Here is a 458,479-nt window from a genome sequence, read left to right as displayed (position 1 = left end):
TTGTCCAGCCGAGCACCGTGCCAGATGACTTGACGCGACAGGTCGCCACAGATGGCGTTGAGCATCTTCAGCTGCGCCTTGGTAACGCCCTCGTGCAAGTTCACAGGTGCGCTCCCGGCTCCAGTGCAGCACCAACCACAAACGCGACGATTAGCACCACGCAAGTGAACAGAGTTGCGCCGAAGACGACCGCAGGCGTCGGCCAGATCACCATCGCTGCAAGGCTGCCAACCAACGCATAGGCGGCTGACATCGCGGCACAGTCCTTCCACGTCCAAGTTTGGAATTGGGTGCTCACTTCGCACCCCCGACGCGGGCGAGGGCGGCGCGGGCGCGCTCCGTTGCATGCATCTGCGCCATCGGCTGCTGTGCCTCGACACAGTCCTGCAGCGCCTCGATCAGCTCGGCCACAACAACAATGGTCGCGTCCAGGCGCCTGATCGCCGGATGGCGCTCGATCTCGTCGTAGGTGACGCTGTCGTCTTTGAGCGCAGCGCACAACTCCACGCGTGTCGCCTGAAGCTGCTTGAGCACATCCACAGTGGGCTCAGTCATGGCGGCGAGCCTCCGCGATAGCAGCGCGCAGGCCGTCTGCGACTGTCTGCGCGACGACTAGGCTGTGCGGCGCACCGTTTACGCGGTGGCGCTCGCGCTCGGCCGCCGCAGCGGCATCGACGTAATCGAGCGCCGACTCTGCGAAAGCGAGAAGATCGGCGAAGTGCTCGGGCAGCACATCCACGGCCCCGGCTTACTTACTGGCCCGATGGGGCGCTGCAGGGGAATATCCCCGTCAATGCATCTCTGCAGGCCCTCGCCGCGCTTGGCCAGGCGGTGGTGGAGCAGGCGTTGAACACCCCGCCCACCACTACGACCGTCGACGTCGGCAAAATGTGGTTGATCGGCACCACGCCGACCGGCATCTGGACCGGTCGGGCGAATCAGCTTGCGTTGTGCACCAGCGCCAATGTCTGGTTCTACTTCATTCCCGGCACTAACGCCTGGCTCATCTGGGACAAGAACGCGACCCAGATGAAGCGCTGGAACGGCACGGCCTGGATCGTGTTCACGTCCACCAGCGGCTCCACCTCAAAGGGGCACATCGACGGCATGCGGCCGAGCTACGTCGGCGCGGCCAGCATCTCCGTGTCCAGCGGCGAGTGCTATGTCGAGGGTCAGGCCGGCGTGGTCGCGTACGCGGCCGCGGTGACCAAGAGCTCGCTCACCCTCAGCGCCAGCACGTGGTATCACGTGTACGCCTACCTCAACGGCTCGACTCCGGACATTGAGGTGGTGATTACGGCCCCGGCTGCGCCTTACAGCGGCTCGGCGCGCAGCAAGACCGGCGACACCTCGCGGCGATACCTCTTCAGCTTCAAGACCAATGCATCGAGCCAGATTCTGCCGTTCCAGTACGACACCCTGGGCACCTTCTGGTACAGCGTGCAGCCGTCGACCAACGGGCTGCGGCCGATCTCGAACGGGAAGGCGACCACGCGAACCAGCATCTCGCTCAGCGCCGGCCTTCCGGTGACGGCGACGTTCGCGGTCCTGCAGGTGGTCAACAGCGACACGACGGTGTTCGTCAACCTGGGCAACCCCTCGCAGCCCTCGGGCGGCGTGATCGGCATTGCACCGGGCGGTCCCAATTCCGGCCAGGTGGTCGTGTTCCCGTCGGACACGAACCAGGCCATCGACTACTACTACGCCGTCGCGCCGGCCAATGGCGTCTACGTCGACATTTACGGCTATGCGATAGCCCGCTGAGAGGACAACCGCCCATGTACGCCATCACCGACAGCAGCTACCGAGCCATCAACCGCCCCGACGAGGTCGGGCCCGGCGAGACCTTCGCGCTTGAGATCCCGCCGCCGCTGCTCGACACCCTGCGCAGCATCGAGGCGCGCCGCATGCGCTCGGCGCGCCTGCGCGACTCGGATTGGACCCAGATGCCGGACTCGCCGCTCTCCGCGGCCGAGCGCCTGGCCTGGGCCGGCTACCGAACCCAACTGCGCAACCTGCCGGACCTGCCTGGCTTCCCAGACGTCGAGTGGCCGCAGCCGCCGGTGCTTGGCGAGGGAGCGGCGGCCGCAAGAGCGCCCTGAAGCGTTCAGCCTCGGCCGACGGCTGGTCTCAACTTCTGCGACGCACGCGCGCAGAATGCGTGCCGATGGTCACGCAACTACCACCCCTCGGAATCCGCGGCTGGTCGCCTGCCGACCTAGATGGCTTGCCGGCTCTGCCGGAATCGCTGGTCTGGGGCGGTCCTTTGTACGACTACCAGAGGACCGCGAATCAGGCTGGTATCTGGTATCAGAGCCAGCGCGTGGCCCTGGTGTCGCCGCTTGTCACCGGAACCGGCTGGGTGGCCCATATTGGCACCCACCGGGAGGGCATCGAGCGTAGGCACCATATCTGGACCAAGACCTTCGATCGCAGCGTGGACTATGTCGTTGGCTGGGTGCGCAAGTACGCCCCGGCCATCAGGGATGAGGTAGACGCCTATCAGCGTGAGCGTCGAGCCAACAACCCCTATCGAGTGAGCCCATGACCGGAACTGCCTACGACGCCATTGCGCTGCGCTTGGCGGAGGTTCGTCACCGCCTGCCTGAGCTGCAAGAGCGGCACCCCGGTGAGTCGTTCTGGTGTGCCTACGCGGAGATCGTCGACCCGATCCTAGATGACGCTGGCCGGATCTCGGACGAGGCCTACGACAACGCCTTCCTGTTCCAGAACGCCATCCTGTCCGAGGCCGGCCTGATCACTGGCGACGAGATCCAAACTTAGGCCGCGGCCGCGATCTCGTGCTCGTAGTAGGGCCGCTCGCGATCGTCCAGGATGGCGTAGCTGGCTGCGAGGTCCTTCGCATTCGGCTGCAGCCAGGCGTCGATGTTCTCCCGCTTGATCGGGATGATGCAGCGGTCGTGGCCGGCCTCGGCGACCTCCGGCGGCGGCTCGTCCGTGATGGCCGCGAAGGAGAGTAGGTCAGGGCGCCCGGGGACCGGCGACGAGTTCCAGAGGCAGGCGACGGCCATCGTGCCGATCCCGCGGGGCTTGAACTCCAGCACCACGTCCTCCTCGGCCTCGCCGGCGCCGAGCGGCCGCTGCTCAAGGTTGTGGCGGAGCACGTGCTCGTAGAAAGCGTCGGCCAGGATGATCCCGTGCCGGTAGCCGAACAGCTTCGCCCAGGACGATTCGAGCTTGTCCCGACGGGCGTTGTAGGTGCCCGGAAACTTGCGCTCGATGGCCTCGGTCCACCCAGGCAGCCGGCACTGGTAGCGCATGAAGCGGATCACGCGCCGGCCGTCCTCCCACACGATCACCGGCACTAGGGTGCCCGGGTAGATCCGCGCGTCCCGCGGCTTCAGCTCCGAGCGTTTCAGGTCGTCGAGCTTCGTCTTGAACTGGCCGATCTTGTTGGTCGAGATGCGCAGGTCCTCCTGCGCCTTCTTCGTGGTCTTGGTCTGAAGCGCGCGCTCGGCATCGGCCTTGCGCTTCACCTGGGCGAACAGATCCTGTTCGGTCTTGGCGATCGTGCGCCCCTTCCAGGCCGTTATCGCCTCCCGAAGCTCCGCCTGCTCTGGCGTCTCAGGGGTGTCGAACCAAGCTCGGATGGCCTGAGGGAGCTTGGGAATCCACTCGTCACCGAACTGCTCCCAGTACTCCCGGACGTACTCGTCCAGGGTCAGAACTGCCCCGAACTCTTTGACGTACGCACGGTACTCCGCGCGGACCTTTGCTGAGTAGCACATGGCTTGGCCCCGGCTGAAGTTGCAATCCTAACGCTGGAGGCCCTTGAGTTAGGGCTGTCACGCTCAGCCTCTGGCTGATGCGCCATTCGAAATCAGTCAACTCGTTCAGGTTCCGAGCCTTTTGCCTGCCTCGAACGACCGTTCACGAGGTTGCCGTTTAGGCGCTCTTAGGCTATGAGACGCTGGAGGATCATACTTTCGAACTGTAAGGCACTGAATCTTAAGTGGAAAATCTTGAAGAGGAGGGCTTGACCGCTTCGAAGCCAAGGTTCGTTTTATAGACATAGGCCACTTGTATATACGCCGCCGCTGTATATACACTGCGCTCCACGTCGAAACGCATGGATTGCGATGTTCAAGATCTCGCCGGGAGTCGCTGAGAAGCTCCGGACTCGCCACAGCGTGACGAGCGATGAGATCGCCGAATGTTTCGCCAATCGAACCGGGAAGTTCTTCGAAGACACGAGGGCGGGCAACATCACCAACCCGCCAACCTATTGGTTCGTGGCCGACACCGATACCGGGCGGAAGCTTAAGGTGGTTTTCGTCCGTCATGTCGATTATTTCGCAATCAAAACCGCGTACGAGCCAACGGATGGCTCGGACACTCTGTACCTTGAGCTCTGCGAAAGACACGCGGGCTAACAATGGTGCTTAAGTCCTAAGGAGCATGATCATGTCCACCTCCAAAAAGAGCCTCGAATGCCAGTGGGAAGACGGAACGCTTGGCCTTTCCGCTGACCATGCCGTGCCTGCGCCCGCGAGTTTGGATCGCGAAGTAGACGACGCTCTTGCCCTTCAGATGATCTCGATTCGTCTGCCCCGCGGGCTGCTCGACGATCTCAAGCTGATTGCGGAGAAGGAAGGGCTGGGATATCAACCTCTGATTCGTCGGGTGCTCATGCGCTTTGCGAATGCGGAGTTCCGCAGCATGGTGCGCTCTAAATTGACATCCACGCTGAGTGAGCTGAATGCCGAGCAGGAACACTGCGAGGAAGTGGAAGAGCCTCAACTCAAGCGCGCATGACGATTTGAGATTGTCGAACGAAGAGCCCCGCATTGCGGGGCTTTTTGTTGGTCACGTCGGCCACACCAGCCGCTTGAGCGTGGGCGACTCTTCGGCGATCAGCGCGCCAAGCATCTCGTAGTGCTTCCGCGTCCCGCGCGGCGCCTGTGCGACCAGGTCGTCCCAGCGCTTCTTGAAGTTGAACGCCCGCTCGGTGTCGGAGGCGTCCCACGTCTCGCCGATCTCCAGGGCGTCGCGGAGCTCGGCTGCACGGGCCTTTGCGCGGCGAATTGAGAGGGGCATAGCACGGCGTCCAAGTGGCTCAGGCTGATCGTAGCGCTAAGTGTCTCAGCCTGTGCGACTGCCCAGCGCGACGCTATGGCTCTGAATTCGACGATGCCCGGCCATGCCTCGCTACCGAACCATTTCATGTGATCACTGTGGCTACATGCAACTGAAGCGCGACACGCACTGCGAGCGCTGCGGCAGGATGACGCGACGCGAGCGCAACCGCTGGATTGCTAGGGCGGCGCAGTTCGGCGTTATCTTGCTCGGGGGCTTGTTTGTGTACGCCAAGGTCAAAGGGCTAGCCCCGCAATAGTTCGTGAGCCTGCTATGCTGATCTGCCACTCCCGCTACCCCTGCCGACTCCGGTCCACCGCCACGCCTGGTGTCTACGAGCCCGGCGAGGCCGTGGCCGTCATCGAGGAAGAGCGCGAGGCTGACGAATGGGGCAATCCTGGCCGGCTGGTGCGCCGCCGCCTGCTGCACGTTGAGGGGCCAATGGGCGGCTCGTGGGCGGCTCGGCATCGTTCGAAGGGATCGATCTGGCGGCTGGAACTGGGGCCGCGGATTGGTGGGTTGGCTTGGGCTTCAGGCTTTGGCGGCCACGATGGATGAATTGCGTTGGATCGCAAGGGACGAATGCGGGTCAGTCGCGTCCTAAGCGACAGACAGTCCTGCCACTCCCCGGCATGGACCCGTCGCTGCGCCACCCCCTGCCAGATCGCTTTACCTGGGCCAACAGTGCCCACACTGACCTTAAGTCGGCTCACATCATCGTGATCGACAAGGAGGTCTGGGTGGCCCTGGCCATGCCACGGAAGGGTGGAGGGTGGGAGGCCTGTACTGGCGCCTACCGGGAGTACTTCAAGGTCAGCCGCTGGACGGCCTTTGAACGTGAGGAGGAGGCCGTTCGCTGGATTGCTGGGTGGGTGGCCAAGTACGCTGCCAGGATCGCCGCAGAAGTGCCCCAGCGCCGCCACAGGCCGGTTCTGCCCAGGCGCACGCGGGAACAGATTCGGTGGGGTGGTCGCTGATAGTATTTCGGCCGGATCGAGTCAGGAGACCGTCCTATTTGAGCCTGTGCTAGACGTGCTAATCAGAACTCAACTTGTGCAACATTGCCGCGCACAGCGACATCCAAGTCATTGATTGTATTGGGTGAATATCCCTGTGAATCCCCTTAGGAGGGGGATGCTCTATCCAGCTGAGCTACGGGGCCGGCTTTGAAATCAATGGCTTATGCGGGTTCTCCGGGGCCGGACGGTTCCGGGGGCGGTCCCGTCCGTGCCGGGAGGCGACGCCGCGGCATCCGCCTATTGTAGCCACGGGGCGAATCGCGGTCAGCCGCGGCGGCGGTTGCCGCCACGACGGGGCGGGAGGCGCCGGCTTTCGCGCCAGGACCTGCGCAATCCGATCCCGTACGTCTAAATGGCCCAAATTAGTGACCTGAATCGCACTCGTTTCCCGTAACAGGGGGAAATGCGTCTGGATTTCCAGGCGGCAAGACGTCCGGACGACCGAGCCGAAGGGGACGGTTGTGGACGGTAGCAGGCCGGGCGGTCGCGCCCGGCATGCATACGGGGCGCGTCGCACTTCGGCGTCGTCAGGGGTTACGGGATAGTCGCGGTGCCTTGGGGGCGCTGTGTCGGGGGCAAACATGATCGGTTCGATGAGAAGGGCGGTGCGCTCGGGCGCGCTGGTGCCCGCGGGTGCGGGCTTGCGCGGGCGCGGGGACCGCCGCGGTGCGGCGTGGTGGGCGGCCTGGTTGCTGTTGCCGGGCCTCGGGCTGGCCGGCGCGGCGCAGGCGCAAAGCTGCGCGATCGGCGAGACGCCGGCGGCGTTCGGCTTCACCGGCGGCGAGCAGACCTTGACGGTCCCGGCCGGCGTGCACTCGCTGACCGTCTACCTCAGCGGCGCCCAGGGCGGCGCCGGGCGCAGCGGCGCCGGCACCATCGGCGGCAGTCCCAATTCGCCCGGCGGCATCGGCGGCCTCGGCGGCCGGGTGCGCGGCACCCTGGCGGTGACGCCCGGCGCGGCCTTGTCGATCTGGGTCGGCGGACAGGCCTCGCAGGCGGTCAATCCCGGCGGCATCGGCCAGGGCGTGGACGGCATCGGCGGCGGCGCCACCGACCTGCGCCTCAACGGCAACGCCATCGGCAACCGCGTGGCCGTCGCCGGCGGCGGCGGTGGCGGCGGCAACGCCGGCTGGAGCACCACCAGCGTGATCGCCGGCGGCAACGGCGGCGTCGGCGGCGGCGGCACCGGCGGCACGGGCGCGACCGTGCCCGGCGGTCCCGGCCCGTTCGGCGGCGGTGGCGGCGCGGTCGGCACCGGCGGTGCCGGCGGCGCCGGATGCGGCGGCTTCCCGGCCACGGCCGGCAACGCCGCCAACGGCAACGGCGGCGACTCGTTCAACTTCTCCGGCTCCTTCAGCGGCGCCGGTTTCGGCGGCGGCGGCGGCGGCGGCGCCACGGTCGGCGCGGGCGGCGGCGGTGCCGGCGTCGGCACCACCGCGTGCCAGCAGAACTGGAACGGCGGCGGCGGCGGCGGCGCGGGCGGCAGCTCGTCCGCGACCGCGCTGACCGGCGTGGTCTTCAACAACGGCGTGCAGACCGGCAACGGCGCGGCGCTGATCTGTTTCGCGGCGCCGACCTTCTCGGTCGGCGGCACTGCGGCCGGCCAGACCGGCCCGGTCACCCTGCAACTGGCGTCGACCAATCCGGCCGGCAGTCAGCAAGTCGTCGTGGCCCAGGCCGCGACCAGTTTCGTCTTCCCCACACGCTTGCCGCAGGGCGCCAACTGGAACGTCAGCGTGCTCGGCTCGCCGGCCGGACAGATATGTACGGCGACCCCGGCCAGCGGTGCGGCGATCGCCGCGGACGTCACCAACATCGCGCTCGCCTGCACCACCGTGACGGTCACGGTGGCGCCGCCGACCTTGCCGAACGGCGCGCTCAACACGGCGTATTCGCAAACCCTCACCGCCAGCAGCGGCAACGGCGGCGTCGCGCCGTACAACTTCGCGGTCAGCGCCGGCGCCTTGCCTCCGGGCCTGTCCTTGTCGACCGGCGGCGCGCTGTCGGGCACGCCGACCGCGGCGGGCTCGTTCAACTTCACCGTGCAGGCGACTTCCAGCAACAGCTTCAGCGGCACCCGCGCCTACACCTTGGCGATCGCCCAGGGCGCCCAGGCGATCTCCGCCTTCGCCGCCAACCCGGCCACGCCGACGTATGCGCCGGGCGGCACGTTCACCGTCTCCGCGACCGGCGGCGCCTCCGGCAATCCGGTCGTGTTCGCCAGCGCCAGCCCGGCGGTGTGCACCGTCGCCGGCAGCACGGTCACCACCGTCGCCGCGGGCGTGTGCTCGCTGACCGCCGACCAGGCCGGCAACGCCAACTACAGCGCCGCGCCGCAGGCTTCGCTGGCCGTCACCATCGGCCAGGCCGCGCAGGCCATCGGCGGCTTCGCCGCGAATCCGGCCGCGCCGGTATACGCCCCGGGCGGTACCTTCACCGTGTCCGCGACCGGCGGCGCGTCCGGCAATCCGGTCACCTTCGCCAGCACCAGCACCGGCGTGTGCACGATCAGCGGCAACACCGCGACGATCGTGTCGGCCGGCACCTGCGCGCTGAACGCCGATCAGGCCGGCAACGCCAACTACGCCGCCGCGCCGCAAGCGAGCTTCACCGTGAGCATCGGCGCGGCGACGCAGGCGATCAGCAACTTCGCGGCCAACCCCGGCACGCCGGTGTACGCGCCGGGCGGCACGTTCGCCGTGTCGGCGACGCCGGGCCTGTCGACCAGCCCGGTGGTGTTCGCCAGCGCCTCGCCGGCGGTGTGCAGCGTCGCCGGCAGCGCGGTCACCACGCTCGCCGCGGGCACCTGTTCGCTGACCGCGAACCAGGCCGGCGACGCCAACTACAGCGCTTCGCCGCAGGTGACGCTGGACGTGACCATCGCCCTGGCCGCGCAAGCCATCACCGGTTTCGCCGCGAATCCGGCCGCGCCGGTGTTCGCCGCCGGCGGCAGCTTCAGCGTGTCGGCCACGCCGGGCGCTTCGACCAGCCCGGTGGTGTTCGCCAGCACCACGGCCGCGGTGTGCACGGTCAGCGGCAGCACCGTGACCATGCTCAGCGCCGGCCAGTGTTCGCTGACCGCGAACCAGGCCGCCGACGCCAACTACAGCGCGGCGCCGCAAGTAACGCTGGACGTGACCATCGGCGCCGCGGCGCAGGCCATCACCGACTTCGCCGCCAACCCGGCCGCGCCGGTGTACACGCCGGGCGGCAGCTTCAGCGTGTCGGCGGACGGCGGCCCCTCGGGCAATCCGGTGGTGTTCGCCAGCGCTTCGCCGGCGGTGTGCACGGTCGGCGGCAGCACGGTGACCATGCTCGCCGCGGGCACCTGCGCGCTGACCGCCGACCAGGCCGGCAACGCCAACTACACCGCCGCGCCGCAAGTCGCGCTGCAGGTGTTGATCGGCGGCGCCACCCCGCAGCTGAGCTGGATCGGCGACATCGCCAAGACCTACGGCGAAGCGGCGTTCGACCTGCCGAACCCGAGCAGCAACAGCGCCGGCGCCTTCACCTTCGCCAGCGACAACACCGCGGTGGCCACCGTCAGCGGCCGCCGCGTGACCATCGTCGGCGCCGGCGTGGCCACGCTGACCGCGACCCAGGCGGCTACCCCCAACTATCTGCAGGGCAGCGTCAGCCTGGTGTTGACCGTGTCCGGCCGGCCCGACCCGACCCGCGATCCCAGCGTGGTCGGCGGCCTGCAGGCGCAGACCGACGCCGCGGTGCGTTTCGCCACCGCGCAGCAGTCCAACATCAACGACCGTCTGCGCCAGCAGCGCTACGCCGGCGCCAACCGCACCAGCAACGGCATCGCGCTGAGCTACAACACCCGCGCCGGCGGCGGCCTGTCGCTGAGCGGCGAGCAGATCGCGCAGATCGACGGCTCGCGCCTGCCGCAGGGCTGGGGCCTGTGGACGGCCGGCACCATCAGCAACGGCCAGCGCGACCGCAACGCGCGCAGCGACGGCTTCGACTTCCAGAGCGACGGCCTCACCGTCGGCGCCGACTGGCGCATCGGCGAGCGCTTCCTGCTCGGCGTGGCCGGCGGCTACGGCTGGAACGACGCCGATCTCGACGACGGTCGCTCCAAGATCGAAGCGCGACAGCGCGCGCTGTCGCTGTACGGCCTGTGGCGTCCGAGCGAGCGCTGGTTCGTCGACGGCACCCTCGGCTGGGGCCGGCTGGACTACGACATCCGCCGCTACAGCGCCACCGCCGGGGCCATCGCCACGGCCGATCGCGAAGGCGACCAGGTGTTCGGTTCGCTGACCGCCGGCTACGAGCACGGCAGCGCCAGCGGCCTGCTGCTGACCGGTTACGGCCGCCTCGACGGCAGCCGCACCAAGCTCGACGGCTACCGCGAAACCGGGCTCGGCATCTACGACCTGAATTACGGTTCGCAGACCGTGGAAAACAGCGGCGCCGCGCTGGGCCTGGAAGGCAGCTTCCCGATCCTGACCGCGCGCGGCAACGTGTTCCGCCCGTTCTGGACGATCGAGTACCGGCAAGCGCTGGAGGATCGCAGCGACGTGCGCCTGAACTACGTGATCCTGCCGGCCGCCAACGACTACCTGCTGCGGCTGCGCAGCTACGGCGACAACGCGCTGAGCTACGGCGCCGGCATGGACATGGAGCTGGCGCAGCGCTGGCGCCTGTCGCTGCTGCTGCGTCGCCAGCACGCCAGCGGCCTGGACGCCGGCACCAGCTTCGGCCTGTTGCTGTCGTACTCGCCGGGCAGCGCGCGCGTCGGCGCGGCCGCGGCGGTGGACGGCGAAGCACCGGTTGCGCAGGCCGCGGCGCAGTCGACCGGAAGCAACGACGCCGGCCGCTGAGCGGCGCGCCCGCAGGCCGGGCCCGCCGCATCGGCATCCGTGCGGCGCGACGACTATGGCGGGAGGAGCGAATGCTCCTCCCGCTTTTTTTTGCGACGCGGACGCTCGCCACGGCGCGACGTCGGCGACCGTCGCCGATACCCGCGGCGAACGCGCGCTGCGTGCCTGGACGATGCCGGCCCCGCTCCCGGCTAACTTCGTCCTCACATTCCCCGCAGACGCATTGGCTATCCTGCCGGCGGCCCATCGCGGCGCGGATCGGATCCGCGCCGGGCCATGCCCCGCGGGCATCCCCCGATGCCCCTCGCAGTCGCCGAACAAGGAGTTTCGCCATGTCGAGCTTTGCCACGTCGCGCCCCGCTTCGCCCCGTCCCGCTTCGCGCCGCCTCGCTTCACGCCGCCTGTCGCTTCCGCTCGCCGCCGCGCTGTTGCTCGGCGCCGGCGCCGCCCACGCGCAGAGCGACAACGAAGTCTACGAATCGGCCATCGCCAAGGCCTCGCGCCTGTGCCCCGGCCATTCCAAGGAGCGCACCACGCCGGGCGTGCGCGCGGTCCCGGTCGGCGCGCTGCGGGTGCTGGCCCAGCGCAACTACACGATGTGCCCCGACCGCCGCCTCGATGCCGCCACGCCGGCGGTGTGGTACGGCCAGGTGGGCGTGTTCGCCTGGAACCCCGAGGTCCAGGGCGCCGCGCAGTTGATCGCCAAGCAGGTCGATGCGATGACGCGCAAGGAAGAATTCCCGGCCGAGACGCTGGTGTGGAAGGCCGACGGCAGCGCGGCGACCGGGACGGTCGTGCCGATGTTCGAGCCGCGGCCGCGGCCGGTGGGTTCGTACTGAGCGCAGTCCGCCCGCGATGACGGGCGTGTCGTGCGGACGCGGCGCTTGCCGCGTCCGCGGTTTCTTCGCGATCGGCGAGGCCATCACCGGCCTTTGCGCGCCGCCCGACCCGGGCGCGGCCGATGTTGCCGGGCCGGGCCGTTGCGCGAAACGGCGCTGACAGCGGCGCCGCGGCGGGCGTATCGTCGGCGCACTCCGCCGCGCGCCTCCGCCGAGTCCCTCGCATGCTGCAACAAGCCGACTTGCTGATCGCGTTGCTGACCCGGGTCCGGCTGGAGGCGCGCTTCGTCTGCGATACCGGCCGGCCGCAACGTTGGCGCGAGGGTGGCGCGGATTCGGCCAACGCCTTGTTCGTGTACGCCGCCCACGGTCGCGTCGAACTCGACGACCGTGGCCGCGCGCTGGTGCTGCAGGAGGGCGATCTCGCGTTGTTGCCGCACAGCGTGGCCGAACGCATGGGCGGCGCGGCGGCCGACGCCGAACTGCCGGCCGCGTTGCTGCGCGGCGAAGCGGCCGACGCGCACGGCGACGCGGCGCCGCGCGTGCTCTGCGCCGGCCTGCATTACGACGCGACCAGCGCGATGCCGCTGTGCCGGCTGTTCGCGCCGGTGATGATCGCGCCGGCCGCGGCGATCGCCGGCGAACCGATGCTGAGCCACGCGCTGCACGGCCTCAGCCGCGAGCTCGAACGCGCCGCCGCGTTGCGCAACCCGGTGCTGCTGCGCGCGCTGGAACTGATTTACGCGTTGGCCCTGGAACTGGCCGTCGCCGGCGCCGTGCGCGCGGGCGAGGAGCAGGCCGACACGGCCTTGCGCGACCCGCGCATCGCGCGCTGCCTGTACTACATGTACACCCACTTCGGCGAGAAATGCTCGCTGGAGGAACTGGCCGCGCACGCCGGCCTGTCGAAGTCGGCGCTGTCGGCGCGCTTCAACGCGCTGGTCGGCGAGCCGCCCGCGCGGCACCTGGCGCGCATCCGCGTCGCCGAGGCGCGGCGCCTGCTGCGTACGACCGACCTGCCGCAGGAGGCGGTCGCGCAACAGGTCGGCTACGCGAGCGTGGTCGGCATGCACCTGGCGTTCCGTTCCATTGCCGGCGAGCCGCCGGGCGCGGCGCGAAGGCGCGAGGGGTGAGGCGAGGTGAAGCGTCGCGGCGCGGGCCGGCGCGACGCGTCGCGGCAGCGCCGCCGTGGACGATCGTTTAAGCGTCCAGCATTCGGCTTAATTGCCGCCCCGCGGCGCCGCGCCTAGAGTTCGCTCCAGCCGCCGCGGCCGCCATCGAGCGCATGCGGACGACGACCGCAACGCCCCCTTGTCGCGAACAACCGACGGCCCATCGCCGCCGGACGGGCGCGGCTTGCCCATCGCCCACCACGGAATCCGTCATGAACCATCCCACCATCCGCACCATCGCCGGCGCCGCCGCGCCGCAATCGCTGCCCGCCGGCAAGACCGCGCTGCTGGTCATCGATTTCCAGAACGAATACTTCAGCGGCCGCATGCCGGTCCCCGACGGCGCGCAGGCGCTGGCCAACGCGCGTCGCCTGATCGACCGCGCCGATGCCAACGGCATCGTCGTCTATCACGTCCAGCACGTAACCCCGCCGGGCACGCCGATCTTCGCCGAGGACAGCGACAGCGTGCGTTTCCACGCCGACCTGCAACCCGCGGCGCATCACCGCGTCGTGCGCAAGAGCTCGGTCAGCGTGTTCCCGACCACCGACCTGCATCGGCAACTGCAGCGCGACGGCATCCAGAGCCTGCTGATCGCCGGCCTGATGACCCACGCTTGCGTTGCCGGCGCAGCGCGCGACGCGGTGCCGTTGGGTTACGAAGTGATCGTCGCAAGCGATGCCTGCGCCACCCGCGACCTCGACACCGGCGAAGGCCGCGTGCTGCCGCACACGGACCTGCACCGCGCCGCGCTGGCGAGCATCGACGACACCTTCGGCGCGATTCTCAGCACCGACGAAGTGCTCGCATTGCCGATGGCCTGAAACGAAAACGGCGGCGGGCCGACTGCGCCGCCGCCGTTCGATGTGCACGCACGCCGCAGGCAGCGCGCGCAACGCGGCACATGCACGGGGCGCGACGAAGGCCGTCTCCCGCGCGTCGCGCCTCAACCGCCGGCGTCGCCCGCGCGCGCGGCGACCAGCTTGTCGACGATGGCGTTGTACAACGACGCGACGAACTCGGCGTCGCCGCCGGTGTCCTCGCTCATGGCGTACTGGCCGCTGGCCAGCATCCCCGCGGCGAGATGCGCCGCGACCTGTTCGGCTTTTTCGCGATTCATATCCATCTCCACTCCATGATCCTGCGCGGGATCGCCGCGCCGCGCCGACGGCGCGTGCATTGAGCCTACGCCCGCGCGGCGTTGCGCGGGCTGGCGGAAATGGGACGGTTCGGGCCAGCGGTGTCGTTTGGGCAGGGTGGGCAAGACGGCCTCGCCAGAGTCGGCAAGCTCTGGCGCGTTCGGCGGCGTGCGGTGTAAAACTGCGGACGTGCAGGCCGTCGGGTCATCGGGAAACGGATGGGCAACGCGAAGAAAATCAGGTCCGCCCTGATCGTGGTCGCCGCGGTCGCGGGCACCGCGGCGGCGTTGGCCTTGCTTGCCTACGCGTTTGCCTTGGGCAAGGCCTATGTAGCCGAGCACATCGCTATCGACAGGTGCGCAGATGCCGGTGGCGCGTGGGATCGCCTGCACGGAACATGCCGACGTTGAGCCGCTTAGGACGCAACCAAACTGCGCTCGATCTGGCGCGCCCACAAACGGAACACGTGCGCGAGCGCACGGCGACGGGATTGCTCGGGCTTGCGAACTCCGGGCGAGTGCGGGGTGGGATCGATGGTGTCGGCGATGCCGACCAACTCATCGTGGAACTTCTGCAGTTCCAGATACGCATCCAGAGGCAGCACAACGCTGTCCGCGCAGAAAGCGGACGGGGGCTTGCGTGGCATAAGCGGCGCTCCATTCCATGAGGCATGCAGCCGCCTGCGCGGATTCGCAGGCGGGAAGTCGGGAGGCTAGAAACCGTGTACAAACGGCGGGCGTATTCCCCTCGCGGGTGTTGTATTAGCCGCCCTCCCGACGCATGACGCATACGCCGAGCGCACCTGCGAAATCGCAGGCGCAAAAAAACCACCAAATCTTTCGGGGGTGGATTCCGTTGTACAAGGAGTTTCTAGGCTCCACGCGCAGATTGCTTCCGCGCATAAGTCGCTGTCAATAGGACAGCGTCGCATTCAGCCGATAGCGGAGCGCTACGCCTTCTTGGCGACCAAGAACCAGATCGCCGGCATCAGATAAAACGGCAGCATGTGCCCGCTGAATCCACGGACTTGCCTCACCACCGCTTCGCGATACTGCTGCGCGGTGATCTCGCGGATCACACGTCCGTGTTCCTGCAACACATACCTGCCGTCGGAAACTTCGGGCGAGCCGTTGGATACGACACTCACAAGAAAGTTGAGCCCCGCATACACGAATACTGCGATGAGCACGGCGATCGCCCACCAGGGCAGTTCGCCGGGCAGGCCGACGATGTTGCGTTGCTCCGGCGGGGTGCGGTAGGTCTGGAGCACCAACGGTGCGAATACCACCGGCAGGGCCAGCGGCAGCAGATGTACGCCGCCGGGCAGGTCCAGGGTGTAACCCCAGAACGTTCGCAGGTGCACGATCAGGCTCGCTGCGAAGCCACACAAGGCCAGCGCACCGAAAAAAGCGTCCAGATGCTTTCTCACGCGTTGGCCTCCCCGGCGATCGATACGAGATGCGAAGCTAGCGCTGCGGCATTGCGCCGAGCAGCTCGCGGCTGGGCCGGCGTGCCGGACCGGCCGCGCACTGACGCGGCCTTACTCGACCGCCAACCCTTCCACCTTCTGCCACCCGCGCGGCAACAACCCACCGCGAGTCGCCCGCGCCCCCAGATACGTATCGAGGTCCTTGAACGACAAACTCATCGTCCGAGCGCCCGACTTCACGCTCAGGGTCTGCCCCGGCGCCACCACCGCCACCGCGACCACGCGCTCGGTGCCGAGCTTGGCCTTGGGGATGTCGATGATCTTGTTGCCCTTGCCCTTGTCGAGTTCCGGCAGCTCCGCGACCGGGAACGCGAGCAGGTGGCCGACGTTGGTCACCGCGACCACGCGGTCTTGCTCGACGTCGCCGATCTGCGCCGGTTGCAGGACCTTGGCGTTCGGCGTCAGCGACAGCATCGCCTTGCCGGCCTTGTTGCGGCCGGTGAGGTTCTCGAAGCGGGTGACGAAGCCGTAGCCATGAGAACTGCCCAGAACGAAGCGCATGTCGTTGTCACCGGCCGCCAGCGCCTGGAACGACGCGCCCGCGGCAGGCGAGAACCGCCCGGTCAGCGGTTCGCCGTTGCCGCGCGCCGACGGCAGGCCGTGGATCAGGGTCGAGTAAGCGCGGCCGGTCGAATCCAGGAACGCGACCTGCTGGGTGCTGCGCCCGCGCACCGCCGCGAGCAGGCTGTCGCCGTCGCGGTAGCTCAGCGTGGACGCGTCGATCTCGTGGCCCTTGGCCGCGCGCACCCAGCCCTTTTCGCTGACCACCACGGTCATCGGTTCGCTGGCGACCAGTTCGGTTTCCGACAGCGCCTGCGCGGCGTTGCGCGAGACCAGCGGCGAGCGGCGGGCGTCGCCGAACTTCTTGGCGTCGGCCAGCAGTTCGTCCTTGATCAGCTTCTTGAGCTTGGCCTTGCTGGCGAGGGTGGCGATCAGTTGCTCGCGTTCCTTCTCCAGCTCGGCCTGCTCGCCGCGGATCTTCATCTCTTCCAGCCGCGCCAGTTGGCGCAGGCGGGTTTCCAGGATGTAGTCGGTCTGCTCTTCGGTGAGGTCGAAGCGCTTCATCAGCACCGGGCGCGGTTCGTCCTCGCTGCGGATGATGCGGATGACTTCGTCGAGGTTGAGGAACGCGACCAGCAAGCCCTGCAACAGGTGCAGGCGGCGCTCGACCTTCTCCAGCCGGTGGTTCAGGCGGCGGGTGACGGTGTCAGCGCGGAAGCTCAGCCATTCGCTCAGGAACGCCTTGAGGCCCTTGACCTGCGGGCGGCCGTCCAGGCCGATGACGTTGAAGTTGACGCGGAAGCTGCGTTCCAAGTCGGTGGTCGCGAACAGGTGGCCCATCAGCTGGTCGGCGTCGACGCGGTTGGAGCGCGGCACCAGCACGATCCGGGTCGGATTGGCGTGGTCGGACTCGTCGCGGATGTCTTCCAGCCACGGCAGCTTCTTGGCCCGCATCTGGGTGGCGATCTGCTCGATCACCTTGCCCGGCGAGGTCTGGTAGGGCAGGGCGGTGATCACCAGGTTGCTGCCGTCCTTCTCGAACACGGCGCGGGCGCGCACGCTGCCCAGGCCGGTTTCGTACATCTGCACCAGGTCGGCGCGCGGGGTGATGATCTCGGCGGTGGTCGGATAGTCCGGGCCGAGCACGTGCTCGCACAGGTCGCGGGTGGTCGCGTCCGGGTCGTCGAGCAGGCGCACGCAGGCGCTGACGACTTCGTTCAAGTTGTGCGGCGGCACGTCGGTGGCCATGCCCACGGCGATGCCGGTGGTGCCGTTCAGCAGCAGGTGCGGCAGCCGCGCCGGCATCCAGGTCGGTTCTTCCAGGGTGCCGTCGAAGTTCGGGTCCCAGTCCACCGTGCCCTGGCCGAGCTCGCCCAGCAGCACTTCGGCCAGCGGGGTCAGCTTGGACTCGGTGTAGCGCATCGCCGCGAACGACTTGGGATCGTCGGTCGAGCCGAAGTTGCCCTGGCCTTCGACCAGCGGATAGCGGTAGGAGAACGGCTGCGCCATCAACACCATCGCCTCGTAGCAGGCGCTGTCGCCGTGCGGATGGTATTTGCCGATCACGTCGCCGACGGTGCGGGCCGACTTCTTCGGCTTGGACTGGGCGTTCAGGCCCAGCTCGCTCATGGCGTAGATGATGCGGCGCTGGACCGGCTTGAGGCCGTCGCCCAGGAACGGCAGGGCGCGATCCAGGACCACGTACATCGAGTAGTCCAGGTAGGCGCGTTCGGCGTATTCGCGCAGCGGGATCTGTTCGAAGCCGTGGAACGCCGTACGTACGGAATCTGTCATTTGAAGCTGGCAACCGGGTGGGGCAGAGCCCCGGATTCTACCCGGGGACAGGTCGCAGGAGGTGCGACGGGGGTGAAGGGAGCGGCGGCCCGGGGCTCGTGTGGGAGGGGCTTCAGCCCCGACGCTCTGGTGCCGGATCGCCGCGACCTTAGCGCAAGGCGTCGGGGCTGAAGCCCCTCCCACAACAGCCCGCCCATGCCAACCGGCGGCCTGCACAGGCGCTATCCTCAGCGCCTGACCACCGGAACCCGCCCATGCCCCAGCGCCGTCCGTCCCCGCGTCCGCTCGCCGTCGCCGCGTTCAGCGCCGTCCTCGCCGCCGCCTGCGCGCCGAGCCCGGCCGCGCCGCGCACCGACGCGCCGGTCTATTCCTACAAGGTGGTCGCGCGCTACCCGCACGACTCGCTGGCCTTCACCCAGGGGTTGATCTGGAAGGACGGGCACTTGTACGAGAGCACCGGCCTCAACGGCCGCTCCTCGCTGCGCAAGGTCAAGCTGGAGAACGGCCAGGTGCTGCAGCGCCGCGACCTGCCGGCCGAGGTGTTCGGCGAGGGCCTGACCGACCGCGGCGAGCAGTTGCTGATGCTGACCTGGACCAACGGCAGCGGCTACGTGTTCAACCGCGGCGACTTCTCGCCCGCGGGCACCTTCGCCTATGCCGGCGAGGGCTGGGGCCTGACCCGCTCGGCCGACACCGTCTACATGAGCGACGGCAGCGCGCAGCTGCGCCTGCTCGACCCGGCCACGCTGCGCGAGCGCTCGCGCATCCGGGTCACCGACAACGGCCGCGCGGTCGACCAGCTCAACGAGCTGGAGTGGGTCAAGGGCGAGATCTACGCCAACGTCTGGCAGACCGACCTGATCGCCCGCATCGACCCCAAGACCGGCCACGTGCGCGGCTGGATCGACCTGTCCGGCCTGCTGCAAGGGCACGGCACCAGCGTGCGCGGGTCCGACGTGCTCAACGGCATCGCCTACGACGCCAAGGGCGACCGCCTGTTCGTGACCGGCAAGCTGTGGCCGAACCTGTTCCAGATCGAGCTGGTGCCGCCGGCGAAACCCGCGCCCAGGCGCTGACGCCGCCGGCGCTCGCGCCTCAGCCGCGCAGGCGGTCGCCTTCGCGCACGTAGACCGAGCCGGCGAAGCGCGGATGCGCGGCTTGCACGTCCTGCAACAGCCGGTATTCGATGCCGAAGAAGCGCAGCATCGAATTCCACGGCTGCGCCAGCAGCTCGATCCGGCCGTCGCGGAAGAAGCACAACTCGTCCGCGCACAGTTCCGGATCGGTGGAATGCCAGTGGTTGAAGCCGGTGCGGCCGAGCAGATACGCGGTGTAGGCGGTGAATTCGCATACCTGCAGATCGTAGGCCTCGCCGTCGATCTGCGTCGCGGGCATCGCCTGCGCCGCTTCCAGTTCCAGGGTGCGGGCGATGCCGCTGCGCAGGAAATCCTCGCTGCCGGCGCCGACCCGGATGCCGAAACCGAAGCCGAAACCGATCCGGTCGTAGCGTCCGGCCAGCACCGGCGCGAGCGCGCGCCAGGTGGCGTCGGGCAGGCGCGCCCAGGCGCGCAGGCGGCCGCCGCCGTCGAACGCCGGGTCGACCACCAAGGTGGCGTCGACCTGCCAGGGCGCACGCTGGGAAGCGCCGGCGGCTTCGCTCATGCGCATGCCGGCGCGCGTGTTGCGCGCAGCGGCCGCCGCCGCGGCGGTGCGGGCCGGTCGAACGAGGCGGAAGGCGATGGTGGGCGCATGCCCGGATGCTAACCCAGCCCGGCGCGGCGAACGGCGACGGCGACCCGGCGCGATGCGCAGCCGCTACCCGCGTCGCAAAGATCGCGCCCGCATCGGCGCCTGCATCGGCGCCGGCAACGGCCGGCAGCTGACGAATTTGTCAGCGCGGCGACAGCGTGGCGTAGGCGCCGGGCGCCTACAGTCCGTGCATGGTCCGCGTTCTCCCCTCGCGGGCCATGGGCGGCGTTTCTCTCCAAGGACGCCGCCTTCCTTCTTCGCTTTCCGGGCCGCCTGCCGTCTTGCCGGGGCCCGCCCGGACGGCGCCGGACGCGAGCCGGCCCGGACGGGGTTAGGATGCCCGCAGGTCCCCGTCCACCGCCATCGCCCATGAAGCCGCACCGTCCATGAAGTTGCTGATCGTCGAGGACGAAGCCAAGACCGCCGACTACCTGCGCGACGGACTGGCCGAACAGGGCTGGAGCGTGGACGTGGCCCGCGACGGCAACAGCGGCCTGCACCTGGCGCGCGAGTTCGACTACGACGTGATCGTGCTCGACGTGATGCTGCCGGGCCTGGACGGCTTCAGCGTGCTGCGCGAACTGCGCCTGCGCAAGCAGACCCCGGTGATCATGCTGACCGCGCGCGACCGCATCGACGACCGCGTGCACGGCCTCGGCGCCGGCGCCGACGACTATCTGGTGAAACCCTTTTCCTTCATCGAACTGCTGGCGCGGCTGCAGGCGCTGGTGCGTCGCGGGCGCCAGCAGGAATCCACCGAACTCAACATCGGCGACCTGCAGATCAACCTGCTCGCGCGCCGCGCCTTCCGCGACGGCAACCGCCTGGACCTGACCGGCAAGGAGTTCGCGTTGTTGGCGCTGTTGGCCCAGCGCCGCGGCCAGATCCTGTCCAAGACGGTGATCGCCGCGCAGGTGTGGGACATCAACTTCGACAGCAACACCAACGTGGTGGAAGTGGCGATCAAGCGCTTGCGGGCGAAGATCGACGGACCGTTCCGCAACAAGCTGCTGCATACCGTGCGCGGCATGGGCTACGTGCTGGAGACGCGCGAGGACGAGGACGCCGCGGCCAACGCGAGGCCGCCGGCGTGACGCCCTGGCGCGAACTGCCGATCGCCCGGCGCCTGGCGGCGATGTTCGCCGGCGCCGCGCTGCTGGTGTTCGCCCTGGTCGGCATCGCCCTGTACCAGGTGCTGCAGACCCAGATCGTGCGTTACCAGCACGCGGAGCTGGAAACCAAGCTGCGCTACGTCGCCGGCAGCGTCAACGCGTGCGAGTTGCGCGAACGCTGGCACAAGGTCGAGGACAAGGTCGACAGCCTGGTGTCGAGCGATCGCAGCACCAAGGTGTGGGCCTGGAGCGACAGCGCCCTGTTCCGGATCGGCGCGGGCGCGCCGCCGGTCGAGGCGGCGCGCGGCGCGGCCGACCGCGGCATGGGCCGCTTGTGGCTGGCCGACAGCGACGCGCCGTACCGGGTGTTGGCGCAGACGATCCCGGCCAAGGGCGAACGGCCGCCGGTGCGGATCTGGGTGGCGATCGACTCGCAGCCCTACCGCGCCGCGCTGCGCAGCTTCGCCTTCGCCCTGGTCGCGCTGGGCCTAGGCGGCGCCGCGCTGGTGGCGCTGCTCGGCCACTGGATCGCCCAGGTCGGCCTGCGCCCGCTGCAGCGCCTGTCGTCGGACGCGCAACGGCTGAGCCCGAGCAACCTGTCGCAGCGCCTGCAGCCGACCGACCTGCCGCCGGAACTCGGCCGCGTGGCGGGCGCGTTCAACGGCGCGCTCGACCGACTGGAGGCGGCCTACACCCGGTTGGAGGCCTTCAACGCCGACGTCGCCCACGAATTGCGCACCCCGCTGACCAACCTGATGGGCCAGACCCAGGTCGCGCTGCAGCGCCCGCGCGAGGCGCAACGGCTGACCGAGGTGCTGACCTCGAACCTCGAAGAACTCGAACGCATGCGCGGCATCGTCAACGACATGCTGTTCCTGTCGCGTGCCGGGCAGGGCGACATCGCCCTGGACCGGGTGTGCGTGCCGCTGGCGGCGGAAGTGGCCAAGACCGGCGAGTTCCTCGAATACCTGTTGGAAGAAGCGGGCATGCGCCTGCGCATCGACGGCGCCGCCGACGCCTGGATCGACACCTCGCTGTTCCGCCGGGCGATGACCAACCTGCTGCACAACGCCGTACAGCACGCCACTCCGGGCTCGGAAATCGTGGTGGAAGTGCGCTGCGGCGAGGCCGTCCCCGGCGACTGCGGCAGCGGCGCCAGCGTGGCGGTGCGCAACGAGGGCAAGTGCGTGGAACCGCAGCACCTGGTGCGGATGTTCGACCGCTTCTACCGCGTCGACGAAGCGCGCGAACACCGCGGCGAACGCCATCACGGCCTGGGCCTGTCGATCGTCAAGGCGATCGCCTCGCTGCATGGCGGCAACGTGTTCGCCAACAGCGGCGAGGGCCGCACGACGGTGGGCTTCAGCCTCGCGGCGCCGTAGCCGCGTTCGAATCCGCAAGATTTCGCAAGAGCCCGACGGAACACCCATCCGATCATTCCGGCGAAAGCCGGAATCCATTTTGATTTTCCGTTTCCGTTTCCGTTTCCGTTTCCGTTTCCGTTTCCGTTGCCGTTGCAACAGCCGTTGCTCGTGCTCGCCCCCGAGCCCGATGCAGTCGTCCCGCAGCCCCGGAGGGCGTGCGCATGGATGCGCACGCGCGCCATGGGACAGGATGTCCCTTATGGCGCGGCCCCGCGCCTCTTTCGAGCCATAGTGGCTCTTGATCCGAAAAAACAAGGCCTTTTCTTTGGTTACTTTCTTTGTGGCTTCAGACAAAGAAAGTGACCCGGCCGCTTGCGGACGGAAGCTTTGGATCTTCGCTTGTCGTCACGCGTAAACACACGCAAACGTAGAGCCCACCGCGGCACGCCCCCTGTAGGAGCGGCGCAAGCCGCGACCGCGCCACCGTGGCAATTGCAAAAGTTTCGTCGTAGTTGCGTTGTCGCGGTCGCGGCTCGCGCCGCTCCTACAGTCGGATACGCGACCCCACGTCCGTCATTCCGGCGAAAGCCGGAACCCATGTTGACGTTGCTACTGCTTTCGCCGTTACCGATGTGTCGCGCGACGACAAGCGAACATCAAAAGCTTTCGTCCGCAAGCGGCCGAGCTACTTTCTTTTGTCAGCGCGACAAAAGAAAGTAGCCAAAGAAAAACGCTTGTTTAAGGTCACAAGCCACTAGTTCCAGCACCTTTCGCGGGGATGCGCCGTAAGGGGCATCCATGCCCCTACGGCGCACGCGCGCATCCATGCGCGCGCCCTCCGGGTCTGCGGAACGTGGGCCTCGGGTGGGGTTGCGTCCAAGCAAAGAGCAACGGCAAACGCAACGGCAAAATGGATTCCGGCTTTCGCCGGAATGACGGGGCGGGAGGAGGCGGGAGAAGGGGTGGAACCAGGGGCGGAACCAGGCAGCGGAACCGCATCGCGTCGATCGGATCGCGGCGCGCGCGATCCGCAAACCGCCGCCCCACGCCTCAGCGATGCAGATCGCCCGACGCTTCCGGCTGATAGCGCAGCCCCAACACGCGCAAGGACGCGGTCCGGCCGCCCGGCAACGGCCAATCGATCCGCGCGCCCACGCGCAGGCCGAGCAGGGCGGTGCCCACCGGGGCCAGGATCGAGATGCGTCCCGCGCCGCCGTCGGCGTCGCGCGGATAGACCAGCGCGGCTTCGTGTTCCTCGCCGCTGGCCTCGTCGATGAAGCGGATCACCGAGTTCATGGTGATCACGTCGTCCGGCATCTGCGCCGGTTCGCGCAGTTGCGCGCGTTCGAGTTCGCGGCGCAGGCCGCTGGTGTCCAGGCCGGCGGCCTGCGGGGTGTCCAACAGTTCTTCCAGTCGCTCGCAATCCAGGCGCGAGACGATCAGCGGCGGCGGCAGGCCGGAGGGGTGGGGCAGGTGGCGGTCGTTCATCGCAGGCTCCAAAGCAAGAGCGGGCGGCGCACGCGCGCCGCCCGCGAAGGGTGTGGCCGGACCATAGCTCGCGGCCGCGCGCGCTTCAAGCCGCGCGGGTCGCGGCCGCGGCGCTGCATCCGCGGGCCGCGCCGGGCCGTATCGATCTGCAACCCCGGCCGCGCTCGCCGCTCGACTCCGCCATGCCCCTTGTGCCCGCCGCCTGCCGCCCGTTGCCGAGTCCGCGCCCGTTCGCGGCCGGCTTCGGCGCGGCCGCGGCGGCGCCGGACGGTCGTGCGGATTTGCCGAATCCGCTGGCAAGCTGGCTAGAATCCCCGCATTCGCGCGCCGTTGCGGCGCGCATCACCGAGGCGCAGATGACCGAATCCACGGCCACGCAGTCCGGACTACCCGCTGCCGGCGACGACGCGGCCGCGCAATTGCTCGGCGCGATCGCGCGCGGCGACCGCGCCGCGTTCGAGCGGCTCTACCGCGACACCTCCGCGCGCCTGTTCGGCGTGTGCCTGCGCCTGCTGCCCGAGCGTGCCGAGGCCGAGGACGTGCTGCAGGAGGTCTACGCCACGGTCTGGCGCAAGGCCGGCCAGTTCGACGCCGGCCGCGCCAGCGCCGCGGTGTGGCTGGCGATGATCGCGCGCAACAAGGCCATCGACCGCCTGCGCGCGATGCCGGCGCTGCGGCGCGCGCCGCTGGAACTGTCGGAGGAACTCGCCGACGCCGCGCCCACGCCCGCGGCGCAGGCCGAGCGCCTGGACGAACGCGAACGCCTGCGGCGTTGCCTGGACGAGCTCGACGCGCGCCGCCGCGATCTGATCCGCACCGCATTCTTCGAAGGCTGCACCTACGAGGAACTGGCCCAGCGCAGCGGCTCGCCGCTGGGCAGCGTCAAGAGCTGGATCCGGCGCGGCCTGATCCAGCTGCGCGCCTGCCTGGAGCGCTGAGCCATGGACATCCGCGAACACGATATCGACCGCGAGCCGCCCGGCGCCGATGTGCAGGCCGGCGAGTATGTGCTGGGCGTTTTGGACGAGCGCGAACGCCGGCTGGCGGAATTGCGCGTGGAAACCGATCCGGCGTTCGCCCGCCTGGTCGGCGACTGGCAGCGCCGCCTGGCCGCGTTGATCGAGGAGATCGAACCGGTCGCCGCGCCCGCGCAGCTGTGGCCGCGCCTGCGCGTGCGCCTGGGCTGGTCGCCGGTGCAGGGCGAACGGCCGCGCGGGCTGTGGCACAGCGCCGGTTTCTGGCGCGGCGCCGCCGCGGCGGCCGCGGCGCTGGCGGTGGTGGCGTGGTGGAGCGGTCGCGCCCCGACGCCGGCGCCGGTCGCGCCGCCGCTGGCCGACAAGCCGCCGCTGATGATCGAGCACCAGCCGGCGTTCCCGGTGACCCGCCTGGCCCGCGACGACGGCAGCGCCGGCTGGCTGGCCTCGATCGACCTGCGCCACGCCAAGGTCATGACCATGGCGGTGCCGACGCCGGAAGACCCGCAGGGCCGCGTCGCCGAGCTGTGGCTGATTCCGAAGGGCGAGGCGCCGCGTTCGCTGGGCCTGATCTCGACCGAGTGGGCCGATTCGCTGAAGGTCTCGCCGGAGGCGCTGTCCAAGCTCGCCGCCGGCGCGACCCTGGCGATCACCCTGGAGCCGCCGGGCGGCGCGCCGCACGGGGTGCCGACCGGGCCGATCGTGGCCAAGGGCAACATCGCGTTGTGATGCGCGCGGGCGCCCGGGCCCGCGCGCGCGAGCGGCCCGCGAAGGGCGGCGCGACGGCGGTCCGGGGATGCGATGGCGTGCGCGGCGGGCTGCAAAAAAAATTTCAAATAACCGTTGACAGTCGAGTCGCCGCAACGCAACATACGCCTCCTCGCAGCGGCGCCGGTTCATCGGCAACGACGCGGAAGGCCCAGGTGGCGGAATTGGTAGACGCACTAGTTTCAGGTACTAGCGGGTAAAACCGTGGAGGTTCGAGTCCTCTCCTGGGCACCACTACATAGCTTCGACGCATCGCGACGAAGCGCAACGAGAACCCCGCGAAAGCGGGGTTTTTCGTTTCCGCCGCCCGGCGGGTCCGACGCCGCGGGCCCAGCCTGAACGAGGCGGGCGCAACCAGTCAGGTCTCCGACTTCCGGCTGAAGCGGCGGCGCCGGCGAGCGGGTCAACTGTCGACGGGCGGGCAATACTTGACCGCTTAGCGCGCGCTCCGGCCCCGGCCCGACCCGGTCCGGCCCCAGGGGCCGCAGCGCGAGGCGCGCCCGCGACGCGGGCGCGTCCGGACTCCCAGCTCCGTGGTTATGACCGACATCCTGCTCATCGAAGACGACGAACGCCTCGGCTCGCTGGTGGCCCATTACCTGGGCAAGCACGGCTACGACGTCGCCCTGGAAACCGACGGCGCGCGCGCGGTCGCCGCGATCCTGGAACTGCAACCGGCAGTGGTGCTGCTGGACGTGTCGCTGCCCGGCCAGGACGGGTTCGAGATCTGCCGGGCGGTGCGTTCGCGCTACACCGGGGTGATCTGCATGCTCACCGCGCGCACCGACGATATCGACCAGGTGCTGGGGCTGGAACTGGGCGCGGACGACTACATCGGCAAGCCGATCGAACCGCGCGTGTTGTTGGCGCGGCTGCGCGCGCACCTGCGCCGCGACCACGCCGCGCGCCACGGCGGCAAGGTGATGCGCTTCGGCCAGTTGCGCATCGATTGCGAGACCCGCGAGGCGACCCTGCGCGAGAGCCGCATCGACCTGACCACGGCCGAGTTCGACTTGTTGGTGTTGCTGGCCGGCCGCGCCGGCCAGATCCTCAGCCGCGACGATCTGCTGCAGACCTTGCGCGGCATCCAGTTCGACGGCCTGGACCGCTCCATCGATGCGCGCATCTCGCGCCTGCGGCGCAAGCTCGGCGATCTCGCCGAGGAACCCGAGCGGATCAAGACCGTGCGCGGCAAGGGCTACCTGTTCAACCGGGCCGCGTGGGAATGATCGCTCCGGGCTGGACCGCCTCACTGGCGCGGCGGTGGTGGCCGCGCCGGCCGGCGCCGGCGCGGCACGGCCACTTCGGCCTGTTCGTGCGCTATTACCTGATCGTGGTGCTGATCTACGCGGTGGTCGTGGTCGGCGGCATCTCGGCGTGGCTGTGCATCACCGACGAGAACAGCCGCGCCTACGGCGAGGCGCAACTACGCGGCACCCATTACCTGATCGAACAGCGCTACCTGGAGACGCCGCGCGAGGACTGGCCGGCGCTGGGGCGCGAGCTCAGCGAACGCTTCGCCTACCCGGTGCGGCTGGCGTCGCTGGCGGAACTGCGCGAGAGCCTGACCGCGCGCGAATGGCAGCGCCTGCAGCGCGGCGACGTGGTGATGGAGAGCGAGGACGAGGCCTACACCTACCAGCGCCTGCCCGGCACCGACCAGGCCGTGGCGCTGGGCGATTTCGACGATGTGATGGTGCAGGGCGTGCCGTGGAGCGAACTGGACCTGATCGATTCGATCGTGATCCTGGCGATGTATTTCCTCGCCATCGCGCTGCCGCTGTATTTCCTGGTCTATCGCTTCTGGCGCGACCTGCGCCGCCTGCGCACCACCGCCGAGGCGTTGAGCGCGGGCGAACTGGACGCGCGCGCGCCGGAGGTGACCACGCAGTTGGTCAACCCGCTGGGCCACGCGCTCAACCACATGGCCGGGCAGGTGCAGCAGGTGCTGGAGAGCCAGCGCATCCTGGCCCAGGCGGTGGCGCACGAGATCCGCACGCCGCTGGCGCGCATGCGCTTCGGCCTGGAGATGCTGGAACAGGCCGGCGGCGACGACGAACGCGCGCACCTGCGCGAGGGCCTGGAGACCGACATCCAGCGCCTGGAGCACCTGGCCGCGCACAGCGTGGCCTATGCGCGGATCGGGCGCATGGTCGGGATCGAACGCGAGCCGGTGCCGGTGGCCGCGTTGCTGGCCGACCTGGCCGATGTGTTCGAACCCGAGCCGCCGCTGATGCTGAGTTTCGACGGCGGCGGCGTGGACTGCCTGCCGGCCAACCGCGAAGCGTTGGAACTGGCCTTGCGCAATCTCATCGCCAACGCCCTGCGCCATGCGCGCATGCGCGTGGCGGTGAGCGTGGCGCGCGCCGGCGACGGCTACGCGCTGCAGGTCGACGACGACGGCGAGGGCGTGCCCGAAGCCGATCGCGAGCGCGTGTTCCAACCCTTCGCCCAGTTGCGCAAGCACCCGGAGGGCTTCGGCCTGGGGCTGGCGCTGGTGCGGGTGATCGCGGAAAAGCACGGCGGCCGCGCCAGCGTCGCCGATTCGGCGCTGGGCGGCGCGAGTTTCCGCATCGATCTGCCGGCGCAGTAAGCGCAGCGGAATGTTTCGACGGCATCCTGCGCTGCGCTGGCGAGTAGCGCCGGCGGGCTGCGGGCTGCGCGAGAACGCACGGATTCGGATAGTCTGGTCGCGCACGGGCTCGGCGTCGGCTTCGCGCCAGCGCGTCCGGGCCAGAGCCGTACGACCCGCGCGCGACTTCGATTGCGCCGTCGGTCGATCCTCGCTGCGGGCGTTCGCGCTTGCGGCTCCGATCCTCGATCGCCGCCGCCCCACGGTCCGGTAACACTCCGTTACCGAGCGTCGCCGGTGGTCACGCGCGCACCCAGATACTGCAACTGACGTCGCGCTTGCCTGCGCCGAACATGGCTCCGTCCCCCACACGACGGAGTTCCACCCGCATGCAACGTACGCTGTCCGCGCTCGCCGCCGCCGCGATCGCCTTCACCCTGTCCACCGCCGCGCACGCCCAGGGCGCCGGCGAACGCGAGGGCTTCTACGCCTACGGCGGCGTCGGCGCCGCGACCACCCAATGGGACGCCAAGCGTTCCGCGCTGCCGGCCGGGCAGAAGCGCAGCCAGGACAAGGGCAGCACCAGCTTCGTGCTCGGCGGCGGCTATCGCTTCAACCGCTACTTCGCCGTGGAAGGCTCCTACCACGACCTGTTCGGCGAGGTCAGCCGCCGCGGCCTGGGCGACTACGACACCCGTTCGCTGCAGCTCAGCGCGCTCGGCATCCTGCCGATCGGCGAGCGTTTCGAGATCTTCGGCAAGGCCTCCGTCGGCCGCGCGCGCAACGAGTTCACCCCGGTGCGCGGCGCCGTCGGCCTGGGCAAGGCCAGCGAAACCGTCAACATCGCCGCGCTCGGCGTCGGCGCGAACTACCACTTCACCGATCAGTTCGCCCTGCGCCTGGACGTGACCGGGCTGAGCAAGGCCGACAGCGCGTTCCGCCGCAAGGCCGGCGCCGACGACATCAAGACCGGCGAAGCCACCTTGAGCGTGATGTACCGCTTCTGACCCGCCCCGTCGGCGCGAGCGGGCCGCCGCCGCTCGCGCCGCGACCGACCCTGCCGAGCCCACGACCATGACCACGACGCCGTCGATGCCGTTTCGCACTCGCGCCCGCCGCCTCGCGGGCAGGCCCGCATGAGCGGCCTGGCCGGACTCTGGCGCGCGCAGCCGGATTGGGAGGACGATCGCCTGCGCTATTGCATGCGCTCGATGATCCACGCGCTGCATCACCGCGGCCCGCGCGCGCATGCGCTGTGGAGCGACTGCGCCGCCGGCGTCGCCCTGGCCCACTGCCGCGAGCGCGACGGCCTGGCCCAGCCGGTGGCCAGCGCCGACGGCCGCTACCTGCTGAGCCTGGACGGCGCGCTGTACGCGCGCGAGGCGCTGCACCGCGAGTTGGTCGCGTTGGACGCGGTCGACGCGCAGGCCGGCGACGCCGAACTGATGCTCGCCGCGATCGTGCGCTGGGGCCTGCGCCGCGCGCTGAGCCGCTGCGACGGCGCGTTCGCGCTGAGCCTGTGGGACCGGCAGGAACGCCAGCTGTGGCTGGCCCGCGACCGGATCGGCGAGCGGCCGCTGTACTACGGCTGGATCGACGGCGACTTCGCCTACGGCTCCGAACTCAAGGCGTTGCACCGCCATCCCGGCTTCGACGCGCCGGTCGACCGCGATGCGCTGAGCCTGCTGCTGCGTTACGACTACATTCCCGCGCCGTTCTCGATCCATCGCGGCGTGTTCAAGCTCGCTCCCGGCGGGGTGCTGCGCATGACCGCGCAGGCGCTGCGCGCCGGCGCCGGCGCGCACCGGCCCGCGCACGACGTCCAGACCTACTGGTGCGCGCGCCAGCGCATGGCCGAGGCGGTCGAACTGCGCGGCGACATCGGCGCCGACGAGGCCGTGGACCAACTGGAAATCCTGCTGCAACAGGCGGTGTCGGCGCGCATGCGCGCGCCGGCCGCGGTCGGCGCGTTCCTGTCCGGCGGCACCGATTCCTCGCTGGTGACGGCGATGATGCAGGCGCAGTCGTCCGCGCCGGTGGACAGCTACGCGATCGGCTTCGACGACGACCGCCACGACGAGAGCGACTGGGCGCGCGCGGTGGCGCGCGCGCTGGGCACCCGCCACACCGAGCACCGCGTCGGCGGCCGCGAGGCGCTGGAGGCGATCGACCGGTTGCCGCAGGTGTGGTGCGAGCCGTTCGCCGATTCCTCGCAGGTGCCGACCCTGATCGCCAGCGAGCTGGTCGCGCGGCGCACGCCGGTGGCGTTGACCGGCGACGGCGGCGACGAACTGTTCTTCGGCCACTCGGCCTATTGCCGCGCGGTGCGCAATGCGCGCTGGAACCAGCGCCTGCCGGCGTCGCTGCGGCGGCTGGCGCCGCGCCGCGGCGGCGGTGAGGCCGAGCGCGCGCGCCTGGGCGGGTTCGGCGCGCTGTGGGCGGAGCTGCGCGCGCAGACGGTAGAGGACCACTACCTGCAGCGCGTTTCGCGTTGGCGCGACCCCGCCGCGGTGGTGCCGGGCGCGTGCGAGCCGGCGACGGCGTTCCTCGATCCGCAGGCCTACCTGCCGGTCGGCGACGCAGCCGACCGGGTGCAGTTCCTGGATTTCCGCATGGACCTGCCCAACGGCATCCTGACCAAGATCGACCGCGCCGGCAGCGCCTGCGGCCTGGAGACGCGCTCGCCGCTGCTGGGCCGCAGCGTGATCGAGTTCGCCTGGTCGCTGCCGACCGCGCTCAAGCACCATCGCGGCGAGCAGAAGTACGTGCTCAAGCGCCTGCTCGAACGCTATCTGCCGCACAAGCTGATCTACCGGCCCAAGACCGGTTTCGGCGCGCCGGTCGCGCGCTGGCTGCGCGGGCCGCTGCGCGAGTGGGCCGAGGGCCTGCTGGACGAATCGCGCCTGCGCCGCGAAGGCCATTTCGACCCGCGCGCGATCCGCGCGGTGTGGACCGGGTTCCAGTCCGGCGAGCGCAAGTGGCACACCCATCTGTGGAACGTGCTGATGTTCCAGGCTTGGCTGGAGCGGCACCGCTTCGCCGCCGAGCCGATGCCGGCGGCGATCGCGCTCGATGCGGTGGTCGAACCGGTCGCGCCGGCGCGGGCGCGGGCGCGGCTCGCGGCGCTGGAGAGCGCCGCCGGCTGAGGCGGCGTTCTGCGCGGTGGCCGCGCGCTGTGGCCGCGCGCGGCGACGGCGCGATGATGGCCGATCGCGCTGGCGACGAGGGTCGTATCGGCGTGCCGATGATCTATGCGTGCCGTCGGTTCTCACTGAGCGTGCCGATTCGGTGAGGATCGTTCGCACCCACTGATGTTCGAATCCGCATGCGCGCATCGCGCGCTTGTCGCGGCGATTTTTCCGATGCTAGCGTTCGGGCGAAACCTCGCCGGACAGGCTGTGTTCGATCCCGGCGAGCGCGAAGGCGGGGCTCGCTTGGGGAGTCGGACATGAAGCAAATCCGCTGCGCCGCGTGGGCGCTGATGCTGCTGTTCGCGGCGGGCGCGCATGCGCAGGACTGCGCGGCCCCTCGCGCGGCGAACGACCCTGGCTGCGCGCGCGCTTCCGCCGCGCGCGCCGCGCACTGGGAAAGCCGCTGGGGCGCGTTCGCGCTCGACGAAACGGCCGGGCTGGGCGCGGCGAGCGGCGAACGCAGCAAGCCGTCGGCCGAACGCGCGGCGCTGGCGGCGTGCAAGCGCAAGGGCGGCCGCAAGTGCGCGCTGATGCTGACCTTCGCCGACCAGTGCGGGGCGCTGATCGCGGCCGACCGGGGATCGAGCGTGGCGGTTTCGCCGACGGCGCAGGCGGCGACCGAACTGGGACTGTCGATCTGCAGGCGCGGCGGGCTCAGCGGCTGCCGGCCCTATCACGCGCAATGCAGCCCGGCGCAGTGGGTGGAGTGAGCGCGCCGGCGCCGCCCGCGCAGCGGCGGCGACGCGCGCGCGATCGCGCCGCCCGGCTGGCCGCGCCGGCCCGCCGGCGGCATCATGGCCGGCCCTCATCGCACGACCGCCGCCGCATGGACTCCCTCGCCCTGATGCGCAGTTTCCGCCGGGTGGTCGAACTCGGCAGCTTCGCCCGTGCCGCCGACGATCTGGCGCTGTCGGCGGCCGGCCTGAGCAAGCAGGTGCGGCAACTGGAGGCGCGCCTGGGCACGGTGCTGCTGCAGCGGACCACCCGGCGCATGAGCCTGACCGACGGCGGCCGGCTGTATTACGCCGAATGCTGCCGCCTGCTCGACGAGATCGACGCGCTGGAACAGCGCATGCGTGCAGGCTCCGAACGCGTGGACGGCCTGCTGCGGATCAACGCGCCGCTGTCGTTCGGGCTGTGCGTGCTGTCGCCGCTGCTGAGCCGGTTCCTGGCCGCGCATCCGCACCTGCGCCTGGATCTGGCGCTGGACGACCGCGTCGTCGATCTGGTCGGCGAGGGCTTCGACGTGGCGGTGCGCTTGCGTTCGGAGCTGGAGGATTCCAGCCTGGTCGCGCGCCGCCTGGGCCAGGTCGAACAACTGCTGTGCGCGGCGCCGTCCTACCTGCAGCGCCACGGCGAGCCGCGCACGCCGCAGGAACTGTGCGGGCACGCGCTGCTGGGCTACAGCCTGTCGCAGTCGCCGCGCGCGTGGCAGCTGCAGGGCGCCGATGGCGCCAGCGAATTCACCCTGCCGGCGCCGCGGGTGGCGGCCAACAACAGCCTGTTGCTGCGCGACCTGCTGGTCGACGGTCACGGCGTGGGCAGCCTGCCGGCGTTCGTGGCCGCGCCGGCGATCGCCGCCGGCCGCCTGCGCGAACTGTTGCCGCGCCATCGCCAGCCGCCGCGTCACGTGCACGCGGTCTACGCCACCGGCCGCCTGCTGCCGGCCAAGGTGCGCGCCTTCGTCGATTTCCTCGGCGACGAACTGCCGGCCGCGCTGGCCGCGGATTGCTGAGCGCCAGCGAACAGTCCCTGCACCCGGCGCGGCTGTTTCGCCCGCGCCGCGGCGCCCATGCTGTTTGCACGCGGCCAAGGCGCCGCCCGATCCGCGCCGCACCGGCGCGAACGCATGGAGATTCCCGATGAACGTCCCCCGCAGCCTCGCCGCCGTCGCGCTGGCGCTGGCCCTGTCCCCGCTCGCGTCCGCCTCCGCCGCCGAAGTCGGCCGCAGCCCCTGGGGCGCCGACGACCAGATCGGCCGGCTCAACCTGATCACCGAACAATCGCGCGCGGCCGTGCTCGGCCGCCTGCGCGGCGGCAAGGTCTACGATCTGGCCACCGAGTACTTCATCGGCATGCCGAGCTGGCAAGCGGCCGGCGATCCGCACTACCAGTTCTGGATGACCCATACCCCGCGCGGCACCCAGGTCGACGATCCGATGCAGGTCGGCGCAGCGATGAACGCCCACACCAGCTACACCGGCACCGCGTTCTCGATGTACAGCCACACCGGCACCCATATCGACGCGCTCAACCACTTCGGCATCGGCGGGCGGATCTGGAACGGTTTCGAAGCCGACCGGCACCTCGGCGACCGCGGCTGGAACAAGGCCGGGATCGAGAAATTCCCGCCGCTGGTCGCGCGCGGGGTGATGCTCGACATCGCCGCGGCCAAGGGCGTGGAGATGCTGCCCGACCAGTACCGCATCACCCGCCAGGACCTGCGCGAAGCGCTGGACAAGCAGAAGACCCAGTTGCAGCGCGGCGACATCGTGCTGATCCGCACCGGCCGGATGAAGCTGTTCGAGCGAGCCGACGCCTATATCGCCCAGCCGCCGGGCCTGGGCATCGACGCGGCGCGCTATCTGGTCGAAGAAGCCGGGGCGATGGTGCTCGGTGCCGACAATCTGAGCCTGGAGACCTTCCCGTCGGAAGTGCAGGGCGAGTACGTGCCGCTGCACACCTACCTGCTGGCGCAGCACGGCGTGCCGATCATCGAGCTGATCGCGCTGGACGAACTCTCGCGCGACCGCGTCTACGAGTTCGCCTTCATCGGTGGGCCGCTGAAGATCCGCGGCGGCGACGCCGCGCCGTTGCGGCCGATCGCGATCCCGCTGCGTTGAGCTCCGGCGGCGCGGCGCGACATCGCGGGGCCGCCGTGGGCCCCGCGATGTCGTGTCCGCGCGAACGCTTACTGCGGGCAGGATTCCTGCAGCTCGTAGTACTGCAGTTCCGACGGCGCCACGCCCCAGCCGCTGCCCTGGACCAGGCCGGCGGCATCGGCGTACGACAGGTTGATGCTCACGCCGGGAAAGTCGCCGACGCTGAGGGTGGCGGAGAGGCTCTTGGCGCCGGCGGTGGCGTTGTAGGCGTCCACCGCGGTCTTGAACCGTGACAGCGCCACCGAGTTGCTGGTGAAGGTGCGCAGCGAGCTCAGATCCAACGCGAACACGTACTGCACGTTGGTCGGGCCGTAGCGGTTGACCGCGCTCGGCACGACGATGGGCTTGCTGCTCCAGTAGTGGTTGATCACGCGCAGGTTGCAGGTGCCGGCCTGGGGGAACCCGGTCGGCGCGTTGAGCCGGCCGAGCGAGGTCCAGCCGGAGGCGAGGGCGCCGTGGCTGGCCAGGGCCAGCGCGCAGAACAGGGCGAAACGCTTGAGGTTCATGAGACTCCTTGTCGGAACTGGGGAAGGGCGCGCCGTGTCGCCGGCGACGCCCGCCGCGGTCGCGCAGCGATCCGTCGGCGCGCCCATTAACGCTTGCGCGCGTCTTGCAGGGTCGGACGCGATCGGAGTGCGGCGCGCCGGCGATCGGGCCGGGCGCGGCGTCCGTCGGCGCCGGCCAGGGCGGCGGCATCGGCGCTTGTGCGAAGCGAGCCTGGCCGCGGCGGCCAGCGGACATTGCAGAATCGGCGATGCGGGCGTCCGCCGCACGACCGCGCCGCGACAGGCGGCCGCGGCATGGCGACGGTCGTCGCGATAACGCGCGCGGCCCCGCGTTTTCTGCGCCTGTCAGACCCGCGCGCGTCTCGCTCCCGACACGTCCCGGTAACGCCGGCGGCGCCATGATGGCCCGCAGCAATGGCGCCCGCATTCGCGATGCGCCGGCACCCAACACGAGCCGGGATCGCGCCTGGGCCCGGCCGGGAGACGAAGATGCGCAGCGCACGGCGTTCCCAATCGCAACTGATCGCCATCGGCCAGCACGCGCCGTGGGTGATCGCCAGCCGGCTCGGCGCGATCTCGCGCGCGGCGTCGGCACCGAGCGCGCGCGATGTGCGCGAACTGCAGCGCATGGTCGACGAAAAATGGCTGGCGCTCGGCGACGCCTGGTGGCAGATGTCGATGCAGTGGTGGCAGTGGCAGGCCGGCTGGTGGTTGCGCCCGCAACCCTGGCTGGGTCCGGCCGGCGACGATCCGCTGCGCTGGTGGCGCGAGGCGGCGCGCGCCGGCGACGCGGTGCTGGCCAGCGGATTGCGGCCGGTCGCGCGAACGGTCGCACACAACCGACGGCGGCTGGCGGCGCGGTCCTGACGCGGCTGCGCCGCGCGGATCGCGCCCGGCGCCGCGGCTTCACACTTCGACACGATTCGCTTGCCGTCGCGGCAACGCCGGCGGCGCTACCCTGCAGCTTCCGCGACCGCGGGTCGCGACGAAGCCGAGGCCGCGCCATGCCCGTCCAGGTCTGCCCGTTCCTGATGTTCGCCGGCCGATGCGAGGCCGCGATGAACCTCTATGTCTCGCTGATCCCCGACAGCCGCATTCTCGAGGTGCGCCGCTACGGCCCGGGCGAGCACGGGCCCGAGGGCTCGGTGATGGTCGCCAGTTTCGCCCTCGGCGACCTGACCGTGATGTGCAGCGACAGCCCAGTCGAGCACGCCTTCGACTTCACTCCGTCGAGCTCGCTGTTCGTGACCTGCGAGTCGCGCGAACAGCTCGACGTCCTGGCGCAGGCGCTGGGCGAGGGCGGCAAGGTGCTGATGCCGCTGGACAATTACGGCTTCAGCCAGCGATTCGCCTGGGTACAGGACCGCTTTGGAGTGTCGTGGCAGCTCAACCTGGACTGATGCGCCCAGGCCAGTGCGGGTGCACGCGCGTGGCCGCCTGCGCGGCCGCGCGGCGCGGTCGGGCCTCAGAACTGGAAGTAGATGAACGGGTTGAACCCGCTTTCCACCACCGAGATGCAGGCCAGGAAGTACAACACCGCGCAGTAGACCGGCATCAGCGCCGGCGTCTTGAAGCTGAAGCTGCGCAGCTTGTCGAAGGTCGGGCGGCCGATCAGGCAGATCAACGCGGCCAGGGCCAGCAGGAACAGGATCTTGGGATTGGCCAGCATCCGGTTGGCCTCGACCCACAACGGCACCGACGGTTCCAGCCCGAACATGGCCTTGAGCAGCTTGCCGGTGGTGGCCAGGTCCTTGGAGCGGAACGGCACCCACAACAGGGTCACCAGCGCGAACACCCACAGGTTCGCCGCCGGCAGGTTCTGCAGGCGCAGCAGCTTGGCGCGCTCCAGCACCAGCAGCAGGCCGTGGCCCAGGCCCCAGACCAGGAAGGTGTAGGCCGCGCCGTGCCACAGGCCGCACAGCACGAAGATCACCAGCAGGTTGAAGTAGGTGCGCTGGGCGCTGCCGCGGTTGCCGCCGAGCGGGATGTAGAGGTAGTCGCGGAACCAGCGCGACAGGGTCATGTGCCAGCGCCGCCAGAACTCGGTCACGCTGTGCGAGGTGTAGGGGCGGTCGAAGTTCTGCGGGAAGCGGAAGCCCATCATCCGCGCCATGCCGATCGCCATGTCGGTGTAGCCGGAGAAGTCGAAGTAGATCTGGAAGGAGTAGCACAGCGCGGCCAGCCACGCCGAATAGGTCGACAGGTGCAGGTCGCCGGAGTGGACCACGTCGACCACCGAGCCCAGCGGGTCGGCGATCAGGATCTTCTTGGCCAGGCCGACGATGAAGATCAGCAGGCCCCAATACACGTCGCGGCCGACCAGGCCGCGGCGCTCGATGCCCAGCTGCGACTTGATCTCGGCGAAGCGCACGATCGGCCCGGCGACCAGGTGCGGGAACAGGAAGATGTAGATCGCGAACTTGGCGACGCTGCGTTCGGCCGGGATGTGGCGCTGGTAGACGTCGACCAGGTAGGAAATGAAGTGGAAGCTGTAGAACGAGATGCCCAGCGGCAGGATCCAGCCCAGCTTGGCCGGATCGAACGCGGCCATCGGGCCGAGGAAGTCGGCGGCGATCTGGGCGAAGAACACCAGGTACTTGAACAGCAGCAGCGGGATCAGGTTCATCGCCACGCCCAGCCACAGCGCCAGCCGGTCGGCCGGCAGCGCGCCGATGCGGCGATCGCGCAAGCGCTCGATCAGGTGGCTCAGCGCCCAGTTGGCGGCGACCAGGCCCAGCGGCAGCAGCGTGAACGGGCCCGCGCCCAGCGCGTAGAACAGCACGCTCGACAGCAGGATCCAGGCGTTGCGCAGCGCGCGCGGCAACAGGAAATACAAGCCGAAGAACAGCGGGAAGAAAACGAACAGGAAAGCGGGAGACGAGAAGACCATCGGCGTTCGGCGGCTGGAAGACGGAAGAAGTGGCGGGTTACGAAGCGAACACCGACCACGCCGGGGAGATGTCGAGCAGCTGGATGATCAGGTACTTGCAGCCGCGCGCGCGGGCGGTTTCCGGCGCCTGCAGCACCGAGCCGTTGCGGTCGAAACGGGTGAAGGATTCGAAGTGGTCGCCCAGGCCGACCCGGACCATGCCGTCGGAGAAGCTGTTGCCGAACAGGCAGGTGTTGGGCAGCAGCCCCTTGCCCGGCAGGCTGTCGGTGTCGAACTCCAGCCCGGTCTCGGCGGTGCTGCGCGCGTTGTAGACGTGGAAGTCGGCCCAGTTCTTCTTGACCCCGGGCTCCACCAGCGGCTTGGCGTGCAGCAGCGCGGCGAAGCGCATGTCGCTGCCGACGTACGGCGTTTCCTCGACTTCCAGCGGGTAGGCCCATTGCTTGGGCGAACCCTCCAGCTTGGCGATGCGCGCGACCACGTCCATCGCCACCAGCCGCGCGCTCAGGTCGGTCCAGTGGAAGTCCTGGCGGAAGAACAGCGGGAAGTTGGACTGCTCGGCGCGCATCAGCGCGTAGAGATCGACGAACTGCAGCTGCGGCGTCTGCTTGAGCCGGTTGTAGAACGCGAAGAAGCGCGAGGGCTGCGGCAGGCGCGGGGCGAAGAACGGCAGCCGGCTCTGGTCGAAGTGCGCGCGCTGCAGCGGCGCGATCCAGATCACGGTGACGCCCTGGGCGCGCGCGCGCTGGTCGAAGGCGGCCACGCCGTTGCGGGTCTTCTCGATCGCCTCGTCGGTGGCGAACAGGCGCTCGGCCGCCGGCAGCTCGTTGTCGAGCAGGTTGCGGCCGTAGATTTCGCGGCGCTTGCCGAAGTAGACCCGGCTGGAGGAGCGGAACAGCGAGTAATCGAGCTGGTTCTTCAGCCGGATCATCAGGCTGCGGTAGGCGAGGTTGTCGTTGAACCAGCGGTCGACGGCGACATAGTTCTTGTCGACCGCGAGCGCGCCGCCTTCCCAGGCGCTCGGGAACTCGGCGAGCTTGCGCAGTTCCTGCACCTTCTCCACATCCGGCGGCTGCTTGCGCAGGGTCAGCACGGCCGGGACCAGGCTGGCGGCGAAGATCGCCGCGCAGAACGCGAACTGCAGCGCCGTGCGAAGCTTGAGGCGGGAGGCCGAACGCAGCGGGCCGGCGGTTTCGGCGTTGTACGACATCGCCTTCCTAATGCATGGGGGAGCGCGCCGGGGCGCGGTGCTCCGTAGGTCCGTAAAGAGTGTTTTGCAGTCACACCCCGTGCGCCTGCGGTGCGCATCATAGCGCAGGGGCGGACCGGTCTAGGCGCGAGCCGGCCGAGCCGGCCGCGGCCGGCGGCCCGGGGCGGGTATGCGATCCATGGGACAGGGCGTCGCCGGCGTTTCGCGGCGCTTTCGCTACCCCGGTCTCAGTTCCGTCCCGGGGCTATGCAGGCGCGACCGCGCGCGATGCCCGGCTGCGGCGCCGCGCGGGACGCGCGCAAACAAAAAGGCCGACGATCGCTCGTCGGCCTTTTCGTGAATCGAGTGGTGGAGCCAGGGAGGATCGAACTCCCGACCTCGTCATTGCGAACGACGCGCTCTCCCAGCTGAGCTATGGCCCCACATGAATCTGAGGCGGCAAGTTTAGCGGGCCTGCGGCGGGCGCGCTAGCCCCGAGGCGAAAATTCGCGCTGGCGCCCGGCTCGCCGCAACGGCCTCGCGGCTCAGGCGGCGCCGCCCGGCGCGGCCAGCAGCGGCGCCAGCGCCGGTTCCAGCGCGGCGCGGCGCCAGCCGGACAGGGCCTCGGGCCATTCGCCGTGGTCGAGCAACGCCTCCAGCCAGCGGCGCGAGGCCAGCACGCCGTCGGGCAGGCCGAGCGCGGCGCTGCGGCCGGCCACGGCCTCCTGCAGCTGGCGCAGGCGCTGTTTGTCGCGGGTCTCGGCGACGCCGGCGTCGGGCGCCTGCGCTTCGTCGGCCAGCGGCGTGGACAGCGCGGTCCAGATCGCCTCGACCAGCTTGCGCGGGGCCTTGGGGTGGCTCTCGATCTGGCGCTGCAGCGCGTCGCGATCGGCCGGCGCCTGGCGGGCGATGGCCACGGCCAGTTCGTTGTCGAGGATCCAGCTGCGCGGCTTGTCGCTGTCGCGGGCGTAGCCGTCGCGCCAGCGCAGCAGCCGCAGCAGGCGCCGCTGCGCGGCCGCGTCGAGGAACTGGGCGCTGCGCATCGACAGGTGCGGCCAGCGCTCGGGCGCCTCGTTCTCGGCGTTGACCACGGTGCGCGCGGCGTCCTCGGCCAGCCACTGCTGCCGGCCGAGCTGGGCGAGCAGACCGTCGAGCGCGTCGTGCATGGCGAACAGGTGGCGCACGTCGTCGGCGGCGTAGTCCAGCTGCGACGGCGACAGCGGCCGGCGCATCCAGTCCGAGCGGGTCTCGCCCTTGGGCAGGGCCACGCCGGTGAGCTGTTCGACCAGTTTCTGGTAGCCCAGGCCACCGCCGATGCCGGCCAGCGCCGCGGCCTGCTGGGTGTCGAACAAGGGCTTGGGCACCACGCCGCAGGCGTGCTTGAACGCGACCAGATCCTCGCTCGGGCTGTGCACCAGCTTGAGGATGGCGGTGTCGGCCAGGATCGGCGCCAGCGCCTGGGTCATGCCGGGGCGCAGCGGATCGACCAGCAGGATCGTCGGCTCGTCCTCGCCTTCGCGCTCGATCGCGATCTGCACCAGGGCCAGCTGCGGCCAGTAGGTGCGTTCGCGGATGAACTCGGTGTCGAGCCCGATGCGCGCGGGCCGGGTGTCGAAATGCGCTTGCAGCGCGGCGGGGGTGTTGATCCAGACGGGCATGGGCGGCGAGCGGGAAGCGGAGTCGGCCGGGTCGGGGCCCGGGCGGGCGACAATAGCTCAAATCGCGTGGGGAAGCCGGAACGGCCGGGAAAAAACCGCAAATCGCCTGCGAAATCGCGCGTCGCGGGCTTTGCCGATCCGGTCGCGGCCGCGCCCGCGGCCGGCCGCGAGCGCCGTCGATTCCCGGCGGCGGCCGCTGAGACGATATGCTGCGCGGGTCTTCGCATCCCCCGCAGAGGCCGCAGGTTTGCGCGCAACTCACTGGACCCGCACGCTGATCCTGGGCCTGGCCTGTGCCGGGCTGCTGGCCGGCTGCGGCGAGCGCGAGCGCCGCGCCGACGCGCAAACCGCGCCGCGCCAGCCGATCGTGACGGTCAGCGCCGACCAGGCGGTCTCGCCGGTGCCGCCGTGGCGGCCGCCGGCGGTGGCGGTCGACGAGGACAATCAAGCCGCGCTGCGCAAGCGCGCCGACGCCGCGCTCAAGGCCGGCGACCTCTACGCCAGCGCCGATTCGGCGATCCCGCTGTACCTGGCCCTGCGCGCCTTCGCCCCCGCCGACCGCGCCATCGCCATCGGCCTGGACCGGGCGGTGGCGCTGCTGCTGGCCGAGGGCGACGGCGCGCTCAAGCGCATCGACGAGGAACCGCTGGCGCTGCGCGACGCGCACCGGGCCGCGGCGGTGGCGCGCGCGGTGGCGCCGGAGCACCGCAAGGTCGAGGCGTTCCTGGAACGGCTCGACGCCGCCGACCAGGCCCAGGAGGCCGACCGCCTCGGCGAGGAAGCGCTCAACGCCGGCAACATCGGCGAGGACGGCCAGGGCGGCGGCGCGCTCGCGCATTTCCGCGCGGCGCTGGAGTCGCGCCCGCGCGATGCGCGCGCGCAGCAGGGCATCGCCGCGGCCGAGAGCGCCTTGATCCGCCGCGCCGAACTGGCCGCCGACCGCGACGACTACGCCGGCGCCGAGCGCTGGCTGGCCAAGGCCGCGCTGGTGCGGCCGAAGATGCAGACCGCCTCCGACGCCCAGGGCCGCATCGCCGAGCAGCGCCAGCAGCGCATCCGCCGCCTGCGCGACGAGGGCATCGCCCTGCTGCCCAAGCTGCGCGGCATCGACGACGCGCGCGGCGTGCTGGCGACCCTGCTGCGGATCGCGCCGCCCGGCGACCCGGCCGCGGCCGAGCTGCGCGAGCGGATCGAACTGGCCACCCACTACGGCCTGTTCCGCCCCGGCCAGGTGTTCACCGACGCCACCGACCAGGGCGGGCGCGGCCCGCAGATGGTGGTGATCCCGCACGGCGCGTTCCGCATGGGCGCCGAAGCGGGCGAGGCCGATTCCAGCGACGCCGAGCGGCCGCTGCGCAATATCCGCTTCGAGCGCGGCCTGGCGGTGTCGCGCTACGAGATCACCGTCGGCGAGTTCCGCCGTTTCATGAACGCCAGCAAGCACCGCGCCCGCGCCAGCCGCCGCGGCTATTCCATCGCCTACGACGAGCGCAGCGGCAACCTGGTGCGGCGCGGCGGCGTGGACTGGAGTTCGGACTACGCCGGCAAGCCCGCCGCCGACAACCTGCCGGTGGTCCACGTCAGCGCCAAGGACGCCACCGCCTACGCCGAGTGGCTGTCGGCCACCACCGGCCAGCGTTACCGCCTGCCCAGCGAGGCCGAGTACGAATTCGCGCTGCGCGCCGGCACCCAGGGCCGCTATCCCTGGGGCGACGGCGCGCCGCCGGCCAAGGCCGGCAACCTCACCGGCGCGCTCGACGTCTCGCCCAGCGGACGGCGCTGGCGCAACGCCTTCCCCGGCTACGGCGACGGCGCCTGGGGACCGGCGCCGGTCGGCAGCTACGCGGCCAATGCATTCGGCCTTCACGACATGGGCGGCAATGTCAGCGAGTGGGTGGCCGACTGCTGGCACGACAACTACCGGCGCGCGCCGCGCGACGGCGCGGCGTGGTTCAACCCCGGCTGCCGCACGCGGGTGTTCCGCGGCGGCGCCTGGTCGAGTTCGCCGGCGCAGTCGCGCGCGGCGTGGCGGCAGGGCAGCAGCGCCGACACCACCAACGGGCGCCTGGGCTTCCGCGTGGTGCGCGATATCTGATCTGATGTCCGCGCGCGCGGCGTAGCGGACAAAGCGGAAGCGGCGAAAGCGGAAGCGGCAGGGGCGGCGAGGCGCGGGCGGGCAGAGGCGGCACAATGTTGGTGAACGGCCACGGCGCGCGCCGGGGGCGGATTTCAGGCGACGGATCGAGGCGGCGACGCCCGGCATTTTCGGGAGCAGGCGGATGAGAGTGGACCCTTACGGCAACCAGGCCCGGGGCGGGCGGCGCGGGTTCGGCGGATTCCGCTGGTGGATCCTGTTGCTGTTCGGCCTGTACGCGGCGTGGTCGTGGTTCGGCAGCGCCAAGACCGATCCCTACACCGGCGAGACCGCGCACTACGGCACCAGCGCCGACGAGGAAGTGCAGCTCGGCGAGCAGGCCTTCGTGCAGGTGCTCAACGACGCCAACTCGCAGCGCGCGCTGCTGCCGTCGAGCGCGCCGCAGAGCCAGGCGGTCAGCCAGATCGCCCAGCGCCTGATCGACAAGGTGCCGCAGGTGACACAGGCGCTGGCGAAACAGAACAACCAGGAAGCGCCGACCGACTACCGCAGCTTCAAGTGGAGCGTGGCGGTGATCAACTCGCAGGAGGCCAACGCCTTCTGCCTGCCCGGCGGCAAGATGGCGGTCTACACCGGCCTGTTCCCGGTGACCCAGAACGACGACGCGCTGGCGGTGGTGATGGGCCACGAGATCGCCCACGCGCTGTTGCGCCACGGTTCGCAGCGCATGGCCCAGCAGAAGCTGGTGCAGCTCGGCCAGGTCGCCGCGGGCGCCGCGGTCGGCGGGATGGACCCGCAACAGCAGCAGATGATCATGGGCGCGCTCGGCGCCGGCGCGCAGTACGGGCTGGTGTTGCCGTACGGGCGCAACCACGAGACCCAGGCCGACAAGGTCGGGCTGATGCTGGCCGCGGCCGCGTGCTACGACCCGCGCCAGGCGGTGCCGCTGTGGCAGCGCATGTCCCAGCTCGGCGGCGGGCAGCGGCCGGCGGAATTCGCTTCGACCCATCCGGACCCGGCCAACCGCATCCAGGCGCTGCAGCAGCTGATGCCGGCGGCGCTGGAGTTCTATCAGGCCAATTGCGCGAACAAGCCGCTGGCTGCGCGCTGAGGCGGGGCGTCGCCGCGACGGCCGCCACAAGCACCAACGAGACAACCATCGCCGTCATTCCGGCGAAAGCCGGAACCCATTTTGATCTTGCGGTTGTTTTTGCTTGCCGCGATGGAGCCTGAAGCAACAGCAAAGTCAAAATGGGTTCCGGCTTTCGCCGGAATGACGGCAATGAGGCAACGGTGCGGTGAGGCAACGGTGCGGTGAGGCAACGGTGCAAGGACGCGACGACGCAGGCGGCGGACGAGGCGAGTGAACGCGGCCGCGTCGAAGCGACTTCGCGACGGCGCCCGAATCCGGCCGCTCAAAAACTCATGAACAAGCCGCCGTTGACCGGAATGTTCGCGCCGGTGATGAAGCCGGCGTCGTCCGCGGTCAGGAACTCCACCGTGCGCGCGATCTCGCTCGGCTTGCCCAGCCGCCCGACCGGTACCGACTCGACGATCTTGCTGCGGATCTCTTCCGGCACTGCCGCCACCATCGCCGTCTCGCAATAGCCCGGCGAGACCGAATTCACCGTCACGCCCTTGCGCGCGACCTCGCGCGCCAGCGCCATGGTGAAGCCGTGCATGCCGGCCTTGGCCGCGCAGTAGTTGGTCTGGCCGAACTGGCCGGTCTGGCCGTTGACCGAGCTGATGTTGACGATGCGGCCGAAGCCGCGCCCGGCCATCGCGTCCACGGTGTGCCGGCACAGGTTGAACACGCCGTCGAGATTGACGTTGAGCACCTCGTCCCAGGCGCGCTTGTCCATCTTGCGCAGGCTGCCGTCGCGGGTGATGCCGGCGGCGTTGACCAGGATGTCGATGCCGCCGTCGCGCCCGGCGATGCGTTCCACCGCCGCGCCGCAGTCGTCGAAGTCGCCGACGTCGGCGGCTTCGAAGCGGATGTCGTGGCCTTGGGTCAGCTGCGCGAATTCGGCGATGCGCTGCGCGCGCGCGCCCAGGTCCAGCGCGATCACGCGGCGGCCGGCGCGAGCCAGGGCCAGGCAGATCTCGCTGCCGAGCCCGCCGATGCCGCCGCTGACCACGGCGATGCGTTTTTCCATGCGATTACCCCAAGCGAAGGCGCGCCCGCGATGAAGGCGCTTAGCGGTCGGACGATGCCGTCAGGGCCGGCGATGCGGCGACGGCGCGCGGGCGCGGGTCTGCGCGAGCGCTGGCGAGTGGTGGAGCGCCGCTGCGCGCGTGGCGCGGCGGCAGCGGCGTCCTCCCCAGGACGCCGGCCCGCGCGCGCCCCGGCGCACGCGGACGCAGGCGCGGCTCAACGCTCGCGCTTGCCGGGTTCGGTGCCGCCGGGGCCGGGGCCGGGCTTGGGCTTGGGCGTGACCGGCTGGCCGACGCTGCCCGACAGGTTCTGCTGGAATTCCTTCCACATGTTGAGGTTGCGCTCGGTGAGCTGGTTCATCATCGCCCACGGCGTCTGCCCGAGCATGCCGCCCATCTGGTTGCGGAACTGCTGCTGCTGGTCGAGGAACAGCTGCATCGAGCGCTCCAGGTAGTTGCCCATGAAGCCCTGCAGCGAATCGCCGTAGAAACGGATGATCTGGCTCAGCAACTGGGTCGACAGCACCGGGTCGCCGTCCTGTTCGTGCTCGGCGATGATCTGCAGCAACACCTGCCGGGTCAGGTCGTCGCCGGAGCGGGCGTCGCGGACTTCGAACTCCTCGCCATCCACGATCAGCTGGCGCACGTCTTCGATGGTGATGTAGCTGGAGATCTCGGTGTCGTAGAGACGACGGTTCGGATACTTCTTGATGACGCGAGTCGAGGCCATTGAGCTTTGGCTCTAAAAACGTGGTGCCTTGCAGCATGGCGCAGGGCGGCGGGCCTTGCAACAGTTGGCGGGAACGGCGCCCGGCGGGCATCGCGGCGGCTCAGCCGGCGCTCGCGCGCGGGTCGGCGGAATTCCCTGAAAAACGCGGAAAATGGCCGTGCGGCACGGTCGTGCGGACGCGCGCGCGGCGGACGGGAGCGGGGATGTACGGTTCACGATGGCGGCCGTTGCGCGGCCTTCGCCGCGTCGGTTGCGCGGACTGCCGCTTGCGGCGCAAGACCTGAACGGGGCTGCGGCGCGGGCGGCCGAAGCGGGCGTGCGCTGCGCGCGCCTGGGATCGAAGTTCGCCGGAGCGAGTTACACGGCTCGGCGCCTGCGATCGAAGCGTGTCGCAGGCAGCGCGTGTCGCAGCGGGAGCGAGCGACCGGCCGCGGCGAGCGCGGCCGGTCCGCAGCGACGGCGGCCCGTCACCAACCCATGTACTGGCCGCCGTTGGCCGAGAGGTTGGCGCCGGTGATCCAGCCGGCTTCGTCGGGGATGAAGAAGCCCACCGCGTAGGCGATCTCTTCCGGCGTGCCGAGGCGGCCGGTCGGGATCTGGGCGATGATCTTGTTGCGCACGTCCTCGGGCACCGCCATGACCATGTCGGTGCCGATGTAGCCCGGCGACACCGTATTCACGGTGATGCCGAACTTGGCGTTTTCCTGCGCCAGCGAAATGGTGAAGCCGTGCATGCCGGCCTTGGCCGCGGCGTAGTTGGCCTGGCCGTACTGGCCTTTCTGGCCGTTGATCGAGCTGATCTGCACGATCCGGCCCCACTTGCGCTCGCGCATGCCCTCGATCACCGGACGGGTGACGTTGAAGCAGGAGTTGAGGTTGGTGTCGATGACCTCGGTCCACTGCTGCGGCGTCATCCGGTGGAAGGTGGTGTCGCGGGTGATGCCGGCGTTGTTGACCAGGATGTCGACCGGGCCGAGTTGGCGTTCGACCTCGCGCACCAGCGCTTCGGCGTGCTCGGGCGAGGCCACGTCGCCGTGGGCGATGGCGACGTCGAAACCCTGTTCCTTCATCTGCGCCTGCCAGGCGCGCCCCTTGGCCTCGTCTCGATAGTTGGTCGCGACCTTGTGCCCCAACTTGGCGAGGCGCTGGACGATCGAGGTGCCGATGCCACCGGTACCGCCGGTGACGAGTGCAACGCGTGACTGCATATGCTGAGCTCTCCATGGCCGCAAAAGGGCGGTCGCGTACCGATTCTAGACAGCATTGGCGTCGGGATCGTTGTGCATCGCGGCGAGACCTGAAGCGGTCTGCGGAATCTGTGCCGGATTGAACGAATCGCGCGCCGCGCGCAGCAGTTGCGTGACAGTTTCCACCGCAACCAGCGCCCGCGCGTCCTGCCCGAGCGCGGCCCAGGCGGCGCGCAGCGCCGGCAGCGGATCGGCCGGGTCCAGCGGATGGGCGGCCTCGGACTTCGACAGCTTGCGGCCGTGCGCGTCGAGCAGCAGCGGCAGGTGGGCGTAGCGCGGCGTCGGTAGGCGCAGCGCGCGTTGCAGCAGGATCTGGCGCGCGGTGGAATCGAGCAGGTCGGCGCCGCGCACCACATCGGTGACGCCTTGTTCGGCGTCGTCGACCACCACCGCCAACTGGTAGGCCCAATGGCCGTCGGCGCGGCGCAGGACGAAGTCGCCGACCTCGCGCGCCACGTCCTGGCGCTGGCGGCCGAGCAGCAGGTCGTCGAATTCGACGACCGCGCCGTCGGCGACGCGCAGGCGCACCGCCGGCTGCGGCGCGGCGTGGCCGGGGCGCGGGCCGTGGGCCACGCAGCGCCGGTGCACGCCGCCGCTGGCGGCCAGGTCGCTGCGGCTGCAGTGGCAGGCGAAGGCCAGATCCTGCGCGAGCAGGCGATCCAGCGCGGCCTGGTATTGCGCATGGCGCCGGCTCTGGCGCAGCACCGGCAGGTCGCTGTCGAGGCCGAACGCGGCCAGCGCGTCGAGTTGGCGCTGCGCGGCGCCGGGAACTTCGCGCGGCGGGTCGAGGTCTTCGATACGCACCAGCCATTCGCCGCCGGCGCGCCGCGCCAGCAACCAACTGGCGAACGCGGCCAGCAGCGAACCGGCGTGCAGGTCGCCGGTGGGCGAGGGCGCGAAGCGGCCACGATACGCGCGCGCTGCGGCGTCGCTGTCGCCGTTGTCGCCGCCGCCGATGGAATGTTTATGTCCGGACAATGAACGAAAACCCGTGGCGCTGCGGTGGTCGTGCGGATTCTCGTTGAATTAACGCGCGCTTCGCCACATTTCCACATCAACGGCGTCGGCCAGACCGGCGCCATGCCCACGCAGGGCACGCCCGACAGGGATCGTCGAACACCAGGGCCGCGCGGGCGCGCGGCTCCGTCGCCAGGGTCGCGCGCAGCGGCTCCAGCGCCCAGACGAAGACGATAAGACCATGTTCAAACGCATAGCCCTGTTCCTCGCCACCAACCTGGCCGTCCTGGTCCTGCTCGGCATCGTCATGTCGGTGCTGCAGAACGTGTTCGGCATCCGCCTGGGCAACAACGGCGCGATCCTGGTCATGGCCGCGGTGTTCGGTTTCGGCGGTTCGTTGATCTCGCTGCTGATGTCCAAGTGGGTGGCCAAGAAATCCACCGGCGCCTACGTGATCGAGCAGCCGCGCAACGAGACCGAGCAGTGGTTGGTTAGCACCGTGCGCCGCCAGGCCGAGGCCGCCGGTATCGGCATGCCGGAAGTGGCGATCTACGACGCGCCGGAAATCAACGCCTTCGCCACCGGCGCCAACCGCAACAATTCGCTGGTCGCGGTCTCCACCGGCCTGATCCGGGCGATGACCCGCGACGAGGCCGAGGCGGTGCTGGCGCACGAGGTCAGCCACGTCGCCAACGGCGACATGGTCACCATGGCGCTGATCCAGGGCGTGCTCAACACCTTCGTGCTGGTCGCCGCGCGTATCGTCGGCGGCTGGATCGACGCGATGATGAGCGGCAACCGCGAGGGCGGCGGCCGCGGCCTGTTCTACTTCGTCACCGTGTTCGCGCTCGACATCGTGTTCGGCCTGCTCGCCAGCATGATCGCGATGGCGTTCTCGCGTTACCGCGAGTTCCGCGCCGACGCCGGCGGCGCGCGCCTGGCCGGCCGCGACAAGATGATCGCCGCGCTCAAGCGCCTGTCGCTGACCTACGGCGAGAGCACCCTGCCGAACCAGGTCCAGGCCTTCGGCATCAGCGGCGCGGTCGGCCACGGCCTGTCCAAGCTGATGCGCAGCCATCCGCCGCTGGAGGAGCGCATCCAGGCCCTGATCGACGCTCCGCAGGAGCGCGCCAGCGGCTCGGCCGTGGTCCGCTGATCGCCGCGGACCGCGCAACGAAAAAGCCCGCCGACCGGCGGGCTTTTTCTTTTTCGGCTTGCGGGCTTTTCGAAGGAAGCCGGCCCGGAGAGAGCGGATCTGCGAGCGCGGCCAACCGGGCCTTTCCGATTCCGCGCTCGCGACCTTACTGGAAGTCGTAATCCATCTCCGGCCCCGCCGCCGCCAGGAAATGCCCCTGCGCGTAGTCGATCCCGGCCGCGAACAGCAGGCTCATGCTGGCCGCGTCCTGGACGAACTCGGCGATGGTCTGCCGGCCCAGTTCGCGCGCCTTCTCGGCGATCTCGCGCACGCGCTGCTGATGGTCGGGGTGGCTGGTCAGGTCTTCCATGTAGCCGCGGTCGATCTTGAGGAAGGCCGCGTCGAAATGGTTGAGCAACTGGAACGAATTGAGCCCAGCACCGAACTGCTCCAGCCCCACGCGCACGCCGTAGTGATAGACCCGCGACTGGAACTCCTGCGCCGCGCGCAGGTTGGTGAACACCTTCGACTCGGGCAGCTGCAGCACCAGCAGCTTGCCGTCGGCGCCGTGCTTAGCCAGTTGTTCGACGATGTGCTGCTGCAGGCTCTCGTCCTGCAGCGAGGCCTGGGTGATCTTGACCAGCAAGGTGGTGCGCTTGCCCTGGCGCATGCGCTCGCCGATCACCTGGATCGCCTTGCCGACGACCCAGCGGTCGATCTCCCACAGCAGGCCGTGTTCCTCGGCTATCTGCAGGAACGACAGCGGCTGGACCAGCTCGCTGCCGTCGTCCGGACCCGCGCTCTGCATGCGCAGGTAGGCCTCGTACATCTCGATCGGCTCGCCGTGCAGGTTGATCAGCGGCTGGTAGTTCATGACGAAGCGGTCGGCGTCGAGCGCGTCGCGGATGCGCGCGACCCAGGCGGCGATGCGCTCTTCCTCGGCGCGGTCGGCCGCGCCGGGGTCGAACAACTCGCTGCGGTTGCCGCCGATGTCGGCCGCCGACTGCAGGCATTGGCTGGCCTTGCCCAGCACCGCGGTGACGCTGGCGATCTTCTCGCCGATCTGCACGCCGCCGATGCTGGCGGTGGCGCTCAGGGCGAGCTGGCCGGCTTCGATCACGCGTTCGGAGAACGCCGCGCGCAGCCGCTCGGCCAGGTCGGAGGTGTGCTGGTGGTCGCTGCGCAGGGTCAGCACCGCGAACTGGTGCTCGCCGAAGCGCGCGGCGACGTCGTCGGCGCCGATCGCCTCGCGCAGGCGCTGGCCGCAGGCGGCGATCAGCTGGTCGGCCTGGTCCAGGCCGATTTCCTGCAGCAGTTGGTTGTAGTGGTCCGGCTCGACCAGCAGCAGGCCGTGGTGGGCGTCGCCGTGGGCGGCGTCGGCGACCGCGTCCTCGAGCTGGCGCAGGAAGGTCGCGCGGTTGAGCAGGCCGGTGACCTGGTCGCGCTGGCGCAGCGCTTCGACCTCGCGCGCCAGTTCCGGGTCGATCTCCTGCCGGCGCAGCACCACCTGCAGGCAGTGCTCGCCCTCGTAGGTGGCCGGAGTGAATTCCATCACCGCCGGGAATGCGTTGCCGTCGAGGGTGCGGGCCTGGGTCTCGTAGCTCGGCGGCGGCGGCTCGCCCTTGCTGAGCTGCTTGAGCAGTTGCTTGAAGCCGTCGACCTGGCCGGGCGCGACCAGGTCGAGCAGGGACATGCCCTCGATGTCCTCGAACGATTCGAAGCCGAACATCTCCAGGTACGCCGCGTTGGCGCGGATGTGCATGCCTTCGTGGATATAGGCGATGGGATCGCGCGAGGAGTCGATCAGCGCGTCGCAGCGGCGCTCGGTCTCGCGCACCTGGGCCTCGAGCTTGCGCAGCGAGCGGCGCGCTTCCAGGTCGGCCCATTCCGAGCGCACCCGGTGCTGCAGGTGGCCGATGTTGGAGCGCAGGACGATGCCGCGCGCGCCGATCTCCATGATCCCGAGCAGGGCGGTCTCGTCGACGGCTTCCATCATCACCAGCACCGGCAAGTCCTTGCCGCTGGCGTCGACCGCCTGCATCAGCTTGGCCAGCGAGACGTGGCGCGAGTTGCGCGCGGCCAGGACCAGATCCGGCGGGTGCTGCAGGATCAGCGCGGCCAGCTCCTGTTCGCTTTCCGGGCGCGTGGGCCGCACCGCGATGCCGCTGTTGCGCAGCGCGCTGACGATGGCTTCGGCCGCCTCCACGCTGTCGTCGACGATCAGCAAGCGCAGCACCATGTCTTTGCCGAATTGCATTCACCACCTCCGTGGGCCGGTTTTATGACACGAAGCGCCGGCCTCGTCCACGCGGGGACGAGAATCTGTGACCTGTTGTAGGGTTCGAACACGCCACGGATGCGAAGCTGATCGACTTTGCGCGCGCGCCAAGCCGCAACCTGCGGCGTTCCCCATCAAACCCCAGCCAGATTACAACCTTACAACGGACGCTTGCCCGGGTCGCCTGCCACTTCGCGCACCAGCTTGGGCACCAGATACCCCGACAGGCGCGCGGCCAGGGCCCGGTGCAGCGCGCGCGCGTCCTCGTCGGCGACTTCGAAGTGGGCCGCGCCCTGCACGCGGTCGAGCTGGTGCAGGTAGTAGGGCAGCACGCCGGCCTGGTGGCTGCGCTCGCTCAGCGCGGCCAGCGCCTCGACGCTGTCGTTGACGCCGCGCAGCAGCACCGCTTGGTTGAGCAAGGTCGCGCCGGCGTCGCGCAAGCGCCGCATGGCGGCGTCTACCGACGCGTCGAATTCGTTGGCGTGATTGGCGTGCAGCACCACCGCGACCGGCCACGGCAGCGCCGCCAGCCACGCCGTCAGCGCCGCGTCGACGCGTTCGGGCAGCACGATCGGCAGGCGAGTGTGCACGCGCAGGCGCTTGAGGTGCGGCACCGCTTGCAGGGCGTCGGTGAGTTCGGCCAGCTTCGGCGTGGCCAGCGACCAGGGGTCGCCGCCGGACAGGATCACCTCGTCGATGTCCGGATCGGCGGCGATCGCCGCCACCGCCTCGCGCCAGCCGGCCGCGGCCGCGGTCTCCTCGGCGTAGGGGAAGTGGCGGCGGAAGCAGTAGCGGCAGTTCACCGCGCAGCTGCCGGTGGCGATCAGCAGGGCGCGGCCGCGGTACTTGCGGATCACCCCGTGGCCGGCCTTGGCCGCGCCGTCGCCGACCGCGTCCAGGTCGAAACCGGGCATCGGCCGCATTTCCTCGTCCAACGGCAGGACCTGGCGCAGCAGCGGGTCGGCCGGGTCGCCGGGGCGCATGCGCGCGACGAAGCCGCGCGGGACCCGCAGCGGGAACTGCGCCGCGGCCTGGGCGGACACGCCCAGCGCGCGCGGGTCCAGCCCCAGCAGGCCCAGCAGCTCGCCCGGGTCGCGCACCGCGTCGCGCCACAGCGCCTGCCAGCGCGGCGGCGCGGCGGCGCCCTGGGCGGGGGCCGGGTGCGAGAGGGGATGCGCAGCAGGTATCATGCGGGGCTAGCCTTCAGGGTTCCGATCGCGGTGCCCGGGTCCCGCAGCGGCGGTTTCGCCGCGGACGGGGCCGGCGCAGCCCGACATTCTAGCCTTCCCCGCGCCGCCTGGCGGCCGCGGGGCCGCGTCCGGTCCCGGACGGGGGCCGGCGCGGGAGCGGCGCCGACGACGGCGGCTGGACGTCCGCGGCCCCGCGCCGCGACGGCCGGAACCTCATTCACCGACACAAATCAATTCGCAGGGAGTTTCACCATGGCCACCCTTGGCATGAACGACGTGAAGAACGGTCAGAAGATCCTGGTCAACAACGATCCGTGCATCATCACCGAGACCGAGTACGTCAAGCCGGGCAAGGGCCAGGCGTTCACCCGCGTCAAGTACCGCAGCATCAAGTCCGGCCGCGTGGTCGAAATGACCATGAAGGCGACCGACAGCGTAGAGCAGGCCGACGTGGTCGATACCGACATGCAGTACCTGTACTCCGACGGCGAGTACTGGCACTTCATGAACCAGGAGTCGTTCGAGCAGGTGCAGGCCGACAAGGCCGGCATGGCCGGCGCCGACAAGTGGCTCAAGGGCGAGGAAGAGTGCGTGGTGACGCTGTGGAACGGCACCCCGATCGCGGTCCAGCCGCCGAACTTCGTCGAACTCAAGATCGTCGAGACCGATCCGGGCGTGCGCGGCGACACCTCCGGCGGCGGCGGCAAGCCGGCGACCCTGGAAACCGGCGCGGTGGTGCGCGTGCCGCTGTTCGTCGGCCAGGAAGAAGTGATCAAGGTCGATACCCGCTCGGGCGAGTACGTCAGCCGGGTGAAGTGACGCATCGGCCCGTGGCCGCCTTGGCGGCCACGGCTTTGCCGATGCGTCATCCTGGCGAAAGCCAGGATCCATTTTGCTGTTGCGGTTGTTTTTGCCTTTGTCGTTTCCAGGCAAGAAAAGCGACGGCAAAATGGATTCCGGCTTTCGCCGGAATGACGGTTTTGGAGTCGCGCGGTTTCGAGGTGGTGCGGCGGAGCTGCGCGGCTAGCGTCGCGATCCACACACAACCCGCTCCCGCGCCAGCGCCAGCGCCAGCGCCAGCGCGACGAGCCGCGACACCCAAGGCGACACCCGAACGCGGCCGGCACCTGTGGCCGCGTTTTCGCAACACCCGGCCGGCCCGGCCACGGGACGGCGTCCCCCATGCGGCCCGAACACCGGCCCAAACCAGCGAGCAGCGCCGATGACCTCCGAACTCCAGCCCGTTCCCTGCGACCTGTCCATCGAAGCGGGCTGGGTGGTGCCGGTCGAGCCGCATGCGGTGGTGCTGGAGCATCATGCGGTGATCGTCGACAAGGGCGTCATCGCCGACGTGCTGCCGATCGCCCAGGCGCGCCAGCGCTACGCGCCGGCGCAGACCGTCAGCCGGCCCGAGTCGGCGCTGATCCCGGGCCTGGTCAACGCCCACACCCACAATCCGATGACCCTGCTGCGCGGCATCGCCGATGACCTGCCGCTGATGGAATGGCTGCAAGGCCACATCTGGCCGGTCGAGGCGGCGGTGATCGGGCCGCAGTTCGTCGAGGACGGCATCGCCCTGTCGATCGCCGAGATGCTGCGCGGCGGCACCACCTGCGCCAACGAGAACTACTTCTTCCCCGACGTGCAGGCCGCGGTCTACAAGCGCCACGGCTTCCGCGCCCGGGTCGGCCTGCCGGTGATCGATTTCCCGACCGCCTGGGCCAAGACCTCCGACGAATACTTCGACCGCGCCGGCGAGGTCCACGACCTGTGGCGCGACGACGCGCTGGTCGCGACCGCGTTCGCGCCGCATGCGCCGTACACGGTCAGCGACGCGAACTTCGAGCGCATCCGCATGTTGGCCGACCAGTTGGATCTGCCGATCCACCTGCACACCCACGAGACCGCGCAGGAGATCGCCGATTCGATCAAGCAGTACGGGCAGCGTCCTTTGGCGCGCCTGGATCGGCTGGGCTTGGTCAGCGACCGCCTGATCGCGGTGCACATGACCCAGCTCACCGACGCCGAGATCGAGCTGTGCGCGCAGCGCGGCGTCAGCGTGGTGCATTGCCCCGAATCCAACCTCAAGCTGGCCTCGGGCTTCTGTCCGGCCTGCAAGCTGCATCACGCCGGGGTCAACCTCGCCATCGGCACCGACGGCTGCGCCAGCAACAACGATCTGGACATGTTCGGCGAGACCCGCACCGCGGCGATCCTGGCCAAGGCGGTGGCCAACGACGCCAAGGCGCTGGACGCGTTCAGCGCGCTGCGCGCGGCCACCCTCGGCGGGGCCAAGGCGCTGGGCTTCGACGCCAAGATCGGTTCGATCGAGGTCGGCAAGCAGGCCGACCTGGTCTGCGTCGACCTGGGCCAGCTGGAGACCCAGCCGGTGCACCACGTGGTCTCGCAGCTGATCTACGCGACCGGCCGCCACCAGGTCGGCGACGTGTGGATCGCCGGCAAGGCCAAGCTGCGCGAGCGCGTGCTGGTCGACATGGACGCCGCCGCGCTGGTCGCCAACGCGCGCCAGTGGCGCGAGCGCATCGCCGCGATCGCGCGGTGAGCGCGACGGGGCGGTAGCCGCGACGCGAACCGCGATGGTCCGCACGGCCTGCGGCGCTGCGACGCAGTGCGTTCACGCCGGTGGCTGCGGACCTGCTTCACACTAGGCACACGGCACACCGGCCGCGCGCACCGCGCGCGCGGCGACAGAACGAGCAGGCAGGCATGAGCAGCGCAGCAAGCAACGCACCGCACGAGAACGGCGCCGACGGCGCCCCCGGCCGCGACAACTTCAGCCAGGCCGAACTGGACAAGTTCGGCGCCCTCGCCAACCGCTGGTGGGACCCGCAGGGGCCGCAGAAGCCGCTGCACGCGCTCAACCCGGTGCGGTTGGACTACGTGGCCCGGCGTGCGCCCTTGCGCGACGCGCTCGCGCTCGACGTCGGTTGCGGCGGCGGCTTGCTGAGCGAGGCGCTGGCCGCGTCCGGCGCCCAGGTCACCGCGATCGACCTCGCGCCGGAACTGATCAAGGTCGCCAAGCTGCACCGCCTGGAGACCGGGGTCGGCGTCGATTACCGGCTGCAATCGGTGGAGTCGCTGGCGCAGGAGATGCCGGCGCGCTTCGACCTGATCACCTGCATGGAAATGCTCGAACACGTGCCCGACCCGCGCGCGATCGTGCGCGCCTGCGCCGCCGCGCTGAAGCCCGGCGGGCGCCTGTTCCTGTCGACCTTGAACCGCACCCCGGCCGCGTTCGCGCTGGCGATCGTCGGCGCCGAGTATCTGACCCGGCTGGTGCCGCGCGGCACCCATCAGTACCGCGACTTCATCAAGCCGTCCGAACTGGCCGGGTGGCTGCGCGAGGCCGGCCTGCAGCTGGAGGACGTCAGCGGCCTGATGTACGAGCCCTGGCGCAACGCCGCGCGGATCGTCCCGCGCGCCGACGTGAACTACCTGGTCTGCGCGTTCAAGCCCGCCGACGCCCAGGACGCCGCGGCATGAGTGCGACGCCCGCGGCCGCCTTTCCGCAGGCGGCGTTGTTCGACCTCGACGGCACCTTGCTCGACAGTGCGCCGGACATGCTCGCCACCGCCAACGCGATGCGCGCCGCGCGCGGGCGCGGGCCGATGCCGCTGGAAGCGCTGCGTCCGCACGTGTCCAAGGGCGCGCGGGCGATGCTCGGCGCGGCCTTCGCCGACGTCGATGCGGGCGAACGCGAAACCTGGGTGCCCGAGTTCCTCGACACCTACGAACGCGAACTCGGCCTGCACGGGGCGCCGTTCCCCGGCGTGGAAGCGATGCTGGCGGCGCTGGAGGCCGCGGGCCGGCCGTGGGGCATCGTCACCAACAAGCCCGAATACCTGGCGCGCAAGCTGATGCCGCTGCTGGGCTGGGACACCCGTTGCGCGGTGCTGATCGGCGGCGACACCCTGGCCGCGCGCAAGCCCGACCCGCTGCCGCTGACGGTGGCCGCGCAGCGCATCGGCGTCGAGCCGGGCGCCTGCGCCTACGTCGGCGACGACGAGCGCGACATCCTCGCCGCGCGCGCCGCCGGCATGCCCTCGGTGGTGGCGCTGTGGGGCTACCGGCTGGAAATGGACGATCCGATCGCCTGGCAGGGCGACGTCCTGGTCGACGATCCGGCCGCGCTGGCCTTGGCGGACGCCTGGCCGGCGGCGCGATGAAGGCCGCCATGAACGCGCCCGCCGCCGAGGACCCGCCGCACCAGCATCCCGCCCCGGGCCAGCCCGCCCCGGGCCAACCCGTCCAGGGCCAGCCCAATCAGGAGCAGGCGCTGCAGGACTTCGCCGGCAAATGGCGCGCGCGCTGGCCGGAATGGTCGGTGGCCGAAGTCTTCGTGCCGCGCGCCCAGCGCGGGGTCGCGGTGGCCTGGGCGGCGCTGCAGCAGGAACTGACCGACGCGGCCTGGGGCGGCACCGACGCCTTGCCCGGCGAGGCCAAGCTCGGTTGGTGGATGGAAGAACTGCAAGGCTGGCGCCAGGGCCGGCGCCGGCATCCGCTCGGCTTGGCCCTGCAGCGCCAGGACGCGCCGTGGGCGGCGCTGGCCGCGAGCCTGCCGGGCCTGCGCGACAGCCGCGAACGCCCCGGCGACCGCGGCGAGGCCTTCGACGGCCTGCTGCCGCTGGCCCAGGCCTGCGCGGCGATCGACGCGGCCTTGTTCGACCCGGTGCCCGGGCAACTGCCCGAGACGGCGGTGCCGGCGATCCAGTCCTCGCTGCTGGAGGCCCGGCTGGTGCTGCAGGGCGACGCGGCGGTGCCGCTGAGCGTGGTCGCGCGGGCGATGGCGCGGCCGGGCGAGGGCGCGGCGGTGGAATGGAGCCGCGAACTGCTGGCGCAGTGGCCCGAGCGCTTCGGCGCGACCGTGCCGCGACGGCTGTGGACCGCGCTGGCGCACACCCGCCTACAGCGCGGCGACGCGGCCCGGCCGCTGTCGCCGTGGACCGCGCTGCTGGCGGCCTGGCGCGGCGCCCGCAACTGACCGTTGCAGGGCGGGGCCGGGGCAGGCCGGGGCGCCCCCGGTAGAATGGCGAGGTTGCGTAACCCCCACGCGCCCCCACTTTCAGCGTTGTGAATACTCCTTTCGTACCCACTCGTTCGAGCCTGCCCGATGTCGCCTTCGACGCCGCCGCCGCGGCGCGTCCGCTGGACTGGGTCGGCATGTCCCATATCGCCCTGCCGCTGCGCATCGCCGGCGCCGACGGCGCCGTCATCCAGGTGCCGGCCTCGGTCGACGTCGCGGTCAACCTGCGCGACGCCAACGCCCGCGGCATCCACATGTCGCGCATGTACCTGCACCTGCAGAACGCTTTCGCCAGCGAGTCGGTCACCCCGGCCGGCCTGCGCCGGGTGCTGCAGAGCCTGATCGAAGGGCAGGGCGGCATCTCCAGCGCCGCGCGCCTGGTCCTGCGCTACGAGCAGCTGCTGCTGCGTCCGGCCCTGGCCAGCGCCAACGCCGGTTGGAAGCGCTACCCGGTCGAGATCGACGCGCGGCTGGTCGACGGCCACTTGCAGCTCGGGCTGCGCTTCGCGGTCGAATACTCCAGCACTTGCCCGGCCTCGGCGGCGCTGTCGCGCCAGCTCAACGCCGAGCGCTTCGTCGCCGATTTCGCCGCCGCCCACCCGCTGTCCACCGCGGTGGTCGGCGAATGGCTGGCCTCCGAGCGCGGCCTGGCCGCGACCCCGCACGCCCAGCGCAGCCGCGCCGACGTGCGCGTGGAGCTGCGCCCGGCCTTCGACGAACTGCCGCTGACCGCGCTGATCGACGCGCTGGAAGCCGCGCTCGCCACGCCGGTGCAGACCGCGGTCAAGCGCGAGGACGAGCAGGCCTTCGCCCGCCTCAACGCCGAGAACCTGATGTTCTGCGAAGACGCCGCGCGCCGGGTCGCTGCGGCGCTGTCGGCGGATCCGCGGATCGAGCGCTTCGACGCCGAAGTAGCGCATTTCGAAAGCCTGCATGCGCACGACGCGGTCGCGCGCGTGACCGGACACGGCGCGCGCGAGTAAGCGCGCCGGACGCATCGACGGCGGCCGCGACGACTGCGTCGTGGCCGCTTCGTCCTCGAGCCCGCGCGCGCCGATGCCGCGTGCGCAGCGCCGGCATCGAAGCGCCGGCATCGAACCGTATCGACTGTAGCGCCGGATAGCGAAACGCCGGTCCGCACCGGGCTGCGCGCGAAAAACGGCGGCCTGGAATCAAGCGGCCTTGGCGCCCCGAACAAGGCCGCGCCGCGCTCGCCATCGCCGCGCGATCGCCGCCGCCAACTGTCGTTTTTGCCGGCGGCGGCACCGGGGCGCGCCGGTGTAGGATCGCGGCCGAAGCCGGCCGCGTGGCGCGGCAATGCGCGGAGGCGTGTGCGCCAGCACAATTTCAAGGTGGAAACCGTGATCGCCCCCTGCACCGGAATGCAGCCCCCTTGGGCTATGCTCGGCACAGCAGACTGGTGACCGGAAGGGGCATGGGGACACCCTGGCGTGGTAGCTGGCGCGGCTGGATGGCCGTGCTCGCGTTGTGGGCGGTGGCGACGATCGCGTCGGCGCAGTCCATCGTCCTGCCTCCGGTCGCCGCGATGTCCGCGGCCGCTGCGTCGGCCGGCGCGGCCGTGCCCGCGCCTTCGTCCGAACCGCTCGTCGCCAAGCCGCTGCTGTCCGCGGCGCTGGCCGCCGCCGCCGCGCCGCCTTCCGCCGCGCAGGCCGCGCGCGAAGCCTTCGATCCCGCCGGCTACCGCGCGCCGTCGCTGAGCCTGTCGCGGCTGGCCCAGGGCGACCCGGTGCCGGCGCGGGTGTTGGCCGGCGAGTTCGACGGCCGTTTCGAGGCGGTGTCCGGCAACCTGGTCTGGGGCAGCAAGGGCGAGCCGCGCTGGTGGCGGATCGTGGTCAACCAGGACGTGGACCCCGCGGTCGCCCCGCAACTCACCATCGACCGGCCCTCGCGGCGCGAGATCGAACTGTGGCGGCCCGGCGACGAACTGCCGCTGCGGCGCTCGATCTACGGCCCCGACATCGATCTCAACCACTCCACCCGGATGATCGTGTTCCCGCTGCCGAAGGGGCTGCGCAAGGGCGACGCGCTGTACCTGCGCATGCTCGCCGCCGACGTGCTGTCGTCGCAGGTGGAGGTCGAGCCGCTGGCCAAGGTCCAGCGCGAGGACATGATGCACGTCGGCCTGCGCAGCGTGGTGCTGACCGCGATGGGCGTGGTCGCGGTGCTGGCGTTCGGGTTCTGGATCGGCCTGCGCGAGCGCGGCTACGCCTACCTCGGGCTCACCTTGATCCTGCAGATACTGACGTTGACCTCCGACGGCGGCGAGATGCGGGTGGTGCCGTGGCTCAAGGACATAGCCCCGGACACCCGCACCAACATCGTGCTGACCACGGCCGCGGTGCTGGCGAGCATCCGCTTCCTGATCTTCTTCCTCGGCCTGCGCACGACCCAGCCGCGCGTGACCCGGGCGCTGGACTGGTGCAGCTACTCGCTTGGCGCGCTGATCGTGGTGAGCCTGTTCCGCACCTGGAAGTACAGCGCGCTGTACGGCAACCTCAACCTGCTGCTGGTGCTCGCGCTGATCCTCTACGCGACCGTGGTGGCGGTGTGGCGACGCCAGCGCGAGGCCTATTTCCTGCTGCTGGCGTGGCTGCCGCTGATGGTGTTGCTGGTGATCCTGGTCGGCGCCAACCACGAGTGGTGGCCGGAGTTCGCCTGGCTCGAATACACCTTCCCGGTCGGCCTCGCGTTCGGCGGCCTGGGCCTGCTGCTGGGCCTGACCTCGAAGCTGCAACAGTTGCGCCGCGACCGCGACACCGCCAACCGCCTGGCCACCTACGACAGCCTGACCGGGGCGATGACCCGCGCGGCGATCTCGCAGAGCCTGCGCAGCGCGGTGGAGAGCGCGCATCGCTCGCAGCGGCCGCTGTCGGTGGTGTTCTTCGACATCGACCACTTCAAGCGCATCAACGACGAGCACGGTCACCGGGTCGGCGACGAGACCCTGCGCATCGTCGCCCTGCGCACGCGCAACCGCTTGCGCGCCTACGATCTGTTCGGCCGCTACGGCGGCGACGAGGTGCTGGTGGTGCTGGCCGACACCTACCTGCGCGACGCGGCGCGGGTGGCCGAGCACCTGCGCGAATCGGTCAGCGGCAGCCCGCTGTCGATCGACGGCCGCCTGCTGCCGGTGAGCCTGAGCCTGGGCGTGGCCGAACTGCAGCCGGGCGAGACGCCCGAGCAACTGCTCGAACGCGCCGACGCGGCCTTGTACGCGAGCAAGTCCGCCGGCCGCGACCGGGTCACCGCGCACGGCAGCGAGAGCGAACACGAGGTGGTCTCTTGACCCCCGAAGGCGGCGCCGTACCGGTGCCGCTGCGGACCGGCGACGTCCTGCTGCTGCGAGCGCGCGGCCCGCTGGCGGCGCTGACCGCGTGGTTCGGCGAGAGCCGCTTCGACCACGTCGCCCTGGTCGGGCGCGCGGGCTACCTGATCGAAACCGGCCCCGGCGGGGTGGTCGAGCGCGCGCTGGCCGAGCGCCTGGCCGACCCGGAGCTGATCGAAGCGCAGGCGCGGCGCCCGCTGGCGGCGCAGCGGCCGTTGCAGGACGCCGACCGCATCGCCGTGCTCGCCCACGCCCTGTCGCTGCGCAGCCCGGCCTTCGCCGGCGATCCGCTGGCCGCGCTCGGCCGCGCCGCGGCCCTGCGCGACCGCGCGTTGCCCGACTCGGCCCCGCTGCGCGCGGTGCTGTGCGAAGCGCTGCTGCACGCCGCCGGCGACAACGCCGGGGCGATGAGCGCGAGCGAATTCGTCTACCGCTGCCTGGCCGAAAACCCGGCGCAACCGCGCGCGTGCCTGGCGCCGCTGCTGCCGGCCGCATCGCCGCCGGCGCTGGCGTTTCCCGAACTGGACTGGGAGGCGTTGTGGCGGCAAGTCGCGCCGTGGCTGCGCGCGCCGCGGCGCGAAGCCTTGGGCATGGACGCAGGCGGCGCCATCGCCGCCGGTCTCGCCGCCGGCCCCGAGCAACTCGAACACGCCCAGGCCCTGGCGCGCCAGCGCCTGGGCTTGATGGAGCGCGGCAACGCCTTGCTCGCGCACGCCGGCCCGCGCCAGCCCAACCCCAAGTGCGTGCGCCTGCGCGAACTGGAACAGTCGCCGTCGCTGCAACCGCTGGCGACGTTGCGCGAACCTGCCGCGTAACGCTGGCGGCGCCTGGCTGGTTCCCTGTAGCAGCGGCGCAAGCTGCGACCGCGCCAATGCAATGTCGATCAGTGCTGCCGGTAGCCGCTAGAACCGCGCCGCAGCGCATTCGGACTTTCGGAGCGACCTGTAACCCCGCGGTCGCGGCTCGCGCCGCTCCTACAGGGCGAGCCCGATGCCGGCGATCTACCTGTAGGAGCGGCGCAAGCCGCGACTGCGACAATGCAACGTCGACGAATGCTGTCGCAGCCGCTCGAACCGCCGCCACGCATCCGGAATTTCGGCGCGACCTGCCACCCCGCGGTCGCGGCTCGCGCCGCTCCTACAGGGCGAGCCCGATGCTGGCGATCTACCTGTAGGAGCGGGGCAAGCCGCGACCACGACAATGCAACGTCGACGCTTGCTTCCGGCAGCCGCTAGAACCGCGCCGCAGCGCATTCGGACTTTCGGAGCGACCTGTAACCCCGCGGTCGCGGCTCGCGCCGCTCCTACAGGGCGAGCCCGATGCCGGCGATCTACCTGTAGGAGCGGCGCAAGCCGCGACTACGACAATGCAACGTCGACGCTTGCTGCCGGCAGCCGCTAGAACCGCGCCGCCGACTCAGTGCTTTCGGCCCACGACGCTCAAGGCGCGGTTTTCGCCCGCTCCAGCACCAGCAGCGGATCGATCCGCACGTCGAACCAGTTCATGCCCCAATGCAGGTGCGGCCCGGTCGCGCGGCCGGTCGCGCCGACCGCGCCGATGACCTGGCCCTGGGCGATGCGGTCGCCGACCTTGGCGTCGATCCGCGACAGGTGCAGGAAGTTCGAGCTGATGCCGTGGCCGTGGTCGAGCAGCACGGTGCCGCCGGTCAGGTACAGGTCCGGGGCGGCGAAGGTGATCACGCCGGCGGCCGGCGCTTTCACCGGCGTGCCGGTGGGCGCGGCGATGTCCATGCCGGAATGGCCGGAGCCCTTCTTGCCGTTGTACACGCGCTGGTTGCCGAAGCGGCCGCTGATGCGGCCCTGCACCGGCCACTGGAACGGCTGGGCGAAGTCGGGGCGTTCGTCGTCGCGCGCGCGCGCGGCGGTCACCTGGGCCTGTTCGCGCTCGATCCGCGCGGCGATCTCCGGCGGCGGATTGACCGTCTTGGGCGGGACGCCCTGGATGTATTCGGTCGGAAAGTCGCGCGGCGTCACCGCGATGGCCGCGCGTTGCGGCGCGCCGCCGGGCGCCTGCACTTCGACGCTGAGCGGGCCGGTCGCGTCGCGGCCGACGCCGAACACCACGCTGCCGTACGGCGTGACCCGCAACTGCCGGCCGCCGTAGCGCACCACGCTGCCGGGCGGGACCTTGCCGATCACCATCGCGCCCTGCGGCACCGAAGCGGGAAACACCGTGCGCGCATCGGCGCTCGCGCTAGCGGCGGGCGCGGTCTCGGCGGGCGTGTCCGGGATCGTGCCGGACGCGACCACCTGCGCCGACGCCGACGCGACCGGCGCCAGCGTCGCGGCCGCAACCGTCAGCGCGGCCGCGCGCAGCGCAATCCTCATCGGGCGAACGCCAGGCGCTGGCCGTTCGGCGCGCCGACCAGCGACACGCCGTCCCAGGCCAGCTGCCCGTTGACCCAGGTCGAAGCGATGCGGCTGCGGAAGGTGCGGCCCTCGAACGGCGACCAGCCGCACTTGGACAGCACGTCCTCGCGCGCCACCGTGTACGGCGCGTCGTCGATCAGCACCAGGTCGGCGAAATAGCCTTCGCGCAGGAAGCCGCGGTGCTCGACGTCGAACAGCTTGGCCGGCGCGTGGGCGAACTTGTCGACCACCTGCGCGGTGCTCAGCCGGCCTTCGTGCACCAGTTCCAGCGCCGCGTTGAGCGCGAACTGCACCAGCGGCAAACCGCTCGGCGCCGAGGTGTACGGACGCGCCTTTTCTTCCAGCGTGTGCGGGGCATGGTCGGTGGCGAGCACGTCGATCACGTCGCTGGCGACCGCGCGGATCAGCGCCTCGCGGTCGGCCGGGTCCTTGATCGCCGGATTGCACTTGATCAAATGACCGAGCTTCTCGTAATCGTCGCGGTCGAAGCGCAGGAAATGGATGCAGGTCTCGGCGGTGATGCGCTTGCCCTCGATCGGGCCGGGCTGGAACAGCGCCAGTTCGTCGGCGGTGCTGATGTGCAGCACGTGCAGGCGGGTGTTGTGCTTGCGCGCGAGCGAGATCGCCAGCTCGGTCGACTTCTTGCACGCCTCGCGCGAGCGGATGTCGGGATGGAAGCGCGCCGGAATGTCGTCGCCGTACTGCGCCTTGTAGCGCGCCAGCTCGGCGTCGATCATCGGCGTGTCTTCGCAGTGGGTGATGATCGGCGTCGGCACATCGCGGAAGATCGCGTCCAGGGTCACCGGATCGTCGACCAGCATGTTGCCGGTCGACGCGCCCATGAACACCTTCACGCCCGGCGCGGTGCGCGGGTCCAGCGACTGGATCGCGGCGAGGTTGTCGTTGCTGGCGCCGAGGTAGAAGCCGAAGTTGCCCCAGGCGCGACCGGCGGCGCGGCGGTACTTGTCTTCCAGCGCGGCCGCGTCGAGGGTCGGCGGGCTGGTGTTGGGCATGTCCATGAACGTGGTCAGCCCGCCGGCGACCGCGGCGGCCGATTCGGTGGCCATGTCGGCCTTGTATTCCATGCCCGGTTCGCGGAAGTGGACCTGGTCGTCGATCATGCCCGGCAGCAGGCGCCGGCCGCGCGCGTCGAGGACGGTCTCGCCGGCGCGCGCCGACAGTCCCGCGCCGATTTCGGCGATGCGTTCGCCGTCGATGCGCAGGTCGCCGTCGTACTCGCGTCCTTCGTTGACCAGGCGGGCGTTGACGATCAGGGTCGATGGCATGAGCAGTGTCCAGGGTCGGAGGCGGGGGAGGCGGCGGCGTCCTCGGTGCCGGGCACCGGGTCGTAGCCGCCGGGATGCAGCGGGTGGCAGCGCGCCAGCCGCTTGGCGGTGAGCCAGCTGCCCTTGAGCGCGCCGTAGTGCGCGATCGCCGTCATCGAATACGACGAACAGCTCGGGTGGAAGCGGCAGCGCTGGCCGAGCAAGGGGCTGATCCAGCGTTTGTAGCCGCGCAGCAAGACGAGGAGAAGGCGGGCGATCACGTTTCCTTAATGCCGGCAACGGTAGTGACGGTGCGGGGACGCAGCGTGGCGAAAGCCCCGCGCAGGGACGCATTTTACCCCCGCGATCGGCCATCGGCGGAGCCCGCGCGATGCGGTTGCCGAGGGTGCCCGGGCAGGGTATAACAGCGCGCTTTCCCCAAAACAAGGCAAGTGCAAGACGAAGGTCCGCCGCGGCGCGAAACGCAAAGCCGTGCCGTCCGGGCCGGGCGAAAACCGGCCGTGCGCCGGATTTCACTTGCGGTCATCGAGCGCATGTGCATTTGATGGCCGGGTGGGTCATGCTTGGCCCGCGATGCCGCCGGACCGCGTCCGTCGGCGCCCTCAGGGAATAGAAGGACAAGCCTGTCGTGGCAGTGAAAAAACCTGCGAAGAAGGCCGCCAAGGCCGTCAACAAGACCGTGAAGCCGGCCGCGAAGAAGGTGGCCAAGCCGGCACCGAAGACGGCGGCCAAGGCGCCGGCCAAGGTCGCGGCGAAGAAGGTGGCGGCCAAGGCGCCGGCCAAGGCGGCGAAGAAGACGGTCGCGGCCAAGCCGGTCGCGAAGAAGGCGGCTCCGGCGCCGGCCAAGAAGGCGCCGGCCAAGCCCGCGCCGGCCACGGCGAAGAAGCCGGCGGCCGCGCCCGCCGCGGCCAAGAAGGGCGCGGCGGCCAAGCCGCAGGTGCCGATCAAGGACACGAACAAGCCGCAGGTGCCGGTCAAGGATCCGCCGGCCAAGCAGGCGCCGACGAAGGATTCGGGCGCCAAAACGCCCAAGGCGGCGCCGGCAAAAGAGGCGCCGATCAAGGAAACCGCACTCGCCAAGGCCGGCGTTAAAAAAGTTGAAGCGAAATTGCCGCAAGCTGACAAGACGAAACCTGCGCAAGCCGCAGCCAAAACCCCACCGCAGTCTGTTCCGCCGGCCGCTCCGGCGTCCGCAGCGAAACAGGCCGACAGCATCATCTCCGACCAAAGCAAGAACACAGTGACCCAGACAGCATCCAGCAACCGTCCGGCCGGCAAGGTCGCCGTGGCGGTGACCACCAAGACGCCGGCCTCGCCCGCGCCGAAAACCAAGGTCAAGGTCGTTCCGTACAAGAACGATCCCACCACCGGCCGTCCGATCGTGCCGGAAGGCTACAAGCCGACCGCGGACGAGGAGTACATGAACCCGCTGCAACTCGAGTATTTCCGCCAGCGCCTGCTGCAATGGCGCGCGGATCTGGTCGAGGAGTCCAAGCAGACCATCGAGAACCTCAAGGACGAAGTGCGCGACGTCGGCGACGAGGCCGAGCGCGCCACCCGCGAGACCGAGAACTCGCTGGAACTGCGCACCCGCGACCGCTACCGCAAGCTGATCAGCAAGATCGACAGCACGCTCAAGCGGGTGGATTCGGGCGATTACGGTTTCTGCGTCGATACCGGCGAAGACATCGGCCTGGACCGCCTGGAAGCGCGTCTTACCGCCGAGCGCACGATCGACGCGCAAGAGCGTTGGGAGCACATGCAGAAGCAGATGGGCGACTGACCCATCGGCTCTCGGCATCGCGACGAAAGCCCGGCTTCGGCCGGGCTTTTTCGTTTTCGGCGGGGCGGGGGCCCGGGGGGGCGAGCGGCGGCGTAGGCGGTGGGCCGATCGGGCCGCGCCCACGTGCGCGCTTGCCGCCATTGCGGTGAACGCGGGCAGGGCTTTGGAGTCGTGTCGCGGTGAAGCCCCGGATGCCCGCGTTCGCGGGCATGACGGCAGGCGAGTGCCGTGGCAGCTGGGTTTCGCGGCAGTGGAGCGCGGCAGTGGTCGCGGCAGTGGAGTGTCGCGGCAATAGGAGGCGTGGCCGCGGGATGTCGCGACCGTGGGGTTTCGAGGCAGTGGCATGTCGCGGCAGCAGGGGGCCGCGGCGCAGCGCCAAGCCGTCATCCCCGCGAACGCGGGGATCCAGAGACTTCAGCGTCATGTCCCGGGGATGCCCCGGATTCCGCGTGCATCGCACTGGCGAGCGGGTTTTGCGCGCCATGTCCGGCAGCCGCGGCCGCGAACCGCCAGGATCGGTCCACGCCGCGCGCGCGTCGCGCAGGCACGCTGTCCTCTTTCCGCTGCCGGAGCCCGCCGTGAACGACCGCCCAGCCGACCCGCGCCACCTCGAATTCATGCGCCAAGCCCTGGCCCTGGCGCGCGCCAACGCCGCCGCCGGCGGCCGCCCGTTCGGCGCGGTGCTGGTGCGCGACGGGCAGGTGCTCGCGCGCGCGGTCAACCGCATCCTCGACACCGGCGACCCGACCGCGCATGCCGAACTGCTGGCGATCCGCGAGGCCGCGCACGCGCTCGGCGTGACCCGGCTGGAAGGCTGCACGATCTACGCCAGCGGCCATCCTTGCCCGATGTGCCTGGCGGCGATGCACCTGGCCGGGATCGAGGCCGCGTACTACGCCTATTCGAACGAGGACGGCGAACCGTTCGGCCTGTCCACCGCCGCGGTCTACGCGCAGATGGCGTTGCCGCCGGCGCGGCAGCGCTTGCCGCTGCGGCAGTTGCGGCCGGACGCGGAGGACGGCCTGTACGCGCAGTGGGCGCAGCGCGGCCGAGGCGCGCTGCGCGGGGAATGCGGCTAGGATGCCGCAACCGCCAGGAGAACCCGCACATGGAACAAGCCGTCCTGATCTTCGGTGTGTTGCTGGCGCTGGGCTGGAACGCCTTGCTGTTGTACTGGTCGCGCGGCTACTTGCGCTACGCCGCGGTGGCGATGTTCGCGCTGAACCTGCTGATCGGCTCGCCGCTGTTCGGCGTGATCGGCTGGAACCTGGCCAGCCAGGACGTCGATACGAATTACGTCGAGGGTTACGGCGACGTGCTGGTCGCCGTCATCGTGGGCCTGGCCAATGGCGTGGTGGCGCTGGTCGGCGCGATCGTGGTCGCGCTGCGCAAGGCGCCGGCCGCCGCGGCCAACGATACGCGTGAAAACCGGCGCGACCCGCCGCGCTGAGCGCCGACGCCGGCTTTACTGCAGATCGCGCAAATCCAGCCGGCGCAGCTTCGGCGCCAGCTTCGCGGTCGCGCCGACGACGGCCAGGGTCATGCAGCCGCCGAAGATCACCGACGGCACCAGCCCCATCAGCTTGGCCGCCAGCCCGGATTCGAACGCGCCCAGCTCGTTCGACGAGCCGATGAAGATGCCGTTGATCGACGACACCCGCCCGCGCATCTCGTCGGGCGTGGACAACTGCAGGATGGTCGAGCGCAGCACCACCGACACGCCGTCGCACATGCCCGACAGCATCAGCATCGCCGCCGACAGCCAGAACTCGCGCGACAGGGCGAAGCCGACGATGCACAGGCCGAAGCCGGCCACCGCCCACAGCAGCAGCCGCCCGGCGTGCTTCTGCGGCGGATGCCGGGCCAGCCACAGGCCCATCAGCACCGCGCCGGCGGCCGGCGCCGCGCGCAGCACGCCCAGCGCTTCGGGGCCGTAATGCAGCACGTCGTGGATGAAGGCCGGCAGCAGCGCGACCGCGCCGCCGAACAGCACCGAGAACATGTCCAGCGCCTGCGCGCCGAGCACGACCTGATTGTTGAACACGAAGCGCAGGCCTTCGCCGATGCTTTGGAACACCGGCGCGCGCTCGGCCGGCGGCGGCGGTTCGGTCACGCGCAGGCTGACGATGGCGATCGCCGCGGCCAGCGCGAACGCCGCCGCGACCAGATAGGCCGAGGTCTTGCCGCCCCAGGCGACCAGCACGCCGCCCAGCGCCGGCCCCATCACCAGTCCGGTCTGCATCACCACGCTGCTGACGCCCGCGCCGCGGGCGAAGTGCTCGCGCTTGAGCACGCGCGCGAACAGCGACATGTACACCGGCGACAGGAACGCGCGCACCACGCCGTTGATGGCGATGGCGGCGAAGATGGTGAAGGTGCCGATGCCGAACGCGCCGGCCGGCAGGGTGCCGCTGGCGACGCCGGCCAGCATCAGCGTGGTCACCAGCAGGCCCAGGCAGGCGAACATGCCGAGCTTGCGCCGCGGCAGGTGGTCGACCGCGTAGCCGGCGAACAGGGCGAAGCAGAAGTAGGGAACGACCTCGGTCAGGCCGATCATGCCCAGCGCGAGCGGATCGCGGGTGAGCTCGTAGACGTGCCAGCCGACGGTCACCGCGACGATCTGGTAGGACAGCATCGCCAGCAGGCGATAGACCAGCAGGCCGACGAAGCCGGGATTGCGCAGCAGTTGCGAGGCGCTGACCGGGCCGCCCGCGTCGGGGTCCTGGGGACGGTCGGCGCGGGCGGCGGCTTCGCTCACAAGCGGCGTTGGGCCTGGTCGCGGATGTAGGCCAGCAGCGCGGCCAGGCCGTTGCTGCGGGTCGGCGAGAGGTGCTTGGCCAGGCCGATGTCGGCGATGTAGTCGGCCGAGGTGGCGACGATCTCGGCCGCGCTGCGGCCCGAGTACACCCGCAGCGCCAGGTAGATCAGGCCCGAGACGATGGCCGAGTCGCTGATCGCGTGGAAGTCGAGCCGGGCGGCGTCGCCGTCGACCGCGATCCAGACCATCGACTGGCAGCCCAGCAGGCGGTAGTCCTCGGTCTTGTAGGCCTCCGGCAGGTCCGACAGCTTGCGGCCGAGGTCGATCAGGTACTGGTAGCGCTCGGACCAGTCGCCGAAGAAGGCGAACTCGTCGCGGATCGCGGCCTGGGCCTCGGCGGCGGTGGGTTCGAGCGGGAACGGCGAAGCGGGGAGGGCGGGGGCGTTCATCGGTTCGTTAGGTGGCGGCGCGGGTCGGGCGGGACAAGGGCCGGACGGGGCCGGATCGGGACGGACGGGCATGCGGCCCGGTTACGCAAAAATCGCCGCGGCCGTTGCATTCCGGCGCGCCGCGCGGCCGGCTGCGCAGGGGCGGCATGGGCGGATGCCGTCCGCGGGGTCGGTCGCTGAAGGGCGGGCTTCTTGAGGGCTGGCTTCTTGAGAGCCTGCTTCTTGAGAGCGGGCTTCTTGAGAGCGGACGTCTCAACAGCGGGTTTCTCAACAGCGGGCCTTTCAAGAGCAGGCTCCTCAAGGGCCGGCTTCTCAGGAGCGGGCTTGCCAGGGGCGGCCCGCTTCGCGGCCGGGCCCCCGACGGCAGGCCTCTCTCGACGGCAGGCCCCTGGCGGCCGGCTCCTCAGGAGTCGGCCGCCTCGGTCTTCTGCGGCTCCGGGCGCTTGCGCACCCAGCGCACGCCCTGCGGCGTGTCTTCGAGCAGGATGTTCTCGTCGGCGAGCTGCTGGCGGATCGCGTCGGCGCGGGCGAAGTCGCGCGCCTGCTTGGCCGCGGTGCGCTCTTCGACCAGGGCTTGGATGCGTTCGTCGTCCTGGTCGCCGGCGGCGCCGGCGAACCACGCCGCCGGGTCCTGCTGCAGCAGGCCCAGGGCCAGGCCGGCGCCGAGCAGCTCGCGCTTGAGCCGGGCCTTGTCGCCCGGATCGGCGGCCTTGCGCGCTTCGGCGGCGATGCGCGCGATCTCGGCCAGCGCCTGCGGCGTGCCCAGGTCGTCGTTCAGCGCCGCCTCGATCTGCGCCGGGATGGCGATCGCGCCGGCGTCGACGTCGGCCAGCTCGCGCAGGGTGCCGTAGAGCCGGTCCAGGGTGCGCGCGCATTGCTCGATCAGCTTCGGCGACCAGTCCAGCGGCTGCCGGTAATGCGCCGACAGCAGCGCATAGCGCAGCGCCTCGGCCGGATGCTTGGCCAGCAGCTCGTGCACAGTCTCGATGTTGCCGCGCGACTTGGCCATCTTCTCGCCGTCGAAGGTGAGCATGCCGTTGTGCAGCCAGAACCGGGCGAAGGTCTTGCCGCCGTGCGCGCATTCGCTCTGCGCGATCTCGTTCTCGTGGTGCGGGAACATCAGATCGTTGCCGCCGGCGTGGATGTCGATGGTCTCGCCGAGATGGGCGGCGGCCATCGCCGAGCACTCGATGTGCCAGCCCGGGCGGCCGCGGCCCCAGGGCGAGTCCCAGCCCGGCAGGTCGCCGGTGGAGGGCTTCCACAGCACGAAGTCGCCGGCGTCGCGCTTGTACGGCGCGACCTCGATGCGCGCGCCGGCGCGCATGTCGTCGATGTCGCGGCGCGAGAGCTTGCCGTAGCCGGGATAGCTCTCGATCGAGAACAGCACGTGGCCCTCGGCCGGGTAGGCGTGGCCGCTGGCGACCAGGCCCTCGATCATCGTCACGATTTCGCCGATGTGCGCGGTCGCGGCCGGCTCGATGTCCGGCAGGCGCACGCCCAGCGCGCTCATGTCCTGGCGGTAGATCGCGGCGAAGCGCTCGGTGATGGCCGAGATCGGCACCTGCTGCTCGGCCGCGGCGGCGTTGATCTTGTCGTCCACGTCGGTGATGTTGCGGGCGTAGGCCAGCGCGCCGTAGCGGCGGCGCAGCAGGCCGGCCAGCACGTCGAACACCACCGGCCCGCGGGCGTTGCCGATGTGGGCGTAGTTGTAGACCGTGGGGCCGCAGACATACATGGTCGGGCGGGCCGGATCCAGCGGGACGAAGGCTTCGACCTGTCGCGACAGGCTGTTGTAGAGATGCAGGCTCATGGACGGAAGGCTTGGGTTCGGGTTCATTCTAGCGGCCGCGCGCGCTGCGCGGGCCGGCGGGGCGAACATTTCCCGGCCGCGGCGGGGACCTGCGCGGGCTGGGCTGGGCCCGGGCGGCCGTGGGGATCTGCGCGGTTCGGCCCGGTCCGGCGCGGCGCGGGCGCCCGGACGCGCCCGGCGAGCGCGACGCGGCGCCGCCGGGCGCACCGCGGGGCGGGGCCTAAAGGCGGGATTCAGGCCGTCCCGGCAGACTGCTCTTACACTTTATTCACGAATACCTCCGCGCGAGCCCGATGAAACGACTCCTCCTGCAGGTCCCGATCCTGGCGCTGTCCGGCGCCGTGGCGGTCCTGTGGGCGGCGCCCGCGCCGGCGCAGCAGCACACCACCGTGCTGCAGGCCGAGAACGTGCGCTTCGACTACGCCCAGGTGCTGCGGGTGACCCCGGTCTACCAGACCCTGCGCGCGACCACGGTCGAGCAGCAGTGCGACCCGGAAGCCGGCGACAAGAGCGATTCGCGCTTCCAGCGGGTGCTGGGCACGGTGCGCGAGGCTCTGGGCCGCGAGCGCGACCCCAAGCCGAGCACCGGCGAGAACTGCCGCCCGGTGCCGGTGGAGCGCGAGTTCCGCCGTCCCATCGCCTACGACGTGGACTACGTCTACAAAGGCGCGCGATTCCGATCGCGCTTGCCCGAGGACCCGGGCAACAAGCTCAAGGTCCGGGTCGCGGTCACCCCGGTGGTGGCGCCGATCAGCACCTCGCGCTGAAGCCCGCGCGTCCCGACGCCCTCGCGTTCCGAAGCCCGCGCGTCCCGAAGCCCGCGCAGTCCGTCCGCCCCGCCGCTTGGCGGGGTTCGCATTTGCGGCGCGCGCGGCTTGCGCCCACGGCCGGCGCGTGCGAGCATTCGCGGCCTCATGAACCCGAACTACGCCGACGCCGACATCCTGACCTCCGCCTACATGGCGGCGGGCATGACTTCGCGCGCGCGCCGACCGTTGCCCTGCCAATCCGCTGGGTGACGGATCGCGCCGTCGTTCGTGTAACAAGCTGCACACACGAGAAGCCCAGCCTAGCGCTGGGCTTTTTTGTTTTGGGCCTCGCGCATCGCCCGGGTTCCCCTCATTCCCTCGCTCCACCCCTAACGGACCGCCGAACGACGATGAAGCACTTCCTCAACACCCAGGACTGGTCGCGCGCCGACCTCGACGCGCTGCTGGCGCAGGCCGCCGCGTTCAAGCGCAACAAGCTCGGCGACCAGCTGAAAGGAAAGTCCATCGCGCTGGTGTTCTTCAACCCGTCCATGCGCACCCGCACCAGCTTCGAGCTGGGCGCGTTCCAGCTCGGCGCCCACGCGATCGTGCTGCAGCCGGGCAAGGACGCGTGGCCGATCGAGTTCGACCTGGGCACGGTGATGGACGGCGACACCGAGGAGCACATCGCCGAAGTGGCGCGGGTGCTGGGCCGCTACGTCGACCTGATCGGCGTGCGCGCGTTCCCGAAGTTCGTCGACTGGGCCTACGACCGCCAGGACGTCGTGCTCAAGGCCTTCGCCAAGTATTCGCCGGTGCCGGTCATCAACATGGAGACCATCACCCATCCCTGCCAGGAGCTCGCCCACGCGCTGGCCCTGCAGGAGCGTTTCGGCACCACCGACCTGCGCGGCAAGAAGTACGTGCTGACCTGGACCTACCACCCCAAGCCGCTCAACACCGCCGTCGCCAATTCGGCGCTGACCATCGCCACCCGCCTGGGCATGGACGTGACCCTGCTGTGCCCGACCCCGGACTACGTGCTCGACGAGCGCTACATGGGCTGGGCCGAGCAGAACGTCGCCGAAAGCGGCGGCTCGCTCAAGGTCAGCCACGACATCGACAGCGCCTACAAGGACGCCGACGTGGTCTACGCCAAGAGCTGGGGCGCGTTGCCGTATTTCGGCAACTGGGGCCCGGAAAAGCCGATCCGCGAGCAGTACAAGCACTTCATCGTCGACGAGGCCAAGATGGCGCTGACCGACAACGGCGTGTTCAGCCACTGCCTGCCGCTGCGCCGCAACGTCAAGGCCACCGACGGCGTGATGGATTCGCCGAACTGCATCGCGATCGAGGAAGCCGAGAACCGCTTGCACGTGCAGAAGGCGGTCATGGCCGCTTTGATCTAGGAGCGAGCGGAGAGGAGTGAGGAGTGAGCAAAAGCAATCGCTCGCTTCCGTCGGCCTCTTCGCGCTCCAGCTTCCGCTCACTCCTCACTCCTCTCCGCTCACTTCTCCCCCGGACCTCCCCATGACCGACCGCGCCATCGTCCTCGCCTTCTCCGGCGGCCTCGACACCAGCTTCTGCGTGCCCTACCTGCAAGAGCGCGGCTGGGCCGTGCATACCGTGTTCGCCGACACCGGCGGCGTCGACGACGAGGAACGCGCTTTCATCGAGCAGCGCGCCGCCGAACTCGGCGTGGCCAGCCACGTCACCGTCGACGGCGGTCCGGCGATCTGGTCGGGCTTCGTCAAGCCGTTCGTGTGGGCCGGCGAGGGCTACCAGGGCCAGTACCCGCTGCTGGTGTCGGATCGTTACCTGATCGTCGAAGCCGCGCTCGCGCGCGCCGCCGAACTGGGTACCAAGGCGATCGCGCACGGCTGCACCGGCATGGGCAACGACCAGGTCCGCTTCGACCTGGCGGTGAAGGCGCTGGGCGATTACGAGATCGTCGCGCCGATCCGCGAAATCCAGAAAGAACACACCGAAGTCCGCGCCTACGAGCAGAAGTACCTGGAAGAGCGCGGCTTCGGCGTGCGCGCCAAGCAGAAGGCCTACACCATCAACGAGAACCTGCTCGGCCTGACCATGTCCGGCGGCGAGATCGACCGCTGGCAGGCGCCGGGCGAGGGCGCGGTGGGCTGGTGCAAGCCGCGCGCGCAGTGGCCGAGCGAAGCGCTGCGGGTCAAGCTGACGTTCGAGAACGGCGAAGCCGTGGCGCTGGACGGCGAGAAGATCGACGGCCACAAGCTGCTGGCCAAGCTCAATGCGCTGTTCGCGCAGTACGGCGTTGGGCGCGGCCTCTACACCGGCGACACCACCATCGGCCTGAAGGGCCGCATCATCTTCGAAGCGCCGGGCCTGATCGCGCTGCTGACCGCGCACCGCGCGCTCGAAGAAGCGGTGTTGAGCAAGCAGCAGAACCGCTTCAAGCCGGACGTGGCGCGCAAGTGGGTGGAGCTGGTGTACGAAGGCTTCTACCACGACCCGCTCAAGACCGACCTGGAAGCCTTCCTGGCCAGCTCGCAGGGCACGGTCAACGGCGAGGTGGTGCTGGAGAGCAACGGCGGCACCGTCGATGCGGTGGCCATCGAGTCCAAGCACATCCTCAACGCCAAGGGCGCGACCTACGCCCAGGCCGCCGACTGGGGCGTGGCCGAGGCCGAAGGCTTCATCAAGCTGTTCGGCATGAGCAGCACGCTGTGGGCGGAGATCAATCGCAAGAGCTGACGCTCTTGCCAGGAGTGAGCGGAGAGGAGTGAGGAGTGAGCGTAAAAGCTGCTCTGCTTCTGTTTTAGCTCACTCCTCACTCCTCTGCGCTCACTTCTCTTCCGCCATGCAAGCGAAAGACTCGAACCCGACCATGCTCCCCGAAGTCCTCAAACATCTCCAAGCCCTGGTGTCCCACGACACCCGCAACCCGCCGCGCGAGATCGGCACCGGCGGCATTTTCGACTACCTGCGCAGCCAGCTGCCGGGCTTCCGCATCGAGGTGACCGACTTCGGCGCCGGCGCGGTGTCGATGCTGGCCGTGCGCGGCAATCCGCGCCGGTTGTTCAACGTGCATCTGGACACGGTGCCGTCCTCGGAAGCCTGGAGCGCGGACCCGCACACGTTGCGGGTGACCGAAGACCGCGCCATCGGCCTGGGCGCCTGCGACATCAAGGGCGCCGCCGCGTGCTTGCTGGCCGCCGCCGCCGTCACCGACGGCGACGCCGCGTTCCTGTTCTCCACCGACGAAGAAGCCAACGACGCGCGCTGCATCGCCGGTTTCCTCGCCACCAGCCACGGTTTCAGCGAGGCCATCGTCGCCGAGCCGACCCAGTGCGAAGCGGTGCTGGCGCATCGCGGCATCAGCTCGGTGCTGTTGAAGTTCCGCGGCGTCGCCGGCCACGCCTCCGGCGCCAACGCCATGCAGGCCAGCGCGCTGCACCAGGCGGTGCGCTGGGGCGGCAAGGCGCTGGACTACGTCGAAGCGCAATCGCACCAGCGCTTCGGCGGCCTGACCGGGCTGCGCTTCAACATCGGCCGGGTCGAAGGCGGGATCAAGGCCAACATGATCGCGCCCAGCGCCGAGCTGCGCTTCGGCTTCCGTCCGCTGCCGTCGCAGTCCATCGACGGCCTGCACGAGCTGTTCGGCACGCTCAGCGACGCCGGCATCATCGAGCGCTACGAAGAAACCTTCCGCGGCCCGCCGCTGCCGGGCGGCGACGTCGCCGACGCCGAGAACCGGCGCCTGGAAGCGCGCGACCTCGCCGACGCGCTGAACCTGCCGATCGGCAATGCGGTGGACTTCTGGACCGAGGCCTCGCTGTTCTCGGCCGGCGGCCTGACCGCCATCGTCTACGGTCCCGGCGACATCGCCCAGGCGCACACCGCCGACGAATGGGTCGCGCTGGACCAACTCGAACGCTACGCGCACAGCGTGGCGCGGATCATCGGGAGCCAGGCGCAATGAGCGTCTCCATGGACAACCACCTGCAGACCCGCCAGACCATCGTGCGGCTGCTGTCGAGCATGGCCTCGGCCAAGGAAATCTCGCAGTACCTCAAGCGTTTTTCCCAGCTCGACTCCAAGCGCTTCGCGGTGGTCAAGGTCGGCGGCGCGGTACTGCGCGACGATCTTGCCGCGCTGACTTCGTCGCTGGCGTTCCTGCAGGACGTGGGCCTGACCCCGATCGTCATCCACGGCGCCGGCCCGCAGCTCGATGAGGAATTGTCGGCCGCCGGCATCGTCAAGCAGACCGTCGGCGGCCTGCGCGTGACCTCGCCCGAGGCGTTGGCGATCGTGCGCCGGGTGTTCCAGTCGCAGAACCTCAAGCTGGTCGAGGCGCTGCAGTCCGGCGACGGCCGCGCGACCTCGATCATCTCCGGCGTGTTCGAAGCCGAATTCCTCGACCGCGACACGTACGGCCTGGTCGGCGAAGTGAAGAAGGTCAACCTCGCGCCGATCGAAGCCAGCCTGCAGGCCGGCTCGATCCCGGTCATCGCCAGCCTCGGCGAAACTCCCGGCGGCCAGATCCTCAACATCAACGCCGACTTCGCCGCCAACGAGCTGGTGCAGGTGCTGCAGCCGTACAAGATCGTGTTCCTGACCGGCACCGGCGGCCTGCTCGACGACAACGGCCGGGTGATCGACTCGATCAACCTGTCGACCGAGTACGAGCACCTGATCCAGCAGCCGTGGATCAACGGCGGCATGAAGGTCAAGATCGAGCAGATCAAGGACCTGCTGGACAAGCTGCCGCTGACCTCGTCGGTGTCGATCACCAAACCGTCGGAGCTGGCCAAGGAACTGTTCACCCACAAGGGCTCGGGCACCCTGGTGCGGCGCGGCGAACGGGTGCTGCAGGCGTCGCGTTGGGACGAGTTGGACCTGACGCGCCTGCGCGGCCTGATCGACTCCGCGTTCGGGCGCAAGCTGGTCGATGGCTATTTCGAAAACACCCAGCTCAAGCAGGCCTACGTCAGCGAGAACTACCGCGCCGCGATCGTGCTGATCGAGGCCGAGGGCCGCACGTATCTCGATAAATTCGCCGTATTGGACGACGCCCAGGGCGAAGGCCTCGGCCGCGCGGTGTGGCAGGTGATGCGCGAGCAGAATCCCAGCGTGTTCTGGCGCTCGCGCCACGGCAATGCGGTCAATCCGTTCTATTACTCCGAATCCGACGGCTGCCTGAAGCAGGAGAAGTGGAAGGTGTTCTGGTACGGCATGGACGGCTTCGACGAGATCGCCGCCTGCGTGGAATACGCGGGCCGGCGCACGCCGACGCTGGAGGACTGAGATGGCCGGCAACGAAGCCTGGAGCCTGCAGCCGCGCCTGCGCGGCGAACACGTGACGCTGGAGCCGCTGGACTGCGCCCATGCCGACGGCCTGCGCGCGGCGCTGGCCGGCGGCGAGCTGGCCAAGGCCTGGTACACCAACGTGCCGGCGCCGGAGGGCGTGGACGGCTACATCGAGGCCGCGCTGGCGATGCAGCAGCGCGGCGCCGCGTGGGCCTTCGCCGTGCTCGACGCGCGCGGCGAGGTCGTCGGCAGCACCCGCTACTACGACATGGACGCGGCGGTGCCGCGCGTCCAGATCGGTTACACCTTCTACGCCCCGCGAGTGCAGCGCACCGGGCTGAACACCCAGGCCAAGCTGTTGCTGCTGGGACATGCGTTCGAAACCCTGGGCTGCATTGCGGTAGGCTTCGAAACCAGCTGGTTCAACCTGGCCTCGCGCACCGCGATCGCGCGCCTGGGCGCCAAGCAGGACGGCGTGCTTCGCAACCATCGCCGTCACGCCGACGGCAGCCCGCGCGACACGGTCGCGTTCTCGATCATCGATACGGAGTGGCCGGCGGTGAAGCGCAGTCTGCAATACAAACTCGACCAACACTCGAACGGAGCGGCGCATGGCTAAGACCATCGGCATCGTGGGCGCGCGCGGACACGTCGGCGCCGACCTGGTCCGGCTGATCGCCGCGCATCCGCAGTTCGAGCTGGCGTTCGTGTCCTCGCGCGAACTGGCGGGGCAAACGCTCGCCGACCACATTCCCGAGTACGCGGCCAAGAATCCCGAGCTGCGCTACAGCGCGCCCAGCCACGAAGAACTGCCCGGCCTGGGCGCCGACGCGGTGGTGCTGGCGTTGCCCAACGGCAAGGCCGCCGATTGCGTGGCGGCGTTCGACGCGGCCGGCGCCGACCCGGTCATCATCGACCTGTCGGCCGATTACCGCTTCGACGACCACTGGTACTACGGCCTGCCCGAACTGACCCGCGCCGGCTTCCACGGCCAGCGCCGGATCAGCAATCCCGGCTGCTACGCCAGCGCCATGCAGCTGGCGATCGCGCCGCTGCTCAACGTGCTGGAAGGGCCGGTGCAGTGCTTCGGCGTGTCCGGCTATTCCGGCGCCGGCACCACGCCTTCGGACAAGAACGACCCCGAAAAGCTGCGCGACAACCTGATGCCGTACGCGCTGACCGGGCATCTGCACGAGCGCGAAGTGACCCGACACCTCGGTCATCCGGTCGAGTTCATGCCGCATGTCGCGCCGCACTTCCGCGGCCTCACCGTGACCGCGAACCTGCACCTGTCGCGGCGCTTCGAGCGCGAGGAACTGGTCGAGCACTACCACCGCCACTACGACGGCGAGCCGCTGGTCAACGTGACCGACGCGGCGCCGTGGGTCAGCGACATCGCCGGCAAGCACCACGTCGATGTCGGCGGCTTCGCGCTGTCCGAGGACGGCCGCCGCGTGGTCGTGGTGTCGACGCTGGACAACCTGCTCAAGGGCGCGGCGACCCAGGCGCTGCAGAACCTCAACCTGGCCTTCGGCCACGACGAACGCACCGGGATCGACGCGCACCCGCGACCGCGACCGTGACGCCGTCGCCGCCTCTTTCTGAGGAAAGGGGCAGGGGATTCGTCCCGGCCGCCGCATGCGCCGAACCCGAAGCGGCCGCGGCCGGCCGAATCCCCCCAGGCTCCCTTGCGCGCAAGGGAACACCCGGTAAGGCCGCCGTCGCGGCCCCGCGTTCGGAGTAAAGCCATGCGTCTGTCGCGCTACTTGTTGCCCACCCTGAAGGAAAACCCCGCCGAGGCGCAGATCGCCTCGCACCGCCTGATGCTGCGCGCCGGCCTGATCCGGCAAGAGGCCGCCGGCATCTACTCCTGGCTGCCGGCCGGCCTGCGCACGCTGCGCAAGATCGAAGCCGTCGTGCGCGAGGAAATGAACCGCGCCGGCGCGCTGGAACTGCTGATGCCGACCCTGCAGTTGGCCGACCTGTGGCGCGAAAGCGGCCGCTACGACGCCTACGGCCCGGAAATGCTGCGCATCCGCGACCGCCACGAGCGCGAGCTGTTGTACGGGCCCACCAACGAGGACATGGTCACCGCGATCTTCCGCGCCAACGTGAAGAGCTATCGCGCGCTGCCGATGAACCTCTACCACGTGCAGTGGAAGTTCCGCGACGAGCAGCGCCCGCGCTTCGGGGTGATGCGCGGGCGCGAGTTCCTGATGAAGGACGCGTACTCGTTCGACGTCGACGAAGCCGCCGCGCGCCGTTCCTACCAGCGCATGTTCGTCGCCTACCTGCGCACCTTCGCCCGCATGGGAATCCGCGCGATCCCGATGCGCGCCGAAACCGGCCCCATCGGCGGCGACCTCTCGCACGAGTTCCTGGTGCTGGCGCAGACCGGCGAATCGGCGGTGTACTGCGACAAGGCCGTGCTCGACCTGCCGATTCCCGGCGCCGGCGTCGATTACGACGGCGACCTCGACCCGATCGTGCGCCGGTGGACCGCGCCGTACGCAGCGACCGAGGACGTGCACGACTTCGAACGCTTCGAGCGCGAAGTGCCGGCCGAACGCCGCCTGCAGACGCGCGGCATCGAAGTCGGCCAGGTGTTCTACTTCGGCACCAAGTATTCCGCGCCGATGAAGGCGCTGGTGACCGGCCCCGACGGCGGCGACAAGCCCATCCACGGCGGTTCCTACGGCATCGGCGTGTCGCGCTTGCTCGGCGCGATCATCGAAGCCGGACACGACGAAGCCGGCATCGTCTGGCCCGATGCGGTGGCGCCGTTCAACGTCGGCATCGTGAACCTCGACCCGGGCGACGCGCAGATCGATGAACTCTGCGCCGGCGTGCACGGCGCGCTGGAGGCGATGGGCCTGGACGCGCTGCACGACGACACCGACGAGCGCCCCGGGGTGAAGTTCGCGCGCATGGACCTGCTCGGCCTGCCGTGGCAGCTGATCGTCGGGCGGCGCGGCTTGAGCCAGGGCACGGTCGAACTCAAGCGCCGCGCCACCGGCGAGCGGCTGACGCTGGCGCCGTACGACGCCGTCGCGCATATCGGTAGATGCCTAGAAAATAGCGGAGAGGAGTGAGAAGCGAGCGAAAGCCGCCTTTTTCCTTCTCACTTCTCACTCTTCTCCGCTCACTCCTCATCCATCTTCTTTCAGAACTCCGCGAGCGCCTCCCATGTCCGATCTCCTCTGGCAAAAACCCGGCGTCAAGGTCGACGCGCGCATCCAGAACTTCCTCGCCGGCGAGGACGTGATCCTCGACCGCGAGTTCTTCGCGTTCGACATCCAGGCCAGCCGCGCGCATGCGCAGGGGCTGCAGCAGATCGGCATCCTCAGCGCCGAGGAACTCGACGGCCTGTCGCGCGAACTCGACACGCTGGCCGAGGACTTCCAGGCCGGCCGCTTCGTCCTCGACGAGCGTTTCGAAGACGGCCATTCGGCGATCGAAGGCCGCCTGATCGAACGCCTCGGCGACGCCGGCCGCAAGATCCACACCGGCCGCAGCCGCAACGACCAGATCCTGGTCGCGACCCGCCTGTGGCTCAAGGACCGGCTGGCGCGCACGTACGCGTTGTGCGTGGAGACCGCGCAGGTCGCGCTGGCGCGCGCCGAAGCCGAACGCGACCTGCCGCTGCCGGGATACACCCATCTGCAGCGCGCGGTGGTCTCCAGCGCCGGCATGTGGTGGGCGGCCTGGGCCGAGGGCTTCATCGACAACGCGGTGCGCGCGCGGCAGTCGCTGGAGTGGGTCGACGCCAATCCGCTCGGCAGCGCCGCCGGTTACGGCGTCAACCTGCCGCTGGCGCGCGACCACACCACCGCCGCGCTCGGCTTCGGCCGCATGCAGGTGGCCGCGGCCTATGCCCAGCTCTCGCGCGGCAAGTTCGAACTCGGCGCGATCGACGCGCTGGCGACCGCCTTGCTCGACCTGCGCCGCCTCGCCTGGGACCTGAGCCTGTTCACCAGCGCCGAATTCGGCTTCGTCGCGCTGCCGGCCGAATACACCACCGGCAGCTCGATCATGCCGAACAAGCGCAACCCCGACGTGATCGAACTCATGCGCGCCAGCTATGCCGCGGTCGCCGCCGCGCGCACCGAGATCGAGAACCTGCTGTCGCTGCCCTCGGGCTATCACCGCGATCTGCAGTTCTCCAAGGGCGCGATCTTCCACGCCTTCGGCCGCGGCCTGGGCGCGCTGGAACTGCTGCCCGACCTGCTGCGCAACCTGGAATGGAAGCCGCAGGCGATGCGCGCCGCGCTCGATCCGTCGATGTACGCCACCGACCTCGCCGTCGATCTGGCCCGCCAGGGCCTGCCGTTCCGCGACGCCTACAAGCAGGCCGCCGACCCGGCGCGCTGGGCCCAGGGCGACCCGGAAGCCAGCCTGGCCGCGCGGGTCTCGCCCGGCGCCGCCGCCGACCTGCGCCTGGACGTCCTGCAAACGCGCCTGAGATCGCTGACATGAGCGCGACGGCAAGGGACTTCGCCGCGCAGCCTTTGCCGCCCTGGCGCCGCGCCGTGCTCAAGGTCGGCAGCAGCCTGCTGGCCGGTTTCGAAGGCGGCGGCCTCGACCCGCGCTACGCCGCGGGCCTGGCGCGTTTCATCGAGAGCGCGCGCGAACAACAGCGCGAAGTGGTGCTGGTCTCGTCCGGCGCGGTCGCCGCCGGCCGCGGCCGCATCGCCGCCGGCGGCGACGGACTGGTGCTGCGGCAGGCGCTGGCCTCGCTCGGCCAGGCCTCGCTGATCGCGTTCTGGCAGCAGCTGTCTAGCGTGCCGGTGGCGCAGGTGCTGCTGACCCACGACGACCTGCGCAACCGCCGCCGCTACCTCAACGCCCGCGCCTCGCTGCGCGAACTGCTGCGGCTCGGCGCGCTGCCGGTCATCAACGAAAACGACACCGTCGCCGTCGACGAGCTCAAGCTCGGCGACAACGACAACCTCGCCGCCGCGGTGGCCTCGCTGGTCGATGCCGACCTGCTGCTGATCGCCACCGACATCGGCGGCCTCTACAGCGGCCACCCGCAGCGCGATCCGAACGCGTGCCCGATCGAACGCGTTGCCGCCGTTACTCCCGAACTGCTGCTCGCCGCCAGCGGCGGCGCCGGCGCGCTCGGCACCGGCGGCATGCGCACCAAGCTCGAAGCCGCGGCCAAGGCCGCCACCGCCGGCGTCGCCACCGCGCTGTTCTGCGGACGCGACAACGACGTCGTCGAGGCGCTGGCCCGCGACACCCTGCACGGCACCCTGGTGTCGGCGCAGAACGACCGCCTGCGCGCGCGCAAGCAATGGCTGCGCCACGCCCCGGCCAGCGGCGGCCTGCGCATCGACGCCGGCGCCGCCAACGCCCTGCGCGTGCGCGGCGCCTCGCTGCTGCCCGGCGGCGTGGTCGCGGTGGAGGGCGAGTTCCGCCGCGGCGACGTGGTCGAGCTGCGCGTGGCCGAAGGCGGCGAAGCGGTCGGGCGCGGGCTGGTGCAGTACAACTCGGCCGAGCTCGGGCGTATCAAGGGGCGGCACAGTCGCGATATCGAAGCCGTGCTCGGCTTTCGCTACGGGGAATCGGTGGTGCATCGCGACGACTTGGTGATGCTGGGCGACAAATCGGTCTTCGCAACTGTGGTTCCGGAAACAGGAGTCGAACCCGCGACCCATCCATCGACAAACAGCGAGGCAGCGCCGTGAGCGGATACGTACGTACTCTAGCCGAACGCGCCCGCGAGGCCTCGCTGCTCCTGGCCGCGCTCGACGGCGCCGAGCGCGCCGCGCTGATCGCGGCGATGGCCGAACGACTCGACGCGCAACGCGATGCCATCCTGGCTGCCAACGCCGACGACGTCGCCCGTGGCGAAGCCGCCGGCCTCAGCGACGCGATGCTCGACCGCCTGCGCCTGGACCCGCAGCGCCTGGGCGCCATCGCCGGCGCGCTGCGCGAAGTGGCCGCGCAAGCCGATCCGCTCGACGGCGTGACCCGCAGCGAAACCCGATCCAACGGTCTGGTCATCGAACGCAAGCGCGTGCCGCTGGGCCTGATCGCGATGATCTACGAATCGCGCCCCAACGTGACCGCCGACGCGGCCGCGCTGTGCCTGAAGGCCGGCAACGCCGTGCTGCTGCGCGGCGGCTCGGAAGCGCGCGCCAGCAACGCCGCCATCGCCGCCGCCTTGCATGCGCCGTTGCGCGAACGCGGGCTGCCCGTCGCCGCGGTGTCGCTGATCGAGGACACCGCGCGCGAACACGTGCTGGAACTGCTGCAGCTGTCCGACCTGATCGATCTGGCGATCCCGCGCGGCGGCGAGAGCCTGATCCGCTTCGTCGCCGAACATGCGCGGGTGCCGGTGATCAAGCACTACAAGGGCGTCTGCCACCTCTACGTGGACCGCGCCGCCGATCTCGATCTCGCGGTGAACCTGCTGGTGGACGGCAAGGCCTCGCGCCCGGGCGTGTGCAACGCGCTGGAAACGCTGCTGGTGCACCGCGACATCGCCGCCGCCTTCGTGCCGCGCGCGCTGGCGGCGCTGTCCGGCCGCGGCGTGCAGGTGCGCGGCTGCGAGCGCATCCGCGCGTTGGCGGGCGAGAGCGGTTACGACGTGGCGGCGGCCGACGACGGCGACTACGCCGCCGAGTACCTCGACCTCATCATCGCCGCGCGCGTGGTCGACGACCTCGACCAAGCCCTGGCCCACATCGCCCGATACGGCTCCGACCACACCGAAGTGATCGCCACCGCCGATCCCGCCACCGCCGACGCCTTCGTCCGCCGTACCCGCAGCTCGGCGGTGATGGTCAACGCGTCCTCGCGCTTCAACGACGGCGGGCAACTGGGCCTCGGCGCCGAGATCGGCATCTCCACCACGCGCCTGCACGCCTACGGGCCGATGGGCGTCGAGTCGCTGACCATCGAGCGCTTCGTGGTGCGCGGGGCAGGGCAGGTGCGCCACCCGGAATCGCTGGAGCGCTAAACCCGCATGGGGCCCCTTGTAGGAGCGGCGCGAGCCGCGACCGCGGGGTTGCCAGCTTGCGCCGCAAGCGATGATTCGCAGTCGCGGCTCGCGCCGCTCCTACAGGGAGCGGCCCGCCTGCACGGCCACCGGCCGCACCGTCAGGCATTGGCTGACCGTCCCGACCAGCCCCTGCTCGTCGTGGACCCAGCTGTGGGTCAGCCCGACCCCATCGGGCCCGAAGCTCACCGAGGTATCGAACCCGATCCACGCGCCGACCGGCGCGCGCAACAGATGCGCGGTGAGATCGAGATTGGGAAACACCGCCCGCTCCGGCGCGACCCGCGGCGTCGCGCCGTTGGCAATGTCGACCAAGCCCAGCAAGCGCGCCGTCGGGCTGACGGTTTCGCCCTGCAGCAACGCGACGTCCGTATCGACCCAGAACACGCAGCGTCCCGGCGCCTGCTCGCGCCGGCGCGCGCGCACGCTGCGCACGAAACCGCCCGGCCACACGCTGCCGAAGTCCCACGGCGGCAGTTGCTCGGGCGCAGGAAGCGGCGGTTCGGGCGTACCGGCCAGGGCGGCGGTGTCGGTGCGGGCCAACAGCCACGCGTGCAGCACGACCGCGGTGCGCCCGCCGTGCACGATGCGCGCCTCCACCCGTTCGATGGTCCGGCCGGGCCGGATCACGTCCAGTTCGACCTCGAAAGGCGCCATCGGCAGCACGCCGTGAATGTCGAAGCACAGCCGGCCGAGCACGAGGCCGTCGTCGCGGCGCTGGTCGCGGTGCCGCTCGATCAGATGCGTCAGCAAGCCGAACGCCGGCGCGATGTGCTGCTCGCGCGGATTCCAGCCGCCGCCCACGTGGGCGCTGGGCGCGAAACGCAGCCCGCCGAGCGGTTCGAAGTACCAGGGTGTGTCGTCGTCGTGCGGGCGGTCTGCGGCGCTCATGGGGATGCTCAAGACTGAAACGAAAGCGTGCGCCCCGCGGCCGGCCTCGGACGTGGAGCGGTCTATACTCGGCCCGGATCATCGCATCGGGGCATCGGCTATGCGAACCGCCATCGATGGCTTTCCCGCGTTGCGCGCGTGGCGGGATGCCGGCGAATTCATCGTCGTGCGCGGCCGGCGCATCTTCTGTCGCCGCGCCGGAGCGGGGCCGCGGCTGTTGCTGATTCATGGCTTTCCGACCAGCAGCGTGGATTGGGCGCCGATCTGGCCGATGCTGGCTTCGCGCTTCGAGGTGCTGGCCTTCGATCTGCTGGGCCTGGGTTTTTCCGACAAACCCCGCGGCCACGACTACCGCGTGCGCGAGCAGGCGGACCTGGCCGAAGCGGTCGCGCGGCATTACGGCTGGGATGCCGCGTTCGTGTTGGCCCACGATTACGGCGATACGGTCGCGCAGGAACTGCTCGCTCGCAACGGCGAGGACGCCGCGCTGCGCATCCTTCGCCTGTGCCTGCTCAACGGCGGGCTGTTCCCGGAAACCCATCGCGCGCGCGCGATCCAGCGATTGCTCGCGTCGCCGCTCGGCCCCGCCTTGGTCGGGCTGATGAGCCGTCGCGGTTTCGGCCGCAGTCTCAAGGCCTTGTTCTCGCCGACGCGGATGCTCGGCGAGGCCGCGGTCGATGAGTACTGGGCCTTGCTGCGGCACGACGGCGGCCTCGATGCGGTGCCGTCGCTGCTGGGTTACATGGCCGAGCGCCGACAGCAACGTTCGCGCTGGGTCGGCGCGCTGCAAACGGCCGACGCGCCCCTGCGCTTGATCTGCGGCGCGGTCGATCCCGTCAGCGGGCTGCATATGGCCGAGCGTTACCGGCAACTCGTCCAGAGCGCGGACGTCGTCGTGCTGGACGACGTCGGTCACTTCCCGCAGCTCGAAGATCCGCAGCGGGTGTTCGCCGCGGCCGCCGGCTTTTTTCTCGACGACGACGGCGCGCCGGCCGGGGGCTGATGCGGTGCGGCGTTCTGCGCCAGGGCCCGCACCGGTTCGGGCGATGGATCGGGTGTAGATACCGGCCCGGGATCGTTCTCGCCGGCGGGCCGTCGATGGATTCATCGCCGACCGGTCGCGGCCGGTTTTCCCTTCTCTGACAGGGCCGTTAGCGCCAATCGCAGAGCGCAAGACGAGAAAATGTAACTAAGCGTCATTCTGAGCAGTGGCCTACTTTTCCCGCGCGCAGCGTAAGGATTTTCGACGACTTTGGTGTCCGGTTGACGCCCTGTAGGCACCAATGTAGTGTCCGGCCGATGGATGAAATGGGTATAAGGTAAGGAGAACCCGTGCTAGTGAGTGCGCCCTCGAACGACGCGACCGTCGCAGTGCCGGACACCAGTGCCGGACATGCCGACTTCCCGCTGACGGACATGCAACGCCTGCTCGTCGTGAGCGCTTCCGACGGCATGGAGTACGCGTTGCATCCGCACCTCTACTTCGAGGTGGAACGTCCCGGTCTCGATATCGATCGCTTCGTGTCCGCGATCGCGCGCGTGATCGAACGCCATCGGCGCAACATCGTCGCGGTGACGCCGGAACTGCGGTTGCGCCAGGTCGATGAAGTCGCGCCGCCTCGCGTACCGGTCTGGGACCTGCGCGGGCTGTCCGAACTGGCGACGACGCAGGGGCTGATGCAGGTCCGGCACCGGATGTCGAACCAGCCGCTGCCGATGGATCGCTGGCCGTGGCTCGACTTCCAGCTGACCCGATACGGCGACGGCGACGTGCGCCTGCACGTCAACTTCAGCAACCTGTTTCTCGATCAATCTTCCGGGCTGCGCCTGCTGTCGGAGATCGAGCAGTACTACGCGAACCCGAATCTCGAACTGCCCGCCGATCGCGTGGGAATCGCGGAGGTTTCGCTCGCCTTGGCGCAGCGGCACGAGGCCGCCGATCGCGCGCGCGCCTATTGGGCCGAACGCGTGGCGACGCTGCCCGCGCCGCCCGACCTGCCGATCGCGCGCATCCACGGAAACCCGGGCTTGAACCGGCGCCGCCTGGTGGTCGACGCAGCGACCTGGAACGCCTTCACCGCCGGCGCCGGCGCGCACGGCATGAGCGCGACGACGGCGTTGCTCGCGGTGTACGGCGAGATCGTCGCGCGTTTCAGCGGCTCGCGCCATTTCATCCTCAACCAGATGATCACGCGCCGCCTGCTGCGGCGGATTCCGGGCGCCGAGTCGGTGCTGGGCAATCTCGGCGCGATCTATCCGCTCGAATTCGATTGGCGCGGCTCGGCGTCGCTGCAGGAACGCGCGCGCCGCCTGCAGGCGACGATCATCGGCGATCTCGGACGCACGGATTGGTTGGGCGTCGATGTGCTCGAAGCCTTGAACGCCCGCCATCGCTCGCAAGGCCGGGCTGCGTGTCCGTTCGTGGTCTCTTCGGGCCTGGCGGGCGGCGAGCAGGAGGAATTCGGCTACAGCAAGCTCGCGACGCCGCAGGTGTTGCTCGATCACCAGTTCTTCGCGCTGCGCGGCGGCCGCGTCGAAATCCTCTGGGACGTGGTGGAAGCCGCGTTCCCCGCCGGTTTCATCGATGCGTTCTGCGATGCGCACGAAGCGCTGATACGCACTCTGGCCGCTAACCCGGACGGGTGGATCGCGACGACGACGCTGGTGGCCCCGACGCCCGCCGCGAAAGCCTGTCCCACCCGGCCGTTATATCCGGGGCGTCTGTCGGACGGGCTGAAGGTCGCGGCGTCCGTCGCGCCCGAGCGCACGGCGGTGGTGTGCGGCGACGATGCGCTGAGCTACGGCCAACTGGCCGCGGCCGCCGAATCGTTGGCGAAGCGGTTGTGCGCCGGCGGCGTTCGTCCCGGCGACCGCGTCGCCATCGTCCTGGCCAAGGGCGTCGCGCAGACGGTCGCGGTCTACGCGGCGCTGCTGGCGGGCGCCGCGTACGTGCCGATCGATCCGGCGTGGCCGCCGCGGCGCATCGATCAACTGGTCGCCGACATCGGCGCGGCGGCCGTCCTCGGCGCCGACGATGGCGAGCGTCACGGCGTACCCGTCATCGGAGTTCGCGACGCCGCCGCTTCCGCGGTCGCGGCCTGCGCGGGTATCGACTTGCCCGCCGACCTCGATCCGTCCGCGCTGGCCTACGTCATCTACACCTCAGGATCGACCGGACAGCCCAAGGGCGTCGCGCTCGACCACCGCGGGCCGGTCAACACGATTCTCGACGTCAACGACGCGTTCGGCATCGTCGCAGAGGACGTGCTGTTCGGAGTGTCGTCGCTGTCGTTCGACCTGTCGGTCTACGACCTCTTCGGCGCGGCGATGGCGGGCGCGACGCTGGTCCTGCCCGATCCCGCCGACCACAGCCCGCACGCGTGGCTGGCGGCGATGCTCGAACGCCACGTCACGGTGTGGAATTCGGCGCCGCCGCTGATGCAGTTGTTGGTCGATGTCGCGCGCGCCGAAGGCGTGCAGCTGCCCGCGCTGCGCCTGGTGATGCTGTCCGGCGACTGGATCGCGCTGTCTCTGCCCGACGACATCAAGGCGATCGCGCCGAACGCGAAGGTGGTCAGCCTCGGCGGCGCGACGGAAGCATCCATCTGGTCGATCTGGCATCCCATCGAGGCGGTCGATCCGAAGTGGCGCAGCATTCCCTACGGACGGCCGATGGCGAACCAGCCGTGGTACGTGCTCGACGAGCAGGGCGATGAGACGCCGGCCTGGACCACCGGGCAGCTGCATATCGGCGGGATCGGCTTGGCGCAGGGCTATTGGGGCGATCCCGACAAGACCGCGGCCGCGTTCGTGGCGCGCCGCGCCACCGGCGAGCGGATCTATCGCACCGGCGATCTCGGCCGCCTGCTGCCCGACGGCAACATCGAGCTGATCGGGCGCATCGACGCGCAATGCAAGATCCAGGGGCATCGCGTCGAACCCGGCGAAGTCGAGCACGTGCTGGCCGCCGATCCGCGGGTCAAGGATGCGGTCGTACTCGTGGCCGGCGAGGCCAAGCAGAAGCAGCTGCGCGCGTTCGTCGTTCTGCACGACGGAGCCTGCGGCGACGGCGAATCCATTCGCGCCGGCCTGGCGGACCGGCTGCCGAGCTATCTGGTTCCGGCGCACATCGCCGTCGTCGCCGGCCTGCCGGTCACCGCCAACGGAAAACTCGACCGCGCCGCGCTGCTCGCGCTCGCCGAACCGGCGGCCGATGTCGGCGTGGCCTACGTCGCGCCGCGCACCGAGCTGGAGCGCTCGATCGTCGCGATATGGAAAGAAGTGCTGGGCGTGGAAACCATCGGCGTCGACGACGATTTCTTCAACCTCGGCGGGCAATCCTTCACCGCGTTGCGCGCGGTCGCGGCGCTGCGTTCGCGGGCCAAGGTCAACGTTTCCCTCGGCGGGCTGATCGAGTCGCGCACGGTCGCGCGCCTGGCCAGCCTGGCCTCGGGGCAGCGGCTGTCCAACGCGCTGGTGCCGCTGCACGCCGCGGCCGGGCCGGCGTTGTTCATGGTGCATCCGGCCGGCGGATCGGTCGCGGCCTACCGCGACCTGGCGCGCGAACTCGACCGCGCCAGCTTCGGGCTCGCGGCGAGCGAGCCGCTGCCGGCCACCATCGCGGCCTTGGCTCAGGGGTATGTGGCCGCAGTGCGCGCCGCGGCGTCCGGGCCGTACACGATCCTGGGATGGTCGTCGGGCGCGGTGATCGCGCTCGAGATGGTCGCGCAACTCGAAGCGGCCGGGGAGCGGGTGGCGCAGCTGGTCGTGTTCGACGCGCCCGCGCCGACCGACCCGCCCCCGGGTCCTGTCGACGAGGCGACCTTGCAGGACTGGTTCCGCGAAGACACGGCCGGCGCCGACCTGCTCGCCGCCGAACTGCATCATGTCTATCCGGTGTTCGCGCAAATCGTGAATGCGTGCCGCAGCTACTCGCCGCCCGTCGTGGCTGCGGACGTGGCGCTGATCCGCGCCCGCGACGGGCGGGTCAGCGAATACGCGGGGCATCCAGATGAAGCGGCGGCCGATTGGGGCTGGTCCGCGCGCACCCGCGGCACGGTCGCCACGCGCATCGTCGCGGGCACCCACCACAGTCTGTTCGGTGAGCAGCACCTCGCCGAGGTGGTGGCCGCGCTTCGGGAGCTCGTTCGATGAGCCGCCTGCGCTGCGCTCGGCGCTCGCACCCTCGCATCTCCGCGCCGCTGTCCGCGCCAACGCTATCCACGCCGTCGCTCGTGCGCGCCGGCGTCGTGGAGTGACCATGCCAAGTTCGAATCCTTCCGCCGGTAGCGGCGACCTGCCCAGCGACATCGACGTGGTCGTGATCGGCGCGGGCCAGGCCGGCCTCGCCGTCGGCCATACGCTCAAGCAAGCGGGCGTCGACTTCGTCATGCTCGACGCCGCCAGCGAGCTCGGCGTTTCCTGGACGAATCGCTGGGACTCGTTGCGGCTGTTCACCTCCGCGCAGTTCTCCGGCTTGCCCGGGCTGCCGTTTCCCGGCGATCCGGATCGATACCCCGCCAAGGACGAAGTGCCGGACTACTTCCGAACCTACGCGGCGACGTTCGCGCTGCCGATCCATCTCGGCATGCCGGTGACTTCGGTCGGCCGCTCCGGCGACGGCTTCAGCGTGACCACGCCGGCCGGTCGCATCGCCGCGCGCCAGGTCGTCGCCGCGGTCGGGGCGTTCCAGACGCCGGCCATTCCCGGGTTCTCGCAACGGCTGGCGCCGTCGGTGACGCAACTGCATTCGCACGCCTACCGCAATCCCGGACAGATTCCCGCCGGGCCGGTCGCCGTGGTCGGTTCGGCGAACTCGGGCCTGCAGATCGCGGCGGAACTGTCGGCCACCCACGAGGTGGTGGTCTGCAAGGGCCGCAGGCAGCCGCGCTTGCCGCAGCGGATCCTGGGCAAGGACGCGTTCTGGTGGCTGTCCAAATCCGGCATCCTGCGCCTGCCGACGAACACGCCGCTGGCGCGGCGATTGGCGATGCCCGATCCGATCGTCGACACGAAAAGCGGCGGACCGCCCGGCAGCGTCCGCTACGCGGCGCGCGCCGTCGACGTCGCGGGCACGCAGCTCGTCACCGCCGACGGCCAGCGGCTCGACGTATCGACCGTGCTATGGGCGACCGGCTATCGCAACGAGTGGCCGTGGCTGGACGCGGAACTGCTCGGCGCCGACGGACAGCCGCCGCACGACGCGGGCGTCGGCGCGTCCGGGTTGCATTTCGTAGGCCTGTACCGGATGCGCAACCGCGGCTCTGCGCTGCTCGGCTTCGTCGGCCGCGATGCGCAACGCGTCGGCGCGGCGGTCGCGCGACGCAGCAAGCGCTGAGCTTCGGCTCGGCCCGGCAGCCCAGCCCAGCGGCTCAGCCCAGCGGCTCAGGCTGCCACTCGTTGACCATCTGGTCGTAGCTCGCGTAATCCGGTTCCAGGCCCGCGGCGACGATTTCCCATAGCATCTCGTCCGTGCCGCCGCCGATCCGTGCCATCTTCACGTCGCGCCACCAACGGCCGAGCGGCGATTCCGTCTCCAGCACGCCGGCGCTGCCGAAGATGTGCATGCACTCGGACATCACCTCGCAGCCCAGCCGAACCGCGGTGACCTTCGCGGCCGAGCACGAGCGCACGTTGAAGCCGGCGGCGTTGGCGATCAGGCCGTTCAAGGCCAGCCGCATCATGTCGACCCGCGCCTGCAGGTCGGCGATCCTCAGGCGCAAGGCCTGATGGTCGAACAGCGCGACGCCGAAGGTCTTGCGCCGCTTCATCCGCGCCACCGTCACGCCCAGCGCCAGATGGCAGGCGCCGAGAATCTGCGCAGCCATGGCGAAGCGTTCCTGGGCCAGCGCCCAGCTGAGCACGGCCAGGCCGGTGCCGGGGCGGGCGATCATCATCTCGGCCGGTACCCAGGTGTCGAAGAACACCGGCGCGGTGCTGATGCTGCGGGCGCCGACGGTCTCGAAGGCCTTGCCGACGCGAAGCTGCGAGGTCGGCACCAGGAACAGCGCGAGATCGTCGCGGCCCGCGTGGCTCTCGTCGATGCCGCGCAGCGCCAGCACGATGTAGTCGGCCACCGGCGAGGGCGACGCCATCTTCTTGTGGCCGCGCAGGCGATAGCCGCCGTCCTCGCGGACGGCCGTCGAGCTGAGCCCGAGCATGTCCGAGCCCGCGCCGGCCTCGGTCGCGGAGATGCATAGCACGGCCTGGCCCGCGATCGCCTGGTCGGCGACATCGCGCAGCGCTTGCGAACGGCCGAAGCGGCGCAGCATCGCGATCGCCGAGTCGTGCAGGGTCACCGCCGAGGCGATGCCGCCGGCGCCGAGCCGGCCGAACCGCTCGGACAGCGCCAACGTGTGTTCCAGCGCGGGCACCGGGCGCTCCTGCCACTTCGCCGCGAAGATGCCTTCGCGGCCGAGCAATTCGACGATGCCTCGGGGGAAGAGGCCGGCCGCTTCGGCATCCTCGACCAGCCGGCGGGTCGACTCCCGCGCCAGGATCGCGTCGAGATGGTCCTTGAATGCGGCGATATCGGAAAACGCTGTATCCATCTGCAAGGTCATGGCGAGCCGACCGATTCCTGTTGTCGTTGACTGTTCGCACCGTGAAGCATCGCCAGTTCGGTTTCGACGATGGCGATGGTGGCGGAGCGTTTCGGCTTTCCCGACGGCGTTTTCGGCAAGGTGCGCGGCGGGACCACCGAGACCAGCCGCGGGCTGACGCCGAAGGCCGCATACACCGCGTCCGAGACGTCGCTCTTGATCCGCGCGCTGGATTCGGTGTCGGCGCTGTCGCCGGCTTCGACCACGACCGCGAACTCTTCGCGTATTCCCGCGGCGGCGAGCGCGACCGCGATCGCGTTGCCCTGGCGCACGCCGTCGACGCGGCAGGCCGCGCGCTCGATATCGCCGGGGAAGATGTTGCGTCCCGCCACGATGATCATGTCCTTCAATCGGCCGCAGACGACGACCTCGCCGGTTTCGGTGACATACCCCATGTCGCCGGTGCTGAACCATCCGTCGTCGCCGAGCAGCGATCGCTTGCCGCTGGGCGTGAGGTAATAGCGCGAGACGGCATCGCCGCGGATCTTGAGTTCGCCGACCGTGCGGACCTTGGCGCTGTCGCCGTCGCCGACGCGGATTTCGATGCCGGGCACCGGCTTGCCCAGTTTGGCCAGACGGCGCGCGGCCTGATCCGCACTGATCGTCGCATGCGACTCGCGTTCGATCGCCGCCTGATCGACCGCGTCGAACTGCACGCCCGCGCCGGTCTCGGAGAACGAGATCGCGAGCGTGGCTTCCGCCATCCCGTACGCGGCGACGAAGGCGGTGGAATCGAGCCCGAACCGGGCGCCGGTTTCGAGCACCGCGGCGACCGTCGCGTGATCGATGGGTTCGGCGCCGCTGAGGGCGAAGCGCAGCGACGAGAGGTCGAACGCGCCGTCGGCCGCCGCGCGCAGGTAGCGCGCGAGCAGGGCGTAGGCGAAGTTCGGCCCCGCGGTCATGGTCCCGCGATATTTCGAGATCAACGACGGCCACAGCCGCGGCGAGCGCAGGAACTCGCCGGGCGCCGCGCACACCGCCTCCGCGCCGACCTGCATGGGCAGGACCAGGAACCCGATCATGCCCATGTCGTGAAACAGCGGCAGCCAGCTCACCAGCACATCGTCACGCGGATCGAGCTTGGACGCGCTGACCATCGCCGCCGCGTTCTCGTGCAGGTTGCGATGCGAGATCGCCACCGCCTTGGGCAGCCCGGTCGAGCCCGAGGTCAGTTGCAGGAAGGCGATGTCGTCCTCGTCGCACTCGAGCGGTTCGAGCGCCGCGCCTTCGGCCAGCGCGTCCGCCGATACGACGGGCGCGGCCTTGGCTTCGAACAGCGGCATCGTGCGCAAGAACACGTCGCCGACGACGACCAGCTTCGCGCCGATCATGTCCAGCACCGCGAAGGTGTCTTCCGCCCAGGCGTCGAGGTCCGCGCGCGGGCCGGGCTGATGCAGCATCGTCACCGACGCCCCGCGCATCCAGATGGCCTGGATCGTCGGCGCGATACCGGCGGGCTCGCCCATCAGCACGCCGACCGCGTCGCCGGGATTCACGCCCGCCGCCGCGAGCGCGCCGGCCATGCGGCGCGCGATCCCGTGGATCTCCTGCCAGGTGCGCCGGACAGGCCGATGCGGCTCGCCCGTGACCAGGCCTTTGCCGGACGCGGGCGCGGCGACGAATACGTCGTGGGTGAATCGGCTCATGGTTCGATCGGTCCTTGATCTTCCGGTGTCGCGCGGACGGCGACGGAGAATCTCCGTCCGTGCGACCGGAGGGCTTTATTGGGCGGGGACTGCGGACGCGGCGGGCAGCGCGGGGCCGGCGGCCGCGACGCGGTCGCGGGTCTGTTCGATGAGCCGGGCCACGTCGCCGACCGTCTTGCAGACGATGAGCTCTTCCTGGCGCAGCGTCACCCCCAGCTTTTCCTCGATCGACACCAGGCCGATGGCGAAGGCGATGGAATCGAAGCCCAATTCGCCGATCAACGAGGCGCCCGGATGGACACGGGCGGGATCGATCGCGAGTTCGTCCCGGAACACTTCCACGAGGGTGTCGTAGGCGGTCGTTTCAGACATGAATCACTCCTTTGAATTCATACTTTGAGCGTAACACAGGTGTGAATCTCATCCATCTTGCTACGTCGCGAGGCACAACGCGCTTTGTGCCGATTTTCAAAAATGGACCGGCGGCCACAGTTCGCTAAAAGCGAAATCGTTACGGGGCTCGCTGGATTCGGCTATCGCTAGTGCGTCCGCGCTCGCCTCGGACCGCAAACACGGCGGCTGTCGTGGGAGGGCCTTCAGGCCCGACGCTTTCCGATCAGCGCAGCGCGATACAGCGACGCCGAGTACCAAAGCGGCCTCCGAGCGGCCACACGCGATGTGTCGCATCGCCCCGATCGATTGCGGCAAGCGCATTCCGCCAGCGACGCCTCGTCGTTCCAGCGATCGCCGAAATAGCGACAACGCTTGCTGCTGCGGAAATGCGCGCCACAGACGAGGAAACGCAAGAGGTCGGCGAAGGCGGCCTCGCGACATCGCTGAAGTTCGTCGCGCGCCCAGGCTGGACTCGACGATGCGCAGGCCGTCGGCCCGCGCGGGCGCACTGCGCGCCTCAGCGCCAGCGGCGACGACGCTTGGCGCCCGCCTCGCGCGAGCTCCCGGACGCCGACTCGCTCTTGCAGGCAAGACACACGCGGCCAAAGCCGCCGGCCCCGTCCTTCAGCGCCGGGTCGAAGAACTCGGCCTGTTCCTTGATCTTGCCGCAGCGCGAGCAGGGCTTGAGCTCCTTGCTCGCCAATCCGGCCGCCTGCGACTGCACCTGGCTGACCGCTTCGGAGCGATGCTCGCCCAAGGCGATCTCGACCAAGCGATCCAGCCGCTCGGACAGCGTCGCGACGGGATCGTCGCCGAGGTTGAAGCGGTTGATGCGTAGGAAACGGTAGCCGTAGCTCTCCAGGGTGAGCTGGCGCTCCACGTCGGCCTCGTGCAGGTAACGCTCGTGGTTGCCGATGTGGATGTGCTTGCCTTTCTGGAAGTGATGCTCGAAGCCGTCGTACTCGATCACGATCTGGATCGGCCCCTTGGGCGACTGATACGTCACCAGGAAGTCCACGCGCCAGGCCGGATGCTGGTAGGTGGGATCGAGTTGCTTGAGGTAGGCGCCGACCTCGAACTGGGCGAACACGTCGATGTCGTCCAGATGCTGTTGATAGAACGGCGTCTGGTGCAGCCACTCCAGCACCCGGGCTTCCATCGGGCTCGACGGATCGACGTCCTGCGCGTCGGGCAGGCGTGCGGCGCGGTCGAGCACGTTGGCGTAGTGGTGCAGCGCCTGGCCGATGGCGCCGCGATACTCGCCCAGCGGCTTGGAGTGGACGAACCACACCATCTCCTGGGCGCGGCTGAAGCCGACATTGAGGCGCTGCACCTTGAGCTTTTCCTCGACCGCCTGCTGGGCGTCGGTCAGTTCGACCGGGAACACGTAGTTCAGCGCGTCGTGCTCGGCGGTGGCCACCATCGAATAGAAGATGATGTTGCGTTCCTCACCCTGGCAGCTGTCGAAGGTCATGACCTTGAGCTTGAGCAGGCGTTCGAAATCCGCGCCGCGGGCATGGCTGAAAAGGCGCTTGGACAAATAGGTCTGTTGCTCGCGGAACGGGGTGATCACGCCGACGGTAGGCGGGTCTTCCTCGTCGATCAGCTCCAGCAGCCGCTCCAGGATGAAGTCCGCCTCGGCCTCGTTGGTGCCGCGCGTGGTCTTCTTGTCGACGGTCTCGACCCGGTCGAAGCGGATGACTTCGTCCACCGGCACTCCGCGGATCTTGATGGCCTGCAACTGATGGCCGTAGAAGGTTCCCGACGAATAGCCGATCAGTTCCTGGTAGGAGCGGAAGTGCTTGCGCAGCATCACCGAGTACGACGCGGCGTGGTTGCAGAACTCCAGGATCGAGCGCTTTACGTCGAACATCGACAGGCGCTGCAGTGCATCGGCCGCGTCGCTGACGTTGGCGCGGAAGTAGTGGGTCAGCTCGCCGCGGTACTTCTCGTTCTGCTCGATGCTGGCGTTGGACGACTTGACGTTGGAGAACTGCTTGTCGTCGCCGAGCACCACCACCTTGCGCGCGCGCAGCAGCGCCGGCAGCGCCTGCGCCACCGACACCTGCGAGGCTTCGTCGATGACGACCACGTCGAACAGGTCCGGCGCCAGCGGCATGAATTCGCCGAACTCGCGGATGCTGGCGATGATGACCGGAAAGCTCTCGCGCACCTGGCCGAACTTCTCTTCCGGGAACTTCTGCCGGCTGGAGATCACCCCCGCCAACGCGCGCGCATCGGAACGGTAGTTGTCCATGAAGCTGATCAGCCGGCCGTCCACGTGCGAGTTCATGACCGAGGTGTTCAAGCGTTCGAGTTGGGTCTTGGTGCCGACGTAATCGATCTGCGGCGCCGCGGCGAAGGCTTCGCGCGTGCGCAGCCAGCCGGCCAGGAAGCGGATCGCCAGCGGCCACAGGCGCGCATCGTCCTTCGGGCGTTCCAGCAAGGTGTCGAGAATGGCCGGGTCGATGCGGCGGAGCAGGGCGAACGCCTGCGCCGCGCCGGCCGCGGCTGGGTCCACCGGTCGCGCCGTCGCCAGCCAGCGGTACGCCGCCGGGAACGCGTGCTCCTGGCCCTGCGCGGCCAGCTTCAGCCGCAGCGCGTTGCCGGCTGAGGCGACCGCCTGCAAGCGCGCGACCGAGGGCTTCAGCAGCAGCGGCTGCGACACCGGCAGCAGGTTGATCTGGCGCTCCAGCTCGCGCACGGCGCCGCCGCGGAACAGATAGCCGAACACCGGCATGCGCAGCTGTTGATAGGTCACCAGCACGCTGCCGAGCACCCGCAGTTGGTCGGCGTCCAACTGTTCGAAACACGCCCACGGCGTCGAGCCCGCGTCCTTGGCGAAGTCGGCCAGCGCCAGTTCCAGGCTCAAACGGTCCCAGAGCGTGGCCGCGGAGTGGTCGCGTTCGTCGAAGACCTCGACCAGATACGCTTCCAGGCCCGGCAGCCCGGGCGCGAGCGCGTCCAGCTCCGTCTGCAGGCGCGCGTCCTTGCAGCGGCGCAGTTGCTCCAGCAGCGCCGGATGCAGCTGCGCCAGCTGGGCCTCGTCCTCGTGCATGGCCTGCACCGCCGCCAGCTCGATCGCGCCCAGCGCGGTCACCGTCTGCGCGATCTGCTGCTTCAGGTCCGCGGCCTTGGCCTGCCGCTCGGCTTCCAGGCGCGCCTGATTGGCCTTCATCGCCTTGGCGTACGCGCCGATCTGGCTGATCGTCTGGTTCGAGGTCAGCTTCTTGAAGTTCGCCGCCTGCTGGCCCAGGCGCAGCAGTGGATTCGGGAAGTCCGGATCGTGGCGCACCCGCGACATCGCCTCGGACAGCTTGTCGTAGACCACGTCCAGCGCCTCGGTCTTGTCCGACAGCACCAGGCACGAGCGGTGATTGAACGCGCAATCGGCGGCGATGGCGGTGATGGTGTGGCTCTTGCCGGTGCCCGGCGGCCCGGCCACCACGACGATCTTGCCCTCGGGGTGGCGCACCGCCAGCAGCACCTTGCGCTGCTCCTCGTTGAGCGGGATCGGCGAGTCGTAGACCACGCGCTCGACCATCGGCAGCGCGTCCCACTGCGCCTCGACCTCGGCGGCGATGGACTTGGGGTTCTCGCGCAGCACGCCGCCGACGATGCCCTCGAACAGATCCACCACGGACGAACCGCCCTTATTGAGGGCGTCGAGAATCTCTTCGTAATCGTTGATCAGCGCCTCGTCCGCGCGCTCGAACGCCGCCAGATACAGTGCGCTCGACAGCCCGACCTGGGCCGTGGCCGCATCCTGCGCGGAGGACGACAGTTCGATCTCGCCGCCGAGGTCCATCGCATTGGCCACGCGGCGGAACAGCAGGCGCGCTTCCTCGTACACCGACTGTTCCGGCTTGAGGTAGGTGATCCGCTCGGGAATCGGCGACACCCAGGCGCGGTTGAGGCCGGCGGCCAATTCCTGCAACACGAAGTCGATGGCCTTGCGGTTCGCGTACAGGTGATTGACCAACTTGAGCTTGTAACCGGCGCCGCTGGGATCGCGCTGCACCTCGATCGGCAGGAAGAACAGCGGATACTGATTGCCCTTGAACTTCACCGCGCCGAGGTACAGATACAGCTGCAGGTTGTCGCTGGTGGCGACATAGGTTTCCAGATCGCGGAATTCCAGATAGGCATCGGCGGCGACGAAGCCCTCGTAGAACGCGATCAAGGCCTGGCGCGTCCCCTCTAGCGTCAGGAACTGCGGGATCGCCTCCAGCAGCGGCGCCGGCTCCTGCGTGGCCAGCAGCCTGGCCAATTGCTCCGGCAGGATCCGCGACAGATCCGAACAGACCCGCTCGACCAGATCGCGCTCGGCCGCATGCAGCGAATCCACCACCCAATAGGCCTGCGTGCGCAGCGGCCCGTCCAGGTGCGCGATCAGCGGCCGGATGATGTGCTCGGACGCTTTGTCGGCCAAGTGCTGCTGCACCCCTTCGACCCACAACTCCGGGTCCTGCACCGCGCTGGCGTACGTGCTGACCGCCAGCGCGCCGACCTCATGCCCCACCACCTCGATGGCGGAGGCCGGAATCGCGTTGACCTGCTCCTCGATCACCTTGCGCAACACCGGGCTGATCGGTCGCACGTACTTGCGCAGCGCGATGTTCAGCGCCAGATCGTCCCCGCTGGGCCGGCTCAGCAGCGCCCACAGATCGCGGTCCAGATTGGGGTAGGGCGAAGTCCGCAACCCCGAACGGAACCCGCTGTCCGACGTCAACACGATCCGCCGGCGCGGCGCCTGCTGGCGCTTGAAATCCGAATCGAGAAAATCGCGGAAATACTGACTGACCCGCGAGGCGATCGGCCTCAGGTGGGATTTCAAGGCATCCATTGCATGCACCGTCGTTATGGAGCTAGCCGCCGTCATGGAGCCAGCCGCCGTTATGGAGCGAGCGGCCCGCCAGCGGACGATCCCTGGCCATGCACGCGGTCTCCGTTTCGAGCGGAAATGCTACCGCGATTTTCCACAGCCCCGCCTGACCCCGCGTGGCGCCCAGCCCGGTCCCAGGCGCCTGCCGCCCGCCCCTGCGGGAGTGGCGTAGGCCGCGACGGCGACCTCACCCGCCCGCGCGGCCACCGCGGCGAAAACATCCGCCTGCGCAGGCGCTCAAGACAGTGGTTCGCGCGCCGCCACTCTTGCCGGAAGGCCCGGTGCGACCGCCGGGTACTCTCCGGCGGCCGAAGCGGATCAACGCGCCCTCCCAATCACTGCCGATATACTCGGCCCGAACGACAGGGGATGCTGATGCGCAGGGAATCGAGTGCGGTGTGGGCGATCGCGGCCGGCAGTGCGTGTGCGGGCTTGCTGTGGGCCTCGCAGAGTCTGGCCGACTTCGTCCGTCGGCCCACGTTGTCCTGGGCCAGCGTAGCGACAGGCGCGGCGTTCAAGGCCCGTCCGCGAGCGGACACGACGTCTAGCGCACACCCGCAAACCGGCGCGACGTTCGGCGCGCGCGCCTGGGGACGCATCGCGCCCAGCGCAGGTGGATGGGCAGGTGCGGCACCGGGCGCACTTGCGCATGGTGGGGCGAGAACCGCCGCCTCGTCGATGCAGGCGGCATCACCGGGGCCGCCGATCTATTCGATGAGCGCGCCGCAGTACCTCTCCGACCCGGCGGCCGCCCGAGCGCGGTCCATCGCCGTGGGCGACGTCTCCGGCGATGGGCGCGATGACCTCGTCTTCCTGTCCGCGCGTTACATTCCCGGCGCGTGGCTCAACGGCATGGACGTCTACGTCGCCTATCAGCGCAGCGATGGCAGCCTCGATCCGGCGGTCAAGATCGGAGAGTCGGGTACCGAACTCGATTTCCGTTTGTTGATCGCCGACCTGGACCGCAACGGGATCGGCGACATCGTCACCACCACCAGCAGTGGCGTCATGGTGTTCTACGCGAACGCCGACGGCCGGTTCACATCTAGTCTGACCGTGGTCGGTGACCCCGACGCCTTGGTCGCCACCGACGTCGATCGCGACGGTTACCTCGACGTGCTGGTCGACGCCAGCGACACCACGGCCAGCGTCCTGCACGGTGGCCCGCGCGGCGTCGAGCGCACCTCCACGCTGCCGCTGCCTGCGTCTGCGGTGCGCACCACCGGCGACGTCACTGGCGACGGCCTGGATGACCTCATCCTCGCCACCATCTTCAACCGGCCGCTGCGCGAATTCCGCGTCTACCCGGCGCTGGCATCGGGTGGATACGCCGCGCCGCTGGTGCACTACGGTGCGCTGGACGCCAACCAGACCGGATCGCTCGTCACCGGCGACTTCAACGGCGACGGCCGCATCGACCTCGCGCTGGACGAAGCGAAGGATTACGCGGACGTGCACCTGTACTTCCAGGACGCACAAGGCACGCTTTCATCGACCCGCGACATTGCCAGAAACCGGGGCGGCGGCTCCTTGGTCGTCCACGACCTCGACCGCGACGGCCGCAGCGATCTGGCGATCGCGCACAACGGCTGGGGCTACGTCGGCTACTACCTGCAGACGGACACCGGCTTTACCTCCCAGAACGTTATCAACGCCAATCAATACATGGGGCGGTCCAACTACTTCGCCGCCGGCGACCTCAACCACGACGGCTGCGGCGATCTGGTGATCAGCCGGGACAGCCAGTCGCCCGTGCTGTTGTACGGCCAAGGCTGCGCGCCTGCGGTCGTCGCCGATTGCCGTTATCCGGATGTGGCGGTGGCGGCGGGGCCTGTGGCGGCGGCCTGGGCGTTGCCGTTGGCGCGTGTGGGCAGCGGCGGTGCGGATGCTCAGGTGCGTGGCCGATCGATGTCAGGCGCTGGCGAGCGCTTTGGGCGCGATGGCCATGGCCTTCGGAGTGTGTCGGCGTCGGGGCCGGCGGGCAGGGGAGTGATGGAGCGGTAATCGCTATCGACGAGGCCAGCGCGGACGGAACCTGCAAGCGACACTGCCCTTGTGCCTGCAACGCACATCCCCTGCAACGCTTCTCCAATCCGAGCCGTCCAGCGCGTTATACCGTTGATTGTTAGGGCAAAAAAGCTTGATGCCCCAGTAAAAAGATTCGCATCGTTGGCGGGACACCGCAGCGCCGAGCCCGCGAGGCCGCTCGCCGGTAGATGACATTGTGTGAGCCCGACCAGGAACGCCCCGCCCCGCCTCGTGAGGAGCGACCGAGGGCGAGCGTCCGTCATCTATCTGGTCGTGATGCTCTAGCGGGCGACCGATACTGCAAACCCGAAGGGACGGCCTTGCGTGTTGTCCGTCCAGATCCACGCGGACGCCGCCGAGGCGGGTTGTGGCTGAGCCGCTGCCGCCGCAACTGCGTAGCCTCGTCGACGAATTCGCCAAACAAAAGACCTGCCGTCGAACGCCGCTGAGGATGTCGAAGCCGCTATCGCGAGTTCCGCTTATCTTGCCAGCGTCATGGTCGACGCCGTCGACCGGAACACCCGATCGTTCATTGATCAAAAGCCAGCATCGGCTAGCATGGCGATAGCAGTTACCGCGATACCCACGGCACCTATGTCATGACGGTGGCCGCCCGCGCGCTCGATCCGGTTCGGATCGAGCTTCAAGGTCGCCATGTCGAGCTCGATGGTGGGCACATGCATCGTGGTGCCCTTGGCGTAGTCGTTTAGCTCGCGGGGCTGGACCTGGGTGGGACTGAACGCTCGTTCTCCTATGTCAATACGAGCAACGGTCGGCGCGAGTACGAAAGCGTGTCGCATACCCAAATCCAGGCTGCCGCGGCGACTGCGCATAGGCTGGAGAGCGCTGTTTCGTCCCGAAGCCCATCCGCTCCGGTAGTACGCGCGTACACCCCAGGGCATCCCGACTATCAAGCCTTCGAGATGTTCCACCGCGCAGCCCAAGCCGATGGCCGTTGGAGCCGAGCCGAAGCCCGTAACCTCGCCGCGGCCGGCTTGGCGGCGGTGGAGGCCGATCCAATCGTAGGCCGGAACCTATCTAGAGTCGTCATCGGCACGGGCGCTGATGGCGCGCCCAATCTCATCGGGTATGCATCTCCCCATGGGCCGATGGGGCCGCATAACCACCTCGCGGTAGAGGCTGACGCTGCTCCCCAGGTGCCTGCGGATAAGAGTCTGGATCACGTCGAACAGCTCAATTGGCAGCAAGGCCAACGACAGACTCAGCAGTTGGAACAGCAAGCTGCGCAGGCGCATGAGACCCCAAAAATGAGATTGTGACATCAATTGGTGGCTGTTTCGGGCGGCGGACATGCTCTGTCGGGTGTTGGCTCTAATCTGAGCTAGCCGGTCCGCTTTCGGCCAAAAGCGGAATTTTCCAGCATTAGCTCTCGATCCAGACATGCAGTGCGTTGGCCACGTATGTAGTGATGAACACGATTCGCCGCTAATGCGATCATACTAGCCAACGCCAACGCCAACGCCAACGCCAACGCCAACGCCAACGCCAACGCCAACGCCAACGCCAACGCCAACGCCAACGCCAACGCCAACGCCAACGCCAACGCCAACGCCAATGCCAATGCCAACGCCCGCGAAGTGCCCTTTGAACAATTCGCCAAGGCGTGTCACAGGAACTGGCATTGCAGAGGCCGCGTTTCGCATGATCGGACGAGGCATCGCTCGCTTGCAGAAAATCCGACGTGGACGGTGCCAGCAATCGCGAGACGACGCTTTCCGTATATCACTTGCTTTCGATGCGGTCAGCCCAATCGAGATTGGACATCGCCACATTAGCCCGGCGGACTTATATATCTCCACTATGATTTTCAAGTAGACCGGCAGTCCGACTCTTCACGGGTCCAGTTACGAAAGCGAGTCCGTAGATTGGGCGTCAAGGCGCACTTGCTCTCACAGAGGCGGTTTCCCGGCGAGGATCCGTTCGCCCCCCAAATGCACGGCCTATGGTTAGCCGCACTACCGGTGAAGTGAGCGCTTTAAGCCCAGTGGCCTGCTTCAATCGCTCCCAGGCGATCGCGACTCGAAGATGCCGCGGCCTCCAGCGCATCGAAGTAGCGCTCAAGGTTGTCCAGGGATCGCTGCATGTTGTCGTTCCAGGCCTCGTTCTTGCAGTCGGTGGTTTCGTCTGCGGCGAACTCGAAACCGAACTCGGAAGGGACGTCGACCGGGTCGAACCCGAAGGCACGCAGCGGCCGATTCGCGGAATAGATGAAGTCGCTGCAGAGCGACGCATAGGACCGCACCTTCTCGACCAAGGCTTCATGGCTGCCGTTAGCCATTTTCCTCCCGATCGAGATGGCTACTCCCATCATGAAACCTTCGTCGCCGACGGTCGCCCACGACATTGCAACTTCGTGACGATGCTTCATCGTGGCGGACCGAATTTCCATGCACATCTTGAGGTCTTCCCTCCAGGACTTGTCGATGCCATCGAGTGCCCCAACGAGCGAAATCTTTCGAAAATCGATGATTGTCGCCCATTCTCTGGTCTCTGCATGGATCAAGCAGACGACCTCGGCTATTTCCGCGGGCGATTCCGATGACGCCAGGGTCACGGCGTTACGGAGCAAGGCCTCGGCCTTCTGGTTCTTCATGTCGAACAGTTGGCACATCTGCAGGATACGCTCGCGCGACTTTGGATCGATTGCTCCGTCGCGTGTCGCGAGGAAGGCAGCGTCGATAATCCATGCGACTTGGCGCTTTCGGCCGGTTAGGGTGGAAAGAAAGCGGGATATGTCTACGACGGCCGGGTTGCGGATACTTTCGCAGCGCTGTTCGCTGGCATCGACGTCAAGCACCCGCGCAACCGATGCGAGGAAACTGCGCTGCGCGGCGTTGGCTTCACCGCCGATCGCGACGGCAACCAGGACGTCCACATAGGCCTGGCGCTCGGGTGTGGGGGCGTCTAGTGCCAGCAGGGCGTGCGACTTTAGCGGGACATGCTGCGCCAGCAGTTCGTCGATCGTCAGCGCGCGCGCAGCGACAGTCTGCGCGGCGGCGACCTGCCGTACCGGGTCCGGCGTGAGCAGGTCACGCACGAGCGCCAAGCCGGCCACGATTTCCTTGGCGAGGTTCGCTAGGTCGTATTCGAAATCAGGCTCCAACACCACGGCGCGGGCAGCCTTCTGGCAGATCTCTGTGCGTCGGCCGTTCAGTTCCGAGCGCGTGATCCGCATGGCGTGCGGAATCTCTTCGGCCAGATCGATGATGCAATTGAAAGCACTTCCGGCAACCAGGCCCGAAACGCGCGCGGGGTCCAGCGAGCGCTCGCCGATGCCGATCCGGGTGATAGCGCTGAATCGTTCGACACCCGTGGACAGGACTTCTTCCACCAACCGCGTAGCAAACTCCCCCAGCGTGATCCGCCTGTTCGGTGAAATCCCCAAGCCAGTGAATGCGAGCTCCAAGTCATGGCTCTGTTCCAGCCGCTCCACGGCATTGCCATGCTCGTCGAACTTATCGGCGTACTCGAAGGCGGCCTTCACGACGCGCAGGAGTTCGGGCAAAGCGAGGTAGTCCTCGCGCACTTTGATGCTGTCGCGCCAGTCGATGACGCGGACATCTTGCGTGAGCTTGCCGACCTTTCGCGTCTGCTCCAATACCAGCCCGCCCAGACGATGTTGCGTGCGGGCTAACTGCGAAATGTTGTTCCGGACCACGGCGATGGCACGAGCCGAAAATAACCCCTGCTTCTGCATGCCGGCCAGACATTGCCATGCCATGCGCTGGACTTCGACTAGGTCTGCGACGGTCGCCCGTTCCAACGATGCGGTCTTGCCACTGAGCTTGTACCAGAGGCGAAGGAAGAAGCTGGCACCGCGAACCTGCTCAAGCCTGTCCTCGGATACCCCCACGAGATGCGACGCATCCATCGCGAGTTGATCGGAGGCGGCTTGGCTCAGCTTGGCTTCGGCAAGGAGGTGGCCGACGCGAGGATCGATAGCTTCGAAGTCGGCAAGGAGTTCGTTGGATTCCATGGTTCAGATCTTTTCAATGGCGAGTTGAAGAGCGTCCAGCTGAGCGTCGATAACTTGCATCTGTGTGCAAAACTGCTGCTCGGATTGAACGACGCCTACGCGGAAGGACACGAAGGCCCGCTCCGACATCGCAATCAACGTGGCGGACTCGACCAGCACGTGGTGCGATTGTACGAGGGCTTCGGCCGTCGCGAGCGTTTCACGATAGGACGCTTCAATTTGATTATCGATGGCGATCGTCGTGGCGAGCGATGTAATCAAAGCGCCGACGAGGCTGCCGACGAAGATACCGATCGGCCCAGCAGGCGCGCAGATTGCGCTCCCGACGGCGGACCCGACGACGGCACTGGAACTCTGCAGCAGATTCTTGCCAGTCCGCGTTTCAATCTCATCTTTAGTCATCCGGCCGGCGGCCACGAGGACGAGACACTCGGCCAGATCCACCGCACTGATGGCAAAGCCTGCCACGCCACCCGAGGCAAGCGCCGTCTGGAACGCACTGCCAGCAAACAACTGCGGTAGCGTACGCGCGGCGACGCTCACCGTCGCGGTTGCGGCGCCGGCCTTCAACGAGGCGTCCCCTGCCGCGATGGCCGTGTTCCACAGTATGTATTTGGCTGCCTCGATTTCGCTTAGCTTTCCTTCCCGAATCAGCTTTAGGCACCGCACGGTATTGACGGTTCCCGCGACGACCGTCGCGATCATCGCAGCCGACTTGGCGGCATGGCGCAACTGCTTCGCAGTGGAAGCATCGAGATAGGTGCGCTCCGTCTTGCGAAGGAGGGCTTCACCTTCCTCCATGCCGGCACCCAGTGCCTTGGCGTCTTCCAGCGACAATTCTGCTGACTGGACGCCGCCATGCTCGAGATGCCCCGTCGCCTTCTGTTCCACCTCGTATGCGGCGTCCGCAACTTGGGGCCGCTTCCCGGCGTTCTCGATCTGGCACTTGCGCGCGGATTCTCGAACGGCGTCCACTTGGTCCGAAGGAACGACGTGCTGCTCGGCTTCATGGTATTTCGGGATGCCGTCGCGCGTTACCCTTAATGCCTTCTGCGTGTCTTCCGCAGTGCGGTAGTACTTAAGTTGCGCAGACGTCTCGGCCGACTGTCCATCGCGCAGGAGGATGTCGGTAGTCGAGTCGATGCTCGAGATCGTCGACTCGGGATGCTGAGCGGTGTAGGCGCGTACCCGTTTGTCTTTCAGGATGGCGTCGAGATTGAACGTCTCGGCGTGGTGCACCTCGGCCGCGAATCCAGCCTTTTGGGCCAAGCCTTGCCTGGTCCCCGCGATGCGTTGGAAATGCGCATTCGCGAACCGAATCTCGTCGACCATTCGACCCACTTCCGCCGACGCGCGCTCCCCCCAGATATGACAGACGTCCACGGCGCGGTACCGCTTCATCTCATCCTGCTTCATCGATTCCCCCTGTTTTTGGCAAAAAACAATGGCAGTTTTATGCGTTCGGCCAAGGGCGGCGGAGCTTGCAAACCGCCTACTGCGTCATCTCGACGATGACCTACAAACCAACGAATGCAAAAGATTCCTTCGCCATGCTGCTCTCCGAACCTGCTTAGGAGTGGCGGAGATTAGCGAAGACCATCTCGATGCACGACGTGACGGCCATTATCGCGTCGGACTCCAACCAAATCTTCCGTATCCGAACTCCGCCAAGGAGGCTTTGATCTAGGAAAAACTTCCACGATCGGCGGCTAATTGGATGGCTTGGATCCCACTCGCGTCGCGAGTTCGGCTTGAATGAATTGTTAAGCCTCGCCTGGTTGCACACCTATAGGCCCCCCAGGGAGAGAAGTAGCGCCCTCTTTGGAGCTATTAAAGGCTGACTGGAGACGAAGAAAAATATTCTCGATTGTGTCATTGAACGCCACGAATGTGTTGGCTTGACGGTTGAAGGCACCAAGAATAGCAACGCCACTCGGGTCGACCGCAGTTTGCAAGTGGTCATACATACAGGAGACGTACGTTTTCAGGTGCTCTGAGGTAATCCCCAATCCATTCTCGAAGAATCCGGGAAAGTTATCGCTTATGGTCGAATCGTAATCGGTGATCTGCTCGTAGAACTTTGGAAACCCGCACTCCCATGCTTGATGATCAAGCTCATTGATTGAGGCGAATGCAGGCTTTAAGAGCACCTCAGTCACTATTTGAATCTTTGTTTTGATTGCTGCCGGACAATGCGCATACGGTTCAAAAACTAAACTTCCACTGCTGCTTGGATAACAGCCGAAGTGTCCCTGTCTCGCGATTTGTCTGCAGGTGGCATCAAGCCTTAAGTGTTCATACAAAGCAATGCGATGAATTTTCCCGCCTGGCTTTGATACCTCTTCAGAGAACCCCTTTCTTGATCGCTTGAACTCTATTAAGAAGAATCTGTTGTTCGCATCGCCGCACACATCGCCGAATTTCGCGTCGAAGTCGTTCTGCATGTTCCCAAGTAGCGAATATTTAGGCGCAACTCGACTTGCGGCCTCTAAGTTTCCCCAAAGACGAAAAAAATGGCACACATAGTTGCTTTCATAAGGAAACATAAGTGGACTGCAAAAAAAATGTCCGACACCTGAATTAAGCCGACCGCGAAGCAGGTTCGGCATAAATGAATTGTTAGATGTCAGCTAATGAGGAATTTCATAGCCGAATCGCCAAACCCATTTGTTAGGGTTCCGACAATGACGATTGCTGTCTCGTGAATTTTGAAGAATCGTTGCTTCTCGTAGAAAAGTTGATCAAGGTCTTTCGACATTTCGGCTTCCACCTGTCGCTTGACTTCTTGACGCCTCTCCTCGGGCACAGTTATGCCGTTGTTATTCTAAATATTTGCGATGGCGTCATCGATGCCTGCTTCTTTGTGGAGGGCGATGAAAGATTTAACCTCGTCAAACAAAATGCAGTGCTTGCGCGACATCGCAAGAATGATACCTGTGACTATCACGAGTGAACCCGCTCGGTTGATTGAGGTTGACGCATCAGGAGAGGTCATGCATGCGCCGGTAAAGATCAACATAAATGCTGTCAGGTAGGTAGCCCGCTCTTGCCAGTTGTACTTCGTGATCTTCAGCATCATTTCTCTCAAGTTGTGGAGCAAGTCGGACTGACACCGAACTAGGTAATAGCCGGATCCCTGGTGCCGGTTATACGACCTATCCAAGTTAACGTATGGCGTGCTATCCCCTCGATACGAATCGATCTTAGGGTGGCTGGATCCGGCTAACAAGCCGTTGTAGAACCGGATCCAGCAGGGTGCGGAGGGTGCGCTTCAGCTGATGTCTGCTTTGGGGCGATAGCCGTCATTCTCGTTAACGGCTGATCTGGGCCAATAGCTGACACTGTCACCTGTCCCGGCCGCCAGTGGCCACACACAATTGTTTTGTAATGCAGCTACATGGCATGGAGCTTCCAGTCGTACATCTTGTAGTGCCATCCAAGGCACTCTGCCGAAGGCCAGTGGCGGCGGTCCTTAGGCATGAAAGCTTTTTTGCCATGAAGGGCTTTTGAAACCTGACTGTCCGCGCTGGAGTACTTCCCATCCCTGCCCTTCGGATCGATGTAGTACACGGTGTGATCTGGCGCGATGGTGATGTAACCGCAATCGAACAAGCGATGATGCGTTGCGCAAAGCAGCAGTCCGTTGCACGTGGCCATCCGCTGAGCGGGGCTGCAGGCGTTCCATTCGATCAGGTGGGCCGCCTGAAGTGCATCCTCGAAAGTAAGCCCACAAATTGCGCACCGCCCCTGATACGCTAGCAATAGCGCCTTTCTGAAGATCGATTGCGCCGTGCCACGCACCTTGACCTGCGCGTAGATATCGGCGGCCTTCCCGGGATCGGAATCCAGCTCTGCGGCGAGCGCTTGTTCGGTTTCGCCTTGGGATGCATACAGGAATGGGTTCTCGCTCTCGTTCCATGCGTAGTTGCGGACCTTCCGCAATCCTTCGGGCAGGTCGTCCACATCCCAAGCGATGAATCCCGAGCTTGGTGTCTGATCCTGCGCATTCACCACCAGGATCGTCAAAGGCGGAAGCCTCTGGTCGAGGCAGTATGCCTGGATTACCCCCAATACATAACGAAGCGCGCGTGGGTGGACGCTGATTGCCGCACCCAACTCCCCGTAGGTGATCAATCCACTCCTCTTAGACGCAACCGCGGTAAGCACCCTCCAAGCCCGATAAGCACGCTCTTCCTGATTGACAGCCATACACTCCCCCGAGTGTCCGATGAGACCGTCCCTAGATAATAGCCAAGGAACGGCCAATCATCCTTGGGATCATCACTTGCGCCCTCTGACAGAGGCGGTCTGCCTGCCCGCGCGTCAGCAAACGCAGCCTGGGTAAGCGAAGCGCACCATCCGTGGCTTCGTGGGCGATCCTCCAGCCAGCGACGTCGTCATAGCCAGTAACCTGCAGACAGGCCCCATGCGGTGGCCGCTAGCCAATGTCGCCCGTGTAAGGGCAGAGGTCGCGCCCGGCGCTACTAGGTATCATCTGCAAATGATGGTTATGGGGCGAAAGCAGGCATCTATAGCGTCGACCGCCTCTTCAGAATTGCCTCTGCATGAATACGTGGCCGCGCGATAAACTCGGACAAGTCTGATTGACAGTTCTGGACTGTCTCTACAGAGTCCCGCCCACGGAGCGTCGAAACTCCCAAACACATAGCGATTCCCGCCTTCGTCAATGGTGGGTCTTTTCACAGCTGTCGTTTGGAGGAATACCGCGTATGCCCCGTAAGTCCGCCCGCAAATCCGACCGCACATCCCCGCAAGATGGCGTGGTGATGCCCGCCGACGCATTCAAAGCCCTTTCCGCCTTCCAGCCAGAACTGCACGGCATCGTGCGGACCTTGCAGCCGGAGGTGTTGATCGAGATCGGGTATCCCGCCGGGCAGGACCACCGTTTGCTGCGCGAAGTCTTCCGGGCCCTGGCTCGGCGGCTGGACACGGTGGTGGCCGGCTGTTTCTGGGCGCCGTCCGACGAGGGCGGGGATGGGACGGGGGCATCGCGGTGTCTGCACTGAGAGGCGCGCCTTGTCGCGGTGACAGGCCGGGCGGTCGCGAGGGGCAGTGGCCGCAGCCTCGTCGGGTCCGGGCTTAGGGCAGAATCGCTGGCGTCGCGCGCCTGATCCGCCGTGAGCTGAAGAAAGGCCCCGCATGGTGTGGGGCCTTTCTGCTTTCAGGCAGGCGGACTGCACTGACGCGCGGCGCTCAGCCGCAAAAGATCGCCACGATCCCGTTCGGCGTCGAGCGTTGCTCCGACATCACCCCGACGAACTCCGGCGTGTAGCAGACATCGCGCAGCGGCGCGTGGTTGCGGTCGTCGATGCCGGGGGCGATGCCGCGGTCGCTGGCGTAGAACTGGCAGTAGGCCTGGATCGGGGCGCCGTGTTTGCGGTAGGCCTGCATCGCGATATAGAAGCCTTCCAGCGATTCGTAGCCGACGCCGCCGAACAGGGCGAAGCCCACGCACGGGTAATTCTTCTTGTCGACCGGGTTCATGATCGTCTTGGCGGCGGGAATGGCGGTGGCCAGCGGCAGTACGTTGGGCTGGCCGTTCGGGCCGAAGCGGAACTGCACGTGGTCGAGGTCGGTGTTGGCGGTGTTGAACAGCACGCCTTGCAGGTGCAGCTTGATGTCGAACAGTTCGATCAGGTCCAGCACCAGCGTGTACAGGCTGATGCCGATGCCGATTTCGGTCTCCGCCGCGCCGGCGATGCCTTCGATCAGGTCGATGGCGAAGCTGTTGCCCGGGTCGTTGGGATTGTTGGGGATGTCGGGCAGGGTGTAATCGCGGGTGGAGACGATGCCGGTCTTGTCCTGGTAGGCCTTCAGCAGGGCCATCGTGTCGGCGCCGGGGCCCAGCCCGCGCTTGAAGTCCTGGTGGGCGGCGGTCAGGGTTTCGAGAAAGTGGACGACGGCGCCGGGCGCCGCGGCCGGGCTCTTCAGGCCTTCGGTCAGCGCCTGGTAGGCGGCGCTTTGGGTGTTGAGCCAGGTGATGTGGGAGTACTGGCAATCAGGGAGGCTCATGGGCGCGTTCCTTTGAAGGCGAGGGGTGTTGCGGCGAAATCCTGTCCAACCAACGCAGCTCGGGCGCCGGAGCGGTCAGCTCTGGTGTGGGGGCGGGGCCGATCCTTCGCCTAAGCAGCGCTGGTTGCGCGAGCGGTAGGCGGCCGAAGCGAGGAAGATCGCCAGCATCCTGCGGACCATGACTCGGTCACGGCGAATCCCGATATGTACGAAGGGATCAAGGCGTTGCCGCTGGCGTTCCAGCGATGCCCGTGCGGTAAGCGACAGGCGAGTCATGGCGGTTGAATGCGATGGCGCCGCGGACCACAGGCATGCGACGATTCCAGCGACGGCGGCATCTCATTGGGGAGTTCCGCCACGCCTGGGAGGGCGAATGCTGCGATCCATCTTGATGCCGGCGTGGGTCGCCGGCGCGTTGCTTTGCGCAACCGCCGTTGCGGCGGCGCCTTCCGCTCCGTCGGTGCCTTATGCCCTGGCCGCAGCCGTGGCCGACGATCCGGCGCGCCTGGACGCCGCGATGCCGGCGCTGGCGCGGCAGTTGCTCGCCGACTATCGCGACGACGACCGCAGCCGCGATCTCAACCAGCGTTTCCGCCTGCAATTGGTGGCCGGCGACTACGCCGCGGCCGAGCGCAGCCTGGAGGAATTGTCGGCCACCGCCACCCAGGGGCCGGTGCCGGTGCGGCCGAACTTCGCTCAATACCGGCTGTATGCGCGCGCCAAGGCGTTGCAGGCGGGCGAGGGGCTGGACTTCGGCGCGGCGCTGACGCGCGCGTTCGCCGAGACGGTGACGCCGATGGACGACCGCAGCGCCGGCGTGGCGATGCGGGTGTTGAATTTCGAAGCGTCGGATATTCCGCGCCAGCGGCGCGCGCTGGCCGATGCGCTGGCGCCGCTGCGCAAGCAGCCGGCGCTGGATCGCGCCGCGGCGCTGGCGCTGGTGCGCAGTTACCAGATCGAGCGCAGCTATGCGGCGATGACGCCGCTGTTGCCGGCGCTGACGGCCGCGGACGACGCGCGGCGCTATGCGATCGAGCGCGATGTGGCGGTGACCACGCCCGACGGCGCCACCGTCTGCGCGACGGTGGTGCGTCCGTTGAACGCCGCTGCGCGCTTGCCGACGCTGTTGAACTTCACCATCTACGCCGATCCCAGCACCACGCTCAACGAGGCGCGGCGGTCGGCGTCCAACGGCTATGTCGGCGTCACCGGCACCAGCCGCGGCAAGAGCTGCAGCACCGATAAGGCGGTTCCGTACGAGCACGACGGCGACGATGCCGCGGCGCTGATCGACTGGATCGCGGCGCAGCCGTGGAGCGACGGGCGCGTGGGCATGTACGGCGGCAGCTACGAGGGCTTCACCCAGTGGGCGACGGCCAAGCGCCGGCCGAAGGCGCTCAAGGCGTTGATGCCGTCGGTGACCGGCGCGCCCGGGCTGGACGTACCCATGGAGGGCGGCATCTTCTACGGCTTCCAGTATTACTGGCCGTTCTATGTCGCCAACAACCGCCAGCTGGACACCGGCGCGATGGAGGATTACCCGCGCTGGCAGCGCATGTACCAGCAGTGGTACGTCAGCGGGCGGCCGTATCGCGAGCTGCCGCAGATCGACGGCACGCCGAATCCGATCTACCTGCGCTGGCTGTCGCATCCGGACTACGACGCGTACTGGCAGGCGATGATCCCCTACCGCGACGAGTTCGCCGCGCTGGACCTGCCGGTGCTGACCACCACCGGCTATTACGACGGCGCGCAGATCGGCGCGCTGTATTACCTGCGCGAGCATTACCGTTATCGCCCGCAGGCGGAGCACTACCTGGTGATCGGGCCGTACAACCACGTCAGCGGCCAGCGCGGCACGGTCGCCACCGGCGACAGCCTGCGCGGCTACACGCTCGATCCGCAGGCGCAGCTCGACATCGGCGTGCTGCGTTACCAGTGGTTCGATTACGTGTTCAAGGGCGCGCCCAAGCCGGCGCTGCTGGCCGACCGGATCAATTATCAGGTGATGGGCGCCAACGAGTGGAAGCACGCGCCGTCGCTGGCGGCGATGGCGCAGCGGCGGCAGAAGTTCTATCTCGGCGCGACGGCCGGCAGCGACAGCCGTTATGCGTTCCTGGCGCAGGCCGCGGCGTCCGATGCGTTCGCCGAGCAGGTCATCGACCTGCGCGACCGCCGCGACGCCGAACGCATCGTGCCCGGCGGCGGCATCGTCGATGCGGACCTGGACACCGCCGAGAGCGTGGTGTTCGTCAGCGAGCCGTTCGCGCAGGCCGAGGAATTCAGCGGCCTGTTCTCGGGCCGGCTGGAGGCGAGCACGAACAAGCGCGATTTCGACTTCAACATCTCGCTGTACGAGCTGATGCCCGACCGGCGCTACTTCGAGCTTTCGCGTTACCAGTCGCGCGCCAGCTACGTGGACGACGCGAGTCGCCGCAAACTGCTGGAGCCGGACCGCCGCACCGTGCTGAACTTCGAAGCCGGCCGCGTCACCAGCAAGCGCATGCAGGCCGGCAGCCGGCTGGTCGCGGTGGTCAGCGTGCTGCGCAATCCGCAGCAGGAGATCAACTACGGCAGCGGCAAGGCGGTGGCGGCGGAAAGCATCGCCGATGCCGGCGAGCCGATGCGGGTGCGCTGGTATGGCGGGAGTTATCTGGAGATTCCGCTGAGCCGCTGAGCGCGGCGCGCCGTGCGGGCGCAACGGCCCATCGGGGCCGTTGCGCGGGTCGCGATCGCGCCGATGGCGTCAGTTCACCCGTCCGGTCGAGGCGGCGCCGTTGTTCGCGTTGTAGACAAGATGCCGTTGGGCGTGTAGGTCGCGCGGTTCCAGCCCAGGGTGAAGGCGCCGGGCGCGTAAGTGACCAAGTGGGTGAAGATGCCGGCGCTGTTGAGGGTGCCGATCGCGCCGGCGCCGGTCTGCGCGTTGTAGAACAGCAGGCCGTTGGGGGTGGAGACGATGCTGCTCCAGCCGGTGGCGAAGGTGCCGGCGGGATAGTCGCGGATGTTGATGTAGTTGCCGCTGGGGTCGATCCGGCCGACCGCGGCGGCGCCGTTCTGGGCGTTGTAGAAGAACAGGCCGACGGGCGTTTCGGCGACGGTGCTCCAGCCGGTGCCGAACGAGCCGGCCTGCCACGAGCGCAGGGTGGTGAACGACTGCGCCTGCGCCTGTTGCGCCGGCAGCGCCAGCGCCAACGGGACCAGCACCAGCGCCAGCCAGCGGCTCTTGTTCGCGATCGCGTTCGAGATGATCATTTTCGTCCTTTCCATGGGAGGGGCGCGGCGGCGAGGAAGTCTCGCGTCGCGGTGCCGGCCCGGGCGTGCTCGCCGCGCGGCACCGGCGGATTCCATCGCGCCGCCGCGCGCGCGGCAAACGACCCTCGCGACTGCTCAGATGTGGCGTGATCGCGCGCGCACGGACGCTGAAAAGGTTGGCGAAAACGCGGTGTCGGTTAGCGATGCGGAAACCCGCGCGACGGCGTGTGCGTCGCAGGATCGGGCGCGATGATCGGCGGTCGCGCGGCGCGCGCCCGAGCCGGACTCGGACCCGGACCCGGACCCGGACCCGGCGTCAGGGCGCGAAGGTCGGTTCGGTGCGGACGTAGGACGTCCAGACATCGGCGCCCAGTTCGCCGGACAGCCGCGCGATGAGGCCCTGGGTGCGTTCGCGCAGTTGCGCGACCTGGCGCGCCAGTTCCGCCCGCGGCACGCACAGCGCGGCGAGGGCTTCGTCTTCGTCGGGGTCGCGTTGCAACAGGTACACCGCATCGCCCCTGGCGTGGATCTGCACTTCCCAGCCTTGGTCCGCATCGTCGTGGACGGGGCCGGATTCGATCTCCACCAAGGCTTTCAATACGCGGTCGATCTCGGCGTAGCTGTCGTACCAGGGGAAGGCGATGTGCGCCTGCTGTTGCGAGTTCCACAGCCACAGCCGCAGCCAGAAATAGTGGCGGATGGAATTGAACGGCCGCTGGTGATGGCGGGCGAGGCGCACGATCTGCCGGTAGTACGCCGCCAGTTCCGCTTCGTGTCCCAGCGCTTCGGCGCTTCGGACCATCGACGGCGAGACCAATGCGATCGCCGGCGGCGCGAGCTTTTCCGCCAGCCGCTCGTAATCGGACGGATCGGACACCCGGTCGGGGCCGTAGTAGAAACGGTCCTGGATCTGGAAGCACACCTCTGCTTCCAGCGAGGGGAGGTTGCGGGTTTGCGAGAGCCAAGCGGGCATGCGTGCTGACCTGCGAATCGGTGGGGCCTGGGCCGGGTGGTTCTGAGGCGTTGCGGCTGGGCCGGTAGGCCGATACGCGCAAGTGTCGGCGACCGGGTTGCGATATTCAACGCAGGAGCGCGATGCCGCGCTTGGACCGTTGTTCTGACGTGGGTGCGGCGCGAATGGGTGCGATGTGAGAGCGCCTAGCGCTTGCGCGGAATCACCGCGGGCGAGCGCTCGTGTATCGCACGGAAATAGTTGAAGTAGCGCATGGCGTACTCGTTGCCGGCGGGGGCGGAGGCGGACATTCTCGGCCACAGGCCGTCGAAGCCGATTTTGCGCAGCAGGCGCGCATATTCCTTGAATTCGCGCGGAGTGTTGCCCGCGGCCAGCATGTCCGCGACGCGGTATCTGATTCGAGTCTTGAGCGCGTCCGGCAACTCGCAGCCTCTCAAGGCTCGCGCAGCGCGGCTCTTCAGTATCCGGCCGAACGGGAAGCGAGCGTCCTGTTCGATGAACTCGACGCCCAAGACCATACAGGCCGGGTCCCCGGCTGCGATCCCTTCGATGACGGGTTCCATGATCGGATAGATCCGGATCGTATCCGCCGTGCGGTCAGTCAAGGGCTCGAGTGCGCGAGACGCCTGGATCTTCAACCGGGCGCAATGCTTCAGATATCGCGACTGGACCGCTTCTACGCTCCAGTCGCCGCTCCCGTTGTAGTTGCGAATCGGCATCAGGCGGTGAGGATGGGGCGGCCCTGCATCGTATGGGATATCGGGTCCACGACGCGTCCATTGCTCGGCGGACAAACGGCGCTGCGGCTTATGTCGTGGCGGGCTTCGCGGCGCCTGTCGCAGGGAGGCACGTCCACGCCAGAACCGCGGCGGCTAGCAATACCCCTGCAGCGACGTGGCAGACGGTCCGAAGACCGACGCCCAGGCCGCCGTCGCCGATCAACAACAACCCGCACACCGCCACCCCCAGCGCCGCGCCGGTCTGCCGCGATGCATTGAGCACCGCCGCCGCCGTCGCCGACAGCGAGCGTTCGACGCTGGCCAGCACCAGCGTGGTGGTCGCCGGCATCGCCAGCCCCATGCCGGCGGGGATCGCGATGAACGCGGGCAGGATCCAGGCGTAGTGGTCGCCGGGCGCGAGCCGGCTCAGCCAGGCGAAGCCGGCGGCGCACAGCAACAGCCCGAGCAGCAGCGCGAAGCGGAAGCCGCGCCGGGCCAGCAGCCGGCCGCTGAGCAGGTTGGCGGCGATGAAGGACGCGGCCAGCGGTACGTAGGCGAGGCCGGCCTGGAACGGGGTGTAGCCGGCGCGCTGTTGCAGGTACAGGCTCATCGCGAACAGCAGGGCGTAGTAGGCGACGGCCACGGCGATGGCGGTCAGCAGGGCGATGCTGAGGCCGGGCAGGCGGAACAAGGCCAGCGGCAGCATCGGTTCGTGGGTTCGCGATTCCACCGCGACGAAGGCGAGGGCGCAGACGATGGCGGTGGCGGCGGCGCCGAGCACGATCGGATGGCCGGGGCCGAGGCGCGGCAGTTCGATGATCGCGGCGATCAGCCCGGCCAATGCGGCGACGGCCAGCAGTTGTCCGGCGATGTCGAAACGGCGCTCCGGCCGGCGCGGGGTTTCGGCGATGCGCCAGGCCAGGGCGATGCCGATCGCGCAGATCGGAAGGTTGACGAGGAAGATGCTGCGCCAGCCCAGCGATTGCAGCAGCGCGCCGCCGGCGACCGAGCCCAGGGTCGCGGCGACGGCGCCGGACGCGGTCCACACGGCCATGGCGCGCGCGCGTTTGGGCGGGTCGTGGGCGAAGGCGTGGTTGAGCAGCGCGAGCGAGGACGGGACCATCAGCGCGGCGAACAGGCCTTGGCCCGCGCGCGCGGCGATCAGTTGCGCGGCGCTGGCGGCGAGGCCGCAGCCGAGCGAGGCGAGCAGGAAACCGCCGAGGCCGAGCAGGAAGCTGCGGCGCGCGCCGATGCGGTCGCTCAGCGCGCCGGCCGACAGCAGCAACGCGGCGAACATCAGGGTGTAGGCGTCCATCACCCATTGCAGGTCGGGCAGCTCGCTGGCGAGGTCCGCGGCCAGCGTCGGCAGCGCCAGGTTGACGATGGTGACGTCGAGTTGCACGACCATGAACCCGAAGCACGCGGCCAGCAGGGTCAGGCCGGGCAGGCGGGCGGCGGTGCGCGGCGCGGCTTGGGCAGCGGCGTTCATGGCGCGGTGTCCTGGGTGGACGATGGGGACGACCAGACCACGTCGACGTGGCCGCGCACCGGCGCCTTGCCGGTGGCGTCGATCACTTTCATCGCCACCCGCAGGCGGCCGCCGGCGCCGGCGCAGGCCGCGCCGATCTGCGCCGGGTCGATGCAGGCCTGCGCTTGCACGTCGCCGCGCAGCGGCGCGCGGAAGTCGGCGTGGACGCTCTTGACCAGCAGCCGCGCGCCGCGCGGCAGGTGTTGCGCGACCACCAGCGCGGCGGCGTATTCGCCGGCCACGCTCGCCGCCATCGCGTGCACGGCGCCGGCGCGATTGCGCAGGCTGCGGTGGTTCGCGGCGCCGATGCTGATCCGGCACGGGGCGATGTGGACGATGCGCAGGCGGTGGGTGTGGAAGTAGCGGCTCTGCCGGCCCAGCGCGGTGGACACGATGCGGTAGCGCCACGCTTCGGGCAGGAACGCGAGCCGCCGCAGCGATCCGGACAGGTCGCCGAGCAGGCGTTCGTGCCAGCTGCGCATCGCCACCGCCGGTCAGCCGCGCCGCATCAGCGCGCGGCATTTCCAGTGCAGGTAGTGGATCAGCGCCCACACCCCGGTGAAGAAGGCTTTTTCCTCGCCGCCCTGGAGCGCGTGGCGCAGGTGCAGTTCCTGCAGCGCCAGCAGGTAGCGGAACCAGCCGAACACCTGGCAGTAGGTCCAGTCCCGGTCGCTGCAGCCGGTGGCGGTGAAGTAGCGTTCGACGAGTTCGTCGCGGCTGGGCATGCCGGGCAGGTGCGAGGGCTGCCATTGGTAGCGGCGCATCAGCGGGTGGTCGCCGGGTTCGATCCAGTACGACAGCACGATGCCCAGGTCCATCAGCGGGTCGCCGAGGCCGGCGAATTCCCAATCCAGCACGGCGCGGATGCGGCTCGGGCAGTCGCGGTCGAAGACCAGGTTGTCGAGCCGCCAGTCGTTGTGCAGCAGGCAGGCGGGTTGGCGCGCGGGAGCGCGGTCGATCAGCCATTGCCCCATCGCGCGCAGGTCGGGCGTGTGCCAGGTCTTGAGGCGGGCGTGGCGGCCCAGCCAGTGGGTCAGCAGCTTGCGCAGGTGATGGGCGCTGGGCGGCGCGAGCACGGTGTCGCTCAGGCCCAGCGCGCGCGGATCGATGCGGTGCAGTTGGATGAGTGTGTCGAGGAAGTTCGTGCAGGCTTGCCGGGCCTGGTCCGCGCTCAGCGCCGTATCCGCGAACGAGCGCCGGCGCGGCACCAGGCCGGGCACGTGGGCCATGAGGTAGAACGGCGCGCCGGCGACGGCCGGGTCGGCGCACAGGCGCAGCATCGCGGGCACCGGGTAATGCGCGGCGAGCGCGGTTTGCAGCAGGAATTCGCGGCGCATGCGCTGCAGGCCGCCGAGCGCTTGCAACGGCCGGCGCAGCACCAGGTCGTGAGTGTCGTAGCGCAGGCGGTAGGTGAGGTGCGACATGCCGCCGGCGAGGCGTTGCAGTTGCGGCCAGCCGCCGACGTCGACGCCTTGCTCGCGCAACCAGCGGGTGACCGTCGCGGCCAGGACGGCGTCCTGCGGCGGCGATGCGGCGGCGATGCGCGGGGCGGGTTCGACGGGCTGCGCGCAAGCGAGCGGGTTGGGGTAGGGGACGACCGCCATCTCGATCCATCGGCTGCGGGCCTTCGCGCTTGGGCGAACCGTAGCCCGCGGCTTTCGCGGTCGTCGTGACTGCGCTCACAACGGTCGGGTTCCTCACGCCGGCTCACGCGCAAGCACGCCGCGCGTCGCGGTTCGCGCGTTGCGGCCGGCACGGATCGCGAGGCCGGCGCGCGGTGCGCGGACCGCGACGCGCAGCGCGCTTGCGCGCGAGCAGGCGCATCGGCGCCCGCGCTCGCGCGCCGCGGCCCACCGCCGTCACTGGCCGGGCTTGAACTCCACCGGCACGAACACCACCGCCGCCACCGGCTTGCCGTCGCGCACCGCCGGCGAGAACTTCCAGCGCTGCACTGTGTCGACCGCGGCGCGGTCGAGCGCGCGGTAGCCGCTGCGGCGGCTGATTTCGACCTGGGTCGCCTCGCCCTGCGCCGAAACCTGCACGCGCAAGGTCACCAGCCCGCCTTCCCATTGGCGCAACGCATCGAGCGGGTAGGCCGGTTTCGGGCTGAAGCCGGGCAGCGGCTTGGGCCGGGCGTTGTCGGCAGCGGGCTTGCGCCGCGCGCGCGCTTCGTTGTCGCGGCGCTTCTTGGCTTCGCGCGCTTGCTGGGCGGTGGCGGTTTGCGGATCGCTCGCGGTGGGCGCGGCGTCGTCCGCCGCCGCATCCTCGCCGGCCTTGGTGGCGGGATCGACGAAACGCGAGCCTTCCTCGCCGTCGCCCAGCGCCGGGCGGTCCAGGCCCGGCGCGCCTTCCAGACCGTGCACCGGCGCCGAGGTTTCGATCTGACGGTAGCCGTGCGAGACCACGATCAGCACGCCGATCACCAGCGCGATCGCGCCCAGCGCCACGGCCAATAGCCAGGTGTTGCCGGGCGCGGCGGCGGTGCGCGTGAAGCGCGGCTTGGGCGCCAGCGGCGGGAACGGGTGCTGTGCGGGCGGGGTCGGCGTCACCGCGGTCACGCCCAGCGGCACGGCGTGGTTGGGGTCCATGTGCAGCACGCTGATCCGGCCGGCGTTGAGCGCTTGCGCGACTTCGTCGCTGGCGCCCAGGGCCCGGGCGACTTCGTCGATGGAGACGTCGGCCAGGCGGCTGCGGCGTTCGCCGTCGCGTCCGGCGAAGCGCCAGCGGTTGTACTCGGCCCAGATCAGCAGTAGCGCCACCACCGCGGCGGCGGTGGCCGGCAGGATCAGCATCAGGAACGGATCGACTTCGTGGGTGCGCAGGTACAACTCGGACGCGACGGTGCGGATGCCGAGCAGCCACAGCACCAGGGTCAGCACCGGCATCCACAAATACAGGTACACCAGCCAGAACGCGCCGGTGACCACGCCCCACAGCGTGCGCGGCAGCGGATGCTGCATCGCCGGTTTCTGGATCAGGCGCGAGTCGTGCTTGTGCGAGACCGGCTTTGCGGTGTCCTCGGGTTTGGGCGGCGCGGCCGGCGGCGCGGCGGTGCTGTGGCTGGGGCGGCTGAAGCCGTCGGCGGCGCGGCCGGTGCCGGCGCCGCGCGGCGGCGCCGCGGTGCCGTTGTTGTCGCCATTGGGGTTGTCGCCGCCGGTGCCGGGCGTGCGCTCGTTGCCGTTGCTCATCGCAGCCCCCGGTCCGGGCTGACCCAGGTCGCGCGGGTGCCGCGGCGCTTGAGCAGCGCCTTGGGCACCGCGGTGACGGTGGTGAAGAAGCTCAACAGCCAATAGGCCATCGGGTACCAGATCATCCAGTAGTAGTTGCGGCCCACGCCGGTTTCGTAGCGGCGGTCGATGATGATGCTGGCGGCGAACTGCAGCAGGCAGATCAGCGCCAGGATCACGCCGTGCCACGACGGCAGCAGGGTGGTCACGCGCAACTGCGGCGGCAGTTCGACGAACAGGCCGATCGCCCACAGCGCCATGATCAGGGCCATGATGTAGGCCCAGGCGACGCTGGCCACGTACTCGGCCATCACCGCCCACATGCGGCGCTTGCGCCACGAGAACAGGTCGCGGCTGTGGCGCATCAGCACTTCCACGCCGCCCTGGGCCCAGCGCAGGCGCTGTTTCCACAGGCCCTTGAGCGTTTCGGGCATCAGGATGAAGCACATCGCGTTGGGTTCGTAGCGGATGTCCCAGTGGTCGAGCTGCAGGCGCCAGCTGATGTCGATGTCCTCGGTCACCATGCTGTCGGACCAGTAGCCGATGCGGTGCAGGGCGCTGCGCCGGAACGCGCAGATCACCCCGGACACGGTGAAGATGCGGCCGTACACGCGCTGGGCGCGCTTGATCATGCCGATGATCGAGGAGAACTCGCCGACCTGCAGACGGCCCAGCAAGGTCGAGCGGTTGCGGATGCGCGGGTTGCCGGTGACCGCGCCGACGCGCGCGCCCGAGATCAGGTGCCAGACCATCCAGTGGGTCGCGTACTCGTCGAGCAGCGCGTCGCCGTCGATGCACACCAGGTATTCCGAGCGCGCGGCCAGCGCGCCCATGCGCATGGCGTTGGCCTTGCCCAGGTTGCGGTCGAGGTGGACCACGCGCAGGCGCGGGTGGATCGCGGCGAGGCGGTTGAGCTGCTCGCCGGTGTCGTCGCGGCTGCCGTCGTTGATCGCGATGACCTCGAAGTCCGGGTAGCGCTGGGCCAGCGCGGCGCCGAGGGTCTCGTGGACGTGGTCGCCTTCGTTGTGGCAGGGGATCAGGATGCTGACGAACGGCGCCGCGTCCAGCGGCGGCGGGTCGGTGCGGCCGCGCGAGGCGCGCTCGCGGCGGAAGTAGTAGTACAGCCCGCCGGCGATCCAGAAGAACGACATCACGATCGGATAGAAGAACGCGAACTGGAACAGCGCGGTCAGCACGGGGCTGGTGGTTGGGTTCATGGCGGGGCGACGCTCCCTCGGCGGCGGCCGGTCCTGGCCGCGCGCCGTTGGTGGATTCGAAGAGGCGGTCTGCTGTGGGCGGGCTGCTCTGGCGGGCGGTTCGGGGCCGACCTACTTCTCGATGTAAGGGAAGCCGCGCGCGGACAGGATCTCGCGCGCGTCGGCGGTGGATGGGCGGTCGGCGATGAAGTCGTCCGGGTACCACGCCAGGTGGCGCGCGCCGTCGGCCTGCAGGCGGTGGACGATGCGCTTGAGCTGCGCGGCCGGGATCGGCTTGCTGTTGTCGCGCCAGTCCACGGTCTGCAGCTCGAAGATGGTGCGCGACAGGCCGCGCGGGGAAGCCTTCACCTTGGCCACCAACTGGTCGATCCAGCGCTGCGGGTCGCGGCTGTTCTCCATCCACGGCATCGCCATCACCGCGGTGTAGTCGTAGGCGTTGTTGAACGCGGCCAGGTCCTGGGCGAACCAGGCTTCGCTCTTGGGCTGCAGCACCGGGCCGGCGAACAGGTTGCGCACGGTGATCAGCTTCGGCCGCCACTTGCCGGCGGCGCGGGTCAGCGCATGGGTGAAATCGATCAGCGCCTGGGTGCGCGCGGCCGGCGCGTCGGGGGCGATGCCGCGCAGTTCGTCGTCGCGCAGCAGGGCGTCGTCGTGGAACAGAAGGCCCTCGGTGTAGCCGCTGACGGCGAGGTCTTCGTAGATCTGCGAGACGATCTCGCGGGTGCGCGGGTCGAACGGGTTGAGGCGGTGGGTCTCGGCCGGGTTGCTGGCCTTGATCGCCAACTGCGCGTCCAGCGCCTTGTCCGGCAGTTCGAAGCCGAGCACCGGCAGCCACGCGAACACCTTGACGTTGGCGCGGGTCTTGAGCTGCCAGGCGACGCGGTTGTACAGGTCCGCGCGCATCGGCAGCTGGCGGTTGGGGAAGTACATCGCGTCGGCCGAGCCGTTGCCGTCGGGGTCGGCGAAGGCCTGCAGGAACACGTGGCTGGGGCCGACCTGCTTGACCCGCTCGATCAGCTTGTCGAGGTTGCGCGCCTGCTGCGCCGGGTCGGCGTCGTAGACGTAGTCCAGGTCGACCTGCAGCGCGCGCACGCCGTCGAGTTCCTCGTCGTGGCGCAGTTCGTAGGTGAGGTCCTTGACCGTAGGGTTGTCGAACACCAGCAGGCGGGCGAGGCCGTGCAGGTCGCGGCCGACGGTCTGGTGGCGGCCTTCCAGGTCGAAGGTGACGGTCATGCCGAGCTTGTCGGCGAGGTCGTTGGTCTGGCTGTTGTAGGCCGCGTACGGCCACACCACCGACTGCGGCGACACGCCGAGTTCGCGCTTGATCTTGTCGGCGCTGGCGGCCAGGTCGCGGCGCACGCGTTCCAGGTATTGCGCCTCGGTCTCGTAGCGCTGCGCCTTGGCGTCCCATTCGCGGGTGATCGCCGCCGGCATGGTGTTGCCCTGCGGGTTGGAGGTGATGCCGCGGTGCAGGTTGTCGCTGTGTGAGGCGATCTCGATCAGGCCCGAGGCCTGCATCTCGCGCAACTGGTCCCAGGTGACGAAGTCGTCGTGGGTGAACATGCGCGGGCCGTAGTCGACCTGCTGGTCGCGCGGCAGGTCGACCCAGCCGGTCACCACCGCCATCAGCGCCGGATAGTTGTACGCGCGCAGCAGCGGGAACACGTGGGTGTAGATGCTGCGCAGGCCGTCGTCGAAGGTCAGCAGCACCGCCTTGGGCGGCAGCTTCTTCTCGCCGCGCGAGGCTTTGATCACATCGCTCAATGCGACCGGGTGGTAGCCGTGGCCGGCCAGCCAGTCCAGGTGCGCGGCGAAGTTCTGGGTGCTGACCGCGTAGGCGTCGGGATCGCCCTTGCGCGCGACGTCGTCGCGCACGTCGTGGTAGCTCAACACCAGCAATTGGTCGCCGCGGTTCTCGCGTTGCGCGGCTTCGGCGGCGCTGTAGTCCTTGTCCTCGGGCGCCTGCGCGGCGGGCGCGGCGAGGGCGGCCAGCGGCAGCGCCAGCAGCGCGGCGGCGAAGGCGCGGCGCAGCGCGGCGCGGACGGATGCGTGGCTCATGATCATTGTTCACCCCAGCGGAAACTCAGGTCGAAACCCAGGCGGTCTTCGCGGATGCCGTCGTAGACCGGGCGCGACCAGTTCACGCCGTAATCCAGCACCCGGCCGGTGCCGAAGCGCCATTCGTGTTCGTAGCGCACCTGCGGCACCCAGTGGCTGCCGAAGTTCTCCTGCCAATAAGGCCCGGCCTGCACGGTCAGGCGCTGGCGGAAGTGGCGCTCGTAGCGGCGCCAGGCCAGGTGGTCGATGCGCAGGCCGAGGTTGAGCGAGCCGTCGCGGCTGGGGTTGAAGTAGGGAATGTCGGCGTCGGTGCGGCTGGCGCGGCTGGTGTAGACGTCGGCCAGGCCGTCGATCAGCAGGTGCGGGCGGGTGTACAGGCGCTGCGCGCCGCTGAGGCCGAACGCGGTGCGGGTGTTGTCGTCGCTGTAGCGCAGTTGCTGCGCGGTCGCCGCCAGCGAGCTGCGCTCGCTCGGGGTCCAGCGCAGGCCCAGGCTCAGCGCGTCGGCGTGCAGGCCGGCGCGGCGCGCCTGCAGCGAGGCGTCCGGCGTGGTCGCGTACCACGCGGCGGTGCCTTGAAGCACGTCGCTGAAGCGCCAGCCGGCATCGAGGTAATAGCCGGTGCGGTCGCCGCTGGGCAGCCAGCGGTCGTTGCTGCGGTCCACGCCGAAGCCGACGGTCAGGCGGTCGTAGGCGTACAGCGCGCCGACGCCGGCGCGGCGGTCGTGCACGCGGTCCTTGCCGGCGTTGCCGTTTTCGTAGTCGGCCCAGGCGTCCTGCGCGTGCGCGGTCAGGCGCCAGCGGTCGCCGATCAGGGGGCTGGCGACTTCGACCTTGTGGGTCACGTCGCGCGAACCCAGCGGCGAGGCGGTGGCGCCGCGGTCGCCGTCGGAATCGCTGCGGCCGAACGTGGTGGAGACCTGCCATTGCCAGCCCAGGCGGCTGTCCCAGGAACGCCCCATCTGCTCGACCTGGACGTCGCGCGCGCGGTTTTGCAGCAGTTCGTCGTGGATCGGCCGGGCCAGGTCGACGCGGTTGTGTTCGAGCAGGCCGCCGACCTGGCCGACGCGCGCGGACACGTTGGTCGGTTCCAGGGTCTGGGCGATGCGGAAGCGTTCCAGCGCGCGGTCGGTCCAGCCGCGCTTTTGGTACAGCACGCCCAGGTCGGACTGCAGGCCGGAATTGCTCGGGCCGATCCGGGCCATCTGTTCCAGGCGCCGTTGCGCGCCGACCGTGTCTTCGCCGTACAGGCCGATCATCGCCTGCTGGCTGTCGGCGTCGTAATGGCGCCAGTTCTGGTGGCTTTGCTTGGCGCCGGGCACGCGCACGAACGCCGGCTGCGCCTGCTTGATCTTTTCCAGCTGCGCGTCGGCGTCGGCGAAGCGCTCGCTTTCCGAATAGGCATAGGCCAGCTGCAACTGCGAGTCTTCGTCCTCGGGCCACTGCCGGGTGACGGTCTCCAGCACCGTCGCGGCTTCTTCCGGATGCTTGGCCGCGAGCAGCGACTGGCCGACCTTGGCCAGCGCGTACATCGGGATCTCGACGTTCTCGGCCTGCAGCGCGCGATAGCGCTCGACGACCTCGGCGTGGCGCTCCAGGTGGTTGAGCATGATCAGTTCGTCGAAGCGCGTGCGCAGGTCGGCGCGCTGCTGCTCCGGCGTCTGCGCGGCGCGTTGCTGCGCGAGCAGGTCGCGCGCCTGGCGCATTTCGTCCAGGCGCTGTGTCTCGCTCTGCGGATAGCCGGTGCCCCACAGCACGCGGCGGGCGAAGCGGTCGGCGTTCAGACGCTGGTGCTCGGCGGCATCGAACAACTGCGGCCGGGCCTGGGCCAGCGTCCAGGCGCGCTCGGCGCCGCCGAGATCGGCCAGGGTCAGCACTTGCAGCCGGTACAGGCGGTCGTCGCCGGGGCGCGCGGCCTGGGCCGCTTCGATCCGGCCCAGCGCGGGCAGCCATTGCCGTTGCGCGCGCAGACGCTCGATCTCCGGGATGGGATCGTCGGGGGAGGGCTGCGAATTATGACGCGTTGCGGCAAAAACTGACGTTGAAGGGCAAGTTGCGATCACCGCCGCGAGCGCGACGGCGAGGGCAATAGGACGCTGTATCGGCATGGGGACCGGGTTCCGTTGAGGACGGGCACGAACAGGGTGGCTCAAAAAATGTGAAGAAAATCACAGTTTGAGACGTTGACGCAAAAGCTGTGCCAAGTAGGTGAGGGCGGCGTCGGGTTGTCGTAATTCAAGCCGTTGTTTTGATTGTATTTTTATCCGGTGAAGAGGGCGTCGATCATGCTGCGCCGCGGTTTGACAATGCGCTTTTAGATCGATTCAATTCGAATGAATGCGGGGTGGCGGCGGCGATCGTGCCGTTCGGTGAGGAGGCGCGGATGTCGGAAGTGCTCAGGTCGAAAGTGCGGATTTCGGCGGGCTCGCTGCTGCCGGCGTTGCTGGCATGCAACGCGGCCGTGGCTGCTCCGATAAGGCGCAGCCCAGCGGCGGAAGCGCGCCCAGGCCGGCGCGCGGTCGTCACGGCGACGCTGCTGGCGGCGGTCTTGGCCGCGATGTCGAGCGCGCATGCCGTGGGCAAGACGCGCGGCTTCTGGAGTTCGTTCGAACCCGCCGAACCGGCGCCGTCGCTGATCGCCGACAGCGCGCCGCGCCTGGTCGCGGCCGGCGGACCGCCCGCGGCCGCGGCGCTGACCGCCAAGCCCGATGCCGGCTTCACCGGCCTGCGCTCGCTGCGTTTCGACGGCAGCGGCGGCGGCGAGCAGCGCGCGCTGGTGTTCGAGGTCGATGTTCCGGTCGGCAAGGACAGCGAGCTGTCCTATCGGCTGTTCCCGCTGTCGGCGCGGCAACTGGATGCGAAGGCGGGCCAGCTCGACGATCTGCGCTACGCCTCCACCTTCGTCGCCCTCGATCTGGAGTTCGACGACGGCAGCCGCTTGTCGCAGCTCAAGGCGACCGATCGCTACGGCTTCGCGCTGAGCGCGCGCGGCCAGGGCGAGGCGCGGCTGCTGTATCCGGACCAGTGGAACGCGGTCGCCGCGCGCATCGGCGAGGTCGCCGCCGGCAAGCGCGTGCGCCGGATCGTGCTGGTCCACGACGGCGCGCTCGGCGCGCGCTACGGCGGTTACCTCGACGACGTGCGGATCGAACCGGCGCGCGCGCGCAAGGACAAGGAGCTCGACAAGCTCGCCGCCAAGCATCCCAGCGAATTCGTCGACACCCGCCGCGGCAGCAATTCCAACGCGCGCTTCTCGCGCGGCAACAACTTCCCGGCGGTGGCGTTGCCGCACGGCTTCAATTTCTGGACCCCGACCACCAACGCCGGCTCGCACTGGATCTACCAGTACCAGGAGCGCAACGGCGAGGCCAACCGTCCGCGCCTGGAAGCGCTGGCGTTGTCGCACGAGCCCAGCCCGTGGATGGGCGACCGCCAGGCGTTCCACATCCTGCCGGCGCCCGGCGAGGGTGCGGTCGAGTTCGACCGCGGCAAGCGTGCGCTGAGCTTCGGTCACGACCAGGAGACCGCGCGTCCGGATTACTACCGGGTGCGCTTCGACAACGGCATGGTCGCCGAGATGACCCCGACCGACCACGCCGCGATGCTGCGTTTCACCTTCCCCGGCGCCAGCGGGCGGCTGTTGTTCGACCAGCGCGACGAGCACGGCGACATCGTCCTGGATCGCGAAGCCGGCACGCTCAGCGGCTGGACCGAGAACAAGAGCAAGCTCTCCGCCGGCGCGGGGCGCTTGTATTTCCATGCGCGCTTCGACCGGCCGGTGCGCGAAGGCGAGCGGCTGCCGCGCGCGGCCGGGCGCGACCGCGTCTCGGCGTGGTACGGCTTCGAACTGGGCCGCGACCGCCGGGTGACGATGCGCATCGCCACCTCGCTGATCTCGCTGCAGCAGGCGCAGCGCAATCTGGAACTGGAGATCGGCGAAGACGACGACTTCGAGCGCGTGCGCGAACGCGCACAGGCGGCGTGGGACGCGCAGCTGGGCATCGTCCAGGTCGGCGGCGCGCCCGAGCACGAGCGGGTCACGCTGTATTCCAATCTCTATCGCCTGTTCCTGTATCCCAACAACGCCAGCGAGAACACCGGCAGCGCGCAGCAGCCGCGCTGGCAGTACGCGAGCCCGTTCGTGCCGGCGCCGGCCGACAGCCCCGCCGAGCGCAGCGGAGCGCGCATCGTCGACGGACGGGTCTACGTCAACAACGGTTTCTGGGACACCTACCGCACCGCCTGGCCGGCCTATGTGCTGCTGACGCCGACGCGCGCCGGCGAGATGATCGACGGCTTCGTCCAGCAATACCGCGACGGCGGCTGGATCGCGCGCTGGTCCTCGCCGGGCTACGCCGACCTGATGGTGGGCACCAGTTCGGACGTGGCCTTCGCCGACGCCTGGCTCAAGGGTGTGCGCAATTTCGACGTGCGCGGCTTCTATCAATCGGCGATCCGCAACGCGGCCACGGTCAGCCCGTTGGCCGGCGCCGGGCGCAAGGGCATCGAGCGCGCGCTCTTCCGCGGCTACACCGACACCAGCGCCGACGAGGGGCTGTCGTGGTCGATGGACGGCTACATCAACGACTTCGCCATCGGCCAGTTGGCCGGCGCATTGGCGAGCGAGGCCGGCGCCGACGATCCGTACCGCGCGCTCTACGCCGACGACGCGGCCTATTACCGCAACCGCGCGCTCGGCTACGTCAACCTGTTCCATCCGCGCCTGGGCTTCTTCGTCGGCCGCCACCGCGACGGCCGCTGGCGCTACACCGACAGCGAATTCGAACCGACCCGCTGGGGCGGCGACTACACCGAGACCAACGCCTGGAACATGGCCTTCCACGCGCCGCAGGACGGCGCCGGGTTGGCGTCGCTGTACGGCGGCCGCACCGCGCTGGGCAACAAGCTCGACCTGTTCTTCGCGACCCCGGGCACGTTCGAGACCGGCAGCTACGGCGGCGTCATCCACGAAATGCTGGAAGCGCGCGACGTGCGCATGGGCCAGTACGGCCACAGCAACCAGCCCTCGCACCACATTCCGTACATGTACGCGATGGCCGGGCAGCCGTGGCGGATCCAGGAGAAAGTGCGCGACATCATGGACCGGCTGTACGCCGGCAGCGAGATCGGCCAGGGCTATCCGGGCGACGAGGACAACGGCGAGATGTCGGCGTGGTGGCTGTTCAGCGCGGCCGGTTTCTACCCGCTGCGGATGGGCTCGCCGGAGTACGTGATCGGCGCGCCGCGCTTCGAGCGCATGAGCATCGCCCTGGAGAACGGCAAGCGGATCGAGATCCTCGCGCCGGGCGTGAGCGCGCGCAACCGCTACGTGCAATCGCTGAAGATCGACGGCGAGCCGTGGGAGCGGCTGACCCTGCCGCACGCGCGGCTGGCGCAGGGCGCGCTGCTGGAATTCAGGATGGGGCCGATCCCGTCGAACTGGGGCAGCGCGGCGCAGGCGCTGCCCGAATCGCTGAGCGCCGACGGCGAACCGCCGCGCCCTTGGCGCGATCTGGCGCGGCGCGACAACGCCAGCGTCGCCGGCTTGAACGCCAAGCAGACCGCGGCGCTGTTCGACGACGACGCCACCACGTCGGCGCGGCTGAACGCGCCGATGCCGCTGTTGGCGTGGAACTTCAAGACGCCGGCGACGGTGCGGCTGTACACGCTGACCTCGTCCGACAAACCCGGCGACGCCGCGGCCTGGGCCCTCCAGGGTTCCAACGACGGCCAGCAGTGGACCACGCTGGACGAGCGCCGCGACCAGGCGTTCGCGTGGCGGCGGCAGACCCGCGCGTTCGCGATCGCTGCGCCGGCGGCGTATGCGCGTTATCGGCTGCGGCTGGTGGGCGAGGGCGCGGGCGGGATCGAACTGGCCGAGGTCGAGTTGCTGGGCGAGGCGAAGTAGATCGCGCCGCAAGCGTGAAAGTCCGCGGTCGCGGCTTGCGCCGCTCCTACATGGGCGACCTGTAGGAGCGGCGCAAGCCGCGACCGCGCCAATACGACCGTCGACGCCGCTGCGATAGCCGATGCCGCTGGAACCGCCGACGCCGCGAGCGCCCGCGAATCCGCCATGACCGCCCGCGTGACCCACCGCGCGCTTTAACGCCGAACCGCCACCCACGTCGCAGCCCGTGCCCGCGCGCGCTGCGAAAGCTTCCCGGCGCGTCCCGTTTCCTGCCCGCAACGGTCCTACGCCGCCGCGCGCCGCGGCGCTAAGGTCGAGACGCGAACGCTCATGCCAGGCGCGCCGCCATCGCGCGATGCGCCGTCCGTGCGGCTGCGGCGTCCGCGCAGGCCTTTCGTCGATCAGTCCGGCCTGCCCGCTCACGCATCGCTGGCGCGTCCGCGCGGCGCGCCGGCCCCTTCGCGGATGTCTCCGCACACGAGGCCGACATGGACACGATGGAACGTAGCTCTTCCGGTTCGCGCCGCCGCGCTTTGGCGCTGGCGATTTCCCTGCTGCTGGCCGCGCCGCTCGCCCAGGCGCAGAACTTCGAGGCCTATTACGGCGATCCCGAGCCGGCCGATTCGGGCTCGGACGTGAAGGCGACCCGCGCCTGCGGCCCGGGTTCGATCACCGTCGGCACCCGCCTGGCCGGCGACACCCAACTGGCCCAGCTCAGCCGCGCCGACGACAACGGCAACCTGATCTGGCAGGCGGCCTACTACATCGGCGGCAGCAAGCGCAGCCGCGGCGAGGCGGTGATCGAACTCAGCAGCGGCCGCGGCTTCGCCGTCACCGGCGCGGTCCAGTACGGCGACGGCAGCGACCGCATCTACGTGCTGCAGGTCGATTGCGAAGGCCGGCCGGCCTGGACCAGCGTGCTCGGCAACCGGGTCGAAGGCCAGAACGCGGTCGGGCTGGACCTGATCGAGAGCGCGCCGGACCGCGGCGATACCTTGTACCTGGTCGGCGAGGAAACCAGCCGCGACGCGCGCCGCAAGTTCGGCCGCATCGCGCGCCTGGACGCCGGCGGCGGGCTGCTGTGGAACCAGTTCTACGACGGCGGCTCGCGCTGGCCGGAGGTGCGCCTGCGCGCGCTCGCGCAGAACGTCGCCGCGACCGGGCTGGCCGACGACCTGGTGGTGGCCGGCAACACCACCAACGGCGCCGGCCTGATGGGCGCGCTGTTGCTGCGCACCGACGCCGGCGGCGCGCCGGTGTGCGCGAGCACGCTCAACAACGCCGACAAGCTGCACGGCCTGTTCCATGGCATCGCGGCGCTGCGCGCGCCGGGTTACTTCGGCCAGTCGGCGCTGGTCGGCCTGCAGTCCAATCCCGCCGACGGCGCCACCCAGGTCTATCTGGCGCGGTTCGAATCGGCCGGCTGCAAGGTGCTGGCGCAGGCGTTCTGGTCCGATCCCAAGACCACCTCGATCCGCGCCTACGACGTGGTCGAAGCGCTGGACCGCAGCAGCGACGACAGCCTCCTGGCGATCGCCGCGACCCGCGGCGCGCCCGAGTTCGGCGCCGCCCTCGGCGCGCGCACTTCGACCCTGCTGCCGGCGGCGACGCCGTACTACTTCGGCGCCGGACGCGAGATGCTGGTGTCGATCGACCTCAAGGCGCCCGACCGTCTGCTGCTGGCCGGCAGCACCTTCATCGACCGCGACGGCGGCGGCGATCCGCAGGACGTGTACCTGGTGCAGACCGACCCGGCCGGCGCCACCACCTGCGCGGTTCCGTGGCAGCCCAGGGCCGGGCGCGTGGCCTATCCGCCGCAGAACGTGTCGCTGAAGCCGATCCTGATCGACGCCTACGAGCGGGTCGGTACCGAGCCGGTCGGGACCGGCGGCCAGGGCTATGCCTGCAAGCCCGATCCCAAGCGCCTGGCCAGCGCCGAAGCGCCCGCGTGCGCGCGCGCGCCGAGCGGAGCGAAGACCGCGTCCTGAGGCGCGCTCAGTGGTTGGCCGTGCCGCCGCTGGCGAGCGGCGGCGCGGTCGCTGGGTCCTGCGCGCGCTGCGGCGCGCGGCGTCGCAGGCGCAACAGGTGCGGCGCGGCCGCGAGCGCGGCCAGCGCCGTGGCCGCGGCGAGCGCGTGCGCGGCGCCGCTCCAGCGCAGGCGATCCACCGCCAGGCCGACGGCGAGCGAGGACAGCGGCATCGCGCCCATGGTCGCGGCCGAGAACCAGGTCATCTCGCGGCCCATGCGGCGCGGATCGGCGCTGCGCTGCAGCCACGACAGCGAACGGATGCCGTAGTGGTTCGAGGCCGCGGCGAGCGCGCCGAAGCCGAGCAACGCCGCCACCAGCGCGACGCCCTTGGGCGCGTCGGCCGCGGCGCCGAGCAGGGCGTAGGCGCAGGCGGCGCCGATCCAGCACAGCACCACGCCGCGCAGGGTGTCGGCGATCTCCGCCGGCACCCGCCGCGCGGCGGCCGAGGCGGCCAGAGCGATACCGGCGAACTGGGCGGCGTAGATCGCCAGATAGGCCGGATCGCGGCGTTGCACGAGCAGCACCGGCAGCAGGATCTGCACCGGTCCGAATGCGAGCACGGTGCTGGCGAGCAGATAAAGGTAGTAGCTGCGCGGAATGTCGCGGGCGGCGCGCGGCGGCGGATCCGCGGCCGACATCGGCGTCGCCGCCGGCGTGGCCGGATCGCGCCCGCGCGCCGGCCCGCGCCGGCGCAGCGCCGCCAGCAGCGGCAGCGACGCGGCCACGCACAGCGCATCCAGCGCGAATGCCGCGGCCAGCGCGTGCGGGCCGGAAGAGGCCAGGATCAGGCCGCCGGCGAGCATCGGCATCGCCATCATCGCCACGCTGGAGGCGACCGCGAACACCGCGTTGGCCGGCGCCAGCAGGCCGCGGCGCAGGTACAGCCCGAAGCAGGCGCGGCCGGCGGGGTAAGCCACCGCCCACACCAGTCCGCCGATCAGGGCCAGCGCGTAGATCAGCGGCAGGGTGATGGTCTGGGTCCAGGTGGCGACGGCGAGCGTGGCGTTGATCAGCACATACGCGGCGCGGCACCACCACAGCAGGCGGGCGGGGTCGATGCGGTCGAGCGCACCGCGAAAGCAGAACAGCAACAGCAGGCTCGGCAGCGCCTCGATCGCCGCGGTCGCGCCGAGGTCGAGCGCGCGGCCGCTCAGGCGCATGACCAGGAACGGCAGCGCGATCAGGGTGAACGCGGCGCCGAAGGTGGTGATCAGGTTGTCGAGCAGCAGCCAGCGCGGGCGCGGATCGCGCCGACCGATCTGCCACAGCCGCGCGGCCGGACGCTTCCGGCGCGTGCGCATCCGGGCGCGCTCAGCCGCGCGCCGCGCGGCGCAGGAAGAACAGCTCGCCTTCGCGCACCGTCGCCAGCCCGAACGCGGCGGCGATGGCTTCGAGCTTGTCCGCGTCCAGGCGCCACACCGGCTCGACGTCGTCCACGCCGACGTCCAGCGTCCACTGCATGCCCTGCCAGTGGGTGAGCACGAAACCCTGCGGCCGCAACAGCCGCGCCAGCGCGTCGAAATAGCGTTCCAGGTGGCGCTGGCAACAGGCGAAGCTGGCCAGGTTGTTGTCGAGGATGCAGTCGAAGCTGGCCGCGGCGAAGCGTTCGCCGAACTCCAGGCCGTGCTTGTTGAGCAGGTGCACGCGGTAGTCGTGCAGGCCCAGCGATTGGGCGTGCTCGAACTCGCCGCGGGCGACGGTCACCGAGACCACCCGCGCGCGGCCGTCGAGCAAGCGCGCGACCGAGGAATTGCCGGTGCCCACGTGCAACACGTCGGCGCCGTCCAGGGACGCGGCTTGCAGCCAGCGATTGATCGCGGCCTGGTCGTCGGTCGGTTCGCAATCGGAGTAGTCGAGCAACGGCCAGCTCGCGCGCTCGTCGGCGGCCTGGTGGGTGTCCACGTGCGGCTCGCGTCCGCAGTCCATGCGCTGCGCGCCGATGTCGAAGCGCGGACGGAAAGCGGCGGGATCGGAAGTGGAAGCGGAAGCGGTGCTCGGCATGAGGTGGGCTCGGCGCGGACGGGGGCGCGTCGATTCTTCTCCGATGCGCGAACGCGTGTCGAGCGCGAACACGCGCGGGTTTCGCGGAACTGCATGGCGGCGTCACAGATTAAATCGTGCCCAGCTTTCATTCTTGCTTGCGAAAGCGCGGCCATGCATCGCGCTCGCGCCGCGCGGACGGCGCCTGGAACCGAATCGCCGTCGCGATGCAGCGCATGCACGACGCCCGCGAATCGTTTCATCCGCAAGCGTTCCCCCATCGCAGTCGTTTCGTCCGCTTTGCCTGTCCGCTTCAGCACCTGGCGTGCGGGTCCGCTTCGCGCGGCCCGTATCGACGCGTCCGGTCTGCCAAACCAGACCCTTGCGAAACGCAGCGTCGCGCGCGCCAGCGCCGCGCCGCCGCGTTCGCGTTCGCCGGATGCGCGCGCCCCATGCCCAATACGTTCGTTCCCGATCGCCCCGGCTTCGGCCGATTCGTCCTCGACGCGCTCGCGCTCGACCACCTCGTCCTCAGCCAGTTCGTGCTGACCGGCGTGGTCGGCTTTTCCACCCTGATCCTGTTCGCCTGCCTGCTGTTCCTGGCCGGCTGGGCGTGCTGGCGGCGGCTGCGGCGGCCGCCGCCGCGCGCGCTGGCGCGCTATCCGTTCGTGTCGATCCTGGTGCCGTTCTACAACGAACCCGAACGCTCGCTGCTGTGCACGCTGGAGTCGATCGAGCGCAGCGAGTACCCCGGCCCGGTCGAGGTGCTGCTGGTCGACGACGGTTCCACCAACGCCACCGCCGCCGCGGTCGCGCAGTGGCTGGCGCAGCCGCGCGGCAAGCGCTACGAGTTCATCGCGCGCGAGCGCAACGGCGGCGCCAAGGGCCTCGCGCTGGACGCGGCGCTGCCGCGGCTGTCGCCGGATTCGGACGTGGTCACGGTGATCGACAGCGATACGGTAATCGCGCCCGGCGCGCTGCGCAGCGCGGTCGAGGCCTTATACGCGTCGCCGCGCCACGCCGCGGCCTGCGGGCTGATCGTGCCGGCCGGCCGCCACCAGTCGTGGCTGCACCGACTGCAGTTCTACGAACACATCGGCGCGCTGGCGGCGATCCGCTATGTGCAGAGCAAGCTGGGTTCGGTCAACGTCGTCGCCGGCGCGTTCTCGCTGCACCGCACCCAGGTCATCCGCGAACTCGGCGGCTGGGGCGAGTGGCTGGTGGAGGACATCGCCTGGACCTGGCGCGCGCTCGCCCACGGCTATTCCATCGCCTACGCGCCGGACGCGATCGCCTACACGATCTGCCCGACCACGTTGATGGGGCTGTTCCGCCAGCGCCGGCGCTGGGCGCGCGGGCGCCTGGAATCGTTCCGGGTGGCCTGGGGGATCTCGTGGGCGCGGACCATGAAGATGCTGCCGTGGTGGCTGCTGTGGGCGCAGTCGGCGCTGGCGCCGACCCTGCTGTTGCTGATCGCCGGGGCGTTGTTCTACCGCAGCCATGCGCTGCTGGCGGTGGCGGCGCTGAATTGGCTGCTGATGGCCGCGCTCAATTTCGTCTCGGTGCTGCACGCGCGCGAACGCCTGCAACTGGGGTTGACCGACCTGCTGCTGGTCTCGGTCTACAACACCGTCATCGACGCGCTGTTGCTGCCGGCCAACCTGATCGGCCTGCTCGACGAACTGCGCGGCGGCCGCAAGAGCTGGATGACCCGCTGAGGCGCGCATGGACTATCACGCTTTCCTCGCGCAACGCCCGCGCGCCTATCTCGGCCGCGGCCTGCCGCGCCGGCGCGCGATCGCGCTGAGCTTCGACGACGGGCCCGGCCAGGCCACTCCCGCGCTGCTGGCGGCGCTGCGCGAACTCGAGGTCGCGGCGACTTTCTTCTGCGTCGGCCGCCTGCTGCGCGCGGTGCCGTGGCTGAGCGCGCGCATGCTCGCCGACGGCCACGAACTGGCCAACCATTCGATGAGCCACGCCGACGCCAGCGGCCTGGGCGCGGATGCGCTGCTGCACGAGGAAGTCGCGCCGGCGGCCGCCGAGCTGCGCCGGGCCGGCGCCGATACCTTGTCGGCGCGCTTGTTCCGCCCGGCGTTCGGCGAAATCCGCGCCGACCAGGTCGACCTGCTCGCGCGCCACGGTTACACCGTCGCCGGCTGGTCGATCGATCCCTGCGACTGGCTCGAACCCGATGCGCCCGGCCATGTCGACTGCGTGTCCGGCGCGGTGCTGGCGCAGGCCCATCCCGGCGCGATCGTGCTGCTGCACGACGGCGACGACGAACACGGCCGCGCGCGCCCGCGCATCGTCGAGATCGTGCGCGAGCTGGTGCCGGCGCTGCGCGCGCAGGGCTACGGGTTCGTCAGGGTCGGGGATCTGTTGCGCGAGCGCGAGGCGCAGCGCGCGCAGGCCTGATCGCGAGCGGCCGGGCCGCGAGTGCGCCGGCCAGTACGCCGGCCGCCGCCTTCATTGCTTGGGCTTGCACGCCCCGCAAGACTGCGCGTAGACGCGCACCAATTCGCGCTTGAGCGTGGCCTGGGCCTGCGCCACTTCGGCGTCGCGCAAGCGTTGCGCGCTGATCGGCTCGCGCGGCCAGGCCGGCGCCATCGCGCCCGCGTCTTCGCCGGCGTCGGCCGGTCCGGGCGCAGATTCAGGAAGGTCGCCTCGCTGTCGCATGCTCGCTGTCCGTATCGGGTCCGGTCCGAATCTAGCATCGCCCGGGCGCGCGGCTCAAACCGCCGGGCCGGCCGGCGCGCGGCCGTCGCCGCGCGGCGTTCGCCGGTTGCGGCGCTATGATCGGCCGATCCGCCGTTCGATGGCGCGCGCCGGACGCGTCGCGCATTCGTCGAATCCAGGCCCCTTTCGCAGCGCACAGAGGCAGACCGTGGCAGCCATCGTTTCCCAACCCATCCTTGCGGGCCTGACCCGTTCGGCCGTGTTCCTGGTGGTGACCCTGCGCCCGGAAGCGCAGCATCGGCAAACCGTGCGCGCGCTGTGCGCCGATCTGGCCGGGCTGCTGCGCTCGGTCGGTTTCCGCGATCTCGACGGCCGCTTGTCCTGCATCCTGGCCTTCGGCGACGCGGCCTGGGAGCGCCTGTTCGGCGCGCCCAAGCCGGCGGACCTGCATCCGTTCCGCGCCATCGAAGGCAAGCACCGCGCCGTGTCCACGCCCGGCGACCTGCTGTTCCACATCCGCGCCGAACGCATGGACCTGTGCTTCGAGTTGACCGCGCAGATCCTCGCGCGGCTCGGCGAGGCGGTGACCAGCGCCGAGGAAGTGCACGGGTTCCGTTACTTCGACCAGCGCGACCTGCTCGGCTTCGTCGACGGCACCGAGAACCCGGTCGATCAGGAAGCGCTGGATTCGGCCATCGTCGGCGCCGAAGACGCCGATTTCGCCGGCGGCAGCTACGTTATCGTGCAGAAGTACCTGCACGACCTCAAGGGCTGGGAATCGTTGCCGGTGGAGCAGCAGGAGCGCATCGTCGGCCGGCACAAGCTGTCCAACGTCGAACTCGACGACGCGGCCAAGCCGTCGTATGCGCACAACGTGCTGACGGTGATCGAGGAGAACGGCGAAGAGCTCAGCATCGTGCGCGACAACATGCCGTTCGGCGACGCCAGCAAGAGCGAGTTCGGCACCTACTTCATCGGTTACGCGCGCCAGCCGCGGCGGATCGAGCGCATGCTCGAGAACATGTTCGTCGGCAACCCGCCCGGCAACTACGACCGCCTGCTGGACTTCAGCCGCGCGGTCACCGGCACGCTGTTCTTCGCGCCGTCGGCGACGTTTCTGGCCGCGCTGCCGGACGAGGACGGCGACGCGCAGGGCGCCGCGGCCGGCCCGGTGGCGACGACGGTGTCCTAGCGTCCGGGCGTTGGCAACGCCGCGGTCAGGTCCAGCGCGCGCAGCAAGTCGCGCACGGTGGCGGCGACCGGGCCGGACGAGTCGAGCGTCAGGTCGGCCGATTCGCGCAGCAGCGGTTCCACCTGCGCGATAAGTTCGCGCACCGCGGCGCGCTGCGCCTGGGTGCTGCCGTATTCGCCGGCGCCGCGTTCGCGCAGGCGTTGCAGCAGGCAGTCTTCGCTCGCGCTGAGCAGGACGACGGCGTCGAAGCGGTCGTAGAACGCCGCCATGTTCGAAGCGGTGCCGGCGAGCAAGCGCGGCGTCCGCGCCGGCTCCGCCAGCAGCGCGGCGACGCGGTCTTCGCGCCAGACCCAATCGCGGCCTTGCTCGGGCGTCAAGGCGTCGTCCGCGGCGGCGTCGACCCAATGCGACCACTGCGCGCTGTCCAGGTCGATCGCGTCGAAACCCAGCGCGATCAACTCGCGCACGACCGAGGATTTGCCGGCGCCGGACATGCCGGTGATCAGGTAGGTACGCGGTCGGGACGCAGGTGTGCTCATCGGGAGATTGTCGAAAGGATCCGGGCGATCGGCGCGGCCGTATCGATCGTTCTTGCGCATCCGCGGCATTCGGTCGTCGCGATTTCCGCCGGCGGGGATGCGGATTGCCGCACCGGCCGCAGCGCGGCGGCGGTCGGGCCGGGCAAGAAAAAAGCCGATGACGGCGTCATCGGCTCGGCATGGCCGGGCGACGAGGCGGCTGCCCCGTCGCCCGCGGCGGCGGATCACTTCTTGGCGGTGGACGGCTGCGGCGCCGAGCGCGGCGCCTGGGTGGTCGGCGCCTTGGTCGCGGCGCGCTTGCCGGTGCTGGTGGACAGCTCGACCTGGCTCAGCGGCGGCTGGCAGAACGGCGGGCCGGAGAACGGCGGGCTGCAGGCCTGGTAGGACGGCTCGCGGGCGAACGACGGGGCGCTGAACGTCGCGGTCGCGGCGATCAGCAGGGCGAAAGCAAGGGTGGTGCGCATGTCGATTCCTCTTTCACGGGGAGGTGAATGGCGTTCCTGGGCGCGGCGCGCGTTCGAATCGCATGCTGCGGAGTTGGAACAATCAAGAGTTCGCAGGGCGGCGGCGGAATCCGTCATCGCCGATGGAAATTTATTGGGCCGCGCGAGCCGGCGCAAGCGGCCGCGTTCATCCGCCGGCTCCGCGCGGCGCAGGCGCGGCGCGCGCGGGCGCCGCGTCCTGGCGCGCGTCGCGCCGGGATTCGCGGCCGGCGTCGTGCCCGGAATCGTGCCGGGAATCGTGCCCAGGGCCGGACCCGGAGCCGCGCTCCAGCTCCTGGCGCAGCCGCGCGGCGTCGGCCAGCGCCGGCGCAGGCGCGCGCAATTCGCGCCGCAACAGCGGCTCGGCCCGGTTCAGCAATTCGCCGGCGCGTACGGCATCGCCGCGGCGCAGCGCGATCCGCGCGGCGGCGAGTTCGACCGTGGCGATCGGCAAGGTGCCGGCGAGGTAGTGGCGCTGGGCCAGTTGCAGGGCTTCGTCGATGCGTTGCGTCGCGGCGATCAGTTCGCCGCGGCTGAGCGCGACTTCGGCCTGCAGCGAGCGCAGCACGATGACCGATTTCGGCTCCAGTTCGCGGTACTGCAGCACCGGTTCGGCGTCCTTGAGCGCGGCGGCGGCTTCTTCGAAGCGGTGCGCTTCGACCAGGCCCTGGGCGTGGCGCAGCTGGACGAAGGCCGGGCCGTAGAACACGTCCTCCTTGTAGCCGCGCGCCAGTTCCAGCGAGCGCTGGAAATCGGCGCGGGCCTGCGGATAGCGGCCCTGCGCGCTGAGCGAGAGGCCGCGGGTGTAGTAGGCGATGATCCGGTACATCGTGTACGCCGGGGCGTCCGGCATCCGCGCCAGCGCCGAGTCGGTCAGCGCCTGCGCGCGCGCGTGGTCGCCGAGGTTGGCGTAGGCCGCGGCCATGCGCACGTCGTCGCGGGCGAGCACGGCGTCGTCGAGCTTGAGCGCGCGGGCGATCGCCTGCGAGCGCTGGTAATGCGCCAGCGCCGCGCGCGAGCGCCCGACATCGTCCAGCAGCAGCGCGGTGTACAGCTCCATGTCGGCGGTGAGCCGGCTGTTCTCGCCGTAGACGCGGTAGGCCAGCCGCAGCGCCTGCTCGGCGTTGGCCAGCGCCTGCGGATAGCGGTGCTGCGAGTAGCGCACCATCATCGCGATCCGGCGCAGTTGGTAAGCCGCCAGGCCGTCGCGCGCGGGCCGTTCGCGCTCGATGGTTTCGGCGATGCCGAGGTGGCGGGCCGCGTCTTCGATCTTGTTCTGGTAGTACAGGCTGCGCGCCAGGCCGAGCTCGATCTCCATGCGCAGCTCCGGCTCGTGCTGGCCGGACGCGTCCAGGCGTTGCAGCGCGCGCTGCTGGTAGCGCTGCGCAGCGGCGAAGTCCGAGGTGTGCAGCACGACGCTGCCGTAATCGCTGTACAGCCGCGCCAGGGTCGGGGCGGGCGCGCCCTGGCGTTCGCGCAGCGCGATCGCCTGGTCGAGCGCGGCGCGCGCTTCGGGCAGGCGTTCGAGCTGCAACAGCAGGTTGCCGCGCACGTGCAACGCGCGCGCGCGCAGTTCCAGGTCTTGCGGCTGCGGCTTGCGCGGCGACAGCGCGATGGCCGCGTCGATCGCCGCCAGCCCCGGCTGCGGGTCGTTGATGTCGGCGTAGACCTCGGCGATGGTCAGCCACGCGACCAGGCGGGTGCGCTCGCTCTGGCTGCGGTCGGTCTGCAGCCGCGCCGCGGCGTTGGTGAGCAGGGTGGCGATGGTGATCGGCTGGCCGCGCACCGCTTCGGGCGAGGTCTCGGCCAGCACCGAGGCGAGGAAATCGCGCGAGGCCTTGGCGTTGGCCGCTTCGGTCTCGGCCGCGCGTTCGGCCGCCAGCGCGCGCTGGCGTTCGTTGTTGAGCTGCCACACCGCGAGGGTGCCGGCGACCGCGAGCATCGCGCTGGCGGCGACCGCGACGCGGTTGCGGCGGACGAACTTGCCGACCCGGTACCACAGCCGGTCGGGCGCGGCGGAAATCGGCAGGCCCTGCAGATAGCGCTGGATGTCGTCCATCAGCGCCGCGACCGTGCGGTAGCGCAGTTCCGGATCGGTCGCGGTGGCCTTGCGCACGATCCGGTCGAGATCGCCGCGCAGCAGGTGGCGCAGGCTCGGATCGGCGACGCTGGCGCTGGGCGCCGGCACGGTGGCGTCGCCGCGGTACAGCGTCGACAGCCGTTGCCCGGTCAGCAGGTCGAACAGCAGCGCGCCGAGGCCGAACACGTCGGTGGCCATGGTCTCGGTCTGGCCGCGGTACTGCTCCGGCGCGCTGTAGCCGGGAGTGAAGGCGCGGGTCGGCGGATGGGTGGGGTTGTCGCCTTCCTCCAGCAGCGCGCCGACGCCGAAGTCCAGCAGCACTGGCGCGCCGTCGGCGCGCACCGCCACGTTCGAAGGCTTGATGTCGCGGTGCAGGACCAGGCGCTGGTGCGCGTGCTGGACCGCGTCGCACAGGCTCAGGTACAGCTTCAGCCGCTGCGGCAGCGACGGTTTCGCCTCGGCCAGGTACTGCGGCAGCAGCGGGCCCTCGACGTAGTCCATCACCAGGTAAGGCTGGCCTTCCGCGCTCTCGCCGCCGTCGATGTGGCGGGCGATGTTGGGATGGTTGAGGCCGGCCAGCATGGCCCGCTCGCGTTCCATGCGGCGCTTGTTGTGGGCGGTGCCGATGCCGTGCAGCAGCTTGACCGCGACCTGCTGGACGCGGCCGGCGACGTCGCGCTCGGCCAGGAACACCGCGCCCATGCCGCCGACGCCCAACTCGCGCAGCAGCCGGTACGGACCGATGCTGCGCAGCGGGACTTCGCGCGCGACCTGGGTCAGGCATTCGCTGACCGGGTCCGGCGCGGCGTCGTCGTCGCAGGCGAGCAGGCGCTCGGCCGCCGCGACGATGTCCGCGTCGCTCTCGTTGTCGCGCAGGAACCGCGCGCGTTCGGCGGCGGGCCGTTCCAGCGCCTGGTGGAACAGCTCCTCGACCCGGCCGAACTGCGCGGGGGTCATGACAGGTGTTCGCGCAGCCAGGCCTTGGCGAAGCGCAGGTCGCGCTCGACGGTGGTCAGCGAGACGCCGAGGATCTCGGCCGTCTCCTGCTGGTTCAGGCCCATCAGGAAGATCAGTTCGACGATCCGGCACTTGCGCGGGTCTTGCTGTTCCAGCGCGCGCAGCGCGTCCTCGACATCGAGCCAGCGGTCGCCGGCGGCCGACAGGTGCTCGGAGCCGGACAGGGTCACGTCGACCACGCCGCCGCCGCGCTTGTCGGCGTGCTGGCGACGGATCGTGTCGACCAGCACATAACGGATCGCGGTCGCGGCGATGCTGAAGAAGTGCTGGCGGTTCTGCGCGTCCAGGCCGTTGCCGCCGAGCAGGCGCAGCATCGCCTCGTTGACCAGCTCGGTCGGGTCCAGCACCGGCACGCTCAGGCGCGACAGACGACCGGCGGCGATGTTCCTCAGCTGCCGGTAGACCAGGTTCAGCAGGGCGTCCGGGGCCGCAGCGTCGCCCGCACGCCAGGCGGCGAGCAGGCGGGTGACATCGCCCGTCTCCTCAGGCTGTAGGTCCATGTTGTCCTGGTGGGGAGGTACCGAATCCGCAGAATACAACGCATGCGCGTGCCAACCAATCGATGGGGGCGGGACCTTTTTCAGCAAGATTTCCAGCACGAACGCAGCCCGGGGCGAGGCGGGGCGCGGGGCCGGCCGGCCCCGCCTGCGGCCGTTCCCGCCGCGGCGGGCGGCGCGGCCCGCTACGGGCGAACCTCCACTCAATATGCGACGGCCGTCACCCTGAATGCCCTGAACGTCGACGGGCGAAGCCGGACGGCGACGGCATGACGGGTTCGGCCGCCGTCCTGCGAACTGTCTGGAAACTCTGGCGTACCTTCGCGCGGCGGCAGCGCGCGGTCCGCCGGCTCGCCCGCCGCAGGCCCCTCCGGACCGTTCGATGCACGCGTTCACGCAACCACTCGCTGTGGTCTTCCCCGGTCAGGCGGCGCAACGCAAGGGCCTGGGCCGCGCGTTGTTCGCCCGCCACCGGCCGGCGCTGCGTCTGGCCGAGGAAGCGCTCGGGTACTCGCTGGCCGAGGCGGCGGAGTGCGAATGGCTCGAACACACGGCTTATGTCCAGCCGGTGCTGTTCGCGGCCAACGCGCTGGCGTGGCGCGAATGGGCCGATGCGCACGGCGCCGCGCCGGCGTTCGCGCTCGGGCACGGGCTGGGCGAGTGCAACGCGCTGCACGCCGCCGGCGCCTTCGATTTCCAGACCGGGCTGAGCCTGGCCGCCGAGCGCGGCCGGCTAATGGCCGCGGCCGGCGGCGGGCGGATGGCGGCGGTGATCGGCTGGGACGCGCAGCGGCTGCGCGACGAACTGACGGCGATCGGCGCCGACGGCGACGAAGACGAGGCGATCGACATCGCCGGTTACGACGCGCCGGCGCAGCAGACCATCGCCGGCGGCGCGGCGGCGATGGCGCGGGCCGCGGCGCGGTTGCGCGCGCGCGGCGCGCGGGTGATGCCGCTGCGCGCGAGCGGCGCCTTCCATTCGCGGCACATGCGCGCGGCCGCCGCGCGGTTCGCGCGCGCGCTGGCGGCGGTGGAGTTCGCGCCGCTGGCGTTCGCGGTAGTGTCCAACCTCGAAGCCGCGCCGTACGCGCGCGGCCGCGAGGCGCAGGTGCTGGCGGCGCAGATCGCCGCCGCGGTGCGTTGGACCGATTCGCTCGGCTACCTGCTGGATGCGGGCGTGGACCGCTTCGAGGAGCCGGGGCCGGCGCCGGTCCTGATCGGATCGATCGAGCAGTTTCGCGCGGCACGGCCGGCGTCGCGGGTGCGCGGGGAGGCGCGCTTGGACTCGGCCGTGCCGCCACTTCCCTTCGCCGCGGCGGCGCGGCCGCGGCGGCGGCCGTCGCTGGTGGCGGTGCCGGCGTTGCTGGCATCGGCCATGGGCGCCGCGCCGGGTTCGCCGCCGTCGCCCGGGCTGCGCGCGGCCGCCGGCGAAGGCGCGCGCCGCGCGCGCGGCCAGCGCGACGCCGCGATGCGCGAGGGATTCGCCAGCGGCCACGGCGCGGCGCGCATGGCCTGGACGGGCGGATCGACCGGAACCTTCGGTTTTCGCGATGCCGGCGGCGTGGCGATGGCGCAACTGGAGCAGGAACTCGTCGCGATGCGGGCGGCGCTGCCGTCCGGCCAGGCCTGGGGGGGCGCTGTGCCGACCGGTGTCGCACGCATCCGCGACGAGGACGCAGCGCCGGCCGATGCCGCGACCGCGTTCGCCGCGCTCGACGCGCGCGCGCGCCGCGACGGCGAGCACCGGCGCCTGCTGGCCGAGGCGCTGGCCCAGGCGCTGCGCAGCCGCGCCGGCCGGCCGTTGCGCGTGCTCGAACTCGGCGACGGTCACGGCGAAGGCGTCGAGCGCGCGTTGCCGGCGCTCGATGCCGCCGGCGATGGGGTGGAGTTCGTCTACGCCGACGCGTCGCCGTTCCGCGCCGCGCTGGTCGCCGCGCGCTTCGGCGCCGGCCGGCCGTACCTGCGCAGCGTCGTGTTCGATCCGCGCGGCATCGTCGCCGACGCCGCCGCGTTGCGCGGGCGCTTCGATCTGATCCTGGCCGATACCGCGCTCGACGGCGGCGCCGATCCGCGCCCGGTGTTGGCCACCGCCGCCGGTTGGCTGGCGGCCGACGGCGAGTTGTTGTTCGCGGTGCGCGACGACGCGCCGGCGCGCGACTGGCCGGCCTTGCTCGCCGCCGCCGGCCTGACGCCGGCGCCGGCGTGCGTCGAAGTGCCGTGCGCCGAAGCGTCGCGCGCGCGCGCCAGCGTGCGGGTGCATCGGGTCGAGCGCGTCATCCGCGCCGGCGCGACGCGGGTTTGAGGCGAGGCTGCGGGCTGCGGCCATCGCTCCGGCGAATCCAGCGCACGGACTCGCGCATTCGCCGGTTGGAGCCCGACGCCACGGACGGCGTTTCTTACGGAGCGAAGCGCCAAGGACGGCGTGTTATCGCAGGCGGCGCCATGGATGGCGTCCCGGGGGAACGCGATGCCATGGACGGAGCGCACGGAGCCTGGCGCCACGGACGGTGTCGTGTCGCAGGCGACGCCAGGGACGGCGTCCAGGGAGCGCGATGCCACGGACGGCGCGCAGGGAACCGATGCCACGGATGGCGTCCATCGCGGGCGGCGCCAAGGACGGTGTTCAGGGAGCGCGATGCCACGGAGGGCGCACAGGGAGTCTGGCGCCAGGGACGGCGTCTTATCCGGGTCCGGCGCCACGGACGGCGTCGCAGGGAACATGAGGCCACGGACGGCGCCGACGGAGCGCAATGCCACGGACGGCGTCTTTGTCGCATCCGATGCCATGGACGGCGTCGCATGCAGCGCAAGGCCATGGACGGCGTTGTCGGGAAACGCGACGCCACGGACGGCGTCGAGCCGGCGCGGCGTTACGCAGCGCGGCCGCGCCGCTGTCGATGCGCTGGAGGCGTACCGGCGCCAGCGCTCTCAGGTGGACGACCGAATCGAAGCCATGGACGCCTTGCGCGATTCGGCCCGCGGGTTCGTGCACGAGCTGAGAGACGGCAAGGACCCCATTGATGCGATCGAGGACGCGATCGAGCGGATTGCGGACAAGCTCTTCGGCCTGGCGGCCGGGAACCAGGCCGAGCCCGGCCTGAAGCTGCGGCGCCAGGTGGGGCGGAATCGCGGATGGCCTTCCTCCCGCCCCGGATTTCCGAGTGCGTGGCGTCAGGAAAAGTCCACGACAAGCGTCTGGGTAGTGGCGCTCTTGACCACGTTGATAGCGTGGTAGCAATCGGTTTTGTTCGCGTAGCCCTCGCCTGTGGCGAGGATGTCGTCGTTGTCGGCCAGAAGCCGCCACGTGTACGGGTCTTCTGTCCCGGGAGTATTCCCAAGCACATCGTCCCCCTTGCGATAGATCTCAAACCTCATGTCGTTCCCTCCCTAAGGTTCCAGGGAGAACGGGGTAGTCTGCCGATGCCGGCCAAAGTCAAAGTCTCCGCGTTCGCGACAACCCGGCATTCGGGGCCCGCCATGGCTATGTCCGACAAGATCCCATGGCAAGAGCTCGCGCTGACTGCAGCGCAGTGCGCCGAGCGGTGGGGCATCGCGCCCGAGCATGTCCGGGCGACGATCGCGTGCAAGCGAGGCGTCCCGTTGCGCATCACCCGGAAGCCGGCGACCTGGAAGGCCGGAGAGGTAATCGAGTGGCGCGACCGGAATCGGGCGGGTAGCCGCCGCAAGGGCTGAAGTCGTTTGGCGGACTTTTCGCAGACATGAAAAAGCCGGCGCTAGGCCGGCTTCATCGAAAACATCACGAATATTGGTCGGGGAGACAGGATTCGAACCTGCGACCTCTACGTCCCGAACGTAGCGCTCTACCAGACTGAGCTACACCCCGACTTCGTGAGCCGCAAATTCTAGCGGCGCTCCCGGGTGCGTGCAAGAGGGGACGACAGAAAAATTTCATTCCGGTTGCGCCGCCGGTCGCGGATGGGCGCAAAACCGCGTCGCGGCGGGCTTGTCGCCGCATCGGCAAAGCCGGGCGGGCGCGGGCGCCGGGCGCGAAGCCGCGCGGACGGAAGGCCGCTACCGACCGGACGGCCCGCAATCGCTAAACTAAGCGCCATGCCGGCGAGGCCCGCCGCGCGCGCTGGTGCAGCGCGCGCCGGCGCCGATCCGGGCCGCCCTTCTCGCGCCATCGCAGTAATTCGGAGTCTGACTTGATCAAGCCTCGCACCCCGCCCGGGGTCATGGAGCTGCTGCCCCGTGACCAGATCGCGTTCCAGCGCATGCTCGACACGATCCGCCGCAATTTCGAACGCTTCGGCTTCCTGCCGGTGGAAACGCCGGTGATGGAGCTGACCGAGGTGCTGCTGACCAAGTCCGGCGGCGAGACCGAGCGCCAGGTGTACTTCGTCGAGTCGACCGGTTCGCGCGAGAAGAGCGCGCAGGACGGCCGCGCCGTGCCCGAGCTGGCGCTGCGCTTCGACCTGACCGTGCCGCTGGCGCGCTACGTGGCCGAGCACGAGGCCGAGCTGGCGTTCCCGTTCCGCCGCTACCAGATGCAGCGCGTCTACCGCGGCGAGCGCCAGCAGCGCGGCCGCTACCGCGAGTTCTACCAGTGCGACATCGACGTGATCGGCAAGGACAGCCTCAGCGTGCGCTACGACGCCGAGCTGCCGGCCTGCATCTATGCGGTGTTCTCCGAGCTCGACATCGGCGCCTTCACCATCCAGCTCAACAACCGCAAGCTGCTGCGCGGCTTCTTCGAGGCCCAGGGCGTGGCCGACGGCGAGCTGCAGGCGCTGGTGCTGCGCGAGGTCGACAAGCTCGACAAGCGCGGCGCCGACTACGTGCGCGAGACCCTGACCGGCGAAGGCTTCGGCCTGTCGGCGCAGGCGGTGGCGACCATCCTGGCCTTCGTCGAGACGCGCTCGACCTCGCACGCCGATGCGCTGGCCAAGTTGGCCGCGCTGGGCGAGGGCAACGACTCGCTGCGCCAGGGCGTGGCCGAGCTGCGCGAGGTGCTGGAACTGATCCGCGCGCTGGGCGTGCCGGAGGCCAACTACGCGCTCAACTTCTCCATCGCCCGCGGCCTGGACTACTACACCGGCACGGTCTACGAGACCACGCTCAACGATTACCCGCAGCTGGGTTCGATCTGCTCGGGCGGCCGTTACGAGGACTTGGCCAGCCACTACACCAAGTCGAAATTGCCCGGCGTGGGCATCTCCATCGGCTTGACCCGCTTGTTCTGGCAGCTGCAGGAGGCCAAGTTGGTCAGCACCGCCGACAGCAGCGTGCAGGTGCTGATCACCCAGATGGACGACGCGCAGCTGCCGCAATGCCTGGCGCTGGCCAGCGAACTGCGCGCCGGCGGGCTCAACACCGAAGTGGTGATGGAGCCGTCCAAGCTCGGCAAGCAGTTCAAGTACGCCGACCGCGCCGGCATCCGCTTCGTGGTGGTGCTGGGCGAGAACGAGATCGCCAAGGGCACCGCCACGGTCAAGGACCTGCGCCGCGAAGACCAGTTTGAGGTCGCGCGCGGCGAGCTCGCGCGCACGTTGCGGGTCGAGCTGGAACAGTCGCGGGTCATGAAGTGATCCTGGCGCGCGCCCGTCGCGTCGGCCGCGGGCGCGCATCGCGCGCGCGGCCGGCGGCGCGCGCGCAAGGCGGGGCGGCGCCGAACGCGCCGCATCGCCGGCATTCGCCGCGCCGGCATCGTCCGGCGCCGGCTGCAGCATCGGCGCAAGCCGACACCCACGCCGCGGTCCGTGCGGACCGCGGTTTCCTTTTGTCTGACGCACCGACTCCCGAGTATGCGCGCCGCCGATCCGCCGGCGCCGCGCAGATGATCGCCAGGGTGCGATGCGGAGAACCCCAGCTTTGAACAAGATCCGACTCGACGGCCGCTCGCTGACGCGGTCCCAGCTCGTCGCCGTGGCCTACGGCGCGCAGGTCGAACTGTCCGCCGAACAGCTCCCGGCGGTGGCGCGCGCGGCCGACTTCCTGGCCGAGCAGGTGCGCCGCGAAGAGCCCATCTACGGCGTGTCCACCGGTTTCGGCAGCAACGCCGACCGCCTGCTCGGCGCGCATCACCTGCGCGACCAGCTGCCGGGCGCCAAGCGTTCGCAGGAAACCCTGCACGAAGAGCTGCAGCGCAACCTCATCGTCACCCATGCGGTGTGCGTGGGCGAGGCGTTCGCGCCGGAGATCGTGCGCGCGATGCTGTGCATCCGCGTCAACACCCTGATGCGCGGCCACTCGGGCATCCGCGTGCAGACCCTGCAGGCGCTGACCGATCTGCTCAACGCCGGGATCGTGCCGGTGGTGCCGCAGCTGGGCTCGGTCGGCGCCAGCGGCGACCTGGCGCCGCTGTCGCACTTGGCCATCGTGCTGCTGGGCGGCGGCGAAGCGTTCTATGAAGGCGAGCGCATGCCGGGCGCGCAGGCGCTGGAGCGCGCCGGCCTTGCGCCGGTGAAGCTGTCGTACAAGGAAGGCCTGGCGCTCAACAACGGCACCGCGCAGATGCTGGCCTGCGGCGTGCTGGCGCTGAGCAAGCTCGAAGACCTGCTCGACACCGCCGACCTCGCCGCGGCGATGACCATCGACGCCTTCGCCGGGCGCCTCGGCGCGTTCGCGCCGGAAGTGCATGCGCTGCGCCCGCATCCGGGCCAGGTCAAGGTGGCGCAGAACCTGCGCACGCTGCTCGACGGCTCGACCCTGGCCGACATTCCGTACCACCTGGTGCCGCGCTTCCGCCCGTGGCTGCCGCAGAGCTGGGACACCGAAGCCGCGCAGCAGCTGAGCTTCGACATCGGCTGGGATTGGGTGCCGTTCGGCCAGCGCCACGGCCGCGAGAAGTTCTACACCCGTTTCCGTCCGTTCCGCGGCGGCAAGAAGCACCAGCCGCAGGACAGCTATTCGCTGCGCTGCATCCCGCAGGTGCACGGCGCGGTCCGCGACGCCATCGCCCAGGCCGCGCGGGTGCTGGAGATCGAGCTCAACTCGCTGACCGACAACCCGATCGTGTTCCCCGACGCGCAGGCCGAGCACGTCGAGCAGCAGGTGATCTCCGCCGGCCACTTCCACGGCATGCCGCTGGCGCTGGCGATGAGCTACGTCAAGGCCGCGATCCCGGTGCTGGCGAGCATCTCCGAGCGCCGCCTCAACAAGCTGGTCGACCCGGCCACCAACGACGGCCTGCCGGGGTTCCTGATCGGCAACGAGGACGCGACCGAGTCGGGCCACATGATCGTGCAGTACACCGCCGCGGCCATCGTCAACGACCTGTCCAGCCGTGCGCATCCGGCCTCGGTGTATTCGATTCCGACCAGCGCCAACGCCGAAGACCACGTCTCGATGGGCGCCAACGAGGCGCGCCACGTGCTGGCGATGGCCGACGACCTGGGCAAGGTGCTGGCGCTGGAGCTGTACACCGCCGCCCAGGCGCTGGACCTGCGTCGCGACATGATCAACGCCGCGCGCGATCTGGCCGACCGCGCCGACGCCGCGACGCTGGCGGTCAAGGTCGCCGGCGGCCCGGTCGCCGGCGCGGCCGACCACGCCGAGTTCCTGGCCGAAGTCGAAGGCCTGCGCGCGGAGCTGTCGGCCGCCGAGGAATTCCGTCCGGGCCGCGCGGTCGCCATCGCCCACGCCAAGCTGCGCGAATCGATCGCGTTCCTCGACCACGACCGCGCGCTCGACGGCGAAGTCGCCGCCGCGGTGCAACTGGTGCGCGACGGCAGCGTGCTGTCGGCGGTGCGGGCCGAGATGCAGCATTGAGTCGTCCGCGCCCTCTCCCGTTCGCGGGAGAGGGCGCGCGCTCGCAGGATCGGCCGTGCAAGCGAGGCGGCCGCTGTTGTGGGAGGGGCTTCTGTTGTGGGAGGGACTTCAGTCCCGACGCTGTTCGCTCCGGTCGCCGCGATCTGGCACAAGAGCGTCGGGACTGAAGTCCCTCCCACAAGAGCGACATGCCAGTCCAAGGCCAAGGACCGCCGCCATGCAAACGATCCACCACACCGAGACCGTCTTCACCGTCGCCGGCCTGCTGTCGCCCGCCGAATGCGAAGCGCTGATCGCCCTGGCCGAAGCCCGCGGCTTCGAACCCGCCGGCGTGCGCACTGCCGACGGCGGGCAGAAATCGATGGCCCACGTGCGCAACAACGAGCGCGTGGTGTTCGAATCGCCGCCGTGGGTCGAACGGCTGTGGCAGCGTCTGCAACAGGCCGGCCTGCCCGCGCTCGACGGCGAAACCGCCTGCGGCCTGCCGCACGCGCTGCGCTTCTACAAGTACGGCCCCGGCCAGCGCTTCCGCATGCACAAGGACGGGCCGTGGAGCGAAGACGGCCGGCTGAGCAAGCTGACCCTGCTGGTCTACCTCAACGACGGCTTCACCGGCGGCGACACCGCGTTCCGCGGTTTCCGGGTCGCGCCGCGCACCGGCGATGCGCTGCTGTTCGTGCACGACACCTGGCACGAAGGCTCGGCGGTGGAGCAGGGCGCGAAGTACGCGCTGCGCTCTGACGTGATGTACGCGCCGCCGGCCTGAGCCGCGCCCGCGGCGCCGGGCCTAAGTCGTAGCGCTCACGCCGCCGCGCCCCAAAGCCGCACGCAATCGCGTCCGCCGGCCTTGGCCAGGTACAGCGCCTGATCGGCGAACTGCAGCGCCGCCTCGACGCCGAGGTCCGAATCCGGCGCGATCTCGTGCACGCCGATGCTGGCGGTGACCGGGATGTCGTGGCTGCGGCTGGGGCAGGGCTGCGCGCGCAGGCGCAGGCGCAGGGCTTCGGCTACGCGCGAGCCGGCGTCGAGGTCGTGGTCGGGCAGCACCGCGACGAATTCCTCGCCGCCGAAACGCGCCAGCAGCGCGTGGTGCGGAGCCAGCGTCTGCGAAATCAGGCCGGCCGCCCAGCGCAGGCATTCGTCGCCGACCAGATGACCGTGGTGGTCGTTGATCTGCTTGAAGTGGTCCAGGTCGATCATCATCAGCGCCAGCGGCCGGCGCTGGCGGCGCGCGCGGTGCAGCAACGATTCGAACGCCTCGCGGAAGTGGCTGCGGTTGTGCAGGCCGGTCAGGCCGTCGCGCTGGGCGGTCTCGCGCAGGCGGTCGTGGGCTTTCTCCAACTGCGCCAGCGCGGTGCGCAGCTCGCCGGTGCGCTGCTCGACCTTGTGTTCGAGCTGCTCCTTGGCCTCGCGCACGATCCGTTCGTTCTCGTTGCGCAGCGAGGCGTAGCGGTAACCCAGCGCCACCGACAGCAGCAGCATCTCCAGGGCCGAGCCGATCTGCACGCCGTATTCGGTGATGAACACCTTCGGCAGCAGGTCGAAGGCGATCGCCGCGAACATGCCGGTGCCGAGCAGGAACGCCGACCACGCCAGCAGGAACAGCCGCGCCGGCTTGTAGCCGCGGCGCAGCACCACCACGGTCGCTACCGCGATCCAGGCGATGGAGACGAACACCGCGGCCGAGGCGATCGGGGTGACGATGCGGTAGGGCGCCTGGGTCGCGATCAATCCCAGCAGCACGAAGAACCCGATCATGCCCAGGCCGACCCGGTCGCCGAAGCGCCAGCGTTGCGCCAGGCCGAGGAAGGTGCGCGCGAACTGTTGCATGCCCACCTGCGCCAGGCAGATCGACAGCGGCACCGAGTGGTCGGCCAGCCACGGCGAGCGCGGCCACAGGTATTCGAAACCCAGGCCGTTGAGGGTCAGCAGCACCAGGCCGAACGCGCAGATGTGGAACAGATACCAGAAGTAGCTCGAATCGCGCAGGCTCAGCCACAGCACCAGGTTGTAGAAGAACAGCGCCAGCAGGATGCCGTAGTACAGGCCGATGCCCAGTTGCGCGTCGCGCGCCAGTCCGGTGAACGCGCTGGGCGAGTACAGGGTCAGCGGCACCTGCATCGAGCTCTGGCTTTGCACGCGCACGAACAGGTCCACGCGCTGGCCGGCCGGCAGGTCGATCCAGAAGTTCGGATGGCGGTAGCGGATCGCGCGCGCCGCGAACGGCAGGCTGTCGCCGCCGGCCTGGTGGCGCACGCGCGCGCCGTCGGTGCCGTGGGCGACGGTGTAGACGTCGAGGCGGTCGCTCAGGGCGAAGCCCTGCACCAGCAGCCAGCGCGGGGTGTCGGCGTCGGCGTTGCGCGCGGCGATGTGGAACCAGTAGGCGCCGCGCTGGAAGCCGAACGAGCTGTTGCCGCCGGGCAGCGGCCGGAAGCCGCCCGCGGCCAGCGCGCGTTCGGCGCCGGCGAGGTCGAGGCGGCCGTCGGGATCGTGGTGGTAGGCGGTGAACGGCGCCAGCGCCGTTTCGCCGTCCTGGCGGCCGAGTTCGAGCGGACGTTGCGCGGCGGCGAGGGGGCTCCAGCCGGCCAGCAGCAGCGCCAGCAGCAACAGCCATGGCAGCGGCCGCCAAGGGGACGGCCGGCGCAGCGGTGTCTGGAATGACGGCGGGCGGCGCACGGAACGGGCAGGGGGCGTATTCATCGTGCTGGGCCGGGGCGTCCTTGACCGGGAGCCGGCACTCATCGTTGCGCCGGGCAGGGGAGAAGCGGGGCGCCGGCGCGACAGGCGCGCGAGGCGTGCCTGAGGTCTTAACGCAATTACCGCGACGGGCCGGACGGCTTGACGCGCGGCCGCTGCCCGGTCTAATGTATTAACGCGTTAGCACATTAGTGCGCTGGGTCGGCCTTCGAGGCGGTCCGCGCGCCGGACCGGCCGCAACCGGTTCGGTTCCCTGTTTCCCGCGCAGCCTCGCGCAACCGCAACCCCGGATCCGAACCCCGCCCATGAAGCGCCGCGCCGTCGCCACCGTCGAAGCCACCGAAGACGCCCTCGGCGAACTCGCCGCGGCCCTGTCCGCGTTGCGCGCGCCGGAGCAGGTGCGCGCCTTCCTCGAAGACCTGTGCACCCCGGCCGAACTGGAAGCGATGAGCGACCGCTGGCGGGTGGTGCCGTTGCTCGACGAGGGCGTGCCGTACCGCGAGATCCACGAGCGCACCCAGGTCAGCGTGACCACCATCGGCCGGGTCGCGCGCGTGCTCGAGCGCGGCGCCGGCGGCTACGCCGCGGCCCTGCAGCGCCGCGGTCCGCGACATCGCTGACGGCCGCTGCATCCGCCGCCGCCGGCGTCCGCCGGCCCGCACCGCCCACGCCTTCCCCCGAGACCGAGTCCATGAGCCCTCCCGCCAGTGCCGCCGTGCGCGACCGCCTGCGCATCGCGATCCAGAAGTCCGGCCGCCTCGCCGACCCGGCCCGGCAGCTGCTCGCCGCCTGCGGCCTGAGCTGGCGCGAGAGCCGCGACCGCCTGTTCTGCTACGGCGAAACCCTGCCGGTGGACCTGCTGCTGGTGCGCGACGACGACATCCCCGGACTGATCGCCGACGGCGTCTGCGACCTCGGCGTGGTCGGCCGCAATGTACTGCTGGAACAGGACGGCGACCGCCGCGGCAACGGCCGCGCGGCGGCGTTCCGCGAGTGGCGCGCGCTCGGTTTCGGCGGCTGCCGCCTGGCCATCGCCGTGCCCGACGCCTGGCAATGGCAGGGCCCGCAGGACCTGGCCGGCAAGCGCATCGCCACCAGCTATCCGGCGCTGCTGACGCAGTGGCTGGCGCAGCAGGGCGTGGACGCGCAGGTGGTGCTGCTGTCGGGTTCGGTGGAGATCGCCCCGCGCCTGGGCCAGGCCGAGGCGATCTGCGACCTCGTCTCCAGCGGCGCCACGCTGTCGGCCAACCAGCTCAAGGCGGTGCAGACGCTGGTCGAGAGCGAGGCGGTGCTGGCCGGGCCGGTCGACCGCTTCGACGACGTGCGCGGCGAACTCGCCGACCTGCTGCTGCGCCGGCTCGACGGCGCGCTGCGCGTACGCAACAGCAAGCTGCTGATGTTCCAGGCGCCGCGCGGGCTGCTGAGCGAATTGCTGCCGCTGCTGCCCGACGCCGAACAGCCCACGGTGATGCGCCTGGACGACGGCGACGACGTCGCCTTGCAGGCGCTGTGCCACGGCGCGGTGACCTGGCAGCGGCTGGAGGAACTCAAGCGCGCCGGCGCGCGCGGGCTGATGGTGCTGCCGGTGGAAGGGATGCTGGCATGAACCTCCCCGCGACCGCCGCTGCGATGCAGCGCTACCAGTGGGGCGCGTTGAGCGCCGACGCGCGCGCGCAGGCGCTGCGCCGTCCGGCCCAGGAAACCCGCCAGGCCACCGCCGACGCGGTCGCCGCGATCCTGGCCGAGGTGCGCGCCGACGGCGACGCCGCGCTGCGCCGCTTCGGCCAGCGCTTCGACGGCGTCGCGCTGGAATCTTTCGCCGTCGGCCAGGCCGAATTCGAAGCCGCCGACGCCGCGTTGAGCGCGCAACTGCGCGCCGCGATCGACGAGGCCGCGCGCCGGATCGAACGCTTCCACGCCGCCGGCATGACCCCGGCCTACGCCCTGGACACCGCCGAGGGCGTGCGCTGCGAGCGCGTGCTGCGGCCGATCCCGCGGGTCGGCCTGTACGTGCCGGCCGGTTCCGCGCCGCTGCCCTCGACCGCGTTGATGCTCGGCGTGCCGGCGCGGCTGGCCGGCTGCCGCGAAGTGGTGCTGTGCACGCCGCCGCGCAAGGACGGCAGCGCCGACCCGGCGGTGCTGTACGCGGCGCGGCGTTGCGGCATCGGCAAGGTCTACAAGGTCGGCGGCGCCCAGGCGATCGCGGCGATGGCGTTCGGCAGCGACAGCATCGGCAAGTGCGACAAGCTGTTCGGGCCGGGCAACGCCTACGTCACCGAAGCCAAGCGCCAGGTCGCGCTGCTGGAAGGCGGCGCCGCCATCGACATGCCGGCCGGGCCGTCGGAAGTGCTGGTGATCGCCGACGCCGGCGCGCGCGCCGACTTCGTCGCCGCCGACCTGCTGTCGCAGGCCGAGCACGGCGCCGACTCGCAGGTGATCCTGCTCAGCGACGACGCGGCCCTGCTCGATGCGGTCGATGTCGAACTCGAACGCCAGCTGGCGCGGCTGTCGCGCGCCGACACCGCGCGCGCGGCGCTGGCCAAGTCGCGCTCGATCCAGGTCGATTCCATCGCCAGCGCGATGCAGGTCAGCAACCGCTACGCGCCCGAGCACCTGATCCTGGCCCTGCGCGACGCGCGCGCGTGGCTGGCGCAGGTCGAGGCCGCCGGTTCGGTGTTCCTCGGCGACTGGGCGCCGGAAGCGCTGGGCGACTATTGCAGCGGCACCAACCACGTCCTGCCGACCAGCGGCGCGGCGCGCTACGCCGGCGGCCTCAACGTCGCCAGCTTCCAGGTCGCGATCACGGTGCAGGAAGTGCAGCCGCGCGGGCTGCAGGAAATCGGCCCCTGCGCGGTGGTGCTGGCGCAGGCCGAAGGGCTGGACGCGCACCGCGAGGCGGTGGCGTTGCGGCTGGCGGCGCTGGCCGCCGACGCCGCGGTCCCGGCGCAGCGCGCCTGAGCGAGTCCGTCCGGCCCGGCGCCGGACGATTGCAGAACCAAGCACAACGGATCACCGGCCCGACCATGTCCCAGACCCGCGACGACAATCCCCTCGACCTGTTGCGCGAAGACCTGCGCGATTTCGCCGGCTACAAGTCGGCGCGCAGCGACAAGCGCAGCGGCCGGGTCTGGCTCAACGCCAACGAAGCGGCCTGGCCGAGCGTGGCCGACTGCGACGGCGCGGTGCGCCGCTATCCCGATCCGCAGCCGCCGGCGCTGCGCGAGGCGCTGGCGCGGCTGTACGGCTGCGCGCCGGAGCAGTTGCTGGCCGGGCGCGGCAGCGACGAGGGCATCGACCTGCTGGTGCGCGCGTTCTGCCGCCCCGGCGGCGACGCCATCGTGATCGCGCCGCCGACCTTCGGCATGTACGCGGTCAGCGCGCGCCTGCACGGTGCGCGCGTGGTCGAGGTGCCGTTGCGCGACTGCGCCGAAGGCTTCGTCTGCGATTTCGACGCGTTGGCCGAAGCCGCCGAGCGCGAGGCGGCCAAGCTGGTGTTCGTGTGTTCGCCGGGTAATCCCTCCGGCACCTTGTTGCCGCTGGCGTCGATCGACGCGTTGGCGCAGCGCCTGAGCGGCCGCGCCATCGTCGTGGTCGACGAGGCCTACATCGAATTCGCCGACGGCGAATCGGCGGTGAGCCTGTTGCGGCGCCGGCGCAACGTCGCGGTGCTGCGCACCCTGTCCAAGGCCCACGCGCTGGCCGCCGCGCGCATCGGCAGCACCATCGCCGACGCCGGGGTGATCGCCGCGCTGCAGCGCTGCCAGGCGCCGTATCCGCTGCCCACGCCGTGCGTCAACTTGACCCTGCGCGCGCTCGGCGAGGTGCCGGGCAATACCACCAAGGCGCGCGTGGCCACCGCCATGTGCGAACGCGACACGTTGTTCCAGGCCTTGCAGGGCCTGCCCGGCGTGCGCCGGGTGTATCCCTCGCAGGCCAATTTCCTGCTGCTGCGCTTCGACGACGCCCAGGCCGCGCTCGACGCCCTGCTCGACGCCGGCGTGGTGGTGCGCGACTTCCGCCACGCGCCGCGGCTGGACGATGCGCTGCGCATCAGCCTGGGCACGCCGGAGCAGAACGCGGCGGTGATCGAAGTGCTGGGCCGCGCCTTGCGCGCGTCGGCGGCGGTCGCGACCGGAGCGGCGGCATGAGCGCGCTCAAGCCGGTCTTGTTCGTCGACCGCGACGGCACCCTGATCGAGGAGCCGGCCGACTTCCAGATCGACAGCTACGCCAAGCTGCGCTTCGTGCGCGGGGTGATCCCGGCGCTGCTGAAACTGCGCGACGCCGGCTATGAATTCGTCATGGTCACCAACCAGGACGGCTTGGGCACCGAGTCGTTCCCGCGCTGGGCCTTCGACGGCCCGCACCAGCTGATGATGCAGGTGTTCGAAAGCCAGGGCATCGCGTTCCGCGACGTGCTGATCGACACCAGCTTCGCGGCCGAGAACCTGCCCACGCGCAAGCCCGGCATCGGCCTGGCGCTGCCGCTGCTGAAGGATCGCGGCATCGACTGGGAACGCTCGGCCATGGTCGGCGACCGCGAGACCGACAACGGCTTCGCCGCCAACCTCGGCATCCGCGCGTTCCAGCTGCGCACCGCCGAGTTCGGCGGCGAGTGGGACTGGGCCGGCATCGCCCACGTCCTGGCCGATCGTCCGCGCACCGCGCGGGTCGCGCGCAACACCAAGGAAACCCGGATCGAGGTGAAGGTCGATCTGGACCGCGCCGCCGAACCCAAGGTCGCGACCGGCCTGGGCTTCTTCGACCACATGCTCGAGCAGCTCGGCAAGCACGGCGGCTTCGCCCTGGAGCTGCGCTGCGAGGGCGACCTGCACATCGACGAGCACCACACCATCGAGGACAGCGCGCTGGCGCTGGGGCAGGCGCTGCGCGAAGCGCTCGGCGACAAGCGCGGCATCGGCCGCTACGGGTTCGAGCCGCGCGCCGCTGGCGGCGACGGATCCGCGCCGCCAGCGCACGAATTCGTGCTGCCGATGGACGAGACTCTGGCGCGCGCCGCGCTGGATTTCTCCGGCCGTCCGTACTTCGTCTTCGCCGGCAGCTTCGCCCGCGACAGGGTCGGCGACTTCCCGACCGAACTGCTGGCGCATTTCTTCCGCTCGTTGTGCGAAACCGCCGGGCTCAATCTCAACCTGAACGTGGAAGGTGATAACGATCACCACAAGATAGAGGCTTGTTTCAAGGCCGTCGCGCGCGCGCTGCGCCAGGCCATCGCCCGTCAAGGGCGCGAACTCCCGAGTACGAAGGGAGTTCTGTGATGACGGTTGTAGCTGTCGTCGATTCGGGTGGGGGGAACATCGGCTCGGTGCGTTATGCATTGGAGCGGCTGGGTGCGCGGTCGGTATTGACCGCGGACCCTGCAACGATCGCCTCAGCCGATCGCGTGATCCTGCCAGGCGTGGGCGCCGCCGCCCCCGCGATGGCGCGTCTGCGCGAACTCGACCTGGTCGCCACGATCCGCCGCTTGCAGCAGCCGCTGCTCGGGATCTGCCTGGGCATGCAGCTGTTGTACGAGTCCTCGGAGGAGGGCGAGGTCGAATGCCTCGGGCTCCTTCCGGGCCGTATCACCAAGCTGCCCCCCGGACCAGGAGTACGAGTGCCTCATATGGGATGGAATCTCCTTCAGAAGCATGAATCGAACGCCGGCGCGCGTTTGCTGGCCGGCATCGGCGAGCGCGACCAGGCCTATTTCGTGCACAGCTACGCCGCCCCCGTCACCGCCGACACCCTGGCCAGCGCCAGCTACGGCCGCCGCTTCACCGCGGTCGCCGGGCGCGGACGCTGCTTCGGCGCCCAGTTCCACCCGGAGCGCTCGGCCGCGGTCGGCTCGCGCCTGCTCGCCAACTTCCTGGCGCTGGAGGCATGAACATGGGCAACAGCACCCTCTACCCCGCGATCGACGTTCGCGACGGGCGCGTCGTGCGCCTGCACCAGGGCGACTACGCCCAGGAAACCCGCTACGAGACCGAACCGCTGGCGCTGGCCACGCGCTACGCCGAGGCCGGCGCCAAGTGGCTGCACCTGATCGACCTCGACGCGGCGCGCTACGGCGGCTACACCCTGGCGCCGCTGCTGCGCGCGATCACCACCTCCAGCTGGATGCGCGTGCAGACCGGCGGCGGCGTGCGCAGCGAGGCCGACGTGGAAGCCATCCTCGACGCCGGCGCCGACCGGGTCGTGGTCGGCTCGCTCGCGGTCAAGGACCCGGACCTGGTGATCGCCTGGCTCAAGCGCTTCGGTTCCGAGCGCATCACCATCGCCCTGGACGTGCGCCAGAACGAGCGCGGCGAATGGGAACTGCCGGTCGCCGGCTGGACCCAGGACAGCGGCGTGCGCCTGGAACCGTTGCTGGAGCGCTACGCCCAGGCCGGCCTGCGCCACCTGCTGTGCACCGACGTCTCCCGCGACGGCACCATGGCCGGGCCGAACCTGGACCTGTACAAGCACATCCGCGAGATCGCGCCGGACGTGCAGCTGCAGGCCTCCGGCGGCATCCGCGACATCGCCGACATCGTCGCCGCCGACAGCATCGGCTGTTCCGGCGCGGTGCTCGGCAAGGCGCTGATCGAGGGCCGCTTCCAACTCACCGATGCCTTGAAGCAGGTACGCCGTTGCTGAACTCCACGCTCCTGAGCCGCCGCATCGTGCCCTGCCTCGACGTCCGCGACGGACGCGTGGTCAAGGGCGTGCGCTTCCGCGACCACGTCGACATGGGCGACATCGTCGAACTGGCGCTGCGCTACCGCGACGAAGGCGCCGACGAGCTGGTGTTCTACGACATCGCCGCCAGCCCGCAGGGGCGCAGCGTGGATCGCGATTGGGTCGAGCGGGTCTCGCGCGCGATCGACATCCCGTTCTGCGTGGCCGGCGGCATCCGCTCGGTCGCCGACGCGCGCGGCGTGCTCAACGCCGGCGCGGACAAGATCTCGATCAACACGCCCGCGCTGGAGCGGCCTGAGCTGATAAGCGAAATCGCCGCCGAATTCGGCGTGCAGTGCGTGGTGGTCGGGATCGACAGCCTGCGCGATCCCGACGGCCAGTGGCGGGTGCGCCAATACACCGGCGACCCTTCGCGCACCCAGGCCTTGCCCAAGCGCACGCTGGATTGGGTGGTCGAGGCGCAACGCCTGGGCGCGGGCGAAATCGTGCTCAACTGCATGGGCAGCGACGGCGTGCGCAGCGGCTACGACATCGAGCAACTGCGCGCGGTGCGCGCGATCTGCGAGGTGCCGCTGGTCGCCTCCGGCGGCGCCGGCGCGATCGAACACTTCGGCGACGTGTTCCTGCGGGCCGACGTCGACGCGGCGCTGGCGGCGAGCGTGTTCCACTCCGGCAGCATCCGCATTCCCGCGCTCAAGCGCGCGCTGAGCGGGCAGGGCGTGCCGGTGCGCGAGCTGCACTGATGGACGCGACGCTGAGCCCGCAACAGATCGACGCGCTGGACTGGGACAAGCAGGACGGCCTGTTGCCGGCCGTGGTCCAGGACGCGGCCAACCTGCGCGTGCTGATGCTCGGCTACATGGACCGCGCCGCGCTGGACGCGACCCTGGCCAGCGGCCACGTCACCTTCTTCAGTCGCAGCAAGCAACGGCTGTGGACCAAGGGCGAGAGCTCGGGCCACTTCCTCGACCTGGTCTCGATCGAGACCGACTGCGACCGCGACACCTTGCTGGTGCGCGCGCTGCCGCACGGGCCGACCTGCCACCTCGGCCGCGACAGCTGCTTCCCTTCCGCGCCCGGCGACGGCCTGGCGTTCCTCGCCGAACTCGACGCGCTGGTCGCGACCCGCGAGCGCGAACGCCCGGCCGGCAGCTACACCACCGGCCTGTTCGAACGCGGCGTGCGCGCGATCGCGCAGAAGGTCGGCGAGGAAGGCGTGGAGACCGCGCTGGCGGCGGTGGCCCAGGACGAGGCCGCGTTGGCCGGCGAGGCGGCCGATCTGCTGTTCCATCTGCAGGTACTGCTGCGCGCGCGCGGCCTGTCGCTGAGCGACGCGGTGGCGGTGCTGCAGCAGCGCCACGGCAAGCCGCATCGCGGGTTCAAGCCGGCCGAGTAGCTTGTCGCGGCTGCGGTTTTCGTCGCGGCTGCCGTTGCGCGGTCGCGGCTTGCGCCGCTCCTACAGCTAGCCCATGCCGCAGCCGAAGCCCCCTGTAGGAGCGGCGCAAGCCGCGACCGCGTCAACGCGACCACGACGAAACCGGCCGACGCCCGCGCCGCCCTGACGCCTCATCGCGGACAGCCACCGACCCGATTGCGCCAGCCCCGCCCGGGCGGCTCCCCCGCGCCCGCCGCATAATGCCGGCTTCGTTCCGGAGACCGTTTCATGCGCCTGCGCGTCTGCATGCTCGCCCTGTCCCTGTCCGTCGCGATGCCGTCGGCGTTGGCCCAGTCGTTGCCCGCGCCGTGCGAAGGCGGCACGGTGTTCGAGGACCGCAACGGCAACGGCCGCCGCGATCCGGGCGAGCCCGGATTGGCCGGCCAGCGCGTCTCCGACGGCCGCGGCATCGTCCTGACCGACGCCCAGGGCCGCTACACCCTGCCGCTGCGCGAACGCGGCAGCCAGTTCGTGATCAAGCCGGCCGGCTATCGCCTGGCCGCGCGCGCCGACAGCGGCCTGCCGGACTACTGGCTCAACACGACCCTCGGCGAGGGGCCGGCGCTGAAGTACGGCGGCATGCCGCAGGCCGCGCCGACCTGCCGCGATTACCCGTTGATTCCCGAACCGCGCAAGCCGCGCGGCGGCGAGCTCGACGTGCTGGTGTTCGCCGACCCGCAGACCAAGAGCGCGACCGACGTCGGCTACTACCGCCGCAGCATCGTCGAACCGCTGCGGGCGCAGCGCAAAGGCCGCGCGCCGCTGGCCGACCTCGGCCTGACCCTGGGCGACCTGACCCACGACGACTTGTCGCTGTACCCGCGGATCAACGCCGTCACCGCGAGCCTCGGCGTGCCGTGGCTGCACGCGCCCGGCAACCACGATCTCGACTTCGACGCCAAGGACGACGAGGACTCGCTGCTGAGCTACCGCCACGTCTACGGCCCCGACACCTACGCCTGGGAAGAGGCGCAGGCGAACTTCGTGGTGCTCGACGACGTGGTCTATCGGCCCGGCTCCAAGCCCGAGTACATCGGCGGGCTGCGGCCGGACCAGTTCGCGTTCCTCGAAGCCTACCTGGCCGCCGCCGACAAGCGCCGGTTGCTGGTGCTGGCGATGCACATCCCGCTGTTCGACGCCGCGCCGGGCCGGGAAAGCTTCCGCCACGCCGACCGCGAGCGCCTGTTCGGCCTGCTGCGCGAGTTCCCGCACGTGCTGGTGCTCAGCGGCCACAGCCACGCCCAGCGCCACGTCTATCACAATGGCGACAGCGGCTGGCGCGGCGCCGCGCCGCTGCACGAGTACAACGTCGGCGCGGCCTGCGGCGCGTTCTGGTCCGGGATCAAGGACGCGCAGGGCCTGCCCGACGCGACCATGAGCGACGGCACGCCCAACGGCTACGCGCGCCTGCGCGTGCGCGCCGATGCCGGCTACGCGCTGAGCTGGCACCCGGCGCCGTCGGCGGGCCGCGCGCTCGGCACGGCCGCGGTCGCCAACGACTACCTGCGGCTGTATGCGCCCAAGGCGCTGCGCCAGGGCTCGTATCCGATCCGCGATGTCTACGCCAACGTGTTCATGGGCCGCGACGACAGCCGCGTGGAGTACCGCATCGACGGCGGCGATTGGAAGCCGATGCGCCGCGTGGCTCAGCCCGATCCGGCGCTGCTGGCCGAGAACGCGCGCGACGACGCGGCCGCGCAGCTGCGCGCTTACGACCGCTCCGCGACCGCCACGCCGACCCCGCACCTGTGGAGCGCGCTGCTGCCGACCGACCTGGCCGTCGGCGAGCACGCGGTCGAGGTGCGGGCGTTCGACGCCTGGCAGGGCGAGCAGCGCCTGGGCACCGCCTACCGCCTGCTGGACGCCGCGCCATGAGCGCCAAGCCGACCGGGCCGGCCGACGACCTGCCGGTGATCGCGTTCGACGACGCGGCCGCATTCGAGCGCTGGTTGGAAACGCCGCCGGCCAAGCGCGGCTTGTGGCTGAAGATCGCCAAGAAGGGCAAGGGCGCGGTCACCGTCGACTACGCGCAGGCGCTGGACGTGGCGCTGTGCCACGGCTGGATCGACGGACAGAAGCGCAGCCTGGACGAAGTCTATTTCCTGCAGCGCTTCGTGCCGCGGCGGCCGCGCAGCCTGTGGTCGCAGATCAACATCGGCAAGTGCGAGGCGCTGATCGCGCAGGGACGCATGCGGCCGGGCGGGCAACGCGAGATCGACGCCGCCCGCGCCGACGGGCGCTGGGCCGCGGCGTACGCGTCGTCGAGCAAGATCGAGGTGCCGCAGGACCTGGCCGCGGCGTTGGCGAAGTCGCCGAAGGCGCGCGAGTTCTTCGAAGGACTGGACGCGGGCAATCGCTACGCGGTGCTGTGGCGGGTGCACACAGCGAAGAAGGCCGAAACGCGCGCGGCGCGGATCGCGAAGCTGGTGGAGATGTTGGTGCGGGGCGAGAAGATCCACGGTTGAAAGCGACGTTCGGCCGTACGCCCGATCTCCATGCTCCGTCATTCCGGCGAAAGCCGGAATCCATTTTGCTGTTGCGCTGGTTCGATTCTCGCAAGCGATGCGCTTGTCCGCTGGCGATGCTGGGCAAGAGCAAAATGGATTCCGGCTTTCGCCGGAATGACGAGGGGGAGGGTGTCGTAGCCGAAGTGCGGGACGTTGTCCGTATCCACATGCGCATGCGTGTCCGTGCCCGAGTCTGTGTCCGAGTCCGAGTCCGAGTCCGAGTTTGAATTCAAGTTTGAATTCGAGTCCGCGGCAGCCGGAAATGATCGCCACACGACACCGACCGCCGCTCCATACGCCGTCCCCGCAACGAGAATTGACGCGCGCTTTACGCGCCCGCCGGTCGCGCCGCATAGCGCCTTTATGCCGCGCGTTCCTACAGTGATGACCACGGCGCACCGTCCCGCGTGCGCAGCGAGTCCGAACGTGTCGATCCTGATCCTGCGCGGCCCCCACACCGATGCCGCCGTCGATTCGATGGTCCCGCCGCTGGCCGGCGAAGTGCGCGCGACCCTGGTCGAGCGCGCCGCCGGCGCCGGCAAGGCGCTGGCGCTGCGCAGCTGCCGCAGCGAGAGCGAACTGGTCGAATGCCTGCGCAACATGCGCGCGGCCAACGCCGAGCTGCTGTTGCTCGACCCGGGCGCCTGCCTGCCGGCCAGCGCGGAACTGCGCGGCGCGCTGGAACAGCTGACGGTGCCGTACATCGAAGTCCACGACGACGACACCAATGCGCTGGAGCCGAGCCTGGCGCCCGGCTGCGGCCGTCGCCTGCGCCTGGTCCACGGCTATTCGGCGCAGAGCTACACCCTGGCGCTGTCGATCGCGCTGGAGCACCTGGGCTGCGCCGAAAGCGGCAACGACATCCACGTCGGCACCTGAGCCGGCGCGGCCATGGACACGCACTACTGCTACTTCGCCGACTACGAGATCCTGGTCGGCGGGCGTTTCATCGTCTGGGGCCAGGCCACGCTGGACTATGCGCCGGACGCGCCCGGACACTTCGACCCGGCCGAACTGCTGGACCGCATCCGTCGCCAGGCCGCGCACGCGCACGGCGTGGAGCGCGATGAAGTGCGGGTCCGCAACTTGAGCCGCCTGCTGTAGACCCGCGTGGCTTGATCGGCGGTGTTTGGCTCAGCGCCCGATGACCGAGCGTTGCGGGTCTCGCACGCGATTGCAGTCGCGGCGTGGTTGCCTTTTCGCAGTCGCGGCTCGCGCCGCTCCTACATGAGCTACCTGTAGGAGCGGCGCGAGCCGCGACCGCGACACTGCATTTGCGACGAAGTCGGCGGTGGCCTGCGCAGGGCCCGGCAACCGCGGGTCGCAGGTTTCTCGCGCGATGGCAGCAGCGGCGTGGTTGTCTTTTCGCGGTCGCGGCTCGCGCCGTTCCTACAGACAGCCCATGCGCCGGCGCGTCAGAGCTCGATCTGGTCGAACGAGGTCGCGCGCGGGTGGTCGTGGGTGGCGTCGCCTTCGCGCGGTTGCGGGTAGTCTTCGCGGCGGTCGATCAGCACGGTCTCCAGGCCGGCCTCGCGCGCGGCGTCGAGTTCTTCGACCACGTCGGACAGGAACAGGATCTCGTCGCCCGCCAGGCCGATGCTCTCGCGGATGCGCTCGTAGCTGGCCGCCTCGCGCTTGCCGCCGACTTCGGTGTCGAAGAAGCCGGAGAACAGCTCGGTCAGGTCGCCGGCGTCGCTGTGGCCGAACAGCAGGCGCTGCGCGGGCACGCTGCCGGAGGAATAGACGTACAGGCGCAGGCCGGCGTCCTTCCACTGGCGCAGCGCCGGCGCGGCGTCGGGGTACATGTGCGAGGTGAAGTCGGCGCTCTTGTAGCCGTCGGCCCAGATCATGCCCTGCAGGGCCTTGAGCGCGGTGTGCTTGCGGTCTTCGTCGATCCAGCCCTGCAGCACCTCGACGATGACCGAGTCCTGGCACACGCCGCCGTGCTCCATCGCTACCGCGTCCAGCCACTTGCGTACGTTCGGCTCGCGCCCGCGCGCGGCGACGAAGCCCGGCAGGGCGCGGCGCGCGTAAGGGAACAGCACGTCCTTGACGAAGGAAATGCTGCTGGTGGTGCCTTCGATGTCGGTGAGGATGGCGCGGATAGGCATGGGGCGAGAAGTGAGCGTAGAGGAGTGAGGAGTGAGCGGAAGCGGCTGGCGAAGCGGGGGCGAACGAGAGCAGGGGAGCTTTCGCTCACTCCTCACTCCTCTACGCTCACTCCTTGCTTCAACCCGCCTGGCCGCGCTCGAACCGCGGAAACTGCTGGGCGATGTCGGTGCCGGTGAAGTAGCCGACCCAGCCGTCCGGCTCGGTGAAGAAGCGGATCGCGACGAAGCTGGGCTCCGGGCCCATGTCGAACCAGTGCAGGGTGCTGTCGGGCACCGAGATCAGGTCGCCCTGTTCGCACTTGATCTCGTAGACGTTCGGTTCGACGTGCAGGGTGAACAGGCCCGAGCCGGCGACGAAGAAACGCACTTCGTCTTCCTTGTGGTAGTGCTCGTCGAGGAACTTGCCGCGCATGGTCTCGCGCTGCGGGTTGTCCGGGGCGATGCTGACCACGTCGACGGTCTTGAACCCGCGCTCGACGGTGATGCGGTCGATGTCGGCGCGATAGGCGTCCATGATCGTCTCCGGCGTGTCGCCCGGCTTGACCGGCTTGGACGCCTGCCACTGCTCGAAGCCGACGCCGATCTTGGCCAGTTCGCGCGCGATCTCGCCCTGGTCGCTGGTGCTCAGCTTCGGCGCGTCGGGCTGGTCTTCGCGGAAAATACGCAAGCGGCTCATCGGCGCAGTCTCCTCAGTTCGAGTTCGCAGCCCAGCAGGAATTCGAACGCCTCCAGGTGGCGCCGGGCCTCGCCCATGTCGCGGCCCCAGGCGTACAGGCCGTGGCCGTCGATCAGGTAGCCCCACAGGGTCTGCTGGTCCAGGGTCGCGTCGACCTGGGCGGCCAGGGTCGGCATGTCCTGGGTGTTGGGATAGACCGGCAGGTCCAGCTCGGTGTCGTGGGTGGTGGTGCCGGCGAAGGCCTTGAGCAGCTCGTAGCCTTCCAGGTGCACGTGGCCCTGGCCGGCGTACAGGCGCGATGCCACGGTCTGGGTCTGCGAATGGGTGTGCAGGACGCAGCCGATCTCGGGGTAGCGCTTGTACAGCTGGGTGTGCAGCAGGGTCTCGGCGGACGGGCGGTGGCTGGTGGCGACCGGGGCGCCGTCGAGGTCGACGACCATGATGTCGTCTTCGGTCAGCCGGCCCTTGTCGCGGCCGGAGACGGTGATGGCCACGTGCTGGCCGTCGATGCGGCGCGAGAAGTTGCTGCTGGTGGCCGGGGTCCAGCCGCGCTGGGCCAGCTCGCGCACATTGACGATGATCTCGCCGGCGCAATGCGCCAGGCGCTGCGGATCGTAGGGCAGGGGGCTGTTCATGCCCGCCAGTTTAGCGCCCGGATGTGGCGGTTGCCTCGTTTTTGCCATAACGCAGCGTTATGGCGGCAGGCCTGCTCTTGTGGGAGGGCCTTCAGGCCCGATGCTTTTGTCTCAGGTCGCGGCGATCCGGCCGGACAGCGTCGGGCCTGAAGGCCCTCCCACAAGAGCCGCCCTACAAAAACCAAAGGCCGGCCCTGGGAGTCCCGGGGCCGGCCTCGTGGGGGCGTCCGCAATCAGCGCGACTTGCGCAGGAAGCTGTGGCGGAAACCGTAGGCGAAATAGATCGCGAAACCGATCCCGGTCCACACCGCCATCAGCATCCAGTTGTGCGCGCTCATCGTCGACAGCAGCACCAGGCAGCTGAGGATGCCGCTGATGCAGATCGGCCACGCGAACGGGATCCGGAACGGCCGCGGCAGGTCGGGCTGGGTGCGGCGCAGGATCAGCACGCCCAGGCAGACCGAGGCGAACGCGATCAGGGTGCCCATCGAGGTCATGTCGCCGAGGATGTCGAGCGGGAACAGCGCCGCGAGCAGGGCGATGCCGATGCCGGTGATCACGGTGTTGATGTGCGGGGTGCGGTACTTGGGATGGATCTTGGTGAACACCGGCGGCAGCAGGCCGTCGCGGGCCATGATCATGAAGATGCGCGGCTGGCCGATGATCATCACCAGCACCACCGACGACAGCCCGACCAGGGCGCCGACCTCGACCACGATGCGCAGCCAGTTCAGCGCCGGATGCGCGGCGATCGCGGTCACCACCGGCTCGTCGGTGCCCAGGGTGTAGTACGGCGCCAGGCCGGTCATCACCGCGGCCATGCCGATGTACAGCACCGTGCAGATCGCCAGCGACGCCATCATGCCGATCGGCATGTCCTTCTGCGGCTTGTGCGATTCCTGCGCCGCCACCGACACCGCCTCGAAGCCGATGTAGGCGAAGAACACCATCGAGGCGCCGCGCAGCACGCCTTCCCAGCCGTACTTGCCGTGGCCCTGCGATTCGGGGATGAACGGCTGCCACAGGTCCGGGTTCACGTACTTCCAGCCGACCGCGATCACCAGCACGATCAGGCCCGACTTGAGCACCACCATCGCCATGTTCATGGCCGAGGACTTGCGGATGCCGACGTAGCACAGCCAGGTCAGCAACAGCACGATCGCCGCCGCCGGCAGGTTGGCGATGGCGCCGGTCGGGCGCAGCTTGGCGTCCAGCGGCGCCTGCACCAGCGCCGCGGGCAGCGTTATGTCGAAGTGTTGCAACAGACTGAGGAAGTAGCCGGTCCAACTGACCGCCACCGCCGAGGCCGATACGCCGTATTCCAATATCAGCATCCAGCCGATGAACCACGCGGCCAGTTCGCCGAGGGTGGCGTAGGTGTAGGTGTAGGCGCTGCCGGAGACCGGCACCATCGCCGCGAATTCGGCGTAGGCCAGCGCGCAGAAGGTGCAGCAGATCGCCGCGAGCACGAACGACAGCATGATCGCCGGCCCCGCGTGCTCGGCCGCGGCCTTGCCGGTGATCACGAAGATGCCGCCGCCGATGACCGCGCCGATGCCCAGCGCGGTCAGGCCCCAGGGGCCGAGGGTGCGGTGCAGGCTCAGCCCTTCGGCCTCGGTGTGGGCGGCGTGCGGGTGTTTGGTCGCCCGGAGTTGTTCCAGCATGGTGGTTCGTCCTGGTGTTGCGTCTGTCCGCGCGCTGCGTCTGTCCGATCCGTCATTCCCGCGAAAGCGGGCTCTGCTTTATTTCGGCGAAGCCGAACATCCAGGGCTTCACCGATGCAAGACTCCGAAGTCTCCGGATTCCCGCTTTCGCGGGAATGACGACTTCAAAGAACGACGCACTCGGATTCGCGGTCGCTGCGGTGGAAACGTCGCTGCATAAAAAGGAAAAAGGCCGGCGGGATGTCCCGCCGGCCTCGAATCATGGATGCGCCGGGCTCAGGCCTTGCCGCCCGCCGCCTTGCGCAGCTTGCTGTTGTGGTAGCCGTAGCCGAAGTAGATCAGCATGCCGATCGCGGTCCAGCCGGTCATCAGGTGCCAATGCTCGGAGAACGGCTTCCAGAACAGGTACAGACACGCGGCGGCGCCGAGCGGGCAGACCACGACGGCCAGCGGCACGCGGAACGGACGCGGCAGGTCGGGGCGGGTGTTGCGCAGGATCAGCACGCCGACGCAGACCGTGGCGAACGCCAGCAGGGTGCCCATCGACACCAGTTCGCCGAGCAGGTTGATCGGAAACAGGCCGGCCAGGATGCAGGCGAACACGCCGACGATGATCGTGCCCACGTACGGGGTCTGGAACTTCGGATGCACCTTGGCGAAGAACTGCGGCAGCAGGCCGTCTTTCGCCATCGAATAGAAGATGCGCGGCTGGCCCATCAGCATGACCAGGATCACCGAGCTGAGGCCGGCGATGGCGCCGATTTCGACCACCAGCTTCAGCCAGCCCAGCGCCGGATAGGCTTCCAGCGCGGTCGCGACCGGCTTGGGCGTGCTCAGCATGTGGTACGGCAGCAGGCCGGTCAGCACGCCGGAGACGATGATGTAGATGATGGTGCAGATCACCAGCGAGCCGAGGATGCCGATCGGCATGTCGCGCTGCGGGTTCTTGGCTTCGCCGGCGGCGGTGGAGACCGCGTCGAAACCGATGTAGGCGAAGAACACCACCGAGGCGCCGCGGATCACGCCGTCGATGCCGTACTTGCCGGGCCCCTGGCTTTCCGGAATGAACGGCACCCAGTTGTCCGGGTTGACGTACTTGGCGGCGAAAGCGACGAACAAGGTGATCACCACGACCTTGATCGCGACGATGATCGTGTTGATGAAGGCCGACTGGGTGATGCCGACGTAGCACAGGCCGCTGAGCGCGGCGACGATGACCACCGCCGGCAGATTGACCAGGCCGCCGGTGTAGACGAACGCGCCGTCGACCATGTTGAGCGGCGCGGCCGACAGCGACGCCGGCAGGCCGACGCCGAAGGTGGTCAGCAGGCTGTTGAGGTAGCCCGACCAGCCCACCGCGACGGTGGAGGCGGCGAACAGGTATTCCAGCACCAGGTTCCAGCCGATGAACCAGGCGACGAACTCGCCGAGCGTGGCATAAGAATAGGAGTAGGCGCTGCCCGACACCGGCAGCATCGCCGAGAACTCGGCGTAGCACAGGCCCGCCAGCGCGCAGGCGATGCCGGCGACGACGAAGCTCAGCACGATCGCCGGGCCGGCGTGCTCGGCCGCGGCGTGGCCGGAGAGGACGAAGATGCCGGCGCCGATGACCGCGCCGATGCCCAGCATCACCAATTGGGTCGCGGTCAGAGACCGTTTCAGCGTTGCCTCGCCCTGGAGGCTGCCCTCTACGGGCTCGCCGGCGTCCACATGGCCGGCGGGTGCTACCGGCTTGGTGATGAACAGGCCTCTCGACATCGAACTCCCCTCTCTCTCGTAAGAAGTGATCTGTGCCCGTCGTTCTGGCGACGACGATGACTCGCACCCGGAGCGGGGCGGCGGGCCACCTTAACTCAGGGTGTAAATAAGCGGCAAGCGCACACGGTCATGGTCCCGGCGGCGATAATCCCGGCTCCCCGTTCCTGAATCGCCAGCCCCTCTCCATGCCAGCGCAACGCCCCGACGCCATCGCCGAACTTCGTTCCACACTGAGCGACTATGCCCGGCGCTGGCCGGAAGAAGCCGGACATACGGCGCCGTTCCTGGAACTGTTGGCCGAGACCGACGCGGCGCGTGGTGCGCTGCAGCACGACGCTGGCGTATGGCCGGACCCGTTCCGGCGCGAGCGCCTGGCCGGCCACTTCACCGGCAGCGCGTGGCTGGTCGACCGCGCCGGCGCGCGCGTGTTGCTGACCCACCACCGCAAGCTCGGCCGCTGGCTGCAGCTCGGCGGCCACGCCGACGGCGACCGCGACCTGGCCGCGGTCGCGCTGAAGGAAGCCGAAGAGGAATCCGGGCTCACCGGCCTCAGCGTGGAGCCGGAGCTGTTCGACCTCGACCGCCACTGGATTCCCGAGCGCGGCGACGTGCCCGGCCATTGGCATTACGACCTGCGCTATGTGGTGCGCGCGGGCGACAGCGAAGCGTTCGTGGTCGGCGAAGAATCGCTGGCGCTGGCCTGGCGCGAGATCGACGCGGTGCTGGCCGATCCGGACAGCGACGACTCGATGCGGCGGCTGGCGCGCAAGTGGCTGGCGCGCGGCGGCTGAGCGCGGTCTGCGCACGCGGTTGCCCGCGCGGCGGCGCCTCGGTGCGGGTGCCGGCGGTCGACTCGCCGGGCTGCGACGCAGCCTTCGGCGCTTGCGCGGCCTGCGCCTGCGATGCGCAGGCAACTGCGCTACGCTGAGCCCCTCATCCGCCCGCGCCGCCGCATGTCGACCAAACGCTCGGCCCCGAACGACACCGGCTACGGCGGCGATTTGCGCGGCATCGGCCGCCTCACCATCGACGCGATCACCGGCGTCGCCGATCTGGTCGAATCCGTCCACGCCACCATCGCCGCTTTGCCCGGCCCGTTCGGCGCGCCGGTCTACGACCCGACCCGCGGCCTGACCGGGCAGGTGTATCGCGGCGTGCGCGGCGTCGCCCGTCTGGTCGGCGGCGCGCTGGACCTGGGACTGGCGCAGGTCGCGCCGTGGCTGGACCGGATCGAATCGTTGCCGCAACGCGACGCGGCGATCAGCGCGCTCAACGGCGTGCTCGGCGATCACCTCGACGAAACCGGCAACCCGCTGGCCATCGGCATGCGCCTGTGCAGCGGCGGCCGGCCGTTGCCGTCGGGCCGCAAGGCCTTGGGCGCGGCGCTGCCGCAGGCCGGCGGCAAGTTGGTCGTATTCGTCCACGGCCTGTGCATGAACGACCGGCAGTGGCGCTGGAACGGCCACGATTACGGCGCCGAGCTGGCGCGCGACGCGGGTTGGACGCCGGTCTATCTGCGCTACAACAGCGGCCGCCACATTTCGTTCAACGGCCGCGATTTCTCCGCCCGGCTGGAACGCTTGCTGCGCGATTGGCCGGTGCCGGTGGAACGCCTGGCGATCGTCTGCCACAGCATGGGCGGCCTGGTCGCGCGCAGCGCCTGCCACGCCGCCGCGCAGGCGCGGCATGGCTGGATCGACAAGCTCGACAGCCTGGTGTTTCTCGGCACGCCGCATCAGGGCGCGCCGCTGGAACGCGCCGGCAGCTGGTTCGACACGGTGATCCAACTGAGCCCGTACACCGCGCCGTTCGCGCGCCTCGGCAAGATCCGCAGCGCCGGCATCCAGGACCTGCGCCACGGCAACCTGCTCGATTCAGACTGGCGCGCGCACGCCGACCGCAAGCGCGCCGGCGCCGACGCGCGCGCCGACACCCGCACGCCGGTGCCGTTGCCCAAGGGCGTGCGCAGCTACGCGATCGCGGTGTCGACCGACGCCCGGCGCGCGCGCGACGAGGGCGATCAGCGCCGCGACGACCCGCCGTCGGGCGACGGGCTGGTGCCGGTCGCCAGCGCGCTGGGCCGGCACCGCAATCCCGCGTTCGACCTGCGCATTCCCGCGTCGCGGCAATGGCTGGGCTACGGCCTGCATCATCTGGACTTGCTCGGCGATGCGCAGGTGTATGCGCAGCTGCGGCGCTGGCTGAAGCCCGCGCGGCGCTCGCGCACGCCATGAGCGCCATCGCGCAAGCTGCGGGCAGCGACACCGATCTCGGCAGCCGCATCCTCAAGGTCAACCACGCCGGCGAACACGGCGCGGTCAACATCTACGCCGGCCAGATCCGCATGGCCCGGCTCACCGCGCCGCATCTGCTGCAAGAACTGGGCGCGTTCCGCGCCGACGAACAACGCCACCGCGCGCTGTTCCGGGCCGAACTCGAACGCCGCGGCCGCGCGCGCTGCGGCAGCTATGGGCTATGCGGCCTAGGCGGCTACGCTCTGGGCCTGATCACCGGCCTGTTCGGCGCCCGCGCCATCGCCGCGACCACGGTCGCGGTGGAGTGGGTGGTGCTGCGTCATCTGGCCCATCAGCTGGACCTGCTGAAAGGCCGCGACCCGGCGGCGGTTGCGGCGATTTCCGCGATCCTCGACGAAGAACGCGAACATCACGACACCTCGGCGGGGCACCTGCACGAGGACCGCTTCTGGTCGCGGTTGCTCTCGCCGGTGGTGTCGGCTTCGACCGAGACGGTGATCTGGCTGGGGATGAAGCTGTAGCGCGGCGGAACCGACGCCGTGCCGGGCGAGTTCGCGGTCGCGGCTCGCGCCGCTCCTACAGGAAGCAGCGCGACATCCGCAGCCCCCTGTCGCAGCGGCGCGAGCCGCGACCGCGCCAATGCAACCACGAAGCACCGTCCACCGCGCCGCGCAACCACGGGCGAAGAAACGCAGCTTTCGCAGACGACGTGGCCGCCTACGCCCCCAGTAGCAGCGGCGCGAGCCGCGACCGCGCCAACGCAACGACGACGCGCCGTTCACCGTGCCGCGCGACCGCAGACAACACGACTTACCCGAGCTTGCGCAGCAAAACACTCCGCCAAGGCCGCCGTTCGCTATCGATGAAGCTTTCCCACTCGACCGCAAACCCGGCGCGCCGCAAGCGCTCGTCCATCGCCGCCGCCGGCCAGCGCACCACCCGGTAGTCGCCCGCGTCGCCTTCCCACTCGTCGCCGTCGCCGAGCATGTGCGACAGCAGTGCGACGCCCTGCGCCGTCAGCGCCCGCGCCAGCTTTCGCAGCGCCTCATCGAGCTGGTCGCGTTCGAAGTGCTGCACCACGTACAGCAGCAAGATCCCGTCGTAAGTTCCCTCGATCTCGTCGCTCAGCAGATCCAGCGGATACGCCTGCTTGCCGCGTTCGATCTGAAACCGCACGAACGCTGCGGTGACATCGGTGCGCCGCACCTGCGCGCCCAGGGTTTCGAGAAAATCGGCGTCCCAGCCCGGCCCCGAGCCAATCTCGAGCACTCGCGCCGGCGGCGCCAGCGAGGCGGCGAAGCGGCGCAAATCCGCGGCCGCCTGCGGCGATGGCGTGGCCGGCACCGCGGCGGCGTAGCCGCGCGCATAGCCTTCGTAAGCGGCGACGGTGCGGCGGTTGTTGCGATGGTCGGCGTCGGTCATCGGCGGGCTCCGGCTAAGGCTGGCGACACCGTAGCAAAGCGGCGGCGCTGGATCGCCACCGCTCGTCCGCGACGCCGCGCGCGGCGTCCGCCGAGCGTGTTCGTAGTGCGCCGCGCCGGCGCGCCGCGCGCCGGCCGGCATCGTGCGCGCGGCCACCGGCCCGCTGGGCGGGCGGCCGCGCGCCGCCGCCGATCAAGTGCCGATCAGGCGCCGATCGCCGGATCGCTGACGCTGTGCTCGCCGTTCTCCGCATGGCCGGCGAAACGGCGCAGATAGCCCGCGTCCTTGTCCGAGGTCAGGCTGAGGTCGTACCAGCCGCGCGCGCCCGCCAGCGGCCAGCTGTCGCTGCGCTTGGCGCCCGGCGCCAGCGTGTAGCTGCGCGCGGCGGCGGCGCTGTAGCGGTTGGGCTTCAGGGTCAGCGTGCACGCGGCCTTGCCGGTGTTGACCAACTCGATCAGCAGGCGCCCGCCGGCGACGTCGTGGCGCACCGTCGCTTCCGGATTCGCGCCGTCGGCCGCCAACGCCTTGTTGAGGTCGCCCTTGAACGCGCGCAGGAAACCGTTCGGGCCGTACGCCGAGAGGTCGTAGAGACCCTTGGTGACCTGCCTGGCGCTCCAGTAGTCCGACAGCGCCGTGCCCGCATCGAGGGTGTAGTACCACGGGCCGTCGCTGCGGTTGCCCGCATAGACGTTGAAGCAGGCGCCGGCGACGCCGCTGTTGCCGAAGTCGAGCCAGTAGCGCCCGCTGGACGCTTCGATGCGCCCGCTGACCTGCAACTCGTACGGCAGCGCGCGCGCCGGGCGCTGGCCGCGCTCCTGCTTCGGCAGGCGCTGCTGCGCCGGCGGCTTGGGCGCGGCCAGGCGGCAGCTGGCATCGGCGTTGCTCATGCTGTCGTCGGTGTCCGGCAGCGCCGGCCACGCCGCGTTCGGGGTGGCGAAGTCGAACGCGGTGCTGAGGTCGCCGGCCACGGTGCGGCGCCACGCGCTGATGTTCGGCTCGGCGACGCCGAAGCGCGCTTCCAGGAAGCGCAGCACCGAGGTGTGGTCGAACACCTGCGAGTTGACCCAGCCGCCCTTGCTCCATGGCGAGATCACGAACATCGGCACGCGCACGCCCAGGCCGACCGGGATGCCGTTGTAGTTCTCGGTCGCGGTGTCGACCGTGCTCTTGCCCAGGTCGGCGTTGATCGCTGGTAGCGGCGCGGCGGCGTGGTCGAAGAAGCCGCCGTTCTCGTCGTAATTGATGATGAAGACGGTCTTCGACCAGACCTCGGGGTTGGCCACCAGCGCTTCCAGCAGGCGCGCGGTCAGCGATTCACCGTAGGCCGGCGTGGCCTCGGGGTGTTCGCTCATGATGTAGGACGGCACGATCCACGACACCGCCGGCAGAGTGCCCTCGCGCACGTCCTTGGCGAACTCGGCGATCAGGTGCTCGCCGCGCGAGGTCTTGGCGTTGGCCTCGTTGGAGCCCGGCACGATCGCGCGGCCGCGCTTGTACAACTGCGAATTCGTATCCAGCTTGCGGAACGCGGCGAAGTAGGCGAGCGAGTTGTCGCCGTAGTTGTCGTGCTCCTGATAGACGCGCCAGGCGATGCCCTTGTCCTGCAGGCGCTCGGCATAGGTCTTCCACTTGTGCCCGGCGAAGGTCGGCTTGTCGCGGGCCATGTCGCCGGTCCAGTTGCCGTCGTCGGCGTTGTTGACCGCCTGCGCGCCGTAGTCGCCCACGGTCATGCCGCTGGTGCCGGTGAACAGGTGCATGCGGTTGGGATTGGTCGGGCCGTGGTGCGAGCAGTAATAGGCGTCGCAGACGGTGAACGCGTCGGCCAGCGCGTAATAGAACGGCATGTCCTCGCGGGTGAAGTGGCCCATGCACATCGGGCCCTTGACCGAAATCCAGGCGTTGTAGTCCTTCCAGCGCGAGTACGCGCCTTTCCAGCTGTGATCGATGTCGGCCAGGCAATGCGCCGCGGTGCTGGCGGTGTCGAGATGGAACGGCAGCACCACGTTGTTGGGATTGCTCGCCGACTTGGGCTGCTCGAACGCGGTCTTGCCGCCCGGCAGCGGGATCGGCCGCGGATCGTCGAAACCGCGCACGCCGCGCAGCGCGCCGAGGTAATGATCGAACGAGCGGTTCTCCTGCATCAGGATCACCACGTGCTGCACGTCCTGGATGGTGCCGGTGACCCGCGCGGCCGGCGTGGCCAGGGCGGTGCGGATGCTGGGCGGCAGCAGGCTCAGCGCGGCGGTGGAGCCTGCGAGCTTGAGGAAATCGCGACGGGTCGGGGATGCCAAGGCCTTGCTCCAGAGCTGGGCGCGGCGCGGGTGCGCCGCCGGGGGAAACGATAAAGCCTGGAAGCGGCAGATTGCAGGTTCGTGGCAGCGCCGGGCGGGTGCGCGCGATCACGCAATCGCAAGCCGGCGGAGCGGTTTTTCCCGGATTTTTGTGTGAAGGCCGTCGCTGCTATCGATGTACAGCGTTGCCTGGCTTGGGAGGCGCCGCGGTGTAATGGTTGGGATGCGCGCAGCTTGCGATGGTGGCGCGATCCTCGACACCGTCGTTCCGGCGAAAGCCGGAATCCATTTTGCTTTCGTTTTCGCCCGTTACGTTCGGCAACGACAACGGCAAGATCAAAATGGATTCCGGCTTTCGCCGGAATGACGGCAGCGCAGGCGGCCAGTGGGAGGGCCTTCAGGCCCGACGCCCTTCGCTCAGGTCGCCGTACCCTGATCGCGCAGCCACAAGGTCATCAAGCGCCGCGGATGCGCCACATAGCCCGCGCGCTCGTAGATCCCGCGCGCATGCGCGTTGTCGTCGTTGACCTCCAGCCGCAGCGCATCCAGCCCTTCGGCCCGGCACAGCGCTTCGACTTCGCCCAGCGCGCGCTTGGCGAGTCCGCCGCCGCGATGCGCCGGCAGGACGAACAACTCGTCGAGCAGGCCGAAGCGCCCGCCGAACTCCAGGCTGAAGCAGAACCCCAGCACGAAGTAGCCGGCGATCTCGCCGTCGCGCACGATCAGGCGCAAGCGCCCGGCGTTCGGGTCGGCGACCAGCGCGCCGAGCGCGCGGCGCAGCGCCGGTTCGTTCCACGGCAGGTGCTCGACTGCATAGAACTCGCGCAGCACCGGGATCAGCCGCTCGATGTCGGCGGCGGTGGCTGCGGCGAAACGGTAGTCGGTGGCGGTCATAAAAAGCGGTCCTGCTCTTGGCCGTAACGCTGTATCCAGCGCGAGACGGCGGTGTCGGCGGCGTAGCGGGCGCGCAGTCGCGACCAGCGCGCGCGCTGCTCGCCCACGCGCCGCTCGTGTTCGCGGGCGAGGGCTTCCATTGCCGCGGCATCGGACGGTTCGCCGCCGGAAAACGCCTTGAATTCTTCGTATTCGGCGACGAACCCGCGCAGGTCCGCGGGCAGGTCGCAGAAGCCGTCGCGGTGCGGCGGCTGCAGCCATTGCGGAATTTCGCACTGCGCGGCGGCCACGGTCCCGTTCGTCGCGCCCGCGCCGGGGCGCGAGCACGCCGCCGCCAGCGCCATCGCGGCGCTGGCGGTCAGCAACGCCGCGGCCCGCAGGGCGGCCGCGGCGGTGCGCGCGATGTCAGTCCGCACGCCCGGCGAACTCGCCGGTCGCGGTGTTGACCAGCACGCGCTCGCCGGTGCCGATGTACTCCGGCACCATGATCTCGATCCCGGTCTCCAGCTTGGCCGGCTTCGGCCGCTTGGTCGCGGTTCCGCCCTTGAGTTCCGGCGGCGTCTCGATCACTTCCAGCGACACGCTGGCCGGCAGCTGCAGGCCGACCGGCAGGTCGTCGATGATCTGCACGTAGAAGCCGCCGAGGTCGGCGATGATGTAGCCTGCGGCGTCGCCGACCACGTCGGCGTCCAGGGTGTACGGCGTGTAGTCCTCGTCGTCGAGGAACACGAACGCGTCGCCGTCCTTGTACGAGTACGTCGCCTGGCGGCGGCTGAGCTCGACTTCCTTGAGCTCGTCCTCGGCGCCGGCGCTGAGGTCGAACTTGGTGCCGCCGGGGACCGAGTACATGGTGAAGCGGAACTTCACGTTGCCGCCGCGGCCCTGCGGCGAGCTGCGTTCGATGTCGCGCACCTGGTACACGGTGCCGTTGTGTTCGATGACGTTGCCTTTCTTGACGTCGTAAGCCTTCATTGCGTCGATTCCGATCGAGATGTTCGTTGCGTTTCCGACTGCAGGAGCTGCGCAAGCTGCGACCGCGGAGCGTCCGGTCGCGCCGAAGGTTCCGGCGTAGTTGCGTTGTCGCGGTCGCGGCTCGCGCCGCTCCTGCAGGTAGCGGGTGTGGGTTACTTCGGCGCGAGGCGGGTGGCGCCGTCGAGGCGGATGGTCTCGCCGTTGAGATAGGTGTTGCCGAGGATGTAGGCGACCAGATCGGCGAACTCCTCCGGCTTGCCCAGGCGCGAGGGGAACGGGATCGAGGCCGACAGCGACTGCTGCACCGACTCGGGCATGCCGTCGACCATCGGGGTCCAGAAGATGCCCGGGGCCACGGTCATCACGCGGATGCCGAAGCGGGCCAGTTCGCGCGCCATCGGCAGGGTCATGCCGACCACGCCGCCCTTGCTGGCCGAGTACGCGGCCTGGCCGATCTGGCCCTCGTACGCCGCGACCGAGGCGGTGTTGACGATCACGCCGCGCTCGCCGTCCGCGCCGGGTTCGTTGTGCTGCATCAGGTCGGCGGCGGCCTTGGCCACGTTGAAGCTGCCGACCAGATTGACCATGACCGTGGTCTGGAACTGCGACAGCGCCATCGGCGCTTCCTTGCCCAGCACGCGGCCGGCGCCGAGGATGCCGGCGCAGTTGATCGTCGCGTTCAGGCCGCCGAGGAACTCCTTGGCCGCCTTGAGGTTGGCCGACACCCCGGCTTCGTCGGTGACGTCGGTGCGGAAGTAACGGGCGTTGCCCTCGCCGAGCGCGGCCACGGCCTGCGCGCCCTTGTCGTCGTTGACGTCGAACAGCGCGACCTTGCCGCCACGGGCGACCAGGTGCTGGGCCACGGCGAAACCGAGGCCGGAAACGCCGCCGGTGATCGCGGCGCGGGCATTTTCGAGTTGCATGGGGCGGTCCTGAGGGCGGAAAAGGCGCCATTCTAAAGGACCCAGGGGGAGGGCGCCGCCCCGGGCCGGGCGGGCGTCCGCCGCCGGAACGGGGGCGGCGTCGGCATTTTTTGCGCTGGGTCGGCCTGGGCGGTGAGGCTTTGCGGGCCCGAGCCCGCTTTACGGTGTGGAGGCCTCCGGCCCCTAAGCCTTGCGCTGTGGGAGAGCCTTCAGCCCGAAGCCCTGGCTTTGTGAGGAACTGCGGCCCGAAGTCCTGGCTGTGTGGGACAGCCTTCAGTCCGAAGCTTCGAGCCTTTGTAGGAGGGCCTGCAGTCCGAAGCTTCCAGGTTTTGTGGGAGGGCCTTCAGGCCCGACGCTTTGCTGACAGGTTGCGGCGACCCGACCGGAAAGCGTCGGGTCTGATGGTCCTCCCACAAAAGCCGCGGCCGCTCGAAAGCGGTCCGCTCAAAAGCGGCCAGCTCAAAAGCGGCCTGCCCGAAGCGGACCGGGCGCAAGGCGAACCCAGGCCCCCATTCGAATCCAGCCCGCTACTCAAAGCGAACGCAGATACCAAGTATTGCTGCCGCGCAACTCCCCATACCCCATCCGCGCCTGCAACAACTGGAAGCCGTTGCGCTCCAGCAACCGCTGCGCCTCGCTCATCCGATCCAGCACTTCGACATAGCACTGGCCGAAGCCGAACCCGCGCGCGCTCAGCAGGCATTGGTCGAGCAAGGCCTGACCCAGGCCGATCCCGCGCACGTTCGGCAGCAGATAGAACTTGCGCAGCTCGCACACGCCTTCCTCGCCGCCGAGCAGCGGCGCGATGCCCACGCCGCCGCCGAGCCGGCCGTCGCGCTCGACCACGTAGTAAGCGCTGCGCGGCCGGCTGTAGGCGCGCTGCATCGCATCGACCTCCGGATCGCTGGCCAGGCCCGAGCCGAATTCGGCCAGCACCTGGCGCGCGATCGCCGCCAGCGCCGCGTCGTCGCGCGGCAGGATCGGACGCAGTACGGTTCCGGGCGGCAGGGTCATGGCGGGCGGCGTTCCTTCGTTCGCGAAGGCGACATCCTCGCTCAGCGCGGGGCGGTTGCGAAGATGCCTGCGTCGCAGGCGGCGGACGCGATGCGAAGCCCGCGGCGGGGCCGCCGGGTCGCCGATGGTTTCAGGGCGGCGGTCCGGATCGGCGCGACGGCGCTTGCCGGCGGCGAGCGAACCGGTCGCCGATCCGGGGCCCACCCCGTCCGGGCGGCTGGATTCTCGAAGGGCGTCGCAGTCCGATGGCCCATCGCGGCCACCGTGTCCCGGCCTGGGCGGCCTTTGCGTTTGCAAGGGAACACACAGGCACGCACAGGGGCGGGCGATGAAATCCATCTGGATGTTGGGCGCGGCCGCGGCCGCTTGCGTCGCCGCCAGCGCGATCTCGCAGGAGCGCAGCGCAGCCGCCGCACCGACGCCGGCCGCCGCAGCCGCCGCGCCGCGCTTCCCCAGCTACGACCCGCGCTACCCGCCGCCGCCGGGCACGCCGCCGGCGCAGGTGTTCCAGCTCAGCCAGGACTTCCCCAAGACCTACGCCGCCGACACCTTCGCGTGGGAGAAGATCGACTTCAAGGCCTTCCCCAACGAATACCTGCGCGCGGTGCTGAACTACTGCCTGGAAGGCAACGTCGACGTCGACTTCCGCGTGCAGGACAACCGCGTGCGCAAGTGGTACCACGCGCCGTGGCTACACGACGACGGCAGCCAGTTCGGCGGCGGCCGCGAGTGGCGCCGCGGCATGACCCGCGAGCGCATGTCGCGCCCGTTCGAACTGCACAGCAAGCAGACCGGGCGCGGCCAGAACTGGGCGGTGGGCTTCTACAACGACCGCGGCGGCGTCGGCCTGGGCAAGGTCTGGCTGACCGCCGACGGCCGCCCGGACCCGGCCAAATCCACGTTCCCGCCCAACACCGTGGCCTGCAAATTGCTGTTCACCGACGCGCCGGTCGAACAAGTGCCGTACCTGGCCAACGGCAAGGTCTGGACCGCCAACATCTATCCCGACACCAACTACAACAAGCCGCGCGTGGACAAGGAAATGCGCCTGCTGCAGCTCGACGTGGCGGTGAAGGACCCGCGCCTGGCGCGCAGCAGCGGCTGGGTGTTCGGCACCTTCGTCTACGACGGCGGCTCGCCGGGCAAAACGGTGTGGGACCGGATGAGCCCGGTCGGCCTGATCTGGGGCGACGACCAATCGGTGCGCACCGACGCCCAGCGCAACGGCGTATTCGTCAACACCGCGCTGACCCAGTCGCGCATCAACGGCTTCTTGGTCGAACAACCCGGCTGGGACTACGGCAATCGCGCGTATGTGCGCCACCACGGACTCGGCGGCCGCGTCAACGGCCCGATCGACAGCCCGATTTCTTCGTGCGTGTCCTGCCACGGCCGCGCCGGCACCTTCGCCAACGCCGCCGACCCGGTCAACCGCGGCCGGCCGATGGCGATGGCGGTGTTCAGCGCGAACAAGCCCAGCGACTTCCCGATGGACAAGTTCGACGAGTTCTTCAAGCCGATCGCGGACGGGGCGCATCTGGAGACGCAGGACGGCAGTCAGTTCATGACCACCGATTACTCGTTGCAGGTGACCGGCGGCATCCGCAACTACTACCAGAACCTGCGCAGCCAGCCGCCGGTGGTCGCCGAAGCCGTGGGCAACGCCCGTGGCGCGCGCGCTGCCGCACCGGTCGACCTGAGCGACGCGCCGCCGCTGCCGCGGGTGGATCGCGACGCGGATTGAGGCCGGCGTCCGGTCCGGTCCGGGCGGCGCGTAAGCGCTGAAGCGTCGCGCGCAACCCGTACGGGCTTGCGCGCAAGCGCGGCAGGTCCGACCGCAACGCAAAAAGTCCCGGCGTCGCCCCGGATTGGGGCGCCGCCGAGGCGGGCGAGGCTTGCGCGCAAGGCGATAGGACTTGCGCGCAAGCCGCGATGGCTCGCGTTCGGGCCGGAAAGCCTCGCCGGAAACGGCCCGCGTCTGATTCGGCGAGGAATTCCGCCTCACGCGCAAGCCGCGACGGCTTGCGCGCAACCCGTTCGGCGGCGACGTTGAACCAAATTGCTGCGCGGCTGGGGAAAAAAGGCTTGCGCGCGAGACGCTGAGCCTTGCTGCTGGGCCTGTGAAGTCTGATGTCGAGTGGATTCGCTAGTAGCGCCAATCAAAATAGCTTGCGTGCCAAGCGCCGTGGTGCAGGCGCGGGGCAAAGCGCCTTGCGGCCCGAGCAAATAGCCTCGTGCGTCAAGTGCACCCCCTCGCGCCGCTCTCTACGCGCACGACACTCGCCGCGGAACGTCCCGCCGCCACGCGTGCCGGCGCTGGCATCCGCCCTGCGGCCGGGCCAGAATCGTCTTCGCGACGACCGCGTTCTTCCGCCCTGGATGGCCCCCGCATGCTGACCCACCTACGCCGTTTGTTTCGCTCCAGTGCCGCCCAGGCGCCCGCGCCGGCGGTCTCCACGCCGCCGCCCGATATCCACATGCACTGGTTCGGCGACACCCGTCGGCCCATTCCCGATTGGGAGCGCATTGCCGTCGCCGAACGTCCAGACTGGAGCATCGCCGAGAGCGACGCCTTCTGGACCGCCGCCGCCGAGCATTGGCTACGGGCCCTGGCCGAATCCCTCGGCTCCGGTTATCGCGTACAAAGCTCCGAGCGCTTCCTCCTGCTGACGGCGATGCCGCCCGCGCAGGCCCAGGCCTATCTCAAGTTCTGCGAGACCGCGCGCCGGCGGATCGTGCGCAACCTCGGCCCGCTGGCGCAGCCGGTCGGCGGCGGCAAGCACGTGTGCCTGGTTTTCATCGAAGACGACGCGTACTACGACTACATCGCCCACTACTACCCCGAGGGCGGCGAATACGCGATGTCGGCCGGCGTCTTCCTCAACGCCGGCTACGGCCACTTCGCCCTGTGCGAAAGCCACGCCGACGCGATGCAACCGACCATCGCCCACGAACTCACCCACGCCTTGCTCGCCCACCTGCCGATCCCGACCTGGCTCAACGAGGGCATGGCGGTGAACACCGAACACAGCCTGTTCCCGCATCTGGCCCATCCCAGCGCGCAGCTCTACACGCCGGACGAGATCGAACGCAAACACATCAAGTTCTGGACGGCCGAACGCATCCAGGAATTCTGGTCCGGCGCCGCCTTCCATCGCACCGACGACGGCAGTCTGCTGTCCTACGACCTGGCCAAAAAAATGGTCGCGCTGGCCGCGCACGACCATGCCGCGTTCGTGCCGTTCGTACTCGCCGCCCATCGCGACGACGGCGGCGCGAAAGCCGCCGAGCGGTTGGAGTACCCGGTGGAAAATCTGGTCGAGGCGGTGTTGGGAGAGGGCGATTGGGAGCCGCAACCGCAGGGATGGCGCGGGCCGATCCAACCAGAGGAAAGTTCCAGTGAGCGCTAAGAGATTGGCTGCGGTTGCACTCGCTCTGGCGCTGTCGATCGGTATCGGGGACGCATCCGCGCAAGTGGCGTGGCCCCGCTTGCCCACCTCCGGTTTCATTGCCGGTCGCGCGGCGACTCCCGCCGACGTCCAGGCGGGCCGGGCGGAATTCGCGCTGGCCCATGGGGCGGTGCCGGCCAGCAAGCCGCTGCCGCTGCTCATTCCCCAGTACGCCTACCATCGCGACGGCGACAAACGGGTGCCGGTGATCGTCGTCCAGGGCGAAGAGCTTGGCGGCCGGAAGTTCGTTGGAGCGCGCATGGCCGATGGCGTTGGCCTGGTCGGGTATCTGGGCGAATTCGAGTTGCTGGGCCGCGAGGTGCCGAAGACGAAGGCCAGGACTCCATGACGCTGCGGTTCCTTTCAGCTCCCATCGCCTTCTTGTTTCTGGTTGCGTCGTGCAGGGCCGATGCGATTACGATCCGCGACGATACCGGCGATGCCGAGTACCGCGTCGCCGCAACCCATTTGCCGGCCCTGGCCGATTTGCCCGGCGAAGGCCACGGCGTACTGATCGCGCCGCAATGGGTGCTGACCGCGGCGCATGCGGTGTCGTGGCAGGAACACGTCGATCAGGTCGTCGTCGCCGGCAAGCCCCGGCGGGTCGAGCGCGTCGTGCTGCATCCCGGATTCAAGCGGCTGCCACAGGCGTTGATCGATCGGGCGCTGGCCGGCGGCGACGGCAACGAGATCGTGGCGTTCCTGTCCGCGTCCGACGATGTCGCCTTGGTGAAGCTGGCCGAGCCGGTCGTCGATGCGGCGCCGGTCGCGTTGTATCGAGGGCAGGGAGAACTCGGCAAGACGGTCGAGATCCTGGGCAAGGGCGCTACCGGCACCGGCGCGCGCGGACACGATCTCGACGGATCGCACCGCACCGAACTGCGCCGCGCCCGCAACCGCATCGATCGCGCCGACGCGCGCTGGCTCTGCTACACCTTCGACCGTCCGTCCGCGGCGCTGCCGCTGGAAGGCATGGCGGGCAATGGCGACAGTGGTGGGCCGGTGCTGATGCGCGGTCTCGGACGCTGGCGTCTGGCCGGATTGGCGTCGTGGAAGATCGTCCAAGGCGATGTGCGCACTACGCGCCCTGCGCAGTACGGTCATTCGAGTTGCAATGTGCGGGTGAGCCGGTATGTCGGCTGGATCGACCAAGCCATGAATGACCGGATGGAGGCGAAGTCCGCGCCGGGCAGCGCGAACGGCTCCTAGCGATTGCCTGCGATCTGCGAGCGCGCAGTGACGGCGGCCTGCAGCGCCCCGACGCCAGCGGGGGTGAATCGAAGCGCGCGCCGGATGAACCGGGCGCGCGCTTCGCGGCTCAGGTCTTAGCTGCGGTCGCCGCCGACCTCATCGATCAACCGCTTCGCCGCCACCGCCGCCCCATCTCCCCGCACCATCCCAGCGACCACCTCCGCCCGCACCCGCGTCCGCGGCGTCAGCGCCGTCGCCAACGCAGCGCTCAACGATTCCACGCTGGCGACCGCCCCCGCATGCGCCACGCCAATGCCCAGGTCGGCCACGCGCCTGGCCCAATACGGCTGATCGGCGATCTGCGGCACGATCACCTGCGGCGTTCCCGAGCGCGTCGCGGCCATGGTCGTGCCCGCGCCGCCGTGGTGGACGATCGCGGCCATGCGCGGAAACAGCGCTTGTTGGTTGACCTCGCCGACGGCGTAGCAGTCGTCGTCGGCGTCCACCGGGATCAAGCCGGCCCAGCCGCCGGCGAGGACGATGCGGCGGCCCTGCGCGCGTACGGCCTCGATGGCGGTGCGCGCGGCGTTCCCGCCCCAGGCGTGCAACGGCATGCTGCCGAAGCCGACGTACACCGGCGGCTCGCCCGCGTCGAGAAACGCGCACAGGTCCGGCGCGAGCGGACGGTCGTCGGGCAGGATCCAGTGGCCGGTCTGCACGACCTCGCACAGGCTGGTCGGCGCCCACGGGCTCAGCACCGGGTCGGTGGCGAGCCAGGGCAGGGCGGTGAAGACGCGGTCGCGCAGGTGCTGCGTCGGCGGCAGGCCGAGTTCGGCGCGATGGCGGTTGGCGGTGTCGCCGAAGGTGTCCTGCATCGCGCGCGCGTTGAGCGCCCAGCGTTCGCGGTTGTCGGCATCGGCCGGCGGCGGCGGGCTGTGCGGGAACTGGAACGGGGCGTGGTGCACCGAGGGCAGGTAGGTCGGGCAGTAGCCGGCGTAGACGTACGGCAGTCGGTGGCGCTCGGCCAGCATCTGCGCGGCGGTGGTGGCGGGGAACAGGCCGGTGGCGACCACCGCGTCGCAGCCTTCGATGGCGACGCTGAGCGCGTCGCGGTACATCGCCATGATCTGCGCGCCGCGGCCGGGGATGTCGGGCGTGGGATCGGCCATCACCTCGCGGATCCAGTCGCGCACCGGCGGGCCGACCGGGAACAGTTCCACCCCGGCCTGCTCCAGGCGCTGGGCGAAGTCGGGCGAGGCGCAGACCCGTGCCTGCGCGCCCTGCGCCCGCAGCGCGGCGGCCAGGGCAGCCAGTGGTTCGGCGTCGCCGCGCGAGCCGAAGGTGGACAACAGAACTCGCATGTCGCTACTCCCGTATGCGCCGAACGCGGCGGAGGGCGGCGATCCTGCGCCCGCGGCGGGGGCTTGCCGCAAGCCCCGGACGGAGTACTATGTTGATACCGGGAAGGGCGAAAGCCCTTCCCGTTTTCGTTTGCGCCGCGCATCGCGCGCCTCAGCCTCGGGCATACTGCCGCGCGGCGCGAATCGCGCGCAGCGCACGTCTTGGGGAAGGCGATGGACGGCTACCGTTTCACCACCGACCTGTTCCGGATCGAGCCCGGCGAGGACGAGGACATCAACCCGCGCAGGTACGGGCGTCAGCTCGCGCAGTGGCTCAAGGCGCAGTTGCAGTCGCGCGGCTATCCGGTCGAGCCGGTCATCGATGAGGATTGGGGACGCTGCTTGATGTGCGCCCGCGAGCCGTTCGAGTTGTGGGTGGGCTGCGGCAACGAGGTCGACTACGGCACTGCGCAGCCCGGCGATCCACCGCCGCCGGCGGAGCAAGTCGTGTGGTGGTGCGTCGCGATGGCGGATGTCCCCTGGTGGAAGCGCTGGTTCACGGCCGTGGATGCGGCCCCGGCGCTGGCGCGATTGAACGCGGTCCTGCATGAAATACTCTGCGCCGAGCCGAGGATACGTCTGCTGTCCGACGACGAGGCGTAGCGACGACGGCACCGGGATCGGCTCGAATGGAATGCACTGCAGGCGGACGGATGGAACGCGACGCGAACGCGGGAATGAAGACGGGAGCGGCGGCGCTGTGGGGCGCGACGATGGTCGCGGCGGCGGCCGTAGCGGTTTCGCTGGTCGCGCGTGGGGCTTGGCGCCGAGGCGCGCTGTCGCCCGACGATATCGGCGTGGCGGTGCTCGCGTTCTACGCCGCGTGGCTGGTGGTGGCATCGATCGGATTGCCGACGTTCCTGGCCCTGCGCTGGCTGGGCTGGCTGCGCTGGTGGTCGTGCGCGCTGGCCGGCGCGGTCGGCGGCGCGGGAATCGTGGCGGTCCTGGGCCGGGCGCAGGCCTGGCAGGCCGGCGATCTCCTGTTTTGGGGACTGATCGGCGCGGTGGCGGCGCTGGCGTTCTGGCTGACGATGCGCGAACGCCGGCGCGGGCCGTCCGGGACCGAAGGCGGCGACGACTCCACTGGAACCATCAACGCGCAGCGGTTGGCGGCGGCCTCGCCCTTGTATTCGCAAGGCCACGGCGGCGCCCTGGAACAGGAATTCCACGCGCTGGTGCTGACCAGCGTCCGCCAGCCCCGCTGCAACACCCTCACGCTGCAACGGGTCGAGCAAGCCTGCGAACGCGGCGGCTTGAGCCGGGACGCGTTCTGCGATGCCTACGCGCGCTTCATCGCGCAGGAGTTCGCGCGCGGCGAGCTGTCGTATGCCGATGCCGATTGCGCCATCGACGATCTGATGTCGTTGTCGATGGAGCTCGAATTGTCCGAGTTCGCGATGCGCATCTACGCGGCCTTCGACGCCGGCGAACACTCGCGCGACTGGGACGGGCCCGGCGTCATCGCATGGCAGGCGTATACCTTGCCGCAGGTCATGCAGGCGCTGGCCGAAGCGGAGTCAGGCGATGAGCGTTAAGCGCCCGGGCCTGCGGTGGGCGGACCTCGCGGCTTACGCGCTGGCCGCGACTGGCGCGGCCGCCAGCGCGGTTCTCGCCATGCGCCCGACCGGGTTGCGGCAGTTGTTGGCGATGGGCCTGTCGTTGCTGCTTCTGGCGGCATTACTGGCGTGCTTGGTGCGCGCGGTGCGGCAATGGGACAAATTGCGTTTCGGCGGACTGCTCGCCCCGGCTGCATTGCTGGCGGCGATGCCTCTGGGCGTAGAAGTAGGGCAAGAACTAAGAACCTGGCGCTTCGAACGCGACCTGCCGCGCTATCAAGCGATGGCCAAGTGGGCGCTCGCGCGCGCCGTGCCCGGCGAACGGGTCGATGTCCCGATCCCGCCCGAGGCCCGCGATCTTGCCTATCTGGTCCGCGTCAGCCATGAGCCCGGCTGCGGCAGGATCGTCGATTTCTATTGGGGCGCCGGGTTTCCGGTAAAACACACGGTGCGCCGCTACGTCGAGCTGCCGCAGAAGCTCGAAAACGATGCGTGCCGCGGTTACTGGGCGCGCGGATTGCGGCGCGGCGAGCATTGGTTCGAGGCGTCGGATTGATCTATCGGGCGCCAGCGCCTACCTGCGAGCAAGGATCGGAGCAGACCATGGAGTGGACCGGAGCAATGCCAGGGCGAATCGTCGTTGCCTTCGCCAAGGTCCTGGGGGCGATAAGCGTGTGCATGCTGGCGATCTGGGCTTGGATGGCGCTGGCGCCCGGTTGCCGTTTCGCCTTGGACGAATGGACGTGGCAAGGACGGGCGGTACCGAAGCGCGAGTTGTGTCCCGGCGAATTCGCTGTGCGGCCGGTGCAACGCGATGGGCGCGAGTGCCTGGAACTGTACGCGCTGAAGGACGGCCTGCCGGTCGGCGAGCGTTGCCCGCGTCCCGACGCGCCGTGACGCGGCCGGATGTACGCCCTGGACCCCCTCGCGTTCTGGATGGCGATGCGCGAACGTCGATGCGTGCCTGCTGAGGCGGTGCATTGAGACAAGGCAGCCGGAGTGTTTCGGACGCCATGAACATGCGGTTTAATCCAAGCCCGCGTGCGGCTTCGGCTTCCGTCGAGGCGCGCCGGCAAGGTTCGGCGCCGGCTGCGCCAGATCGTCCGGAGCGGCCGGCACGTTCCCTCTTCTTTCCGACCACCCAATCGAGCTGACCGCGATGTTCACCTTCGGCCGCGACCACGAAAAGCGCACTGCGCTGTCACGCTTCAAAGACCCCGATCAGGCCTTGCAACTGTTGGCGGTGATCGATGCGGTGCACGATCTGATCGAGGGCGTCGGCTCCCAGGAGGCGTTGCAGCAGGCTGCGTACGTCGCGTTCGCCGAGGGGCGCGGCGGGGTCTGGGAAGGCACGGAATATTGGCTGCGAAAGGCGGCCCGGGAGTATCCCGGGCTGCTGGCGTTGTGGCCGCGGTTCGCGGCCGACGCGCGCTGGCAGGTGCGTTTTCGCTGCGCCTGCGTGCTCGATTCGCTGCCGGAGGATCTGTTCCGGACACTGTCGCCGGCCCTGGCCGCGGACGCGAACCGCAAGGTCGCGAACATGGCGCAGGCGCGGATCGATCAAGTGCGCGGCGAATCGCAGCCTTAGCCTGGGCCTGAGCTCAGCGCGGCGTCGGACACGGCCGATGCCCGTCGCCGTAGCGCGCGCATTCCAGGTACCACTGGTAGCACTGCGCTTCGCTGGTGCCGGTGGATTGGCAGGAGAGGTAGTTGTTCTCGCAGCGCTTGCACACATCGGTGGCGGCGTTGGCGCCGAGCGAGGCGGCCAGGGCGAACGCGAACGTGGCCAGCGCCAGGCGGATGCGGGTATGCGGTTTCATCGAAGCCTCCTTGCGGATCGGGATTGCGGAGCCTGCGTGCGCCGGCCGTCCGCGCGGAAGCGATCCGCGCGGACGGACGGCAAGGCGGAATTACAACGGGCAGGGATGGCCCTGGCCGTCGCCGCGGCGCATGCAGCTGAAGTAGGTGGTGTAGCACTGCTGATCGGTCTTGATGTTGGCGTCCAGGCAACGCTGGAGATCGTTCTCGCAGGCCGCGCACCAATCGAATGCGGCGACGCTGCTGAACGAGAAAGACAGGCCGAAGGCGAACACGGCGAGGGCCAGACGGAACGTTCCTTGCTTCTTCATCGAAAACCTCCTGGAAAGTGGCGAGGCCGGCCGGGGCGCCAAGCTGGCGATCCGTGCGCAGCCCGCCCATCCTAGGTGCGATCGGTCGCACTTTTTGTGGGCGAGACCCCAGTTTTCCGTTGGCTGCCGGCGCGTGGGAACAGCCGGCGGCGGATGCGGGCCGAGGCCGGTGCCGCCGCGGCAAGGGTGCGTCCCTTCTGAGTCAAGCGACAGCGACGCCATAACGTCCATGACGATCATGAAGCAGTCGTTCGCCAGGCCTGCGCGTCGCGGTGCATCGCGGACGCGGAACCGCGGCGCTCGCACGCGCCGGCGCCGCGGTGGCTGCGCGGCGATCCGCTCCCGGCTACGATGGCGCCGCCGCGCGTCCGCGGCGCAACGGTTCCGAGGCTTCGATGCGATCCGACCTGCCCATGCTCGTCTGCAAGGTCAACCAGCCCGACGGGCCGGTGGCCTATGTGACCCTGACCCCGCAGCGGGACCTGTCCACGCGCGGCATCGCGCCGCAGGAGATCGTCGGCCAGATCATCGATCCCGAGCGGCCCGGCATCGAGCCGGACAACTTCGCCCGCAATCGCGTGTTCGTGGAGTTCCTGCACGGGGTGATCGCGCGCCATGCGCCGTCGCTGCCCGCGCTGCAGGCCGAAGCGCAGCGCCAGGGCGAGGGCATCGTCGCGATCGTCGACGGCCGCGCCGAAACGCCGCAGGACGCGGTACCGCCGGAGGACATCCTCGGCGCGTTCCAGGTCGCCGAAGGCCGCATCGTCGCCGACAGCTACCGGCCCAACCCAAACCATCGCATCCTCGGGGCGCGCGGGTTCTTCCAGCTCGATCCGCAGTTGCAGCGGCTTTTGCTCGAAGAGCTCGCGGCCAGCGTCGGCGAAGGCAACGGCGCATAGGCGGTCGATCGCGGCCGTGCTGCCGCGGCCGGCACGACGCTTCGCGCGCCGGCGTCGGGGCCTGCGCGCGCGCCGCGGGCTTACAATCGCTTGCGGTCGGGCCGCGGCCGGGTCGATGCCGACGGCCGCAGCGCACGAATTCAAAGGAACGATGCCCGTGAAATTCTTCGCCGTCCTCGCCGCCTGTCTGTTGCTGTCCGCCTGCGCCAACGCGCCGGCGGTGCGCGAGCGGGCCGATGCATCGCCGTGCCTGCCCGACAGCCGACAGTGCGCGATCTACGATTTCGCCATGGCCGACGAGCGCGTGCTGCGCGCCAACGGCGAGGCGGTCGCGGTCGATTGCCCGTGGAGTTCGGACGAGGCATCGCTCGAACAGCGCCGCGCGCATTGCGCGGAGTTGATCGAGGTCGCGCTGGCCGTGGTCGCCGATCGCCTGCCGGATGCGTTGCAGCGCATCCCGGTCGATCAGGTGCGCTACGAGGACGTCGGCGCATGCGTGGACGGCGTCGCCCGCGAGCGCGCGGGCGGGGATTGCTATCGCCGGCTGCGCGCGAAGGTGCCGTTGCACTGGATCGTGCCGTCGACCGGCGCGGCGGCGGCAGGATCCGGCTTGCGCTGAGGCGCGCGGTTCGGTCGAGACCGCTTCGGGGCCAAGCGGCGCCTACGGTCTGGTCGGTGTCGTTGCGGATGGCTTCGATCGGATGGATGCGCTGCGCGGCGACCCGCGCGTCGTCGTCATTCCTGCTTGCGCTGCATCGCGCGTTCCGGGGCGGGCCGGCGCGGACGCCTTGGATTCGCGGGGCATGACCGGACGCGGCGGCTGCGTTATCGTCGCCGTCATCTCCATCGCCCTTCGCCCAGGATTCCGCATGCCCCGCGCCGCATCGCCGTTGCCGACCCTCGTCCTGCTCGCATCGGCGCTGCTGGCGCCGTTCGCCGCGGCCGCCCTCGAACCGGCCGTCGCCACGCCCGCTGCCGCCGCGCCCGCCGCTGGCATCGGCGCGACCGCCCGGGCGGTGTCGGCCGGCATCGTCGCCGGCATCCGCCAGGGCGCGCAGCAGGACCGCAACGCCAAGCCCGCGCAGATCGCCTGCGCGCGCGCGCTGGCCGACGACGCGGTCGCCGCGCCGGTGCAGCAAGTGATCGAGGCCAGCCTCGACGCGCAGGATCGCGCCTACCTCGAAGCGTTCTACGCCAGCCCGCTGGGCGTGAAGTACCAAGCAGCGATGCTCAGCAACGCCGACCCCGACAAGACCTTCAGCGCCGAGGAATGGGCGCAGGCCAAGGCGGCGATGGCGTCGCCGGCCTACCAGAAACTGCGCGCGGCGACGGTGTCGTCCAATCCGCTGGCGGCGCAGAAGATCGGCGGCGTCTTGAATCCGTTGCTGGGCGAGTGCTTCAAGGACGGCGACGGCAAGGGCGGCGGGTCCGGGGGCGGTTGAGCCGGAGCGCCGCGGCTGCGGCGCGCGAGGGTATCGGATTCGCGATTGTAGGAGCGGCGCGAGCCGCGACCGCGGAACTGCGCTCGCGTCGCAGATGAGAGGTCGCGGTCGCGACTTGCGTCGCTCCTACAGTCGGTAGTGGCGGTTGCGATGTAGTTGGAGTTTCGCGGCTGCGGCGCTCGTGTCGCAGGTGGGAGGCCGCGGTCGCGACTTGCGTCGCTCCTGCAAGGACGGGGTTGCGCGAGCGGTCAATGGCGGACTTGGGCGCGGCAGTAGTCGCGCAGTTCGTCCGGCGGCAGGCCGGGGGCGAACAGGAAGCCTTGGCCGATCAGCACGCCCAGTTCGCGCAGGAAGGCGCGCTGGCGCTCGGTTTCCACGCCTTCGGCCACCAGCCCCAGGCCGAGGCTGCGGGCGATGCCGGTGACCGCCTGGCAGACCGCGACGTCGGATTGGTTGTCGGGCACGCCTTGCACGAACAACTGGCTGAGCTTGAGGCCGTGGATCGGCAGGCGGCGGATGTAGTTGAGCGCGCTGTAGCCTTCGCCGAAGTCGTCGATCGACAGGCTCACGCCGAGTTCGCGCAGGCGGGCGAAGGTGCGCACGGTGTCGGGCGCGTCTTCGATCAGCACCCGTTCGGTGAATTCCAGTTCCAGCGCGCTGCCGGGCAGGCCGTGTTCGGCCAGCGCGGCGGCGACGGTGTGGCCGAGGTCGTCGCCGAGGAACTGGCGGTAGGAGACGTTGACCGCGACGCGCTCGATCGCCAGGCCCTGGTCGCGCCACTGGCGCAACTGGCGGCAGGCCTCGTGCAGCACCCAGCCGCCGATGCCGACGATGTCGCCGGTGGTCTCGGCGTGGTCGATGAAGCGGTCCGGGCGCATCTCGCCGAGCGAGCGGTTGCGCCAGCGGATCAGCGCCTCGGCGGCGACCACGCGGCCGTCGTGCAGGTTCACCTGCGGCTGGTAGACCAGATGGAATTCGTCGTTGTGCACGGCGCGGCGCAGGTGGGTTTCCAACTGCAGCCGGTACAGCTGTTGCTCGGCCAGTTCCGGGGTGAACGCCTGCCAGCTGTTGCGGCCGCGGCGCTTGCTGTCGTACATGGCGACGTCGGCGCTCTGGATCAGCTGCTGCCCGGTGCGTCCGTCCAGCGGCGCCTGGGCGATGCCGATGCTGGCGGTGATGCTGAACTCTTCGCCGTCGACGCGGAAGCTGTCGCCGAAGATCTCCAGGATCGCGTCGGCCAGGCGCTCGGCGCGGGTGGCGTCGCCGTCGAGCGAACACACCACCAGGAACTCGTCGCCGCCGAAGCGGGCGATCTGGGCCTGGTCGCCGACCGCGTGGCGGATGCGCCGCGCGGCCGAGGCCAGCAGGCGGTCGCCGGCGGCGTGGCCGAGGATGTCGTTGACCACCTTGAAGCGGTCCAGGTCGATGTACAGCACTCCGAGCGGCGCGTGCGGGAACGCATCGAGGCGGCGTTCGAGGTCGTCGAGCACGGCGTCGCGGTTGAGCAGGCCGGTGAGCGGGTCGCTGCGCGCCTGGATGCGCAGTTGTTCTTCTTCCTGCTTGCGTTCGGTGATGTCCTGCAAGGTCCCGGTCAGGACCTGGCGGATCACGTCGCCGGCGCCGGCGTCGGCGATCGCGCGCACCCAGAAGCCGCTGCCGTCCGCGCGCAGGCCCTGAAGCTCCAGGTCCAGGCTGCGGCCGCCGGCGAGGGTGCGTTCGAGCGCATTGCGCAGGCGGTGGCGGTCCAACGGCTGCAGGCACTCGATCAACTCTTCGATCCGCGCCGGCGCGGGGTCGCGGCCGAGGATGCGTTGCGCTTCGAAGGTCAGGTAGAGCCGGTCGCGGCCCGCGTCCCATTCCCAGCCGCCGATCTGGGCCAGGGCCTGGGCGCGGTCGAACAGCGCGCTGTCGCGCTTGAGTTCGGTGATGTTGGAGAACAGCGCGAACACCTGGTCGGGGCGGTCGCCGCCGGGCGGAAACTGCGGCACGGCGGTGATCGACAGCCAGATCAGTTCGCGGCGGGTGCGGTGATACAGGCCGAGCACGCGGCTGCCGACCACCACGCCGGTGTCCAGCGCCACGCGCGAGGGGTAGTGCTCCGGCGCCAGTTCGCAGCCGTGTTCGTCGACCACCATCCACTGGCCCGAACGCAACTCGTCGGCGATGCTCTGGCCGTTGTGCAGCGACAGCAGGCTCATCGCCGCGCTGTTGGCGTAGACGATGCGCAGCGAGTGGTCCTGCACGATCAGGCCGCGGTCGATGGACTCGACCAGCTCGCGAAAGCGCAGTTCGTCCTCTTGCCGGGTGCTGAGGTCGCGCGCGACCGCGACGATGCGGCGCTCGCCGTCGTGGACGAAGCCGGCCGAATGCACCTCCACCGGGAAGCGGGTGCCGTCGCCGCGCTTGTTGGTGACTTCGATGAGGTAGCTGTCGCCGCGGTTGAGGGTTTCCCAGACCGGCGCGAGGTGGTCCTTGGGCAATTCCGGATTGAGCACGTGGATCGGCTGGCCGAGGATGTCCTCGCGCCGGCGCCGGTGCGCGTCGGTGCCGTGGCGGTTGATCTCGACCACCGTGCCTTCCTCGTCGAGCACGGTGACCAGATCGGGGATGGCGTCGAAGGCCTGCTGGATCAGCGCGGCCTCGTCGCGTTCGCGGCGCAGCGCGGCGGCGGCGCGGCGCAGGCTTTCGCCCAGGTGCGCGGGCAGCTGCGGATCGGCCAGCGCGGTTTCCAGCGCGGCGAGCGCGTCGTCCGGCGTCGCGTCGGCGGCGCCGGAGGGCGGGTCGTTCGTGGGCGGTGCGGGCTTCACGCCGCGGCCAGCGCCTTGCCGACCTTGCTGCCGGTCTCGCGGCCGAGCAGGGCGGCCAGCCAGCGGCCGGTGTCGGCCAGCGCGTCGATATCCACGCCGGTGCTCACGCCCAGGCCGTGCAGCATGTAGACCACGTCCTCGCTGGCGACGTTGCCGCTGGCGCCCTTGGCGTAGGGGCAGCCGCCGGTGCCGGACACCGCCGAATCGACCACCGCCGCGCCTTCTTCCAGGCAGGCCAGGATGTTGGCCAGGGCCTGGCCGTAGGTGTCGTGGAAATGCACGGCCAGCGCGGCCAGCGGGACTTCGGCCGCGACCGCCTTGAACATCGCCCGGGCCTTGCCCGGCGTGCCCACGCCGATGGTGTCGCCGAGCGAGATCTCGTAGCAGCCCATATCGAACAGCGCGCGCGCCACCCGCACCACGTCGCCGACCGGCACCGCGCCCTGGTAGGGGCAGCCGAGCACGGTGGACACGTAGCCGCGCACGGCCACGCCGTCGGCCTTGGCGCGCGCCATCACCGGCGCGAAGCGCGCCAGCGATTCGTCGATGGAGGCGTTGATGTTCTTGCGGTTGAACGCCTCCGAGGCGGCGGTGAACACCGCGATCTCCTCCACGCCGACCGCGCGCGCGCGTTCGTAGCCTTGTTCGTTGGGCACCAGCACGGGGTAATGCACGCCGGGCCTGCGCGCGATGCCGGCGAAGACTTCGGCGGCGTCGGCCAGCTGCGGCACCCACTTGGGGCTGACGAAGCTGGTGGCTTCGATGCTGCGCAAGCCGGTGGCCGAGAGCCGGTCGATCAGGGCGATCTTGTCGGCGGTGGCGATCTGGGCCTTTTCGTTCTGCAGGCCGTCGCGCGGTCCGACTTCGACGATGCGCACGGACGCGGGCGGGGTGGCGGGCTGGTTCATGGAGAATCCTGGCGGGCGGCCTTGGCGCGTTCGAACACCATGGCCTGTCTGTCGGTGTCGTACAAGAGATTCAGGCGTTGCGCGAGGGTATCGCGCAACTGCTCTGGGGTGCCCTGGATCAGGGCGAACTGTTCCTTGAGCCGGCGTCCGTCGAGCTCGCCGCGGGCGATGGCGTCGAGCGCGCGCTTGGAGTCGGGCAGCCAAGCCTGCAGGCGCCCGTCGGGGCCCAGGCGGTAGAGCACCAGGAACACTGCGTCCTTGGGCAGGCCCTCGGTCAGCGCGCCGGGGTCGGCGCCCATCGCGAGCTGGGCCTGCACGGGCGTGAGCGCGAGGTAGCGGTCCTGGCCGATGACGAAGCCGGTCAGGTCCAGCGCGACCGGTTTGTCGCTCATGCCGGGCCAGTCGTCGGTGTGGCAGCGCGCGTCGACGTGCGCGGTCTTCTTCAGGCCGTTGCCGGCCTTGACGGTCCAGGCGCCGGCCAGGTCCGGGTCGCAGCGCAGTTCGGCCACCGGCGCTCGCTCGAAGGCGACGCAGGCGGACAGGCCGGCTAGCAGCGCGGCCAGGGCCAGGCGCCGGGCGGTGCGGGACAGGGGGGCGGTCGGCAGGTTCATGGCGGCTTTGCGCAGGGAAAAAGCATCCAACGGGACAAACGTGAAATGGCGGCGCCGGCCGGCCGCGCAAGCGCGAAATGGCCCGGTTGCGGCGACACAGCGTTGCGGCGGGCCGGTTCGGCGCCGACCCGACGCCGACGATTGCGCGGCCCGCGATTCCCCGGGCCGGCGGACGCCGCGCCCGGCCGCCGCGCCCGGCCGCCGCCCGGCCGCCGCCCGGCCGCCGCCCAGCCGAGGCCGGGCCAGCGATCATGACGCATCCCGCGGCCGCGGCATCGATCCTGCCCCGCTGCGCCGGCGACGGCATCGGCCGTGGCTCAGGCGCTTTCCAGCGTCGCCAGCACCGCGTCGGCTTCGACGAAGTCGCCGGCGGCGGCGCGGATCTCGGCGATGGTGCCGGCGCGCGGGGCCTTGAGGCTCAGCTCCATCTTCATCGCTTCGATCACCATCACCTCCTGGCCGGCCTCGACCGCGTCGCCCGGCGCGGCCTTGACCACCACCACCCGGCCCGGCATCGGCGCGTTGACGCTGTTGCCCGAACCGGCGGCGGCGCTGCTTTCGTGGCGGTACACCGGCACCGCGTCCAGGCGCAGGCGGCGCTCGCCGTCGTGCACGACCACGCGCGCGCCGTCGCCGAGCGCGCGCAGGCGGCGCGCTCGGCCGTCGATGCGCAGGCTCAGCTCGTCGCCGGCCAGGCGCGCGCCGCGCACTTCGACCGTGGCGGCGGCGATGCCGTCGATGCGGTAGTCGCCGGCGCTGCCCTGCGCCGACAGCTCCAGGCGCTGGTCGCGGCGCAGGAACGCCAGGCTGCGGCGGCCGCCGTGGCCCAGGCGCCAGCCGTCGGCGACGGCCCACGGCGAGGTCGGATCGTTCGACGCGGCGGCGTCGGCGCGCGTGCGGCGCTCCTGCGCCAGCAGCTCGGCGACCGCGGCGCCGGCGAGCAGGTCGGCGTCGCCGGCTTCGTCGGCCTGCGCGGCGGGCATGAACTCGTCGAGGTGGCGGTCGAGGTAGCCGGTGTCGATGGTGCCCTCGACCACCGCCGGATGCCGCGCCAACCGTTCCAGGAATTCGATGTTCGACTTCGGGCCGGCGATCTCGCTGTCGGCCAGCGCCGCGCGCAGCCGCGCCAACGCGCGCGGTCGGTCGGCGTCGGAGACGATCAGCTTGGCGATCATCGGGTCGTAGAAGATCGTCACCGTGTCGCCTTCGATCACGCCCGAATCCAGGCGCACGTGGGCGTCGGCGGCCGGCAGGCGCAGGCGTTCGAGCCTGCCCGAGCCGGGCAGGAAGCCGGCCTCCGGGTCTTCGGCGTACAGGCGCACTTCGATCGCGTGGCCGCGCTGGACGATGGCGTCCTGCGCCAGCGGCAGCGGTTCGCCCGCGGCCACGCGCAGCTGCCATTCGACCAGGTCCAGACCGGTGACGAGTTCGGTCACCGGGTGCTCGACCTGCAGGCGGGTGTTGATTTCCATGAAGTAGAAACCGCCGTCCTGGCCGACGATGAACTCGACCGTGCCGGCGTTGACGTAGTCGATGGCGTGGCCGGCCTGGACCGCGGCGGCGCCCATTTGCGCGCGCAACTCGGGGGTCAGAAACGGCGAGGGCGACTCTTCCAGCACCTTCTGGTAACGGCGCTGGGCCGAGCATTCGCGCTCGTTGAGGTGGATCACCTGGCCGTCGTTGTCGCCGAAGATCTGGATCTCGATGTGGCGCGGGCGCTCGACGTAGCGCTCCAGCAGCACCCGGTCGCGGCCGAAGGCGTTGCGCGCCTCGCGCTGGCAGCTTTCCAGGTTGGCGGCGAACTCGCCGGACTCGCGCACGATGCGCATGCCCTTGCCGCCGCCGCCGTGGGCGGCCTTGATCATCAGCGGATAGCCGATAGCGTCGGCCTCGCGCTGGAGCAGGGCGGGGTCCTGGTCCTCGCCGGTGTAGCCCGGCACCACCGGCACGCCGGCGGCCTGCATCAGTTCCTTGGCGCCGGCCTTGCTGCCCATCTTGCGCATCGACGCGGCCTTGGGGCCGATGAAGGCGATCCCGGCGGCCTCGACCGCGTCGGCGAAGTCGGCGTTCTCGCTGAGGAAGCCGTAGCCGGGGTGGATCGCCTGCGCGCCGCAGCGGCGGGCGACTTCGATGATCGCGTCGCCGCGCAGATAGCTCTCGGCCGGGCGCGGGCCGCCGATGGGATAGGCCTCGTCGGCCTGGCGCACGTGCTGGGCGTCGGCGTCGGCCTCGGAATAGACCGCGACGGTGCGGATGCCGAGCGTGCGGCAGGTGCGGATCACCCGGCAGGCGATTTCGCCGCGGTTGGCGATCAGGATCTTCTCGAACATGGGCACTTCGCAGGTCGGTGGCGCGGACGCGCGTGGAAGGGAAGGCGGACGGCCGCGGCGGCGGACCGGCGCGATGGGGGGATTTTGGCCGAAGGCGGGCCGGCTGTCGCGTCGGGGCTGCGATGGGCGGGGAGGTTTGCGCGACAGGATGCCCGGTTATGTGGTTCGGGCGTGTGTCGTGGGCGCCATACGGGACGGTGCTGAAGCGTCGGGGGAGGCTGTAGTTGGGGCGGTGTTTGAGCGTTGCTGGTGGTTTGCCGTTGAAGGTGCCAGTGCCGCTACCGGTACTGTTGCCGTTGCTGTTATTGCCGTTGCCGTTCGCTTTGACGTACCTCCACGTGAAGCCCATGCCGTGCAGACCCGGAGGGCGCGCGCATGGATGCGCGCGTGCGCCGTAGGGGCATGGATGCCCCTTACGGCGCATCCCCGCGCCGGGTGCTGGACCTAGTGGCTTGTGACCTTAAACAAGCGTTTTTCTTTGGCTGGCGGAGTCAATGTCCAAGTGCATCACCCTGCGCCCGCGGGTTTTTGAGTTCCTCATAGAGCACCTCGACGGGCGAGCGCCTGCCCAGGCTACGACGGGGGCGGTTGTTCATTTCCCACGCCACCTCTTTGAGGCGCTGCGCAGAATGCACCGACAGATCGGTGCCCTTGGGAAAGTATTGCCGCAACAAGCCGTTGGTGTTTTCGCAGGTTCCGCGTTGCCACGGGCTATGGGGGTCGGCGAAGTAGATCGCTAAACCAGTGCGTTCGCTCAACTGCCGATGCGATGCCATTTCCTTGCCCTGGTCGTAGGTCAAGGTCTTCTTCAAACTTTCCGGCACACCTTCGAACGCCGAGCTGAAGGCCTCCAGCACCGTGTGCGCGGTCGCGTCGGCGAGCTTGACCAGCTTGACGTACAAGGTGCGGCGGCAGACCAATACCCCAATCGCCGAGCGATTGTGCGCGCCCACGATCAGGTCGCCCTCCCAATGCCCCGGCATCAGGCGCTCATGCGCGGCCGGCGGCCGCAGGCGGATGTTGGGTAGATCCGGCAGATGGCCGCGGGCGTCGATTCCCTGGCGCGTGCGGCGGCCGGACTTGCGCCCCTGCCGCAGCAGACGGGTCACCTGGCGGCGCAATTCGCCGCGCGGCATCGCATAAATCGCGGTATAGATCGTTTCGTGCGACACGCGCAGCCAGGGCCGGTCCGGGTACAGATCCCGCAGTTTGTCGGCAATCTGTTGCGGCGACCAGCACCGTTCCAGCCAATAGCGCACGCGTCGCCACAGCACGGTGTCGCGTCGCAGCTTGCGGCGCACCCGCGCCCGCCGACGCAGCCGTTGGGCCCGCCGGCCCGCCCGGGTCGCATCGTAGCCAGGGTCGAAACGGGGGCGTCCGCGCAGCGGCGGCCCCGAATGGGACCGAAACCCATTACGGCGCAACTCGCGAGCGATGGTGCTTTGCGCCCGACCCAACGTCTGGGCGATTTGCCGTCCGCTCGCCCCTTGGGCGATCAAGACCATGATGGCTCCGCGCTCTTCTGCGCTCAGATGTGAATACTGCTGGCCCATTCACAGTGCCTCACTGAGGTGATGCACTTGAGGTTAGAGACCAGCGCTACTTTCTTTTGTCGCGCTGACAAAAGAAAGTAGCTCGGCCGCTTGCGGACGAAAGCTTTTGATGGTGGCTTGTCGTCGCGCGACACATCGATAACGGCGAAAGAAACAGCAACGTCAACATGGGTTCCGGCTTTCGCCGGAATGACGGACGTGGGGTTGCGTATCCGACTGTAGGAGCGGCGCGAGCCGCGACCGCGGCAACGCAACCAAGGCGAAACTTTCACTGTGTTTGCGATGGCGCGGTCGCGGCTTGCGCCGCTCCTACAGGGGGGCGTGCCGCGATGGCGTTCGTCTTTGCGTGTGCGTCCGCGTGACGAGAAGCGACGATCAAGAGCTTCCGTCCGCAAGCGGCCGGGTCACTTTCTTTGTCTGAAGCCACAAAGAAAGTAACCAAAGAAAAGGCCTTGTTTTTTCGGATCAAGAGCCACTAGGGCTCGAAAGGGGCGCGGGGCCGCGCCATAAGGGGCATCCTGCCCCATGGCGCGCGTGCGCATCCATGCGCACGCCCTCCGGGGCTGCGGGACGACTGCATCGGGCTCGGGGGCGAGCACGAGCGAAGGCAACGGCAACAGCAACGGCAACAACGAATCAAAATGGATTCCGGCTTTCGCCGGAATGACGACAGGCGGGCTGCGGTCGCCGTGGCCGAAGCCCTGTAGGAGCTGCGCAAGCCGCGACCGCGGCAATCGGACTACGGCGAAAGCCGACACGCCGCCGAACGCCGGCAACCCACGCCCACAACAGCGAGCAACCTACTGCCGCGCCTTACTCGATCCAGCCGGGCTTGCGCTTGTCGAGAAACGCCGACAAACCTTCCTGTCCTTCCGCTGACACCCGCAACGACGCGATCAGCGCCGCGTTGTCCTGGTCCAGCCGCGCCCCGTCGCGTTCGCCGGCGACCCGTCGCACCAGCGCCTTCGCCGTCGCCGCCGCATGCGGGCCGGCCTTCAGCAACAGCGCGATCTGCTTGTCCACCGCTTCGTCCAGGCGATAGTTCGGCACCACCTGATGCAACAGGCCGATGGCCTGCGCGGTGGCCGCCTCGAAGATCTCCGCGGTGGCGAACCAGCGCCGCGCCTGGCGCGCGCCGATGGCTTCGATCACGTACGGCGAGATCACCGCCGGCAGCAGCCCCAGCTTGCTCTCGGTCAGGCCGAACTTGGCCTCCGGCGCGGCGATGGCGATGTCGCAGCAGGCCACCAGGCCGACGCCGCCGCCGAAGGCCGCGCCGTGGACGCGGGCGACGGTCGGCTTGGGCAGTTCGTTGAGGGTGCGCATCAGCCGCGCCAGTGCCAGCGAGTCCTCGCGGTTGTCCGCCTCGCTGGCCTGGGCCATGCCGCGCATCCAGTTGAGGTCGGCGCCGGCCGAGAACGAGGCGCCTTCGCCCTCGATCACTACCACCCGCACGCCCGGGTCGGCGCCGGCGGCCTCCAGGGCGCCGGTCAGGGCGGCGATCAGCACCGCGTCGAAGGCGTTGTGCAGCTCGGGGCGGTTCAGGCGCAGGCGGGCGACCGGACCGTCGCGCAGGCTCAGCAGCGGGTGGTTCATCGGCATGGGGGAAGTTTGTGAGAGTTGGCCGAATGATACCGTTCAGCTTGATCCCTCCGCCCCTGTACGGCGGTCGGTGCTAGAATGAGAACAATTCCCATTTGGGACGCCACCTTCGTAGGAAGCCGCCCCTTGAAGCTGTCCGAATTGCCGCGCCGTACCGCGGCCACGGTCGAGACCGTCGATGACCAAGCGCCCAACGACACCATCGCAAGACGCCTGCGCGAACTCGGCTTCGTCGCCGGCGAGCGGGTCGAAGTGATGGCCGCCGGCCCCGTCGCCGCCGAGCCGTTGCTGGTGCAGATCGGCTACACCCGGTTCGCCTTGCGCCGCAGCGAAGCGGCGCGGGTGCGGGTCAAGCCGCTGTCGGCGGAGGGTGCGGCATGAGCGCCGCCGCTCCCGCGATGAGCGCGCCGCGCGAGGCCGCCGATAGCGCCCGGCGCGTGGCCCTGGTTGGCAATCCCAATTGCGGCAAGACCGCGCTGTTCAACCTGCTCACCGGCAGCCGGCAGAAAGTCGCCAACTACGCCGGCGTTACCGTCGAGCGCAAGGAAGGCCGCCTGCACGCGCCGTCGGGCCGGCACTACGCGGTGCTCGATCTTCCCGGCGCCTACAGCCTCAGCGCCGCGAGCCTGGACGAAGCGGTCACCCGCGACGTGCTGCGCGGCTTCTATCCGGGCGAACCGGCGCCGGACGTGCTGCTGTGCGTGGTCGATGCGACCAACCTGCGCCTGCACCTGCGCTTCGTGCTGGAACTGCGCGAACTCGGCCGGCCGATGATCGTCGCGGTCAACATGATGGACGCGGCCAAGCGCCGCGGCATCGGCATCGACTTGGCCGCGCTGGAGAAGGAGTTGGGCGTACCGGTGGTGGCGACCGTCGCGGTCCGCCGCGACGGCGCGCGCGAACTCGTCGCCACCCTCGACCAGGTCGCCGCCGCGCCGCACGAGCCGCGCGCGCGCCTGGCCGAAGGCGCCGACCTGCACGCCGAGACCCGACGCCTGCTCGATCTCACCGTCACCATGCCCACCCGCACCGCCAAGGTCGACGACGCGCTCGACCGCTGGCTGCTGCATCCGGTGCTGGGGCTGCTGTCGCTGGCGGTGGTGATGTTCCTGATCTTCCAGGCGGTGTACGCCTGGGCCACGCCGCTGATGGACCTGATCGAGGCCGGCACCGCCTGGGTCGGCGAACAGGCCGGCGCGCTGCTGCCCGACGGGCCGCTGCGCAGCCTGCTGGTGGACGGCGTGATCGCCGGTCTCGGCGGGGTGGTGGTGTTCCTGCCGCAGATCCTGATCCTGTTCGCCTTCATCCTGGCGCTGGAGGAATCGGGCTACCTGCCGCGCGCGGCGTTCCTGCTCGACCGGATGATGGCCGGCGCCGGCCTGTCGGGCCGCTCGTTCATCCCGCTGCTGTCGAGCTTCGCCTGCGCGATTCCCGGAATCATGGCCACGCGCTCGATCCAGGACCCGCGCGACCGCCTGGCGACGATCATCGTCGCGCCGCTGATGACCTGCTCGGCGCGCCTGCCGGTGTACGCGCTGCTGATCGGCGCGTTCATTCCGCAGCAGAAGGTGTGGGGCGCGTTCAACCTGCAGGGCCTGGTGCTGTTCGGCCTGTACATGGCCGGCATCGTCAGCGCGCTGATGGTGTCGTGGGTGATGAAGAAGTGGCGCCGCGACAAGAGCGAGCACGCGCTGCTGCTGGAGTTGCCGTCCTACCGCATCCCGCATCCGCGCGACCTGCTGATCGGCCTGTGGGAACGCGCCTGGATCTTCCTGCGCCGGGTCGGCGGCATCATCCTGGCGCTGACCATCCTGCTGTGGTTCCTGCTCTCGTTCCCGGGCGCGCCGGAAGGCGCCACCCAGCCGGCGATCGACTACAGCTTCGCCGGCCGCATCGGCCACGCGCTGTCGGCGGTGTTCGCGCCGATCGGCTTCAACTGGCAGATCTGCATCGCGCTGATCCCGGGCCTGGCCGCGCGCGAAGTCGCGGTGGCGTCGCTGGCGACGGTGTACGCGCTGTCGGCGGCCGACGACGACGCGGCCGCGCAGGCGCTAACCCCGATCATCACCGACACTTGGTCGCTGGCGACCGCGCTGTCGCTGCTGGTGTGGTTCATCTACGCGCCGCAATGCATTTCCACGCTCGCCACGATCCGGCGCGAGACCGGCTCGTGGAAGCAAGTGGCGATCAGCGCGGGCTACCTGTTCGCGCTGGCCTACCTCGCCTCGCTGCTGACCTACCAGGTCGCGGTGGCGCTGGGCGCGGGCTGAGGAGGCAACGATGAGCGCCGGACTGTTCGCGCAATACGTGGCGATCGCGATCGCGGTGCTGGTCAGCGCGATCGTGGTCGCGCGCAAGCAATTCCCCGGCGCGGTCCGGCGCTTGCGCATCGCCTGCGCGCTGCCGCTGGTGCGCGAAGGTCGGTCGCCGTGGTTGCGCAGCCTGGGAAAACGCATCGCCCCGCCGGCGCGCGCGAGCGGGCCGAATTGCGGCGGCTGCGACAGCTGCGGGCCGTCGGATTAGGTTTCGCGCGGCGCGGCGGCGATGCGTTGCCGCCTCAGCCGCAGCGCGAAGGGCAGGGCGAGCAGCCAGCACACGACGAAGTACCCCGCCGCGAGCGCCGGCCAGGCCTGTTCGAACAGGTACACCGCCCACCAGTAATCGACTTGGCGCACGATCGTGTCGACCGATGCGAACGCCTGCTCCGTCCCGGGTTCGCGCAGCGGCGCCAGGCACAGGCGCAGGGCGGCGTAAACGACGGCGAGCGTCGCCGCCAGCGCCAGTGCATGCACGATCACGCCGTGGCGGCCGAACCCCAGGCGCGCGAGCGCCAGGATCAGCGGCGGCGACCACGCCGCCAGGATCAACAGATAGATCGGTTCGGGCATCCAGCGCTCCTAGCGGGCTCGGTGGGGCGGGCCCCGCGCTTGCGCATCGGAACGCGCGGGGCCGCGTCGCTCAACCCGCGCGGCTCTGCAGATAGTCCAGGGCCTCGCGCAGGTACGTGCGCGCCTCCTCCAGGTGCGCCGGCGCGCAGTCCTCGTCGAAGCGGCTGCCGCCGTCGCCGAAGCGCACATAGGCCTCGATCGCCTGCTCGTCCCAGAGAAAGTCCAAGATCACCACGAAATCGTCCGCGCCCGGCTCGTTGAACCGCGCCGCGCCGCGCAGCGGCGTCAGCAGCCGCAGCATCTCGTGGTAGTTCTCCGACGCCTGCAGCATGGCGATGCGCAGGGTGCGGCGGATCTCGTCGTACTCCACCGGCGGCGTGCCGGTCCAGGCGTCCTCGCGCCAGGCCTTGATGACCTCGGCCACGCTGGCGGCGTCCAGGTCGGCGAGGATCTCCGGCGGCACGCGGCTGCCGCCGCTCATTTCGCGGCGGTCGAACCAGGATTGCCAATCGGCGAAACCGGCCGGACGCGCCGGCGCGGAGTTCATGAACGCTTCGTACTGCTCGTGGCTGAGGGTGAAACGGGCGTACAGCGATGCGGGTTCCGACATCGTGAGGGATCCTTTCCTATGACACCGCCGCCGCGCCGCCGCTCAGCGGCGCAGCCGGCCCTTGCCGGCGGCCTTGTATCCGACCGCTTCGAACGCTTCGACCGAGAGGGTGAAGGTGCGCTCCTCCCCGGAGAACAGCGCACCCACGCCGACGACCTGGCGGGTGATCTCCTCGCCGCGGTCGTTCTTGATCGACAACACCATCGAATACTCCCACGCGCCGTCGCTGGGCGGGTGGCGGATGCTGCCTTCCACGCGCAGCGGCGAGAACCGTTTCGCCGCCAGCGCGTTGGCGTCGGAATCGAAGCGCAGGTGGTGCCGGCAGGCCGGGCACACGCTCGCCGATTCCAGGATCGTCGCCTTGCAGTGCGGACAAACGCGCGTCGCCCCGGGCATGCCCTGGCGTTGCGCGCTCATGAGTCGGCGCCGGTCTCCGCCTTGCCGCCCTTGTCGGACTTGCCGTTGTCGTTCTTGTCGCTCTTGTCGTTGCGCGCCACCGACTTGCCGCTGTCTTCCCAACCGAACTCGACCTGGCCGCGCACGCGCGCGCCGGCGGCGACGGTGACGGTGCCGGCCTTGACGTCGCCGACCACCACGCCGCTCTCCAGCAGCTCCACGCGCTGGGCCGAATCGATGTTGCCTTCCAGTTCGCCCGCGATCACCACCTTGCGCGCGCGCACGCCGCCGTTGACCTTGGCGCCGAGTTCGACGGTGAGGTCGCCGTCGACCTGCACGTCGCCCTTGAAGCGGCCGGCGATGCGGATGTGGCCGGCGCCGTGGATCTTGCCCTCGATGGTGAGGTCGGCGGCGATCAGCGATTCCTTGGCGGTCTCGCGCGCTTCGACCGGACGCTGCTGCGGCGCGGGCGCCTGCGCGGGCGCGCTGATCGGCGCCGGCGCCGGCGCGCTGGGCTGGCCGAAGCTGAATTCGTTGGCCGTGTCGGGTTCTTTCTTGAGAGCGGTTTCCGGCTGCAGCGGCGGCAGCGGAGTGTCGCGCTTGGGCGGTGCGGGCTGGTTGAAGATGGCCATGACGCGGTGGTCCTCAAAGTCGGGGGATCAGGTGATGACACGCGTGAACTTTGGAGCCTAACACGCTGATACGAAGTGCCCACTGTGATGAATCTCACCGTTTCGGCGCGGCCGCGAAGGCCTGTGCGGATTCAGTTTCGACCAATCGCGCGCGGCCTTGCGGCGCATGCGTGCGCACGTTCGCGGCGCGCGCGCGAACGCGCGCACGCACGACAGTGATTAAGAAATATTTCAGATCGATGAATGCGGTGCGCTGCGCCGTGGTCGCATCGGACGAGGCGGCCACCACCGATCGAGGCTGGCGTTCGGGCGCTGCGGAAACGCTCAGGCCGGGTCGCCGGCGCTGTGTGGATCCGGCTCGCGCGCGGCGGGCCGGATCGGCCGCGGCGGCGCCGGGCCATGGCCGAACAGGCTGTCGTAGGCCAGCCAGCCGACCTGCGCCAGCAGCACGCCGCCGGCGCAGGAGGCGGCCAGTTCCAGGTCGGTGAACCAGCACAGCGGCAACAGCACCAGCGCGGTGCGCAGCAGGTAGACCGCCCAGCGCCACGGTCCCCAGTAGCCGCGATAGGCCAGGCGCGCATGGAACAGGTATTGGCGCGGATCGATCGACGCCGGCAGTTCGCCGCAGGCCTGGCGCAACTGGCCGCCGAGGCGGGCGACGGCGCGCGACAGTTCCGATTGCAGCGTCGCCATTCTCAGCGCGCGCCACCGCGAATACGGCCGCTTGAGCTCCTCGACCACTTTCGGCGAGGGATGCCCGAACGCGCGCGCGTCTTCGTGCGTCAGCGCCCACAACGCGTTGTTGCGCAGGCGCAGCGGGTCGTTCTCGGGGTAAGCGAAGAACTCGCAGACCAGCTGCATGGCGTCGGGCGGCAGCGTCGAGGCGCCGCGGCCGGCTTCCAGCTCGCGGTACAGCAGCGCGCCGACATAGTCGCGCAGGTCCGGGTCGCGCACTTCTTCGCGATACATCAGCCAGTTGCGCAGCGACTCCGGATTGCGGTGTGCGCAGCGCTCGCGCAGTTCGGCCAGGAACGCGCCGAAATCGACGCCGCTGCGCTGGCGCAGGCGATGCAGCAGCCAATGCCCTTGGGTGTCGAGCGTGCCGAGAGCGTCGAGGTCGAAGAAGCGCACGATCGCTTCCAACTGCGCGCTGGGCAGCTGCGGCGCCTGCGCCAGCGCGCGCGGCAATTGCGGGGCGATCACGTCCTTGACGTAGAGCGAATACAGCGGCGGGAATTCGCGCAGCCAAGCTTCGTAGTCGCCCGGCGACAGGCGCAAGGCGCCGAGGATGACGGCGTTGCCGATCTGGTCGATCGACAGTTCGATGCGGTCGTCGCCGTCGCCGTCGTTGTCGTTGTCGTTGTCGTTGTGGCCGGCGAAGGTCGCGTCGTCGGCTGCGGCAGCCGACGACGCATCGACGCGGCTTTCCGCAGCGCTGGCGGGCGGCGCATCGCCGCAGTCCTCGACGCTTTCGTCCTGCTCCGACTCGGCTTCGCTCTCCTGTAGCCAGCGCTCGTACTCGGCCTGGCGCAGCATCGACAGCGCGGCCTGATATGCCTCGTGCAAGGTCTGGAAGGCCTGCGCGTCCTCGTCCGGACGGGTTCTGCGCAGCGCCCGCGCGTAGGCGCGCTTGATCGCGCGCTCGTCGGCGTCTTGCTCCACTCCCAGGCGTTGGTGCGGGGTCATGGCGGCTCGGCTCAGTGCAGCAGGTAACCGGCCACGGCCACCGCCGCCAGGATCTGGGCCAGGCGCCAGAGCTTGCCGGCGCCGGCGCGGACTTCGGCCAGCGTTACGCCGAAACGGCGGGCCAGGGCGAGGTCGTGCAGCGGCAGCACCGCCGCGGCGGCGACGACGACCAACGGCGCCGTCGCGTCGTAAGCCCGCGCGGCCGGCGGCGTTATCGCCACGGCGGCGAGCGCGGCGACAAGCAAGCAGACCATCGCCGGCACCGGCGTGGCGCGCGAACGCGCCTGCACGAAGCCGACGATGCCGGCGATCAACGCGGCCTGGAACGGCAGCCAGTACGCGCAGGCCGCGCACGCGGCGAGCAGGGCCAGCGTGTAAGCGCTGAGCGGATCCCAGCGCATGCGCTGCACCATCCAGCGCTGCATGCGGCGCAGCCCGATCCAGGCCAGCGCCGCGGCGGCCCAGCCGGCGAAGACCAGGCCGATGTTGCGCGCGGCGTTCTCCCGCGGCGCCGGATCGAAGCCCATCAGCATCGAGAGGAACCAGATCGCGGCCAGGTAGTACAGCGGAATGCGCGCGGCGGCGATGGCGATGCGGCGCGGATCCAGGCGCTCGGGATCGCAGGCGCGCAGCCAGAACCCGACCGCGCCTGGGTTCAGGCGCTGCTCCAGCCATTCCGGGCCGACCCGCTGCAAACGCAGCAACAGGCCGCGCAGGCGGCTCGGCAGCGTGGGGATCAGCGCGATCAGCGCGCGCCGCGGCCACAACGCCGGCCGTTGCAGTTCGTTGAACAGCCAGCGGTCGACCAGCCGGTCGTGGGCGTTGCGGTATTCGCCGAGGATGCGCTCGAACGCGACGCTGCGCGCGCCGCGGTCGCTGGCGACCGCCAGCCAATGGCGCAGGCGCGGATCGGGGTCGTACAGCGCGCCCAGATCGAAGTACTCGGCGATGACGTCGGTCGCCGCCGGCGCCAGCGGCGGTTCGCATTCGGCCAGCGCATGCGCCACCGGCGCGCGCAGCGCGTGCTTGAGTTGCAGCGAGTACAGCGGCTCGCAATCGCGCAGCCAGCGTTGCAGGTCGACGGTGAGGCGGCGTTGGGCGAAGTCGAACAGTTCGCTGAGGAAGGCTTGCAGGTCGAAGTAGCGTGGTTGCGGCTCGGCGGCGTGTTGCGGTTCCTCGCGCGCTGCGGGCCGCGACCCGGGCGCGGGCCGAGGCCGCGCAGCTTCGCCTGCCGGCGCGGACGCGCGCGTGGGCGCTGCGGGCGGCGAGGGCGGTGCGGACGCGACGGGGCCAGGCATCTCGCGCGCCGCTGTTTCGGTCTGCGTGTCGTCGCTGCCGCCTTCCGCGTCCTGCGCGGCGGCGAGCGCGAACGCGCGTTGGGCCGCGATGCGCAGGCACTGCTGGTAGGCCTCGTTGAGCGCCTGGAACCCGTCCGGATCGTCGTCGGGCCGGCAGCGCTTGAGTTCGCGCGCGTACGCGCGCTTGATTGCGCGCTCGTCGCTGTCGGGCGCCAGTCCGAGCCGATGGAACGGCGTCATGCCGACCCGGTTCCGGCCCAGGCGGCGATGATGCGCACGACGATCGCCAGCCCCAGCAGCAAATAGACGATGGTGCCGGCGTGGATCTCGATCGGATGCTTGCCGCGCTTGCCCGGTTTGGGATCCGGATCGAAGCGGATCTCGCGCAGGTCCACGCCGCGCCGGCGGGTTTGCGCGCGCAGTTCGACGATGCGCGCCTGCAACCCGGCCGAATGCGCGTGCACGCTGTCCAGGTCGAAGAAGCGCAGCAGCGCGTCCAGTTGCGGCAGGTACAGCGGCGGCCGCGCGCTCAAGTGCGCGATCACGGCGGGCGCCAGCGCGTGCTTGCGCTCGAACTGGTAAAGCGCCGGGTGCTTGATGAGCCAGCGTTCGAGTTCGGCGACGGAGTCGGTTTCGGCGTGGCGATAAAGTTCGTCGAGGAAGCGCTTGGTATCGAATCCGGCCGCGGCCGCCGCCGCCGTTTGCGCCGCGCCACCGGCGGGCGCGCGTGGAGTCTTCGCTGCGGCCGGCGCGGGCGGCGGTGTCGGGACCGGCGCTGCGGGCGCGCCCGGCGCGACCGGCGCGGGCGTACCCGCGGGCGCGGCCGGTGCCTGCGGGTGCGTCGGTTCCGGCGCCGGCGGTGCCGCGGCCGACAACGGCGTCTTCGGTGCGGCCGGCGCGAACGGCGCCGACGCGGCCGGCGGTTGCGGCGCCGTCGGACCGTCGCGGGGCGCGGGCGGAACCGGCGGCGGCCGAGGCGCCGGCGGCATGCGCGGCTCCGGCGGCGTTCGCGGCTCCGGCGCGGCCACGCCGTCGGGTTCGTCTTCGTGTTGGCACCCGGCGGGATCCGTCGCAGCCGCGACCTCGGCCGCCGCGCGCCGCCGCACCGATTCCAGGCATTGCCGATACGCCTCGTTCAAACGCTGGAACCCGGCCGGATCGTCGTCGGGCCGGTTCGTGCGCAGCAGCTTGGCGTAGGCGCGCTTGATCTGCGCCTCGTCCGCGTCGGCGGACAGGCCGAGCGCGGCGAACGGGTTCATGCGCCGTTGGCCTGCGCTTCGACCGCGTCGAGGAAGTGGGCGAAATCGCGGCGGTGCTCGGCGATCAGCGCGTCGTCCTGCAGATCCAGCACGTTGCGGAAGCGCACCAGCGCGAGCTGCACCTGTTCGCGCGCCCACAGCAATTCTTCGTACAGGCGCTCGGCGCGCGCGACCAGCGCCACGTTCTCCTGGTGCTCGCGCGGATGCACCTTCAGCGCGGCCAGCGCCTGCAAGCGCTCGCGGATCTGTTCCGGGCTCAGCACGCCGGGGTTCTTCTCCAGCACCACCTCGCGCTTGAGGCCGCTGGCGACCGCTTCGGCCTCGACCTGCAACAGCCCGTTGATGTCGTAGGTGAAGCGCACATCGATCGGATTGTCCTGGCGCGCCTTGGCCGGCAGCTCGATGGTGATCGCGCCGAGCCGCACGTTGTTCTCCACCCGCGGGCTTTCGCCCTGGTAGATCTCCAGCTCGACCTTGCGCTGCTGGTCGTGCACCGGGAAATAGCGCTCGACCCGGCTCACCGGCACGGTGCTGTTGCGGTGGATGATCGGCGAGAACAGGCCGTTGACGTAGCGCCCGTCGACTTCCTGGCCGGTGCTCACGCCGAGGCTGTGCGGGCACACGTCGGTCAGCACCACTTCTTCCAGCGCCTGGTTGCGCGCCTTCATCCCGGCCGCGACGCAGGCGCCGTGGGCGATGGCCTCGTCCGGGTTGAGGTGGCGCAGCGGCAGCCGGCCGAACATCCGCGAGACCAACTTGGCGCACAGCGGCATGCGCGAGGCGCCGCCGACCAGGACGATCTGGTCGAGCTGGCCCGGGGTCAGCTTGGCGTCGCGCATCGCCCGTTCCAGCGGCGCGCGCAGGCGCTGCACCAGCGGTTCGCACAGGCGGGCGAAGCCGTCCTCGTCGAGACGCCAGCTGCGCGCCTGGCCGGACAGGGTGAGTTCGAGCGTCGCTTCGCCGCCGCTGGCGAGTTGCTGCTTGAACGCCTCGATGCGCCGTTCCAGCACCGCCAGCTCGCCCAGCGGCAGCGCGCTGGCCGACAGGCCGTGTTCGCGCAGGAAGCCGTCGAGCAGCGCGCGCGAGAAATCCTCGCCGCCGAGGAAGTTGTCGCCGGCGCTGGCGTGCACTTCCATGATCCCGTCGAACAGCTCCAGGATCGACACGTCGAAGGTGCCGCCGCCGAGGTCGAAGATCAGGTAGCGGCCGCCGTCGTCGCTCTGCTGCAGGCCGTAGGCCAGGGCCGCGGCGGTCGGCTCGTTGATCAGCCGCTCGACCTTGATCCCGGCCAGCTCGCCGGCGATGCGGGTGGCCTTGCGCTGGCTGTCGGAGAAATACGCCGGCACGCTGATGACCGCCTCGGCCACGCGCTCGCCGAGGTCGGCCTCGGCGTCGGCGATCAGCGACTTGAGCACCAGCGCCGACAGTTCCTCAGGACGGAACCGGTGCGAGCCCAGCGCGGTGACCCGGTCGCTGCCCATCCAGCGCTTGAACGCGGCCACGCTCTGGCGCGGGTGCGAGACCAGGCGCTCGCGCGCGGCCAGGCCGACGATGACGCGGTCGTCCTCGTCCACGCTGACCGCCGAGGGCGTCAGCAACGAGCCCAGCGCGTTGCGGATCAGGCGCGGGCCGTCGGCCGCGTACACGCCGATCAGCGAATGAGTGGTGCCCAGGTCGATGCCGACGATCATACGAACCTACAGTCCATTGCGATGGAGCGCACAGATTACATGCGGAACACGCCGAAGCGCGTGCGCTCTTCGATCGGCGCGTTGAGGCTGGCCGACAGGCCCAGGCCGAGCACGCGGCGGGTGTCGGCCGGGTCGATGATGCCGTCGTCCCAGAGCCGCGCGCTGGCGTAGTAGGGGTTGCCCTGGGTCTCGTACTGTTCGCGGATCGGCGCCTTGAAGTCGTCCTCTTCCTGCGCCGACCACGACTTGCCGGCGGCCTCGATGCCGTCGCGGCGGACCGTGGCGAGGACCGATGCGGCCTGCTCGCCGCCCATCACGCTGATGCGCGCGTTCGGCCACATCCACAGGAAGCGCGCGCCGTACGCGCGGCCGCACATGGCGTAGTTGCCGGCGCCGAAGCTGCCGCCGATGACCACGGTGAACTTGGGCACGTGCGAGCACGCCACCGCGGTGACCATCTTGGCCCCGTCCTTGGCGATGCCGGCGTTCTCGTACTTCTTGCCGACCATGAAGCCGGTGATGTTCTGCAGGAACACCAGCGGGATGCCGCGCTGGTTGCACAGCTCGATGAAGTGCGCGCCCTTGAGCGCGCTCTCGGCGAACAGGATGCCGTTGTTGGCGACGATGCCGACCGGATAACCGTGCAGGTGGGCGAAGCCGGTGACCAGGGTCTTGCCGTAGCGCGCCTTGAATTCCTGCAACTCGCTGCCGTCGGTGATGCGGGCGATGACTTCGCGGATGTCGAAGGGCTTGCGCGTGTCCTTGGGCACGATGCCGTACAGCTCGTCGGCCGCGTGCAGCGGTTCGCGCGCCGGTTGCGCCGCGACCGGCAGGACCTTCTTGCGGTTGAAGGTGGCGACGATGTCGCGCGCGATCTGCAGCGCGTGGCGGTCGTCTTGCGCGAAGTGGTCGGCCACGCCGGAGACGGAGGTGTGCACGTCGGCGCCGCCGAGCGCTTCGGCGTCGACGACTTCGCCGGTGGCGGCTTTCACCAGCGGCGGGCCGCCGAGGAAGATCGTGCCCTGTTCCTTGACGATCACCGACTCGTCGCACATGGCCGGGACGTAAGCGCCGCCAGCGGTGCAGCTGCCCATCACCACGGCCACCTGCGGGATGTTCTCCGCGCTCAGCCGGGCCTGGTTGTAGAAGATGCGGCCGAAGTGTTCCTTGTCCGGGAACACCTCGTCCTGCAGCGGCAGGAACGCGCCGCCGGAGTCGACCAGATAGACGCAAGGCAGGCGGTTCTCGCGCGCGATCTCCTGTGCGCGCAGGTGCTTCTTCACCGTCATCGGGAAGTAAGTGCCGCCCTTGACGGTGGCGTCGTTGGCGACGATCACCACTTCCAGCCCCTGCACCCGGCCGATGCCGGCGACCATGCCGGCGGCCGGCGCGGCGTCGTCGTACATGCCTTCGGCGGCGAGCGGCGCGATTTCCAGGAACGGCGAACCCGGGTCGAGCAGGGCGGCGATGCGGTCGCGCACGAGCAGCTTGCCGCGTTCGGTGTGCTTGGCCCGGGCCTTGTCGCCGCCGCCGTGGGCGGCGCGCGCCAGGCGCGCATCGAGTTCCTCGACCAGCGCGCGGTGGTAGGCGACGTTGTCGCGGAAGTCCTGCGAGCGCGGGTCGAGCTGGGAAGTGATCGCGGGCATTGCGGGAACGGCCGGAAGCGGGAGACGCGGCATCAAAGCACAAAGCGCCTGCGGCGGCCAATGGCTTACGGCGGAGGCGGCGCCTGCGAACGCGGGCGTATGCGCACGGAATGCGACATGCGCGCCCGGTTTTGGTGGGCGCGGTGCGCCGGTCGGCGGGCTGGCTTCGGCGGAAACGGCCGTGCTACTGCGAGGGGAGGCTGTTTGCGCGGGAGAGGCGTGCTTCTGTGAGGCTGCCGTTGTGAGGCGGCTTGTGTGGGAGGCGCCTGTTTCTGTGGGAGGGCCTGTTTTGTGGAAAGGGCTGTTTTGTGGGAGGGGCTTCAGCCCCGACGCTTTTGTTTCAGATAGCGGCGAACTGAAACAAAAGCGTCGGGGCTGAAGCCCCTCCCACAAAACCGGTCCGAGGCGAGCCAGACAAAACCGCCGAGCCACACCCATCATCGACTGAGCCCAGCCATCGGCCGACGCCATGCATCAGCCGGTGCCGACCATTAGCCGATGCCAACCATCAGCCGGCGCCAACCATCAGCCCGCGCCACTGCAAAGGACCGGTCGCCGCCGCGGCAAAGGACCGCAGCGGTCGCCGCAAAAGCGCGGCGTCCGCACCGCACTGCCACCGCAAAAAGAAAGGCCCGCACGAGGCGGGCCTTTCAGCGAACGAGAGCGCAAGCCGATTAGTGCTTGGCTTCTTCCTTCTTGGCTTCGGCGGCAGCGGCGTCGGCCTTGTCGGCGACCTTCTGCGCAGCGTCGGCGGTCGCGTTGGCGGCCTTGGCGGCAGCGTCGGCGGCGCCGGCAGCGGCGGCGTCGGTCGCGGCGGCGGCGGCATCGCCAGCCTTGGCGGCGGCGTCGCCAGCGGCGGCAGCGGCATCGGTGGCGGCACCGGCAGCGGGGTTGGCGGCGTCGGAAGCGGCAGCGGCGGCGGCGGTGGCGGCTTCCACGGGGGCGGCGGCGGCGGAATCAGCGGCCTTGGCGGCGTCGGCACCGGCCTGCTCGGCGGCGGCCGAGGCTTCGGCGGCGGCGTCCTTGGCTTCTTCGGTCTTCTGGGCGCAAGCCGACAGAGCCAGAACGGCGGCGGCGAGCAGGACGTAGAGATGGGTCTTCATGAGCTGTCTCCTGAGGAGTTGTCTGAGAAAAACGTCTGGGTGCATCTGTCAGGCAACGCCAGTGCTCGCAGCGGTCCGGCAAGCCGGCTTCGATCGTTCACTGACCTTACGGAAAAAGCCGCCGGATAACCGGCGGCTTTCCCGTTCGGCGCGGTTCCCCGCGCCGGAACTGCAGTATCGCTTGCGCGATATTACTTCTTGGCTTCTTCGGCCGGAGCAGCGGCGTCCTTGGCGGCGCCGGCAGCGTCCTTGGCAGCGTCGGCAGCGCCGGCAGCAGCGTCGGCGGCGGCGTCGGCAGCGGCCGGGGTCGCAGCGTTGGCAGCGGCGTCGGCCGAGGTGGCGGCGGCGTCGGCGGCGGTGGCAGCGGCGTCGGCCGAAGCAGCGGCGGCGTCGGCGGTGGCGGCGTCGCCAGCGGCAGCGGCGGTGTCAGCAGCGGCCTGGGCTTCGGTCGAAGCGGCAGCGGCGTCGGCGGAGGCTTCTTCGGCCTGCTTCTGGTTCGAGCAAGCGGCCAGGGCCAGGCCCAGAGCCAGGGCGATCAGCGCCTTGTTGAAGTTCATGATTCGGTTTCCTCGTCGTTTAGTTAGGCAACGCGCAAAAGCGCGCCGATAACATGATGACAAGCCGGTGACGTGTGTCAAGCGGCCTGCCGGTTTTTTTTGTGCAACGCGTTTTTAACCTTTTACCGCAGCCCGATTTTGCGCGGGCTCAGAGCAGTTCGATCGCGATCGCGGTCGCCTCGCCGCCGCCGATGCACAGCGACGCGACGCCGCGCTTGCCGCCGCGAATGCGCAAAGCGTTGATCAGCGTGACCACCAAACGGGCGCCGCTGGCGCCGATCGGATGGCCCAGCGCGACCGCGCCGCCGTGCACGTTGAGCTTGTCGTGGGCGATGCCGAGCTCGGTCATCGGCGCCATCGCGACCACCGAAAACGCTTCGTTGACCTCGAACAGATCGACGTCCCCGACCTTCCAGCCGGCCTTTTCGAGCACGTTTGAAATCGCTTTCACCGGCGCGGTGGTGAACCACTCCGGCGCCTGCGCGTGGCTGGCGTGGGCGACGATGCGCGCCAGCGGCTTGAGCCCGCGCGCGGCGGCTTCGTCGGCGCTCATCAGCGCGGTTGCGGCGGCGCCGTCGGAGATCTTCGACGAGGCCGCAGCGGTCAGCACGCCGTCCTTGCCGAACGCCGGACGCAGGGTCGGGATCTTGGCCACGTCGATCTTGGCCGGCTCTTCGTCGGCGTCGACGACGATGTCGCCCTTGCGGCCCTTGACCGTCACGGAAACGATTTCATCCTTGAAGTGGCCGGCCGACTGCGCGGCCTGCGCGCGCTTCACGCTCTCTTCGGAATAAGCGTCGATGGCGGCGCGATCGTAGCCGTACTTGGCGCAGGCGGCGTCGCCGAACACGCCCATGGCCTTGCCGTCGTACGGATTGGTCAGGCCGTCCCAGGCCATGTGGTCGAGGAACTCGGCGCTGCCGTAGCGGATGCCGGTGCGCGAGTTGTTGAGCAGGTGCGGGGCGTTGGTCATCGACTCCATGCCGCCGGCGACGACGACCTTGGCCGAGCCGGCCTGGATCAGGTCGTGGGCGAGCATGATCGCCTTCATGCCCGAACCGCAGACCTTGTTGATGGTGGTGCAGCCGGCGGCGGTCGGCAGGCCGGCGCCGAGCGCGGCCTGGCGCGCCGGGGCCTGGCCGAGGCCGGCCGGGAGCACGCAGCCCATGATGACTTCGTCGACCTGGTCGGCGGCCACGCCGGCCTGTTCCAGCGCGCCGGCGATCGCGGCGCTGCCCAGGGTCGGGGTCGGGACGCCGGTGAACTGGCCGAGGAAGGAACCGATGGCGGTGCGCTTGGCACCGACGATGACGACATCGCTCATGGCGGAACTCCGGAAAACTGTGGCGTGTGAGGGCCGGTGCCGGGCGGGGGCCGGGGACCGGAACCCCTCGATTATGCGGCGCCGTGTTGCGGTGCCGCAAATGTCCTTTCGGGCAGGGGAAAAGCGGGGTTTGGGATAACGAAAAACAAACGAATCGGCGCTGCGGACGGCTCGAAGCTGAACATTCCGCAGCCTCGCGGCCTGTTTTGCAGGGGGGACTTCAAGCCTTTGTGGGAGGGACTTCAGTCCCGACGCTTTCGTCTCAGCTAGCGGTGATCTGACCGAAAGGTGTCGGGACTGAAGTCCCTCCCACAAAAACCGGCCACGCCGTCGCGGCGACAGGGGCCGAGCCCGAACCGAGCTTCGCGCGTTTTTGCTTGCGCAGCGGCGGATTCGTTTGTCGGCCGCGCGGGTTTGCATTAAAACGAGCGGGTTCGGATTGAAAAGAACGTCGCGGCGCGAACGCCGCGGGGTTCGCGGCCGGCCGCTGGGGAGCGGCCACGTCTTCCCATTGATCCAGAGCGCTGGGGCCCACCGATGAAACGATTCGAACCTGCGATGCGGCGCAATACGCAATGGGCGCTGTGCGCGCTCGCGGTGGCGGTGTTGAGCGCCTGCGGCGGCGGCGGAGGCGGCGGCAACGTCCGCGAGCCCCCGCCGAGCACGCCGACCACGCCGCCCCCGACCACGCCGCCGAGCACGCCGCCGCCGCCGATCGGCGCGCACCTGGACCTGACCAACGCGCGCTCGGCGCAGGCGCTGGGCCTGACCGGGCAGGGCGTGCGCATCGGCGTGGTCGACAGCGGCGTGCGCCGCGACCATCCCGCGCTCAACGGCCGGGTCGGGCCGATGCTCGTCTACACCGATCCGCGCAGCAACAACCATCGCGTCGACGACGTGCTCGGCCACGGCACCTACGTCTCGCAGATCATCGCCGGCACCGCGGTCGGCGCCTGGCCGGGCGGCATCGCGCCGGGCGCGAACATCGTCTCCGCGCGCATCCTCGCCGACACCCGGCCCAGCGACGACGGCAGCGGCCAGGGCAACGAGGCGCGCGACAACGGCGGGCTCGACATCGTCAGCCGCGACCTCATGAACGCCGGCGTGCGGATCATGAACAACTCCTGGGGCGGCCTGTACTGGACCGGCGACAACGTCACCCGCAGCTTCATCGCCGCCTACCAGCCCTTCATCGACAACGGCGGACTGGTGGTGTTCGCCACCGGCAACGAATCCAAGCCGCAGCCGTCCGACAACGCCTCGCTGCCGAGCCAGGGCGCCGGCGCCCACGTGCTCGAACGCGGCTGGATCGCGGCGGCGGCGCTGGACACGCTCAACCCGACCCGGCTGGCGAGCTATTCCAACGCCTGCGGCATCGCCATGAACTACTGCCTGGTCGCGCCCGGCGACGTCCAGGCCACCGGCGTCAACGACGCGGTCGGCAACCCCAGCTACTGGGTGGTGCGCGGCACCTCGTTCGCCGCGCCGCAGGTGTCGGGCGCGGCGGCGCTGGTGTGGCAGGCGTTCCCGTACTTCAACAACGATCTGGTGCGGCAGGCGCTGCTCGGCAATGCCAAGGACCTCGGCGCGCCCGGCGTCGATCCGGTGTTCGGCCAGGGCCTGCTCGACGTCGGCGCGGCGGTGCGCGGCCTGCACCGGCTCGACTTCGGCGACGTGCGCGTCGCCTTCGACGGCACCTCGACCTGGAGCAACCCGCTCACCGGCGCCGGCGGCCTGAGCAAGGACGGCAGCGGCACGTTGCGCCTGGACAGCAGCAGCGCCCACACCTACACCGGCGCCACCGAAGTCGCCGGCGGCACCCTGCGGCTCAACGACGGCGGCAGCCTGGCCTCGCCGGTGACCGTGCGCGCGGGCGCGACCTTCGCCGGCGGCAGCGGCGCCAAGATCGCCAACCGCGTGGACAACCAGGGCGCGCTGCGGGTCGAAGGCGCGGGCTTGCGCATCGACGGCGACTACGCGCAAGCGGCGGCGGGGCAGTTGCAGTTCTTCGTCGGCTCGAAGCTCGACGTCGGCGGCGCGGCGACGCTCGCCGGCGATGCGCGCGTGCTCGGCCAACTGCCGGGCTACGTGCGCTCCAGCCGCGAAGTCTTCCTCAACGCCGGCAGCATCAACGGCCAGTTCGCCAGCCTGTCGACCGCGCCGGGCGTGTTCCTGACCGCGACGCTGGGCTACAGCGGCACCCAGGCCTGGCTCGACATCAGCGCCTTGAGCATCGCCGCGACGGCGCAGTCGCTGGGCATGGGCGCGGCCGACGTGGCGACGGCCACGCGCGTGGACGGCGCATTGGACGGGCTCGACGGCGGCGCGAGAGTGACCGCGCCGGGCGGCCCGCAGGCGTTTTCCGCCGCCGCCGGCGCGCTGCAGCGCTCGGCCACCGCGCAAGCGGCGCGGCGGTCGCTGGCCAGCCTCTCGGGCGAGCTGCACGGCGCCGATGCGGCGTTCGCGCTGATGGCGATCGAAGCCAACCGGCGCGCGCTGGAATCGCGCCTGGACGCGCAGTTCCTCGACAACGCGCGCAGCGGCGCCTGGAGCGGCCGCCTCGACGCGCAACGGGCGATGGCCGGGCGCCTGGACCTGGACGCGCGCGGCTGGATCGTCGGCCACGACCAGCGCGTTGGCCCTTGGAACCTGGGCGCGGCGTTGAGCCAGACCGACGGCGTCGCCTACAGCGGCGAGCGCCGCGACCGCGAGCGCAACCGCCAGACCGAAGGCCAGCTCTACGCCGCCTTCAACCGCGGCGACGCCTACGTGCTGGGGCGCGCCGCGTTCGGCCGGATGAGCCGCGACCTGCAGCGCGAAGTGCAACTGGGCGAGATGCGCTTCGGCACCGGCGCCGATTACGCCGAGCGCTACCTGAATCTCGGCGTCCAGGCCGGGCAACGACTGCGCGTCGGCGGCGGGGCGTTGACGCCCTACGTCGGCGCGCAAGCGTTGCGCCTGGATCGCAGCGGCTTCGAGGAAGCCGGCGCGGCCGGTTTCGGCCTCAGCGCCGGCGATTCCCGCCTCGGCGCGACCCAGTTGCTTGCCGGCGCGCGGCTGGAGCGGCAGTGGCGGCTGGGTTCGGCGCAGCTGAGCCTGAGCGGACGCGCGGAGTGGCAGCGCACCCTGGCGCAATCCGGGCGCTACATCGATGCGCGGTTCACCGGCATCGAGGCGTGGTCGCCGATCCTGGCCGACCCGTTCGCGCGCGAAGCCGGCGTGCTCGGGCTGAGCTTCAGCGCGCGGTTCGCGCGCGGCGGCGCGTTCGCGCTGGATTTCGACAACCGATACGAGTTCGGCCGGCAGTATCCGCGCGCGTTCGCGAGTTGGTCGCTGCCGTTCTGAGCGGTGGCCGTCGGTCGCGCCGGACGTCGCGGGTTCGTGGTCGCGGCTTGCGCCGCTCCTACAGGTAGATCGCGCAGCTTCGGACTCGCCCTGTAGGAGCGGCGCAAGCCGCGACCGCGAACCCCCAATCGCGACGAACCCCGGAAGCGCCCGCGATCACCCGGATTACGACTCGCCCGCCGCAACGAAAAACGGCGCCGTGTCGCCACGGCGGCGTTTGGATTTCCGACCTTCGCGACGTCCGCCGCGCTCAGCTTTTGCCGTCGAACAACTCGCGTCCGATCAGCATGCGCCGGATCTCGTTGGTGCCTGCGCCGATCGCATACAGCTTGGCGTCGCGCAGGATGCGGCCGGTCGGGTACTCGTTGATGTAGCCGTTGCCGCCGAGGGTCTGGATCGCTTCCAGCGCGACCTCGACCGCGGCGTCGGAGGCGTGCAGCAGGCACGAGGCGGCGTCGACGCGGCTCTTGTAGCCGGAGTCGAAGTCGCGCGCGACCTGGTAGGCGAACGCGCGGCTGGACTGCAGCGAGGTGTACATGTCGGCGATCTTGCCCTGCATCAGGCCGAAGGTGCCGATCGCCGCGTCGAACTGCTTGCGCTCGCGCACGTAGGGCAGGGCGATGTCCATCGCCGACTGCATCAGGCCGAGCGGGCCGCCGGTCAGCACCAGGCGCTCGGTGTTGAGGCCGCTCATCAGCACCTTGACGCCCTGGTTGACCTCGCCGACCACGTTCTCGGCCGGGATCTCGCAATTCTCGAACACCAGTTCGCAGGTGTTGGAGCCGCGCATGCCGAGCTTGTCGAGCTTCTGCGCGGTGCTGAAGCCATTCATGCCCTTCTCGACGATGAAGGCGGTCATGCACTTGCTGCCCGCGTCCTTGCCCGCCGTGCGCATGTACACCAGCAGCACGTCGGCCTCGGGGCCGTTGGTGATCCACATCTTGTTGCCGTTGGCGACCCACACGCCGTCGCGCAGCTCGGCGCGGCACGACATCGAGCCGACCACGTCGGAACCGGCGCCGGGCTCGCTCATCGCCAGCGCGCCCTTCCACTCGCCGCTGCACAGCTTGGGCAGGTACTTCGCGCGCTGCGCCTGGTTGCCGTTGGCGAACAGGTTGGACACGCACAGGTTGGAGTGCGCGCCGTAGGAGAGACCGACCGAGCCGGAGGCGCGCGAAATCTCTTCCATCGCCACCAGATGGGCCAGATAGCCCATCTCGCTGCCGCCGAACTCGCCCGGCACGGTCATGCCGAGCAGACCCATCTCGCCCAGCTTGGGCCACAGGTCCTGCGGGAACGCGTTGTCGTGGTCGATCTGCTCCGCGCGCGGAGCGATTTCGGCTTCGGCGAAACGGCGCACGGCATCGCGCAGCGCGTCGATCTCTTCACCCAGGGGAAAACTGCGCATATCAGCCCTCGTAACGAATCAGCGGCCGCCCATTGAGCGGTTGGATGTTGCGGTTGTTGCGGCGGTAGTGCGAAAGGAACCCGTCGATCTGCTGCTTCGACATGGTCACCGGCGCCGGCATCACGTACCACTCGACATTTTCCGTCAGCGGCGGGGTCGTTAGCGAGCCCAGGTAGTGGTAGTAGCCGTGCGATTTCGGAATCAGTCCCTCGATATCGATCTCGTGCTGGGCCGGCTTGGCTTTGCCGGGCCTGAGGTCGTCGAGGACTTCCTGCGCGACCGGATTGGCCTTGCCCTGTTCATACATCACCCCGACCACCGCCAGGCGGCCGTCCTGGGCCTTGAACACGAAGTGGCCTTCGAGCGGGAAATGCTTGCCGTCCAGGGTGTGTTCGCTCTGGGCGTGGAAGTGGAACTGGGCCAGCTTGAAGTGGCGGCCGCGGATGATCGCCTCGGTGGCGTGGGTGTCGACCTGGACCGCGTGGCCGTTGTCCTCGACCTTGTCGACGGCGCCGTGGGTGTGGCTGAACTCGATCGCGCCCGGTTCGGCCGGATCGGCCGCGAGCGCGCCGGCGGCGACGATGTCGATCGGCGACTGCGACTTGTCGTGCAGCGCCTGCCAGGCTTCCTGGCGGTCGTAGTCGTAGACCTCGTGGTGCCCGGCCGCGGCCGGTTTGGCCGGCGGTTCGGCGCGCGCGGCGAAGGCGGCGGCGAGGGCGAAGGACAGCACGGCAACGGCAGGCACGGCGAACTCGGACGAACGCATGGCTTGGCTCCAGGGCTGGCGGGACGATGTGGGGACGCTTCGCACGGCGGCACGTATCGCTAAACGCAGCGGCACGCGAAAACCCTACCGCGAATACGACGACGGGGCCGATGGCCCCGTCGAGGTGTGCTTCAGTGGCCGCTGCGGATGCGTCCGCGGAAGCTCGGGTTGGAGCGGCCGAGCGGCAGCTTGAGCTTGCCGATCGCGGTGATGCGCTCTTCCGCCAGACGGTCGGCGGCGGTGTAGGTCGGGATGCTGTCGCGCTCGGCGATCTCGAAGATGCGGCCGAGGTTGTGGTAGATCGTGCGCATCATGCGCATGGCGCGCTCGCGGTTGTAGCCGTCGAGCTCCAGCGCCACGTTCATCACGCCGCCGGCGTTGACCGCGTAGTCCGGCGCGTACAGGATGCCGCGCTTGGCCACTTCGTCGCCGATGGCGTTGTTGGCCAGCTGGTTGTTGGCGGCGCCGCAGATGATCTTGGCCTTCAGGCGCGGCAGGGTCTGCTCGTTGACGGTGCCGCCCAGCGCGCACGGCGAGTACACGTCGGCGTTGACGTCGTAGATCTCGTCCAGGCCGACCGCTTCGGCGCCGTACTCGGACACGGCCTTGTCGACCAGGCCCTTGTTGATGTCGGTGACGAAGATCTTCGCGCCGCGCTCCTTGAGCAGCTTCACGAACTCCATGCCGACATGGCCCAGGCCCTGCACGGCGTAGCTGTACTTGCCGACTTCCTCGTCGCCGAAGCGCTTGTTCAGCGCCGCCATCAGGCCCTGCAGGGTGCCGTAGGCGGTGAACGGCGAGGGATCGCCCGAACCGCCGTGGACCTGGTGCACGCCGGTGACGTACTCGGTCTCGCGGTACACGTATTCCATGTCGTTGACGTCGATGCCGACGTCCTCGGCGGTGATGTAGCGGCCGCCCAGCGAATCGACGAACTTGCCGAACGCGCGGAACAGCGCCTCGGACTTGTCGGCGGACGGATCGCCGATGATGACCGCCTTGCCGCCGCCGATGTTGAGGCCGGCGACCGCGTTCTTGTAGGTCATGCCGCGGCTCAGGCGCAGCACGTCGTTGAGCGCGTCCTGCTCGGTCTTGTACGGCCACATGCGCAGGCCACCCAGGGCCGGGCCGAGCACGGTGTTGTGAATCGCGATGATGGCCTTCAGGCCGGCGTCCTTGTTATGGCAGAACACGACCTGCTCATGGCCGAAGGTGTCGAGGGTTTCGAAAATCATCGGGTGCTCCGAACCGGGCGGGTTGCGCGGCGCTGGCGCGAGCGCGGTTACGCCTGGCTGTGGGTTAAGTCGTTGAAGTGGAAAGAAATCGCCTGTGCGGCGGCGGATCGTTCGGCCGGCGCAGGGCCGCTAGTCTAAAGCAATCGGGCAATACGGCTAGGTATGCCTGCCCGGTCGCGGGGGGATGCGCGGGCGAGTGCGCGGGCGGTTTGCCGGGCTTGCCGTTTGGCTCGATCCAAAAGCGCGGCGCGCGCCCGCGCGAGGCGGCGACGGCGGGATTCGACGGGTGCGGCGCAGGCTGAATGCGATGGTGAAAACGCATCGCACGGCGCGGCAGGCGCCAGCGACCGGCGCGCGTGGCGACGCGAGGAACGCGTAACGTGCGGCGGCGACGCAGCGATGCGCAACGCGCGCCGCAATCCCGCTGGCGAAGGCCGCCTAAATCCGGCGCGACCCAATCAGAACGCGCGATACGGCCGCTCGCGCAGCCACAGCGTCGCCAGCCATTTTTCTCCGGCCAGCACCGGCGTGCCCGCGTGCAGCGATGCCGGTTCCGGCCGGCCGTCGGCGTCGAGATTGTCGAACACCAGCGCGCGCCCGGCCTGCGGCGTCACCGCCAGCGCGGCGTGCGGAAACTCGGTGGCGCCGCCGGCCTCGACCGCGTTGAGATAGACGCAGACCGTGCGCAGGCGGTCGCCGGCCTGCGGCCGGTCGCGCGCCTGCGCCTGCGGCGACAGATAGTCGCGATGCGGGCGATAAGCCTGGCCCGGCGCGTAGCGCAGCACGGTGAGGTGTTCGCCATGAACCAGGTCGAGACCGGCCGCGCGCGCCATCCGCCACTGCGCCAGGCGCAGCGCGAGGTCTTCGCCGGCCGGGTCCAGGCTGGCATCGCTGCTGTCGCGCAAGGCGTTGGGAACGGCGCGGCCGCTGCGTTCGTCCACGGTCTGCGACGGCCGCAGCGACGGCTGCGCCTGCGCCACCAGCAACCGGCATTCGTCGGCCGACAACAGCGCATCGGCCTGGGCCACGCGCGGATGCGCCGACAGCGGCGCCAGCGCGACCGGCTGCGCCGCATCGGCGAGCGAAACGGCATCGGCCGGTGCGGCATCGCGTTGCGCCGGCGCGCCGACCGCGATCGGCGGCAATTCGATCCGGGCGCCGTGCGCGCGCAACTGCCCGATCAACTCCGCCGCCGCCTGCGGTTGCGGCGCGCAGCCTTCGCCGCGCAGCAAGCGCTCGGCCAGCAGCCGCGCCGCGATCGCGTCGCCGCGCGCGGACGCGCGTTCGAGCAGTTGCAGGCAGGCGTTCTGCGCCGCCTCGTCGTCGTGGCGGCGGCCGAACAGCAACGCCGCCGCGCGCAATGCCGGCGGATACTCGGCGCGCACGGCGGCGAGCAAGCGGCGATCGTGCTCGGCGGCCGCAAAATCGCCGCGGCCGACCGCCATCAGCGCGATGAAATAGCCGGCGACGGCCGAGCCCGCGCGTTCGGCTTGGTCCAACGCCGCGTGCGCTGCGGACAGGTCGGTATCGCCGCCGATGCCGTGCATCGCCATGCGCGCGAACTCGATCCGCGCCTCGGCCAATCCTTGAGCCGCCGCGCGCGCATACGCCGCGCGCGCCGGTTCGGCGGCGCCGCGGCGCAGCAGCGCGGTCGCCCATCGATACAGATCCGGCGCCGCGCCGCCTTCGGCGTTGCGGCGCAGGCCGGCGAGTTCGGAGTCGTCTGTCATCGGCGGCAGCCTAGCCGAGCCCCGCGCGCGCGGCCAGCGCTCGCCGCGACGGCGTCAGTAGCGGCGCACCCAACGGCCGGTGTGGAAGCGCCAAGCCGGTCCGTTCGAGACCCAGCGCGGCGCGGTGTAGGCGTAACCCGGTCGCGCGACCACATAGCTGCCGCCGATCCAGACATGGCGGCGGCCGTTCCAGCGCCAATAACCCGGCGTCCACACATAGCCCGGACGCACCCGCACCCGCTCGTAGCGCGGCGGCGGCGGAGCCACGCGCACGTCCACATCGACATACGCGCGCGCCTGCGCTTGCGGCGCGTGCGCGCCCATCAGCGCCGCCAGGCCCATCGCCGCCGCCACCATCAAAGGACGCATTGCCATGATCGTTCTCCTCGCATCGGCGGCCACCCGCCGGTTACCGCTGGCAACGCTGCGCATGCGCGGCTGTTGACGGCGCAGGCGAACGCATTCAGGGATACGCGGGATTGCTGAAGGCCGGCTTGCCGAAACGAACCGTCGCGCCGCGCATGTTGCGCCCGCACACGCTGACGGCAATGCCGGCAAACTCCCTTGTAGGCGCGGCGCGAGCCGCGACCGCGGGCTGGCCGTTCGCCTCGCGGGCTTTCTTCGCAGTCGTGATGTCGCGGTCGCGGCTCGCGCCGCTCCTACAGGGAGGTTTCATCGGCGGCGCGGGCGTGTGTGGGAGGGCCTTCAGGCCCGACGCTGTCGTTTCGGATCGCGGCGATCCGGTCGGAGAGCGTCGGGCCTGAAGGCCCTCCCACAAAAACGCTTGCAGCCGGCCGCCGCCCCACTTGCGACCCACTCGCCAATCCGCGTGCCGCCGCACCGCCGCCGTCCTATTGACGCCGGTCGCCCGACTCCGCTAGCGCCGCGCCTCCCTACGCCCCCGCACGCGCCCGGCAAACCGGGGCCGCGCGCACAGAGCTACAATACGAGCAGACCGTCCAGCGTATCGAGATGCCCATGAGCACCACCGCCGCGAACCTCCCCGCCGCCCAGCCCGACGCGACCCCGCTGCGCTTCGTCACCGCCGCCAGCCTGTTCGACGGCCACGACGCCGCGATCAACATCATGCGCCGGCTGATCCAGGGGCAGGGCGCCGAAGTCGTCCACCTCGGCCACAACCGCTCGGTCGAAGACGTGGTCCGCGCGGCGCTGCAGGAAGACGCCGACGGCATCGCCCTGTCGAGCTACCAGGGCGGCCACGTCGAATACTTCAAGTACATGGTCGACATGCTCAAGGAGCGCGGCGCCGGCCACATCCGCGTGTTCGGCGGCGGCGGCGGCACGATCACGCCGGAAGAGATCCGCGAACTGCAGGCCTACGGCGTCGAGCGCATCTACCACCCGAACGACGGCATGCACATGGGCCTGGTGGCGATGATCGAAGACGTGGTGCGCCGCGCCAGCGACGCGCGCCTGCCGACCGAGTCGAGCCCGCAAGTCTCCAGCATCGGCGACGAAATCAGCATCGGCCGCACCCTCAGCGCGATCGAAGAAGGCGCGTTCGACGAAACCCAGCTCGCCCACCTGCGCAAGCAGTGGCAACTGGCCGGCGGCAAGACCCCGGTGGTCGGCATCACCGGCACCGGCGGCGCCGGCAAGTCGTCGGTGACCGACGAACTGCTGAACCGCTTCCTCGCCAACTTCCCCGACATGCGCATGGCGGTGATCTCGGTCGACCCGACCCGCCGCCGCACCGGCGGCGCTTTGCTCGGCGACCGCATCCGCATGAACTCGCTGCGCAGCCACCGCGTCTACATGCGCTCGATGGCGACGCGCCGGCAGAACTCGGCCACCAACACGGTGCTGAAGGACTGCATCGGCTACCTGCGCAGCCTCGGCTACGACCTGGTGATCGTCGAAACCGCCGGCATCGGCCAGAGCGATTCGGAGATCGTCGACCTGGTCGACTTCCCGATGTACGTCATGACCAGCGACTTCGGCGCGCCGAGCCAGCTGGAAAAGATCGACATGCTCGACTACGCCGAACTGGTCGTGCTCAACAAGTTCGACAAGCGCGGCGCCGAGGACGCCCTGCGCGACGTGCGCAAGCAGTGGAAGCGCAACCGCGTCGCGTTCCAGACCCCGGACGAGGACGTCCCGGTCTACCCGACCATCGCCAGCCAGTTCAACGACCCCGGCGTCAGCTGGATGTTCGCCAACCTGTGCCGCCTGCTGCGCGAAAAGTTGTCGCTGCCGGCCGACAAGTGGACGCCCGACGTCAACACCGACCTCAAGGAACCGCGCGCGACCGTGCTGATTCCCGGCGCGCGCGTGCGTTACCTGGCCGAGATCGCCGAACAGGGGCGCTCGATCAACAAGCAGATCGAAACCCAGTCCGAGATCGCCGACCGCGCCCAGTCGTATTGGCAGTCGCTGCACGACCTCGAAGACCCGCAGTTGCCTAAGGCGCTCGACCTCTACAACGGCGAAGCGCTGCTGCCCGAAGCCCCGTCGGCCGACCGCACCCTGCTGACCCTGCGCCAACGCTACAACGACGCCGTCCAATCGCTGACCTCCGACGCCCTGAAGCTGCTGCGCGACTGGCCCGCGCGGCTGAAGTCGATCACCGACGAAGTCAACGAATACAAGGTCCGCGACAAGGTCATCCGGGTCGAGAACTATCGCGAATCGCTGAGCCACCAGCAGATCCCGAAGATCGCCGCGCCCACCTACAAGAGCTGGGGCGAGCTGCTGACCTTCCTGCAGAAGGAAAACCTGCCGGGCTATTACCCCTACACCGGCGGCGTCTACCCGTACCGCCGCACCGGCGAAGACCCGATCCGCATGTTCGCCGGCGAGGGCACCCCGGAGCGCACCAACCGCCGCTTCCATTACCTGTCCGTCGGCCAGCCGGCCGCGCGCCTGTCGACCGCGTTCGACAGCGTCACCCTGTACGGCGAAGACCCGGCCGTGCGCCCGGACATCTTCGGCAAGATCGGCAACTCCGGCGTCAACATCGCCTCGCTCGACGACATGAAGAAGCTCTACTCCGGCTTCGACCTGTGCGCGCCGAGCACCTCGGTGTCGATGACCATCAACGGCCCCGCGCCGATCATCCTGGCGATGTTCATGAACACCGCCGTCGACCAGCAGGTCGAGAAATACTTGCGCGAAGACCAGGCCCGCTGGGACGCCGCCCACGACAAGATCGAAGCGCTGTTCGAAGGCCGCAAGCGCCCCGAATACAGCGGCCTGCTGCCGGAGACCAACGATGGCCTCGGCCTCGGGCTGCTCGGCGTCACCGGCGACCAGATCGTCGACGCCGAAACCTACCAGAAGATCCGCGACAAGACCCTGGCCACCGTGCGCGGCACCGTCCAGGCCGACATCCTCAAGGAGGACCAGGCCCAGAACACCTGCATCTTCAGCACCGAGTTCGCCCTGCGCATGATGGGCGACATCCAGCAGTTCTTCGTCGACAAGAACGTGCGCAACTTCTACTCGGTGTCGATCAGCGGCTACCACATCGCCGAAGCCGGCGCGAACCCGATCAGCCAGCTCGCCTTCACCCTGTCCAACGGCTTCACCATCGTCGAGTACTACCTCGCCCGCGGGATGAAGATCGACGACTTCGCCCCGAACCTGTCGTTCTTCTTCTCCAACGGCATGGACCCGGAGTACACCGTCATCGGCCGCGTCGCCCGCCGCATCTGGGCCCGCGCCATGCGCGAGCGCTACGGCGCCGACCCGCGCAGCCAGATGATGAAGTACCACATCCAGACCTCGGGCCGCTCGCTGCACGCCCAGGAAATCCAGTTCAACGACATCCGCACCACCTTGCAGGCCCTGTACGCGCTGTTCGACAACTGCAACAGCCTGCACACCAACGCCTACGACGAAGCCATCACCACGCCGACCGAGGAAAGCGTGCGCCGCGCGGTCGCGATCCAGATGATCATCAACAAGGAGCTGGGGCTGAACTTCAACGAGAACCCCTGGCAGGGCAGTTTCATCGTCGACAAGCTCACCGACATCGTCGAAGAGGCCGTGTACAAGGAATTCGAGGCGATCAGCGAACGCGGCGGCGTGCTCGGCGCGATGGACACCATGTACCAGCGCGGCAAGATCCAGGAAGAGAGCCTCTACTACGAACACAAGAAGCACGACGGCTCGCTGCCGCTGGTCGGCGTCAACACCTTCCTGCCGAAGGACCACGGCGGCGACATCGTCACCGAGATCGAACTGATCCGTTCGACCGAAGGCGAGAAGGGCCAGCAGATCGACAACGTGCAGGCCTACCAGGCCGGCCGCAACGGCTACGCCGCCGAAGGCCTGCGTGGCCTGCAGGCCGCCGCGCGCGAACGCCGCAACGTGTTCGCCAGCCTGATGGAGGCGGTGAAGACCCACAGCCTCGGGCAGATCAGCCACGCGCTGTACGACGTGGGCGGCGAGTACCGGCGCAACATGTAAGCGGGCTGCCCGCCGAATATGGAAAGCCCCGCTTCGGCGGGGCTTTTTTCATGCATCGTTCGATTGTTCCGTCAGATTTGGCTCCGGCTTCGTCGCAGCGAGGCGGAAGCCGGCGCGGCCGGGGCTCGTGCCGCGCAGGCCGCGAGATGGCGATCAGCGGCTATCGGGAACGCGCGGCAACGGCGGCGCGGGCGGCGAATCCATCGGAATTTGCGGCAGCTCCGTTTCGTGCGCGATCGTCACCCGCGTGATCCGCGGCGCGTCGTATTGATTGCTCACGCTGATCCGCTCCGGGCCGCGTTCGATCGTCCAATACTCGTGCGAAAAGCGCGAATGCGGACTGGCCGGCGTGGGCACCGCCTGCGGCCAGAACTTCCTGACGAACGCCATGTTCGGCGGTCCCGGCTCGGCCAGATCGATACTGAGCAGGCAATCGCGCGCCCGGCGCTTGCTGCAACGCAACTCGACCTCCTTGATCCGCAGGCCGGCGAAGCGTCCGCTTTCCGCCTTGTACGCAAGGGTGTACTCGTTCTCCCAGTCCGGAACCAAGCGCGCCGACAAGGTGTTCTCGACGAAAGGCTTGCTCCAGTACGCGCCGGCCGCCAGCGAATCGATCGCCTGCTTGAACGCCGCCCCCGCGTCGGCGGCCGCGGCGGCGCCGCTTCCGGCCCAAAGCGCCAAGCCCACGCCAAACGTGAGCCAGGCCCGCCCGCTGCCGTCGCCGCGTCCGCGGCGGTGATGCATCGACACCATGTTCGCTCCAGCTCGTCCGTGACTCGGTGGCGCGAATGTATCGCCGGCTTCGCATCCGGAGCAAGCCGAGGACGCGGCCGCCGGTCGGCGCGTTGTCGGTGCGAACGACGGCTTGTAGATTGGAGTCCCACCTCGGAGGTTGCAGCGATGGCGCTCAAGCGGATGGACAACGTAGGCATCGTCGTCGAAGACCTCGGCGCCGCGGTCGAATTCTTTCGCGAACTCGGCCTGGAACTCGAAGGCCGGGCGACGGTGGAAGGCGAATGGGCCGGCCGCGTCACCGGCCTGGGCGACCAGCGCGTCGAGATCGCGATGATGCGCACGCCCGATGGCCATAGCCGACTGGAACTGTCGCGTTTCATCGAGCCGAAGGTGATCGCCGACCACCGCGACGCCCCGGTCAACGCGCTGGGCTACCTGCGGGTCATGTTCGCGGTGGACGATCTGGCCGATACGCTGGAGCGGCTGCGGCCGCACGGCGCGCAGGTGGTCGGCGAAGTGGTCGATTACCAGGACGTGTACCAGCTGTGTTACATCCGCGGGCCGGAGGGCATCTTGATCGGGCTGGCGCAGGAACTCGCCCCCGCCTAAGCGCAGCGACGGCCGCCGCGCGAAGCGATGAGCCGGATCGCGGCCGGATTCCGAGTGAAGGAGCAGGGCGCCGACCTGCAACGCGGAGCGTTGCCGGCGGCGGCCCATCGCGGCCTCGCGGCCGCGACATCGCCCGATCCGAACTCAAGGAGTCCCAACGATGAAGCTCCCGCTCCTCGCCGGTTTGACCGTTCTCGGCGTCCTGCTCGCCGTCGCCGCCCCCGCGACCGCCGGCCGCGCCATCAACTACCCCGTCACCATCGCCTCCGGTGTCGCCTACGGCTCGATGCTGTCCGCCCGCCGCAGCGCCGACACCGTCCAGTACATCGGCTGCAGCCTCAACTCGCCCGACGCCACCCACACCGTGCGCTACGCCCAATGCGACGCCGTCAACGCCCAAGGCCGGCGCCTGATCTGCGACACCACCGACGCCGGCATGATCGCCACCGTGCAATCCATCGGCGCCTACCACTACATCCTGTTCCGCGTCGACGCCCAAGGCCGCTGCACCGCCGTCAACACCTGGATCTCCTCCGACACCTTGCCCTGAGCGCCGGCCCGGCCGGCCGCCCCACCAGGCCCCGCTCCGGCGGGGCTTTGTCGTTTCGGGCCGGGACCATCGGCGCCGCTGTCCCCCGGCCTCCCCATACGCCGTACCCATTCCCCGGCGCCCGCGACGTCGGAATAATCCCCCCATGACCATCATCCTCACCGACTTCGCCCGCCCGCGCCTGTTCCCGCGCGAACCGCGCCGCAACACCATCCAGGACATCACCGCCGAAGAATTCGAACGCCACCTCAACGAAGTGCCGCCGCTGATGGTGCTCGACGGGTACGCGCCGTTTTGCAAGCTGCATGTGCACCGCAACTGGACCAGCACGCGGTGTCTGGCGGTGCCGATCACCGACCAGAACCGGCACCTGCTGTGCAGCGGCTACGACGCGCGCACGAAGGACGAACTGCCGGTACTGACGCGCTGGTTCGAAAACATCGACCCGCCGGTGGCGGAGTACCTCATCGTCATCCTCTACAGCCGCGAACAACTGGCCAAGGAAGGCACCGTCACCGACGCCGACTGGGGCCTGGTTGGCTGCATGTACACCGCCGAGCCGATGGAAACACCGATGGCGCCGATTACGATGATGCGCAACGCGCTCGGGGTGGAGGAGGGCGGGTCGGGCGTGCTGTTGGATCGCGAGGCCTACCGGCGCAGCGTCGAGTTTTGGAGTGCGCACGCGAACTGGCGTGGCTGATGAGCCGCCGCGGCGGGCCTGTTCCGTCGCGCGGGCGTTACAAATCGCGAGAACTGTGACACTACCCGTGCGGCTGCGGCCGCAGGCGGTAAGCTAGGCGAACAACACGTTTGGCTGCGGGCTTCATCAGTCCCGCTGCCGATCACAGGGAAGGGGGCCCGGATGGCCGATACGAGTGCATTGAGGTCGCCGCCGCGGAGCGGCGACCGTTTGTTTGATTGTGTGGGTTATCGCAGCCGCGCCATCGGCCGCTCGGGCCCTCGCGGCCAGAGGCGTTCCAAACCTTTACGCCTGCCGCTGTCCAGCGTCGAATGCCGCGGCGGCCACCCCGGCTTGGCCCACGGGGCCGACCTGCCTTCCGCGCTGCTGCGCGAAGCCGACAGCGGTGCCATTGTCTGGGGCCACGCCCTGCAAGCGGGCAAACATGGCTGGCTGGAGACGCTCAGCATCCTCTACTGGCTCAACGAACTACGCACCGCGCCGCTGCCGCCGATCCACCTGTTCGTACCCGAGCACTCATTGACCGGAGACGTCCGCCACAGGTTGGACGCGATGCTGGCCCCTGCGGGGCGTAGCTGCGCCGACTACTTCGTATGGGTAACGCACCTGAGCCAAGCGGCGCTGATGTGGGGAGGGCGATTTGGGCTAGCTTATAGCCGGTTCCCGGGGGCGTTTGGGTTCTATGTGCTGGAATCCGTCCACCAGGGATGTCCGGTGCATACCAATGGGGTTGGCAGCAATCGCTATTTGTTGCGGCCCGATCATGGGATCGACGTGTACGAGACCCTTGACATGGTCGAAGACGCTCGCGGTCAGCGTGACCCTGCTGCCTGGCGCGGTGTGGCCGAGCGCATCCTGCGCGACCTGGGGCGGGACGAGACCGTATGGGCTCAGTGCGAACGAGGGGGCCGTGTGATCGAAAGCACCTTGAGCCCCGGTAACTTCGAGAGCGATCTGACCCAATCCCTGCATAGCCTCGACGACGCCGCGATGCTCTTGAGATTTGGCCTGGAGGGGTTGTGAAGGCGATTAATACGGCTTACGCGCTTGTTGACTGGCACAACATGCAAAAGCACTTGGATCCGGAGTTCAACTCTGATCCCAGAAAGCGGCTGCGCGACGTCATTTTCAGGCTGCAGCAGCATGTCGTGGGGGCGCTCGAATTCGAGCGGGCCCAGAAGTATCGCGTCACGTTGCGCCTGTATCACGGCTGGCATCAAAATAGGGACCAGACGGTCGCCCGTCGCGACTTCGATCTGATGTCGAACGAAGAGGAGCTTGCGCGGCGGATCGCGAATGTTTCCTTCGTCAAAGGATTCCAGTTCGGCAACGACCCCATCTGCAACGACGGCAGTTATCCGTTGTTCCATACCTATCGGGGAGGGGGGCAGGACAGCGGTCAAAAGATGATCGATACCTCCATAGTCTGCGATGCGTTGCACCTGATGCGATATGGGTTGGCCCAAGTGGTCCTGGTCCTGTCGGACGACGACGACTTCATTCCACTTTTGGTTACGGCCAAATCATGGGCCGCTCGCGCCATACTGCTGCGGCAGCCCGGCAGCCATGTAAGGGATGTGACGGATCTCGATTGCGAAAACGACGTCTGCTATTGGAGCGAAAACTGATGAATGAGTCGGAAGTCAAACGCGTCCTGTCGGTATTCGCGGATCTGGCAACTCCGTTCAGCGTAGCGCCGAAAGACGGTCGCCTCGAAGTGGCCATGGTTCGCGAAGGCGAATCCCGGACCTATCTCATCGACAACGCCGGATCCATCTCAGCTAAGCCCAGCGGCAAGCGCTACCTGAATCTGGCATCGCTGCTGGCATCCGAGGAGTTTGTGAATGTTCGCGAATTTAAGGCGACTCAGCGCCGCATTCTGAACGGTCGAACGCCGGCATGCTTCATACCTCCCGAGGGCGAGTTGTCGCTGCATGGGCATGTCGCTCCGATCAATCTGGAGTTCGATGATTTCAAGAACATAATTGGCAGGCAGAGCGACAGTCACCTGTCGATCATGCTTCTGGACGGCCCAGCCGGGATCGGAAAAACCTCCCTGATCGAGCGCATCGCCTATGAGCGAGCGGAGCCCGCCAGCACCGCGCCGCCTATTCTCCATGTCGTCAGCAGCGGCGGTCGCCTGACCGATCTCAACAAGGCACTGGCGCACGCAACCCAGTCCTTACGTCTTCAGTTTACTTTCGATCAGGTTCCGGTCCTAACCAGGTTGGGCGTTATTCAAGTCGCGATCGACGGATTCGACGAATTGGTCGATCCGGATGGCTACAAGGATGCCTGGTCCGCATTGAGGAATTTCCTGCTCGAGGTCGGATCGTGCGCTCCGATGATATTGTCAGGCCGGGACACGTTTTTCGATCAGCAAAGCTTCGAGGAGAGGCTGGCCAGCAAGATTAGAAATCTTTCGCTTGATCATGCGCGCCTGAGACCAGTATCGCCCAGCTCGGCCAAGACATATTTGAAGCAAAGCGGTTGGTCGGACAACGAACTTAAAGATATCGAGTCCAGCGGTTGGCTGGTTGAGGGCTCTTATCATTTGCGGCCATTCTTCCTGGCCCAGATCGGCGGGACCGGCGGTTGGGACAGCTTGTCCAAATCGCACAGCAGTCCGCAGTTGTTCTTGGTCAAGCAGTTCGTTTTGCGAGAGGCCGGAAAAGTCAATCAAATGGTCGAGATCGATGGAGCGGACGCCGAGCGCTCTCTGTGGCAGTTCTACGGGCTGGTTGTGGACGACATGGCGTCCAACGAGACGGACTCGGTCGACATCGGGTTTCTTTCTGTCGCGTGCGAGACCGCATTCGAGCCGGTATTGAATCAGAGCGACCTTGCCAAGCTAACGGCCAAGGCGGGCAGTTTCGGGCTACTGGAGTCGGGGGGGAGCGGAAACATCCGTAGATTTCCGCATTCGGAACTTCAGAATCAATTCCTGGCCCGCAGCCTGTTCGACGAATTGCGCACCGCCGACTACGCATCGAACTTCATGCGCCGTGGTCGGGTCGATATCCCGTTGATTCAAGCTTTCATCGATCAGGTCGACGAAGCGGATGTCGAATCCGTCACCACCGTTAAGGGGCGGCTGGATCACATTATTTCGCGCGAAGGATACGCGGAGCGGCTCGTTTCCAACTGCGGCGGGATGTTGATTTCCTTGATTTCGAGGTCTGACTTGTCCGGCGTTTACGTGGGCGGTTTTTCCATTTATGATGCGAAAATAGTCGGCGTGGCCTGCGAATCGAAATTCGCCGGCACGCACATTTCTCATCTCGACGTAAGGTCTGCGGATTGCAAATCTTCGGATCTGAGTGGAGCGGACATAGTAACGCTGACGGTGGATGCTTCCACGAAGTTCGGCAGTTTTTTGCCGGGCAATGTCAAGACTCTTCAGGTCGAGTCGAACGGCAGCGTTTCCGCATTCCGGGATCCGGCCGATATCGCGGAGTGGATCGGTGCGCACTCGGACGAGATGGAAGACAGTGCTGCATCGGAACTGCCATTGGTACGGTATTTCGATCGTTTGTGCCGGAGATTTATGCGGCAGCATCAAATTCGCGCCAATTCGGACGATAGTGCGTATTTCCTGATTCAAGATCCTTTGTGGGAAGAGATAAAACTGATCGCCGCTGGGCGGATAGTGACCGGCACCAAAGATTCGCAGGGGCCTAACAACCAGTTCATACGGATGTCGCGTCCTGAGGCGCTTCTGTCTCCAGGCAAGGGGGACGCCGAGTCGTCTGCGATCAGGGCTCATGTTGTAAAGCGGGCTAAGGAGCTGGGCGCAAAGCAGTAGTGCCCTGCTTTCGCGCTGAAATACTTCGAGCGACTCTAAGTGTCCGGCCAGAATCAGTGGCCGGACAGACTGAGTAATGCGATGGCGGCGTGTTCTTCGCGCGCCTGCGGGGAGCCCGCGGCGCCGTCAGTGCGAGGCGATGCGAGGAGTTCGACTGTTTTCGGCGGGCTTGGGCGGCTCTTTCGGATGTGCCTCTGCTCGCCTTCCTCAACAGGCGTCAGCGCCCCGTACTCAGCCCGCGCGGCCTGATATGCACCGGGTTGATAGGCCTGCCTTTACTCGGTGTCGAGTGCCGTGACGGCCACCCCAGCTTACGCAGCACTGACCTACCGCCGGCCTTGCCGCGCGAACTCAACAGTGGTGCCACCGTCTGGGGCTACGCCCTGCAACCCGGCAAACAAGACTGCTGGCGACGCTGAGCACTCTCTAGTGGCTCAACGAACTGAACGCCACGCTTGCACCTCGAACTCGCCTCTTCCCGGAGCCGTTTGGGTTTTATGTTCTGGAATTCGTTCATCTCAAGCTAGGCCAGTAAAAAAACAAGATTAAGCGCTGCGGCGATTGCCGCAGAAAGGATGCTTGCCAGTGCAACTCATTGATTTTTCTGTGGGGCGGCGGGTATTCTTCCCCGTCAATGCCCTCCCGTGTACTCCGCAGTCGCTAAATATTTAATTTAGGTGCCGCTTCTTTCAATTATGTGGGCCGACATGGCGAGGCAGGCTTTTCCGCTAATCGATGCATATCGATTAGTGAGGGCGTATACATGTATATGTCTCCCTGTCGGCTCAGATTTCGACGCTTGTATCTTCAAGTGCGATAGGTCGAGTGGGCTTTCTCCAAAAGAACAGCAAAGGGGGCCGGTATCCCCTCGATCACCAAGCCAATACAGTTCTTCTTTATCAAATATACATTTGATGTCGTAATTGGAAACTATATATGGCTCGCTTTCCCATAGGCTTAATATTTCTTCTAGCGAGGGAAATCTTCGGGTCAATGATGTGTTCTTAATGAACTTCGATTTCAGAGAGATTGGGCTGGATCCGGAGTCGAATGTGTCTCGATATGGAGTTCGCTCCATAATTGTTTGTGTGTCCGTAATTAGCCAGCATATGCCATGCGTCGAGTCACAGATCTCATAGGCACTGGCCGTAGACGCGCGAGATGCGACGGCTACTTTGATCGATTGATTGCGCCACGAAAGTGGAACGCCTCTGCTTCGCCTCGATGATATGTTTGAGAGGCGTAAGATTTCTTTGCAATCAGTCATGGAGCGGAGCTGTGGCTGCTTCAAAGGGCTGGCTAGCGGAAACAGACCTGTTGATGCATGATTCTTCCCCAACAGTTCAAGTATATCTTTAGGATTAGCTGATTTAGTGTTTCCCCAGCTCACAAGCAGGTCTTTCATTAAGTCGGTCCATTCGAATTCGTAGCATCTGGCGTCGAATTTTATGGCTGCGAGTAAGACTAGATACTCCATTATGGATCTGTGTGCGAACTTGAATTGCCCTTCAATGTCTCTATTTAATAATGATCTGGCCTTAAGTTTCCAGCTTTCTAGGGGTGTTTCGTGGTCATTGGCAAGGGATTCGATAAGGCTGGCAGGGAGGCGGTCTCCCAATCCTTCGCGTTGTTGGCGATAAGCGATGACAGCAATTTCAGTTGATATCTCAAGCAGGTCTTTTTCCTTGATCCAGTGGCTTTCTCGTTCAAGCCAGCTTTGGATCAAGAATTCGTAGAGGCCAAATAGCTCCTTTATTAGCTTTTTCTCGCGAACTAAGTCGGGGACTAGCTCCAGAAGCATCGGGCGCGAGCTTAGTTCAGGAATTGATGAAACCATCTCCAATGCATATTTCCGGCGCTTGATATTGGCAATATGCAGGATTGGGAATTGTTTGCTGATGTATTTACTGATTTGTTCCTTGGAGAACGGCGCTATAAATATTCTGTGTAGCGGGAACTCTTTGTTTTGTCCAGCTTTTAAAGGTGCCGCATACATTATTCCGCTGCGATTTGGGATGGACTCATCTCGTGCAAAGAACTGCGATCTGCATGTGATAATTATATTCTTGAAATCTGCAGCGGCTCGCATTAACTCAGTGAGTCTTTCTTCTTGTTTAGTTGTTGCGTTTGGATCTTCGTCAAATGCGTCTAAAAAGCAGATTATATTTCGTTTGTTTTGAACGGATTTGATTTGTTCTATGGCGTCACTGCGGCCGAGGGGGATTATTACTACCTGGGTTCTTTCGTTTTTGTTTTTCTTTAGTTCTTTTGCGTAGTAATTTAAACAAAAGCTTGTTTTCCCCATCCCGGAATCGGCTAATAGTATGATGTGGCGCTGTTGGCCTCCTATGCTGAAATGGTCGTCCACTGTTTTAAATAGCGGGGCATGTGCAACCACATTGTGGAGATCGTCTTCGTTCGATGGATCGATTTGAGTGCAGTTGGGCTGTAGATAATTTTTACAAGATTGAGTAATGTCCTCCTTCGTGAAGGAAGTGACACCTGTGTTGAGCGTCAGTTGTTTTGCAATTTTTTGCGCGTCATTTTTTATGAGCCAATCCCGGACGGCGGCTGCGATTTTTGCGATGCTGGCAAGCGCTGCCAGGGGCGTGGCAATCATAGATAGGATTGCCGCTAGCGGATATTTGGCAATCATTGCCATAATTGCGTTCATCATGCTTCCTCTCCCCTGATATCTTTTGTGCCTCTGTATTTTTGTGCGATCTAGAATGTTGCTTGGTAGTGTAAAACTTGATTTGGTTCGTTTGTAGTTTGGGGGGGTATATTTTCGACTCGAAACGCCGCACAAAGGCGGCTAATGACACCCTGCAGACGTGGCAGTATTCGCGAAGTTGAAGCGGATCGATTCGTTGGCTCCCTCCCTAGATTTTGCTTGCGTAGGACTGCGGCTTACCGAGTGCTTCCGCGCAAGCTGCCCGTGTTAGGCCTGCTGCGGCACGCATTTCCCTGATCAACTGAGAGTGCCCTCGATGTCAGCGACGAACAACTGGTCGCCGTCAATGCGGCCTTGACCCAATTGGAGTCGGTGCTATCCGTGCTGGTGTCGCTGTCGCCGGATGATCGCCGCCGTCTGGCCAAGATGGGCCCAAGTCCGAGACGTTTTGCCGGCAGGCGGTGCCGGTGTTGGAGCAGAACCCGCAGGTGGTGCCGCCCAGCGTGGATTTGGCCGGTGCGTTGCTGTACCTGCGCACGCTCGACCGATTGCAGCCGTTGCTCGACCGCCTGCAGCGCTTGGCCGAGCGCGACGACGATACCGAGTTGGCGCTGAGCGCCGACATCATGGCGTTCTCGCTGGAGACCTAGGAATTGCTCAAAGTGGCCGGCAAGAACCAGGGGCTGGATGGGCTGCGCAAGGAGATGTCGGCGCGCTGGTCGCGCGCTTACCGCGAGCCCGCTGCGCCGCCGGCGTGAGCTGAGACGATCGGCGCGCCCGCCCGAGGTTTCGAACGTGTATGCCGCCTTCGGGCGGCATTTTTGTGTGCTGCAGGCGGCGGGCACCGGCGCCCGGGCGGATGGTGCGGGGTGGGCCAGAGGGCGTGGTTTGTTGCGCCGGGCTCCATCGGCCGAGCAAAAAGCTCGGACGATGGAGCGCGGAGCTCGGGCGCGTTTTGCTCGGACGGTGCAGCGGCGGGCTCGGCCGTCCGAGCGGCGAGCTTGGTCGATGCGGCTGCGGGCTCGGTCGTCCAGGCTCGGCGCTCCGACGGCCGAGCTTTTCGCTTGATCGGTTGGACAAATCGCTCGGCGTCCGGTGCTGGAAGCTTCACGAGCCGAGCTATTTGCCTGGCGGGCGAGCTTTTCGCGCCATCGGACATGGCCTCGATCCGGGCCTCGTCTCGTTTCTGTAAAGACGCGGCACGCCCAGGCACACGGATTACTTAAATGCGCAGGCAGATCGGATCGCCGGTGCTAGCGTCGGCTCGCGCAATCGGTGTGCGATTCCAACAGGACAACGGATCATGTCGAAGCGGGACATCCACTTTGTACCCCACCCCGACGGCTGGGCCGTGAAGCGCGAAGGCGACGAGCGGGCCAGCTCCGTGCACGAGCGCAAGGCCGATGCCGAAGAGGCTGGGCGCGATCTGGCCCGCAAGGACGAGGTCGAACTCGTCATCCATGGGCGCGATGGGAGGATTCAGGACAGCGATAGCTACGGGAACGATCCGCATCCGCCGAACGATCAGAAGCGCTGAGAACGGACAAGGGCGAGGGCGCTGCGGCGCCCTCGCTGTTTTATCGCGGGGCGAACGCCTCGGAACGGCCTGGGAGGGCTTGCATGTTCGCGACGTACCTGAAGGAGCTGGGTTCGTTCTTGTTGGTGCCGATGGCGATGATCATCGCCGGTCTTTACCTGACCAAGGGCGTTTACGGCCTGCACCGCTCGCGCAGTCAAGACCGCAAGGACTTCCTCGATCTCTGGGCCAAGGCCGACAAGGCCGACAACTTGTGGGTGCAGGTCGCGGTGCGGCATCTGTTCGGCGAGAACCTGCCGGTGCCGTTGATCCGGCATTTGATCGCCCAGCCGCAGGCGACGCGCGCTTTATCGGACGTGGCCTTCGCCTGGCGCTTGATCGATTTGGATGAGGCGACGGGTGAGTTGTTCTGGCGCCACCGCCGGCACTACTCGCCGCGTGTCCGCCTATGGGAGCGGCGCTTTTGGCTCGGGGGCTACTTCTTGATGGCGGCAGGGGCGTTGTTGTCGGTGTGGGTCGGGGTGAAGGTGGATGCGAAATCCACTGTCGGCGTAATGAGTTGGCTGTACGCGTTGCTTTTCGGAGTGGCGGCGTATGGCTCGCTGATGCGGGGCGAGCGATTGTCTGACGCGGATGTCGGTGTGCCGCGATGGACGAAGCAAATGCGATGGCGCGGCGGCAGTTGGAATTCGCCTGCGACGGGGGCGTCTCGTCGCCAGGGGCGGAAGCGTCGCGCTGGCTGAGGGCTTGGAGATCACGCTTCGTCGGCCGGGCCTGGATCGTTCATTGGCCAACAGGCTATCCGGCTGCCGACTGTAGGAGCGGCGCAAGCCGCGACCGCGGCAAGGCAACTGCGGCGGGGCTTTCGTCGCGAGCGGTTGCGGCGCGGTCGCGGCTTGCGCCGCTCCTACAGGGGCTTCGGGGCGGTGCGTCTTTGCTTGCAGTGCGCGGCAGTGGCGGCAAATAAAAAGCGCCCCGGTTTCCCGGGGCGCTCGGCGTTTCGCGGGTCTGTCCGCTTACGGGCTGGTCTTCAACGTCAACGAATACGCCGACAAGATCGAATTGATCGGCGTGAAGTAGCTGTTGCCGCCCCCCGTGCGCCCCTGCTTGCCCTTGCAGCTGCCGCTGCCGCCCGACAGCACGCCCTGCGCCTGGCCGGCGCTGGTGATGTACGAGCCGCCCGAGTCGCCGCCTTCGGCGCAGGCGGTGGTCTGGGTCAGGCCGGTCACGGTGCCGTCGGGTTGGTTGTTGTCGTCGACGTAGGACACGGTGACGTTCTTGGTGCGGATCGCGCCGCAGCGCCAGCCGCTGGTGCGGCCGGAGCGGCACAGGGCGGCGCCGACGGCGCCTTCGGTGCTGCCGCGCACGGCCACGTCGCCGTTGCCGTAGCCGTAGACGCTGGCGAGCAGGGTGTGGTTGCTGTCGACCTGCACCCAGCCGCGGTCGGGGCCGGTCTGGTTGCCGTCGGGCATGCTCGAGGCGGCGAACGCGCCCAGGCGAGCGCCCGGGGTCCATTGCGAGTCTTCGTTGTAGACCACTTCGCCGGTGTCGCCGCAGTGGCCCGCGGTGGCGAAGCCCGGGGTGGTGCCCTTGGTCACCGAGAAGCCGACCGAGCAGGCGTACAGATAGCCGTCGCCCGGGTTGCGCAGGTAGCCGCGGCCGCCCTGGATGTTGTTGAGGCGGCGCGGGGCTTCGGCGAGGGTCTCGAAGCGCACGGCGGTGCTGTCGAGTCCGCTGAGGGCGACGAAGTCGACCGCGGCGTCTTCGCTGCCCGGAGCCACGCCGACGACGACGCTGTTGCTCGGCAGGTCGACGGCCCAGCTGTACACGCCCTTGGGCGCCTTGCCATTGCGCGCCAACTGGCTGTCGAGCTGGCCCTTGGCGGCGTTGAGCGCGGCCAGGCTGTGGCGCGCTTGGCGGGTTTCGACCCCGGCGGCAGCCTTGGCGGCCTTGATCGAGGTGGTGGCGGCGACGAAGCCGAAGGAGCCGTCGGCCTTACGCTCCAGCCAGGCGCCGGCGAAGTTGCGGCCGAGTTGTTTTTCGACGGTCTTTTCCTGCGCGGCGGCGAGGCGCTCGGCCTTGAGGTATTGGGCCAGTTCGTTGCCGGACAGGCCGAGGTCGCGCTGCATGGCGGTCTTGAGGCCGGCGGGCAGGTCGTCGGCGGCGAGGGCGGCGCCGGAGGCGGTCAGGGCGACTGCAGCGGCGAGGACCGAAAGACGGATCTTGCGCATTCCGAAAGCTCCTTGAATAGGAAAGGGAACTGCAATGCGGCAGGCCGGGACGCGTCAGTCGGGTTGGCGTTCGATCGGCTGGCTGGGGGAGCGTTCTGGCTTGCCGTACTGGATAGAACGGCGGTGGATCGGGAGTCCCCTACCTGTGATGACCATGGTTTTTATGCCGATTTGAGACGGGAATAACGATTTTGATGTGCCAAAAGTTGGCTCCGCGGTGTGAGGCGGCGTCCCAGAAGCCTCCGAGGTGTGACGGTGGCGTGGGTGGGGCGGGCGGCGGCATGGGGGGCGCGGTCGCGGCTGAAGCGGGCCACCGCTTCCCAGGTGTTGCTTCCGTAATCTCCGTCGGGCTGGAGGGATCTGCCCCTTGCGTCCGCGGCCCCGACAAGCTGCAGGTTTTCCTGCAACGCTTTCACCGACAAGTTGGCGTCAGTTGCTCATTGCGGCACGCAACTTGGTCGTATCGACGTAGCCTGCGTCGGCCAGCCAAGTTGCGCCTGCCTGATAACGCCCGATCTAACCAGCGCCGTTGGTGATGGCCAGGTCGCCGCCATTGCTTTCTGTGAGCACGGTCGAGGCGACAAGTCGCCGTGTTCCGTAATCGCTGAGTCCTTCGATATCGCCTTGCGCGTACTGATTGGCTGTCAGCACGGCTCGTTCCTGTCTACGTGTCCCTGCCACGATCTTGCTCCCTGCGTTTCGTTACTTGATCTGACTGCAGTTCATTGCAGCGATAGCCTCCGATGGCCGGGTGCGAGCCAAATCGAACACGGTGAAACCACCGGTGTACTTTCCGCCGTCCTGCTGGCTGGCTTGGATGAACACTTGGCGTTTGTCCGCAAGGGTGGCTTCGAAGAACGCGCCATCTCCCGCGCCCTCTTGGTAGTCCGGAGCGGGGCATTTATTCGCGATGACCGAAACGTTGGAGGCGCCGAACTGAGTCTTGAGAATTCCAAGGTAGTCGTCCGAATAGAACGGTTTGCTGATCGAGACGGATTCGACGCCGCTTAGCGAGCCGCTGATGCTGATCGTCGATTCGCCCTCATTTTTCTTGGTGGTGGCGTATTCCGTTCCAGGCCTTCCATTGGGGATGTCTTTGATCGAGAAGCCCTTGAGCAGGATTCTTCCGCTGCGGGAGTAACGGCCTTTGATGGTTTCCTGAGGAGTAGGGTCGGTCCAGTTCACTTCGGACAGTGAGGAGTAGGCATCCCAATCGCCGCCTTTTTCGCTGGCGAACAAGGCGGCTACGGCTTGCATGTCGCTCGTCGTAGCCTGAGCAATCTGTTCGGGACGGGCAGGGGCGCTCAATGGCGGCTTGTCCGTTCCGACGGCATTCTCTTGCTGGCAAGCGGACAGCCCAAGCGCAGCAATGGCGGTCGCAGCGGTCAGATGTTTCAGTCTCACGTTGTCTGTCTCTTGGGGAAGCGGTTCGTCGATCGAGTGTTTTCGAGAAGTGGGCAAGTTTGGCTTTCGCTTCTCTTGCCTGGAGAGTCTTCCGGGGAGCAGCGGACCCAGCTCGCTGCGCACTGCGTCATTGATGATTGCGAGGTCGCGATACGATGAATCAGCGTACGCATTTCGAATCAAAGTGAAGCCAGGGGGCGGGTGTAGGGGCGTGTATGTGACGGCCATGTCGAAAGCTTGCGAAGCGCTGTGAACCTATGAAGCAGCAGCATCGGGCGCGAGCCGTTGAGCACAGCATCCAGACGGACTTTTACTCGGTCAATGGGTAGAGGCAAGAGGATGGGCATCGCAGAGGGGAGTTTGCTGGTTTGATGCCTAGTTGGTGGTAATTCCATAAGTAAAAAAAGCGCCCCGAGTGACCGGGGCGCTTTTCTTGTGCAGCTGTCGAGATCGAATTACGGGTTGGTCTTCAACGTCAACCCATACGCGCTCAAAATCGGCTTGATCGGCGTGTAGTAGCTATTGCCGCCACCCGGATTGCCCTGGCTGCCCGAGCAGCTGCCGCTACCGCCCGACAGCACGCCCTGCGCCTGGCCGACGCTGGTGATGAACGAGCCGCCCGAGTCGCCGCCTTCGGCGCACGCGCTGGTGCGGGTCAGGCCGGTGACGGTGCCGTCGGGGTTGCCGTTGTCGTCGACGTAGGAGACGGTCATGTTCTTAGTGCGGATGGCGCCGCAGTGCCAGCCGGAGGTGCGGCCGGAGCGGCACAGCGCGGCGCCGACGGCGGCTTCGGTGCTGCCCTTCACGGTGACGTCGCCGCTGCCGTAGCCGTAGACGCTGGCCGACAGGGTGTGGTTGCTGTCGACCTTCACCCAGCCGCGGTCCGGGCCGGTGCCGGTGCCGCTGGGCATCGACGAGGCGGCGAAGGTGCCGACGCGCACGCCCGGGTTCCACTGGCCGTTTTCCTGATAGACGATTTCGCCGACGTCGCCGCAGTGGCCGGCGGTGGCGTAGCCGAGGGTGCTGCCCTTGGTGACCGGAAAGCCGACCGAGCAGGCGTACAGGTAGCCGTCGCCCGGGTTGCGCAGCATGCCGCGGCCGCCCTGGATGGCGATGCGGCGCTGCGGCGCTTCGTTCATGGTCTCGAAGCGGACGACGCTGGCGTCGAGGCCGCTGCGGGCGACGAAGTCTTCGCCGGTGGCCTGCGCGCCCGGGGCGACGCCGACGACGACGCTGTTGCTCGGTAGGTCGACCGACCAGCTGTACACGCCCTTCGGCACCTTGGCGCTGCGCGACAGCAGGCTGTCGAGCTGGCCCTTGGCGGTGTCGAGCGCCTTCAGGCTGTGACGCGCCTGGCGGGTCTCGATGCCGGTCAGGGTCTTGGCCTTGCTGACCGAGGTGCTGGCGGCGACGAAGCCGAACGAACCGTCGGCCTTGCGCTCCAGCCACGCGCCGGCGTAGTTGTCGCCGAGCTGCTTGGCCAGGCCCTTTTCTTGTTCGGTGGCGAGGCGTTCGGTGGTGAGGTACTGAGCCAGTTGCTTGTCGGTCAGGCCGAGGTCGCGCTTCATCGCGCTCTTCAGCGCGGGAGCGAGGTCGTCGGCGGCGAGCGCCGAACCCGATACGACCATGGCGGCGGCGACGGCGAGGACCGACATACTGAACTTGCGCATATCCGATAACTCCTCAAACGGGAAGGGAAGGATGCGAACAGTGATCGCGGCAGGCCTGGTTGAGGTCTTTGGCTCGCGCTTGCATTCGGTGCGCGAAGTCGTGCCGCACTGTTTAGAACGGCACCCGGACAAAGCGCCCCTACCCATGAATTGAGACGTTTTCGTGGATTTTGGATATCCGCGAAATGGCAGGTGTGCACATGAAAAGAATGAACATCAAGCGCGAAAAGTGATGCGCATCGGGAGTGCGTCGATGCGTTGCCGCGATGACGCGTCGTGGGCTTAGCGCAAGCTGAAGCGTGGCGCGAAAGCGTGATCGGTGCAGGGGGAAAACTCGCGTCAGTGCGGGGATGACAGAATCGTAATGTGCAGCGGGTGCGTGGACGGTCGCGGATGAATGGGTGTGTGCCGAGTCGGTCGTTGCGTCGCTCGCGTGCAGCGGCTTGTGGCGCGCGGGCGCGATTGCGCTTCGGCGGGCCGAACGGTGTGCGTGCTGTGGGGCATGGCTCTGAAGTCTCTGGATCCCCGCGTTCGCGGGGATGACGGCTTGGGAGAGGCGCGGCGAAACCCAACCACCGTCATTCCCGCGAAAGCGGAAATCCAGGGCTCCATCGAGGCAAGGCGCCGAAGTCTGTGGAGAGACGCGGCGACACCCACCCGCCGTCATTCCCGCGAACGCGGGAATCCAGGGCTTCATCGAGGCAACGCGCCGAAGTCTGCAGAGCGACGCTGCGAAACCCACGTACCGTCATTCTCGCGAAAGCGGGAATCCGGGGCTTCATCGAGGCAAGTCGGCGAAGTCCGCAGAGCAGCGCTACGAATCCCACCTACCGTCATTCCCGCGAACGCGGGAATCCAGGGCTTCATCGAGGTAAGGTGGCGAAGTCTGCAGAGCGACGCTACGAAACCCACCTACCGTCATTCCCGCGAACGCGGGAATCCAGGGCTTCATCGAGGCAATGCGCCGAAGTCTGCAGAGCGACGCTGCGAAACCCACCCACCGTCATTCCCGCGAACGCGGGAATCCAAGGCGTCATCGAGGCAATGCGCCGAAGTCTGCAGAGAGACGTTGCGAAACCCGCCCACCGTCATTCCCGCGAACGCGGGAATCCACGGCGCTATCGAGGCGCAGCGCCGAACTCAGCAATCAGACGCGAAGCGGCCCGCACGTAGCGCCATCAAGGTGCTGTGTGCGGGCCGCAGAATGACGGGAACAGGCGCGCGCGCCTGCTCCCGCCGGGATCACAACGTACCGAGCTGCGCGATCGCCGCGCGCAGGTTCGGCAGCGGGCCGATGTTGCCGCCGCCGCCGGCCTGCGGGGTGCCGGTGTTCTTGAGCAGGTCGCGCATCTGCCGCGGGGTCAGGGTGATGCCGCGCTGCTTGGCGATGCCCGACAGCGCGACCACCGCGGCGGCGACGATCGGCGAAGCGCTGGAGGTGCCGGAGAAGGTCTTGGTGTAGTAGGCGTTGACGCCGCCGTTGTAGAGGTTGCCGTAGCCGGTGGTGGTGACGCAGCGGCCCCAGGCCTGGACGTTGACGCGCGAGCCGTAGCTGGAGAACGGTTGCTTGGCGCGCTCGGCGACGCTGTCGCTGCACCAGATGATCGAACGCGGGCCGCCGGCGCCGACGATGATCGCGCCGGAGTCGGCGCGGCCGCCGGGGAACGGCGAGCCGAAGCAGGCGGTGTTGTCGAGGTTCATGTTGCCGTTGCCGCCTGCCTGGACCACGTGGATGCCCTTGTTGGTCGCGGTGACGATGGCGGCGTGCACCGACGGAATCCATTCGGTCGGCACGTAGCCGTTGCACGCGCTCGGGCCGGCGGCCTGCTGCTCGATCAGGATCACGTCGCCGGCGCGCAGCGCGTTGGCGGCGGTGAGGATGGCGTTGGCCGGGTCGTAGCCGCGCTCGGTGTTCATCGCGTTGGTGACGTGCGCGCTGGCGCCGTCGACCAGGCCGGTGACGCCGATGCCGTTGTTGTCGGCGACCAGCTGGCCCATCACCGCGGTGCCGTGGTTGTTGTCGTTGAACGGATCGCTGGGCGTGCCGTTGTTGATGCGCGCGCCGGCCAGGCGCAGCTTGGACAGGTCTTCGTGGTTGGTGTTCCAGCTGTATTCGACATCGAGCACGCGGATGCCGGCGCCGTTGCCGCCGGCCACGGTGCGGGCGTAGTCGCTGTCGATGCCGCTCTGCGCCGCCGGCAGCTTGTAGGTCTGGAAGTCGTGGTACGCGGGCGAGGCCGGCGGCGCGACCGGCAGCGGCGCGGCGTAGGCGGTCTCGACGATGCTCATGGCGTTGAGTTCGTCGATGACCCGGGCGATGTCCTGGCCGGGCTTGACCCGCAGGCGGAACCATTGGCTCAGGTCGGGTTGCGAGTCCGCGGTCTGCGCGCTCTTGGCCAGCGCTTGCAGCGTGGCGGCGTCGGCGCGGAACAGCGGTTCCAGCGCGGCGACCGGGCCGGCGCCGCCGGTGAGGCCTTCCAGCGCGGCCAGGCGGCCGAACTTGGCCGAGCTCAGGCGGTTGCCGTGCAGGCTGACGCGGCTGTCGTCGACGAACTTGACCTCGATGAATTCGCGCGAATCGTAGCGGCCGAGTTGGGTCTTGATCGGCTTGGACAGCAGCACCTGCGGCGCGGTCGGGTTCGACGGCGAGGCGGCCGCGGCGACGGCGGGGATCGCGGCGAGCGCCAGGCACGGCAGCAGGGCGCGGAGCAGGAGCGTGGGACGGGAGTGGGCGATGGAACGCATGAGAAGAGGGTCCTGGGAAGGGAGGGGGCGTCCTGCGAAGCGGCGCGCTGAACGGGCTTCGCGGCGGTGGGAGCGATGGGGCCGGCGCAACGGCCCGGGCCGAGAGTAGGCAGGCGCCGGCGGGCCCGGATGGCGGCCCATCACGGTTTCGCCGATGCGTTCGGCGGCGGTGTTTTTGTTGCGGAAACCTGGATCGCGCACACGCCTTGGCTGCGCCGTCGCTGTCTCGGCGCGTTCGCCGGCGCGGGGAAACATGGCAAGGTGGGCGGCTTTCCGGCGTCGGCGCTCGCGCTTTCGCGGCGTGCGTCGGCCGTCGCCGGGCCTGGGTGCGCGAAGTGCGTCAGCCGAAGCCCGCGGCCGACGCCGCGGCGGTCACAAGCCGTCGGGCCGGCCCGACAGCCACGCGGCGAAGCGCGTCTTCATCCGCGCGGCCTGTTCGGGCGAGGCGAGAAAGTGATCGGCGCCGCCGTCGTAGGGCGCGAACGCGCCGCCGCCGGCGGGATCGAAGAACAGCGTGGAACCGGTGCCTTCCTCGGCGATGCCGGCCAGCAGCGGATCGAACGCGCCGCTGCGCCAGCGCACGGGCGCGGCGAACACCTGGATCGCGTCGTCGCCGCGGCCGTGGCCGAGCACGTGCACGGGCCGCGCTGCGCGCAGTTGCGCGGCTTCGTCGTCGCGCAAGCGGGTGTCCGCGCCGAAGCGGGCGACGAACAGCAGGCAGTCGCGGTCCTCGCCAAGGACGTGCGCGGCGGTGGCGTTGTAGCGCTGCAGCGCTTGCGCCAGTTGCTGCGGCGTCTCCGGATAGCGCTGGGCGTCGGCCAGGCTGTGGGTGCGCACCCAGCGTTCGGGCAGGGCGCGGCGGCAGAGGAAGCCCACCGGCGGGACGTCCGGGTAGGCGCGTTGCCAGGGTTCGAGGAGGTCGACGGGCGTCATGCCGGTGCCGCGCTCGCGTTGCGGCGGCACTCGCCGTCGGTCGCGGGATTCTCGACAGCGCCCGGCGCAGCGTCAACCGCGCGGCGGGCAGGACTTCTGGGACGCGACCGGCACCGGGCCGTGGCTATAGTGGCCGCACCATCCACGCCGCTGCTTGAGGGAAGTGCCGTGTCCAAGACCTGCCTGCCGTTCCTCGCTTTGTTCGTCCTGTCGGCTGCGACCACCGCCACCGCCGGCGGCCTGCACGGCATCCAGCCCGGCGATCTCAATCGCCAGGGCAATGCCTGCAACGACTTCTTCGACTACGCCAACGGCGCCTGGCGCCAGCAGAACCCGATTCCGGATTACATGGACCGCTGGAGCCGGCGCTGGCAGGCCGGCGAGCTCAACAAGGAGCGGGTGCGCGACATCCTCGGCGAACTGTCGGCGCGGCAGGACTGGGCCAAGGGCAGCGCCGGGCAGCTGGCCGGCGATTTCTATGCCGCGTGCATGGACGAGTCGCGGGTGAACGCGCTCGGCGCCAAGCCGGTGCGGCCGTGGCTGGACGAGATCGGCGCGCTCAAGGATCGCGCCGGCGTCCAGCGCGAGATCGGCAAGCTGCACGATGCCGGCATCGCCGCGCCGTTCGCGCTATCGGCCGGCGAAGATCTGCGCGAGCCGTCCAAGGCCATCGCCCATATCTACGCGAGCGGGCTGGGCATGCCCGACCGCGACTACTACCTCAAGCCCGAGCCGCGCTTCGTCGAGGCGCGCGCCAAATACCTCGCGCACGTGGCGAAGATGTTCGAGCTGGCCGGCACGCCGGCCGAGCAGGCCCAGCGCGACGCGCAGACCGTGTTCGACTTCGAGAAGCGCCTGGCCGAGGCCTCGCTCGACAACGTGCAACTGCGCGACCCCAAGCTGCAGGACAACCCGACCCCGTTCGCCGGCCTGGCCAAGCTCGCGCCGGGCTTCGACTGGGGCCGCTATTTCGACGCCGCGCAGCTGCCGCGCGATGCGGTCAACGTGACCCAGCCCAAGTTCCTGCGCCAGTTCGAGAAAGAACTGGCGACCGCGCCGGTGGCGCAGTGGAAGGCCTATCTGCAATGGCACGTGCTCAACGCCGCCGCCGATTCGCTGTCGCAGCCGTTCGTGGAGGAGAACTTCGCCTTCAACGGCAAGTTCCTCACCGGCGCGACCGAGATGAAGCCGCGCTGGAAGCGCTGCGCCGAACTCACCGACGCGCAGTTGGGCGAGGCGCTGGGACAGAAGTACGTGGAGAAGTACTTCCCGCCGCAGGCTAAGGCGCGCATGCAGGAGATGGTCAAGAACATCCTCGCGGCGATGGACGACACCATCCGCGAGCTGGACTGGATGGACGCGGCGACCAAGCAAAAGGCGTTGGAGAAGCGTTCCACCTTCGTCGCCAAGCTCGGCTATCCGGACAAGTTCAAGGATTACCAGGGCGTGGCGGTGTCGCGCGAATCGGCCTGGGACAATCTGGTGGCGACTTCGCGCTGGAACGTCGCCGACAACCGCGGCCAGGTCGGCAAGCCGACCGACCGCAGCCGCTGGGGCATGACCCCGCCGACTTCGAACGCCTACTACAACCCGCTGCAGAACGAGATCGTGTTCCCGGCCGGCATCCTGCAGCCGCCGGCGTTCGACGTGAACGCGACCGACGCGGTCAACTACGGCGCCATCGGCGTGATCATCGGCCATGAGATCAGCCACGGCTTCGACGACCAGGGCGCGCAGTTCGACGCCCAGGGCCGCCTGGCGAACTGGTGGACGCCGGCCGACGGTAAGCAGTTCGCGGCCAAGGGCCAGTGTGTGGTCGACCAGTTCGAGGGCTATTTCATCGAGCCGGGCGTGCACCACAACGGCAAGCTGGTGCTGGGCGAATCCATCGGCGATCTGGCCGGCGCCAAGATCGCGTACCGCGCCTATCTGAAGTCGCGCGAGGGCAAGGGGCCGGAGCCGACCCTGGACGGCTTCACCCCGGAGCAGCAGTTCTTCATCGCCTGGGGCCAGTTCCGCGGCGACGAGACCCGGCTGGAGACCCAGCGCACGATGATCCAGGGCGACCCGCATCCGATCGCCAAGTACCGCGTCAACGGCCCGCTGTCGAACCTGCCGGCGTTTCAGCAGGCGTTCCAGTGCAAGGTCGGCGATGCGATGGTGCGGGCGGAGGAACAGCGCTGCGAGGTGTGGTGAGGGCGGGGGCTTCTAGAAGCCCCGCGCCTACCCGGCCGCGGCTATCGTGGAACTGCGTGCAGGTGTCGTGAAACCGCGCGCCGGGTACATGTAGGTGAGCGCGAGGCGCTGTAGCGCCTGTTCAATCCAGGGCGAACGGCACCGCATTCGGTTCTTGTGAACGTTGCGCGCCGACCGGCTGGACCAAGCGTTAACCGCGCGAGCCGCAGTCTGAGGTATCCGGCACGCTCCGTGCCGGTCCGCCATGAGGACTTCGCGATGGGCACGCACACCGACGACCGCAAGACCGCGGCCACGCAGAACGACAAGCCGCCCCGCGGGCAGGGGCACCAACCGCTACCCGGCGAGAATTCGCCGGGCGGTGAAGGCGCGAAGCGCAAGCACGTGCAGAACGCGGATCTGCCGCCGGGCGTGGGGCATCAGCCGCTGCCGGGCGAGGATCCGCCTTCCAAATCGGGGAAATGATTTGGCGGTCGGGATTGGCGTATCGACCGTGTCGGCGGGAGCGGGCGCAGGCCTGCCCAGATTTCCTGCGACGGCCTTACTTTCGTAGTTCTTGCAGTTGCTTGATCAGCAGCGCCAGCAACTCGTGAACGTTGATGACGCCCAGGTCGCCGGCGGACGCCTGCGTGTTGATCACGAACAAGCGCTGCGCCATTTCTGTCTTCAACAAGTGCTGCTGCTCGAGCGGCAACGATGATATGTAGGGCGCTAGCGACTTGAGATTGAGGGCGGTGCGAAGATAGGTGTGGTACTGGTCGCGATGCCGCGCCGATTCGCGTGCGAGATAGCCGGCCGGAACCGAGAACGCCAGCGCCACCAAAAAACGTAGCGTCGTGGCTTCCCAGGTCAAGACCGCGGCGCTGTGGTCCAGCCAAGTGATCGCGAGCACCGCGATGGCGGCCACCATGAAGACCAGCGACACGCGGCGCATGCTGTTCGCGCTCTGGAGTTCCTTGCGTGCGCTGTCGGCGCAATCGCTGTTGATCGCCTCGCCTGCTCTGTGACTCAGCAGGTCTGCATAGTTCCTGGTTTCTTCGTCGACCCGGGCCTTGCCCCGCCCATATTCTTCGCGAGCTCGCTCCAGTTCGGCCTTCACTTCGTTGGTAAGGGCCGCGACGCGCTCTTCGAGTTGCGTGGCGCTGCCGGATACGGTTGTCAGCCGTTGCTCCAGTTCAGTGTTCTTTCGGTCCAGTTCGCTGCGGCGTGTTTCCTCGGCCGAGGGCGAAGGCTCCGATTGGATTGACTCGGCCAGATTGATCGGCATGGATCGAGCGAAATCGGCTAGCTTGCCAGCGTGCTCGATGGCCTGCCGAATTATTGACTCATTACGCCCGACAGTGTCTGGTGATTTCAGCGCGTTTTTCAAGAATGTGGACGCGTGGGCGGCAATCCCTGAAATGGATGTGGAGAGTTCGAGATCGTTGGTCGCATTTTCATAGTTCTCGTAGTGATTCGAAAACCCTCCATAAGCATTCGCCATCTCCGGAGACACCGCGACGCTTTTGAGGTCATTGGCGACGACGCGCATGACCATAGAGACATAGCTGAGAGCTTGCATTGGGTCGAACTCCGAGCCTTCTATCGTGTCTTCCATGATGCTTAACTCCTGTGGTAGTCGGCTCGGCCAGGGATTCGCGGAGTCGAGTGGGGTGCGGCAGTCAGCTTAGTATTAATCAATCGGAGGCGGTTTTGTCTATGTGGGAATCGGTTGCGATTTTGAACGCTCGGCGCTCTTGTTCTTGCTGTTTTGTGCCGCAGTCCGCTCTTGTTGTCGTGGACTGCTGTTGCAGTTTCTTAACGGCGGCCGGATTTTCGAGGTAAACAGCCAATTGCAGCTGGCCGGCTTACAAGCAAAGTATGTACAGAGTGTGGATTTTATCGGGCAGGGTGTCAGATTTCTCCGGATGAGCGCTGCAAGGCCTGGAGTACAGCAGTCCGGCGTTGGAAGTAGACTCAGATTTCCAGTGGCGCTCAAAAGTGGCGAAGGCGACCGTGGCGCTTAGCGAGGCGGCTGTCTAGATCGGTGCTCACTCTCAATCGGCTGGGTAAATATGGGCCACGGTAACGCAGCGATAAGTTCCGGGCGTGGTGTTTATCCGCACGAAGATGCCGTTGGCGGTCGCATCATAGACGCGTCTGTGATCGAGGCCGTGCGCGCCTTGGTACACCGGGTCTAGTTTCGCGCCGAGGACGTCCGCGGCCAGTTCGGTGAAGGCATCGAGTCTCATAGACGCCGATGTCGATCTGTTTTGCCGGATGGCTTATTGAAGCGAAGCTCAACGTGCGCCCATCGGAACGCCGTGCCGCCCCTTTGCTATGCAAGCTGTCTGCCGGCAACGGCTTTAGATCGAAAGTTGCGGCTAGCCCGGATGCGATCTTGTTCTAAGCTTTTTTCGCTTTCTGTTGCCCAACGCAAGATATTTTCAAAGGCTGGTGAGTGGGTCGAATTTAGAGGAAGCGTCGCGGCAGTAGGTGTGGTGCCGTTGGGTTTGACTGCATGCGTTGCGCTGCGAGCCTGAAGCGTGATCGCCAGGCTCCAATTTCGCTTAATGCTGCGCTTACTCGATCTTCACGCTTATCGACTTCCTGTGAAGATCGAATGCCGGGACGACCCAACCAGGAGAGCGCTATGAAGTTCAAGTTCCATGCCGTCGCCCTGACCCTGTTGCTTCCCATCGCCGCCACCGCCGGTACCATCACCGTCAGCGGCCACGGCCAAAGCTACGATCCCGGCATCGCGATGGCGGACGCGCGCGCCGATGCGGCGAGCAAGTGCGCGGCGCAAGGCGGGACGCCGGTGAAGGAGGTCTACAGCCATGTCACCCGCGCCAATCTGTGGCTGGCCGATTCGATCTGGAGTTGCGAGGTGCCCTGATCGGCCCTCGGGCCGGCGACGCAGCGGTTCGCCGGCGACGAGCAGGCGCATGGCGTCGCTGCTTCGCAGGCAGCGGCGCCATCCGCGCGCGTCGGATCAGCGCCTCACCGCAAGCACGCCATCCAGCGCCAGCTCCGCCTTGAACCCGGACTTCTCCAGTCGCTTGGCGACTTCGCGCGGCACGTCGCGGCCGGTGGTCAGTTTGTTCGGGCTGCCGGTGTAGTGGAACAGGCGGCCGCCGCGGCGCAGCACGCGCGCGAGTTGGTCGTAGAAGGCCTGCGAGTACAGCTCGCCGGCGATGCCGAAACGCGGCGGGTCGTGCAGCAGGGCGTCGAATCCCGCCGCGGGCAGGGCGGCGATCGCTTGCGATACGTCGGCGTGGGTCAGTTGCAGGCGTCCGCCGCTGTCGGCCGCGTCCGGATCGGGCGACCACGGGTTGAGGGTGCGCAGCCACAGCACGCTGGCGTTCTTTTCGAACGATTCGATGCGCGCGGCGCCGGCTTCGAGGCAGCAGGCGGCGAAATAGCCGAGGCCGCCGCAGGTGTCGAGCACGGTCTTGCCGCGCGCTTCGATCAGCCCGACCTTGCGGCGGGCGTCGTCGATCGGCGAGGTCTTGGCGGTCGGCAGCATCTTGATGCCGTCGATTTCGAACGTCGGCGCGCCCCATTGCGTCGGCACCAGCTTGATCAGCGAGCCGGCGAAGCGCGAGACCGCGGCGTAGTCCTCGCCGTTCCAGTAGTAGACGGTGCGGTCCTTGAGCGCGTCCGGGTAGCGGTAGCGCTGGCCGCGCCACTCCCAGCCGTCGGCCGCCAACCGCGCTTCGCCCTGGCTGCAGCCCAGGTCGAGCGAACCGCTCCAACTCGCCAGGCCAGCGTCGCGCGCGGCGCGCAGGGCCTCGGCGTCGGGACGGGTGAGCAAGGGGCCTGAGTAGTGCGGCACGGGGCGGGGTCCGGAGCGGGGGAGGCGGAAGCATAAAGGGGATGGGGGCGCATGGGGGGCGCGCGTCGCGGCTCGCCGCGCCGGTGCGGGCGATGAGCGCGAGCGCGCACTGCGTCGCTTCGCGGTTGCGATGGGTTTTGCGATTTCATGCATCTGAACCGTTTCGGCCGGCGCGCCGCGGCGCGCGGGGTAGGGAGTCGCCGGAGCGGACGCGTTTGCGCTTGTGTCCCGCGCATTTCGCACGTTCCCCCGGACCGGCGCCGGGACGCCCGGCCCGCCCACCCGCCTCCAGGAAGACGCTCACTCATGATCCGCAAGAATCTGCTTTCGCTGGCCCTGCTCGCCGGTCTGTCGGGTTTGGCCTTCGCCGCGGCCGCCGATGAAATGGGCGCCGAGCCGGTCACCGCCGCGCCGCTGGCCAAGGCCTTCGGCGCCGTCGATTTCGCCACCTCCGGCAAGGCCGGCACGGTGCGCAGCGTCGATCTCGGCTTGCCGAGCCAGGCCAGCGTGATCGCGCTGGGCCAGTTGCGCATCGAGCAAGGCCGCCACGGCCAGCCGCTGCAGGTCGGCCTGGCCCGCAACGTCGGCCGCAGCCGCATCGACCTGGGCGGCTTGAACTGGGAAACCCTTCCCGACGGTTCGCGCGGCGCGCGCTTCAGCTTGACCTCGACCCACGCGGTGGCGCTGCGCGCCGGCCTGCAATTGCGTGCGACCGGCAAGGCCGATGCGGGCGCGGTGACGCTGCGCTTCGCCGGCAACGACGGCCGGGTGTTCGCCGAGGACGGCCGCGCCTTCGCCCAGGCCGGCACCGGCTGGTCGCCGGTCGTGGCCGGCGACACCCTCACCGTGGAAATCGTGCTGGCGCCGGGCCAGCGCGCGGACGACTTCAGCCTCAAGGTGCCGCAGCTGTCGCACCTGGACGTGGATCCGGCCGCCAGCTCGCGCGACCTGGCCAAGGCCACCGGCGTCGGCGCCAGCCAGGCCTGCGAGCAGGACATCGTCTGCCGGGTCAATCCGTCGGCCGGCTTCCTCGCCGCGAGCAAGGCGGTGGCGCGCATGGTCTACACCAGCGGCGGCAGCTCCTACCTGTGCAGCGGCACCTTGCTCAACAACAGCAACTCGCCGAAGCGCCAATTGTTCTGGACCGCCGCGCACTGCATCAGCACCCAGGCCGAGGCCGACAGCCTGCAGACCTACTGGTTCTTCGACGCCACCGCCTGCAACAACGACACCGCCAGCGCTTCGGCGGTGACCCTGTCCGGCGGCGCCTACCTGCGCCACGCCAACACCACTCGCGATACCGCGCTGCTGGAGCTCAAGAGCGCGCCGCCGGCCGGCGCCTACTACGCCGCCTGGAACAGCGCCGCGCTGACCGCGACCGGTGCGTCGATCGAAGGCATCCACCATCCGGCCGGCGACCTCAAGAAGTACTCGCTGGGTTCGGTGACCAGCCTGTCGACCTCGCTCGACGGCCGCAGCCCACTGACCCAGGTCAAGTGGAGCGCCGGCGTCACCGAAGGCGGTTCGTCGGGCTCGGGTCTGTTCACCGTCGCCGGCAACGGCGATTACCAGTTGCGCGGCGGTCTGTACGGCGGTTACTCGGCGTGCAAGAAGAAGGGCCAGCTGGGACCGAACCAACCCGATGCGTATTCGCGCCTCGACGGCGTGTGGTCGAGCGTGTCCTCGTACTTCTCGCCGTAAGGTCCGCGGCGCGATCCAACCCTGCGTGAAGTTGCGCCGCGCGTCCCGGACGGTACGCGCGGCGCTTTTTTTCGTGCTCGCGGGTGGCGCTTCGCGACGTCGTCGTTGGCATCGCCGGCGCCCGGCCCAGGCCGCGCTCAGCCGCGCGCGGCGCCGAACACGTCCTCGATGCGCCGGGCGATGTGCGCGCCATGGGTGGCCAGGGCGAAGTGGCCGGCGTCGAGCAGTTCCACCTGCGCGTCGGGATTGTCGCGGCGATAGGCCTGCGCGCCCGGCGGGATGAAGAACGGATCGTGCCGGCCCCAGACCACCAGCGTCGGCACCCGGCGCTCGCGGAAGAACTGCTGGAATTGCGGATACAGGGTCAGGTTGTTGGCGTAGTCCAGGGTCAGGTCGAGCTGGATGTCGGCATTGCCGGGGCGCTGCATCAGCAGGTAATCCAGGTGATAGGCCTCCGGTGCGACCAGGGTCGGATCGGGCTCGCCGTTCTCGTACTGCCAGCGCGTGGCCTCCAGCGACAGGAACTGGCGCAGCGCTTCGCGATTGTCCGCGGTCGGGTCGGCCCAGTAGCGGCGCATCGGGTCCCAGGCCTCGCCGAGGCCTTCCAGGTAGGCGTTGCCGTTCTGCGAGATCAGCCCGCTCACGCGCTCGGGCTTGGCCAGGGCCAGGCGCAGGCCGGCCGGTGCGCCGTAATCGAACACGTACAGCGTGTAGCGCTGCAGGTCGAGCGCATCGACGAAGGCTTCCAGGGTGCGGCCGAGATGATCGAAGTCGTAGACGTAGCCGCGCGCGTCGGGGACCTCGGTGAAGCCGAAGCCCGGCAGGTCGGGGGCGACGAGATGGAAGCGGCCGGCGAGCCGCTGGATCAGCTCGCGGAACATCAGCGAACTGGTCGGGAAGCCGTGCAAAAGCAACAGAGTCGGGGCGTTCGGATCGCCGGCCTCGCGGTAGAAGACGCGCAGGCCGTCGGCTTCGACGTAACGGTGGTGGACCGGGAACAGGGACGAGGACATGGGGAGGTTTCCTGGAAAGTTGTAACCCTGATTCGAATTGAATTCGGGTTACAAAAGGCTAGCCATGCCCGATGTAACTTGTCAAATATTATTTTTGAGGTTACATTGCCGGCTCACAGGACTACGCCCGATGACGACGCCGACCCCCACCGACTGGCCCCCGCTGATCGCCGGCCAGCCCGCGCTCGACCTGCTCAACACGCTGACCCTCGAGGGCGGCGCCTTGGTCGAGCACCTGACCGACGATGCCGCCGCGGCCGCGTGGCTGAGCCGCGCGAGCGGCCACGCCCAGGCGCCGCAGCCGCACCTGGCCGAGCGCGCGCGCGCGCTGCGCGAGGCGATCCGCGCGGCGGTGGAAGCGCGCAAGCAGGGACGGCCGGTCGCGCTGGCGCCACTCAACGCGCTGCTCGCGCACATGCACAGCCACTGGGTGCTGGAGCCGGGCGAGGACGGCGCCGCGGCGCGGCGCGCGGCCGTCGGCGATCCCGCCTGGCGCGCGCTGGCGCCGCTCGGCGAGGCTGCGGCGCAGTTGCTGGCCGAACTCGACTTCGCCTTGGTGCGCCAGTGCGAACACAGCGACTGCGTGCTGTGGTTCCACGACACCACCAAATCGCACCGGCGCCGCTGGTGCGCGATGGCGTTGTGCGGGAACCGGCATAAGGTCAGCGAGTTCCGCAAGCGGCGGGGTGGGTGAGCGGCGAAGCGCCGAATGCATTCATGCGCGGGCGTGGCGATAGATAGGTTTTGCGACGATTCCTCCACGACGTCATTCCCGCGAGGGCGGGAATCCAGAGGCTTCAGAGTCGTGCCGCAGTGAAGCGCTGGATGCCCGCTTTCGCGGGCACGACGGCGGGTAGGTTCGCGATGACTCCCGCACGCCGCAGAGCGCCGCCAACGCCGCCGGTCCAAGTGCCCGCAATTCAGCCGAAAGTGCCGACCGCGCGCTCCGGCTTTGCCGGGCAGGGCCATCGGCCCGCCCAAACCAACGGCCCACGACACCGCCCCGCGCCCTGCGCTAGTCTCGGCGGTTTCCATCGGGGACCGCACCGCCATGAATCTCTCCCGCCTGAGCCTGAGCCTGGCGCTCGCCGCCGCGCTGGCCGCGCCGTCCGCCTTCGCCGCCGGTGCCGCCGCGCCCGCCGCCAAGTCCGCGGCGGCCAAGCCCGCGGCCGGCAAGCCCGTGCTCGGCGATTTCGGCGTCGACCTCGGCGCGCGCGATACCGGCGTCAAGCCGGGCGACGACTTCAACCGCTACGTCAACGGCCATTGGCTGGCGACCTACCAGTTGAAGGACTACGAGACCTCCTACGGTTCGTTCAACAAGCTGCGCGACGATTCCGAAGCCGACGTGCATGCGATCATCGACGAACTGGTCAAGCGCAAGGACCTGGCGCCGGGCAGCGAGAAGCAGAAGCTGCGCGATTACTACGCCAGCTACATGGACCGCGCCGCGCGCGACGCCGCCGGCATCGCGCCGCTGCAGCCGGTGCTGGACAAGATCGCCAAGATCGATTCCACCGGCGCCTTGATCGCCGCATTCGGCGATGTAGATCTCGACGGCACCAACGCGCCGCTGCGCTTCGGCGTCGACCTCGACCGCAAGGATCCGGACCAGTATCTGGTCGGCTTGCGCGTCGGCGGCCTGGGCCTGCCGGACCGCGATTACTACCTCAACCCGGACGCGCGCTTCGTCGGCATCCGCACCGCGTACCTGGCCCACATCGAGCGCATGCTCGGTTTCGCCGGAGTCAAGGACGCCAAGGCGCGCGCGCAGGCGGTCCTGGACCTGGAGACCGCGCTGGCCAAGCCGCAGTGGGAGCGCGCGCAACTGCGCAACCGCGACAAGACCTACAACGTCTCCAGCTTCGCCGAACTGGCCAAGCAGTACCCGGGCTACGACTGGGCCGCGCAGCTCAAGGCGCAGGGCATGCCGGCGATCGACAAGGTCAACGTCGCCACGCCGAGCGCGGTGCAGCCGGTGATCGAGGCCGTCGCCAAGACCCCGCTGCCGGTGTGGCGCGATTACCTGGCCTTCCACGCCGTGCGCAACAACGCTGCGCTGCTGAGCCGCGAGATCGACGACGCGGCCTTCGCCTTCAACGGCACCGTGCTCAGCGGCCAGAAGGCCCAGCGCGACGACTGGAAGCGCGCGGTCGCCACCGTCACCGGCAGCGACGCGCTCGGCGATGCGATGGGCAAGCTGTACGTGGAGCGCCACTTCTCGCCGCAGGCCAAGGCGGCCATGCAGCAGTTGGTGGAGAACCTGCGCAAGGCGCTGCGCGCCAACATCGAGAAGATCGACTGGATGGGCGCGGACACCAAGACCGAGGCCTACCGCAAGCTCGACAGCTTCCGGCCCAAGGTCGGCTACCCGGACAAGTGGCGCGATTACTCCAGCGTGAGCATCGTGCCGGGCGACCTGATGGCCAACACCTTGCAGATGCGCCGCTACCAGCGCGCCGACCAGGTGCGCCGGATCGGCACCCGCACCGATCGCGACGAGTGGTTCATGACCCCGCAGACGGTCAACGCCTACTACAACTCGACCTTCAACGAGATCGTGTTCCCGGCCGGCATCCTGCAGGCGCCGTTCTTCGACCTCAACGCCGACGCGGCGGTGAACTACGGCGGCATCGGCGCGGTGATCGGCCACGAGATGGGCCACGGCTTCGACGACCAGGGCAGCAAGTCGGACTTCGCCGGCATCCAGCGCAACTGGTGGACCGACCAGGACCGCAGCCGCTTCGAGCAGCGCACCAAGGCGCTGGGCGCGCAGTACGACGCGTTCTGCCCGCTGCCGGGCCAGTGCGTCAACGGCCAGCTGACCATGGGCGAGAACATCGGCGACCTCGGCGGCGTGTCGATGGCCTACACCGCCTACCAGCTGAGCCTGGGCGGCAAGCCGGCGGCGAAGATCGACGGCTATACCGGCGACCAGCGCTTCTTCCTGTCGTGGGGCCAGATCTGGAAGGGCAAGTACCGCGACGAAGCGCTGCTCAACCAGATCAAGACCAACCCGCATTCGCCGTCGCAGTACCGCGCCAACGGGCCGCTGCGCAATTTCGACCCGTGGTACCAGGCGTTCGAGGTGAAGCCGGGCGACGCGATGTACATCGCGCCGGAGCAGCGCGTGCGGATCTGGTGATGCGCTTGGGATGAGGCGCGCCGTTGCGGGCGCGCCGATGGATTGAAACGCACGGCCCGCGGTTGCGGCCGTGGCGAGCGAAAGGCGGGTGCGGCGGCCGATGCGGTCGCCGGCCCGCCTTTTTTTTGCGGTCGCCTTGCTTGATCGCGGTTGCGTCGTGGTTGTGGTGGCGCGGTCGCGGCTCGCGCCGCTCCTACATGGGCTGCCTTTAGGAGCGGCGCGAGCCGCGACCGCGAAAACGCAAGCGCCGCGCCGCTAAACTCGCGCGATGGTTTACCTCGGCCTGTTCCTGATCGCCTTCATCGCGGCCACGCTGCTGCCCGCCCAGTCGGAAGCCGCGCTGGCCGCGGCGATCGTCGAGGGCTATGCGCCGTGGTTGCTGGTCGCCGTCGCCACCGTCGGCAACGTGCTCGGCTCCGCCGTGAACTGGTGGCTCGGCCGCGAGTTGAACCGTTTCGGCGATCGTCGCTGGTTTCCGGTCAAGCCCGCGCAGCTGGCGCGGGCGCGCGGCTGGTACGGCCGTTACGGCCGCTGGAGCCTGCTGCTGAGCTGGGTGCCGGTGATCGGCGATCCGCTGACCCTGGTCGCGGGCGTGATGCGCGAGCCGTTGCGGACGTTCGTGCCGCTGGTGGCGTTCGCCAAGCTGGCGCGTTATTTGGTCGTGGCGGCGGTCGCTCTGCGCTGGGTGTGAGCGATCGCGCCGCGGCGCAGCGTCGCCGGTTGCGTGGCGGCATCCTCGCGACCCGCGGCGCCTGCCGTCATTGCGCGACGCGGCAGCTGACGTCCAGCGACACCGAGGCGCCGCCGGCCAACTCGCCCAGGGTCACGCCCGCGCCCATCAGGTCGGCCACGGCGACCGTGGCGGCGGGACACGCGGCGCCGGCGCACGCCACCGGATCGGCGCACGCCAGCCCGGCCAGTGCGGCGTCGCGGACGATCGCGCCGGTCGCCGCGTCGGGCCCGTGGTTGCTGACCTGGATGCGGTAGGTGGAGACGGTGCCGGCGACCACGTTGTCGTCGGGCTGGTCGCCGGGACCTTGCGCGGGCGTGTTGGTCACGGCGATCGCCAGGTCCGAAGTGTTGGCCCGGGTGTTGGTGAAGGTGCAGCTCAGATCGTCTTCGTCGGCGAGCGCGAGCGCGAACGAGGCGCCGTCGCCGCGCGGCGCTTGGCCGCCGGCGCGCGCGTTGGTGCAGGCGTAGGCGCTGCGGTAGCGGCCGAGATCGGTTCCCGGCGCGCTGGCGGCCGCGGTCTCGCTGAGCACATACGTCCCGCCGCCGTTCGCCGCGACCAGCAACGCGGGCGGCGAGGTCACCTGCGCGCCGCTGCCGGTGGTGGTCGCGCTGACCATGCCGGCCGGCGCCGGCGGCGCGATGCTCAGCGCGAATTGGTCGCCCTCGCCGGCGCGGCCGCTGGGCGCGAAGGCCTTGTTCAAGCGGATGCGCGCGGCGGGCAGGGCGGTCACCGAGATTTCGTCGTGCAGGGCGATGCGGGTGATCGCGGAGCCGCGGCTGGAATCCGAATCGGGCCGGTACAAGCCCCACTTGGGATAGCCGAAGGCGCCGGTGGCGGTGGGGTCCAGGGTGACGATGCCGGCGACGGCGGCCCTGCGGGTGAAGCCGCTTTCGCCGGGCAGGCGCAGGTCGGCGGTGAAGTAGCCGGTCGGGGTATCGGCCCACAGCACGTCGAAGCGAAGATCGATCCAGGCGTTGTCGTAGGGACGTATGTCGTTGATCAGGACCGACTGGGTGTTGGCGTAGCGCAGCACCAACTGGTTGCGCCTGACGCCGACGAACATGTCGGCCCCTCCCTGGGTGTGCTTGAACTGCCAGACGATGTCGACCGACGCGATGCGGCCCGCCGTGTAGTCTTCCCAGTCCTTCAGCATCACGCTGAAGGCGTAGCGGCGATGGTCGCCGCTGCGGTATCTCGCCGGCAGCGTTCTCAATGCGGCGCTCTCGCTGCGCGGTTTGCCTTCGGAGACGTAGGCCGGATCGTCGAGCACGACCTTGTGGGCGATGGCGTAGCGGCCCGCGCGCGCGGTTTCGCTGACGAAGATGGCATCGGCCGCGCTGGCGTCGCTGGTGTTGAGGTCGGGAATGCCCGAGTCGATCGTCCCGGTCTCGTAATCGACCCGGAGCAGTGGCGTTTGCGCATGCGCGCTCGCGCAGGCGAGTGCGAACATCAGCGCGGCGACGACGCGGCGCGACGCGCTGCGTGCTGGCGTCGGCGGGGAGGCGGAAAGGGGATTCGACATGGCTCGGCTTCGCTCCGCAGGGACGGTGTGCGGCGGGCGCCATGCCGCTCGCGGTGCGCAGCTTAGCAAACCGGCCTGGCCGGACGAGCGCGGAAAACGCCGGGTTTTCGCGCGGTTTCCCGTTCCGCTGCGGCCTGTCTGCCGCGATCGCAGGCGATAGGCATATCGAAAGCACATCGAGGCGTCGATGCCGCATGCGAATCGCGCTCGCCGGCGGCCTCCGGCTGCGCGGCCCCACGCGGCCGGGCGCAGCGAACGATGCTAAAATCGTGCCCTTCGCTGCAACCACGAGCCGCCGCCATGAGCACCGCCACCGCCTTCTATCCCATCGGCACGCCCGGCCAGGCCTGGGGGCCCGCGGAGGTCGCCGAATGGCGTTCGCGCCAGATCCGCCATCGCAGCTACTTCGATGAAGTGGCGAGCGTCATCGAGCGCCTCGGCGAACGCTACGAGAAGGTCCAGTACGGCGAACTCGACTACGGCGCCGACGGCCGCTTCCCGCTGTTCGCGCTGAAGAGCCGCAACTGGGACGACGCGCTGCCGACGATGCTGGTCACCGGCGGCGTGCACGGTTACGAAACCAGCGGCGTGCACGGCGCGCTGTTGTTCCTGGACCAGGACGCCGGCGCCTATGCCGGCCGCATCAACCTGCTGGTGGCGCCGTGCGTGAGCCCGTGGGCCTACGAGCGCATCCATCGCTGGAACCCGGACGCGATCGATCCGAACCGTTCGTTCCGCGACGACAGCCCGGCCGGCGAATCGGCCGCGCTGTGGGCGCTGGCGGCGCCGCTGCGCGCGAGCGCGCTGATGCACATCGATCTGCACGAAACCACCGACAGCGACGAATCCGAGTTCCGCCCGGCGCTGGCCGCGCGCGACGGCAAGCCCTACGAGCCCGGCGAAATTCCCGACGGCTTCTATCTGGTCGGCGACAGCGAAGATCCGCAGCCGCGGTTCCAGCAGGCGATCATCGCCGAAGTCGAAAAGGTCACCCACATCGCCCCGGCCGACGCGCGCGGCGAGATCATCGGTTCGCCGGTGGTCGCGCGCGGCGTCATCGACTATCCGGTGCGCAAGCTCGGCCTGTGCGCCGGCATCACCGACGCGCGTTATCGCACCACCACCGAGGTCTATCCCGACAGCCCGCGCGCCACGCCGGAGCAGTGCAACCAGGCGCAGGCGGCGGCGGTGCGCGCGGCGATCGACTTCGCCCTGGCGCAGGGCTGAGTGGCGATGAAGGCGCGCGCGTTGGTCGCGGCTTTGGCCTTGTCGGCGTTATCGACGTTGTTCGGCGCGGCCGGTTGCGCGCGCGCGCCGGACGGGACCGTCGATCCGTTGGCGGGCACGCAGCCGGTGCGCGGCGACGTCGCCTTCTACCTGGTCGCCGAGGACGGCGCGGCCGACGCCAGGACGCTGCCGGTGCTGCGGCCGTTTCCCGGCCAGGAACCGCGCGTGGCGTTGAAGCCGATGCCGGCGATCGCGCGCGGCCAGATCGCCCAGGTCGCGCTGAGCACCGACGAAAACGGCCAGGCCTCGCTGGACCTGCGCTTGAACGAAGAAGGCGCGCGGCGCCTGGCCCAGATCACCCGCGACAACCTCGGCAAGCGCATGGCCGTGGTGGTCGGCGCGACGGCGGTCAGCGTGGCGACCATCCAGGGCGAGATCCCCGGCGGCCGCCTGCGCATCGGCGGGCTGGCGCAGGGCGATGCGCAGGCGCTGCATCGCGAGTTGACCGTGGCGAAGTGACCGGGCGCGCGGCGCTCAGTCCGCGGCGGCCAACGCATCGACCGCCGCGACCCACTCCTCCAGCCATCGCGAATGCTCCAGGCCGTCGCCGAACTGCGGCTCGGCGTCCTCGCGGCGGCGCAGCTGCAGCGGCCACTGGCGATAATCCACCGCCTCGGCGATCGCGGCGAGCTCGTCGAGGTCCAGGTCGTCCTCGTACAGCGCGTCGAACAAACGCGCCCACAGGCCTTGCTCGGTGCGCGCCAGGCATTCGGGCGCGTCCGGCGCCTCGATGCTGAAACGCAGGAATTCCAGGCCATCGCGCCGTTCGCGCACGCCGAGCGCCCACGAATGCCAATCCCACAACGGGATCAGTTCCGCCGCATCGGGGATGCCGGCACCGCGATAGACGTAGAACGGATCGCCCGAACGGCACCGCCATAGCGCGGGATGCGGCAGGCGGCCCGCGGCCATCGCCAGCAGGGCCGGCGACAGCGGCAGGGCATGCAGACGCGGCAGGCGCTCGGATTCGGCGACGACGGGCATGACGGCGCACGCGGGGACGGTGGCCGACTATAGACCGGCGGCTTTGGCGGTCGCCACGCGATCCGCGGCGCATTCACGAAGCGCCGGGCGCACCGGTAGCGGGCGCCGCCGTGGCGCGTCGCTGCGGTACGGCTGGCGGCTGCCATCGCCGGCCCGATATGATCCCGGCCGGACGAGGGCGGTCGCTGCCGCGCATACCGTGCGCGCAGGACGGGCGGCACCGATCCGACAGGATTTCAGGGGGAACACGGATGCGTTGGCTGAGTTGGAAGCTTTGGACCGCCGCGGGCTCGGCCGCGCTGGTGGCGACGCTGATCGTGACGGCATGGCGACAGGAGCCCGCGGCGGCGCAGCCGGTCGAACCGGCCGCGGCGGCGCCGGCTGTACAGGGTCCGGTCGGCGGCGCGCCGGCGTTCGCGTCCGCTTCGTCGGCGGCGCGCGCCGCGCCGTGGCCGGCTGCTGCGGCCGACAGCGGCGGCGCCTATGCGCTGACCGAAGGTCCGCGTTACCGCCCGACCATCGCCGATCCGGCCCTCGGGTACATGGGCTACCAGCTCTTCGGCACGGTCCTGGCGGGCGACGTCACCGGCGACGGCCGCGACGATCTGGTCGCGACGACCGAGGACGGCACGATCCAGGTGTTCGTGCAGCAGCCCCAGGGCGGGCTCGCGTTCCCGCCGCAGATATGGGCCTTCCCCAACGGCGGCCGCCTTCAGCAGAGCTCGGCGATGCTGGTCGATCTCAACGGCGACGGCGCGCTCGACATCGTCAGCCAGCCGCCGTCCTTGCCGCAGATTCCGCCGCCGTCGGCGCTGAATCTGTTGCTGTCCGACGGCCGCGGCGGACTGGCGTTGCGGCAGGTGCCCGTGCCGCCGTCGGGTTCCGGCGAGACCGGGATCGGCTATGCCATGGACGTGGACCAGGATGGCCATGAGGACATCGTCGGAGCGGTCCATCGTCCCGGCGCGCCCGCCGATTGCGGACGCCCGGCCGGCGAGCTTTGCCGCTGGCTGCGCACGCTGTACGGCGACGGCCGCGGCGGCTTTCGCGAGAGCACCTTCGTGCCGCTGGGGCTGCCGCTGACCTCGGTGGTGGCCACGCTCGACTTCGACGGCGACGGCCGCCGCGACTTGATTTATCGCCCGCACGACGGGATGACGGTCGGTTCCAGCCGTTTGGCGTGGCGCCGGCAGCTGCCGCAGGGCGGGCTCGGCGCGGAAGCGGTGCTGGGCGCGTTCCCGCCCTGGCCGTCGATGACGGTGGCGCTGGGCGACTTCAACGGCGACCGCCGGCTCGACATCGCCACCGGCAGCCGCCAGGCCGGAACCTCGACCGTGGCGCTGCGCCTGGCCGACGGCAGCTTCGCCGCGCCGCAGCCGTATCCGGCGTTCGTGGTGGGATCGGAATTGCAGGTTGCCGATTTCGACGGCGACGGACGCACCGACGTGGTTTCGGTGCAGCATCCCGACAGCGTCGGCGAAGACGAGGACGTGCTGGCCTACCAGTTGCAGCGCAACGGCGGGTTGAGCGCGCCGCAATGGAATGGCGCCTCGCACGGCCTCACTCAGATCCGCGGCGCGGGCGTTCTGGCGCATGGGGATTTCAACGGCGACGGCTGCCGCGACGTGGCGGTGGGCGCCAATTACGAAGGGCTGATGGTCTATTACGGCAGCGGCTGCATGCACGCCCCGGTGAGTTCGCAGGATTGCCGGATCGAGCAGAGCGCGCCGCTGGCGGCCGCGGCGCCGGCGGCGCTGGCGAGCCCGATGCCGGTGGCGGCCCGCCCGGCCGGCCGCGCCGCGGCGCTGGCCGCGCCCGCCGGGCGCACCGTCTACGCGCCGGCGCGCGCGTCCTGGCGCGCGCTCGCGCGGCAGCGCGAACGCTGAGCCCGGCCGCAGCGAACTCAAGGAGAAACGAACGATGCGCGGATTGAGTTGGAAACTGTGGCTCGGTGCCGGTCCGCTGGCCGTGGCGAGCCTGTTGCTGTGGTGGCGCGCGCCGGACACGGCTGCGCCGCCGGCGCCGCGGGCAGAGGCCCCGGCGGACGCCGCATCCGCGGCCATCGGCGGCGCGCCGCGTCCGGCGAGCGCCGCGACGCCGGCGAACGCGCCGCCCGGCGGCGGCGCCGCGACGCAGTCCGGCGGCTACGCCCTGACCGAAGGGGCGCGTTACCGCCCGGCGGTCGCCGAGGGCGGCATCGGCTACCAGGGCTATCAGATCTTCGGCCAGGCGGTGGCCGGCGACGTCGACGGCGACGGCCGCGACGACGTGGTGGTGGCCGCCGCGGACAACAGCGTGCAGGTGTTCCTGCAGCAGCCGCAGGGCGGGCTGCCGTCGTCGCCGCAGGTCTGGCGCTTCCCGCACGACGGGCTCTACCGGCAGATGAAGCTGCAGCTGATCGATCTCAACGCCGACGGCGCCCTGGACATCCTCGCCTCGCGCGATCGTTCCGAGAGCACCGGGCTGGCCGCCGGGCTCAACGTGCTGCTGTCCGACGGCCATGGCGGCCTGAGCCTGCGCCAATGGGTCGGCGACGCCATGCTCGGCAGCACGATGGACGTCGACCAGGACGGGCTCGACGACCTCGTCACCATCGTCTACCGCGGCAGCTTGGCGGGCGACTGCGCCGACGTCGCCGACCTCTCCGGCGCCTACTGCACGCGCCTGCGCGTGCGCTACAGCGACGGCCAGGGCGGCATCCGCGAAACCGCCGAACTGCCGCTGGGCAAGCCGGTGGCGCAGGTGGTGGACGCGGTGGATTTCGACGGCGACGGCCGCCGCGATTTCGTCTACACCGACGCGGATGCCCCGTACGGCATGCGTCGGGCGATGTGGCGGCGGCAGTTGCCGCAAGGAGGCCTCGGCGAGGCCACGCTGCTCGGCTCGTGGCCGGCCTTCATACCGCCGGAGGCGACCGTCGGCGACTTCAACGGCGACGGCCGCCCGGACATCGCCACGGGCGGTTATCTCGACGGTTCGGCCAACGTGTACCTGCAACTGGCGGGCGGCGGTCTGTCCGCGGCGCAGCCGTATACCGCGCGATCGGCGAAGTCGCAGTTGCTGGCCGCCGATTTCGATGGCGACGGCCGCACCGACCTGGTCTCGGTGCAACGGGCGTCCGACGATCCGGAGCCCCAGGCCGTGCTGGCCTATCACCTGCAGCGCGACGGTGCGCTGTCCCCAGCGCAATGGAACGGCACTTCGCACGGGCCGACCCAGATCGGCGGGCACCGCAACGAACTCGCGCACGGCGACTTCAACGGCGACGGCTGCCGCGACGTGGTGGTCGCGGCGGACTACGAGGGCGTGATGTTCTATTACGGCAGCGGCTGCGCCCAAGCCGCGATGAGCTCGGACGACTGCCGCATCGAGCAGACCTCGATGGCGCCGGCCGCGGCGTTGGCGTCGATGGCCGCGGCGGCCTCGGCGCCGGTCACGCCGCTGCCGCCGGTGCGGGTGCAGGCCCCGCCGCTGTGGTCCAAGCCGCAGGCCCGCGCGCAGCTGCGCGTGCCGGTGCGGATGCAGGGCGCGAGCCAGGCCCAGGCCCGCGGGCGGGTGACCTCGCGCCCCAAGCGCGTGTTCATCGCGCCGACGCGCACCCATTGGCGGATGCTGCGCAAACTGCGCAACCGCTGAGCGCGCGGTCGCGGCCGAATGCGCGGCGCGGCGCTTTGGCCGCGACGACGGTCGATCGCCCGCCGCGCGCCGGCTTTGCCGCGGCGCGTCTGGCGGCGGCCGTCCGCGGGCCGATATGATGCCGGCCGGCGGGACGGCCGGCGTTGCGATACCCACCGAATCGGGTGGGCAGGGGGCAGCCGGCGACGATCCCGCCCGATTCCTCAGGGGGAACACGGATGCATGGGCTGACTTGGAAGTGGTGGATCGGCGTGGGCTTCGGCGCGCTGGTCGCGGCGATGATCGCGATCGGGTCGTGGGCGCGCGGGCCGGCGGCGCTGGCGGTCGCGCCGCAGCGCGAAGCGCAGGCGCATGAGGCGGTCGCGATAGGCGCCGCTCCGGCGCCCGCGCGCAGCCAACCGGCATCGACGCCGGCCGGGATAGGTAGCCAGGGCGCGGCCGCCTCGGCCAGCGGCGGCTACGCGTTGACCGAAGCCGCGCGCTATCGGCCGAACCTGCCCGGCAGCGCCACCCGCTACAGCGATTTCAGTGCGGTCGCGGTCGGCGACGTCAACGGCGACGGCCGCGCCGACGTGGTCGCCACGACCATGGATCACAGCCTGCAGGTGTTCCTGCAGCAGCCGCAGGGCGGGCTAGGTTTCCCGCCGCTGGTGTGGCGCTATCCGAACAGCCTGTCGCGGCCGACGCGCCTGTTGCTGGTCGATCTCAACGGCGACGGTGCGCTGGACATGGTCACCCAGCGCTGGGCGGCGGGGCAGGGCGGCAATACGCAGGACGAGGCCAATGCGCTGCTGTCCGACGGCCGCGGCGGCTTCAAGCCGCCGCAGCCGTTCCAGCCCGACAGCGGCGTGGACGGCTGGAGCGGGGTCGACGTGGATCACGACGGCCACCAGGACATCGTCGGGATCGACATGAGTCCGGCCGCGCAATGCTCGGTTCCGCCGCAGGACGGATGCTGGCGCTTGCGCACGCTGTACGGCGACGGCCGCGGCGGGATCCGCGAAGTCGGCACGACGCCGTTGCCGCGGACCAACCCCCGCATCGAGAGCGTGCGCGACTACGACGGCGACGGCCGCAGCGACATCGTCTACACCGAGACCGCCTACGCGAGCGCCGCGATCCGCCTGCTGTGGATGCGGCACCTGCCGCAGGGCGGGTTCGCCGCGCCGGCGCTGCTGATCGACGCGATCCCGCTCGGGCCGACCAAGGAACTGGCGCTCGGCGATTTCAACGGCGACCGCCGGCTGGATCTGGCCATCGTCAGCGCCCAGCAGGAGTACTCGGTGGTGTATTCGCAGCAGGCCGGCGGCGGCTTCGCCGCGGCGCAGCCGGTGCCTGCGCTGGAGCTGCCGAAGTCGCGCATGCTGGTGGACGACTTCGACGGCGACGGGCGCAGCGACCTGGTCGCGATCCGCCAGATCGATGCGTTCAACGATCCTTCGCTGGTCGCGCTGGGCTACAACCTGCAGCGCGACGGCGCCCTGTCCGCCACGCAATGGAACGGCAGCTCGCGCACGCTGCCGCAGTTCTCGTCGCCTTTGCGCCAGATCGATCACGGCGATTTCAACGGCGACGGTTGCCTCGACGTGGTCGCGGCGGCATCCGATCAAGGGCTGGCGTTCTTCTACGGCAGCGGCTGCGCGCAGGCGCAGGTCAGCTCGTTGGACTGCCGGATCGAGCAGAGCGCGCCTTGGGCCGCGGCGTTGCCGGGCATGGGCCGGTTCGCGGCGGCGGCCTCGCCGGTGGCCGCGGCGCGGGTCGCTCCGGCGCAGGCCGGGCCGGTGCCGGCGGCGGGCCGGCGCGCCGCGGCCGCGAGCCTGGGCACGTCCGCGCACGCGCTGCGTTTGCAGCAGCGTTAGCCCGGGCGCGGGCGCCGTGTCGAAACCGGCGCCGCAGGTTCGTCGTCATGGCAAGGGCCGGCCAGCCGGCCGGCCCATCGCCGCAACGACGGAGTCGCCCATGCGCTTTCTTTCCCTGATCCGAATCGACGAAACCACCGCCCGCCCGCCGAGCGAACAACTGCTGGCCGACATGGGCCGGCTGATGGAACAGATGACCCGCGAGGGCGTGCTGATCGAGACCGCCGGCCTGCAGCCCAGCGCCCAGGGCGCGCGCCTGCGCCTGCGCGGCGGCCGCATCGCCGCCACCGACGGACCGTTCGCCGAGAGCAAGGAAGTGATCGGCGGCTACGCCCTGCTGGAGGCCGCCGACCTCGACGAGGCGCTGGCCCACACCCGCCGCTTCCTGGCCGTGCACGGCGAGGGCTGGGACATCGAATGCGAAGTGCGGCCGCTGATGGCCGACGGCGCCTGCGGCTGATCCGCCCGGATCGGCAAAGAATCCCTGCAGGAGCGGCGCGAGCCGCGACCGCGACACTTCGCTTGCGATGAAAGCATCGCCGCGGTCGTGTTGTCGCGGACGCGGCCCGCGCCGGTTCCCACAGGGCAAGTCGCGACATTCTGCGTGCGGGCGCGGCGATGCTAGGCTTTCGCGCCGGCCGATGCGGCCGGTTCCTTTCGCGATACGGAGATCCCGCACGATGAAGCGTCTCGTTCCGCTGGCCTGGCTGGCCTGCGCCCTGTTGCCCCTGGCCGCGTTCGCGGCCGACGACGCCGCGTTGGAGAAGGGCCTGACCGACGCGATGCGCTACGACCGCGCCAAGGGCGAGCGCGCCGCGCCGTCCGGCCCGGCCTTGCAGGCCTACATCCAGGCCGGCTACCTCGAACTCAAGCCGAGCGTGCGCGCCGACTACACCGATTACCGCCTGCTCAAGAAGCCGGCGCCGTTCATGGGCCAGACGTTGGTGATGGTGGAAGAGGAATACATGACCCAGTACATCGGCTGCTGCGTCGACGAAGGCGTCAGCGCGGTGGTGCGGGTCGCCGGCAGCACCGCGGCGATGGAGACGTTCGCCAAGGCCAACGCCTGCTCGTTCGAGCCCAAGTACGATCCGGCCGAAGCGCTGACCGCGAACCGCCTGGGCATCGGCCTGCCGCCGGGCAAGTACGCCAAGCTCAGCTGCCACGAGCGCGACGCCAATCCCTGACTTCGGCCGTCCCCTGTAGGAGCGGCGCGAGCCGCGACCGCGACAACGCAGCTACGTCGATGCCTTCATCGTAGTTGCGTTGTCGCGGTCGCGGCTCGCGCCGCTCCTGCAGGGGCTTCGGCAGCGATGCTCGGGTGCCGCAGATCCGCAGTGTGCCGCGGACGCGTGGCGCGTCCGCGCTCAGCGATTGACCGCCGGCCCGTTGACTCCGACGTAGCCGTTCGCGCAACCGGTGGTGCAGGTGGTCGCGAGCATGTTGTAGACGATGCGCCCGGCGTTGGTCTTGGAGCGGAAGTGGCCGACGCCGCCGCTGGTGTCGCCGCCGCCGATGTTGTACGGACTGCCGTCGCTCCAGTCCCAGTCGTAGGCGTAGGCGGCCGAGCCGAAGCCGATGTCGACCTGCGCCTTGAGGTTGCTTGCGGCGGCGAACAGCGCGCTGTCGGCGCAACCGGCCGAATAGCTGGTGGTGAAGCACTGGATCTGGTCGTAGCGCCCGGCGGTGATGGTGTAGAAGGCGATGGACGAATACATCGCCGGCATCGCCCGCAGGCTGTTGCTGCCGCTGCCGGTCCAGCGGTTGTAGCCGTAGAAGGCCACGCCGGTGCTCGGGTACAGGCCGAAGGTGTAGTAGTCGTACGGGAATACGTAGGCCTCGGCGTTGCAGGTCGGCGCGTACGGCGACTGGTAGCCGGTGCTCAGGCAGGTCTGCAGTCCGCGCAGGCCGCCGCCGATGTTGACGAAGCGGCGCACGCTGGCCTGGTAGCCGTGGTAACGCAGCATCGCCAGCGCCATCGACGAGCCCAGCGAATGGGCGACGATGTCGACCTGGCCGCGGCCGGTGTAGAGCTTCACCTTGTCGATGAAGGTCTTGAGGATCTGGTACTTGGCCGGCTGGTGGTAGTTGTACTGCGCCGCGCCGCGCTCGTCGGCGTCGAGGTAGGTGATGCCGAACAGTTCGCAGTCGTTGTAACCGCGCGCTTTGAGTTCGTCGTAGACCGACAGGGCCGGCGTCGCGTAACCCGACACCGCGGCCGGCGGCATGTCGAAGCTGATCGCGCCGTCGCCGTTGCCGGCGATGAACACCACCGGCGTGCGCGTGGCGACGCAGTCGCCGCCGCCGAAGCCGCCGCTGCCGACGCCCGGGTTGAAGCCGCCGGCGTATTGGCTGGCCGCGCCCTGGCAGGTGTAGCCGTTGTTGGCGCCGCAATCGAGCGCGTGCGCGGCGCCCGGCGCGAGCGCGGCGAGGCCGCCGGCGGCGGCCAGGGCCAGGCTCGCGGCGCTGGCGCCGATCCAGTTCAGTGTGCTGCGGAACATGCGCGTTTCCCTCCCCGGGGTGTGTGCGCGGCCGCGGCGGAGTCCGGGCCGGTCCGAACATCGCCGCCGATGCTGGACCCGCTCGGCGGGCTTGGGTATTGCACCAAAGGGCGGGGTGGCCGGGGGCGCCCTCGCGCGTCCGCGCCGCGGCGGCAAATGCGCGGGGCGTCGTTGGCGCGCCGGCAGCGCAGGGACGGCGTGCGCGCGAACGTTACGCGTGGCGCACGCGGGCCTGCATCGGCGCCTTGCGCATCGCCACTTTCCGGCCTTGGCGCCGTCCTCGATGCAGCGACCGAACTCGCCTTCGCGGAATTTCGGCGACATGTGCTCATCGGTCACCCGCTGGGCGATCGCGTCGGTCACCCGGCCGTCCATGCCCGCGCCGGTGTGGATGCGCACGCGGCCCAAGGCGTACCCTGTCGGCGGACGGACACGGAGCGGCGCAATGGCTACGAAGACGATGACGGCGGTGGCGTGCGCGGTGTTGGCGCTGACCGGCGCGGCGACGGCGGCGCAGGCGGCGGCTGCGGCAGCGGCCGCCAAACCGGCCCAGCCCGCGCCGCAGGCCGCGGCGACGGCCTACGATCCCGCGCTGGCCGCGCGTACCGGCGCGGATGCGCAGGGCATGCGCAAGTACGTGCTGGTGATTCTCAAGACCGGACCGAATCCGATGCCCGACGGCGAACAGCGCAAGGCGATGTTCGCCGGCCACTTCGCCAACATGGAGCGGCTGGCCAAGGCCGGCAAGCTGGCCCTGGCCGGCCCCTTCGGCAAGGACCCCGACGGCTGGCGCGGCCTGTTCGTGCTGGCGGTGGACGACGTCGAGCAGGCGCGCGCGCTGGTCGCCAGCGATCCGGCGGTGGCGCACGGCGAGTTCGTCGCCGAGTACCACCGCTGGTACGGCTCCGCCGCGACGATGCTGATTCCGGAGCTGCACGAGAAGCTGCAGGCGCCCGCGGCGCCGGCCAAGTAGCCGCAAAGCTGCCGCCTGCCGCGGCGTCGACCGGGCGCCGCCGCGGCGCGGGCATGCGTTTGGGTAGACGTGCGGACGTGCCTGCGGCGAGCGCGGCCGACCGGGCCGCGCCGATGCATCCCAGTGATCGCGAAGCGACCCTTTGCCACGCGCCGAGGTGAGCTCGCGCGCGCCGTTCGCGCAGTCGCAGTCGTTCTGCGTCGCGCGCGTCGCCGATCGGCAAGGTTTCGATGCGATGCGCATCTAGGATCGGTAAGAAAGCGGATCGATTGTTTCGATCGGAGCATTAGGCCGCGTCGATGACGATGCGCAAGCGGTACGTTCCGCACGGGTATCGAGCATGCGGGGCGGCCGCCGCGGCATGTATCGATTCGTGCATCGCAGCGCCGAGCCGGACGTTCGGACGAATTTCGTTCGTTTCCCGTTATGCGCGCCTCAAGGCGTTGTCTGCGTTGATCGGATTGTCGCGGCGCCGACGGCGACGCCTGAGATTCGAGTGGATCTTCTATGCGTTCGTAGCTGCCGAACGCTCACCGTTTTCGCAGGCCGTCGGTGCTGGGCGCCGCGTCGGCGCGACCTTGCGCATCGAGCGCGCACGAAGCCGCGATTGCGACTTTGGTCGCGCCCCGCCGCGACGTTTTCCTGTGCTGGAATCCATCGCGCCCGATCGCGCCACTGTCGCCCGGGCACACACGCCGGCCTCGCCGGCTTCCGCATCCGTCACCTGCAATGGAGTAAAACCAATGCGCACTTCCCTCCGCACCGCCGTGTTCTCCGCGCTCGCCGCCGCTTCGCTGATCAGCGGCGCCGCCGTCGCCCAGGGCGGCGTGCGCTACACCGAGACCATCACCCTGTACCCGGACGAGAACGACGGCGACGGCAAGCTGTATGCCGCGCTGGCCGCGAAGTGCGAGGCGCAGGGCCTGAGCCCGAGCGGCTTCGTCGTCACCTCGCGCGTCCACGACGGTTACGGTTTGGTGTGGTGGCACACCGGCGAGATCACCTGCGTCGGCAACTGATGCGGGCGCGGCCGCCGGCGTGTCCGGCGGCCGCTTCGAACATGGCCGCCGGCGGCTCAGCGCTGTCGCGGCGCAGGCCTCGCGGCGGTCCGCGGTTGCGCATCCGCCGCCAACGGCCGCACGTACGTCAGCAGGCTGGTCAGCAGCTTGCCCGGCTCCTCCCACTGCATCATGTGCGAGGAGCGTTCGAACCAGACGCCGCGCTTGTACGGCGCCCGCACCCGCGCGAGCCAGGCCGCGGTCGGCTGAGACGGCGTGGTGTAGTCGTGGCGGCCCATGAACATCACCACCGGGATCGGGAATTCGCGCACGCCGCTCATGTCCACGGCGAGGAACTCCGGCAGGATCCGGCCGAGCGTGAACACATTGCCCGCGTCCACCGCGGCGCGTTCGCAATCGTCCACATAGTCCGGCGATAGCCGCGCGGCGCGATAGAAGTACGGCGATTCGTCGCGGTAGGCGGTCAGGCCGCCGTAGTGCTGCGACCACTTGCGCGCGGCGATGATGCGTTCGCGGGTCACCGGCTGGTCGCCGGGGTAGGGCGCGATGGTCTTCATCTCCTCGACCGCGGCGGTGTTGCCGCGGGCCAGCGCCTGCTGCATGCCGTAGTCGAAGCTGAGCTTTTCGTTCTCCATCACCTTGATCGCCTGGCCGATGCCGACATAGGCGTAGAACAGGTCCGGCCGCTTGAGCGCGGCCTGCATGCCGACGATGGTCCCCCAACTGTGGCCGGCCAGCACGATCTTGCGCTTGCCGTAGCGCTGGCGTACGTACTGCGCGACCTCGATGGCGTCGTCGACATAGGTCGCGATGTGGATGGTGTCGGCGTAGCCCTGCGGGTCCTGCAGCGTGTAGGTCTTGCCGGCGCCGCGCTGGTCGTAGTTGACCACGGTGAAGTATTCCTCCAGCGGGCGCTGGAACTGCCACAGCGTGGGGATCAGCGGCGAGGCCGGGCCGCCGTGGACGAACAGCAGGATCGGGTTGTCGCGGTCCTGGCCGCGCACGTTGATCCATTGGCGGATGCCGCCGATCGGCGCGGCATAGGCCTCCTGGATGCCGCTGGGCGAATTGATGCGGTCGAGGTCCTCGATCACCGCGCGGGCGTCGGCGTACTTGGCGGTGTCCTGGCACTCGGCGGCGCCGGCGGGCGCGGCGCCGGCGGCGAGCAGCAGGGCGAGCAGGGCGGGAATGCGGGTCATGGCGTCGGTCCTGGCCGGGAGTCGCTATCTGAGATACCGGCGGCGCGGCGACGGTTGCACCGCGACGGCCGACGTCGCAGCGGCTACCGCCTGTAGGAGCGGCGCGAGCCGCGACCGCGACAATGCAATTGCATCGCTGCCTTCGCGATCGCTGCGTTGCCGCGGTCGCGGCTCGCGCCGCTCCTACAGGGGCTTACGGATGGATCGCGGGCGATACGCCCCCGCCTGTCCGTCGCCGCCGCAGACCCGCGTTGTACTTCTTTGTCGCCGCGCCGCCATCGCACTTTCGCGCCGCGCCCCCAGGAATCGACAGCGAAGGATTGCCTATGCACGAATCCGTCTTGCGCGCGGGCCCGGCCCGCGCCTGAAACGCGCGGGCGCGCGCTCGCGCCCGCTACCTCTGATCGCTTCGCGCTTCCCGTCTCGCGGGCCGCGCGCGGACGGCTGCGGCCGTGCGCGCGGCCTCCGGGGCCGGCGCGCCCGTCCCGCGGCGCGCCGGCTGTATCCGTGTGGTCCCACTCACTCAAGGAGCTGAACATGAATCGCCGCACTTTGCGTACCGCCCCGATCCGCTATGCGTTCGCCGCCGTGCTCGCCGCCGCCATGCCCGCGGCCCTGGCCGCGCCGCTGGATTGCGCCAACTACACCTCGGCCGTGACCCCCGCGCCGTACAACACCTGGACCGCGGTCGACGCCTACTGCCCGTCCGACCGCAGCGCCACCGGCGGCGGCTACTTCTTCCACGAGGGCAGCCTCGGCGTGCCCAACATCTGGGTCATGCACATCCCGCTGAGCAACGGCTGGCGCACCTGGGTCGACAACCAGAACGCCGGCCCGCGCAACGTGCAGACCTATGTGCGTTGCTGCAAGACGATCTGAACCGGCGCCCTTGGCGCCAACGAAAAAGGCGGCCGCGCGGCCGCCTTTTTCTTGGTCCGCGCCGCGCTCAGGGCAGCTTGGTGCCCTGGTCGGCCACCGCCAACCACTTGAAGCCGTCGTGGGTATAGGTGACCCCGGTCAGCGCGCGCTGGCGATAGCCCACGCGCGGAATCTCATAGACGGTTTCGTAGAGGATGTAGGCCGAGCGGCAGCCGTCGACCACGCGATAGCGCTCGGTCCAGCTCCACTTGGCCTCGCGGTCGCGGAAATGGCTGGCCAGCGCGGTCATGACCGCGTCGATGCCGGTGCGCACCGCGCCGCTGTCGAACACGGTCACCGCGCGTTCGTCGTGGCCGGCGCGGAAGGTCTCGGCGTCGTAGTCGCGGAAGGATTCCATGTCCACGCGCTGGGCCACCTCGAACTGGCGCGCGCACAGGCGGTGCAGGATGTTCTGCGCCGCCAGCGCGGGCGAGGCGTTGGCGGCATCGACGTTGTCGGCCGGGCCGGCGGCCGCGGCGCTGCCGGCGGCGCCGAGCAGGGCGGCGCAGGCGAGGACGAGGGTGGTACGCAAGACGGTGCGGTGCGGGACGGACATGGCGCGCTCCTGATCGCGGCGGATGGTGGACACACGCTAGCGGCGCGTCCGCGCCGGCGTTGTCCCGCGATCGCGGCGCCGTGTGCCCGCGCCCGGCATTGCGCGGCTTGCGCAGTCGCGGGCAGGCGAATGCGCAAGCGCGGTCAAGCCGGCCCCGGCGACGCCGGCAGCGACGGGCGCGACGGCGATCACAACCCGCGCGCGAGGTGACAGCCTCCACTGGTGCCGCATGACACCGACCGCTGCAATGCGCGCACGCGGCCGCAGCGCCGCCGTCGGGGCCGCGGGCGGAGCAGGGGAGCGCTCGCCATCGCGCGTCCCCGGCCCTCGCCGCGGCGCCGCGCGCCGCCACGCACCACAGCAGGGGAATCGCTTCTTGAACATCTCATTGCATCGTCTGACCGTGCAGGGTCCGGCCTGGCTGGCCGCGCTCGCCGTCGCCGCCGCGCTGGCCGCGCCCTCGATCGCATCGGCCGCCGCGCCGGTGCCAACGCCCGCGCGCATCGGCGCGCCGGGCCAGGCCCACGCCGGCTTGTTGTGGCCGGCCGATCCGACCGCGCGCTATTGCGAACCCGGCGCGCTCGCGTCCGGACCGGCGCAGGCTCCGGATCAGGCCTACGTGGTCCCGGCCGGCGACAACAGCGATTTCGACTTCGCCCGCGACGGCACGTTCTGGTTCGCGCCGGGCGAGCACACCCTCGGCGACCATATCTACGACCAGATCATCGCCCGTCCCGGCAACCGCTACATCGGCGCACCCGGCGCGATCCTGGACGGCAAGAACAAGAACCTCTACGCCTTCACCGGCGATGTCGCCGACGTCCAGATCCGCTACCTGACCATCCGCAACTTCGGTCGCGGCCGCGACAACTTCGACCAGGGCGTGGTCAACCACGACGCCGGCGCGAACTGGATCGTCGAGGACAACGCCATCGTCGACAACGACGGCGCCGGCGTGTTCCTCGGCAGCGGCAACCGGGTGCGGCGCAACTGCCTGAAGAACAACGGCCAGTACGGTTTCAGCATGTACCGCCCGCCGCTGCAGAGCCTGCCGCCGGGCGCGCAGAACCCGGTGCCGGGCCGCTCGGCCATCGTCGACATCGTGCTCGAGGACAACGAGATCGCCGGCAACAACACCGACGACTGGGAGAGCTCGACCCGTTGCGGCTGCACCGGCGGCGGCAAGTTCTGGGACGTGCGCGGCGCGGTGGTGCGCGGCAACTACGTCCACCACAACCGCGGCACCGGCCTGTGGGCCGACACCAACAACATCGATTTCCTGTTCGAGAACAACTTCGTCCGCGACAACGACGGCGTCGGCCTGTGGTACGAGATCAGTTACAACGCCACCATCCGCGCCAACACCTTCATCAACAATGGCTGGGTGTCCGGCAACGCCGACCGCGGCTCGCCGGCGCCGGCGATCTACCTGTCCGAATCCGGCGGCGACGCGCGCCTGCCGTCGGCGGTCAGCGGCTCGGACAAGCTGCTGATCCACGACAACTACTTCGAGAACAACTTCTCCGGCGTGTCGATCTACGAGAACGCCAACCGCTTCTGCAACTCCAACGGCAATACCAGTTCGGTGTACTGCACGCCGTTCGTGCATCCGGCGCTGATCGCGCGGCCGGACCCGCAGCACCCCAGCGTCTATCCGGCGCCGGTCAGCGACCAGCACCCGTGCTACACCGGCATCGGCAACGACGCCACGCTGCAGCGCGATTGCCGCTGGCGCGCGCAGAACATCGAAGTGACCGGCAACGAGTTCTACTTCGATCCGGCCGTGGTGCCGTGCGGGCTGTCGAGCTATTGCGGCGCGCAGGCGCTGTACGCCACCGGCGTGGACAACATCGCCTGGTCGCCGTACACGGTGAAGCAGGTGCAGGACGATGTGATGTTCCATAACGGCAACCGCTTCGCCAACAACCACTACTACGGCCCCTGGCGTTTCGCCAAGCGCTACGGCGAGGCGATCGGCTTCAGCGCCTGGCAGGCCGCGCCGTACCTGCAGGACGCCGGCAGCACCACCGACGGCGCGCCGTTCAACCTGATCGACGCGCCGACCGCGACCCTGGAAGAATCCATCGGCCTGTGGACGCCGTGGTACGGCAGCGCGGTGCAGCGCGCCGATGTCGGCCATTCCGGCGCGCACAGCCTGCAAGTGGTCGCCGAAGGCGGCTACTGGGGCGCGACCGTGGCCAACCATCCCGGTTACCTCGCCGACAACGGCGCCAAGCGCGTGAGCTTCTGGGTGCGCCACGTCGCCGGCACCGCGCCGCTGCCGGCCAATGCGCGCTTGCGCCTGCGCTGGCTCAAGGAGGACCGCACGCCGGCCACCGGCGATGAGGACACCTCTTTCAGCGATGTGTTCTTGAACGCGGGCAGCGACGAGTGGACCGCGGTGTCGGCGCTGGTGCAGCCGCCGGCGCTGACCGCGAGCGTGTGGGTGCAGCTGATCGGCTCGACCGATTCCAGCGGGCACGAGAACGCGAGCTTCCTGCTCGACGACCTCGTGCTGGAGGACGCGCCGCACTGAGCTTTCCCGGTCCTGTCGCCGACAGGCCAGCGGCCGCGCCACGCGCGGCCGCTTTTTTTTGCGCGCGTGGTTGCGGTCGCGGCCGCGGGCGTGTCCGTGGGCGTGTCCGCCGCCGCGGCCGTTTGGCGTACTTAGAAATGCCGCGCGGACAGCAAGCCCTCGCTGTTCCGCGAAATCCGTCACAAATGACGTGATGCATCGCGCGCCGCCCGCCGGATTGCGGGGACGGCCGGCGCGCGTCACCGCCTTCAGCCGACCGGACGGAACGATTCCATGAACGCGAGCCTTGCCGCAGCAACCACGCTGCCCGACGCCGGCGCTTACGCCGGCAACCCGACCCTCGATACCGATCTCACCCTGGCGCTGGCGATCGCATCGCGCGCCGCGTACGACTACTACCAGAATCCCGATCAACCGGTGACTGCGCCGCCCGGCTACGTCATGGTCGACCACTGGACCGGCTGGGACGCGCTGCTGCTCAGCGGCTCGATCGAATCCTTCGGCGTGGTGTTCCAGTCCTCGGCGCAACCGGATACCTGCATCTTCGCCTTCCGCGGCACCGATTCGGATCTCGACGCCTGGGAGGACGTGCACTTCATTCCCACCACGTTCGTCCCGACCGCGGGCAGCGTCAGCCCGACGCCGTGGGTGTCGTCGGGGTTCTACGGCATCTACGACACCCAGGGCGAGGGCATGACCGCATCGATGCGCGCGCAGTTGTTCGCGCTGCTGCACAAATACCAGCCGACCCAGCTCTACGTCACCGGCCACAGCCTCGGCGCGGCGCTGAGCCAGCTGTTCTCGCTGGACGTGGCGGTCAGCCGGCCGATGGGCGAGCGGCCGTTTTCCGCGTCCAACATCAATTTCGCCAGCCCGATGGTCGGCCTGGACAGCTGGGGCAGCGCGTACGCGAACCAGATCGACGCCAGCCTCAGCATCCGCGTGTACAACTACTGGGACTACGTGCCGTCGCTGCCGCCGTCGACGTTCGACTATTGCGCGGTCGGCACCGGCTTCCGCACGTCGTTCTATGTCGACAAGGAATGGTTCCCGCACCTGTTGGCGCGGCATGCGCTGTCGAACCTGACCGTGGTGCTGGACAACGCCTTGCCGCTGACGCCGCAGCAATGGCAGGGCAGTTTCCCCGATCAGGTCGCGGGCGAGACCTCGTGGACGATGGTGAGCACGTATCCGCCGGCCGGCGCCGACGTGCGCTGGGCCGATCAGGCGCAGACGCTGATGAAGGCGGAAGCGACCGCGGCGGTGAAGGCGGGTTGAGGGTTCGGCGGTGCGTCGCGAGCGCAGCGCAAGGCGTCGGGCCTGAAGGCCCTCCCACGACAGCGCGCGCGCTTGCCCAGTTTTTTGTGCGAGCGCCTTCATTCGACGCCGGGGCTTGTGTGGGAGGGCCTTCAGGCCCGACGCCTTGCGCTCGCATCGCCGCGCCGCCACCCGCCGCAAACCTTCACCCAGGCATCAATCCACCCACCCGTATAGTGGCCGCCGTTTTCCGCCACCCAGGTATCCGCCATGAGCCTCCGCGCCGCCTCCGTCCTCCTGCCGCTGGCGCTGCTCGCGCTGTCCGCCTGCAGCACGCCCTCCGAACCGGTCGCGACCAAATCCGACCCGATGCCGGCCGCCGAAGCCAAGGGCGTAGGTATGGCCAATCCGGCCTCGGTGAACTGCCAGAAGCTCGGCGGCCGGCTGGAGATCCGCACCGGCAAGGACGGCGGCCAGTACGGCCTGTGCCACCTGCCCGACGGCCGCGTCTGCGAAGAATGGGCGCTGATGCGCGACAACAAGTGCGAGAAGCCGGCGGAGTGAGTGCGTACGCGGTCGGACGAACTTCGTCCGGCCGCGCGTTTTAGTTCTCCGGGTATCGATCTCTCGCCGGCGTTGCGCGCGGCGGGCGCGGGCGCCGCGCGGGGTCGAAGCCGCCGGCCGCGAGCGCGGCCGCGCCGGCGCTCAGTCGCGTCCCAGCGCCGCGCGCAGGCCGGCGATTTCCAGCTTCAGCGCCTCGTTCTCTTCACTCAGTTCAGCCACGCGCTTGCGTAGCGCCTGCAGTTCCTCGCTCTCGTCCGCGTTGGCCACGAACCGCGCCGGCGCCGCCTCTTCCTCGACCTCCACCTGCGGCTTGGCCTCGCGCGGCTTGCGCTTGGATTCGCGCACGCGCTTGGCGGCCTGCTTGAGTTCGGCGCCGCCGGCCAGGGCCGCGGCGCGTTGTTCGTCTTCCGGCAAGGTCGCGACCGCGGCGGCGGCGTTGATCGAGATCGCGCCGGACTTGACCGCGGCCACCACTTCCGGCGCGGCCTGCTTGTGGATGGTCTCGATCATGCCGACCTGGCTGTTGCTCAGGCGCGCGGCCTTGGCCAGCGCCTGGCGGCTGTCCAGCGCCGGCGCCTGGAACGCGGCGTCGTCGGCCCACGGCGGCGCATCGCCGGCCGCGTCCGCGTCCGCGGCCGGCGCGGCGGCGGCCTCGGCTTCGGCCGCGCGCTCGGCTTCGGCGCGCGCGCGCCGTTCGCTCAGGATTTCGCGCTTGCGCAGCGCCAGCACGCCGCGCTGGAAGTCCGAGACGCTGCGCCGGCCCAGGTGCTGGTCGATCATCCACAGGTGAACGTCGTCGAGGGTCTTGAAGCGCTTGTTCTGCACGGTCTGGAACGGCAGCCCGTGCTGCTTGCAGATGCCGTAGCGGTTGTGGCCGTCGACCAGCACATCGCCCCACAGGATCAGCGCGTCGCGGCAGCCTTCGGCGAGCAGGCTGGCCTCCAGCGCCTCGTGCTCGTCCGGAGTCAGCGGGTCGATGTAGGCCTTGAGCGATTCGTTGATGACGATATCCATGCGGCGTGCGGCGTTCGGAACGGTGGGGGCGGGCATTGTAGGCAGTCGCGGCCGCCGCGTCAGGCCGGCCGGCGCGGCGCGCGCGGACCGGCGCGGGCCGGGGACGCGAGACGGCCCGCGGATCGGCGATACTGGCGCGGCCGCGAGTCCGCGGCGCCACGCCGAGGGGACGGATGCGGCAAAGTGCGATCGCAGCGATGGCCTGCTTCGCGTTGGCCTGGCCGGCGCCGGGCGCCGCCGGCGCGCACGGCATCAGCCTCGGCGCGGGCGAGGTGCCCAAGGGCTGGGCGGCGATCGCCGCGCCCGAGGACGCCGCGCAATGGCAGTGCGCGATCGACGCGCTGCGTCCCTGGCAGGTGTCGGCCGACGACGGCGAGCGCGTGCGCATCGCGCCGCCGCAGCCGGCGCCGCCGTTGCAGGTGGCGCTGGCCGACGGGGTGATGCGCGCCGCCGGCGACGGCCGGATCGAATGGAAGCCGCGCCAGGGCGCGGCGGCGAAGGCCGGCTTCGTGCTCAGCAACGCCGACCTGCGGCCCAAGGCCGCGACCGAGTTCGGCGGCGACGTGTTCCTGGCCGAGGGCCGCAGCCACGACGGCCGCCATGAGGGCGCGATCGTGCGCTTCGAGCGGCGCGACGCGCAGCGCTGGCGGATCCATCGCGCGCTCGAACTCGACGCGACGCCGGCCGCGGCGGTGCGCAGCGGCGAGCGCGACTGGGTGGTGTTGACCCAGACCGGCCTGGTCGCCATCGACCTGGCCGCGCAGCGGCAGCGGCCGCTGCACCGCAATCCGCGCTGGGCGCGGCTGCAGCCGCAGTCGCTGCAGGCCTCCGGCGCGGGTTGGCTGATCGGCACCGCGCACGGTCTGATCCGGCTGCAGCCGTTCGGCGAGCACTACAGCGAACAATGGCTGGTGCCGGAGAACTGCCGGCGCCTGGCCGCGCCGCAGTGCGGGTGCCGGCCGCAGCGGCTGGAGCGCTAGCGAAGACGACTTCACGATGCAGGCAGGCAACGGACGATGACGGCGACGACATGGATGCTGGCGGCTGCGGCCGCCGCGGTGGTGGCGACCGGCGGCGACGCGCCGCCGTCGGGCTGGGTGGCGGTCGATCCGCCGCGCTCCGAAGCGGCGTTGCGCTGCGCCAACTATTCGCAGCAGGAATGGTCGGTGCGGCGCGCGGCCGACGGCACGCCGGAGTTGGTCCAGGTCCGCCATGAGCATCGCTACCTGACGGTGCGGGAGCTGTTCGACGACGGCGCCTTGCTCGGTTACAACCGCGGCGAGTTCGGCGGCTGGATCGAATGGCTGCCGCGCGACGGCGGCGCGCGCTTCGAGCAGACGCAGGTCGATCCGGTCGCGGCGACGCGCTACCGCGGCGAGGCGGTGATCGCCGAGGGTCTCGCCCACTTGGACGCCAACCGCGGCTCGGTCCTGCGCTTCGAGCGCCGCGACGGGCGCAGCTGGCGCATCCACCGCCTCGCCGAACTCGACGCCGCGCCGGTGGCGGCGGTGCGGCGCGGCGACAAGGAATGGGTGCTGCTGTTGGTCGACGGGGTGGCGTCGGTGCAGTTGGACAGCGGCCAGGTCCGGCGCCTGCATCGCTCGCGCGATTGGCTGGGCAGCTATGTCGGCTCGATCCAGCCGCTCGGCGACGGCTGGCTGATCGGCGGGCGACGCGGGGCGATCCGGCTGGAAGCGACGGCCGACGGCGGTTATCGCGAACGCTGGTGGACGCCGGCGCGATGCGCGGTGCTGGAGCCCGTGTGCAGTTGCGCCGATTCGATTCCTTGAGCGCGGACGGCGGGACGTCGGCGTGGCGATCGCCTCAGCCGACGCGCCGATAGCGCGAGACCCAGTTGGTTTCCCAACTCGCGCCGCCATCGGCCGAATACGCCTGTTCCCATTGCACGCGGTCGGCGCCGATCCCGGTCCACAGCCCGCGCACCTTGACCGTCGCGCCGCGCAGTTGGCTCTCGCCGAAGAAGCGGCCTTCGCCGTCGGCGAAGCCGCCGATCATCGGCGGGCCGATGCGCTGCGGGTTGCGCGTGTCCAGCCACCAGTCGGCCCAACTGCGCGTGGCCGGGTCGAAGCTGCGCAGGGCCAGGCCGCGATAGGGCAGGCCGGGTCGGTTCACCACGCTTTCGTCGAACTGGGCGAGGCCGCCGAACAGCGACTGGGTCTGGCAGCGGCCGTCGAATTCCTCCCAGTCGCGGCTGTCCATCAGCCGTTCGCGCAGGCGGCGGTAGCGCACCTGCCAGGTGCCGAGGAAGAAGTCGAAGGCGCGCGCGGGATCGGCGCCGCGGGCGGAGTCGGAGACCGCCGGCGCGGCGGCCGTGGCCGCGGCGGGCAGCGCGGCCGCGACGGCGGCGAGCAACGGCGCGCGCAGCAGCAGGCGGCGGGACGGGTCGTGGAGGTCGGGCATGCGCGGTCCTGGCGGTGTGGGCGGATCAGCGGCGCGCGGCGTGTCGGTGCGCGGCTCGTCGGCGTGCGGCTCGTCTGAGTGCGACTCGTCTGAGTGCAACTCGTCGGAGTGCGGCTCGTCGGAGTGCAACTCTTCAGCGTCGAACTCAGCCCGCGCTTTCGCCCAAGCGGGTGTCGGTGGCGAGCCAGTTGACTTGCCACTGGCGGCGGCCGTCGGCGGAGACGGCTTGTTCGAACAGGCAGCGGTCCGGGCGCGGGCAGTGGATGCGAAAGCGCACCCGGACCGGTCGGCCGTCGATGCGGTCGTCGCCGAAGAATTCGCCGCGGCCGTCGACGAAGCGGCCGGCCAGCGGCGCGGTCAGGGCGCCGTCGCCCAGGTTGGCGTAGTGGATCCGCCATTGCCGCGGGGCCGGTTCGTACAGTCGCAGGGCGACGCCATCGATGCGCCCGGCCGGGCCGGCCACGGCCAGTTCGGCGAGATTGGCGCGGCCGCCGTGCACGGCGACGACGCGGGTGGTGCCGGTGTACTCCAGCCACCGCGGCGCGGCGCCCGGCGACCGCGCCAGGCGCCGCACGTGGGTGCGCCACAGTCCGGTTTCGAAATCGAAATCGCGTTGGCCGTCGCGTTGGGTAGCGGCCGGCGTCGCCGCGGCCTGGGCGAGGCAGGCAGGCGGCCAGGCCAGCGCGAGCAGCGCGGCGAGGGCGCCGGCGTACAGCGCCGAGGTCGGGCGGCGGGCAACTTGCAACGATGGCATCGGCGCGGCTCCCGGGGCGGTCGCCGCCACTGTGCGGCGCGCCGCCGAGCCGCCTCAAGGGCCACTTACGGACTCGGCGCGCAGGCCATTTCGCTTCGGCCGCCGCGCGCGCTAGGCTGGCGGCTGGACGCAAGGAGATGCGCATGCGCATGAAACGGATCGTCGTCGCCTGCTGCCTGGCCGCGGCCTGCGCGGCGTGTTCGGACCGCGGCACCGGCCCGGGCCGCAGCGCGACCGCCGCGCCACCGCCCGCCGCCGCCGCGGCCACGCCGTTGCCGCCGCAAGCGCGCGAGTACCGCAGCGACCACTACGCCATCTTCAGCGCCGCCACGCCGGCGCAGACCGTGCGCGTGGCGACCGCGGTGGAGGCCTTGTACCGCGCCTACGGCGAGTTCTTCGCCTTGCCGCCGGCGCCGGCCGACACCCGCCTGCGCCTGATCCTGTATCGCGACCGCGCCCAGTTCTCCGCGTTCAACACCTCGATGCCGTGGGCCGAGGCCTACTACCGCACGCCGTACTGCCACGCCTATTTCGATCAGGACTCGGACAGCCCCTATCACTGGATGCTGCACGAGGCCACCCACCAGCTGCATGCCGAGCGCGCCGGCTACGCGCGGGCGAAGTGGATAAACGAAGGCGTGGCCAGCTATTTCGGCGCGAGCCGGTTCGACGGCGCGCGGCTGCGGCCGGGCACGATCGACCCCGGCGCGTATCCGATCTGGTGGCTGCCGGACCTGGCGCTGTCGGGCTCGCTCGAACGCGACCTGCGCTCGGGCCTGTTGATCCCGCTACGGCAGTTGATCGACAACAGCGGGCCGCCGATCGGCGGGCGCCATCTCAACGTCTATTACATCGAGTACTGGAGCCTGTCGCACTTCCTGTTCCACTACGACGGCGGCCGCTACGCCGCGGCCTATCGCCGGCTGCTGCGCGGCCGCGGCACGCTGGCCGAGTTCGAGCGCGAACTAGGGCCGGTGCACGCGATCCAGGCGCAGTGGTACGCCTATCTGCTGGAAAAGCGCGCCGAGGTGGCCGACGGCGGCGCGCTGGCGGAGGCGACGCCGGTGCGGCGCTGAACGCGACATCGGCGAACGCGCGCGCCGATGCCGCTGCGCACGCGCTCCGGGTTTTCCGCATCCGCGTCCGCATTCGCGCCGGACGTGACGGATGCGGCGGCGATGGACTCGGCAGCCGCATCATCGGAAAACAATCCGCGGCCGTCGTTGACAGTGCGCGCGGCGCAGCTTTGAATTCCCCCGGCCCGGCCGATGCGCGAGTCACAACGATTTCTTTTGGCCGGCCCCATTATTTCTTGCATCGGCCGCGCGGCCGCATGCGCGGCGCGGCGGCTGCGGCCGCCCGTCTTCACCGGATCGGCCTCGGCCGTTCTCATCGATTGGAACCGCCATGGCCCACACCCGCATCAACCTCGGCGCGCTCAAGGCTTTCGAGGCCGCCGCGCGCGCGCTCAGCCTGACCCGCGCGGCCGACGAGCTCAACGTCACCCAGGCCGCGGTCAGCCATCAGGTGCGCTTGCTGGAAAACCAACTCGGGGTCGAGTTGTTCCGCCGCCTGCCGCGCGGACTGGCGCTGACCGACGAGGGCCTGGGCCTGCTGCCGGCGATCCAGGAAGCGTTCGACCGCATCGACAGCGCGCTCGACCGGGTCGGCGACGGCCTGGCGCGCGAAGTGGTGCATGTCGGCGCGGTCGGCACCTTCGCCAGCGGTTGGCTGCTGCCGCGGCTGGCCGAATTCGCGCGCCTGCATCCGTCGGTGGACGTGCGGGTCAGCACCCACAACAACCGGGTCGATCCGGCCGCCGAAGGCCTCGACTACGCGGTGCGCTTCGGCCGCGGCACCTGGCCCGGGATGGAAAGCAAGTTCCTGCGGGCCGCGCCGCTGACCCCGCTGTGCACCCCGGCGATCGCCCAGCAACTGCGCGACCCGGCCGAACTGGCGCGCTTCCCCTTGCTGCGCTCGTACTTCGTCGACGACTGGCGGCTGTGGTTCGAAGCCGCGCACGCGGTGCCGTGCGGTCCGATCAACGGCGCGATCTTCGACTCCTCGGTGACCATGGTGCAATGCGCGTTGCAGGGCCTGGGCGTGGCCTTGGCGCCGCCGTCGATGTTCGCGCGCGAGATCGCCCAGGGCCTGCTGGTGCAGCCCTTCGACACCGCCCTGGACGCCGGCGGCTACTGGCTGACCCGGCTGGCGTTGAAGCCCGCCGGCGACGGCGCGTCGGCGTTCGCGGGGTGGCTGGAGCGGGCTTGCGCGGAGTGAGGCGCGGCGCGAGCGCAGCGATAGGGCGCGAATGCGTGCGATGCGGCGGCGTTGGGCGCGCTCGCCGTTGGCGATGAAGCCGCGGCTTCACTAAGACAATCGCGCGAGACCACTGCTGTGGTCATCGCGGCGAACGCTGGAATGCGCACCGCTGCGGCGACCGTCGGAGTGCGCGTCGCTCGCGCGCGGGCCGGCCGAACCCGCCCTCGGGCCAGTCGCCGGCGTCGTCTTTTCAGGCCAGCGTCTTCGCCAGCAGCCACAGCATCGCGTTTCGCGTGCGCCGCGCATCCGCGCCCGCATCGATCTCCAGCGCCGCGCGGTCGAAACCGGCCGAGAGCAGGCGGGCGAGGGCGGCGATGTCGACGTTCGCATCGCCCAGCGCCTCGGCCAATCCTTCCTGCAAGGCGCTGCCGGCGTTGGCCTCGTCGATCGCCAGCGCCTGCTCCGCGCCGAGCACCGCCGGCGCGTCGATCAACAACAGCCGGGTCCGGCCGGGCACGGTCATGCTGTCCAGGTAGGCCTCGGCGCCGCGCAGCAGGGCCGCTCGCGCGGGCAGGCCGGCGGGGGCGGCGGCGAGGATGGCCTCGCGCACGGCTTCGGCCTCCGCCTCCAGCACGTGCCGGAACAATTCGCGCTTGTCGGCGAAGTGGTGGTACAGCGCGCCGCGGGTCACGCCGGCCGCGGCGACGACGTCGGGAGTGGAGGTGTCGGCGTAGCCGCGGGCGACGAACAGGGCGCGGGCGGCGTCGAGTAGGGCGCGACGGGTGCCTTCGGTGCGTTCGCGATTGCTGCGCCCCGCGCGGGCGGGCGTGCGGCGGCGGTCGGCGGATTCCATACATGCAGCCTGTATGTTAATGTGGAATTACATGCAGACTGTATGTAAAAGCCTCCGGCACCGACAAGCCCACCCCGCCAGGAACCGACGCCCATGAAGATCGCCAGCTTCTACCCCGTGCTCATGACCGCCGACGTCGCCGCCACCGCGGCCTTCTACCGGACCCATTTCGGCTTCGTCGCGCTGTTCGAGGCCGACTGGTACGTGCACCTGCAATCGGCCGACGACCCGTCGGTGAATCTGGCCGTGCTCGACGGCGACCACGCCACCATCCCCGAGTCCGGCCGCGGCCGGGTCGGCGGCCTGTTGCTGAACTTCGAAGTCGAGGACGTCGACGCGGTCCACGCGCGCCTGGTCGCCGCCGGCCTGCCGGTGCTGCTGAGCCTGCGCGACGAGGCCTTCGGCCAGCGCCACTTCATCACTGCCGATCCCAACGGCGTGCTGCTCGACATCATCACTCCGATCGCGCCAAGCGCGGAGTTCGCCGCGCAGTACGCGGACGGCGCGTTGCCGGCTTGAACGAGGTCGCGGGTCGAAGCCTGGCGGCCGCTCAGCCGGCGTCGGCCTGCGCACGCATCAACTCGCGGCGACCACGCCCGTCGCCAGCGCCGCCGCTTCGTCGGCGAACATCGCCATCGCGGTGTTCATGCGCTTGAAGCCCAGGCGCAGGTAGAAGCCCTCCTTGCCGGGGTTGGCGTACAGCAGGATCTTGCGATGGCCGTGCGCGCGCCGCACCAGCGATTCGACGATGGCCTTGCCCAGGCCGGTTCCCTGTTGCTGCGGATGCACGGCGATGTCGCTGAGGTAGGCGCAGTCCACGCGGTCGGCGAGCGCGCGGCCGGCGCCGACCAGGCGCCCGTCGGCGTAGACCAGGGCCACATAGCGGCTGTTGCCGAACGCGGTGCGCAGGTAATCCGGGCTCTTTTCGCCGAGCGGCGCGATCCGGTACAGCGCGGACAGTTCGTCCCAGTCGACGTCGCGAAGATGGTCGATCCATTGCATGGCACGCGCTCCCGTTCGTTGGGTTTCGAAGGCGGCGCGGGCGCCGCCGGACATTCACTGCGCTTCGCGCCGCGCCAGCCATACGCCGGCCAGGATCAGCGCGCCGGCCGCCGCCATCGGCGCGGTCACCGGTTCGTCCAGCAGCAGCCAGGCCCAGGCCACGCCGAACAGCGGAATCAGGTAAGTGACCAGCGAGGTGCGGGCCGCGCCGATGCGCGCCACCAGCCGGTAGAACAGCGCGTAGGCCAGGCCGGTGCAGAGCAGCCCCAGCAGCAGCGCCGCGCCCCAGGCGCGCGCGCCGATCGCTTGCGTCGGCCACTGCGCCAGCGCCGCCGGCAGCATCAGCAGCGCCGCGCTGAGCAAGGTCGCGCTGGCCACCGCCGCCGGCGGCAGGCCGCCGAGATGGCGGCGCACCAAGTGCAGGCCGACGCCGTACAGGAACGCCGCCGCGCACCCCGCCGCGACCGCCCAGCCGATCGCCGCGCCGGCGCCGCCGCTCTTGCCCGCGGCCAGCACGCCGACGCCGGCGAAACCGCCGAGCAGCGCCAGCGCGCGGCGCGTGCCGATCTTCTCGCCGAAGCACGCGAAGCCGACCAGCGCGGCGAACAGCACGGTCATGGCGCTGGTGATCGCGCCGATCCCGGCCGGCGCGCGTTCGGCGCCCCAGGCGAACAGCACGAACGGCACCGCCGAGTTGATCGCGCCGACCAGCGCCAGCTTCGGCCACAGCCGCAGCGGGAATTGCGCCCGCGCGCGCCACAACAGCGGCGCCAGCACCAGCCCGCCCAGCGCCAGCCGCAGTTCGACCAGCGCCAGCGGCCCGAACGCCGGCGCGGCCACGCGCATGAACAGGAACGAGATGCCCCAGATCGCGGCCAGCGCGGGCAGTTCCAGCGCATCCAGGCGCAGGCGGGCGGCGAATCCGGTGGGGGCGAGGATGGCGTTCATGGCGGCTCGGCTGCGCGGTGGTGGGGTCACTTTAGGCAGCCTCTGGCTCTATATAGAGTCCAGATATTTCTAATTTGATGGAGCCAGATTGCGCGAGAGCGTCTCCCCGCGGTGCAGCCCGCCTGGATGCGGCGGTGTCGTTTCCCGGCGGTGGATGCTGGCGAGGTACACCGCAGCTGCACGTCGCCCCGGTCGTGCGAAAGCATGGCTGCGCTGCGACGAAGTTGTCGCTACATGGCACGTCAAGAACTTCTCTAGCGCACGAAGCCGGTGCACTGACACAATGCCCCGGCGCTGCGCAGGGGGCGGCGCGCGGGGCGGCAGGGGACGTTGCGGCCGCTCTGCGGCGATGCGCGGCGCAGGCCGCTCGCGAGCGCGGCCTCTTGCGATGCGAATCCGCGCGCCACGACGGCGCTGCCGCCGCCTGCCATCACAAGGATCGTTCGATGTCGCCCTCTGCCCGTTCCACCCGCCGCGCCCTGCTGGCGCTCGCCTGTTCCCTGGCCTGCCTGTCGGCCGCGCACTCGCAGCCCGCGCCGGCGGCCGCGTCCCAGCCCGCCGCCAAGGCCGGGCCCGCGGCCGCCAAGCCCACCGCCAAGCCGTCCGCGGGCAAGCCATCCGAAGGCCGGCCGTCCGAAGGCAAGCCGTCCGAAGGCAAGCCGTCTGCATCGCCGCTGTCGCCGGCCGATCGCGCCTACATCGAGCGGATCGGCGAGGTCGAAGCGCTGGTCGACGACGAAGCCCGCTGCAAGGGCTATCCGGACCTGCCCGACAACCAATGGCTGGCCGGCGCCGCGCAGGGGCGCTGCAGCCTGCTGCGCAAGCCGGCGTGGTCGCTGGACCAGATCGATCGGTTGCTCGGCGAGAAGGACGGCGCGGCCGAACTCGACCGGCGCTTCGCCGAGCTGCTGGACCAGCACTACCGCGTGCAGGCCCAGCGCGAGCAGATCTTCCGCGCGTTCAAGGCCTTCGACGCCAGCGCGCGCGCCGGCGAAACCGCGCAGCGCTGGTTGCGCGCGTCGCCGCGCAGCGCCTACGCGCGCGTCGCCGTGGCCAGCCATTACCAGACCATCGGCGAGGACGCGCGCGGTATTTCCGCGCTGAGCCAGGTCGGCGACGCGCAGCGGCAGGACATGCAGTCGCAGTTCGCCAAGGCGCTGCCGCTGTACGACCAGGCGCTGGAACTGGAACCGCGGCTCAGCGTCGCCTGCGTGCAGCAGATGGCGATCGGCCGGCATCTGTCGCAGGAGCTGTGGCAGCGCGCGAGCGAGCGTTGCCGCGCGATCGATCCGGATTCCTACTACGTGGTCTATGGCCGCATCCTCGCCTCGCAGCCCAACTGGGGCGGCTCGATGCAGGCGCTGCGCGAGGCGGTCGAGGACGCGCGCCAGCGCGCGCCGCGCAATCCGATCCTGGGCGCGGTGGTCGGCGAAGCCGAGGGCTTCCCGGTCTCGCCGATCTCCGGCGCGCCGATGGTGGCGGCGGAACTGGCGCGGGTATCGAAGCTGGCGCCCAGCGGCACCTTGATGAGCTATGCCGCGCGCGCCTACGGCCACGACGGCGATCACTGGCGCACCTTCGTCTACGCCTCGCAGGCGGTGCGTTTCTGGCCGCACAACGCCGAGTTCCGCAACTTGCGCGCGACCGCGCTGATGATGCTGAACATCCCGGGCTGGGCGGCGATCGACCTGGAACAGGCGGTGCGCGACGCGCCCCGCGACCCCGACGTGCGCGCGCAACTGATCAAGGTGCTGACCCTGGCCGGCCGCGCCGACGACGCCATCGCGCAGTTGCCGTCGCTGCGGGCCTTGTCGCCGCAGGAGGCCGCGCGCACCCGGTTCTTCGTCTGCGGGCAACTGGCGCAGGGGCCGCAGTACGGCGCGACCGCGGTGCGCTGCGTCAACGAACTCGTCGCCGAGGCGCCGGAGATCTACGAGGCGACCCAGATGCGCGCGTTCGTGCTGTTGCAGGCGCGCGATCCCGGCGCCGCGGCGGCGATCGACGCGGTGCTGGATTGGCCCGATCCGGACGGCAGCGCGCACGTGCGCGCGGCCAAGGAGCGCGCGCGGATGTGGAAGGCCGACCTGGAGACGAACAAGGCCGCGTTGCCGGTGCGCTAGGCGCGCGCGGGCGGGTCGCCGCGGCGGCCCGCCGGCTCAACGCGCCATGTCGCCGCGCCATGTCGCCGCGCCATGTCGCCGCGCCGCGAACCGGGCGCGGCGCCGGCTCAACCGCCCGGCGGGTACTTCTCGCCGAATTCCAGCGCCACCGGCACGTAGGTGGTCAGGTTGACCGGACAGTTGTAGTAGTCCGAATGCGCGCACAGGAAGCTGTAGAGCGTGTTGAGGTTGAGGCTCAGCGTCTGCGGCGGCTGGCCGGCGGGGAAGTGCGCTTCCAGCACCCGGCCGCCGCCGTAGCTGGTCTTCTTCGAGGTCTTGTCGGTGAAGAACAGCAGCAGGTGGTCGATGCCGCTCCAGTCGCCGCTCTTGTTGAACGCGCGCAGGGTGTAGGTCTTGCCCTGCAGCGGCACGGCGACATCGCCGATCCAGTACATCGTGCCGGTGTGGTTGCGCGAATCCAGGTGGCTCACCGCCTTGGCCGGGCGGCGCGCGAACCGCGCCTGGATCACGCCCTTGGGATCGTAGGGAAAGAACGACAGGCCCTTGAAGGTCTGGCCGACCCGCGCGGGGTTGTACAGCCAGGCCTTGAGCGCATCGTCGTAGACGGTGGCGCGCACGCTCAGGCCGCCGGCCAGCGCCTGGGTCTGGTCGGGCGCCTTGAGCAGATCGACCGGCTTCAGGCCCGGGCCTTCGAGCATCGCGGCGCCGTCGCGGAAGCGCAGGCGCACGTCCTTGGCGCCGCCGGCGCCGTCGGCCCAACGCAGCGCCGCCGCCGGGGCGCCGGCCGGCAGGTGCGCGCCGGCGCCGGCGGCGATCACCCGCACGTCCTGGATCGCGTACATGCCGGTGGCGCCGCTGGCCTGCTGGGTGAGGCCGGCGCGGAACTCGTCGTAGTCCTTGCGCGGATCGGCCTGGGCGGCGAGCGGCAGGGCCAGCAGCAGCGCCAGCGCCAGCCGCGTACGGATCGAGGGGGACGGCAGGCGCATCGCGAACTCCGCGGGCATTGGGGAGCCCCCATGCTAGCCAAGCCGTGCGCGCCGCGCGTCCGCCGCAAGGCCGGTGACGTTTGTCAGCCCGCGGCCCTGCGCCGCGGAGCGTGATCGCTCGGGTCGATCCGCCGCGCCGCCCAGCGGCGCAACGACGGCCACGCGCCCGTGGCGAGGCTCGCGCCCGGATGCCGCCGGCTCAGTCCGCCGCGTCGGCGCCGCCCGCCGCCGGCCCGCGCAGGCGCTCGATCGCCTCGATCGCCGCCCGCATCCGCAGCCGCGCCGCCGGATTGGCCGAATGCACCCGCAGCCGCGGCGCGACGAAGCCGCGCTCGGCCACCGCGCGCTCGATCCACAGCAGCACGTCGTAACCGGTGCCGCGCGCGTCGTCGCCGAGGTCGTGGTCCAGGCTCAGTTCGGTCACCGCGCCGGTCGCGAGCAGGGCGATGGTCTGGTCCGGCCAGTACGTGCGCTCCCAGCCGGGCGGGGTGTCGCGTTCGTCGTCGAGGTAGACGCGCATCGCTGTTCTCAAGGGTTCGCGCGGCGGCCGATGCTGCCAGCGGGCGCCGCGCGCGGCAAGCGTGCGACCGCGCCGGGCGCCCGCGCGCGCCGGCGAAGACCGTGCGGCGCGAGCAGGATGCGCGCGCGGTCGCAGCGGAATGAGTCGGCCGCCACGGATCGCGATATTGGCCTGCGCGCGCTGTCCTCCAGCGCGCGCCGGCGAGCGTTAGAGCTAGCGAATGCCGCCGCGGCGGCATCGCCCGCGCGGCGCCTGCCCGCCGTCGCCTCAGGATCCAAGCGTCGTTTCAAACGCCGGACGTTTCCGTCACCGAACATTCGCAGGTTCTTCATGCGTGCAGTCTCGTTTCCCGTCGAACACGTCCGCTGCGCCGGCGGACGCGCGCGTCGGCGCGTCGCTGAGTTTCCGCAGTGCGACGGCGCTCGGGGTTTGCGCCGCTGCGAACGCCGCAGTGCGCGCTTCGCGTGCGCGGTGCGCATCCGCCGGCACGCGCGTGCGTACTTCTCCTTGACGGGCCGGCGAACGCATCCGCGACCTGCGTCGCATCGAACGAATTGCAATTTGAAATTGCATGAAAAGACAATCCAAAATGACCTCGCGCCAGGCCGGCCGTCGCAAAGCATTACGCGCGCGATCACGCCGCCGGCGCCGCGCCGTTGCCCCGCATGAGCGCGCACGTGGACGAAGGAGGCAGGCGATGACCCGTTACTGGATCCAGGCCGGCGACACCACCAGCGGCGGCGGCAGCGTGCTGGCGCAGGGCGCCGGCGGCGACGGCCGGCCGCGTTGGGCGCGGATCGGCGACGCCGTGCACTGTGGCATGCACGGCATGACCACGATCGTCACCGGCGACGCCGAGCAGCGCATCGACGGCCGCGCGGTCGCGCGCCACGGCGATTTCTGCGCCTGCGGTTGCATCCTGATTTCGTTGAGCCAGATCCGCTCGATCGTCGAGCTGGGCACCGACCTGATCGCGCCGCCGCACGCGCGGCGCGGCTGAGCCGGCCGGCGCCGCGCGGCTACACTGCGCGCGGGCCGTCCGGGCTCGCGATCCAGGACGCGCGGCCGCATGGATCTGGCCGTGTTCGATTTCGACGGCACCATCGCCACCCGCGAAACCTTCGCCGGCTTCGTCCGCGCCAGCGTGAGCCGGCGCCGCCGCGCTCAGTACGGCGGCGGCGCGGCGGGCGCCCAACCCTGCGCCTGGAACGAGGCCGCGCCGGGCACGGCGAACAGCCAGCCCTGCGCATCGTCGCGCCGGCGCTGCAGGTCGGCGGCGAACGCGCCGAGGGCGAAGCGGATGGTCTGGGTGCCGTGGATCGGGCAGGCGACCGCGTGCACCTGGTCGAAGTCGGCGAGGTCGATGCGCTGTTCGAGCGCGGCGCGGTAGCTGTCCCAATCGGCGTGGCCGCTGAGCCGGTCGTCGTCGGCGCTGCCGACCAGCACCAGCACCGAGCGCGCGGCGGGCGACAGGTCGAGCAGCGCCAGCTGGCCCGGCTGGATCGGCCCGCAATGCTCGCTCGGCGCCGGCAGGAGACTGGCGCCGGCGAGGATCATCTCGATGGCGCGCAGCACGGTGGGGTGGTGCGGTTCCAGGGTGAGGACGGCGTACATGGCGGCCTGGCGCGGACGGGACCCATGCCAACGCGCGGCGGCCGCGGACGTGAAGGCCGCGCGCGGCGCCGTGGCCGCAATACCCGCGAGCCGCGCAAGGCCGTGCGCGTCGGCGCAGCCGAAAAGCCCCTCTCCCGCTAGCAGGAGAGGGGCCGCAGGCGACGCGGCCGGCGCGGGACGAGGTTGGGATGGGAACCTGCGGTCCCGGCCGGCGCAGCGCCGCCGTGCATTCGTGCAGAACGGCGCGCGGGCGCGGCTGTGAACGCCCGCTTCCACGGGCGCGCGTCGTCGGGCTCGCGCGCTCGCGAACGCGCGATGGGCGCGGCGGCCGCACGCGTCGGCGGGGCACGCGCCGGCTCAGCGCTCAGCGCCGATAGCGGCTGCTGCGTCCGTCGCTGCGCAGCGTTTCCAGCGCCGCGACCCGGCCGTCGGCGCCGCGTTCGAAACGCAGGCGCACCGCCGGATCGTCGCTGAGGCAGAACAGGTCGCGCTGCAGCGCGGTCAGCGGCTGCGGCGGACGGCGGCCATCGCGCAGCAGCAAACGCCCGTTGTCGTCCTCGATGCGCAGGCGTTCGTACTCGCCCAGGTAGTCGGCGGCGGCGAACGCGGCCGGCGCGGCCTGCGCGCGCAGCGCTTCCAGGGTCCAGCGCGCGTCCAGCGCGGCGGGACCGTCCTGGCGCGCGGCCACGATCCGCTCCAGCGCCCGCAGGCGCGCGGTGTCGAGCGCCTGCGCGGCGGCGGTGGCGATATCGGGCTGCACGCCGCGGCCTTCCCAGTTGCCGCCGGTGATCGGATTGGTCGGCGAACCGGTGGACACGAACACGCGGTAGCCGTCCGCCAGCGGAAATTCGCCGCCGGGATTGGCCGCGCCGGCGCTGGCTTCGCCGATCACCGTGGCGCGCCGCGCCGCCTGCAGGGTGTAGGCCAGCGCTTCGGCGGCCGAACCGGTGCGCGCGCTGGTCAGCACGTACAGCGGCACGTCCAGGCGCGGCTGCGGATACCACTGCAGCGGCGCTTCGTCGAAGCTGCGCGTCTGTCCGTCCAGGCGCGCGCGGAAGCGGTTGTAGATCGGCGCGCCGCGCGGGGTGAAGGCGCTGGTCAGATAGCCCACCGAGGCCGGCGAGCCGCCGCCGTTGTGGCGCAGGTCGACGATCACCGCGTCGCGCTCGGCCAGCAGCGCCAGCGCGGCGTCGAGCGCGCGCCGGGCCGGATCGGCCGGGTCGTCGAAATCCAGGTCCGGCAGTTCGCGCAGGTCCAGATAGCCGACATTGCCGGCCAGCGTTTCCACCGCGCGCAGGCCGTAGTTGCGCCGGCGCGAGGCGTCGGCCGCGTCCGCGGACGGTCGCGGGCCGGGGCCGCGCGGCGCGGCCGCGGCGAGCGCCGGATCGCGCCATTCGACCCGGAAGTGGTTGTCTTCCGGGCGCAGGCGCCGGCTCAGCGCGGTGGCGAGGTCGCGCGGATCGGTGTCGGCGTCGTAGCGGCCGGCGCCGGCTTCCTCGCGCAACTGCGCCGCAAGGCGCGCGGCGCGTTGCGGATCGTAGAAGTTGCGGTCGATGGCGTCGGCGACCTGCGCCACGATCGCGCGCGGCCCCGCCGGCGCCGCGGGCGGGGCGGCGACGGCGGGCGCGCACAGCGCGATCAGGCACAACGTTGCGGCGCGACGGCGCCAGGCGCCGAGGCGGGGCGGGCGGGACGACTGGCGCATGGGCGGCTCCGGTTCGACAGGGACAGGTGTTCCCCGTAGATGCAGGCAAGCCTCGCCGCGTTGCAGCCGCTGCGCGCAGGCGCCCGCGCCCGTGCCTGCGTGCCCGTGCCTGCGCGCCCATGCCAGCGCGCCCATGCCAGCGCGCTCGGACCGGCGCGCTCAGAACTGCGCGCTGAGGTCGTTGTACCAGGGGCCCGGCGCCGGCATCACCTGCACCGAGGCCAGCTCGCCGGCGCTGACGCTGCCGCCGCCGAAGTCGAGCTGGCTCAGGTCGACCCGCTGCACCGTGGCGTTGAACGCGCTGTTGAAGTAGTACACCGCGTTGGTGTGGTCGCGCGCGACCTGCCACATCGTCCAGTCGCCCTGCTGCGGCAAGGGATGCTTGTCGCTGCTGACCAGCGCGGTGCCGTAGGGCGTGGCCTGGACGATCTGCACCAACTGCAGGGCGACGTTGACGACGGTCTGGGTGCTGTCGGTGGCGCCGTCGAGCTTGGCCGTGGGCAGCCAGCCCTTGCCGTCGCGCGGCAGCAGGCCCAGGCCCTTGCGCAGGAACCAGGCCTTGATGAAGCGCGAGGGCGAAGTGATGTCGCCGGGCAGGCCGACCGTGCCGGCGCCGACCGGCGGGCCGGAGTCGGCCTTGCGCGAGGTGCCCGAGCCGACGACGCTGAGCTTCTCGTAGATCTCCAGGTTGCTGCGGTGCCAGTCGTAGGTCGGCGCGTTGGTCAGCACCGCGTCGTTGGTGGCGCCGTTGCGGTAGTCCGGGCCGTAGACGATGGTCTGCCCGCCGATGCATTCGATCACCGCGCTCAGGCCCTGGCTGTCGGTGGCGATGAAGTGCACCGGCAGGTAGGTCGGCGCGTCGGGCTGCGGGCCGACGATGCGCACGTTGGCCAATGCGCTGACCAGGGTCGGCACCGAGTCGAACTGGCTCATCACCCAGGCGACGAAATCGTGGAAGGCGACGGGCTGTTCGCCGCTGTCGGCCTGGGTCGCGTACTGCGTGCCCGGCAACCACAGCGCCGCGCAGGACAGGCCTGCCTGGTTGATGCCGTCGATGAAGGTGGTGAACTCCGGCATCGTCTCCGGATCGGCGAGGGCGACGAAGCCGTATTGGCCGGTCCACGGTTGCGAGTGGTCGCGGAAGATCGGGAACTTCTGCTGCGCCGGCACGCGGTACAGGCGGGTGGCGAGGGTGCCGGTGAGTTCCATGCAGCGCGCGGTGATGTGCTGGAGCGCGCCTGGCGAGCCCGAGGGAACGTTGGGGACGGACAGCAGGAAGTTGGTGCACATGCGGAAAGCTCCTTTGCGCTGGTGGCGTTGAGCGGACGCGCGCGGACGGGCCGCGCGCGTTCGCGTGTCGGCGATGGATGCGTCGGTGCGGGAGTGCTGCGGAAGGATCGATGCTCCGCACGCGGCGTCGGCCGCGTGTGCGAAGGCGATGTCCGAAAGTAACAACGCGCGGCGGGCGGTCGGACAGGTCATCGGTTCTGTGACGGGTCGCGCGCTACGGGATTTTGCTGGGCGACGGTGTTGCGATGTGCGTTGGCGCACGTCGTGGCGATGAACGAAATCGAAGCGGCGCGCGAAGGTTTTGTGATGAGCGCGGTTTGCGCAAGTTGTCGGTTCGGTGGGTGCGGGCCGGTGCGCAATCGGTGTTACGTTGCGTTGCGATCGCGGGCGGCGTTCGTCGTGGTTGTATTGTCGCGGTCGCGGCTCGCGCCGCTCCTACAGTCGGATACGAAGCCGCCGAAGCTCCTGTAGAGCGGCGCAAGCCGCGACCGCGACAACGCAACCACGACAAACCCGACCGTAGCCGCCGACGCCGCGACCGCCTGCGTTTATCCTTGGCCTTTCGCCCACCAGGACCGTCCGCGCATGAAGCCGCCGCGTTTCGCCCGTTACGTCCCGACCCTGGCCTGCGTCGCCGCGCTCGCCGCCTGCGCCAGCCTGCACGCCGCCGCGCCCGCCGCGCAGCGCGCGCCGACGGCCGACTTCGGACAGGCCTGGCCCGAGTACCGCCAGCGCCAATCGCGCCTGCCGCTGCGCTACGAGGCGATCGAGCGCGTGCGCCTGGACGGCGCGGAGCGGCGCAGCTATCGCCTGTATTCGCAATCGTGGCCGGAAAGCGGCGGCGCCGATCCGGCGCAGTGGAGCCATCGCGTCGATCTCTACGTGCCGGATGCGGCGCGGCCGAAATCGGCCCTGCTGGTGATCAACAACGGCACCAACCGCGGCAACGGCAGCGATCCGCAGCGCCCGCCGAGCGACTTCAGCGAGGAGCTCGCGCGCGAGACCGCGGTGGCCACCCAGACCATCGTGGTCTCGGTGTCCGACGCGCCGAACCAGTACCTCGCGCTGCCGGGCGAGCCGCCGCGGAAGGAGGACGCGCTGGTCGCCGCGACCTGGCGCCGCTTCCTCGACGAGCCGGTCGCGAGCAACGCCACCTTGCCGCTGCACGTGCCGATGGCCGAGGCCGCGGTCAAGGCGATGGATCTGGCCCAACGCGAGCTTGCGCCGTACCGGTTGCGCTCGTTCGTGGTCACCGGCGCGTCCAAGCGCGCCTGGGCGGCGTGGCTGACCGCGATCGGCGATGCGCGCGTCGGCGCCATCGTGTCCTACGTGATCGACATGCGCATCGCGCCGCTGATCGGCCACATCGGCCGGGTCTACGGCGGCGGCTGGCCGATCGCGTTGCAGCCGTACTACCAGGAAGGCATCACCCGCCGCTACCAAGAACCGGCCTTCGCCCGGCTGATGCAGGTCGACGATCCCTACAGCTATCTGTCCGGCCGCCATCGCGCGCGGCTGGGCATTCCCAAGTACCTGGTCAGCGCCAGCGGCGACGATTTCTTCCCGCCCGACGCGCAACGCCTGTACGTGGACGACCTGCCCGGCGCGACCGCACTGCGCGCGGCGCCGAACTCCAACCACGGCGGCATCCGCGACCACATCCGCACCACGCTGATTCCGGCGTTGCAGCGCTGGAACCGCCATCAGGCGCTGCCGCAGGTGCGCGCGCGGCTCGGCGAGCGCGACGGCGCGCTGCGCCTGAGCGCGCGCGCGTCCGAGCGGCCGGTGTCGGCGCGGCTGTGGCTGGCGGAGAATCCGGATTCGCGCGATTTCCGCTACGCCTGCGGCGTGCGTTATCGCGAGCAGCCGCTGGAACTGCGGCGCAACGCGGTCGAGGCGGCGCTGGCCAAGCCGGCGCGCGGCTGGGGCGCGGCCTTCGTCGAGTTCGCCTTCGCCGACGGCTTCGTCGCGACCTCGCCGGTGTTCGTCTACCCGGACGCGCAGTTCCCGAACCAGCCGCCGCCGAACGGCAGCGGCGCTTGCCTGGTGCTGCCGCCGCACGCGCCCACGCACGCGCCCGCGGCTGCGCCGGCGGCGGCGAACGGGTAGGCTGTCGCCACTTTCAGGGAGAGGTGATCGCATGAACGCGTGTTCGTCCATGGCTATCCGCGCTCGCGGCTGGGTGCCCGGCGCGCTCGCCGGCGCCTTGCTGGCCGCGGGCTTGAGCGCTTGCGGCGAGCGCGGCGACGCGTCGTCGCCTGCGGCGGCTGCGCCGGCGGCGTCCGCGCCCGCGTCCGCGTCCGCGCCGGCATTCGACTTCGCCGCCTGGGTGGCGAGCAACGCCGCCTGCGCCGGCGGCTTCATTTCCGACGTGCAGGAAGCCGGGTTCGACAAGACTTTGCGCGATGCCGGCGTCGGCATCAGCGACGACGCCAGCGTCGGCGAGGTCGGGGTCGGTTCGGGCACGCTGACGCCGGGCAAGCCGATCCGCCTGCACGGGTTCCCGGTGCGCCGGATCGAGTTCGACTTCGGCAGCGGCGCGACCTTCGCGGTCGTGGTCGAGGCCACGCCGGAACAGGCGCGCGCGGCGATCGGCGCCAAGCCGTTGCCGCAGGTCTATCGCGACGTCTACAGCGAGGGCGTACCGATGGCGGAGGCGACCGAGGACGTGCCGATGCCGGACATCCGCTTCGTGCGCAAGGGCGACGAACCCGGCACGCAGGAAATCGGCTGCGCCGCGTTCGACGGCTGAGCAGTGGGAGGGCCTTCAGGCCCGATGCTCTTCTTTCAGATTCCCGCGATGCGGGACAAGAGCATCGGGCCTGAACGCCCTCCCACCTCACAACGCCGTCAGCACTCCAGGTTGTTGCCCGCGGGCACGCCGAGCGTCGCGCTGAAGCCGCGATAGATCTGCACCCGGTTGAGCATCTGCTGGTGGCCGATGCCGCCGGCGTTGCATTCGATGCCGCCGTTGATCGCGCGGATGGTCTCGCCGAACGCGCGCAGGTTCACCATCGCCTGGTGCGGGGTGTTGCTGGCGGCGCCGCGCTGGGTCATCCAGTACCACAAGGCGGTCTGCCACGAGATCGCCGAGTTGGTGGCGACCCAGTCCGGGTTGTTGATCAGGTCCAGCCCCAGCGCATTGCCGGCGGCGGAATAGTTGTAGTTCCAGCTCAGCTGGATCGGCCCGCGCCCGTAATACTGCTTGCCGCCGCAGGTGCCGGCCGGCTGGCAGTAATGGTCCCAGTTGGCCTGGTTCTGCTCGCGGATGTGCACCAGCCCGCCGGTCTCGTGGTGGACGTTGGCCAGGAACGCCGCCGCTTCCTGGCGCGCGATGGTGTCGCCGCCTTCCTTGGCGAAGTTCGGATACGAACGCAGCGCCGCGATCAGCCCGGAGTAGGTGTAGAAGCCGTTGCGGTTGGGGAACATCTGGTTGAACTGCGCCTCGCTGACCACGAAGCCGCCCGGCGAGGGGCCGCCGCCGTCGCAGGTGGTCGGCTGCCAATACCAGGTGCTGATGGTCGGGTCGGTGCCGTCGCTGCCGTTGGTGCCGACGTTGACCAGCTTGTAGAACTGGCCGTTCGGCGGGAAGCGCACGATGGTGCCGAGGGTGTAGTTCACCCCGCGCGTCCATTCGACGTAGTTGCAGGCGGCGGGCGCGACCGCGGCCGGGGCGAGGGCATCGTCGGCGAATGGCGCTTGCGGCGCGGCGAAGGCCGAATGCGCGCACAACAGGCCGAACAGGCCGGCGGCGCGGGCGAGGGCGGTGCGGAGGCGGAGCGGGGACGTGGCGAGCTTGGACATGAGGATTCCTCAGGGTTCGGGTTCTCGGTCCCCCCGAGGCGCATCGCGGCGCGAGGCCACGGTGCGGCGACAGCATCGGCGATGGCGTCGTTATCGTTATCGGTACCGCTATTGGAACGGCGCGCGCCGTGCCCGCCGCGGCCGGTGCGATTTCCGGCCGTCGCCGCGCGAGGCGGCGCAAGCGGGCGCGGGTCTTGCGCCTGGGCGCGAATGTAGCGGCGGCTCGAAGCTGAATTTGGGCCGCGGTCGCGGAATCCGTCGCGGCGCGGTTCCGGGTGCGCGAGTTGCGGCATCGATACGGCCCGCGCGCGACCGGGTTCGCATTTGCGTTGCGATGCGGCAACCGTTTTGCGCCGCGGCGCGGTATAAGGCCGCTGTGGTCCGCGCCGGCGAGCGCGCGGGCCCGTTCCCAAGCCAGGCCGCGCGGCGGCGAGGTGCAGCGATGAAGCGCAAGGCGATCCCGAAATCCCCGGTGTGGGCGGCGTTGGCGGCGTCCGCGGCGTTGCTGGCCGGCGGCTGCGGCGGCGCCGACAGCGGCGGCCGCGCGCAGGCCGAGGCCGCGCCGCCGCGCGCCGGACAGATGCTGGACCCGGGCGAGACCGCGCAGCGGCTGGTCAAGATGCGCGCGCAAGCGCTCGGCGGCGACCAGCAGGGTTTGCAGCAGAACCTGCAGGAGCTCAACCGCGACTTCAACCGCTCGATCAAGCTCGCCGACCCGAGCAAGCGCGTGGACCGCGAGAACGCCCGCATCGCCGCGCGCGGCGTCAAGGGCGTGCGCTCGGTGGTGTGGATCGACGGCGAGAACCTGTTCGCCATCGTCGACCGCAACGCAGACCGCAGCTACGGCACGGTCGATGCGATCTGCCGCCAGCTCGAACCGCTGGGCGACACCCTCGGCGTGGTGGTCAACCTGCAAAGCGGCGCGGCGCGCAACGGCGACGAACTGGAAATCCTCAGCCGCAACTGCCAACTGCCGCCGGGCGAGCGGGCGATGCTGCAGCCCAACCGCCAGGTCGATGCGCTGCCGCCGCAGGTGCGCGCCCAGCACCGCGCCAACGCCGACGCGGCCCTGCGCGCCGAACGCGCGGGCGAGCGCGCCGAGAGCGACCGGATCATCGAGGCGAACACGCCGGAGATGTAGTTGCGTGCGGACCCGGCCCGGACACGGCCGGCAAGGCGGGTGGGCGGCTTCGCAGGCGACTGCGGCCGCCCGCGCGTCGAGCCTGCGCCCGGTCGGCCGCGCGCGGCCCGCAAGCGCCGGCTCGCCGCAAGGGCTGCCGGCCACGCCGCGATGCGGGACAATGCCGTCCCCACAGCAGCGAGGTGACACATGATCCAGCGATTCGACGTAGGCGCGCGCCTGTCGGAAATGGCGATCCACAACGGCGTGGCCTACCTGGCCGGGCAAGTGCCCGACAGCGAGGACCTGGACATCGCCGGCCAGACCCGCGAGACCCTGGCCTCGATCGACGCGCTGCTGGCGCGCGCCGGCAGCGACAAGACCCGCATCCTGATGGCGCAGATCTTCCTCGCCGACATCGCCGACTTCGACGGCATGAACGCGGTCTGGGACGCCTGGGTCGAACCCGGCCACACCCCGCCGCGCGCGACCGTGCAGGCGCTGCTGGCCAATCCGAAGTACCGGGTCGAGATCGTGGTGACTGCGGCGGTGTCAGGGGCCTGAGGCATCGCTTAGCGGCCTGGGCGATTGCTGGCATGGCTTGCGCGATCGCCGCAGCGGCGTGGCGCATGCGCAATGGCCTAGCGCACGCGCAACCCCTCGGTACACACAGCGTCCGCCAAGGTGGCCGCTTCATTGTGGGAGGGACTTCAGTCCCGACGCTGTTCTCTCAGCCGCCGCAAACCCCATTGCAAGCGGATCGAACAGCGTCGGGACTGAAGTCCCTCCCACAAAAGCAACCGGGTCGGGCCTGCATCGAAGGGCCAGGGTTGGATTGCATGCTGCCAAAAGCGCTGCGCTCAGGCCTGCATCGGCGCGGTCGGCTGCGGCGCGACGGGTTGCGGCTGCGGTGCGGGTGCCGGCGCATCCTGCTCCAGCGCCCGCGTCGTCTGCGCTATCGGCTGCACGCTCGCCTGGGCCTTGTCGGCGACCGCGCGCTGATGCGAGGGATCGCGCGGATCGCCTTCGATCGCGAACAGGCGCTGTCCGTCGGCGCTCTGGACGATGCGGTCGATGCGCTGCAGGCCGCCGATGCGCGCTTCGTAGGCCATGACCGCGGCCGCGCGTTCGAGTCGTTCGCGCGTGTCGAAGCCGGCTGCGGCGTCGAGTTTCTCCAGCATCACGCGGACGCAGCCGCTTCAAAACAGGAGCGCGGGATGGGGCGCGGTTAGATTCCTTTTCTGGGCAGGCTGCAGCCGACGTAGAAAACCTTGCAGTCGCTGTCGTCCTTTTGGCATCGGCGCAACCCATGCGATATGGCGGCCTGGTCGGAGACGCTGCTTTGGAAGTAGTTCATCCGGGCTCCGGTAATCACGCTCACGCATTCGTTTGTGTATGTGAACTTGATCGCGCAATCGATGTCGCGATTCTTCCGGCATTCCTTCAGCGCCTTCTTTTCGGCACCGTCCTTGCGCGCAATCCATTCGGCGGTGCCGAATGCCCCGTTCGACTCGTCGGTAGCGATAGCACCCCACCGGTCGTAGTAGACGGTGGCCGCTTGTGGTTGCTCGGCGCAGCCTTGCCAACCGTTTCCGCGTTGCATGTCGCAGGAGGCATGGGCGCTGCCGAATGAAGCGAAGGACATGACGACAAGTACATTAAGAGCAATTGGTTGCGGATACATTCGTCCCTGCCGAATTTTTCCTGGATGGTGAGGCCGTGGAGAGTGGGCAGACGGGCCTGATTTAAGAGCGCATCGGCGTTTGCTTAGTTTCCTCGGCGAGCAGGGCTATCGAACACGTTCGGGTAGACTGCACTTCGAGTAGAAGACCTTGCAGCCGTCCTCCTTCCCCCACCTGCTTAGGCTGTTCGATTCCGACAGTGCGAGCGTGTAGTCGGTCCGGATGAAGTATTTGAACTCTCCGGCGGTAGGGCTGGCGCATTGATTGTGGTGGCTTATTTCGATTCTTCGCGTCTTTCCTCCCTGCTGCTTGAAAGTGGCGAGAGCGTTTCAGGCGACTGCGCGGGAGATCGGAGAAGCGTCTAGAGGGGCGGTGCAATCCTCCACCAGGGATAGCTCATCTGACTTGCTTCGGAAGACTGCAGCCGGAGTAGTGTTCGCTACAACCTGTGTCGCCAGCGTGGCGGCAGCGATCGAGTCCGTCGGATACGGCTTCTTCGCGGGTTTCGGCACTCTGTACGAAGAAGAGCCTGTCGCCAGAGATAAGGCTTGCGCACTGGTTGTAGTACGCGAGCTTTATTTTGCAGTTTTTGCCGCCATCTTCCTTGCATAGCTTTAGTGCGGCTCTCTCAGCGATTCTCTTTGAGCTGGCTTCGATTGCCGTTCCGAGAGCTGCGCTGCTGCCGTCGGTTGCGATGGCTCCCCACTGCGTTTTCCAAGCCGGGCCGCTGTTTGTGGAAGGAATGCCTGTCTGGACGCAACCTTCCCAGCCGTTGCCTTTCTGCAAGGTGCTTCCGGGCGGGCAGGCATAGGCAGCGAATGAAGTTGTGAGAAACATGGCTGAGATCGCCATTACGAAGGCGACCGAGGTCTGGTTCATTTCAGTCCTCCTGGCTTTCCGCCGCTATTTGATTCGCTTGGCAAGACTACAGCCAGAATAGAACTCTTGACATCCGTCTTCGCCGGCGCCGACGCATCGGTTCATGCCTTCGGAGATTGCTGCTTCCCGAGTTTCGGCGCTTTGAACGTAGATCGCCTTGTAGCTCGATACCACGCTTGCGCACTGGTTGTAGTACGCAATTTTTATCCTGCAGTTTTCCCCTCCGTCCTGGGTGCACTCTCGCAGGGCGATCTCCTCTGCGGATCTTTTGGAGTCGGCTTCGATCGATGCGCCAAGTGCGCCTTTGGCTCCATCGGTTGCAACGGCGCCCCATTGCTTCTTCCAACTCGGGCCGCTTTCGCTAGCAGAGGAAGACTGGATGCAGCCCTCCCAGCCGTTACCTTTCTGTAGAACGCTGCCGGGTGGGCAGGCTGAAACGATTCCGGAGTATAGGATCGTGAAAATCAGCGGGATCGTGCGCAAGAATTTCATCGGTTCCTCCCGATTCAATAGCGCTTCTTGATGCTGTATTGATTCTGCACGTCCGCATTTCCGTCGTCGGTGATCAGGGCTATTGAATACGTTCGGGCAGGCTGCAGTTGGAGTAGAAGATCTTGCAGCCTTCGTCCTCCTTCCCGCACTTGCTTAGGCTGTTTGATTCCGCCAGTGCGAGCGTGTAATCGGCTCGGACGAAGTATTTGAACTTTCCGGCGGCGAGGCTGACGCATTGATTGTGGTAGCTGATTTCGATCCTGCACGTCTTTCCACCCTGCTTTTTGCAAGTGGCAAGCGCGTTCTTCTCGGCTCTGCTCTCGGAGCCCTCCCGGCTTGATGAACCGAACGCCCCCGTTGTGTCGTCGAGAGCGATCGCTCCCCAGCGCTTTTCCCAGGTAGGCTGGTCAGGGTCAGGGCCGCCGACGCATCCTTCCCAGCCATTGCCTTTCTGCAAGATGCTCCCGGGTGGGCAGGCCATGGCGATGTATGGCCAAGATATGGATGTAAATAGAAACAATCGAATTGCAGTCTTCATTCGTTCCCGTCTTTGTTTTGAACATGGGTTGCGTCGGAAGCAGTGGTGTTGGTCTTTTAGTTCTTCTTTACTTCGTGTTCTTTTTTGATGCGGTCGCTGTTGTCGGCGGATTTTTCGCTTGGTGGGCGATACTGCTGAAGCGGAAGTGTTCCACCGGTATCTCGGGTGCTCGGTTGTTGCTGGTTGCCTCGGTCGGTCGGTTGACTGCTGTTTTGCTTCGGATTGGTGAAGGCGGAGCTATAACTAAAACTCCCCAACGTCCCCTGAAAGAACATCGCAGCCGCCGGCGGCACCGTCACGATCATCGTCGTCATCAGTAGGCCGATACCGCCTTGCTGCATCGCCTGCATCCCCAGTCCCTCGGCATCGGTGCCCGGGATGCCGACGGCCTTCGCCACCCACAGCGCCACCGCGACCTTGGCCATCAGCTCCAGCGCCATCGACACCACGACGCTGAGCATCGCCATCGAGAACAAGGTGCCGATGCCGTACATCAACCACTTCCGGAACAGGTCCTTGGTCTGGTCGAACATCAGGCACAGGATGAACAAGGGGCCCAGGCCGATGAACAAGGCGAGGGTGAACTTGTAGAGCAGCAGCATCGCGCCGGCGACCATCGGCGGGCTGGCGGTGCCGACGCCGGCGAACAGCAGGGCGCGGCTCTTCTTTTCGCGCAATTCCTGGTTGTCTTCAGGGATCTGTACCGCGTCGATGGCGCTGATCGCCACTTGCATGTAGGCCAGGTTCTTGTCGATGGCGTCGGCGCTGGAACGGCTGTCGTCGGTGAACAGTTCGTGCACCTCGCGGTCGAGGTCCTGGGTGAAGAAGCGGTGCAGGCTGGCGCCGCCGAACGACATGGTGGTGGCGAGGCCGACGATGAAAGCCATGCGGGTGGCGTTGGCGACCAGCGCCATCATCGGTTCGCGCGATTGGCCGGTGACGATGCGGTAGCCGGCCAGCATGATCCACAGCGTCGTCGCCACCAGCGCGATTTGGCTGGCCCAGGCCATGGTGCGCTTGAGCAGGCCGAGTCCTAACTTGTCGATCTTGCTGATGCCGAGCGCGTTGAGCGCGGCCTGGGCGCGTTCGACCTCGGCGTGTCGCGCTGGCGCCGCCTGCGCGCTGCGCGCCGGCTCGCGACCTTCGGCCAAGGGCTACCAGATCGTCCTTCTCGCGCTGCGCTCGATTGAGCAGCCCTCCCAAGCATCCGGCGAACTGCGGAACAACCGGCCGGTGTGCTGGGTCTTGTAATCCTGGATCGCCTCGACGATGTCGCGGTCGGACAGCTGGTCGAGCTGGTAGCGCGGGCCGAACTTTTCCTTGAATCCCTTCTCGACGATGCCGGGCGTGAGCGTGCGCAACTGCACCGACGTGCTTCACAGCGCATCCTGCATCGCCGGCGTAACGCCGCCGCTGTCGCCGAGGCAGCGCTGGTAGCTGGCGCGCAGCGCTACGGATTTCGGTGCGGGGCCGACCGCGTGTGTCGCGGCGGCGAAGCAGGCCTTCAGCGCGATGGCGCAGGGCAGGACGGGGCGGATGTGCATCGCAGTCGGATTCCTTTGGGCAGCGCGAGGCCGTCGCCGCCCGGAGGACGGCGGGAAATGTGCATGGCGGGCTCGCTGAACTACGCAGGGCATGTAGCTCGCGGGCGACGGACGCGAATTCTCAGGTGGTGGCTACCTGCTCACTGCGTAGCTGCAACGCGTGTACACGACCTTGCAATCGGTGTCTTTCTCTTCGCATCTGCGTACCGCAGTTGATATCGCGGTCTCGCGGTCAGGATCGCTATTGAAAAAGTCCCAGCCGCTTCCCGAGACCGCGGCAGCGCATTCGTTCCTGTAGATCAGCCTGATCTCGCAATGAACGCCTTTGTTGTCCTTGCATTTCTTTATCGCCTTTTTGATGGCCCTCGCCCTTTCGGACACCGTGTCCGCCGCGCCGAACGCTCCATTGGACTTGTCGGTGGCTACGGCGCCCCATCTGTCGAACTGGACGGGTTCGCGTTCCGGTGTTTCGACGCAGCCTTGCCACCCGTTTCCGTAGACCATGGTGCATGCGAAGGCGTGGGCGGGCAGACTGGCGATGAAGGCGAAAAGGAAGACAGTCGCTTTTCTAGCGTTCGGTTCGTTGCCATTCATAAGCTTGGCTCTTTGTATTGAAACGGAGATTCCCTTGCGTCGGCGGAGTTTGAAGGCTGCGCCTCTCTGTAGGGGCGCTGGCTTTGAACCAGGCGATGCATAGCCGCGAGCGCAAGGAGAAGCGCGCGAAGTTCTAGCCTCTTTTGACCTCGTCGTGTCTCTTCACCCTGTCGCTGTTCTCTTGCGTCGGGCTTGGATTGAACATACGCGATGGTTGCGGTGATGCGCCGCCGTTGCTCGCGCTGTTTTGCTCGCCGGAGGAGGTTTTGGCGGCCGGTTCATGCGCCTGTTGCCTGGATGCGCCGGCGAACGCGGTGTTGTAGTTGAAGCTTGCAACGGTTCCTTGGAAGAACATCGCCGCGGCTGGGGGAACCGTCACGATGATGGTAGTCATCAGGAGCCCGATGCCGCCCTGCTGCATCGCCTGCATACCCAGGCCTTCGGTAGCCGATCCCGGAATCTGGGCGATCTTCGCCACCCACAGCGCCACCGCGACCTTGGCCATCAGCTCCAGCGCCATCGACACCACGACGCTGAGCATCGCCATCGAGAACAAGGTGCCGATGCCGTACATCAACCACTTCCGGAACAGGTCCTTGGTCTGGTCGAACATCAGGCACAGGATGAACAAGGGGCCCAGGCCGATGAACAAGGCGAGGGTGAACTTGTAGAGCAGCAGCATCGCGCCGGCGACCATCGGCGGGCTGGCGGTGCCGACGCCGGCGAACAGCAGGGCGCGGCTCTTCTTTTCGCGCAATTCCTGGTTGTCTTCGGGGATCTGCACCGCATCGATGGCGCTGATCGCCACTTGCATGTAGGCCAGGTTCTTGTCGATGGCGTCGGCGCTGGAACGGCTGTCGTCGGTGAACAGTTCGTGCACCTCGCGGTCGAGGTCCTGGGTGAAGAAGCGGTGCAGGTTGGCGCCGCCGAACGACATGGTGGTGGCGAGGCCGACGATGAAGGCCATGCGGGTGGCGTTGGCGACCAGCGCCATCATCGGTTCGCGCGATTGGCCGGTGACGATGCGGTAGCCGGCCAGCATGATCCACAGCGTCGTCGCCACCAGCGCGATTTGGCTGGCCCAGGCCATGGTGCGCTTGAGCAGGCCGAGTCCGAACTTGTCGATCTTGCTGTCGAAATAGGCGTTGACCAGTTTGAAGTAGAGATAATCGCCGACGCCCTGCGCCTGCGGGATCAGCCAATCGGAAAGCTCCGTGAGCAACTGCATGTTCGGTCCGTCGAGTCGAAGGGGGTTATAGCGAGAACGCGCTCTTGATGGCTTCGCTCTGGATGATCTTTCCGATGCCGTTGGAGCGTTTGCCCTCCAGCGCCCGCCGCGCCAGCCGCGCCTGGTCTTTCTGCAAGGCGACGATGTAGTCGTCGTAGGCCTTCATCCGCGCCTGCCAGTAGTCGAGGTCCATGCGGGTGCGGACCATGAAGCGCTGGGTTTCGTTGTCGTTGGCGGCGAGGCTGCCCTGGCTGTCGCCGACCTGGCCGCGCTGGCCCTCGACCTGGGAGAACTCGCGGTTGCGCTGGATCAATTGCTTGAGCATGCGCACCGACTCGTTGTACTTGGCGTTGTCGGCCAGGACCATGCGCTGGCAGAGGCGGCGTTGCTCGGCGACCAAGTCGGAATCGAGCTGCGGGTTGAACGCGCTCATCGCGCCGGTCAGCCCTTCGCTGCGCGGGCCGGGGCAGATGTCGTCCATGCCGTAGGACGGATCGCGCTCGGGAAAGTCGTCGCGCATCGCCGATTGCGCCATCTGCAGTTGTTGCAGTTTGATCAGTTGTTGGCGGTAGTGGTTGTACTGCGAGGTCCAGCGAGTGGCTTGTTGGCCGTACTGGTAGATCTTGTCGAAGAGATCCTTGATCGCGATGCCGAGATTGCCCGGGTCGGTGACGACGAGTTGGGCGTGCGCCGGCGGCGCGACCATTTGAGCGAAGCACAAGACGGTGGCGGCCATCAGGGCGGGCAGGCGCCGCGAATGGCTGTATTTCGTAGCCGAACGTTCAGTCGGATGGTGCATTGCGAGCTTCCTTGTTCCGCGCGATGTGGAGGCGTCAGCGAATTGCTGCGGTACGTCACTTCGCGGAATAGAAACTCAGTGAATATTCGAAAGCAACAGGAAATTTAAGTTGCGTAATGCTGCTCCGTATATGTCGTGGTAATGCGGTGTTGTATGAGTGTTTTTTTAGTGGCTACTAGACGCCGTTTTTTTGAAACGTGTGTCTTTCCCCTCTCTTATTGCGACACCCGACTGTCTTTTTTCTGAAAGCAGCGGCCACGTCGACATGTTCGTACGGTCGTGCGAATTGCGGATTTGCTCGGTGTCGAAGCTGTTGCCCGCAGGCTTTTCGGCATTCTGTGATCGCCCGCAACAGCCGCATCTGCGCGCCGTTCGTCTGGGCGTGGACGCGGCCACTCGCAGGCGCGCAGTGTCTTCGCAGCGTCCCGCGACGCAGGCAGCAGGGACGTTGCTGTCCGGTGCATAGCTCTTCGGTGCCGACCCACGATCGTTTCCCCTCCAACGCCGTCCGCTGGGACGGCGACGGCCGAACTTTTTCTGGAGAAAACCGCATGAACCGTCGCATCACGATCACCGCGCTGGCCGTATCGCTGGCGCTGGCTTCCCCGCTGGCCGCCGCGCAGGCGCAGGCCGACTATCGACTGGATCTGGGCGGCATGCGCTTCGATCCGCTCAAGCAGCAACCGGTGCAGGCCGCCAGCGTGTGGGGCCGCGCGCGCGCCGACGGCGAGGATTGGCGCCTGGTGCAGTTCAAGGGCCCGGTGCGCCAGGCCTGGCTCGACGAGTTGCGCAGCAAGGGGCTGGAGCCGGTGCAGTACCTGCATCCGTACACCTACATCGTGTGGGGCAAGCGCGATGCGCTGGGGCGCGCGGCCGGGCTCAACGAAGTGCGCTGGAGCGGCGATTTCCTGCCTGCCTACAAGGTCCTGCCGCAGCTGCGCCAGGCCGCCGCGGCCAAGAGCGCCGGCGCGCTCGACGTGCGCGTGATCAGCCGCCGCGACAGCGCCGGCGTCGCCGCGACCCTGGGCAAGATCGGCGCGGCCGATGCCGGGCAGGGCGCGCAGATCGTCGATCGCGCGCTGCAGAGCCAGACCGTGCGCGTGGCGGCCGACCAGATCGCGCTGCTGGCGCAGGCGCCGGGCGTGTACAGCGTGCAGAGCGTGCCGACCGACGGCGGCCTGCGCGGCGAGATCAGCAGCCAGATCAACGCCGGCAACGTCAACGCCGGCAACCTCGCGGTGCCGGGCTACCTGAGCTACCTCAGCGGCGCCGGCGTCAACGGCACCGGGGTGATCATGGCCAACGTCGACGGCGGCATCCACCAGACCCATCCGGATCTCGCCGCGCGCATGACCGCCTGCACCGGCACCACCTGCGGCGGCTCGGCCAGCAGCGCGCACGGCACCCACACCGCGGCGATCATGGCCGGCGACGGCGCCTCCAACGTGCGCGCCAGCGCCTCCACCGGCAGTTTCCTGCGCGGCCTCGGCGTGGCGCCGGGGGCGAAGCTGGTCGAGCAGGTGTATTCGCCGTTCTTCACCCAGCCCGGCGGCATGCTGTTGCTGATGACCCAGTCGGTGCGCAACAAGGCGACGATCTCCGGCAACAGCTGGGGCCCGGCCGGTTCGCCGCGTGGCTACGACGGCGACACCCGCCAGGTCGACGTCGGCGTGCGCGACGCCGATCCGAACGCGCCGGGCGACCAGCCGCTGAACTACGTGCTGTCGTTCATGAACGGCAACGGCGGCACCCAGAGCCAGGGCTCGCCGGACGAAGCCAAGAACACCTTCACCGTCGGCTCGACCAAGGGCCAGAGCTCGGCCACGGTGCAAATCGCCGCGATCAACGACCTGTCCAGCAACACCGCGCACGGGCCGGCGTTGGACGGCCGCCGCATTCCGGGCATCGTCGCGCCGGGCTGCTCGATCGATTCGGCCAACAGCGCCACCGGCCACGGCCTGATGTGCGGCACCAGCATGGCCTCGCCGCAGGTCGCCGGCGCCAGCGCCTTGTTCACCCAGTACTACCGCAACAAGTTCGCCGGGGCCACGCCGAGCCCGGCGCTAACCCGCGCGGCGTTCACCGCGGTGGCGCAGAACCTGGTCGGCAAGCTCGACGCCGACGGCGGCACCCTGGCGACCGCGCCCGACGCCAAGCAGGGCTGGGGCCGGATGCTGATCGATCCGGTGATCAAGCCGGCGCAGACCGTGCAGTACGTCGACCAGAGCCACGTGTTCAACAACAGCGGCGAGAACTGGACCCGCAGCTTCCGCCCCGCCGATGCGAGCAAGCCGGTGCGGATCATGCTGGTGTGGACCGACGCGCCGGGCCACGGGCTGGGCGGCACCACGCCGGCCTGGAACAACAACCTCGACCTGCGCGTGAGCTCGGGCGCGAGCACGTTCCTGGGCAATGTGTTCAACGCCAGCGGCTGGTCGGCGACCGGCGGCGCGGCGGACGCGCGCAACAACAACGAAGGCGTGTTCCTGCAGGCCGCGCAGCACGGCGGCGGCGCGTTCACCATCGAGGTGCGGGCGACCGACATCAACTCGAACGGCTTGCCGAACTCGGGCGACGATACCGACCAGGATTTCGCCCTGGTCTGTTACAACTGCGTGGCGAGCTGATCGCGGGCGATCATGCCGATGCAACGGGGGCGGCCTGGGCCGCTCCCGTTTTCTTGCGGTCGCGTCGTTCGTGCGGTGGTGCGGCTACTTCGCCTCAGGCAGCGCGTAGACCTGCTTGATCGGATCGAACTCGACCACCTGCACCGTTTCCTTGCCCTTGCCGGGCTGCTGCGGACGCTGGGTCACCCGCAGCGGGAAGAACGGCTTGGCGAGGTCGCTGCCGTCGATCTCGATGGCGTATTCGTGGTCCTGGTCGTCCTCGGCGACCTCCGGGATCTGGCTGAGGTCGAGGACCTTGTCGCCGACCGGCGCGACCAGGCTGTAGCTGGACACGACGATGCCCTGCCACACGCCGCCGCTGGCGAATTTCCAGGCCATGGTCCGCGCGCCGATGCGCACCAACTGCGCGTCGTCGCAACCGCAATAGCCGGAGCTGCCGGAGGTGAGTTGCCGGTCGCCGGCCAGCAGGGTCCAGCCGCCGCGTCCGTCGGGGCCGAGCACGAACGCGCCCATCAGGCCGGAGGACGCGTGGCCGTACAGATAGCCCTCGGCGTCGGGCACGTTGTGGGCGGCGAGGTACAGCCGGCGCTCGCCTTGCAGATCGACCACTTCCGGCCGGCCTGCGCGCATGCAGTAGTCTTCGCTGCCGCCTTGCTCGAAGCGGGCGCTGAACTTCCAGCAGCCCTGCGCGGCGTCGAAACTGTCGCCGTATTGCTGCTTCATTGTCGCTTCGACCGCGGCTTGCAACGCGGCCGGATCGGTCGCGGCGGGCGCTGCAGCGGGCTTGGCCGTGGGCGCCGCAGCGGTGGCGGGCTTGGGTGCCTCGGCGGTGGGAGTCGGCGCGGCCTGGCGCTGGCAAGCGGCGAGCAGGGCGGTGGCGGCGATAGCGGCGAGCAGCGGCGCGGAACCTGAAGCACTCATGTGGCGAATCCTTGTGCGGATGAGTCGGCCCGACCATACCCGCGGCCTTGTGAAGGCCGTTTCGCAACCACTGCGCCGTCTGTCGCGGATGCACAAAAAAAGCAGACGCATTGCGGGCGAGCCGTAACTCAGGCCGCCAGCGCCCGCGCGCGTTCGCGCGCGGCTTCGATGAACGCCATCAGCAGCGGCCGCCCGGGCAGCAGTTCGGGGAAGCGGTGGTCGTGGAACTCCGGATGCCATTGCACGCCGACCACGAAGCCCTCGCCCTGGCCGCGCACGCATTCGGGAATGCCGTCCTCGGACCAGGCTTCGACCTCCAGGCCCTCGCCGAGCTGCTTGATGCCCTGGTGGTGGATCGAATTGACCTGCGGCTGCGGCACCTGCGGATACAGCGCGGCGAGCCAGCCGTCCTCGCGCATGCGCAGGGCGTGCTTGTGTTCGTCGTACTGGGCGGGGATGTAGTGCTCGGCGCGGGTCGCGCCGCCGCCGACCAGATCCTGGTACAGGCTGCCGCCGTGGGCGACGTTGATCAGCTGCATGCCGCGACACACGCCCAGCACCGGCTTGCCGACCTCGACGAAGGCGCGCAGCAGGTTCAGCTCGAAGCGGTCGCGGTCCGGATCGGTGGTCATCAGCAGTTCGCTGGGGCGCTCGCCGTAGGCGACCGGGTCGATGTCGGCGCCGCCCTGCAGGATCAGGCCGTCGAGCGCGCCGGCGTAGTCGCGCACCGACAGGTCGCTGGCCTGCACCGCGCCTTCGGCGTCGACGGTGGGGATCATCACCACCAGCGCGCCGCTGCCCATGACCCAATGCGCCATCGACTGTTCGAGGTATTGCAGGGTCTTGTTGCGGAAGCCGTACTCCGGCGGCAGGTTGCGCATCATGCGCGGCGACAGGCCGATCAACAGTTTGCGGGCGGGCTGGGTCATGGCGAATCCGGTGCGGACGGTGTGGGCGCGGCGTCGGCCGCGGCGGGGACGGTGGCGTGCAGCAGCCAGTCGACCACCGCCTTCAGCGCGCCGTTGCGGCTGGCGCCGCGCTGGCGGTGTTCGCGGTAGATCGCCAACTGCGCGTGCGCGCTGGTGCCGCGTTCGGCGATGGTGTCCAGGCGCCGCAGCGCCTGGGTGCAGTCCAGCGCGGCGGCATCTTCGGCGACCAGTTCGCGCAGCCGCCGCAATTGTTCCAGCGCGGGTTCGCTGCCGCCGCGCGCGTCGATGAACTCGGCCTGCAGGCCCGAGCGCTTGGCCCGCCAGCGGTTCTCGTCGATGAGCCGGCGCGTGGCCGCGTCGCACGGCGGCGGTTCGGCGCGGTGGCGGGCGATGTGGCGCATCAGGCAGCGGAACAGCGCGGCGATGGCGAGGCTGTCGTCGAGGTGGGTGCACGCGTCGGCGATGCGCAGCTCGACGGTGGGGAAGTTCGGCGACGGCCGGATCGCCCACCACAGCGAGCCGGCGTCGGCGATCGCGCCGGCGCGCGTGAGCAGGTCGGCGAAGGCGTCGTATTCGGCTTCGCCGGCGAAGAAGTCGGGGATGCCGGTGCGCGGCCATTCGTCGTACATGGCCTGGCGGTAGCTCATCAGCCCGCTGTTCAAGCGGTCCCAGAACGGCGAGGAGGTCGACAGCGCCAGCAGCAGCGGCAGCCACGGCATCGCCCGGTTCATCGCCTGGACCCGGTCGACGCCGTCGGGCAGTTGCACGTGCACGTGCAGGCCGCAGACCTGGCTGCGCCGGGCGACGATCTGGAAATCCTCGACCAGTTGCCGGTAGCGCGGCTTGTCGGTCGGGCTCTGCTCGCGCCACTGGCCGAGCGGATGGGTGCCGGCGGCGAGCAGGGCCAGGCCGTGCTCGTGCGCCAGTTCGGCCAGGCCGCGGCGCAGCTCGCCGAGCTGGCGGCGGGCCTGGCCGATGTCGCATTGCACCGGCGAGGCGATTTCGATCTGCGCCTGCAGCAGTTCGCTTTCGATGCATTCGCCGAGTTCGGCGCGCGCGCGCTTGAGCAGGCGCGCGGGCACCTGGGTCGCGAGCAGGCGGCTGTGGGGGCGCACCAGGAAGAACTCTTCCTCGATGCCGAAGCTGTAATCGCACTGCGCGCTCATCGCAGGCGATCCCGGGATTGCGAACGGGTCGAACGGGTCGGGTTCGTCATGCGGGAAACTTAACGCGCTGAACGCTAAGAATCCGTTGAAGCGGCGCGACGGCGCACGGCGAATCCGTGAGCGCGGTGCGAGCGCGCAGGCGCCCTGTAGGAGCGGCGCGAGCCGCGACCGCGACAACCCAACTACGCCGGGCTTTCATCGCAGTTGCGTTGGCGCGGTCGCGGCTCGCGCCGCTCCTACAGGGGGCTTCGGTCGGTTGCTTCAGCGCCGGGGTCGCGGAAACCTCCGGCGCTTGCGGTGTTGCGCCGCTTGGCCGCTATCTGCCAACAAGAGCCCCGCGCCGTTCCGGGCGCGGGGCGTGGTGCGCAGCGGCGGCGGCGAAGCTCAGTCCACCTGGATCGCGGTGAACGGCGAGCGACCGCGCACGTTGATGGTCGCGGGCGTGGCGGCGGCTTCGACCTGCACGCCGATCAGGCCCAGGCCGCCGACCGAGACGCTGCCGCCCAGGGTCAGCTGCACCGGCTTGTGCACGACGCTGACGTTGGCGCTGCCGACGCCGGCGGTGTCGACGCGGTTGAGGGTCAACGCGCCGCCGACCGGCACTTCCACCGGGATGCCGAGCACGACCAGGCGCAGGCTGCCGCCGACCGGCACGGCGAAGTTCTTCGGCAGCGGCGAGGGCACGGTGATGACGTCGCCGCCGGCGATGCGCACGTTGGCGACGTCGGCGCTGGCCTGGCACTGCAGCACGGTGCTGCCGGTCAGCGAGTCGCACGACAGCGCGCCGGTGGCGCCTTCCAGCGCGACCAGGTTCTGCACCAGGCTCAGGCCGCCGACGCTGGAGCGGCCGTCCAGCGCGGTGGCGCCGCTGGCGTTGGTGTAGTCGGGGCGCTGGCGGGCGACGTCGAGCTTGACCACGCTGACCAGGCCGAGCAGGCCGACGTCGAGGCCGAGCGCGCTGTTCTCCTTGCTGCCGGGCGCGACGACCTGGGCCTGGCCGGTGCACGGCAGCGGCAGGGTGGTGTTGAGGCCCAGCACGGTGACGGTGACGCCGCCGCTGAGCGCGCAGGCCTTGACCCCGGCCGAGACGACTTCCGCGCTCTGCGCGCTGGCGTGGGTGGCGACGAAGGACAGGCCCAGGGCGCAGGCGAAGGCGCCCAGGCGGACGGAGCGGGAGATGCGCTGATTCATGGTGAGTACCTGCTCGGTGGAGAGGGAGGGACGGTGGGTTGTGGCCGCGACGCCGCGCGCACGCGCCGCCGTCGGCGCGGGCGCGCCGAAGCGTTGGCGAGGGACGAGGCCGCCGAGGGCTCCCCGGTAACGCGGCGCGGCCGGGGCCGCGCCGCAACTGCAGTCATGGCTCGGATCCGGCCGCGGCCGGACCTGGCGCAACTAAGCAACGGCCCGCGGATCGAGCGGGACCGGTGAAGTGCAAGAACGCATCCGTTGCGTCGCGGCGCCGCGTCGGGGAGTGGCGGCGCCGCTCGGTTGCAGCGCGCACAGAGTAGGAAAGCGCGCGCCGGCGAAACCTTGATGTTTCGCGCAATAGCCGCCGGGCTTAGGTCCGCTTTGCCGATCTGCGATGGATTGATCGCTGCGCGTGTGCGCGCAGCGCGCTTGCGGGTTTCGCCGCGCTTGCAATTCTTCGCGCGCGTGCGGGGCCGGCGTGCGCGCGGTCCAGCCGCGAACGTGATCGGCGGCGGCGCGGTTCAGGCGCGCGCGGATTGCGCGCGCGCGAAGATTTTTTCGTTGCGGCGCGCTCGATTCGCTTCGCGCGCAAAAGCCGGCGCCGCGCGCGGCCCGCCGGCGCTCAGCGCTGCGCGAGCGAGGACGCGCGCAGTTCGGCCCGCCACAGCCGCATTTCGTCGGCGGCGGCGCGTTCGGCTTCGCTCAGGTCCGGCGCGATCGCGCGTCCCTGCGCGGCCGACTCGGCCGCCGCTTCGAGCACCGCCATCAGCGCGACCGCCTGCTCCGGCGGCACCGGGTTGAGGTCCTGGCCGCGGATCGCGTTGCGCACGGCGGCGTAATAACCGCGCTGGTCCCCGGCCGGCGTCGGCCAGTGTTCGGCGCGGGCCGGGCCGAACCATTGCAGCGGATCGGGGTCCTCGCCCCAGCCCGGCGCGCCCGGGGTCAGGCCGGCGAGCAACTGCGCTTCCTGGCGGTCGGCGTGCGCCTTGAGCAGGCTGCCGCTGCTGCCGTGGACCAGGAAGCGCGGGCTGCCGCCGGCGGCGAGCATGCCGGCGTGCAGGATCGCGCGCAGGCGCGGGTATTCCAGCACCACGTGCGCCCAATCGGCGACCACCGCGCCTTCGCGCTGCAGCGCCAGGCTGGCGAACACCCGCTCGGGTGGGCCGAACAACTGCAGCGCTTGGTCGGCCAGATGCGGGCCGAGGTCCCACCACACCCCGGTGCCGGGACCGGCTTGTTCGCGCCAGCGCTCGCGCACCTGCGGGCGGAAGCGGTCGATGTGCGATTCGAAATGCGCGATCGCGCCGAGCCGGCCGGATTCGACCGCCTGCTTGATCCCCAGGTAGTCGCTGTCCCAGCGCCGGTTCTGGAACACCGACAGCAGCCTGTCGTGGCGCTGCGCCAGCGCGGCCAGTTCGCGCGCTTCGGCCAGGTCCAGGGTGAAGGGCTTGTCGACCACCACGTGCTTGCCGGCGGCCATCGCCGTGCGCGCGAGCGGCGCGTGGCTGTGGTTGGGCGTGGCGATCACCACCAGCTCGGCGCGCGCGTCGGTGGCGGCCTGCAGCGGGTCGGCGACGACCGCGATCGCGGGCAGGTCGGCGCCGACCTTGGCCGCGTCGCTGGAGCCGACCACGGCCAGCTCCAGTCCCGGCGTGGCCGCGATCAGGGGCGCGTGGAAGGTCTGGCCGGCGAAGCCATAACCGATCAGGGCGACGCGGAGGGGCGCGGGTTCGCTCATGTGCGTGGCGATCGAGGGGGGAGGGTGCCACCTTGCCGGATCGCGCCGCGCGCGGCCAGCGGCGGCGACCGTGCCGATGCGACGTCCGCTTCGGCGAAGAACTGCGACGAAGGGCCGCGGCGACGGCTACGACGACCGCTTCGACTATTGGGCCTTTGCCGAACCGGGCCGGGATCGGGTATCAATGCAGCACCTCCCCCCACAATCCGGACACCCGATGAGCGCAGCCGCGCCGGCCACGGTCAATTCCCCCTCGCGCGTGCTGTTCGCGAGCCTGATCGGCACCACCATCGAGTTCTTCGACTTCTACATCTACGCCACCGCCGCGGTGCTGGTGTTCCCGCAGCTGTTCTTCCCCTCGGCCGATCCCAACACCGCGCAGTTGCAGTCGCTGGCCGCGTTCGCGCTGGCGTTCTTCGCCCGCCCGATCGGCGCGGCGCTGTTCGGCCACTTCGGCGACCGCATCGGGCGCAAGGCCACGCTGGTGGCGGCGCTGCTGACCATGGGCCTGTCGACGGTGATCATCGGCCTGCTGCCGACCTACCAGAGCATCGGCATCGTGGCGCCGATCGCGCTGGCGCTGTGCCGCTTCGGCCAGGGCCTGGGCCTGGGCGGCGAGTGGGGCGGCGCGGTGCTGCTGGCGACCGAGAACGCGCCGCCGGGCAAGCGCGCCTGGTACGGCATGTTTCCGCAGTTGGGCGCGCCGATCGGTTTCTTCCTGTCGACCGGCATCTTCCTGCTGCTGACCGACCTGATGGGCGACGAGGCGTTCTTCGCCTGGGGCTGGCGGGTGCCGTTCTGGTCCAGCGCGGCGCTGGTGTTCGTCGGCCTGTGGGTGCGCCTGAGCATCAGCGAGACGCCGGCGTTCCGCAAGGCGATGGACCATCACGAGCGGGTCAAGGTGCCGATGCTCAACGTGCTGCTGAAGCACCCCGGCGCCCTCGTCGCCGGCACCTTCGCCGCGCTGGCGACGTTCGTGCTGTTCTACCTGATGACGGTGTTCGCGCTGGGCTGGGGCACCTCGCACCTGGGCTACACCCGCCACCAGTTCCTGCTGCTGCAGCTGGGCAGCGTACTGTGCTTCGCCGCCACCATCCCGCTGTCGGCGGTGTTCGCCGACCGCAAGGGACGGCGCCTGGCGATGATCGTCTCGACCCTGGCGGTGATGCTGTTCGGGGTGTTGTTCGAGCGCCTGTTCGTGGCCGGCAACCCCTGGGGCGTGTTCGCGTTCCTGAGCCTGGGCCTGGGGGTGATGGGCCTGACCTACGGGCCGCTGGGCACGATCCTGGCGGAGATGTTCCCGACCGCGGTGCGCTACACCGGCGCCTCGCTGGCGTTCAACTTCGCCGGCATCCTCGGCGCCTCGCTGGCGCCGTCGATCGCGATGTTCCTGGCCGAGCGCTACAGCCTGGCCTATGTCGGCTATTACCTCGCCGCCGCCGGCGCGCTGACCCTGATCGCGTTGCTGATGATGCGCGAGGACGAACCGGCGCGCTGAGCCGCGGCGCGCCGTCGGGCTTCGCCGACGGCCGCGGCAGGACACGTTGCCGCGCTGGCCGCAGCGCGCCTCAGCGGTCGCGGCGGTAGACGTGCCGCGTCGCCCGCAGTCCCTTCGGGAACAGCTTGCGCACCCAGCCGCGCAGCGACGCGTCGGCGCGCAGCGCCAGGTCGCGCACGCGCTGCTCGGGGCGTCCGCGGAACGAGGTCGGGTGGAAGTAGTCGGCGTCGCCGACGGGGTGGTCGGAGAAGTAGTAGTTCGACACGCAGCAACGCGCGCGCTCGCTGCGGTTGGGCGACACCGAATGCCAGGAGCTCTGGTCGGTCACCATCAGCGCGAGGCGGTTGAAGCGGCTGACCACGGTGATCGGTTCGCCCTGCGGGCCCTGCGGCCACAGCTCCAGGTTGGCGCCGTCGGCCTGGCTCCAGTCCGGCGACACGTAGTACAGCAGGTTCAGCACGCGGTAGCGTTCGCGGTCCTTGTCGTGCGAATTGTCCAGGTGCGGGTTGAGGAAGTGGCCCTGGCCCATGACCGAGATGCCGCCCGCGTACAGGTGCTCGTCCGGATACAGCGAGCGCAGCCCGGTGATGACGCGCACCTGTTCGAGCACGCCCGGCTGCTGGAACGCGAACACGATTTCCTCCAGCAGGCGGTCGTGCTGGTCCATCTGCGCCGACACGTACTTCAGCTCGCGCAGGTTCTTGCGCAGCATCATGCTCGACGGCGGCGGGAACGCGGCGTGGATGCGCTGCGCCAGCGCCGGCGGCAGCAGGTCGTCGACGAAGCAGTGGCGGATCGCGCCGTGTTCGCGCCACTGGGCCTGCAGGCTCGCGGCCTCGGCGGTCAGGCGTTGTTCGATCAGGCGGCCGATCTCGATGCGGTCCATGGCGGGAGCTGGGTTGTGCGGTGGAAGCCGCCGATTCTAACCGCACTGGGGTGGAGGGTCCCCGGTGGCGGGCGTGGGGCGGCGCGGACGTGGTGCATTCGGGCTGTAATTCGTACGACTGCGGGCCTGTCGAGCGTCTTGTGCCGGCGGGATTGAACGGTCGCCTCTGGCCTCGTCGCGCGCCGTTTCCATGGCGTTCGCCCGCGCGCGGAGCGGCGGCGGGCCCGTCGGCAGGGCGACTTTGCCGGAATTGGCGCCGCCGCGGGTCCACGGCAGCGCGTTCGGGCGGCGCGACAGGCGCGCTTCCCGCATCGCCGCAGGGGCCGGGGTCGCGGCAGCGAAGGCCGCGAAGGCGTCAGCGCGCGCCGGCGGACTCGGTTTCCTGCGCGGTCAGGTACAGGCGCAGGTCGAATTCGAGCTGGTGGTAGTCGCGGCTCATGTGCGCGCACAACTGGTAGAAGCCCTTGTCGTGTTCGCGGTGCTTGAGGTGAGCCAGCTCGTGCACGGCGATCATCTCCAGGAACGGCTCGGGCGCGTCGCGGAACACGGTGGCGATGCGGATCTCGCGCGCGGCCTTGAGCCTGCCGCCTTGCACGCGCGAGATCGCGGTGTGGGTGCCCAGCGCCTGGCTCACCACATGCAGCTTATTGTCGTAGATCACCTTGTTGAGCGGATCGGCCTTGCGCATGTAGCGGTCCTTGATCGCCACCACGTAGGCGAACAGGGCCTTGTCGTCGCGCACCGCGTGGCCGGCGTGATCGTAGCGCTTGCGCAGCGTCTCGCCGAGCTTGCCGGCGTCGATCAGCGCTTGCACTTGGGTCAGCACGTGCGGCGGGTAGCCGCGCAGGTAGCGGAGCGGGTCCATGCGCGCACGATACGGCATCGTCGCCGGTCGCGTCGCCAGTTCGCGCGACGTGGCGCCCGCGCCCGGTAGCGGCGGAGCCCGACTGTAGGAGCGGCGCGAGCCGCGACCACGACAACGCAACTACGTCGGAACTGCCGTCGCAGCTGCGTTGTCGCGGTCGCGGCTCGCGCCGCTCCTACAGGAAGCTTCGGGTCAGAAACTCGACAGGCCGCTGGCTTCGGCGATCCGGTACCAGACCTTGCGCAGGGCCGAATCGTCGGCGTACTTGGCGTAGTCCGCGCTGAAGATACGCCCGTCGCTGTTGCTCCAGCTGCGCTCGAAGTAGGTCCGCGCCTGCCGCGCCACCGGCGCGTCGTCGAGCGCGACCACGCGCGCGCTGGATTCCAGGTTGTAGTCGTCGAGGTTGCGGCGGGTGTAGTTGGCCGAGCCGGCTATCAGCTCGATCTTGCCGTCGGCGCCGTGGCGCAGCAGCAGCTTGGCGTGGCACTGCTCGCCGTGGGTGTCGCACCAGCGCAGCGGCACGCCGGCGGCGACCAGTTCGGCGGCGACCTGGCGGTTGGGCACGCCGTTCTTCTTGCGCCCGAATGCGTCCTCGTTCGGGTCCAGCAGCACCCGCACCGCCACCCCGCGCTTGTGCGCGGCGGTCACCGCGTCGACCAGGCGGCGGTGGGAGAAATAGAACACGGCGATGTCCAGGCGGTCGCCGCCGCGCGCGCCGTCGACCGCGGCGAGCAGGGCATCGCGGATGCGGCCCTCGGTGAGCACCTGCACGCGCGGCGCGCTGGTGCTGTCGACGATGCTTTCGCGCGGCACCGAGGCCGGCAGCGCGCGCGGCCACGCCGCGCCCGACAGCGCCGCCACCGCGCGCTCGCTGGCCAGCAGGTCGAGCGCGGCGGCGCCGCTGAAGCGCAGGGCGACGTTGCCGTGCAGGCTGCTGGCGTCGTGCGGATTGGCCGAAGCCACCAGCGCGGTCCAGTCCTCGCCCTGGTCGACGACCAGGGTCTTGCGGTGGTTGGCGTTGAGATTCAACAGCGCCAGCCAGCTGCGCAGGCCGACCTTGCCGGGGCCGAGCGGATTGGGCAGCCAGCCGCCGTCGCTGTCGTTGCCGGCCCAGCGGCAGCACAGCTGCCACAAGCCCGACCACGCCGGGTTGGGCGTGCGCAGGCGGGCGAGGTCGGTGATCACGACCTCGACGCCGGCGTCGCGCAACTGCTGCAACTGCGGCGAGACCCGGCCGCCGTAGACGGTATTGATCGGGTCGGTGATCAGCACCACGGTGAGGCCGGGCACGGCGCGCTTGCGTGCGACCAGCGCCTCGGTGAGTTCCTGGCTGAGCCGGCGATAGCGCGTTTCGCCCGGGTTCTCAGTACCGAAATCGTTGAACAGGAACTGGTCGGCGACGATCGCGCGGCGGGCCTGGCCGATCAGGCGCAGGGCTTCGTCGAACACCTGCTGGTCGCTGTGGCGCGCGCCCTGGGCGTCGGTCCAGGTCAGGTCGGTCAGCAGGGCGACCTCGCGCGCGCTGCGCAGCGGGCCGGCGACGCCGACGCCGGGCGGCAGCGGCTTGTAGACGTGGTAGACGCCGCTGGCGATCCAGGCCAGCAGGAACAGCGCGAGCGCCAGACGCAGGCGGCGCGGGCGACGGACCGGGGCGGCGCCCGGATCGGTGTCGTTGTCGAGGGCGGGGGCGTGGTGCATCGGCGTGGTGGGCGGGACGGTGGGCCATGGTCGGGACCGCCGGCCGCTTGCGCAAGCTCGGCGGTGCGGGCGGCGCGCTCGCGCAGCGCTTCATGCCTTTTGTGGGATGGCCTCCATAGCCTATGTGGGAGGGGCCTCATGTCTCTGTGGGAGGGCCTTCAGGCCCGACGCTTTTCGATTGGGCCCGACGCGCTTTCGATCAGGCCTGATACGAAAGCGTCGGGCCTGAAGGCCCTCCCACAAAGGCACAGGGGCCTTCCGCTCAGGCACAGGGCTTTCCTTGAGGCCAGGCCACCGCCGGCCCGCCCACCCTACGCCGCAGCAGGGTCGCGGCGCGCCGGCCGGGGACACAAATCGGTCATCGGCCCGGCCTAGGCTGGGCGGGATGAACATCCTGATGCTCTCGGACGTGTACTTCCCGCGGGTCAACGGGGTGTCGACCTCGATCCGCACCTTCGCCCAGTCGCTGGCGCGCATGGGCCACGCGGTGACCCTGGTGGCGCCGGACTACGGTCCCGGCAGCGGCCAGGAGCTGCACGACAGCGACGAGTTCGAAATCGTCCGGCTGCCGGCGCGGGTGATCTTCTTCGACCCCGAGGACCGGCTGATCCGCGCGCCGGAACTGCGCCGGGTATTGCCGGAACTGGCGCAGCGGCACTGGGACGTGATCCACATCCACACCCCGTTCCAGGCCCACCGCCTGGGCGTGCGCCTGGCCGAGCGCACCGGCCGGCCGACGGTGGAGACCTACCACACCTATTTCGAGGAATACATCGGCCACTACCTGCCGTGGGCGCCGGTGGCGCTGTTGCGGCTGGTGGCGCGCCGGCTCTCGCGCATGCTCTGCCACGGCGTGGATCACCTGATCGTGCCGACCGCGCAGATGGTCGAGGTGCTGGACCGCTACGGCATCGCCACGCCGTCGACGGTGCTGCCGACCGGGATCGACCTGGACGAATTTTCGCGCGGCGACGGCGCGCATTTCCGCGCCGAGCACGGCATCGAGGCGACGCGCCCGACCCTGGTGACGGTGAGCCGGCTGGCGGTGGAGAAGAACATCGCTTTCCTGCTGCAGGTGGCGCGTCGGCTGGTCGCGGATTTCCCCGAGCTGATGTTCATCATCGCCGGCGAAGGTCCAGACGCCGAGCGGCTGAAGCGGCTGTCGAAAGAGTACGGGCTCGACGCCAACGTGCGCTTCTTCGGCAACCTCGACCGCCGCACGACCTTGCTCGACGCCTACCGCGCCGGCGATGCGTTCGTGTTCGCCTCGCCGACCGAGACCCAGGGCCTGGTGCTGATCGAGGCGATGGCGCTGGGCGTGCCGATCGTCTCCACCGCGGTGATGGGCACCGCGACCGTGCTGCGCGACGCGCGCAGCGCGGTCGTCAGCGAGGAGAACGTCGAGGACTTCGCCGCGCACGTGAGCCGGGTGCTGCGTTCGCCGGAACTGCGCGCGCAGCTGTCGGCGGCCGGGCCGGTGGACGCGCGCGGCTGGAGCACGCAGGGGCTGATGGAGCAGGTGGTGGCGCTGTACCAGCGCCTGGCGCAGGCCGCGCCGCGCAAGCTCGCGGCGTCGAAGCCGCAGGCGCAGGCCGCGCGCTGAGCGCCGCCGCGGCCCAAGGTCCAGGCTGTTGTGGGAGGGCCTTCAGGCCCGACGCTTTCGGTTCCGATCACGGCGATCTGAAACAAGCGCGTCGGGCCTGAAGGCCCTCCCACAGTTCGGCCCATCCGCGTCACCGCGCGACCCGCACTCGCGCCGCCAGCGCCAGGCCCAGCAACGCCAGCGCCAGCGCGATCGCGAACCCACAGACGTACGCCAGCGTGTGCGAGCGCGCCAGCAGCGCGGCGAACAGCGAGCCGCCCGCGGCCAGCGCGGCGGCGGTGTAGATCGCATCGCCCAGGTGCAGCGCCGAGGAGTTGCGGCCCTGTTCCTGCGGCGGCGACAGCTCCAGCATCAGCACCGACAGGGTCGGGTAGATCAGGCCCATGCCCAGGCCGGCGACGATCCAGCCGGCGATGCCGAGCGCGACCGGCGCGCGCAGCAGCGCCATCGCCGCGATCGTCGCCACGCCGAGCGCGATCATCGCCATGCCCGCCTGCAGGTAGCGCCACGGCCGCCGTGGCTGGGCATCGCGACCGCGCAGCCACGAGCCGCTCGACCAGCCGATCGCGCCGAGGGTCAGCACCGCGCCGGCCCAGGTCGGCGACAGGCCGCGCTCGGACGACAGCAGCAGCGGGATGTAGGCCTCGGTGAGGAAATAGGCGCCGGCGGCGATGCCGCGCAGCGAGACCACGGTCGGCAGGCCGCGCGCGGCGCGCAGCGCGCCGCGCGGCAGCAGCTGCGAGGCAGCGAGCATCAGCGCGGCGGCGGCCGGCAGCAGCCACGCCAGCGCGCCCCAGCCGCGCTGCTGGCCGCCGTAGTGCAGGGCCAGCAGGCTGGCGGTGGCCAGCAGCGCCCACGGCAGCCGCAGCGCGTCGCCGCGGCGCGCCGGTTCGGCCTGCGCCACCGGGCCCAGCCCGCGCAGCGCCGGCAGCACCCAGCACGCGGCCAGCGCCGCGACCGCCGGCACCGCCAGGAACACCCAGCGCCAGCCGAAGTGTTCGACGATGGCGCCGCTGATCGCCGGACCGACGATCGCCGGCAGCACCCAGGCCGCGGCGAAGGCGGCGAAGATCTTGACCCGCAACGCCGGCGGATAGACCCGGCCGACCACCACGTACAGCGCCACCGAGATCAGCCCGCCGCCGAAGCCCTGGATCACCCGTCCGGCGACCAGCCAGCCCATCGCCGGCGCCAGCCCGGCGACGACCAGGCCCAGCGCGAACCAGGCGATGCCGTGGCGCAGCGGCGCGGCCGGCCCGCGCGCGTCGGCCCAGCGTCCGGCCGCGACCATGCCGACCACGCTGGCGGCCAGCGTCCCGGCGAAAGCGAGCGCGTACAGCGGCAGGCCGTCGAGCGCGCGCGCCACGGTCGGCATCGCCGTGGTCACCGCCAGCGCTTCGAACCCGACCAGAGACACCAGCGCGACCGCGCCGGCGGTGAGCCCGCGATAACGCGGCGCGAACAGGCCCTGCGCGGCCGGGACTTCAGTCCCGATGCCTTCCGCTCCGCTCGCCGCGTCCTCGCCCGCACCAAAGGCGGCCGCGGCTCTTGTGGGAGGGACTTCAGTCCCGATGCCTTCCGTTCCGCTCGCTGCGTCCTCGCCCGCACCGAAGGTGACCGCAACTCTTGTGGGAGGGACTTCAGTCCCGACGTCTTTCGTTCCGCTCGCCGCGTCCCGCCGCGCACCGCCTCGCACGGACGCTCCCACCCCGGCCGGTCCGCTCCGCTGCGCCAGCATGGGTTCGTCGGGGACCGGGGTGGAAACGTCCGCGCCAGACGGCGCGCCGCGGACGCTGTCGGGAGAGCCTGCGGCCCCGCTGCCCTGCGACCCGATCACATGGCCCATCGGCTCCGCAGGCTCTCCCGACAACGTCCGCTCGCGCGCATCCGGGGCATCGCCGCCGCGCTCGCTCATGCGCTCAACCTCAGCAGCGACAACGGCATGGCCTCGTACACCATCAGCACCACCTTGCCGCGCGCGGGGCCGCGCTCGACCGCGCGGTGCGCCTCGGCGGCGCGGGTCAGCGGGAACATCTCGCGCACCGGCACCAACAGGCCGTGGCGCTGGTGCACGGCGACCAGCTCGGCGAGGCGTTCGCGGCTGCGCTGGCTGCGCAGCGCCGGCAGGCCGTGGCGCGGCGACAGGCTCAGCGCGCGCGCCGCGGCGATGCGCTGCAGCCATTGCGCGAATCCGTCGTCGCCGCTGGCGTCGAACAGTGCGTCGACGCCGCCGGGGGCGAGCGCGCGCACGCGCTCGATGCCGCCGTCGTCGTCGGCCACCGGCTGCGCGCCGAGCGTGCGCAGGTAGTCGTGGTCGGCCGCGGCGGCGGTGCCGATCACGCGCGCGCCCCAGGCCACCGCCAACTGCACCGTGACGCAGCCCAGCGCGCCGGCGGCGCCGTGGATGAGCAGGGTGTGGCCGGCGCCGACCTCGAGCTGGCGCAGCGCGGCGTGCGCGGTCTGGCCGGTCGAGGGCAGGGCGCCGGCGACCGCCCAGGTCATGGTGTGCGGCTTGGGCACCAACTGTTCGGCCGGCACCGTCAGCGCTTCGGCGTAACTCATCGCCGCGGCCCAGCCCATCACTTCGTCGCCGGGCTGGAAGCCGCTCACGCCGGCGCCGACCTGATCGACCACGCCGGCGAACTCGTTGCCGAGCCGGCGCGGAAAGCGCGCGCCGCCGCGGCCGCCGGCGCGCGCGCCCAGGCCGCTGCGCAGGGCGATGTCGCTGGGCCGCACGCCGGCCGCGCGCACCCGCACCCGGACTTCGCCGGCGGCGGCCTGCGGCATCGGCAGTTCGATCGCGCGCAGCACTTCCGGCGCGCCGTAGCGGTCGAACACCACGGCCTTGACCCGGGGGGAAGGAAGCGGATCGTGCGCGGGCGCGCGCTTGCGCTGGAAGGCCATGACTTGACGCCTGATTGGGACGGGGAGCAGCATAGAACCTGGACTTAAGTTGAGGTCAAGGGCCTGCGTGCGGTTTTTTGCCGCAGTTCCGGCCCGGGCCGCGCGGACCGACCGAGGCGGTGCATGAGCATGGCGATGGAATTGAGCGTGGGGCAGGTGGCCGAGCGCTCCGGCGTGGCGGTGTCGGCGCTGCACTTCTACGAGGCCAAGGGCCTGATCCACAGCGTGCGCACCGGCGGCAACCAGCGCCGCTACAGCCGCGACACGCTGCGCCGGATCGCGGTGATCCGGGTCGCGCAGCGCGTCGGCATGCCGCTGGCGACGATCCGCGAGGCGCTGGACACGCTGCCGGATTCGCGCGTGCCCAACCGCGCCGACTGGAGCCGGCTGTCGGCGGCGTGGAAGGACGAGCTGGAGCAGCGCATCGCCCACCTGAGCCTGATGCGCGACACCCTGGACCAATGCATCGGCTGCGGCTGCCTGTCGCTGGACCGCTGCCGTCTGGCCAATCCCGACGACGCCTGGGGCGAGGCGGGCTCCGGCGCGCAGCGCTGGGCGGCGGCGTTGAAGGAGAGCCGGCCGAAGCGGCGGGGCAAGAAGGCGCAGGAATGAGTTCGCAGGAGCGAGCCAAAGCTTTCGCTCACTCCTCACTCCTCCACGCTCGCTCCTCGTATCATGGTCGGCCTTCCCCACTTCGGTTCCGCCATGACCGTATCGATGTACTCCGCCAGCGTCCCGGTGCTGCAGCAACTGCTCGGCAGCCTGTCCACGATCCTCGAACGCACCCAGGCCCACGCCGCCGAGCGCAAGATCGACGCCGACGCCTACCTGCAGGCGCGCCTGTTCCCCGACATGTTCCCGCTGCTGCGCCAGGTCCAGATCGCCTGCGACTTCGCCAAGGGCATCGGCGCGCGCCTGGCCGACGTCGCGGTGCCGGTGTACGACGACAGCGAGCGCGGCTTCGACGAACTGCAGGCGTTGATCGCCAAGACCCGCGCCTTCCTCGACGGCCTGGAGCCGGCGCTGTTCGAAGGCGCGGACGACCGCGAGATCGTGCTGCGTCCCGGCACGCCGAAGGAGCGCCGCTTCAACGGCCGCGACTATCTGGTGCACTATGGCCTGCCGCAGTTCTTCTTCCATGCGACCACCGCTTACGCGATCCTGCGCAGCAACGGCGTGGAGATCGGCAAGCGCGATTTCATGGGGCAGTACTGAGTCCGCCGATCGAATCCGGATTCGAGTTCGAATGAAAGGGCCCGCTTCGGTGGGCCTTTTTCGTTGCGGTTGTGCGCGCGCTTTTGCCGGGATTTCATGGCGACCTGAGCGCAAAGCATCGGGCCTGAAGGCCCTCCCACGACAGCGCTGGACTTGCGGCCGCTGCGGCTCTTGTGGGAGGGCCTTCAGGCCCGACGCTTTCCGCTCAGGTCGCAGCGAAAACACAGCCCGGTCCCAGCGCGAAAACGACCGCACGGCGAACCGCGCGCACGCGGATTTCCATCGCTTTTTTCGACCGCGTTCGCACCGGGTCTCGGCCCCTGCGACGCCCGCTTGCGATGATGTTTTCCCGTTGGCGGCAAGCGCTTGCGAACGGGTCCGGACCCAGGCCATGGACGCGATCGCGCAAGCGGCGCGCGCACGGATGCGCGGTCCGGAATCTTCGGATCATCCGATCCCCGAGATCCCACCAGAAGGAGTTGGCATGCCGTACAAGAGTATCCAGGGGCCCCTCGTGCTGAGCCTGGCGCTGATCGCGCTGGGGGCGGGCGCGATCGGCGCCCCGCAGTCGAAGGATGGACTTCTCGACCTTTCCCTCAGCCAGGTCGTCTCCGCCGCATCGCAGCAGGCGCGCGCGCACGACGCCGAGCAGCGGCGCGCGGACCGCGAGCGCTTCCAGCGCGCGTTGCAGCCGCGCGGCGACGCGGCGCTGGCGCCGATCGCGCGCGAGCTGGCGCAGCTGCGCCGCTTCGAACCGCTGCGCGCGGGCGACCTGGTCACCCACAGCGTCGACGGCGCCGATTCGACCGTGGCGCTGCGCGGTTTCGTCGGCAACGGCGCGCCGCTGCGCTACAGCCTGGTCCAGGCGCCGCGCCACGGCCGGGTCACGATCGAGCGCGACCGCGCGACCTATCGTCCCGATCCCGGCTTCGCCGGCGTGGACAGCTACACCTATCGCGTGCAGGCCGGCGGCGCGAGCGCGGAAGCGATGGTCGCGGTGACCGCGATCCGCGACCGCGCGCTGCCGGCGACGGCCGCGGCGGCCTTGTAGCCGCCGTGCGAAACGGGCGCCGCCGCGCAAGGCGGCGGCGCCGGCAAGACCCCGCAATGGGGTAGGGGACGGCTCCCGGCGCCAGGCGCGCGAGCCGATGCCGCCACCGCCCGCGCCTGTTGCGCTGGCGCGCACGCTGCGCCGGTCGTCTCGTCGTGGTGACGGCCGAAGCGAGCGCGCGGTCGCGCGCAGGGCGCGGCGGTGGCGGCGGTTCCCCGGTGTCGGGCGGTCGCGGCGTGCGCAGGCAGATCGATCTGCGCCGCCGCGGCCGGTACGGGCCGAAACGCGATGCTAGGCCGGCGCATGCAGCGGTTCTCGCTTGCATGCGGCGACGGATCGGCGCGGCGATCGCGCCGGCTTGGGTTGTTCGCGCGATCGCCGGCGAATACGTAACGCCGGGCGTGGTCTCGCGCGGGGCGTGGCCGGGCGCGAAACCGCGCACGCGGCGACGCATCCGCAGGAACAGGACGTCTTTCATCCTCGTCAGTGATGGAAGTCGAGCGGGCAGGATGCCCGCGACGTCGGCGGCTCCGGCCGTCGCGCCGCTCTGGGCGCGGCGTGGCGGCCGGGGCCGGGCGATGCGGGAGGCGCGTAGCCGCGGATCGCAAGGCGTCGGGCCTGAAGGCCCTCCCACACAAGCCTGGACGCTTCGAATGCCATCGTGGCAGGGCCTTCAGGCCCGACGCTTTGCGCTCGGATGCGCTCGGATGCGCTCGGATGCGCTCGGATGCGCTCGGATGCGCTCGGATGCGCGCAGCGCGCCCAGGCCGACGCAGTCCCGCGCGCGCCGCTGCGTTGCGCGCCGCCGCCGGTCGGCCGACTTCGCACGCCGCGCAGCGGGGGCTTGCATCCGCGCGCCGTCGCAGGGACGATGCGGCCTCGGCTTTCGGGGAGGCCCGCATGGAACTGCTGACGCTCGATCATTTTTCTTCGCACGTGAACGAGACCTACGCCGCGCGCATCAACGACGGCGAAATCCCGTTCGTGTTGGTCGAGGCGCGCGCGCTGAGCACCCAGCCGCAGCCGATGGCGGGACGGGTGCCGTTCTCGCTGCTGTTCCGCAACGCCTCTGCGTTCCTGTTCCCGCAGCAGATCTATCCGATGCGCCACGCCTCGATCGGCGAGGTCGGCATCTTCCTGGTCCCGGTCGCGCGCGAGCGCGAGGGCTTCCTCTACCAGGCCGTATTCAACTAAGCCGGCAAGCGCCCGCGCGGGTCGGCGCGGACTCGGTTCGGCGTCGCGTCCGCGCGCCATGGGATCGCACGCCGCACGCTTCGAATCGTTTCCGCGCGGCCGAAATCCGCCGCGGCGCCGACGGCGCATGCAGCGAGTCGCCCGCCGTCGCGACGGGACTCAGCGCAGGTCCGACTCCCAGCGCATCGCCGCGTGGGTCGGCAGGTTCTCGGTCAACACGAATCCCAGGCGCTCGTACAGCCGGCGCGCGCCGTGGTTGCCGTGTTCCACGTGCAGGCGCATGCCGCGTCCGCGCGCGTGCGCTTCGTGCTGGGCCCAGCGCACCAGGCCGCCGCCGATGCCGCTGCCGTGCGTGCGCGCGTCCAGGCTGATGTCCACCAGCAGATGCTCCGGCGCGGCGCGCTGCAGGTAGATCCGGCCGATCGGCGCGCCTTCGCGCTCCACCACCAGGAAGTCGGCGCGTTCGTAGTAGCGCACGTAGTGCAGGTGCTGCATCGCGAACTGCTGGTCGAGGAACGCGGCCAGCGCCTGCGGCGGCCAGCCCATCGGCGCGAACTCGCCCGCGCGCAGTTGGCGGTACAGCGCGCGCAGCCAGCCGATGTCGTCGGCGCGCGCCGGGCGCAGGCCGATCCCGCGTTCGCTCAGCGATGCGGGCAGGTCGAAGCCGTCCCCGCGCCCCTCCGGGGGCGCGGGGAGGTCCGTGCGTTCGGCGCGCGGCGGGAACGCCAGCGCCGGCGCGGCGGAGGCCATGGGCTGCATCAGCCGAACGCCGGGAACACGCCCTGCAGCGCGATGCAGAAGTTCATCGCCAGGTACGGCTGCCGGTTCTCGTGCGGCTGGCCGCCGCCGGCGGGCTGCAGCACCGTCGGCGCCAACGGCGCGTTGGCGGCGTTGGAGGCGACGAACGCGTTCATGCTCGGCGAGCCCAGCGAGTTGCCGTTGGACGGCGAGGGCGCTTTCTTGGTGTCGGTGGGCTGGTTGTAGATGTTCAGCGAATGCGAGTGCGTCGGCATCTCGTTGGTGGTCAGGGTGACCGCATTGACCCCGAACGGCTCGCCGATGTCGTGCGGGGTCAAGCCGGGTCCGCGGCCCTGATTGGTAGCGGCGCGGTTGATGAAGTTGGGCAACTGGAACGTGGTCTGGCCGTTGCCGCCGTACTGGGTGCCCAACAGCGCGAAAAGCGCGGTGTTCTGCTGGATCGCCATGGTGGCGCCGTTGCACGCGGCCCAGCCGCGCGGCGCGAAATTGAAGCCGAATTGCTGGATTTGGGCGATGAAGGGTTCGGTCATGGGTAGCTCCTCGATCTGCGGCCCGTCGCGGCGGCGTCGCCAGCGCGGGCCGGTAAGTGCGGAAAGTCAGCTCTGCGACGGGAACACGCCGTAAGCGGCGATGCAGTACTGCACGGTGAGCGTCGGCATCTGGTTCTCGTGCGGCTGGTTGCCGCCGACCGCGCTGACCGACAAGGGGCTGGCGGGGAACGCGCTCGCGCCGCTGGTGTCGGTGACGTACAGCACGTCGCCGTTGAGCGCGCCCAGTTCCAGGTTCGCCGCCGGCGTTTTCGCGGTGGCGGTCAACGTGGTCGCGACCATGGTGTGGGTGTGCTGCGGCATCTGCTGGCCGATCAGGGTGATGCTTTCGCTGCCGGCGCGCTGGCCGATGACGTACGTGCTCAAGCCGGGGGAGGTGCCGAAATGGACCGGCACGCGGCCTTGCATGTCGGGCACGGCGAAGGTGGTGATGCCGTCGCCGCCGTAAATGGTGCCGAGCAGCATGAACAGCGCTTCGTTTTCGGCGATGGAAACCATTTGGCCGTTGCAGGCGTACCAGCCTTGCGGGACGCGCGTGAATCCGAACAGGCGGATCTCGCCCAGGTATGGCTCGCTCATGAGAGATGCTCCAGGAATGTCGTACTGCGGATAGGAGGGGCCGCGGCGCGGCCTCAGGCTCGTTCGCGAGTCAGTTGCGCGAGGGGTAGATGCCGTTCAGGGCGATGCAGAAGTTGATCGCCAGGTAGGGCTGCACGTTGCTGTGCGGCTGGGTGCTGCCGGCAGTGCCGATGGTGGCCGCGCTGAGCGCGACCTGGGGGCCGCCGGTGGCGGAGTAGATCTCTTTGTCGGTGGTGCCCAGGAACAGGCCGTTCGGATTGCGGCTGGTGGCCGCCCCGGTATTGCAACCCAGGGTGTGATTGTGATTGGGCATCTGCGTCGGCAGCAGGGTCACGTTCTCGACGCCGCCGGACTGGCCCTGAGGGTAGGGCGCCGGGTTCCAGCCCGGGTCGACCGAATTGCCGGCCCCCACCGGCGTGCGGCCGCGCAGGTCGGGCAGGGCGAAATTGGTGGTGCCGTTGCCGCCGTACATGGTGCCCAGCAACGAGAACAGCGCCTGGTTCTGCGCGATCGCCAGCAGCTGGCCGTTGCAAAAAGCGAAATTCTTCGGCGCGAAATTGAAGCCGAAGGTCGTGATCTGCCCCAAGAATACTTCTGTCATCTCTTCCCCCAGAGGTGTTTCCGGGCGCCGTGCGCGCGCCGGGACTGCGTGCCCGGAGCCTCGGCCGCAGGCCCCGTCCGCGCAAGGCGAAACGGGCCGTTCCGGCCGGGTCCGGGTATGGCGCAGCAGCGCCATGCCCTTGCTTAACGCGAATCGGCGCCGAAGGCGGCCGCTTTCGCATCCGTTTTGCGTATCAGGTCAATGAAAGGGATGCGCCAGGGGCAGTCGGCGCACGGAAACCAGATCGCTCACGGGCAAAAGACCGTCGAATCCGCGCATGAAGCGCGCAGCGCCGGCGTCAGGGGATGAACAACATGCAACAGCAGTCGGCGCAGTCTGCGGGCGTTTCGCACGCCTCGTACTGGGGACACTCGACCGCAGCCAGGGCCTGGCGGCGCGGTCTGGCGGCGATCCTTATCGTCCTGGCGGGTCTATGGTCGTTCGCCGCGGTCGCGGCGCCGTCGATCCGCTGCCCGGTCATGACCCTGGCGGTGGCCAACGGCGGCACCAGCATCCTCGACGCCGACATGTGCGACGGCGGCCCGCCGCCGGGCGGCTTCGGCATCGGCGTGCTGATGACCCCGCCGCAGCACGGCACCGTCACGGTCAACCAGAGCACCGACAAGGTCACCTACACCCATAACGGCGGCGCGACCCTCACCGACACCTTCAGCTTCGGCGACGGCGTCGGCGGCGAGGTCACCGTCAACGTGACCATCGCTGCGGGCACCAGTCCGATCACGGTCAGCCCGGCCTCGATCTCGCCCCAGCTCGGCGTCGCCTACAGTCAATCGATGAGCGCCACCGGCGGGGTCGCGCCGTACACCTATGTGCTCAACGGCGGCGCCGCCGTGCTGCCGACCGGGCTGAGCTTCGCTTCCGGGACGTTCTCCGGCACGGTCCGCCAGCGCGGCAATTTCCCGGTGCAGGTCACCGTCACCGATTCGACCGCGCCGACGCCGCTGACCACGGTCAAGTCGTACACCATCGCGATCCCCAACACCCAGCACGATTTCGCCCCGGCCACCCTGCCGACCCTGTACCGCACCGCCAGCTACAACATCGCCCTGACCGGCAGCGGCGGCGTCGGCCCGTACAACTACGCGATCGAGACCGGCTCGCTGCCGGCCGGCCTGAGCATCAGCGGCGGCGCCATCGTCGGCACCCCGACCGCGTCGGGCGCGTATTCGGTCACGATCAAGTCCACCGACAGCAGCCTGCCCGGACCGGGCGTGCCGGCGGTGGCGTTCCGCATCCGCACCTACACCGGCACCGTGCTGGAACCGCCGACCATCGCGGTCAACCCGGCCACGGCCGCCAACGGCACCGTCGCCGTCGCCTACAGCCAGGCCTTCAGCGCCACCGGCGGCACCGCGCCGTACACCTTCCAGATCGTGCCCGGCGGCCAGCTGCCGGCCGGCGTGACCTTGACCGGCGGCACCCTCAGCGGCACCCCGACCCAGGCCGGCACCTTCAACTTCAGCGTGCGCGCGACCGACGCCAACGGCTTCTTCAACAGCCGCGCCTACACCATCGTGGTGGCGCCGCCGTCGATCGCGGTCGATCCCAATACGCTGCCCGACGCCACCGTCGGCGCGGGCTACAGCCAGACCTTCAGCGCCACCGGCGGCATCGGCGGCTACAGCTTCGTCCGCACCGGCACGCTGCCGCCGGGGATGAACCTGACCGGCGCGGTCCTGTCCGGCACGCCGACCGCGGGCGGCAGCTTCACCTTCACCATCACGGCGACCGACAACGGCAGCACCGGCACCGGCGCACCGTTCAGCGGCGCGCGCACCTACACCCTGGTGGTGCAGCCGCCGACCATCAACCTGCCGGCGACCTCCCTGGCCAACGCCACCCAGGGCCTGGCGTATACCGCCACGCTCAATGCGGCCAGCCAAGGCACCGCGCCGTACAAGTACGCGGTGACCGCCGGCGATCTGCCGCCGGGCCTGGGACTCGACCTCAATACCGGCGTGATCAGCGGTACCCCGAGCACGGCCGGCACCTTCAACTTCGCCGTGACCGCCACCGACAGCAGCACCGGCACCGGGCCGTACAACTCGGCGCCGCGCGGCTACGTGCTGCAGGTGATCAATATTCCGCCGGTCGCCAATGCGGTCTCGGCGGCGGTCGCCTACAACAGCGGCGCCAATCCGATCACGCTGAACATCACCGGCGGCGTGGCGACCTCGGTCGCGATCGGCACCGCGCCGTTGCACGGCACCGCCATCGCTTCGGGCCTGAACGTCACTTACCAGCCGACCCCGGGGTATGCCGGCAGCGACAGCTTCACCTACACCGCAACCAACAGCGCCGGCACCTCGGCGCCGGCGACGGTGACCATCGCGGTCGGCAACCCGACCATCACCGTGACCGCCTCGGGGCCGCTGACCGCGCAGATCGGCGTGGCGTACACCCAGACCTTCACCTGGAACGGCGGCGCCCAGCCCTTCAGCCAGTACCAGGTCACCAACCTGCCGGCCGGCCTCGCCGTCACCGGCAACACCGCCAACAGCGTGACCGTGGCCGGCACGCCGACCCAGGCCGGCGCGGTGACGCTGACCGCCTCGGCGCGCGATTCGAGCACCGGCAACGGGCCGTTCACCATCGCCCAGAGCTTCAACCTGAGCGTGTCGGCGCCGACCCTGACCCTGACCCCGGCGGCGGGCACCCTGAGCGCGACCTACGGCGCGGCCTATAGCCAGAGCTATGTCGCCGGCGGCGGCACCGCGCCGTACAAGTACCGGATCAGCGCGGGCGGGCTGCCGACCGGCCTGGAACTGGACGAGGACACCGGCGTGCTTTCGGGCGTCCCGAGCGTGACCGGCCTGTACACCTTCTCGGTGCGCGCCACCGACAACTCCACCGGCACCGGCGGACCGTTCTCGCGCACCCAGAACTACGTGATGCAAGTCGCCGCGCCGAGCATCAACCTCGCGCCGACGACCTTGCCGGCCGGCGCCCAGGTCGGCGCCGCCTACACCGCCAGCGTCAGCGCTACCGGCGGTATCGGGCCGTACACCTACGCGATTCCGCCCGGCAGCGCGCCGCCCGGCCTGAGCATGTCCAGCGATGGCACCCTCAGCGGTACGCCGACCGCGGGCGGATTGTTCAACTTCATGGTCATCGCCACCGACGCGCACGGGCAGACCGGCAACCGTCCCTACATCTTCAACGTGGCCGTGCCGACGATCACCGTGTCGCCGGCGACGCTGGCGGACGGCAACGTCGCCCAGCTCTACAGCCAGACGATCACCGCCAGCGGCGGCACCGTCGGCAGCGGCTACCAGTTCTCGGCGCCGCCGGGCGACCTGCCGCCGGGCCTGAGCCTGAGCACGGGCGGCGTGCTCAGCGGCACGCCGACCGCGGGCGGCAGCTTCACTTTCACCGTCACCGCGACCGATTCCAGCACCGGCAGCGGGCCGTACAGCGGCACGCGCACCTACACCGTCGCGATCGGCGCCTCGACCATCCTGTTGCCGACGACCTCGCTCGCCAACGCGACGGTCACCTCGCCGTACACCGCCACGCTCAATCCCGCGACCGGCGGCACGGCGCCGTACACCTACGCGGTGACCGGCGGCAACCTGCCAGCCAGCGTGCTGTTGAACGCCAACGGCACGCTGAGCGGCACGCCGACCGCGCCGGGCACTTACACCTTCAGCGTCGTCGCCACCGATTCCAGCGGCGGCACCGGCCCCTACAGCTCGGCGCCGCAGAGCTACACGCTGGTGGTGAACGACATCGTGCCGGTGGCCCATCCGGTCTCGGTCACGGTCGGCTACGGCAGCAGCGCCAATCCGGTGACGCTCAACATCACCGGCGGCATCCCGGCCTCGGTCGCGATCGGCGCCGCGGCGACGCACGGCACCGCGGTCGCCACCGGTACCTCGATCACCTACCAGCCGGTCGCGGGCTATTCCGGTCCGGACAGCTTCACCTACACCGCGACCAACAGCGCCGGTACGTCGACGCCCGCGACGGTGACGGTGAGCGTCTCCGATCCGACCATCACCATCGCCACCTCCGGGCCGCTGACCGGCCAGGTCGGCGTGGCCTACACCCAGACCTTCACCTGGTCCGGCGGCGCCGCGCCGTACGGCAACTTCAACGCCAGCAACCTGCCGACGGGCTTGACGGTGACCGCCACCGGCACCGACAGCCTGACCGTGTCGGGCACGCCGACCGCGGCCGGCACCTTCAACGCGAGCGTCAGCGCGCGCGATTCGGGCACCGGCAACGGGCCGTTCACCGTCGGCCAGCTGTTCGCGTTCGCGATCGGCGCGCCGACCCTGTCGATGACCCCGGCGCCGGGCAGCCTGCCAATGAATTACGGCGTCGCCAGCAGCATCAACTTCGCCGCCAGCGGCGGCACCGCGCCGTACACCTTCAGCCTCGCCGCCGGCTCGCTGCCGGTCGGTGTGAGCCTGAGCTCGGCCGGCGTGCTCAGCGGTACGCCGACGGTGCCGGGCAACTACAACGTCACCGTGCGCGCGACCGATTCCAGCACCGGCACCGGCGCGCCGTTCCGCATCGACCAGAGCTACACCATCGTCGTCGCCACGCCGAGCATCGCCATCGATCCGGCGTCGATTCCGAACGGCACCGCCGCGGTCGCCTACAACCAGACCTTCAGCGCCACCGGCGGCGTCGCGCCGTACACGTTCTCGCTGACCGCCGGCGCGCTGCCGGTCGGCATGAGCCTGAGCTCGGCCGGCGTGCTGTCGGGCACCCCGCGCAGCGACGGCAACTTCAGCCTGACCCTGCAGGCGACCGACGCCAACGGCCAGACCGCGTCGAAGGTCTACACCTTCGCCATCGCTCCGGCGACGCTGACCATTTCGCCGGCGACCCTGCCGGGCGGCGTGGTCGGCACCGCCTACAGCCAGGGCCTGAGCAGCAGCGGCGGCATCGCGCCGTACACCTATGCGCTGGCCTCCGGGGCGTTGCCGTCGGGCATCGCGCTGAGTTCGGCCGGCGCGATCAGCGGCACGCCGACGCTGGCGGGCAACTACAGCTTCGCGATCCGCTCCACCGACGACGCCGGCTACAACACCACGGTCAACTACAGCATCGCCGTCGCCGACGCGGTGCCGGTCGCGGTCGACGACAGCGCCAGCACCCAGTCGAACCAGGCCGTCACCGTCAACGTGATCGCCAACGACACCGGCATCATCACCTCGGTGGCGGTGGTCTCCGCGCCGGCGCACGGCACCGCGACGCCGAGCGGCACCAGCATCGTCTACACTCCGGCCAGCAACTACTTCGGCAGCGACAGTTTCACCTACACCGCGACCGGTCCGGGCGGCACCTCGGCCCCGGCCACGGTGACGATGACGGTCAACGCGCTGCCGGTGCCGGTGGGCCAGCCGCAGAACGTCACCACGCTGTCGACCCAGCCGGTCACCATCGACGCCGCCACCGGCGCCACCGGCGCGCCGTTCACCGGCGTGACCTTGCTGGCGCCGCCGAGCTCGGGCACGGCGACGGTGCAGGGCACCCAGATCCTGTACACGCCCGCGGCCGACACCGCCGGCGCGATCGCCCTGAACTACACCCTCAACAACCCGTTCGGCGCCTCCGCCCCGATCACCTCGACCATCACCGTCAACCCGGTGCCGGTGGCCACGCCCAAGCGCGTGCGCACCATCGCCGGCGCCACGGTCAAGGTCGAGCTGACCCAGGACGCGCGCGGCGGTCCGTTCACCGGCGCGGCCCTGGTCTCGCTGACCCCGGCCAGCTCGGGCACGGCCACGGTCAGCGCGTCCAACGGCGGCTACACGCTCAGCTACACCCCGCAGATCGGCTACTCCGGCTTGACCGTGGCGACCTTCACCTTGAGCAACGCCTACGCCACCTCGGCGCCGGCGACGGTCGAGATCGAAGTCGCCCCGCGCAGCGATCCGTCCAAGGACGCCGAAGTGCTGGGCATCCTCAACGCCCAGGCCGAGGCCGCGCGCCGCTTCGCCAACGCCCAGATCGGCAACTTCCAAAAGCGCATGGAAGGCCTGCACGACGGCGGCACCGGCGGCTCGCGCTTCGACAACGGCCTGAGCTTCTCGGTCGACCCGCGTTGCCGCGAAGGCGCGCGCCGCACCCCGGGCAGCGACTGCCGCGATCCGGATCTCGGCGACGAGCAGGCCGGCGTGGACGGCAAGCCGCGGGTGGAAGGCACCGGCCCGCAGTACGGCATCTGGACCGGCGGCACCATCGAAAGCGGCAACCGCGACGGTCGCGGCGGCGGCTCCGGCGGGTTGGACTTCAAGACCAGCGGCGTGAGCCTGGGCGCCGACTACCGCGTGCGCCGCGACTTCGCCTTCGGCGGCGGCGTCGGCTACGGCCGCGACGACACCGACGTCGGCACCCGCGGCAGCCGCAGCAAGGGCGAGAGCTACAGCGCGGTGCTGTACGCCAGCTACCACCCCGGCGAGAGCTTCTTCCTCGACGGCCTGCTCGGCTACCAGTGGTTGTCGTTCGACTCGCGCCGCTATGTCACCGACACCGGCGGCATGGTCCGCGGCAGCCGCGACGGCAGCCAGTGGTTCGCCTCGGTCTCGACCGGCCTGGAGTACCAGCGCGACAAGCTGCGGATCTCGCCGTACGCCCGCCTGGACGTGGCCCGCGCCACCCTCGACGGCTACACCGAGAGCGGCGACGCGCAGTACGCGCTGAACTACCGCGACCTGGACGTGGACACCACCACCACCAGCCTCGGCCTGCGCCTGGACTACCGCCACCCGGTGCGTTGGGGCACGTTCTCGCCGCAGCTGCGCTTGGAGTACCAGCACGACTTCCAGGATGCGAGCTACGCGATCATGAGCTACGCCGACATGGTCGGCGGCCCGTTCTATCGCGCCCGCCTGCAGGGCCTGGACCGCAACCGCTTCGTGTTCGGCCTCGGCGCGGTGCTGCAGACCGAACGCGACTGGGCGCTGCGGCTGGAATACCGCGGCCTGTTCGGCAGCGGCAACGACGACGACAACAGCTTCATGATCAATATCGAAAAGAAGTACTGATCGAAGCGGAATGAGAGCAGCGGCGGGCGCCTTCGGGCGCCCGCCGTTTTTTTGGGGGCGGGGGAGGCCTGCGTGGCGGCCTGCTCTTGTGGGAGGGGCTTCAGCCCCGACGCTTTTCGATCCGGTCGCGATGAAGGTTCCAGGCGATCCGAGCCGAAAGCGTCGGGGCTGAAGCCCCTCCCACAAGAGTCGGCCGCGCCGCGGCGGCGAAAGTGCCAAGATGGGTGCAGCCCCCAGCGATCCCGCCACGATGTCCGACTCCGCCACGCCCGCGTTCGCCAGCGCCGCCAGGGACCGCCTCGGCGAGGACGCGCTGGCGCTGCTGCCGCTGCCGTTGCCGGCCGAACAGCTCGACGCGCTGCACGCCGCCTACGCCGCGCCGCCGCGCGCGTACCACAACATTGGCCACGTCGCCGAAGTGCTGCGCCATTACGCCGACGTCGCCGCCGGCCCGGGCTGGACGCAGCCGCGCGAAACCGCGCTGGCGGTGCTGTACCACGACGCCATCTACGAAGCCGGCCGCCGCGACAACGAAGCGCGTTCGGCGCAACTGGCGCGCGAGCACCTCGCGCGCTGGCTGCCGCAGGCGGGCATCGACGCCGACCGCGTCGCCGAACTGATCGAACTGACCGCGCGCCACGGCGCCATCGCCCGCGACGACGTCGACGAGCAGACCCGCCTGTTCCTCGACGGCGACATGGCCATCCTCGGCGCCGAACCGGCGGTGTTCGACGCTTACGACCGCGGCATCGCCTCCGAGTATCGCGGCCACGTTCCCGGTCCGCTGTTCCGGCTCAACCGCCGGCGGTTCTTAAAGGCGCTGCTCAAGCGCGAGCGGATCTTCCTCAGCGATTTCTTCCACGAGCGCTACGACGCGGCCGCGCGCAACAACCTGCGGCGCGCGATCACCACCAAGCGCTGAGCGCGCCCGTGCCGGCCGCGTTGCTGCAGCAGGGCGCGCCGGCGACACGGGCGTCGTGGGAGGGGCTTCAGCCCCGATGCTTTCCGATCCGGTGATGAGTTCTCGGGCGGTCTGCACCGAAAGCGTCGGGGCTTAAGCCCCTCCCACAAGAGCGAAAGCGTCGAAGCGCCGCATCGCCGGGCTGTTGTGGGAGGGGCTTCAGCCCCGACGCTTTCGGCTCCGATCGCTGGAACCCTCATCGCGACCGGATCGAAAGGCATCGGGGCTGAAGCCCCTCCCACAAAAACGGCGCCCGCTGCGCGCGGCCGCCGGTGCGGTGGGGAAGGACGGCGGCGCGAGGCCGCCGCTGCCGTCGAGCGTGCGACGCGGGTGCGTCGTTGACCGATGAAGCAGGCGCCTCCGGGTCGCCATCGCGGGGGAGAGGGAAGGGCGTCGCGGCCGTGCCGCGGTCGCCGTGGATCGGGGCGGCCTGGCCGCCGCGTGGAGGGAAGGGCGGCGCCGCGGCGCCGCCCGCGAAGCTCACGCCGACAACCGGCCCAGCGAACTGTCGAGCACGCGCTGCAGCTTGCGCGCCGCGCCGCTGATGGCCGCGCGCATGGTCGCCGCGTCCTCGGTCGCGGCCATCGGCGGCCGGCCTTCCAGCCGCGCCTCGATGGTGCAGTGCTTGTCGTGGCCGCCGCTCTTCTCGCCGTTGAGGTCGCGCAGGTGGACCTCGATGCGGGTGATCTGTTCGCGGAAACGGCCCAGGTTCTGGTCGATCACGCCTTCCACGTGGTGCTCGAGCGAATCGTCGCCGCGGACATGGTGGTCGGTGTTGAGCTGGATCTTCATGCAAACGCCTCCTTGTGGCGCAGATATCGGGTCGACGCGCGGGCCCTTGCCCGGCGTCTGCGCGGTCCGCCGTCGTTCGGTCGGCTTGTCGGCCACGCAGGAATTCCGACCGGCGCCCGCGCGGAAGGTTCTCGCTGCGTTCAGCTTCGGCCCAGCGGCGGCATGTCAGGGTGTGGGATCGCCGCCGCGGCGGGGCGGTACAATGGCGCCATGGTCGTCAACATCGCCGCCTATCATTTCGCCGTCATCGACGATCCGCCGCAGCTGGCCCAGCGCCTGCGCGAGCAGGCCGAACGCCTGCAACTGCGCGGCACCGCGCTGGTCGCTCCCGAAGGCATCAACCTGTTCCTGGCCGGCGACGGCGAGGCGATCGAGTCGCTGCTCGCCGACCTGCGCGCCGACCCGCGCTTCGACACGCTCGCGGCCAAGTACAGCCGCAGCCGCGCGCAGCCGTTCGCCCGGCTCAAGGTCAAGCTCAAGCGCGAGATCATCGCGTTCCGCCGAGAACGCTGTTCGCCGCTGCGCGGCCGCGCACCGAGTGTGACGCCCGACACGTTGGCGCGCTGGCTCGACCAGGGCCACGACGACGCCGGCAAGCGCGTGGTCCTGCTGGACACGCGCAACCGCGAGGAAGTCGGCTACGGCAGTTTCGACAACGCGCTGACCCTGCCGATCGACAATTTCACCGAGCTGCCCGAAGCGCTGGCGCCGCACCGCGAAGCGCTGCGCGAGGCCACCGTGGTCAGCTTCTGCACCGGCGGCATCCGCTGCGAAAAAGCCGCGCTGTGGCTGCGCAAGGACGGCATGGACAACCTGCTGCAGCTCGACGGCGGCATCCTGGGCTACTTCGAGCGGGTCGGCGGCCGTCATTACGACGGCGGCTGCTTCGTGTTCGACGAACGCGTGGCGCTGGACCCGCAGCTGCGGCCTTTGCGCGATGCCGCCGCCTGACTGGCTTTTTTTGCCATTCATTACAAATCGTTAACCCGTCCAAACGCGGCCTGCGGTTAGGCTGCGCGTTCGCGATGGACCGGCCCCGCGCCGTCCCCCGCCATCGCCAACGGACGCCGGCCCGCGCTTCGCGCCGCCGCCGGCACTGAATCGCCATGAGGATCCCGATGAACCGACGCCTGTTCCCCGCCGTAGGCCTGCTCGCGGCCGCCGTCCTGGCGATGGCCGCTTGCAGCCAGAGCGCGCCGGTCAACACTGCCGCCCCGCAGGAGACCACCGCCGCGCCGCCGGCCCCGCCCAAGGCCGTGCCCGATCCGGACGCCGATCCGGTCTCGCGCGCCTCGCCGCCGATGCTGACGCCGGTCGCGCTGGGCACCTTCGATCCCGGCAACCCGGTCGCCCAGGCCACCACCGGCAAGCTGACCATCGACGATCTGGAGATGAAGGGCGAGAACGGTTCGCTGTACAAGACCGAGCGGGTCGCGATCGTGCGCGGCGGCGACCAGTACAGCGCCGGCCAGACCTATGGCGCGACCATGCAGGTCGAGGCTAGCCAGGCGGTGGAACTGCGCCGGGTGATCGAGCAGACTCCGCCCAAGGAAACCCCCGCCAACGCCTTTTGCGGCACCCACCCGACCGGCTTCATCGCCCTGGCCAAGGTCAGCGAGGCCACCGGCGACGTGATCAAGCTGATCGCGCTGCAGGGCAGCGACCTGCCGGCGGCGAGCGCGCAGGGCGTGGGGCTGTGCGCGTCGATGTTCTACATGGGCAAGGCGTTGCCGGACAAGGCGACCTCGTAAGCCGGCTGGGGCGGTCGCGCCGGCGTCGTAGCGGTGTCGCGCGCAGGCGCGGGCGCGACGGCCCGCTAAAGCTCGCGAGGTCACTCTCAGGCTCGCGGCATCGCCCTCAATACCGTCATTCCGGCGAAAGCCGGAATCCATTTTGATCTTGTTCGCGCTCTGCTCGACCGGGAGCGGATGAAGCGACAGCAAAATGGGTTCCGGCTTTCGCCGGAATGACGAGTTGGGGGAGCCGGTCTTCGGGCGCAGCGGCAGTGCAGCGTCGCTGCGGTTGGTTCCGGCTTTCGCCGGAATGACGAGTCGGGGGAGCCGGTCTTCGGGCGCAGCGGCAGTGCAGCGTCGCTGCGGTTGGTTCCGGCTTTCGCCGGAATGACGAGTTGGGGAAGCCGGTCTTCGGGCGCAGCGGCAGTGCAGCGTCGCTGCGGTTGGTTCCGGCTTTCGCCGGAATGACAAGTTGGGGAAGCCGGTCTTCGGGCGCAGCGGCAGTGCAGCGTCGCTGCGGTTGGTTCCGGCTTTCGCCGGAATGACGAGTCGGGGAGCCGGTCTTCGGGCGCAGCGGCAGTGCAGCGTCGCTGCGGTTGGTTCCGGCTTTCGCTGGAATGACGAGTTGGGGGAGCCGGTCTTCGGACGCAGCGGCAGTGCAGCGTCGCTGCGGTTGGTTCCGGCTTTCGCCGGAATGACAAGTCGGGGGAGCCGGTCTTCGGACGCAGCGGCAGTGCAGCGTCGCTGCGGTTGGTTGCGGCTCTCGCCGGAATGACGGCTCTGAGAATGCCGGTCTTCGGACGCAGCGGCAGTGCAGCGTCGCTGCGGTTGCAGCGACGGCCTTCGACTCAATCCGACGCGTTTTCCAGCACCGCCCGCGCCGCCGCTTCGCCCGCGATCAAGCCGCTGGCGAAGCACGCGGTCAGCAGGTAGCCGCCGGTCGGCGCTTCCCAGTCCAGCATTTCGCCGGCGCAGAACAGCGCCGGCGCGAGTTCGCGCGCGCGCAGCGAGTCGTCCAGCGCGCGCAGCCGCACGCCGCCGGCGCTGCTGATCGCCTCGGCGATCGGCCGCGCGCGCAACAGGCGCAGCGGCAGGCGCTTGATCGTGCGCGCGACCGTGGCGGCGTCGTTCAAGCCGTCCTTGCCGAGGACTTCGAACACCAGCGCGGCCTTGACCGCGTCCAGCCCGGTCTGCCGGCGCAGGTGCTCGCCGACGCTGCGGCCGCCGCGCGGCCGGGCGAAGTCGCGCTGCAGGCGCTCAAGCTCGCGGCCCGGCGCCAGGTCCAGTTCCAGCGTCGCCTCGCCGTGCGTCGCGATGCGCTCGCGCAGCATCGCCGACAGTGCGTAGACCAGGCTGCCCTCGATCCCGCTCGCGGTGGCGACGCATTCGCCCTGCAGCGAACGTTCCTCGCCGTCTTCGCGCCAGTGCGCGACCACCGGCTTGAGCGGCGCGCCGGCGTGGCGCTGGGCGAAGTGTTCGCTCCAGCCGACGTCGAAGCCGCAGTTGGACGGCTGCAACGGGGCGATGTCGAGACCGCGTTCGCGCAGCCACTCGACCCAGGCGCCGTCGGAACCCAGCTGCGGCCAGCTGCCGCCGCCGAGCGCGAGCACGCAGGCGCGCGCGCGGGTGCGCGCTTCGCCGTCGGGCGTGTGGAAACGCAGCGTGCCGTCGGCGTCGAGCCCGGTGCAGCGGTGCTGGACGTGGAAACGCACGCCGTCCTCGCGCAGCCGCCGCACCCAGCCGCGCAGCAGCGGCGCGGCCTTGCGGTCGGTCGGGAACACCCGCCCGGAACTGCCGACATAGGTCTGCACGCCGAAACCGCGCGCCCACTCGCGCAAGGCGTCGGCGTCGAAACGGTCGAGCCAGCGCGCGACCTCGCCGGCGCGTTCGCGGTAGCGCGCGTCGAAGCCCGGGCGCGGTTCGCCGTGGGTGAGGTTGAGCCCGCCCTTGCCGGCGATCAGGAACTTGCGCCCGACCGAGCCCTTGGCCTCGAACAGGTCGACCTCCACGCCGAGCGCGCGCGCGGCCTGCGCGGCCATCAGGCCGGCGGGGCCGCCGCCGACGACGGCCAGGGCGGGTAGGGTTTCGGGCAGGGACGGGGCGGGGCCGGGTGCGGACACGGAGCGAGGGGCGAAGCGGTCGGGCGCGCATTATGCCCGCTGCCCCGTCCAGGCCGGGTGCGGCCGCGGCCTTGCCGGATCGGCCGGCCATGGCGCGCGCCCGGCCGGGCCCCTGGCGCCGCGCGTTGGCTTGGGCCACAGTCGCCGATTCCCAGAATCGCCAGGAACCCCGATGCGAGCCACCGACTGGAAGGCGCAAGGCGCCGGACTGCTGATCTCCATGAGCGCCGCCGCCGGCGCCGCCGCGCAGGCGCCCGCCGCCGAAGCGCCCTCCACCGAAGCGCCCTCCACCAAAGCCGCCGCCGCGTCGCCGCTGCCGGAGCAGTTGCAGGACTTCGATGCCTACGTCGATGCGGTGCGCAAGCAGTTCGAGGTGCCCGGCATCGCCGTGGCCATCGTCAAGGACGGGCGGGTGGTGCTCGAACGCGGCTTCGGCGTGCGCGAGGCCGGCAAGCCCGAGCCGGTCGACGCCCACACCCTGTTCGCGATCGCCTCCAACACCAAGGCCTTCACCGCCGCCTCGCTGTCGATCCTGGCCGACGAGGGCAAGCTGAGCCTGGACGACCGGGTGATCGACCACCTGCCGTGGTTCCGCATGGCCGATCCCTACGTGACCCGGGAGATGCGCCTGCGCGACCTGCTCGCCCACCGCAGCGGCCTCGGCCTGGGCGCGGGCGACCTGCTGTACTGGCCCGGCACCGACTACAGCAACGAGGACGTGGCGCGGCGCCTGGCCCACGTACCGCTGACCGGCGGCTTCCGCGGCCAGTACGCCTACGACAACATCCTCTACGGCGTGGCCCAACTGGTGGTCGAAAAAGCCAGCGGCCAGAGCTATCGCGACTTCCTGGCCGAGCGGATCTTCAAGCCGCTGGGCATGGACGAGACCCGCTACAACGCCGATGCGCTGCGCGGCGCGGACAAGATCGCCAGCGGCCACGCCAAGGCCGACTTCAAGGACCTGCAGGTCGCCCCGCGCATGACCTGGTCGAACGTGGCCGGCGCCGGCGGGCTGTATTCGTCGGTGCACGACATGGGCAAGTGGATGCGCGCCCAGCTCGACGGCGGCGTGTACGGGCGCGACGGCGACAAGGAGCTGCGCTTGTTCAGCGCCAAGCGCCAGCGCGAGATGTGGTCGGTGGTGACGCCGATGCCGATCGCCGAGCCGCTGGTGCCGGAACTGGCGCCGGTCAAGCCGAACTTCGCCGGCTACGGCGAGGGCTGGCAGCTGACCGATTACCGCGGCGAGAAACTGGTCTGGCACACCGGCGGCTGGCCGGGCATGGTCTCGCGGGTGACCCTGGTGCCGGCGCACAAGCTCGGCGTGGTGGTGCTGACCAATGCCGAACTCGGCGGCGCGTTCCAGGCGGTGACGATGCGCGCGCTCGACGCTTATCTGGGCGCGCCGAAGACCGACTGGAACGCCGCCTATGCGGCCGCGCTGGCCAAGAGTCGCGGCAAGGCCGACGAGGATTGGGCCAAGCACCTCAAGGCGCGCGATGCCAGGTCGAAGCCTTCGCTGCCGCTGTCGGGCTACGCCGGCGCCTACCGCGACCCGTGGTACGGCGATGTCTTCATCGAACAAGCCGGGTCCAAGCTGCGGCTGCGCTTCGGCCGCACCAAGGACCTCACCGGCGAACTGAGCCACTGGCAGCACGACACCTTCATCGTGCGCTGGGACCAGCGCTGGCTCAACGCCGACGCCTTCCTCAACTTCGCCCTGACTCCGGACGGCAAGGTGCGCGAGCTGCGCATGGAGGCGGTCTCGCCGCTGACCGACTTCAGCTTCGACTTCCAGGACCTGCGCCTGGCGCCGGTGGCGGCGAGCGAGGCCAAGGCGGGGAGCTGAGCGGGCGCGGACGCAGCGACGCAGCACGGCGGCGAACGCGCCCGCGCCCGCCGCCGGCGACGCTTCGCCGTTTCCGCCGCCGGCGAGGGTAGGGTGATCCGCCATCGCCGGCGTTCTTGCCTATGACGACTGTACCCAGTCGACACGCCGGCATTTTCTCCAGGTGCCGGCGCCTGCTTGTGGCGAGGCGGTACCGTGACCGCCGAGCCACTTCCGGCCCCGTACCGCGGCGCTACGCGGTGCGGGGCCATCTTCCTCGTTCGCTTTTCCGTTCGCCCGCCCGGGCGCGCGCGGCTGTGCGCGCGGCGGTCTGGCATGAGCGTCTGCGGCGCGTGCCGGTGCGATCGCGCGGGCCGTCGCGGCGCGCTTATTCCCAGGCCGTGGCCTCGCCGTCCGGCGCCAGCCGGCGGACCAGGAAATCCAGGAAGCAGGCGATGCGCGAGGCCAGCTGGGTGTTGCGGTAATAGACCGCGTTGATCGGTTGGCGCACGTCGAGGGTGCGGTCGGCGAACAACTGCGCCAGCGCGCCGCTGCGGCGGTCCTGGCGGGTCATGAAGTCCGACAGGCAGACGATGCCTTCGCCGGCCAGGGCGAGCTGGCGCAGGGTCTCGCCGCTGGAGGCGTGCAGGTCGGCGGCGATGTCGAGCTCGTTGCCGTGCGCGTCGCGCAGCGGCCAGCGGTTGAGCACCTGGGTCGGGGCGAAGCCGAGCAGAGTGTGGCCGGCCAAGTCGGACACCTCGCGCGGCGTGCCGCGCGCGGCCAGGTAGGCGGGGCTGGCGAGCACGCGCAGGCGGCTGCCCGGCAGCGGCCGTGCGTGCAGGGTCGAGTCGCTGAGCTGGCCGATGCGGATCGCCACGTCGGTGCGTTGTTCCAGCAGATCGATGATCTGGTCGTTGCTGTTGAGCTCCAGCTCGATCTGCGGGAACGCGCGGCGGAAATCGCCGACCAGGGGCACGATCGCATGCAGCATGAAAGGCGAGGCCGCGTTGACCCGCAGCCGTCCGGCCGGTTGCTGGCGGCGCAGCGCCAGCGATTCCTCGGCGTCTTCGACGCTGGCCAGGATCGCCCGCGCCCGCGTCAGCATCGCCTCGCCTTCCTCGGTCAGTTCCAGCCGGCGCGTGGTCCGCCGCAGCAGGGTGGTGCCGAGCTTGTCCTCCAGCCGCGCCAGCGTCCGGCTCACGCCGGAGACGGTCTGGTCCAGCGTTTGCGCCGCGGCGGTGATCGAGCCGGTGTCGACCACGCTGACGAAGGCGAGCAGTTCGTCGAGGGTGAGTTTCATCGCAGGCGCATTATCGTTGCATTCGCGGGCGCGCGCGCTGTCGCCGCGCTCAGTCGCAGCCGTCGCGGACGCCGGCGAACACGGCCAGCGGCGCGCCGGTGCCGGTGTCGGCGCCGCCGACTGTGATGCTCAAGCGTTCCTCGGCGGCGTTCACGCGCAGGCGCAGCGGCGGACCGGCCTCGGCGCGGTAGTCGATCGCGGCCGAGCGGCCGGCGGTGCCGCCGACCGCGGTGAGCCTGCGCGGGCTGCGGCCGAATGCGACCCGGTCGTCGCCGCCGAGCAGCAGCCGGGCCAGGCCGTCCGGGTCGAGATCGGGCACGGGATGGATCGCGCCGGGCGGCGTGCGCATCGGCACCGGGCCCGGCGCGGCGCCGACCCGCGCCGCGGGCGCGTCGGGATCGCGCACCGACGCGGCGCTCAGCAGCGCGCGGCGGCCGTCGCGCGCCAGCCACAGTTGCAGGCGGCGGTCGGGATCGTCGCCGGCCCGCGCGATCTCGCCGCGTAGCCAGTCGCGGCGCTCGGGATCGGGCAGCAGGCGCAGCAGCACGGTGTCGCGGCCATCGGGCCGCGCGGGCGCGTGGCGGATCCAGCAACCACGGGCGAGATCGACTGCGGCGGCGTCGGCGGTTTGCTGCGCGGCCGCCGGCGCATCGGCGGCGACGCAGGCGAATGCCGCGGCGAGCATGCACAGCGCGGCGGCGAAGGATGGGACGGGCAGGCGCGGCATGGGGGCCTCGTGGGAGCGGTGCGGCGACAGCGCGGTGCGACGAAGGCGCGGCGCGAGGATGGCGAATGCGAACGCGCGCGGCCACGGCGCGGGGGCGCGGCGAAACTGCGATGCCGTCGTTACGCCTGCGCCAACGCCGGTCTGCGACGGCCTTCTCGCCAGTTTAATCGCCGCGCCGGCATGCTCGTGCGTCCGCACCGACGAGGCAGGATCGCATGGCCGCTGCGCTGGATCGAGGCTGTCGCTGGATCGCCGCGGCGACATTGGCGCTGGCCTGCGCCGGCTGCGGCGAGCGCGCCGCGCTGCAGGTCGCTGACGGCACCGGCCCGGCGCCGCAACTGCCCAAGCCGAACCCGACCCTGATTCCGACCGTCGACGTCGCGCCCGCCGTCGGTTGGCGCGACGGCGCCCGGCCTACGCCCGCGCCGGGGCTGGCGGTCAACGCGTTCGCCCAGGGCCTGGACCATCCGCGCTGGCTGTACGTGCTGCCCAACGGCGATGTGCTGGTGGCCGAAAGCAACGCGCCGCGCAGCGAGCACAAACCGTCCGGGATCAAGGCCTGGTTCGCCGCGCGCCTGATGAAGAAAGCCGGCGCCGGGGTGGCGAGCGCCGACCGCATCAGCCTGCTGCGCGACGCCGACGGCGACGGCACCGCCGAGACCCGCACGCTGTTCCTGCAAGGCCTGCATTCGCCGTTCGGCATGGCCCTGATCGGCGACCGGTTGTATGTGGCCAATGCCGATGCGGTGTGGCGATTCCCGTACCGCGACGGCGAAACCGCGATCGCCGCGGCCGGCGAGAAGGTGACCGACCTGCCGGCCGGCATCAACCATCACTGGACCAAGAACCTGATCGCCAACGCCGCCGGCGACCGCCTCTACGTCACCGTCGGCTCCAACAGCAACGTCGGCGAGAACGGACTGGCCGCCGAGGAAGGCCGCGCGGCGATCTGGGAGCTCGACCCGGCCAGCGGCGGGAAACGCCTGTTCGCCACCGGCCTGCGCAATCCAAACGGCCTGGCCTGGGAACCGCAGACCGGCGCGTTGTGGACCGCGGTCAACGAGCGCGACGAGATCGGCAGCGACCTGGTGCCGGACTACATCACCTCGGTCGAAGACGGCGCGTTCTACGGCTGGCCGTACAGCTACTACGGACAACACGTCGACGCGCGGGTGCAGCCGCCGCGGCCGGATCTGGTCGCCAAGGCCAAGACGCCCGACTACGCGCTGGGACCGCACACCGCCTCGCTCGGCATCGCCTTTTCGGACCGGGCCAAGCTGCCGGCGGCCTACGCGCAAGGCCTGTTCGTCGGTCAGCACGGCTCGTGGAACCGCAAGCCCAAGAGCGGCTACAAGGTGATCTTCGTACCGTTCGCCAACGGCACGCCGGCGGGCCCGCCGCGCGATGTGCTGAGCGGATTCCTCGACGCGAGCGAACAGGCGCAGGGCCGGCCGGTGGACGTGCGCATCGATGCGCGCGGCGCGCTGTTGGTCAGCGACGACGTCGGCAATACGGTTTGGCGGGTGACCGCCGCGGGCGGCTGAGCGCGGCGCTCAGTCGCAGCCGTCGCGGCGGCCGTCGAACAGCGGCGTGTCGCGGCCGGCGCCGGTGCCGCGCGCGGACACCAGGATCAGCGCCAGGCGTTCTTCGGATGCTTGCACCCGCAAGCGCCGGCTCGGCCCGGTGCCGGCGCCGGCGAGGAATTCGGCGGACAAGATGTCCTGCGGCCAATCGCCGGCCGGCAACGGCCGCTCGGGCACGCGCGCGAATTCGATCCGCGCTTGCGGGAACAGCACCAGCGTCTGGGTCGAGCCCGGCGCGCGGCCGGGCGCATGCGTCGGCGCGAGCGGGCGCAGTTGCGGTTCGTCCGCGGTGGATGCGGCCGGCGCCGGCGCGCGCGGATCGGCGAGCGGACGGCTGGCGAGCACGGCGCTGCGGCCGTCGCGCGCGAGCCACAGTTGCACGCGCCGGTCGGGATCGTCGCCTTCGGGCCGCGACAGCTGGCCGCTGAGCCATTCGGGGTGATCGCGATCCGGCAACAACCGCAGCAGCGCGCTGGCGCGGCCGTCGGGCGCGTCGCGCTGGATCCAGCAGCCGCGCGCGGCATCGACGGCGCGGTCGGGCGGCGATGCGGCGGCGGCCGGCGGAGCGGACGGCGACGTCGGCGCGGCGGCATAAGCGACGCCAGTGCAGGCGAAGGCGCCGGCGAACGTCGCGGCGAGCAGGGCGGTGGCACGAAGCAGGGAAGTGCGCGACATGGCGGCGGCGCTCGATGGGGTGCGGTCACCGTAGTCGCGCGGTCTTGAGGGCGGGGTGAATGCGCGGTCAGTACGAGGCCAAAAGCGGGCGACCGTCGTTTTCGCCGGATGCTTCCGATAAAGGAAGCGCGTCTTCGCCGCTCGCGCGCAGCAGGCGCAGAGCGATGGGCGTTTCGTAGCGCAGCGGCGAGCAAGCGATGGCCTGGATCCGCGCCGGCGCGGCGTCGGGGCGGTGCTGCGCGCACAGGGCCAGCAGCTGATCCTCGCCGTCGAGGAACTGCCACAGGCGCCAGCGCTCGGGCGCATCGTCGAAGCCCGGTGCCATCCACAAGCGCAAGCGCGCGTCGTCCACGCGCACGCCGAACCGGTCCAGCGGCAGCGACAGGCCGATGCCGCGCGCCTTGGCATAGGCCTCCTTGAGCGTCCAGTGCTCGATCGTGCGCCGTGCCCGCGCCGCCGCCGGCAGCGCGCGCAGCTCGGCGATCTCGTCGGCGGCGAAGTTGCGCTCGACCGCGCCCAGCGACAACGCGCGCGCGCGCAGCGATTCGGTGTCGATGCCGAGCGCGCGGCCGCGCGCGACCGCCAGCGCCACCACGCCCGCGGCGTGGGACAGGTTGAAGCGATGGTCGCCGGGATTGTCGCCGGCCAGTTCCGGCTTGCCGTGGCGGCCGCGGACGAAGCGCAGCCGTTGCGGCGCGATGCCGGTGTGGCGCGCCAACGCGGTGCGCGCCAGCGCGCGCGCGAGCAAATGGCGGCGGCGGTCGTCGGCCAGGCGATAGCGCAGTTCGCGCGCGCGTTCGGACCCATCCAGCAGGGCGCGCCATCGCGCCGCGAGCGCGCTGTCGTCGGCCTCGTCCAGGCGCGCGATCCAGATCGCGATGTCGTCGGCGTGCAGGTGCATTCGGCGATCCGTGGCGGCGCCGGCGTGGAGTGCCGGAGCGAAAGCGTTCGTGGTTCGAAATTGTTCGCGATGTCGCGCAAGTCCGGGACCTGATCGCGATCATGCGCACGATAAGCCAAGCGATCCGCATCGGGTCTGTCCTCGCGGACAGGTGTCCGGGACAGGTGCGGACGGACAGGTGGGCAAGGACAGGTGGGTGTGTTCGCGGCCACGGATACTGGTTCGTTGAGACAGGTGGCGCGCGCTTTTCGATGCGTTCGCGCAACCGTTGCGACCCTTTTGGACAGGGCCGGCAGGACAGTAGTTGCGCGTGTTGGCGTGCAGTTAAATACGCTTCGTGCGGATTCGGTACGGCGTATTGAGCGTTTGCGCCTTGCCCGGTGTCACGCAGGAACCGGGGAATCGAACGGCCATGCGCGTGCGAACGCGCTTGCAGCGACTGGATCAGCGAAGTCGACCTCGACGGCTTGCATGCGGCCGATAACGCCGCCTGCGACGCCGTCTTCCGTGTTGGGGCGTGGTTCGTGTTGAGGGCAAGGGAATGGATATCGCTGTAATCGGCATCGCCTGTCGTTTTCCCGGAGCGGACGACCATCACGCCTATTGGCGCAACCTGGCCGCGCGCGAAGCCAGCATCCGCGTGGTCCCCGGCGATCGCTGGGACTGGACCGCGTACTGGGGCGATCCGCGGGTCGAGGCGAACAAGAGCCTGAGCAAGTGGGGCGGCTTCATCGAGCGCGTGGACGCGTTCGATCACCGCTTCTTCGGCTTGCTGCCCAAGGTCGTGCAGACCATGGACCCGCAGCAGCGGATCATGCTCGAGCTGAGCTGGGCCTGCCTGGAGGACGCCGGCATCGCGCCCTCGTCGCTGCGCGGGCGCAAGGTCGGGGTGATCGTGGGCGTGTTCAACCACGACTACAAAGAGCTGCAGGAACGCGGCGAATCCGAGATCGAAGCGCACCATTCCACCGGCACCGCGACCGCGGTGATCGCCAACCGGGTCTCGCACTACTTCGACCTGCGCGGTCCCAGCATTCCGGTCGACACCGCTTGCTCGAGCTCGCTCAACGCGATCCACAGCGCGATCCAGGCGATCGAGTACGGCGATTGCGAAATGGCCCTGGCCGGCGGCATCAATCTGTTGCTGACGCCGACCCGGCACATCTCGTTCTCGAAGATGGGCATGCTGTCGCCGACCGGCACCTGCAAGACCTTCGACGAGCGCGCCGACGGCTACGTGCGCGGCGAAGGCGCGGCGCTGCTGCTGCTCAAGCCGCTGGACAAGGCGCTCGCCGACGGCGACAGCGTCTACGGCGTGATCAAGGGCAGCGCGGTCAATCACTGCGGCGACACCTATACCCTGACCTATCCGAGCCCGCGCGCGCAGGCCGAGGTGATCGTGGCCGCGCACGAGCGCGCCGGCATCCCGGTCAACAGCGTCGGCTACGTCGAAGCGCACGGCACCGGCACGCCCAAGGGCGATCCGATCGAATTCGAAGGACTGGCCACCGCGTTCCGCACCCTGGCCGAGCGCCAGCAGGTCGAGCTCGACGTCGGCTACTGCGGCCTGGGCTCGGTCAAGACCAATATCGGCCACCTGGAAGCGTCCGCCGGCGTCGCCGGCGCGATCAAGGTGATGATGGCCTTCCGCCACCGCCAGTTGCCCGGGCTGCACGATTTCGCCACGCTCAACCCGCGCATCAGCATCGACGGCACGCCGTTCTACATGCTCGACGCCACCCGCGAGTGGCCGCGCCTGGGCGATGCGCCGCTGCGCGCGGGCGTAAGCTCGTTCGGTTTCGGCGGCACCAACGCGCACCTGGTGCTGGAAGAGCCGCCGCAAGCGCCGGCGCGCAAGCCGTCGAAGGCGAAGCCGCTGGCGTGGCCGATGGGCCTGTCGGCGAAGACCCCGCAGGCGCTGCTGCAACGCCAGCGCGACCTGCTGGCCTGGCTCGACGATGCCGGCGCGACGGCCGAGGCGGCCGACATCAGCGCAACCCTGCTGGCCGGGCGCGATCATTTCGACTATCGCTATGCCTGCGTCGCCGCGAACGCGGCGCAACTGCGCCAGGCGCTGGTCGCGGCGGTGGACGCCGGCGAACGCGCCGAACGCGAGCGCGCGCAGGCCGGCGACGCCGCCGAGCCGGCGCCGGCGCAGATCGACGCCGCGCTCGCCGAGGCCGCGGCGGCGCTGTTGCTGCGCATGAGCGGCAAGTCGGCGCCGAAGGGCGCGCAGTGGGACGCGGCCGCGTGCGAACTGGCGGCGGCGTACGCGCAAGGCGCGCAGTTGGCGTGGGCCGGCCTGTTCCGCGGCCGCGACCTGCGCCCGGCCAAGCTGCCGACCTATCCGTTCGCGCGCGAACGCTTCTGGATTCCGCAGCGCACGCAGGCCGCGGCCGTCCGCGCCGACGGCACACTGCATCCGGCGCTGCACGCGCGGGTGCCGTCGCTGGGTGCGCCGCGCTTTTCGGCCCGTTTCGACGGCCGCGAGTTCTTCCTCGCCGACCACGTCATCGGCGGCCAGCCGGTGCTGCCGGCGGTGGTGTACCTGGAGATGGTGCGCGCGGCGATCGTCGAGGCGCTGGGCGAGCCGCTGCGCGGCGCACGCCTGCAACTGCGCGACGTGCTGTGGCTGCGCCCGCTGGAACAGCGCGACGCGCCGGTGAGCGTGCACGTCGATCTGGCCGCGGACGCCGACGGCGACGCGCTGGCCGGCCAGCGCTTGTCGTTCCAGATCGTCGCCGAGGACGGCAGTGCGGTGTACTGCCGCGGCCAGGCCGCGTGGGGCGAGGATGCGGCCGCCGAGGCCTGGCCGGCGGCGCCGGCCGATGCGGGCGCGCTCGAACTCGCCGCGCAGGCGTGCTATGAGCGCTTCGACGAAGCCGGCATGCGTTACGGCGCCGCGCATCGTGCGCTGCGTTCGCTGCGCCTGGGCGAGCAGGAATGCGTCGCCGAATTGGAACTGCCCGAGGGACTGGACGCGCAGTTCGGCCAGTACGTGCTGCATCCGAGCCTGGCCGATGCGGCGCTGCAGGCCGCGGTGGCCTGGAGCGCCGGCTTCGGGCCGGAACCGGCCGCCGCGCCGCGCGCGCGGGTGCCGTTCGCGCTCGACCGCCTGGACCTGCGCGCCGCGTGCACGCCGCGCATGCGCGCGCGCCTGCGCCGCGCCGACGGCAAGATCGATATCGAACTCAGCGACGCCGACAGCGGCCGCGTATGCGCGCTGCTGGGCGGCTTGAGCGTGCGACCGCTGCAGGCCGAGCCCGTCGTCGCGGCGGCGCCCGCGGCCGAGCTGCCGGCGTTGTCGCCAGCGCTGGCGGCGAGCGTGTACCGCCCGCATTGGAGCGCGCTGCCGTTGCCCGCCGCCGATGCGGTGCCCGAGCAGTTGCTGCTGATCGGTGCCGGTGCCGACGTCGATTGGCTGCAGGCGCGGCTGCGCGCCGACGCGCGCTACGCCGCCACCCGGATCGAGCGCCTGTGCTTCGGCGCATCGCTCGATACCGATGGCGACACCGTGCGCATGCGCGCCGGCGACTGGGACGACGCCCAGGCCGCCGTCGCCGCGCTGGCCGCGCGCGGCGCGTCGCTGGCCAAGGTGCTGTGGATCGCGCCGCGCGACGGCGCGCAAGAACCCGACCTCGGCGCGTACGTGGACGCCGGCGCGCGCAGCGCCTTCGTCCTGGCCAAGGCGATGCTGCGCGGGACCAAGAGCGCGCGCTTCGTGCACTTGATCGCCGACCCCGCGCCGCGCCCGGATGCGCAGGGCCTGAGCGGTTTCTACAAGACCTTGCGGATCGAGAAGCCGAGTTACTCCGGCCGCGCGGTCCAGTTCGATCCGAACGAATGGCACGGCGCCGACCTGGGCGCGCTGATCGCGGCCGAATTCGCCGGCGACGACAGCCACGCCGACGTGCGTTATCGCGAGGGCCGGCGCGAGGTCCGCGACTTCGTGGTCGCCGACGGCCGCGCCGATGCCGGCGTCGCCGCCGGCGCGGGCGCCGCGCTGCGCGAAGACGGCACTTATCTCATCACCGGCGGCCTCGGCGCGCTCGGCCTGATCTTCGCCCGCCACCTGTGCGGGCGCTACCGCGCGACCGTCTATTTGACCGGCCGCAAGCCGCCCAACGAAGCGCAGCAGCTCGAACTCGATGCGCTCAACGCGCTCGGCGGGCAGGCGCTGTATTTGGCCTGCGACGTGTCGCGGCGCGAGGACGTGCGCGCGGCCGTCGCCCGCATCCATGCCGACGGCCGCCGTCTCAACGGCGTGCTGCATTCGGCCGGCGTGATCGAGGACGGCTTCATCCTGCGCAAGGACGCCGAGTCGTTCGGTCGGGTGATCGCGCCCAAGGCGCTGGGCACCTGGCACCTGGACGAGGAAACCCGCGCCGAGCCGCTGGAGGTGTTCGCGCTGTTCTCGTCGGTGACCGGCGTGCTCGGCAACGTCGGCCAGTGCGACTACGGTTTCGGCAACGCCTTCGAGGACTATTTCGCCCACGCCCGCGAAGCCCTGCGCGGCCGGGGCGAACGCAGCGGCAAGACCCTGTCGGTCAACTGGCCGTACTGGAAAGACGGCGGCATGCGCCTGGGCGAGAAAGAAGAGCAGATGCTGCGCAACAGCTTCGGCATCGTGCCGCTGCTCAACGACGAAGGGCTGGCGATCTTCGAATACGGCCTGGCCCAGGCCTCGCCGCAGCTGGCGACCATGCCCGGCGACGCCGCGCGGGTGGCGCAGGTGCTCGGCGTGGTCGAGGCCGCGCCGGTCGCCGCCGCCGCCGTGGACAGCGTTGCGGCCGGCGCGGACGGCGACGATGCCGAGCGCCTGCGCCCGGCGATCGCGCGCCATCTCTCGCAGCTGTTCGCCGCTCACCTGCAGATCGCCGCGCACTTCGATCCCGACCGCGCCTTCCGCGATTACGGCTTCGATTCGGTGGTGATGATCGACCTGGTCAACCTGCTGGAGAAGGACTTCGGCAGCCTGCCCAAGACCCTGTTCTTCGAGCAGCAGACCCTGGCCGAGATGACGGCCTATTTCATCGAACAGCACCCGCAGGCCAGCCGCCGCGTCGCCGGACTCGATGCGCCGGCCGCGGCGCCGGCCGCGTCGGTCGCCGCCGTTTCCGCCGCCGCTACGCCGGTCGCCGCGCTGCCCGCGCGCGCCTCGGCGCCGGTGCGCCGCGCCGCGCCCGAGGGCCGCGACGACATCGCCATCGTCGGCATCTCCGGCCGCTATCCCAAGGCCGAAGACCTGGAGCAGTTCTGGGACAACCTGACCCGCGGCCTGGATTGCGTGGTCGAGATCCCGTCGGACCGCTGGGACATCGAAAGCACCTGGCAGCCCGGCCCGGTGACCATTGGCAAGAGCTACAGCAAGTGGGGCGGTTTCCTCGACCGCGTCGACCAGTTCGATCCGCTGTTCTTCAACATCTCGCCCAAAGAGGCCGAGATCATGGACCCCAGCGAACGCCTGTTCCTGGAGACCGCGGCGCTGGCGATCGAGGACGCTGGCTACACGCCGGACAAGCTGGCCGCGCCGCAGGGCGTGCGCGAGAACCCGGTCGGCGTCTACGCCGGGGTGATGTGGGGCGATTACCAGCTCTACGGCATCGAGGGCGCGCCCGACACCTGGACCACGCCGCACAGCCTGTACTGGGCCATCGCCAACCGCGTCTCGCACTGCTTCAACTTCTCCGGCCCCAGCATCACCATCGACACCGCGTGTTCGTCGTCGCTGACCGCGATCCACCTGGCCTGCGCGGCGATCCGCAACGGCGAGGTCGCGGTCGCGCTGGCCGGCGCGGTCAACCTGTCGCTGCATTTCAACAAGTACCACTTGCTGGCGGACATGCGTTTCCTGTCCAGCGACGGCCGCTGCCGCAGTTTCGGCGAAGGCGGCGACGGCTACGTGCCGGGCGAGGGCGTCGGCGCGGTGCTGCTCAAGCCGCTGGCGCAGGCGCAGGCCGACGGCGACCACATCTACGGCGTGATCCGCGGTACCTCGGTCAACCACGGCGGCAAGACCTCCGGTTTCACCGTGCCCAATTCCAAGCGCCAGGCGGCGCTGGTGCAGGAGGCGCTGGATCATGCCGGCGTCGATCCGCGCCACATCAGCTACCTGGAAGCGCACGGCACCGGCACCAGCCTGGGCGATCCGATCGAGATCGCCGGCCTCAACCGCGCGTTCGCCGCGCCTGCCGGCGCCGCGCAGGAACTGCAGTACTGCGCGATCGGCTCGGTCAAGTCGAACATCGGCCACCTGGAAGCCGCGGCCGGCGTCGCCGGCCTGAGCAAGGTGCTGCTGCAGATGAAGCACCAGACCCTGGTGCCGTCGATCCATTCCGACACGCTCAATCCCTACATCGAATTCCAGCGCAGCCCGTTCTACGTGCAGCGCGCGCTGGAGCCGTGGAAGCGGCCGAAGCTCGACGTGACCGGCGCCGACGGCGTTGCGCGCAAGGTCGAAGTTCCGCGCCTGGCCGGCATCAGTTCGTTCGGCGCCGGCGGCAGCAACGCGCACGTGATCGTCGAGGAATACATCGAGCCGCTGCGTCCCCAAGATCCGGCCGAACGCGGCCAGCCGGCGCTGATCGTGCTGTCGGCGCGCAAGGAGACCGCGTTGCAGGCGATGGCCGGCAATCTGGCCGATCACCTGGAGCGCAATCCGCAGCTGTCGCTGCACGACGCCGCCTATACCCTGCAGATCGGCCGGGTGGCGATGGAGCACCGCCTGGCGGTGCGCGCGACGCGGGTCGAGGACGCCGTCGAGGCGCTGCGCGCGCATGCGCAGCAGCGCGCGCACGCCGCGCTGCGCCTGGGCCATCGCGACAACGCCAAGCGTGCCGCGCAAACCCCGGCGCTGGCCGACTGGCTGGCGCGGCGCGATCTGGACGCGCTGGCCGGCGCCTGGGTCGACGGCCACGCGGTCGAATGGGAACGCCTGCACGCGCCGGGCGCGCGCCGGCGCCTGCCGCTGCCGACCTACGTCTACCAGCGCCAGCGCTACTGGGTCGCGCACTCCGGCGCCAACGCCCAGCCGGCTTCGGGCGCGGGCACCGGCGCGGCGGCGCTGCATCCGCTGCTCGACGCCAACGTCTCCACCCTGGACGAGCAGACCTTCCGCAAGACCTTCCGTCCCGACGAGCCGTTCCTGCGCGATCACCAGCTCGGCAGCAACCGCATCCTGCCGGGCGTGGCGTACCTGGAAATGGCCTTGGCCGCGGGCCGCCTAGCCGGCGGCGGTGCGGCGGTGCGCGCGCTGCGCGAGGTGCGCTGGCTCAAGCCGATCTTGATCGGTCCCGATCAGGTCAACGCCGCGCCGGAAAGCTACGACATCGGCCTGTTGCCCGATGAAGACGGCGTGCAGTTCGAGCTGTACCAGGCCCGCGGCGAATCGCGCACGGTCTATGCCCAGGGCGTGCTCGAATACGAAGACGGCGAAGCCGAGCAGGCGGCGACGCCGGCCGCGTTCGACCTCGACGCCATCGCCGCGCGCTGCCAGCGCCTGGAACGCGACGCCATCGATGCCGCGTTCGCGCGCATGGGCTTCAACTTCGGCCCCGGCTTCCGGGTGTTCGAACTGCTGCATTTCAACGCCGAGGAAGCGCTGGCCCGGCTCGGCGTGCCGGCCCAGGGCGAGACCCAGGCGCTGGCCGGCTACACCTTGCCGCCGTCGCTGCTCGACGGCGCGGTGCGCACCGCGCTGGGCATCGACCATGGCCTGGTCGCGACCGCGACGACGATCAAGGTGCCGGTGCGGCTGCGCCGGATCCAGGCGCTGCATCCGGTGGGCGGGCAGTGCTACGCCTATGCGCGCAAGGTGCAGGCGCCGGGCGCGCCGGCCGAGCAGAGCCACTACGACATCGACGTGCTCGACGGTTCCGGCCGGGTGCTGGTGCGGCTGGAGCGGCTGAGCATCCAGGCCGCGCCGCAGCTGGGCCTGGGCCGCAGCGCCGCGCCCAAGAGCGAGGCGGTCGTCGCCAGCGCCGCGCCGGTCGCGGCCAAGGCCGCGGCGCCGGCGGCGGTCGTCGCCGCCGCGCCCGCGGGCGCGGCCAGCGACGAAGCCATGTACGCGGCGATCATCGCCCATCTGGTCGACCTGCTGTCCAAGGTCACCAAGGTGCCGGCCGACCAGATCGAACCCAAGAGCGCGCTGGAGAACTACGGCATCGACTCGGTGATGATCCTCACCCTGACCGAGCGCCTGCAGGTGACCTTCGGCGAAGTGCCGAAGACGCTGTTCTTCGAATACCAGGACCTGCACAGCCTGTCGGAGTACTTCCTCGACAGCCATGCCGACACGGTGCGCGCGCTGGTGGCGGCCAACGTACCGGCGTCGGTACCGGCGTCCGCGCCGGCCGCGGCGGCGCAGCCCGCCGCGCAGGCGGCGCTGGCGCAGCTGGCCGCGGTCGAAGCGGCGCCGGCCGAAGCCGCGTCGGGCGCCGATGCCGCGCGCCTGCACCTGTTGCTGCAACACCTGCTCGGCGAGGCCGCGCGCGACTGCGGTGCCGACACGCCGCTGGCGCAGTGGCCGCTGGACCCGGTCAACCTGATCGAGGCCTTGCACGGCCTGCGCCAGCTCTACGACGGCGTCGAGGACAGCGCGGTCTATCGCCACGACAGCCTCGCCGAGTGGGCCGCGCAGCTGCGCGAGAAGCCGGCCGGCAGCGCCCGCGCCAGCCGCGCGCTGGCCGCGATCGCCGGCGCCAGCCTGGAGAGCGCCGGCGCCGAAGACGCGCAGCCGCATCCGGCCGAAGCCGCCGCGCCGCGCCCGCGCGTGCCCGGCGCCTCGCGCCTGATGGCGCGCAGCGCCGCGCTGGAGCGCCAGGACATCGCCATCGTCGGCCTCAGCGGCCGCTACCCCGGCGCGCGCACGGTCGAGGACTTCTGGAACAACCTCAGCGCCGGCCGCGACGGCATCAGCGAGATCCCGCTGTCGCGCTGGGACCACGCGCCGCACTTCCATCCCGACCGCAACGCGCGCGGCATGGTCTACAGCAAATGGGGCGGCTTCATCGACGACGTCGACCAGTTCGACGCCGAGTTCTTCCACATCTCGCCGCGCGAGGCCGAGATCCTGGACCCGCAGGAGCGGCTGTTCCTGCAGACCGCGTGGGAATGCATCGAGGACGGCTGCTACACCCGCCAGTCGCTGCGCGAGCGCGAGGTCGGCGTGTTCGTCGGGGTGATGTGGGACCACTACCAATACCTCGACGTCACCGACGAACAGCGCCGCTACGGCCGGCCGATGGCGCTGCATTCCTCCATCGCCAACCGCGTGTCGTATTTCCTCAACCTCAGCGGCCCGAGCCTGGCGCTGGACACCATGTGCTCCTCGTCGCTGACCGCGATCCACCTGGCCTGCCAGGCGATCCGCAACGGCGACTGCCAGATGGCCATCGCCGGCGGCGTCAACCTGATCGTGCATCCGGTCAAGTACCACCAGCTCGCCCAGGGCCAGTTCCTGTCCACCGACGGCCGCTGCCGCGCGTTCGGCGACGGCGGCGACGGCTACGTGCCGGGCGAGGGCATGGGCGCGGTACTGCTCAAGCCGCTCAAGCAGGCGATCGAGGACGGCGACCAGATCCACGGCGTGATCAAGGCCTCGGCGGTCAACCATGGCGGCAAGACCAACGGCTACACCGTGCCGAACCAGGTCGCGCAGAGCCAGGTGATCGGCAAGGCGTTGCGCCGCGCCGGCTGGCATCCGGGCAGCGTCGATTACATCGAGGCCCACGGCACCGGCACCTCGCTCGGCGATCCGATCGAGATCGCCGGCCTGTCCAAGGCCTTCGCCAGCGCCGCCCAGGACGCGCTCAAGCAAGCGCGCGGCCGCGACGGCGAAGGCGCGGTGGCGCCGCAGTCGTGCCGGATCGGTTCGGTCAAGACCAACATCGGCCATCTCGAATCGGCCGCCGGCATCGCCGGGCTGACCAAGATCCTGCTGCAGATGCGCCACCGCAGCATCGCGCCGTCGCTGCATGCCACGCCGCTCAACAGCAACATCGACTTCGCCAAGACGCCGTTCCGCGTGGTCCAGGCGCTGGAGCCGTGGGACGCGCCGGGCCGTCCGGGCGTCGCCGGCCTGCCGGCCGCGCGCCGCGCCGGATTGAGTTCGTTCGGCGCCGGCGGCGCCAACGCGCACCTGCTGATCGAAGAGCACGTCGCGCCGGTGCGCGCCGCGGCCGCGGCGCAGCCCGCGCTGTTCGTGCTTTCGGCCGACAGCGAAGAACGCCTGGGGCTGTATATCGACCGCGTGGTCGCCTTCCTCGAACGCGCCCGCGCCCACGGCCGCACGCCCGATCTGCGCAGCCTGGCGTATTCCTCGCAGATCGGCCGCGAGGCGATGCACGAGCGTGTTGCCGTGGTCGCCTCCAGCGTGGCCGAACTGACCCAGGCGCTGGCGCAGTACCGCAAGGGCGAACTGCCCGCCGGCGTGCACCGCGGCAGCCTGCGCAAGCACAACGAAAAGCTCGAAGGCATCCTCGACGAAGCCCAGCGCGACGCGCTGCTGCGCAGCCTGGTCCAGGCCGGCCGCCTGCCGCAGCTGGCCAAGGCCTGGGTGTCGATGCTCGACGTCGACTGGGAGCGCTACGCCGACCTGCTGTACGCCGATGCCGGCGGCGCGCGCCGCGCGCCGGCGGTGCGGCGCCTGTCGTTCCCGGGCCTGCCGTTCCTGACCCGCCGCCACTGGGTGCAGCAACGCGCCGCGGCGGGCGAGGGCGAGGCGGTGGAACGCCTGCATCCGCTGCTCGACCGCAATCTCTCGACCCTGACCGAACAGCGCTACGCCAAGCGCCTCACCGGCAAGGAGTTCTACCTGCGCGACCACGTGGTCGCCACCGGCGAGCCGCGGCTGATCCTGCCCGGCGTGGCGTATCTGGAAATGGCCCGCGTCGCCGGCGAACTGGCGATGGGCGGCGAGTGGACGGTCGATGCGATCCGCAACCTGATCTGGGTGCAGCCGGTCGAGGTCAAGGACGCGCCCGAGGACGTGCACGTCGAACTGCGCCAGAACGGCGAAACGGTCGAGTTCGAGATCGTGCGCGCCGCTTCGCGCGACGCCAATGTCGAAGGCGAGCTGGTCTACCGCCACCGCGACGAGGCGCCGGCCGACGAATGGCTGGACCTGGACGCGCTGCGCGCCGCCGCGGTGTCGACCGAGTCGCTGGAACCGGTCTACGCCGGTTTCCATCGCATGGGCTTCCACTACGGCCCGGCGTTCCGCGTCACCCAGACCCGCTACCGCCTCGCCGACGGCGCGCTGTGCAGGCTGTCGCTGCCGCAGCCGCTGCGCGAGGAGGCGGGCGAGTTCGTCCTGCATCCCTCGCTGTTCGACGGCGCGCTGCGCGCGTGCCTGGCGATCGGCGCCGACAGCCGCGAAGCGACCGTGCCGATCGTGCCGTTCGCGCTCGGCGAACTGGAACTGCGCCACCCGCTGACCGAGGAGTGCTACGCCTACGCGGTCGAGACCGGCGACGGGGCCGAAGCGACCGGCCTGCGCAAATACCGGATCGTGGTGACCGACGCCGACGGCCGCGTGCTGATCAAGCTGCACGACTTCTCGGCGCGGCCGCTGGTCAAGGCCGAACCGGCGCCGGCGCGCAGCCTGCAGTACTACCGCTACGAATGGCTGGACGCGCCGGCCGCTGCGGCCGGCGCCGCACTCGATGGCCGCAACGTGCTGGTGCTGGCGCCGCGCGCCGGATCGATGCAGTCCCTGGCGCAAGCGCTGGCGCAATCGCTGCCGACCGCGCGGGTGCTGCTGGCGCAGCCGGGCGAGGGCTTCGAAGCGCTCGCCGACGATACCTTCCGCTACGACCCGGACAGCGCCGCCGGCGCCGACGCGCTGATCGCGCACCTCGCCGCGCAGGATCTCGCGCCCGCGGCGATCGTGCAGGTGCTGGACGAGGCGCCGGACTTCGCCGCCGCCGCCGACAGCGGCGACTACGCCGCCGTGCAGCGCAGCGCGCAGTCGCTGCGGCACCTGTTCGTGGCGCTGGAGCGCAGCCTGCCGGGCCGCGCGCTGCGCTGCGCTTGCGTGCACCGTTGCGATGAGGACGCGGTGCAGCCGCAGCACGATGCGGTGTCCGGTTACGCCAAGTCGCTGCTGACGATCAATCACCGCTTCGAACTGTTCACCTTGCGCAGCGACCTCGACGACGCCGCGGCGCTGGCCGCCGTCGTCGCCGCCGAACTGCAGGCCGGCGGTTCCCAGACCGGGCACGAGATCGCCCACTGGAACGGCCGCCGCCTGCTGCGCGCGCTGTTGCCGCACCAGCCCGCCGGCGCCGACGGCGCCGACGCGGCGCTGCCGTTCAAGCCGCGCGGCCGCTATCTGATCAGCGGCGGCGCCGGCAAGCTCGGTCTCGTCGTGGCCCGCTACCTGGCTGCGCGCTTCCAGGCGCGGTTGCTGCTGACCGGCCGCTCGGCCCAGCCGAACGAAGACACCCAGCGCCAGATCCAGGCGCTGCGCGCGGCCGGCGCCGAAGTGCAGTACTTCGCCGCCGACGCGGCGCGCCCGGGCCAGGCCGAGGCCGCGGTGGCGCAGGCGCGCACGGCCTGGGGCGGGCTCGACGGCGTGATCCACTGCGCCGGCGTGGCCAGCGACCGCGCGATCCTCGAACTCGACGACGCCGGTTTCGCCGAAGTGCTGGCGCCCAAACTCGACGGCACCCTGGCGCTCGACCGCGCCAGCGCCGGCGAGGCGCTGGATGTGTTCGTGACGTTCTCCTCGGTGTCGGCGCAACTGGGCGACCTCGGCTCGGGCGCGTACGCGGTCGGCAACCGCTTCCTCGACAGCCATGCGTTGTGGCGCGAAGCGCAGCGCCGGCAGGGCAAGCGCTCGGGCAAGACCGTGGCGATCGGCTGGCCGCTGTGGGCCAGCGGCGGCATGGAGATTTCCGGCGAGGACGCCTCGCTGTTCGGCTTCTCCGGCATGTCGGCGCTGAGCGAGGCCGAAGGCCTCGACGCGTTCGGCCGGCTGCTGCGCGGCGATCAGGCGCAGGTGCTGGTGGCGGTGGGCGATGCTGCCAAGATCGCGCGGACTTTGCGCGTGCATGCGGCATCGTCGGAGCCGGCGTCGTCGGAGCCGGCGGCGCCGGCGCAGACCGCCGCGCGCACCGTCGCCGCGCCCGCCGCGCTGCCACTGAAGGCCGCGCCGGCGACGGTGCGCGACGCGGCACCCGCATCCGTCGCCGCCGCGCCCGCGCCCGCGGCGGGCGACGACTTCGCCCGTCGCGCCGAAGCCTTGCTCAAGCAGCGCCTGTCGGTGGTGGTCAAGGCCGGCGCCGACGACATCGGTTCCAACGTCAGCTTCGAGCAACTGGGCATGGACTCGGTGATGCTGATGGAGCTGCGCGACAGCCTCAGCCGCGATTTCGCCGGGCTGCCCAAGACGGTGCTGTTCGAACACGACACCCCGGCGCGGCTGACCCAGTACCTGATCCAGCAGCACGGCCCGGCGCTGCGCGCGCTGGTCGGCGAACCCGCGGCGACGGCCGCCGCGCCCGCCGCAACGACGCCTGCCGCGGCGCCGGCGCCCGTCGCGCCGCGCGCCGAACGCAGCGCCTTGCCGGTCTCGGCCAAGCGCCGTTCGGCGATGCCTTCGGCGCAGCCGCAGGCCGACGACGCGGTGGCCATCGTCGGTTTCGCCGGACAGTTCCCGCAGGCGGCCGACCTGGCCGAGTTCTGGGACAACCTGCAACACGGCCGCGACTGCCTCGGCGCGATTCCCGACGAGCGCTGGCCGGCGGCCGCCGCCGACGGCGCGCGCCGCGGCTATGCGCGCCGCGGCGGCTTCCTGCCCGACGTGGACCGTTTCGATCCCGGCCTGTTCCGCATGAGCCTGGAGGAAGCCTCCAAGCTCGACCCGCAGCTGCGCGTGCTGCTGCGCGCGGCCTGGCACGCGGTCGAGGATGCGGCCTACACGCCGCAGGCGCTGGCCGAGCAGCGCGTCGGCGTCTACGTCGGCGCGATGAACGAGGACTTCACCTGGATCATGGCCGAACTGCAGGCGCGGATCGGGCGCTATCCCGGCCCGGGCTCGGTGATCAGCGAACTGGCCAACCGGCTGTCGTTCCTGATGAACTTCCGCGGCCCCAGCCTGACCGTGTCGACCGCGTGCTCGTCTTCGCTGACCGCGGTGCATCTGGCGCGGCGCGCGATACTCGACGGCGAATGCGAGCTGGCCCTGGCCGGCGGCGTCAACCTCAGCCTGCATCCGAGCAAGTACCTGATGCTCAACGACATGAAGGTGCTCTCGCCGGACGGCGTGGAACGCACCTTCGACGACGCCGCCAACGGCCTGGTGCCGAGCGAGGGCGTCGGCGTGGTGATGCTCAAGCGCCTGAGCCGCGCCCAGGCCGACGGCGACCGCATCCACGCGGTGATCCGCGGCTCCAGCATCAGCCATGCCGGCACCGGCGCGGGCCAGTACTTGCCCAACATCCGCGTGCTGGAAGAGACCGCGTCGCGCGCGCTGGCCGAAGCCGGCGTCGCCACGGAGGAACTGGGCTACCTGGAAAGCCACGGCACCGGCACCGAACTGGGCGATCCGATCGAACTCAAGGCGCTGGCCAACGCGCTGCGCCGCGGCAGCGAGGCCGACGGCTTCTGCGCCATCGGCAGCAAGGCCAACCTCGGCCACATGGAGGCGGCCTCGGGCGTGTGTTCGCTGATCAAGGTGCTGCTGAGCATGCGCCACGCGCGGCTGTCGCCGTGCGCGCGGCTCAAGACCGTCAACGCCTCGTTCGACCACGAGCGCTCGCCGTTCCGGTTCCCGCGCGAAGCGCAGGCGTGGCCGGCCAATGCGCGCGGCACCCGGCTGGCGGCGATCAATTCCTTCGGCATGGGCGGCTCGAACGCGTTCGTGGTGCTGGAGTCGGTGCCGCAGCCGCCGCCGTCGGCGGCCGCCGACGCGTCGGTGGTGCTGCTGTCGGCGCGCAGCGAGGAGCGCTTGCGCGCTTATGCCGAGCGCCTGCTGCGCGAGTTGCGCGAGGAGCGCATCGACGCGGCGGCGTTGGCGGACCTGGCCTATTCCAGCCAAGTCGGCCGCGTCGCCTTCGATCACCGCTTGGCCATCGTCGCCGCCGACCGCGCGCAACTGGCGGCGCGGCTGGTCGCCTATCTGGAAACCGGCGCGGCCGCCGCGCGCGGCATCCATGCCGGCGATGCGCGCCAGTCCGGCGGTTTGGCCGAGCTGCTCGACGGCGAGGCGGGGCGCGAGTTCGTCGAAGCGCTGATGCAGTCGCGCCAGTGGGACAAGCTCGGCTCGATCTGGACCCGCGGCGGCGAGATCGACTGGGCCGGCCTGCACGCGGGCGCCGCGCGCCGGCGCCTGTCGTTCCCGGGCTATCCGTTCGAAACCCAGGTCTGCGACCTGTACGCCGCGGTCGGCGCGCAGCGGCCGCAGCCGCAGCCGCTCGCGCCGATGGCGGCGCCGGAAAGCGCGGAGGCCGAAGCCGATGCGCTGCCGCAGCAGTGGTTCCAGCGCGACGGCGCGACCGCCGTCGCGGCGTCGGCCGATGGCGAAACCGAGGGCGAGGATGGCGACGCCGGCGAAGAGCTGGCCCGCCGTTACTGGCTGGACTACCTGCGCGATCTCGCCGACACCAGCTTCGCCCTGGCGCCGTCGGTGCTGAGCGCGCGCGGCGATACCAACGAGGACGAAGGCGAGCGCGCCGCCGCGCCGCTGCGCAGCGTCAGCGGCCGCCTCGACGAGGAACTGGTGCGCAGCCTGCAGCGCTGCACCCAGGCGCACCGGATCGAGGTCGAGACCCTGGTCGCCGCGGCCTGGGCGATCCTGGTCAACCGCTACACCAAGGCGCGCTGCTCGCAGTTCGGCGTGCTGCGCTCGTTCGCCGCGCCGCGCGCCGGCGAGGGCGAGGCCGACGCGCAGCCGCTGCGCAACCTGGTGCCGGTGCGGGTGTGCACGGTCGGCCGCGACAAGGTCGGCGGCTGGCTGGCGGCGCTGCAGCGCACGCTCGACCGCAAGCACGCCTACGCCCACGTGCCGATCGACCGGATCGAGCAGTGGACCGGGCAGGAGCACCTGTTCGACAGCGTGATCGTGTTCGACCGCGGCGGGCCCGATCGCGAGCGGGCCGAGCCGCTGGCCTCGGCGCTGTTCGCCGCGCAGAGCCGGGTGGCGATGGAACTGGCGGTGACGGTGGATGCCGACGCGATCGAACTGAGCCTGCTGTATCCGTCCGGCAGCGACGACGACGCGGCCGCGGCCGTGTTGCTGGAGCACTTCCAGGCGCTGCTGGAGGCGCTGGCGGAGAATCCGGACAAGAACCCCGCGGCCCTGGCCATGCGCAGCAAGCGCGAAGGCCGCGAAACCTTCTGGAAAACCCTGGACAAGGTGAACCAATGAGCGCACCCGCGACTTCGCCGGCCGGCATGAAAGTGCTGGTCACCGGCGCCAACGGCTTCGTCGGCCTCAACATCGTCGAGCAGGCGATCCGCGCCGGCCATCGCCCGGTGGCTTACGTGCGCGAAGGCTCCAACGTCGCCCACCTGGCGCCGATGGGGGTCGAGATCGTGCGCGGCGAACTCTCCGACGAGGCCGCGCTGACCGCGGCGCTGCGCGGCGCCGGCGGGGTCGTCCACACCGCCGGCAACACCAGCTGCAACCGTCGCGACTGGCCGGCGCTGGAAGCGGTCAACGTGCACGGCACCCGCACCGTGGTGCGCGCCGCGCTGGCGGCGGGAGTGCCGCGGCTGGTCTACACCAGCACCACCTCGACCGTCGGCGCGGTCGACGATCCCGCCCGCCGTAGCGACGAGGACCGGCCGCTGCGCGGCTTCCGTTCGCGCAGCCCGTATGCGCAGAGCAAGTTCCTCGGCGAGGAAGCGGTGCTCGACGGCGCGCGCCAGGGCCTGCACTGCGTGATCCTCAATCCGGCCGAAGTGATCGGCGCCTACGACCACAACCTGCAATGGGGCCGGATGCTGCTGGCCGTGCAGCACAACCAGGTGCCGTTCCTGCCGCCGGGCGGCGGCAGCTTCTGTCACGCCGCCGACGTCGGCCGCGCCCACGTCGCCGCGCTGAGCCAGGGCCGCTCGGGCGAGCGTTACCTGCTGGCCGGCCACGACGTGCGCTACGTCGATTTCCTCGACGCCATCGGCGAGGTCCTCGGCAAGGACTTCGACCGCCCCGGCGGCGACTACCAGCGCCTGTACTACAAGACCCTGCTGCAGGAAAAACACCCGCATCTGCTACCCGGCGAACCCATCGTCGAGGCCTACCGCATGCGCGTGTTCGCCGGCAGCTACTACTTCGACAGCGCGAAGGCCGAGCGCGAGCTGTCCTACCGTTCCGCCCCGCTCGCACACATGTTGCGCGACTGCGCGGACTGGTATCGCCGCAACGGCTATTTCGGCCCGCAGGCGCAGGCCGAGGCCGAGGCGCAAGCCCCGGCCGAAGACGCCGCGCTCGCATAAGCGCACACCCACTACATCTGACCAGAGGACGCATCCATGGACTCCCGCGCGCTGATCGAACTCGAACGCCAGCCCTTCAAGCAGCGGCTCGCCTTCCAGTATTCGCTTTACCTCAACGAGGTCGAGCAGGGCTTCATGACCGGGCGCGAGGGCTTCGGCCCGGTCGACCGGCGCATGAAGTACAAGGACCTCAACAGCGACCAGTTCAACGACGTGCTGGTGTTCGGCTCCAACAGCTACCTGGGGCTGTCGAACGATCCCTACGTCAAGGCCAAGGTCATCGAGGCGGTGGAGAAGTACGGCATCGGCTCGGGCGGCTCGCCGGCGTTCTCCGGCTACACCCGCCAGCACAAGGAGCTGGAACAGCGCCTGGCGGCGCTGGCCGGCCATGAGGACGCGGTGCTGCTGCCCGGCGGCTACATGGCCAACCTGTGCTGGGTCAACGGCCTGATGAACCGCAACGACATCATCGTCTACGACAAGAACAGCCACGCCAGCGTCATCAACGCGATCAAGATGACCAACGTGCCGTTCTACACCTTCGATCCGGAGCGGCTGGAGGAGTTCGAGAAGCTGATCGTGCGGATCAAGCAGAAAGCCAAGCCCGGCGTGCAGATCTTCTCCACCGTCGAGGGCGTGCGCTCGATCGACGGCACCATCATCGAGCTCAAGCAGTACCTGGAAATCTGCCGCGCCCACGACATCATCGTCATCCTCGACGACGCCCACGGCCTGGGCACGGTCGGCAAGCACGGCCGCGGCACGCTCGAACACCTGGACCTGATGGGCCAGGTCGACCTGCGCATGTCCACCTGCTCCAAGGCCATCGGCGCGCAGGGCGCGTTCGTGTCCGGCAGCAAGGAGCACATCTTCCTGCTGCGCAACTTCTCCTATCCCTACCTGTTCACCTCGGGTCTGGCCCAGCCGACCATCGCCGCGATTTCCGCCGCGCTGGACGTGATCGAGCGCGAGCCGGAGCGGATCGAGCGCCTGCACGCCAACGTGCGCTACATGCAGGACCAGCTCGAAGCGCAGGGCATGCGCATCATCCGCGGCGACTCGGGAATCATCCCGGTGTTCTTCAGCGAGGACGGCGTGGTGCGCAAGATCAACCGCGCGCTTTATCGCCGCGGCCTGTTCGCCAACATCATGGAATACCCGATGGTGCCGCCGGGCCTGGAGCGCCTGCGCCTGTCGGTGATGGCCACCCACACCCACGAAGAAATCGATACCGCGGTCGAGATGATCGCCCAGGTCGCGCGCGAGCACGGCGCGCTGTAAGCGCCGCGCGCGAGCGCGGCCCGCATCAGCAACGAGTCGAAAAGGAGAGCAGCCATGAGCAAGCAAGACGAAGCGACGAACGCGGTTCTGGACGTCATCAACGACATCAAGAAAACCGGCTTCACCCGCGATACGGTCGATCACGATTCCTACCTGGGCGGCGATCTGGGCGTGGATTCGCGCGAGATGCTGGAGATCTGGTACGAGCTGGAACAGCGCCTGGGCGTGGCCGTGGGCGACGCCGAGAAGCGCGACTTGTACACCCTGGGCGATGTGGTCGCGCTGTTGCAGCGCAAGCTCGAAGGCGCCGACGCGGGCCGCGAAGCCGTCGCCGCCGCCTGAGCCGTCCCGCCACGCGGCCGGCCCGCGCCGGCCGCGCGCGCACGCACACCATTGCGCACGCAGCGCAACGCCAGAGAGATGCACGCATGACATCGGTTTGGGTGTTCCCGGGACAGGGGTCCCAGCACAAGGGCATGGGCGCGGCCGGTTTCGAGCGCTATCCGCACCTGGTCCGCGAAGCGGACGAGGTGCTGGGCTATTCGATCCGCGAGCTGTGCCTTGAGGACGCACTGGACGGCAAGGGCGACCTGCTGCGCCAGACCCAGTACACCCAGCCGGCGCTGTTCGCCGTGTCGGCGCTGGCGTTCCTGGAACGGCGCGACCGCGGCGATGCGCTGCCGGCGGTCTACGCCGGCCACAGCCTGGGCGAGTTCGCCGCGCTGTTCGCCGCCGACGCGTTCGACTTCCGCACCGGCCTGGCCCTGGTCGCCGAGCGCGGCCGGCTGATGGCGCAGGCGCCGCGCGGGGCGATGGCGGCGGTGATCGGCATCGACCAGGCGCGGGTCGCGCGGTTGCTGGCGGAATCGGAATTCGACCGGATCGACCTGGCCAACGTCAATTCGGCGATGCAGACGGTGATCTCCGGCGACTTCGACCAGATCCAGCGCTGCGAAAGCTTGTTTACCGACGCCGGCGCGCGTTTCGTCCGCCTCAACGTCAGCGCCGCGTTCCACTCGCGCTTCATGCAGGACGTGCAGGCGCGCTTCGCCGACTTCGCCGCCGGTTTCGAACTGCGGCCGCTGCGCGCGCAGGTGATCGCCAACGTCAGCGCGCGGCCGTATCCGGCGCAGGACTACCGCGACCTGCTGGTGCGCCAGATCACCCATCCGGTGAAGTGGTACGAATCGATGTCGTGGCTGCTGGCGCAGGGCCCGGTCGAGTTGGAAGAGATCGGTCCGGGCGACGTGCTGACCAACCTCCAATTCAAGATCAAGCAGGCGCCGCTGGCGTTGAGCGAAGCGCCCGCGGCCGCCGCGGCGCCGGCGCGGGCCGCCGCGCGCGATGGCCGCCCGCGCACGGTGTTCATGTACTCCGGCCAGGGCTCGCAGTACTACCTGATGGGCCAGGAGCTGTACCGCCACAACGACGCGTTCCGCGCGGCGATGGACGCCTGCGACGCGTTGCACCGCGCCCACACCGGCCGCGGCATGGTCGCCGAGCTCTACGACGACAGCCGCAAGCATCACGACATGACCGACGTGCGGCTGTCGCATCCGGCCTTGTTCAGCCTCGGCTACAGCCTGACCCAAGTGCTGATCGACGCCGGCATCGAGCCCGATGGCGTGCTCGGCTACAGCCTCGGCGAGTACGTGGCCGCGGTCGTCGCCGGCGCGATTTCGCTGGAGGACGCCATGGCGCTGGTGGTGCGCCAGGCCGGCCTGCTCGACCAGCAGACCCGCGGCGGCGGCATGCTGACCGTGCTGACCTCGGTCGATCACTTCCAGCGCCATCCGCAGCTGTACGCCGGCGCGGCCCTGGCCAGCGTCAACTTCGGCCGCAACTTCGTGGTCAGCGCCGCGCAGGAGACCTTGCAGGCGATCAAGCAGCGGCTCGACGAAGTCGACGTGGCGTCGCTGCTGCTGCCGGTGGATCACGCCTTCCATTCGGCCGGGGTCGATCCGATCGAAACCGAGTTCCGCCGCCACGCCCAGGCCGTGCGCAGCCAGGCGCCGCGCCTGCCGATGTACTCGGCGATGCGCGGGCGCGAGGTCGAGGCCTTCGACGCGCAGTACTTCTGGGACGTGATCCGCCAGCCGGTGGACTTCCACCAGTTGATCGGTTCGCTCAGCCAGGGCGAGCCGATCCGCTTCGTCGACCTCGGCCCGACCGGGACCTTGTCGGGCTTCATCAAGCACGGCTACGGCGACCGCGTCGCCCACGCGGTGTCGATCAACCAGTTCGGCCGCAACCTGGAAACGGTGCAGCGCCTGCTCGGCCAGTTGGCCGCGTAGCCGCGGCCGCGCCGGCGCAGCCGTCCCCACATCCGCAACCCGCAGACCGCAGCACGCAACGGTGGAGAGCAAGGAATGTCCGTCGAGCACGAGTCAACGAATACCGTGAGCCTGCCTTACGCCGACCACGGCCTGGATCTTTCGAGCTCGCTCAACGACGGCAACGCCTGCGCGCAGGATCACGGCCAGCGCTGCGCGCTGGAATGCGCGGCGCCGGCGACCGCCGACCTGGCCACCTGCGTGGCGGCCTGGCATGCGGCGCTGCATTGGCTGCGCTACAACGACGAGCCGGTGATCACCTGCCTGCTCGGCCGCCGCGAAGGCAAGTGCTGGCCGCTGACCAGCGCGGTCGACGCCACCACCTCGCTGGGCGAACTGCGCGAGCAGGTGCAGCGGCAATGGCGCGAGGACGAAGCCGGCTGGCTCGATCGCGACGACGCCACCCACGTCGGCCTGGCCGACCAACTGCGCTGCCACGCGGTGCTGCTGCACGGCGCCAGCGATCCGGGCCAGACCGAATTCGCGCTGATCCACGAGCGCGGCCGCTGGGTCGTCGATTGCGACGCCAGCCGTTTCAGCGAGTCCTACCAGCGTTTCGCCATCGGCCTGTGGACGCGCTTGCTGGCGGCGATGGCCGATCAGCCCGAGACCTTGCTGTCGGCCCTGGACGCGCTGTCCGATGGCGCGCTCCACGACGGCGCGGTGCGCGCGCACATGGCCGGCCCCGACGCGCCCATCGCCGGCAACCTGGTCGAGCGTTTCGCCGCGCGCGTGGCCGAGCACCCGCACAAGGTCGCGGTGATCGACGGCGAGGGCCGGATCGGCTTCGCCGAACTCGACGCGCTGGCCGAGCGTTGGGCCCAGGCCCTGCACGAAGCCGGCGCCGGCGTCGGCGACTTCGTCGGCGTGTGCTTCGGCCGCAACCGGCGCATGGTCGCCGCGCAGCTGGCGGTGCTGAAGATCGGCGCGGCGTTCGTGCCGATGGACGCGCAGCAGCCGGCCGCGCGCCTGCAGGCGATGGCCGACGACGCCGACATGCGCTTCGTCCTGGCCGAAGCCGACTGCGTCGCGCCGATCCGCGCCGCGCTGGCGCAGACGCGCTGCCTGGACATCGACGCGCTGCCGGCCGAGCGCGGCCCGTCGCGGCCGCGCCAGGAGCAGACGCTGGCCAGCGACGACCTCGCCTATGCGATCTTCACGTCCGGCTCGACCGGCCGCCCCAAGGGGGTCAAGGTCGGCCACGGCAACCTGCTGAACTTCGTCGGCCACATCGCCGAGCTGGTCGATGCCGACGACGTGGTCTCGCAGTTCGCGCCGTTCACCTTCGACGCCTCGGTCGCCGAGATCCATTCGACCCTGCTCAACGGCCTGAGCCTGGTGATCCTGCCGGCCGCGTTGATCGACGATCCCGAGCGCCTGCAGGCGTACATGAGCGAGCACCGGGTCAGCTTCTCGGCGTTCCCGCCGCAGTACGCCAAGCATCTTTCGCCCGAACGCCTGCCGTACCAGCGCACCCTGCTGACCGCGGGCTCGGCGCCCGACCACGAGCTGATCCGGCGCTGGCAGCCGCACCTGCAGTACGTCAACGCCTACGGCCCGACCGAGACCACGATCCTCTCGACCGCGTGGCACGCGCGCCATCTGCCCGATCCGCACGAACCCATCGCCATCGGCGAGCCGATCGCCAACACCGCCGTGCGCGTGGTCAACCGCTTCAACCACGCGCTGCCGCGCGGCGCCATCGGCGAGCTGCTGATCGGCGGCGCGGGCGTGACCCACGGCTACCTCAAGCGCGAGGACATGACCCGCGACAAGTTCCTCAGCTTCGAGCGCATGCGCTGGTACCGCAGCGGCGACCTGTCGTGCCTGGACGAACGCAACCGGCTGATCTTCGCCGGGCGCGTGGACGATCAGATCAAGCTGCGCGGCCATCGCCTGGAGCCGGGCGAAGTCGAAGCCGCGCTGCGCCAGTTGCCGGGCGTCGGCGCCGCGGCGGTGGTCGCGGTGGACCTGGACGCCGGCAAGCAGCTGGTCGGGTTCTGCGCCGGCGCGGCGCAGCCCGAGGACGCGGTGCGCGCCGCGCTCGGCCAGGCGCTGCCGGCCTGGGCGTTGCCCAACCGGTTGGTGTGGCTCGACGCGCTGCCGCTGACCGTCAACGGCAAGACCGACTACCGCGCGCTGCGCGAGCGCCTGGCCCAGGCCGCGGCGCCGCAACCGGAGCAGGGCGGCGACGATCACGCCGACGAACTGGAACAGCAGATCGCGCGGATCTGGAGCGGCGTATTGCAGCAGCCGCAGGTCTCGCGCGAAGACAACTTCGTCCACCTCGGCGGCGATTCGCTGACCTCGCTGGTGGTGATGTCGGCGCTCAAGCGCCTGGGCTACCACGCGACCTCGGCGCAGTTGCTGGCGCGCCCGCGCCTGGCCGACTTCGCCGAACTGCTGCGCCGCGGCGGCCGCCATGCCCAGCGCGACTACGCCAGCGTGCACGGCAGCGCGCCGCTGAGCCCGATCCAGGGCTGGTTCTTCGACCTCGACCTGGGCAACCCCGGCGACTTCTGCCAGACGCTCGCGTTCGAAAGCGCGCAGCCGCTGGACCTGGAGCGCCTGCGCCGCGCCTTCGCCCAACTGGCGGACTATCACGACCAACTGCGCGCGCGCTTCGTGCGCCTGGGCGCGCGCGGCCGCGAGGCCGCCTCGTGGCGCCAGGACATCCAGCCGGACGCGGGCGCCGCCGAAGGGTTCGAGCTGCCGCCGCTGATCGTGCGCGACCTCGCCGAGGCCGAGCTCGACGCCGCCGCCGCGCGCTGCCGCGACGAACTCGCCGGCGAACTCGATCTGGCCCAGGCGCCGCTGTTCCGCATCGCGGTGCTGCGCACCGCCCAGCGCACGCGCGTGGTGTGGGTGCTGCATCACCTGCTGGTGGATACGGTCAGCCACGGCATCCTGCTCGACGACCTGCGCCACCTTTACGACGCCGACGCGGCCTCGGCCCAGGACGTGCTGCCGGGCAAGAGCCTGGCCTATCTGGATTGGTCGCAGCGCCTCAACGCCGACGCCGGCCGCGAGCCGGCGCGCCAACTGGCGCAGTGGAGCCCGCTGCTGGAGGCGGTCGCGGCGACGCCGCCGCTGCCGATCGCCTCCGTGCGCGGCGCGGCCGGCGAAGCCATCGTCGGCGAGGTTGTCGTTGCAGAGCATCGGCTCTCGCGCGAGGACAGCCGCCGCTTGCTCGAACAGGCGCCGGACTGCTACCGCCAGAGCGCCGAGGAACTGGTGCTGGCCGCGACCTATCTCGCGCTGGCGCGCACGCTCGGCGCGCAGCGCGTCGCCATCGACGTGGAATGGCACGGCCGCGACGAGGAGTACGCCGGCGCGCAGGGCCTGGACCGCACTGTCGGCTGGTTCACCAGCGTGCATCCGCTGGCGCTGGCGGTGCCGGCGCAGACCGGCGCCGACGCGCTCGGCGACTGGCTGGTCGAACTCAAGGAAACCCGCGCCGCGGTGCCGGCGCGCGGCCGCGATTTCTACGCGTTGCGCTATCTGGCCCAGGACCCGGCGCTGCGCGCGGCGTTCGCCGCGTATCGCGCGCCGCAGGTGCTGTTCAATTTCTCCGGCGTGATCCAGCGCCAGCAGCAGGGCTGGCGCACCGTGCCGATGGCGGCGATCGAACTCGGCGCGGGCAACGCCAGCCCGTACGCGCTGTCGGTGGAAGGCGAGATCCGCGACGGCGAGCTGATCCTGAGCCTGTACCACGATCCGGCCGGCTGGCCCGGCGACAGCGCCGGACGCTTCGGCCCGGCGCTGATCCAGGCGCTGCGCGAGATCGTCGCGCATTGCTGCGACCCGGCGAAGCGGCGCTGGACGCCAGCGGATTTCCCGCTCGCCGGGCTCGACCGCGCGCAGGCCGCGGCGGTACCCGCCGACGCGCAGCCGCAAGGTCTGTATCCGCTGACCGACATGCAGCGGACCATGCACCGCCATCCCGACACCTACCAGGTGCAGATGGTCTATCGCATGCCGCGCGCGTTCGACGGCGAGGCCTGGAGCCGCGCGGCCGCCGATTGGATCGCGCGCCACGATTGCCTGCGCACCGTGGTGCGCGAGGTCGATGGCCTGGAGCCGCAACAGCTGGTGTTGGCGCATTTGGCGTTCGAGCCGCGCGTGCATCGCGCCGCGGCGGGCGAGGGCGCGGCGCTGGCGCAGCGCCTGCAGCAACAGGCGCGGCTGCAGCCGGTGCGGCTGGAGCGCGCGCCGTTGTTCGAATTGCAGGCCATCGACGACGGCGGCGAGCACTTCCATGCCTTGCTGTCGATCCATCACCTGATCCACGACGGCTGGTCGATCGACCTGCTGCTGGCCGACCTGCTGCAGAGCTACCGCCACCACCTCGGCGAAGCGGTGCCGCTGCCGGCCGCGCCGCTGGCCGGCATGGCCGACGTCGTCGCCCAGCAGCGCCGCCTGCAGGCCGATCCGGCGTGGCTGGCGCACTGGACCGGGCTGCCGTGGGCGCCGCTGTCGGCGCAACTGCCGAGCGCGTTGCCGGTCGAGACCGCGGCGCAGGACACGCGCCTGTTCACCGCGTCCATCGACCGCGAACTCGGCGGCCGCGTGCGCGCGCGCGCTTCGCAGTCGGGCGTCACCGCCAACAGCCTGTGGCTGGCCGGCTACGCCTGCCTGCTGCGCTGCCTCGGCGGCCAGGCGCAGGTGCGCTGCGGCGTGATCCAGAGCGGGCGCATGGAAGACATCGCCGGGGTCGAGACGATCACCGGCTGCTGCGTCAACACCTTGCCGCTGGTGCTGGACATCGACGGCGAACGCGCGCTCGACGCGGTCGTCGCCAGCGTCGACCGCCAGCTCGCGCGCATGCGCGAAGGCGCGGCGTTCCCGCTGTCGCAGATCCACGAAGCGGTCAAGCCGCGCCTGGACGACGAGCTCTTCGCGACCTTGTTCAACATCGAAAGCCACCGCTACGGCGAGCGCCAGGACGCGCCGCGGCCGCAGCTGGTCGGCGGCTACGAATCCACCAATTACCGCTTCATCTTCGGCCTGATCGAACGCCAGGACGGCGACGGCGAACTCGAATACGGCGTGCGCATCGGTTACGACGCCGGCCTGTTCGACGAAGCGTCCATCGCGATGTGGCTGGACCTGTACCAGCACCTGGTCGGCCTGCTGCTCGACGGCGAGGGCGTGCGCTGGAGCGAAGCCGAGTTGCTGCCGCAGGCCTGGCGCCAACGCCTGCTGCACGAGTGGAACGCCACCGACCACGCCTACAGCGACCAGCGCTGCCTGCACGAGCTGTTCGCCGAGCAGGCCGCGCGCACGCCGCAGGCGACCGCGCTAGTGTTCGACGGCCAGCGCCTGAGCTACGCCGAACTCGACGCGCGCGGCAACCGGCTGGCGCAGCACCTGCGCACGCTCGGCGTCGGCCCGGACCGCGTGGTCGGCCTGTGCGCCGAACGTTCGCTGGAGATGATCGTCGGCGTGCTCGGCATCCTCAAGGCCGGCGGCGCGTGGGTGCCGCTGGACCCGGAACTGCCGGCGCAGCGGCTGGCGGCGATGGTCGCCGACATCGGTGTCGATCTGGTACTGACCCAGCATCATCTGCGCGAGCAGGCGCTGGCCCAGCTCGATGGCGCGGTGCGCACGCTGGAACTCGATGCCGACTGGGCGCGGATCGCCGCGCACGACGCGGTCGCGCCCGACAGCGGCGTCGGCCCGGACGACCTGATCTATGTGATCTTCACCTCCGGCTCGACCGGCAAGCCCAAGGCGTCGATGAACCAGCACCGCTCGCTGGTCAATCTGATGCAGTGGCTGCAGGCCAGCTACGGCATGGACGCCAGCGACGTGGTGCTGCAGAAGACGCCGCTGTCGTTCGACGTGTCGGTGATGGAGATCTTCTGGCCGCTGCTCAACGGCGCGACCCTGGTGATCGCCAAGCCCGGCGGCCACCGCGACCCGGCCTACCTCGGCGCGATGGTGCGCGAGCACGGCGTGACCACGCTCAACTTCGTGCCGTCGATGCTGCAGGTGTTCCTCGACGAGGACGAACTGCGCGGCTGCGCCTCGCTGCGGCGCCTGTTCGCCAGCGGCGAGGCGCTGCCCGGGGCGATGGCGGCGCGTTTCCTGGCGACGTCCGACGCGGCGCTGTACAACCTGTTCGGGCCGACCGAGACCGCGATCGAAGCCAGCGGTTGCGCGGTCGAGCGCGCCGACAGCGCGATCGTGCCGATCGGCCGGCCGCTGTGGAACACCCGTCTCTACGTGCTCGACGAACGTCTGCGGCCGTTGCCGGTCGGCGTCGGCGGCGAGCTGTTCATCGGCGGCGTCGCGGTCGGCCGCGGTTATCTCGGCCAGCCGCAGCTCACCGCCGAACGTTTCCTCGACAGCCCGTTCGTCGCCGGCGAACGCCTGTACCGCACCGGCGACCTGGCGCGCTGGCGCGCCGACGGCACGGTCGAATACCTCGGCCGCCTCGACCATCAGGTCAAGGTGCGCGGCTTCCGCATCGAACTGGGCGAGATCGAACACGCCCTGGCCGCGCACGAGCAGGTGCGCCAGGCGCTGGTGGCCGCGCGCGACGACGGCGCGCGCAAGCAACTGGTGGCCTACGTGGTGCCGCGCCAGTGGCCGGCCGACGACGCCGCGCGCAGCCGCCTGATCGGCTCGTTCGCGGCCAAGCTCAAGGCCGAGTTGCCCGAGTACATGGTGCCGGCCGCGTTCGTGCTGATCGAGGCGATCCCGCGCAACGCCAACGGCAAGGCCGACCGCGCGCGGCTGCCCGAACCCGACCATTCGGCCTACGCCCACAGCGCGTTCGTCGAACCGCAGGGCGAGCTGGAAACCGCGCTGTGGGAGGTGTGGAAGCAGGTGCTGGGCAGCGACCGCTTCGGCGTCGACGACAGCTTCTACGCCATCGGCGGCGATTCGATCCTGGCGATCCAGGTCGTTTCGCGCGCCGGCAAGCGCGGCATCGCGCTGACTCCGCGCCTGTTGACCGAGGAAAAGACCATCCGCCAGATCGCCTCGCGCCTGAGCGCCGCCGCGGCACCGGCCGCCACGCCCGCCGTCGCTGTCGTCGTCGATGCGAACGCCGAGGAGGCGAGCAAGGGCGAGCAGCGCTTGCTGCCGATCCAAGCGCGCTTCCTGCAAGCCGACCGCGCCGAACACGGCCGCTACGTGCAATACGCCGACGTGGCGCTGGCCGACGGCGTCGGCCTCGCGCAATTGCAGGCGGCGTTGCTGGCCCTCGTCTCGCGTCACGACGCGCTGCGCTTGAAGTTCCGCGAAAGCGCCGGCGGCTGGATGGCGCAGTACCGCGCCGAGGCCTTGTCGGCCGAGGCCTGGGACGACGCCATCGTCGAGATCGACGGCGACGCCGCGCAGGCGCCGGCGACCGCGCGCGAGCACATCCACGCCCAGGTCGACGCGGCGATGGCCGAGCTCGACATCAAGCAGGGCCGGCTGCTGCGCTGGCTGTGGTTGCGCGACGCCAACGGCTCGCGGCTGCTGTGGGTCATGCATCACTTGGTGGTCGATGTGGTGTCGTGGCAGGTGTTGGCCGAAGACCTCGCCACTGCGCTCGACCAGCTCGGCCGCGGCGAAGCGGTACGGCTGGCGCGCAAGGGCGCGACCGGGTATCAGGACTGGGCCGCGCGCCTGCACGATTACGCTTACAGCGGTGAGCTCGACGCCGAGAAGCGCTATTGGCTGGAACAGCTGCGCGCGCCTGCGGCGGCGTTGGCCTTCGACGGCGACGACGAAGCGCCGGCGCAGTCGAGCAGCCGCCAGCACGAGCTGCGTCTGCCGCCGGCATTGACCCGGCGCCTGCTCGACCAGGCCACGTCGCGCCACGGCCTGCGCATCCACGAGCTGCTGACCGCCGCGCTCGGCCGCGCGCTGGGCCAGTGGCAATCGGTGGATGCGATCCGCATCGATCTGGAAAGCCACGGTCGTCCGGATCTGAGCGACGTGCCGGGCTTCGACGGCGTCGACCTGAGCCAGACCGTGGGCTGGTTCACCGCGCTGTATCCGCTGCGCCTGGAGCGCTTGCGCGACGACCTGCGCAGCCAGCTGCGCGCCGCCGGCGCGGCGCTGGCGGCGGTGCCGCACGCCGGCATCGGCTTCGGGGTGTTGAACGAGCTGGCCCGCGACGAGGACCTGGAGCAGGCGCGCGAGGGCCGCGAGTCGCAGGTGCTGTTCAATTACCTCGGCGCGTTCGATCCGGACCGCGGCGGCAGCCGCATCGGCGCGCGTCGCCGCCGCAGCCATGCGCTCGGCGTCGAAGGCGGTGTCGAGCACGGCGCGCTGACCTTGCGCATCGACTACAGCGAACGTCAGTTCCAGGCTGCGAGCGTCGCCGCGCTGGCCGCGCAGTTGGAGCGCGCGCTGGCCGAGATCGCCGACGACGACGGCGGCCCGGGCGCCGGCGTGGGCGTGGGCACGCAGGACGACGACACGTCCGATGCGCCATGGTCGCTGTCCGACTGCACCCCCGCCGAGTTGCAGGACCTGCGCCGCCACTACCCGGCGCTGCAGGATCTGTATCCGTGCACCGGCATGCAGCAGGGCCTGCTGCTGATGAGCGACGGCGCCAACCCCGATGGGGTGTACCTGACCCAGCTGCGGCTGACGCTCGACGGCGCCGATCCGCAGCGCCTGCGCGCGGCCTGGGTCGAGTTGGTGCGGCGCCATCCGGTGCTGCGTACCGCCTTCCTCGACCGCGGCGGCGAACGCCTGCTGCAGGCGGTGATGCGCGAGGTCGCGCTACCGTGGCGCGAGATCGACCTGAGCGCGCTGGCCGAAGACCAGCGCGACGCCGAACTCGAACGCGCGCTCGACGACGAACGCCGCCGCGCGTTCGCGCTCGGCGAGGCGCCGCCGATGCGGGTGCTGCTGGCACGGCTGGACGCGCGCCGCCATTGCCTGGCCTGGACCCACCACCACGCGCTGATCGACGGCTGGTCGATGGGGTTGCTGGCGCAGGATCTGTTCCAGGTCTATGCCGGCCACAATGAAGACGCGGCGCCGCCGCCGTACCGCGACTACATCGCGTGGCTGGAATCGCGCGACCATCAGGCTGCCGCCGATTACTGGCAGCGTTACCTCGACGGCCTGCCGCTGGCCGCCAGCGCCGCGCTCAGCGCGCGCCTGGACGACGACGCCGACACCGACGCCACCGGCCCGAGCGAGCAGCGCGCGCACGTGCTGGAGCTGCCGGTCGCGCTGACCGCGCAGCTCGACCGCGCGCTCAAGCACGAAGGCGTCAGCCTGGGCACCGCGATCCTGGCCGCGTGGGGCCTGCTGCAAAGCAAATACAGCGCCGAAGAGGAGGTGCTGTTCGGCTACACCACCAGCGGCCGTCCGCCCGAGCTCGACGGGATCGAGCGCATGGTCGGCTTGTTCATCAACTCGCTGCCGCTGCGCCTGCGCATCGATCCGGCGCAGACGCTGTCGGCGTGGCTGCGCCAGGTGCAGTCGATGCAGCTCGACCACGGCGACCACGGCTTCCTGCCGCTGGCGGCGATCCAGCGCGCCTGCGGCGCGCGCGCCGGCCAGGCGCTGTTCAACGCGCTGGTGGTGGTGGAGAACTTCCCGCTCGACCGCAGCCTGCCGAGCATGGACGGCGAGCAACTGCGCGTGCTCGACGCGCGCGGGGTGGAGCGCAGCGATTTTCCGCTGAACCTGATCGTCTACCCGGGTTCGCGCCTGACCGTGAAGCTGGCCTACCAGAGCCGCCAGTTCGGCGACGCGGCCGCGCGCGCGATGCTCGACCGCCTCGGCCACCTGCTGGCCGGCTTCGCCCACGGTTTCGACCAGCGCGTGGGCCAGCTGTCGCCGCTGAGCGCGGACGAGCGCGAGCGCGCGGTGCGCGAATGGAACCGCAGCGAGGTCGATTACCCGCTGCACGCATGCGCGCACGAACTGTTCCAGCAGCAGGCCGAGGCGCTGGGCGACGGCGATGCGATCGTCTGCGGCGACGAGCGCTGGAGCTGGAACCGGCTGTCGGCGCGGGTCGCCGAGGTCGCGGCGTGGCTGCGCCGCGGCGGCGTGCGACCGGGCGACCGGGTCGCGCTGGCGCTGCCGAAGGAACCGGAGCTGATCGCGGCGATCCTGGCGATCATGCGCGCCGGCGCGGCCTACGTGCCGGTGGCGCTGGATTGTCCGCCCGAGCGCCTGGCGTTCATCGCCGGCGACGCGGGTATCGGCCGCTTGCTGACCGTGCGCGCGCACGCGGCGCTGGCCGACGGCAGCGGCTTGAGCGCGCTGTGCCTGGACGAGATCGATGCGGCGGCGACGGACAGCAGCGCCGACGTCGAAGCGCTTCAAGACGCCGAACCGCAAAGCAGCGAGTCCACCGCCTATCTGATCTACACCTCCGGCACCACCGGCACGCCGAAGGGCGTCGCGCTGAGCCACCGCAACCTGGTCAACTTCAGCCTGTGGCTCGGCGGCGCCGGGTTGTACGGCCGCGGCCAGGGCTTCACCCAGTTCGCCCCGCACACCTTCGACGCGTCCATCGGCGAGATCTTCGGCGCGCTGCTGGCCGGCGCGACCCTGCACCTGCTGTCGGACGCACTGATCCAGGAACCCCACGCGCTGGCCGCCTATCTGGGCGAACACGCCATCGCGTTCGCCGCGTTCCCGCCGCCGTACCTGCAGCAGATCGACCCCGCGCAGGTGCCGGCGAACCTGAGCATCCTCACCGCCGGTTCGGCGCCGACCGTCGAGCTGGCGCGCGCGTGGAGCGCGCGCTGCCGCTACGTCAACGCCTACGGCCCGACCGAGACCACGGTGCTGTCCTCGGCCTGGATGCCCGCCGCCGACGACGCCGAACTGGCGGCCGGGCGGCTGTCGATCGGCCGGCCGATATCGAACACCACGATGTACGTCGTCGATACCGCCGGCCAGCTGTGCGCGCCGGGCCTGCTCGGCGAAATCTGGATCGGCGGCGCCGGCGTGGCCCAGGGCTACGTCAACCGGCCCGAGCAGACCGCGCAGCAGTTCCTGGACGATCCCTGGCGCGCGGGCGAGCGGGTCTACCGCACCGGCGACCACGGCCGCTGGCTGGACGACGGCCGGATCGAATTCATCGGCCGCCGCGACCGCCAGATCAAGCTGCGCGGCTTCCGCATCGAACTGGGCGAGATCGAGAACCGCCTGCGCGAACATGCCGGCGTGCGCGACGCCGCGGTGCTGGCGCACGGCGACGGCGCCGAGCGCCGCCTGCTGGCCTGGGTGGTGCGCCACGAGGACGCGCGCGCGCAGCCGCAGGCCGAGTTCCTGGCCGAACTGCGCGAAGGACTGCGTCGCGCATTGCCCGAGTACATGCTGCCGCAAGCGACGATGGAGCTGGCGCAGCTGCCGCTGACGGGCAACGGCAAGCTCGATGCCAAGGCGCTGCCGGTGCCGCAGATCGAAGCGGGCGGGGAGGGCGAGTACATCGCCCCGCGCGACGCGATCGAAACCGCCATCGCCGAAGTCTGGGGCGCAGTGCTGAAGCTGCCGGCGCAGCGCATCGGCATCGACGCCGATTTCTTCGCCCTCGGCGGCCAGTCGCTGCTGGCGATGCGCGCCACCGCGCAGCTGCGCGAGCGCCTGGGCCTGGACGTCGGCGTCGCCGACCTGCTGCAGCGGCCGGTGCTGGCCGAACTGGCCGCGCAACTGCGCGGCGCCGCCCGCGACACGCTGCCGCCGATCGGCGCGCAGCCGCGCGCGGCCGACGCCGCGCTGCCGCTGTCGTTCGCCCAGCAGCGGCTGTGGTTCCTGTCGCAGATGCAGGGCGTGAGCCAGAGCTACCACGTGCCGGGCGTGCTGCGCCTGCGCGGCGCGCTCGACCGCGCCGCGCTGAAGCGCGCGCTGGATCGGATCGTCGCCCGCCACGAAGCTTTGCGTACCCGCTTCGAGCTGCTCGGCGACGATCCGGTGCAGCGCATCGATCCGCCGCACGTCGGCTTCGCCCTGAGCGAACACGATTTGCGCGGCCGCGACGACCGCGAAGCGCGCCTGCAGGCGCTGGTCGAACGCGAAACCGGTGCGCCGTTCGACCTGGAAACCGGCCCGCTCGCGCGCGGCGTCCTGGTCGCGCTGGGCGCGGACGAACATGCGCTGATCATCTGCATGCACCACATCGTCACCGACGCGTGGTCGCTGGAGCTCACCATCCGCGAACTGGTCGCGCTGTACGACGCGTTCAGCGCCGGCCAGGACGATCCGCTGCCGCCGCTGGCGGTGCAGTACGCCGACTACGTCGACTGGCAGCGCCGCCACCTCGGCGGCGAGTGGCTGCAGCGCCAGGGCGAGTACTGGCGCGGTGCGCTGGCCGGGGCGCCGGCGCTGCTGGAGCTGCCGACCGACCGGCCGCGTCCGGCCGAGCAGCGCTACGACGGCGAACTGGTCGGCGTGCGCCTGGACCGCGAGCTCAGCGACGCGCTCAAGCGGCTCAGCCAGGACCACGGCACCACTTTGTACACCACGCTGCTCAGCGCCTGGGCGCTGGTGCTCGGGCGCCTGTCCGGGCAGCACGACGTGGTGATCGGCAGCCCGGTCGCCAATCGCCTGCAGGCGCAGGTCGAGCCGCTGATCGGCTTCTTCGTCAACACCCTGGCTTTGCGCGTGGACCTGTCGGGCGAACCGAGCCTGGCGCAGGTGATCGAACGGGTGAAGCAGCGTGCGCTGGACGCGCAGGCGCACCAGCAGATGCCGTTCGAGCAGGTGGTCGAGGCGCTGCAGCCGCCGCGCAGCCTGGCCCACACGCCGCTGTTCCAGGTCATGTTCAACTGGCTCGGCGAGCAGGCCCAGACCGTGTCGGCGCGCGATCTGCGCATCGAACTGCAGGCGCCGGATCAGGTCGCCGCCAAGTTCGACCTGTCGCTGGACCTCGGCGAAAGCGACGGTTGCATCGGCGGCGGCGTGGAATTCGCCACCGCCTTGTTCGACCGCGCCAGCGTGCAGCGCTGGCTGGGCTACTTCGAACGCGTGTTGCGGGCGATGGTGGCCGATGCGGCGCAACCGGCGCGGCGCGTGCCGCTGCTCGACGCGGCCGAGCGCGCGTTGATCGCGCAATGCAACGACACCCATCGGCCCGAGCTGTACGCGCAGACCTGGGTCGAACTGTTCGACGCCCAGGCCGCGCGCGCGCCCGAGCGCATCGTCGCCGAGTGCGGCGAGCAGACCCTGACCCACGGCGAACTGCAGCGCCGCGCCGGCCGTCTGGCCGCGGCGCTGCGCGAGGCCGGCGCCGGGCCGGAACGCGTGATCGCGGTGCTCGACAAGCGCGGGCTCGACCTGTTGGTGGCGATCGCCGCGGTGCTCAAGTCCGGCGCCGCCTATCTGCCGCTGGACCCGGCCCATCCGCCGCTGCGCTGGCGCGAGATCCTCGACGAGGCCCAGCCGCAGTTGCTGCTGCTCGGCGATTCGCTGGGCCACCTGCACGAACAACTCGACACCGGCGCCACCACCGGCCGCGTGCGCAGCCTGGCCGAACTGAGCGAAGCCGCGCCGGTCGATGCGCCGGCGCTGCCCGCGCCGGGGCTGGACGATCTGGCCTACGTGATCTTCACCTCGGGTTCGACCGGCAAGCCCAAGGGCGTGATGATCGAACACCGCGGCATGGTCAACAACATGCGCTCGAAGTTCGAGCCGCTGTCGCTGTCGAGCGAGGACGCGATCGCGCAGACCGCTTCGCAGTGTTTCGACATTTCGGTGTGGCAGCTGTTGACCGCGCCGCTGCTGGGCGCGCGCACCTGCATCCTCGACAGCGACACCGTGCGCGATCCCGAATCGCTGCTCGACGCGCTGGAGCGCCATGGCGTGACCGTGTGGGAACCGGTTCCGTCGGTGATGCAGGCCGCGCTGCCGTACGCCAAGCCGTTGCCGGCGCTGCGCTGGGTGCTGCCGACCGGCGAGGCGCTGTCGCGCGAACTGGTGGCGCGTTGGTTCGAGCAATACCCCGACGTGCCGCTGATGAACGCCTACGGCCCGGCCGAATGCTCCGACGACGTCGCCTTCGAACCGATCCTGGCGCCGGTGGCGCGGGTCGCGATCGGCGCGCCGGTCGCCAACGCCGCGCTGCACGTGCTCGACGACGCGCTGGAACCGGCGCCGCTGGGCGCGGTCGGCGAAATCGCGGTGTCCGGCCCGGTGGTCGGCCGCGGTTACTTCCATCGTCCCGACGAGACCCGCGCCGCGTTCGTCGCCAATCCGCACGCCGCGCACGAGCGCGACGGCCGCCTGTACCTGACCGGCGATCTCGGCCGGCGCCTGGGCGACGGCCGCATCGAATACGTCGGACGCAAGGACTTCCAGGTCAAGATCCGCGGCTTCCGGGTCGAGCTGGGCGAGATCGAAAGCGCGCTGGCCCGGCATCCGGCGGTGCGCGAGGCGGCGGTGGTGGCCGCCGCGGGCGCGCAGGAAGGCAAGCAACTGGTGGCCTTCGTGGTCGCCGCCGCGCCGGTCTCGCCGGACACGCTCAAGCTGCACCTGCAGGCGCTGCTGCCCGACTACATGGTGCCGGCGGCGATCGTGCTGGCGCAGGCGCTGCCGCTGAGCGCCAACGGCAAGGTCGACCGCGCCGAACTGGCGGCGCAGACGGTGCGCGCGCAGGCGCGCGGCGAACGTGCGCCCAACGGCCGCATCGAGGTCGCGCTGGCGCGGATGTGGCAGGACCTCCTGCAACTCGAACGCGTGCACCGCGACGATCATTTCTTCGAACTCGGCGGCCAGTGGCTGCAGGCGATGGGTGTGCTCGCGCGCCTGCGTCGCGAGCTCAAGGCCGAACTGACCCTGGCCGCGCTGCGCGAGGCGCCGGTGCTCAAGGACCTGGCGCGCACGGTCGGCGAGGCGCTGGCCGGACGCGGCCCGGCGCGCACCAAACGCGCACCGGGCTGGACGCCGCTGGCGTTGCCGGCGCTGCGCCGCTGGCAGTTGCAGCGCGAAGCCGCGCGCACCCGTCACGCCACCTGCGTGCTGCGACTGGACGGCGGTTTCGACCGCGCCGCGCTGGAGCGCGCGCTGCAATTGTGGGCCGCGCGCTTCGACGCGCTGCGCCTGCGCGTGGCCGAATTCGACGAAGAACCGCTGCGCGCGCCGGCCGCGGCGCCGATGGCGGCGCTGCAGGTCGCCGAGCTCGGCGAAGCGGACGACCGCGAGGCGGCGCTGGCCGCGTACATCGAGCAAGCCGCGTACGCCGAGTTCGATCTCGCCGACGCCGCGCCGCTGCGCGCGAGCCTGTTGCGCCTGGGCGAGCGCGAGCACGCCCTGGTGCTGACGGTGCACGCGTTGGCGGCCGACCGCTGGCAGCCCGAGCGCGCGCTGGCCGAACTGGCCCGGCTGTATCACCAGGCCGTCGAAGGCGAGGGCGATGCGGCCGGACCGGCGGCGCCGGCCGCGGCCGAGGCGCCGGCGTTGGCCGACGAACACGCCGGTTACTGGCGCGAACGCCTGGCCGCGGCGCCGGCGCTGATCGAGCTTCCGTTCGACCGCGCCCGCCCGCTGCGCCAGGACGACGAAGGCGCGGTGGTGCCGTTGCGCCTGGACGCCGAATTGACCGCGGCCGCGCGTGCGCTCGGCGCGGCCCACGGCGCGAGTCTCGACACCGTGCTGCTGGCGGCCTGGAGCGCGGCGCTGGCGCGCCTGTCCGGGCAATCCGACTTCGTCCTTGGCCGCACCCGCGCCGACGCCGCGCGCGGCGACGCGCCGGCCGGCGCCGTCGATCTGCACGCGCTGCGGATCGAGTTGCCGGAGACGGCCGACGTCGCGACCTGGATCGCCGCGTTGCAGACCCGCATCGACGTCGACGCGCTGTCGCCGGCGAGCCTGGGCCAGGTCGTCGAAGCGGCGCAGCCCGCGCCGGCGCTGGCGCACACGCCGTTGTTCCAGGCGGTGTTCGACTGGCGCGGCGCGCGCGCCGACGCGGTCGCGCTCGGCGACTGCGCCGCGCGCCTGCAACGCCTGCCGCGCGCGCGCGCCGGCTTCGAGCTGAGCCTGGAACTGGGCGAAGGCGAGGGCGGCCTCAGCGGCGCGCTGACCTACGCCCGCGCGCTGCTGGATGCGGCCACCGCCGAACGTTGGGCCGGTTACCTCGAACACACCTTGCGGGCGATGATCGCCGACCCGGCCGCCGCGGTCGCGCACCTGGACACGATCGGCGCGGGCGAACGCGAACGCCTGCTGGTCGAACGCGCCGGCGCGCGCCGCGACTATCCGCGGCAGCTGCGCCTGCATGACCTGTTCGAGGCGCAGGCGCGCGAGACCCCATACCGGATCGCGGTCACCGCCGACGACGGCGTGCTGACCTACGCCCAGCTCGACGCCCGCGCCAACGCGCTGGCGCGCTGGCTGCGCGAGCGCGGCGTGTGCGCCGGCACCCGCGTGGCGCTGTGCCTGGAACGCGGCGTCGACATGGTGGTGGCGCTGTACGCCACGCTCAAGGCCGGCGGCTGCTACGTGCCGCTGGACCCGGACTATCCGCGCGACCGCGTCGCCTGGATCCTGGAAAACAGCGCGCCGCCGGTGGTGCTGACCCACGCCGCGCTGGTGCCGACAGCGCTCGAAGGCCTGCCGCTGGACGGCATCGAGCTGCTGTGCATGGACCGCGAGCGCGAGTGGATGGACTACCCGCAGCACGCGCTGGCGGCCGAGGGCAACGACGCCCAGCCGCACGACGCCTGCTACGTCATCTACACCTCCGGCTCCACCGGCCGGCCCAAGGGCGTGGTCAACGAGCACCGCGGCGTGGTCAACCGCCTGCTGTGGATGCAGGAGGAATACGGCCTGGGCGAGCGCGACGCGGTGCTGCAGAAGACGCCGTACAGCTTCGACGTTTCGGTGTGGGAATTCTTCTGGCCGCTGATGGTCGGCGCCAAGCTGGTGATGGCGCGGCCGAACGGCCACAAGGACCCGGCCTACCTCGGCCAGGTCGTGCGCGACGCGGGGGTGACCACGCTGCACTTCGTGCCCTCGATGCTGCAGGTGTTCCTGGCCATTCCCGAGGCGGTCGCCGGCTGCGGCCGCGTCGCCCGGGTGATCTGCAGCGGCGAAGCGCTGCCGCTGGCGCTGGCGCGCAGCTTCCACGATTACCTGCCCAACGCCGAACTGCACAACCTCTACGGCCCGACCGAGGCCGCGGTCGACGTGACCGCGTGGCCGTGCCGGCCGGGCGACGCGCGCGCCAGCGTGCCGATCGGCCGGCCGATCGCCAACACCCGCATGTACGTGCTCGACCGGCTCGGCCAACTCGCGCCGACCGGCGCCACCGGCGAGCTGTACATCGCCGGCGTGCAGGTCGCGCGCGGCTACCTGGGCCAGCCCGAACTGACCGCCGAGCGTTTCCTCGACGATCCGTTCGTGCCGGGCGAGCGCATGTACCGCACCGGCGACCTCGGCCGCTGGGCCGCCGACGGCGCCATCGAATACCTCGGCCGCACCGACTTCCAGGTCAAGATCCGCGGATTCCGCATCGAGCTCGGCGAGATCGAGAACGCGCTGCTGCAACACGCCGAAGTCCGCGAGGCGGTGGTGCTGGCGCGCGAAGGCGCCGGCGGCGACAAGCAGCTGTTCGCCTATGTCGCGCTGGCGCAGCTGCTGCCGGCCGAGGCGCTGAAGGAACACCTGCGCGCGCGGTTGCCCGACTACATGGTGCCGGCGCAGTTCGTGATCCTCGACGCGCTGCCGCTGAGCGCCAACGGCAAGGCCGACCGCAAGGCGCTGCTGGCGCTGGAAGTGCAGGCCGAGGGCGCCGCCTATCGCGCGCCGGTCGGCCGGATCGAACTGGCGCTGGCGCGGATCTGGCAGGAACTGCTGCAGGTCGAGCGGGTCGGCCGCGACGATGCCTTCTTCGACCTGGGCGGACATTCGCTGCTGGCCGCGCGGGTGATCGCGCGCCTGCGCCGCGAGCTCAAGGTCGAGGTCAACATCGCCGAGCTGTTCGCGTTCCCGGTGTTCGAGGACTTCGCCCGCGCGGTCGCCCAGGCGATCGACAGCGAGCTGCCGCCGATCGTGCCGGTCAAACGCGACGGCGCGCCGATGCCGCTGTCGTTCGCCCAGCAGCGGCTGTGGTTCCTGGCGCAGATGGAGGGCGTGGCCGAGACCTACCACGTGCCGGCGGTGCTGCGCCTGCGCGGCGGACTCGACCGCGCCGCGCTGCGGCGCGCGCTGGACCGCATCGTCGACCGCCACGAGACCCTGCGCACCCGCTTCGTGCTGGTCGACGGCGAGCCGATGCAGCGGATCGACCCGCCCGGCGGCGGTTTCGCCCTGGACGAATGCGATCTGCGCGGCGTCGCCGAGGCCGAGGCGCGCCTGCGCGAACTGATGGACGAGGAGGCCTGCGCGCCGTTCGACCTCGCCGCCGGGCCGATGGTGCGCGGCCGCCTGGTCGCGCTGGCCGACGACGACCACGCTGTGCTGATCACCCAACACCACATCGTCACCGACGAGTGGTCGCTGGACGTGACCCTGCGCGAGTTCGGCGCGCTCTACAACGCCTACCGCGGCGGCGGCGAAGACCCGCTGCCGGCGCTGCCGGTGCAGTACGCCGACTACGCCGCCTGGCAGCACGCCTGGCTCTCGGGCGAGCGCCTGCAGTCCCAGGTCGACTACTGGGCGCAGGCGCTGGCCGGTGCGCCGGCGCTGCTGGAACTGCCGACCGACCGGCCGCGCCCGGCGCAACAGGCGTACGACGGCGCGGTGTACGAGTTCGCGCTCGACCGCGAGCTGACCGACGCGCTGAAGGCGCTGAGCCGGCGCTGCGACGCGACCTTGTTCATGACCTTGCTGGCGGCGTGGTCGGTGGTGCTCGGGCGCCTGTCCGGGCAGCGCGATCTGGTGGTCGGCAGCCCGATCGCCAACCGCATGCAGGTCGAGATCGAGCCGTTGATCGGCTTGTTCATCAACACCCTGGCGCTGCGCGTGGATCTGTCCGCCGATCCCAGCGGCGAGCAACTGCTGGAGCAGGTGCGCCAGCGCACCCTCAGCGCCCAGCGCCACCAGCAGATGCCGTTCGAGCAGGTGGTCGAGGTGGTGCAGCCGCCGCGCAGCCTGGCCTACAGCTCGATCTTCCAGGTGATGATCAACTGGAAGCCCGAGGCCACGCAGGCGCTGCAGCTCGACGGCCTGACCCTGGCGCCGCAGCGCGCGCCGTACGTGCTGTCCAAGTTCGACCTGACCCTGGATCTGGCCGAGGCCGACGGCCGCATCGTCGGCAGCATGGAGTACGCGACCGCGCTGTTCGACCGCGACACCATCGCCCGCCACGTCGGTTACCTGACCCGCGTGCTGCAGGCGCTGGCCGCCGACGCCTCGCGCCCGGTGCGCGCGATCGAATTGCTCGGCGACGACGAAAAGGCGCTGCTGCACGGGTTCAACGACACGTACCGGCCGGAGCTGATCGACCGCACCTGGCCGCGGATGTTCCTCGATCAGGTCGCGCTGACGCCCGAGCGCATCGCGGTGGAGTGCGAACAGCACCGACTCACCTACGCCGAACTGGAAGCGCGTTCGGCCGCGCTGGCGCAGACCCTGCGCGCGCAGGGCGCCGGCCCCGGCAGCATCGTCGCGCTGCTGGACCAGCGCGGCACCGATCTGCTGACGATGATCGTCGCCACCTTGCGCGCCGGCGCGGCCTACCTGCCGCTGGACCCGACCCATCCGCCGCAGCGCTGGCTGGAGATCCTCGACGAGGCCCAGCCGGGCCTGCTGTGGGTCGGCGAGGCGCTGGCGATGGAGCGGCGCTGGCTCAAGCGCAAGTGGAAGGGCGAGCGCGTGCGCAGCCTGGCCGAGCTCGACGCGGCCGCCGTCGCCGACCCGGCGCCGCTGCCGCTGCCGCTGCCGGCGCTGGACGACCTGGCCTACGTGATCTTCACCTCGGGTTCGACCGGCAAGCCCAAGGGCGTGATGATCGAACACCGCGGCATGATCAACAACATGCGCTCGAAGTTCGCGCCGCTGTCGCTGTCGGGCGAGGACGTGATCGCGCAGACCGCCTCGCAGTGCTTCGACATCTCGGTGTGGCAGTTCCTGACCGCGCCGCTGCTGGGCGCGCGCGTGTCGATCATCGGCAGCGAGACCACCCGCGACCCGGGCGCGCTGCTCGACCGGCTCGATGCGCAGGGCGTGACCGTGTGGGAACCGGTGCCGTCGGTGATGCAGGCGGTGCTGCCGTACCGCAAGCCGCTGCCGGCGCTGCGCTGGGTGCTGCCGACCGGCGAAGCGCTGCCGCGCGAGCTGGTGACGCGCTGGTTCGAGCAATACCCCGACGTGCCGCTGATGAACGCCTACGGCCCGGCCGAGTGTTCCGACGACGTGTCGTTCCAGCCGATCCTCGGGCCGGTGGAGCGGGTGCTGATCGGCACGCCGGTGGCCAATGCGCACCTGCACATCGTCGACGAGCAACTGCGCCTGGTGCCGCTGGGCGCGGTCGGCGAGATCGGCGTGTCCGGCCCGGTGGTCGGGCGCGGCTACCTCAACCGGCCGGACGAGACCGAAAGCAAGTTCCGTCCCAATCCGTACGCGCGCCACGAGGCCGACCGGCGCCTGTACCTCACCGGCGATCTCGGCCGGCGCCTGCCCGACGGCGGCATCGAATACGTCGGGCGCAAGGACTTCCAGGTCAAGATCCGCGGCTTCCGCATCGAGCTGGGCGAGATCGAAAGCTGCCTGGCCCAGCACCCGGCGGTGACCGAGGCGATCGTCACCGCGCGCGAGCTCGGCCACGGCGACAAGCAACTGGTGGCCTACGTGGTCCAGGACGGCGGCGTCGGCGTGGAAGCGCTCAAGGCCCACCTGCGCAACGCCTTGCCGGACTACATGGTGCCGGCGGCGATCGTGATGCTGGAAGCGATGCCGCTCAACGCCAACGGCAAGGTCGACCGCAACGCGCTGCCGGCGCCGTCGATGGCGGCGCTGCAGCAGGCCGAATACGAAGCGCCGGCCAGCGCGGCCGAGCGCGCCATCGCCGAGACCTGGCAGGAACTGCTGGAGCTGCCGCAGGTCGGCCGCGACGACAGTTTCTTCGAACTCGGCGGCAACTCGATCCTGCTGATCCGCATGCTCGGCCGCCTGCGCGAGCGCGACCTGGACTTCAGCGTCACCGACGTCTACCAGCTGCGCACGGTCAAGGCGCTGGCCGAAGCCGCGGCGCCGCGCGCGGTCGGCGTGGACGAATGGCTGCGCGCGCAGGGCTGGGCGCACCGACGCGTGGCGTTGGACCCGACCGGGCAGGCGCGCAGCGCGCTGCTGCTGGCGCGCGAAGGCGACGAACCGGCGCGGCGCGGCGAATTGCAGCGGGTGCTGGCGGCGGCCGGGGACGCGCCGGATTTCGTCCGCATCGAGGACGATCCGGACGCGGTCGCGGCGACGCTCGAATCCGCGGGGCTGGCGGCATTGGCCTTGCCGGCGCCGGCACTGCCGGCGGTGGCGCGGTTCGATGCGCAACGCGCGCAGTGGCGCGAAGCCCTGCGCGCCGCGCCGGCGGCCGAAGCCTTCGGCTTCGGCGCGATGCAGCGCAGCCTGCTGGCCTGGAACCGCCGCGACAGCGTCGAGGTGTTCGAGATCGCCGGCTGGTACGGCGCCGAGGAACTGCGCGCCGGTTTCGCCGCGCTGTGCGCCGAACAGGAACTGCTGCGGGCGATGCCGGACGCGCAGGACGCGCAATGGCGCCTGCTCGCGCCGCAGGCGCTGGCGGCGGCGCCGCTGCCGCACCTGGACCTGCGCGGCGCCGACCGCCTGCGCCAGGATCTGGAACTGGCCGAACTGGTCGAATCGCTGCACCGCGACGGCAGCGGCGCGCCGCTGGCGTACAGCGCCGGCTGGGTGTCGTTGTCGGATACCCGCCATTGCCTGGTGTTCGCGGTCGATCACCTGATCTGGGACGGCGTATCGGCGCGGGTGCTGCGCGAACGCCTGCTGCAACACCTGTGGCGACAGGCGCAGGCGCCCAAGCACGGCTATCGCGACTATCTGCAGGCCGTGCAGGCCGCGTGCACGGCGCAAGCGCGCGACGCCGCCGATCAAGTGCTCGGCCACGCCGCGCTGGCGCAGACGCTGGACGCGACCGCGCGGCGTCTGCAAGCCCGCGCCGCACAGCCGCTGCGGGTGTTCACGGCCAGCGTGCCGGTGGCCGCGAAGTCCACCGCCGCCGAGCAGGCGTTCGAGACCTTCAAGCGCTGGGCGCTGGGGCTGACCGGGCTGGAACGGGTCAGCATCGTGCTCAACCACCACGGCCGAGAACTGGGCGAGCGCGCTTACTTCGACCTGTTCGGCCTGTTCCTGGACAAGATCCCGTTCGCGGTCGCCGCCGACACCAGCCTGGTGGAGCTGTCCGACCGCACCGCGTTCCTGCAGAGCCAGGGCTTGCACTACGCGACCCTGGAAGCCGCCGGCGCGGGCCCGACGCGCGCGCCGACCCTGCCGGCGCTGGCCGAGGAAGTGCAGTTCAACTTCCAGACCGAGGCCGCGTCCGCGCTCGCCGCCGGCCTGGATGAGGACTACCTGCTGGCCAAGCTCGGCGATTTCCGCGGCCTGCTGTTCGAGGCCGCGGTCGCCGACGGACGTTTGATCGTGCACTGCGCCTGCCGCAGCGACGACCCCGAGGCGGCGCAGGCCGCGCTCGAAGCCGCCTGCCGCGGCGAAATCCTCGCCGCGGCGGCCGAACCCGAATCGCTGGAGGCTCCATGATCCACTCGCTCGAAGTGCACGATGTCCGCAAGAGCTACGGCGATTTCCAGGCCGTCAAAGGCATGAGCTTCAAGGTCCGCCAGGGCAGTTGCTTCGGCATCCTCGGTCCCAACGGCGCCGGCAAGACCACCTTGCTGGGCATGATCGAGGGGATCGTGCCGATCACCTCCGGCTCGATCGACCTGCTCGGCATGGACGTGGCCACGCAGATCCGCAAGATCCAGCCGCGCATCGGCGTGCAGCTGCAGCAGAACAACTACTTCCAGTTCCTCAGCGTGGCCCAGCTGCTGAAGTTCTACCAGCAGCTGCGCCGCGCCGGCGGGCCGCCGCGCAAGGGCCAGTCGATCGAGTGGCTGCTGCAGCGGCTGGGGCTCAGCGACAAGCTCAAGTTCAAGGTCGACGAGCTGTCGGGCGGGCAGAAGCAGCGCCTGTCGATCGCCATCGCCCTGCTCGAGGACCCGGACGTGATCTTCCTCGACGAGCCGACCTCGGCGCTGGACCCGCACAGCCGCCACCTGACCTGGGAGTTCATCGAGCAGCTCAAGCAGGACCCGAACAAGACCGTGATCCTGACCACGCACTACATGGAAGAAGCCGAGCGCCTGTGCGACGAGATCATGATCATGAACGACGGTCGGGTCATCGCCCAGGGCAACCCGGCCGAGCTGGTCAGCGGCATGCAGGCGCGCCAGGCGATCCAGTTCCAGTTCGCCAAGGGCCAGTTCAAGCTCGAATACGTGCAGGACCTGGCCGACGCCACCGACCTGCACTGGGACGATCAGACCGACCGCCTGCGCGTGACCACGCGCGAGGTGGCGCAGACCATGCGCAGCATCCTGGAACGGAGCCAGAGCCAGCGCATCGACGTCATCAACTTCGACATCGACCGTCCCAGCCTCGAGGACGTGTTCCTTTCGCACACCGTCAAGGACCCGCGCGAATGATCGGCAAGACCTGGGTGTTCTTCAAACTGCGCATGCTGCAGATCTCCTACGACAAGAGCGCGCTGTTCTTTTGCTACGTGCTGCCGGTGCTGCTGCTGCTGGGCGTGGGCTACGCCGGCGATTCGCGCATCGCCCTGGCCTACGGCGGCGACGCCGCCACGGCCGAGGCCAAGGCGCTGGTGGCTTACCTGGACAAGCACGAGCTGGTGAAGCTGGAGCGTTACGCGGACGCCGCCACGCCGGCGCGCGAGGCGCTGCAGAACAACCAGCTCAAGCATTACCTGGAATTCGCCGCGCCCGGCGCCGGCGCGCCGGCGCGCCTGTACGCCAACTCGCTGGCCGAGAACCGGGTCGAGAACACCGCGCTGCAGAGCGTGCTCGACGGCTACTACCGCAAGGGCGCGGCGCCGGCCGGGCCGCAGCAGGAGACCGTGGCGATCGGCAAGTTCGGTTCCAAGATCATCAGCCTGCTGCCGGGCCTGATCGGCATGACCTTGCTGATCGTCGGCCTCAACGGCTTCGGCGCGCTGCTGATCGAGGAAGAGCACCACGGCCTGTACAAGAACATCAAGACCATCGACGTCTCGCCGGTGCCGTTCCTGGCCGGGCTGTTCATGTCGCGGATGATGATCGCCTACAGCGTCGCGGCCTCGCTGTACCTGCTGGGCATCTTCGTGTTCGGTGTGCCGTTCGACATCAACTATTTGCTGCTGCTGTTCGTGCTGACCCTCGGCGCGGTGTCGTTCCTGGCCATGGGCCTGGCCTTCGCCACGATCAGCCCGTCGGTGACCGCCTTCACCGGCATCACCAACTTCGTGCAGATGCCGCTGATCCTGCTGGGCGGGGTGTTCTTCTCGGTCAAGGCGCTGCCCGAATGGGTGCAGTGGATCGCGGTCGGCACGCCGCTGGCGCAGTTCAACACCGCGCTGCAGGCGATCCTGTTCGATTCGGTGGGCTTCGCCGACCTGGGCAAGGTGCTGCCGCAAGTCGCCGGCCTGATGGGCTGGTCGGCGCTGGCGCTGCTGGTGGCGCGCTTTCGCTTTCGCTGGTAAGCCGCGCCGCGCGCGGCGGACGTTTTTCGGTATCGATGATCGGCAACGGGGACCGCCGCAACGGCGGCCGATAACAATCCAATGGGGATCCACATGAACGCCAACGCACTGGAAGCCTTCGAGAAATACGAATCGCAAGCACGCTCGTACTGCCGCGAGTTCCCGGTGGTGTTCGCGCGCGCCAAGAGCAGCTACCTCTACGACGAACGCGGGGAGGCGTTCATCGACTTCCTGTGCGGCGCCGGCGCGCTCAACTACGGCCACAACAACGACGCGATCAAGCAGGCGGTGCTGGACTACATCGGCGGCGACAACATCATGATGAGCCTGGACCTGCACTCGCAGGCCAAGCGCGACTTCATCGAGACCTTCCAGCGCCTGATCCTGCAGCCGCGCGGGCTCGACTACCGCCTGCAGTTCACCAGCCCGACCGGCACCAGCGTGGTCGAGTCGGCGATCAAGCTGGCGCGCAAGGTCACCGGCCGCCAGAACGTGGTCGCCTTCACCAACGCCTTCCACGGCATGACCGGGGTGTCGCTGAACCTCACCGCCAATCGCTACCACCGCCAGGCGGTCGGCTACGGTTCGGTCTCGCGGCTGCCCTACGACGGCTACCTGGGCGAGATCGACACGGTCGATTTCCTGCGCAAGCTGCTGGAGGACCACAGCTCGGGCCTGGACCTGCCGGCGGCGGTGATCCTGGAATCGGTGCAGGGCGAGGGCGGCCTCAACGTCGCCTCGGTGCAGTGGCTGCGCAAGCTGCGCGAGCTTACCGCCGAGTTCGGCATCCTGCTGATCGTCGACGACATCCAGGCCGGCTGCGGCCGCACCGGCCGCTTCTTCAGCTTCGAGCGCGCGCAGATCGAGCCGGACCTGGTGTGCCTGTCGAAGTCGATCGGCGGCATGGGCTTCCCGATGGCGCTGCTGCTGGTGCGCCCGGGCATCGACGCCTGGTCGCCGGGCGAGGACAACGGCACCTTCCGCGGCAACAACCTGGCCTTCGTCGCCGCCGCCGAGGCGCTGCGCCGCTACTGGGACGGCCACGCGTTCGAACGCGAGTTGGCCGACAAGGAGGCCGGCATCCGCCGCGCGCTGGAGGCCATCGCCCAGGCGCATCCGGCGATGGTCCGCCAGGTCCGCGGCCTGGGCCTGATGCAGGGCCTGGAATTCCACGCCGAGCAGGACACCGCGGCGGTGATCCAGGCCTGTTTCGAGCGCGGGCTGGTGGTGGAGTGCTGCGGCCCGCGCGGGCAGGTGCTCAAGCTGATGCCGGCGCTGACCATCGAGCCGGAGGTGCTGGCGCGCGCGCTGGAGATCATCGCCATCGCGGTGGACCTGCGCGCCGCGCACCGGCCCGAGTTGGCCGAGCTGCTGGCGCCGCTGGCCGCGGCGCAGGGCGCGCCGGCATGAAACCGCTGACCGCGCTCGATTCGCTCGACCAAGCGACCTTCGTCGCCGACTACGTGCAACGCAACCGCCCGGTGGTGGTGCGCGAACTGGACTTCGATCCGGCGCGCTGGACCCCGGCGGCGTTCCGCGCCGACCTCGGCGACCTGCCGGTGCAGGTCTACGACGCGCTGTTCGACCTGCAGGAAGTGGCGACCCTGGCCGACTACCTCGACCGCCAGTTCGGCCACGCCGGCGACTACCGCGAGGGCGTGCCGTACGTGCGCTGGTACAACCAGCTCAAGGGCGTCGACCACGCCTGGGGCGACGAAGCCTTCGCGCGCCTGGCGCTGCGCTGGCGCATGCCCGCGTTCCTGCCCCGGCAGGGCCTGCTGGTGCCGGCGCGGCCGCAGTCCGACGCCACCGTCGATGCGTTTCCGTACCGCGGCATCCTGGTGTCCGCGCGCGGCGCGCGCACCCGCATGCACCGCGACCCGTTCTGCAGCGATGCGGTGGTGGCGCAGTTCCACGGGGTCAAGGAAGTGGCGATGTACCACCCCTCGCGCGCGGACGAGCTGGCCGCGCGCCGCCAGGACGGCAGCTCGTTCGGCGGTTTCCTCGACGTGCGCGGGGCCGAGCTGGGCCGGCTCGCGGTCGAGCCCGACTACCACGGCTTCATCCGCCCGGGCGAGGTGATCTACATCCCGCACGGCTGGCTGCACGACGTGATCGTGGTCGAGGACTCGATCTCGGTGACCTGGAACTTCGTCCACGAACGCGGCTCGATGGAGTTCATCGATTACCTGATGAGCGGCTCGGAAAGCGACAGCGAGTTCGAAGTGCTGCGCTACTTCTACCGCCAGTCGGGCTACGAGTTCGGCTCCTCGCGCGACATCGTCAAGGCGTTCAACCAGAAGTTCTGCGAACTGCAGGAACTGCTCGAAGCGCAAGCCGCCTGATCCGGGCCTCGTCCGCCGCGCCGCGCCCCGCGGGACGCAGCGCGGCGGCGCGCGCGCAACGCACCATCCTCCAAGAGACTCGATGCAATGAGCGCCACTCGCAGCTACCTGGGAATCGGCATCGGCTTGGCCGTCGTCGGCGCGGTCGTCTGGTTCGGCCTGGCCGGACGGCCGCAACCGGCCGCGGCCGCGACCATCGCCGCGCCGGTGCTCACCGTCAGCGTGGTCGCCGCGCACAAGCGCGCGGTCGACGACGCCATCGCCGTGGTCGGCGCGACCGTGCCGCGCGAGAACGTGGTGGTGGTGCCGGAACTGGCCGGCCAGCAGGTGCGCGAGATCCACGCCGACGTCGGCGACTACGTCAGGAAGGGCCAGCTGCTGGCGGTGCTCGACAGTTCCAACCTCAGCATCCAGAGCGCCGGCCTGCGCTCGGAGTACGAGCGCACCCGCGGCGAGTACGAGCGGGTCCAGTCGCTGCAGCCTTCCGGCGCGGTCAGCCGCGAGTTCGTCGCGCAGAAGAACGCGGCCTATCAAGTGGCGCTGGCGAACCTGCGCAATGCCGAGCTGAGCGTGCGCCGCGCGCGCATCGTCGCGCCGACCGACGGGCTGATCTACGAGCGCAGCGCCGCCATCGGCGGGCTGACCAGCTTCAGCGAACCCTTGTTCAAGCTGGCCAAGGACGGGCTGGTGGAAATGGAGGCCAACGTGCCCGAGCGCCAGGTCGCGCGCTTGCGCGTGGGGCTGCCGGCGAGCCTGCGCCTGGCCGGCGAGAGCGCGCCGATCCAGGGCGAGATCCGCCTGATCGCCCCGCGCGTGGACAGCGCCAGCCGCTCGGCCAGCGTGCGCATCGCCTTGCAGCGTCCGGGCGAGAGCGCGCACCGCGCCGCGGTCGGGATGTTCTGCGAGGCCGGCATCACCGTGGCCCAGGTCGAAGGCTGGGTGCTGCCCGGCAGCGCGCTGCAGCAGGATGCCGCCGGCGCGTTCGTGTGGTCGGTGCGCAGCGGCAACGCGGTGCGGCGGCTGCCGGTGGAGGTGGTCGCGCGCACGCCCGAGCACGTGGTGGTCGCGGCGATCGACGCCGGCGAGCGCATCGTCGCCAAGGCCGGCCCGTTCCTGCGCGACGGCGACATCGTCGCGCTGACCCAGGCGCGCCGCTGACATGCGCAAGAGCCTGTCCGCCTGGTCGATCGGCAACCCGATCCCGTCGATCCTGTTGTTCGCGCTGCTGACCATCGCCGGCATGCTGGCGTTCCTGGAGCTGCCGATCACCAACATGCCCAACGTGGCCATGCCGGTGGTGACCGTGCAGCTGGTGCAGCCGGGCGCGCCGCCGTCGGAGATCGAGAACCAGATCACCCGCAAGGTCGAGGGCTCGCTGGCTTCGTTGCAGGGCGTGCGCCACGTCAGTTCGAAGATCGTCGAGGGCGTGTCGCTGACCACCATCGAGTTCGCCCTGGAGACCGACATCGACCGCGCGGTCAACGACACCCGCGACGCGGTCGCCAAGGTGCGCAACCAGCTGCCGACGACGATGGAAGAGCCGGTGGTGCAGCGCTCGGAGGACAACGGCGAGGCGATCCTGGTCTACAGCGTCGAGGCGCCGGAGATGAGCGCCGAGGAGCTGAGCTGGTTCATCGACGACAGCCTGCACCGCGAGCTGTTGTCGATCGTGGGCGTGGCGCGGGTGCAGCGCGGCGGCGGCATCGACCGCGAGATCGGCGTGACCCTGGACCCGGCCACGCTGTCCGCGCTCGGCGTCACCGCCGCCGAAGTCAGCCGCCAGCTCGCCCAGACCCAGACCGACGTGCCCGGCGGGCGGGTGTTGCTGCAGGGCACCGAGTACGCGCTGCGCACGGTCGGCCGCGCCGCCACGGTCGAGCAATTGCGCGAGCTGCGCATCGCCGTGCCGGGCGGGCGCGAGGTCAAGCTCGGCGACCTGGGCACGGTCGCCAACGGCGGCGCCGAGGCGCGCTCGGTTACCCGTCTGGACGGGCGCCCGGCGGTGACCTTCTCGGTGTACAAGAGCCGCGCCGCGAGCGAGGTCTCGGTCGCGCGCGCGGTGCAGCAGCGCTTGGACGAACTGCAACAGCGCCGCGGCGACCTCAAGTTCCGCCGCATCTTCTCGCTGGTCGAGCTGACCGAGACCGGCTTCCGCTCGACCATGTACACCTTCCTGGAAGGCACCCTGCTGACCGTGCTGGTGGTGTTCGCGTTCCTGCGCGACCGCCGCGCCACCGCGATCGCGGCGCTGACCATCCCGCTGTCGATCATCCCGACCTTCCTGTGCATGCAGTGGTTGGGCTTCACCCTCAACTTCGTCAGCCTGGTGGCGGTGTCGCTGGTCACCGGCGTGCTGGTCGACGACGCCATCGTCGAGATCGAGAACATCCACCGCCACATGCGCGAAGGCCGCGGCCCGCGCGAGGCGGCGCTGGTGGCCAGCGACGAGATCGGCCTGGCGGTGGTCGCCACGACCCTGGTGATCTGCGCGGTGTTCCTGCCGGTCGGGCTGATGGACGGCCTGCCGGGCCAGTACTTCAAGCAGTTCGGCCTGACCGTGGCGATCGCCGCGTTCTTCTCGCTGGCGGTGGCGCGGCTGATCACGCCGATGCTGGCGTCGCGCCTGCTGCACATGCCCCGGCACGGGCACGAGGAAGGCGACGGGCCGTGGACGCGGCGCTATCTGGCGGCGGTGGAGTGGACCCTGCGCCATCGCCTGAAGACGGTGGCGATCGCGGTGGCCACGCTGGTCGCCTCGTTCGCGCTGGTGCCGCTGCTGCCCAGCGGCTTCATGCCGTACCAAGACTTCGGCCAGGCCAGCGTCAGCGTCGAGCTGCCGCGCGGCAGCAGCCTGGCCGACACCGACGCGGCCGCGCAGCAGGTCGCGCGCATCCTCAAGTCGCGGCCGGAAGTGGCCTATGCGCTGACCACCGCCGGCACCGGCGACGGCGGGGTCAACCGCGCCACGGTGCTGGCCAAGCTGGTGCCGGCGCGCGAGCGCGCGCTCGACGAGCGCGCCTTCGGCAACGCCATGCTGCCGCAGCTGGAAGCGCTGCCGGACTTGCGCGCGCGCTTCGACAACGCCACCGGCAGTAAGGACCTGACCCTGTCGCTGGTCAGCGAGGACCCGGCCGAGCTGGCCCGCGCCGCCGAGGCGCTGGAGCGGCAGATGCGCGGGCTGAAGGGTTTGAGCAGCGTCGCCAGCGACAGCGGCCAGCAGCAGCCGGAGATCACCGTCAACGTCGATTCGGCCAAGGCCGCGCAACTGGGCATCACCGCGCAGCAGATCGGCGATGCGATCAACATCTCCACCATCGGCGACAACGACAACCGCCTGGCCAAGTTCGACTACGACCACCGCCAGGTGCCGATCCGGGTGCGCCTGCCGCGCGAATTCGGCCGCGACCTGGGCGTGCTGGAGAACCTCAAGCTGGCCACCGCCGACGGCGGCAGCGTGCCGTTGGCGGCGGTGGCGACGCTGCGCTTCGGCGTCGGCCCGACCACGATCGAACGCTACGACCGCCAGCGCCGCATCGACCTGAGCGCCAACCTCGACGGCATCGCCCTGGGCACCGCGCTGGAGCGGATCCGCGCGCTGCCGGCGATGCGCGAGCTGCCGCGCCCGGTCAGCGTGCTCGACACCGGCGACGCCGAATTCATGGGCGAGCTGATGGCCAGCTTCCTCAAGGCCATCGGCGCGGGCCTGCTGCTGGTGTATTCGGTGCAGGTGTTGCTGTATCGCGACTGGCTGCAGCCGTTGACCCGCATGGCCGCGCTGCCGTTGTCGATCGGCGGCGCGTTCGCGCTGATGTTCCTGACCGGGACCGAGTTCGGCCTGCCGGCGATGATCGGCGTGCTGATGTTGATGGGGATCGCAGACAAGAACTCGATCCTGCTGGTTGACTACATGCTCGAGCGCATGCGCGCCGGCGCGCCGCGGCGCGAAGCCATCGTCGAGGCGTGCCGGGTGCGCGCGCGGCCGATCGTGATGACGTCGCTGGCGATGGCCGCGGGCATGCTGCCGACCGCGATCGGCGCCGGCCTCGATGCCGCGTTCCGCGCGCCGATGGCGATCGCGGTGATCGGCGGGCTGGTGTCCTCGACCGCGCTGAGCCTGGTGTTCATGCCGGTGTTGTTCAGTTGCATGCGCGATGTCGAGGAATGGCTGTGGGCGCGCTGGCGTACGCACGACGCGCCGCCGCAGCCGCAACCGGCGGCATCCTGACCGCGGCCGTCCTCCGCCCCGACCGATTGCGTTGCCAGAGCCGTCCCCGATGCCGACTTCGTATCCGCTGTCTTCCCCGTCGCACTTGCCGTCCGACGCGCTGCGCCTGCCGTGGCTGCTGCGCCGGCCCGGCGCGCCGCGCGCGCTGCGCCTGTACGGGTTCGCCTACGCCGGCGGCGACGCCGGCATGTACCTGTCGTGGCAGCCCGCGCTGGGCGCGCAGATCGAGGTCTGCGGCGTGCAGTTGCCGGGCCGCGGCGTGCGCTTGCGCGAGCCGCCGGCGGACGCGATGGAACCGTTGGTGGAGCGCCTGGCCGCGGACATCGCCGCGCAGCCGCGGCAGCCGTTCGCGCTGTTCGGCCACAGCCTCGGTGCGTTGCTCGCGTTCGAGGTCGCGCGCCGCTTGCAGCGGCTCGGCGCGCCGGCGCCGCTGCACCTGTTCGTATCCGCGTGCGAGGCGCCGGGTTACCGGCGCGAGGGCCGCAACCTGCACAGGCTGCCGGACGAAGCGCTGATCGAGGTGTTGCGCGACTACAACGGCACGCCGGCGGAAGTGCTGCGCGACCGCGAGTTCATGGCCCTGGTGCTGCCGACCCTGCGCGCGGATTTCGCCCTGGCCTGCGAGTACGCCTATCGCCCCGGGCCGAAGCTGCGGGTGCCGATGAGCGTGCTGGTCGGCGAACGCGAGCGCGAAGGGCGCTGGAGCGAAGTCGGGCGCTGGGCCGAGCAGACCGAGGCCGGCTGCGAACTGCACCGCTTCGACGGCGGCCATCTGTTCGTCGACAGCCATCGCGCGGCGGTGGTCGATCGCGTGCGCGAGACCTTGTCGCGGGCGATGCCTGCGCCCAGGACGCAACTGGGCTGACCCGTCGCGGCCTCGCTCTCGTCCACGGTCGAGCGATTCGGCCGGGACGGACGCGGAAGACCGCGCGGCGCCGTCGCCGCGCGGTCCGCGCTCAACCCAGGTTCATGCGGTTGGCGATGCTGACCGCCTGGGTGCGGTTGAGCACGTTCAACTTCGCGTAGATGTTGCGCAGATGAAACTTCACCGTGCGCTCGGCGATCGACAGGATCAGGCCGACCTCGCGCGAGGTGCGGCCCTCGGCGATCCACTGCAGCACTTCCTTCTCGCGTTCGGTCAGCTCGTTGGCGCGCTCGAACAGCGCCGGGACGGGCAGGGGACGCAGCGGTTGCAGCGGATGCGGGCGCGGCGTATGCGCCACCGGCTCGGGATAGGCGGCCGCGTGGCGCGTCGACGCATCCAGCGCCGAGGCGGGGTAGGCCGGCGCGATCGCGCGCGAGGTCTCGGCCGGCTTCGGCGCGGCGGCGACTTCGCTCAGGTACCAGGGACGCTCGTGCGGCGTGCGTTCCTTGGCCGCGCGCGGGTCCGGCGCGGCGGCTTCGGGCCAGGGCGGCGCGGCGAGCAGGCCGGTGCCGCCGCCGTGCAGGAAATACATCTGCAGGCAGCCGGAAATGAAATCGGCGAACAACGCCCGGGTCGCGGCCTGTTGTTCCTCGGCCAGGTCGTGCCCGGGGGCGACCAGGGCCTGCAGTTTATGCAGGACGTCTTCCAGGTACTGCTTGCACCCGGGGGCCTGCGGCGATTGCGTACGTGCGCCGCCGGGCCGTTCTCGCGAGACAGCTCCTTCCACGAATCCCTCCGATCAAGAAAATCAAATGCGGCCCGTGCCGGCGCCAACCGTCATGATTAATCGCCGAAGAACTGTGGCGGCCGAATGTTTCTCCGCCATTACTGAATTATATTAATGATTAATCGCCGCCGCCCCAATCGCGGCCCGCCCGGAAAGGCGTCCGGGTGATAATCGCTAGCGGCTTCGCGATTGAATATCGGATGCCGGACGGACCGAGGTCTAGAATAAATGACCACGCCTGCGGTGACTAGCGCGTCATACGCACTTTGTGTGCCAGTACGCAAACCCGAAGCGTGTTTCGCGTCGAGATTCTCGACATTCAGCATAGTCATTTGGTTTGTTGCATTAATAAATCTTTCGCAAGAATCGTATACGCGCGCAATATCCGCCCGGCGGAGGAAAATGAGACGGCGGTTGGCGGTTACTTCACTACCGCCACTTCGATCTCGCGCTCGTCGCTGCGGCCGTGGTCGTCGACCGCGGTCAGGCGGAACTGGCCGGTGCGGTCGGGCGTCCACGCCAGCGCCTTGCCGGCTTCGGCGCTGCCGATGAAGGTGTTGCCGACGAACCAGTACAGGCGCGATACGTCGGCGTCGACGGTCGCCGCCAGGCTCAGCGACAACTGCTCCGGGTGCGAGAGCCGCATCGTGTAGCGGGTGGCGCGGAACGGCGAGGTGATGCTCGGTGCGCTGCCGAGCCAGTCCTGCGCACCGCCGCAGTCGTGCCCGGCCGGCGGGCGCCGGCGCGGGATGCCGGCCTGGACAAACACCTGGGCCAGGTCGGAGGGCCAGAATTCGTACACCTCCTGGCGCATCGTCGCCGGATCGAAGCGCCCGCACACCGGCTTGCCGGTGGCGTTGTCGACGATCACCGCGCGGTGCACGGTGCTGATCCGGATCGGCGACTTGCCGGGGATGAACCAGGTCGTGCCGCGTTGCGGGCACCAGGCGTTGGGCAGGTCGCCGCTGGCGCGGCACACCTCGACCCGCTTTAGGTTCAGCGGCCATTGCCGCGCCGGTTCGGCCAGATCCACGCGCGCGGCCTGCAGGCCGTCGACGATGTCGAAGAACAACGGTGCCGCCGCTTCCACCCCGATCAGCGCCGGATTGCTGGCGCCGTCGAAGTTGCCCAGCCACACCACCAGCACGTAGGGGCCGACCAGGCCCGCGCTCCAGGCGTCGCGGAACGCCCACGAGGTTCCGGTCTTCCACGCCACCGGCAGCGGCCGCGAGGCCGATTGCGAACCGGCGTCGGGGCGCGGGTTGTGGCGCAGCATGTCGCGGGTGACGAAGGCGGCCTCGGCGCTGAGCAGGCGCGCGCCGTCGTCTTCGGGATCGCTCTGGCGCCAGCGCAGCGCGCGCAGGCGGCCGTCGTTGCCGAGCATGGCGTACATGCGCGCCAGCTCCTCCATCGTCACCTCGCCGCCGCCGAGCACCAGGGCCAGGCCGTAATGGTCGCGGCTGGCCATGCGGCTGACCCCGGCCTGGCGCAGGAAGTCGTAGAAGCTCGGCTGCTTGAGCTGGGCGGCGACGTAGACCGCGGGGATGTTGCGGCTGCGCACCAGCGCCTCGGTCGCCGTCACCGGGCCCATGAAGCGCCCGTCGAAGTTCTCCGGCGTGTACGGGCCGAACGCGCTGGGCACGTCGCGCAGCACGGTCTGCGGGTGCAGCACGCCCTGGTCGAGCGCGAGCGCGTAGATGAAGGGCTTCAGGGTCGAGCCGGGCGAGCGCTTGGCGGCGGCGCCGTTGACCTGGCCGTGGATGGACGCGTCGAAGTAGTCGGCCGAGCCGACCAGCGCGCGCACGCCCATGTCGCGGGTGTCGATCAGCATGGCGCTGGCGTTGCGCAGGCCGCGGCTGCGGCCCTGGCGCAGGTAGTTGCGCACGCGTTCTTCGAGCAGGCGCTGCAGGCGCAGATCGAGAGTGGTGGTCAGCTCCGGGCCGGACTGCGGATGCCAGGCGCGCTCGGCCAGCACCCGGTCGGCCAGGTGCGGCGCGCGGTAGGGCAGTTCGCGCGCGCTGCGCAGGCGCAGCGGCAGGCGCAGCAGCGCGTCCTGGGCGGGATCGCTGGGATGCGATTCGCGCCAGCGCGCGTACAGGCGCGCGCGCGCCGCTTCCAGGCCGGCGCCGATGTAGTAGGCGTCGTCCTCGCGCGCGGCCAGCCGGCCGCGCCGCGACGGCGCCTGCGGCAGCACCGCCAGCGCCAGCGATTCGGGCAGGGTCAGCTCGCTCGCCGGCTTGCGGTAATAGATCAGGCTGGCCGCGCCGACGCCCTCGATGTTGCCGCCGTACGGCGCGAGATTGAGGTAGGCCTCGAGGATCTCGCGCTTGGAATAGCACAGCTCCAACTGCACCGCGCGCGCGATCTGCACCAGCTTGCCGCGGATGTCGCGGGTCTGCAGCCGCCAGCGCAGCCGCGCCAACTGCATGGTCAGGGTCGAGCCGCCCACGCGCGCCTCGCCGCTGCCGTAGGTCGACCACGCGCCGCGCACCAGGCTGACCGGATTGAAGCCCGGATGCCAATAGAACCAGGCGTCCTCCTGCAGCATCACCGACTCGACCAACTGCGGCGAAATCTGCTCCAGCGGCACCCACAGGCGATAGCGCTGGTCGCTGGCCAGGGCCAGCCGCAACAGCCGGCCCTCGCGGTCGCGCACCACGGTCGACAACGGGATCGCGTCGGCCAGGCCGGGGCGCGGATAGAACCTCACGACGCTCAGCGCCGCGACGAGGGCGATGAGCGCCACGAGCAGTCTCACTGCCGGCGCCCACCGCCATCGCTTCAGTCCCCGGCGCAGGGACGACAACCCCTTCATGGCATCGGGCTCACGGCGTCGGCGCGGTCACCTGCAAGGTCCCGGCCGGGCCGCCCTGCGCGTACACCGAGCGTTCGTACATCGACTCGGCGTAGGCCGGCGGCACCACGAAGTTGCCGGCGTTGTTGGCCCGCACCTTGTAGCGGAACTCGCTGGCCTCGCCGCCGATGCGGCCGTACAGGATCACCCGGTCCTCGCGTTGCTCGACGTGCTGCGGCTGGAAGCTCGAACCCGGCAGGGCCAGGGTCTGCGCCGGCGCCGCGTTCGGGTCGGGGCCGTCGCGCGAGGGCTGGCCTTCGCCGTCCTCGCCTTCGCCGCACTCGTCGCCGCACTCGTCTTCCGACTCGCTGCCTTCGCTCGCGTCCGCGGCCGGCGCGGCGTACTGCATGACCGTCTCGAAGCCGCCCGGCAGCAGGTCGACCACCGCGATGTTGTCGCGCATCGGCGCGCCGAGCGCGCGCAGGCGCAGGCGCACGGTCACTTCCTGGCCCTGCTTGATCGCGGCGACCGGCTTGCCGGCGTCGTCGAGGTAGTCGCGCACCACTTCCAGGCCCTTGTCCTGCACCGCCTTGGGCAGCGCGCGGTCGTAGCCGGTCTGGTTGACCAGGTACCAGGCCGGCGCGTCGCCGCCCGGCGCCACCCACAGGCGCAGGTCGCCGCCGGCGAAGTCGCCGCGGCTGATCACGCCCGCGGCCGCGCCGATGCGCCGCGACTTGCCGTCCTTGCCGGCCGCTTCCAGCACCGGCAGCGGCTGCTGCGGTTGGGCCGAGGCGTAGGCGTCCAGGGCCAGCACGGTCAGTGCCGAGGACAGGGTGTTGTAGCTGTTGTGGCGCAACGGATCGAGCAGGCGCTCCAGCGCGGTGCGCTTGAGCAGGTCGCGGCTGAGCGCGCCGAAGTGGCGGTTCAGCAGGTACACCGTCCAGGCCTGGTCGATGCCGCCGTCGTAGTAGGACGCGTACGGCGTGCTCGACGTGGCCGAGGCCGCGTTGGCCCGGCGCAGCGCCACCGTGGCCAGCGCGCGCGCCGGCTTGTCCTGCTGCAGCAGTTGGTAGCTCGCGCCGATCAGCAGGCCGGCGACGTCGTTCTCCCAGGTCTTGGGCTGGTCGCGCTTGATCTGCTCGTGCACCGCGCTCAACAGATTGCTCGCGGTGCGGCCCTGGCGCACCAGCAGGTACACGGCGAGCGCGCGGTTGCGCAGCGCCGGCAGGTCGTTGCCGGAACGGTCGGAGGCGCGCTGCTCGAGGTAGCCGTTGAGCGACTTGAGCAGGTCGTCGGGCACGGCCTGGCCGCGCTCGCGCGCTTCGATCAGGTACAGCGCGGCGTAGCCGGTGACGAAGTCGTCGGCGTCGGGCGTGGCGGTCCACAGGCCGATGCCGCCTTCGCCGTTCTGGCGCGCGCGCAGCAGGTCGATCACGTTCTGGCGCGGATCGCCCTTGCCGGTCGCGACCACCTTGCCCAGTTCCGGATGCGCGCCCAGCACCAGCGCCGGGAACGCGCCGCTGAGCACCTGCTCGCTGCACTGGTACGGGTAATCGGCGAGATACGCGCTGAGCCCGTCCACCGCCACCAGCGGCGACACCGAGGCCGAGATCCGGCGCGTGGCCTGCTGGTCGAACATCGCCCGCAGCGGCTGGATCGTGCTGCGCTTGTCGGCGCGGCCGGCGATCAGGTCCTGGCGCGCGACGATGGCCGGGCGCAGCGACAGCTCGATCCGGCGCTTGGCGTTGTAGCTGCCCGACACCGCCTGGATCGCGACCGGCAGCGCGCCGAGCGCGTTGCCGGCGCGCACGCGGAAGCGCACCGTGGTTTCGTTGCGCGGGGCGATGCTGACCGGCGCCGGCGCGGTGCCGACCAGGCTCAGGCCCGGCGGCAGCTGCAGGTTCACCGTCACCTTGGCCGCCTGCTTGGCGCCCTCGATGGTGTTGGCGACGCCGACCGGCAGGTCGAACTCGTCGCCCGGCGCCACGTGCGTGGGCAGGGTCGGCGTGATCACGAAGTCGCCGCGGACGATCGCTTCGTCCTGGACGATGCCGATGCGCTGCGGCGTCACCGCCACCGCGACCACCCGCACCTTGCCGTTGAAGTGGTCGGGCAGCACGAACGGGAACTCGCGACGGCCGTCGACATCGACGATGCCCGACCACCACACCGCCGGCTTCTCGGATTTGCGCTTGAACGGATTGAGGTGCTTGGCCATGCCGCCTTCGCCGTCGCCGCCGGGCGCGGCCGCGTTGGCGAGGCGGCTGAACTCCGGCAGCAACAGGTCGAGGATCTGCGCGGTGTCGACCTGCAGCATCTTCTTGCGGAAGAAGTGATCCAGCGGCTCGCCGACGCGGTAGCGCGCGACCTGCAGGATGCCTTCGTCGACCGCGAACAGCACCACCCGCGCCTTGCCTTCGGTGACGATCGAGGCGTTGAGCGTCTGCCCCGGCTTGGTCACCTTCGGCAGGCTCACGCTCAGCGGCTGGGTGCGCGCGCCGCGGTCGACCGCGAACGGGGCCACGCCGAACGACAGCGGGCTCATGTAGATCTCGTCGGAGTTCGGGTCGCGCAGGAACTGCACGTTGACGTAGCCGTTGCCCTCGAAATCGGCCGGCAGCACGATCTTCTGCACGCTGGCGGTGCTGTCGGCGCGGAACCAGGCGTGGGCGTAGACCTTGTCGCGCTCGATGGTGATCAGGCCGGCGCCGGGGTAGGGCGCGCGGATGCTGACCTCGATGGTCTCGCCGGGCTTGTAGCTGGGCTTGGACAGGGTCAGGCCGAGCTCGGCGTTGCGCTCCAGCGAACGCGACAGATTGGCGGCGCCGGCGACGCGGTAGCCGATCTGGTTGAGCACCTTGCCGTCGGCCGCGCGCACTTCTATCACGAAGTCGCCCGGCTGGTCGGTCTGCAGGGCCATGCTCTGGCGGCCGCCGGCCAGCGCCAGCGGCTGCTCGCGCAGGTCGTAGCGGCGCTCGTGCGAGACGTAGCGGTACAGGCCCGAATCCTGCTTGGTCAGGACCGAGACGTAGCGCTTCTCCACCACCACCGCGCGCAGCCCCGCGACCGGCTTGGGCGCGCCGTCCTGGCCGATGCTGACCAGTTGCAGCGAACGCTTGGCGCCGCGCTGGATGTAGTCGAGCGCGTCGACCGCCTTGATGCCGACCAGGAAGTCGTTGTTCGACACCAGCGCGCTGGTCTGCGCGGCGACGTTGCGGCCGCTGCCGGGTTCGAACGCGCGCGCCAGGAAGCTCAGCTGGTAGGTCGCGCGCTCGTACTTGGTCAGGTCGAGCTTGAAGGTGGCCTGGCCCTGGGCGTCGGTGGTCTGGTCGCTGAGCGACTCGTCGTAGCCTTCCTTGGCCCGTTGCGGGTCGAAGAACTGGTAGCCCGGGTACTGGGCGAAGCTGGGGAAGTACGGCCGCAGCACCATCGTGCCTTCGACCTTGCGCTGCTGCGCCGGGGTGCCGAACAGGTTCTCGGCGCTGACCACGGCCGAGAGCTGCTCGGGCTTGATCCAGCCCTTGGGATTGTCGGCCGACAGCTTGACCGCGACCTTCATCGTGTCCGGCGCGAACTCGCGCACCTGCACCGAGGTCGAGCCGATGCTGGTGCGCTCGTTGTCGCGGCCGAGCAGGAACAGCTGGACCTGCCACGTGCCGCTGGGCGCGCTGTCGCTCGGCGCGAAGCTGGCGCTTTCGAAGCCCTGTTCGCTGAGCTTGAGCTTCTGCCGCTGGGCGACGTTGCCGCGCGGATCGGTGAACTCCCATTCCAGCGGCAGGCCGGCGAGCGGGCGCTTCCAGTCGGCGGCGCGCACGATCATGCCGATGTTGATGGTGTCGCCGGGGCGGTACAGGCCGCGGTCGGAGAACAGGAACGCGTTGAGCGCGCCGGCCTCGATGTCGTTGGGCTCGCCGCCGATATCGAAGCGCGAGTAGTCGAGCTTGCGCCGGTAGTCGTCGATCGGCAGGAACGAATAGTCCTCGCCCTGGCTGACGGTCAGCATGGTCGGGGTCTTTTCGCGCTTGAAGCCCTTCAGCGACGGCAGCTGGGCGCGACCGGACGCGTCGGTGTCGGCCTCCACCAGGGTCTCGCCGTTGCGCGCCACCGCGCGCACCCGCGCGCCGGCCACCGGCGCGCCGTTGGACAGCGACTGCACGAACACGTCGCGGCGGCCGTCCAGGCCCTGCTTGACCGCGATGCCGAGGTCGGTCAGCACGACCAGGCGGCTGTCCTCCTCGCTGCCGGCGTCGTCGGCGATGGTCTCCTCGCTCGGGCGCTCGGCGTCGCTGTCGCTCATCGTGCGCAGGCTCAGCAGGAACACGCCGCGGCGGTTGGGCTTGAGGTAGGCGCCCAGGTCCACGCCTTCGTAATGGGCCTTGGCCGGATTCTCGGCCGGCAGGGTCAGGCGGCGCTCTTCGCGCTCGACCAGGCTGTCGGCGTCGAGGTTGTACATGCGCGGCTTGGCGTAGCTGCCTTCGTTGTTGAACACCAGATGCTGGATCTGTTCGGGCAGGACCCGGGCGATCTCCAGCCGCGCGTGCGGCACGTTGCGCGAGACCACGCTGACCCGGCGCTCGCCGCGCAGCGACAGCAGCGCGCCTTCGCCGACGAAGCGCAGCAGCTTGGGGTATTCGGGCACGCGCAGGGCGACGGCGTGGTCGCGGCCGAGCAGGAAGCCGCCGAAGGCCTTCAGGCCCTTGTTGACGCGCACGTAGACGTAGCGGTCCGGCGGCGCCTGGAACTTGAAGCTGTGCACCGGGGTGTATTCGCGCTCGGCGGCGATCGGGCTCAGCGGCAGCGGCGTGGCGGCCTTGAGCACGGCCTCGTCGACGTCGCCGGTGGACCAGGAGCGGTTGCCGCCCTGTTCCTTGGCCGGGCGGCGCGGGTCCTTGGCCGGCAGCAGCCAGGCGCGGGTCGCGCCGGCGACTTCGGTGTCGCGCATGGCGTTGTTGAAGCCCAGCACCAGCGCCTGCTCGGGTTCGAAGCGTTCGTTTTCGACCAGGGTGGTGCTGACGTCGTCGACGTTGACGCTGTACAGCGACGGCAGTTTGACCTGCGCGGACAGTTTTTCCGGGCTGCCTTCGCCGCCCAGCGCGCTGACCACGCCGGCGGCGACCTCCAGGCTCAGGGTGCCGCCGTTCTCCGGCAGCTTCAGCGGTTCGGAATGGACCCAGGCCTTGAGCCGGGCGTCGTCGTAGGTGAGGGTGTACTTGGGCGCGGCCTGGGCGCTGCCGCCGCCGTCGACCAGCGACAGGGCGATGCGGCGCTGCAACTGCGCCTCGTCGACCGGGTGCGAGAACTTCAGCTCGAACACACCCTTCTTGAGCGCCGGGTCCTGCGGGTCCTGGTAGAACTCGCTGGTGGACAGCTCGGCCTTGAACGGCGCGGTCTCGAATTCGAATTCGTGTTCCTGCAGCGCCACCTTGGGCGCGACGCTGGTCTTGGGATCGACCTCGACCGTGTACTTGGTCTTGACCGGCCAGTCGGTGGCCGGCACGAACACCAGGGTCTTGTCGTCTTCCCAGGTCCACGCGCCCTTGAGCTCGGGCTTCAGGCTCACGCCGACCGGCGCGCTGCCGATCTGCTTGAGCGGCGCGGCCGAGTCGGAGAAGGTCAGGCTCAGCCGGCTCACGGTCGGCGGCTTGCGTTCGTAGTCGGTGAGTTCGGGCGCGTGCAGTTCGACGCTGAGCGCGCCGGGGATCACCGGCTTGGGTCGGGTGATCAGCCAGTGCGCGAGCCAGGCCGCGGCGAGCAGGCCGAGCAGGCTGCCCAGGTACAGGCCGGGGCGTTGGCGGATGCGCGCGGCGAGCGCGGCGAGCCACGGCGGCGGCGTCCAGGCCATCTGGCCGAACGCGGCCTGGCTGGCGCGGCGCCAGAGGCCGACGCGGCCGGTCGCGCCGGCCTCCGTGGAAGGAGCCGGTTGCGACGGCGAGGGCGTGGTGTCCATTGCGATGTTCCGATCCGTGGTGCGGTGGCCGTTGCCGGGCCGGGCGTCCATGGCCCGGCCGGTCCCCAATCCAGTGTCTCAGGTCTGCGCGTGGCGCCGGCCTGGGCGTCGCGGCCTCGCGGCTTGCGCTTGGCGGCGATGTCGGAAGCACTAGACCCAAATGTTAGGAAATTGTTCCTGCCGTTTGTCGGCTTGTCGAGATTTTTTTATCGACGAGGCAACAGCGCCACGGCGCAGTGGAAGGCATCGGGCTCGAAAGCCGCGTCCGCATCGGTTCGCGGCAGGAAGGATGGCAGGGGCGGACGCGGCGCGCGGCGCGGTAAGCTCGGGGCCGTTTTGCGCGGGAGCCCGCATGGACATCGTTGCCCTGTTCGTCGTCGTCGTGGCCTTGTGGCTGGCCTTCAAGCTGGTCGGCTTCGTGTTGCGCACGGCGATGTGGGCGCTGGTGCTGGGCGGGCTGTACTGGCTGATCGCGCCGCTGGCGGGTTGGCCGATGCCTTTTTGAGGAGCGAGCGCAGAGGAGCGAGGAGTGAGCGGGAACGCCCGATCGCCTGCCATGCTTCCGCGCCGCGCTCCGCTGGTGCCGTCTCTCGCTTCTCGCTCCTCTCCGCTCACTCCTGAGAGCCTCCCATGACCGACACGCCAGCCCCCATCCCCGCCCCCTGGATCGCCGACACCCAGGACATCGGCCGCCTGGTGCGGGCGGTGTACGCATGCATTTCCGGTCCGGCCGGAGCGCCGCGCGACTGGGCGCGGTTCCGCTACCTGATGCATCCGCGCGCGCTGAGCCTGCGCACCGTGATCGAGGCCGACGGTTCGACCCGGGCGGTGGTGTTCGATGTCGAACAGTACATCGCCGATGTCGCGCCCTTGTTCGCCGACAACGATTTCTTCGAGGTCGAGACCGACCAGCGGATCGAGCGCTTCGGCCAGATCGCGCACGTGTGGAGCAAGTACGACGCGCGCCCGGCGCCGGGTTCGCCGGTGCTGCTCAAGCGCGGCGCCAACAGCATCCAGGTCTGCCACGAGCACGGGCGCTGGTGGGTGGTGTGCACGGTGTGGGACAACGAGCGCGAGGGGCTGGCGTTCGATCTGTTCTGAGGGCGGGAGAGAGGCTCGAAGCGCCGCGGCAGTGCGCCTTCCTTCTTCCGCTTGCGGAAGAAGGTGCCCCAGCGGGGCGGACGAGGGGGCGCCAACCAAGCGCATCCGGCAACACATAAGCGCCGATTCCTCCCCAATCGCGCGCTGGATTCGGCGGTCGCCCGGCCCCAGATCGGAACCATCCCTTCCGGAGCGCCGACCCCCGCATGCTGCCGTATTCCGTCCTCGACCTCGCGCCCGTCTGCCAGGGCAGCGACACCCGCCAGGCCTTCGCCAACAGCCTCGACCTCGCCCGCCACGCCGAAGCGCTGGGCTACACCCGCTACTGGCTGGCCGAACACCACAACATGCCCGGCATCGCCAGCGCCGCGACCGCGGTGCTGATCGGGCATATCGCCGGCGGCACGTCCCGCATCCGCGTCGGCGCCGGCGGGATCATGCTGCCCAACCACGCGCCGCTGCAGGTGGCCGAGCAGTTCGGCACGCTGGCCTCGCTGTATCCCGGCCGCATCGACCTAGGCCTGGGCCGCGCGCCGGGCACCGATCACGCCACCGCGCGCGCGCTGCGCCGTTATTACGACGGCGCCGACAGCTTCCCGCAGGACGTGGCCGAACTGCTGCATTACTTCGAGCCGGCGCAGCCGCAGCAGGCGGTGCGCGCGGTGCCCGGCGCCGGGCTGGACGTGCCGGTGTGGCTGCTGGGATCGAGTCTGTTCAGCGCGCGCCTGTCGGCGGCGATGGGCCTGCCGTTCGCGTTCGCCTCGCACTTCGCCCCGGACGCGATGGACGAGGCGCTGACCCTCTACCGCCGCGACTTCCAGCCGTCCGCACGGCTGCAGGCGCCGCACGCGATGCTGGCCTTGAACGTGGTCGCCGCGGCGGATAGCGCGCAGGCCCGGCGCCTGTTCACCACCCAGCAGCAGGCCTTCGTCAACCTGCGCCGCGGCCGGCCGGGGCTGATCCCGCCGCCGATCGACGACATCGAAAGCTTCTGGACGCCGTTGGAGAAAGCCGGCGTGGCCCAGGCCCTGGCCTGCGCGGTGGTCGGCGATCCGGGCGAAGTCGCCGAGGGCATCGCCGCCTTCGTCGCCCGCCACCGGCCGGACGAATTGATGGTGACGGCGAACATCTTCGAGCACGCCGCGCGGCTGCGCTCGTTCGAACTGGCGGCGCAGGCGCTCGAGTCGCTGCGCTGAGGCGTCGCGCGCCGAGGCCCGGCGCGGGCCCGGCGCGCGTTCGCGCCGGACCGCGCGCGCTCAGCGCGCTTCCAGGCCGAGCAGTTCCACTTCGAACACCAGCGAGGCGTCCGGCGGGATCGCGCCGCCGCCGGCGCCGTCCTTGCCGTAGGCCAGGTCCGGCGGAACCATCAGCACCCGCTTGCCGCCCACGCGCATGCCGGCGACGCCGTCGTCCCAGCCGCGGATCACCCGGCCGGCGCCAAGCAGGAAACTGAAAGGCTGGCCGTTGCGGTCGTAGGAACTGTCGAACTTGCTGCCGCGCTTGTTCGGCGCGGTCTCGTCGTAGAACCAGCCGGTGTACTGCACGATCGCTTCCTGGCCCGGCTGCGCGACCGCGCCGGTGCCGACGCGCTGGTCGATCATTTCGAACTGGGCGATGCGGCCGTGCATCACCTTCGGCGCGGCCGCGGCCTGCTCCTGCTCGGCCGGGCGCTGGCAGCCGGCCAGCATCGGCGCGGCGGCCGCCAGCAGCAGCGCCAGCGGCAACGCGCGCAGGGCGGCGGACGCGGCGGAGCGGGGCGCGACAGGGCGGAACACGGCGGAGCGGGACGCTGCGGGCACGGACGACCTCGGACGGGTAGGCGAAAGGACCCACAGCTTACCGTCCGCGCCGCGCGCCCGCCTCGCGCCGCGCTCAGGCCTGCGGGATGCGCCGCTCGTACTCCGCGTCCAGGCGGTTGTGGCTGCGCCAGAAACCTTCGGGTTCGCGCTGCGACAGCACGTCGATCAGCAGGCCCAGGTGCGCGTGCCAGCCGCCGCTGACGCTGACCAGGCCGCTGCGGTCGGACAGGTGGCGGTGGTGCACGACCAGCCGCACCTGCTCGCCTTGTTCGCTCAGTTCGAAGCTCACCTCGGATTTGCTGCCGGCGTCTTCGTTCCAGGTGTAGCGCAGCAGCCGCGGCGGCTCGATCGCGGTGATGCGGCCGCGCAGGGTGTTGACGCAGTCGCTGGCGTACTTGGCCGGCGGCGGATCGTCGTTGCGGGTGAGGCGGGCGTTGTCGAAGTTCAGCTCGACCGCGCCGCCGACGCGCAGGTCCATCTCGCCGGCGGCGAGCCAGTGCCGGCGCTTGTCGGATTCGGTGAGATAGGCCCAGACGCGCTCGATCGGGCCGGGCAGGACGCGTTCGATGCGGACGGAATCGGCGGCGGTGAGGACGCCGTAGGCGTCGTTGGCGGGCAGGTTCATGGCGGTCTCCGGGGAGGCGTGGCGGGTCAGGGACGCGGCTTGCGCCGCGGCGGGCGGGGCGGTTCGGCGGGCGCGGCGGATGTCGGCGCTGCCGGCGTGGGTGCACGGCGGCTGGCATCGTCTTCAGCGCGCAGCAGCGCTTCCAGGTCGTCCAGGCGCTGGTTCCAGAAGCGTTCGTAGTGGCGCAGCCACTCGAAGCCGCCGTGCAGCGGCTGCGCATCGAGGCGGCAGACGTGGATGCGTCCGCGCACCTCGCGCCGCACCAGCCCGGCGCGTTCCAGCGCCTTGATGTGCTTGGAGGCGGCGGCGAGGGTCATGGCGTAGGGCTCGGCGAGTTCGCCGACCTTGCGTTCGCCGTCGGCGAGCTGGCGCAGCATCGCCCGGCGGGTGGGGTCGGCGAGGGCCTGGAAGACGGCGTCGAGCCGTTGGGAGTTATGTTCAACCATGCGGTTGAATATCCGCCTGGGACGGGCAACTGTCAACCGATTGGTAAAATATTCGGGTGCGGGCCGACGAACGGTCTCGGGCGATACGGGGCATTGCGTCGCAGGCGCGGTGTCGCGGTCGCGGCTCGCGCCGCTCCTACCGTCGGAAGCGAACCCGCCTGAGCCCCTGTAGGAGCGGCGCGAGCCGCGACCGCGGCAATGGCGCTACGACGCCACCTGCCATCCCGGCGGGGGCCGCGCGGCGACGAATGAAGCCACCCAACTCGTCATTTCGGCGGACGTCGGAACGACGGGGCGGGGTGGGGGCGGGGCGATGGGCGCGGAGTGCGAGGCGAGGTACTAGGCGTACGAAGCCTGGGCGCGCGCAGCCCTGGGGCCGGCGCGCCTCGCCGCCGGCGCTACGAAGACGCCACCAGGCTCGCGCCGAACTCGCGCATCGCCTTCGCGGTGGCCGCATCGGCCGGAAAGAACGATTCGATCGCCAGTTCCGCCAGGGTCACGTCCATCGGCGTGCCGAACACCGTGGTGGTGCTGATGAAGGACAGTTCGCCGAACGGCGTGCGCATGCGGCACGGCACCGCGACGTGGGCGGCGCCGGTCAGTTCGGCCGGGTCGTACTCGGCGGAATCGTGGCCGGGCGGCGGCGGATACGCCTGCAGTTCGGCGTACAGCGCTTCCAGCACCGGATCGCCGCTGGTTTCGATCTGGTGGCGCAGCCGGTGCAGGATGTGCGCGCGCCATTCGCCGAAGTTGAGGATGTCCGGGGCCATGCCTTCGGGGTGCAGCGCCGCGCGCAGCACGTTGGCCGGGCGCGCGAGCAGGTGGTCGGCGACGCCGGCCAGCATCGGGGCCAGCGCGCGGTTGTGCTGGATCAGGTTCCAGTGCCGGTCCACCGCCAGCGCCGGGTGCGGTTCGTGCGCGTACAGCACCAGTTCGACTGCGGCGTAGGCCTCGCGCATCGCCGGATGGTCGAGCGGGCGTTCGGCGTACATCGGCGCCAGTCCGGCCGCGGTCATCAACGCGTTGCGCTCGCGCAGCGGCACGTCCAGGCGGTCGGCCAGGCGCAGCAGCATGGCCCGGCTCGGCAGCGAGCGGCCGGTTTCGATGAAGCTGACGTGGCGGGTGGAGATCTCGGCCATCTCGGCCAGATCGAATTGGGTCAGGCGGCGGCGCTGGCGCCATTGGCGCAGCAGCTCGCCCACGGGGCGCGAGTCGTTCATGCGGCCACCTTAGCCCAGCGCCGCCGGCGCCGGCATTACCTGGCGGGTAATCGACCCGCCGCGCGCGCAGCGGTGTGATGGCGGCGAACGAAGACGAACCCACACCACAGGAGAACGACCATGGCCATCGCCGCCCATCCCCGACCCGCCCAGTTCCTGCGCCGCGTGGTGCAGGCCGATCTGCTCGTCTCCGGCGCCGCCGGCGTGTTGCAGCTGGCGGCCGCCGAACCGCTGGCGCGCGCGACCGCGATCGACGCCGACTGGCTGCGCGGCGCCGGCCTGGTGCTGATGGGCTGGATCGCCTTCCTCGGCTGGACCCTGACCCGGCGCGCGATCGCCGCGCCGCTGGCGTGGACGCTGATCGGCGTCAACGTCGCCTGGGTCGCCGCGTCGTTGCTGGTGTGGTTGCAGGGCGCGATCGCGCCGAACCCGCTCGGCGTGGCCTTCGTGCTGGCGCAGGCGGCGGTGGTGGCGGTGTTCGCCGAACTGCAGTATTTCGGCCTGCGCCGGCAGCAGCGCGGCTGAGGCGGCGATGCGCTCGACCGAGGCAAGCCCGGGCGCGCGCGCCGCTTCGCCGGTCGCGGCGCCGGGCGCTGCGCGCAACCTGCCGGCGCGCTGCGCCTGGTGTCCGGATCTGATTGGCTGCCGGGTGCCGGCGCCCGTCGCGGCGATGGTCGGGACGCCGCGCTGCGATACGCGCGGCGGGCTTCGGATCGTCGCGGTATAAGCCGTTGCCGCTGCGGTGAACGCGGCCGAAGCCCCTGTTAGGAGCGGCGCGAGCCGCGACCGCGACAACGCAACCGCGCCGAAGCTTGCGTCGTAGCCGTGTTGTCGCGGCTCGCGCCGCTCCTACCGTCGTGCCGCGCGACTGCGCGGGCGATGACGCGAACCGGGCGCCTTTCAGCCGGCAGGCGGGGCGTACGAGACCTCGACGATGGCGAAACGCGCCGGCCCCGCCGGCAGTACCGCCTCGAACTCGTCGTCGACGCGACGCTTGAGCATGGCCCGCGCCAGGGGCGAATCGATGCTGATATGGCCGAGCCTGGCATCGGTCTCGTCCGGCCCGACGATGCGATAGCGCGCCAGCTCGCCGCTGGCGACGTCCTCGACCTCGACCCAGGCGCCGAAGAACACCGATTGCGGATCGCTCGGCGTGGATTCGATCACCCGCAGCAGCGGCAGGCGCTTGCTCAGGTAGCGCACGCGCCGGTCGATCTCGGCCAACTGCTTCTTGCGGTAGGTGTATTCCGCGTTCTCGGAGCGGTCGCCCTCGGCCGCGGCGGCGGCCAGCGCCTTGACCACCTCGGGACGGCGCAGCCGCCACAGCTCGTCGAGCTCGTGCTTCAGGCGCGCGTGGCCCTCGCGGGTGATCAGCGCGGTGCTGTGTTCGGCGGGCGGGCGCCAACGGCCCATGATGGCGGTACTCGCGACAGCGGGGCCGACGTTATCGCAGAGGCCGCGGCGCGGTTCAAGCAAATCGAGGTGAAGATCGGTTTACCCCCTGTAGGAGCGGCGCGAGCCGCGACTGCGATAACCCAACTGCGGCGCAAGTTTCGACGCAGTCGAGGCGTCGCGGTCGCGGCTCGCGCCGCTCCTACAGGGGGAAGCGATGCCGCGCGTTACGGCGCGCGCTTGAGGCTGTAGTTGAGCTGCGACTCGATCGGCTTGCCCTCGGTGTCGAGCATGCGGATCTCGTCCTTGGACGCGATTTCGAACAGACGGTCGTCGTCGCTCTTGCTGTTCGGGTCCAGGCGCACGCGCTTGCCGTTCTCTTCCGCGGTCCAGGTGCCGTCGCCCTTGAAGTTGCCGTCCTTCTTGCCCTGGTAGCTCTCGCTGAGGGCGTAGCTGCCGTCGGCCTTGAGTTCGAGCTTGGTGTCGATGCCGCTGCAGTCGGCGCAGGGCAGGGTGCCGCTGAAGGTGCCGGCGAAGGCGGCGGCGTCGAACGCGGCCGGGGCGGCGTCGGCGGCGGGGGCCGGCGCGGGTTCGGCTGGCGCGGCCGGTTCGGCGGCCTTGGGCGTTTCGGCCGGCGCGGCGGCGGGCGTCTCGCCGGGTTTGTTGCAGGCGCTCAACGCGAGCGCGGCGAGGCAGGCGAGGGCGAGCAGTTTGCGATTCACATGAAGCTCCTGTGCTGGGTACGGGTTTGAAAGCGAGGAGTGAGCGTAGAGGAGCGAGGAGCGAGCGAAAGCGAGCCTTTTCTCACTCCTCGCTCCTCCACGCTCACTCCTGGCTCGTGCTCGTCAGCGCTTGCCGCCGAAAATGCCGCCGAGCAGGCCGCGCAGGATCTGCCGGCCGACCTGGGTGCCGACGGTGCGCGCGGTCTGCTTGGCCATGGTCTCGACCATGCCCTGGCGGCGCTTGGTGCCGAACACCGCGTCCTTGACCGCCTGGCCGAAGCCGCCTTCCTCCTGGTCGTCCTGCTCGCGGGTCTTGGCCGGCGGCGCCTTGGCCTGCTCGGCCGCGGTTTCGGCGCGCTTGGCCAGCATCTCGGCGGCCGATTCGCGGTTGACCTGGGTGTCGTACTTGCCGCCGATCGGGCTGCCGGCGCGGACCTGGGCGCGCTCGGCCTCGGTGATCGCGCCCATGCGGCAGCGCGGCGGCGCCACCAGGGTGCGTTCGACCGGCATCGGCACGCCCTTGTCCTGCAGTGTCGAGACCAGGGCCTCGCCCGTGCCGAGCTTGGAAATGGCCTCGGCCACGTTCAGCGCCGGATTCGGCACGAAGGTTTCCGCGGCGGTGCGCACGGCTTTCTGATCGCGCGGCGTGAACGCGCGCAGCGCGTGCTGCACGCGGTTGCCGAGTTGGCCGAGGATGTTGTCGGGGATGTCGTCGGGGAACTGCGAGCAGAAGTACACGCCCACGCCCTTGGAGCGGATGATCCGCACCACCTGCTCGACGCGTTGCTGCAGCGCGGCGGGGGCGTCGTCGAACAGCAGGTGGGCCTCGTCGAACACGAACACCAGCTTGGGCCGGTCGAGGTCGCCGACTTCGGGCAGTTGCTCGAACAGCTCCGACAGCAGCCACAGCAGGAAGCTCGAATACAGGCGCGGCTTGAGGATCAGCGAATCGGCGGCGAGCACGTTGACCACGCCGTGGCCGTTGGGGGTGGTGCGCATCAGGTCGGCCAGCTCCAGCGCCGGCTCGCCGAAGAAATGATCGCCGCCGTCCTGCTCCAGGCGCAGCAGCGAGCGCTGGATCGCGCCGATCGACTGCGCGCTGACCAGGCCGTAGCTGGTGGAGATGTCCTTGCGTTCGTCGGCGACCAGGCCGAGCAGGGCGCGCAGGTCGGCCAGGTCGAGCAGCAGCAGGCCGCGGTCGTCGGCGAGCTTGAACACGATGTCGAGCACGCCGGACTGGGTGTCGTTGAGTTCGAGGATGCGCGCCAGCAGGGTCGGGCCCATCTCGCTGACGGTGGTGCGCACCGGGTGGCCGAGCTTGCCGAACAGGTCCCAGAACACCACCGGATTGGCCTGCGGCGCCCAGTCGGCGATGCCGATCTCGCCGAGCCGCGCCTGCAGCTTGTCGTTGCCGGCGCCGGCGACCGCGAGGCCGGCGACGTCGCCCTTCACGTCGGCCAGGAACACCGGCACGCCCTGGCGCGAGAAGCCTTCGGCCAGGGTCATCAGGGTCACCGTCTTGCCGGTGCCGGTAGCGCCGGCGACCAGCCCGTGGCGGTTGCCGAGCTTGGTGTGCAGGAACACCTGCCCGCTGTCGGGCGTGGTCACGGCCTTGCCGATCAGGATGTCGTTCTGGGTATCGCCGGGGGTCGGGGCCATGTCCGTTTCCGTGGTTCGGGGGAATGCTTGGGGAAAACGCGAAGGCCGATTCTAGCGGCTGGCGTGTGGGGTTCGTGAAGCGGGGCGGGGAGGCATGCCGCGCGCGTTGTCACTCGCGCAGTTTTTGATTGGGCCGGTTCCGGTTCCGGCGACTGAAACGGCGCGGGCTGCAGCGGATCAACGCAGTCGCGTCGTAATCCCAGATACCCCGTCGTTCCGGCGAAAGCCGGAATCCATTTTGACCTTGCCTGTGCCGTTGCCTGTGCTCGCCCCCAAGCCCGAAGCCGTCGTCCCGCAGCCCCGGAGGGCGTGCGCATGGATGCGCACGCGCGCCATGGGGCAGGATGCCCCTTATGGCGCGGCCCCGCGCGCCTTCCGAGCCATAGTGGCTCTTGATCCGAAAAAACGAGGCCTTTTCTTTGGTTACTTTCTTTGTGGCTTAAGACAAAGAAAGTGACCCGGCCGCTTGCGGACGGAAGCTCCTGATCTTCGCTTGTCTTCACCCGTACGAACACGAAAAAGCAGAATCCACCGCGGCACGCCCCCTGTAGGAGCGGCGCAAGCCGCGACCGCGCCATCCCGGCGATTGCGAAAGTTTCATCGTAGTTGAGTCGGCGCGGTCGCGGCTCGCGCCGCTCCTACAGTCGGATACGCACCCTCATAACCGTCATTCCGGCGAAAGCCGGAACCCATGTTGACGTTGCTGCTGCTTTCGCCGTTATCGATGTGTCGCGTGACGACAAGCCACCATCAAAAGCTTTCGTCCGCAAGCGGCCGAGCTACTTTCTTTTGTCAGCGCGACAAAAGAAAGTAGCCAAAGAAAAACGCTTGTTTAAGGTCACAAGCCACTAAGTCCAGCACCTTGCGCGGGGATGCGCCGTAAGGGGCATCCTGCCCCTACGGCGCACGCGCGCATCCATGCGCGCGCCCTCCGGGTCTGCGGGGCGGGGGCTTCGCGTGGGGTTGCGTCAAAGCGCAAGGGCAACGGCAGTATCAACGGCAACGGCTGCGACGGAATGGATTCGGCTTTGATTGCGATGACGGGGCAAGGGGCGCCAACGCCCGCGAAGCGCGGCAGCCGGGATTTCGGCGAAGCATGGCCGGATGAGACGCCGCGGCCGCGCGCGTGCCCGATCCGTATGAACTTCGACCCGCCGGCCCAGTCCAATCCGCTTCATCCCGCGGCCCGCGGCGCAAGCGCCGCCCGCCGCCGGCCCGGTCGGGAAAACCCGCTTGTGGTCACGGTCCTTGCCGGGCCCGGACCCGCGCCGTTACCCTGACCCCCCGCAAAAAGGACCTGCTGCACGCCTCATGCCCGCATATTCACGTTCCGCCCGCGCCATGCGCGTCCCGGCCGGCTTCCGTGCGGCGGTCGCGCCGCTGGCCGCCGCGCTCGCGCTGTGCAGTCTCTCGCCGCAGGCCGCGGCGCTGTCCAAGCGCGACCAGGCCGCGGTCGACGCGCTGACCCAGCGCATGCAGTCGGCCGAAACCCGCTACCAGTCGGCCCTGGTCAAGATCCGCAACGCCGACCCGACCGGCCGCCAGGACAGCGACGCCGCGCTGGAGGACATGGAGGACGTGATCGCCGCCTGCCTCAAGCAGAAGGGCTGCGCGCCGACCACCATGCTGGCCGGCTACAAGCGCCTGCTCAAGGCCAACGCCGACTCGGTCGCCAACACCGACGAGGACGCCGAGGACGCCGGCCAGCTCGACAGCGACGGCCTCGCCGCCGACGTGCCCGAGGCCGCGCGCGCCGCGGCGCTGCTCAGCGACGACGGCCAGCGCTTCGTCAAGATGGTGCAGTACAACCCGGCGGTGCAGGCCGGCATCCGCCGCTGGCTGACCGACCTGCGCGGCCCGCTGATGCAGAGCTACGACAACTATCAGTACATGCGCCAGCTGATGTGGCCGGAGTTCCAGCGCGCCGGCCTGCCCGAGGCGCTGCTGTTCGGGATCATGGCCAAGGAATCCAACGGCCGCGTGCATTCGACCTCGCGCGTCGGCGCCGCCGGCCCGCTGCAGTTCATGTTCGCCACCGGCAAGCGCTTCGGCCTCGGCGACGACGGCTCGGGCTTCGACACCCGCTACGATCCCAAGCAGTCCGCGCAGGCCGCGGCCGAGTACTTGAACGAGCGCCTGGGCCAGCTCAACAACTCCATCGAGATGTCGCTGGCCGCCTACAACGGCGGCGAGGGCCGCGCGCTGCGGATCAACAACGCCTCCGGCGGGCGCAACTTCTGGGACGAGTCGGTCTACAACCAGTTCCCGGCCGAGACCCGCGACTACGTGCCGATGGTGGTCGCCGCCGCGTGGCTGTTCCTGCACCCGCGCGAGTACGGGCTGAACTTCGCCAAGGTCGACAACAAGCTGGCCCAGCTGCGCCTGAGCAAGTCCAGCTCGATCTACGAGCTGACCATCTGCATGGGCGGCGCCGGCAGCCGCGACGGCTACATGCGCGCGCTGCGCAACCTCAATCCGCGCTACCAGGCCGACAGCTACCTCTCCGCCGGCACCACGCTCAACGCCACCACCCGCATGGTGAGCCTGTACAACCGCTGGTGCACCCAGGGCAAGCGCGCCGAACTCGCCCGTACCCTGGTCGCCAGCGATGCCAGCAGCGCGATCGTGCGCACCGGCCCGCTGACCGTGCTGCCGGCGCAGAGCGCGGGCGAGGACGGAACGCTCGCGTTCGCCGGAACCAGCGCCGCCGGCGTGCCGGTCACCGTCGCCACCGGCCGTCCCGCGCCGGCGCCGAAGGCCGAGCCGAAGAAGAAGGCGACGCCGAAGGACTACAAGATCCAGCGCGGCGACACCCTGACCGACGTGGCCAAGAAGTTCTCCTGCGACACCCGCGCGCTGGCCAAGGCCAACGGGCTCAAGGCGCCGCGCTATGCGGTCAAGCCGGGCCAGCGGATCAAGCTGAGCGGTTGCGGCGACTGAGCGCAGCGAGGGCATGGACGCAGCGCAGCCCCACGACGAGGCGCCGCCGGCGGACGCTGCGGCGCCGGCGATGCGCGACCTGTCGCCGCGCGCGCAGCGCAATTGGGGACGCGTCGCCCTGGCCTGGCAAACGCTGGGCTGGGTGCTGCTGGTACTGATCTTGCTGATGGTGGCGTCGCAGCTGAGCCATGGCATGGCGGCGGCGATCGTATTGGTGCTGGTGCCGGCCTATCTGAGCGCGATACTGGTGCATGAAAGCGGGCACTGGATCGCCGCGCGCCGCTGCGCGATGGCGGTGGCCAATGTCGGCATCGGCCCGTTGGAGTTGCAACCGCGCCGGCGCGGGTTGCGCGTACGCCTGCGCTCGCGGCGCGGGCAGCAACGCGATTACGGCGGTTGGGTGCTGGCCTATCCCGACCCGCGCCGCGATTTGCGCGGCGACGCGATCGCCTTGGCGTGGGGCGGCTGCGCCGCCAACCTGGCCGTCGCAGCCGTCTGCGCAGCGGTCGCGCTGCTGTGGCAGGACGCTTTCGGCCGGACGGTCGCGCTGTTGCTGGCGACGATGCACGGCCTCGTCGGCGCGCTGAACCTGTTGCCGTATCCGGTCGGCGGGCATTCGCCCAGCGACGGCCTGACCTTGTGGCGGCTGCGCCGCAACCGCTACGAAGATTTGCCCGGCGCCAGCGTCAAGCGGTTTTTCGGGCATCTGTCGATGGGGCTGGACCCGAACGACTTGCCGCCGGAACTGTTGCGGCGCATGGCCGCCGAGGACGAGCCGATGCCGTTGCTGCTGGATTGGCTGGCATTCGCCATCGCCCTGGACCGCAACGACGAAGCCGCCGCGGGCGCGCTGCGCCAGCGCTTGCGCGAGCGGGTGGAGGCGTGCCCGCAACCGCTGCGCGAGTCGCTGGCCGACCTGCTGGCCTTGTGCGAACTGCACTGGGCGTTCCACCGCGCCCTGTGGCATCGCGGCGGGGCGGCCGCGGCCGAACTGGAATTGCTCAACCCGCGCGCGCGCTGGCTGTGGCCGCTGCCGCACCTGGCTCCGCGCGTGCGCGCCTTGGCCGCCGCCCTGCGCGGCGATGCCGCTCGCGCGCGTCACTGGCTGGAGCGCTCGCGACGTTATGCCGAGAACGACCCGACCCCGGGCCTGGCCGCGTACGAAGCGGGGTTGCGCGAGCGCGTCGCGGCCTTGATCGATACGCCGCCAACGACAGGGAGCCAGACCGCATGAGCGAACGCGGAATCGAGCAGGCGCGCGGCTGGGGCGCGGTCGTTGCGCTGTCGGCCGCGCTGGCCATCGCCGGCGCCTATGCCGGCGGCGCGGCGATCTGGCTGCACTATCTGTTCAAACCCGCGACCACGCTGCTGATCGCGGCGATGGTGTGGCGCCTGGGCGCCGCCGCCGACCCCGGCTATCGCCGCGCGATCTTCGCCGGCCTGTTGCTGTCCACCGCCGGCGACGTCTTCCTGATGCTGCCCGGCGACTGGTTCGTGTTCGGCCTGGCCTCGTTCCTGTGCGCGCACGTGGCCTACCTGGCCGGCCTGTGCCGGCGCGCGCGGCCGTTCGCGGCGGCGTGGCCGTTCCTGGCCTACGCGATCCTGGCCGGCGCGGTGCTGGCGGTGCTGTGGCCGCACTTGCCGGGCGAGTTGCGCATTCCCGTGGTGGTCTACGTCGCGGTGCTTGCGGCGATGGCGGCGCAGGCCGCGGCGGTGTGGCGACGGCGCGCGGACGCGGCCGGCGTCGCGGCGGCGATCGGCGGCGCCTGTTTCGTGTTCTCGGATGCGGCCCTCGCCATCGACCGCTTCGCCGCGCCGTTCGCCGCGGCGCAGGCGCTGGTGCTGGCGAGCTATTGGGCCGCGCAGTGGTGGATCGGGCGTTCGGCGACGCTGGCGCGGAGCTGATCGCGAGCGTGCGCTGGCGCAAGCGTCCGCGCGGCAGCGAGAGGCGAGGCGACAGGTGGCGCAACCTACCTGCCGTCATTCCCGCGAATGCGGGAATCCAGGGCCTCACCGCGACATGACGCTGAGTCTCTGGATTCCCGCATTCACGGGAATGACGATAGGTAGCCTGCGCGGAGCGCTCGCTCGGCGCGAGTGACGAATCGAATCTGCGCGAAGCGTGCTCGGCGCGACCCGCGCCGAGCACGCTTCGCGGCTGGCATACTTGCCGCCCGCTTCCGCACAGGATGTGCGCCCCGACAAGGATCGTCGCAAGCCGCCTATCGCACCTCTCCCTTTTTTCGCACTCGCACTGCAGGCCGCGCCAGCGCCGCGGCTGCGCGCCCTGTTTTTTCCATCGCGTCCCAAGGACCTCACGGATGACCGACCACCCCGCCTACGAAGTGCTCACCGCCGCCGCCGTCGAAACCGAATTCAAGGTCTCCGGCGGCATCGAATACCCCTACCGCGAGTTCGCCGGCGAACAGGAACAGCGCGTCTACCGCGGCGGCCTCAAGCTCGCCGGCGACTGGCGCAGCGAGCCGGGCGTGGACTGGAATCCCTACAACGTGATCGTCGACGGCGACCTGGAGATCGACGGGCAATTGCTCTGGAACGATTTCGGCGGCGGCTGCTACCTGCTGGTCACCGGCGACCTCAAGGTGCGCAACGTGGTGCTGCAGGGCTGCCCGAACGTGACCGTCCTGGGCCAACTGATCGTCGAAGGCGCGGTCGCCGGCCGCTACGGCGACGACGGCGGCGTGCTCAACGTCGGCGGCCGCACCCGCGCGGCGCTGGTGTTGGCGACCAGCTATTTCCGCATGTCGTTCGGGCCGGCGGTCGAGGCGGTGCTGATCGCCGCGCCGCTGGATGTCGATATGGACGTGGACTTCGAACCCGAGGATCTGCCGCGCCTGGTGCGGCCGGAGTTCCTCGACGAAGACGGCGAAGCCGACGAGGGCGCGATGTTCAAGGCGCTGGCGCAGGGCCTGCCGGTGTTGCGCGAGGATCTGCCGGCGGGCGCGCGCGCGGCCGCGGCCTGAGCGCGCGCGGCCGACGGACCCGGCCCGCGCCGTCTTCGGCGGCGGGTCCGGTCCGACCTCGTCGGTTGCTTACGCCGGGACGGCCGGCGGCGCCTTCAGGCGGCCGGCCTTTCAGACGGCAGAGCTTTCAGGCGGCGGGTCCGGCAGGCGTTTCGCCGGTCTTCTCCGCCGGAGCGGCCGGCTCGGGCGACGACAGCGCCTCGCGCGCCTTGCGCCACCAGCCGCCGGCGGCCTCGCCGGCCTGGCCGACGCCTTTTTGCAGCGATTCGCCCATCGGCTTGAGCGCCTGTTCGTCGGCGAGGCGGGTGGCCGCGCGCATCGCCTCGGGGCCGTGCGCCTTGACCGCGTCCCAGGCCAGGGTGGTCACCAGCCGCGGCATGAAGGCGAAGGAGTCGACGTCGCCGCCCTTGGCTTCGGCCTGGGCGATGAATCCGGCCAGTTCCTTGCGCACGCCGCCGGGCACGCTCGGGTCCTCGCTCAGGCGCTTGAGCGCGATCAGCGCGTCGCTGGTGCGGCCTTCCTGCACCGCCACGCCGGCGCCGGCGATCTTGCCCAGCCACGGCGCGCGCAGCATCTGGCCGAGCGCGTCGGCGTGGATCTGGGCGCGGTCCCAGCGCTTCTCGCTGACCGCCAGATAGCCCAGGCCCAGGTGCAGGGCCATCATCTGCCCGGCCGGGCCCTTGCTGAATTCGCCGTCGGTCTGGTTCTGCGCGGCCCAGACCCGTTCGCTCTCGGCCTGCGCCAGTTGCGGCCATTCCAGCCGCTGGAACGCGACCGAGCGCAGCGAGGCCGCGGCGAGGTCGTCGAAGGCGGCGCAGTCCTGCGCTTCGACGATGTCGGTTTCGGCCACCGCGATCGTGGTCTTGTCGGCGCCGAGCGCGGCATAGGCCAGCAGCAGGTGGGCGATGCACAGGTCGGCGGGGCCGAACTGCGGCAGTTCGGACGGCGCCACGCCGGCCTTGTCGCTGAACTGCGCGCCGAAACGATAGGCCTGCAGCGCCGCCGGCAGGCCGCTCTCGGAGACGCGACGGTACTGGGTGTAGGCGAGGCCGTCGCGCAGGCCGGCCAATTGTTCGGCTTCGGTCTTGGCGCCGCAGGCGGTCACGAGGAGGGCGAGTGCGGTAACAGCGAAGCAGCGTCCGGTGCGGGTCATGCGTATCCCCTCCGTGGGGCTTGATGGTTTACCTGTAGGAGCGGCGCAAGCCGCGACCGCGAAACCACGCTTGCGTCGAATCTGCGATGTCGCGGTCGCGGCTCGCGCCGCTCCTACAGGGCTTTCAGCGGGTACGGCGCGCGAGCGGCTGGCCCAGGCGCACGGCGGTCTCGGCCTGCAGCGCGGCGTCCAGCGTCGCCACGCCGGGCGGCAGCAGCACGATCACGGTCGAGCCGTAGTTGAACCGGGCCATTTCCTCGAAGCGCTTGAGGACGATGCCCTTGCCGCGGTAGTCCTTGGTGGTGACGCGGTCGCCGTAGGCGGGAATCTCGATCCCGCTCCACACCGTTTCCACGCCCGACACCAGCAGCGCGCCGACCATCACCAGCGCCATCGGCCCGAAATCGGTATCGAAATGGCAGACCAGGCGCTCGTTGCGCGCGAACAGCCGCGGCACGTTGCGCACCGCGTCGGGGCCGACGCTGAAAAGCCGGCCGGGCACGTGCACGGTCTCGCGCAGGGTGCCGGTCCAGGGCATGTGCACGCGATGGTAGTCGCGCGGCGACAGGTACACGGTGGCGTAATCGCCGTCGCGGAACGGCGCGGCCGCGGCTTCGTCGCCGCCGAGCAGTTCCAGCGCGGTGAACGAGCGGCCCTTGGCCTGGAAGATCTCGCCGGCGCGGATCGGCCCGCACTGGCTGATGCGGCCGTCGGCCGGCATCAGCAGGGTGCGCGCGTCGCCTTGCGCGCGGCGCGCGCCCGGCTTGAGCGCGCGGGTGAAGAAGGCGTTGAAGGTCGGATAGGCGCGCGGATCGGGATTGGCCGCCTCGCTGAGGTCGACGCCGAACTTCTCGGTCACCGTGTCGATCAGCCAGCGGCTCACCCGCGGGTCGGGCGAGTAGGCCAGGGTCCGCGCCAGGCCCGACAGGAAGCGGTGCGGCAGCGCATAGGTCAGGGTGGTGACGAGGCTCACGGCGAGGCCTCCGTCAGCGCGGCCATGTCGCGCGCGATCGCGTTGGAATCGAACGGCGGCCGCACCAGCCCGGCCATGCGCCCCTGCGGGTCGAGCACGGCCATGCTGGCGCTGTGGTCCATCGAATACTGGTTGGCCGGCGCGCCGGGCGGGGCCGGGACCTTGGCGAACACCATGCTCAGCGACTTGGCGAAGTTCTCCAGCGCCGGCACGTCGGCGGTCGCGGCCAGGGTGTCCTTGTGGAAGCCGTGGGCGTACTCGCCGATCTTGTCGGGGCTGTCGCGCTCGGGATCGACCGAGACGAACAGCACCCGCGGGCGGGTCGATTCGGGGATCGCCTCCCAGGCCTTCTGCGCCACCGACATCTGCGCCAGGGTGGTCGGGCACACGTCCGGGCAGTGGGTGAAGCCGAGGAAGACCAGGGTCCAGTGGCCCTTGAGCTCGCCCGGGATCAGCGGGGTGCCGTCGGACTGGCGCAGCGAGAACGCGGGCAGGGTGCGCGGCGGGTCGAACAGGCGCACCGCCTGGGTCTGCGGCAGGTGCGAGCGCTTGGCGCTGCCGAAGTATTTCTGCGAGGCCCACAGGCCCAGCGCGGCGGCCAGCGCGGCCACCAGGACGATGGCGGTAGTGCGGTTGAACATGGCGGTTCCAGCGTGAATGCCCGGCCATGATACCGGGACCGGGGACCGGGGACCGGGGACCGGGGACCGGGGACCAGGAGCCAGCGTCGACTTCTCCGGCATCGGTTCCATCAACGTGCGCCTTTGCGTCGACGCCCGCTCCGGGTTCCCGGTCCCCGGTCCCGAACAAAAGCTATACTGCGCCCCTTGTTACGCCCTGGACCCGCCGTGCCCGCTTCCGTTTCCTTCGAACAGCTGACCCTCGTCGACCTGATCCGCTACGGGGCCAGCCGCTTCAACGCGGCCGGGCTGAGCTTCGGCCACAGCTACGACAACGCCCTGGACGAAGCCACCCAGTTGGTCCTGCACGCGCTGCACCTGCCGCACGACCTGAGCCCGGTCTACGGCCAGGGCCGGGTCACCACGGACGAGAAGGACGCGGTGCTGGCGCTGTTCCAGCGCCGCATCGACGAGCGCATCCCGGCCGCCTATCTGACCGGTGAGGCCTGGTTCGCCGGCCTGAGCTTCAAGAGCGACGCGCGCGCGCTGGTGCCGCGCTCGCCGATCGCCGAGCTGATCGAGGCCGGTTTCGAGCCCTGGCTCGGCGGCCGCGAGGTGCGCCGCGCCCTGGACCTGTGCACCGGTTCGGGCTGCATCGCCATCGCCACCGGCCATTACCACCCCGAGTGGGAGGTGATCGGCGCCGACATCAACGACAAGGCGCTGTCGCTGGCGGCCGAGAACAAGCAGCGCCTGCTCGCCGACAACGTCGAGTTGCGCCAGTCCGACCTGTTCCAGGGGCTGCAGGGCGAGGTGTTCGATCTGATCGTCACCAATCCGCCGTACGTGACCGACGACGAGACCGACGCGCTGCCGCGCGAGTACTCGTTCGAGCCGGAGCTGGGCCTGCGCGCCGGCTTTGATGGCCTGGACCTGGCGCTGAAGATCCTGCGCGACGCTCCGCAGCACCTGAGCGAGCACGGCCTGCTGATCTGCGAAGTCGGCGAAGCCGAGCGCGCGCTGTGCGAGCTGCTGCCGCAGCTGCCGCTGGCCTGGGTCGAGTTCAAGGTCGGCCAGATGGGCATCTTCGTGGCCGAGCGCCACGATCTGGTCGAGCATCACGACGAGATCAAACGGCTCGCCGACGCGCGAGCCTGATCGAGTCGTAAGGATCACGCGCGTCGGCGGCTGGCGGCGCGGGGCTCGGGCCTCGCGCGGCGCCGCAAGCGACGCTGACCGAACAGCATCGCCGGCGCGGACCGGCCGTAACTCGTAAGCGCCCCGCGGCGTTTGCGCTTCTTCAAAACGCATCCGCCTGCGGACTCCCTGGAGATCGCCGCAGGCTCGCGCCTGCCTTCGTTGCAGCGGAAACCGGACGGGTCGGCTATGGTGGCCGGGTCGGTATGCGCGCGGGGCTGGGCTGGACGCTTCGGGTCCTGAAACCTTTGCGCCGGCTGGGCTGGACGCATTGGGTCCTGAATCTTTGCGCAGGCTGGGCTGGACGCATCGGGTCTTGAACCTTTGCGCAGGTCGGGCTGGACGCATCGGGTCCGAGGACGCTTGCGCGGGCCGGGCCTGGCGGCAAGTCCCGCGCAAGCGTCCTCGGACCCGATGCTTCGTCGCGGTCGGAGGGGCGTAGCGATTGGAGCCCTGATCCCAAGTACGTCGCTCATGCAGGGCGGGGGTGACGCTTGCGAATCGATCATTTCCGCCCGTCACGGCCGCGCCTTACCATCGATCCGCCCTTGTAGGAGCGGCGCAAGCCGCGACCGCAAACCAGCAAGCACGCCCCGGCATCGACGACGAACCCGCTTCATCCACAACACACCAACCCCCGCGATCATCGCCAACGCACCACCGGCACCCACCAGGATCCCGCGCAGTGGCCAGCAACAGCTTCGGAACCCTCCTCACCGTCACCACCTTCGGCGAAAGCCACGGCCCGGCCATCGGCTGCGTCGTCGACGGCTGCCCGCCGGGCCTGGAACTGGCGCCGGAGGAGTTCCGCCACGATCTCGAACGCCGCGCCACCGGCCGCAGCCGCCACACCTCGCAGCGGCGCGAGGCCGACGAGATCGAGATCCTCAGCGGCGTCTACCAGGGCCGCACCACCGGCACTCCGATCGCCCTGCTGATCCGCAACACCGACGCGCGCAGCAAGGACTACGGCAACATCGCCGAGCAGTTCCGCCCCGGCCACGCCGATTACAGCTATTGGCAGAAGTACGGGCATCGCGATCCGCGCGGCGGCGGCCGCTCCTCGGCGCGCGAGACCACCATGCGCGTGGCCGCCGGCGTCATCGCCAAGAAGTGGCTGGCGCAGCGCTTCGGGGTCGTCGTACGCGGTTATGTATCGCAGATCGGCACGATCGTGCCGGCCGGCTTCGACCTCGACGCGGTCGAAACCAATCCGTTCTTCTGGCCGCACGCGGCCCAGCTCGACGAGCTGGAGCGGTACATGGACGCGTTGCGCAAGTCCGGCGACTCGGTCGGCGCGCGCGTGGAGGTGATCGCCGACGGCGTGCCGCCGGGCTGGGGCGAGCCGATCTACGGCAAGCTCGACGGCGAGCTTGCCGCGGCGCTGATGAGCATCAACGCGGTCAAGGGCGTGGAGATCGGCGACGGCTTCGCCAGCGTGGCGTCGAAGGGCACCGAGCATCGCGACGAACTGCTGCCCGACGGCTTCGCCAGCAACCACGCCGGCGGCATTCTCGGCGGCATCAGCACCGGCCAGCGCCTGCGCTGTTCGGCCGCGTTCAAGCCGACTTCGAGCCTGCGCCTGCCGGGGCGCAGCCTGGACATCCACGGCAACGAGATCGAAGTGGTCACCACCGGCCGCCACGACCCGTGCGTGGGCATCCGCGCCGCGCCGATCTGCGAGGCGATGGTCGCGCTGGTGCTGATGGACCAGGCGCTGCGCCACCGCGCCCAGTGCGGCGACGTCGGCGAGGTGACGCCGCGGGTGCCGGCGCAGGCGGGGCAGGGCGATGTCTGAGCGTCCGCGCGTGTGGGTCTCGCAGCCGCTGTTCGCCGATGTGCTGGCGCGGCTGGGCGAGCATTTCGAGGTCGAGGCCACCCGCGAGGTGACCCGGCACGAGCCGGCCGCGGTCAACGCGATCCTGCGCCGCATGGACGGCGCGCTGGTCACCCTCAACGATCCGATCGGCGCCGAGCAGATCGCCGGCGCGCAGCGCCTGCGCGCGATCGCCAACGTCGGCGTGGGCTACAACAACCTCGACATCGCCGCGCTCAGCGCCGCCGGCATCCTCGCCAGCAACACTCCCGACGTACTGACCGAGACCACCGCCGATTTCGGCTTCGCCCTGATGATGGCGGCCGCGCGGCGCATGAGCGAGGCCGAGCGCTGGCTGCGCGACGGCCAATGGCAGCGTTGGAGCTTCGACAGCCTGCTCGGCGCCGACGTGCACGGCGCGACCCTGGCGATCCTCGGCATGGGCCGGATCGGCCAGGCCATCGCCCGCCGCGCGACCGGTTTCGGCATGCGCACGCTGTACCACAACCGCAGCCGCCTGCCCGCGGCGGTGGAGGCCGAATGCAAGGCGCAGTACGTCGGTTTCGACGAACTGCTGGCGCGCGCCGATCACCTGGTGCTGGTGCTGCCGTATTCGCCGCAGTCGCACCACCTCATCGACGCCGCTGCGCTGGCCAAGCTGCGGCCGCACGCGACCCTGACCAACATCGCCCGCGGCGGCATCGTCGACGAGGACGCGCTGTGCGACGCGCTGGAGCACGACCGCCTCGGCGCGGCCGGCCTGGACGTGTACGAAGGCGAGCCGCGGCTCAACCCGCGCCTGCTGCAACAGCGCCGGGTCGTGCTGACCCCGCACATCGCCAGCGGCAGCCTGGCCACGCGCCGGGCGATGGTGGCGCTGGCGGTCGACAACCTGATCGCCGCGCTCGGCTTCGGCCCGCGCGCGGGCGATCCGCCGAGCCCGATCAACGGCGGGATCCGGGACCGGGGACCAGGGACCCGGATTTAGAAGCCGACCGCAACAGCCGCTTTTCGGTCCCGGGTCCCCGGTCCCCGGTCCCGCCTCCAAAGCTCCACCCGCCGGAAATGGGTCCGGCGGTCCCCACACTCAGGTAACTCAGATCAGATGAACGCCAAGACGTCCTGCAATGTCGCCGTCGTCGGTGCCACCGGCGCGGTCGGTGAAACCATGTTGAAGGTACTGGCCGAGCGCAAGTTCCCGATCGGCAAACTGCACGTGCTGGCGAGCGAGCGTTCGGCGGGCGAGAAAATCGAGTTCGAGGGCCAGACCCTGGTCGTGGAAGACCTGGCCGCGTTCGACCCCAAGGGCGTCGACATCGCCCTGTTCTCTGCCGGCGGCTCGGTGTCGAAGGAATACGCGCCCAAGTTCGCCGCCGCGGGCGCGGTGGTGATCGACAACTCCTCGGCCTTCCGCTACCAGGACGACGTGCCGCTGGTGGTCAGCGAGGTCAATCCCGAGGCGCTCAAGCACCGTCCGCTCGGCATCGTCGCCAATCCCAACTGCTCGACCATGCAGCTGATGGTCGCGCTGGCGCCGATCCACCGCCAGGCCAAGCTCGAGCGCATCAACATCGCCACCTATCAGTCGGTGTCCGGCACCGGCAAGCGGGCGATGGAGGAACTGGGCCGGCAGACCGCGGCGCTGCTGAGCTTCCAGGAGGCGCAGCCGGAGATCTATCCGGTGCAGATCGCCTTCAACGTGATCCCGCACGGCGGCGACTTCACCGACAACGGCTACACCACCGAGGAAATGAAGCTGGTCTGGGAGACCCGCAAGATCCTCGGCGACGACAGCATCGGCGTGAACGCGACCGTGGTGCGGGTGCCGGTGTTCTACGGCCATTCCGAGGCGGTGCACATCGAGACCCGCGACAAGCTCTCCGCGGCCGACGCGCGCGCGCTGCTGGAAAAGGCGCCGGGCCTGGTGGTGGTGGACGAGGCCAAGGGCGGCGGCTACCCGACCCCGGTGACCCACGCCTCCGGCGAGGACCCGGTGTTCGTCGGCCGCATCCGCGACGACATCTCGCACCCGCGCGGGCTGTCGCTGTGGGTGGTGGCCGACAACATCCGCAAGGGGGCGGCGACCAACGCGGTGCAGCTGGCCGAGCTGGTGTGGGCCGAGCGCTGAGGTAGAGCGTCGAGGCATGAACCGGGAAATCGGGCCCCGCGGGGCCCGATTTTTTTGCGCCGGTGGAAAGCCTCCAGGCCATGGCCTCGTTGCTTATGAGCAATGGTCTTCAGGCCAAGGCTTTATGGCTTTTGTGGGAGGGCCTTCAGGCCCGATGCCTTTGTTTCAGATCGCCGCGACCGGATCGAAAAGCATCGGGCCTGAAGGCCCTCCCACAAAAGCCGGCTTCCCCTCAGCCAGTCAACGGCTTAGGATGAAAACTTAACGAATGCGTTGCGCATTCAGGCCGTACCCCTTTAGAGTCGCCGCCTGACTTCGGAATGGGACCGCTCGTGAGATCAGGTTTCGCACGCACCGCCCTGGGCCTGGCGCTGGCATTGGCCAGCTCGGCGGCCTGTGCGCTGGGTCTGGGCCAGATCGAGGTCAAGTCGCGCGCCGGCCAGCCGTTGCTGGCCGAGATCCCGGTCATCGCCAGCGGCCCGGAGGAACTGGCCCAGCTGCGCGCCGGCCTGGCCTCGCCGGAAACCTTCCAGCGCATCGGCCTGGAGCCGCCGCAGGGCATCGTCACCGACCTGCGCTTCACCCTGGCGGTCGACCGCAACGGCAAGCCGATCATCCGCGTCACCAGCACCCAGCCGGTGCAGCAGCCGCTGCTGACCTTCCTGATCGAAGTCGATTGGGGCCAGGGCCGCCTGACCCGCGAATACTCGGCGTTGCTCGACGCGCCGCGCACCGCGTCCGCGCCGATGCAGCCGCCGATCCAGGCCGCCGCCGGCGCGAATCCGAACACCATCGAACGTCCGCTGGAGGCGCCGCTGCCGTTCGGCGCGCAGCCGCAGCAGACCGATCCGCTGGCGGTGGAGAACCCGGTGCCCGGCTACGATCCGGGCAACGCGATGCAGCCGTTGCCGCCGGACGCGCTGGCCGCGCAGCCCGAAGCGCCGCCGCCGCAGGCGATCCCGGACGCCGCGCCGCCGGCCGCGGCGCCGGCGCCCGCCGAGCGGCCCAACGCCGGCCGCATCGCGCGCGAGCCGCGCCCGCCGCCGGCCGCGCCGGCCGCCATTCCCGCCGAGGGCGAGATCACCGTCGCGCGCGGCCAGACCCTGTCCGGCATCGCCGCGCAGGTGGGCGGCGCGCAAAGCCTCAACCAGACCATGATCGCGCTGCTGCGGGCCAATCCCGAGGCCTTCGTCGGCGGCAACATCAATCGCCTGCGCGCCGGCGCGGTGCTGCGCCGTCCGCCCGGCGGCGAGATGGCGGCGATCGACCCGCGCGAGGCCAACGAACTGGTCCGCGCGCAGATCCAGCAATGGCGGCAGGCGCCGCAGCAGGCGGTGCCGCAGCCGCTGACCGTCGGCGCCGACCGCGTCGCCAAGGCGCCGGTGGCGCCGGCCGCGCGCGAGCCCGGCCGGGCCAGCGATGCGCGCCTGGAAATCGTCCCGCCCGGCGCCGAGCGCGCGAAGGCCGGGGCTCAGTCCGGCATCAGCGCCGCAGGCGAGGGCCACATGGTGCGAGAACAAGTGCAACAGGCCAACGAAACCATTGCGGTGCGCGAGCAGGAACTGGCGGACCTCAAGAGCAAGGTCGCCGAGCTGGAGAAGCTCAGCACCGACCAGCAGAAGCTGATCGCGATGAAGGACAGCGAGCTGGCCGCGACCCAGCAGCGCCTGGCCGAGAACCAGGCCCGCGCCGACAGCGGCTCGCCGTTGCCGTGGATCTTCGGCGGCCTCGGCCTGCTGGCGCTGTTGGCCGGCGGCTGGGTGCTGAGCCGGCGCGAACCCAAGCGCCCGAACTTCCGCGCCGCCGCGCCGGCGCCCGCGCCGTTCGTGCCGGCGCCCGCAGCCACCGAGCCCACTCCGGACCCGGTCGAAACGCTGCGGCGCAAGCCCGAACCGGCGCCGCTGGTCGACCCGGTCGCGCAGCTGCTCGGCCGCGACCGCTCCGAACCCGAATCGCGCGCCGACGCCATCGCCGATAGCGACGCCGACGCCGATGTGGCGGACGTGTCCGAACAGACCGACGCGCCGCAGGCCCACGCCTTGCAGGATTTCCCTGGCGAACAGGAACCCGCGACCGTCCAGCCCGCCGCCGACCCCGTCGCGCCGCCGCCGCACTGGACCGCCCCGGTCAGCGAACCCAAGAGCCAGCCGCGCGTGCCGACCTGGCATTCGACCAGCGCCGGCAGCCAGCCGCGCCGCGAGGCCGAACCGGCGCCGCTGCAGCCGGTGCCGGTGGCCCCGGCCGTCGCCCCGCAGGTCGCCGCGACCCAGGCGCCGAGCGTGGAGCCGCGCGCGGATGCCGGAACCGTCGCGCCGCGCCTCGCGGCCGAACCGGCCCGGCTCGCGCCCGATCCCATCGTGCCCGATCCCATCGCGCCCGCTCCCAAGCCGGCCGCCGCGGTCGCGGCCTCGCCGGGCCTGGAGCGGATCGAGCTGGCCCGCGCCTACCTCGACCTCGGCGACGAAGGCAGCGCCCGCCAGTTGCTCGGCGAAGTGTTGATCAACGGCGACCACGCCGCCCGCCAGCAGGCCGCGCGCCTGCTGCGCGAACTGGAAGGCGCCGGCGGAGGCCGGACCGGCTCCTGAGGCACAGGCAAGGGCAGGGCATGAACGACTCCGACACCGCCTCCGCCGCCGCGCCGCTGCGGCGCTACGCCCTGGGCGTGGAGTACGACGGCAGCGAATTCTCCGGCTGGCAGCGGCTGGTGCGTCCGGGCGAGCCGAGCCGCCCCGAGCACGCCCCGCGCGGCGAAGCCACCGTGCAGACCACCCTGGAGCAGGCGCTGAGCTTCGTCGCCGGCACCGGCATCGAGGTGGTCTGCGCCGGCCGCACCGACGCCGGCGTGCATGCCTCGTGCCAGGTCGTGCATTTCGACAGCCCGGTCGAGCGCGACCCGCGCGGCTGGACGCTGGGCGCGACCTCGCGCCTGCCGCCATCCGTATGCGTGCGCTGGTGCATTCCCGTGGCGCCGGACTTCCACGCGCGGTTCTCGGCGCGGGCGCGCCGTTACCGCTACCGCATCCTCAACCGCCCGGTGCGGCCGGCGCTGCAGCGCCAGTACCTGAGCTGGGAACGGCGCCCGCTCGACGCCGACGCCATGCACCGCGCGGCCCAGGCGCTGCTGGGCGAGAACGATTTCTCGGCGTTCCGCACCGTGCACTGCCAGGCCCCGCACGCGCGCCGCGACCTGCAGTCCATCGCGGTCCGCCGCGACGGCGATATCGTGGAAATGGAAGTGCAGGCCAACGCCTTTCTTCACCATATGGTGCGCAACATTGTCGGAAGCTTGCTGCCGGTCGGCCGCGGCGACCGGCCCGAGGGCTGGATCGCCGAACTGCTGGCCGGGCGCGACCGCACGGTCGCCGGTCCGACCGCTCCGTCGGCGGGACTGGTGTTCGTCGGGCCGCGCTATCCCGCCGAATGCCAGTTGCCCGCCGAGGTCTGCCTTTGAATCCGTCCCGCACGCTGTACCGCACCCGCATCAAGTTCTGTGGTTTCACCCGTCCCGGCGACGTGCGCCTGGCCTGCGAACTCGGCGCCGACGCGATCGGTTTCGTGTTCGCCGCCGGCAGCAAGCGCCGGGTCGCGCCCGAGGAGGCGCGGGCCATGCGCCAGGCGCTGGCGCCGCTGGTCGACGCGGTCGCGCTGTTCGCCGACAACCCGGTCGATGAAGTGCGCGAGGTCGTGCGCCAGGTCCGGCCGAGCCTGCTGCAGTTCCACGGCAACGAAGACGACGCCTACTGCCGCGGCTTCGGCGTGCCTTACCTGAAGGCCATCGCGATGGGCGGCGAACTGGCCGGCCAGCACCCGTCCGCGCTGCTGATGCGCTATCCCGGCGCGGCCGGCTTCCTGTTCGACAGCCATGCCGAGGGCGGCAGCGGCGGCAGCGGCAAGACCTTCGACTGGAAACGCATCCCGGTCGGGGTGCAGAAGCCCTTCATCCTGGCCGGCGGCATCACCCCGGACAACGTGTTCGAGGCGATCCTGGCGACCCTGCCATGGGGGGTGGACGTCTCCAGCGGCATCGAGAGCGCGCCCGGGCTCAAGGACGGCGACAGGATGCGTCAGTTCGTCGAGGAAGTGCGGCGGGCCGACTGCCACGTCGAGTAACGCGCCGGCGACCGCTGCGACGGGGAAGGGCGGGGACGCGGACGCGCCGGCCGGCGCGCTCGCGCGGCGCGCCGACGGTGCGCCGTTCCCGCTGTCGCCCGGGCCCGCGTCGCGCTTGCGCTTTGCCCAGCGCGTCACCCCGCAACCGGACCGCCATTCCGAGGCAAGCGAAACGGTACGGTCGGCGCGCCGATGCCCTAAACTCTGGGGTTCCGCCGCGCCAGGCGCGGCGCTCCCCCGTTTGATGGCCGCCGATGTCCGCCGATCCGATCGCCCAACCGATTGATTTCCATCAGTACCCCGACGCCAACGGCCATTTCGGCCGGTTCGGCGGCCGGTTCGTCGCCGAAACCCTGATCGCGCCGATCGAGGAACTCGCCCGCGCCTACGACGCCGCGCGGGTCGATCCGGCCTTCGTCCAGGCCTTCGACAACGACCTGGCCCACTACGTCGGCCGGCCGAGCCCGATCTACCACGCGCAGCGCCTCAGCGACGAAGTCGGCGGCGCGCGGATCCTGCTCAAGCGCGAAGACCTCAACCACACCGGCGCGCACAAGATCAACAACACCATCGGCCAGGCGCTGCTCGCCAGCCGCATGGGCAAGACCCGGATCATCGCCGAGACCGGCGCCGGCCAGCACGGCGTCGCCAGCGCCACCGTGGCCGCGCGCCTGGGCCTGGAATGCGTGGTCTACATGGGCGCCACCGACATCGAGCGGCAGAAGATCAACGTCTACCGGATGAAGTTGCTCGGCGCGACCGTGGTGCCGGTGACCAGCGGCTCGCAGACGCTCAAGGACGCGCTCAACGAAGCCATGCGCGACTGGGTCACCAACGTGCGCGACACCTTCTACATCATCGGCACCGTGGCCGGCCCGGATCCGTATCCGCGCATGGTCCGCGACTTCAACGCCGTGGTCGGGCGCGAGGCGCGCGCGCAGATGCTGGCCGAGTACGGCCGCCTGCCCGATGCGATCACCGCCTGCGTCGGCGGCGGCAGCAACGCCATCGGCCTGTTCCACGCTTTCCTCAACGACCGCGAGGTGCGCATCGTCGGCGCCGAAGCCGCCGGCGACGGCATCGACACCGGCCGCCACGCCGCCTCGCTCGCCGCCGGCCGCCCCGGCGTGCTGCACGGCAACCGCACCTACGTGCTGTGCGACGACGACGGCCAGATCGTGGAAACGCATTCGGTCTCCGCCGGCCTGGACTATCCCGGCGTCGGCCCCGAGCACGCCTTCCTCAAGGACACCGGCCGCGCCGAGTACGTCGGCGTCACCGACGACGAAGCGCTCGACGCCTTCCGCACCCTGGCGCGCACCGAGGGCATCCTGGCCGCGCTGGAATCCAGCCACGCCATCGCCCAGGCGATCAAGCTGGCGCGTTCGATGCCGAAGGACCAGGTCGTGCTGTGCAATCTGTCCGGGCGCGGCGACAAGGACGTGCATACGATCGCCGGCCGCGAAGGGCTGCACTTTTGAGCGAGGAGTGAGCGTGGAGGAGTGAGGAGTGAGCGAAAGCATCGTTTCGCCCTCCGCGCCTCTCTACGCCGCTTTGGGTTCCGCTCGCTTCTCACTCCTCTACGCTCACTCCTGTGCCCCCATGAATCGCATCGACGCCAAGTTCCAACAGCTGCAAGCCGCCGGCCGCAAGGCGCTGATCCCGTTCCTGACCGCCGGCGATCCCTCGCTGGAGGCGACCGTGCCGGCGATGCACGCGCTGGTCGCGGCTGGCGCCGATGTGGTCGAGCTCGGCGTGCCGTTCTCCGATCCGATGGCCGACGGCCCGACCATCCAGCGCAGCTCCGAGCGCGCGATCGCGCGCGGCGCCGGCCTGGGCTGGGTGCTGCAGGCGGTAGCGCAGTTCCGCCAGGGTGACGCCGATACGCCGGTGGTGCTGATGGGCTACCTCAACCCGATCGAGATCCGCGGCGCGCAGCGTTTCGCCCACGACGCGGTCGCCGCCGGCGTCGACGGCGTGCTGCTGGTCGACCTGCCGCCGGAAGAGGCCGCCGAACTGCGCGCGGCCTTCGCCCAGGCCGGGTTGGCGCTGATCCTGCTGGCCTCGCCGACCACCACCGACGAGCGCCTGGCGCTGCTGTGCGACGGCGCCCAGGGCTATCTCTACTACGTCAGCTTCGCCGGCGTGACCGGCGCCGACCGGCTCGACGCCGGCGCCGCCAACGACCGCCTGCACCGCATCCGCCAGCAGTCGCGGGTGCCGGTGGTGGCCGGCTTCGGCATCAAGGACGCGGCCAGCGCCGCGGCCATGGCGCGCGAAGCCGAAGGCGTGGTGGTCGGCAGCGCGCTGGTCGCGGTGCTGGCCGAAGCGGCGTCGGCGCAGGCCGCGGCGCTGGCCGCGCGCGACTTCCTCGCGCCGCTGCGCGCGGCGCTCGACGCCGCCTGACCCGAGCGGCTGAACAGCGGCGGCCGGGGCGTCCGGCCCGCTGCGCTAAACTGGCGCGTCGGGACGGCACCGGCGCGGCGCATCCGATCCACTGCCGATCCGTCCTCCGCCCGCTACAACAGGAAGATCCCAACGCATGTCGTGGCTCAAGAAACTCATGCCGTCCGGCATCCGCACCGAGACCGGCGCGGCCAAGCGCCGCAGCGTCCCGGAGGGCCTGTGGGAGAAGTGCGAACGCTGCGGCGCCGTGCTCTACCGTCCCGAACTCGAGGAAAACCTCGAGGTGTGCCCCAAGTGCAGCTTCCACATGCCGATCCGCGCGCGTGCGCGGCTGAGCGCGTTCCTCGACGCCGGCAGCGGCCAGGAAATCGCCGCCGAACTGAGCCCGGTCGACGTGCTCAAGTTCAAGGACCAGAAGAAGTATTCCGAGCGCCTCAAGGCCGCGCAGAAGGCGACCGGCGAGCGCGACTCCTTGATCGCGATGGCCGGCACGCTCAAGCAGCGCCCGCTGGTCGCCGCCGCGATGGACTTCGCCTTCATGGGCGGCTCGATGGGTTCGGTCAGCGGCGAGCGCTTCGCCCGCGGCGCCGAGCGCGCCGTGGCCGACGGCGTGCCGATGGTCTGCTTCGCCGCCAGCGGCGGCATGCGCATGCAGGAAAGCCTGTTCTCGCTGATGCAGATGGCCAAGGCCTCGGCCGCGCTGGGGCGCATGCGCGACGCCGGCCTGCCGTTCATTTCGGTCATGACCCATCCGACCTTCGGCGGTACCACCGCCTCGTTCGCGATGCTCGGCGACCTCAACCTGGCCGAGCCCGGCGCGCTGATCGGCTTCGCCGGCCCGCGCGTGATCGAACAGACCGTGCGCGAAAAACTGCCGGAAGGTTTCCAGCGCAGCGAGTTCCTGCTCGAGCACGGCACCGTCGACCAGATCTGCGACCGCCGCGAAATGCGCGACCGCATCTCGCACCTGCTGGCGATGATGATGAAGCAGCCGCAGCCCGAGGACGATGTCGAAGCGGCCTGAGGCCGCTTCGGCAGGGTCGGCTGATTTGACATCGGCGATCTCCAAAAGCGACGCCATCGGCGCGAACGCGCCGGTCGCGTCGCTTTTGCCATTTTGGCGTCCCGACGATCCGCGATCCGCGGCCCGAAACGTTCGAACTGTGAGCGCCGAAGCGCAACGCGGCAGCGTTCAGCCGCGCGCCGACGTAGCGCGCCGCGCATGCGGCACACTCCTGCGGCGGCACTCCCCCGACGGCGTTTTCATGCCCGTTCGCCGCATCATCGCCATTCCCCGTTCCCTTCATTTCCGCTTCCCAGACCTATCCCTATGACCCGCAAATACTTCGGCACCGACGGCATCCGCGGCCGCGTCGGCGAGGGCGCCATTTCGGCCGACTTCGTCCTGCGCCTGGGCAACGCCTACGGCCACGCGCTGCAGCGCCGCGACTGGCGCAACCCGATGGTCATCATCGGCAAGGACACCCGCATCTCGAACTACATGTTCGAGGCCGCGCTCGAGGCCGGCCTGGTCGCCGCCGGCGTGGACGTGCAGCTGATGGGGCCGATGCCGACCCCGGCGGTCGCGCACCTGACCCGCTCGCTGCGCGCCGACGGCGGCATCGTCATCTCCGCCTCGCACAACCCGCACTACGACAACGGCATCAAGTTCTTCTCCGCCGACGGCGAAAAGCTCGACGACGACACCGAACTGGCGATCGAGGCGGCGCTGGAGCAGCCGTTCCGCACGGTCGAGTCCGAACGCCTGGGCCGCGCCGTGCGCACCCGCGACGCCATCGGCCGCTACCTGGAAGCCTGCAAGGGCTCGGTCTCGCGCGGCTTCGACCTCAGCGGCCTGCGCATCGCCCTGGACTGCGCCAACGGCGCGACCTACCAGGTCGGCCCGCTGGTGCTGCGCGAACTCGGCGCGCGCGTGGACGCGATCGGCGTCGACCCGAGCGGCCTCAACATCAACGACGGGGTCGGCTCGACCCATCCGCAGACCCTGGTGGCGAAGGTCCAGTCCAGCGGCGCGGATCTGGGCATCGCCTTCGACGGCGACGGCGACCGGGTCATGTTCGTCGACAGCGAAGGCCGCATCTGCGACGGCGACGACCTGCTCTACATCCTCGCCACCGACTGGCAGGACAGCGGCCGCCTGCGCGGCCCGGTGGTCGGCACGCTGATGACCAACTACGGCCTGGAGCGCGCGCTGGAACAGCGCGGCATCGGCTTCATCCGCGCCAAGGTCGGCGACCGCTACGTCCACCAGCAACTGATCGCCCACGGCGGCATGCTCGGCGGCGAAGCCTCCGGCCACTTGCTGTGCCTGGACCGCACCAGCACCGGCGACGGCATCGTCAGCGCGCTGCAGGTGCTGGAAGTGCTGGCGCGGCGCAAGCTGTCGCTGCGCGACGCCCTGGCCGGGCTGCAGCGGGTGCCGCAGAAGACCGTCAACGTGCGGTTCGAGGGCGCGAGCAAGCCAACCGAAGCCGCGTCGGTGAAGGAGGCGTTGAAGCTAGCAGAAGCCGCCGTGGCCGGCCGCGGCCGCGCCTTTCTGCGCCCCTCGGGCACCGAGCCGGTGGTGCGCGTCACCGTCGAGGCCGACGATGCGAAGCTGATGCAGGACACGCTCGACGCGCTGTCGGCGGCAGTCAAGGCCGCGGTCTGACCGCTGCGTCCACGCTGCAAACGACGAAGGCCGCGCAAGCGGCCTTCGTCGTTTTTGCCCGAAGCTCCCTGTAGGAGCGGCGCAAGCCGCGACTGCGCCAACCAAACAACGACGCAGGCCGTACGCCATGCGGCATTCGGCCGGCGCCGGATCGAAACCCAAGACCTCCATTGCGCGCCGGCGTTTCGTTGCCGCAGTCGCGGCTCGCGCCGCTCCTACAAGAAACGACCCGCCGCTCAACGCTGCTGGAACCGCGTCAGCATCTCCCACGACTGGCTCACCGCCGCCGGGTCCACCTTCGCCCCGGGGATCGGCCGGTAGCGGCGGTCCACCACGGTCGCCGCGCCGTAATTGTCGAACAGGTAGATCCGGTCGCCCTGGCGGATGCCGCGCTGCGACCAGCTCTCCACCAGCAGCGGCCGGTTCGGCTGCGCCGGCCCGAACAGGTCGAGCCCGGTGCTGTAGTCGGCGCTGTCGTTGCGGCAGCCCAGCGCGTGCTTCATCAATGTCGGCACCAGGTCCTCGTGCGAAGTGACGTGGCCGGTCTTGCGCGCCGCCATGCCCGGCCAATACAGCACGAACGGCGTGCGCAGCTGGTAGTCGGAGAAGTTGCCGTTGTGGCCCCAGTAGTTCTGCTTGAGGTCGTTGAATTCCTCGCCGTGATCGCCGGTGACCACGACCACGGTGTTGTGCGCGAACGGTCCGGCCTGCAGCGCGTCCAGGAACGGCCCGATCAGCGAGTCGGCGTAATGCGCGGCGGTGCGGTAGCGGTTGAAGTCCGGCAGCGGATCGTGGTCGGGGCCGAAGTCGATGGGGTTGATCGACTTCGCCATCGGCTGGAACAGCGGCGGGTAGCCCTCGGACATGTAATAGGGCTGGTGGGTCGAGTCCAGGAACACGAAGCCGAAGAAGCGCTGCTGCGCCGGGGTCGCGGCGATGTCGCGCTGCAGGTCGCGCAGGATCGACAGGTCGCGCTCGGCGCTGTGGCGCTCGCGCGGGCCGTTGACCAGGCGCTCGCGCACCTCGGAGAACACGGTGCGGTCGAATTCGGGGTTGTACAGCGGCGCGCTGCCGTAGATGTGCATCGCATAGCCGTCTTTCTTCATCTGGCCGATGAAGGCCGAGCCGCGCTGCTCGGCCAGCATCGGGTGCCAGTAGCCGCCGGGCAGGCCGTAGAGCAGGCCGAACAGGCCGAAGCGGGTGGCGTTGCCGGAGCTGTAGTGGTCGTCGTACCACTGCGAACGCTGGGCCAGGCGCCAGGTGTTGGGCATCACCTGCGGGTTGAGCGCGTCGTGGCGCAGCGATTCGAGCAGGATCACCACGACGTTGAGCTTGGGCGCCTTGTCGCATTCCAGCGGCTTGCGCGGGTATTGCAGCAGGCCTTCGCCGGCGCTGGGCATGCGCGCGTCGGGGTCGCTCTTCACCCCGAAGCGCTGCAGCGAGTCCTTCAGCGTGATCGGCTGCGCCCACGGGATGTAGGGCAGCTGCGACAGCACCGCGCGATCGCCGCGCGCGTCGTAGTAGGCGACCATCGCCTGGCCGAACAGCATCACCGCCGCGGCCAGCCACCACGCACGCACGATCGCGGTCAGGCCCGGACGCCGGCGCAGCGCGCGCCACCACAGCCACGCCGCGGCGATTTCCAGCGCCAGCACCAGCGCCACCGCCAGCGCGATCAGCGCCCAGGTGCCGGCGGAGAACACCACCTGGTCCTGCATCGCGCCGCCGAACACCATGTTGGCGACCATCGCGTTGAGGTGGAAGCGGTACAGCGCGAACACCTTGGCGTCGGTGACCAGCAGGCAGATCCACGCCGCCTGCAGGATCACCGCCGCCGCGGTCAGGGCGCCGTTGCGCCGGGTCAGCCAGCCCAGCAGCAGCGGCGGCAGGCCGAGCAGGGCGCCGAAGAAGAGGAAGTGGCCGGGCAGGGCCAGGGTCAGGAACAGCGCCGCCTTCCAGTGCTCGGCGAGGTGGCCGAAAGGGATGTTGAGCGCGGCGATGGCGATCGCGGCGACGGCGTTGGTCAGGGTGAACCCGGTCAGCCAGGCCAGGGCGCGGCGCGCCTGGAAGGCGGGGCGGGCGGCGGGTACGTCCATTCGCGGGGGCGTTCTCGAGGTGGGGCGGACCGGGGCGGGCCGGGCCGAAAGCGAGCCGGGCGGGCGGCGACTTTAGCGTGTAACAAAGCCCTGGAACACCGCCGGAGGGCGGGCGCGCGGCGCCGAGCTGAAGCGCGCTGGCGGCCGTTCAGCCTGGGCGCGCGCGGGCGTGCCGGGGCGGTCTGCCGGAGGTGCCGCCGCGGTCGCCCGGAGGCGTCGAACGCGCGTGCGGGCCGGCTTTGAGCGAAGATAGCCGCCTATCCGAAAAGACAGACCAGACAGGAACGCCCAGTGAGTCAGATTCCCACCCTCGACATCCGCCGTTTCGACACCGACCGCGAGGCCTTCTTCGCCGAGCTCGGCGCGGCCTACCGCGAATGGGGTTTCGCCGGCATCCGCGGCCACGGCATCAGCGACGCCCAGATCGACCGCGCCTACGACGTGTTCAAGCGCTTCTTCGCGCTGCCCGACGAGGTCAAGCGCCAGTACCACGTGCCCGGCGGCGGCGGCGCCCGCGGCTACACCCCGTTCGGCGTAGAGACCGCCAAGGACTCCAAGCACTTCGACCTCAAGGAGTTCTGGCACGTCGGCCGCGAGATCGCGCGCGACTCCAAGTACGCCGCGGACATGCCGGCCAACCTGTGGCCGAGCGAGATCGCCGAGTTCAAGGAAGTCGCCTACGGCCTGTTCACCACCCTCGACGAGCTCGGCTCGCGCGTGCTCAGCGCGCTGGCCCTGCACATCGGCCTGCCGGAGAACTACTTCGCCGACAAGACCGACTCGGGCAATTCGATCCTGCGCCCGATCCACTACCCGCCGATCACCGCCGACGACATCCCCAACGTGCGCGCCGGCGCGCACGAGGACATCAACCTGATCACCCTGCTGGTCGGCGCCAGCGCCGCCGGCCTGGAAGTGAAGTCGCGCCAGGGCGAGTGGGTGCCGTTCACCGCCGACGCCGACACCATCGTGGTCAACATCGGCGACATGCTGCAGCGCCTGACCAACCACGTGTACCCGTCGACCACCCACCGCGTGGTCAACCCGCCGGGCGAACAGGCGCGCCAGCCGCGCTACTCGACCCCGTTCTTCCTGCACCCGAACCCGGACTTCGTGATCGACGTGCTGCCCTCGACGATCACCGCGGACAACCCCAAGCGCTATCCCGAGCCGATCACCGCGCAGGGCTATCTGGAAGAGCGCTTGCGCGAGATCAAGCTCAAGTGAGTCGGAAGTAGCGGATCGGGAGTGGAGCATCGGGCGGCGCGGTCGCCGTGGCATGCGGGCACGACGCCCGCGGTGGAGCCGGATCGCGACATCGCCGATCGCTCAAAAGGAAAAAGCCGGCTTGCGCCGGCTTTTTCTTTGGCCTGGAACTGCGCTCCGGGCGGAGCGTCCGGGCGCCGCGGAACGGGCCGCGGCACCCGTGGACGTCCTTGTCCGCTGCGGCGACTTACCCAAGGCTGCGTCGCCTGGCGGGCTGGCCGCCAAACCGGGGCGGAGTCCGTCGCCGGCCGCGTTTCAGGCCGGCGACGGCGGGCTCAGCAGCCGATCGCCGTGCACAGCGCCACGATGTTGTCGTCGTTGAACCGCGCGCCGACCCACGCCGTGCCGAACGCGCCGATGTGCGGGCCGCTGACGACGCTGTTGACCTGGTTGCCGGCGTTGGAATTGGGCGTGTAGTTGATCAGCCACGCGCCGCCGCTGGCGCCGTAGGTCATGTCGCAGCCCTGCACGACGACGTTGGTGCCTTCCGACGGCGAGTCGTAGGTCTGGCCGGCGCAGATGTTGGTGTACTGCGTGCTCAGGTTGCTGGCGTAGCCGTGCGAGTAGGTGTACAGCGAGTACGGCTGGTTCCAGGCGCGGCCGAGCCAGCCGACGTAGTTGATCACCGGAATGCCGGTGGTCTGCTCGCCGGTGAGCTTGATCACCGCCACGTCCCAGCGCCGGGTGCCCTGGCTGATCCAGTTGGTCGGCACGCGCGCGGTGCTCCAGCCGAACTTGCCGTACGGCGCTTCGCCGTAGCGCTCGGCCGGCACGAACACGAAGTTGGAGTTCCAGCCCGAGCCGAAGGTGTAGACGCAGTGCGCGGCGGTGGTCAGCACGTTGGTGCCGCTGGAGACCTGCGCGGTGCAGTACGAACTGGCGCCGCCGGGCTTGGTGAAGTACAGCTTGCCGATCTTGTTCCACGGCGAAGCCTTCCACTGGCTGGTGTAGTAGTTGCCGGGGAAGCGGGTGTAGGCGTAGTGCGCGCCGTCCTTCTCGCCGCCCAGCGCCGCCGTCGGCGCGGCGGCCTTCTGCGCGTCCAGCGCGTCGAGCTTGTTCCACACCTGCGGGAAGTGCTGGCGGGCGAGGTAGTTGTTGAACGCCGGGGCGCTGCCGCCGGGCGCGCTGGCGGCCGGGCCGGTCGGCGCGTCCAGCGCCTTGAGCGCGGCCGGGGACGCGGCTTCGCCGCGGGTTTCCCAGACCAGCGGCTTGACCGCGGCGCGCTGGCGCGCGGTCGCGAACGGCGCGGCCTGGGCGGCCTTGGCCGCGGCGGCGCTGCCGGGCTTGGGCGCATCCAGCGCGGCGACGTCGCCGTGGGCGGTGCGGATCACGGTTTCGCCGGCGCTGGCGGCGCCGGCCAGGGTCAGCAGGGCTAGGCCGGCGACAGCGGCGAGGCGGCGGGGGAGGCGGTGCGAGGCAGTGCGATGCGACTTCATGTCGAAAACTCCTTGAGGTATCGCTCCATGGGCGACGGATGGATCGTCGGCGCAGCGCCGTCGCGCGCCTCGATCCGTGGCGGCGCGGACGGCTTCCGGTCGAACGCCGGGCCGACTCGTACAGGCGAGTGCGGACCGGTGGCATCCCGCGGATGGCGGGCGGTTCGGCGGTGGGCGCCCTTGGCGGGCGGCCACCCCAGGAAACGCCGGGGTCGGGGAGGGCAGGACAGGCCGGGACCATGGACCGGTGTGGCGCCGATGCAGTCGCAGCAAGGACTGGGACGGCTGCGGCGCAGGCGGGGCAAGGGTTTCGGGCGGAAAGCCGCGGTGGACGCGGGAGAGAAATGTTGCGCAGGCGCAACGGCGGCGGAGGGCGAACGGGCGGCGCGGGCCGGGTTCCTGGGGCGATTTGCGCCGCAGTAACGCGGGTATCGGCGGTTTCGTCGTGGCGGAATTGGCGCGGTCGCGGCTTGCGCCGCTCCTGCGGGGGCTTCGGTTGCCGAGCGTTCCGCTGCAGGCGCTGCGCAAGCTGCGAACGCCGGACGGGGTTCTCGCGCCGGCCGCCGGTTGCGCCCGCCTCACCCCTCGCGCAGGCGCACCCCGGCCGCGCGCAGCGCCTGGCGCCAGGCCTCCAGCTTCATCGCCGCGCCCTGCGAGGCGTTGGCCGGGCTGGTCGACGGCAGCCGCACCAGGGTCAGGTCCGGCCGCGCCAGGCCGGGCGCGATGAAGCGGCGGAAGCTCTGCTCGGCCTTGGCGCCGTTGAACAGCACCGTGCCGACCCGCGGATGGCGGGCGAGGAAGCCGGCGATGTCGTTCGGCACCGCGGTGTCGTCGCGGATCGCCGAATCCAGGCTGCCTTCGCGCTCGCATTGCGCCAGCACGTCCCACAGCGCGATCCCGGCCGCGGCCAGCGCCGCGACCCGCTGCGGGAAGTCCAGCGCCGGCCCCGCGCCGACCAGTTCGCCCATGATCGGCCAGAACCGGTTGTGCGGATGCGCGTAATAGCGCCCGGCCGCGAGCGAGGCGGCGCCCGGCATGCTACCGAGCACCAGCGCGCGGGCGTCGGGGACTTCGAGTGGCGGGAAGCTGTGGATGAGCATTCAGCCAGAAGTGAGCGAAGAGAAGTGAGGAATGAGTGTAATCCGCTCACTCCTCACTTCTCTTCGCTCACTTCTGGCTTCAAGTACCGTTGGTCGCGCCCAACCGTTAGACTGCGCCCCGTCTACGCACCGAGGGAGAAGCCATGCGCCGCAGGATCGTCGCCGGAAACTGGAAGCTGCACGGCAGCCGCGAATTCGCCTTCGCCCTGCTCGACGAGGTCGCCGCGCAGACCCCGCCGCCGGGCGTGGAGCGGGTGATCCTGCCGCCGCTGCCGTACCTGGGCGAGCTGGTCGAACACTACGGCGAACGCGGCCTGGGCTTCGGCGCGCAGGACGTCAGCAGCAACGTCAAGGGCGCCTACACCGGCGAAGTCTCCGCGGCGATGCTCAAGGAGGTCGGCGCGGTCTACGGCCTGGTCGGCCACTCCGAGCGCCGCCAGTACCACCGCGAGAGCAGCGAACTGGTCGCGCGCAAGTTCGCGGCCGCGCGCGACGCCGGCCTGGTGCCGATCCTGTGCGTCGGCGAGACCCTGGAAGAGCGCGAGGACGGCAAGACCCAGTGGCGCCTGCAGGAACAGCTGGCGCCGGTGCTGGAACTGCTGGGCGTCGCCGCCCTCGACGGCGCCGTGGTCGCCTACGAGCCGGTCTGGGCGATCGGCACCGGCCGCACCGCCACGCCGGAGCAGGCGCAGGAGGTCCACGCATTCATCCGTAGCGAAATCGCTGCGCAGGATGCTAGAATCGCTGGCTCGCTTCCGATCCTTTACGGCGGAAGCGTGAAAGCCGACAACGCCGCCGCGCTGTTTTCCCAGCCCGACGTCGATGGCGGACTGGTCGGCGGGGCCTCCCTGGTCGCGTCCGACTTCAAC

General features: G+C 69.9%; 371 protein-coding genes, 3 tRNA genes and 7 pseudogenes (2 of these 381 cut by a window edge). 195 read left to right on the top strand and 186 right to left on the bottom strand.

Annotation, left to right across the window (positions count from 1 at the left end; genetic code table 11):
- The 4 genes in view from RDV84_RS23245 to RDV84_RS23230 are tightly spaced (at most 41 nt apart) and all read right to left on the bottom strand, a layout consistent with a single transcriptional unit that may run on beyond the window.
- Positions 1 to 104: the start of a recombination protein NinB gene (locus tag RDV84_RS23245; RefSeq protein WP_309151779.1), read on the bottom strand. It extends 271 nt beyond the left edge of the window; 104 of the gene's 375 nt are visible here — the first part of the coding sequence; its start codon is at positions 102 to 104; its stop codon lies beyond the left edge, outside the window.
- Positions 101 to 253 (bottom strand): hypothetical protein, encoded by a 153-nt coding sequence (locus RDV84_RS23240; protein WP_309151778.1) that lies wholly within the window; start codon positions 251 to 253, stop codon positions 101 to 103. The genes RDV84_RS23245 and RDV84_RS23240 overlap by 4 nt, the downstream gene beginning before the upstream one ends.
- 41 nt (positions 254 to 294) lie before the next feature.
- Positions 295 to 555 (bottom strand): hypothetical protein, encoded by a 261-nt coding sequence (locus RDV84_RS23235; protein WP_309151777.1) that lies wholly within the window; start codon positions 553 to 555, stop codon positions 295 to 297.
- Complete coding sequence (locus RDV84_RS23230) at positions 548 to 739, bottom strand: hypothetical protein (protein ID WP_309151776.1); 192 nt, start codon at positions 737 to 739, stop codon at positions 548 to 550. Before RDV84_RS23230 ends, RDV84_RS23235 begins: the two co-directional genes overlap by 8 nt.
- On the opposite strand from RDV84_RS23230, the gene RDV84_RS23225 reads away from it, so the two are divergent.
- From RDV84_RS23225 to RDV84_RS23210, 4 genes are all read left to right on the top strand, one after another.
- Positions 694 to 1,764 carry a DUF2793 domain-containing protein gene (locus RDV84_RS23225; RefSeq protein ID WP_309153768.1) on the top strand — a complete coding sequence of 357 codons (1,071 nt, stop codon included), beginning with the start codon at positions 694 to 696 and terminating at the stop codon, positions 1,762 to 1,764. The two genes, RDV84_RS23230 and RDV84_RS23225, sit on opposite strands and share 46 nt — an antisense overlap.
- A 14-nt stretch (positions 1,765 to 1,778) precedes the next feature.
- On the top strand, positions 1,779 to 2,102 hold the full coding sequence (locus RDV84_RS23220) for a tail fiber assembly protein (protein ID WP_309151775.1): 324 nt from the start codon (positions 1,779 to 1,781) through the stop codon (positions 2,100 to 2,102).
- A 65-nt stretch (positions 2,103 to 2,167) separates the two neighbouring features.
- Positions 2,168 to 2,548: a hypothetical protein gene (locus RDV84_RS23215; RefSeq protein WP_309151774.1), complete on the top strand. Its 381-nt coding sequence runs from the start codon at positions 2,168 to 2,170 to the stop codon at positions 2,546 to 2,548.
- Entirely contained in the window at positions 2,545 to 2,784 is a 240-nt protein-coding gene (locus tag RDV84_RS23210; protein WP_309151773.1) for a hypothetical protein, read from the top strand. Before RDV84_RS23215 ends, RDV84_RS23210 begins: the two co-directional genes overlap by 4 nt.
- Here RDV84_RS23210 and RDV84_RS23205 read toward each other — a convergent pair.
- Positions 2,781 to 3,749 carry an SOS response-associated peptidase family protein gene (locus tag RDV84_RS23205; protein ID WP_309151772.1) on the bottom strand — a complete coding sequence of 323 codons (969 nt, stop codon included), beginning with the start codon at positions 3,747 to 3,749 and terminating at the stop codon, positions 2,781 to 2,783. The genes RDV84_RS23210 and RDV84_RS23205 overlap by 4 nt on opposite strands.
- A 351-nt stretch (positions 3,750 to 4,100) precedes the next feature.
- Between RDV84_RS23205 and RDV84_RS23200 the strand changes: the two genes are divergently transcribed.
- The gene (locus RDV84_RS23200; RefSeq protein WP_309151771.1) at positions 4,101 to 4,394 is read left to right on the top strand and encodes a hypothetical protein; all 294 of its coding nucleotides are present in this window, start codon (positions 4,101 to 4,103) and stop codon (positions 4,392 to 4,394) included.
- 31 nt (positions 4,395 to 4,425) lie between these two features.
- Positions 4,426 to 4,776, top strand: a complete 351-nt coding sequence (locus tag RDV84_RS23195) for a hypothetical protein (RefSeq protein WP_309151770.1) — start codon at positions 4,426 to 4,428, stop codon at positions 4,774 to 4,776.
- Between the two features lie 51 nt (positions 4,777 to 4,827).
- On the opposite strand, the gene RDV84_RS23190 is transcribed toward RDV84_RS23195, so the two are convergent.
- Positions 4,828 to 5,058 carry a hypothetical protein gene (locus tag RDV84_RS23190; protein WP_309151769.1) on the bottom strand — a complete coding sequence of 77 codons (231 nt, stop codon included), beginning with the start codon at positions 5,056 to 5,058 and terminating at the stop codon, positions 4,828 to 4,830.
- 312 nt (positions 5,059 to 5,370) lie between these two features.
- Between RDV84_RS23190 and RDV84_RS23185 the strand changes: the two genes are divergently transcribed.
- The 5 genes from RDV84_RS23185 (at position 5,371) to RDV84_RS23165 (ending at position 13,783) form a co-directional block, all read left to right on the top strand.
- Entirely contained in the window at positions 5,371 to 5,655 is a 285-nt protein-coding gene (locus RDV84_RS23185; protein WP_309151768.1) for a hypothetical protein, read from the top strand.
- A gap of 1,054 nt (positions 5,656 to 6,709) precedes the next feature.
- Complete coding sequence (locus RDV84_RS23180; RefSeq protein ID WP_309151767.1) at positions 6,710 to 10,948, top strand: autotransporter domain-containing protein; 4,239 nt, start codon at positions 6,710 to 6,712, stop codon at positions 10,946 to 10,948.
- Positions 10,949 to 11,280: 332 nt separating this feature from the next.
- Positions 11,281 to 11,787 (top strand): hypothetical protein, encoded by a 507-nt coding sequence (locus tag RDV84_RS23175; RefSeq protein ID WP_309151766.1) that lies wholly within the window; start codon positions 11,281 to 11,283, stop codon positions 11,785 to 11,787.
- Between the two features lie 224 nt (positions 11,788 to 12,011).
- On the top strand, positions 12,012 to 12,920 hold the full coding sequence (locus RDV84_RS23170; protein WP_309151765.1) for a helix-turn-helix domain-containing protein: 909 nt from the start codon (positions 12,012 to 12,014) through the stop codon (positions 12,918 to 12,920).
- 251 nt (positions 12,921 to 13,171) lie between these two features.
- Positions 13,172 to 13,783, top strand: coding sequence for a cysteine hydrolase family protein (locus RDV84_RS23165; protein WP_309151764.1), 612 nt, complete (start codon positions 13,172 to 13,174; stop codon positions 13,781 to 13,783).
- Positions 13,784 to 13,905: 122 nt separating this feature from the next.
- Here the strand turns inward: RDV84_RS23165 and RDV84_RS23160 are convergent, their stop codons facing one another.
- From RDV84_RS23160 to parC, 4 genes and pseudogenes are all read right to left on the bottom strand, one after another.
- The gene (locus tag RDV84_RS23160) at positions 13,906 to 14,490 is read right to left on the bottom strand and encodes a hypothetical protein (protein ID WP_309151763.1); all 585 of its coding nucleotides are present in this window, start codon (positions 14,488 to 14,490) and stop codon (positions 13,906 to 13,908) included.
- Between the two features lie 23 nt (positions 14,491 to 14,513).
- Positions 14,514 to 14,744, bottom strand: coding sequence for an XAC0095 family protein (locus RDV84_RS23155; protein WP_309151762.1), 231 nt, complete (start codon positions 14,742 to 14,744; stop codon positions 14,514 to 14,516).
- A gap of 303 nt (positions 14,745 to 15,047) precedes the next feature.
- Positions 15,048 to 15,527, bottom strand: coding sequence for a hypothetical protein (locus RDV84_RS23150; protein WP_309151761.1), 480 nt, complete (start codon positions 15,525 to 15,527; stop codon positions 15,048 to 15,050).
- Between the two features lie 111 nt (positions 15,528 to 15,638).
- A pseudogene (gene parC / locus RDV84_RS23145) lies at positions 15,639 to 18,053 on the bottom strand (DNA topoisomerase IV subunit A); the annotation flags it as partial.
- Here parC and RDV84_RS27060 point away from each other — a divergent pair.
- Both RDV84_RS27060 and RDV84_RS23140 read left to right on the top strand, forming a co-directional pair.
- A pseudogene (locus tag RDV84_RS27060) lies at positions 17,995 to 18,120 on the top strand (DUF6053 domain-containing protein); the annotation flags it as partial. The pseudogenes parC and RDV84_RS27060 overlap by 59 nt on opposite strands.
- A 16-nt stretch (positions 18,121 to 18,136) precedes the next feature.
- Positions 18,137 to 18,958: a glutaminyl-peptide cyclotransferase gene (locus tag RDV84_RS23140; protein ID WP_250443489.1), complete on the top strand. Its 822-nt coding sequence runs from the start codon at positions 18,137 to 18,139 to the stop codon at positions 18,956 to 18,958.
- Between the two features lie 19 nt (positions 18,959 to 18,977).
- Here RDV84_RS23140 and RDV84_RS23135 read toward each other — a convergent pair whose 3' ends face one another.
- Positions 18,978 to 19,544, bottom strand: coding sequence for a hypothetical protein (locus RDV84_RS23135; RefSeq protein WP_309151759.1), 567 nt, complete (start codon positions 19,542 to 19,544; stop codon positions 18,978 to 18,980).
- 473 nt (positions 19,545 to 20,017) lie between these two features.
- Between RDV84_RS23135 and RDV84_RS23130 the strand changes: the two genes are divergently transcribed.
- A complete protein-coding gene (locus RDV84_RS23130) occupies positions 20,018 to 20,725 on the top strand; it encodes a heavy metal response regulator transcription factor (protein WP_057947045.1) in 708 nt (235 codons plus the stop codon).
- The gene (locus RDV84_RS23125) at positions 20,722 to 22,125 is read left to right on the top strand and encodes a heavy metal sensor histidine kinase (protein ID WP_250443479.1); all 1,404 of its coding nucleotides are present in this window, start codon (positions 20,722 to 20,724) and stop codon (positions 22,123 to 22,125) included. Before RDV84_RS23130 ends, RDV84_RS23125 begins: the two co-directional genes overlap by 4 nt.
- 1,032 nt (positions 22,126 to 23,157) lie before the next feature.
- Here RDV84_RS23125 and rnk read toward each other — a convergent pair.
- Positions 23,158 to 23,595 (bottom strand): nucleoside diphosphate kinase regulator, encoded by a 438-nt coding sequence (gene rnk / locus RDV84_RS23120; RefSeq protein ID WP_057947046.1) that lies wholly within the window; start codon positions 23,593 to 23,595, stop codon positions 23,158 to 23,160.
- 356 nt (positions 23,596 to 23,951) lie between these two features.
- On the opposite strand from rnk, the gene RDV84_RS23115 reads away from it, so the two are divergent.
- From RDV84_RS23115 to RDV84_RS23070, 10 genes and pseudogenes are all read left to right on the top strand, one after another.
- A complete protein-coding gene (locus RDV84_RS23115) occupies positions 23,952 to 24,533 on the top strand; it encodes a sigma-70 family RNA polymerase sigma factor (RefSeq protein WP_057950045.1) in 582 nt (193 codons plus the stop codon).
- Positions 24,534 to 24,536: 3 nt separating this feature from the next.
- Positions 24,537 to 25,298, top strand: coding sequence for an anti-sigma factor (locus RDV84_RS23110; protein WP_057947047.1), 762 nt, complete (start codon positions 24,537 to 24,539; stop codon positions 25,296 to 25,298).
- A 188-nt stretch (positions 25,299 to 25,486) separates the two neighbouring features.
- Positions 25,487 to 25,571 (top strand) — tRNA-Leu (locus RDV84_RS23105).
- Between the two features lie 305 nt (positions 25,572 to 25,876).
- Positions 25,877 to 26,566, top strand: coding sequence for a winged helix-turn-helix domain-containing protein (locus RDV84_RS23100; RefSeq protein WP_057947048.1), 690 nt, complete (start codon positions 25,877 to 25,879; stop codon positions 26,564 to 26,566).
- Positions 26,563 to 27,930, top strand: coding sequence for an ATP-binding protein (locus RDV84_RS23095; RefSeq protein WP_309151758.1), 1,368 nt, complete (start codon positions 26,563 to 26,565; stop codon positions 27,928 to 27,930). The genes RDV84_RS23100 and RDV84_RS23095 overlap by 4 nt, the downstream gene beginning before the upstream one ends.
- A gap of 368 nt (positions 27,931 to 28,298) precedes the next feature.
- Complete coding sequence (locus RDV84_RS23090; protein WP_309151757.1) at positions 28,299 to 28,916, top strand: porin family protein; 618 nt, start codon at positions 28,299 to 28,301, stop codon at positions 28,914 to 28,916.
- A 129-nt stretch (positions 28,917 to 29,045) separates the two neighbouring features.
- Positions 29,046 to 30,929 (top strand): annotated as a pseudogene (gene asnB, locus RDV84_RS23085) (asparagine synthase (glutamine-hydrolyzing)); the annotation flags it as partial.
- 428 nt (positions 30,930 to 31,357) lie between these two features.
- Positions 31,358 to 31,810, top strand: coding sequence for a DUF4189 domain-containing protein (locus tag RDV84_RS23080; RefSeq protein WP_309151755.1), 453 nt, complete (start codon positions 31,358 to 31,360; stop codon positions 31,808 to 31,810).
- Positions 31,811 to 31,926: 116 nt separating this feature from the next.
- Positions 31,927 to 32,835 carry a LysR family transcriptional regulator gene (locus RDV84_RS23075; protein WP_309151754.1) on the top strand — a complete coding sequence of 303 codons (909 nt, stop codon included), beginning with the start codon at positions 31,927 to 31,929 and terminating at the stop codon, positions 32,833 to 32,835.
- 127 nt (positions 32,836 to 32,962) lie between these two features.
- Entirely contained in the window at positions 32,963 to 33,943 is a 981-nt protein-coding gene (locus RDV84_RS23070) for a cyclase family protein (RefSeq protein ID WP_309151753.1), read from the top strand.
- Positions 33,944 to 34,011: 68 nt separating this feature from the next.
- Here the strand turns inward: RDV84_RS23070 and RDV84_RS23065 are convergent, their stop codons facing one another.
- Positions 34,012 to 34,488: a hypothetical protein gene (locus RDV84_RS23065; RefSeq protein WP_309151752.1), complete on the bottom strand. Its 477-nt coding sequence runs from the start codon at positions 34,486 to 34,488 to the stop codon at positions 34,012 to 34,014.
- A 489-nt stretch (positions 34,489 to 34,977) separates the two neighbouring features.
- Between RDV84_RS23065 and RDV84_RS23060 the strand changes: the two genes are divergently transcribed.
- Together RDV84_RS23060 and RDV84_RS23055 are read left to right on the top strand one after the other, a co-directional pair.
- Positions 34,978 to 35,355, top strand: a complete 378-nt coding sequence (locus tag RDV84_RS23060; RefSeq protein ID WP_057947055.1) for a hypothetical protein — start codon at positions 34,978 to 34,980, stop codon at positions 35,353 to 35,355.
- 137 nt (positions 35,356 to 35,492) lie between these two features.
- Positions 35,493 to 35,888, top strand: a complete 396-nt coding sequence (locus tag RDV84_RS23055) for a VOC family protein (protein ID WP_309151751.1) — start codon at positions 35,493 to 35,495, stop codon at positions 35,886 to 35,888.
- A gap of 65 nt (positions 35,889 to 35,953) precedes the next feature.
- On the opposite strand, the gene RDV84_RS23050 is transcribed toward RDV84_RS23055, so the two are convergent.
- The 4 genes from RDV84_RS23050 to rnd all read right to left on the bottom strand — a co-directional run bounded on the left by RDV84_RS23050 (position 35,954) and on the right by rnd (position 40,222).
- On the bottom strand, positions 35,954 to 37,378 hold the full coding sequence (locus RDV84_RS23050) for an MBOAT family O-acyltransferase (protein ID WP_057947057.1): 1,425 nt from the start codon (positions 37,376 to 37,378) through the stop codon (positions 35,954 to 35,956).
- Between the two features lie 37 nt (positions 37,379 to 37,415).
- The gene (locus tag RDV84_RS23045) at positions 37,416 to 38,585 is read right to left on the bottom strand and encodes an alginate O-acetyltransferase AlgX-related protein (protein WP_309151750.1); all 1,170 of its coding nucleotides are present in this window, start codon (positions 38,583 to 38,585) and stop codon (positions 37,416 to 37,418) included.
- 346 nt (positions 38,586 to 38,931) lie between these two features.
- Positions 38,932 to 39,007: transfer RNA gene (locus tag RDV84_RS23040), tRNA-Ala, on the bottom strand.
- 102 nt (positions 39,008 to 39,109) lie between these two features.
- Complete coding sequence (gene rnd / locus RDV84_RS23035) at positions 39,110 to 40,222, bottom strand: ribonuclease D (protein ID WP_250443453.1); 1,113 nt, start codon at positions 40,220 to 40,222, stop codon at positions 39,110 to 39,112.
- A gap of 247 nt (positions 40,223 to 40,469) precedes the next feature.
- Between rnd and RDV84_RS23030 the strand changes: the two genes are divergently transcribed.
- Complete coding sequence (locus RDV84_RS23030; RefSeq protein ID WP_309151749.1) at positions 40,470 to 42,317, top strand: SUMF1/EgtB/PvdO family nonheme iron enzyme; 1,848 nt, start codon at positions 40,470 to 40,472, stop codon at positions 42,315 to 42,317.
- Between the two features lie 184 nt (positions 42,318 to 42,501).
- On the top strand, positions 42,502 to 43,428 hold the full coding sequence (locus RDV84_RS23025) for a M48 family metallopeptidase (RefSeq protein ID WP_057947060.1): 927 nt from the start codon (positions 42,502 to 42,504) through the stop codon (positions 43,426 to 43,428).
- Between the two features lie 304 nt (positions 43,429 to 43,732).
- On the opposite strand, the gene phbB (RDV84_RS23020) is transcribed toward RDV84_RS23025, so the two are convergent.
- The 4 genes from phbB (RDV84_RS23020) to gluQRS form a co-directional block, all read right to left on the bottom strand.
- Positions 43,733 to 44,473, bottom strand: coding sequence for an acetoacetyl-CoA reductase (phbB, locus tag RDV84_RS23020; RefSeq protein ID WP_309151748.1), 741 nt, complete (start codon positions 44,471 to 44,473; stop codon positions 43,733 to 43,735).
- Positions 44,474 to 44,688: 215 nt separating this feature from the next.
- A complete protein-coding gene (gene phaR, locus RDV84_RS23015) occupies positions 44,689 to 45,201 on the bottom strand; it encodes a polyhydroxyalkanoate synthesis repressor PhaR (protein WP_057947062.1) in 513 nt (170 codons plus the stop codon).
- 467 nt (positions 45,202 to 45,668) lie between these two features.
- Complete coding sequence (gene phbB, locus RDV84_RS23010; protein WP_078999711.1) at positions 45,669 to 46,409, bottom strand: acetoacetyl-CoA reductase; 741 nt, start codon at positions 46,407 to 46,409, stop codon at positions 45,669 to 45,671.
- Positions 46,410 to 46,454: 45 nt separating this feature from the next.
- Entirely contained in the window at positions 46,455 to 47,405 is a 951-nt protein-coding gene (gene gluQRS / locus RDV84_RS23005) for a tRNA glutamyl-Q(34) synthetase GluQRS (protein ID WP_309153767.1), read from the bottom strand.
- Between the two features lie 241 nt (positions 47,406 to 47,646).
- Between gluQRS and htpX the strand changes: the two genes are divergently transcribed.
- Entirely contained in the window at positions 47,647 to 48,561 is a 915-nt protein-coding gene (gene htpX / locus RDV84_RS23000) for a protease HtpX (protein WP_309151747.1), read from the top strand.
- 145 nt (positions 48,562 to 48,706) lie between these two features.
- Here the strand turns inward: htpX and RDV84_RS22995 are convergent, their stop codons facing one another.
- Both RDV84_RS22995 and epmB read right to left on the bottom strand, forming a co-directional pair.
- Complete coding sequence (locus tag RDV84_RS22995) at positions 48,707 to 50,797, bottom strand: EAL domain-containing response regulator (RefSeq protein ID WP_057947065.1); 2,091 nt, start codon at positions 50,795 to 50,797, stop codon at positions 48,707 to 48,709.
- Between the two features lie 179 nt (positions 50,798 to 50,976).
- On the bottom strand, positions 50,977 to 52,008 hold the full coding sequence (gene epmB, locus RDV84_RS22990) for an EF-P beta-lysylation protein EpmB (RefSeq protein WP_250443440.1): 1,032 nt from the start codon (positions 52,006 to 52,008) through the stop codon (positions 50,977 to 50,979).
- Between the two features lie 252 nt (positions 52,009 to 52,260).
- On the opposite strand from epmB, the gene efp reads away from it, so the two are divergent.
- From efp to RDV84_RS22950, 8 genes are all read left to right on the top strand, one after another.
- Positions 52,261 to 52,827 (top strand): elongation factor P, encoded by a 567-nt coding sequence (gene efp, locus RDV84_RS22985; protein ID WP_057947067.1) that lies wholly within the window; start codon positions 52,261 to 52,263, stop codon positions 52,825 to 52,827.
- Between the two features lie 403 nt (positions 52,828 to 53,230).
- Positions 53,231 to 54,571, top strand: coding sequence for a TRZ/ATZ family hydrolase (locus RDV84_RS22980; RefSeq protein WP_057947068.1), 1,341 nt, complete (start codon positions 53,231 to 53,233; stop codon positions 54,569 to 54,571).
- Positions 54,572 to 54,735: 164 nt separating this feature from the next.
- Positions 54,736 to 55,512, top strand: coding sequence for a bifunctional 2-polyprenyl-6-hydroxyphenol methylase/3-demethylubiquinol 3-O-methyltransferase UbiG (gene ubiG, locus RDV84_RS22975; protein ID WP_250443435.1), 777 nt, complete (start codon positions 54,736 to 54,738; stop codon positions 55,510 to 55,512).
- Entirely contained in the window at positions 55,509 to 56,195 is a 687-nt protein-coding gene (locus RDV84_RS22970) for a phosphoglycolate phosphatase (protein WP_309151746.1), read from the top strand. The genes ubiG and RDV84_RS22970 overlap by 4 nt, the downstream gene beginning before the upstream one ends.
- A gap of 8 nt (positions 56,196 to 56,203) precedes the next feature.
- Complete coding sequence (locus tag RDV84_RS22965) at positions 56,204 to 57,010, top strand: isoprenoid biosynthesis enzyme family protein (RefSeq protein WP_309151745.1); 807 nt, start codon at positions 56,204 to 56,206, stop codon at positions 57,008 to 57,010.
- An 89-nt stretch (positions 57,011 to 57,099) separates the two neighbouring features.
- Positions 57,100 to 58,035, top strand: a complete 936-nt coding sequence (gene folE2 / locus RDV84_RS22960; RefSeq protein WP_057947071.1) for a GTP cyclohydrolase FolE2 — start codon at positions 57,100 to 57,102, stop codon at positions 58,033 to 58,035.
- 452 nt (positions 58,036 to 58,487) lie between these two features.
- Positions 58,488 to 60,359: a sensor domain-containing diguanylate cyclase gene (locus RDV84_RS22955; RefSeq protein ID WP_309151744.1), complete on the top strand. Its 1,872-nt coding sequence runs from the start codon at positions 58,488 to 58,490 to the stop codon at positions 60,357 to 60,359.
- Entirely contained in the window at positions 60,356 to 61,213 is an 858-nt protein-coding gene (locus RDV84_RS22950; RefSeq protein ID WP_250443423.1) for a hypothetical protein, read from the top strand. The genes RDV84_RS22955 and RDV84_RS22950 overlap by 4 nt, the downstream gene beginning before the upstream one ends.
- A 624-nt stretch (positions 61,214 to 61,837) precedes the next feature.
- Here the strand turns inward: RDV84_RS22950 and RDV84_RS22945 are convergent.
- From RDV84_RS22945 to yidD, 3 genes are read right to left on the bottom strand one after another with little or no spacing between them, the layout of a single operon-like run.
- On the bottom strand, positions 61,838 to 62,746 hold the full coding sequence (locus RDV84_RS22945; RefSeq protein WP_309151743.1) for a M23 family metallopeptidase: 909 nt from the start codon (positions 62,744 to 62,746) through the stop codon (positions 61,838 to 61,840).
- Positions 62,743 to 64,074 (bottom strand): dihydroorotase, encoded by a 1,332-nt coding sequence (locus tag RDV84_RS22940; RefSeq protein ID WP_309151742.1) that lies wholly within the window; start codon positions 64,072 to 64,074, stop codon positions 62,743 to 62,745. Before RDV84_RS22940 ends, RDV84_RS22945 begins: the two co-directional genes overlap by 4 nt.
- Positions 64,059 to 64,334: a membrane protein insertion efficiency factor YidD gene (gene yidD / locus RDV84_RS22935; RefSeq protein WP_057947076.1), complete on the bottom strand. Its 276-nt coding sequence runs from the start codon at positions 64,332 to 64,334 to the stop codon at positions 64,059 to 64,061. Before yidD ends, RDV84_RS22940 begins: the two co-directional genes overlap by 16 nt.
- Before the next feature lie 368 nt (positions 64,335 to 64,702).
- On the opposite strand from yidD, the gene dksA reads away from it, so the two are divergent.
- The 3 genes from dksA to RDV84_RS22920 all read left to right on the top strand — a co-directional run bounded on the left by dksA (position 64,703) and on the right by RDV84_RS22920 (position 67,307).
- The gene (dksA, locus tag RDV84_RS22930; RefSeq protein ID WP_057947077.1) at positions 64,703 to 65,857 is read left to right on the top strand and encodes an RNA polymerase-binding protein DksA; all 1,155 of its coding nucleotides are present in this window, start codon (positions 64,703 to 64,705) and stop codon (positions 65,855 to 65,857) included.
- A 578-nt stretch (positions 65,858 to 66,435) separates the two neighbouring features.
- Positions 66,436 to 66,936, top strand: a complete 501-nt coding sequence (locus RDV84_RS22925) for a nucleoside deaminase (protein WP_309151741.1) — start codon at positions 66,436 to 66,438, stop codon at positions 66,934 to 66,936.
- A gap of 29 nt (positions 66,937 to 66,965) precedes the next feature.
- On the top strand, positions 66,966 to 67,307 hold the full coding sequence (locus RDV84_RS22920) for a hypothetical protein (protein WP_078997931.1): 342 nt from the start codon (positions 66,966 to 66,968) through the stop codon (positions 67,305 to 67,307).
- Positions 67,308 to 67,322: 15 nt separating this feature from the next.
- On the opposite strand, the gene RDV84_RS22915 is transcribed toward RDV84_RS22920, so the two are convergent.
- The 3 genes from RDV84_RS22915 to cysS form a co-directional block, all read right to left on the bottom strand.
- Entirely contained in the window at positions 67,323 to 68,615 is a 1,293-nt protein-coding gene (locus tag RDV84_RS22915) for an MFS transporter (RefSeq protein WP_425606195.1), read from the bottom strand.
- Entirely contained in the window at positions 68,612 to 69,064 is a 453-nt protein-coding gene (locus tag RDV84_RS22910) for a SufE family protein (RefSeq protein WP_309151740.1), read from the bottom strand. Before RDV84_RS22910 ends, RDV84_RS22915 begins: the two co-directional genes overlap by 4 nt.
- A gap of 403 nt (positions 69,065 to 69,467) precedes the next feature.
- Entirely contained in the window at positions 69,468 to 70,874 is a 1,407-nt protein-coding gene (gene cysS / locus RDV84_RS22905; RefSeq protein ID WP_309151739.1) for a cysteine--tRNA ligase, read from the bottom strand.
- 293 nt (positions 70,875 to 71,167) lie between these two features.
- On the opposite strand from cysS, the gene RDV84_RS22900 reads away from it, so the two are divergent.
- From RDV84_RS22900 to RDV84_RS22850, 11 genes are all read left to right on the top strand, one after another.
- A complete protein-coding gene (locus tag RDV84_RS22900) occupies positions 71,168 to 71,641 on the top strand; it encodes a hypothetical protein (RefSeq protein ID WP_057947081.1) in 474 nt (157 codons plus the stop codon).
- A 392-nt stretch (positions 71,642 to 72,033) separates the two neighbouring features.
- On the top strand, positions 72,034 to 73,032 hold the full coding sequence (locus RDV84_RS22895; RefSeq protein ID WP_057947082.1) for an N-acetylornithine carbamoyltransferase: 999 nt from the start codon (positions 72,034 to 72,036) through the stop codon (positions 73,030 to 73,032).
- A 121-nt stretch (positions 73,033 to 73,153) separates the two neighbouring features.
- Positions 73,154 to 74,353, top strand: coding sequence for an argininosuccinate synthase (locus RDV84_RS22890; RefSeq protein ID WP_309151738.1), 1,200 nt, complete (start codon positions 73,154 to 73,156; stop codon positions 74,351 to 74,353).
- 133 nt (positions 74,354 to 74,486) lie between these two features.
- On the top strand, positions 74,487 to 75,581 hold the full coding sequence (locus RDV84_RS22885) for an acetylornithine deacetylase (protein WP_309151737.1): 1,095 nt from the start codon (positions 74,487 to 74,489) through the stop codon (positions 75,579 to 75,581).
- Positions 75,578 to 76,906: an acetylglutamate kinase gene (locus tag RDV84_RS22880; RefSeq protein ID WP_057947085.1), complete on the top strand. Its 1,329-nt coding sequence runs from the start codon at positions 75,578 to 75,580 to the stop codon at positions 76,904 to 76,906. Before RDV84_RS22885 ends, RDV84_RS22880 begins: the two co-directional genes overlap by 4 nt.
- Before the next feature lies 1 nt (position 76,907).
- Positions 76,908 to 77,528 (top strand): GNAT family N-acetyltransferase, encoded by a 621-nt coding sequence (locus RDV84_RS22875; RefSeq protein WP_309151736.1) that lies wholly within the window; start codon positions 76,908 to 76,910, stop codon positions 77,526 to 77,528.
- On the top strand, positions 77,521 to 78,492 hold the full coding sequence (gene argC, locus RDV84_RS22870; RefSeq protein ID WP_309151735.1) for an N-acetyl-gamma-glutamyl-phosphate reductase: 972 nt from the start codon (positions 77,521 to 77,523) through the stop codon (positions 78,490 to 78,492). Before RDV84_RS22875 ends, argC begins: the two co-directional genes overlap by 8 nt.
- 165 nt (positions 78,493 to 78,657) lie before the next feature.
- Entirely contained in the window at positions 78,658 to 80,001 is a 1,344-nt protein-coding gene (gene proS, locus RDV84_RS22865; RefSeq protein WP_309151734.1) for a proline--tRNA ligase, read from the top strand.
- A gap of 94 nt (positions 80,002 to 80,095) precedes the next feature.
- Entirely contained in the window at positions 80,096 to 81,385 is a 1,290-nt protein-coding gene (argH, locus tag RDV84_RS22860; protein ID WP_309151733.1) for an argininosuccinate lyase, read from the top strand.
- Positions 81,382 to 82,599 carry a glutamate 5-kinase gene (proB, locus tag RDV84_RS22855; protein ID WP_309151732.1) on the top strand — a complete coding sequence of 406 codons (1,218 nt, stop codon included), beginning with the start codon at positions 81,382 to 81,384 and terminating at the stop codon, positions 82,597 to 82,599. The genes argH and proB overlap by 4 nt, the downstream gene beginning before the upstream one ends.
- Positions 82,596 to 83,876: a glutamate-5-semialdehyde dehydrogenase gene (locus tag RDV84_RS22850; RefSeq protein WP_309151731.1), complete on the top strand. Its 1,281-nt coding sequence runs from the start codon at positions 82,596 to 82,598 to the stop codon at positions 83,874 to 83,876. Before proB ends, RDV84_RS22850 begins: the two co-directional genes overlap by 4 nt.
- A 99-nt stretch (positions 83,877 to 83,975) precedes the next feature.
- Here the strand turns inward: RDV84_RS22850 and RDV84_RS22845 are convergent, their stop codons facing one another.
- Complete coding sequence (locus tag RDV84_RS22845; protein WP_309151730.1) at positions 83,976 to 84,806, bottom strand: thioesterase family protein; 831 nt, start codon at positions 84,804 to 84,806, stop codon at positions 83,976 to 83,978.
- On the opposite strand from RDV84_RS22845, the gene RDV84_RS22840 reads away from it, so the two are divergent.
- From RDV84_RS22840 to RDV84_RS22830, 3 genes are all read left to right on the top strand, one after another.
- The gene (locus tag RDV84_RS22840; protein ID WP_309151729.1) at positions 84,772 to 85,809 is read left to right on the top strand and encodes an alpha/beta fold hydrolase; all 1,038 of its coding nucleotides are present in this window, start codon (positions 84,772 to 84,774) and stop codon (positions 85,807 to 85,809) included. The genes RDV84_RS22845 and RDV84_RS22840 overlap by 35 nt on opposite strands.
- A gap of 329 nt (positions 85,810 to 86,138) precedes the next feature.
- Positions 86,139 to 89,960: a non-ribosomal peptide synthetase gene (locus tag RDV84_RS22835; RefSeq protein ID WP_309151728.1), complete on the top strand. Its 3,822-nt coding sequence runs from the start codon at positions 86,139 to 86,141 to the stop codon at positions 89,958 to 89,960.
- Positions 89,908 to 91,143 carry a flavin-containing monooxygenase gene (locus RDV84_RS22830; protein WP_309151727.1) on the top strand — a complete coding sequence of 412 codons (1,236 nt, stop codon included), beginning with the start codon at positions 89,908 to 89,910 and terminating at the stop codon, positions 91,141 to 91,143. The genes RDV84_RS22835 and RDV84_RS22830 overlap by 53 nt, the downstream gene beginning before the upstream one ends.
- Positions 91,144 to 91,177: 34 nt before the next feature.
- On the opposite strand, the gene RDV84_RS22825 is transcribed toward RDV84_RS22830, so the two are convergent.
- From RDV84_RS22825 to RDV84_RS22810, 4 genes are all read right to left on the bottom strand, one after another.
- Positions 91,178 to 92,368 carry an acyl-CoA dehydrogenase family protein gene (locus RDV84_RS22825; RefSeq protein ID WP_309151726.1) on the bottom strand — a complete coding sequence of 397 codons (1,191 nt, stop codon included), beginning with the start codon at positions 92,366 to 92,368 and terminating at the stop codon, positions 91,178 to 91,180.
- A complete protein-coding gene (locus RDV84_RS22820; protein WP_309151725.1) occupies positions 92,365 to 94,053 on the bottom strand; it encodes a fatty acyl-AMP ligase in 1,689 nt (562 codons plus the stop codon). Before RDV84_RS22820 ends, RDV84_RS22825 begins: the two co-directional genes overlap by 4 nt.
- Positions 94,054 to 94,128: 75 nt before the next feature.
- Positions 94,129 to 94,425 carry an acyl carrier protein gene (locus RDV84_RS22815; RefSeq protein WP_057947096.1) on the bottom strand — a complete coding sequence of 99 codons (297 nt, stop codon included), beginning with the start codon at positions 94,423 to 94,425 and terminating at the stop codon, positions 94,129 to 94,131.
- Positions 94,426 to 94,963: 538 nt separating this feature from the next.
- Complete coding sequence (locus RDV84_RS22810) at positions 94,964 to 99,283, bottom strand: AAA domain-containing protein (RefSeq protein ID WP_309151724.1); 4,320 nt, start codon at positions 99,281 to 99,283, stop codon at positions 94,964 to 94,966.
- A 762-nt stretch (positions 99,284 to 100,045) separates the two neighbouring features.
- Here RDV84_RS22810 and RDV84_RS22805 point away from each other — a divergent pair.
- Positions 100,046 to 101,335, top strand: coding sequence for an FG-GAP repeat domain-containing protein (locus RDV84_RS22805; RefSeq protein ID WP_309151723.1), 1,290 nt, complete (start codon positions 100,046 to 100,048; stop codon positions 101,333 to 101,335).
- A gap of 560 nt (positions 101,336 to 101,895) precedes the next feature.
- Here the strand turns inward: RDV84_RS22805 and RDV84_RS22800 are convergent.
- The 6 genes from RDV84_RS22800 to RDV84_RS22775 form a co-directional block, all read right to left on the bottom strand.
- A complete protein-coding gene (locus RDV84_RS22800; RefSeq protein ID WP_309151722.1) occupies positions 101,896 to 102,159 on the bottom strand; it encodes a hypothetical protein in 264 nt (87 codons plus the stop codon).
- A 1,196-nt stretch (positions 102,160 to 103,355) separates the two neighbouring features.
- On the bottom strand, positions 103,356 to 105,356 hold the full coding sequence (locus tag RDV84_RS22795) for a hypothetical protein (protein WP_309151721.1): 2,001 nt from the start codon (positions 105,354 to 105,356) through the stop codon (positions 103,356 to 103,358).
- 3 nt (positions 105,357 to 105,359) lie between these two features.
- Positions 105,360 to 106,772 (bottom strand): hypothetical protein, encoded by a 1,413-nt coding sequence (locus RDV84_RS22790; protein ID WP_309151720.1) that lies wholly within the window; start codon positions 106,770 to 106,772, stop codon positions 105,360 to 105,362.
- A gap of 347 nt (positions 106,773 to 107,119) precedes the next feature.
- A complete protein-coding gene (locus RDV84_RS22785; RefSeq protein ID WP_309151719.1) occupies positions 107,120 to 107,965 on the bottom strand; it encodes a hypothetical protein in 846 nt (281 codons plus the stop codon).
- Between the two features lie 215 nt (positions 107,966 to 108,180).
- Complete coding sequence (locus tag RDV84_RS22780) at positions 108,181 to 108,435, bottom strand: hypothetical protein (RefSeq protein ID WP_309151718.1); 255 nt, start codon at positions 108,433 to 108,435, stop codon at positions 108,181 to 108,183.
- Between the two features lie 314 nt (positions 108,436 to 108,749).
- On the bottom strand, positions 108,750 to 109,490 hold the full coding sequence (locus RDV84_RS22775) for an HNH endonuclease (protein ID WP_309151717.1): 741 nt from the start codon (positions 109,488 to 109,490) through the stop codon (positions 108,750 to 108,752).
- A gap of 596 nt (positions 109,491 to 110,086) precedes the next feature.
- Here RDV84_RS22775 and RDV84_RS22770 point away from each other — a divergent pair.
- A complete protein-coding gene (locus RDV84_RS22770; RefSeq protein ID WP_309151716.1) occupies positions 110,087 to 110,383 on the top strand; it encodes a hypothetical protein in 297 nt (98 codons plus the stop codon).
- A 187-nt stretch (positions 110,384 to 110,570) separates the two neighbouring features.
- On the opposite strand, the gene RDV84_RS22765 is transcribed toward RDV84_RS22770, so the two are convergent.
- On the bottom strand, positions 110,571 to 111,389 hold the full coding sequence (locus RDV84_RS22765; RefSeq protein ID WP_309151715.1) for a hypothetical protein: 819 nt from the start codon (positions 111,387 to 111,389) through the stop codon (positions 110,571 to 110,573).
- A 373-nt stretch (positions 111,390 to 111,762) separates the two neighbouring features.
- Here RDV84_RS22765 and RDV84_RS22760 point away from each other — a divergent pair, with 373 nt between their 5' ends.
- Positions 111,763 to 114,066 (top strand): CocE/NonD family hydrolase, encoded by a 2,304-nt coding sequence (locus tag RDV84_RS22760; protein WP_309151714.1) that lies wholly within the window; start codon positions 111,763 to 111,765, stop codon positions 114,064 to 114,066.
- A gap of 74 nt (positions 114,067 to 114,140) precedes the next feature.
- Here the strand turns inward: RDV84_RS22760 and RDV84_RS22755 are convergent, their stop codons facing one another.
- The 11 genes from RDV84_RS22755 to RDV84_RS22705 form a co-directional block, all read right to left on the bottom strand.
- Positions 114,141 to 114,641 (bottom strand): hypothetical protein, encoded by a 501-nt coding sequence (locus RDV84_RS22755; protein ID WP_309151713.1) that lies wholly within the window; start codon positions 114,639 to 114,641, stop codon positions 114,141 to 114,143.
- Between the two features lie 316 nt (positions 114,642 to 114,957).
- A complete protein-coding gene (locus RDV84_RS22750) occupies positions 114,958 to 115,614 on the bottom strand; it encodes a hypothetical protein (protein ID WP_309151712.1) in 657 nt (218 codons plus the stop codon).
- A 185-nt stretch (positions 115,615 to 115,799) separates the two neighbouring features.
- On the bottom strand, positions 115,800 to 116,333 hold the full coding sequence (locus RDV84_RS22745) for a hypothetical protein (RefSeq protein ID WP_250443344.1): 534 nt from the start codon (positions 116,331 to 116,333) through the stop codon (positions 115,800 to 115,802).
- 88 nt (positions 116,334 to 116,421) lie between these two features.
- Positions 116,422 to 117,822 (bottom strand): MFS transporter, encoded by a 1,401-nt coding sequence (locus RDV84_RS22740; protein WP_309151711.1) that lies wholly within the window; start codon positions 117,820 to 117,822, stop codon positions 116,422 to 116,424.
- Complete coding sequence (locus RDV84_RS22735) at positions 117,819 to 118,343, bottom strand: DUF4442 domain-containing protein (protein ID WP_250443338.1); 525 nt, start codon at positions 118,341 to 118,343, stop codon at positions 117,819 to 117,821. Before RDV84_RS22735 ends, RDV84_RS22740 begins: the two co-directional genes overlap by 4 nt.
- A gap of 12 nt (positions 118,344 to 118,355) precedes the next feature.
- Complete coding sequence (locus RDV84_RS22730) at positions 118,356 to 119,465, bottom strand: phosphotransferase family protein (RefSeq protein WP_309151710.1); 1,110 nt, start codon at positions 119,463 to 119,465, stop codon at positions 118,356 to 118,358.
- Positions 119,466 to 119,720: 255 nt separating this feature from the next.
- Entirely contained in the window at positions 119,721 to 121,049 is a 1,329-nt protein-coding gene (pgaD, locus tag RDV84_RS22725) for a poly-beta-1,6-N-acetyl-D-glucosamine biosynthesis protein PgaD (RefSeq protein ID WP_309151709.1), read from the bottom strand.
- Entirely contained in the window at positions 121,046 to 122,305 is a 1,260-nt protein-coding gene (gene pgaC, locus RDV84_RS22720; RefSeq protein WP_309151708.1) for a poly-beta-1,6-N-acetyl-D-glucosamine synthase, read from the bottom strand. The genes pgaD and pgaC overlap by 4 nt, the downstream gene beginning before the upstream one ends.
- A gap of 111 nt (positions 122,306 to 122,416) precedes the next feature.
- On the bottom strand, positions 122,417 to 124,363 hold the full coding sequence (gene pgaB, locus RDV84_RS22715; RefSeq protein WP_309151707.1) for a poly-beta-1,6-N-acetyl-D-glucosamine N-deacetylase PgaB: 1,947 nt from the start codon (positions 124,361 to 124,363) through the stop codon (positions 122,417 to 122,419).
- Between the two features lie 2 nt (positions 124,364 to 124,365).
- Positions 124,366 to 126,468: a poly-beta-1,6 N-acetyl-D-glucosamine export porin PgaA gene (gene pgaA / locus RDV84_RS22710; RefSeq protein ID WP_309151706.1), complete on the bottom strand. Its 2,103-nt coding sequence runs from the start codon at positions 126,466 to 126,468 to the stop codon at positions 124,366 to 124,368.
- 175 nt (positions 126,469 to 126,643) lie between these two features.
- Positions 126,644 to 126,943, bottom strand: coding sequence for a hypothetical protein (locus tag RDV84_RS22705; protein WP_309151705.1), 300 nt, complete (start codon positions 126,941 to 126,943; stop codon positions 126,644 to 126,646).
- On the opposite strand from RDV84_RS22705, the gene RDV84_RS22700 reads away from it, so the two are divergent.
- Complete coding sequence (locus RDV84_RS22700) at positions 126,918 to 130,268, top strand: GH92 family glycosyl hydrolase (RefSeq protein WP_425606196.1); 3,351 nt, start codon at positions 126,918 to 126,920, stop codon at positions 130,266 to 130,268. The genes RDV84_RS22705 and RDV84_RS22700 overlap by 26 nt on opposite strands.
- 488 nt (positions 130,269 to 130,756) lie before the next feature.
- Positions 130,757 to 132,256: a hypothetical protein gene (locus tag RDV84_RS22695; RefSeq protein ID WP_309151703.1), complete on the top strand. Its 1,500-nt coding sequence runs from the start codon at positions 130,757 to 130,759 to the stop codon at positions 132,254 to 132,256.
- Between the two features lie 7 nt (positions 132,257 to 132,263).
- Here RDV84_RS22695 and RDV84_RS22690 read toward each other — a convergent pair whose 3' ends face one another.
- Together RDV84_RS22690 and RDV84_RS22685 are read right to left on the bottom strand one after the other, a co-directional pair.
- Positions 132,264 to 133,598, bottom strand: coding sequence for an MFS transporter (locus tag RDV84_RS22690; protein WP_309151702.1), 1,335 nt, complete (start codon positions 133,596 to 133,598; stop codon positions 132,264 to 132,266).
- A gap of 10 nt (positions 133,599 to 133,608) precedes the next feature.
- Positions 133,609 to 134,298: a methyltransferase domain-containing protein gene (locus RDV84_RS22685; RefSeq protein WP_309151701.1), complete on the bottom strand. Its 690-nt coding sequence runs from the start codon at positions 134,296 to 134,298 to the stop codon at positions 133,609 to 133,611.
- Between the two features lie 431 nt (positions 134,299 to 134,729).
- Between RDV84_RS22685 and RDV84_RS22680 the strand changes: the two genes are divergently transcribed.
- Positions 134,730 to 135,995, top strand: coding sequence for a glycosyltransferase family 2 protein (locus tag RDV84_RS22680; protein ID WP_309151700.1), 1,266 nt, complete (start codon positions 134,730 to 134,732; stop codon positions 135,993 to 135,995).
- 7 nt (positions 135,996 to 136,002) lie between these two features.
- Positions 136,003 to 136,692: a polysaccharide deacetylase family protein gene (locus RDV84_RS22675; RefSeq protein ID WP_309151699.1), complete on the top strand. Its 690-nt coding sequence runs from the start codon at positions 136,003 to 136,005 to the stop codon at positions 136,690 to 136,692.
- A gap of 51 nt (positions 136,693 to 136,743) precedes the next feature.
- Here the strand turns inward: RDV84_RS22675 and RDV84_RS22670 are convergent, their stop codons facing one another.
- The gene (locus tag RDV84_RS22670) at positions 136,744 to 136,953 is read right to left on the bottom strand and encodes a hypothetical protein (protein ID WP_309151698.1); all 210 of its coding nucleotides are present in this window, start codon (positions 136,951 to 136,953) and stop codon (positions 136,744 to 136,746) included.
- A 208-nt stretch (positions 136,954 to 137,161) separates the two neighbouring features.
- Here RDV84_RS22670 and RDV84_RS22665 point away from each other — a divergent pair, with 208 nt between their 5' ends.
- Entirely contained in the window at positions 137,162 to 138,145 is a 984-nt protein-coding gene (locus RDV84_RS22665) for a Dyp-type peroxidase (protein WP_309151697.1), read from the top strand.
- Here the strand turns inward: RDV84_RS22665 and RDV84_RS22660 are convergent.
- From RDV84_RS22660 to RDV84_RS22645, 4 genes are all read right to left on the bottom strand, one after another.
- Positions 138,142 to 138,684, bottom strand: coding sequence for an AAA family ATPase (locus RDV84_RS22660; RefSeq protein WP_309151696.1), 543 nt, complete (start codon positions 138,682 to 138,684; stop codon positions 138,142 to 138,144). The two genes, RDV84_RS22665 and RDV84_RS22660, sit on opposite strands and share 4 nt — an antisense overlap.
- A 224-nt stretch (positions 138,685 to 138,908) precedes the next feature.
- Positions 138,909 to 139,148 carry a hypothetical protein gene (locus RDV84_RS22655; protein ID WP_057947117.1) on the bottom strand — a complete coding sequence of 80 codons (240 nt, stop codon included), beginning with the start codon at positions 139,146 to 139,148 and terminating at the stop codon, positions 138,909 to 138,911.
- A 166-nt stretch (positions 139,149 to 139,314) separates the two neighbouring features.
- Positions 139,315 to 142,203 carry a protein kinase domain-containing protein gene (locus RDV84_RS22650; protein ID WP_309151695.1) on the bottom strand — a complete coding sequence of 963 codons (2,889 nt, stop codon included), beginning with the start codon at positions 142,201 to 142,203 and terminating at the stop codon, positions 139,315 to 139,317.
- Entirely contained in the window at positions 142,200 to 142,763 is a 564-nt protein-coding gene (locus RDV84_RS22645) for an ECF-type sigma factor (protein ID WP_057947119.1), read from the bottom strand. The genes RDV84_RS22650 and RDV84_RS22645 overlap by 4 nt, the downstream gene beginning before the upstream one ends.
- Positions 142,764 to 143,142: 379 nt before the next feature.
- On the opposite strand from RDV84_RS22645, the gene RDV84_RS22640 reads away from it, so the two are divergent.
- Both RDV84_RS22640 and RDV84_RS22635 read left to right on the top strand, forming a co-directional pair.
- Positions 143,143 to 145,062, top strand: a complete 1,920-nt coding sequence (locus RDV84_RS22640; protein WP_309151694.1) for an acyltransferase domain-containing protein — start codon at positions 143,143 to 143,145, stop codon at positions 145,060 to 145,062.
- Between the two features lie 483 nt (positions 145,063 to 145,545).
- Positions 145,546 to 145,995, top strand: coding sequence for a hypothetical protein (locus RDV84_RS22635; protein WP_309153779.1), 450 nt, complete (start codon positions 145,546 to 145,548; stop codon positions 145,993 to 145,995).
- Here RDV84_RS22635 and RDV84_RS22630 read toward each other — a convergent pair.
- Positions 145,932 to 146,135: a YegP family protein gene (locus tag RDV84_RS22630; protein ID WP_309151693.1), complete on the bottom strand. Its 204-nt coding sequence runs from the start codon at positions 146,133 to 146,135 to the stop codon at positions 145,932 to 145,934. The two genes, RDV84_RS22635 and RDV84_RS22630, sit on opposite strands and share 64 nt — an antisense overlap.
- A gap of 108 nt (positions 146,136 to 146,243) precedes the next feature.
- Here RDV84_RS22630 and RDV84_RS22625 point away from each other — a divergent pair, with 108 nt between their 5' ends.
- A complete protein-coding gene (locus tag RDV84_RS22625) occupies positions 146,244 to 146,453 on the top strand; it encodes a hypothetical protein (RefSeq protein ID WP_309151692.1) in 210 nt (69 codons plus the stop codon).
- Between the two features lie 74 nt (positions 146,454 to 146,527).
- On the opposite strand, the gene RDV84_RS22620 is transcribed toward RDV84_RS22625, so the two are convergent.
- Positions 146,528 to 146,604 (bottom strand) — tRNA-Pro (locus tag RDV84_RS22620).
- Positions 146,605 to 146,926: 322 nt separating this feature from the next.
- On the opposite strand from RDV84_RS22620, the gene hisS reads away from it, so the two are divergent.
- The 4 genes and pseudogenes from hisS (at position 146,927) to RDV84_RS22605 (ending at position 151,257) form a co-directional block, all read left to right on the top strand.
- A complete protein-coding gene (hisS, locus tag RDV84_RS22615) occupies positions 146,927 to 148,309 on the top strand; it encodes a histidine--tRNA ligase (RefSeq protein WP_309151691.1) in 1,383 nt (460 codons plus the stop codon).
- 283 nt (positions 148,310 to 148,592) lie between these two features.
- Positions 148,593 to 150,491, top strand: coding sequence for an HAL/PAL/TAL family ammonia-lyase (locus RDV84_RS22610; protein ID WP_425606197.1), 1,899 nt, complete (start codon positions 148,593 to 148,595; stop codon positions 150,489 to 150,491).
- Between the two features lie 78 nt (positions 150,492 to 150,569).
- A pseudogene (locus RDV84_RS27055) lies at positions 150,570 to 150,665 on the top strand (DUF6053 domain-containing protein); the annotation flags it as partial.
- Positions 150,666 to 150,708: 43 nt separating this feature from the next.
- Entirely contained in the window at positions 150,709 to 151,257 is a 549-nt protein-coding gene (locus RDV84_RS22605; protein ID WP_309151689.1) for a prolyl hydroxylase family protein, read from the top strand.
- 35 nt (positions 151,258 to 151,292) lie between these two features.
- On the opposite strand, the gene RDV84_RS22600 is transcribed toward RDV84_RS22605, so the two are convergent.
- The gene (locus RDV84_RS22600; RefSeq protein ID WP_309151688.1) at positions 151,293 to 153,191 is read right to left on the bottom strand and encodes a sensor domain-containing diguanylate cyclase; all 1,899 of its coding nucleotides are present in this window, start codon (positions 153,189 to 153,191) and stop codon (positions 151,293 to 151,295) included.
- A 302-nt stretch (positions 153,192 to 153,493) separates the two neighbouring features.
- On the opposite strand from RDV84_RS22600, the gene RDV84_RS22595 reads away from it, so the two are divergent.
- From RDV84_RS22595 to RDV84_RS22535, 13 genes are all read left to right on the top strand, one after another.
- Positions 153,494 to 153,808: a YerC/YecD family TrpR-related protein gene (locus tag RDV84_RS22595; protein WP_057947126.1), complete on the top strand. Its 315-nt coding sequence runs from the start codon at positions 153,494 to 153,496 to the stop codon at positions 153,806 to 153,808.
- 71 nt (positions 153,809 to 153,879) lie between these two features.
- Positions 153,880 to 154,794 carry an ATP phosphoribosyltransferase gene (gene hisG / locus RDV84_RS22590; protein WP_309151687.1) on the top strand — a complete coding sequence of 305 codons (915 nt, stop codon included), beginning with the start codon at positions 153,880 to 153,882 and terminating at the stop codon, positions 154,792 to 154,794.
- 23 nt (positions 154,795 to 154,817) lie between these two features.
- Positions 154,818 to 156,146, top strand: coding sequence for a histidinol dehydrogenase (hisD, locus tag RDV84_RS22585; protein ID WP_309153766.1), 1,329 nt, complete (start codon positions 154,818 to 154,820; stop codon positions 156,144 to 156,146).
- 65 nt (positions 156,147 to 156,211) lie between these two features.
- Positions 156,212 to 157,336, top strand: coding sequence for a histidinol-phosphate transaminase (gene hisC / locus RDV84_RS22580; protein WP_309151686.1), 1,125 nt, complete (start codon positions 156,212 to 156,214; stop codon positions 157,334 to 157,336).
- Complete coding sequence (hisB, locus tag RDV84_RS22575; protein ID WP_057947129.1) at positions 157,333 to 158,466, top strand: bifunctional histidinol-phosphatase/imidazoleglycerol-phosphate dehydratase HisB; 1,134 nt, start codon at positions 157,333 to 157,335, stop codon at positions 158,464 to 158,466. The genes hisC and hisB overlap by 4 nt, the downstream gene beginning before the upstream one ends.
- Positions 158,466 to 159,074, top strand: coding sequence for an imidazole glycerol phosphate synthase subunit HisH (gene hisH, locus RDV84_RS22570; RefSeq protein ID WP_309151685.1), 609 nt, complete (start codon positions 158,466 to 158,468; stop codon positions 159,072 to 159,074). The genes hisB and hisH overlap by 1 nt, the downstream gene beginning before the upstream one ends.
- A 2-nt stretch (positions 159,075 to 159,076) precedes the next feature.
- Entirely contained in the window at positions 159,077 to 159,826 is a 750-nt protein-coding gene (gene hisA / locus RDV84_RS22565; RefSeq protein ID WP_057947131.1) for a 1-(5-phosphoribosyl)-5-[(5-phosphoribosylamino)methylideneamino]imidazole-4-carboxamide isomerase, read from the top strand.
- Complete coding sequence (hisF, locus tag RDV84_RS22560; RefSeq protein WP_231783974.1) at positions 159,820 to 160,611, top strand: imidazole glycerol phosphate synthase subunit HisF; 792 nt, start codon at positions 159,820 to 159,822, stop codon at positions 160,609 to 160,611. The genes hisA and hisF overlap by 7 nt, the downstream gene beginning before the upstream one ends.
- Complete coding sequence (gene hisIE, locus RDV84_RS22555) at positions 160,611 to 161,264, top strand: bifunctional phosphoribosyl-AMP cyclohydrolase/phosphoribosyl-ATP diphosphatase HisIE (protein WP_309151684.1); 654 nt, start codon at positions 160,611 to 160,613, stop codon at positions 161,262 to 161,264. The genes hisF and hisIE overlap by 1 nt, the downstream gene beginning before the upstream one ends.
- A 267-nt stretch (positions 161,265 to 161,531) precedes the next feature.
- Entirely contained in the window at positions 161,532 to 163,178 is a 1,647-nt protein-coding gene (locus tag RDV84_RS22550) for a calcineurin-like phosphoesterase C-terminal domain-containing protein (RefSeq protein WP_309151682.1), read from the top strand.
- Positions 163,175 to 163,768 carry a YdeI/OmpD-associated family protein gene (locus RDV84_RS22545; protein WP_309151681.1) on the top strand — a complete coding sequence of 198 codons (594 nt, stop codon included), beginning with the start codon at positions 163,175 to 163,177 and terminating at the stop codon, positions 163,766 to 163,768. The genes RDV84_RS22550 and RDV84_RS22545 overlap by 4 nt, the downstream gene beginning before the upstream one ends.
- A gap of 468 nt (positions 163,769 to 164,236) precedes the next feature.
- Positions 164,237 to 164,689, top strand: coding sequence for a type II 3-dehydroquinate dehydratase (locus tag RDV84_RS22540; RefSeq protein WP_078998019.1), 453 nt, complete (start codon positions 164,237 to 164,239; stop codon positions 164,687 to 164,689).
- Between the two features lie 12 nt (positions 164,690 to 164,701).
- Positions 164,702 to 164,914, top strand: coding sequence for a hypothetical protein (locus RDV84_RS22535; RefSeq protein ID WP_057947136.1), 213 nt, complete (start codon positions 164,702 to 164,704; stop codon positions 164,912 to 164,914).
- 311 nt (positions 164,915 to 165,225) lie between these two features.
- Here RDV84_RS22535 and mtnC read toward each other — a convergent pair whose 3' ends face one another.
- The 3 genes from mtnC to RDV84_RS22520 form a co-directional block, all read right to left on the bottom strand.
- Positions 165,226 to 165,921, bottom strand: coding sequence for an acireductone synthase (gene mtnC, locus RDV84_RS22530; RefSeq protein WP_309151680.1), 696 nt, complete (start codon positions 165,919 to 165,921; stop codon positions 165,226 to 165,228).
- 118 nt (positions 165,922 to 166,039) lie between these two features.
- Complete coding sequence (locus RDV84_RS22525; protein ID WP_309151679.1) at positions 166,040 to 166,597, bottom strand: 1,2-dihydroxy-3-keto-5-methylthiopentene dioxygenase; 558 nt, start codon at positions 166,595 to 166,597, stop codon at positions 166,040 to 166,042.
- Positions 166,594 to 167,232 (bottom strand): methylthioribulose 1-phosphate dehydratase, encoded by a 639-nt coding sequence (locus RDV84_RS22520; RefSeq protein WP_057947139.1) that lies wholly within the window; start codon positions 167,230 to 167,232, stop codon positions 166,594 to 166,596. The genes RDV84_RS22525 and RDV84_RS22520 overlap by 4 nt, the downstream gene beginning before the upstream one ends.
- Between RDV84_RS22520 and RDV84_RS27405 the strand changes: the two are divergent.
- Positions 167,231 to 167,392 (top strand): annotated as a pseudogene (locus tag RDV84_RS27405) (DUF6053 domain-containing protein); the annotation flags it as partial. The gene RDV84_RS22520 and the pseudogene RDV84_RS27405 overlap by 2 nt on opposite strands.
- A 73-nt stretch (positions 167,393 to 167,465) precedes the next feature.
- Here RDV84_RS27405 and RDV84_RS22515 read toward each other — a convergent pair.
- Both RDV84_RS22515 and RDV84_RS22510 read right to left on the bottom strand, forming a co-directional pair.
- Complete coding sequence (locus RDV84_RS22515; protein ID WP_057947140.1) at positions 167,466 to 168,896, bottom strand: amino acid permease; 1,431 nt, start codon at positions 168,894 to 168,896, stop codon at positions 167,466 to 167,468.
- 276 nt (positions 168,897 to 169,172) lie between these two features.
- A complete protein-coding gene (locus RDV84_RS22510) occupies positions 169,173 to 170,654 on the bottom strand; it encodes an amino acid permease (protein WP_057947141.1) in 1,482 nt (493 codons plus the stop codon).
- 185 nt (positions 170,655 to 170,839) lie between these two features.
- Here RDV84_RS22510 and RDV84_RS22505 point away from each other — a divergent pair, with 185 nt between their 5' ends.
- From RDV84_RS22505 to RDV84_RS22495, 3 genes are all read left to right on the top strand, one after another.
- Positions 170,840 to 171,445 carry an NUDIX hydrolase gene (locus RDV84_RS22505; protein WP_309151678.1) on the top strand — a complete coding sequence of 202 codons (606 nt, stop codon included), beginning with the start codon at positions 170,840 to 170,842 and terminating at the stop codon, positions 171,443 to 171,445.
- Positions 171,446 to 171,607: 162 nt separating this feature from the next.
- Complete coding sequence (locus RDV84_RS22500; protein WP_309151677.1) at positions 171,608 to 172,888, top strand: esterase/lipase family protein; 1,281 nt, start codon at positions 171,608 to 171,610, stop codon at positions 172,886 to 172,888.
- Positions 172,885 to 173,430 (top strand): demethoxyubiquinone hydroxylase family protein, encoded by a 546-nt coding sequence (locus RDV84_RS22495; protein WP_309151676.1) that lies wholly within the window; start codon positions 172,885 to 172,887, stop codon positions 173,428 to 173,430. Before RDV84_RS22500 ends, RDV84_RS22495 begins: the two co-directional genes overlap by 4 nt.
- 289 nt (positions 173,431 to 173,719) lie before the next feature.
- Here RDV84_RS22495 and RDV84_RS22490 read toward each other — a convergent pair whose 3' ends face one another.
- Together RDV84_RS22490 and RDV84_RS22485 are read right to left on the bottom strand one after the other, a co-directional pair.
- On the bottom strand, positions 173,720 to 174,487 hold the full coding sequence (locus RDV84_RS22490) for a class I SAM-dependent methyltransferase (RefSeq protein ID WP_078997987.1): 768 nt from the start codon (positions 174,485 to 174,487) through the stop codon (positions 173,720 to 173,722).
- Between the two features lie 47 nt (positions 174,488 to 174,534).
- Positions 174,535 to 176,622 carry a phosphocholine-specific phospholipase C gene (locus tag RDV84_RS22485; protein ID WP_078997988.1) on the bottom strand — a complete coding sequence of 696 codons (2,088 nt, stop codon included), beginning with the start codon at positions 176,620 to 176,622 and terminating at the stop codon, positions 174,535 to 174,537.
- A 385-nt stretch (positions 176,623 to 177,007) separates the two neighbouring features.
- Here RDV84_RS22485 and RDV84_RS27040 point away from each other — a divergent pair, with 385 nt between their 5' ends.
- Complete coding sequence (locus tag RDV84_RS27040) at positions 177,008 to 177,058, top strand: DUF6053 domain-containing protein (RefSeq protein WP_425606355.1); 51 nt, start codon at positions 177,008 to 177,010, stop codon at positions 177,056 to 177,058.
- Here RDV84_RS27040 and RDV84_RS22480 read toward each other — a convergent pair.
- The 6 genes from RDV84_RS22480 to RDV84_RS22460 form a co-directional block, all read right to left on the bottom strand.
- Positions 177,040 to 177,516, bottom strand: coding sequence for a GNAT family N-acetyltransferase (locus RDV84_RS22480; protein ID WP_057947146.1), 477 nt, complete (start codon positions 177,514 to 177,516; stop codon positions 177,040 to 177,042). The two genes, RDV84_RS27040 and RDV84_RS22480, sit on opposite strands and share 19 nt — an antisense overlap.
- Positions 177,513 to 177,806, bottom strand: coding sequence for a hypothetical protein (locus tag RDV84_RS22475; RefSeq protein WP_309151675.1), 294 nt, complete (start codon positions 177,804 to 177,806; stop codon positions 177,513 to 177,515). Before RDV84_RS22475 ends, RDV84_RS22480 begins: the two co-directional genes overlap by 4 nt.
- A gap of 115 nt (positions 177,807 to 177,921) precedes the next feature.
- Entirely contained in the window at positions 177,922 to 178,488 is a 567-nt protein-coding gene (gene efpL, locus RDV84_RS22470) for an elongation factor P-like protein EfpL (RefSeq protein ID WP_057947148.1), read from the bottom strand.
- Between the two features lie 152 nt (positions 178,489 to 178,640).
- Complete coding sequence (locus RDV84_RS22465) at positions 178,641 to 179,411, bottom strand: SDR family NAD(P)-dependent oxidoreductase (RefSeq protein ID WP_309151673.1); 771 nt, start codon at positions 179,409 to 179,411, stop codon at positions 178,641 to 178,643.
- A 273-nt stretch (positions 179,412 to 179,684) separates the two neighbouring features.
- On the bottom strand, positions 179,685 to 179,825 hold the full coding sequence (locus tag RDV84_RS27035; protein ID WP_425606198.1) for a DUF6053 domain-containing protein: 141 nt from the start codon (positions 179,823 to 179,825) through the stop codon (positions 179,685 to 179,687).
- 117 nt (positions 179,826 to 179,942) lie between these two features.
- A complete protein-coding gene (locus RDV84_RS22460; protein WP_309151671.1) occupies positions 179,943 to 180,425 on the bottom strand; it encodes a GNAT family N-acetyltransferase in 483 nt (160 codons plus the stop codon).
- A 328-nt stretch (positions 180,426 to 180,753) separates the two neighbouring features.
- Between RDV84_RS22460 and RDV84_RS22455 the strand changes: the two genes are divergently transcribed.
- From RDV84_RS22455 to RDV84_RS22440, 4 genes are all read left to right on the top strand, one after another.
- On the top strand, positions 180,754 to 182,169 hold the full coding sequence (locus RDV84_RS22455; protein ID WP_309151670.1) for a hypothetical protein: 1,416 nt from the start codon (positions 180,754 to 180,756) through the stop codon (positions 182,167 to 182,169).
- A gap of 646 nt (positions 182,170 to 182,815) precedes the next feature.
- Positions 182,816 to 183,835 carry a hypothetical protein gene (locus RDV84_RS22450; RefSeq protein WP_309151669.1) on the top strand — a complete coding sequence of 340 codons (1,020 nt, stop codon included), beginning with the start codon at positions 182,816 to 182,818 and terminating at the stop codon, positions 183,833 to 183,835.
- Positions 183,825 to 184,223 carry a hypothetical protein gene (locus tag RDV84_RS22445; protein WP_309151668.1) on the top strand — a complete coding sequence of 133 codons (399 nt, stop codon included), beginning with the start codon at positions 183,825 to 183,827 and terminating at the stop codon, positions 184,221 to 184,223. Before RDV84_RS22450 ends, RDV84_RS22445 begins: the two co-directional genes overlap by 11 nt.
- Positions 184,220 to 185,083, top strand: a complete 864-nt coding sequence (locus tag RDV84_RS22440) for a S1 family peptidase (RefSeq protein WP_309151667.1) — start codon at positions 184,220 to 184,222, stop codon at positions 185,081 to 185,083. Before RDV84_RS22445 ends, RDV84_RS22440 begins: the two co-directional genes overlap by 4 nt.
- Positions 185,084 to 185,199: 116 nt before the next feature.
- Here RDV84_RS22440 and RDV84_RS22435 read toward each other — a convergent pair whose 3' ends face one another.
- Positions 185,200 to 186,426, bottom strand: coding sequence for a glycosyltransferase (locus tag RDV84_RS22435; protein ID WP_309151666.1), 1,227 nt, complete (start codon positions 186,424 to 186,426; stop codon positions 185,200 to 185,202).
- A gap of 213 nt (positions 186,427 to 186,639) precedes the next feature.
- Between RDV84_RS22435 and RDV84_RS22430 the strand changes: the two genes are divergently transcribed.
- From RDV84_RS22430 to RDV84_RS22410, 5 genes are all read left to right on the top strand, one after another.
- On the top strand, positions 186,640 to 187,068 hold the full coding sequence (locus tag RDV84_RS22430) for a hypothetical protein (RefSeq protein WP_309151665.1): 429 nt from the start codon (positions 186,640 to 186,642) through the stop codon (positions 187,066 to 187,068).
- Between the two features lie 74 nt (positions 187,069 to 187,142).
- Positions 187,143 to 188,000, top strand: coding sequence for a hypothetical protein (locus tag RDV84_RS22425; protein ID WP_309151664.1), 858 nt, complete (start codon positions 187,143 to 187,145; stop codon positions 187,998 to 188,000).
- Positions 187,990 to 188,577 carry a hypothetical protein gene (locus tag RDV84_RS22420; protein WP_309151663.1) on the top strand — a complete coding sequence of 196 codons (588 nt, stop codon included), beginning with the start codon at positions 187,990 to 187,992 and terminating at the stop codon, positions 188,575 to 188,577. The genes RDV84_RS22425 and RDV84_RS22420 overlap by 11 nt, the downstream gene beginning before the upstream one ends.
- Before the next feature lie 47 nt (positions 188,578 to 188,624).
- Positions 188,625 to 188,918, top strand: coding sequence for a hypothetical protein (locus tag RDV84_RS22415; protein ID WP_139382004.1), 294 nt, complete (start codon positions 188,625 to 188,627; stop codon positions 188,916 to 188,918).
- Positions 188,919 to 189,180: 262 nt separating this feature from the next.
- Positions 189,181 to 189,609: a hypothetical protein gene (locus RDV84_RS22410; protein WP_309151661.1), complete on the top strand. Its 429-nt coding sequence runs from the start codon at positions 189,181 to 189,183 to the stop codon at positions 189,607 to 189,609.
- Positions 189,610 to 189,622: 13 nt separating this feature from the next.
- Here the strand turns inward: RDV84_RS22410 and RDV84_RS22405 are convergent, their stop codons facing one another.
- Both RDV84_RS22405 and RDV84_RS22400 read right to left on the bottom strand, forming a co-directional pair.
- Complete coding sequence (locus RDV84_RS22405; protein ID WP_078998001.1) at positions 189,623 to 189,841, bottom strand: hypothetical protein; 219 nt, start codon at positions 189,839 to 189,841, stop codon at positions 189,623 to 189,625.
- Positions 189,842 to 189,931: 90 nt separating this feature from the next.
- The gene (locus RDV84_RS22400) at positions 189,932 to 190,150 is read right to left on the bottom strand and encodes a hypothetical protein (RefSeq protein WP_057947159.1); all 219 of its coding nucleotides are present in this window, start codon (positions 190,148 to 190,150) and stop codon (positions 189,932 to 189,934) included.
- 395 nt (positions 190,151 to 190,545) lie between these two features.
- Here RDV84_RS22400 and RDV84_RS22395 point away from each other — a divergent pair, with 395 nt between their 5' ends.
- The 3 genes from RDV84_RS22395 (at position 190,546) to RDV84_RS22385 (ending at position 192,491) form a co-directional block, all read left to right on the top strand.
- A complete protein-coding gene (locus RDV84_RS22395; RefSeq protein WP_309151659.1) occupies positions 190,546 to 191,049 on the top strand; it encodes a hypothetical protein in 504 nt (167 codons plus the stop codon).
- A 16-nt stretch (positions 191,050 to 191,065) separates the two neighbouring features.
- Positions 191,066 to 191,668 carry a hypothetical protein gene (locus tag RDV84_RS22390; protein WP_309151658.1) on the top strand — a complete coding sequence of 201 codons (603 nt, stop codon included), beginning with the start codon at positions 191,066 to 191,068 and terminating at the stop codon, positions 191,666 to 191,668.
- Positions 191,669 to 191,918: 250 nt separating this feature from the next.
- Positions 191,919 to 192,491 (top strand): hypothetical protein, encoded by a 573-nt coding sequence (locus tag RDV84_RS22385; protein WP_309151656.1) that lies wholly within the window; start codon positions 191,919 to 191,921, stop codon positions 192,489 to 192,491.
- 248 nt (positions 192,492 to 192,739) lie between these two features.
- Here the strand turns inward: RDV84_RS22385 and RDV84_RS22380 are convergent, their stop codons facing one another.
- The 6 genes from RDV84_RS22380 to RDV84_RS22355 all read right to left on the bottom strand — a co-directional run bounded on the left by RDV84_RS22380 (position 192,740) and on the right by RDV84_RS22355 (position 202,296).
- Positions 192,740 to 195,298 carry a sensor domain-containing protein gene (locus RDV84_RS22380; protein ID WP_309151655.1) on the bottom strand — a complete coding sequence of 853 codons (2,559 nt, stop codon included), beginning with the start codon at positions 195,296 to 195,298 and terminating at the stop codon, positions 192,740 to 192,742.
- Complete coding sequence (locus tag RDV84_RS22375) at positions 195,295 to 196,206, bottom strand: hydroxymethylglutaryl-CoA lyase (protein WP_078998006.1); 912 nt, start codon at positions 196,204 to 196,206, stop codon at positions 195,295 to 195,297. Before RDV84_RS22375 ends, RDV84_RS22380 begins: the two co-directional genes overlap by 4 nt.
- Positions 196,203 to 196,817, bottom strand: coding sequence for a hypothetical protein (locus tag RDV84_RS22370; RefSeq protein ID WP_078998007.1), 615 nt, complete (start codon positions 196,815 to 196,817; stop codon positions 196,203 to 196,205). Before RDV84_RS22370 ends, RDV84_RS22375 begins: the two co-directional genes overlap by 4 nt.
- A 317-nt stretch (positions 196,818 to 197,134) precedes the next feature.
- A complete protein-coding gene (locus RDV84_RS22365; RefSeq protein WP_250443187.1) occupies positions 197,135 to 199,147 on the bottom strand; it encodes an acetyl-CoA carboxylase biotin carboxylase subunit in 2,013 nt (670 codons plus the stop codon).
- Between the two features lie 491 nt (positions 199,148 to 199,638).
- Positions 199,639 to 200,700: an IS30 family transposase gene (locus tag RDV84_RS22360; RefSeq protein WP_309151652.1), complete on the bottom strand. Its 1,062-nt coding sequence runs from the start codon at positions 200,698 to 200,700 to the stop codon at positions 199,639 to 199,641.
- A gap of 813 nt (positions 200,701 to 201,513) precedes the next feature.
- Positions 201,514 to 202,296: an enoyl-CoA hydratase-related protein gene (locus tag RDV84_RS22355; protein ID WP_057950058.1), complete on the bottom strand. Its 783-nt coding sequence runs from the start codon at positions 202,294 to 202,296 to the stop codon at positions 201,514 to 201,516.
- 132 nt (positions 202,297 to 202,428) lie between these two features.
- On the opposite strand from RDV84_RS22355, the gene RDV84_RS22350 reads away from it, so the two are divergent.
- The 3 genes from RDV84_RS22350 to RDV84_RS22340 are packed head-to-tail and all read left to right on the top strand — an operon-like array spanning position 202,429 to position 204,825.
- A complete protein-coding gene (locus RDV84_RS22350) occupies positions 202,429 to 202,683 on the top strand; it encodes a FeoA family protein (RefSeq protein WP_078996976.1) in 255 nt (84 codons plus the stop codon).
- 17 nt (positions 202,684 to 202,700) lie between these two features.
- On the top strand, positions 202,701 to 204,572 hold the full coding sequence (gene feoB, locus RDV84_RS22345) for a ferrous iron transport protein B (RefSeq protein ID WP_250451049.1): 1,872 nt from the start codon (positions 202,701 to 202,703) through the stop codon (positions 204,570 to 204,572).
- Between the two features lie 10 nt (positions 204,573 to 204,582).
- Positions 204,583 to 204,825, top strand: coding sequence for a DUF6587 family protein (locus RDV84_RS22340; protein WP_309151651.1), 243 nt, complete (start codon positions 204,583 to 204,585; stop codon positions 204,823 to 204,825).
- Here the strand turns inward: RDV84_RS22340 and RDV84_RS22335 are convergent.
- The 13 genes from RDV84_RS22335 to RDV84_RS22275 all read right to left on the bottom strand — a co-directional run bounded on the left by RDV84_RS22335 (position 204,822) and on the right by RDV84_RS22275 (position 217,392).
- A complete protein-coding gene (locus RDV84_RS22335; RefSeq protein ID WP_309151649.1) occupies positions 204,822 to 205,190 on the bottom strand; it encodes a hypothetical protein in 369 nt (122 codons plus the stop codon). The genes RDV84_RS22340 and RDV84_RS22335 overlap by 4 nt on opposite strands.
- A 70-nt stretch (positions 205,191 to 205,260) precedes the next feature.
- Entirely contained in the window at positions 205,261 to 205,800 is a 540-nt protein-coding gene (locus RDV84_RS22330) for a hypothetical protein (RefSeq protein ID WP_309151648.1), read from the bottom strand.
- A 42-nt stretch (positions 205,801 to 205,842) separates the two neighbouring features.
- Positions 205,843 to 206,217, bottom strand: a complete 375-nt coding sequence (locus RDV84_RS22325) for a hypothetical protein (RefSeq protein WP_057947171.1) — start codon at positions 206,215 to 206,217, stop codon at positions 205,843 to 205,845.
- Positions 206,214 to 206,828, bottom strand: a complete 615-nt coding sequence (locus RDV84_RS22320) for a bactofilin family protein (protein ID WP_309151647.1) — start codon at positions 206,826 to 206,828, stop codon at positions 206,214 to 206,216. The genes RDV84_RS22325 and RDV84_RS22320 overlap by 4 nt, the downstream gene beginning before the upstream one ends.
- Positions 206,829 to 206,922: 94 nt before the next feature.
- On the bottom strand, positions 206,923 to 207,114 hold the full coding sequence (locus tag RDV84_RS22315; protein WP_309151645.1) for a hypothetical protein: 192 nt from the start codon (positions 207,112 to 207,114) through the stop codon (positions 206,923 to 206,925).
- 38 nt (positions 207,115 to 207,152) lie between these two features.
- Positions 207,153 to 208,514, bottom strand: coding sequence for a J domain-containing protein (locus RDV84_RS22310; protein ID WP_309151644.1), 1,362 nt, complete (start codon positions 208,512 to 208,514; stop codon positions 207,153 to 207,155).
- 11 nt (positions 208,515 to 208,525) lie between these two features.
- Positions 208,526 to 210,052, bottom strand: a complete 1,527-nt coding sequence (locus RDV84_RS22305) for a J domain-containing protein (protein ID WP_309151643.1) — start codon at positions 210,050 to 210,052, stop codon at positions 208,526 to 208,528.
- Positions 210,049 to 211,071, bottom strand: coding sequence for a J domain-containing protein (locus RDV84_RS22300; protein ID WP_309151642.1), 1,023 nt, complete (start codon positions 211,069 to 211,071; stop codon positions 210,049 to 210,051). Before RDV84_RS22300 ends, RDV84_RS22305 begins: the two co-directional genes overlap by 4 nt.
- Positions 211,068 to 212,762, bottom strand: coding sequence for an Hsp70 family protein (locus RDV84_RS22295; protein ID WP_250443177.1), 1,695 nt, complete (start codon positions 212,760 to 212,762; stop codon positions 211,068 to 211,070). The genes RDV84_RS22300 and RDV84_RS22295 overlap by 4 nt, the downstream gene beginning before the upstream one ends.
- 35 nt (positions 212,763 to 212,797) lie before the next feature.
- Complete coding sequence (locus RDV84_RS22290) at positions 212,798 to 214,408, bottom strand: carboxyl transferase domain-containing protein (protein ID WP_057947177.1); 1,611 nt, start codon at positions 214,406 to 214,408, stop codon at positions 212,798 to 212,800.
- 674 nt (positions 214,409 to 215,082) lie between these two features.
- Positions 215,083 to 215,511 (bottom strand): hypothetical protein, encoded by a 429-nt coding sequence (locus RDV84_RS22285; protein WP_309151641.1) that lies wholly within the window; start codon positions 215,509 to 215,511, stop codon positions 215,083 to 215,085.
- Between the two features lie 191 nt (positions 215,512 to 215,702).
- Positions 215,703 to 216,068, bottom strand: a complete 366-nt coding sequence (locus tag RDV84_RS22280; RefSeq protein WP_057947178.1) for a hypothetical protein — start codon at positions 216,066 to 216,068, stop codon at positions 215,703 to 215,705.
- A gap of 148 nt (positions 216,069 to 216,216) precedes the next feature.
- Complete coding sequence (locus RDV84_RS22275) at positions 216,217 to 217,392, bottom strand: thiolase family protein (protein ID WP_309151640.1); 1,176 nt, start codon at positions 217,390 to 217,392, stop codon at positions 216,217 to 216,219.
- A 537-nt stretch (positions 217,393 to 217,929) separates the two neighbouring features.
- Between RDV84_RS22275 and RDV84_RS22270 the strand changes: the two genes are divergently transcribed.
- Complete coding sequence (locus RDV84_RS22270) at positions 217,930 to 220,737, top strand: S8 family serine peptidase (RefSeq protein ID WP_309151639.1); 2,808 nt, start codon at positions 217,930 to 217,932, stop codon at positions 220,735 to 220,737.
- A gap of 250 nt (positions 220,738 to 220,987) precedes the next feature.
- Here RDV84_RS22270 and RDV84_RS22265 read toward each other — a convergent pair whose 3' ends face one another.
- The 7 genes from RDV84_RS22265 to RDV84_RS27030 all read right to left on the bottom strand — a co-directional run bounded on the left by RDV84_RS22265 (position 220,988) and on the right by RDV84_RS27030 (position 226,652).
- Positions 220,988 to 222,145, bottom strand: coding sequence for an isovaleryl-CoA dehydrogenase (locus RDV84_RS22265; protein WP_309151638.1), 1,158 nt, complete (start codon positions 222,143 to 222,145; stop codon positions 220,988 to 220,990).
- Between the two features lies 1 nt (position 222,146).
- Complete coding sequence (locus RDV84_RS22260) at positions 222,147 to 222,911, bottom strand: carbonic anhydrase (RefSeq protein WP_309151637.1); 765 nt, start codon at positions 222,909 to 222,911, stop codon at positions 222,147 to 222,149.
- Between the two features lie 131 nt (positions 222,912 to 223,042).
- Positions 223,043 to 224,146, bottom strand: a complete 1,104-nt coding sequence (locus RDV84_RS22255; RefSeq protein WP_078996987.1) for a Glu/Leu/Phe/Val dehydrogenase dimerization domain-containing protein — start codon at positions 224,144 to 224,146, stop codon at positions 223,043 to 223,045.
- Between the two features lie 458 nt (positions 224,147 to 224,604).
- Positions 224,605 to 225,876, bottom strand: coding sequence for a 2OG-Fe(II) oxygenase (locus RDV84_RS22250; protein WP_309151635.1), 1,272 nt, complete (start codon positions 225,874 to 225,876; stop codon positions 224,605 to 224,607).
- 54 nt (positions 225,877 to 225,930) lie between these two features.
- A complete protein-coding gene (locus RDV84_RS22245; protein WP_309151633.1) occupies positions 225,931 to 226,251 on the bottom strand; it encodes a hypothetical protein in 321 nt (106 codons plus the stop codon).
- Positions 226,252 to 226,339: 88 nt separating this feature from the next.
- Positions 226,340 to 226,552, bottom strand: a complete 213-nt coding sequence (locus tag RDV84_RS22240; protein WP_309151632.1) for a hypothetical protein — start codon at positions 226,550 to 226,552, stop codon at positions 226,340 to 226,342.
- Positions 226,536 to 226,652, bottom strand: coding sequence for a DUF6053 domain-containing protein (locus RDV84_RS27030; protein WP_425608184.1), 117 nt, complete (start codon positions 226,650 to 226,652; stop codon positions 226,536 to 226,538). Before RDV84_RS27030 ends, RDV84_RS22240 begins: the two co-directional genes overlap by 17 nt.
- A gap of 202 nt (positions 226,653 to 226,854) precedes the next feature.
- Between RDV84_RS27030 and RDV84_RS22235 the strand changes: the two genes are divergently transcribed.
- Positions 226,855 to 230,307: a methylmalonyl-CoA mutase family protein gene (locus RDV84_RS22235; protein ID WP_309151631.1), complete on the top strand. Its 3,453-nt coding sequence runs from the start codon at positions 226,855 to 226,857 to the stop codon at positions 230,305 to 230,307.
- A 153-nt stretch (positions 230,308 to 230,460) separates the two neighbouring features.
- On the opposite strand, the gene RDV84_RS22230 is transcribed toward RDV84_RS22235, so the two are convergent.
- Entirely contained in the window at positions 230,461 to 231,051 is a 591-nt protein-coding gene (locus RDV84_RS22230) for a hypothetical protein (protein WP_309151630.1), read from the bottom strand.
- A gap of 171 nt (positions 231,052 to 231,222) precedes the next feature.
- On the opposite strand from RDV84_RS22230, the gene RDV84_RS22225 reads away from it, so the two are divergent.
- The 6 genes from RDV84_RS22225 (at position 231,223) to RDV84_RS22200 (ending at position 236,709) form a co-directional block, all read left to right on the top strand.
- The gene (locus RDV84_RS22225; RefSeq protein WP_309151629.1) at positions 231,223 to 231,651 is read left to right on the top strand and encodes a VOC family protein; all 429 of its coding nucleotides are present in this window, start codon (positions 231,223 to 231,225) and stop codon (positions 231,649 to 231,651) included.
- 160 nt (positions 231,652 to 231,811) lie between these two features.
- Positions 231,812 to 232,201, top strand: a complete 390-nt coding sequence (locus tag RDV84_RS22220; protein ID WP_309151628.1) for a hypothetical protein — start codon at positions 231,812 to 231,814, stop codon at positions 232,199 to 232,201.
- Positions 232,202 to 232,346: 145 nt separating this feature from the next.
- Complete coding sequence (locus RDV84_RS22215; RefSeq protein ID WP_309151627.1) at positions 232,347 to 232,904, top strand: DUF3228 family protein; 558 nt, start codon at positions 232,347 to 232,349, stop codon at positions 232,902 to 232,904.
- Between the two features lie 162 nt (positions 232,905 to 233,066).
- Positions 233,067 to 233,927 carry a hypothetical protein gene (locus RDV84_RS22210; protein ID WP_309151626.1) on the top strand — a complete coding sequence of 287 codons (861 nt, stop codon included), beginning with the start codon at positions 233,067 to 233,069 and terminating at the stop codon, positions 233,925 to 233,927.
- Positions 233,924 to 234,532, top strand: a complete 609-nt coding sequence (locus RDV84_RS22205; protein WP_309151625.1) for a PIN domain-containing protein — start codon at positions 233,924 to 233,926, stop codon at positions 234,530 to 234,532. Before RDV84_RS22210 ends, RDV84_RS22205 begins: the two co-directional genes overlap by 4 nt.
- Positions 234,532 to 236,709, top strand: coding sequence for a hypothetical protein (locus RDV84_RS22200; protein ID WP_309151624.1), 2,178 nt, complete (start codon positions 234,532 to 234,534; stop codon positions 236,707 to 236,709). The genes RDV84_RS22205 and RDV84_RS22200 overlap by 1 nt, the downstream gene beginning before the upstream one ends.
- 673 nt (positions 236,710 to 237,382) lie before the next feature.
- Here RDV84_RS22200 and RDV84_RS22195 read toward each other — a convergent pair.
- Complete coding sequence (locus RDV84_RS22195) at positions 237,383 to 239,383, bottom strand: NACHT domain-containing protein (protein WP_309151623.1); 2,001 nt, start codon at positions 239,381 to 239,383, stop codon at positions 237,383 to 237,385.
- A 467-nt stretch (positions 239,384 to 239,850) separates the two neighbouring features.
- On the opposite strand from RDV84_RS22195, the gene RDV84_RS22190 reads away from it, so the two are divergent.
- From RDV84_RS22190 to RDV84_RS22180, 3 genes are all read left to right on the top strand, one after another.
- Positions 239,851 to 240,033: a hypothetical protein gene (locus RDV84_RS22190; protein WP_309151622.1), complete on the top strand. Its 183-nt coding sequence runs from the start codon at positions 239,851 to 239,853 to the stop codon at positions 240,031 to 240,033.
- Positions 240,034 to 240,686: 653 nt separating this feature from the next.
- Entirely contained in the window at positions 240,687 to 240,920 is a 234-nt protein-coding gene (locus RDV84_RS22185) for a DUF2188 domain-containing protein (protein ID WP_309151621.1), read from the top strand.
- A gap of 83 nt (positions 240,921 to 241,003) precedes the next feature.
- Positions 241,004 to 241,663 carry a hypothetical protein gene (locus RDV84_RS22180; RefSeq protein ID WP_309151620.1) on the top strand — a complete coding sequence of 220 codons (660 nt, stop codon included), beginning with the start codon at positions 241,004 to 241,006 and terminating at the stop codon, positions 241,661 to 241,663.
- Positions 241,664 to 241,936: 273 nt separating this feature from the next.
- Here RDV84_RS22180 and RDV84_RS22175 read toward each other — a convergent pair whose 3' ends face one another.
- The 6 genes from RDV84_RS22175 to RDV84_RS22150 all read right to left on the bottom strand — a co-directional run bounded on the left by RDV84_RS22175 (position 241,937) and on the right by RDV84_RS22150 (position 249,933).
- A complete protein-coding gene (locus tag RDV84_RS22175; RefSeq protein WP_057947193.1) occupies positions 241,937 to 243,151 on the bottom strand; it encodes a S1 family peptidase in 1,215 nt (404 codons plus the stop codon).
- Positions 243,152 to 243,667: 516 nt separating this feature from the next.
- On the bottom strand, positions 243,668 to 243,802 hold the full coding sequence (locus RDV84_RS22170) for a hypothetical protein (RefSeq protein WP_309151619.1): 135 nt from the start codon (positions 243,800 to 243,802) through the stop codon (positions 243,668 to 243,670).
- Positions 243,803 to 243,853: 51 nt separating this feature from the next.
- The gene (locus RDV84_RS22165; RefSeq protein ID WP_309151618.1) at positions 243,854 to 244,555 is read right to left on the bottom strand and encodes a hypothetical protein; all 702 of its coding nucleotides are present in this window, start codon (positions 244,553 to 244,555) and stop codon (positions 243,854 to 243,856) included.
- Positions 244,556 to 245,010: 455 nt separating this feature from the next.
- Positions 245,011 to 246,225: a S1 family peptidase gene (locus RDV84_RS22160; protein WP_158229828.1), complete on the bottom strand. Its 1,215-nt coding sequence runs from the start codon at positions 246,223 to 246,225 to the stop codon at positions 245,011 to 245,013.
- 1,242 nt (positions 246,226 to 247,467) lie between these two features.
- Entirely contained in the window at positions 247,468 to 248,970 is a 1,503-nt protein-coding gene (locus RDV84_RS22155; protein WP_057947195.1) for a S8 family serine peptidase, read from the bottom strand.
- A gap of 372 nt (positions 248,971 to 249,342) precedes the next feature.
- Positions 249,343 to 249,933: a DUF3885 domain-containing protein gene (locus tag RDV84_RS22150; RefSeq protein ID WP_309151617.1), complete on the bottom strand. Its 591-nt coding sequence runs from the start codon at positions 249,931 to 249,933 to the stop codon at positions 249,343 to 249,345.
- A 138-nt stretch (positions 249,934 to 250,071) separates the two neighbouring features.
- Between RDV84_RS22150 and RDV84_RS22145 the strand changes: the two genes are divergently transcribed.
- Together RDV84_RS22145 and RDV84_RS22140 are read left to right on the top strand one after the other, a co-directional pair.
- A complete protein-coding gene (locus tag RDV84_RS22145; protein ID WP_309151616.1) occupies positions 250,072 to 252,099 on the top strand; it encodes a M13 family metallopeptidase in 2,028 nt (675 codons plus the stop codon).
- Between the two features lie 258 nt (positions 252,100 to 252,357).
- On the top strand, positions 252,358 to 252,564 hold the full coding sequence (locus RDV84_RS22140; protein ID WP_057947198.1) for a hypothetical protein: 207 nt from the start codon (positions 252,358 to 252,360) through the stop codon (positions 252,562 to 252,564).
- Positions 252,565 to 252,640: 76 nt separating this feature from the next.
- Here the strand turns inward: RDV84_RS22140 and RDV84_RS22135 are convergent, their stop codons facing one another.
- Together RDV84_RS22135 and RDV84_RS22130 are read right to left on the bottom strand one after the other, a co-directional pair.
- The gene (locus RDV84_RS22135) at positions 252,641 to 253,696 is read right to left on the bottom strand and encodes a hypothetical protein (RefSeq protein ID WP_309151615.1); all 1,056 of its coding nucleotides are present in this window, start codon (positions 253,694 to 253,696) and stop codon (positions 252,641 to 252,643) included.
- A gap of 439 nt (positions 253,697 to 254,135) precedes the next feature.
- Complete coding sequence (locus RDV84_RS22130; RefSeq protein ID WP_138884882.1) at positions 254,136 to 254,330, bottom strand: hypothetical protein; 195 nt, start codon at positions 254,328 to 254,330, stop codon at positions 254,136 to 254,138.
- A gap of 401 nt (positions 254,331 to 254,731) precedes the next feature.
- Here RDV84_RS22130 and RDV84_RS22125 point away from each other — a divergent pair, with 401 nt between their 5' ends.
- Entirely contained in the window at positions 254,732 to 254,977 is a 246-nt protein-coding gene (locus tag RDV84_RS22125) for a hypothetical protein (protein ID WP_309151614.1), read from the top strand.
- Between the two features lie 96 nt (positions 254,978 to 255,073).
- Here RDV84_RS22125 and RDV84_RS22120 read toward each other — a convergent pair whose 3' ends face one another.
- Positions 255,074 to 255,916, bottom strand: a complete 843-nt coding sequence (locus RDV84_RS22120; protein WP_309151613.1) for a class I SAM-dependent methyltransferase — start codon at positions 255,914 to 255,916, stop codon at positions 255,074 to 255,076.
- A gap of 306 nt (positions 255,917 to 256,222) precedes the next feature.
- Between RDV84_RS22120 and RDV84_RS22115 the strand changes: the two genes are divergently transcribed.
- On the top strand, positions 256,223 to 257,617 hold the full coding sequence (locus RDV84_RS22115; RefSeq protein WP_309151612.1) for a trypsin-like peptidase domain-containing protein: 1,395 nt from the start codon (positions 256,223 to 256,225) through the stop codon (positions 257,615 to 257,617).
- 137 nt (positions 257,618 to 257,754) lie between these two features.
- On the opposite strand, the gene RDV84_RS22110 is transcribed toward RDV84_RS22115, so the two are convergent.
- Positions 257,755 to 258,630: an alpha/beta fold hydrolase gene (locus tag RDV84_RS22110; RefSeq protein ID WP_309151611.1), complete on the bottom strand. Its 876-nt coding sequence runs from the start codon at positions 258,628 to 258,630 to the stop codon at positions 257,755 to 257,757.
- Positions 258,631 to 258,760: 130 nt separating this feature from the next.
- Between RDV84_RS22110 and RDV84_RS22105 the strand changes: the two genes are divergently transcribed.
- The 3 genes from RDV84_RS22105 to RDV84_RS22095 all read left to right on the top strand — a co-directional run bounded on the left by RDV84_RS22105 (position 258,761) and on the right by RDV84_RS22095 (position 262,466).
- On the top strand, positions 258,761 to 259,324 hold the full coding sequence (locus RDV84_RS22105; protein ID WP_057947204.1) for a CGNR zinc finger domain-containing protein: 564 nt from the start codon (positions 258,761 to 258,763) through the stop codon (positions 259,322 to 259,324).
- A 357-nt stretch (positions 259,325 to 259,681) separates the two neighbouring features.
- Entirely contained in the window at positions 259,682 to 261,775 is a 2,094-nt protein-coding gene (locus RDV84_RS22100; RefSeq protein WP_309151610.1) for a M13 family metallopeptidase, read from the top strand.
- Positions 261,776 to 262,043: 268 nt separating this feature from the next.
- A complete protein-coding gene (locus RDV84_RS22095; protein ID WP_057947207.1) occupies positions 262,044 to 262,466 on the top strand; it encodes a YqaA family protein in 423 nt (140 codons plus the stop codon).
- A 67-nt stretch (positions 262,467 to 262,533) separates the two neighbouring features.
- Here the strand turns inward: RDV84_RS22095 and RDV84_RS22090 are convergent, their stop codons facing one another.
- On the bottom strand, positions 262,534 to 263,958 hold the full coding sequence (locus RDV84_RS22090; RefSeq protein ID WP_309151609.1) for a heparin lyase I family protein: 1,425 nt from the start codon (positions 263,956 to 263,958) through the stop codon (positions 262,534 to 262,536).
- A gap of 372 nt (positions 263,959 to 264,330) precedes the next feature.
- Between RDV84_RS22090 and RDV84_RS22085 the strand changes: the two genes are divergently transcribed.
- Positions 264,331 to 265,257: a M14 family metallopeptidase gene (locus RDV84_RS22085; protein WP_078999942.1), complete on the top strand. Its 927-nt coding sequence runs from the start codon at positions 264,331 to 264,333 to the stop codon at positions 265,255 to 265,257.
- Positions 265,258 to 265,296: 39 nt separating this feature from the next.
- Complete coding sequence (locus RDV84_RS22080; RefSeq protein WP_309151608.1) at positions 265,297 to 265,776, top strand: SecDF P1 head subdomain-containing protein; 480 nt, start codon at positions 265,297 to 265,299, stop codon at positions 265,774 to 265,776.
- Positions 265,777 to 265,791: 15 nt separating this feature from the next.
- On the opposite strand, the gene RDV84_RS22075 is transcribed toward RDV84_RS22080, so the two are convergent.
- A complete protein-coding gene (locus RDV84_RS22075) occupies positions 265,792 to 266,301 on the bottom strand; it encodes a hypothetical protein (RefSeq protein ID WP_309151607.1) in 510 nt (169 codons plus the stop codon).
- A 251-nt stretch (positions 266,302 to 266,552) separates the two neighbouring features.
- On the opposite strand from RDV84_RS22075, the gene RDV84_RS22070 reads away from it, so the two are divergent.
- The 5 genes from RDV84_RS22070 (at position 266,553) to RDV84_RS22050 (ending at position 272,983) form a co-directional block, all read left to right on the top strand.
- On the top strand, positions 266,553 to 268,187 hold the full coding sequence (locus RDV84_RS22070; RefSeq protein ID WP_309151606.1) for an FG-GAP repeat domain-containing protein: 1,635 nt from the start codon (positions 266,553 to 266,555) through the stop codon (positions 268,185 to 268,187).
- A 34-nt stretch (positions 268,188 to 268,221) separates the two neighbouring features.
- Positions 268,222 to 269,937, top strand: coding sequence for an FG-GAP repeat domain-containing protein (locus RDV84_RS22065; protein ID WP_309151605.1), 1,716 nt, complete (start codon positions 268,222 to 268,224; stop codon positions 269,935 to 269,937).
- A 218-nt stretch (positions 269,938 to 270,155) separates the two neighbouring features.
- Positions 270,156 to 271,796: an FG-GAP repeat domain-containing protein gene (locus tag RDV84_RS22060; protein WP_309151604.1), complete on the top strand. Its 1,641-nt coding sequence runs from the start codon at positions 270,156 to 270,158 to the stop codon at positions 271,794 to 271,796.
- 100 nt (positions 271,797 to 271,896) lie between these two features.
- Positions 271,897 to 272,256 carry a YciI family protein gene (locus tag RDV84_RS22055; RefSeq protein WP_309151603.1) on the top strand — a complete coding sequence of 120 codons (360 nt, stop codon included), beginning with the start codon at positions 271,897 to 271,899 and terminating at the stop codon, positions 272,254 to 272,256.
- 220 nt (positions 272,257 to 272,476) lie between these two features.
- The gene (locus RDV84_RS22050; protein WP_309151602.1) at positions 272,477 to 272,983 is read left to right on the top strand and encodes a hypothetical protein; all 507 of its coding nucleotides are present in this window, start codon (positions 272,477 to 272,479) and stop codon (positions 272,981 to 272,983) included.
- Between the two features lie 180 nt (positions 272,984 to 273,163).
- Here RDV84_RS22050 and phaZ7 read toward each other — a convergent pair whose 3' ends face one another.
- A complete protein-coding gene (phaZ7, locus tag RDV84_RS22045; RefSeq protein ID WP_309151601.1) occupies positions 273,164 to 274,297 on the bottom strand; it encodes an extracellular native short-chain-length polyhydroxyalkanoate depolymerase PhaZ7 in 1,134 nt (377 codons plus the stop codon).
- Between the two features lie 276 nt (positions 274,298 to 274,573).
- Positions 274,574 to 274,696, bottom strand: a pseudogene (locus RDV84_RS27025) (TPM domain-containing protein); the annotation flags it as partial.
- Positions 274,697 to 274,742: 46 nt separating this feature from the next.
- Here RDV84_RS27025 and RDV84_RS22040 point away from each other — a divergent pair.
- Positions 274,743 to 275,270 (top strand): YciI family protein, encoded by a 528-nt coding sequence (locus RDV84_RS22040; protein ID WP_309151600.1) that lies wholly within the window; start codon positions 274,743 to 274,745, stop codon positions 275,268 to 275,270.
- Positions 275,271 to 276,013: 743 nt separating this feature from the next.
- Entirely contained in the window at positions 276,014 to 276,289 is a 276-nt protein-coding gene (locus RDV84_RS22035; protein ID WP_057947219.1) for a hypothetical protein, read from the top strand.
- Positions 276,290 to 276,345: 56 nt separating this feature from the next.
- Here the strand turns inward: RDV84_RS22035 and RDV84_RS22030 are convergent, their stop codons facing one another.
- Positions 276,346 to 277,488 carry an alpha/beta fold hydrolase gene (locus tag RDV84_RS22030; protein ID WP_309151599.1) on the bottom strand — a complete coding sequence of 381 codons (1,143 nt, stop codon included), beginning with the start codon at positions 277,486 to 277,488 and terminating at the stop codon, positions 276,346 to 276,348.
- Between the two features lie 537 nt (positions 277,489 to 278,025).
- Between RDV84_RS22030 and RDV84_RS22025 the strand changes: the two genes are divergently transcribed.
- Entirely contained in the window at positions 278,026 to 278,367 is a 342-nt protein-coding gene (locus RDV84_RS22025) for a hypothetical protein (protein WP_057947221.1), read from the top strand.
- A 67-nt stretch (positions 278,368 to 278,434) separates the two neighbouring features.
- Here RDV84_RS22025 and RDV84_RS22020 read toward each other — a convergent pair whose 3' ends face one another.
- Positions 278,435 to 278,962: a hypothetical protein gene (locus RDV84_RS22020; protein ID WP_250443054.1), complete on the bottom strand. Its 528-nt coding sequence runs from the start codon at positions 278,960 to 278,962 to the stop codon at positions 278,435 to 278,437.
- Between the two features lie 376 nt (positions 278,963 to 279,338).
- Between RDV84_RS22020 and RDV84_RS22015 the strand changes: the two genes are divergently transcribed.
- The 3 genes from RDV84_RS22015 to RDV84_RS22005 all read left to right on the top strand — a co-directional run bounded on the left by RDV84_RS22015 (position 279,339) and on the right by RDV84_RS22005 (position 283,319).
- On the top strand, positions 279,339 to 281,498 hold the full coding sequence (locus RDV84_RS22015; RefSeq protein ID WP_309151598.1) for a right-handed parallel beta-helix repeat-containing protein: 2,160 nt from the start codon (positions 279,339 to 279,341) through the stop codon (positions 281,496 to 281,498).
- A 273-nt stretch (positions 281,499 to 281,771) separates the two neighbouring features.
- A complete protein-coding gene (locus tag RDV84_RS22010; RefSeq protein WP_309151597.1) occupies positions 281,772 to 282,776 on the top strand; it encodes a lipase family protein in 1,005 nt (334 codons plus the stop codon).
- 249 nt (positions 282,777 to 283,025) lie between these two features.
- Positions 283,026 to 283,319: a putative hemolysin gene (locus RDV84_RS22005; protein WP_309151596.1), complete on the top strand. Its 294-nt coding sequence runs from the start codon at positions 283,026 to 283,028 to the stop codon at positions 283,317 to 283,319.
- Between the two features lie 141 nt (positions 283,320 to 283,460).
- Here RDV84_RS22005 and RDV84_RS22000 read toward each other — a convergent pair whose 3' ends face one another.
- Positions 283,461 to 284,333: a ParB N-terminal domain-containing protein gene (locus RDV84_RS22000; protein ID WP_057947226.1), complete on the bottom strand. Its 873-nt coding sequence runs from the start codon at positions 284,331 to 284,333 to the stop codon at positions 283,461 to 283,463.
- A gap of 197 nt (positions 284,334 to 284,530) precedes the next feature.
- Between RDV84_RS22000 and RDV84_RS21995 the strand changes: the two genes are divergently transcribed.
- Both RDV84_RS21995 and RDV84_RS21990 read left to right on the top strand, forming a co-directional pair.
- Positions 284,531 to 285,313, top strand: a complete 783-nt coding sequence (locus tag RDV84_RS21995) for a hypothetical protein (protein ID WP_309151595.1) — start codon at positions 284,531 to 284,533, stop codon at positions 285,311 to 285,313.
- A 36-nt stretch (positions 285,314 to 285,349) separates the two neighbouring features.
- Positions 285,350 to 286,123, top strand: a complete 774-nt coding sequence (locus RDV84_RS21990; protein WP_309151594.1) for a hypothetical protein — start codon at positions 285,350 to 285,352, stop codon at positions 286,121 to 286,123.
- A gap of 34 nt (positions 286,124 to 286,157) precedes the next feature.
- On the opposite strand, the gene RDV84_RS21985 is transcribed toward RDV84_RS21990, so the two are convergent.
- Together RDV84_RS21985 and RDV84_RS21980 are read right to left on the bottom strand one after the other, a co-directional pair.
- Positions 286,158 to 286,754 (bottom strand): hypothetical protein, encoded by a 597-nt coding sequence (locus RDV84_RS21985; protein ID WP_309151593.1) that lies wholly within the window; start codon positions 286,752 to 286,754, stop codon positions 286,158 to 286,160.
- A 145-nt stretch (positions 286,755 to 286,899) separates the two neighbouring features.
- Positions 286,900 to 287,508 carry a hypothetical protein gene (locus tag RDV84_RS21980; protein WP_309151592.1) on the bottom strand — a complete coding sequence of 203 codons (609 nt, stop codon included), beginning with the start codon at positions 287,506 to 287,508 and terminating at the stop codon, positions 286,900 to 286,902.
- Between the two features lie 149 nt (positions 287,509 to 287,657).
- On the opposite strand from RDV84_RS21980, the gene RDV84_RS21975 reads away from it, so the two are divergent.
- A complete protein-coding gene (locus RDV84_RS21975; RefSeq protein WP_309151591.1) occupies positions 287,658 to 288,584 on the top strand; it encodes a hypothetical protein in 927 nt (308 codons plus the stop codon).
- On the opposite strand, the gene RDV84_RS21970 is transcribed toward RDV84_RS21975, so the two are convergent.
- Entirely contained in the window at positions 288,512 to 288,901 is a 390-nt protein-coding gene (locus RDV84_RS21970; protein ID WP_309151590.1) for a hypothetical protein, read from the bottom strand. The genes RDV84_RS21975 and RDV84_RS21970 overlap by 73 nt on opposite strands.
- A gap of 14 nt (positions 288,902 to 288,915) precedes the next feature.
- On the opposite strand from RDV84_RS21970, the gene RDV84_RS21965 reads away from it, so the two are divergent.
- On the top strand, positions 288,916 to 289,788 hold the full coding sequence (locus RDV84_RS21965) for a LysR family transcriptional regulator (protein WP_057947232.1): 873 nt from the start codon (positions 288,916 to 288,918) through the stop codon (positions 289,786 to 289,788).
- A gap of 232 nt (positions 289,789 to 290,020) precedes the next feature.
- Here RDV84_RS21965 and RDV84_RS21960 read toward each other — a convergent pair whose 3' ends face one another.
- Positions 290,021 to 290,623: a TetR/AcrR family transcriptional regulator gene (locus RDV84_RS21960; RefSeq protein WP_309151589.1), complete on the bottom strand. Its 603-nt coding sequence runs from the start codon at positions 290,621 to 290,623 to the stop codon at positions 290,021 to 290,023.
- 93 nt (positions 290,624 to 290,716) lie between these two features.
- On the opposite strand from RDV84_RS21960, the gene RDV84_RS21955 reads away from it, so the two are divergent.
- Positions 290,717 to 291,142, top strand: a complete 426-nt coding sequence (locus RDV84_RS21955) for a VOC family protein (RefSeq protein ID WP_309151588.1) — start codon at positions 290,717 to 290,719, stop codon at positions 291,140 to 291,142.
- Positions 291,143 to 291,199: 57 nt separating this feature from the next.
- On the opposite strand, the gene RDV84_RS21950 is transcribed toward RDV84_RS21955, so the two are convergent.
- Together RDV84_RS21950 and RDV84_RS21945 are read right to left on the bottom strand one after the other, a co-directional pair.
- Complete coding sequence (locus RDV84_RS21950) at positions 291,200 to 291,625, bottom strand: GNAT family N-acetyltransferase (protein ID WP_309151587.1); 426 nt, start codon at positions 291,623 to 291,625, stop codon at positions 291,200 to 291,202.
- Positions 291,626 to 291,679: 54 nt separating this feature from the next.
- Positions 291,680 to 292,573 (bottom strand): DMT family transporter, encoded by an 894-nt coding sequence (locus RDV84_RS21945; RefSeq protein WP_309151586.1) that lies wholly within the window; start codon positions 292,571 to 292,573, stop codon positions 291,680 to 291,682.
- Positions 292,574 to 293,019: 446 nt separating this feature from the next.
- Between RDV84_RS21945 and RDV84_RS21940 the strand changes: the two genes are divergently transcribed.
- Positions 293,020 to 294,693, top strand: a complete 1,674-nt coding sequence (locus RDV84_RS21940) for a tetratricopeptide repeat protein (RefSeq protein WP_309151585.1) — start codon at positions 293,020 to 293,022, stop codon at positions 294,691 to 294,693.
- A 107-nt stretch (positions 294,694 to 294,800) separates the two neighbouring features.
- Here RDV84_RS21940 and RDV84_RS21935 read toward each other — a convergent pair whose 3' ends face one another.
- The 3 genes from RDV84_RS21935 to RDV84_RS21925 form a co-directional block, all read right to left on the bottom strand.
- Entirely contained in the window at positions 294,801 to 295,679 is an 879-nt protein-coding gene (locus RDV84_RS21935; protein WP_309151584.1) for a DUF1684 domain-containing protein, read from the bottom strand.
- Between the two features lie 199 nt (positions 295,680 to 295,878).
- On the bottom strand, positions 295,879 to 296,199 hold the full coding sequence (locus RDV84_RS21930) for a cyclic-phosphate processing receiver domain-containing protein (RefSeq protein ID WP_057947240.1): 321 nt from the start codon (positions 296,197 to 296,199) through the stop codon (positions 295,879 to 295,881).
- Positions 296,200 to 296,207: 8 nt separating this feature from the next.
- Entirely contained in the window at positions 296,208 to 296,531 is a 324-nt protein-coding gene (locus RDV84_RS21925; protein WP_309151583.1) for a hypothetical protein, read from the bottom strand.
- 365 nt (positions 296,532 to 296,896) lie between these two features.
- Between RDV84_RS21925 and RDV84_RS21920 the strand changes: the two genes are divergently transcribed.
- Positions 296,897 to 297,199: a PAAR domain-containing protein gene (locus tag RDV84_RS21920; RefSeq protein ID WP_078998353.1), complete on the top strand. Its 303-nt coding sequence runs from the start codon at positions 296,897 to 296,899 to the stop codon at positions 297,197 to 297,199.
- A gap of 164 nt (positions 297,200 to 297,363) precedes the next feature.
- Here RDV84_RS21920 and RDV84_RS21915 read toward each other — a convergent pair whose 3' ends face one another.
- From RDV84_RS21915 to RDV84_RS21905, 3 genes are all read right to left on the bottom strand, one after another.
- Positions 297,364 to 297,813 (bottom strand): hypothetical protein, encoded by a 450-nt coding sequence (locus RDV84_RS21915; protein ID WP_057947241.1) that lies wholly within the window; start codon positions 297,811 to 297,813, stop codon positions 297,364 to 297,366.
- 364 nt (positions 297,814 to 298,177) lie between these two features.
- Complete coding sequence (locus RDV84_RS21910) at positions 298,178 to 299,518, bottom strand: S41 family peptidase (RefSeq protein ID WP_057947242.1); 1,341 nt, start codon at positions 299,516 to 299,518, stop codon at positions 298,178 to 298,180.
- A 159-nt stretch (positions 299,519 to 299,677) separates the two neighbouring features.
- Positions 299,678 to 300,808 (bottom strand): linear amide C-N hydrolase, encoded by a 1,131-nt coding sequence (locus tag RDV84_RS21905; protein ID WP_158229921.1) that lies wholly within the window; start codon positions 300,806 to 300,808, stop codon positions 299,678 to 299,680.
- Between the two features lie 585 nt (positions 300,809 to 301,393).
- Here RDV84_RS21905 and RDV84_RS21900 point away from each other — a divergent pair.
- Genes RDV84_RS21900 through RDV84_RS27020 form a run of 3 tightly spaced genes read left to right on the top strand, consistent with a single transcriptional unit; the run spans position 301,394 to position 303,716 of the window.
- On the top strand, positions 301,394 to 302,917 hold the full coding sequence (locus tag RDV84_RS21900) for a PhoPQ-activated pathogenicity-related family protein (protein WP_309151582.1): 1,524 nt from the start codon (positions 301,394 to 301,396) through the stop codon (positions 302,915 to 302,917).
- Positions 302,918 to 302,966: 49 nt separating this feature from the next.
- Positions 302,967 to 303,560 carry a hypothetical protein gene (locus RDV84_RS21895; protein ID WP_309151581.1) on the top strand — a complete coding sequence of 198 codons (594 nt, stop codon included), beginning with the start codon at positions 302,967 to 302,969 and terminating at the stop codon, positions 303,558 to 303,560.
- Between the two features lie 3 nt (positions 303,561 to 303,563).
- Positions 303,564 to 303,716 (top strand): DUF6053 domain-containing protein, encoded by a 153-nt coding sequence (locus RDV84_RS27020; protein WP_425606200.1) that lies wholly within the window; start codon positions 303,564 to 303,566, stop codon positions 303,714 to 303,716.
- On the opposite strand, the gene RDV84_RS21890 is transcribed toward RDV84_RS27020, so the two are convergent.
- Positions 303,659 to 304,612 (bottom strand): glycoside hydrolase family 19 protein, encoded by a 954-nt coding sequence (locus RDV84_RS21890; protein ID WP_078998367.1) that lies wholly within the window; start codon positions 304,610 to 304,612, stop codon positions 303,659 to 303,661. The two genes, RDV84_RS27020 and RDV84_RS21890, sit on opposite strands and share 58 nt — an antisense overlap.
- A gap of 442 nt (positions 304,613 to 305,054) precedes the next feature.
- Here RDV84_RS21890 and RDV84_RS21885 point away from each other — a divergent pair, with 442 nt between their 5' ends.
- Both RDV84_RS21885 and RDV84_RS21880 read left to right on the top strand, forming a co-directional pair.
- Positions 305,055 to 305,753, top strand: a complete 699-nt coding sequence (locus tag RDV84_RS21885; protein ID WP_309151580.1) for a hypothetical protein — start codon at positions 305,055 to 305,057, stop codon at positions 305,751 to 305,753.
- A 189-nt stretch (positions 305,754 to 305,942) separates the two neighbouring features.
- Positions 305,943 to 306,296 (top strand): RidA family protein, encoded by a 354-nt coding sequence (locus RDV84_RS21880; protein ID WP_309151579.1) that lies wholly within the window; start codon positions 305,943 to 305,945, stop codon positions 306,294 to 306,296.
- A 296-nt stretch (positions 306,297 to 306,592) separates the two neighbouring features.
- Here RDV84_RS21880 and RDV84_RS21875 read toward each other — a convergent pair whose 3' ends face one another.
- The 11 genes from RDV84_RS21875 to RDV84_RS21825 all read right to left on the bottom strand — a co-directional run bounded on the left by RDV84_RS21875 (position 306,593) and on the right by RDV84_RS21825 (position 313,488).
- Positions 306,593 to 306,913: an XVIPCD domain-containing protein gene (locus RDV84_RS21875; RefSeq protein ID WP_309151578.1), complete on the bottom strand. Its 321-nt coding sequence runs from the start codon at positions 306,911 to 306,913 to the stop codon at positions 306,593 to 306,595.
- A gap of 47 nt (positions 306,914 to 306,960) precedes the next feature.
- A complete protein-coding gene (locus RDV84_RS21870; protein ID WP_309151577.1) occupies positions 306,961 to 307,377 on the bottom strand; it encodes a DUF4189 domain-containing protein in 417 nt (138 codons plus the stop codon).
- 433 nt (positions 307,378 to 307,810) lie between these two features.
- Positions 307,811 to 308,293, bottom strand: a complete 483-nt coding sequence (locus tag RDV84_RS21865) for a DUF4189 domain-containing protein (protein WP_309151576.1) — start codon at positions 308,291 to 308,293, stop codon at positions 307,811 to 307,813.
- Between the two features lie 24 nt (positions 308,294 to 308,317).
- Positions 308,318 to 308,785, bottom strand: a complete 468-nt coding sequence (locus tag RDV84_RS21860; protein WP_309151575.1) for a DUF4189 domain-containing protein — start codon at positions 308,783 to 308,785, stop codon at positions 308,318 to 308,320.
- A gap of 79 nt (positions 308,786 to 308,864) precedes the next feature.
- A complete protein-coding gene (locus RDV84_RS21855; RefSeq protein WP_309151574.1) occupies positions 308,865 to 309,242 on the bottom strand; it encodes a DUF4189 domain-containing protein in 378 nt (125 codons plus the stop codon).
- Positions 309,243 to 309,379: 137 nt separating this feature from the next.
- A complete protein-coding gene (locus RDV84_RS21850; RefSeq protein ID WP_309151573.1) occupies positions 309,380 to 310,474 on the bottom strand; it encodes a TrbL/VirB6 family protein in 1,095 nt (364 codons plus the stop codon).
- 3 nt (positions 310,475 to 310,477) lie between these two features.
- Complete coding sequence (locus RDV84_RS21845) at positions 310,478 to 310,690, bottom strand: VgrG-related protein (RefSeq protein ID WP_309151572.1); 213 nt, start codon at positions 310,688 to 310,690, stop codon at positions 310,478 to 310,480.
- Positions 310,691 to 310,699: 9 nt separating this feature from the next.
- Positions 310,700 to 310,867: a hypothetical protein gene (locus tag RDV84_RS21840; RefSeq protein ID WP_309151571.1), complete on the bottom strand. Its 168-nt coding sequence runs from the start codon at positions 310,865 to 310,867 to the stop codon at positions 310,700 to 310,702.
- A 132-nt stretch (positions 310,868 to 310,999) separates the two neighbouring features.
- Positions 311,000 to 311,461 carry a DUF4189 domain-containing protein gene (locus tag RDV84_RS21835; protein WP_309151570.1) on the bottom strand — a complete coding sequence of 154 codons (462 nt, stop codon included), beginning with the start codon at positions 311,459 to 311,461 and terminating at the stop codon, positions 311,000 to 311,002.
- A 133-nt stretch (positions 311,462 to 311,594) separates the two neighbouring features.
- Positions 311,595 to 312,689, bottom strand: a complete 1,095-nt coding sequence (locus RDV84_RS21830) for a TrbL/VirB6 family protein (protein ID WP_309151569.1) — start codon at positions 312,687 to 312,689, stop codon at positions 311,595 to 311,597.
- Between the two features lie 25 nt (positions 312,690 to 312,714).
- Positions 312,715 to 313,488 carry a TrbJ/VirB5 family protein gene (locus RDV84_RS21825; RefSeq protein WP_309151568.1) on the bottom strand — a complete coding sequence of 258 codons (774 nt, stop codon included), beginning with the start codon at positions 313,486 to 313,488 and terminating at the stop codon, positions 312,715 to 312,717.
- Between the two features lie 551 nt (positions 313,489 to 314,039).
- Here RDV84_RS21825 and RDV84_RS21820 point away from each other — a divergent pair.
- Positions 314,040 to 316,115, top strand: a complete 2,076-nt coding sequence (locus tag RDV84_RS21820; RefSeq protein WP_309151566.1) for a S8 family serine peptidase — start codon at positions 314,040 to 314,042, stop codon at positions 316,113 to 316,115.
- 84 nt (positions 316,116 to 316,199) lie between these two features.
- Here the strand turns inward: RDV84_RS21820 and RDV84_RS21815 are convergent, their stop codons facing one another.
- The 5 genes from RDV84_RS21815 to RDV84_RS21795 form a co-directional block, all read right to left on the bottom strand.
- Positions 316,200 to 317,036, bottom strand: a complete 837-nt coding sequence (locus RDV84_RS21815; protein WP_309151565.1) for a hypothetical protein — start codon at positions 317,034 to 317,036, stop codon at positions 316,200 to 316,202.
- 128 nt (positions 317,037 to 317,164) lie between these two features.
- Positions 317,165 to 317,965, bottom strand: a complete 801-nt coding sequence (locus tag RDV84_RS21810) for a gamma-glutamyl-gamma-aminobutyrate hydrolase family protein (RefSeq protein WP_078996944.1) — start codon at positions 317,963 to 317,965, stop codon at positions 317,165 to 317,167.
- Positions 317,962 to 319,131, bottom strand: coding sequence for a carboxylate-amine ligase (locus tag RDV84_RS21805; protein ID WP_309151564.1), 1,170 nt, complete (start codon positions 319,129 to 319,131; stop codon positions 317,962 to 317,964). Before RDV84_RS21805 ends, RDV84_RS21810 begins: the two co-directional genes overlap by 4 nt.
- A gap of 384 nt (positions 319,132 to 319,515) precedes the next feature.
- Complete coding sequence (locus RDV84_RS21800; protein ID WP_309151563.1) at positions 319,516 to 320,322, bottom strand: hypothetical protein; 807 nt, start codon at positions 320,320 to 320,322, stop codon at positions 319,516 to 319,518.
- A 619-nt stretch (positions 320,323 to 320,941) separates the two neighbouring features.
- The gene (locus tag RDV84_RS21795; RefSeq protein ID WP_309151562.1) at positions 320,942 to 322,057 is read right to left on the bottom strand and encodes an oxidoreductase; all 1,116 of its coding nucleotides are present in this window, start codon (positions 322,055 to 322,057) and stop codon (positions 320,942 to 320,944) included.
- Positions 322,058 to 322,274: 217 nt separating this feature from the next.
- Here RDV84_RS21795 and RDV84_RS21790 point away from each other — a divergent pair, with 217 nt between their 5' ends.
- The gene (locus RDV84_RS21790) at positions 322,275 to 323,555 is read left to right on the top strand and encodes an MFS transporter (protein ID WP_057947255.1); all 1,281 of its coding nucleotides are present in this window, start codon (positions 322,275 to 322,277) and stop codon (positions 323,553 to 323,555) included.
- A gap of 70 nt (positions 323,556 to 323,625) precedes the next feature.
- Here RDV84_RS21790 and RDV84_RS21785 read toward each other — a convergent pair whose 3' ends face one another.
- From RDV84_RS21785 to RDV84_RS21775, 3 genes are all read right to left on the bottom strand, one after another.
- Entirely contained in the window at positions 323,626 to 324,441 is an 816-nt protein-coding gene (locus tag RDV84_RS21785) for a 2OG-Fe(II) oxygenase (protein WP_250442983.1), read from the bottom strand.
- A gap of 355 nt (positions 324,442 to 324,796) precedes the next feature.
- Positions 324,797 to 325,324, bottom strand: coding sequence for a YgjP-like metallopeptidase domain-containing protein (locus tag RDV84_RS21780; protein ID WP_425606201.1), 528 nt, complete (start codon positions 325,322 to 325,324; stop codon positions 324,797 to 324,799).
- 174 nt (positions 325,325 to 325,498) lie between these two features.
- Positions 325,499 to 327,004, bottom strand: a complete 1,506-nt coding sequence (locus RDV84_RS21775) for a phospholipase D family protein (RefSeq protein ID WP_309151561.1) — start codon at positions 327,002 to 327,004, stop codon at positions 325,499 to 325,501.
- A gap of 385 nt (positions 327,005 to 327,389) precedes the next feature.
- Here RDV84_RS21775 and RDV84_RS21770 point away from each other — a divergent pair, with 385 nt between their 5' ends.
- Positions 327,390 to 328,607: a glycosyltransferase gene (locus RDV84_RS21770; RefSeq protein WP_309151559.1), complete on the top strand. Its 1,218-nt coding sequence runs from the start codon at positions 327,390 to 327,392 to the stop codon at positions 328,605 to 328,607.
- Positions 328,608 to 328,642: 35 nt separating this feature from the next.
- Here RDV84_RS21770 and RDV84_RS27015 read toward each other — a convergent pair.
- From RDV84_RS27015 to RDV84_RS21760, 3 genes and pseudogenes are all read right to left on the bottom strand, one after another.
- Positions 328,643 to 328,732 (bottom strand): annotated as a pseudogene (locus tag RDV84_RS27015) (DUF6053 domain-containing protein); the annotation flags it as partial.
- Positions 328,733 to 328,737: 5 nt separating this feature from the next.
- The gene (locus tag RDV84_RS21765) at positions 328,738 to 330,024 is read right to left on the bottom strand and encodes an MFS transporter (protein WP_231783979.1); all 1,287 of its coding nucleotides are present in this window, start codon (positions 330,022 to 330,024) and stop codon (positions 328,738 to 328,740) included.
- 494 nt (positions 330,025 to 330,518) lie between these two features.
- Positions 330,519 to 331,511 (bottom strand): NADP-dependent oxidoreductase, encoded by a 993-nt coding sequence (locus RDV84_RS21760; RefSeq protein ID WP_309151558.1) that lies wholly within the window; start codon positions 331,509 to 331,511, stop codon positions 330,519 to 330,521.
- Between the two features lie 129 nt (positions 331,512 to 331,640).
- On the opposite strand from RDV84_RS21760, the gene soxR reads away from it, so the two are divergent.
- Positions 331,641 to 332,123 carry a redox-sensitive transcriptional activator SoxR gene (gene soxR / locus RDV84_RS21755; RefSeq protein WP_057950066.1) on the top strand — a complete coding sequence of 161 codons (483 nt, stop codon included), beginning with the start codon at positions 331,641 to 331,643 and terminating at the stop codon, positions 332,121 to 332,123.
- A 93-nt stretch (positions 332,124 to 332,216) separates the two neighbouring features.
- Positions 332,217 to 332,726, top strand: a complete 510-nt coding sequence (locus tag RDV84_RS21750) for a DUF1993 domain-containing protein (protein ID WP_309151557.1) — start codon at positions 332,217 to 332,219, stop codon at positions 332,724 to 332,726.
- On the opposite strand, the gene RDV84_RS27010 is transcribed toward RDV84_RS21750, so the two are convergent.
- Positions 332,663 to 332,866: a DUF6053 domain-containing protein gene (locus RDV84_RS27010; RefSeq protein WP_425606202.1), complete on the bottom strand. Its 204-nt coding sequence runs from the start codon at positions 332,864 to 332,866 to the stop codon at positions 332,663 to 332,665. The genes RDV84_RS21750 and RDV84_RS27010 overlap by 64 nt on opposite strands.
- A gap of 344 nt (positions 332,867 to 333,210) precedes the next feature.
- Here RDV84_RS27010 and RDV84_RS21745 point away from each other — a divergent pair, with 344 nt between their 5' ends.
- Together RDV84_RS21745 and RDV84_RS21740 are read left to right on the top strand one after the other, a co-directional pair.
- Positions 333,211 to 333,777, top strand: coding sequence for an Ig-like domain-containing protein (locus tag RDV84_RS21745; protein WP_057947262.1), 567 nt, complete (start codon positions 333,211 to 333,213; stop codon positions 333,775 to 333,777).
- A 900-nt stretch (positions 333,778 to 334,677) separates the two neighbouring features.
- Entirely contained in the window at positions 334,678 to 334,971 is a 294-nt protein-coding gene (locus tag RDV84_RS21740; RefSeq protein WP_309151556.1) for a DUF6916 family protein, read from the top strand.
- 159 nt (positions 334,972 to 335,130) lie between these two features.
- On the opposite strand, the gene RDV84_RS21735 is transcribed toward RDV84_RS21740, so the two are convergent.
- The 4 genes from RDV84_RS21735 to RDV84_RS21720 form a co-directional block, all read right to left on the bottom strand.
- Positions 335,131 to 335,721, bottom strand: coding sequence for a GNAT family N-acetyltransferase (locus RDV84_RS21735; protein ID WP_078996973.1), 591 nt, complete (start codon positions 335,719 to 335,721; stop codon positions 335,131 to 335,133).
- An 8-nt stretch (positions 335,722 to 335,729) separates the two neighbouring features.
- Positions 335,730 to 336,260 (bottom strand): phage tail protein, encoded by a 531-nt coding sequence (locus tag RDV84_RS21730; RefSeq protein ID WP_057947264.1) that lies wholly within the window; start codon positions 336,258 to 336,260, stop codon positions 335,730 to 335,732.
- A 66-nt stretch (positions 336,261 to 336,326) separates the two neighbouring features.
- Positions 336,327 to 336,857, bottom strand: coding sequence for a phage tail protein (locus RDV84_RS21725; protein ID WP_057947265.1), 531 nt, complete (start codon positions 336,855 to 336,857; stop codon positions 336,327 to 336,329).
- A gap of 70 nt (positions 336,858 to 336,927) precedes the next feature.
- The gene (locus RDV84_RS21720) at positions 336,928 to 337,458 is read right to left on the bottom strand and encodes a phage tail protein (protein ID WP_057947266.1); all 531 of its coding nucleotides are present in this window, start codon (positions 337,456 to 337,458) and stop codon (positions 336,928 to 336,930) included.
- 305 nt (positions 337,459 to 337,763) lie between these two features.
- Between RDV84_RS21720 and RDV84_RS21715 the strand changes: the two genes are divergently transcribed.
- Together RDV84_RS21715 and RDV84_RS21710 are read left to right on the top strand one after the other, a co-directional pair.
- Entirely contained in the window at positions 337,764 to 344,480 is a 6,717-nt protein-coding gene (locus RDV84_RS21715) for a putative Ig domain-containing protein (protein WP_309151555.1), read from the top strand.
- A gap of 250 nt (positions 344,481 to 344,730) precedes the next feature.
- A complete protein-coding gene (locus RDV84_RS21710; RefSeq protein WP_425606203.1) occupies positions 344,731 to 345,402 on the top strand; it encodes an HD domain-containing protein in 672 nt (223 codons plus the stop codon).
- Here RDV84_RS21710 and RDV84_RS27005 read toward each other — a convergent pair.
- Positions 345,348 to 345,683, bottom strand: coding sequence for a DUF6053 domain-containing protein (locus RDV84_RS27005; protein WP_425606356.1), 336 nt, complete (start codon positions 345,681 to 345,683; stop codon positions 345,348 to 345,350). The two genes, RDV84_RS21710 and RDV84_RS27005, sit on opposite strands and share 55 nt — an antisense overlap.
- On the opposite strand from RDV84_RS27005, the gene RDV84_RS27000 reads away from it, so the two are divergent.
- A complete protein-coding gene (locus RDV84_RS27000; protein ID WP_425608183.1) occupies positions 345,589 to 345,783 on the top strand; it encodes a DUF6053 domain-containing protein in 195 nt (64 codons plus the stop codon). The genes RDV84_RS27005 and RDV84_RS27000 overlap by 95 nt on opposite strands.
- Positions 345,784 to 345,921: 138 nt before the next feature.
- Here the strand turns inward: RDV84_RS27000 and RDV84_RS21705 are convergent, their stop codons facing one another.
- The gene (locus tag RDV84_RS21705) at positions 345,922 to 346,233 is read right to left on the bottom strand and encodes an HPF/RaiA family ribosome-associated protein (RefSeq protein ID WP_057947269.1); all 312 of its coding nucleotides are present in this window, start codon (positions 346,231 to 346,233) and stop codon (positions 345,922 to 345,924) included.
- Positions 346,234 to 346,443: 210 nt separating this feature from the next.
- On the opposite strand from RDV84_RS21705, the gene RDV84_RS21700 reads away from it, so the two are divergent.
- Complete coding sequence (locus RDV84_RS21700; protein ID WP_309151554.1) at positions 346,444 to 347,184, top strand: sulfurtransferase; 741 nt, start codon at positions 346,444 to 346,446, stop codon at positions 347,182 to 347,184.
- Positions 347,185 to 347,351: 167 nt separating this feature from the next.
- On the top strand, positions 347,352 to 347,984 hold the full coding sequence (locus RDV84_RS21695; protein ID WP_057947271.1) for a hypothetical protein: 633 nt from the start codon (positions 347,352 to 347,354) through the stop codon (positions 347,982 to 347,984).
- Positions 347,985 to 348,814: 830 nt separating this feature from the next.
- Here the strand turns inward: RDV84_RS21695 and RDV84_RS21690 are convergent.
- On the bottom strand, positions 348,815 to 350,086 hold the full coding sequence (locus tag RDV84_RS21690; RefSeq protein WP_309151553.1) for a TIGR03862 family flavoprotein: 1,272 nt from the start codon (positions 350,084 to 350,086) through the stop codon (positions 348,815 to 348,817).
- A 172-nt stretch (positions 350,087 to 350,258) separates the two neighbouring features.
- Between RDV84_RS21690 and RDV84_RS21685 the strand changes: the two genes are divergently transcribed.
- Positions 350,259 to 351,935, top strand: coding sequence for a serine hydrolase (locus RDV84_RS21685; protein WP_309151552.1), 1,677 nt, complete (start codon positions 350,259 to 350,261; stop codon positions 351,933 to 351,935).
- Between the two features lie 367 nt (positions 351,936 to 352,302).
- Here RDV84_RS21685 and RDV84_RS21680 read toward each other — a convergent pair whose 3' ends face one another.
- On the bottom strand, positions 352,303 to 353,214 hold the full coding sequence (locus RDV84_RS21680) for a LysR substrate-binding domain-containing protein (protein ID WP_309151551.1): 912 nt from the start codon (positions 353,212 to 353,214) through the stop codon (positions 352,303 to 352,305).
- Positions 353,215 to 353,263: 49 nt separating this feature from the next.
- Positions 353,264 to 354,139, bottom strand: coding sequence for a hypothetical protein (locus RDV84_RS21675; RefSeq protein WP_309151550.1), 876 nt, complete (start codon positions 354,137 to 354,139; stop codon positions 353,264 to 353,266).
- A 17-nt stretch (positions 354,140 to 354,156) separates the two neighbouring features.
- Between RDV84_RS21675 and RDV84_RS21670 the strand changes: the two genes are divergently transcribed.
- A complete protein-coding gene (locus tag RDV84_RS21670; protein ID WP_309151549.1) occupies positions 354,157 to 355,485 on the top strand; it encodes a PQQ-dependent sugar dehydrogenase in 1,329 nt (442 codons plus the stop codon).
- A gap of 9 nt (positions 355,486 to 355,494) precedes the next feature.
- On the opposite strand, the gene RDV84_RS21665 is transcribed toward RDV84_RS21670, so the two are convergent.
- Positions 355,495 to 356,199 (bottom strand): hypothetical protein, encoded by a 705-nt coding sequence (locus tag RDV84_RS21665; protein WP_309151548.1) that lies wholly within the window; start codon positions 356,197 to 356,199, stop codon positions 355,495 to 355,497.
- A 67-nt stretch (positions 356,200 to 356,266) separates the two neighbouring features.
- Complete coding sequence (locus tag RDV84_RS21660; RefSeq protein WP_309151547.1) at positions 356,267 to 357,100, bottom strand: 4'-phosphopantetheinyl transferase family protein; 834 nt, start codon at positions 357,098 to 357,100, stop codon at positions 356,267 to 356,269.
- Between the two features lie 541 nt (positions 357,101 to 357,641).
- Here RDV84_RS21660 and RDV84_RS21655 point away from each other — a divergent pair.
- The 13 genes from RDV84_RS21655 to RDV84_RS21595 all read left to right on the top strand — a co-directional run bounded on the left by RDV84_RS21655 (position 357,642) and on the right by RDV84_RS21595 (position 410,222).
- Complete coding sequence (locus tag RDV84_RS21655; RefSeq protein ID WP_309151546.1) at positions 357,642 to 373,469, top strand: SDR family NAD(P)-dependent oxidoreductase; 15,828 nt, start codon at positions 357,642 to 357,644, stop codon at positions 373,467 to 373,469.
- Complete coding sequence (locus tag RDV84_RS21650) at positions 373,466 to 374,539, top strand: NAD-dependent epimerase/dehydratase family protein (RefSeq protein ID WP_309151545.1); 1,074 nt, start codon at positions 373,466 to 373,468, stop codon at positions 374,537 to 374,539. Before RDV84_RS21655 ends, RDV84_RS21650 begins: the two co-directional genes overlap by 4 nt.
- A 36-nt stretch (positions 374,540 to 374,575) precedes the next feature.
- Entirely contained in the window at positions 374,576 to 375,820 is a 1,245-nt protein-coding gene (locus tag RDV84_RS21645) for an aminotransferase class I/II-fold pyridoxal phosphate-dependent enzyme (protein WP_250442931.1), read from the top strand.
- 54 nt (positions 375,821 to 375,874) lie between these two features.
- Positions 375,875 to 376,162, top strand: a complete 288-nt coding sequence (locus RDV84_RS21640; RefSeq protein WP_057947281.1) for an acyl carrier protein — start codon at positions 375,875 to 375,877, stop codon at positions 376,160 to 376,162.
- 86 nt (positions 376,163 to 376,248) lie between these two features.
- Positions 376,249 to 378,114 (top strand): ACP S-malonyltransferase, encoded by a 1,866-nt coding sequence (gene fabD / locus RDV84_RS21635; RefSeq protein ID WP_082644427.1) that lies wholly within the window; start codon positions 376,249 to 376,251, stop codon positions 378,112 to 378,114.
- Positions 378,115 to 378,189: 75 nt separating this feature from the next.
- Complete coding sequence (locus RDV84_RS21630) at positions 378,190 to 400,791, top strand: non-ribosomal peptide synthase/polyketide synthase (RefSeq protein WP_309151544.1); 22,602 nt, start codon at positions 378,190 to 378,192, stop codon at positions 400,789 to 400,791.
- Positions 400,788 to 401,735 carry an ABC transporter ATP-binding protein gene (locus RDV84_RS21625; protein WP_309151543.1) on the top strand — a complete coding sequence of 316 codons (948 nt, stop codon included), beginning with the start codon at positions 400,788 to 400,790 and terminating at the stop codon, positions 401,733 to 401,735. Before RDV84_RS21630 ends, RDV84_RS21625 begins: the two co-directional genes overlap by 4 nt.
- Positions 401,732 to 402,787 (top strand): ABC transporter permease, encoded by a 1,056-nt coding sequence (locus RDV84_RS21620; protein ID WP_057947285.1) that lies wholly within the window; start codon positions 401,732 to 401,734, stop codon positions 402,785 to 402,787. Before RDV84_RS21625 ends, RDV84_RS21620 begins: the two co-directional genes overlap by 4 nt.
- 93 nt (positions 402,788 to 402,880) lie before the next feature.
- The gene (gene ectB / locus RDV84_RS21615) at positions 402,881 to 404,197 is read left to right on the top strand and encodes a diaminobutyrate--2-oxoglutarate transaminase (protein ID WP_250442921.1); all 1,317 of its coding nucleotides are present in this window, start codon (positions 402,881 to 402,883) and stop codon (positions 404,195 to 404,197) included.
- The gene (locus tag RDV84_RS21610; protein ID WP_057947287.1) at positions 404,194 to 405,132 is read left to right on the top strand and encodes a cupin-like domain-containing protein; all 939 of its coding nucleotides are present in this window, start codon (positions 404,194 to 404,196) and stop codon (positions 405,130 to 405,132) included. Before ectB ends, RDV84_RS21610 begins: the two co-directional genes overlap by 4 nt.
- An 87-nt stretch (positions 405,133 to 405,219) precedes the next feature.
- Complete coding sequence (locus RDV84_RS21605) at positions 405,220 to 406,290, top strand: efflux RND transporter periplasmic adaptor subunit (protein ID WP_078999511.1); 1,071 nt, start codon at positions 405,220 to 405,222, stop codon at positions 406,288 to 406,290.
- 1 nt (position 406,291) lies between these two features.
- Positions 406,292 to 409,357 (top strand): efflux RND transporter permease subunit, encoded by a 3,066-nt coding sequence (locus tag RDV84_RS21600; protein ID WP_309151542.1) that lies wholly within the window; start codon positions 406,292 to 406,294, stop codon positions 409,355 to 409,357.
- Positions 409,358 to 409,406: 49 nt separating this feature from the next.
- The gene (locus RDV84_RS21595; protein ID WP_158229945.1) at positions 409,407 to 410,222 is read left to right on the top strand and encodes a thioesterase II family protein; all 816 of its coding nucleotides are present in this window, start codon (positions 409,407 to 409,409) and stop codon (positions 410,220 to 410,222) included.
- A gap of 91 nt (positions 410,223 to 410,313) precedes the next feature.
- Here RDV84_RS21595 and RDV84_RS21590 read toward each other — a convergent pair whose 3' ends face one another.
- The 3 genes from RDV84_RS21590 to RDV84_RS21580 all read right to left on the bottom strand — a co-directional run bounded on the left by RDV84_RS21590 (position 410,314) and on the right by RDV84_RS21580 (position 419,750).
- Positions 410,314 to 411,009, bottom strand: a complete 696-nt coding sequence (locus RDV84_RS21590) for a helix-turn-helix transcriptional regulator (protein ID WP_309151541.1) — start codon at positions 411,007 to 411,009, stop codon at positions 410,314 to 410,316.
- A gap of 421 nt (positions 411,010 to 411,430) precedes the next feature.
- On the bottom strand, positions 411,431 to 413,755 hold the full coding sequence (pbpC, locus tag RDV84_RS21585) for a penicillin-binding protein 1C (protein WP_309151540.1): 2,325 nt from the start codon (positions 413,753 to 413,755) through the stop codon (positions 411,431 to 411,433).
- A gap of 79 nt (positions 413,756 to 413,834) precedes the next feature.
- Positions 413,835 to 419,750 carry an alpha-2-macroglobulin family protein gene (locus tag RDV84_RS21580; protein WP_309151539.1) on the bottom strand — a complete coding sequence of 1,972 codons (5,916 nt, stop codon included), beginning with the start codon at positions 419,748 to 419,750 and terminating at the stop codon, positions 413,835 to 413,837.
- Between the two features lie 352 nt (positions 419,751 to 420,102).
- Between RDV84_RS21580 and RDV84_RS21575 the strand changes: the two genes are divergently transcribed.
- From RDV84_RS21575 to RDV84_RS21565, 3 genes are all read left to right on the top strand, one after another.
- Positions 420,103 to 420,255, top strand: coding sequence for a hypothetical protein (locus tag RDV84_RS21575; protein ID WP_157490365.1), 153 nt, complete (start codon positions 420,103 to 420,105; stop codon positions 420,253 to 420,255).
- Positions 420,256 to 420,380: 125 nt separating this feature from the next.
- On the top strand, positions 420,381 to 420,851 hold the full coding sequence (locus RDV84_RS21570) for a hypothetical protein (RefSeq protein ID WP_309151538.1): 471 nt from the start codon (positions 420,381 to 420,383) through the stop codon (positions 420,849 to 420,851).
- A gap of 206 nt (positions 420,852 to 421,057) precedes the next feature.
- Entirely contained in the window at positions 421,058 to 422,047 is a 990-nt protein-coding gene (locus tag RDV84_RS21565; RefSeq protein ID WP_250442903.1) for an LLM class flavin-dependent oxidoreductase, read from the top strand.
- Between the two features lie 60 nt (positions 422,048 to 422,107).
- On the opposite strand, the gene RDV84_RS21560 is transcribed toward RDV84_RS21565, so the two are convergent.
- From RDV84_RS21560 to RDV84_RS21545, 4 genes are all read right to left on the bottom strand, one after another.
- The gene (locus RDV84_RS21560) at positions 422,108 to 422,539 is read right to left on the bottom strand and encodes an FKBP-type peptidyl-prolyl cis-trans isomerase (protein WP_425606358.1); all 432 of its coding nucleotides are present in this window, start codon (positions 422,537 to 422,539) and stop codon (positions 422,108 to 422,110) included.
- Between the two features lie 184 nt (positions 422,540 to 422,723).
- The gene (locus RDV84_RS21555) at positions 422,724 to 423,275 is read right to left on the bottom strand and encodes an SRPBCC family protein (protein ID WP_309151537.1); all 552 of its coding nucleotides are present in this window, start codon (positions 423,273 to 423,275) and stop codon (positions 422,724 to 422,726) included.
- 26 nt (positions 423,276 to 423,301) lie between these two features.
- The gene (locus RDV84_RS21550) at positions 423,302 to 423,721 is read right to left on the bottom strand and encodes an ArsR/SmtB family transcription factor (RefSeq protein ID WP_309151536.1); all 420 of its coding nucleotides are present in this window, start codon (positions 423,719 to 423,721) and stop codon (positions 423,302 to 423,304) included.
- Between the two features lie 398 nt (positions 423,722 to 424,119).
- Entirely contained in the window at positions 424,120 to 424,941 is an 822-nt protein-coding gene (locus tag RDV84_RS21545; protein ID WP_057947296.1) for an MmyB family transcriptional regulator, read from the bottom strand.
- A 120-nt stretch (positions 424,942 to 425,061) separates the two neighbouring features.
- Here RDV84_RS21545 and RDV84_RS21540 point away from each other — a divergent pair, with 120 nt between their 5' ends.
- A complete protein-coding gene (locus tag RDV84_RS21540) occupies positions 425,062 to 425,466 on the top strand; it encodes a hypothetical protein (protein WP_078999535.1) in 405 nt (134 codons plus the stop codon).
- A gap of 375 nt (positions 425,467 to 425,841) precedes the next feature.
- Here the strand turns inward: RDV84_RS21540 and greB are convergent, their stop codons facing one another.
- The 3 genes from greB to RDV84_RS21525 all read right to left on the bottom strand — a co-directional run bounded on the left by greB (position 425,842) and on the right by RDV84_RS21525 (position 428,714).
- Entirely contained in the window at positions 425,842 to 426,354 is a 513-nt protein-coding gene (greB, locus tag RDV84_RS21535) for a transcription elongation factor GreB (RefSeq protein ID WP_057947299.1), read from the bottom strand.
- A gap of 206 nt (positions 426,355 to 426,560) precedes the next feature.
- On the bottom strand, positions 426,561 to 427,055 hold the full coding sequence (locus RDV84_RS21530) for a copper resistance protein NlpE (protein WP_078999997.1): 495 nt from the start codon (positions 427,053 to 427,055) through the stop codon (positions 426,561 to 426,563).
- Between the two features lie 123 nt (positions 427,056 to 427,178).
- Positions 427,179 to 428,714: a helicase HerA-like domain-containing protein gene (locus tag RDV84_RS21525; protein WP_309151535.1), complete on the bottom strand. Its 1,536-nt coding sequence runs from the start codon at positions 428,712 to 428,714 to the stop codon at positions 427,179 to 427,181.
- A 1,341-nt stretch (positions 428,715 to 430,055) separates the two neighbouring features.
- Between RDV84_RS21525 and RDV84_RS21520 the strand changes: the two genes are divergently transcribed.
- The 4 genes from RDV84_RS21520 (at position 430,056) to RDV84_RS21505 (ending at position 434,638) form a co-directional block, all read left to right on the top strand.
- Positions 430,056 to 431,654: a transglycosylase SLT domain-containing protein gene (locus tag RDV84_RS21520; protein ID WP_057947302.1), complete on the top strand. Its 1,599-nt coding sequence runs from the start codon at positions 430,056 to 430,058 to the stop codon at positions 431,652 to 431,654.
- A 13-nt stretch (positions 431,655 to 431,667) separates the two neighbouring features.
- A complete protein-coding gene (locus RDV84_RS21515) occupies positions 431,668 to 432,888 on the top strand; it encodes a hypothetical protein (RefSeq protein WP_309151534.1) in 1,221 nt (406 codons plus the stop codon).
- Positions 432,885 to 433,559 (top strand): lysoplasmalogenase, encoded by a 675-nt coding sequence (locus RDV84_RS21510; RefSeq protein WP_309151533.1) that lies wholly within the window; start codon positions 432,885 to 432,887, stop codon positions 433,557 to 433,559. The genes RDV84_RS21515 and RDV84_RS21510 overlap by 4 nt, the downstream gene beginning before the upstream one ends.
- 416 nt (positions 433,560 to 433,975) lie before the next feature.
- Entirely contained in the window at positions 433,976 to 434,638 is a 663-nt protein-coding gene (locus RDV84_RS21505) for a hypothetical protein (RefSeq protein WP_309151532.1), read from the top strand.
- Between the two features lie 127 nt (positions 434,639 to 434,765).
- On the opposite strand, the gene RDV84_RS21500 is transcribed toward RDV84_RS21505, so the two are convergent.
- The 3 genes from RDV84_RS21500 to RDV84_RS21490 all read right to left on the bottom strand — a co-directional run bounded on the left by RDV84_RS21500 (position 434,766) and on the right by RDV84_RS21490 (position 437,405).
- On the bottom strand, positions 434,766 to 435,743 hold the full coding sequence (locus tag RDV84_RS21500) for a hypothetical protein (protein WP_309151531.1): 978 nt from the start codon (positions 435,741 to 435,743) through the stop codon (positions 434,766 to 434,768).
- A gap of 172 nt (positions 435,744 to 435,915) precedes the next feature.
- Positions 435,916 to 436,764, bottom strand: a complete 849-nt coding sequence (gene asd, locus RDV84_RS21495; protein ID WP_057947307.1) for an archaetidylserine decarboxylase — start codon at positions 436,762 to 436,764, stop codon at positions 435,916 to 435,918.
- A complete protein-coding gene (locus tag RDV84_RS21490) occupies positions 436,761 to 437,405 on the bottom strand; it encodes an SCO family protein (protein WP_309151530.1) in 645 nt (214 codons plus the stop codon). The genes asd and RDV84_RS21490 overlap by 4 nt, the downstream gene beginning before the upstream one ends.
- A gap of 207 nt (positions 437,406 to 437,612) precedes the next feature.
- Here RDV84_RS21490 and prmB point away from each other — a divergent pair, with 207 nt between their 5' ends.
- From prmB to glmM, 12 genes are all read left to right on the top strand, one after another.
- Positions 437,613 to 438,542: a 50S ribosomal protein L3 N(5)-glutamine methyltransferase gene (gene prmB / locus RDV84_RS21485; RefSeq protein ID WP_057947309.1), complete on the top strand. Its 930-nt coding sequence runs from the start codon at positions 437,613 to 437,615 to the stop codon at positions 438,540 to 438,542.
- Positions 438,543 to 439,266: 724 nt separating this feature from the next.
- Positions 439,267 to 440,379, top strand: coding sequence for a chorismate synthase (aroC, locus tag RDV84_RS21480; RefSeq protein WP_078996638.1), 1,113 nt, complete (start codon positions 439,267 to 439,269; stop codon positions 440,377 to 440,379).
- Positions 440,372 to 441,385: a 2-hydroxyacid dehydrogenase gene (locus RDV84_RS21475; protein ID WP_309151529.1), complete on the top strand. Its 1,014-nt coding sequence runs from the start codon at positions 440,372 to 440,374 to the stop codon at positions 441,383 to 441,385. Before aroC ends, RDV84_RS21475 begins: the two co-directional genes overlap by 8 nt.
- A 117-nt stretch (positions 441,386 to 441,502) precedes the next feature.
- On the top strand, positions 441,503 to 442,525 hold the full coding sequence (locus RDV84_RS21470) for an aspartate-semialdehyde dehydrogenase (RefSeq protein WP_309151528.1): 1,023 nt from the start codon (positions 441,503 to 441,505) through the stop codon (positions 442,523 to 442,525).
- A gap of 16 nt (positions 442,526 to 442,541) precedes the next feature.
- The gene (locus RDV84_RS26995; protein ID WP_425608182.1) at positions 442,542 to 442,790 is read left to right on the top strand and encodes a DUF6053 domain-containing protein; all 249 of its coding nucleotides are present in this window, start codon (positions 442,542 to 442,544) and stop codon (positions 442,788 to 442,790) included.
- A gap of 67 nt (positions 442,791 to 442,857) precedes the next feature.
- A complete protein-coding gene (locus RDV84_RS21465; protein ID WP_309151527.1) occupies positions 442,858 to 445,110 on the top strand; it encodes a motility hub landmark protein FimV in 2,253 nt (750 codons plus the stop codon).
- A 20-nt stretch (positions 445,111 to 445,130) separates the two neighbouring features.
- Complete coding sequence (gene truA / locus RDV84_RS21460; RefSeq protein ID WP_250442865.1) at positions 445,131 to 445,976, top strand: tRNA pseudouridine(38-40) synthase TruA; 846 nt, start codon at positions 445,131 to 445,133, stop codon at positions 445,974 to 445,976.
- A complete protein-coding gene (locus tag RDV84_RS21455) occupies positions 445,973 to 446,635 on the top strand; it encodes a phosphoribosylanthranilate isomerase (protein WP_231783982.1) in 663 nt (220 codons plus the stop codon). Before truA ends, RDV84_RS21455 begins: the two co-directional genes overlap by 4 nt.
- Before the next feature lie 254 nt (positions 446,636 to 446,889).
- Positions 446,890 to 448,116, top strand: a complete 1,227-nt coding sequence (trpB, locus tag RDV84_RS21450) for a tryptophan synthase subunit beta (RefSeq protein ID WP_309151526.1) — start codon at positions 446,890 to 446,892, stop codon at positions 448,114 to 448,116.
- Between the two features lie 121 nt (positions 448,117 to 448,237).
- Positions 448,238 to 449,041: a tryptophan synthase subunit alpha gene (trpA, locus tag RDV84_RS21445; RefSeq protein WP_309151525.1), complete on the top strand. Its 804-nt coding sequence runs from the start codon at positions 448,238 to 448,240 to the stop codon at positions 449,039 to 449,041.
- 136 nt (positions 449,042 to 449,177) lie between these two features.
- The gene (gene accD, locus RDV84_RS21440) at positions 449,178 to 450,065 is read left to right on the top strand and encodes an acetyl-CoA carboxylase, carboxyltransferase subunit beta (protein WP_057947318.1); all 888 of its coding nucleotides are present in this window, start codon (positions 449,178 to 449,180) and stop codon (positions 450,063 to 450,065) included.
- 306 nt (positions 450,066 to 450,371) lie between these two features.
- The gene (glmM, locus tag RDV84_RS21435) at positions 450,372 to 451,712 is read left to right on the top strand and encodes a phosphoglucosamine mutase (RefSeq protein ID WP_309151524.1); all 1,341 of its coding nucleotides are present in this window, start codon (positions 450,372 to 450,374) and stop codon (positions 451,710 to 451,712) included.
- Positions 451,713 to 451,948: 236 nt separating this feature from the next.
- Here the strand turns inward: glmM and RDV84_RS21430 are convergent, their stop codons facing one another.
- A complete protein-coding gene (locus tag RDV84_RS21430; RefSeq protein WP_309151523.1) occupies positions 451,949 to 453,808 on the bottom strand; it encodes a DUF3413 domain-containing protein in 1,860 nt (619 codons plus the stop codon).
- Positions 453,809 to 454,099: 291 nt separating this feature from the next.
- On the opposite strand from RDV84_RS21430, the gene RDV84_RS21425 reads away from it, so the two are divergent.
- The gene (locus RDV84_RS21425) at positions 454,100 to 455,035 is read left to right on the top strand and encodes an isopenicillin N synthase family dioxygenase (protein WP_309151522.1); all 936 of its coding nucleotides are present in this window, start codon (positions 454,100 to 454,102) and stop codon (positions 455,033 to 455,035) included.
- 314 nt (positions 455,036 to 455,349) lie between these two features.
- Here RDV84_RS21425 and RDV84_RS21420 read toward each other — a convergent pair whose 3' ends face one another.
- The gene (locus RDV84_RS21420) at positions 455,350 to 456,510 is read right to left on the bottom strand and encodes a trypsin-like serine peptidase (protein ID WP_309151521.1); all 1,161 of its coding nucleotides are present in this window, start codon (positions 456,508 to 456,510) and stop codon (positions 455,350 to 455,352) included.
- Positions 456,511 to 457,088: 578 nt separating this feature from the next.
- Positions 457,089 to 457,610, bottom strand: a complete 522-nt coding sequence (locus RDV84_RS21415) for a DNA-deoxyinosine glycosylase (protein ID WP_078996648.1) — start codon at positions 457,608 to 457,610, stop codon at positions 457,089 to 457,091.
- Between the two features lie 143 nt (positions 457,611 to 457,753).
- Here RDV84_RS21415 and tpiA point away from each other — a divergent pair, with 143 nt between their 5' ends.
- Positions 457,754 to 458,479, top strand: the 5' portion of a protein-coding gene (gene tpiA / locus RDV84_RS21410; RefSeq protein ID WP_309151520.1) for a triose-phosphate isomerase. It continues 27 nt past the right edge of the window; the window shows 726 of its 753 coding nt (coding positions 1-726); the start codon lies at positions 457,754 to 457,756; its stop codon lies off the right edge, out of view.

The organism is Lysobacter yananisis, from assembly GCF_031199375.1.
Classification (GTDB): Bacteria; Pseudomonadota; Gammaproteobacteria; order Xanthomonadales; family Xanthomonadaceae; genus Lysobacter; species Lysobacter yananisis.
The sequence above is the reverse complement of the archived record's forward strand: the minus strand, read 5'-3'. Positions and strand labels throughout refer to the sequence as shown.

Excerpts from the sequence above, each read along its gene's own strand:
- RDV84_RS21505 (WP_309151532.1), top strand. The coding sequence starts at position 433,976 with ATGACCGACCACCCCGCCTACGAAGTGCTCACCGCCGCCGCCGTCGAA.
- RDV84_RS21650 (WP_309151545.1), top strand. The coding sequence starts at position 373,466 with ATGAGCGCACCCGCGACTTCGCCGGCCGGCATGAAAGTGCTGGTCACC.
- RDV84_RS21705 (WP_057947269.1), bottom strand. The coding sequence starts at position 346,233 with ATGAAGATCCAGCTCAACACCGACCACCATGTCCGCGGCGACGATTCG.
- RDV84_RS21835 (WP_309151570.1), bottom strand. The coding sequence starts at position 311,461 with ATGAATGGCAACGAACCGAACGCTAGAAAAGCGACTGTCTTCCTTTTC.
- RDV84_RS22750 (WP_309151712.1), bottom strand. The coding sequence starts at position 115,614 with ATGCCCGCTTGGCTCTCGCAAACCCGCAACCTCCCCTCGCTGGAAGCA.
- RDV84_RS23135 (WP_309151759.1), bottom strand. The coding sequence starts at position 19,544 with ATGAGCGAAGCCGCCGGCGCTTCCCAGCGTGCGCCCTGGCAGGTCGAC.
- RDV84_RS22330 (WP_309151648.1), bottom strand. The coding sequence starts at position 205,800 with ATGTCGGAACCCGCATCGCTGTACGCCCGTTTCACCCTCAGCCACGAG.
- RDV84_RS22535 (WP_057947136.1), top strand. The coding sequence starts at position 164,702 with ATGGACACGCACTACTGCTACTTCGCCGACTACGAGATCCTGGTCGGC.
- RDV84_RS22655 (WP_057947117.1), bottom strand. The coding sequence starts at position 139,148 with ATGCGCACCACCCTTGCTTTCGCCCTGCTGATCGCCGCGACCGCGACG.
- ectB (WP_250442921.1), top strand. The coding sequence starts at position 402,881 with ATGAACGCCAACGCACTGGAAGCCTTCGAGAAATACGAATCGCAAGCA.
- hisC (WP_309151686.1), top strand. The coding sequence starts at position 156,212 with ATGTCCCAGACCCGCGACGACAATCCCCTCGACCTGTTGCGCGAAGAC.
- phaZ7 (WP_309151601.1), bottom strand. The coding sequence starts at position 274,297 with ATGTTCCGCAGCACACTGAACTGGATCGGCGCCAGCGCCGCGAGCCTG.
- RDV84_RS23065 (WP_309151752.1), bottom strand. The coding sequence starts at position 34,488 with ATGAACCTCAAGCGTTTCGCCCTGTTCTGCGCGCTGGCCCTGGCCAGC.
- RDV84_RS21740 (WP_309151556.1), top strand. The coding sequence starts at position 334,678 with ATGGAACTGCTGACGCTCGATCATTTTTCTTCGCACGTGAACGAGACC.
- RDV84_RS23185 (WP_309151768.1), top strand. The coding sequence starts at position 5,371 with ATGCTGATCTGCCACTCCCGCTACCCCTGCCGACTCCGGTCCACCGCC.
- RDV84_RS22305 (WP_309151643.1), bottom strand. The coding sequence starts at position 210,052 with ATGACGCCGTTCCATCGGCTCGGACTGGCGCCCGACAGCGACGAGCGC.
- rnd (WP_250443453.1), bottom strand. The coding sequence starts at position 40,222 with ATGCCCGTCTGGATCAACACCCCCGCCGCGCTGCAAGCGCATTTCGAC.
- efpL (WP_057947148.1), bottom strand. The coding sequence starts at position 178,488 with ATGAAGGCTTACGACGTCAAGAAAGGCAACGTCATCGAACACAACGGC.
- RDV84_RS22440 (WP_309151667.1), top strand. The coding sequence starts at position 184,220 with ATGACGCTGCGGTTCCTTTCAGCTCCCATCGCCTTCTTGTTTCTGGTT.
- RDV84_RS22270 (WP_309151639.1), top strand. The coding sequence starts at position 217,930 with ATGAAACGATTCGAACCTGCGATGCGGCGCAATACGCAATGGGCGCTG.
- RDV84_RS23090 (WP_309151757.1), top strand. The coding sequence starts at position 28,299 with ATGCAACGTACGCTGTCCGCGCTCGCCGCCGCCGCGATCGCCTTCACC.
- RDV84_RS23130 (WP_057947045.1), top strand. The coding sequence starts at position 20,018 with ATGAAGTTGCTGATCGTCGAGGACGAAGCCAAGACCGCCGACTACCTG.
- RDV84_RS21780 (WP_425606201.1), bottom strand. The coding sequence starts at position 325,324 with ATGCCGTATCGTGCGCGCATGGACCCGCTCCGCTACCTGCGCGGCTAC.
- fabD (WP_082644427.1), top strand. The coding sequence starts at position 376,249 with ATGACATCGGTTTGGGTGTTCCCGGGACAGGGGTCCCAGCACAAGGGC.
- RDV84_RS22545 (WP_309151681.1), top strand. The coding sequence starts at position 163,175 with ATGAGCGCCAAGCCGACCGGGCCGGCCGACGACCTGCCGGTGATCGCG.
- RDV84_RS22625 (WP_309151692.1), top strand. The coding sequence starts at position 146,244 with ATGTCCGACAAGATCCCATGGCAAGAGCTCGCGCTGACTGCAGCGCAG.
- RDV84_RS22765 (WP_309151715.1), bottom strand. The coding sequence starts at position 111,389 with ATGAGCCTCCCTGATTGCCAGTACTCCCACATCACCTGGCTCAACACC.
- RDV84_RS21815 (WP_309151565.1), bottom strand. The coding sequence starts at position 317,036 with ATGAGTGCTTCAGGTTCCGCGCCGCTGCTCGCCGCTATCGCCGCCACC.
- RDV84_RS26995 (WP_425608182.1), top strand. The coding sequence starts at position 442,542 with ATGAACCGGGAAATCGGGCCCCGCGGGGCCCGATTTTTTTGCGCCGGT.
- RDV84_RS22355 (WP_057950058.1), bottom strand. The coding sequence starts at position 202,296 with ATGAACCACCCGCTGCTGAGCCTGCGCGACGGTCCGGTCGCCCGCCTG.
- RDV84_RS22335 (WP_309151649.1), bottom strand. The coding sequence starts at position 205,190 with ATGCCCGAACCGATCTATCTGTTGATCCTGGCGGCGTGGTCGCCGCCG.
- RDV84_RS22600 (WP_309151688.1), bottom strand. The coding sequence starts at position 153,191 with ATGAATACGCCCCCTGCCCGTTCCGTGCGCCGCCCGCCGTCATTCCAG.
- RDV84_RS23140 (WP_250443489.1), top strand. The coding sequence starts at position 18,137 with ATGCCCCAGCGCCGTCCGTCCCCGCGTCCGCTCGCCGTCGCCGCGTTC.
- RDV84_RS22100 (WP_309151610.1), top strand. The coding sequence starts at position 259,682 with ATGAATCTCTCCCGCCTGAGCCTGAGCCTGGCGCTCGCCGCCGCGCTG.
- truA (WP_250442865.1), top strand. The coding sequence starts at position 445,131 with ATGAACGACTCCGACACCGCCTCCGCCGCCGCGCCGCTGCGGCGCTAC.
- phbB (WP_309151748.1), bottom strand. The coding sequence starts at position 44,473 with ATGGAAAAACGCATCGCCGTGGTCAGCGGCGGCATCGGCGGGCTCGGC.
- RDV84_RS21720 (WP_057947266.1), bottom strand. The coding sequence starts at position 337,458 with ATGACAGAAGTATTCTTGGGGCAGATCACGACCTTCGGCTTCAATTTC.
- feoB (WP_250451049.1), top strand. The coding sequence starts at position 202,701 with ATGAGCGCGCCGCGCGAGGCCGCCGATAGCGCCCGGCGCGTGGCCCTG.
- accD (WP_057947318.1), top strand. The coding sequence starts at position 449,178 with ATGTCGTGGCTCAAGAAACTCATGCCGTCCGGCATCCGCACCGAGACC.
- RDV84_RS23045 (WP_309151750.1), bottom strand. The coding sequence starts at position 38,585 with ATGTCGTACAACGCCGAAACCGCCGGCCCGCTGCGTTCGGCCTCCCGC.
- RDV84_RS22700 (WP_425606196.1), top strand. The coding sequence starts at position 126,918 with ATGTCGAGCGCGCATGCCGTGGGCAAGACGCGCGGCTTCTGGAGTTCG.
- RDV84_RS21745 (WP_057947262.1), top strand. The coding sequence starts at position 333,211 with ATGCCGTACAAGAGTATCCAGGGGCCCCTCGTGCTGAGCCTGGCGCTG.
- RDV84_RS22135 (WP_309151615.1), bottom strand. The coding sequence starts at position 253,696 with ATGGAAGACACGATAGAAGGCTCGGAGTTCGACCCAATGCAAGCTCTC.
- ubiG (WP_250443435.1), top strand. The coding sequence starts at position 54,736 with ATGAGCAGCGCAGCAAGCAACGCACCGCACGAGAACGGCGCCGACGGC.
- RDV84_RS22300 (WP_309151642.1), bottom strand. The coding sequence starts at position 211,071 with ATGAACCCGTTCGCCGCGCTCGGCCTGTCCGCCGACGCGGACGAGGCG.
- RDV84_RS22200 (WP_309151624.1), top strand. The coding sequence starts at position 234,532 with ATGAATGAGTCGGAAGTCAAACGCGTCCTGTCGGTATTCGCGGATCTG.
- glmM (WP_309151524.1), top strand. The coding sequence starts at position 450,372 with ATGACCCGCAAATACTTCGGCACCGACGGCATCCGCGGCCGCGTCGGC.
- epmB (WP_250443440.1), bottom strand. The coding sequence starts at position 52,008 with ATGATACCTGCTGCGCATCCCCTCTCGCACCCGGCCCCCGCCCAGGGC.
- RDV84_RS21470 (WP_309151528.1), top strand. The coding sequence starts at position 441,503 with ATGAACGCCAAGACGTCCTGCAATGTCGCCGTCGTCGGTGCCACCGGC.
- RDV84_RS22980 (WP_057947068.1), top strand. The coding sequence starts at position 53,231 with ATGACCTCCGAACTCCAGCCCGTTCCCTGCGACCTGTCCATCGAAGCG.
- RDV84_RS21730 (WP_057947264.1), bottom strand. The coding sequence starts at position 336,260 with ATGACCGAACCCTTCATCGCCCAAATCCAGCAATTCGGCTTCAATTTC.
- hisB (WP_057947129.1), top strand. The coding sequence starts at position 157,333 with ATGAGCGCGCTCAAGCCGGTCTTGTTCGTCGACCGCGACGGCACCCTG.
- RDV84_RS22670 (WP_309151698.1), bottom strand. The coding sequence starts at position 136,953 with ATGCGACAGCGAGGCGACCTTCCTGAATCTGCGCCCGGACCGGCCGAC.
- RDV84_RS22160 (WP_158229828.1), bottom strand. The coding sequence starts at position 246,225 with ATGCGCAAGTTCAGTATGTCGGTCCTCGCCGTCGCCGCCGCCATGGTC.
- hisIE (WP_309151684.1), top strand. The coding sequence starts at position 160,611 with ATGGACGCGACGCTGAGCCCGCAACAGATCGACGCGCTGGACTGGGAC.
- RDV84_RS22030 (WP_309151599.1), bottom strand. The coding sequence starts at position 277,488 with ATGACCCGCATTCCCGCCCTGCTCGCCCTGCTGCTCGCCGCCGGCGCC.
- RDV84_RS21680 (WP_309151551.1), bottom strand. The coding sequence starts at position 353,214 with ATGAAACTCACCCTCGACGAACTGCTCGCCTTCGTCAGCGTGGTCGAC.
- RDV84_RS21735 (WP_078996973.1), bottom strand. The coding sequence starts at position 335,721 with ATGGCCTCCGCCGCGCCGGCGCTGGCGTTCCCGCCGCGCGCCGAACGC.
- RDV84_RS22795 (WP_309151721.1), bottom strand. The coding sequence starts at position 105,356 with ATGGAATCCAACGAACTCCTTGCCGACTTCGAAGCTATCGATCCTCGC.
- RDV84_RS22035 (WP_057947219.1), top strand. The coding sequence starts at position 276,014 with ATGCGCACTTCCCTCCGCACCGCCGTGTTCTCCGCGCTCGCCGCCGCT.
- hisA (WP_057947131.1), top strand. The coding sequence starts at position 159,077 with ATGGGCAACAGCACCCTCTACCCCGCGATCGACGTTCGCGACGGGCGC.
- RDV84_RS22480 (WP_057947146.1), bottom strand. The coding sequence starts at position 177,516 with ATGACCGCCACCGACTACCGTTTCGCCGCAGCCACCGCCGCCGACATC.
- RDV84_RS21660 (WP_309151547.1), bottom strand. The coding sequence starts at position 357,100 with ATGCACCTGCACGCCGACGACATCGCGATCTGGATCGCGCGCCTGGAC.
- RDV84_RS22240 (WP_309151632.1), bottom strand. The coding sequence starts at position 226,552 with ATGAAACCTCCCTGTAGGAGCGGCGCGAGCCGCGACCGCGACATCACG.
- RDV84_RS21925 (WP_309151583.1), bottom strand. The coding sequence starts at position 296,531 with ATGAAGAACCTGCGAATGTTCGGTGACGGAAACGTCCGGCGTTTGAAA.
- RDV84_RS22400 (WP_057947159.1), bottom strand. The coding sequence starts at position 190,150 with ATGAAGAAGCAAGGAACGTTCCGTCTGGCCCTCGCCGTGTTCGCCTTC.
- RDV84_RS22385 (WP_309151656.1), top strand. The coding sequence starts at position 191,919 with ATGCCCCGCGCCGCATCGCCGTTGCCGACCCTCGTCCTGCTCGCATCG.
- RDV84_RS21550 (WP_309151536.1), bottom strand. The coding sequence starts at position 423,721 with ATGGTTGAACATAACTCCCAACGGCTCGACGCCGTCTTCCAGGCCCTC.
- RDV84_RS22210 (WP_309151626.1), top strand. The coding sequence starts at position 233,067 with ATGGCCGATACGAGTGCATTGAGGTCGCCGCCGCGGAGCGGCGACCGT.
- RDV84_RS21980 (WP_309151592.1), bottom strand. The coding sequence starts at position 287,508 with ATGCCATCGTTGCAAGTTGCCCGCCGCCCGACCTCGGCGCTGTACGCC.
- RDV84_RS21930 (WP_057947240.1), bottom strand. The coding sequence starts at position 296,199 with ATGCGCGTCTACCTCGACGACGAACGCGACACCCCGCCCGGCTGGGAG.
- RDV84_RS22875 (WP_309151736.1), top strand. The coding sequence starts at position 76,908 with ATGGCCGGCAACGAAGCCTGGAGCCTGCAGCCGCGCCTGCGCGGCGAA.
- RDV84_RS22920 (WP_078997931.1), top strand. The coding sequence starts at position 66,966 with ATGGAACAAGCCGTCCTGATCTTCGGTGTGTTGCTGGCGCTGGGCTGG.
- RDV84_RS21995 (WP_309151595.1), top strand. The coding sequence starts at position 284,531 with ATGGCCTGCTTCGCGTTGGCCTGGCCGGCGCCGGGCGCCGCCGGCGCG.
- RDV84_RS22040 (WP_309151600.1), top strand. The coding sequence starts at position 274,743 with ATGGCTACGAAGACGATGACGGCGGTGGCGTGCGCGGTGTTGGCGCTG.
- RDV84_RS23215 (WP_309151774.1), top strand. The coding sequence starts at position 2,168 with ATGGTCACGCAACTACCACCCCTCGGAATCCGCGGCTGGTCGCCTGCC.
- RDV84_RS22025 (WP_057947221.1), top strand. The coding sequence starts at position 278,026 with ATGAATCGCCGCACTTTGCGTACCGCCCCGATCCGCTATGCGTTCGCC.
- RDV84_RS22290 (WP_057947177.1), bottom strand. The coding sequence starts at position 214,408 with ATGCCCGCGATCACTTCCCAGCTCGACCCGCGCTCGCAGGACTTCCGC.
- RDV84_RS22110 (WP_309151611.1), bottom strand. The coding sequence starts at position 258,630 with ATGTCCTCGTCCCTGTTCCCGGTCCACCACCGTTACGTCGAAGCCGAC.
- RDV84_RS22245 (WP_309151633.1), bottom strand. The coding sequence starts at position 226,251 with ATGGCAATGCGTCCTTTGATGGTGGCGGCGGCGATGGGCCTGGCGGCG.
- RDV84_RS23205 (WP_309151772.1), bottom strand. The coding sequence starts at position 3,749 with ATGTGCTACTCAGCAAAGGTCCGCGCGGAGTACCGTGCGTACGTCAAA.
- RDV84_RS22230 (WP_309151630.1), bottom strand. The coding sequence starts at position 231,051 with ATGCATCACCGCCGCGGACGCGGCGACGGCAGCGGGCGGGCCTGGCTC.
- proB (WP_309151732.1), top strand. The coding sequence starts at position 81,382 with ATGAGCGCGACGGCAAGGGACTTCGCCGCGCAGCCTTTGCCGCCCTGG.
- RDV84_RS23170 (WP_309151765.1), top strand. The coding sequence starts at position 12,012 with ATGCTGCAACAAGCCGACTTGCTGATCGCGTTGCTGACCCGGGTCCGG.
- RDV84_RS22845 (WP_309151730.1), bottom strand. The coding sequence starts at position 84,806 with ATGAGCGCCGCAGACCGCCCGCACGACGACGACACACCCTGGTACTTC.
- RDV84_RS21870 (WP_309151577.1), bottom strand. The coding sequence starts at position 307,377 with ATGTCCTTCGCTTCATTCGGCAGCGCCCATGCCTCCTGCGACATGCAA.
- RDV84_RS22945 (WP_309151743.1), bottom strand. The coding sequence starts at position 62,746 with ATGAGGATTGCGCTGCGCGCGGCCGCGCTGACGGTTGCGGCCGCGACG.
- RDV84_RS23115 (WP_057950045.1), top strand. The coding sequence starts at position 23,952 with ATGACCGAATCCACGGCCACGCAGTCCGGACTACCCGCTGCCGGCGAC.
- RDV84_RS21865 (WP_309151576.1), bottom strand. The coding sequence starts at position 308,293 with ATGAACCAGACCTCGGTCGCCTTCGTAATGGCGATCTCAGCCATGTTT.
- RDV84_RS22650 (WP_309151695.1), bottom strand. The coding sequence starts at position 142,203 with ATGACCCCCGCGCAGTTCGGCCGGGTCGAGGAGCTGTTCCACCAGGCG.
- RDV84_RS22215 (WP_309151627.1), top strand. The coding sequence starts at position 232,347 with ATGACCATCATCCTCACCGACTTCGCCCGCCCGCGCCTGTTCCCGCGC.
- phaR (WP_057947062.1), bottom strand. The coding sequence starts at position 45,201 with ATGGCCTCGACTCGCGTCATCAAGAAGTATCCGAACCGTCGTCTCTAC.
- RDV84_RS22770 (WP_309151716.1), top strand. The coding sequence starts at position 110,087 with ATGCCCCGTAAGTCCGCCCGCAAATCCGACCGCACATCCCCGCAAGAT.
- RDV84_RS21860 (WP_309151575.1), bottom strand. The coding sequence starts at position 308,785 with ATGAAATTCTTGCGCACGATCCCGCTGATTTTCACGATCCTATACTCC.
- htpX (WP_309151747.1), top strand. The coding sequence starts at position 47,647 with ATGTTCAAACGCATAGCCCTGTTCCTCGCCACCAACCTGGCCGTCCTG.
- RDV84_RS21665 (WP_309151548.1), bottom strand. The coding sequence starts at position 356,199 with ATGTCGCGCACTTCCCTGCTTCGTGCCACCGCCCTGCTCGCCGCGACG.
- RDV84_RS21890 (WP_078998367.1), bottom strand. The coding sequence starts at position 304,612 with ATGTCCAAGCTCGCCACGTCCCCGCTCCGCCTCCGCACCGCCCTCGCC.
- RDV84_RS22425 (WP_309151664.1), top strand. The coding sequence starts at position 187,143 with ATGAAGACGGGAGCGGCGGCGCTGTGGGGCGCGACGATGGTCGCGGCG.
- RDV84_RS22780 (WP_309151718.1), bottom strand. The coding sequence starts at position 108,435 with ATGATGCTGAAGATCACGAAGTACAACTGGCAAGAGCGGGCTACCTAC.
- RDV84_RS22020 (WP_250443054.1), bottom strand. The coding sequence starts at position 278,962 with ATGTCCGTCCCGCACCGCACCGTCTTGCGTACCACCCTCGTCCTCGCC.
- RDV84_RS22735 (WP_250443338.1), bottom strand. The coding sequence starts at position 118,343 with ATGCGCAGCTGGCACGAACGCCTGCTCGGCGACCTGTCCGGATCGCTG.
- RDV84_RS22885 (WP_309151737.1), top strand. The coding sequence starts at position 74,487 with ATGCTCCCCGAAGTCCTCAAACATCTCCAAGCCCTGGTGTCCCACGAC.
- RDV84_RS21820 (WP_309151566.1), top strand. The coding sequence starts at position 314,040 with ATGAACCGTCGCATCACGATCACCGCGCTGGCCGTATCGCTGGCGCTG.
- RDV84_RS23240 (WP_309151778.1), bottom strand. The coding sequence starts at position 253 with ATGTCAGCCGCCTATGCGTTGGTTGGCAGCCTTGCAGCGATGGTGATC.
- RDV84_RS22660 (WP_309151696.1), bottom strand. The coding sequence starts at position 138,684 with ATGAGCACACCTGCGTCCCGACCGCGTACCTACCTGATCACCGGCATG.
- RDV84_RS22500 (WP_309151677.1), top strand. The coding sequence starts at position 171,608 with ATGTCGACCAAACGCTCGGCCCCGAACGACACCGGCTACGGCGGCGAT.
- RDV84_RS22965 (WP_309151745.1), top strand. The coding sequence starts at position 56,204 with ATGAACGCGCCCGCCGCCGAGGACCCGCCGCACCAGCATCCCGCCCCG.
- RDV84_RS22115 (WP_309151612.1), top strand. The coding sequence starts at position 256,223 with ATGATCCGCAAGAATCTGCTTTCGCTGGCCCTGCTCGCCGGTCTGTCG.
- RDV84_RS22225 (WP_309151629.1), top strand. The coding sequence starts at position 231,223 with ATGGACAACGTAGGCATCGTCGTCGAAGACCTCGGCGCCGCGGTCGAA.
- RDV84_RS21840 (WP_309151571.1), bottom strand. The coding sequence starts at position 310,867 with ATGCACATCCGCCCCGTCCTGCCCTGCGCCATCGCGCTGAAGGCCTGC.
- RDV84_RS21695 (WP_057947271.1), top strand. The coding sequence starts at position 347,352 with ATGAACCGACGCCTGTTCCCCGCCGTAGGCCTGCTCGCGGCCGCCGTC.
- RDV84_RS21750 (WP_309151557.1), top strand. The coding sequence starts at position 332,217 with ATGACCGTATCGATGTACTCCGCCAGCGTCCCGGTGCTGCAGCAACTG.
- RDV84_RS22065 (WP_309151605.1), top strand. The coding sequence starts at position 268,222 with ATGCGCGGATTGAGTTGGAAACTGTGGCTCGGTGCCGGTCCGCTGGCC.
- RDV84_RS22890 (WP_309151738.1), top strand. The coding sequence starts at position 73,154 with ATGACCGACCGCGCCATCGTCCTCGCCTTCTCCGGCGGCCTCGACACC.
- RDV84_RS21515 (WP_309151534.1), top strand. The coding sequence starts at position 431,668 with ATGGACGCAGCGCAGCCCCACGACGAGGCGCCGCCGGCGGACGCTGCG.
- RDV84_RS21420 (WP_309151521.1), bottom strand. The coding sequence starts at position 456,510 with ATGAAGTCGCATCGCACTGCCTCGCACCGCCTCCCCCGCCGCCTCGCC.
- RDV84_RS22605 (WP_309151689.1), top strand. The coding sequence starts at position 150,709 with ATGCAAACGATCCACCACACCGAGACCGTCTTCACCGTCGCCGGCCTG.
- RDV84_RS21955 (WP_309151588.1), top strand. The coding sequence starts at position 290,717 with ATGAAGATCGCCAGCTTCTACCCCGTGCTCATGACCGCCGACGTCGCC.
- RDV84_RS21760 (WP_309151558.1), bottom strand. The coding sequence starts at position 331,511 with ATGGCCTTCCAGCGCAAGCGCGCGCCCGCGCACGATCCGCTTCCTTCC.
- RDV84_RS22640 (WP_309151694.1), top strand. The coding sequence starts at position 143,143 with ATGCACGCGTTCACGCAACCACTCGCTGTGGTCTTCCCCGGTCAGGCG.
- RDV84_RS22140 (WP_057947198.1), top strand. The coding sequence starts at position 252,358 with ATGGGCACGCACACCGACGACCGCAAGACCGCGGCCACGCAGAACGAC.
- RDV84_RS21940 (WP_309151585.1), top strand. The coding sequence starts at position 293,020 with ATGTCGCCCTCTGCCCGTTCCACCCGCCGCGCCCTGCTGGCGCTCGCC.
- RDV84_RS22465 (WP_309151673.1), bottom strand. The coding sequence starts at position 179,411 with ATGCAACTCGAAAATGCCCGCGCCGCGATCACCGGCGGCGTTTCCGGC.
- RDV84_RS22010 (WP_309151597.1), top strand. The coding sequence starts at position 281,772 with ATGAACGCGAGCCTTGCCGCAGCAACCACGCTGCCCGACGCCGGCGCT.
- RDV84_RS21830 (WP_309151569.1), bottom strand. The coding sequence starts at position 312,689 with ATGCAGTTGCTCACGGAGCTTTCCGATTGGCTGATCCCGCAGGCGCAG.
- RDV84_RS21575 (WP_157490365.1), top strand. The coding sequence starts at position 420,103 with ATGGACATCGTTGCCCTGTTCGTCGTCGTCGTGGCCTTGTGGCTGGCC.
- RDV84_RS21620 (WP_057947285.1), top strand. The coding sequence starts at position 401,732 with ATGATCGGCAAGACCTGGGTGTTCTTCAAACTGCGCATGCTGCAGATC.
- RDV84_RS21885 (WP_309151580.1), top strand. The coding sequence starts at position 305,055 with ATGAAGCGCAAGGCGATCCCGAAATCCCCGGTGTGGGCGGCGTTGGCG.
- RDV84_RS22000 (WP_057947226.1), bottom strand. The coding sequence starts at position 284,333 with ATGGATATCGTCATCAACGAATCGCTCAAGGCCTACATCGACCCGCTG.
- RDV84_RS23055 (WP_309151751.1), top strand. The coding sequence starts at position 35,493 with ATGCCCGTCCAGGTCTGCCCGTTCCTGATGTTCGCCGGCCGATGCGAG.
- RDV84_RS21800 (WP_309151563.1), bottom strand. The coding sequence starts at position 320,322 with ATGAATCAGCGCATCTCCCGCTCCGTCCGCCTGGGCGCCTTCGCCTGC.
- RDV84_RS22180 (WP_309151620.1), top strand. The coding sequence starts at position 241,004 with ATGTTCGCGACGTACCTGAAGGAGCTGGGTTCGTTCTTGTTGGTGCCG.
- RDV84_RS22520 (WP_057947139.1), bottom strand. The coding sequence starts at position 167,232 with ATGAACAGCCCCCTGCCCTACGATCCGCAGCGCCTGGCGCATTGCGCC.
- rnk (WP_057947046.1), bottom strand. The coding sequence starts at position 23,595 with ATGAACGACCGCCACCTGCCCCACCCCTCCGGCCTGCCGCCGCCGCTG.
- RDV84_RS21810 (WP_078996944.1), bottom strand. The coding sequence starts at position 317,965 with ATGACCCAGCCCGCCCGCAAACTGTTGATCGGCCTGTCGCCGCGCATG.
- RDV84_RS22075 (WP_309151607.1), bottom strand. The coding sequence starts at position 266,301 with ATGCCCGTCGTCGCCGAATCCGAGCGCCTGCCGCGTCTGCATGCCCTG.
- RDV84_RS22195 (WP_309151623.1), bottom strand. The coding sequence starts at position 239,383 with ATGAACGCAATTATGGCAATGATTGCCAAATATCCGCTAGCGGCAATC.
- RDV84_RS22050 (WP_309151602.1), top strand. The coding sequence starts at position 272,477 with ATGAAGCGTCTCGTTCCGCTGGCCTGGCTGGCCTGCGCCCTGTTGCCC.
- RDV84_RS21905 (WP_158229921.1), bottom strand. The coding sequence starts at position 300,808 with ATGTGCACCAACTTCCTGCTGTCCGTCCCCAACGTTCCCTCGGGCTCG.
- RDV84_RS22370 (WP_078998007.1), bottom strand. The coding sequence starts at position 196,817 with ATGAACCTGCCGACCGCCCCCCTGTCCCGCACCGCCCGGCGCCTGGCC.
- RDV84_RS22940 (WP_309151742.1), bottom strand. The coding sequence starts at position 64,074 with ATGCCATCGACCCTGATCGTCAACGCCCGCCTGGTCAACGAAGGACGC.
- RDV84_RS22130 (WP_138884882.1), bottom strand. The coding sequence starts at position 254,330 with ATGAGACTCGATGCCTTCACCGAACTGGCCGCGGACGTCCTCGGCGCG.
- RDV84_RS22250 (WP_309151635.1), bottom strand. The coding sequence starts at position 225,876 with ATGACAGACGACTCCGAACTCGCCGGCCTGCGCCGCAACGCCGAAGGC.
- pgaB (WP_309151707.1), bottom strand. The coding sequence starts at position 124,363 with ATGAGCCACGCATCCGTCCGCGCCGCGCTGCGCCGCGCCTTCGCCGCC.
- RDV84_RS23190 (WP_309151769.1), bottom strand. The coding sequence starts at position 5,058 with ATGCCCCTCTCAATTCGCCGCGCAAAGGCCCGTGCAGCCGAGCTCCGC.
- RDV84_RS22275 (WP_309151640.1), bottom strand. The coding sequence starts at position 217,392 with ATGAGCGATGTCGTCATCGTCGGTGCCAAGCGCACCGCCATCGGTTCC.
- RDV84_RS21985 (WP_309151593.1), bottom strand. The coding sequence starts at position 286,754 with ATGCCCGACCTCCACGACCCGTCCCGCCGCCTGCTGCTGCGCGCGCCG.
- RDV84_RS21565 (WP_250442903.1), top strand. The coding sequence starts at position 421,058 with ATGCTGCCGTATTCCGTCCTCGACCTCGCGCCCGTCTGCCAGGGCAGC.
- soxR (WP_057950066.1), top strand. The coding sequence starts at position 331,641 with ATGGCGATGGAATTGAGCGTGGGGCAGGTGGCCGAGCGCTCCGGCGTG.
- RDV84_RS23060 (WP_057947055.1), top strand. The coding sequence starts at position 34,978 with ATGCGCAGCGCACGGCGTTCCCAATCGCAACTGATCGCCATCGGCCAG.
- RDV84_RS22820 (WP_309151725.1), bottom strand. The coding sequence starts at position 94,053 with ATGAGCCGATTCACCCACGACGTATTCGTCGCCGCGCCCGCGTCCGGC.
- RDV84_RS22785 (WP_309151719.1), bottom strand. The coding sequence starts at position 107,965 with ATGCCGAACCTGCTTCGCGGTCGGCTTAATTCAGGTGTCGGACATTTT.
- RDV84_RS22790 (WP_309151720.1), bottom strand. The coding sequence starts at position 106,772 with ATGAAGCAGGATGAGATGAAGCGGTACCGCGCCGTGGACGTCTGTCAT.
- RDV84_RS22285 (WP_309151641.1), bottom strand. The coding sequence starts at position 215,511 with ATGAAGACCCATCTCTACGTCCTGCTCGCCGCCGCCGTTCTGGCTCTG.
- RDV84_RS22680 (WP_309151700.1), top strand. The coding sequence starts at position 134,730 with ATGCCCAATACGTTCGTTCCCGATCGCCCCGGCTTCGGCCGATTCGTC.
- RDV84_RS21570 (WP_309151538.1), top strand. The coding sequence starts at position 420,381 with ATGACCGACACGCCAGCCCCCATCCCCGCCCCCTGGATCGCCGACACC.
- RDV84_RS21970 (WP_309151590.1), bottom strand. The coding sequence starts at position 288,901 with ATGAGAACGGCCGAGGCCGATCCGGTGAAGACGGGCGGCCGCAGCCGC.
- RDV84_RS21785 (WP_250442983.1), bottom strand. The coding sequence starts at position 324,441 with ATGGACCGCATCGAGATCGGCCGCCTGATCGAACAACGCCTGACCGCC.
- RDV84_RS22405 (WP_078998001.1), bottom strand. The coding sequence starts at position 189,841 with ATGAAACCGCATACCCGCATCCGCCTGGCGCTGGCCACGTTCGCGTTC.
- RDV84_RS22410 (WP_309151661.1), top strand. The coding sequence starts at position 189,181 with ATGTTCACCTTCGGCCGCGACCACGAAAAGCGCACTGCGCTGTCACGC.
- RDV84_RS23080 (WP_309151755.1), top strand. The coding sequence starts at position 31,358 with ATGAAGCAAATCCGCTGCGCCGCGTGGGCGCTGATGCTGCTGTTCGCG.
- RDV84_RS22525 (WP_309151679.1), bottom strand. The coding sequence starts at position 166,597 with ATGAGCCGCTTGCGTATTTTCCGCGAAGACCAGCCCGACGCGCCGAAG.
- RDV84_RS21605 (WP_078999511.1), top strand. The coding sequence starts at position 405,220 with ATGAGCGCCACTCGCAGCTACCTGGGAATCGGCATCGGCTTGGCCGTC.
- RDV84_RS22895 (WP_057947082.1), top strand. The coding sequence starts at position 72,034 with ATGAAGCACTTCCTCAACACCCAGGACTGGTCGCGCGCCGACCTCGAC.
- RDV84_RS22515 (WP_057947140.1), bottom strand. The coding sequence starts at position 168,896 with ATGCTGGAACAACTCCGGGCGACCAAACACCCGCACGCCGCCCACACC.
- argH (WP_309151733.1), top strand. The coding sequence starts at position 80,096 with ATGTCCGATCTCCTCTGGCAAAAACCCGGCGTCAAGGTCGACGCGCGC.
- pgaC (WP_309151708.1), bottom strand. The coding sequence starts at position 122,305 with ATGAACCCAACCACCAGCCCCGTGCTGACCGCGCTGTTCCAGTTCGCG.
- hisH (WP_309151685.1), top strand. The coding sequence starts at position 158,466 with ATGACGGTTGTAGCTGTCGTCGATTCGGGTGGGGGGAACATCGGCTCG.
- RDV84_RS21975 (WP_309151591.1), top strand. The coding sequence starts at position 287,658 with ATGAAACGGATCGTCGTCGCCTGCTGCCTGGCCGCGGCCTGCGCGGCG.
- RDV84_RS21600 (WP_309151542.1), top strand. The coding sequence starts at position 406,292 with ATGCGCAAGAGCCTGTCCGCCTGGTCGATCGGCAACCCGATCCCGTCG.
- RDV84_RS21555 (WP_309151537.1), bottom strand. The coding sequence starts at position 423,275 with ATGAACCTGCCCGCCAACGACGCCTACGGCGTCCTCACCGCCGCCGAT.
- RDV84_RS23155 (WP_309151762.1), bottom strand. The coding sequence starts at position 14,744 with ATGCCACGCAAGCCCCCGTCCGCTTTCTGCGCGGACAGCGTTGTGCTG.
- RDV84_RS23180 (WP_309151767.1), top strand. The coding sequence starts at position 6,710 with ATGAGAAGGGCGGTGCGCTCGGGCGCGCTGGTGCCCGCGGGTGCGGGC.
- RDV84_RS22495 (WP_309151676.1), top strand. The coding sequence starts at position 172,885 with ATGAGCGCCATCGCGCAAGCTGCGGGCAGCGACACCGATCTCGGCAGC.
- RDV84_RS22430 (WP_309151665.1), top strand. The coding sequence starts at position 186,640 with ATGGACGGCTACCGTTTCACCACCGACCTGTTCCGGATCGAGCCCGGC.
- RDV84_RS23175 (WP_309151766.1), top strand. The coding sequence starts at position 11,281 with ATGTCGAGCTTTGCCACGTCGCGCCCCGCTTCGCCCCGTCCCGCTTCG.
- RDV84_RS21715 (WP_309151555.1), top strand. The coding sequence starts at position 337,764 with ATGAACAACATGCAACAGCAGTCGGCGCAGTCTGCGGGCGTTTCGCAC.
- RDV84_RS21670 (WP_309151549.1), top strand. The coding sequence starts at position 354,157 with ATGGCCGCTGCGCTGGATCGAGGCTGTCGCTGGATCGCCGCGGCGACA.
- hisD (WP_309153766.1), top strand. The coding sequence starts at position 154,818 with ATGCAGCGCTACCAGTGGGGCGCGTTGAGCGCCGACGCGCGCGCGCAG.
- RDV84_RS22630 (WP_309151693.1), bottom strand. The coding sequence starts at position 146,135 with ATGAGGTTTGAGATCTATCGCAAGGGGGACGATGTGCTTGGGAATACT.
- RDV84_RS21935 (WP_309151584.1), bottom strand. The coding sequence starts at position 295,679 with ATGCGCCTGCCGTCCCCCTCGATCCGTACGCGGCTGGCGCTGGCGCTG.
- hisG (WP_309151687.1), top strand. The coding sequence starts at position 153,880 with ATGAGCCCTCCCGCCAGTGCCGCCGTGCGCGACCGCCTGCGCATCGCG.
- RDV84_RS22815 (WP_057947096.1), bottom strand. The coding sequence starts at position 94,425 with ATGTCTGAAACGACCGCCTACGACACCCTCGTGGAAGTGTTCCGGGAC.
- RDV84_RS21795 (WP_309151562.1), bottom strand. The coding sequence starts at position 322,057 with ATGAGCGAACCCGCGCCCCTCCGCGTCGCCCTGATCGGTTATGGCTTC.
- RDV84_RS22185 (WP_309151621.1), top strand. The coding sequence starts at position 240,687 with ATGTCGAAGCGGGACATCCACTTTGTACCCCACCCCGACGGCTGGGCC.
- RDV84_RS21545 (WP_057947296.1), bottom strand. The coding sequence starts at position 424,941 with ATGAACGACTCGCGCCCCGTGGGCGAGCTGCTGCGCCAATGGCGCCAG.
- RDV84_RS21510 (WP_309151533.1), top strand. The coding sequence starts at position 432,885 with ATGAGCGAACGCGGAATCGAGCAGGCGCGCGGCTGGGGCGCGGTCGTT.
- RDV84_RS21430 (WP_309151523.1), bottom strand. The coding sequence starts at position 453,808 with ATGGACGTACCCGCCGCCCGCCCCGCCTTCCAGGCGCGCCGCGCCCTG.
- RDV84_RS22690 (WP_309151702.1), bottom strand. The coding sequence starts at position 133,598 with ATGCGCACGCGCCGGAAGCGTCCGGCCGCGCGGCTGTGGCAGATCGGT.
- RDV84_RS22365 (WP_250443187.1), bottom strand. The coding sequence starts at position 199,147 with ATGTTCGAGAAGATCCTGATCGCCAACCGCGGCGAAATCGCCTGCCGG.
- greB (WP_057947299.1), bottom strand. The coding sequence starts at position 426,354 with ATGGGCCGTTGGCGCCCGCCCGCCGAACACAGCACCGCGCTGATCACC.
- RDV84_RS22645 (WP_057947119.1), bottom strand. The coding sequence starts at position 142,763 with ATGGACCTACAGCCTGAGGAGACGGGCGATGTCACCCGCCTGCTCGCC.
- RDV84_RS23110 (WP_057947047.1), top strand. The coding sequence starts at position 24,537 with ATGGACATCCGCGAACACGATATCGACCGCGAGCCGCCCGGCGCCGAT.
- RDV84_RS22685 (WP_309151701.1), bottom strand. The coding sequence starts at position 134,298 with ATGCCGAGCACCGCTTCCGCTTCCACTTCCGATCCCGCCGCTTTCCGT.
- RDV84_RS21415 (WP_078996648.1), bottom strand. The coding sequence starts at position 457,610 with ATGCTCATCCACAGCTTCCCGCCACTCGAAGTCCCCGACGCCCGCGCG.
- RDV84_RS23095 (WP_309151758.1), top strand. The coding sequence starts at position 26,563 with ATGATCGCTCCGGGCTGGACCGCCTCACTGGCGCGGCGGTGGTGGCCG.
- pgaD (WP_309151709.1), bottom strand. The coding sequence starts at position 121,049 with ATGAGCAACGGCAACGAGCGCACGCCCGGCACCGGCGGCGACAACCCC.
- RDV84_RS21910 (WP_057947242.1), bottom strand. The coding sequence starts at position 299,518 with ATGCGCCAGTCGTCCCGCCCGCCCCGCCTCGGCGCCTGGCGCCGTCGC.
- RDV84_RS22910 (WP_309151740.1), bottom strand. The coding sequence starts at position 69,064 with ATGAACGCCCCCGCCCTCCCCGCTTCGCCGTTCCCGCTCGAACCCACC.
- RDV84_RS22740 (WP_309151711.1), bottom strand. The coding sequence starts at position 117,822 with ATGAACGCCGCTGCCCAAGCCGCGCCGCGCACCGCCGCCCGCCTGCCC.
- RDV84_RS22970 (WP_309151746.1), top strand. The coding sequence starts at position 55,509 with ATGAGTGCGACGCCCGCGGCCGCCTTTCCGCAGGCGGCGTTGTTCGAC.
- RDV84_RS22295 (WP_250443177.1), bottom strand. The coding sequence starts at position 212,762 with ATGATCGTCGGCATCGACCTGGGCACCACTCATTCGCTGATCGGCGTG.
- RDV84_RS22755 (WP_309151713.1), bottom strand. The coding sequence starts at position 114,641 with ATGATCATCTCGAACGCGATCGCGAACAAGAGCCGCTGGCTGGCGCTG.
- RDV84_RS22360 (WP_309151652.1), bottom strand. The coding sequence starts at position 200,700 with ATGGGCCAGCAGTATTCACATCTGAGCGCAGAAGAGCGCGGAGCCATC.
- RDV84_RS23200 (WP_309151771.1), top strand. The coding sequence starts at position 4,101 with ATGTTCAAGATCTCGCCGGGAGTCGCTGAGAAGCTCCGGACTCGCCAC.
- RDV84_RS21825 (WP_309151568.1), bottom strand. The coding sequence starts at position 313,488 with ATGCACCATCCGACTGAACGTTCGGCTACGAAATACAGCCATTCGCGG.
- RDV84_RS21645 (WP_250442931.1), top strand. The coding sequence starts at position 374,576 with ATGGACTCCCGCGCGCTGATCGAACTCGAACGCCAGCCCTTCAAGCAG.
- RDV84_RS22090 (WP_309151609.1), bottom strand. The coding sequence starts at position 263,958 with ATGTTCGCACTCGCCTGCGCGAGCGCGCATGCGCAAACGCCACTGCTC.
- RDV84_RS23235 (WP_309151777.1), bottom strand. The coding sequence starts at position 555 with ATGACTGAGCCCACTGTGGATGTGCTCAAGCAGCTTCAGGCGACACGC.
- argC (WP_309151735.1), top strand. The coding sequence starts at position 77,521 with ATGGCTAAGACCATCGGCATCGTGGGCGCGCGCGGACACGTCGGCGCC.
- RDV84_RS21900 (WP_309151582.1), top strand. The coding sequence starts at position 301,394 with ATGAAGCCGCCGCGTTTCGCCCGTTACGTCCCGACCCTGGCCTGCGTC.
- RDV84_RS22760 (WP_309151714.1), top strand. The coding sequence starts at position 111,763 with ATGCTGCGATCCATCTTGATGCCGGCGTGGGTCGCCGGCGCGTTGCTT.
- phbB (WP_078999711.1), bottom strand. The coding sequence starts at position 46,409 with ATGCAGTCACGCGTTGCACTCGTCACCGGCGGTACCGGTGGCATCGGC.
- RDV84_RS21725 (WP_057947265.1), bottom strand. The coding sequence starts at position 336,857 with ATGAGCGAGCCATACCTGGGCGAGATCCGCCTGTTCGGATTCACGCGC.
- RDV84_RS21525 (WP_309151535.1), bottom strand. The coding sequence starts at position 428,714 with ATGGCCCCGACCCCCGGCGATACCCAGAACGACATCCTGATCGGCAAG.
- RDV84_RS22745 (WP_250443344.1), bottom strand. The coding sequence starts at position 116,333 with ATGCCGATTCGCAACTACAACGGGAGCGGCGACTGGAGCGTAGAAGCG.
- RDV84_RS22805 (WP_309151723.1), top strand. The coding sequence starts at position 100,046 with ATGAGCGCGCCGCAGTACCTCTCCGACCCGGCGGCCGCCCGAGCGCGG.
- RDV84_RS21990 (WP_309151594.1), top strand. The coding sequence starts at position 285,350 with ATGACGGCGACGACATGGATGCTGGCGGCTGCGGCCGCCGCGGTGGTG.
- trpB (WP_309151526.1), top strand. The coding sequence starts at position 446,890 with ATGTCCGCCGATCCGATCGCCCAACCGATTGATTTCCATCAGTACCCC.
- RDV84_RS21775 (WP_309151561.1), bottom strand. The coding sequence starts at position 327,004 with ATGCACCACGCCCCCGCCCTCGACAACGACACCGATCCGGGCGCCGCC.
- RDV84_RS22510 (WP_057947141.1), bottom strand. The coding sequence starts at position 170,654 with ATGTCGAGAGGCCTGTTCATCACCAAGCCGGTAGCACCCGCCGGCCAT.
- RDV84_RS22450 (WP_309151669.1), top strand. The coding sequence starts at position 182,816 with ATGCTGACCCACCTACGCCGTTTGTTTCGCTCCAGTGCCGCCCAGGCG.
- RDV84_RS22220 (WP_309151628.1), top strand. The coding sequence starts at position 231,812 with ATGAAGCTCCCGCTCCTCGCCGGTTTGACCGTTCTCGGCGTCCTGCTC.
- RDV84_RS22155 (WP_057947195.1), bottom strand. The coding sequence starts at position 248,970 with ATGCGTTCCATCGCCCACTCCCGTCCCACGCTCCTGCTCCGCGCCCTG.
- RDV84_RS23050 (WP_057947057.1), bottom strand. The coding sequence starts at position 37,378 with ATGGTCTTCTCGTCTCCCGCTTTCCTGTTCGTTTTCTTCCCGCTGTTC.
- RDV84_RS22260 (WP_309151637.1), bottom strand. The coding sequence starts at position 222,911 with ATGCGTTCGTCCGAGTTCGCCGTGCCTGCCGTTGCCGTGCTGTCCTTC.
- RDV84_RS22460 (WP_309151671.1), bottom strand. The coding sequence starts at position 180,425 with ATGACCCTGCCGCCCGGAACCGTACTGCGTCCGATCCTGCCGCGCGAC.
- RDV84_RS22675 (WP_309151699.1), top strand. The coding sequence starts at position 136,003 with ATGGACTATCACGCTTTCCTCGCGCAACGCCCGCGCGCCTATCTCGGC.
- RDV84_RS21655 (WP_309151546.1), top strand. The coding sequence starts at position 357,642 with ATGGATATCGCTGTAATCGGCATCGCCTGTCGTTTTCCCGGAGCGGAC.
- RDV84_RS22085 (WP_078999942.1), top strand. The coding sequence starts at position 264,331 with ATGAGCACCGCCACCGCCTTCTATCCCATCGGCACGCCCGGCCAGGCC.
- RDV84_RS21490 (WP_309151530.1), bottom strand. The coding sequence starts at position 437,405 with ATGTTCAACCGCACTACCGCCATCGTCCTGGTGGCCGCGCTGGCCGCC.
- RDV84_RS21685 (WP_309151552.1), top strand. The coding sequence starts at position 350,259 with ATGCGAGCCACCGACTGGAAGGCGCAAGGCGCCGGACTGCTGATCTCC.
- RDV84_RS22695 (WP_309151703.1), top strand. The coding sequence starts at position 130,757 with ATGGACACGATGGAACGTAGCTCTTCCGGTTCGCGCCGCCGCGCTTTG.
- RDV84_RS22455 (WP_309151670.1), top strand. The coding sequence starts at position 180,754 with ATGAAATCCATCTGGATGTTGGGCGCGGCCGCGGCCGCTTGCGTCGCC.
- RDV84_RS22265 (WP_309151638.1), bottom strand. The coding sequence starts at position 222,145 with ATGCGCAGTTTTCCCCTGGGTGAAGAGATCGACGCGCTGCGCGATGCC.
- RDV84_RS22095 (WP_057947207.1), top strand. The coding sequence starts at position 262,044 with ATGGTTTACCTCGGCCTGTTCCTGATCGCCTTCATCGCGGCCACGCTG.
- cysS (WP_309151739.1), bottom strand. The coding sequence starts at position 70,874 with ATGAGCCTGCATCTCTACAACAGCCTGTCGCGACAGGTCGAAGCCTTC.
- RDV84_RS23070 (WP_309151753.1), top strand. The coding sequence starts at position 32,963 with ATGAACGTCCCCCGCAGCCTCGCCGCCGTCGCGCTGGCGCTGGCCCTG.
- RDV84_RS23220 (WP_309151775.1), top strand. The coding sequence starts at position 1,779 with ATGTACGCCATCACCGACAGCAGCTACCGAGCCATCAACCGCCCCGAC.
- RDV84_RS22995 (WP_057947065.1), bottom strand. The coding sequence starts at position 50,797 with ATGCAATTCGGCAAAGACATGGTGCTGCGCTTGCTGATCGTCGACGAC.
- RDV84_RS22420 (WP_309151663.1), top strand. The coding sequence starts at position 187,990 with ATGAGCGTTAAGCGCCCGGGCCTGCGGTGGGCGGACCTCGCGGCTTAC.
- RDV84_RS22280 (WP_057947178.1), bottom strand. The coding sequence starts at position 216,068 with ATGAACTTCAACAAGGCGCTGATCGCCCTGGCTCTGGGCCTGGCCCTG.
- RDV84_RS22125 (WP_309151614.1), top strand. The coding sequence starts at position 254,732 with ATGAAGTTCAAGTTCCATGCCGTCGCCCTGACCCTGTTGCTTCCCATC.
- RDV84_RS23100 (WP_057947048.1), top strand. The coding sequence starts at position 25,877 with ATGACCGACATCCTGCTCATCGAAGACGACGAACGCCTCGGCTCGCTG.
- RDV84_RS22730 (WP_309151710.1), bottom strand. The coding sequence starts at position 119,465 with ATGGCGGTCGTCCCCTACCCCAACCCGCTCGCTTGCGCGCAGCCCGTC.
- RDV84_RS21560 (WP_425606358.1), bottom strand. The coding sequence starts at position 422,539 with ATGCTGGCCGGCTGCCAGCGCCCGGCCGAGCAGGAGCAGGCCGCGGCC.
- RDV84_RS21915 (WP_057947241.1), bottom strand. The coding sequence starts at position 297,813 with ATGTACGCCGTCCTCACCCTGGAACCGCACCACCCCACCGTGCTGCGC.
- RDV84_RS22340 (WP_309151651.1), top strand. The coding sequence starts at position 204,583 with ATGAGCGCCGGACTGTTCGCGCAATACGTGGCGATCGCGATCGCGGTG.
- RDV84_RS22255 (WP_078996987.1), bottom strand. The coding sequence starts at position 224,146 with ATGATTTTCGAAACCCTCGACACCTTCGGCCATGAGCAGGTCGTGTTC.
- mtnC (WP_309151680.1), bottom strand. The coding sequence starts at position 165,921 with ATGCCTATCCGCGCCATCCTCACCGACATCGAAGGCACCACCAGCAGC.
- RDV84_RS22005 (WP_309151596.1), top strand. The coding sequence starts at position 283,026 with ATGAGCCTCCGCGCCGCCTCCGTCCTCCTGCCGCTGGCGCTGCTCGCG.
- RDV84_RS21965 (WP_057947232.1), top strand. The coding sequence starts at position 288,916 with ATGGCCCACACCCGCATCAACCTCGGCGCGCTCAAGGCTTTCGAGGCC.
- RDV84_RS21625 (WP_309151543.1), top strand. The coding sequence starts at position 400,788 with ATGATCCACTCGCTCGAAGTGCACGATGTCCGCAAGAGCTACGGCGAT.
- RDV84_RS21540 (WP_078999535.1), top strand. The coding sequence starts at position 425,062 with ATGGCCATCGCCGCCCATCCCCGACCCGCCCAGTTCCTGCGCCGCGTG.
- RDV84_RS22055 (WP_309151603.1), top strand. The coding sequence starts at position 271,897 with ATGCGCTTTCTTTCCCTGATCCGAATCGACGAAACCACCGCCCGCCCG.
- RDV84_RS21630 (WP_309151544.1), top strand. The coding sequence starts at position 378,190 with ATGTCCGTCGAGCACGAGTCAACGAATACCGTGAGCCTGCCTTACGCC.
- RDV84_RS21880 (WP_309151579.1), top strand. The coding sequence starts at position 305,943 with ATGATCCAGCGATTCGACGTAGGCGCGCGCCTGTCGGAAATGGCGATC.
- trpA (WP_309151525.1), top strand. The coding sequence starts at position 448,238 with ATGAATCGCATCGACGCCAAGTTCCAACAGCTGCAAGCCGCCGGCCGC.
- RDV84_RS23165 (WP_309151764.1), top strand. The coding sequence starts at position 13,172 with ATGAACCATCCCACCATCCGCACCATCGCCGGCGCCGCCGCGCCGCAA.
- RDV84_RS21770 (WP_309151559.1), top strand. The coding sequence starts at position 327,390 with ATGAACATCCTGATGCTCTCGGACGTGTACTTCCCGCGGGTCAACGGG.
- RDV84_RS21580 (WP_309151539.1), bottom strand. The coding sequence starts at position 419,750 with ATGGACACCACGCCCTCGCCGTCGCAACCGGCTCCTTCCACGGAGGCC.
- RDV84_RS22900 (WP_057947081.1), top strand. The coding sequence starts at position 71,168 with ATGAAACGACTCCTCCTGCAGGTCCCGATCCTGGCGCTGTCCGGCGCC.
- RDV84_RS21640 (WP_057947281.1), top strand. The coding sequence starts at position 375,875 with ATGAGCAAGCAAGACGAAGCGACGAACGCGGTTCTGGACGTCATCAAC.
- RDV84_RS21790 (WP_057947255.1), top strand. The coding sequence starts at position 322,275 with ATGAGCGCAGCCGCGCCGGCCACGGTCAATTCCCCCTCGCGCGTGCTG.
- RDV84_RS22105 (WP_057947204.1), top strand. The coding sequence starts at position 258,761 with ATGACGACGCCGACCCCCACCGACTGGCCCCCGCTGATCGCCGGCCAG.
- RDV84_RS22635 (WP_309153779.1), top strand. The coding sequence starts at position 145,546 with ATGGACGGCGTCGCATGCAGCGCAAGGCCATGGACGGCGTTGTCGGGA.
- RDV84_RS22595 (WP_057947126.1), top strand. The coding sequence starts at position 153,494 with ATGAAGCGCCGCGCCGTCGCCACCGTCGAAGCCACCGAAGACGCCCTC.
- pgaA (WP_309151706.1), bottom strand. The coding sequence starts at position 126,468 with ATGCCGATACAGCGTCCTATTGCCCTCGCCGTCGCGCTCGCGGCGGTG.
- RDV84_RS22375 (WP_078998006.1), bottom strand. The coding sequence starts at position 196,206 with ATGAACCAGCCCGCCACCCCGCCCGCGTCCGTGCGCATCGTCGAAGTC.
- RDV84_RS22415 (WP_139382004.1), top strand. The coding sequence starts at position 188,625 with ATGGAGTGGACCGGAGCAATGCCAGGGCGAATCGTCGTTGCCTTCGCC.
- RDV84_RS22825 (WP_309151726.1), bottom strand. The coding sequence starts at position 92,368 with ATGACCTTGCAGATGGATACAGCGTTTTCCGATATCGCCGCATTCAAG.
- RDV84_RS21520 (WP_057947302.1), top strand. The coding sequence starts at position 430,056 with ATGCGCGTCCCGGCCGGCTTCCGTGCGGCGGTCGCGCCGCTGGCCGCC.
- RDV84_RS21960 (WP_309151589.1), bottom strand. The coding sequence starts at position 290,623 with ATGGAATCCGCCGACCGCCGCCGCACGCCCGCCCGCGCGGGGCGCAGC.
- RDV84_RS23210 (WP_309151773.1), top strand. The coding sequence starts at position 2,545 with ATGACCGGAACTGCCTACGACGCCATTGCGCTGCGCTTGGCGGAGGTT.
- RDV84_RS21945 (WP_309151586.1), bottom strand. The coding sequence starts at position 292,573 with ATGAACGCCATCCTCGCCCCCACCGGATTCGCCGCCCGCCTGCGCCTG.
- RDV84_RS22175 (WP_057947193.1), bottom strand. The coding sequence starts at position 243,151 with ATGCGCAAGATCCGTCTTTCGGTCCTCGCCGCTGCAGTCGCCCTGACC.
- RDV84_RS21895 (WP_309151581.1), top strand. The coding sequence starts at position 302,967 with ATGGCTATCCGCGCTCGCGGCTGGGTGCCCGGCGCGCTCGCCGGCGCC.
- RDV84_RS22325 (WP_057947171.1), bottom strand. The coding sequence starts at position 206,217 with ATGAGCGCGCAACGCCAGGGCATGCCCGGGGCGACGCGCGTTTGTCCG.
- RDV84_RS22955 (WP_309151744.1), top strand. The coding sequence starts at position 58,488 with ATGGGGACACCCTGGCGTGGTAGCTGGCGCGGCTGGATGGCCGTGCTC.
- RDV84_RS22800 (WP_309151722.1), bottom strand. The coding sequence starts at position 102,159 with ATGCGACACGCTTTCGTACTCGCGCCGACCGTTGCTCGTATTGACATA.
- RDV84_RS21710 (WP_425606203.1), top strand. The coding sequence starts at position 344,731 with ATGTCCGACTCCGCCACGCCCGCGTTCGCCAGCGCCGCCAGGGACCGC.
- RDV84_RS22880 (WP_057947085.1), top strand. The coding sequence starts at position 75,578 with ATGAGCGTCTCCATGGACAACCACCTGCAGACCCGCCAGACCATCGTG.
- RDV84_RS22550 (WP_309151682.1), top strand. The coding sequence starts at position 161,532 with ATGCGCCTGCGCGTCTGCATGCTCGCCCTGTCCCTGTCCGTCGCGATG.
- proS (WP_309151734.1), top strand. The coding sequence starts at position 78,658 with ATGCGTCTGTCGCGCTACTTGTTGCCCACCCTGAAGGAAAACCCCGCC.
- RDV84_RS23075 (WP_309151754.1), top strand. The coding sequence starts at position 31,927 with ATGGACTCCCTCGCCCTGATGCGCAGTTTCCGCCGGGTGGTCGAACTC.
- RDV84_RS22310 (WP_309151644.1), bottom strand. The coding sequence starts at position 208,514 with ATGACCCCGCACCAACGCCTGGGAGTGGAGCAAGACGCCGACGAGCGC.
- RDV84_RS22060 (WP_309151604.1), top strand. The coding sequence starts at position 270,156 with ATGCATGGGCTGACTTGGAAGTGGTGGATCGGCGTGGGCTTCGGCGCG.
- RDV84_RS21475 (WP_309151529.1), top strand. The coding sequence starts at position 440,372 with ATGTCTGAGCGTCCGCGCGTGTGGGTCTCGCAGCCGCTGTTCGCCGAT.
- RDV84_RS21700 (WP_309151554.1), top strand. The coding sequence starts at position 346,444 with ATGGTCGTCAACATCGCCGCCTATCATTTCGCCGTCATCGACGATCCG.
- RDV84_RS21610 (WP_057947287.1), top strand. The coding sequence starts at position 404,194 with ATGAAACCGCTGACCGCGCTCGATTCGCTCGACCAAGCGACCTTCGTC.
- RDV84_RS21950 (WP_309151587.1), bottom strand. The coding sequence starts at position 291,625 with ATGCAATGGATCGACCATCTTCGCGACGTCGACTGGGACGAACTGTCC.
- RDV84_RS21805 (WP_309151564.1), bottom strand. The coding sequence starts at position 319,131 with ATGAGCGCGCAGTGCGATTACAGCTTCGGCATCGAGGAAGAGTTCTTC.
- RDV84_RS21920 (WP_078998353.1), top strand. The coding sequence starts at position 296,897 with ATGACCCGTTACTGGATCCAGGCCGGCGACACCACCAGCGGCGGCGGC.
- RDV84_RS22395 (WP_309151659.1), top strand. The coding sequence starts at position 190,546 with ATGCGATCCGACCTGCCCATGCTCGTCTGCAAGGTCAACCAGCCCGAC.
- RDV84_RS22320 (WP_309151647.1), bottom strand. The coding sequence starts at position 206,828 with ATGGCCATCTTCAACCAGCCCGCACCGCCCAAGCGCGACACTCCGCTG.
- RDV84_RS21875 (WP_309151578.1), bottom strand. The coding sequence starts at position 306,913 with ATGCTGGAGAAACTCGACGCCGCAGCCGGCTTCGACACGCGCGAACGA.
- RDV84_RS22070 (WP_309151606.1), top strand. The coding sequence starts at position 266,553 with ATGCGTTGGCTGAGTTGGAAGCTTTGGACCGCCGCGGGCTCGGCCGCG.
- RDV84_RS21595 (WP_158229945.1), top strand. The coding sequence starts at position 409,407 with ATGCCGACTTCGTATCCGCTGTCTTCCCCGTCGCACTTGCCGTCCGAC.
- RDV84_RS22235 (WP_309151631.1), top strand. The coding sequence starts at position 226,855 with ATGAGCACCACCGCCGCGAACCTCCCCGCCGCCCAGCCCGACGCGACC.
- RDV84_RS23195 (WP_309151770.1), top strand. The coding sequence starts at position 4,426 with ATGTCCACCTCCAAAAAGAGCCTCGAATGCCAGTGGGAAGACGGAACG.
- RDV84_RS23025 (WP_057947060.1), top strand. The coding sequence starts at position 42,502 with ATGAGAGTGGACCCTTACGGCAACCAGGCCCGGGGCGGGCGGCGCGGG.
- RDV84_RS22505 (WP_309151678.1), top strand. The coding sequence starts at position 170,840 with ATGCCAGCGCAACGCCCCGACGCCATCGCCGAACTTCGTTCCACACTG.
- RDV84_RS22435 (WP_309151666.1), bottom strand. The coding sequence starts at position 186,426 with ATGCGAGTTCTGTTGTCCACCTTCGGCTCGCGCGGCGACGCCGAACCA.
- efp (WP_057947067.1), top strand. The coding sequence starts at position 52,261 with ATGGCCACCCTTGGCATGAACGACGTGAAGAACGGTCAGAAGATCCTG.